Annotated in this window: 412 protein-coding genes, 2 tRNA genes, 2 other RNA genes and 4 pseudogenes (1 of these 420 cut by a window edge); 204 read left to right on the top strand and 216 right to left on the bottom strand. The window is 57.6% G+C overall.

Going from position 1 to position 457,105, the window contains the following annotated elements:
* From QPL95_RS12090 to slmA, 8 genes are all read left to right on the top strand, one after another.
* Positions 1–696, top strand: the 3' portion of a protein-coding gene (locus QPL95_RS12090) for a peptidylprolyl isomerase (protein WP_303291219.1). Its footprint begins 648 nt before the window's first position; only the last 696 of its 1,344 coding nucleotides appear in the window; the start codon falls outside the window, past its left edge; the stop codon is at positions 694–696.
* Positions 693–1,703: a 4-hydroxythreonine-4-phosphate dehydrogenase PdxA gene (pdxA, locus tag QPL95_RS12085; protein ID WP_303291218.1), complete on the top strand. Its 1,011-nt coding sequence runs from the start codon at positions 693–695 to the stop codon at positions 1,701–1,703. Before QPL95_RS12090 ends, pdxA begins: the two co-directional genes overlap by 4 nt.
* The gene (rsmA, locus tag QPL95_RS12080; RefSeq protein WP_303291217.1) at positions 1,700–2,530 is read left to right on the top strand and encodes a 16S rRNA (adenine(1518)-N(6)/adenine(1519)-N(6))-dimethyltransferase RsmA; all 831 of its coding nucleotides are present in this window, start codon (positions 1,700–1,702) and stop codon (positions 2,528–2,530) included. The genes pdxA and rsmA overlap by 4 nt, the downstream gene beginning before the upstream one ends.
* Positions 2,523–3,326 (top strand): symmetrical bis(5'-nucleosyl)-tetraphosphatase, encoded by an 804-nt coding sequence (locus QPL95_RS12075; RefSeq protein WP_303291216.1) that lies wholly within the window; start codon positions 2,523–2,525, stop codon positions 3,324–3,326. Before rsmA ends, QPL95_RS12075 begins: the two co-directional genes overlap by 8 nt.
* A complete protein-coding gene (locus QPL95_RS12070; RefSeq protein ID WP_303291215.1) occupies positions 3,313–3,711 on the top strand; it encodes a DUF423 domain-containing protein in 399 nt (132 codons plus the stop codon). Before QPL95_RS12075 ends, QPL95_RS12070 begins: the two co-directional genes overlap by 14 nt.
* A 17-nt stretch (positions 3,712–3,728) precedes the next feature.
* Positions 3,729–3,929, top strand: coding sequence for a sulfur carrier protein ThiS (gene thiS / locus QPL95_RS12065; protein ID WP_303291214.1), 201 nt, complete (start codon positions 3,729–3,731; stop codon positions 3,927–3,929).
* A gap of 69 nt (positions 3,930–3,998) precedes the next feature.
* The gene (locus QPL95_RS12060) at positions 3,999–4,808 is read left to right on the top strand and encodes a thiazole synthase (protein WP_303291213.1); all 810 of its coding nucleotides are present in this window, start codon (positions 3,999–4,001) and stop codon (positions 4,806–4,808) included.
* Positions 4,809–4,914: 106 nt separating this feature from the next.
* Positions 4,915–5,502, top strand: coding sequence for a nucleoid occlusion factor SlmA (slmA, locus tag QPL95_RS12055; protein WP_303291212.1), 588 nt, complete (start codon positions 4,915–4,917; stop codon positions 5,500–5,502).
* 25 nt (positions 5,503–5,527) lie between these two features.
* Here slmA and QPL95_RS12050 read toward each other — a convergent pair whose 3' ends face one another.
* The 3 genes from QPL95_RS12050 to QPL95_RS12040 all read right to left on the bottom strand — a co-directional run bounded on the left by QPL95_RS12050 (position 5,528) and on the right by QPL95_RS12040 (position 9,141).
* Complete coding sequence (locus QPL95_RS12050; RefSeq protein WP_303291211.1) at positions 5,528–6,352, bottom strand: inositol monophosphatase family protein; 825 nt, start codon at positions 6,350–6,352, stop codon at positions 5,528–5,530.
* 52 nt (positions 6,353–6,404) lie between these two features.
* Positions 6,405–7,700 (bottom strand): pyridoxal phosphate-dependent aminotransferase, encoded by a 1,296-nt coding sequence (locus QPL95_RS12045; protein ID WP_303291210.1) that lies wholly within the window; start codon positions 7,698–7,700, stop codon positions 6,405–6,407.
* A gap of 121 nt (positions 7,701–7,821) precedes the next feature.
* Positions 7,822–9,141, bottom strand: coding sequence for a substrate-binding domain-containing protein (locus QPL95_RS12040; protein ID WP_303291209.1), 1,320 nt, complete (start codon positions 9,139–9,141; stop codon positions 7,822–7,824).
* A gap of 207 nt (positions 9,142–9,348) precedes the next feature.
* Here QPL95_RS12040 and QPL95_RS12035 point away from each other — a divergent pair, with 207 nt between their 5' ends.
* The gene (locus tag QPL95_RS12035; protein WP_303291208.1) at positions 9,349–10,008 is read left to right on the top strand and encodes a response regulator transcription factor; all 660 of its coding nucleotides are present in this window, start codon (positions 9,349–9,351) and stop codon (positions 10,006–10,008) included.
* On the opposite strand, the gene QPL95_RS12030 is transcribed toward QPL95_RS12035, so the two are convergent.
* The 5 genes from QPL95_RS12030 to QPL95_RS12010 all read right to left on the bottom strand — a co-directional run bounded on the left by QPL95_RS12030 (position 9,977) and on the right by QPL95_RS12010 (position 15,545).
* Entirely contained in the window at positions 9,977–11,332 is a 1,356-nt protein-coding gene (locus QPL95_RS12030) for a sensor histidine kinase KdpD (RefSeq protein ID WP_303291207.1), read from the bottom strand. The genes QPL95_RS12035 and QPL95_RS12030 overlap by 32 nt on opposite strands.
* A 77-nt stretch (positions 11,333–11,409) precedes the next feature.
* Positions 11,410–12,492: a lipase secretion chaperone gene (locus tag QPL95_RS12025; RefSeq protein ID WP_303291206.1), complete on the bottom strand. Its 1,083-nt coding sequence runs from the start codon at positions 12,490–12,492 to the stop codon at positions 11,410–11,412.
* Between the two features lie 7 nt (positions 12,493–12,499).
* On the bottom strand, positions 12,500–13,426 hold the full coding sequence (locus QPL95_RS12020; RefSeq protein WP_303291205.1) for a triacylglycerol lipase: 927 nt from the start codon (positions 13,424–13,426) through the stop codon (positions 12,500–12,502).
* A gap of 110 nt (positions 13,427–13,536) precedes the next feature.
* Positions 13,537–13,848: a DUF3301 domain-containing protein gene (locus QPL95_RS12015; protein ID WP_303291204.1), complete on the bottom strand. Its 312-nt coding sequence runs from the start codon at positions 13,846–13,848 to the stop codon at positions 13,537–13,539.
* Between the two features lie 68 nt (positions 13,849–13,916).
* The gene (locus QPL95_RS12010) at positions 13,917–15,545 is read right to left on the bottom strand and encodes a PAS domain-containing methyl-accepting chemotaxis protein (RefSeq protein ID WP_303291203.1); all 1,629 of its coding nucleotides are present in this window, start codon (positions 15,543–15,545) and stop codon (positions 13,917–13,919) included.
* A 174-nt stretch (positions 15,546–15,719) separates the two neighbouring features.
* Between QPL95_RS12010 and QPL95_RS12005 the strand changes: the two genes are divergently transcribed.
* Both QPL95_RS12005 and QPL95_RS12000 read left to right on the top strand, forming a co-directional pair.
* A complete protein-coding gene (locus QPL95_RS12005) occupies positions 15,720–17,435 on the top strand; it encodes a bifunctional diguanylate cyclase/phosphodiesterase (RefSeq protein WP_303291202.1) in 1,716 nt (571 codons plus the stop codon).
* Positions 17,436–17,585: 150 nt separating this feature from the next.
* Positions 17,586–18,530, top strand: a complete 945-nt coding sequence (locus QPL95_RS12000; RefSeq protein WP_303291201.1) for a helix-turn-helix domain-containing protein — start codon at positions 17,586–17,588, stop codon at positions 18,528–18,530.
* Positions 18,531–18,608: 78 nt separating this feature from the next.
* On the opposite strand, the gene QPL95_RS11995 is transcribed toward QPL95_RS12000, so the two are convergent.
* Positions 18,609–21,689 (bottom strand): efflux RND transporter permease subunit, encoded by a 3,081-nt coding sequence (locus tag QPL95_RS11995; RefSeq protein WP_303291200.1) that lies wholly within the window; start codon positions 21,687–21,689, stop codon positions 18,609–18,611.
* Positions 21,689–22,786 carry an efflux RND transporter periplasmic adaptor subunit gene (locus QPL95_RS11990; RefSeq protein WP_303291199.1) on the bottom strand — a complete coding sequence of 366 codons (1,098 nt, stop codon included), beginning with the start codon at positions 22,784–22,786 and terminating at the stop codon, positions 21,689–21,691. Before QPL95_RS11990 ends, QPL95_RS11995 begins: the two co-directional genes overlap by 1 nt.
* Positions 22,787–23,202: 416 nt before the next feature.
* Between QPL95_RS11990 and QPL95_RS11985 the strand changes: the two genes are divergently transcribed.
* Positions 23,203–24,024 (top strand): class III extradiol ring-cleavage dioxygenase, encoded by an 822-nt coding sequence (locus QPL95_RS11985; RefSeq protein WP_303291198.1) that lies wholly within the window; start codon positions 23,203–23,205, stop codon positions 24,022–24,024.
* Positions 24,025–24,036: 12 nt separating this feature from the next.
* On the opposite strand, the gene QPL95_RS11980 is transcribed toward QPL95_RS11985, so the two are convergent.
* Together QPL95_RS11980 and QPL95_RS11975 are read right to left on the bottom strand one after the other, a co-directional pair.
* Complete coding sequence (locus tag QPL95_RS11980; RefSeq protein WP_303291197.1) at positions 24,037–27,147, bottom strand: efflux RND transporter permease subunit; 3,111 nt, start codon at positions 27,145–27,147, stop codon at positions 24,037–24,039.
* Positions 27,148–27,159: 12 nt separating this feature from the next.
* A complete protein-coding gene (locus QPL95_RS11975) occupies positions 27,160–28,302 on the bottom strand; it encodes an efflux RND transporter periplasmic adaptor subunit (RefSeq protein WP_303291250.1) in 1,143 nt (380 codons plus the stop codon).
* A 191-nt stretch (positions 28,303–28,493) separates the two neighbouring features.
* Here QPL95_RS11975 and QPL95_RS11970 point away from each other — a divergent pair, with 191 nt between their 5' ends.
* A complete protein-coding gene (locus tag QPL95_RS11970; protein WP_011786904.1) occupies positions 28,494–29,270 on the top strand; it encodes an IclR family transcriptional regulator in 777 nt (258 codons plus the stop codon).
* Between the two features lie 2 nt (positions 29,271–29,272).
* Positions 29,273–29,776 carry a DnaJ domain-containing protein gene (locus QPL95_RS11965; RefSeq protein WP_303291196.1) on the top strand — a complete coding sequence of 168 codons (504 nt, stop codon included), beginning with the start codon at positions 29,273–29,275 and terminating at the stop codon, positions 29,774–29,776.
* On the opposite strand, the gene QPL95_RS11960 is transcribed toward QPL95_RS11965, so the two are convergent.
* On the bottom strand, positions 29,777–30,580 hold the full coding sequence (locus QPL95_RS11960) for a secretin N-terminal domain-containing protein (RefSeq protein WP_368389747.1): 804 nt from the start codon (positions 30,578–30,580) through the stop codon (positions 29,777–29,779).
* A 366-nt stretch (positions 30,581–30,946) separates the two neighbouring features.
* Between QPL95_RS11960 and QPL95_RS11955 the strand changes: the two genes are divergently transcribed.
* The gene (locus QPL95_RS11955; protein WP_303291195.1) at positions 30,947–31,999 is read left to right on the top strand and encodes a 3-deoxy-7-phosphoheptulonate synthase; all 1,053 of its coding nucleotides are present in this window, start codon (positions 30,947–30,949) and stop codon (positions 31,997–31,999) included.
* Here QPL95_RS11955 and QPL95_RS11950 read toward each other — a convergent pair.
* Positions 31,944–32,615, bottom strand: coding sequence for a LysE family transporter (locus QPL95_RS11950; RefSeq protein ID WP_303291194.1), 672 nt, complete (start codon positions 32,613–32,615; stop codon positions 31,944–31,946). The two genes, QPL95_RS11955 and QPL95_RS11950, sit on opposite strands and share 56 nt — an antisense overlap.
* 165 nt (positions 32,616–32,780) lie before the next feature.
* On the opposite strand from QPL95_RS11950, the gene QPL95_RS11945 reads away from it, so the two are divergent.
* Entirely contained in the window at positions 32,781–34,220 is a 1,440-nt protein-coding gene (locus tag QPL95_RS11945; RefSeq protein ID WP_303291193.1) for a dihydrolipoyl dehydrogenase, read from the top strand.
* 34 nt (positions 34,221–34,254) lie between these two features.
* Here the strand turns inward: QPL95_RS11945 and QPL95_RS11940 are convergent, their stop codons facing one another.
* The gene (locus QPL95_RS11940; protein WP_303291192.1) at positions 34,255–34,530 is read right to left on the bottom strand and encodes a DUF2061 domain-containing protein; all 276 of its coding nucleotides are present in this window, start codon (positions 34,528–34,530) and stop codon (positions 34,255–34,257) included.
* Between the two features lie 224 nt (positions 34,531–34,754).
* On the opposite strand from QPL95_RS11940, the gene QPL95_RS11935 reads away from it, so the two are divergent.
* From QPL95_RS11935 to QPL95_RS11915, 5 genes and pseudogenes are all read left to right on the top strand, one after another.
* Positions 34,755–35,228: a Dps family protein gene (locus tag QPL95_RS11935; RefSeq protein WP_303291191.1), complete on the top strand. Its 474-nt coding sequence runs from the start codon at positions 34,755–34,757 to the stop codon at positions 35,226–35,228.
* A 157-nt stretch (positions 35,229–35,385) separates the two neighbouring features.
* A complete protein-coding gene (locus tag QPL95_RS11930) occupies positions 35,386–37,062 on the top strand; it encodes a choice-of-anchor I family protein (RefSeq protein WP_303291190.1) in 1,677 nt (558 codons plus the stop codon).
* Positions 37,063–37,389: 327 nt separating this feature from the next.
* Positions 37,390–37,997: pseudogene (locus QPL95_RS11925) on the top strand (DUF2057 family protein).
* A gap of 32 nt (positions 37,998–38,029) precedes the next feature.
* On the top strand, positions 38,030–38,242 hold the full coding sequence (locus QPL95_RS11920; protein WP_303291189.1) for a hypothetical protein: 213 nt from the start codon (positions 38,030–38,032) through the stop codon (positions 38,240–38,242).
* Positions 38,220–38,987 (top strand): porin, encoded by a 768-nt coding sequence (locus QPL95_RS11915; protein WP_303291188.1) that lies wholly within the window; start codon positions 38,220–38,222, stop codon positions 38,985–38,987. The genes QPL95_RS11920 and QPL95_RS11915 overlap by 23 nt, the downstream gene beginning before the upstream one ends.
* A 91-nt stretch (positions 38,988–39,078) precedes the next feature.
* Here QPL95_RS11915 and QPL95_RS11910 read toward each other — a convergent pair whose 3' ends face one another.
* From QPL95_RS11910 to QPL95_RS11885, 6 genes are all read right to left on the bottom strand, one after another.
* On the bottom strand, positions 39,079–40,203 hold the full coding sequence (locus QPL95_RS11910) for an NAD(P)/FAD-dependent oxidoreductase (protein WP_303291187.1): 1,125 nt from the start codon (positions 40,201–40,203) through the stop codon (positions 39,079–39,081).
* Positions 40,203–41,516 carry a cyclopropane-fatty-acyl-phospholipid synthase family protein gene (locus QPL95_RS11905; protein ID WP_303291186.1) on the bottom strand — a complete coding sequence of 438 codons (1,314 nt, stop codon included), beginning with the start codon at positions 41,514–41,516 and terminating at the stop codon, positions 40,203–40,205. The genes QPL95_RS11910 and QPL95_RS11905 overlap by 1 nt, the downstream gene beginning before the upstream one ends.
* A gap of 171 nt (positions 41,517–41,687) precedes the next feature.
* Positions 41,688–42,983: a TRAP transporter large permease subunit gene (locus QPL95_RS11900; RefSeq protein ID WP_303291185.1), complete on the bottom strand. Its 1,296-nt coding sequence runs from the start codon at positions 42,981–42,983 to the stop codon at positions 41,688–41,690.
* Entirely contained in the window at positions 42,980–43,525 is a 546-nt protein-coding gene (locus tag QPL95_RS11895) for a TRAP transporter small permease subunit (RefSeq protein ID WP_303291184.1), read from the bottom strand. Before QPL95_RS11895 ends, QPL95_RS11900 begins: the two co-directional genes overlap by 4 nt.
* Positions 43,526–43,630: 105 nt before the next feature.
* Complete coding sequence (locus tag QPL95_RS11890; RefSeq protein ID WP_303291183.1) at positions 43,631–44,707, bottom strand: TRAP transporter substrate-binding protein; 1,077 nt, start codon at positions 44,705–44,707, stop codon at positions 43,631–43,633.
* 180 nt (positions 44,708–44,887) lie between these two features.
* Positions 44,888–45,346: an ATPase gene (locus QPL95_RS11885; protein ID WP_303291182.1), complete on the bottom strand. Its 459-nt coding sequence runs from the start codon at positions 45,344–45,346 to the stop codon at positions 44,888–44,890.
* A 143-nt stretch (positions 45,347–45,489) separates the two neighbouring features.
* Between QPL95_RS11885 and QPL95_RS11880 the strand changes: the two genes are divergently transcribed.
* Both QPL95_RS11880 and QPL95_RS11875 read left to right on the top strand, forming a co-directional pair.
* A complete protein-coding gene (locus QPL95_RS11880; protein WP_303291181.1) occupies positions 45,490–46,332 on the top strand; it encodes a motility protein A in 843 nt (280 codons plus the stop codon).
* The gene (locus QPL95_RS11875) at positions 46,325–47,032 is read left to right on the top strand and encodes an OmpA family protein (RefSeq protein ID WP_303291180.1); all 708 of its coding nucleotides are present in this window, start codon (positions 46,325–46,327) and stop codon (positions 47,030–47,032) included. Before QPL95_RS11880 ends, QPL95_RS11875 begins: the two co-directional genes overlap by 8 nt.
* On the opposite strand, the gene QPL95_RS11870 is transcribed toward QPL95_RS11875, so the two are convergent.
* Positions 47,004–48,158, bottom strand: a complete 1,155-nt coding sequence (locus QPL95_RS11870; RefSeq protein ID WP_303291179.1) for an acyltransferase — start codon at positions 48,156–48,158, stop codon at positions 47,004–47,006. The two genes, QPL95_RS11875 and QPL95_RS11870, sit on opposite strands and share 29 nt — an antisense overlap.
* 73 nt (positions 48,159–48,231) lie before the next feature.
* Between QPL95_RS11870 and QPL95_RS11865 the strand changes: the two genes are divergently transcribed.
* On the top strand, positions 48,232–49,299 hold the full coding sequence (locus tag QPL95_RS11865; RefSeq protein WP_303291178.1) for a beta-N-acetylglucosaminidase domain-containing protein: 1,068 nt from the start codon (positions 48,232–48,234) through the stop codon (positions 49,297–49,299).
* A 4-nt stretch (positions 49,300–49,303) separates the two neighbouring features.
* Here QPL95_RS11865 and QPL95_RS11860 read toward each other — a convergent pair whose 3' ends face one another.
* From QPL95_RS11860 to QPL95_RS11850, 3 genes are read right to left on the bottom strand one after another with little or no spacing between them, the layout of a single operon-like run.
* Positions 49,304–50,011, bottom strand: a complete 708-nt coding sequence (locus QPL95_RS11860; RefSeq protein ID WP_303291177.1) for an SIMPL domain-containing protein — start codon at positions 50,009–50,011, stop codon at positions 49,304–49,306.
* Positions 50,008–51,054: a ChaN family lipoprotein gene (locus QPL95_RS11855; protein ID WP_303291176.1), complete on the bottom strand. Its 1,047-nt coding sequence runs from the start codon at positions 51,052–51,054 to the stop codon at positions 50,008–50,010. The genes QPL95_RS11860 and QPL95_RS11855 overlap by 4 nt, the downstream gene beginning before the upstream one ends.
* 18 nt (positions 51,055–51,072) lie before the next feature.
* Positions 51,073–51,261, bottom strand: coding sequence for a CopG family transcriptional regulator (locus QPL95_RS11850; protein ID WP_303291175.1), 189 nt, complete (start codon positions 51,259–51,261; stop codon positions 51,073–51,075).
* A 98-nt stretch (positions 51,262–51,359) separates the two neighbouring features.
* On the opposite strand from QPL95_RS11850, the gene dauA reads away from it, so the two are divergent.
* Together dauA and QPL95_RS11840 are read left to right on the top strand one after the other, a co-directional pair.
* The gene (gene dauA / locus QPL95_RS11845; protein ID WP_303291174.1) at positions 51,360–53,090 is read left to right on the top strand and encodes a C4-dicarboxylic acid transporter DauA; all 1,731 of its coding nucleotides are present in this window, start codon (positions 51,360–51,362) and stop codon (positions 53,088–53,090) included.
* A gap of 39 nt (positions 53,091–53,129) precedes the next feature.
* The gene (locus QPL95_RS11840) at positions 53,130–55,076 is read left to right on the top strand and encodes an ion channel DMI1 (RefSeq protein ID WP_303291173.1); all 1,947 of its coding nucleotides are present in this window, start codon (positions 53,130–53,132) and stop codon (positions 55,074–55,076) included.
* 20 nt (positions 55,077–55,096) lie between these two features.
* Here QPL95_RS11840 and QPL95_RS11835 read toward each other — a convergent pair whose 3' ends face one another.
* Genes QPL95_RS11835 through QPL95_RS11825 form a run of 3 tightly spaced genes read right to left on the bottom strand, consistent with a single transcriptional unit; the run spans position 55,097 to position 57,319 of the window.
* Positions 55,097–55,486 carry a CBS domain-containing protein gene (locus tag QPL95_RS11835; protein ID WP_303291171.1) on the bottom strand — a complete coding sequence of 130 codons (390 nt, stop codon included), beginning with the start codon at positions 55,484–55,486 and terminating at the stop codon, positions 55,097–55,099.
* Between the two features lie 13 nt (positions 55,487–55,499).
* Complete coding sequence (locus QPL95_RS11830; protein WP_022988389.1) at positions 55,500–55,850, bottom strand: hypothetical protein; 351 nt, start codon at positions 55,848–55,850, stop codon at positions 55,500–55,502.
* The gene (locus QPL95_RS11825; RefSeq protein ID WP_303291170.1) at positions 55,847–57,319 is read right to left on the bottom strand and encodes a DUF1538 domain-containing protein; all 1,473 of its coding nucleotides are present in this window, start codon (positions 57,317–57,319) and stop codon (positions 55,847–55,849) included. The genes QPL95_RS11830 and QPL95_RS11825 overlap by 4 nt, the downstream gene beginning before the upstream one ends.
* A gap of 344 nt (positions 57,320–57,663) precedes the next feature.
* Between QPL95_RS11825 and QPL95_RS11820 the strand changes: the two genes are divergently transcribed.
* From QPL95_RS11820 to QPL95_RS11800, 5 genes are all read left to right on the top strand, one after another.
* Positions 57,664–59,256 carry an isocitrate lyase gene (locus QPL95_RS11820; protein ID WP_303291169.1) on the top strand — a complete coding sequence of 531 codons (1,593 nt, stop codon included), beginning with the start codon at positions 57,664–57,666 and terminating at the stop codon, positions 59,254–59,256.
* A gap of 405 nt (positions 59,257–59,661) precedes the next feature.
* Positions 59,662–60,855 (top strand): hypothetical protein, encoded by a 1,194-nt coding sequence (locus QPL95_RS11815; RefSeq protein ID WP_303291168.1) that lies wholly within the window; start codon positions 59,662–59,664, stop codon positions 60,853–60,855.
* A 55-nt stretch (positions 60,856–60,910) separates the two neighbouring features.
* Positions 60,911–61,252, top strand: coding sequence for a hypothetical protein (locus QPL95_RS11810; protein WP_303291167.1), 342 nt, complete (start codon positions 60,911–60,913; stop codon positions 61,250–61,252).
* Positions 61,253–61,267: 15 nt separating this feature from the next.
* Positions 61,268–61,960 carry a C39 family peptidase gene (locus tag QPL95_RS11805; RefSeq protein ID WP_303291166.1) on the top strand — a complete coding sequence of 231 codons (693 nt, stop codon included), beginning with the start codon at positions 61,268–61,270 and terminating at the stop codon, positions 61,958–61,960.
* Between the two features lie 4 nt (positions 61,961–61,964).
* Complete coding sequence (locus QPL95_RS11800; protein ID WP_303291165.1) at positions 61,965–62,426, top strand: hypothetical protein; 462 nt, start codon at positions 61,965–61,967, stop codon at positions 62,424–62,426.
* 8 nt (positions 62,427–62,434) lie between these two features.
* Here QPL95_RS11800 and QPL95_RS11795 read toward each other — a convergent pair whose 3' ends face one another.
* Both QPL95_RS11795 and QPL95_RS11790 read right to left on the bottom strand, forming a co-directional pair.
* On the bottom strand, positions 62,435–63,514 hold the full coding sequence (locus QPL95_RS11795; protein WP_303291164.1) for a transporter: 1,080 nt from the start codon (positions 63,512–63,514) through the stop codon (positions 62,435–62,437).
* Complete coding sequence (locus QPL95_RS11790; protein ID WP_303291163.1) at positions 63,511–64,902, bottom strand: sigma-54 dependent transcriptional regulator; 1,392 nt, start codon at positions 64,900–64,902, stop codon at positions 63,511–63,513. The genes QPL95_RS11795 and QPL95_RS11790 overlap by 4 nt, the downstream gene beginning before the upstream one ends.
* Before the next feature lie 267 nt (positions 64,903–65,169).
* Here QPL95_RS11790 and QPL95_RS11785 point away from each other — a divergent pair, with 267 nt between their 5' ends.
* A complete protein-coding gene (locus tag QPL95_RS11785) occupies positions 65,170–66,987 on the top strand; it encodes an SLC13 family permease (protein WP_303291162.1) in 1,818 nt (605 codons plus the stop codon).
* A gap of 22 nt (positions 66,988–67,009) precedes the next feature.
* On the opposite strand, the gene QPL95_RS11780 is transcribed toward QPL95_RS11785, so the two are convergent.
* Positions 67,010–67,612 carry a TetR family transcriptional regulator gene (locus QPL95_RS11780; protein WP_303291161.1) on the bottom strand — a complete coding sequence of 201 codons (603 nt, stop codon included), beginning with the start codon at positions 67,610–67,612 and terminating at the stop codon, positions 67,010–67,012.
* A gap of 125 nt (positions 67,613–67,737) precedes the next feature.
* Here QPL95_RS11780 and QPL95_RS11775 point away from each other — a divergent pair, with 125 nt between their 5' ends.
* The 3 genes from QPL95_RS11775 (at position 67,738) to senA (ending at position 73,630) form a co-directional block, all read left to right on the top strand.
* Entirely contained in the window at positions 67,738–68,910 is a 1,173-nt protein-coding gene (locus QPL95_RS11775) for an efflux RND transporter periplasmic adaptor subunit (protein WP_303291160.1), read from the top strand.
* A complete protein-coding gene (locus QPL95_RS11770; RefSeq protein ID WP_303291159.1) occupies positions 68,910–72,026 on the top strand; it encodes an efflux RND transporter permease subunit in 3,117 nt (1,038 codons plus the stop codon). The genes QPL95_RS11775 and QPL95_RS11770 overlap by 1 nt, the downstream gene beginning before the upstream one ends.
* 236 nt (positions 72,027–72,262) lie before the next feature.
* On the top strand, positions 72,263–73,630 hold the full coding sequence (gene senA / locus QPL95_RS11765; RefSeq protein ID WP_303291158.1) for a selenoneine synthase SenA: 1,368 nt from the start codon (positions 72,263–72,265) through the stop codon (positions 73,628–73,630).
* Here the strand turns inward: senA and QPL95_RS11760 are convergent.
* The 13 genes from QPL95_RS11760 to QPL95_RS11700 form a co-directional block, all read right to left on the bottom strand.
* Positions 73,619–74,260 carry a methyltransferase gene (locus QPL95_RS11760; protein WP_303291157.1) on the bottom strand — a complete coding sequence of 214 codons (642 nt, stop codon included), beginning with the start codon at positions 74,258–74,260 and terminating at the stop codon, positions 73,619–73,621. The two genes, senA and QPL95_RS11760, sit on opposite strands and share 12 nt — an antisense overlap.
* Positions 74,253–75,833: a cation:proton antiporter family protein gene (locus QPL95_RS11755; RefSeq protein ID WP_303291156.1), complete on the bottom strand. Its 1,581-nt coding sequence runs from the start codon at positions 75,831–75,833 to the stop codon at positions 74,253–74,255. Before QPL95_RS11755 ends, QPL95_RS11760 begins: the two co-directional genes overlap by 8 nt.
* 75 nt (positions 75,834–75,908) lie before the next feature.
* Positions 75,909–76,844 (bottom strand): alpha/beta fold hydrolase, encoded by a 936-nt coding sequence (locus QPL95_RS11750; protein ID WP_303291155.1) that lies wholly within the window; start codon positions 76,842–76,844, stop codon positions 75,909–75,911.
* A gap of 97 nt (positions 76,845–76,941) precedes the next feature.
* Positions 76,942–78,231 (bottom strand): phosphoribosylamine--glycine ligase, encoded by a 1,290-nt coding sequence (gene purD / locus QPL95_RS11745; protein ID WP_303291154.1) that lies wholly within the window; start codon positions 78,229–78,231, stop codon positions 76,942–76,944.
* A 22-nt stretch (positions 78,232–78,253) separates the two neighbouring features.
* Positions 78,254–79,834 (bottom strand): bifunctional phosphoribosylaminoimidazolecarboxamide formyltransferase/IMP cyclohydrolase, encoded by a 1,581-nt coding sequence (gene purH / locus QPL95_RS11740; RefSeq protein WP_303291153.1) that lies wholly within the window; start codon positions 79,832–79,834, stop codon positions 78,254–78,256.
* 101 nt (positions 79,835–79,935) lie between these two features.
* Entirely contained in the window at positions 79,936–80,253 is a 318-nt protein-coding gene (fis, locus tag QPL95_RS11735) for a DNA-binding transcriptional regulator Fis (RefSeq protein WP_303291152.1), read from the bottom strand.
* Positions 80,250–81,245, bottom strand: coding sequence for a tRNA dihydrouridine synthase DusB (dusB, locus tag QPL95_RS11730; RefSeq protein ID WP_303291248.1), 996 nt, complete (start codon positions 81,243–81,245; stop codon positions 80,250–80,252). The genes fis and dusB overlap by 4 nt, the downstream gene beginning before the upstream one ends.
* 191 nt (positions 81,246–81,436) lie before the next feature.
* Positions 81,437–82,657 carry a DUF3426 domain-containing protein gene (locus QPL95_RS11725; protein ID WP_303291151.1) on the bottom strand — a complete coding sequence of 407 codons (1,221 nt, stop codon included), beginning with the start codon at positions 82,655–82,657 and terminating at the stop codon, positions 81,437–81,439.
* A 73-nt stretch (positions 82,658–82,730) separates the two neighbouring features.
* Positions 82,731–83,627 (bottom strand): 50S ribosomal protein L11 methyltransferase, encoded by an 897-nt coding sequence (prmA, locus tag QPL95_RS11720; RefSeq protein WP_303291150.1) that lies wholly within the window; start codon positions 83,625–83,627, stop codon positions 82,731–82,733.
* 2 nt (positions 83,628–83,629) lie between these two features.
* Entirely contained in the window at positions 83,630–84,976 is a 1,347-nt protein-coding gene (gene accC, locus QPL95_RS11715; protein ID WP_303291149.1) for an acetyl-CoA carboxylase biotin carboxylase subunit, read from the bottom strand.
* Positions 84,977–84,994: 18 nt separating this feature from the next.
* Positions 84,995–85,453 carry an acetyl-CoA carboxylase biotin carboxyl carrier protein gene (gene accB / locus QPL95_RS11710; RefSeq protein ID WP_303291148.1) on the bottom strand — a complete coding sequence of 153 codons (459 nt, stop codon included), beginning with the start codon at positions 85,451–85,453 and terminating at the stop codon, positions 84,995–84,997.
* Between the two features lie 27 nt (positions 85,454–85,480).
* A complete protein-coding gene (gene aroQ, locus QPL95_RS11705; protein ID WP_303291147.1) occupies positions 85,481–85,921 on the bottom strand; it encodes a type II 3-dehydroquinate dehydratase in 441 nt (146 codons plus the stop codon).
* Between the two features lie 260 nt (positions 85,922–86,181).
* Complete coding sequence (locus QPL95_RS11700) at positions 86,182–87,792, bottom strand: diguanylate cyclase (protein ID WP_303291146.1); 1,611 nt, start codon at positions 87,790–87,792, stop codon at positions 86,182–86,184.
* A gap of 210 nt (positions 87,793–88,002) precedes the next feature.
* Here QPL95_RS11700 and QPL95_RS11695 point away from each other — a divergent pair, with 210 nt between their 5' ends.
* Both QPL95_RS11695 and QPL95_RS11690 read left to right on the top strand, forming a co-directional pair.
* Positions 88,003–89,988, top strand: a complete 1,986-nt coding sequence (locus QPL95_RS11695) for an EAL domain-containing protein (RefSeq protein WP_303291145.1) — start codon at positions 88,003–88,005, stop codon at positions 89,986–89,988.
* Between the two features lie 22 nt (positions 89,989–90,010).
* Positions 90,011–91,063, top strand: coding sequence for a DUF2333 family protein (locus QPL95_RS11690; RefSeq protein WP_303291144.1), 1,053 nt, complete (start codon positions 90,011–90,013; stop codon positions 91,061–91,063).
* A gap of 85 nt (positions 91,064–91,148) precedes the next feature.
* Here QPL95_RS11690 and ppa read toward each other — a convergent pair whose 3' ends face one another.
* The gene (gene ppa / locus QPL95_RS11685; protein ID WP_303291143.1) at positions 91,149–91,676 is read right to left on the bottom strand and encodes an inorganic diphosphatase; all 528 of its coding nucleotides are present in this window, start codon (positions 91,674–91,676) and stop codon (positions 91,149–91,151) included.
* Between the two features lie 251 nt (positions 91,677–91,927).
* Between ppa and QPL95_RS11680 the strand changes: the two genes are divergently transcribed.
* From QPL95_RS11680 to QPL95_RS11655, 6 genes are read left to right on the top strand one after another with little or no spacing between them, the layout of a single operon-like run.
* The gene (locus QPL95_RS11680) at positions 91,928–93,985 is read left to right on the top strand and encodes a type VI secretion system Vgr family protein (protein ID WP_303291142.1); all 2,058 of its coding nucleotides are present in this window, start codon (positions 91,928–91,930) and stop codon (positions 93,983–93,985) included.
* Positions 93,982–94,521, top strand: a complete 540-nt coding sequence (locus QPL95_RS11675) for a DUF4123 domain-containing protein (protein WP_303291141.1) — start codon at positions 93,982–93,984, stop codon at positions 94,519–94,521. Before QPL95_RS11680 ends, QPL95_RS11675 begins: the two co-directional genes overlap by 4 nt.
* Positions 94,521–94,811: a PAAR domain-containing protein gene (locus QPL95_RS11670; protein WP_303291140.1), complete on the top strand. Its 291-nt coding sequence runs from the start codon at positions 94,521–94,523 to the stop codon at positions 94,809–94,811. The genes QPL95_RS11675 and QPL95_RS11670 overlap by 1 nt, the downstream gene beginning before the upstream one ends.
* The gene (locus QPL95_RS11665) at positions 94,811–95,170 is read left to right on the top strand and encodes a hypothetical protein (protein WP_303291139.1); all 360 of its coding nucleotides are present in this window, start codon (positions 94,811–94,813) and stop codon (positions 95,168–95,170) included. Before QPL95_RS11670 ends, QPL95_RS11665 begins: the two co-directional genes overlap by 1 nt.
* Positions 95,157–96,911, top strand: a complete 1,755-nt coding sequence (locus QPL95_RS11660) for a hypothetical protein (RefSeq protein ID WP_303291138.1) — start codon at positions 95,157–95,159, stop codon at positions 96,909–96,911. Before QPL95_RS11665 ends, QPL95_RS11660 begins: the two co-directional genes overlap by 14 nt.
* Positions 96,912–97,967, top strand: a complete 1,056-nt coding sequence (locus QPL95_RS11655) for a hypothetical protein (RefSeq protein WP_303291137.1) — start codon at positions 96,912–96,914, stop codon at positions 97,965–97,967. It abuts the gene before it with no gap.
* A gap of 151 nt (positions 97,968–98,118) precedes the next feature.
* On the opposite strand, the gene QPL95_RS11650 is transcribed toward QPL95_RS11655, so the two are convergent.
* Positions 98,119–99,258 (bottom strand): acyl-CoA dehydrogenase family protein, encoded by a 1,140-nt coding sequence (locus tag QPL95_RS11650; RefSeq protein ID WP_303291136.1) that lies wholly within the window; start codon positions 99,256–99,258, stop codon positions 98,119–98,121.
* A gap of 141 nt (positions 99,259–99,399) precedes the next feature.
* Positions 99,400–100,080, bottom strand: coding sequence for a ribose-5-phosphate isomerase RpiA (gene rpiA, locus QPL95_RS11645; protein ID WP_303291135.1), 681 nt, complete (start codon positions 100,078–100,080; stop codon positions 99,400–99,402).
* Between the two features lie 138 nt (positions 100,081–100,218).
* Between rpiA and ilvA the strand changes: the two genes are divergently transcribed.
* Both ilvA and QPL95_RS11635 read left to right on the top strand, forming a co-directional pair.
* The gene (ilvA, locus tag QPL95_RS11640; protein WP_303291134.1) at positions 100,219–101,760 is read left to right on the top strand and encodes a threonine ammonia-lyase, biosynthetic; all 1,542 of its coding nucleotides are present in this window, start codon (positions 100,219–100,221) and stop codon (positions 101,758–101,760) included.
* A gap of 343 nt (positions 101,761–102,103) precedes the next feature.
* Entirely contained in the window at positions 102,104–102,268 is a 165-nt protein-coding gene (locus tag QPL95_RS11635; RefSeq protein WP_303291133.1) for a hypothetical protein, read from the top strand.
* Here QPL95_RS11635 and QPL95_RS11630 read toward each other — a convergent pair.
* From QPL95_RS11630 to QPL95_RS11605, 6 genes are all read right to left on the bottom strand, one after another.
* Positions 102,250–102,885: a 5-formyltetrahydrofolate cyclo-ligase gene (locus QPL95_RS11630; protein WP_303291132.1), complete on the bottom strand. Its 636-nt coding sequence runs from the start codon at positions 102,883–102,885 to the stop codon at positions 102,250–102,252. The genes QPL95_RS11635 and QPL95_RS11630 overlap by 19 nt on opposite strands.
* A 4-nt stretch (positions 102,886–102,889) precedes the next feature.
* Positions 102,890–103,069, bottom strand: a non-coding RNA gene (gene ssrS, locus QPL95_RS11625) — 6S RNA.
* A 61-nt stretch (positions 103,070–103,130) separates the two neighbouring features.
* Positions 103,131–103,427: a cell division protein ZapA gene (locus QPL95_RS11620; protein ID WP_303291131.1), complete on the bottom strand. Its 297-nt coding sequence runs from the start codon at positions 103,425–103,427 to the stop codon at positions 103,131–103,133.
* Entirely contained in the window at positions 103,427–103,633 is a 207-nt protein-coding gene (locus tag QPL95_RS11615) for a TIGR02449 family protein (RefSeq protein WP_303291130.1), read from the bottom strand. The genes QPL95_RS11620 and QPL95_RS11615 overlap by 1 nt, the downstream gene beginning before the upstream one ends.
* Before the next feature lie 118 nt (positions 103,634–103,751).
* Positions 103,752–105,029: an ABC transporter permease gene (locus QPL95_RS11610; protein ID WP_303291129.1), complete on the bottom strand. Its 1,278-nt coding sequence runs from the start codon at positions 105,027–105,029 to the stop codon at positions 103,752–103,754.
* Positions 105,026–105,727: an ABC transporter ATP-binding protein gene (locus QPL95_RS11605; protein WP_303291128.1), complete on the bottom strand. Its 702-nt coding sequence runs from the start codon at positions 105,725–105,727 to the stop codon at positions 105,026–105,028. Before QPL95_RS11605 ends, QPL95_RS11610 begins: the two co-directional genes overlap by 4 nt.
* Positions 105,728–105,796: 69 nt before the next feature.
* Between QPL95_RS11605 and QPL95_RS11600 the strand changes: the two genes are divergently transcribed.
* Positions 105,797–106,309, top strand: coding sequence for a DUF3299 domain-containing protein (locus tag QPL95_RS11600; protein WP_303291127.1), 513 nt, complete (start codon positions 105,797–105,799; stop codon positions 106,307–106,309).
* 2 nt (positions 106,310–106,311) lie between these two features.
* On the opposite strand, the gene QPL95_RS11595 is transcribed toward QPL95_RS11600, so the two are convergent.
* Entirely contained in the window at positions 106,312–106,872 is a 561-nt protein-coding gene (locus tag QPL95_RS11595) for a DUF2796 domain-containing protein (protein ID WP_303291126.1), read from the bottom strand.
* 179 nt (positions 106,873–107,051) lie between these two features.
* On the opposite strand from QPL95_RS11595, the gene QPL95_RS11590 reads away from it, so the two are divergent.
* From QPL95_RS11590 to QPL95_RS11570, 5 genes are all read left to right on the top strand, one after another.
* Positions 107,052–107,651, top strand: coding sequence for a UPF0149 family protein (locus QPL95_RS11590; protein WP_303291125.1), 600 nt, complete (start codon positions 107,052–107,054; stop codon positions 107,649–107,651).
* A 12-nt stretch (positions 107,652–107,663) separates the two neighbouring features.
* Positions 107,664–108,983: a Xaa-Pro aminopeptidase gene (gene pepP / locus QPL95_RS11585; RefSeq protein ID WP_303291124.1), complete on the top strand. Its 1,320-nt coding sequence runs from the start codon at positions 107,664–107,666 to the stop codon at positions 108,981–108,983.
* A gap of 4 nt (positions 108,984–108,987) precedes the next feature.
* Entirely contained in the window at positions 108,988–110,274 is a 1,287-nt protein-coding gene (gene ubiH, locus QPL95_RS11580) for a 2-octaprenyl-6-methoxyphenyl hydroxylase (protein ID WP_303291123.1), read from the top strand.
* Entirely contained in the window at positions 110,264–111,487 is a 1,224-nt protein-coding gene (locus QPL95_RS11575; RefSeq protein WP_303291122.1) for a UbiH/UbiF/VisC/COQ6 family ubiquinone biosynthesis hydroxylase, read from the top strand. The genes ubiH and QPL95_RS11575 overlap by 11 nt, the downstream gene beginning before the upstream one ends.
* A 70-nt stretch (positions 111,488–111,557) precedes the next feature.
* Positions 111,558–112,472, top strand: coding sequence for a DUF808 domain-containing protein (locus QPL95_RS11570; protein ID WP_303291121.1), 915 nt, complete (start codon positions 111,558–111,560; stop codon positions 112,470–112,472).
* Here QPL95_RS11570 and QPL95_RS11565 read toward each other — a convergent pair.
* The 9 genes from QPL95_RS11565 to ubiE form a co-directional block, all read right to left on the bottom strand.
* Positions 112,469–113,188 (bottom strand): 16S rRNA (uracil(1498)-N(3))-methyltransferase, encoded by a 720-nt coding sequence (locus tag QPL95_RS11565; protein WP_303291120.1) that lies wholly within the window; start codon positions 113,186–113,188, stop codon positions 112,469–112,471. The genes QPL95_RS11570 and QPL95_RS11565 overlap by 4 nt on opposite strands.
* Positions 113,188–113,970, bottom strand: a complete 783-nt coding sequence (gene tatC, locus QPL95_RS11560) for a twin-arginine translocase subunit TatC (RefSeq protein WP_303291119.1) — start codon at positions 113,968–113,970, stop codon at positions 113,188–113,190. The genes QPL95_RS11565 and tatC overlap by 1 nt, the downstream gene beginning before the upstream one ends.
* Complete coding sequence (gene tatB / locus QPL95_RS11555; RefSeq protein WP_303291118.1) at positions 113,967–114,419, bottom strand: Sec-independent protein translocase protein TatB; 453 nt, start codon at positions 114,417–114,419, stop codon at positions 113,967–113,969. Before tatB ends, tatC begins: the two co-directional genes overlap by 4 nt.
* A gap of 11 nt (positions 114,420–114,430) precedes the next feature.
* On the bottom strand, positions 114,431–114,658 hold the full coding sequence (gene tatA / locus QPL95_RS11550) for a Sec-independent protein translocase subunit TatA (RefSeq protein WP_303291117.1): 228 nt from the start codon (positions 114,656–114,658) through the stop codon (positions 114,431–114,433).
* Positions 114,659–114,744: 86 nt separating this feature from the next.
* Entirely contained in the window at positions 114,745–115,074 is a 330-nt protein-coding gene (locus QPL95_RS11545) for a phosphoribosyl-ATP diphosphatase (protein WP_303291116.1), read from the bottom strand.
* A 12-nt stretch (positions 115,075–115,086) separates the two neighbouring features.
* Complete coding sequence (gene hisI, locus QPL95_RS11540; RefSeq protein WP_303291115.1) at positions 115,087–115,503, bottom strand: phosphoribosyl-AMP cyclohydrolase; 417 nt, start codon at positions 115,501–115,503, stop codon at positions 115,087–115,089.
* A gap of 27 nt (positions 115,504–115,530) precedes the next feature.
* Entirely contained in the window at positions 115,531–117,174 is a 1,644-nt protein-coding gene (gene ubiB, locus QPL95_RS11535) for a ubiquinone biosynthesis regulatory protein kinase UbiB (protein WP_303291114.1), read from the bottom strand.
* The gene (locus QPL95_RS11530; RefSeq protein ID WP_303291113.1) at positions 117,171–117,812 is read right to left on the bottom strand and encodes an SCP2 domain-containing protein; all 642 of its coding nucleotides are present in this window, start codon (positions 117,810–117,812) and stop codon (positions 117,171–117,173) included. Before QPL95_RS11530 ends, ubiB begins: the two co-directional genes overlap by 4 nt.
* Positions 117,812–118,594, bottom strand: a complete 783-nt coding sequence (gene ubiE, locus QPL95_RS11525) for a bifunctional demethylmenaquinone methyltransferase/2-methoxy-6-polyprenyl-1,4-benzoquinol methylase UbiE (RefSeq protein WP_303291112.1) — start codon at positions 118,592–118,594, stop codon at positions 117,812–117,814. The genes QPL95_RS11530 and ubiE overlap by 1 nt, the downstream gene beginning before the upstream one ends.
* A gap of 115 nt (positions 118,595–118,709) precedes the next feature.
* Here ubiE and QPL95_RS11520 point away from each other — a divergent pair, with 115 nt between their 5' ends.
* Positions 118,710–118,988, top strand: a complete 279-nt coding sequence (locus tag QPL95_RS11520) for a polyhydroxyalkanoic acid system family protein (protein ID WP_303291111.1) — start codon at positions 118,710–118,712, stop codon at positions 118,986–118,988.
* A 6-nt stretch (positions 118,989–118,994) separates the two neighbouring features.
* On the opposite strand, the gene QPL95_RS11515 is transcribed toward QPL95_RS11520, so the two are convergent.
* Together QPL95_RS11515 and QPL95_RS11510 are read right to left on the bottom strand one after the other, a co-directional pair.
* A complete protein-coding gene (locus tag QPL95_RS11515) occupies positions 118,995–119,744 on the bottom strand; it encodes a hypothetical protein (protein WP_303291110.1) in 750 nt (249 codons plus the stop codon).
* Positions 119,745–119,828: 84 nt separating this feature from the next.
* Positions 119,829–120,752 carry an alpha/beta hydrolase gene (locus QPL95_RS11510; RefSeq protein ID WP_303291109.1) on the bottom strand — a complete coding sequence of 308 codons (924 nt, stop codon included), beginning with the start codon at positions 120,750–120,752 and terminating at the stop codon, positions 119,829–119,831.
* 388 nt (positions 120,753–121,140) lie between these two features.
* Between QPL95_RS11510 and QPL95_RS11505 the strand changes: the two genes are divergently transcribed.
* From QPL95_RS11505 to QPL95_RS11480, 6 genes are all read left to right on the top strand, one after another.
* Positions 121,141–122,448 (top strand): WS/DGAT domain-containing protein, encoded by a 1,308-nt coding sequence (locus QPL95_RS11505; RefSeq protein ID WP_368389746.1) that lies wholly within the window; start codon positions 121,141–121,143, stop codon positions 122,446–122,448.
* 136 nt (positions 122,449–122,584) lie between these two features.
* Positions 122,585–124,105, top strand: a complete 1,521-nt coding sequence (locus QPL95_RS11500) for an aldehyde dehydrogenase family protein (protein WP_303291108.1) — start codon at positions 122,585–122,587, stop codon at positions 124,103–124,105.
* Positions 124,106–124,295: 190 nt separating this feature from the next.
* Complete coding sequence (locus QPL95_RS11495) at positions 124,296–126,080, top strand: CotH kinase family protein (RefSeq protein WP_303291107.1); 1,785 nt, start codon at positions 124,296–124,298, stop codon at positions 126,078–126,080.
* On the top strand, positions 126,077–126,835 hold the full coding sequence (locus QPL95_RS11490) for a polyphosphate polymerase domain-containing protein (protein ID WP_303291106.1): 759 nt from the start codon (positions 126,077–126,079) through the stop codon (positions 126,833–126,835). Before QPL95_RS11495 ends, QPL95_RS11490 begins: the two co-directional genes overlap by 4 nt.
* Positions 126,819–127,406, top strand: a complete 588-nt coding sequence (locus QPL95_RS11485; protein ID WP_303291105.1) for a DUF4956 domain-containing protein — start codon at positions 126,819–126,821, stop codon at positions 127,404–127,406. Before QPL95_RS11490 ends, QPL95_RS11485 begins: the two co-directional genes overlap by 17 nt.
* Positions 127,393–128,511 (top strand): OprO/OprP family phosphate-selective porin, encoded by a 1,119-nt coding sequence (locus QPL95_RS11480; protein ID WP_303291104.1) that lies wholly within the window; start codon positions 127,393–127,395, stop codon positions 128,509–128,511. Before QPL95_RS11485 ends, QPL95_RS11480 begins: the two co-directional genes overlap by 14 nt.
* Here the strand turns inward: QPL95_RS11480 and QPL95_RS11475 are convergent.
* From QPL95_RS11475 to QPL95_RS11465, 3 genes are read right to left on the bottom strand one after another with little or no spacing between them, the layout of a single operon-like run.
* A complete protein-coding gene (locus QPL95_RS11475) occupies positions 128,508–129,863 on the bottom strand; it encodes a sensor histidine kinase (protein ID WP_303291103.1) in 1,356 nt (451 codons plus the stop codon). The genes QPL95_RS11480 and QPL95_RS11475 overlap by 4 nt on opposite strands.
* A complete protein-coding gene (locus QPL95_RS11470) occupies positions 129,860–130,504 on the bottom strand; it encodes a response regulator transcription factor (protein ID WP_303291102.1) in 645 nt (214 codons plus the stop codon). The genes QPL95_RS11475 and QPL95_RS11470 overlap by 4 nt, the downstream gene beginning before the upstream one ends.
* Positions 130,505–130,506: 2 nt before the next feature.
* Positions 130,507–132,018, bottom strand: coding sequence for a response regulator (locus QPL95_RS11465; protein WP_303291101.1), 1,512 nt, complete (start codon positions 132,016–132,018; stop codon positions 130,507–130,509).
* A 219-nt stretch (positions 132,019–132,237) separates the two neighbouring features.
* Here QPL95_RS11465 and QPL95_RS11460 point away from each other — a divergent pair, with 219 nt between their 5' ends.
* Positions 132,238–133,614, top strand: coding sequence for a lyase family protein (locus QPL95_RS11460; RefSeq protein WP_303291100.1), 1,377 nt, complete (start codon positions 132,238–132,240; stop codon positions 133,612–133,614).
* 24 nt (positions 133,615–133,638) lie between these two features.
* A complete protein-coding gene (locus QPL95_RS11455; protein ID WP_303291099.1) occupies positions 133,639–134,121 on the top strand; it encodes a CDP-archaeol synthase in 483 nt (160 codons plus the stop codon).
* Between the two features lie 5 nt (positions 134,122–134,126).
* Here QPL95_RS11455 and QPL95_RS11450 read toward each other — a convergent pair whose 3' ends face one another.
* The gene (locus QPL95_RS11450) at positions 134,127–135,101 is read right to left on the bottom strand and encodes a metallophosphoesterase (protein WP_303291098.1); all 975 of its coding nucleotides are present in this window, start codon (positions 135,099–135,101) and stop codon (positions 134,127–134,129) included.
* Positions 135,102–135,240: 139 nt separating this feature from the next.
* Between QPL95_RS11450 and chrA the strand changes: the two genes are divergently transcribed.
* From chrA to QPL95_RS11430, 4 genes are all read left to right on the top strand, one after another.
* Positions 135,241–136,425: a chromate efflux transporter gene (gene chrA / locus QPL95_RS11445; protein WP_303291097.1), complete on the top strand. Its 1,185-nt coding sequence runs from the start codon at positions 135,241–135,243 to the stop codon at positions 136,423–136,425.
* A gap of 56 nt (positions 136,426–136,481) precedes the next feature.
* A complete protein-coding gene (gene msrA / locus QPL95_RS11440) occupies positions 136,482–137,132 on the top strand; it encodes a peptide-methionine (S)-S-oxide reductase MsrA (RefSeq protein ID WP_303291096.1) in 651 nt (216 codons plus the stop codon).
* 10 nt (positions 137,133–137,142) lie between these two features.
* Positions 137,143–137,568, top strand: coding sequence for a peptide-methionine (R)-S-oxide reductase MsrB (gene msrB / locus QPL95_RS11435; RefSeq protein WP_303291095.1), 426 nt, complete (start codon positions 137,143–137,145; stop codon positions 137,566–137,568).
* Between the two features lie 76 nt (positions 137,569–137,644).
* The gene (locus tag QPL95_RS11430) at positions 137,645–138,409 is read left to right on the top strand and encodes a 1-acyl-sn-glycerol-3-phosphate acyltransferase (protein ID WP_303291094.1); all 765 of its coding nucleotides are present in this window, start codon (positions 137,645–137,647) and stop codon (positions 138,407–138,409) included.
* 23 nt (positions 138,410–138,432) lie between these two features.
* Here QPL95_RS11430 and QPL95_RS11425 read toward each other — a convergent pair whose 3' ends face one another.
* Positions 138,433–139,410, bottom strand: a complete 978-nt coding sequence (locus QPL95_RS11425; RefSeq protein ID WP_303291093.1) for a calcium/sodium antiporter — start codon at positions 139,408–139,410, stop codon at positions 138,433–138,435.
* A gap of 403 nt (positions 139,411–139,813) precedes the next feature.
* On the opposite strand from QPL95_RS11425, the gene mqo reads away from it, so the two are divergent.
* Positions 139,814–141,295 (top strand): malate dehydrogenase (quinone), encoded by a 1,482-nt coding sequence (mqo, locus tag QPL95_RS11420; RefSeq protein ID WP_303291092.1) that lies wholly within the window; start codon positions 139,814–139,816, stop codon positions 141,293–141,295.
* 86 nt (positions 141,296–141,381) lie between these two features.
* Here the strand turns inward: mqo and QPL95_RS11415 are convergent, their stop codons facing one another.
* Entirely contained in the window at positions 141,382–141,627 is a 246-nt protein-coding gene (locus QPL95_RS11415; RefSeq protein ID WP_303291091.1) for a hypothetical protein, read from the bottom strand.
* Positions 141,628–141,843: 216 nt separating this feature from the next.
* Here QPL95_RS11415 and QPL95_RS11410 point away from each other — a divergent pair, with 216 nt between their 5' ends.
* The 3 genes from QPL95_RS11410 to QPL95_RS11400 are packed head-to-tail and all read left to right on the top strand — an operon-like array spanning position 141,844 to position 146,855.
* Positions 141,844–143,076 (top strand): acetyl-CoA carboxylase biotin carboxylase subunit family protein, encoded by a 1,233-nt coding sequence (locus QPL95_RS11410; protein ID WP_303291090.1) that lies wholly within the window; start codon positions 141,844–141,846, stop codon positions 143,074–143,076.
* A 53-nt stretch (positions 143,077–143,129) separates the two neighbouring features.
* On the top strand, positions 143,130–145,154 hold the full coding sequence (locus QPL95_RS11405) for a hypothetical protein (RefSeq protein WP_303291089.1): 2,025 nt from the start codon (positions 143,130–143,132) through the stop codon (positions 145,152–145,154).
* 30 nt (positions 145,155–145,184) lie between these two features.
* Positions 145,185–146,855, top strand: a complete 1,671-nt coding sequence (locus tag QPL95_RS11400; RefSeq protein WP_303291088.1) for an acetolactate synthase large subunit — start codon at positions 145,185–145,187, stop codon at positions 146,853–146,855.
* On the opposite strand, the gene QPL95_RS11395 is transcribed toward QPL95_RS11400, so the two are convergent.
* The 4 genes from QPL95_RS11395 to smpB all read right to left on the bottom strand — a co-directional run bounded on the left by QPL95_RS11395 (position 146,852) and on the right by smpB (position 150,446).
* Complete coding sequence (locus QPL95_RS11395; RefSeq protein WP_303291087.1) at positions 146,852–147,739, bottom strand: chemotaxis protein; 888 nt, start codon at positions 147,737–147,739, stop codon at positions 146,852–146,854. The genes QPL95_RS11400 and QPL95_RS11395 overlap by 4 nt on opposite strands.
* 218 nt (positions 147,740–147,957) lie before the next feature.
* Positions 147,958–148,322, bottom strand: a transfer-messenger RNA (tmRNA) gene (gene ssrA / locus QPL95_RS11390).
* A gap of 83 nt (positions 148,323–148,405) precedes the next feature.
* A complete protein-coding gene (locus QPL95_RS11385; protein ID WP_303291086.1) occupies positions 148,406–149,824 on the bottom strand; it encodes a wax ester/triacylglycerol synthase family O-acyltransferase in 1,419 nt (472 codons plus the stop codon).
* Positions 149,825–149,963: 139 nt separating this feature from the next.
* Positions 149,964–150,446 carry an SsrA-binding protein SmpB gene (gene smpB / locus QPL95_RS11380; RefSeq protein ID WP_303291085.1) on the bottom strand — a complete coding sequence of 161 codons (483 nt, stop codon included), beginning with the start codon at positions 150,444–150,446 and terminating at the stop codon, positions 149,964–149,966.
* Between the two features lie 181 nt (positions 150,447–150,627).
* On the opposite strand from smpB, the gene QPL95_RS11375 reads away from it, so the two are divergent.
* From QPL95_RS11375 to QPL95_RS11365, 3 genes are read left to right on the top strand one after another with little or no spacing between them, the layout of a single operon-like run.
* A complete protein-coding gene (locus tag QPL95_RS11375) occupies positions 150,628–152,220 on the top strand; it encodes a sodium-dependent transporter (protein ID WP_303291084.1) in 1,593 nt (530 codons plus the stop codon).
* Between the two features lie 60 nt (positions 152,221–152,280).
* Entirely contained in the window at positions 152,281–152,727 is a 447-nt protein-coding gene (locus QPL95_RS11370) for a type II toxin-antitoxin system RatA family toxin (protein WP_303291083.1), read from the top strand.
* On the top strand, positions 152,727–153,005 hold the full coding sequence (locus tag QPL95_RS11365; protein WP_303291082.1) for an RnfH family protein: 279 nt from the start codon (positions 152,727–152,729) through the stop codon (positions 153,003–153,005). Before QPL95_RS11370 ends, QPL95_RS11365 begins: the two co-directional genes overlap by 1 nt.
* Before the next feature lie 4 nt (positions 153,006–153,009).
* Here the strand turns inward: QPL95_RS11365 and QPL95_RS11360 are convergent, their stop codons facing one another.
* Positions 153,010–153,342, bottom strand: coding sequence for an outer membrane protein assembly factor BamE (locus QPL95_RS11360; RefSeq protein WP_303291081.1), 333 nt, complete (start codon positions 153,340–153,342; stop codon positions 153,010–153,012).
* A gap of 122 nt (positions 153,343–153,464) precedes the next feature.
* Here QPL95_RS11360 and fur point away from each other — a divergent pair, with 122 nt between their 5' ends.
* Entirely contained in the window at positions 153,465–153,881 is a 417-nt protein-coding gene (gene fur, locus QPL95_RS11355) for a ferric iron uptake transcriptional regulator (RefSeq protein WP_303291080.1), read from the top strand.
* 71 nt (positions 153,882–153,952) lie between these two features.
* Here fur and recN read toward each other — a convergent pair whose 3' ends face one another.
* Positions 153,953–155,632, bottom strand: a complete 1,680-nt coding sequence (recN, locus tag QPL95_RS11350) for a DNA repair protein RecN (RefSeq protein ID WP_303291079.1) — start codon at positions 155,630–155,632, stop codon at positions 153,953–153,955.
* A gap of 262 nt (positions 155,633–155,894) precedes the next feature.
* On the opposite strand from recN, the gene grpE reads away from it, so the two are divergent.
* From grpE to greA, 7 genes are all read left to right on the top strand, one after another.
* Complete coding sequence (grpE, locus tag QPL95_RS11345; RefSeq protein ID WP_303291078.1) at positions 155,895–156,497, top strand: nucleotide exchange factor GrpE; 603 nt, start codon at positions 155,895–155,897, stop codon at positions 156,495–156,497.
* A gap of 90 nt (positions 156,498–156,587) precedes the next feature.
* Positions 156,588–158,501, top strand: a complete 1,914-nt coding sequence (dnaK, locus tag QPL95_RS11340) for a molecular chaperone DnaK (protein ID WP_303291077.1) — start codon at positions 156,588–156,590, stop codon at positions 158,499–158,501.
* Between the two features lie 78 nt (positions 158,502–158,579).
* Positions 158,580–159,710: a molecular chaperone DnaJ gene (dnaJ, locus tag QPL95_RS11335; protein WP_303291076.1), complete on the top strand. Its 1,131-nt coding sequence runs from the start codon at positions 158,580–158,582 to the stop codon at positions 159,708–159,710.
* Positions 159,711–159,721: 11 nt separating this feature from the next.
* Entirely contained in the window at positions 159,722–160,525 is an 804-nt protein-coding gene (gene dapB / locus QPL95_RS11330; RefSeq protein ID WP_303291075.1) for a 4-hydroxy-tetrahydrodipicolinate reductase, read from the top strand.
* A 240-nt stretch (positions 160,526–160,765) separates the two neighbouring features.
* The gene (gene carA / locus QPL95_RS11325) at positions 160,766–161,896 is read left to right on the top strand and encodes a glutamine-hydrolyzing carbamoyl-phosphate synthase small subunit (RefSeq protein ID WP_303291074.1); all 1,131 of its coding nucleotides are present in this window, start codon (positions 160,766–160,768) and stop codon (positions 161,894–161,896) included.
* 81 nt (positions 161,897–161,977) lie between these two features.
* Positions 161,978–165,196 carry a carbamoyl-phosphate synthase large subunit gene (carB, locus tag QPL95_RS11320; protein ID WP_303291073.1) on the top strand — a complete coding sequence of 1,073 codons (3,219 nt, stop codon included), beginning with the start codon at positions 161,978–161,980 and terminating at the stop codon, positions 165,194–165,196.
* Between the two features lie 4 nt (positions 165,197–165,200).
* A complete protein-coding gene (gene greA / locus QPL95_RS11315; RefSeq protein WP_303291072.1) occupies positions 165,201–165,683 on the top strand; it encodes a transcription elongation factor GreA in 483 nt (160 codons plus the stop codon).
* Positions 165,684–165,756: 73 nt separating this feature from the next.
* Here greA and yhbY read toward each other — a convergent pair whose 3' ends face one another.
* The gene (yhbY, locus tag QPL95_RS11310) at positions 165,757–166,065 is read right to left on the bottom strand and encodes a ribosome assembly RNA-binding protein YhbY (RefSeq protein WP_303291071.1); all 309 of its coding nucleotides are present in this window, start codon (positions 166,063–166,065) and stop codon (positions 165,757–165,759) included.
* Positions 166,066–166,401: 336 nt separating this feature from the next.
* Between yhbY and ftsH the strand changes: the two genes are divergently transcribed.
* From ftsH to pnp, 13 genes are all read left to right on the top strand, one after another.
* Positions 166,402–168,333 carry an ATP-dependent zinc metalloprotease FtsH gene (gene ftsH / locus QPL95_RS11305; RefSeq protein WP_303291246.1) on the top strand — a complete coding sequence of 644 codons (1,932 nt, stop codon included), beginning with the start codon at positions 166,402–166,404 and terminating at the stop codon, positions 168,331–168,333.
* A 94-nt stretch (positions 168,334–168,427) separates the two neighbouring features.
* Positions 168,428–169,258, top strand: coding sequence for a dihydropteroate synthase (gene folP / locus QPL95_RS11300; protein WP_303291245.1), 831 nt, complete (start codon positions 168,428–168,430; stop codon positions 169,256–169,258).
* Positions 169,258–170,601 (top strand): phosphoglucosamine mutase, encoded by a 1,344-nt coding sequence (gene glmM / locus QPL95_RS11295; RefSeq protein ID WP_303291070.1) that lies wholly within the window; start codon positions 169,258–169,260, stop codon positions 170,599–170,601. Before folP ends, glmM begins: the two co-directional genes overlap by 1 nt.
* Before the next feature lie 81 nt (positions 170,602–170,682).
* Positions 170,683–171,441 carry a triose-phosphate isomerase gene (gene tpiA, locus QPL95_RS11290; RefSeq protein ID WP_303291069.1) on the top strand — a complete coding sequence of 253 codons (759 nt, stop codon included), beginning with the start codon at positions 170,683–170,685 and terminating at the stop codon, positions 171,439–171,441.
* Between the two features lie 24 nt (positions 171,442–171,465).
* Positions 171,466–171,849, top strand: coding sequence for a preprotein translocase subunit SecG (gene secG, locus QPL95_RS11285; RefSeq protein WP_303291068.1), 384 nt, complete (start codon positions 171,466–171,468; stop codon positions 171,847–171,849).
* An 8-nt stretch (positions 171,850–171,857) separates the two neighbouring features.
* Positions 171,858–171,942 (top strand) — tRNA-Leu (locus tag QPL95_RS11280).
* A 311-nt stretch (positions 171,943–172,253) separates the two neighbouring features.
* Positions 172,254–172,715, top strand: a complete 462-nt coding sequence (rimP, locus tag QPL95_RS11275) for a ribosome maturation factor RimP (protein ID WP_303291067.1) — start codon at positions 172,254–172,256, stop codon at positions 172,713–172,715.
* Positions 172,716–172,769: 54 nt separating this feature from the next.
* A complete protein-coding gene (gene nusA / locus QPL95_RS11270; RefSeq protein ID WP_303291066.1) occupies positions 172,770–174,263 on the top strand; it encodes a transcription termination factor NusA in 1,494 nt (497 codons plus the stop codon).
* A 20-nt stretch (positions 174,264–174,283) separates the two neighbouring features.
* The gene (gene infB / locus QPL95_RS11265) at positions 174,284–176,824 is read left to right on the top strand and encodes a translation initiation factor IF-2 (protein WP_303291065.1); all 2,541 of its coding nucleotides are present in this window, start codon (positions 174,284–174,286) and stop codon (positions 176,822–176,824) included.
* Positions 176,824–177,255, top strand: coding sequence for a 30S ribosome-binding factor RbfA (gene rbfA, locus QPL95_RS11260; protein ID WP_303291064.1), 432 nt, complete (start codon positions 176,824–176,826; stop codon positions 177,253–177,255). Before infB ends, rbfA begins: the two co-directional genes overlap by 1 nt.
* Entirely contained in the window at positions 177,252–178,175 is a 924-nt protein-coding gene (gene truB / locus QPL95_RS11255; RefSeq protein ID WP_303291063.1) for a tRNA pseudouridine(55) synthase TruB, read from the top strand. The genes rbfA and truB overlap by 4 nt, the downstream gene beginning before the upstream one ends.
* A gap of 78 nt (positions 178,176–178,253) precedes the next feature.
* Entirely contained in the window at positions 178,254–178,523 is a 270-nt protein-coding gene (gene rpsO, locus QPL95_RS11250) for a 30S ribosomal protein S15 (protein ID WP_303291062.1), read from the top strand.
* 399 nt (positions 178,524–178,922) lie between these two features.
* Positions 178,923–181,010 carry a polyribonucleotide nucleotidyltransferase gene (pnp, locus tag QPL95_RS11245; RefSeq protein ID WP_303291244.1) on the top strand — a complete coding sequence of 696 codons (2,088 nt, stop codon included), beginning with the start codon at positions 178,923–178,925 and terminating at the stop codon, positions 181,008–181,010.
* A 258-nt stretch (positions 181,011–181,268) separates the two neighbouring features.
* On the opposite strand, the gene QPL95_RS11240 is transcribed toward pnp, so the two are convergent.
* From QPL95_RS11240 to QPL95_RS11230, 3 genes are all read right to left on the bottom strand, one after another.
* Entirely contained in the window at positions 181,269–182,168 is a 900-nt protein-coding gene (locus QPL95_RS11240; RefSeq protein WP_303291061.1) for an alpha/beta hydrolase, read from the bottom strand.
* Positions 182,138–184,003 (bottom strand): DUF4105 domain-containing protein, encoded by a 1,866-nt coding sequence (locus tag QPL95_RS11235; RefSeq protein WP_303291243.1) that lies wholly within the window; start codon positions 184,001–184,003, stop codon positions 182,138–182,140. The genes QPL95_RS11240 and QPL95_RS11235 overlap by 31 nt, the downstream gene beginning before the upstream one ends.
* A gap of 83 nt (positions 184,004–184,086) precedes the next feature.
* Positions 184,087–184,548 (bottom strand): DUF3015 family protein, encoded by a 462-nt coding sequence (locus QPL95_RS11230; protein WP_303291060.1) that lies wholly within the window; start codon positions 184,546–184,548, stop codon positions 184,087–184,089.
* A gap of 295 nt (positions 184,549–184,843) precedes the next feature.
* On the opposite strand from QPL95_RS11230, the gene QPL95_RS11225 reads away from it, so the two are divergent.
* A complete protein-coding gene (locus QPL95_RS11225; protein ID WP_303291059.1) occupies positions 184,844–185,287 on the top strand; it encodes a hypothetical protein in 444 nt (147 codons plus the stop codon).
* A gap of 68 nt (positions 185,288–185,355) precedes the next feature.
* On the opposite strand, the gene QPL95_RS11220 is transcribed toward QPL95_RS11225, so the two are convergent.
* From QPL95_RS11220 to QPL95_RS11195, 6 genes are all read right to left on the bottom strand, one after another.
* Positions 185,356–186,057 carry an ABC transporter ATP-binding protein gene (locus QPL95_RS11220; RefSeq protein ID WP_303291058.1) on the bottom strand — a complete coding sequence of 234 codons (702 nt, stop codon included), beginning with the start codon at positions 186,055–186,057 and terminating at the stop codon, positions 185,356–185,358.
* A 9-nt stretch (positions 186,058–186,066) separates the two neighbouring features.
* Positions 186,067–186,822, bottom strand: a complete 756-nt coding sequence (gene livG, locus QPL95_RS11215) for a high-affinity branched-chain amino acid ABC transporter ATP-binding protein LivG (protein ID WP_303291057.1) — start codon at positions 186,820–186,822, stop codon at positions 186,067–186,069.
* Between the two features lie 5 nt (positions 186,823–186,827).
* Entirely contained in the window at positions 186,828–188,099 is a 1,272-nt protein-coding gene (locus QPL95_RS11210; protein ID WP_303291056.1) for a high-affinity branched-chain amino acid ABC transporter permease LivM, read from the bottom strand.
* Positions 188,099–189,022 (bottom strand): high-affinity branched-chain amino acid ABC transporter permease LivH, encoded by a 924-nt coding sequence (livH, locus tag QPL95_RS11205; protein WP_303291055.1) that lies wholly within the window; start codon positions 189,020–189,022, stop codon positions 188,099–188,101. Before livH ends, QPL95_RS11210 begins: the two co-directional genes overlap by 1 nt.
* 98 nt (positions 189,023–189,120) lie before the next feature.
* A complete protein-coding gene (locus QPL95_RS11200; RefSeq protein WP_303291054.1) occupies positions 189,121–190,233 on the bottom strand; it encodes a branched-chain amino acid ABC transporter substrate-binding protein in 1,113 nt (370 codons plus the stop codon).
* Positions 190,234–190,393: 160 nt separating this feature from the next.
* Positions 190,394–191,305 carry a tetratricopeptide repeat protein gene (locus QPL95_RS11195; protein ID WP_303291053.1) on the bottom strand — a complete coding sequence of 304 codons (912 nt, stop codon included), beginning with the start codon at positions 191,303–191,305 and terminating at the stop codon, positions 190,394–190,396.
* A gap of 212 nt (positions 191,306–191,517) precedes the next feature.
* On the opposite strand from QPL95_RS11195, the gene QPL95_RS11190 reads away from it, so the two are divergent.
* Positions 191,518–192,012: a MarR family winged helix-turn-helix transcriptional regulator gene (locus QPL95_RS11190; RefSeq protein ID WP_303291052.1), complete on the top strand. Its 495-nt coding sequence runs from the start codon at positions 191,518–191,520 to the stop codon at positions 192,010–192,012.
* Between the two features lie 202 nt (positions 192,013–192,214).
* On the opposite strand, the gene lon is transcribed toward QPL95_RS11190, so the two are convergent.
* Positions 192,215–194,665, bottom strand: a complete 2,451-nt coding sequence (gene lon / locus QPL95_RS11185) for an endopeptidase La (RefSeq protein ID WP_303291051.1) — start codon at positions 194,663–194,665, stop codon at positions 192,215–192,217.
* Between the two features lie 127 nt (positions 194,666–194,792).
* Here lon and QPL95_RS11180 point away from each other — a divergent pair, with 127 nt between their 5' ends.
* From QPL95_RS11180 to QPL95_RS11165, 4 genes are all read left to right on the top strand, one after another.
* Complete coding sequence (locus tag QPL95_RS11180; protein WP_303291050.1) at positions 194,793–195,077, top strand: BrnT family toxin; 285 nt, start codon at positions 194,793–194,795, stop codon at positions 195,075–195,077.
* Positions 195,074–195,289 (top strand): BrnA antitoxin family protein, encoded by a 216-nt coding sequence (locus QPL95_RS11175; RefSeq protein WP_303291049.1) that lies wholly within the window; start codon positions 195,074–195,076, stop codon positions 195,287–195,289. Before QPL95_RS11180 ends, QPL95_RS11175 begins: the two co-directional genes overlap by 4 nt.
* Before the next feature lie 74 nt (positions 195,290–195,363).
* Complete coding sequence (gene trxA, locus QPL95_RS11170; protein ID WP_303291048.1) at positions 195,364–196,227, top strand: thioredoxin; 864 nt, start codon at positions 195,364–195,366, stop codon at positions 196,225–196,227.
* A 63-nt stretch (positions 196,228–196,290) separates the two neighbouring features.
* Entirely contained in the window at positions 196,291–196,605 is a 315-nt protein-coding gene (locus QPL95_RS11165) for a hypothetical protein (protein WP_303291047.1), read from the top strand.
* A gap of 98 nt (positions 196,606–196,703) precedes the next feature.
* Here the strand turns inward: QPL95_RS11165 and QPL95_RS11160 are convergent, their stop codons facing one another.
* The gene (locus QPL95_RS11160) at positions 196,704–198,152 is read right to left on the bottom strand and encodes a hypothetical protein (RefSeq protein ID WP_303291046.1); all 1,449 of its coding nucleotides are present in this window, start codon (positions 198,150–198,152) and stop codon (positions 196,704–196,706) included.
* Positions 198,153–198,496: 344 nt separating this feature from the next.
* The gene (locus tag QPL95_RS11155; RefSeq protein WP_303291045.1) at positions 198,497–199,861 is read right to left on the bottom strand and encodes a KamA family radical SAM protein; all 1,365 of its coding nucleotides are present in this window, start codon (positions 199,859–199,861) and stop codon (positions 198,497–198,499) included.
* A gap of 556 nt (positions 199,862–200,417) precedes the next feature.
* Between QPL95_RS11155 and aceE the strand changes: the two genes are divergently transcribed.
* Entirely contained in the window at positions 200,418–203,081 is a 2,664-nt protein-coding gene (gene aceE / locus QPL95_RS11150) for a pyruvate dehydrogenase (acetyl-transferring), homodimeric type (protein ID WP_303291044.1), read from the top strand.
* Positions 203,082–203,091: 10 nt separating this feature from the next.
* Entirely contained in the window at positions 203,092–204,747 is a 1,656-nt protein-coding gene (aceF, locus tag QPL95_RS11145; RefSeq protein WP_303291043.1) for a dihydrolipoyllysine-residue acetyltransferase, read from the top strand.
* A gap of 92 nt (positions 204,748–204,839) precedes the next feature.
* Here the strand turns inward: aceF and QPL95_RS11140 are convergent, their stop codons facing one another.
* The 6 genes from QPL95_RS11140 to QPL95_RS11115 all read right to left on the bottom strand — a co-directional run bounded on the left by QPL95_RS11140 (position 204,840) and on the right by QPL95_RS11115 (position 212,115).
* The gene (locus QPL95_RS11140) at positions 204,840–205,112 is read right to left on the bottom strand and encodes a Txe/YoeB family addiction module toxin (protein WP_303291042.1); all 273 of its coding nucleotides are present in this window, start codon (positions 205,110–205,112) and stop codon (positions 204,840–204,842) included.
* Positions 205,093–205,365, bottom strand: coding sequence for a type II toxin-antitoxin system Phd/YefM family antitoxin (locus tag QPL95_RS11135; RefSeq protein ID WP_022988271.1), 273 nt, complete (start codon positions 205,363–205,365; stop codon positions 205,093–205,095). The genes QPL95_RS11140 and QPL95_RS11135 overlap by 20 nt, the downstream gene beginning before the upstream one ends.
* A gap of 133 nt (positions 205,366–205,498) precedes the next feature.
* Positions 205,499–206,584: a hypothetical protein gene (locus QPL95_RS11130; RefSeq protein ID WP_303291041.1), complete on the bottom strand. Its 1,086-nt coding sequence runs from the start codon at positions 206,582–206,584 to the stop codon at positions 205,499–205,501.
* A complete protein-coding gene (locus QPL95_RS11125) occupies positions 206,581–206,988 on the bottom strand; it encodes a hypothetical protein (protein WP_303291040.1) in 408 nt (135 codons plus the stop codon). Before QPL95_RS11125 ends, QPL95_RS11130 begins: the two co-directional genes overlap by 4 nt.
* On the bottom strand, positions 206,951–209,866 hold the full coding sequence (locus tag QPL95_RS11120) for an ABC transporter permease (RefSeq protein WP_303291039.1): 2,916 nt from the start codon (positions 209,864–209,866) through the stop codon (positions 206,951–206,953). The genes QPL95_RS11125 and QPL95_RS11120 overlap by 38 nt, the downstream gene beginning before the upstream one ends.
* A gap of 149 nt (positions 209,867–210,015) precedes the next feature.
* A complete protein-coding gene (locus QPL95_RS11115; protein ID WP_303291038.1) occupies positions 210,016–212,115 on the bottom strand; it encodes a 3-hydroxyacyl-CoA dehydrogenase NAD-binding domain-containing protein in 2,100 nt (699 codons plus the stop codon).
* Positions 212,116–212,256: 141 nt separating this feature from the next.
* On the opposite strand from QPL95_RS11115, the gene QPL95_RS11110 reads away from it, so the two are divergent.
* Positions 212,257–213,201, top strand: a complete 945-nt coding sequence (locus QPL95_RS11110; protein WP_303291037.1) for a LysR family transcriptional regulator — start codon at positions 212,257–212,259, stop codon at positions 213,199–213,201.
* A gap of 166 nt (positions 213,202–213,367) precedes the next feature.
* Positions 213,368–214,570: a 3-oxoadipyl-CoA thiolase gene (gene pcaF, locus QPL95_RS11105; RefSeq protein WP_303291036.1), complete on the top strand. Its 1,203-nt coding sequence runs from the start codon at positions 213,368–213,370 to the stop codon at positions 214,568–214,570.
* Between the two features lie 5 nt (positions 214,571–214,575).
* On the opposite strand, the gene QPL95_RS11100 is transcribed toward pcaF, so the two are convergent.
* The 11 genes from QPL95_RS11100 to QPL95_RS11050 all read right to left on the bottom strand — a co-directional run bounded on the left by QPL95_RS11100 (position 214,576) and on the right by QPL95_RS11050 (position 225,546).
* On the bottom strand, positions 214,576–215,052 hold the full coding sequence (locus tag QPL95_RS11100; RefSeq protein WP_303291035.1) for a MarR family winged helix-turn-helix transcriptional regulator: 477 nt from the start codon (positions 215,050–215,052) through the stop codon (positions 214,576–214,578).
* Between the two features lie 48 nt (positions 215,053–215,100).
* The gene (locus QPL95_RS11095) at positions 215,101–216,147 is read right to left on the bottom strand and encodes a zinc-binding dehydrogenase (protein ID WP_303291034.1); all 1,047 of its coding nucleotides are present in this window, start codon (positions 216,145–216,147) and stop codon (positions 215,101–215,103) included.
* A gap of 37 nt (positions 216,148–216,184) precedes the next feature.
* Entirely contained in the window at positions 216,185–217,180 is a 996-nt protein-coding gene (locus QPL95_RS11090; RefSeq protein WP_303291033.1) for a branched-chain amino acid ABC transporter permease, read from the bottom strand.
* 2 nt (positions 217,181–217,182) lie between these two features.
* Positions 217,183–218,070, bottom strand: a complete 888-nt coding sequence (locus QPL95_RS11085) for a branched-chain amino acid ABC transporter permease (RefSeq protein ID WP_303291032.1) — start codon at positions 218,068–218,070, stop codon at positions 217,183–217,185.
* A gap of 112 nt (positions 218,071–218,182) precedes the next feature.
* Positions 218,183–219,394, bottom strand: a complete 1,212-nt coding sequence (locus tag QPL95_RS11080; RefSeq protein WP_303291031.1) for an ABC transporter substrate-binding protein — start codon at positions 219,392–219,394, stop codon at positions 218,183–218,185.
* 53 nt (positions 219,395–219,447) lie between these two features.
* Positions 219,448–220,170 carry an ABC transporter ATP-binding protein gene (locus QPL95_RS11075; protein ID WP_303291030.1) on the bottom strand — a complete coding sequence of 241 codons (723 nt, stop codon included), beginning with the start codon at positions 220,168–220,170 and terminating at the stop codon, positions 219,448–219,450.
* The gene (locus QPL95_RS11070) at positions 220,167–220,970 is read right to left on the bottom strand and encodes an ABC transporter ATP-binding protein (RefSeq protein WP_303291029.1); all 804 of its coding nucleotides are present in this window, start codon (positions 220,968–220,970) and stop codon (positions 220,167–220,169) included. The genes QPL95_RS11075 and QPL95_RS11070 overlap by 4 nt, the downstream gene beginning before the upstream one ends.
* 107 nt (positions 220,971–221,077) lie before the next feature.
* Positions 221,078–222,217, bottom strand: a complete 1,140-nt coding sequence (gene aliB, locus QPL95_RS11065; protein ID WP_303291028.1) for a cyclohexanecarboxyl-CoA dehydrogenase — start codon at positions 222,215–222,217, stop codon at positions 221,078–221,080.
* A 56-nt stretch (positions 222,218–222,273) separates the two neighbouring features.
* On the bottom strand, positions 222,274–223,056 hold the full coding sequence (locus tag QPL95_RS11060; protein WP_303291242.1) for an enoyl-CoA hydratase-related protein: 783 nt from the start codon (positions 223,054–223,056) through the stop codon (positions 222,274–222,276).
* A gap of 30 nt (positions 223,057–223,086) precedes the next feature.
* On the bottom strand, positions 223,087–223,854 hold the full coding sequence (locus tag QPL95_RS11055; protein WP_303291027.1) for an SDR family NAD(P)-dependent oxidoreductase: 768 nt from the start codon (positions 223,852–223,854) through the stop codon (positions 223,087–223,089).
* A 45-nt stretch (positions 223,855–223,899) separates the two neighbouring features.
* Complete coding sequence (locus tag QPL95_RS11050) at positions 223,900–225,546, bottom strand: AMP-binding protein (RefSeq protein WP_303291026.1); 1,647 nt, start codon at positions 225,544–225,546, stop codon at positions 223,900–223,902.
* Between the two features lie 205 nt (positions 225,547–225,751).
* On the opposite strand from QPL95_RS11050, the gene QPL95_RS11045 reads away from it, so the two are divergent.
* The 5 genes from QPL95_RS11045 (at position 225,752) to QPL95_RS11025 (ending at position 231,472) form a co-directional block, all read left to right on the top strand.
* The gene (locus QPL95_RS11045) at positions 225,752–226,528 is read left to right on the top strand and encodes an enoyl-CoA hydratase (protein WP_303291025.1); all 777 of its coding nucleotides are present in this window, start codon (positions 225,752–225,754) and stop codon (positions 226,526–226,528) included.
* 23 nt (positions 226,529–226,551) lie between these two features.
* Positions 226,552–227,748 (top strand): acyl-CoA dehydrogenase family protein, encoded by a 1,197-nt coding sequence (locus QPL95_RS11040; RefSeq protein WP_303291024.1) that lies wholly within the window; start codon positions 226,552–226,554, stop codon positions 227,746–227,748.
* 9 nt (positions 227,749–227,757) lie between these two features.
* A complete protein-coding gene (locus QPL95_RS11035; RefSeq protein WP_303291023.1) occupies positions 227,758–228,888 on the top strand; it encodes an acyl-CoA dehydrogenase family protein in 1,131 nt (376 codons plus the stop codon).
* Between the two features lie 59 nt (positions 228,889–228,947).
* On the top strand, positions 228,948–230,129 hold the full coding sequence (locus QPL95_RS11030; protein ID WP_303291022.1) for an acyl-CoA dehydrogenase: 1,182 nt from the start codon (positions 228,948–228,950) through the stop codon (positions 230,127–230,129).
* A gap of 89 nt (positions 230,130–230,218) precedes the next feature.
* Positions 230,219–231,472: an NADH:flavin oxidoreductase/NADH oxidase family protein gene (locus QPL95_RS11025; protein WP_303291021.1), complete on the top strand. Its 1,254-nt coding sequence runs from the start codon at positions 230,219–230,221 to the stop codon at positions 231,470–231,472.
* A gap of 418 nt (positions 231,473–231,890) precedes the next feature.
* On the opposite strand, the gene QPL95_RS11020 is transcribed toward QPL95_RS11025, so the two are convergent.
* Entirely contained in the window at positions 231,891–232,967 is a 1,077-nt protein-coding gene (locus QPL95_RS11020) for a DcaP family trimeric outer membrane transporter (RefSeq protein WP_303291020.1), read from the bottom strand.
* A 248-nt stretch (positions 232,968–233,215) separates the two neighbouring features.
* Here QPL95_RS11020 and QPL95_RS11015 point away from each other — a divergent pair, with 248 nt between their 5' ends.
* The 4 genes from QPL95_RS11015 (at position 233,216) to astB (ending at position 238,421) form a co-directional block, all read left to right on the top strand.
* Positions 233,216–234,667 (top strand): exonuclease domain-containing protein, encoded by a 1,452-nt coding sequence (locus QPL95_RS11015; RefSeq protein WP_303291241.1) that lies wholly within the window; start codon positions 233,216–233,218, stop codon positions 234,665–234,667.
* Positions 234,668–234,725: 58 nt separating this feature from the next.
* Entirely contained in the window at positions 234,726–235,940 is a 1,215-nt protein-coding gene (locus QPL95_RS11010) for an aspartate aminotransferase family protein (protein WP_303291019.1), read from the top strand.
* Between the two features lie 62 nt (positions 235,941–236,002).
* Positions 236,003–237,100, top strand: coding sequence for an arginine N-succinyltransferase (gene astA / locus QPL95_RS11005; protein ID WP_303291018.1), 1,098 nt, complete (start codon positions 236,003–236,005; stop codon positions 237,098–237,100).
* A complete protein-coding gene (astB, locus tag QPL95_RS11000) occupies positions 237,081–238,421 on the top strand; it encodes an N-succinylarginine dihydrolase (RefSeq protein ID WP_303291017.1) in 1,341 nt (446 codons plus the stop codon). The genes astA and astB overlap by 20 nt, the downstream gene beginning before the upstream one ends.
* A gap of 15 nt (positions 238,422–238,436) precedes the next feature.
* On the opposite strand, the gene QPL95_RS10995 is transcribed toward astB, so the two are convergent.
* Positions 238,437–239,072, bottom strand: coding sequence for a TetR/AcrR family transcriptional regulator (locus QPL95_RS10995; protein ID WP_303291016.1), 636 nt, complete (start codon positions 239,070–239,072; stop codon positions 238,437–238,439).
* Positions 239,073–239,240: 168 nt separating this feature from the next.
* On the opposite strand from QPL95_RS10995, the gene QPL95_RS10990 reads away from it, so the two are divergent.
* Complete coding sequence (locus QPL95_RS10990; RefSeq protein ID WP_303291015.1) at positions 239,241–240,323, top strand: efflux RND transporter periplasmic adaptor subunit; 1,083 nt, start codon at positions 239,241–239,243, stop codon at positions 240,321–240,323.
* A complete protein-coding gene (locus tag QPL95_RS10985; RefSeq protein WP_303291014.1) occupies positions 240,323–243,349 on the top strand; it encodes an efflux RND transporter permease subunit in 3,027 nt (1,008 codons plus the stop codon). The genes QPL95_RS10990 and QPL95_RS10985 overlap by 1 nt, the downstream gene beginning before the upstream one ends.
* A gap of 28 nt (positions 243,350–243,377) precedes the next feature.
* Here QPL95_RS10985 and QPL95_RS10980 read toward each other — a convergent pair whose 3' ends face one another.
* The 6 genes from QPL95_RS10980 to QPL95_RS10955 all read right to left on the bottom strand — a co-directional run bounded on the left by QPL95_RS10980 (position 243,378) and on the right by QPL95_RS10955 (position 248,510).
* Complete coding sequence (locus tag QPL95_RS10980; protein WP_303291013.1) at positions 243,378–244,430, bottom strand: succinylglutamate desuccinylase; 1,053 nt, start codon at positions 244,428–244,430, stop codon at positions 243,378–243,380.
* Between the two features lie 168 nt (positions 244,431–244,598).
* Entirely contained in the window at positions 244,599–245,321 is a 723-nt protein-coding gene (locus QPL95_RS10975) for an ABC transporter permease (protein WP_303291012.1), read from the bottom strand.
* Positions 245,322–245,324: 3 nt separating this feature from the next.
* Positions 245,325–246,029, bottom strand: coding sequence for an ABC transporter permease (locus QPL95_RS10970; RefSeq protein WP_303291011.1), 705 nt, complete (start codon positions 246,027–246,029; stop codon positions 245,325–245,327).
* Positions 246,030–246,079: 50 nt separating this feature from the next.
* Entirely contained in the window at positions 246,080–246,832 is a 753-nt protein-coding gene (locus tag QPL95_RS10965) for a transporter substrate-binding domain-containing protein (RefSeq protein WP_303291010.1), read from the bottom strand.
* Positions 246,833–246,920: 88 nt separating this feature from the next.
* On the bottom strand, positions 246,921–247,691 hold the full coding sequence (locus QPL95_RS10960; protein WP_303291009.1) for an ABC transporter ATP-binding protein: 771 nt from the start codon (positions 247,689–247,691) through the stop codon (positions 246,921–246,923).
* Positions 247,692–247,751: 60 nt separating this feature from the next.
* Positions 247,752–248,510 (bottom strand): FCD domain-containing protein, encoded by a 759-nt coding sequence (locus QPL95_RS10955; RefSeq protein ID WP_303291008.1) that lies wholly within the window; start codon positions 248,508–248,510, stop codon positions 247,752–247,754.
* Positions 248,511–248,772: 262 nt separating this feature from the next.
* Here QPL95_RS10955 and dctP point away from each other — a divergent pair, with 262 nt between their 5' ends.
* From dctP to QPL95_RS10910, 9 genes are all read left to right on the top strand, one after another.
* On the top strand, positions 248,773–249,906 hold the full coding sequence (dctP, locus tag QPL95_RS10950) for a TRAP transporter substrate-binding protein DctP (RefSeq protein WP_303291007.1): 1,134 nt from the start codon (positions 248,773–248,775) through the stop codon (positions 249,904–249,906).
* Positions 249,907–250,008: 102 nt separating this feature from the next.
* Entirely contained in the window at positions 250,009–250,719 is a 711-nt protein-coding gene (locus tag QPL95_RS10945) for a TRAP transporter small permease subunit (protein WP_303291006.1), read from the top strand.
* Positions 250,716–252,254, top strand: coding sequence for a TRAP transporter large permease subunit (locus QPL95_RS10940; RefSeq protein WP_303291005.1), 1,539 nt, complete (start codon positions 250,716–250,718; stop codon positions 252,252–252,254). The genes QPL95_RS10945 and QPL95_RS10940 overlap by 4 nt, the downstream gene beginning before the upstream one ends.
* Before the next feature lie 19 nt (positions 252,255–252,273).
* The gene (locus tag QPL95_RS10935; protein WP_303291004.1) at positions 252,274–252,699 is read left to right on the top strand and encodes a heme-binding protein; all 426 of its coding nucleotides are present in this window, start codon (positions 252,274–252,276) and stop codon (positions 252,697–252,699) included.
* A 12-nt stretch (positions 252,700–252,711) separates the two neighbouring features.
* The gene (locus QPL95_RS10930; protein WP_303291003.1) at positions 252,712–254,184 is read left to right on the top strand and encodes an FAD-linked oxidase C-terminal domain-containing protein; all 1,473 of its coding nucleotides are present in this window, start codon (positions 252,712–252,714) and stop codon (positions 254,182–254,184) included.
* On the top strand, positions 254,177–255,244 hold the full coding sequence (gene glcE, locus QPL95_RS10925) for a glycolate oxidase subunit GlcE (protein ID WP_303291002.1): 1,068 nt from the start codon (positions 254,177–254,179) through the stop codon (positions 255,242–255,244). The genes QPL95_RS10930 and glcE overlap by 8 nt, the downstream gene beginning before the upstream one ends.
* A 2-nt stretch (positions 255,245–255,246) precedes the next feature.
* Positions 255,247–256,455, top strand: a complete 1,209-nt coding sequence (glcF, locus tag QPL95_RS10920) for a glycolate oxidase subunit GlcF (RefSeq protein WP_303291001.1) — start codon at positions 255,247–255,249, stop codon at positions 256,453–256,455.
* Positions 256,456–256,552: 97 nt separating this feature from the next.
* Positions 256,553–256,984, top strand: a complete 432-nt coding sequence (locus QPL95_RS10915; protein WP_303291000.1) for a DUF4124 domain-containing protein — start codon at positions 256,553–256,555, stop codon at positions 256,982–256,984.
* A gap of 77 nt (positions 256,985–257,061) precedes the next feature.
* Complete coding sequence (locus tag QPL95_RS10910; protein WP_303290999.1) at positions 257,062–258,273, top strand: multidrug effflux MFS transporter; 1,212 nt, start codon at positions 257,062–257,064, stop codon at positions 258,271–258,273.
* Between the two features lie 183 nt (positions 258,274–258,456).
* On the opposite strand, the gene QPL95_RS10905 is transcribed toward QPL95_RS10910, so the two are convergent.
* Positions 258,457–259,029: a DUF3365 domain-containing protein gene (locus QPL95_RS10905; RefSeq protein WP_303290998.1), complete on the bottom strand. Its 573-nt coding sequence runs from the start codon at positions 259,027–259,029 to the stop codon at positions 258,457–258,459.
* Positions 259,030–259,141: 112 nt separating this feature from the next.
* Positions 259,142–259,762, bottom strand: a complete 621-nt coding sequence (gene rhtB, locus QPL95_RS10900; RefSeq protein WP_303290997.1) for a homoserine/homoserine lactone efflux protein — start codon at positions 259,760–259,762, stop codon at positions 259,142–259,144.
* A 75-nt stretch (positions 259,763–259,837) separates the two neighbouring features.
* Between rhtB and QPL95_RS10895 the strand changes: the two genes are divergently transcribed.
* From QPL95_RS10895 to QPL95_RS10875, 5 genes are all read left to right on the top strand, one after another.
* Entirely contained in the window at positions 259,838–259,993 is a 156-nt protein-coding gene (locus tag QPL95_RS10895; protein ID WP_303290996.1) for a hypothetical protein, read from the top strand.
* A gap of 131 nt (positions 259,994–260,124) precedes the next feature.
* Positions 260,125–260,874 carry a ParA family protein gene (locus QPL95_RS10890; protein ID WP_303290995.1) on the top strand — a complete coding sequence of 250 codons (750 nt, stop codon included), beginning with the start codon at positions 260,125–260,127 and terminating at the stop codon, positions 260,872–260,874.
* 49 nt (positions 260,875–260,923) lie between these two features.
* Positions 260,924–261,592: an alpha/beta hydrolase gene (locus QPL95_RS10885; RefSeq protein WP_303290994.1), complete on the top strand. Its 669-nt coding sequence runs from the start codon at positions 260,924–260,926 to the stop codon at positions 261,590–261,592.
* Positions 261,589–262,815 (top strand): aromatic amino acid transporter, encoded by a 1,227-nt coding sequence (locus QPL95_RS10880; protein WP_303290993.1) that lies wholly within the window; start codon positions 261,589–261,591, stop codon positions 262,813–262,815. The genes QPL95_RS10885 and QPL95_RS10880 overlap by 4 nt, the downstream gene beginning before the upstream one ends.
* A gap of 35 nt (positions 262,816–262,850) precedes the next feature.
* Entirely contained in the window at positions 262,851–264,230 is a 1,380-nt protein-coding gene (locus QPL95_RS10875; RefSeq protein ID WP_303290992.1) for a sodium:solute symporter, read from the top strand.
* Between the two features lie 60 nt (positions 264,231–264,290).
* On the opposite strand, the gene QPL95_RS10870 is transcribed toward QPL95_RS10875, so the two are convergent.
* From QPL95_RS10870 to QPL95_RS10855, 4 genes are all read right to left on the bottom strand, one after another.
* Positions 264,291–264,366, bottom strand: a tRNA-Phe gene (locus QPL95_RS10870).
* Between the two features lie 119 nt (positions 264,367–264,485).
* Entirely contained in the window at positions 264,486–264,758 is a 273-nt protein-coding gene (locus tag QPL95_RS10865) for an oxidative damage protection protein (RefSeq protein WP_303290991.1), read from the bottom strand.
* 55 nt (positions 264,759–264,813) lie between these two features.
* Positions 264,814–265,878, bottom strand: coding sequence for an A/G-specific adenine glycosylase (gene mutY / locus QPL95_RS10860; RefSeq protein ID WP_303290990.1), 1,065 nt, complete (start codon positions 265,876–265,878; stop codon positions 264,814–264,816).
* Entirely contained in the window at positions 265,878–268,112 is a 2,235-nt protein-coding gene (locus QPL95_RS10855; RefSeq protein WP_303290989.1) for an AsmA family protein, read from the bottom strand. Before QPL95_RS10855 ends, mutY begins: the two co-directional genes overlap by 1 nt.
* A gap of 196 nt (positions 268,113–268,308) precedes the next feature.
* Between QPL95_RS10855 and QPL95_RS10850 the strand changes: the two genes are divergently transcribed.
* The 5 genes from QPL95_RS10850 to hisF all read left to right on the top strand — a co-directional run bounded on the left by QPL95_RS10850 (position 268,309) and on the right by hisF (position 271,835).
* Positions 268,309–268,770 (top strand): SRPBCC family protein, encoded by a 462-nt coding sequence (locus QPL95_RS10850; RefSeq protein ID WP_303290988.1) that lies wholly within the window; start codon positions 268,309–268,311, stop codon positions 268,768–268,770.
* 107 nt (positions 268,771–268,877) lie between these two features.
* The gene (gene hisB / locus QPL95_RS10845) at positions 268,878–269,471 is read left to right on the top strand and encodes an imidazoleglycerol-phosphate dehydratase HisB (RefSeq protein WP_303290987.1); all 594 of its coding nucleotides are present in this window, start codon (positions 268,878–268,880) and stop codon (positions 269,469–269,471) included.
* A 28-nt stretch (positions 269,472–269,499) separates the two neighbouring features.
* Positions 269,500–270,138: an imidazole glycerol phosphate synthase subunit HisH gene (gene hisH, locus QPL95_RS10840; RefSeq protein WP_303290986.1), complete on the top strand. Its 639-nt coding sequence runs from the start codon at positions 269,500–269,502 to the stop codon at positions 270,136–270,138.
* A gap of 176 nt (positions 270,139–270,314) precedes the next feature.
* Positions 270,315–271,052, top strand: coding sequence for a 1-(5-phosphoribosyl)-5-[(5-phosphoribosylamino)methylideneamino]imidazole-4-carboxamide isomerase (hisA, locus tag QPL95_RS10835; protein WP_303290985.1), 738 nt, complete (start codon positions 270,315–270,317; stop codon positions 271,050–271,052).
* A gap of 9 nt (positions 271,053–271,061) precedes the next feature.
* Complete coding sequence (gene hisF, locus QPL95_RS10830; RefSeq protein ID WP_303290984.1) at positions 271,062–271,835, top strand: imidazole glycerol phosphate synthase subunit HisF; 774 nt, start codon at positions 271,062–271,064, stop codon at positions 271,833–271,835.
* Here hisF and QPL95_RS10825 read toward each other — a convergent pair.
* From QPL95_RS10825 to gpmI, 4 genes are all read right to left on the bottom strand, one after another.
* Positions 271,832–272,611: a divergent polysaccharide deacetylase family protein gene (locus tag QPL95_RS10825; protein WP_303291240.1), complete on the bottom strand. Its 780-nt coding sequence runs from the start codon at positions 272,609–272,611 to the stop codon at positions 271,832–271,834. The two genes, hisF and QPL95_RS10825, sit on opposite strands and share 4 nt — an antisense overlap.
* 35 nt (positions 272,612–272,646) lie before the next feature.
* A complete protein-coding gene (locus tag QPL95_RS10820) occupies positions 272,647–274,053 on the bottom strand; it encodes a S41 family peptidase (RefSeq protein ID WP_303290983.1) in 1,407 nt (468 codons plus the stop codon).
* Between the two features lie 96 nt (positions 274,054–274,149).
* A complete protein-coding gene (locus tag QPL95_RS10815) occupies positions 274,150–275,268 on the bottom strand; it encodes a murein hydrolase activator EnvC (protein WP_303291239.1) in 1,119 nt (372 codons plus the stop codon).
* Positions 275,269–275,306: 38 nt separating this feature from the next.
* Positions 275,307–276,854, bottom strand: a complete 1,548-nt coding sequence (gene gpmI, locus QPL95_RS10810) for a 2,3-bisphosphoglycerate-independent phosphoglycerate mutase (RefSeq protein WP_303290982.1) — start codon at positions 276,852–276,854, stop codon at positions 275,307–275,309.
* A 160-nt stretch (positions 276,855–277,014) separates the two neighbouring features.
* Between gpmI and QPL95_RS10805 the strand changes: the two genes are divergently transcribed.
* Together QPL95_RS10805 and secB are read left to right on the top strand one after the other, a co-directional pair.
* Positions 277,015–277,431 (top strand): rhodanese-like domain-containing protein, encoded by a 417-nt coding sequence (locus QPL95_RS10805; RefSeq protein WP_303290981.1) that lies wholly within the window; start codon positions 277,015–277,017, stop codon positions 277,429–277,431.
* A gap of 132 nt (positions 277,432–277,563) precedes the next feature.
* Positions 277,564–278,061 carry a protein-export chaperone SecB gene (secB, locus tag QPL95_RS10800; protein WP_303290980.1) on the top strand — a complete coding sequence of 166 codons (498 nt, stop codon included), beginning with the start codon at positions 277,564–277,566 and terminating at the stop codon, positions 278,059–278,061.
* A 74-nt stretch (positions 278,062–278,135) separates the two neighbouring features.
* Here secB and trmL read toward each other — a convergent pair whose 3' ends face one another.
* The 5 genes from trmL to traF all read right to left on the bottom strand — a co-directional run bounded on the left by trmL (position 278,136) and on the right by traF (position 285,119).
* On the bottom strand, positions 278,136–278,600 hold the full coding sequence (trmL, locus tag QPL95_RS10795; RefSeq protein WP_303290979.1) for a tRNA (uridine(34)/cytosine(34)/5-carboxymethylaminomethyluridine(34)-2'-O)-methyltransferase TrmL: 465 nt from the start codon (positions 278,598–278,600) through the stop codon (positions 278,136–278,138).
* Positions 278,601–278,605: 5 nt separating this feature from the next.
* Complete coding sequence (locus QPL95_RS10790) at positions 278,606–279,784, bottom strand: acetyl-CoA C-acetyltransferase (RefSeq protein WP_303290978.1); 1,179 nt, start codon at positions 279,782–279,784, stop codon at positions 278,606–278,608.
* 111 nt (positions 279,785–279,895) lie between these two features.
* Positions 279,896–281,008: a multifunctional CCA tRNA nucleotidyl transferase/2'3'-cyclic phosphodiesterase/2'nucleotidase/phosphatase gene (locus QPL95_RS10785; protein ID WP_303290977.1), complete on the bottom strand. Its 1,113-nt coding sequence runs from the start codon at positions 281,006–281,008 to the stop codon at positions 279,896–279,898.
* 98 nt (positions 281,009–281,106) lie between these two features.
* Complete coding sequence (locus QPL95_RS10780; RefSeq protein ID WP_303290976.1) at positions 281,107–283,782, bottom strand: EAL domain-containing protein; 2,676 nt, start codon at positions 283,780–283,782, stop codon at positions 281,107–281,109.
* An 8-nt stretch (positions 283,783–283,790) separates the two neighbouring features.
* Complete coding sequence (gene traF, locus QPL95_RS10775; protein ID WP_303290975.1) at positions 283,791–285,119, bottom strand: conjugal transfer protein TraF; 1,329 nt, start codon at positions 285,117–285,119, stop codon at positions 283,791–283,793.
* A gap of 251 nt (positions 285,120–285,370) precedes the next feature.
* On the opposite strand from traF, the gene QPL95_RS10770 reads away from it, so the two are divergent.
* Positions 285,371–285,907, top strand: a complete 537-nt coding sequence (locus QPL95_RS10770; RefSeq protein ID WP_303290974.1) for an LPP20 family lipoprotein — start codon at positions 285,371–285,373, stop codon at positions 285,905–285,907.
* A gap of 32 nt (positions 285,908–285,939) precedes the next feature.
* Positions 285,940–287,151 (top strand): flagellar assembly protein T N-terminal domain-containing protein, encoded by a 1,212-nt coding sequence (locus tag QPL95_RS10765; protein WP_303290973.1) that lies wholly within the window; start codon positions 285,940–285,942, stop codon positions 287,149–287,151.
* A 2-nt stretch (positions 287,152–287,153) separates the two neighbouring features.
* Here QPL95_RS10765 and QPL95_RS10760 read toward each other — a convergent pair whose 3' ends face one another.
* From QPL95_RS10760 to yegQ, 8 genes are all read right to left on the bottom strand, one after another.
* Entirely contained in the window at positions 287,154–287,615 is a 462-nt protein-coding gene (locus tag QPL95_RS10760; protein WP_303290972.1) for a SufE family protein, read from the bottom strand.
* On the bottom strand, positions 287,612–288,154 hold the full coding sequence (gene sufT, locus QPL95_RS10755) for a putative Fe-S cluster assembly protein SufT (RefSeq protein ID WP_303291238.1): 543 nt from the start codon (positions 288,152–288,154) through the stop codon (positions 287,612–287,614). The genes QPL95_RS10760 and sufT overlap by 4 nt, the downstream gene beginning before the upstream one ends.
* 18 nt (positions 288,155–288,172) lie before the next feature.
* On the bottom strand, positions 288,173–288,529 hold the full coding sequence (locus QPL95_RS10750) for an iron-sulfur cluster assembly accessory protein (protein WP_303290971.1): 357 nt from the start codon (positions 288,527–288,529) through the stop codon (positions 288,173–288,175).
* Between the two features lie 12 nt (positions 288,530–288,541).
* Positions 288,542–289,795: an aminotransferase class V-fold PLP-dependent enzyme gene (locus QPL95_RS10745; protein WP_303290970.1), complete on the bottom strand. Its 1,254-nt coding sequence runs from the start codon at positions 289,793–289,795 to the stop codon at positions 288,542–288,544.
* Positions 289,796–289,799: 4 nt separating this feature from the next.
* Entirely contained in the window at positions 289,800–291,086 is a 1,287-nt protein-coding gene (gene sufD / locus QPL95_RS10740; RefSeq protein WP_303290969.1) for a Fe-S cluster assembly protein SufD, read from the bottom strand.
* A 15-nt stretch (positions 291,087–291,101) separates the two neighbouring features.
* The gene (sufC, locus tag QPL95_RS10735; RefSeq protein WP_303290968.1) at positions 291,102–291,863 is read right to left on the bottom strand and encodes a Fe-S cluster assembly ATPase SufC; all 762 of its coding nucleotides are present in this window, start codon (positions 291,861–291,863) and stop codon (positions 291,102–291,104) included.
* A 42-nt stretch (positions 291,864–291,905) separates the two neighbouring features.
* Positions 291,906–293,354 carry a Fe-S cluster assembly protein SufB gene (sufB, locus tag QPL95_RS10730; protein ID WP_303290967.1) on the bottom strand — a complete coding sequence of 483 codons (1,449 nt, stop codon included), beginning with the start codon at positions 293,352–293,354 and terminating at the stop codon, positions 291,906–291,908.
* A gap of 368 nt (positions 293,355–293,722) precedes the next feature.
* A complete protein-coding gene (yegQ, locus tag QPL95_RS10725; protein ID WP_303290966.1) occupies positions 293,723–295,045 on the bottom strand; it encodes a tRNA 5-hydroxyuridine modification protein YegQ in 1,323 nt (440 codons plus the stop codon).
* A gap of 191 nt (positions 295,046–295,236) precedes the next feature.
* On the opposite strand from yegQ, the gene QPL95_RS10720 reads away from it, so the two are divergent.
* Positions 295,237–295,593 carry a helix-turn-helix transcriptional regulator gene (locus QPL95_RS10720; RefSeq protein ID WP_303290965.1) on the top strand — a complete coding sequence of 119 codons (357 nt, stop codon included), beginning with the start codon at positions 295,237–295,239 and terminating at the stop codon, positions 295,591–295,593.
* On the opposite strand, the gene fabB is transcribed toward QPL95_RS10720, so the two are convergent.
* Positions 295,594–296,805, bottom strand: a complete 1,212-nt coding sequence (gene fabB, locus QPL95_RS10715; protein ID WP_303290964.1) for a beta-ketoacyl-ACP synthase I — start codon at positions 296,803–296,805, stop codon at positions 295,594–295,596.
* A gap of 11 nt (positions 296,806–296,816) precedes the next feature.
* Positions 296,817–297,326: a bifunctional 3-hydroxydecanoyl-ACP dehydratase/trans-2-decenoyl-ACP isomerase gene (gene fabA / locus QPL95_RS10710; protein WP_303290963.1), complete on the bottom strand. Its 510-nt coding sequence runs from the start codon at positions 297,324–297,326 to the stop codon at positions 296,817–296,819.
* A 330-nt stretch (positions 297,327–297,656) separates the two neighbouring features.
* Here fabA and QPL95_RS10705 point away from each other — a divergent pair, with 330 nt between their 5' ends.
* Positions 297,657–298,172 (top strand): SRPBCC family protein, encoded by a 516-nt coding sequence (locus tag QPL95_RS10705; RefSeq protein WP_303290962.1) that lies wholly within the window; start codon positions 297,657–297,659, stop codon positions 298,170–298,172.
* 80 nt (positions 298,173–298,252) lie between these two features.
* Here the strand turns inward: QPL95_RS10705 and QPL95_RS10700 are convergent, their stop codons facing one another.
* Positions 298,253–299,437, bottom strand: coding sequence for an NnrS family protein (locus QPL95_RS10700; protein WP_303290961.1), 1,185 nt, complete (start codon positions 299,435–299,437; stop codon positions 298,253–298,255).
* 123 nt (positions 299,438–299,560) lie between these two features.
* Here QPL95_RS10700 and QPL95_RS10695 point away from each other — a divergent pair, with 123 nt between their 5' ends.
* A complete protein-coding gene (locus QPL95_RS10695) occupies positions 299,561–299,938 on the top strand; it encodes a SirB2 family protein (protein ID WP_303290960.1) in 378 nt (125 codons plus the stop codon).
* Positions 299,939–299,943: 5 nt separating this feature from the next.
* On the opposite strand, the gene QPL95_RS10690 is transcribed toward QPL95_RS10695, so the two are convergent.
* From QPL95_RS10690 to QPL95_RS10670, 5 genes are all read right to left on the bottom strand, one after another.
* Complete coding sequence (locus QPL95_RS10690; protein ID WP_368389741.1) at positions 299,944–300,765, bottom strand: ion transporter; 822 nt, start codon at positions 300,763–300,765, stop codon at positions 299,944–299,946.
* 84 nt (positions 300,766–300,849) lie between these two features.
* Positions 300,850–302,124 carry a nitrate/nitrite transporter gene (locus tag QPL95_RS10685; RefSeq protein WP_303290958.1) on the bottom strand — a complete coding sequence of 425 codons (1,275 nt, stop codon included), beginning with the start codon at positions 302,122–302,124 and terminating at the stop codon, positions 300,850–300,852.
* Between the two features lie 121 nt (positions 302,125–302,245).
* Positions 302,246–302,704 carry an EVE domain-containing protein gene (locus tag QPL95_RS10680; protein ID WP_303290957.1) on the bottom strand — a complete coding sequence of 153 codons (459 nt, stop codon included), beginning with the start codon at positions 302,702–302,704 and terminating at the stop codon, positions 302,246–302,248.
* On the bottom strand, positions 302,697–303,830 hold the full coding sequence (locus tag QPL95_RS10675; protein ID WP_303290956.1) for an NnrS family protein: 1,134 nt from the start codon (positions 303,828–303,830) through the stop codon (positions 302,697–302,699). Before QPL95_RS10675 ends, QPL95_RS10680 begins: the two co-directional genes overlap by 8 nt.
* Positions 303,831–303,897: 67 nt before the next feature.
* Positions 303,898–304,563 carry a hemolysin III family protein gene (locus QPL95_RS10670; RefSeq protein WP_303290955.1) on the bottom strand — a complete coding sequence of 222 codons (666 nt, stop codon included), beginning with the start codon at positions 304,561–304,563 and terminating at the stop codon, positions 303,898–303,900.
* Between the two features lie 215 nt (positions 304,564–304,778).
* On the opposite strand from QPL95_RS10670, the gene wrbA reads away from it, so the two are divergent.
* The gene (gene wrbA, locus QPL95_RS10665) at positions 304,779–305,378 is read left to right on the top strand and encodes an NAD(P)H:quinone oxidoreductase (RefSeq protein WP_303290954.1); all 600 of its coding nucleotides are present in this window, start codon (positions 304,779–304,781) and stop codon (positions 305,376–305,378) included.
* A 60-nt stretch (positions 305,379–305,438) separates the two neighbouring features.
* Here wrbA and QPL95_RS10660 read toward each other — a convergent pair whose 3' ends face one another.
* The 9 genes and pseudogenes from QPL95_RS10660 to QPL95_RS10620 form a co-directional block, all read right to left on the bottom strand.
* Complete coding sequence (locus QPL95_RS10660; RefSeq protein WP_303290953.1) at positions 305,439–306,152, bottom strand: Crp/Fnr family transcriptional regulator; 714 nt, start codon at positions 306,150–306,152, stop codon at positions 305,439–305,441.
* Positions 306,153–306,446: 294 nt separating this feature from the next.
* A complete protein-coding gene (locus QPL95_RS10655) occupies positions 306,447–307,961 on the bottom strand; it encodes a cytochrome D1 domain-containing protein (protein ID WP_303290952.1) in 1,515 nt (504 codons plus the stop codon).
* A 37-nt stretch (positions 307,962–307,998) separates the two neighbouring features.
* A pseudogene (cobA, locus tag QPL95_RS10650) lies at positions 307,999–308,799 on the bottom strand (uroporphyrinogen-III C-methyltransferase); the annotation flags it as partial.
* Between the two features lie 74 nt (positions 308,800–308,873).
* On the bottom strand, positions 308,874–310,073 hold the full coding sequence (gene nirJ / locus QPL95_RS10645; protein WP_303290950.1) for a heme d1 biosynthesis radical SAM protein NirJ: 1,200 nt from the start codon (positions 310,071–310,073) through the stop codon (positions 308,874–308,876).
* 117 nt (positions 310,074–310,190) lie between these two features.
* Complete coding sequence (locus QPL95_RS10640; protein ID WP_303290949.1) at positions 310,191–310,715, bottom strand: Lrp/AsnC family transcriptional regulator; 525 nt, start codon at positions 310,713–310,715, stop codon at positions 310,191–310,193.
* Entirely contained in the window at positions 310,690–311,154 is a 465-nt protein-coding gene (locus QPL95_RS10635) for an Lrp/AsnC family transcriptional regulator (RefSeq protein WP_303291237.1), read from the bottom strand. The genes QPL95_RS10640 and QPL95_RS10635 overlap by 26 nt, the downstream gene beginning before the upstream one ends.
* 19 nt (positions 311,155–311,173) lie before the next feature.
* A complete protein-coding gene (locus QPL95_RS10630) occupies positions 311,174–311,719 on the bottom strand; it encodes an AsnC family protein (protein ID WP_303290948.1) in 546 nt (181 codons plus the stop codon).
* Positions 311,716–312,180: an Lrp/AsnC family transcriptional regulator gene (locus QPL95_RS10625; RefSeq protein WP_303290947.1), complete on the bottom strand. Its 465-nt coding sequence runs from the start codon at positions 312,178–312,180 to the stop codon at positions 311,716–311,718. The genes QPL95_RS10630 and QPL95_RS10625 overlap by 4 nt, the downstream gene beginning before the upstream one ends.
* A gap of 30 nt (positions 312,181–312,210) precedes the next feature.
* Positions 312,211–313,935: a nitrite reductase gene (locus QPL95_RS10620; RefSeq protein WP_303290946.1), complete on the bottom strand. Its 1,725-nt coding sequence runs from the start codon at positions 313,933–313,935 to the stop codon at positions 312,211–312,213.
* Between the two features lie 215 nt (positions 313,936–314,150).
* Between QPL95_RS10620 and QPL95_RS10615 the strand changes: the two genes are divergently transcribed.
* Genes QPL95_RS10615 through QPL95_RS10595 form a run of 5 tightly spaced genes read left to right on the top strand, consistent with a single transcriptional unit; the run spans position 314,151 to position 317,608 of the window.
* Positions 314,151–314,507: a cytochrome c gene (locus QPL95_RS10615; RefSeq protein WP_303290945.1), complete on the top strand. Its 357-nt coding sequence runs from the start codon at positions 314,151–314,153 to the stop codon at positions 314,505–314,507.
* A gap of 25 nt (positions 314,508–314,532) precedes the next feature.
* The gene (locus QPL95_RS10610; protein WP_303290944.1) at positions 314,533–315,735 is read left to right on the top strand and encodes a cytochrome D1 domain-containing protein; all 1,203 of its coding nucleotides are present in this window, start codon (positions 314,533–314,535) and stop codon (positions 315,733–315,735) included.
* A gap of 1 nt (position 315,736) precedes the next feature.
* Positions 315,737–316,483: a hypothetical protein gene (locus tag QPL95_RS10605; RefSeq protein WP_303290943.1), complete on the top strand. Its 747-nt coding sequence runs from the start codon at positions 315,737–315,739 to the stop codon at positions 316,481–316,483.
* Positions 316,480–317,262 carry a CbbQ/NirQ/NorQ/GpvN family protein gene (locus QPL95_RS10600; protein WP_303290942.1) on the top strand — a complete coding sequence of 261 codons (783 nt, stop codon included), beginning with the start codon at positions 316,480–316,482 and terminating at the stop codon, positions 317,260–317,262. Before QPL95_RS10605 ends, QPL95_RS10600 begins: the two co-directional genes overlap by 4 nt.
* Entirely contained in the window at positions 317,234–317,608 is a 375-nt protein-coding gene (locus tag QPL95_RS10595; protein ID WP_303290941.1) for a hypothetical protein, read from the top strand. The genes QPL95_RS10600 and QPL95_RS10595 overlap by 29 nt, the downstream gene beginning before the upstream one ends.
* 193 nt (positions 317,609–317,801) lie before the next feature.
* Here QPL95_RS10595 and QPL95_RS10590 read toward each other — a convergent pair whose 3' ends face one another.
* The 6 genes from QPL95_RS10590 to QPL95_RS10565 are packed head-to-tail and all read right to left on the bottom strand — an operon-like array spanning position 317,802 to position 323,365.
* On the bottom strand, positions 317,802–318,041 hold the full coding sequence (locus QPL95_RS10590; protein WP_303290940.1) for a cytochrome C oxidase subunit IV family protein: 240 nt from the start codon (positions 318,039–318,041) through the stop codon (positions 317,802–317,804).
* A 12-nt stretch (positions 318,042–318,053) separates the two neighbouring features.
* Positions 318,054–318,629, bottom strand: a complete 576-nt coding sequence (locus QPL95_RS10585; RefSeq protein WP_303290939.1) for a cytochrome c oxidase subunit 3 — start codon at positions 318,627–318,629, stop codon at positions 318,054–318,056.
* A gap of 11 nt (positions 318,630–318,640) precedes the next feature.
* Entirely contained in the window at positions 318,641–320,464 is a 1,824-nt protein-coding gene (locus tag QPL95_RS10580; protein WP_303290938.1) for a nitric oxide reductase activation protein NorD, read from the bottom strand.
* A gap of 14 nt (positions 320,465–320,478) precedes the next feature.
* On the bottom strand, positions 320,479–321,429 hold the full coding sequence (locus QPL95_RS10575) for a 4Fe-4S binding protein (RefSeq protein WP_303290937.1): 951 nt from the start codon (positions 321,427–321,429) through the stop codon (positions 320,479–320,481).
* A gap of 60 nt (positions 321,430–321,489) precedes the next feature.
* Positions 321,490–322,905: a cbb3-type cytochrome c oxidase subunit I gene (locus tag QPL95_RS10570; RefSeq protein WP_303290936.1), complete on the bottom strand. Its 1,416-nt coding sequence runs from the start codon at positions 322,903–322,905 to the stop codon at positions 321,490–321,492.
* Positions 322,906–322,915: 10 nt separating this feature from the next.
* Complete coding sequence (locus QPL95_RS10565; protein ID WP_303290935.1) at positions 322,916–323,365, bottom strand: cytochrome c; 450 nt, start codon at positions 323,363–323,365, stop codon at positions 322,916–322,918.
* 190 nt (positions 323,366–323,555) lie between these two features.
* Here QPL95_RS10565 and QPL95_RS10560 point away from each other — a divergent pair, with 190 nt between their 5' ends.
* Entirely contained in the window at positions 323,556–324,473 is a 918-nt protein-coding gene (locus QPL95_RS10560; RefSeq protein ID WP_303290934.1) for an AEC family transporter, read from the top strand.
* Positions 324,474–324,482: 9 nt separating this feature from the next.
* Here QPL95_RS10560 and QPL95_RS10555 read toward each other — a convergent pair.
* A pseudogene (locus QPL95_RS10555) lies at positions 324,483–325,388 on the bottom strand (cation diffusion facilitator family transporter).
* A gap of 37 nt (positions 325,389–325,425) precedes the next feature.
* A complete protein-coding gene (locus QPL95_RS10550) occupies positions 325,426–326,322 on the bottom strand; it encodes a cation transporter (protein ID WP_303290933.1) in 897 nt (298 codons plus the stop codon).
* 91 nt (positions 326,323–326,413) lie between these two features.
* Between QPL95_RS10550 and QPL95_RS10545 the strand changes: the two genes are divergently transcribed.
* Together QPL95_RS10545 and QPL95_RS10540 are read left to right on the top strand one after the other, a co-directional pair.
* Positions 326,414–326,764 carry a DUF3147 family protein gene (locus tag QPL95_RS10545; protein ID WP_303290932.1) on the top strand — a complete coding sequence of 117 codons (351 nt, stop codon included), beginning with the start codon at positions 326,414–326,416 and terminating at the stop codon, positions 326,762–326,764.
* 68 nt (positions 326,765–326,832) lie between these two features.
* Entirely contained in the window at positions 326,833–327,264 is a 432-nt protein-coding gene (locus QPL95_RS10540; protein ID WP_303290931.1) for a hypothetical protein, read from the top strand.
* Between the two features lie 36 nt (positions 327,265–327,300).
* Here QPL95_RS10540 and QPL95_RS10535 read toward each other — a convergent pair whose 3' ends face one another.
* Entirely contained in the window at positions 327,301–328,821 is a 1,521-nt protein-coding gene (locus QPL95_RS10535) for a deoxyribodipyrimidine photo-lyase (protein WP_303290930.1), read from the bottom strand.
* Entirely contained in the window at positions 328,818–328,961 is a 144-nt protein-coding gene (locus QPL95_RS10530) for a DUF2256 domain-containing protein (protein WP_081697541.1), read from the bottom strand. Before QPL95_RS10530 ends, QPL95_RS10535 begins: the two co-directional genes overlap by 4 nt.
* Before the next feature lie 73 nt (positions 328,962–329,034).
* Here QPL95_RS10530 and QPL95_RS10525 point away from each other — a divergent pair, with 73 nt between their 5' ends.
* Entirely contained in the window at positions 329,035–330,723 is a 1,689-nt protein-coding gene (locus QPL95_RS10525) for an HAD family hydrolase (RefSeq protein ID WP_303290929.1), read from the top strand.
* On the opposite strand, the gene QPL95_RS10520 is transcribed toward QPL95_RS10525, so the two are convergent.
* Positions 330,720–331,988, bottom strand: coding sequence for an ABC transporter substrate-binding protein (locus tag QPL95_RS10520; protein ID WP_303290928.1), 1,269 nt, complete (start codon positions 331,986–331,988; stop codon positions 330,720–330,722). The genes QPL95_RS10525 and QPL95_RS10520 overlap by 4 nt on opposite strands.
* 96 nt (positions 331,989–332,084) lie before the next feature.
* Entirely contained in the window at positions 332,085–333,617 is a 1,533-nt protein-coding gene (locus QPL95_RS10515) for a cryptochrome/photolyase family protein (protein ID WP_303290927.1), read from the bottom strand.
* 179 nt (positions 333,618–333,796) lie between these two features.
* On the opposite strand from QPL95_RS10515, the gene hemN reads away from it, so the two are divergent.
* Entirely contained in the window at positions 333,797–335,206 is a 1,410-nt protein-coding gene (gene hemN, locus QPL95_RS10510; RefSeq protein ID WP_303290926.1) for an oxygen-independent coproporphyrinogen III oxidase, read from the top strand.
* Here hemN and QPL95_RS10505 read toward each other — a convergent pair.
* Positions 335,199–337,976, bottom strand: a complete 2,778-nt coding sequence (locus tag QPL95_RS10505) for an EAL domain-containing protein (RefSeq protein WP_303290925.1) — start codon at positions 337,974–337,976, stop codon at positions 335,199–335,201. The two genes, hemN and QPL95_RS10505, sit on opposite strands and share 8 nt — an antisense overlap.
* 7 nt (positions 337,977–337,983) lie before the next feature.
* Positions 337,984–340,011, bottom strand: coding sequence for a methyl-accepting chemotaxis protein (locus QPL95_RS10500; RefSeq protein ID WP_303290924.1), 2,028 nt, complete (start codon positions 340,009–340,011; stop codon positions 337,984–337,986).
* A 287-nt stretch (positions 340,012–340,298) separates the two neighbouring features.
* Here QPL95_RS10500 and QPL95_RS10495 point away from each other — a divergent pair, with 287 nt between their 5' ends.
* The 4 genes from QPL95_RS10495 (at position 340,299) to QPL95_RS10480 (ending at position 343,517) form a co-directional block, all read left to right on the top strand.
* On the top strand, positions 340,299–341,294 hold the full coding sequence (locus QPL95_RS10495; protein ID WP_303290923.1) for a peptidase U32 family protein: 996 nt from the start codon (positions 340,299–340,301) through the stop codon (positions 341,292–341,294).
* Between the two features lie 12 nt (positions 341,295–341,306).
* On the top strand, positions 341,307–342,200 hold the full coding sequence (locus QPL95_RS10490; protein ID WP_303290922.1) for a U32 family peptidase: 894 nt from the start codon (positions 341,307–341,309) through the stop codon (positions 342,198–342,200).
* 113 nt (positions 342,201–342,313) lie between these two features.
* Entirely contained in the window at positions 342,314–342,535 is a 222-nt protein-coding gene (locus QPL95_RS10485; protein WP_303290921.1) for a hypothetical protein, read from the top strand.
* On the top strand, positions 342,525–343,517 hold the full coding sequence (locus QPL95_RS10480; protein ID WP_303290920.1) for a ferric reductase: 993 nt from the start codon (positions 342,525–342,527) through the stop codon (positions 343,515–343,517). Before QPL95_RS10485 ends, QPL95_RS10480 begins: the two co-directional genes overlap by 11 nt.
* 243 nt (positions 343,518–343,760) lie before the next feature.
* Here the strand turns inward: QPL95_RS10480 and QPL95_RS10475 are convergent, their stop codons facing one another.
* The 3 genes from QPL95_RS10475 to QPL95_RS10465 all read right to left on the bottom strand — a co-directional run bounded on the left by QPL95_RS10475 (position 343,761) and on the right by QPL95_RS10465 (position 344,900).
* A complete protein-coding gene (locus tag QPL95_RS10475) occupies positions 343,761–344,060 on the bottom strand; it encodes a CcdB family protein (protein WP_303290919.1) in 300 nt (99 codons plus the stop codon).
* Positions 344,060–344,305 (bottom strand): type II toxin-antitoxin system CcdA family antitoxin, encoded by a 246-nt coding sequence (locus QPL95_RS10470; protein WP_303290918.1) that lies wholly within the window; start codon positions 344,303–344,305, stop codon positions 344,060–344,062. Before QPL95_RS10470 ends, QPL95_RS10475 begins: the two co-directional genes overlap by 1 nt.
* A gap of 148 nt (positions 344,306–344,453) precedes the next feature.
* The gene (locus tag QPL95_RS10465) at positions 344,454–344,900 is read right to left on the bottom strand and encodes a hypothetical protein (RefSeq protein WP_303290917.1); all 447 of its coding nucleotides are present in this window, start codon (positions 344,898–344,900) and stop codon (positions 344,454–344,456) included.
* Between the two features lie 89 nt (positions 344,901–344,989).
* Between QPL95_RS10465 and QPL95_RS10460 the strand changes: the two genes are divergently transcribed.
* The gene (locus QPL95_RS10460; protein WP_303290916.1) at positions 344,990–345,193 is read left to right on the top strand and encodes a DUF2892 domain-containing protein; all 204 of its coding nucleotides are present in this window, start codon (positions 344,990–344,992) and stop codon (positions 345,191–345,193) included.
* 198 nt (positions 345,194–345,391) lie between these two features.
* On the opposite strand, the gene QPL95_RS10455 is transcribed toward QPL95_RS10460, so the two are convergent.
* Complete coding sequence (locus tag QPL95_RS10455; RefSeq protein ID WP_303290915.1) at positions 345,392–345,679, bottom strand: hypothetical protein; 288 nt, start codon at positions 345,677–345,679, stop codon at positions 345,392–345,394.
* Positions 345,680–346,290: 611 nt separating this feature from the next.
* Between QPL95_RS10455 and QPL95_RS10450 the strand changes: the two genes are divergently transcribed.
* The 4 genes from QPL95_RS10450 to QPL95_RS10435 all read left to right on the top strand — a co-directional run bounded on the left by QPL95_RS10450 (position 346,291) and on the right by QPL95_RS10435 (position 348,719).
* Entirely contained in the window at positions 346,291–346,428 is a 138-nt protein-coding gene (locus QPL95_RS10450) for a hypothetical protein (protein ID WP_303290914.1), read from the top strand.
* Between the two features lie 47 nt (positions 346,429–346,475).
* The gene (locus tag QPL95_RS10445; protein ID WP_303290913.1) at positions 346,476–347,093 is read left to right on the top strand and encodes a cytochrome c oxidase subunit 3 family protein; all 618 of its coding nucleotides are present in this window, start codon (positions 346,476–346,478) and stop codon (positions 347,091–347,093) included.
* 30 nt (positions 347,094–347,123) lie between these two features.
* On the top strand, positions 347,124–347,432 hold the full coding sequence (locus tag QPL95_RS10440; protein ID WP_303290912.1) for a cytochrome C oxidase subunit IV family protein: 309 nt from the start codon (positions 347,124–347,126) through the stop codon (positions 347,430–347,432).
* A 102-nt stretch (positions 347,433–347,534) separates the two neighbouring features.
* A complete protein-coding gene (locus tag QPL95_RS10435) occupies positions 347,535–348,719 on the top strand; it encodes an L-lactate dehydrogenase (protein ID WP_303290911.1) in 1,185 nt (394 codons plus the stop codon).
* Here QPL95_RS10435 and QPL95_RS10430 read toward each other — a convergent pair.
* From QPL95_RS10430 to QPL95_RS10420, 3 genes are all read right to left on the bottom strand, one after another.
* Positions 348,716–349,273, bottom strand: a complete 558-nt coding sequence (locus QPL95_RS10430; RefSeq protein ID WP_303290910.1) for an SCP2 domain-containing protein — start codon at positions 349,271–349,273, stop codon at positions 348,716–348,718. The genes QPL95_RS10435 and QPL95_RS10430 overlap by 4 nt on opposite strands.
* Positions 349,274–349,342: 69 nt before the next feature.
* Entirely contained in the window at positions 349,343–350,002 is a 660-nt protein-coding gene (gene narL, locus QPL95_RS10425; protein WP_303290909.1) for a two-component system response regulator NarL, read from the bottom strand.
* A 33-nt stretch (positions 350,003–350,035) separates the two neighbouring features.
* Positions 350,036–351,892, bottom strand: coding sequence for a histidine kinase (locus tag QPL95_RS10420; RefSeq protein WP_303290908.1), 1,857 nt, complete (start codon positions 351,890–351,892; stop codon positions 350,036–350,038).
* A gap of 186 nt (positions 351,893–352,078) precedes the next feature.
* Between QPL95_RS10420 and QPL95_RS10415 the strand changes: the two genes are divergently transcribed.
* The 8 genes from QPL95_RS10415 (at position 352,079) to QPL95_RS10380 (ending at position 362,373) form a co-directional block, all read left to right on the top strand.
* Positions 352,079–353,347, top strand: a complete 1,269-nt coding sequence (locus QPL95_RS10415; RefSeq protein WP_303290907.1) for a nitrate/nitrite transporter — start codon at positions 352,079–352,081, stop codon at positions 353,345–353,347.
* A 175-nt stretch (positions 353,348–353,522) separates the two neighbouring features.
* A complete protein-coding gene (locus QPL95_RS10410; protein ID WP_303290906.1) occupies positions 353,523–354,272 on the top strand; it encodes a Crp/Fnr family transcriptional regulator in 750 nt (249 codons plus the stop codon).
* Between the two features lie 184 nt (positions 354,273–354,456).
* Positions 354,457–356,538 (top strand): transcriptional regulator NosR, encoded by a 2,082-nt coding sequence (gene nosR / locus QPL95_RS10405; protein WP_303291236.1) that lies wholly within the window; start codon positions 354,457–354,459, stop codon positions 356,536–356,538.
* 77 nt (positions 356,539–356,615) lie between these two features.
* Positions 356,616–358,511, top strand: coding sequence for a TAT-dependent nitrous-oxide reductase (nosZ, locus tag QPL95_RS10400; RefSeq protein ID WP_303290905.1), 1,896 nt, complete (start codon positions 356,616–356,618; stop codon positions 358,509–358,511).
* A 178-nt stretch (positions 358,512–358,689) separates the two neighbouring features.
* A complete protein-coding gene (locus tag QPL95_RS10395) occupies positions 358,690–359,958 on the top strand; it encodes a nitrous oxide reductase family maturation protein NosD (protein ID WP_303290904.1) in 1,269 nt (422 codons plus the stop codon).
* A complete protein-coding gene (locus QPL95_RS10390; protein ID WP_303290903.1) occupies positions 359,955–360,887 on the top strand; it encodes an ABC transporter ATP-binding protein in 933 nt (310 codons plus the stop codon). The genes QPL95_RS10395 and QPL95_RS10390 overlap by 4 nt, the downstream gene beginning before the upstream one ends.
* A complete protein-coding gene (locus QPL95_RS10385; RefSeq protein ID WP_303290902.1) occupies positions 360,884–361,714 on the top strand; it encodes an ABC transporter permease in 831 nt (276 codons plus the stop codon). The genes QPL95_RS10390 and QPL95_RS10385 overlap by 4 nt, the downstream gene beginning before the upstream one ends.
* A gap of 23 nt (positions 361,715–361,737) precedes the next feature.
* Positions 361,738–362,373, top strand: a complete 636-nt coding sequence (locus tag QPL95_RS10380) for a nitrous oxide reductase accessory protein NosL (protein WP_303290901.1) — start codon at positions 361,738–361,740, stop codon at positions 362,371–362,373.
* Between the two features lie 245 nt (positions 362,374–362,618).
* Here the strand turns inward: QPL95_RS10380 and moaA are convergent, their stop codons facing one another.
* The gene (gene moaA, locus QPL95_RS10375) at positions 362,619–363,611 is read right to left on the bottom strand and encodes a GTP 3',8-cyclase MoaA (protein WP_303290900.1); all 993 of its coding nucleotides are present in this window, start codon (positions 363,609–363,611) and stop codon (positions 362,619–362,621) included.
* 194 nt (positions 363,612–363,805) lie between these two features.
* Here moaA and QPL95_RS10370 point away from each other — a divergent pair, with 194 nt between their 5' ends.
* The 4 genes from QPL95_RS10370 to QPL95_RS10355 all read left to right on the top strand — a co-directional run bounded on the left by QPL95_RS10370 (position 363,806) and on the right by QPL95_RS10355 (position 366,861).
* On the top strand, positions 363,806–364,030 hold the full coding sequence (locus tag QPL95_RS10370; RefSeq protein WP_303290899.1) for a hypothetical protein: 225 nt from the start codon (positions 363,806–363,808) through the stop codon (positions 364,028–364,030).
* Between the two features lie 47 nt (positions 364,031–364,077).
* Positions 364,078–364,446 (top strand): YbaN family protein, encoded by a 369-nt coding sequence (locus QPL95_RS10365; protein ID WP_303290898.1) that lies wholly within the window; start codon positions 364,078–364,080, stop codon positions 364,444–364,446.
* Between the two features lie 25 nt (positions 364,447–364,471).
* A complete protein-coding gene (locus QPL95_RS10360) occupies positions 364,472–364,912 on the top strand; it encodes an Rrf2 family transcriptional regulator (RefSeq protein WP_303290897.1) in 441 nt (146 codons plus the stop codon).
* Positions 364,913–365,025: 113 nt separating this feature from the next.
* Positions 365,026–366,861 (top strand): 7TM diverse intracellular signaling domain-containing protein, encoded by a 1,836-nt coding sequence (locus QPL95_RS10355; RefSeq protein ID WP_303290896.1) that lies wholly within the window; start codon positions 365,026–365,028, stop codon positions 366,859–366,861.
* Here the strand turns inward: QPL95_RS10355 and QPL95_RS10350 are convergent.
* Positions 366,851–367,924, bottom strand: coding sequence for an acyl-CoA desaturase (locus tag QPL95_RS10350; RefSeq protein WP_303290895.1), 1,074 nt, complete (start codon positions 367,922–367,924; stop codon positions 366,851–366,853). The two genes, QPL95_RS10355 and QPL95_RS10350, sit on opposite strands and share 11 nt — an antisense overlap.
* 48 nt (positions 367,925–367,972) lie before the next feature.
* A complete protein-coding gene (locus QPL95_RS10345) occupies positions 367,973–369,079 on the bottom strand; it encodes a ferredoxin reductase (protein WP_303290894.1) in 1,107 nt (368 codons plus the stop codon).
* A 199-nt stretch (positions 369,080–369,278) separates the two neighbouring features.
* Between QPL95_RS10345 and QPL95_RS10340 the strand changes: the two genes are divergently transcribed.
* Positions 369,279–369,914 carry a TetR family transcriptional regulator gene (locus QPL95_RS10340; protein WP_303290893.1) on the top strand — a complete coding sequence of 212 codons (636 nt, stop codon included), beginning with the start codon at positions 369,279–369,281 and terminating at the stop codon, positions 369,912–369,914.
* 24 nt (positions 369,915–369,938) lie between these two features.
* On the opposite strand, the gene QPL95_RS10335 is transcribed toward QPL95_RS10340, so the two are convergent.
* The gene (locus QPL95_RS10335) at positions 369,939–371,366 is read right to left on the bottom strand and encodes a wax ester/triacylglycerol synthase family O-acyltransferase (RefSeq protein ID WP_303290892.1); all 1,428 of its coding nucleotides are present in this window, start codon (positions 371,364–371,366) and stop codon (positions 369,939–369,941) included.
* A gap of 212 nt (positions 371,367–371,578) precedes the next feature.
* Between QPL95_RS10335 and QPL95_RS10330 the strand changes: the two genes are divergently transcribed.
* Positions 371,579–372,466: a bile acid:sodium symporter family protein gene (locus tag QPL95_RS10330; RefSeq protein ID WP_303290891.1), complete on the top strand. Its 888-nt coding sequence runs from the start codon at positions 371,579–371,581 to the stop codon at positions 372,464–372,466.
* 7 nt (positions 372,467–372,473) lie between these two features.
* Here the strand turns inward: QPL95_RS10330 and QPL95_RS10325 are convergent, their stop codons facing one another.
* From QPL95_RS10325 to tmpT, 4 genes are all read right to left on the bottom strand, one after another.
* Positions 372,474–374,033: a SpoVR family protein gene (locus QPL95_RS10325; protein ID WP_303290890.1), complete on the bottom strand. Its 1,560-nt coding sequence runs from the start codon at positions 374,031–374,033 to the stop codon at positions 372,474–372,476.
* A complete protein-coding gene (locus QPL95_RS10320) occupies positions 374,030–375,319 on the bottom strand; it encodes a YeaH/YhbH family protein (protein ID WP_303291235.1) in 1,290 nt (429 codons plus the stop codon). Before QPL95_RS10320 ends, QPL95_RS10325 begins: the two co-directional genes overlap by 4 nt.
* A 26-nt stretch (positions 375,320–375,345) precedes the next feature.
* Positions 375,346–377,268: a PrkA family serine protein kinase gene (locus QPL95_RS10315; protein WP_303290889.1), complete on the bottom strand. Its 1,923-nt coding sequence runs from the start codon at positions 377,266–377,268 to the stop codon at positions 375,346–375,348.
* Between the two features lie 307 nt (positions 377,269–377,575).
* Complete coding sequence (tmpT, locus tag QPL95_RS10310) at positions 377,576–378,235, bottom strand: thiopurine S-methyltransferase (RefSeq protein ID WP_303290888.1); 660 nt, start codon at positions 378,233–378,235, stop codon at positions 377,576–377,578.
* A 74-nt stretch (positions 378,236–378,309) separates the two neighbouring features.
* On the opposite strand from tmpT, the gene QPL95_RS10305 reads away from it, so the two are divergent.
* Positions 378,310–379,248: a D-2-hydroxyacid dehydrogenase gene (locus QPL95_RS10305; protein ID WP_303290887.1), complete on the top strand. Its 939-nt coding sequence runs from the start codon at positions 378,310–378,312 to the stop codon at positions 379,246–379,248.
* On the opposite strand, the gene QPL95_RS10300 is transcribed toward QPL95_RS10305, so the two are convergent.
* Positions 379,239–380,411, bottom strand: coding sequence for an OmpP1/FadL family transporter (locus QPL95_RS10300; RefSeq protein ID WP_303290886.1), 1,173 nt, complete (start codon positions 380,409–380,411; stop codon positions 379,239–379,241). The genes QPL95_RS10305 and QPL95_RS10300 overlap by 10 nt on opposite strands.
* Positions 380,412–380,725: 314 nt before the next feature.
* Here QPL95_RS10300 and QPL95_RS10295 point away from each other — a divergent pair, with 314 nt between their 5' ends.
* Positions 380,726–382,042, top strand: a complete 1,317-nt coding sequence (locus tag QPL95_RS10295; RefSeq protein WP_303290885.1) for a YihY/virulence factor BrkB family protein — start codon at positions 380,726–380,728, stop codon at positions 382,040–382,042.
* Positions 382,043–382,062: 20 nt separating this feature from the next.
* Here QPL95_RS10295 and QPL95_RS10290 read toward each other — a convergent pair whose 3' ends face one another.
* The 4 genes from QPL95_RS10290 to QPL95_RS10275 all read right to left on the bottom strand — a co-directional run bounded on the left by QPL95_RS10290 (position 382,063) and on the right by QPL95_RS10275 (position 386,664).
* Positions 382,063–383,121 (bottom strand): HDOD domain-containing protein, encoded by a 1,059-nt coding sequence (locus QPL95_RS10290; RefSeq protein WP_303290884.1) that lies wholly within the window; start codon positions 383,119–383,121, stop codon positions 382,063–382,065.
* A 92-nt stretch (positions 383,122–383,213) separates the two neighbouring features.
* Positions 383,214–384,443 carry a DUF445 domain-containing protein gene (locus QPL95_RS10285; protein ID WP_303290883.1) on the bottom strand — a complete coding sequence of 410 codons (1,230 nt, stop codon included), beginning with the start codon at positions 384,441–384,443 and terminating at the stop codon, positions 383,214–383,216.
* 123 nt (positions 384,444–384,566) lie between these two features.
* The gene (locus QPL95_RS10280; protein WP_303290882.1) at positions 384,567–385,301 is read right to left on the bottom strand and encodes a 16S rRNA (uracil(1498)-N(3))-methyltransferase; all 735 of its coding nucleotides are present in this window, start codon (positions 385,299–385,301) and stop codon (positions 384,567–384,569) included.
* 13 nt (positions 385,302–385,314) lie between these two features.
* Positions 385,315–386,664, bottom strand: coding sequence for an adenosylmethionine--8-amino-7-oxononanoate transaminase (locus QPL95_RS10275; protein WP_303290881.1), 1,350 nt, complete (start codon positions 386,662–386,664; stop codon positions 385,315–385,317).
* Positions 386,665–386,859: 195 nt separating this feature from the next.
* Between QPL95_RS10275 and QPL95_RS10270 the strand changes: the two genes are divergently transcribed.
* The 6 genes from QPL95_RS10270 (at position 386,860) to QPL95_RS10245 (ending at position 395,822) form a co-directional block, all read left to right on the top strand.
* Positions 386,860–387,348, top strand: a complete 489-nt coding sequence (locus QPL95_RS10270) for a DUF2505 domain-containing protein (protein WP_303290880.1) — start codon at positions 386,860–386,862, stop codon at positions 387,346–387,348.
* Positions 387,349–387,691: 343 nt separating this feature from the next.
* On the top strand, positions 387,692–388,501 hold the full coding sequence (locus tag QPL95_RS10265; RefSeq protein ID WP_303290879.1) for a hypothetical protein: 810 nt from the start codon (positions 387,692–387,694) through the stop codon (positions 388,499–388,501).
* The gene (locus tag QPL95_RS10260; RefSeq protein ID WP_303290878.1) at positions 388,498–390,189 is read left to right on the top strand and encodes a GH3 auxin-responsive promoter family protein; all 1,692 of its coding nucleotides are present in this window, start codon (positions 388,498–388,500) and stop codon (positions 390,187–390,189) included. Before QPL95_RS10265 ends, QPL95_RS10260 begins: the two co-directional genes overlap by 4 nt.
* Entirely contained in the window at positions 390,186–391,301 is a 1,116-nt protein-coding gene (locus QPL95_RS10255; RefSeq protein WP_303290877.1) for a hypothetical protein, read from the top strand. Before QPL95_RS10260 ends, QPL95_RS10255 begins: the two co-directional genes overlap by 4 nt.
* Positions 391,302–391,305: 4 nt before the next feature.
* Positions 391,306–392,511, top strand: coding sequence for an efflux RND transporter periplasmic adaptor subunit (locus QPL95_RS10250; protein ID WP_303290876.1), 1,206 nt, complete (start codon positions 391,306–391,308; stop codon positions 392,509–392,511).
* Between the two features lie 2 nt (positions 392,512–392,513).
* Positions 392,514–395,822, top strand: a complete 3,309-nt coding sequence (locus tag QPL95_RS10245; RefSeq protein WP_303290875.1) for an efflux RND transporter permease subunit — start codon at positions 392,514–392,516, stop codon at positions 395,820–395,822.
* Here QPL95_RS10245 and QPL95_RS10240 read toward each other — a convergent pair whose 3' ends face one another.
* Together QPL95_RS10240 and ovoA are read right to left on the bottom strand one after the other, a co-directional pair.
* Positions 395,823–396,599, bottom strand: a complete 777-nt coding sequence (locus QPL95_RS10240) for a putative 4-mercaptohistidine N1-methyltransferase (RefSeq protein ID WP_303291234.1) — start codon at positions 396,597–396,599, stop codon at positions 395,823–395,825. It abuts the gene before it with no gap.
* A gap of 9 nt (positions 396,600–396,608) precedes the next feature.
* Positions 396,609–397,979, bottom strand: a pseudogene (gene ovoA / locus QPL95_RS10235) (5-histidylcysteine sulfoxide synthase); the annotation flags it as partial.
* Positions 397,980–398,186: 207 nt separating this feature from the next.
* Between ovoA and QPL95_RS10230 the strand changes: the two are divergent.
* Positions 398,187–398,570, top strand: a complete 384-nt coding sequence (locus QPL95_RS10230; protein WP_303290874.1) for a DUF2750 domain-containing protein — start codon at positions 398,187–398,189, stop codon at positions 398,568–398,570.
* Positions 398,571–398,599: 29 nt separating this feature from the next.
* Here QPL95_RS10230 and QPL95_RS10225 read toward each other — a convergent pair whose 3' ends face one another.
* From QPL95_RS10225 to QPL95_RS10195, 7 genes are all read right to left on the bottom strand, one after another.
* Positions 398,600–399,346: an amino acid ABC transporter ATP-binding protein gene (locus tag QPL95_RS10225; RefSeq protein ID WP_303290873.1), complete on the bottom strand. Its 747-nt coding sequence runs from the start codon at positions 399,344–399,346 to the stop codon at positions 398,600–398,602.
* Between the two features lie 13 nt (positions 399,347–399,359).
* Complete coding sequence (locus QPL95_RS10220) at positions 399,360–400,031, bottom strand: amino acid ABC transporter permease (RefSeq protein ID WP_303290872.1); 672 nt, start codon at positions 400,029–400,031, stop codon at positions 399,360–399,362.
* Positions 400,032–400,102: 71 nt separating this feature from the next.
* Entirely contained in the window at positions 400,103–400,858 is a 756-nt protein-coding gene (locus tag QPL95_RS10215; protein WP_303290871.1) for a transporter substrate-binding domain-containing protein, read from the bottom strand.
* A 218-nt stretch (positions 400,859–401,076) separates the two neighbouring features.
* Positions 401,077–401,946: a methylenetetrahydrofolate reductase [NAD(P)H] gene (metF, locus tag QPL95_RS10210; RefSeq protein ID WP_303290870.1), complete on the bottom strand. Its 870-nt coding sequence runs from the start codon at positions 401,944–401,946 to the stop codon at positions 401,077–401,079.
* 12 nt (positions 401,947–401,958) lie between these two features.
* On the bottom strand, positions 401,959–403,341 hold the full coding sequence (gene ahcY, locus QPL95_RS10205) for an adenosylhomocysteinase (RefSeq protein WP_303290869.1): 1,383 nt from the start codon (positions 403,339–403,341) through the stop codon (positions 401,959–401,961).
* A 224-nt stretch (positions 403,342–403,565) separates the two neighbouring features.
* A complete protein-coding gene (metK, locus tag QPL95_RS10200; protein ID WP_303290868.1) occupies positions 403,566–404,756 on the bottom strand; it encodes a methionine adenosyltransferase in 1,191 nt (396 codons plus the stop codon).
* 142 nt (positions 404,757–404,898) lie between these two features.
* The gene (locus QPL95_RS10195; RefSeq protein ID WP_303291233.1) at positions 404,899–405,900 is read right to left on the bottom strand and encodes a metalloregulator ArsR/SmtB family transcription factor; all 1,002 of its coding nucleotides are present in this window, start codon (positions 405,898–405,900) and stop codon (positions 404,899–404,901) included.
* 236 nt (positions 405,901–406,136) lie between these two features.
* Here QPL95_RS10195 and tkt point away from each other — a divergent pair, with 236 nt between their 5' ends.
* The 6 genes from tkt to QPL95_RS10165 all read left to right on the top strand — a co-directional run bounded on the left by tkt (position 406,137) and on the right by QPL95_RS10165 (position 413,503).
* A complete protein-coding gene (gene tkt, locus QPL95_RS10190; protein WP_303290867.1) occupies positions 406,137–408,137 on the top strand; it encodes a transketolase in 2,001 nt (666 codons plus the stop codon).
* Positions 408,137–409,165 carry a type I glyceraldehyde-3-phosphate dehydrogenase gene (locus QPL95_RS10185; protein WP_303290866.1) on the top strand — a complete coding sequence of 343 codons (1,029 nt, stop codon included), beginning with the start codon at positions 408,137–408,139 and terminating at the stop codon, positions 409,163–409,165. Before tkt ends, QPL95_RS10185 begins: the two co-directional genes overlap by 1 nt.
* 126 nt (positions 409,166–409,291) lie before the next feature.
* Positions 409,292–410,452, top strand: coding sequence for a phosphoglycerate kinase (locus QPL95_RS10180; protein ID WP_303290865.1), 1,161 nt, complete (start codon positions 409,292–409,294; stop codon positions 410,450–410,452).
* A 223-nt stretch (positions 410,453–410,675) separates the two neighbouring features.
* The gene (gene fba, locus QPL95_RS10175) at positions 410,676–411,740 is read left to right on the top strand and encodes a class II fructose-bisphosphate aldolase (protein WP_058341641.1); all 1,065 of its coding nucleotides are present in this window, start codon (positions 410,676–410,678) and stop codon (positions 411,738–411,740) included.
* A gap of 150 nt (positions 411,741–411,890) precedes the next feature.
* On the top strand, positions 411,891–412,523 hold the full coding sequence (locus tag QPL95_RS10170) for a DUF6088 family protein (protein WP_303290864.1): 633 nt from the start codon (positions 411,891–411,893) through the stop codon (positions 412,521–412,523).
* A 2-nt stretch (positions 412,524–412,525) separates the two neighbouring features.
* Positions 412,526–413,503, top strand: a complete 978-nt coding sequence (locus tag QPL95_RS10165) for a nucleotidyl transferase AbiEii/AbiGii toxin family protein (protein ID WP_303290863.1) — start codon at positions 412,526–412,528, stop codon at positions 413,501–413,503.
* 32 nt (positions 413,504–413,535) lie between these two features.
* On the opposite strand, the gene QPL95_RS10160 is transcribed toward QPL95_RS10165, so the two are convergent.
* From QPL95_RS10160 to QPL95_RS10145, 4 genes are read right to left on the bottom strand one after another with little or no spacing between them, the layout of a single operon-like run.
* Complete coding sequence (locus QPL95_RS10160; RefSeq protein WP_303290862.1) at positions 413,536–414,147, bottom strand: DUF2894 domain-containing protein; 612 nt, start codon at positions 414,145–414,147, stop codon at positions 413,536–413,538.
* Positions 414,148–414,149: 2 nt separating this feature from the next.
* Positions 414,150–414,803, bottom strand: a complete 654-nt coding sequence (locus QPL95_RS10155) for an OmpA family protein (protein ID WP_303290861.1) — start codon at positions 414,801–414,803, stop codon at positions 414,150–414,152.
* Entirely contained in the window at positions 414,803–416,875 is a 2,073-nt protein-coding gene (locus QPL95_RS10150; protein ID WP_303290860.1) for a DUF802 domain-containing protein, read from the bottom strand. The genes QPL95_RS10155 and QPL95_RS10150 overlap by 1 nt, the downstream gene beginning before the upstream one ends.
* The gene (locus tag QPL95_RS10145; RefSeq protein ID WP_303290859.1) at positions 416,872–417,561 is read right to left on the bottom strand and encodes a DUF3348 family protein; all 690 of its coding nucleotides are present in this window, start codon (positions 417,559–417,561) and stop codon (positions 416,872–416,874) included. Before QPL95_RS10145 ends, QPL95_RS10150 begins: the two co-directional genes overlap by 4 nt.
* A gap of 247 nt (positions 417,562–417,808) precedes the next feature.
* Here QPL95_RS10145 and QPL95_RS10140 point away from each other — a divergent pair, with 247 nt between their 5' ends.
* A complete protein-coding gene (locus QPL95_RS10140; RefSeq protein ID WP_303290858.1) occupies positions 417,809–423,019 on the top strand; it encodes a DUF4011 domain-containing protein in 5,211 nt (1,736 codons plus the stop codon).
* A 25-nt stretch (positions 423,020–423,044) separates the two neighbouring features.
* On the opposite strand, the gene QPL95_RS10135 is transcribed toward QPL95_RS10140, so the two are convergent.
* Together QPL95_RS10135 and QPL95_RS10130 are read right to left on the bottom strand one after the other, a co-directional pair.
* A complete protein-coding gene (locus QPL95_RS10135) occupies positions 423,045–424,070 on the bottom strand; it encodes a hypothetical protein (RefSeq protein ID WP_303290857.1) in 1,026 nt (341 codons plus the stop codon).
* A gap of 57 nt (positions 424,071–424,127) precedes the next feature.
* Positions 424,128–424,892: an SGNH/GDSL hydrolase family protein gene (locus tag QPL95_RS10130; RefSeq protein ID WP_303290856.1), complete on the bottom strand. Its 765-nt coding sequence runs from the start codon at positions 424,890–424,892 to the stop codon at positions 424,128–424,130.
* A 281-nt stretch (positions 424,893–425,173) separates the two neighbouring features.
* Between QPL95_RS10130 and QPL95_RS10125 the strand changes: the two genes are divergently transcribed.
* Both QPL95_RS10125 and QPL95_RS10120 read left to right on the top strand, forming a co-directional pair.
* Positions 425,174–426,151, top strand: coding sequence for a DnaJ C-terminal domain-containing protein (locus tag QPL95_RS10125; protein WP_303290855.1), 978 nt, complete (start codon positions 425,174–425,176; stop codon positions 426,149–426,151).
* Between the two features lie 12 nt (positions 426,152–426,163).
* Positions 426,164–426,508, top strand: coding sequence for a chaperone modulator CbpM (locus tag QPL95_RS10120; protein WP_303290854.1), 345 nt, complete (start codon positions 426,164–426,166; stop codon positions 426,506–426,508).
* On the opposite strand, the gene QPL95_RS10115 is transcribed toward QPL95_RS10120, so the two are convergent.
* Complete coding sequence (locus tag QPL95_RS10115) at positions 426,505–426,681, bottom strand: DUF6435 family protein (RefSeq protein WP_303291232.1); 177 nt, start codon at positions 426,679–426,681, stop codon at positions 426,505–426,507. The genes QPL95_RS10120 and QPL95_RS10115 overlap by 4 nt on opposite strands.
* Before the next feature lie 193 nt (positions 426,682–426,874).
* Here QPL95_RS10115 and QPL95_RS10110 point away from each other — a divergent pair, with 193 nt between their 5' ends.
* From QPL95_RS10110 to QPL95_RS10095, 4 genes are all read left to right on the top strand, one after another.
* On the top strand, positions 426,875–428,305 hold the full coding sequence (locus QPL95_RS10110) for a DUF5666 domain-containing protein (RefSeq protein ID WP_303290853.1): 1,431 nt from the start codon (positions 426,875–426,877) through the stop codon (positions 428,303–428,305).
* Between the two features lie 78 nt (positions 428,306–428,383).
* Positions 428,384–429,232, top strand: a complete 849-nt coding sequence (locus QPL95_RS10105; protein ID WP_303290852.1) for a DUF6502 family protein — start codon at positions 428,384–428,386, stop codon at positions 429,230–429,232.
* A 37-nt stretch (positions 429,233–429,269) separates the two neighbouring features.
* Positions 429,270–430,763: a DUF5666 domain-containing protein gene (locus tag QPL95_RS10100; protein ID WP_303290851.1), complete on the top strand. Its 1,494-nt coding sequence runs from the start codon at positions 429,270–429,272 to the stop codon at positions 430,761–430,763.
* A gap of 3 nt (positions 430,764–430,766) precedes the next feature.
* On the top strand, positions 430,767–431,363 hold the full coding sequence (locus QPL95_RS10095; protein ID WP_303290850.1) for an ACP phosphodiesterase: 597 nt from the start codon (positions 430,767–430,769) through the stop codon (positions 431,361–431,363).
* Here QPL95_RS10095 and QPL95_RS10090 read toward each other — a convergent pair.
* Positions 431,349–432,311, bottom strand: a complete 963-nt coding sequence (locus QPL95_RS10090) for a nitronate monooxygenase family protein (RefSeq protein WP_303290849.1) — start codon at positions 432,309–432,311, stop codon at positions 431,349–431,351. The genes QPL95_RS10095 and QPL95_RS10090 overlap by 15 nt on opposite strands.
* 115 nt (positions 432,312–432,426) lie before the next feature.
* Between QPL95_RS10090 and QPL95_RS10085 the strand changes: the two genes are divergently transcribed.
* The 3 genes from QPL95_RS10085 (at position 432,427) to QPL95_RS10075 (ending at position 435,227) form a co-directional block, all read left to right on the top strand.
* Entirely contained in the window at positions 432,427–433,158 is a 732-nt protein-coding gene (locus QPL95_RS10085; protein WP_303290848.1) for a thioredoxin domain-containing protein, read from the top strand.
* 290 nt (positions 433,159–433,448) lie between these two features.
* Complete coding sequence (locus QPL95_RS10080; protein ID WP_286816151.1) at positions 433,449–434,468, top strand: rhodanese-related sulfurtransferase; 1,020 nt, start codon at positions 433,449–433,451, stop codon at positions 434,466–434,468.
* A 24-nt stretch (positions 434,469–434,492) separates the two neighbouring features.
* Complete coding sequence (locus tag QPL95_RS10075) at positions 434,493–435,227, top strand: YdiY family protein (protein WP_094623759.1); 735 nt, start codon at positions 434,493–434,495, stop codon at positions 435,225–435,227.
* A gap of 68 nt (positions 435,228–435,295) precedes the next feature.
* Here QPL95_RS10075 and QPL95_RS10070 read toward each other — a convergent pair whose 3' ends face one another.
* The 5 genes from QPL95_RS10070 to QPL95_RS10050 form a co-directional block, all read right to left on the bottom strand.
* Positions 435,296–436,243: a DUF523 and DUF1722 domain-containing protein gene (locus tag QPL95_RS10070; protein ID WP_303290847.1), complete on the bottom strand. Its 948-nt coding sequence runs from the start codon at positions 436,241–436,243 to the stop codon at positions 435,296–435,298.
* Positions 436,244–436,326: 83 nt separating this feature from the next.
* On the bottom strand, positions 436,327–438,561 hold the full coding sequence (locus QPL95_RS10065; protein ID WP_303290845.1) for a glycosyltransferase: 2,235 nt from the start codon (positions 438,559–438,561) through the stop codon (positions 436,327–436,329).
* Positions 438,558–439,616, bottom strand: a complete 1,059-nt coding sequence (locus QPL95_RS10060) for a lysylphosphatidylglycerol synthase transmembrane domain-containing protein (RefSeq protein ID WP_303290844.1) — start codon at positions 439,614–439,616, stop codon at positions 438,558–438,560. Before QPL95_RS10060 ends, QPL95_RS10065 begins: the two co-directional genes overlap by 4 nt.
* A 65-nt stretch (positions 439,617–439,681) precedes the next feature.
* Positions 439,682–440,701 (bottom strand): DUF6160 family protein, encoded by a 1,020-nt coding sequence (locus tag QPL95_RS10055; RefSeq protein WP_368389750.1) that lies wholly within the window; start codon positions 440,699–440,701, stop codon positions 439,682–439,684.
* A 171-nt stretch (positions 440,702–440,872) separates the two neighbouring features.
* A complete protein-coding gene (locus tag QPL95_RS10050; RefSeq protein ID WP_303290842.1) occupies positions 440,873–441,529 on the bottom strand; it encodes a GntR family transcriptional regulator in 657 nt (218 codons plus the stop codon).
* A 144-nt stretch (positions 441,530–441,673) separates the two neighbouring features.
* On the opposite strand from QPL95_RS10050, the gene gloA reads away from it, so the two are divergent.
* Complete coding sequence (gene gloA, locus QPL95_RS10045; RefSeq protein ID WP_303290841.1) at positions 441,674–442,222, top strand: lactoylglutathione lyase; 549 nt, start codon at positions 441,674–441,676, stop codon at positions 442,220–442,222.
* Between the two features lie 27 nt (positions 442,223–442,249).
* Here the strand turns inward: gloA and QPL95_RS10040 are convergent, their stop codons facing one another.
* The 5 genes from QPL95_RS10040 to atzF form a co-directional block, all read right to left on the bottom strand.
* On the bottom strand, positions 442,250–443,194 hold the full coding sequence (locus QPL95_RS10040) for a DMT family transporter (protein ID WP_303290840.1): 945 nt from the start codon (positions 443,192–443,194) through the stop codon (positions 442,250–442,252).
* Positions 443,195–443,298: 104 nt separating this feature from the next.
* Positions 443,299–443,571: a ComEA family DNA-binding protein gene (locus QPL95_RS10035; protein WP_303290839.1), complete on the bottom strand. Its 273-nt coding sequence runs from the start codon at positions 443,569–443,571 to the stop codon at positions 443,299–443,301.
* 418 nt (positions 443,572–443,989) lie between these two features.
* Positions 443,990–444,685: a GntR family transcriptional regulator gene (locus QPL95_RS10030; protein ID WP_303290838.1), complete on the bottom strand. Its 696-nt coding sequence runs from the start codon at positions 444,683–444,685 to the stop codon at positions 443,990–443,992.
* 487 nt (positions 444,686–445,172) lie between these two features.
* Entirely contained in the window at positions 445,173–448,805 is a 3,633-nt protein-coding gene (gene uca / locus QPL95_RS10025) for an urea carboxylase (protein ID WP_303290837.1), read from the bottom strand.
* A 115-nt stretch (positions 448,806–448,920) separates the two neighbouring features.
* Complete coding sequence (atzF, locus tag QPL95_RS10020; protein ID WP_303290836.1) at positions 448,921–450,759, bottom strand: allophanate hydrolase; 1,839 nt, start codon at positions 450,757–450,759, stop codon at positions 448,921–448,923.
* Between the two features lie 338 nt (positions 450,760–451,097).
* On the opposite strand from atzF, the gene urtA reads away from it, so the two are divergent.
* From urtA to urtE, 5 genes are all read left to right on the top strand, one after another.
* Positions 451,098–452,408 (top strand): urea ABC transporter substrate-binding protein, encoded by a 1,311-nt coding sequence (gene urtA / locus QPL95_RS10015; RefSeq protein WP_303290835.1) that lies wholly within the window; start codon positions 451,098–451,100, stop codon positions 452,406–452,408.
* A 100-nt stretch (positions 452,409–452,508) separates the two neighbouring features.
* Positions 452,509–454,134 (top strand): urea ABC transporter permease subunit UrtB, encoded by a 1,626-nt coding sequence (urtB, locus tag QPL95_RS10010; RefSeq protein ID WP_303290834.1) that lies wholly within the window; start codon positions 452,509–452,511, stop codon positions 454,132–454,134.
* A gap of 3 nt (positions 454,135–454,137) precedes the next feature.
* On the top strand, positions 454,138–455,277 hold the full coding sequence (gene urtC / locus QPL95_RS10005; RefSeq protein WP_303290833.1) for an urea ABC transporter permease subunit UrtC: 1,140 nt from the start codon (positions 454,138–454,140) through the stop codon (positions 455,275–455,277).
* Positions 455,274–456,098, top strand: coding sequence for an urea ABC transporter ATP-binding protein UrtD (gene urtD, locus QPL95_RS10000; RefSeq protein ID WP_303290832.1), 825 nt, complete (start codon positions 455,274–455,276; stop codon positions 456,096–456,098). Before urtC ends, urtD begins: the two co-directional genes overlap by 4 nt.
* The gene (gene urtE / locus QPL95_RS09995) at positions 456,098–456,796 is read left to right on the top strand and encodes an urea ABC transporter ATP-binding subunit UrtE (protein ID WP_303290831.1); all 699 of its coding nucleotides are present in this window, start codon (positions 456,098–456,100) and stop codon (positions 456,794–456,796) included. Before urtD ends, urtE begins: the two co-directional genes overlap by 1 nt.
* Positions 456,797–457,105 lie beyond the last annotated feature (309 nt).

Below are 457,105 nucleotides of genomic sequence, written 5' to 3'. Positions count from 1 at the left end.
GATTTTCGCGAAGTAGCGGTGGCAGAGTCCGATGCCAGCAACGCCCTGGAAGGGGGTGATATGGGCTGGAGAGCGGAAAGCCAGTTGCCGTCGCTGGTTGCGCCGGTGGTGCCGGATATGGTGCCGGGTGTGCCTTCCGAGGTTCTGGAGAACAACAGCGGCTTCCATCTGGTGATGGTGATGGATAAGCGCGGCGGCAAGCAGCAGGAGTTCATTGAGCAGCACCGGGTGCGCCATATCCTGATCCGGCCATCCGAGGCGGTGACCGAAACTCAGGCGGAAAAGCGTGTTCGTGAGGTGTACCAGCAGTTGCAGAACGGTGCGGACTTTGCTGAGCTGGCCCGTGAGCTGTCGGACGACCCGGTTTCCGGTTCCGACGGCGGCAATCTCGGCTGGGTCAGCCCCGGCCAGATGGTGCCGGAATTCGAACAGGCTATGCTGGCTGCCGACATTGGCGAGATTTATGGGCCGGTGCGTTCACAGTTTGGCTGGCACATTCTTCAGGTGCAGGAGCGTCGCAATCAGGACGTGACCGCCGAGAACCGGGAATCCCAGGCTCGCCAGGCCATCTACATGCGTAAGTTTGAGATGGAGCTGCAAAACTGGCTGCGGGAAATCCGCGATGAAGCGTTTGTCGAGTTCAAGGGCGAGTATGCCGATATGAACCCGGCCGCTGAAGAAGATGAGGCATCATGAGTAAACCGGTCATTCTGGCCTTGACCGCCGGTGAGCCGGCGGGCATCGGGCCGGAGTTGTGCCTCCAGTTGGCGGGTGAAGAGCGTGAGGCTGGCATCGTGGTGGTGGCGGCCATGCCCTTGCTGTCAGATCGTGCCAGGCAGTTGGGCCTGAACGTAGAGCTGCATCACTGGCAGCCGGGCGACCTTGCGGAAACCCGCGCTGGCCACTTGTCGGTCTGCCATGTGGACGGCTGCCAAACCACCGTAGCGGGTGAGCTCGATCCGGCCAACAGTCAGTACGTGCTGACCACCCTGAGCGTCGCCGCAAACGGTTGCCTGAACGGTGATTTTGACGGCATGGTGACAGCGCCGGTGCATAAAGGGGTCATCAACGAAGCCGGAATCGCCTTCAGCGGACATACCGAATTTTTGCAGGAGCTCTGCGGGGTGGAGCGGGTCGTCATGATGTTGGCGACGGAGGAGCTGAGGGTGGCTCTGGTGACCACTCACTTACCCCTGAAGGACGTTTCTGCAGCGATTACGCCAGAGCGGCTTACTCAGGTAACACGCATTCTGAATGCCGACCTCAAAAGCTTTTTTGGCATCGAGCGGCCGCGCATTCTGGTGGCAGGCCTGAACCCCCATGCCGGTGAAGGTGGCCATCTGGGTCGTGAAGAAATCGAGGTGATTGAGCCGACCCTGGAGCAACTTCGTGGGGAGGGTATTCAACTGACCGGGCCTCTGCCGGCAGACACCCTGTTTACACCACACTGGCTGAAAAACGCCGATGCGGTGCTCGCCATGTACCACGACCAGGGCTTGCCGGTGCTGAAGTTTCAGGGCTTTGGCCGTGCCGTTAACATCACCCTTGGCCTGCCAATCGTGCGCACCTCGGTGGACCACGGTACAGCACTGGATCTGGCCGGTACGGGTACAGCCGATGCCGGCAGTCTGCACACGGCCATTCGCGTAGGCCAGCACATGGCCCGTTGTCGCCGAGCCAATAACGCCGGAGAATCCGCATGAGTAACTCGCACGGCCACAAGGCCCGTAAACGCTTCGGCCAGAACTTTTTGCATGACCCGGGGGTGATCGAAAAAATCGTCCGGGCCATCAATCCTAAGCCAGAAGATACGATTGTCGAGATTGGTCCGGGGCTGGGTGCGATCACCGAAGAGATCCTGGCTCTGAACCCGCGCCTGCAGGTAGTCGAGCTCGACCGGGACCTGATTCCGGTGTTGCGTACCAAGTTTTTCAACTACCCGGATTTCCGGGTTCACGAAGCCGATGCTCTTAGTTTTGATTTCAGTCAGCTGGTTACTGACCGCCCTCTGCGCATTGTCGGCAACCTGCCGTACAACATCTCCACGCCTCTGATTTTCCACCTGCTCGGGCAGTCCGGCGTGGTGCAGGATATGCACTTCATGCTGCAGAAAGAAGTGGTGCAGCGGCTGGCGGCAGTACCGGGCGACAACAACTATGGCCGCCTGGGCATCATGGCCCAGTACTTCTGCAAGGTGCAGCCCTTGTTTGAGGTGGGCCCCGGGGCCTTCCGTCCGGCGCCAAAGGTGGATTCCGCCATTGTGCGGCTGGTACCTCACAAAGTGCTGCCGCACCCGGCAAAAGATCTGAAAATCCTGCAAGCAGTGGTGCGCACGGCGTTTAACGCCCGTCGAAAAACCCTGCGCAAGGCACTGGCGGCGATGGTGACCGTTGAGCAGCTACAGTCCCTCGGTATCAACGATGGCCTGCGCCCGGAGAACCTGAGCCTGGCGGACTACGTGCAGATAGCCGATATGCTGGCCGAAACCAAGTTGCCGAACACAGAGGCGGATGAGGTAAGTAATGACTGACTACGCCATTGGCGATATTCAGGGTTGCTACGATCGCCTGCGTGATGTGCTGGCGAAAGTGGACTTTTCGCCCTCCAGAGACCGGCTCTGGGTAGCGGGGGATCTGATTAACCGCGGTCCGTCTTCGCTGGCAACGCTGCGGTATATCGAAAGCCTGGGCAGTTCTGCCGTCGTGGTGCTGGGAAACCATGATCTGCACCTGTTAGCGGTGGCGCGGGGCGGCCACAGCCCCAAAAAGAAAGACACTCTGCACGACATACTGGACGCGCCGGACCATGACCGGCTGATTCACTGGCTGCGTCAGCAGTATCTGTGTGTTCACGATGCCGATCGTAACCTGCTGATGGCTCACGCCGGCTTGCCCCACATCTGGAACGTCGAGCAGGCGCTGGCTTCTGCCCGTGAGGTGGAAACGGTGATTCGCGGCGACCATGCGGAAGAGTATTTCAGCCAAATGTATGGCAATCAGCCGGAACGCTGGTGTGATACCCTCACCGGCATGGATCGTTGGCGAGTGATCACTAACTACTTTACGCGGATGCGTTTTATCGCCGAAGACGGCCGTCTTGAACTGGCGACCAAAGAGTCTGCAGATAACGCACCGGAGGGCTTTGCGCCCTGGTTTACCTACCCACGCCAGGACGATGTAAAAGTGATTTTCGGCCACTGGGCGGCATTGGAAGGCAATACCGGCAGTGATCGGTTTATCGGCCTCGACACCGGCTGCGTCTGGGGCGGAGCCCTCACCCTGATGAACCTCGACAGCGAAGAGTTGATCCACTGTGACTGCGGATAACGTCCAAACTCAGGTTATTCGTTGGGCGCTTGTCTTTGGTGCCTGCGCCGGTTTGCTGGCGGTCATGGCCGGAGCCTTTGGTGCCCATGGCCTGCGCAATGTCATCAATGAACGCGGCCTCGAAGTCTTCCAGACCGCCGTCAGCTACCAGATGTACCACGCCCTGGCGCTGATCGCGGTCAGCCTGATGCCGGCGATGGGTCTCAGCCGCCGCTTGCTGGGTATCGCCTGCGGTTTCTGGATTGTCGGAACAGTGCTGTTCAGCGGCAGTCTTTATCTGCTGGTGCTTTCCGGAAACCACTGGCTTGGGCCGGTCACACCGGTGGGCGGTGTTTGCTTTATGGTGGGCTGGGCCTTGTTGGCGGCCACAGCCCTGAAAAAATAACGGAGGCAATCAGAACGATGCAGGTTCAGGTAAATGGCGAAGCCATGGAACTCCCGGGCGGAGCGACCATTGCCGCCCTGATTGAGCACCTCGCGCTGACCGGAAAACGGGTCGCGGTCGAGGTTAACGAAGACATTGTGCCCCGCAGCCAGCACCCGGAATTCACCCTGAATGACGGCGACCGGGTGGAACTGGTGCATGCCATTGGCGGCGGTTGATGCTGCGATTCTGTTGAACGCACAGCCGCGAGTAAGCCGACTATTCTTATCACAGAACTCAGGTAGGTTATGACAGACAAACCGGACATCCAGCTCCCCGAAGACAAGCCTCTCGAAATTGCAGGTCGGATTTATCAGTCCCGCCTGCTGGTGGGCACCGGCAAATACCACGATCTGATGGAAACCGGCCACGCCATCGAAGCGAGCGGCGCCGAAATCGTCACCGTGGCTGTGCGCCGCACCAATCTCGGCCAGAATCCGGACGAGCCTAACCTGCTGGATGTGATCTCACCGGACACATACACCATTCTGCCCAACACCGCCGGCTGCTATACCGCAAAAGATGCGGTGCGTACCTGCAAACTGGCCCGTGAACTGCTCGATGGTCGCGATCTGGTAAAACTGGAAGTGCTGGGTGAACACAAAACGCTGTACCCCAACATGCCGGAAACTCTCGCCGCCGCCGAGGAGCTGATCAAAGACGGCTTCAAGGTGATGGTGTACTGCTCGGACGACCCGCTGCTGGCCATGCGCCTGGAAGAAATGGGTTGTGTGGCCATCATGCCCCTGGGGGCTCCCATCGGCTCTGGCCTGGGCATCCAGAACCGCTACAACATTCGGTTGATTGTTGAAAATGCCAAAGTGCCGGTGCTGGTTGATGCCGGCGTTGGTACGGCGTCTGATGCCACCATCGCCATGGAGCTGGGCTGCGACGGCGTACTGATGAACACCGCCATCGCCCAGGCCAAAGACCCGATCAAAATGGCCAACGCCATGCGCCTGGCCATCGAAGCCGGTCGTGAAGCTTACCTTGCTGGACGTATGCCGAAGAAGCTGTACGCCAGTGCGTCTTCACCCATTGATGGGACCTTTTTCTAAGCTGAAAGATCAGAAAGTTGCCATGGACGAGGCGGAAACTCACGGACCCACGAAAGTTGTCGGGGGCCGTATCTAAAAAAAGAAACCAGAGCGCTGTAGTCCTGTTATGACCAATCCAAAACCCAGCCGGCGGGATACCATCCTGCAGGCTCTTGTTGAATTGCTGCAAAGCGACCCGGGCGCCCGCATTACCACGGCGGGCCTTGCAAAGAACGTGGGTGTGACCGAAGCGGCGCTGTACCGGCATTTTCCCAGCAAGCGGAAGATGTTCGAGGCGTTGATTGAGTTCGCGGAGGAAGCGGTATTCACTCGCTGCCAGGTGATTCTGCAGGAGCAGGAGGATGTCCGGGTGCGCTTGCAACAGCTGGTGCATCTGGTATTGGTGTTTGCTGAACGCAATCCTGGCCTGTGCTGTGTGCTAACGGGCGATGCCCTGATGGGCGAAGACGAGTCGCTGCGCAAACGCGCTTCCCAGTTTTTCGAGCGCCTGGAAACCCAGTTCCGCCAGGCGCTGAAAGAAGGTGAAATCCGCCAGGGCTTGCGGCCCCGCACCAGTGCCGCCCGGGGTGCCGATTTCGTGATGGTGTTCCTCGAAGGCCGCGTCCAGCGCTTCGTCCGCTCCTCGTTTTCACGTTTGCCCTCTACCGATTTCGACGAGGCATGGGGACTGGTTTCCGAGGCCGTCTGGGGCTAGGTTGGGTGTAAACGGACGCCCGGTTTCAGGTATAGCCGGACGCGGAACGGAGTATGGAACGAACCGGCTCCCACACCGCCGGGGCGGAGATGAGTATGTCGCGTCCCCAGAGGTCGGCCGGGTAGCCATCGGGTACATCGCCAAAGTGGCCCACGGTGGCGCCCGCTTCCCAAGCGATCAGCCGCGCGGCAGCGAAGTCCCAGGGGCTGACGTTCTCGTAGTAAATATCCAATCGGCCGCAGGCTACCCAGCAGATGTCCAGAGCAGCGGAGCCAATGCGGCGCAGATCCCGGCATTGGTGAATCATCGCGTCTAGCCGGCGCACCAGGGGTTCCAGATTGTCCTTGGTGTAGGGGAAACCGGTGGCGAATAGCGACTGCCTGGGATCGGTGGCACCGCTGTGGCGGATCGGCTTTCCGTTCAGTGTGGCGCCTTCGCCCTTGGTGGCCCGGAAGGTTTCGCCAGGGAAGGGGGCATGTACCACGCCTACCCGCACTTGCCCTTTTTCAGCGTAAGCAATCGATACCGCCACCTGGGGATGGCCGTACGCGTAGTTTACGGTGCCGTCGATGGGGTCGATGATCCACAGCGGGGTGTCCAGCGATTCCGCCAAGGACAGGTCCGGCATGGTTTCTTCAGAGAGAATGCGGTGATCGGGGAAACGTTCGCGAATGGCGCCGGTGATGAATTCGTCCGCCAGCACATCGGCGTGGGTCACCAGCTCGGTCTGATGTTTGTAATCGGTGCGCAGAGTGTTTTCTTCCCGCTCGTAGCGGATCAGCTCGCCGGCCTCTACGGCCAGGGCTTCGGCGAAATCAGTGATTTCGCGCAGAGAAACAGAATCAGACATGGCACCCCCGGTTTCATAAAGCGTGAGGGTGCCAGTCTAACATGGCCGGGCGTTACAGGCTGTTCAGCCACTTCTCCATTTTATCCATGGCCAGAACCAGTCGCGGGCAGGCCTGTTGGATAAAGTCATCCGCCAGTTCCTTGTCGGCATAGTCGCCGCCTGCCAGAGCCAGTGCCTGGGTGCCATCAAAATCCACAAAGGCGAGACGCGCGCCCATGTGGTCCGGCACAAAACCGAAGTCACTGGAGGGCAGGATGGCCACACCGGTGTCTTCCAGCAGTGCGGTGCAGAACGCCTGTGAGGTTTTGATGTCCCTGCGGGCCAGCTTCTCGCTGAAATTCGAGAAGTCCGGGAACAGATAAAACGCACCTTCCGGTTTGCGCACAACAGCGCCCATCTCGCTCAGGCGACGGTACATGTATTCCCCGACCACCTTCAGTACCCGACGAGACTGGTTCAGGTATTCGTCAATGTCTTCGCCGCCGTCAAAGGCGGTGATGGCGGCGTGCTGGATGGGTGCCGCGGTGGAGGTGAAGGTTTCACTGGCAATGATCGCCATGGCATCCTGCAGGGGGCGCAGTTCCGGCGGGAAGATAAACGTGCCCAAACGCCAGCCGCCGGCCCCGAGCCATTTGCTCATGCCGGTGCTGATGATGGTGCCTTCCGGGTAGTAGCGGGCAATGGATTTGTGCCGGCCCTCAAAGTTCACTTCCCCGTAGATCTCATCCGACAGCAGGATCAGGTTGTACTTGCGCGCGACGTTGGCGATGGCCAGCAGCTGGTCGTCGGTGTAGGTGCAACCGGTCGGGTTGGACGGGTAGTTCAGGATCAGGATGCGCGGGCGCGACGGGTCGTCCCGGCAGATGATGTCCAGTTCTTCCGCCGTCAGCTGCCAGTTGTTCTCGGCGTGGGTAGGCAGCCAGTGCACTGAACGGCCTATGATGCGGGCCTGGGGGGCGTAGGACACCCAGCTCGGGCGCGGGATCAGCAGGTCGCCGTAGTAGGCCAGCTGCAGGATGAACAGCAGTTCTTTGGAGCCCGGGCCGATAAGCACGTCTTCCCAGGTGCAGCGCATGCGCTCATTGCGGTTGATGTAACCGGCAATGGCTTCGCGCAGGCCCTTCAGGCCTTTCACTGGCAGGTAGTCTTTCTCGTGGGCATGCTCTTTGAGGGCGTCTACCACCCGCTCGGGCACCGGGAAGGGAGACTGCCCCAGGCCCAGCTTGATGATGTCTTTACCTTCTGCCCGCAGCTGGTTACTCAGCTCGTTGATGCGAAGGGTGGCTGAGGGCTGAATGCCCCGAACGTTCAGGTTGATAGCGAAGCGATGGTCGTTTTTGATGTCCATTGTCCCGGTCTGTTGGTTGGTGACGACAAGGGCAGTATAGGAGCCTCAAACATATCTGTGATCCCGGTGCGGATAAGGGATTGCCGAAGCCGGCCGGTTGTTTGGTGTCTATCCCGAGTGCTTACCGGGCTTTGATCCACACTTCCACCCGGCCGTTGCGCAGATTGCCGCTGCCGCCTACAGGCATGTAATGTCCGTAACCAGTGTAGGCAACGAATGGCACCCCTGCTTCGTTCAGGGCACGGCGGACAGACAGCGCCCGGAGCTCCGAGATCATTTGGGCCCGCAATTCATGGCTCTGGGTGTCCGCAAAACCGATCAGCAAGAGATCGTCGGCCGCGCGGCCTTGCTGCTCAAGATAGTGCTGCACCCTGCGCAGGTCACGGTGGGCCTTGTTGTCCAGTTTGGTGCGGCCTTCCGAGAAACGGAAGTTAACGGTCATACGTTGGTAGTTTTCGGTCAGGCGCCGGAAGGACTCGGGCACGGAGGCATCAAGCTCGGGTTTGACCGCGATCGGATTCTGGGAGATGAAACCGGATTCGGCCACCAGTGCCTGGCCTTCGGAGCTCAGAGCGAATTCAATCAGACCACCGGCGAACTCGGGCGTCTGCTTGCCAAGGGTGTACATGAACAGACGACGCGACAGGGGATAGTCCTCACTGGCAATGGTCAGCTGGTTGGGCTTCAGGGCCGGTGCGTTACCATCCGAGACCGCCAGCAGTTTGCTGTCGCGGACCGACGCCAGGCCGGAGAAACCGATGCCAGAACGGTCACGTGAGACGTCATCTGAGAGCTGGTCGTTGGATTCATAGCGACGGGCGGATTCGTGCAGACGATAGCGCTTGCCGAGCACCAGGGATTTGAAGGTGTCCCAGGTTCCGGAGCGGTCGTCACGGGCATACAGGCGAATCGGACTGTCGTTGCCCCCGAGCTCTGACCAGTTCCGGATTTCGCCACTGAATATCTGCCCCAGTGTCTCGATACTCAGCTGGCTGACCGGGTTGTCTGGATGCACCAGGATGGCCAGGCCGTCGATGGCAATGACGTGCTCGCTGGCGAGGGCCGTCAGGTCGGCTTTGCCTTTTACCTGCTCGGCCTCGTCTTTTTTCACCGGGCGGGAAGAGGCCCAGATGTCGGCCTGACCATTGGCAAGGGTGCGAAAACCAGTGCTGGAGCCGTGGGCAGCCACCAGTACTGACAGGTTTCGGCCCTGGTGATTGGTGGCCAGAATCCGCTCGTTGTCCCGGCCGGTAGGCGTGCTGCTGATTTGGGCTTCGCTGATCTGTTCAAGGTAGCCGGTTACCAACATAGGGGCCAGAGTGGCGCCCACCGTGTTTGAACCGTGAATCTCCAGCTCATGAGCGAGTATGGGTGAATTCAGGGTCATGAGTGCCAGTAACAGCGTAAGGTGACGGATGCTCTTCCGGATTAATACAGCCATGTTATAGAAAACCTGTTCAGAACATAGGGTTGAGATGGGGGCAGGATGCTTCAGAAATGTGACAACTATGTTTCAGTCCCGAGAATGCCAGCGGGAAAAATCCGGACCTATGTGGTGAAATGTTAAGCAGGCCGCTGAGTGGTTGGCCTGGTTAGCCTATAGTGGTCGCTCCGCAGTAACAAAAATAAACAGAGCGGGAGCCTAATCATGATTGCGACACTGCCTGAGCGCGGCTTGCCTGCGCCCGATCCCTGTATGGCTTTGCCATTCAGGCGGGTGCTGCTGGTAGATGATCACGCCCTTTTCGCACAGGGATTGGCAGGGCTCATTCAGCAGGAAGGGCTGGCGGAGACGGTTGAAATGGTGTCTTCGGTTGAAGAGGCCTCCGACTGCCTGTTGCACCGACAGGGGATTGAGCTTGTTCTGCTCGACCTGTCCCTGGGTGGCGAGACGGGTTTGTCACTCTTGCCGAGGCTGTCTGGGCAAGGGCCGCAGCCACCGGTGGTCATTATTTCCAGCAGTGATGATGAGTGTACCGTGCGGGCGGCGCGGGCGGCTGGCGCCAGGGGCTTTCTCGCCAAATCGTCGGGCCGGCTGGCACTGGTGAGGATGATGCAGGCCGTCAGCAAGGGCCAGGGGTACTTTCCTGGTGGCATGGCGCCGCTGAGTCGCGATATGCCGTTAACCCCCAGGCAGCTGGACGTGCTGTCCCTGTTGGCTCAGGGCTTTCCCAACAAGCGCATATGCCAGAGCCTCGATCTGACGGAACACACCGTCAAAACCCATTTGAAAGCGATTTTTACCCAGCTGGCGGTGCACAATCGTACCGAGTGCGTTAACAAGGCGCGGGCGCTGGGTTGGCTGTAACCGACAACGGCAACTCGATCCAGAAGACCGACCCCTGAGGTGTTGAATTGGCACCGCAGCGGCCACGCATCAGATGGGTAAACTCCTGCACGATGGTCAGTCCCAGGCCAAGGCCGGGATAGTCGTTCTGACCTGAGCCTCGCACGTAGGGTTGAAACAGTCGCCCTTCAAGCCCTTCAGGCAAGCCCCTGCCATTGTCCGAAACCATCATGCGCACGGTCCCGCTGCGCTTCTCCCAGCCCAGTCGAACGGTATCGCCGCCACTGTGGTCCGCCGCGTTAATGATCAGATTCTGGAGCACCCGTTGGAGTAGAGCCGGATCGGCCTGGATGCTGGCGGGGACGGTGGACGGCTCGAGGAACAGGCGTAATCCTCGGTCGTGGAAGGTATCTTCAGTAAGTGCCTGCACACTGCGAAAAGCGTCAGACACTTGAACCGGCTCCAGCTCGGGCCGGATCATGCCTTCGTTCAATCGGGCACTGTCGAACACGGTGCCGAGCAGGCGGCGAAGTTGGCTGACCATGTCCTTGAGCTGGCGCACCATGTTGTTGTGCTGGTCCCCCTGACCCGCAGGCCGGAGGTTCTCCAGGGTGATATCGATAACGTTCAGGGGCTGTCGCAGGTCGTGACTGGCGGCGGTAATCAGCTCGGTTTTACGGCGGCTTTCATCCTGTGCGGCCCGGTGCATCAGATCCAGCAACTGGCGGTCAAGAAAATGGGCCCGGTGCCGGTGTTCGGTCATCCAGGCACCGACCATTCCGATGACGTTGGCGGTCATCAGAAAGAACACGTTGATCAGGGTGTCGGGTATCGAGCTGCCGGCCCAGAGCTCGGCCAGCAGGTAAACACAGACCAGGATAAAAGACGTCACCGAGGCGGCGATAAAGGGCAGGCCCATGGCGAAGTAACCAAACATCAGCATCAATATCATGCCTTCATAAGGCAACGGGTAGGCCTGCATTCGAGCGGCTACGATAATGGCTATGACGCTCATCCCGCCGGCCAGGTAGGCGAGGGTGTAAACCTTCTCGAAAATTTCGTCGGCCAGGGTGGTGCAGTGTGACAGCCAGAGCACCAGGGCAATGATGGGACAGATAAACGCAAGGCGGATAAACGCAGTGACCTGAGCCAGCTCCCGGGGCAGGGTCATCACGTCCATTAAGGCATAAACCAAAAACAGCAACAGGCCGGCAATAGAGACTACTCGGGCGCGTTGGCGTATCAAGGCGGAGCGGGCTTGTCGGTATCGGGTTTCGAGCGTCGGTTCGAAGCGCAGGGTCAAAAAGCCATCGGTTTGCTGGCGTCGGATCTGTTCTGCGTTCATGGTCACTTCCAACAGGCACGGTCATCCGATTGTAATGTGCTGCGGCTTCCGGTTTCGGGAGCCGCAGCACATTACCGTCAGCTTTGGTCCAGCAGCTTCAGCTTTGCCCAGGTTTGCTCCTGTTGATCGCGGAAATGCTGATTCAGAAGGCGCTCCCGGTGCTCCTGTTGCTCTGTGCCGGTAAGGCCCGACCTGGGCTCCTTGGCCATGGCCTCCCGGAATACCTCAAAGCGCTGATCAAAGGCCTGGCGTTGTTGCAGGTAGTTTACGACACCGTCGGCGCTTTCCTGATCCAGGCCCAGGTCTGACAGCCGTTGTCCGGCCATTTCCGGCGAGCTGGCCGACGCCATCGCAGCCACTCGCATCTGGTGCTGATGTGTGTCGGCCTGCAACCGTTGCTCGGTGGCTTTCAACGCCTCCGGTAACTGGTTTCTATGCCATTCCACTAATGCCTGTTTGCCCTGGTCCGTCAGGTCGGTACGTTGTTGTATCGCCAGGGTCGCCAGGGTGTATTCGCTGTAGGCTTCCTCCTGGCCGAAAAAAGCCAGGTGGGCTTCGCGGCTGAAGGTTTCCTGCCGGAGTTGCTTGAGTTGCGCGAGGGCGTCGCCCAAGACCTGAAGCTGGTAGGCTTCGTTGTGCTGCAGGCTGGGGTCCAGCTCAGTCTGCAGTACTTGCAGTGATGCTTGTTTGTAGGCGAGATACTGGTCCAGCAATACCATGGCCTGGCTGGCGGCGGGCTCAGGAAGATGTTGCTGAGCCATGTGTTGAATCTGTCCTATGGCGGTTTCCGGTGACACTTCGCCGACGGCGCTCAGAAAGTAATCGAAGAAGTCCCGCACTTCCAGGCTCACCATCAGTTGGCCGTCTGCGCTGGCTTTCAGTGAGCCGTCGATGTCGGTGCCTGCCAGGGACGGCGCAATGGCCGCGCCCGTTTGTTTTTTAGGGGTCTGGTGGGATGCCGGAGGACGGGGGTCCGCCTCGGATAGTGCTCTGGCGGTGGCGGTCACCGAGTAGTCTGGAGCTTCTGGAACGGTGTTATCTGTGAGCTCGGTGACGCCGCCGGGCGAAGTAGATCCGTACCAGAGGCCGCTGCCGGCCACGACGGCCAGCAGGGCTCCGGGAAGCAGCCACCAGCGCCGAGCGTTGGTTTTTGGCTTCATAATGACCTCACAGCCCGCGGTTTTTCAGGCGGTTGGCGTGGGAGCGGTATAGGCTGACCGGATTGGTCCACAGGGAACGGGCGCCGAGCAGATGATTGATGGCGTCTACGTGGTTCATGTCGTAGTGGGTGCCGATCACATTGCCCATCATGGTAGAGCATACGCCCACCAGGCCATCGCTCGGCTCACTGCCAAAGGCCAGCGAGGTTACGCCCAGGAAGGGGTCGGTAATGTCGAAAACGTTGGTCCAGATGCCGCGGCCGGTCCAGGAGAAGAATTTGATCTTGTTGCCGTTGATCCAGACGTCTTCGTTGGTGCCGGCGCAGGCATTGCGGTTAACGCCTTGCCAGCCGAGTGCATTGTTCAGGCTGGTGGTACCGGGGGTGGTCAGGGTTTCGAGCGCGGCAATGCCATCCTGGGGGTTGTTGGCCCCGGAAAGTGCATTGATCAAGCCGCCCAGGGCATTTGCGATCGCGCCTGCGCCGCCCTCAACGTAGCTGCCGGGCGGTACGATGCCACGGATGACATCGGCGACTTTCGAGCCCTTGTTGACCCCGTTAATCGAAGTGACGGAGGCGATGCGGTGCGGGATCAGTGCGGCGGCCACCCTGGAGGTGGGTGCGCCCTGGCTGTGGGCCATCAGGTTGACTTTGCTGTGCCCGAGGCTGTTGATGTAGTTGGCCAGTTGCTGGCCCCGTTGTTCGCTGCTGTTGACGAACGAAACAGAGGCGGTGTACACCCGGGCGCCACTGCGCTCAAGGTTCCAGGGGATGGTATGGAAGTAATTCACCAGGCCACCGAGGGTATTGAACCCGGTGACGCCGTGCACCAGTACGATCGGATGTCGGGTCTGGGTATAACTGGCGTGGCTCAGCATTGAGAACACCAGCATAAGGGCTCCGGCCATCAGCCGGACAGGGATGGCATAACGCATAAAGTACTCCTGTTGTTTTTGTTGGTTGTACTGCAACAGGAAGTATTGCGGAGTGCGCTGCTTGTCAGGAATCGCCCATATGGGTGAGGTCGGAATGTGTACAGGGGTACTCAGAATTTGTGGGGGTCCAGCTCCATCTGCAGGATCTTGCGCCCGAGCATGATCACCCGTCCGGTGTAGCGTTCTTCACCGGTGGTGGTGAAATCAAACAGGAAACGGCGCCATACCCGAAGGTTGCCATTCTGGTCCCGCTTGAACCAGATACCCCGGAGGAATACGGCGTCGTCCAGCAGCAGCACGTCCATGGTTTTACAGTAACGGTGGGCTGCCTGTAACACGTCGTCTTTGATGGCTTTGGCCTGCCACCAGTACCACGCAGCAAAGCCCGCAGTGAAAATCCAGAAAAGGGTTCCGAGAGTCAAGGTGCTGGCGGCCCTGTTGATTGCATGGGTGTGGACGGTTCATCGAACCGGCAGACCGCCAGCCTACCTCATTGTGCCGGCTCGGGGAATTGTTGCCGTTTGCTGCTGGTCGTTGGCAGCAGTCGATCACAGAGCATTTTAAGGAAATGGCTGGTCAGGAGCTGGGCCTGGTCTACGTTGTGTCCTAGCTGCTCGGATTCATGGTGGGCACTTTCACTGCTTTCGACGGACTGATTGCCCAGATGCAGAAGGTGTTCCGCTTGCCGCTCAACCTGCAGCGCCAGTGCAGATTGCTGTTCCGAAGCGCTGGCCACCTCGCGAGCGCATTCATCGATGATATTGATGTCATGCAGGGTGACCCGGAGTGCCTCGGAGGCTTGATTGGCCAGGCTTGCGCTCTGTTCGCAGGCGCCGGCGCCGGCTTTGATGACGCTGACCACGGTGCGGGTTTCGGTTTGCAGATCTTCTATCATGGTGTCTATGCGCCGGGTGGATTCGTGGGTGCGCTGTGCCAGGCCGCGGATTTCATCGGCAACCACGGCGAAGCCTCGGCCAGACTCCCCGGCGCGAGCCGCTTCGATTGCGGCGTTCAAGGCCAGTAAATTGGTCTGCTCGGCAATCTCTGAGATCACATCGAGGACAACGCTGATGGCATTGCTGCGCTCGGTCAACTTGTCCATTTCATCGTTGGCTCCGGCCAGCTGGCTTTGCAGTTGTCGGAGCGATTGGTCGACACCGTCCATGCTGGCCTGGCATTGGCTGGCGGAATGGCGGGCATCGGCGCTGGCCTGATCGGTTCGGCTGGTCATCTCACTCACGCGCCTGACGCTTTGTGCCAGTTCTTCAAAAGCGCGGGTGATGTGTTCGATGTCCGATTGCTGGCTGCGAATACTGGCCACTGAGCTGGAAACCCACTCCATGGTTTTCTGCTTCCTGCCGTGGAGCTTGCCAATGTTGGCGTGCATTCGAGCTGAAACGGCCCGCAGGGTGGCATCCCGTTTCTGACGGTCATACTCAATCCAGGCACCTTCGTCGCGCCGGCCGGTGTAGATCCAGGGCATCACCGGGTGGGCATCGCAGCTCAGGTCGCGAGCGGTGCGGGTCATGGGCATTGTTAGCCACAGCAGAACGCCAAAAACAGCGAGTACCAATGCCTGAAGCTCCAGCATGTGCGTAAGGCCCAGCTCAGAACGGCCAAGTAACAGCAAGCTGCTGGCCAGCACGGCATACAGACAAGTGAGTTTTGAAACCAGGGAGGGGCTGTTGGCCTGGAAGCGGCGGGGGATTCGGCCACGGTTCCAGGCTGTGTAGGCTTTCTCGGCACGGTGCACCTGAGCCCGGCTTGGGCGGCAACGTACCGACTGGAACTCTACCATTTCGCCATCCTTGAGAATGGGGGTCACGTAGGCGTCTACCCAGTAATGGTCACCGTTCTTGCAGCGGTTTTTGACCATGCCTCTCCAGGACTCTCCGCTGCGGAGAGTGCGCCACATATTGGCAAAAGCTTCCGGTGGCATGTCGGGGTGCCGTATCAGGTTGTGGGGCTGGCCAACCAATTCGTCGATGCTGAAACCGGCGATCTCGGCGAACTCCTCGTTCGCCGCAGTAATCTTTCCTTTCAGATCGGTTGTGGTGATCAGATGGTAGCGGGCGGGAAAGTCGCGCTCAGTTTGTGTAACTGGCTCATTTCTGCGCATTGATCACTCCTGGAGTACGTTTGTTTCGCTGAGTGCACTCACTATCAACTGCGATTGGCGGATGCGGTATCCGCTTATTGCAAATCTTGAAATCCTTCTCACGTTTTTCTCAGTCTTTGGTCAAAGGTGATTGTTTTTTGCAAGAAGTGGATAGGTTAACGACAGTTTCTGCATATGCTGAAACCAGAGGCTGCCGTCAGCCGGGCAGGTAAGGAAGAGGTGTATCGAATGGTACAGGCGTTACAGGAACAGGACTTCAAGGCCTTGGTGGATCACCATCCCAGGGCCATCATGCTTTCTACTCCTGATGCACGAATTACTTACGTTAACCGTATGTTTCATTCGGTGACCGGGTATCGGCCCAACGAAGTCCTCGGGCGGGCACCGTCGGTGTTGAGTTCCGGTTTGCATTCAACGGAGTTCTATCGGGCCATGTGGCAAAGCCTGACTGACCATGGCCGTTGGGAAGGATTGATCTGGAACCGCAGGAAAAATGGTGAGAACTATCCGCAGTGGCTGACAATCTATCCGGTGGAATACAACGGTAACCGCCTTTTTGCCGGCGTGTTCATGGATGTGGGTGAGCTCACCGCTGGCAATGAGCGCCTGGCGTCGCTGGCGTACTACGATCCGCTGACGGAGCTGCCAAACCGCTCGTTGTTTCAGGAGTTTCTCAAAGCAAGGGTGAGCCAGCGGGACCCCGCTACCAACCGGTTTGCGGTACTTTATATCGACCTGGATTTCTTCAAATCTGTCAACGACCTCCATGGCCATGACTGTGGCGACCGGGTACTGCAACAAGCAGCGGCCTGCATCCAGGGCATCGTGCGTAAGGGCGATGTTATTGCCCGCCTGTCCGGTGATGAATTTGCCGCGATGGTGGAGCTGGAAACGGAAGACGAGCTGCAGGCCGTGTGCGAGCGAATGACCAACGCATTCCGTGCGCCAATTCTGGTGGATCATCGTGAGTACTTTTTGTCGGCCTCGGTCGGCGCCGCAATCTTTCCCCGGCACGGTGAGTCTGCAGCGGAGCTTTTGCAGAATGCAGACCGGGCGATGTATACGGCAAAAATAGCAGGCAGAGCTTGCTACCGGGTCTACAGTGCCGTGGAAAGCGAGCAAGGTCATTACCAGCAACGTCTTTCCGAAGCCCTGATGGCCTCGTTGAAGGTTGCGCAGGACGAGTTTTCGGTGGTGTACCAACCCCAATATGACCTTGTTTCCGGTGCTATGGTGGGTATGGAGGCGTTAATGCGATGGCAGCATCCAGAACTGGGAGCCGTATCCCCCGCGGAGTTTGTGCCGTTGGCAGAGCAGCGGGGGCACATTCATGAACTTACTGAAGTCCTTGTGCGCTGTATTACCCGGGACCTTGATCAGTACTGTGGCGGTAGCGGTAATTCGAAGCGACTGGCCATCAATATTTCGGCCAGACAGATCGCAGATGGCCGGCTGGAGCAGTTGCTGGAACCTTTTTTCAACCGCATCCGGCAGGCCGGCTGGGTGCCGGAGATTGAGATCACCGAAACCCACTTGATGAACCTGTCACGCCGTTGTCTTGACCGGCTCCGGGAGTTTGGAGAGAAAGGTATCCGGGTGGCTATTGATGACTTTGGTACAGGGTATTCTTCTCTCGCCTACCTCCACAGTCTGCCAGTTGATGTGCTTAAGATTGACCGGAAGTTCGTTCAGAGGTTGGGCGCCGACGGACGTGATGCGCGCATTGTATCGGCCATTCTGGCTATAGCCGAGGCGCTTGATCTTGAAGTGGTCGCTGAGGGTATTGAAACCGAAACTCAAAAGGCCAAACTGCAGGAGTTGCAATGCCACCGAGGGCAAGGCTATTTGATGGCCAGGCCGTCGCCACTGGAAGGCCTGAAACTGGCCTGACCTGATCCGTCGACCATTTTGACGGAAATTGACGGTCATCAATTTAGTGACGATTTAAGGGCGGTTTGACGGGGTTTTGCAATATAAGGCTAGGGATTTTTCCATGTGTAACATACAACGGCAGGTCCACTCACTGCCTGTTTGAGCCCTATGCGCTATTTCAATGCCCAGTCCAACCTGGAGGCCTATCTTCGGTTGAGCCGAGCCGCTGGCGATGAATGGTTGTCGGCAATCGAGGATCTGTTTTCGCCTGCGGCATATGGGTGTTATCTGACCAATCCGCAAGGCGTTGTTGGCTCGATGTCTGTGCTGGAAGTCGAAGCCGGTAAAGTCTGTGTTATGGAACTCAGCCAGGGCATGGAGCTCACCTGCTGTCGGTTGAAGCAACCTCTGGTTGTGTTGTCGGTGATGGGCCAGTGTAACCTGACGCTGCATGGCGCAGCGGGCTCTTCTGTGTATCCGTTGGCGGTCATCCCCGCAAACCGGGAGTTTACGCTGTCTGCCGGTGATGCGAGTCGGCTGATTCTTGTTTTACCGATGAAGAACCTGCCGCAGCGGTGCCCGTCCCATGCATCGGCGCTGGTGGTTGCCAGCGAGATTCAACGCTTTCTGCTGATGTCAGGCTATCTGCAGGATCATCGGCATGCCTGTGAGTCGGCGACCGATCTGTTTCTCCGGATTGACGATCTCTTGGCCAGCCCCGAGGCAGATGCCTGCGGTGATGTGCCAGAGCTGGGCCGGAGGCTGGTAAAAGTCATCGAAAAGATTCGGACGGAGCCGCAGTGGGAGTTTGATCTGGCGGAACTGGCCAAACACGCCGGGGTAAGCGAGCGCAACCTGTACTACCTGATGAAGCGGGAAACCGGCCTCACGCCTTATCGTTATTACCAGCGTTGCCGACTAATCCGTGTGCGCAAGCGATTGGTGGATTGCCAGTGTGATGTCCCACACATCTCCTGGTACGCGGCGGATGAAGGTTTCACCCACCTGGGGCGGTTTGCGGCGCTGTACCGGGAGCATTTCGGTGAATTGCCCAGTGAAACCGTGCAGTGGCGACGTCGTTTACAGGCGCAAGGTGCGGCGGAGCTGGCCTGACCGGTTTGTGATCCGAGAACAAAAAAGCCCGCCATGTTTTGTCATGGCGGGCTTTTGTTTCTGGCACTGATTAACGCATCAGGCCGTCGTTTTTACAGTGTTTTCCTCATCGCCATACTCATCTGCTGCTGAGCCGTGGTGATCACGGGCCAGCAGTATATAAAACGCCGGCAGCACGAAGATGGTGAACAGGGTGCCGATGCCAAGGCCGGCGCTGATGGTCAGGCCAATGGCGAAGCGGCTTTCCGCACCCGGGCCCACGGCTATCAGTAGCGGTACCATGGCGAAGATCAGCGCCAGTGACGTCATGATGATCGGGCGCAGCCGGATAGCCGCTGCTTCGATGACGGCCTCGATCTTGTTGAGACCCCGGTCCTTCTGCAGCTGGTTGGCGAACTCCACGATCAGTATGCCGTTCTTCGACACCACACCAATCAGCGTGATCAGGCCCACCTGGGTGTAGATGTTCATGGTGGCAAAGCCGAGCACGATGAAGGCCATGGCGCCCGCGACCGACATGGGTACGGAAACCAGAATGATGATCGGGTCGCGCCAGCTCTCGAACTGAGCCGCCAAAACCAGGTAGATCACCACCAGTGACAGGAAGAAAGTCACCACCAGGGCGCTACCCTGGTTCGCCAGCTGGCGTGACTCGCCGGTGTAGTCAAAGCTGAAGCCCTGGGGGAACACCTCAGCGGCGGTCTGCTCGATAAACTCCATGGCCGTGCCTGCGGCAACACCGGGCATGACCACACCCTCCAGCGTCAGCGAGTTCTGCTGATTGAACTGGGTGCGGTTTGACGGTTCTACCTCTTCGGTGAAAGTGACGACGCTGGACAGCGGCACCAGTTCACCGTTGCCGGCGCGGATATAGTAGTCGTCCAGAGACTCCTTACTGGGGCGGAACTGATCATCAACCTGCGGAATCACCTGGTAGGAACGGCCTTCCATATTGAATCGGTTGATGTAACCACCACTGAGCATGCTGGCCAGGGACTGACCGACATCCTGCATGGACAGGCCCAGATCGGCGACCCGGTCACGGTCCACGCTGATGCGGGTAACCGGCTTGTCAAAGTTGATGGATTTCTTCAGGAACATGAAGTTGCCGCTTTGCATGGCTTTGCCAAGCATCTCATCTGCTACCTGGTCCAGTTGCTCATAGGTGCCACCGGTAGAGATCACGAACTGGAACGGCAGGCCGCCGCCGGAACCCGGCAGGGACGGGCGGGGGAAAACCGCAGTCTGCAGGCCGGTGACGTTCTTCAGTTCCGCGTCCAGCTTGGGCTGGATGTCGAACTGGGAGATTTCCCGCTCGCTCCAGGGTGCCAGTTTGAAACCACCAAATACGGCGTTCGGACTGGTGACGCCCAGAATCATGAAGTCTTCGCTGTAGCCATCCACGGTGGACATCCGTTCCTGAACTTCCTGGCCGTGGTCATACAGATAATCCAGAGTGGATGTTTCCGGGCCCAGGCCCTGGTAAAACAGAATGCCCTGGTCCTCGGTGGGGGCCAGTTCGTTCTGACTCATCATCACCATGAAGTAGATGGAGCCCAGCACCACCACCGCGAAGAAAATCACCACAGACTTGGTCTGCATCAACGATGTCAGCGCGCCCTTGTAGAGGTTGGCGAGACCGTTGAACGTCTTTTCTACCAGCTGCTCAAATTTGCCGGGGTTACCGTGGGGTTTCAGCACCTTGCTGGACAACATGGGGGACAAGGTCAGGGCGACGATACCGGAAATCACGACGGTACCGGCCAGGGTGAAGGCAAACTCTGTAAACAGCGAGCCGACCAGGCCGCCCATAAAGCCGATGGGTGCATAAACTGCGACCAGGGTGGTGGTCATGGCGATGATGGGCATGGCCATTTCCCGTGCGCCATTGATGGCGGCTTCAAAGCGGGATTCGCCCTGCTCGATGTGCCGGTGTACGTTCTCTACCATGATGATGGCGTCGTCCACCACCAGCCCGATGGCCAGTACCATGGATAGCAGGGTCAGCAAGTTCAGGGAGAAGCCAAACATCAGCATGACAAAGGCACCGCCGACCAGTGACAGTGGCACTGCAACCGATGGCACGATGGACGCGCGTATCGAACCGAGGCACAGGAACACCACCACCAGAACGATCACCATAGCTTCCAGCAGGGTGGCAATCACTTCATTGATGGAATCATCAATAAAGTCAGAGGCATCGTAGGCCAGGCGCACGTTCAGGCCACTGGGTAGCTGGCTTTCGATGTCTGGTAACTCTTGCTTGACCAGGTCAGCTACGGTCAGAGGGTTGGCGCCGGGTGCCATTTCAATGGCGACATAGGTGGCCGGCTGGCCTTTGTAGAGCGCCAGCTGGTCATAGCTCTGGGAGCCAAGTTCGACCCGGGCGATATCCTGCAGACGGATCAGTGTACCGCCTGACTGTTTGACCACCAGGTTACGGAAGGCCTCTGGGTCGGCAATGTCGGTATCGCTGGTCAGGCTGACTTCGGTGTACTTGTCACGGGTTTTGCCCACCGCGGCCTGATAATTGTTGGCCCGAAGCTTTGCGGCGACTTCAACCGGCGTCATGTCGACGGCGGCCAAACGCTCGGGATCCAGCCAGATGCGCAGGGCAAAGGTGCGGCCCAGCAGCTGGGCTTTACCCACGCCCGACAACGCCTGCAGCTTGGGCTGAACAACCCGGGTCAGGTAATCGGTAATCTGGGGAACTTCCAGCTCGGTGCTGTAAAACGCGATGTACATCAGCGCGGTTTCATCACCGGTGGTGGAGGTGATGACGGGGTCTTCAGCCTCGCCAGGCAGTACGTTGCGCTGACTGGCAACCTTGGCCTGAATCTCCGCCAGGGCATCGTTGGCGTCGTAGTTCAGTACCATCTTGGCCTGAATGGTCGACACACTCTGGGAGCTGGTGGAGGTCAGGTAGTCGATACCGCTAGCTTCGGCGATGGCCTGCTGCAGCGGTGTGGTGATAAATCCTTTGATCAGATCCGAGCTGGCACCGGGGTAAGCGGTTGTCACGGTAACCGTGGTGCTTTCCAGTTGCGGGTACTGACGGATTTCCATTTCCATGGCGGCCCGTGCACCGAGCAAGAGGATCAGCAGGCTGACCACCGTGGCCAGTACCGGCCGGTGGACAAAAATGTCGGTGAATTTCATTACTCAGACGCCTCCTGGCCGGATTCGTCCTGAATGTCGACCCGCTGGCCGGCTCTCAGTCTCAGCAGGCCTTTGGCAACCACGGTTTCGCCGGCTTCAAGGCCGGAAGTGATCGAGGCACGACCATCACGGACTTCGCCGGTCATCACGCTGCGACGGTTAACCACCTGTTCACCCTTGTCGTTCTCAGCGACGACGAACACGAAGTTGCCGTAAGTGTTATAGGAGATGGCCGTGCGGGGCAGTGTCACCACTTCGTTGTCCCGTGGCTGGCCGGTCTGAATGGTGGCGAACATGCCCGGGCGCAGCAGACTGTCTTCGTTGCTGAGGGTGGCGCGCATCCGCACGGTGCGGGTCTCCGGATTTACCGAGGTGTTAATGGCGCTGACTTCACCTTCGAAAACCCGATCCGGCACGGCGGCCACGGTGACCGATACCGGGTAACCCCGGGCAACATCCGGCATGTACTTTTCAGACAGGGTGTAATCCACGTAAATCGGATCCAGCATGTTGATTTCAACAATGGGCGTGCCTGTTGGCAGGTATTCACCCTGGTCTACCATGCGGATGCCGAGAGTGCCATCGAACGGGGCGCGGATGACCTTTTTACTCAGCTGGGCCTCGGCCTCGTTGACCCGGGCGCCGGCTGCGTCAAAATTGGCCTTGGCTTCATCGTACTGGGACTGGGACACGGCCCGCTTGGGCAGCAGGTCAGACACCCGTTTGAACTCCTGTTGTGCCAGTTGGGCTTCGGCGCGGCGAGTGCGCAGGGCTGCCTCATCAATGGCAGCGTCCAGCCGGATCAGAACGTCGCCCTTGCTGACCGTGTCGCCGGATTCGAAGTTGACGGTCTCGATAACACCCGGCACTTCATTGGAGACTGCAATGCCGTTGACGGCCTCAACACTGCCTACCGCTTTGATGGCGGGCTGCCAGGTCTCGGTCGTTGCTTTGGTCACGGAAATAATGGCCGGTGGCTGGGGTTGAGACATCATTTCTTTCATCTGGCCAAACTGCATGAATTTATAGCCGAAGATGCCGCCGAGAACGACGCCAAGGAAAATGATGACGATGACAAAACGGGATGCGGTGCGCATAGGTCTGTTCCTGGGAATGAATTCCTGAGAGTTGTTGAGTCGCCGAACATTCAAAACGGAAGGCTACCAGCTTTCCATGTTAAAAGGACTGCTGACACAGAGGGTAGGAGCAGCCGAAAAAGTCAATTGGCGGTTTAGGGTAGCATGCTACAAAAGCTGCTCGGCATTGTCACTCATTCCGATACGGGAATCATGCGTGGTTGGATGTCTTCGCCTTTGAATTCTTAAAGAGTGCTCGTCTGAGCATGATCTGCTGAGTTGCACGCTGACCCGGCAAATTGCTCCACAGTGAAGCGATCGAGCATGTGATTTCCTACTGTCAGTAGGGGTATTTTAGCAGGTTCTCGTCGCCAGAAAATGAGCGTAAATTGGTTGTACCTGCAACCTGACGCTATTCCACCCGGAGGGCTTTATTTATGTCACAAAGCAACGCGGTTTCTGCCGCCCAGCCGGTGTTGTTCATTCCCCATGGTGCCGGCCCCTGTTTCTTTATGGACTGGAATCCGGCCGATGCCTGGGATGGTATGGCGACCTATCTCAAGGGTATATCGTCAAGATTGCCGGCCCGTCCCAAGGCCATTGTGCTGGTGTCGGCCCATTGGCTGGCAGACGAGTTCCGGGTCACCACCGGATCGCAGCCGGAGTTGATCTACGACTATTACGGTTTTCCAGAGCACACCTATGAGCTGGAATACCCGGCACCTGGCGCCCCGGCGCTGGCGGAACGCATTGTCAGCTTGCTGGCCGGGGCCGGTCTGGAAAGCCGGGGCGATGCCGGGCGAGGGTTTGACCATGGCATGTTCATCCCCCTGAAACTGATGTTTCCGGAGGCGGATATCCCGGTGGTGCAACTGTCGCTGCGACAGGATCTGAATCCGGCGGCCCATCTTGCGGCCGGTAAGGCGCTGGCCGCTTTGCGGCACGAGGGCGTGCTGATCGTTGGCAGCGGTATGAGTTTTCACAATATGCGTGGTTACGGTGATTCGCGCTTTACACCCCTGTCGGAAGCCTTTGATGCCTGGCTGACGCAGGTGGTTGCCGAACACCCGGACCGACGTGAAGCTCTGCTCAGCCACTGGTCTGACGGACCCCATGCCCTCCAGTGCCATCCACCGGGGCACGAAGAGCACCTGATCCCATTGATGGTCGCGGCCGGGGCAGCCGGCAATGCGAGCGGCCAGAAGGTTTATTCCGAGCAAGTTATGAAGACTCAGCTATCCGGTTTTCACTTTGGCTAAATCGGCTGGGGGCTAACCCCCAGACGATTTCCGCTTTCCGGTCAGGCCCACGACAAACACGTAGAACAGCGGTACAAAGAAGACCGCCAGGACGGTCGCAGCCAGGGTGCCACCGACCACCGCGGTACCGATGGCATGCTGGCTGGCGCTGGAAGCGCCGCTGGCGATGGCCATGGGCAGTACCCCGAAGATGAACGCCAGCGAGGTCATGATGATCGGCCGCAGGCGCAGGCGGGCGGCCTCGGCGGTGGCCTGCAGCAGCGGCTTGCCTTCCTGCTCATACAGCTGTCGGGCAAATTCCACGATCAGAATGGCGTTCTTGGCGGCCAGTCCCATGGTGGTCAGCATGCCCACCTGGAAGAACACATCGTTGGACAGGCCCCGGGCCATGGTGGCCAGAACCGCGCCAAGCACGCCGAGTGGCACCAGCATGATCACCGCAAACGGAATTGACCAGCTTTCATACAGGGCCGCTAAACACAGGAACACCACCAGGATCGACAGCAGGTACAGCATCATCGCCTGGTTGCCGGCCTGTTTTTCCTCGAACGACAGACCGGTGTATTCCAGACCCAGGCCCTGGGGCAGGTCGGCGGCAATGCGTTCCAGTGCGGCCATGGCATCGCCAGTGCTGTAACCGTTAGCCGGAGCGCCCTGAATTTGCGTAGCGGGCACGCCCTGATACCGCTGCAGGCGCGGCGAACCGTACACCCACTCGCCGGTGGCGAAGGCGGCAAAGGGCACCATCTCACCCTGGGCGTTGCGCACAAACCATTTGTCGAAGTCTTCCGGTGCCAGTCGTGAATCCGGTTTGCCCTGCACATAGACTTTCTTTACCCGGCCGTTGTGCAGGAAGTCGTTCACATAGCTCGAACCCCAGGCGGCAGACATGGTGGCATTGATGTCGGCAATGGACACCTGCAACAGCCGGGCTTTTTCGTCATCGATGATCACCTGGTATTGGGGCTCGTCCGGCAGGCCGTTGTGGCGCACCATGTTCAGCTCCGGCGCGGCATTGGCTCTGCTGATAAACTCATTGGTGGCGGCCATCAGGGCGTGGTGGCCGATAGCTCCGTTGTCTTTCAGGTAGAGGTCAAAGCCGGTGGCGTTGCCGAGCTCCAGAATGGCCGGTGGCACAATCGGGAACACGATGGCGTCTTTGATCTGGGCGAACCTTGCCCCGGAGCGACCCGCGAGGGCGAACACGCTCTGGGCAAAGCTTTCCCGGTCAGCAAAGGGCTTCAGGTCCACGAACAGAATACCGGAGTTCTGGCCACGGCCGGCGAAGTTGAAGCCCCGCACAGACATCACGCTCTTGACCACCTCGGACTCTTCTTCCAGCAAATAATTTCCAGCTTCTGCCAGTACGGCTTCGGTGCGCTCGCCCGTGGCATTGGTGGGCAGCTGCACCATCACAATCATCACGCCCTGATCTTCGTCCGGCAGGAACGCGGTGGGCAGGCCCTTGAACAGGAAGCCCACAGCCACGACCAGCAACAGGTACACGCCCATGAAGCGGCCCTTACGTTTGATCAGGTAACTGACGCCTGATTTGTAGCGGTCTGCGCTGCGGTCAAAGGTGCGGTTAAACCAGCCGAAAAAGCCTTTCCTGACGTGCTGGTCGCCGGGTTTCAGCAAGGTGGCGCACAGGGCCGGGGTGAAAATAAATGCCACCAGCACAGAGAACGACATTGCCGAGATGATGGTGACCGAGAACTGCCGGTAGATCACCCCGGTGGCGCCGCCAAAAAAGGCCATGGGCAGGAACACCGCCGAAATCACCAGGCCGATGCCCAGCAGTGCGCCGGAGATCTGGTCCATGGATTTCTTGGCGGCTTCCTTGGGCGACAGCCCCTCTTCTTCCATCAGTCGCTCGACGTTTTCCACTACTACGATGGCGTCGTCCACCAGCAAACCGATGGCCAGGACCATGGCAAACATGGTCATCACGTTGACGGTGAAGCCAAAGGCGTACAGTACGCCAAAGGTAGCCAGCAGAACCACCGGCACCGCCAGTGTGGGAATGATGGTGGCGCGCCAGCTTTGCAGGAACAGGAACATCACCAGGAACACCAGCACCACGGCTTCGATCAGCGTCATGGCGACGGTCTCGATAGACGCCGACACGACCGGTGTGGTGTCGTAGGGGAAGACGATCTCTACGCCTTCAGGCAGAAAGCGTTCCAGTTCTGCCAGGGTTTCTTTTACCCGGCCAGCGGTTTCCAGCTGGTTGGCGCCGGTGGCCAGGCGCAGGGCCATACCGGCTGCCGGCGCGCCGTTGTATTTACCGGTGATGGCGTAGTTCTCGTTGCCCAGATTCACCTCGGCGACCTCGGCCAGGCGCACCTGGGAGCCGTCCGGGTTCACTTTCAGCAGGATGTTTTCGAATTCTTCGGCGGTCTTCATGCGCTGCTTGCCGATAACGGTGGCCTGCAGCTGCACGCCTTCTGCGGTGGGCAGGCCACCGAGCTGGCCGGCAGAGACCTGCACGTTCTGGGCGCGCACCGAATTGATCACGTCCTGCGGGGTCAGCTGGTAGCTGTTGAGTTTTTCGGGGTCGAGCCACAGGCGCATGGCGTACTGGGAGCCGAACAGCAGAAAGTCACCGACGCCCTGGGTTCGCGCAACCGGGTCCTGGATGTTGGATACGATGTAATCGGCCAGGTCGCCCTGGGTGTACTTGCCATCAGGGCTGGTCAGCGCAAAGACGGTGAAGAAGTTCACCTTGTACTTGGATACCCGGATGCCTTGACGCTGCACTTCTTCGGGCAGCAGCGGGTTGGCCAGCTGCAGTTTGTTTTGCACCTGCACCTGGGCGATGTCTGGGTCGGTGCCCTGTTCGAAGGTGGCAATGATGGTCATGCTGCCATCCGAGTTGCTCTCGGAGGAGATGTAGCGCAAGCCGTCCAGGCCGTTGAGCTGTTGCTCGATCACCTGGACCACCGTGTCCTGCACGGTCTGGGCGGAAGCGCCGGGGTAATTCACCGACAAGGCAATCGCCGGCGGGGCGACATCCGGAAACTGGTTAACGGCGAGGTTCTTTACTGCCAGTCCACCGCCGAGCATCAGCATCAGGGCGACGACCCAGGCAAATATGGGGCGTTCGATAAAAAATCGGGGCATGTCCGGAGCTCCTTATTCGGCCTGGGTTGCGAATTCGGTTTGCAGGTCGACATTGGCTGCCGGTGCCGGCTGCACGGGAATGCCCGGCGCCAGGCGCTGAACGCCCTCGGTCACCACCTGTTCACCGGCCTGCAGCCCCTTTTGCACCAGCCAGGCGTTGCCCACGGTGCGTTCGGTTTCGATCTGGCGGACGCTTACGGTGTTGTCCTCGGCCAGCACCCAGACGGTCGGTACGCCGCGGGTATCGCGTGACACCGCTTGCTGGGGCACCAGGATGGCGTTCGGGCGAGTGCCTTCTTCCACCAGCGCGCGAACAAACATACCGGGCAGCAGCTTGCCATCCGGATTCGGGAATTCAGCCCGCAGGGTGACCGAGCCGGTGCCCTCATCGACCACCACTTCGGAGAACTTCAGCAAACCGGTGTGCTGATAGTCCTGGCCGTTCTCCAGCACCAGCGAGACTTCAACAACGTCGTTCTCATCGGCTTCAATCAGCCCGGCTTCGATAGCGCTCTGCAGGTCCAGAAGGCGGGTGACCGGTTGCACGATGTCCACGTAGATCGGGTCCAGTTGGGTGATGGTGGCCATTTCCTGCTGCTGGCCGCTGGTCACCAGAGCGCCTTCGCTGACTCGCGAACGGCTGATCTTGCCGGTGATCGGGGCTTTCACCCGGGTGTAGTTCATGTTGATGCTGGCGGCTTCGTATTCCGCCTCGGCGCTGCGCAGGGCAGCCAGGGCGTCGTCATACTGCTGCTGGCTGATGGAACGGGTGCCCACCAGGTTTTCGTAGCGCTTGGCCAGGTTGCGGGCATTGGTCAGGCTGGCATTGGCCCGGGCCAGGGCGGCCCGGTAGGGAGCGTCATCGATCTGGTACAGCACGGAGCCTTCTTCCACTACGCTGCCTTCAACGAACAGTCGCTCTTCAATAATGCCATTCACCTGCGGGCGAACCTCGGCAGTCCGCCAGGCGCGGGTGCGGCCAGGCAGGGCGGAAGACAGGGCCAGTGGTTGTTCTTCCACTTCATACACCCCCACCTGGGGCGCCGGGCGCTGGTTTTGTTGTTGCGGTGCCGGATCGCTGCATCCGGAAAGTACAAAAATACTGGTCAGCAGCAGCGCCAGCAGGCGGCTGTCGGGCAGGTGTTTGTTTGAAATCACAACGTTGTCCCCGTATGTGGTTGGCTCGGAGGTAATAGGTTCAATGTATTGTATTGCGGGATTGTAACCGTATTGTGATACATAGGAAACTTCGGATTTTACTGCGCCGGGGGCGGGAACCTTGCTTGACATAGCCTGTCTGCGCGCTCGTAATACCGGGTGATCGAAAACCCACGAGTCAGGAATCCATGCAGCAAACAGAAGACACAGGGCACGAAGATCGTCGCCAGGGTGGCATTCAGGTGATTGCCCGGGCGGCGGCGATTATGCGCGAACTCGGAGAGCATCCCGACGGCCTGAGCCTGGCGGAAATCGCCCGGGCCGTGGCCTTGCCCCGCTCTACCATTCAGCGCATTATCGGTGCGCTGGAAGCTGAAGGCTTTGTTGAAATGGTGCGGGCCGAAGGCGGTTACCGGCTTGGGCCCGAGCTCGGGCGCCTGCTTTACCACACCCGGATTGACGTGATTTCCGTGGCTCGTCCCCTGCTGGAAGAACTCAGCCACCAGATTGGTGAAACCCTGGTGTTCTGTGGCGTGGAAGCCAACCAGGTGCTTGTGATCGAGCGCATTGTGGCAGAGCGTGAGCTGCGGGTGGTGCCGGCCATGGGGGTGATTCACGTGCCTTTCCATACCACTGCCGTAGGCAAGGCCCTGTTGGCCAGCATGGAAGACAGCAAGGTTGAAAAAATTCTGCGGGATACTTTGCCGTCGGGTAGCGAAGGCGTGGCAGTTAAGCGCCAGTTGCTGGCAGACCTTGAAAAAATCCGCCAGTCCGGCGTGGCAGAAGATTACGAAGAGTATATGCCGGATATTGCGGCATTCTCAGTGGCGATGGACACTTACCTTGGCCGTTTTGCAGTGGCAGCAATTGTGCCCGTGAGTCGGGCAAGGACGCACCGCGATAAATACCTTGAACCCCTGAAAACCTTCAAGGCGAAGGTTGAAGCCCGAATCGGGGAGAGTTAAGCATGCAGTTGATTCTCGGCCTGGCCCTGGCGGCCGCCGTGTTTGTCATCCTGAAAAAATGGGGTGCGCTATCGCCGGAAGGCCAGAAAGCGGCCATCTGGAAAGTGGTGCTGGTGGCCGGCGGTGCCCTGCTGCTGTTTATGGTGCTGACTGGCCGGGTGCACGTGATCACCGCCGGCATTGCGGCACTGATTCCGCTGTTGAGAAAACTGCCGGCGCTGATGCGCTACGCGCCGATGTTCCGCAAAGCCATGGGTGATTCCTCCGGGCCGGAGTCTTCGGGACAGACCGGTACGGGCGACCAGCGGGCACCGGTTGCCGGCGCCATGACCGAGCGGGAAGCCTGCGATATTCTGGGGGTGACGCCAGGTTGCACCCGTGAAGAGGTGGTGGCTGCCCACCGCAAGCTGATGCAGAAGGTGCACCCGGATCGCGGTGGTAACGATTACCTGGCCGCCAAGCTCAACGAAGCCCGGGACCTGCTGATCGGCAAACGCGGCGCCTGATCAGGGCAGGATATCCACTTTCACATCAATGGACTGGTTCTCCGCCTGATTACCGCTCACCCGGTAGGTAATGCCCTCTCGCTCGTGGACTTCGTGGGTGCGTGTGCCGCCAAGAGAAACCCATTGCCCGGGCTGTACCCGGCGAACCGTCATCAGTGCCTCGGTTTCATAACCGGGCAAGGCGGCCGGGTCTTCTTCGAAAGACACAATGCTGAGTTCGACGGCCTGGTCGGAAATGGCCTGGGGGCTGACGACAAAGCCGCTGCGGGTTTCAACTTGTTCCAGAATCAGGGCCGGGTTACGGCCCCCCTGAATGGCAAATGGCAGGCTGCGCACGTTGCCCGAAGTAATATGAGCAGACTGGCCATCCTGCACTACCAACTGGCGTTCGGTATTTGAATTGGTGCTGATGGTTCGCCGCTCAACCTGCACGTTGGCCTGCCCTCTGGAGATGGATACGCCGCCCCCGGATTGTTTGCCTCCGATGTCTTGCTGGTAGCGCACGCTGATGCGCATCTGTATCGGCGGCACGTCCAGCGTGCTGATCAGCATGCCTATTTCATCGAGTATAAGAGGTTCGCCTCTAGCCACCAGCTGGCGGCCTCTGGCCGTTACCGTGACAGGAGCATCCTGATAAAGGGCGCGTATCTGCTGTGAAACATCGTCTGCCGTCCGGTTGTTGAGCTGATAGATGCGGGTTTCGGGTTCCGCCAGCGCCGCTGCAGAAAACGCGAAAGTCACCATAAACAACATCACCCGCAGAAGCCGGGGCTGAGTTTTTGGGCTTTGCGACTTATTGAGCATGGGAACCTCCACAACCTGATAACGGAAACCCGCCCGAAAAATAAACCGGATTGCGGGTTGCCAATCTGAAAAGCGCGGGTATATAGTAAAAAGCATGAAGACTCTACACACAGCCTGTCAATTGAATGTTCTGAAAGCTTTCGGTGAGAAACTGAAGGCCGCAGGTTCTGCTGTGTATTTTTGGTGGTTTGGTTATGGCTTTTATTTTAGCCAGAGCCCGGGCCGCCCGTAAGATCTTCATCGACCGAACATAACGAGGAAGGCAGCCCGGCAAGCAACCCAGGCTGCCACCGGACTCCAAAAAGCCCCGACTGGTAGCCCAGCCGGGGCTTTTTTGATTCTGACACAGGGAACGGAAACACTGACATGAACATGCCACTGAAGTCTGAAACGCTGGATACGGTATCGTCGACCACTTGCCAGCCTCGCCAGGAAGCGAAGTTGCCCACTGCTGGCGAGCTACGCCAGCAGTTTCCTGCTGGCGAACAACTGACCCGGGCCATTGCCGGCTACCGGGACCAGATCCGCGGCGTGCTCCATGGCCAGGACGACCGTACATTGATCGTGATGGGGCCCTGCTCGATTCATGATGAACAGGCCGCTCTGGATTACGGCACCAGGCTGAAAGCCCTGGCAGATGCGGTGAGTGATCGTTTTATCATCGTGATGCGGGCTTACCTGGAAAAGCCCCGCACTACAGTCGGCTGGAAAGGCTTGTTGTACGATCCGGCCCGCACCGGCGAGGGTGATCTGAAGCAGGGTCTTGAGCGTTCACGCAAACTGTTGCTGGCGCTGTCAGAGCTGGGCCTGCCACTGGCCACCGAAGCCCTGAGCCCGTTCATGATGGACTACCTGGGCGATCTGGTGAGCTGGACCGCCATTGGTGCCCGAACGACCGAATCCCAGATTCACCGGGAAATGGTCAGCGGCCTGGCCATGCCTACCGGCTTCAAGAACGGCACAGATGGCGGCGTAACCGTGGCGACCCATGCCATGAAATCTGCGTCTCACCCCCATCATCATATGGGCATTTCCCATGCGGGTGCGCCGGTGATGATCAACACGGCCGGTAACCCGGACACCCATCTGGTGTTGCGCGGCGGCCGGGGTGTTACCAATTACGACGAACTGAGTATTGCCAAGGCCGTGGCAGAACTGGAGCAAGCCGGGGTGTCCACCGCCGTGATGGTGGACTGCAGTCACGACAACGCCTGCAAGCAGGCAGAACGCCAGATCGACATTGCCCGCAACGTGATGGCCCAGAAGCGCAACGGCAATGCCCACATCAAGGGCCTGATGCTGGAGAGCTTTCTCGAATTTGGCCGCCAGGATGACGGCGACAACCTGACCTACGGCTGCTCCATCACCGATCCGTGCCTGAGCTGGGAGCAGACAGAGGCTCTGATCCGCTCACTGTAGACAACAACAGCTGCCCGGCCAGCAACAGCAGAATGCCGCCCATCAACCTGTCCAGCCAGTGTCCGAACCGGTTAAATCCCCGGCGGACACGGGGGTGGGTGAAGAAGATGGCCACCATGGCAAACCAGAGCCCGGTTGCCAGTGCCATATACAGGCCATAGCCGGCCTGCAGCAGCACCGGTGTGCCGGGGTTGATCACCACCGAAAACAAAGAAACAAAGAACAGTGTGGCCTTGGGGTTAAGCGCGTTGGTTAAAAAACCGAGGCGGAACGCGGCTGGCCCGGTCTGAACTTTGCCACCACTGGTCTGTACATGCATACCGCCCGGTTTTGAGCGCAGGCAGTGCCAGGCAACCCACAACAGATATACGGCACCAATCACCTTCAGCACGGTAAACAGCATCACCGATTGCTGGATAATCAGCCCGATCCCCAGCAACGAATAACCTACGTGCAGCAAAATGCCCAGGCCGATCCCCGTTGCGGTAAAGAGTGCATTGCGTCGCGATTGGGTCAGCGCCTGGCGCAGCATGACCGCAAAATCCGGCCCCGGGCTGGCCACTGCCAGCAGGTGAACCAGTGCCACTGTGAAAAATTCCAGCCAGTAGTTTTGCACCTGTTGTCTCCGTTTTGATGAATCCTGGCCAGAGCGATCGGCCAGCCAGACTGCAAGCATAGGTGGATTTTTTCCCGGTTTCACCTGTCAGGAGTCCGTAAGCTTTCTATACTCGTAACTTAAGTCATCGAAAAACCGGGCAATTTTGGCTCTCAAGGAGGCCTGATGAACAAGCGTGAAGTGGATGTGGCCATTGTTGGCGCCGGCACGGCAGGCATGGTGGCTTACCAGCGGGCACGAAAAAAGACCGACCGGGTGCTACTGGTTGAAGGCGAACAATACGGCACCACCTGCGCGCGGGTGGGCTGCATGCCAAGCAAACTTCTGATTGCGGCTGCAGAACACGCACATGCGGTGAAGCACGCCAGTGAATTTGGTGTGTTGCCGGCAGACGTTCGAATCGACGGGCGACTGGTGATGGAGCGGGTGCGTAGTGAGCGGGACCGGTTTGTTCAGCCGGTGGTGTCGTCCATGGAGTCCCTGCCGGAAGAGCACCGGTTAATGGGGCATGCCCGCTTTGTGGGTGCACACCGTCTGATTGTTGGTGACCACACCGAAGTGCATGCTGACCGCATTGTGATTGCTACCGGCTCCAGGCCCAACATCCCCGGCCTTTTTAAAGACGTTCGTGATCGCCTGGTAGTGAATGACGATATTTTTGACTGGCAGGATCTGCCCGAATCGGTAGCTGTTTTCGGCCCCGGCGTGATCGGGCTGGAGTTGGGCCAGGCCCTGAGTCGGCTGGGTGTTCGGGTGCGCCTGTTTGGCGTGAGTGGCGGTATTGGTGGCCTTCGGGATGAGAAAATACGTGACTATGCCCTGAAAACCTTCAGTGAAGAATTTGCCCTCAGCCCAAAAGCCGACACCAAAAAGGTGGAGCCGTTGGAAAACGGGGTCAGGGTTACCTGGGTGGAAGAGGGCAAGGAGCATCAGGAAACCTTTGACTATCTGCTCGCCGCGACCGGGCGCCGGCCCAACGTGGACAACCTTGATATTCAGAACGCCGGCATAGAACTGGACGACCGCGGCCTGCCGGAGTTTGACCCCTACACCCTGCGCTGCGGCGACAGTCACATCTTTATTGCCGGCGACGTGAACAACCACCGCCCGTTACTGCACGAGGCTGCAGATGAAGGCCGGATTGCCGGCGACAACGCAGGAGCCTGGCCGGACGTGCGTGCCGGTTTGCGTAAAGCGCCGTTGGCGGTGGTGTTTTCCGATCCCCAGATTGCCTCTGTCGGACTGACCATTGATCAGGTAGATGAGAAGTGCCGGGGCGGCTTTGCGGTAGGTGAGGTGAGTTTTGAAAACCAGGGTCGCAGCCGGGTAATCGGTAAAAACCAGGGTTTGCTGAGGGTGTACGGTGAGCATGGCAGTGATTTGTTCATGGGCGCAGAAATGTTCGGCCCGGCGGCCGAGCACATTGCCCATCTTCTGGCTTGGTGCGCCCAAAAACGGATGACGGTCAGTGAAATGCTGGAAATGCCATTTTACCACCCGGTCATTGAAGAAGGACTCAGGACCGCGCTGAAAGACTTGAATCGCAAGTTGCAGGCTGGGCCAGAGCCGGTGGATGGCTGCATGGATTGCGGCCCGGGGGGGTGAGGCCGGGCGCAGTCGCTGACGGTATTGACCTGAGTCAGCAGCTCTGTGCAGGCTCCTGGCGTAAGCTTGTGGCCGCGGCGCTTGCATTTTGCTGGTGCCGGGCCCATATCTTCTCATGGAAGAAGTAAGCCACGGTATTAATCGCCGGCTCTACCATGGCAATCAAGCTGCCGATCAGGATGTCGCCGGTCAGCCAGAAGGCCACAGTAAATGCCACTGTGAAGTGAGTGATCGCAAAGGTGATCGTCTTCAGGAGCGACTGGTCGCCTTTGGCACCGTGATTGTGAATGTACTGTTTCAGTGCACTCATGACCGACTCCGCTTATCCAGGGTTGATGATCTCATTTAAGATCAAACGATAATTATTTCCAAATAGATTGTTTGATGACGAATGATAGTTGCCAGCTATGTAGTATTGGTGGAATCTATGGGTGGTGGCTATCGTTGGTATTAAAGAACTAAACTTCATCCAGGCAGCAGACTGGCTTAGAGTAGAAGTAAGTTTTAAACCCGCAAAGAATCAGGAGGTTCACTATGGGCACTAATTTTATCGGTCTTGATACAGGCAAAACGCAGAAGCTTGCAGATTCCCTGAACGGATTGCTGGCCAACTACCAGATCTTCTACATGAACGTTCGCGGTTATCACTGGAACATCAAGGGTGAGAACTTCTTTGAGCTGCACGCCAAGTTTGAAGAGCTGTACGACGATCTGCTGCTGAAAATTGACGAGGTTGCCGAGCGGGTTCTGACTCTGGGCCATCGCCCTGCCCACGCTTACAGCACGTACATTGAAAAGTCGGATGTTCCGGAGCGAAAGGATGTATCTGATGGCAAGGAGGCGGTTAAAAATATCGTTGAGAGCTTCGGAAAACTGATCGCCAAACAGCGTGAGCTGCTTCACCTGGCGGGTGATGCGGACGACGAGGGTACCTCAGCCCTGATGAGCGATTACATCTCTCAGCAGGAAAAGACGGTGTGGATGTACCGTAGTTATCTGGGGGAATAATCCCGGGCGGTGCACACTTCGAAACGGCGGCTTTTAGAGCCGCCGTTTTTGTAGCAAGAGCATCTTCAAGTTGTCTTTTTTCTGAAGCCATTCTGTCATCTGTTTGCCATAGGTTGAGTCGTCCTATCCATTAAGTCGACACAACCCAGAGGTAAACATGACGCCTCATCACCCCCTCCTTGTTTCTGCCATCCTGGCCTCATCCCTCGGGCTTGGTGCCTGCGCGACCCGTGACCACGTACCCGCAGAGCAAAGCCCGATGATGAAGGGCCTTATTGAACTGAGCGTGCTTGGAAGCCACACGCCCACCGGGAATGTTTTTGATGAAAGCGCGGCTGAAATCCTGGCGCATGATGTTACCCATCAGCGTCTATTCGTCATCAATGCCAATGCAGCCACGATTGATGTTCTGGATATCCGCAATCCGGCTAAGCCTGTGTTGGTGAGTACGATTGACGCAACCCGGGAAGGTGCCTCGGCCAACAGTGTGGCTGTTCATGGCGAGCTTGTTGCCGTGGCCATAGAAGCAGACGTCAAGCAGGACAGCGGGAAAGTGGTGTTCTACCACACCTCGGATCTGAGCAAAGTCGGTGAGGTAGCGGTTGGCGCTCTGCCGGATATGCTCACGTTTACCCAGGACGGCCGTAAAGTGTTGGTGGCGAACGAAGGTGAACCCAAAGGGGACTACAGCTCGGACCCTGAAGGCTCGGTCAGCGTTATCGATGTGTCTGCCGGGGTTGAAAATGCCACGGTCAGAACTGCGGATTTTCGGGCATTTAATGGCCGTGAACAGGCTTTGCGGGAAGCCGGTGTGCGGATATTTGGCCCGGGAGCTTCAGCGGCCCAGGATTTTGAGCCGGAATACATAGCCTTGTCAGAAGATGGCACTCATGCCTGGGTGGCACTGCAGGAAAATAACGCGGTAGCCGTGCTGGATATCGAAAGTGCCAGGATCCTTGATGTGCTGCCGCTGGGTTTCAAAGACCATCGTATGCTGGGCAACGAGCTTGACGCCAGCAACAAGGACGGCTTCATCAATCTTCGCAACTGGCCGGTGAAAGGTATGTACCTCCCGGATTCGATTGCCAGTTACGGCTATAACGGCAAAACCTATTACATCACGGCTAACGAAGGGGACTCTCGGGATTACGATGGCTTCAGCGAAGAATATCGAGTGAAAGACCTGCAGCTGAGCGATGCATTTGGTAATGACACACAGCGCAAGGAACTGCAGGACGAAGCCAACCTTGGCCGCCTGAAAGTCACCTCTACTCTCGGAGTGAGCAATGGATGTGATCTGACCAGCAGTGCTACCGACGTTGAGAAAGACTGCGTATACAGCGAGCTTTACAGCTACGGTGCCCGCTCCTTCTCAATCTGGAACGAGCAGGGGCAGCGGGTATTTGATTCCGGCAACGACTTTGAGCGCATTACCGGCAACCTGATCCCGCAGGGTTTCAACGCCAGCAATGATGAAAATGGCGCCGACGATCGTTCGGATGACAAAGGGCCGGAACCGGAAGCGGTTACTGTGGGTGAAATTCATGGTCAGAACTATGCGTTCATCGGCCTTGAGCGTGTGGGTGGCATCATGGTGTACAACGTGACCAACCCCCAGAACCCGCAGTTTGTGCAGTATCTGAATAACCGGGATTTCTCAGCTGACAAGACGGCGGTGGAAGCCGGCAAGGCCGGCGATCTGGGCCCCGAAGGCCTGGCCTTTATCGCCGCAGAAGACAGCCCTAACGGCCAGCCGATTCTGGCCGTGGGTAACGAGGTGAGCGGTACCACGACACTTTACGGCATTGATGTGGTGGGTGCTTCGGTGAAATAACCGGCCTGCTGTATTGAATAAAACCGCGCCTTCGGGTGCGGTTTTGTTCGTTATGGCCAGAGTCTCGTGAGTTCGAAATACACTTGAGTCTCAAAAAAGCGCTTTTATAACTATCTGTAATAGTCCCGTCATAAGCCCCCTCCATAGTGTCGTCTCAGTTGAGTTAACACCTGTGCCGGGCATGCCCCGGCTTTTTTAACGCCTTGGCGTGGAAGGGATTAACTGAAACCTGTTCTTAACATTCAGTGGTTAGCCTGCTCGCAGAATTTGCCAGTAACCACTCATTGGATTCAGCGCGTGACGAGATTTACACACATTGCCGGTTTGATGATTGCCCTGATGCCGTTGCCAGTTCTGGCCGAGGTGCAGCTGACTCTTGGGCCTTGCGTAGGTGTGAAGGCTGTACAGGGCACTGAGCAGACCGCGTCGTCCGGGCAGGCTCTGATACTGGCAAACGGCACCCGTCAGCTGGTGGTGGAATGCTCCACCGAAATTGGCCGGGAAGAGGTGCTGGAAACCAGTGATGCCTTTGTTGTGCGGTTTGACGCTGCTGATACCGAACTGACCCTGAGCGCGCCGGCCATGGATTCCCGGATCGAGATGGATCGTTTCAATCAGCAGGGCAGCTGACAGACGGTCAGAACCGCGCCGTGGCGTTCACCACCGATGTGCTTGAGAAAGAAGGTTTTCAGCTGGTACGGGACTATGCCCGTGAGCTGGCGGCCTATAACCGTTCCGGTGCTGAAGCCGCAATGACTGCTCCGGCAGCCTCTGCAGGCCTGGCTCCGTTAACCAACCAGGAAGGGTTGCTGCTGGATTCGCAAACCGATCCGGATCAGGAAATGGTCAGCAGGATGCTGCGCTACTGGTATCTGAAAGCTGACGAAAAGACTCGAAAAGAGTGGAACAGCTGGGTTGATTCCAGCAACCAATAATCATCAAACCAAACTGAAAGTGGAGTTGAAAAATGAAGAAGCTTCTTCTGGCTGTTGATGTGTCTTCTATGGCTGCGGGTTCTGTGAATGCAGCGACTGTGTATGAGAAAGACGGTTTCACCTATAAGCTGAATGGTGATTTCCAGGTTCAGTTTCGTCAGGCAACGGGCTTTGATGAGCGGGCCGACGTTGAATATGACGATCTGGAACTGAAAAACTACGTTGCTTACGATCATTGGCAATGACATGACCGCCTTCGGTCGTCTGGACTTCGGCTTCAAAGATGCGGCTGAAAAGGATGAAAACGGCAGCAATCTGGAAGAGGCCTTTGTAGGTTTGAAGTACGGTGTTGCCTCTTTCTCCTTCGGTAAGCAGAACTTCGCCTCCGACGAGTTCGGCATCGAGGAAGCGATCGAAGTTGAGACCATCGATGAAGACCGCTTTGACGACACCGGCACCGATGGCGATGACACCATCCGCATCGACATCGAGCTGGACAATGTTTACATCGCCGCTTCTCACGAAATGAAGACCACCGACGGTGCTTCATCAGGTATTGATGGTGAGTATTACGACCTGTTTGTTGCGACTGAAGTGGCTGGTCTGGAGCTGGCAGCCGCCTATCAGCAGGCCAGAGCCTATGGTACTGCGGAATCCCTTGATACCTGGGGCCTGAGTGCGTCTTATGACTTTGGTTTCATGAATCTCGCAGCCGACTACAGCTCAACTGACGAAGACAGTGTTGAAACGACACAGTACAACGTAGCCGCCGTTTTCGCAGTTGCCAGCACGACAGATGTGGCTGTCGGCATGGGTAACAAAGAAGAAGATAACGCGGATGACATCACCGAGTGGTACGCCAACGTAACCTACAAGTTCCCGGCCGCTAAAAACGTTAGCGTATTCGCTGAAATCGCACAAAGCGATGAAGAGCAGGGTACCGAAGACGCCGACATGGGCTTTCTGGCCGGTATGCGCGTGAAGTTCTAAGCAACACCTCCCAAGCACCAACCACGGTCACACCCACGGTTGGTGTACGGAAACACAAAGGCCGGGCCTCATCGCCCGGCCTTTGTACGTTCTACACAGCCACATCCAGCGGCGGCACCTGCTGGTGCAGGAACCATTTCTCCGTTACCACCTTGCGGGTAAACCAGTGCGAGCGCATTAGCGTGCTGGCGATGGGTTGCTTCAGCCACTCCGGTACCTCAAAACCTTGCTCCTGGTCGGACGCACGATTCCCGAACCTGGCGGCAATCTGTTCGCCATAGCGTTGCAGTGACACAGCAGAGAAGTCTGGTGCGTCGAGAATGACGTTTGCGGCCATCAGGGCGGATTCAATGGCTGGCCTTATGCCTTCACCGCTCTGGGTATAGGCCAGCCCGGCCGCATCGCCGATCAGCATGACGCCGTCATCCACCAGTGGGCGATTGGCGTGGGCATAGAGCAGGTAAGCGTGGCCCTTGAAGCGCCCGGGCAGGTCAGCGGGAATTCGGCCTGACTGCTTCATGTCATCCACGAAGGCTTCCAGGTGGTCGTTCAGCCGGTGGTTGTCTTCCCGCCCCAGACCGATATTCAGAAAGCGGCCCTTGCGGAAGATCCAGGCATAGCCTTTCAAATCCCGGCAGAACCAAAGTTCCGGGGTGTCGCCCCGGGCCTCACAGGCACGGGCCTGCTCCACCGACATCTCGAATTCGACTTCTTTGGCGGCGACCACCGTCTCGTGCTTTCCGGGCCCGCTGCCCAACAGTCTGGCGACCGGGCAAAAATGCCCCCCGGCGCCAATGAGTAGCGGGGCTTGCCATTGCTCGTTGATGGCCCAGTTGCCGTCTTGACGAACGATGGATTTGACCGGGGTACCCAGTTGTTTGGGAGCGCTCACCCGGTCAAGCAGGTAACTGTCGAACTCGCAGCGGCGGATGCCGTAACTGACCACGCCGCCGTGGTCATTCTCCACGGGACTCTGGCCCATCATGCCAATACGGAAACGGCGGATGGGCTGAAGGGTTCTGCCGTGGCTATATTCGCTGGCATCAATGCCCAGGCTGTCCATTACCGCCGGTGTGACCCAGCCTGCACAGGTTTTGTCCCTGGGAAACTCCGCCTTGTCGATAACCAGTATGTGCTTGCCGGAACTCTCCAGTGCCCGTGCAAGGGTAGAGCCTGCAGGACCGGCCCCGACGATGATGGCATCGTAATAGTCCATTACACGCCCTCCGGAGTTGCGGGAAAGGTGTAAAGATCCTGGCGGCTCTGGGGCAGCTGGTTGTTATCACCGTGGGTGAACACCACCTGAAACAGTTGTAGTGAGCCGGCCCTGAAGGCGGCTGTTGAGCCTGCCAGATAGAGCTTCCAGGCTCGGGTGAAGTGTTCATCGTACATTTGGGTGATCTGGTTTTGGTTGGCGGTGAAATTGTCCATCCAGTGGCTCAGGGTCTGGGCGTAATGCAGTCGAAGGTTTTCCACGTCCAGCACGGAAAAATCACCGTGCTCGCAGATTTCCATAAACTCCCCGATGCTGGGTGGGTAGGCCCCGGGAAAGATGCGTTTTTCGATCCAGGCGTTCATCAGCATTGGGCGGTTGCGGCCGATGCTGTGCAGAAGGGCGATGCCCCCGGGTTTCAGGCTTCGTTTGATCAGTTCCGAAAGCGCCGGATAGTTTTCTTTGCCAACGTGCTCCAGCATGCCGATCGAGACAAACGCGTCATACTGGCCCTTGATGTTGCGGTAGTCGTCTTCCACATAGGTGATCAGTTGGCCAAGGCCCTGCTTTTCAGCCTCAGCCCGGGCGTATTCGAGCTGCTCCCGGGAGATATTATAGGAATGCACGGTGACCCCGTAATTGCGGGCCATATAGCGGGCCAGGCCGCCCCAGCCACAGCCTGCTTCAACCACGGTCATGCCCGGCTTCAGGCGGAGCTTACGGCATACATGCTCAAGTTTGGCCAGTTGAGCCTGTTCCAGGGTTTTGGTTGCATCCTCATAGTAGGCACAGGTGTACTGCATTTCGGCACTGTCCAGCCAGAGCTGATAGAACGCATTGCCCAGGTCGTAATGGTGGTGAATGTTCTCTTTGGCTTCGGAGATGCCTGTGGCCCGAGGGTTGTGGTTTTTCCAGAGCGCGTTCAGCCATTTCGGCCATTTTTGCCGGGCGCTGTGAACGGCCCGGTAAAGCGCTTCCATGAAGTCGGTCAGGTCTCCTTCCAGCTCCAGTCTGCCTGCACTGTACAGGTCGCCGAAGGCGAGATTGGGGTTGGCGACCAGCGAATAAAGAGCTTTGGGGTCTGCCAGGGTCAGCGTGAACCGGGGCGTTTGCTGTTCCGGTTCGATGCAGTCGCCATTCCACAGGCGGAACCGCACCGGGGGCGCGCCCGCCATACGCATGAGTTTTCCGATCAGCCAGCGCTCATAGCTATGAGGGTCCCGGTCGGCCTGGCTTCGCTCCAGAGGCAGACTTAACACATTTGACTTGGTGGCTTGTTCCGGGTGATGGGTTCTGCGGACGGTACTCTGTGCCACGGTAGGCTCTCCCTATGTGTTCTGTTTTCCAGGCGGTCCCGAAAGCCAAACTGAGAGTCGCATTGTTGATTCAGTATAGGAAATGATCGGATTTTGTCAGGTTTGGGAGGAAGAAAGGCGGGGAGGGGCGGGGCCGGGCTTGTGCCCGGACCCGCTGTTGGTGCTTTGATGTCAGTAGGTCGCGCTCATTCCGAACCATTCCGGGAACACGATGATCATCGCCAGTACCAGGATCTGGATCAGGATGAACGGCACAATACCCTTGTAGATATCGGTTGTTTTAACCCCTGGCGGAGCAACCCCTTTGAGATAAAAGAGCGAGAACCCGAAGGGCGGCGTCAGGAAGCTGGTCTGCAGATTCATCGCGATCAGGATGGCAAACCAGAGCATGTTGATGCCGAGGGCTTCTGCAACCGGAGCCAGAATAGGCACGATGATGAACGAAATCTCCACGAAGTCTATGAAGAAGCCCAGAATCAGAATCACCAGCATGGCCAGAATAATAAAGCCCCACTGCTCGCCCGGCAGCATCAACAGCCACTCTTCCAGCAGGTAGTCGCCGCCGGTGTAGCTGAATACCATGGAGAAGGCGGTGGCACCGATCAGGATCGCGAACACCATGGCGGTAACCTTAACGGTATCTTTGGAGGCATCCCAGACCATCTTGAAGCTGAACTGGCCGTAGATAATGGCCAGAACCACGGCGCCAACACCACCCAGTGCGGAGGACTCCGTGGGGGTGGCAATGCCGGTAAAGATCGAGCCCAGCACCACAACAATCAGTGCCAGCGGAGGAATGATGGCGAGCAGTGCGTTGCGGATTTCCTTGCTGCGGCTGATGCTGTCGTCTGGTGGCATGGCCGGAGCTGTTTGTGGCTTCAGCCGGGTCAGAATCAGAATGTAGACAATGTACAGGCCAATCAGAACCATGCCTGGCCCAACGGCGGCCTTGAACAGGTCGCCGACCGGCAAGCCCAGAACATCACCCAGAATGATCAGGATGATGGAGGGTGGCACAATCTGCCCCAGGGTGCCGGAAGCGCAGATGGTGCCGGTTGCCAGGCGTTTGTCGTAATCGTGCGCCAGCATCACGGGCAGGGAGATCAGGCCCATGGCCACCACACTGGCACCGACCACACCGGTAGACGCCGCCAGCAATGCCCCGACCAGAATAGTGGATATGGCCAGGCCGCCGGGCAGGCCGCCAAACAGCCGGCCCATTGAGGTGAGTAATTGCTCCGCCAGTTTGGTGCGCTGCAACACCACGCCCATAAAGATGAACAGGGGTACCGCCATCAGAACGGTATTTTGCATCACGCTCATGACCCGGTAGGGCATGAAAGCGAACAGGTCCATACCTTCCGCAAAGATGCCGAAGAACAGCGCCACGCCACCGAAGGTGAAGGCCACCGGGAAGCCGAGCATCAGCATCACCAAGGCCACCAGGAACATAATCATGCCGATCATGCCAGGCCTCCTGCGCTGTGTTCGCTTTCGTATTCTTTGTCACCGGCCATCACGCGGATGGCGTAGGTCGCCATGTTCAGCCCGGCGGTGCCGATGAAGAAGGCGCTGACCGGAATCACCGATTTGATGATCCAGCGGTGGGGCAGGCCACCGGGGTCGCCACTGCCTTCACCCATCTCGTAGGCATCAACGGCAAAGCTGTAGCCGTAAACTCCGATCAGGTAAGCAAAGGGGATCACAAACAGGATGGCACCCAGCAGGTTGATCCAGGCTTTGCGGTTCTGGCTCCAGTTGGTGTAGAACACGTCTACCCGAACATGCCCGTCCGTGCGCAAGGCATAGGGGATGCCCAGCAGGAAGACGACTGAGTACAGGTGCCATTCCATTTCCTGCATGCCGATGGACACATCGTTGAACGCGTAGCGGGTTACCACATCGTAAAATACGTTGGCAGCCATCAGGATCATGGCCACGCAGGCAATCCAGCCGCAGAGTTTGGAGAGCCAGGCCAGGCCCTCATCCAGTCTGATAATCCAGCGCATTAAACCTCTTCCTCCGCCTAGCGGATGTTTTCTGAACCGTTGGAACGAAAAAGCCGGGATCACTGGCAAGAGCGATCCCGGCTCGGCTTCTACATGACCGGTAGTTTACTCGACTTCCGTCATGGTGTTGAGGTACGCACGCTCCGAGATGTCGGTGTATGCGCGGCTCTGTTCCTGGTAGCTCAGTTGAGAGTCGATGATTTTCTTGGCCATCGGGCTGTTGTCAGCCGTTTCTTTCAACAGTTTTTTGTTGGCGTCGTACATGGCCTGGAAGATATCTTCCGGGAACTGTTTGATCTGCACGTTGGGGTAATCTTTCTTGATGTTTGCCCAGGCTTCCGCATTTTCGTGCTGTGAGTGAACCAGCATGTCATAGGACGCGGTGCGCATCGCCACTCGCATGATTTCCTGAAGGTCCGCCGGCAGCTTTTCCCAGACACGCTTGTTCACCAGGAACTGCAGTTCGGTCGCCGGCTCGTGCCAGCCTGTGTAGTAGTAGTCTGCAATCTGCTGGAAGCCAAGGCGCAGATCCAGTGCCGGGCCTACCCACTCAACGGCATCAATAGTGTTACGTTCGAGGGCGGTGTAGAGCTCACCCGGGGCAATGTTGGTTGGGTTTACGCCCACTTCGGCAAAGACCTCACCGGCAAAGCCGGGGATGCGCATTTTCAGGCCTTTCAGGTCATCCAGGGATTTGATTTCCTTGCGGAACCAGCCGCCCATCTGAACGCCGGTGTTGCCGCCAGGAAACGACAGCATGTTATGGGGCTCATACACTTCCTGCATCAGTTCCATACCGCCGCCGTGGTAGAACCAGGCATACTGTTCCATGGCGTTCATGCCAAAGGGCATGCTGGTGAAGAACAGGGTTTCCGGCACCTTGCCTTTCCAGTAATAGGACGCTGAGTGGCCCATGTCGTACTGGCCGGCTTTGACCATGTCAAATACGCCCAGTGGCGCTTTGTGCTTGTTGGCAGAGTCGATGCGGATGGTCAAACGGCCATCAGACATCTTCTCGACGGTTTCGGCGAAACGCTTGGTGGTGTCACCAAAGATCGGGAAGTTCGGGCCCCAGGTTTCGGCCAGCTTGAGGGTGAATTTGTCTTGGGCGAGCGCCTGAGTGGCGGCAAACGTGGTTGCCACTGCCAGTACAGCCGCGGATAGAACAGAACGGATTTTCATTGCTCTTCTAACCTCTGGTTTTGTTGTAATTGTCTTTCGGGCTCGGGGTCGGCTACTGACTGCAGTCGCCGGATTGGTTAGCCAGTTTAGTTCAGAATTGCACTTTAGGCGGCCTCGCAAACGGAAAAAACCGGAAAATTACGACATATGTCTAAGGCCTTGGGTTAATACGAACCGACTTCAAAGATCGTTCATTCTCCCAATCTGGCTGGCGAGCCGCATGGCCTCGTGCTCCTCCAGTGACTTCAGGTCTTCCAGCAGGCTCTTTGCTTCGGGAATCTCGGCTTTGCCGATCAGTGCATCGTAGAGTTCCATCACCTGATCGTGGAAGTCAAAGATTTCACGGGCGATGTCATCGAATGCCATCTCCGAATAATCCATGGTGCAGGTCCGGTTCTTCTCGATCGGTTTGTGCACCCCGTAATCGTACAGCCGGGTGTGCATGGCTTTCGGGTCTGCCTGCTTTTCGTATTCGGTAACAGCTTGCTCCAGCAGCGTTTCATGGCGGCTGATATAGTCCAGCAGAGCACTCGTACGCTCGTTTTGGTGCTTGTCTGCCGATTCGTGCAGGCAGCGGGCGAGATGGGCGTGCAGTTGTCGGGTCCAGTCAATCAGGTCGGCAAAGGTTTTGATTTCCATATTGTTGTGCTCCCGTCAGAATGCAGATTAGAGTTATCGGATGTTGTCTCAGTCTAGTCAACATTGTCCAGTTACCGCGAGCCGGAGTACCTGACCTCAGTCAGTGTTCAGGCTGCCAGCTATTCAGTGTTTCGGAGAAGTGAATGAATCCGTCTACCCTTATCGGAATGGTCGCGGGCCTGGCGGTACTGGCGGTACTGGCCAGCGTACTTTTTTGGTCAGCGGAGGACCCGACACGATTTATTAATCTGCCCGGGCTGGCAATCGTGATTGGTGGCACCCTGGCGGCCACGTTCATTTCGTTTCCGCTCAGGGAAGTACTCCGGGTGTTCACGCTTCTGGGCACGGTTGTCCGCAATGAAAAGCTGTACACCCAACAGGATATCGATGAACTGGTTCGGATATCCCGGTTATGGATTGATGGCAAACTACCGGCAGTAGAGCGGGAGCTCGAGCATGTGCGCAACCCCTTTTTGCGCTCTGGCGTCCAGTTGGTTATTGAGCTGAACCCGGAAGAAGACATCATGGATTTTATGGAATGGCGTGTGGCCAGGCTGCGCGCCCGGGAGCATGCCGAAGCTCAGTTGTTCCGGGTGATGGCCAGTTTTGCCCCGGCCTTCGGTATGATTGGCACTCTGGTTGGCCTGATTAACATGATGTTTCTGTTGGGTGATGGCGATATGGCTGTGATTGGCCAACAACTCTCGATCGCCCTGATGACGACGTTTTACGGCATCCTGCTGGCCAACCTGATGTTCAAGCCGGTGGCCGTAAAACTGGAGCGGCGTACCGAGCAACGTATCATTCTGATGCGGATGGTGATGCAGGGGATCTCCATGATGTGCAAAAAGCGCAGTCCCTCGCTGATGCGGGAAACCCTGAAGTCCTTTGTCGCCAGCTATGAAGATGAAATCCGGGATGTTCGCCCGGCTACTCCGGCTGCGAGAGCGAAGGCGGATCGGCCTCAGGGGGCACCGGATGTCTGAGCTGGATCGTGGGTCGTCCGGTGTCGCCCGGCGGGCAGATTATCTGCAGATTCCTCTTACCCACAGCACGGAAGAAGACAGCTGGTTGGTGACCTACCTGGATGTCATTACGCTCTTGCTGGTGATGTTTGTGGTGATGCTGGCCTTGTCCGGGGGGGCTGCGGCTACACCGGATGAAACCACCGTGGCGGCAGTTGATGCCGCCCCGTTGGCAGGCGGCGGTGATGAGCAGTCTTCGCCGGCGATGGATGATGACGCCTTCACCGAACGCGCCCGCGCGGCGTTGCAGGACGCCGGGCTGAGTGATGACATTACCGTGATATCACACCAGGGCGGCGTTCGTTTCCGGATCAGCAACGACATTCTGTACGGTTCGGGTGAGGCGGTGTTGTCCCGGGAAGGCATCCGGCAACTGGAAAATCTGGTGCCGCTGCTGGCCAGTTCGGATTACCGGATTACCGTAGCTGGCCACACAGACAGCCTGCCGATTCGCACTGACCGTTTCCCCTCCAACTGGGAGTTGTCGTCAGCCAGGGCGGGCAGTGTGGTGCGGTTGTTTGAATCTGCGGGTATTGCCCGCGAGCGCCTGCAGGCGACCGGTTATGCCGATGCCCGTCCGTTGTTCCGGAACGACACCGAACAGGGGCGTTCGCGCAACCGTCGGGTCGAAATCATTCTGGAGTCCCAGCCCCCTGAGTAGCGAGTTGTGCCTGTGGCCTGGCGCGGAGTGTTCGCCACCGTCGAAAAGCGTTCAGGGCCGGTTTCTCGACGCCATAGTGCACCACCGAGGCCAGGGCAAGCACGGCGGCAAGGGCCAGGGCAACGCCCAGGGGACCGGGCAAACCGGCTTGATAAGACAGGCTGATCAGGCCGTAGCCGATGTTCTGATGCAGTAGGTACAAGGTGTAGGAAATGCTGCCCAGCCAGAGCAGTCCCGGGCGTGCCAGCATGTTGAGATAGCCGGCAGCAGCCAGGATGAATGCCCCGTAACAGCCCAGTACAAACAGATGGTAAGGCGCCTTGTAGGCGATCATGCAGTGCCCGACAGTGAATGCCAGCAAGATGAGGTCTGCCATGGGTAGCCGGCCGTGCTGATACCAGCGGAAAATCAGCATGCCGCTGATAAACAGCGGTGCATAACGCACGAACAGCAGATCTTTGACCAGAAACTCCAGGGTGTCCGGTAAGGCCTTCCACCACAAAACACCGATGTAGCTGATGAGCACCCAGCCCCAGAGCGCCGGGCGCAACCGCTGCCAGCTGCCGAGCCCGTAAAACAGCACAGCAATCCAGACGTAGAAAGTTGCCTCTATGACCAGGCTCCAGTAGGCACCATCAACATGAGGGTGGCCCAGGTATTCGTGCAGCAGTGTCATGTTGAGAAAGGCAGAGGCGGGCTCTACGGCGCGATCGTCCGGGCCCAGCCAGTGCACGGAAAAATAGGTCAGCGCGATGGAGGCCCACAATGCCGGCAGCAGCCGGAACGCCCGGGCCAGGGCAAACCAGCCGGCGGTCCGGGTGCGTTCCAGAGTCATGAAAATGACGAAACCGCTGAGGATAAAAAACAGATGAACGCCGTAGCGGCCGAACTCCAGAAACGTCGGACTGCTGAACGTGTGCCCGTACAATTGCTGGTAGTAGGGCAGGTAGTGAAACAGAACAACCCCCAGTGCGGCTATGCCACGAAGCGCATCGAGGGATGTCAGTCGGCTTTGGGCGTCATGCATGTGGGACATCGGTTCCGGCCAGTGCGAGTGCCTATCATAGCCGTGTTGTCGGTACACCGGATATACGATTCGGTGGCCGGAGGCTGACGGTCTGTTCATGGTCGGTCGCCCTGACCCGGCGCTGACTTGGGTATATGATGTCAGGAAACCACGGACCGGGAGTGAGCAAGCTATGACCGTTGAGCTGGGAGTAATCGAGGGATTCTACGGGCCTATGTGGAGTTGGGCTGAGAGGCGTCGTTTGCTGACGACCCTGGCCGGCCACAGCTATGGCTTTTATCTGTATGCACCCAAGGCAGACCCCTACTTGCGCAAACGATGGCAGGAGCCGCACCCGGCCACAGAGGCAGGCGAACTGACGGAATTTGCCAGGTTGTGTAAGCGGGAAGGCGTGCGGTTTGGCGTGGGGTTGAGTCCCTTCGAAATCTTTAACCAGTTCGATGATCCGGCCCGTGACGCGTTGGCCAGAAAGCTGAAGGCGCTCGACCGGATAGGCGTGCAGGAACTGGCCATCCTGTTTGATGATATGCGTCCGGACAATGAGTCACTGGCCAGCACTCAGGCCGAGATTGTGCGATGGGTCAGGGCTCATAGTGGTGCCAGCACGTTCAGTGTGTGCCCCACCTATTACTCGGACGACCCGGTGTTGGACCGGGTATTTGGTGAGCGCCCGGCAGACTATCTTGAAACACTGGGTGCCGAGTTGGACAAGGACGTCCGGATATTCTGGACCGGTGAGGAAGTCTGTTCCCGGGAAATATCACCCGGGCATCTGAAGCGGGTGGGTGATCTTCTGGGGCGCAAACCGGTGCTTTGGGATAACTATCCGGTGAATGACGGCGACAGAATGTCCCGACACCTGCATTTGCGAGCCTTCACCGGCCGCCCGGCCGCGAACGCTGCGCACCTGGCCGGCCATGCCATCAATCCGGCTCTGCAGCCGGTGCTGACCGCCATTCCAGCTTTAACCCTGGTGGAATCCTACCGTCTGGGGCCAGGTTACCAGTACGGCAAGGCGTTCCATCAAGCGGCGCGAGAGCTACTGGGGGTGGAGCTGGCCAATCAACTGCAAAAAGACCTGCTGACCCTGCAGGACACCGGGTTAGGGCGCATCAGTGACGAGCGGAAGCAGGCGCTGATGCACACCTACGATGCATTTGATCATCCTGCCGCCAGCGAAGTCATGCGCTGGCTGGCGGGGGACTATCAGGTGACTGACGAAATGGTGCAAACCCAGTGAAGGGCTAGTCCAGGTAGTAATCGAAGGTGGAAACCACCCGTACGGTTTTGACCGGTTGTTGTTGCTCGGACACCCCGGGCGCCTGATCTCGAGCCAGAATCTGGAATACGCCCTGATTGGCCCGGCGCAGGCCGCCGAGGCTGGCATTGGCGTCCCGGGCAAACTGCTGGGCGGCTTCCCGGGCCGCTTCGGTGGCTTCGGCAATCATGTCTGGCTTGATGTCATTCAGGCCGCTGAACAGGTAGGTAGGACCGCCGGGGCCGTAGTCGGACGACAGCAGCACGCCGGAATCGACCAGCTCACTGACGTTCTGGGCAGCCTGGCGGATGCGTTCGATCTGTGTGCTGCGCACCATCAGGGTCTGGTTAATGATGAACTTTTGCTCGCCTTCGCCCTGGTAAGGGTTGGCACGGGTATCCATCACGTCGAGCCGCTGTAACTCCACGGCGCTGTCCTCTATGGCCTGAAGTTTCAGGAATGCCATGATTGCTTCGCGACTGCTGCGGGCTTTTTGTTGTGCCTGCTCCAGGGTGTTGCCAGTGGCTACAAACCGGATCGGCCAGAGCGCGAGGTCCGCATTGACTTCCCGTTCGGCCACGCCTTTGACGGTCACGTACCGGTCTCCGGTTTTCAGCCCGGTCAGGCCGTCTCGCAACAGTGAGGCAGAGATAATCACGCTGAGGCCAAGGATGATGGCAACGATGACTTTCATGGTTCAATCCCTTGTTCGTTAACGGGTTCGGATTCGCTGCTGCAGCGGATGTCTGCCCGCCCGCTGAAACGTTGCTGCATGGCTTGTCGCTGGCGCTCCTGATCACGGAACTCCCTGGGCAGGGGCTGAATCAGATACAGATAATCGCCCTTGTTCAGGTGATCCGCCAGTGGCGGTTTGGCTTCATCCGCCGGCCAGAATACCGGGCTCAGTACGACGATTGAAAGCTCCGGTGCGCGCTGCTGCAGAAGTGCCACGGTACCGAGCCGTTCCTCGCTGTGAAACGTGCCGGTCAGATGCACCACCTGGTGCCCGGGGTTACGTTCACGGGCCTGCAGAATGCGCATGGCCATGGTGTTGTCTCGCAGCAACTGGGCCTTGTAGGTGTTGCTCATGCGCTCGATCATGGCAGGGTCGGCGGTACCATGGCTGCCGGTAATGGCATCAACGAACTTCTCCCGGTAGGCCGGAGTGTCCAGAAATGGCTTGTCGGGCAGCTGCCGACGCTGTTCCTCTGGCAGGGTGTTGAGATAATCGGGGCCGGCTCTGCCAACACAACGAACGACATCCGCCGGAGCGTTGGCGGCAATGACCGGCAGATTATGCTGCCGCGCGTATTCTACGAGTGGCCGGTAGGACCCACGATAGTTGTCCCAGGCTTCGGCGTCTTCCAGCAGTTCGGTTTCGCCAATCGTGCCGAAGAGGTAATCATCCAGTGCGGGCTGATGGTCCAGATTGAACTGTTCCATGGTCAGAATCCGGGACGGATTGAGATTGTGCAACTCCTGCAGCAGGCGCGTTTGAAGAAGGTGCGAGGCCTGGTGCCCGTGATACTCGCCGATGATGACAACGTCGGTTTTTGCCAGGGCACTGGCGGCAGCTTCGAGGGAAACCGGCTGGCGGTTCCTGGTGTCTATCATTACGTTGTCGTAGAGGGTTGCCGGTGCCCCGGTGCTGACATCAGGTTGCTGAGGCAACAGTGAACAGCCAGACGTCGTGAGCAAGGTCAGTAAGATCAATGTGGTCGATGAGCGTTTCATCATGGGACGGCTTCCACCAGGTCAGTCAAAGTCTTCTGCGCGCTGTTCACGCCAGTCCTGCCCCAGTTTCTGTTCCACGTACTCACGGATGAACTGCCGGACTTTCTGGGAGGGCGTGACATCCTCCTGCTTGCAGAGTTCCTCGAAGGCGGCTTTTTTCTCTGGATCGATCAGCAAGGTGAGGCGGGCAGTCCGGTTTTCTTTGGGCATAGGTATGAGTGCTCACGATATGTTAATCAGATTAACATTGAATGTAGGTTTAATGAGCATATAATGATAACGATGTCTTCGCAACCGGGAGTTGGTTCATGTCTCATCGTGCTCATCTGTTTTCCCTGAGGTTCGCCCACGCGGTTCGCGAAGCCTGTATTGATGAGCGCTATACCAGCCGCCGCTTCCTGAAAGATCTTATGGCCGGAGTGACGGTCGGCATCATTGCCATTCCTCTTGCCATGGCGCTGGCCATTGCCAGTGGTGTTGCGCCTCAGTATGGACTTTACACCGCCTTCATTGCCGGTTTTGTCATTGCTCTGTTTGGTGGCAGCCGGTTCAGTATTTCCGGCCCGACGGCCGCCTTTGTCGTCATCCTCTATCCTATCGCCCAAACATACGGACTGGGTGGGTTGCTGTTGGCCACCCTGATGTCCGGTGTGTTGCTGGTGATCATGGCCGTCATGCGCCTGGGCCGTTTCATCGAGTATATACCGGAGTCGGTGACCCTGGGTTTTACCGGCGGCATTGCGGTGGTGATTGCCACCCTGCAGGTGAAGGATTTTTTTGGTTTATCGGTCGACAGTATGCCGGAGCATTACTGGGACAAGCTGGCGGTGCTGGGCCAGCAGATGCCCGCGCTGGATAGCATGAGCACCTTGGTGGCAGTGGTTACCCTGGCGGTGATGCTGGTGTGGCCAAGGCTGAAAACGCCGGTGCCACCCCACCTGCCAGCCGTGATTGTTGGTAGCCTTCTGGCGCTCTGGCTGAATGCCAATGGCGCCGGTATCGAGACCATCGGCTCCCGCTTCAGCTACCTGCTGCCCGACGGCAGCACCGGTGCGGGTATTCCGCCCTTCCTGCCGGAGTTCGTCTGGCCCTGGCAACAGCTGAATGCCCAGGGTGAACCGGTGGGGCTGTCCTGGGATCTGATTCAGGCGCTGTTGCCGGCCGCTTTCGCCATTGCCATGCTCGGCGCCATCGAGTCTTTGCTGTGTGCGGTGGTGCTGGATGGCATGACCGGCAAGCGCCACAGCGCTAACAGCGAACTGATGGGGCAGGGCATTGGTAACATCGTGGTGCCGTTCTTCGGTGGTATTACGGCAACGGCTGCGCTTGCCCGCTCTGCGGCCAACTATCGCGCCGGCGCCGAGTCGCCGGTGTCTGCGATGATCCACGCTCTGGTTGTTTTGCTGGCGCTGGTGTCGCTGGCCGGCGTGCTGGCCTACTTGCCGATGCCGGCCATGGCAGCATTGCTGATCATGGTGGCCTGGAACATGAGCGAGGCGCCGAAAGCCGTGCACCTGCTGAAGACAGCACCCCGTGCCGACGTGCTGGTTTTCCTGACCTGTTTTGGCCTGACCGTCGCACTGGACATGGTGATCGCCATCACCACCGGGGTGTTGCTGGCAGCGGTGTTGTTTATGCGTGAGATGGCGCAGATGACCAAGGTGACGGACATCACCGGCAACAAGCGAATTGTGCAGGCTGAACTGCCGGAAGGCTGGCAGGTGTTCAAAATCAATGGCCCGCTGTTTTTTGCCGCGGCTGACCGGGTGTTCGGTGAACTGGCGGAGCTATCACGGCAGGCTCGGGGGTTTGTGCTGTACATGGATGGCGTCACGGTTCTGGATGCCGGTGGCCTGTCGGCGCTGAACAAGCTCATTGCCAGCTGTCGCCAGACAGGCACCGAGATCGTAATCGCCGACCTGCAATTCCAGCCTTTGCGTACTCTGGCTCGTGCCGGCTTGCAGCCGGAGCCGGGTGTCAGTCGGTTCTGTCCGTCTCTCGAGTCGGCCCTGGACTCAGTCACAGCTGGTTCTCAATGAGATCTGGGCTAAACTGGCCTGACTGAAAAGAGGGTCGTCATGCTGCCATTCCGGATTATCGATCGCATCAAGTTCATCGTAGAGCGCCAGCTGGTAAAGGGTGCTGGCTTCCAGTTGTTGGTGGTGGCGCTGTTTATCGGGCTTATTTCTCTGGTGGGCGGGCTGCTGGTGGTGCCTCAGGGCGGCGACTTTGATGATCCGGGCACGGCTGTCTGGTGGGCGTTTTTGCGCCTGACCGATCCGGGGTATCTCGGTGATGATGTGGGCACCTGGCAGCGAATTGTCTCAACGCTACTTACGATACTTGGCTACGTCGTGTTCATGGGTACGCTGGTGGCCATTCTGACCCGGTGGCTGATTGCCAAGATGGCCGACCTCGAGCGGGGGCTCACCCCGGTAACGCTGAAGAATCATATCGTGGTGCTGGGCTGGACGGCGCAGACGCCGCCCCTGGTGGCGGAGCTGTTCGGGTCATCCGCGCGGATGCGGCGGTTTCTGGAAAAACACGATACCCAGAAACTCCGGCTGGTGGTGCTGGCGGAAGAAGCGACCGCCGAGCAGTTGCATGAGCTGGTCAGCGAACCCGGCGTGGGGCGTCGGGCCAGAGAAGTCATCTTGCGCAGTGGTTCGGCCATTCAGCCGGAAGCTTTGCATAGGGTCGCCTGTCTGGATGCAGCGGCGGTGATCGTGCCCAGCCAGGGACACGACGCCGGCAGCCTGGTGACCTCCGATATCGAAACCGTCAAAGCCCTTCTATCCATTGCTGCGCAAGCTCACCATTTCAGTTCGCCGTTGCCGTTCGTGGTGGCGGAGATTCAGGATATGCGCAAATTGCCGGTTATCGAGCGGGCATACCCCGGAGCGGTCGAAGTGGTTGCCGGTGACGCCACCATCAGCCGTTTAATGGTGCAGAACGTGCTGCATCCGAACCTTTCTGAGGTTTACAACGAGTTGCTGACCGCCGGCGAAGGCAACGAGATTTTTGTCCGTGGCGGTGAAACCGCCGAAGGGCTGACGCTGGGTGAGCTGGCGGCTCAAAGACCGCATGCCATTGTGCTGGGCCTGTTGCATCCTGCACAAGGTAAAGGATGGCAGGTGAATCTGTTGGCGCCATCTGACACGGTGATCCGCAATGAAGACCGGGTGGTCCTGTTGGCAAAAGATTATGACCACACCGGGCCAGATCCGAAAGCGGAACCTCTGGCCGGCATTGAGCGCATTTCATCACCGGTGGCCGCCATCGCCAAGCCAGGTAAGCACCGTGTGCTGGTGTTGGGCTGGAACCGAAGGGTGCCGAGCCTGGCTTCTGAGTTCGGGAGTTATGCGGCCCGGAACTTCGAGTTGGACATGGTTTCGGCAACGCCGCTGGACGAGCGGCAGCGGGAAATCTCACGTTACGGTGTCGATCTCCAGAGAATCAACGGCCGCCTGCTTGAGGCGGATTACATGGTGGAGGAAGATCTCAGAAGGCTGGACCCTGCCAGCTATAACACGGTGATGCTGCTGAGCAGCGATCGCATCGGCTCCGGTGAAGAGGCCGACGCACGGGCCATGGTGGGTTACCTGCAACTGGAAGATATTCTGGCGGAGTCGCCTCAGCGGCCCCAGATCATCATGGAGTTAAGTGATCCGGACAACCGGCATCTGATGTACGGACACCAGAGTGAGATGCTGATCAGCCCGATGGTTCTGAGCCACGTGCTGGCTCAGGTTGCCCTGCGACGGGAGCTGAGAGTGGTGCTGGATGAGCTGTTTACCGAAGGCGGCGCGGAAATCCAGTTCCGTGATCCTCATGATTACCCGCTGCCGGCGAGTGCTGATTTTCAGTTGTTAGAGAAAACCGTAGCGGCCAGAGGAGAGGTTGCGCTGGGCGTGTTTCGTGTAACGGCCGACGAGCGCGGTCGCCACCTGGAGATGAACCCACCGCGCAACCAGTATCTGGATCTGCGGGAGGGCGATCAGTTGCTCGTTATGTGTCAGAGCTGAATGGCGGTGGCGACACACCGCTACTCAATGGTGTCCAGAAGTGCCCGCATGATGTCGTCCATCACAATAAAGCCGCACATTTCGTTGTCTTTCAGTACCAACAGCCGCTTGACCCGATACTCGGACATCAGGGTGGCGGCATGCTTGAGAGCGAGGTTTTCGCCCACACTGATCACCGGCTTGGCGCAGACATCGTAGACATTCAGCAGATCGATATCGCCATCCTCTGCAATCACCGATTTGAGTACGTTGGTATAGGTGATCAGCCCCCAGGCATCGTGTTCGCTCTGGCGCTCGACCACGAGGGATTTCACGTTGTGGTGCTTCATCAGCGTCAGTGCCTCCCGCAGGGTGGCGAAGGGCGAGATCTTGATGATGTCTTTGACCATTACATCTTTGACCAGTTTCATGAGCGCTCTCCGATCAGATTGAGTCTTTCAGGTGTTGTTCGAATTTTTCCACCTGGGCCATGTCGATGCCACCCAGGTGCTCCAGCGGAACGGTAAAGATCAGGCCCTGGGAGTCTGCCGGGTCCGGCATGATCACCTTCTGCAGGGCTTTGAGAATCTCCAGCGACAGGCCTTTTTCCAGCACCATCAGGAGCACGCTCTGGCTGCCGTCGTAGGTCAGGCCGAAGAACGTCTTCTTGGCGGTGTTGCTGATGCCGCGGCCGGTCATGACGGTAATGCCGCCGGCGCCGAGTTCGCGGGCTGCATCGATGCAGTCCTGTTCCAGGTCTTCAGGGACAATTGCTACCAGTGCAGAGAACTTCATTGGGTTTCCTTCCTGCGTTCAGATCGGTATTGGGACACGATGGCATAGGTCATCACAGTAACGATCGGGAAGATCGAGGCAAAGGCAATCAGGCCAAAACCGTCGATCAGGACATTACGGCCTTCTATGCTGCTGGCCAGTCCAATCCCCAGGGCCGTTACCAGCGGTACCGTGACTTCCGAGGTGGTCACGCCGCCAAGGTCATAGGCCAGTGCCACGATGTATCGGGGGGCGAGCAGGGTGAGCAGAATCACCAGGATATAGCCGCCCATAATGTAATAGTGAATGGAATCTCCGGTGATGATCCGGTGCACACCAATGGTGATGCCAACGGCCACCCCCACAGCTACCAACAGGCGAATGGCATTGCCGTTGAGGGCACCCGCGGCGGCTTCTTCCGCCTGCTTGCCGATGGCGATCAGTGCCGGTTCTGCCATGGTTGTGGCAAACCCGATCATCAGGGCGAAAAGGTACACGGGCGCATAGCTGTCCATGGCCATCAGTTGCTCGGCCATGCTGGTGCCGATGGGGAACAAGCCCAGTTTCAGGCCGACAACAAAGGCATACAGGCCGAGGATCACCAGCGCAAAGCCGAAGGCAATCTTCTTCGGATTGCTCAGCTTCCGGCGTAACACCAGGTACTGGAAGAACAGAACGGTGATGATGATCGGCAGCACATCCCTCAACATGCCGGCCAGGTCGAGCAGGGCCGCAATTATGCCGGACTTCGCCGGGGCTTCTGTAACCTGTGCTGTGATGGCCTCCATGGCTGCGGCCCCGGTGCCGCCGGAGTAAACCACCATGCCGTACACCTGTACGGTGATCATGGGCACCATGACGGACAGCGCCACCAGGCCAAAGCCGTCAATCAACGGGTTCCGGCCCCGGATCGAGGCCGCCAGGCCAATGCCAAGCGCGGCAATCAGGGGCACCGTTACCACATTGGTTGTCACCCCGCCGGAGTCATAGGCCAGCCCGACAATTTCCTCCGGTGCAAACCAGGTAACAATCACCACGATGACGTAGCCGGTGATCATGAACCAGTGCAGCGGGTAGCCGAAAATGGTGCGGAAAACCCCCAGGGCAACGACGAACCCCACAGAGACAGCCACCAGTATCCTCAGGGTGAGGCCGTCAATTCGCCCCTCGCTGATGGTCTGGGCCTGCTCTGCCACGGCAATCAGAGCGGGCTCGGCAATAACCGCCGAGAAGCCCATGGCAAAGCCGAACGACAGCAGTATGGCCAGGGAGCCCTTGCGGGCGAACTGGTTCGACAGGCTTTTGCCCACCGGGAAAATGCTCAGCTCCAGTCCCTGTAAGAACAATGCTACGCCCACGGCAACAATTAACAGGCCGATGGCCATACTGCCGAGGTCATCCGGCACCTGCTGCAGAATCGCCAACTGGAAGAAACCGACCACCACGACGATGGGTAACAGATTTTTCAGGGCGTGTAACAACGAATGCAAAAAGGACCGGATATAAAACACGGAGAGCCCTTGTAGGTGCCAGGTGGACGCTGTGGCTGATCCAGGTCAGCCCGGTTAATCCTAGCATGGGATAGGCTGGGGGCAATCAAAGAGTTCAACCTGCTTGTTGAGCGTGATATTCAGGTATTTTTCCAGGCTGCCCGGCATTCATGCAAAAAATGCCGAAAATACATAATATAAATTTCAATTATAAATTCGAAAGCACTAAAGTAACGCCCAACGTCAGCCTCTGCCCGGCATTTTGAACGGAAGGCTGGCTCGGATAGCTGCCTGGCAGCAGCGGTTCGCACCTTTTGAACACTCACGTAGAAAGGATAGAGATCATGCCCTACTCACAAGACGTCGATCAGATTGCTTCCATCCTGAAGCAAAACCCGACCTGGAATGCCATCAACCCGAAGCACGCGGCCCGCATGCGCGCCCAGAACAAATTCAAGACTGGTCTGGACATCGCCAAGTACACCGCCAAAATCATGCGTGAAGACATGGCTGCGTACGATGCTGACACCTCCAAGTACACCCAGTCTCTGGGTTGCTGGCACGGTTTCATCGGCCAGCAGAAGATGATCTCCATCAAGAAGCATTTCGGTAGCACCAAGCGTCGTTACCTGTACCTGTCTGGCTGGATGGTTGCTGCTCTGCGTTCCGAGTTCGGTCCTCTGCCTGACCAGTCCATGCACGAGAAGACAGCCGTTTCTGGCCTGATCGAAGAGCTGTACACCTTCCTGCGCCAGGCTGACGCATGGGAACTGAACCACCTGTTCCGTGCTCTGGAAGAAGCTGAAGAAGCCGGCGACAGCGCCAAGGCTGCTGAGCTGATCAAGCAGATCGACAACCATGAAACTCACGTTGTGCCGATCATTGCCGACATCGACGCTGGTTTCGGTAACGCCGAAGCGACCTACCTGCTGGCCAAGCAGATGATCGAAGCCGGTGCTTGCTGCATCCAGATCGAAAACCAGGTATCTGACGAGAAGCAGTGTGGCCACCAGGACGGTAAAGTGACCGTTCCCCACGCCGACTTCCTGTCCAAGATCAACGCGGTTCGTCTGGCGTTCCTGGAGCTGGGTGTGGACGACGGTGTTATCGTTGCCCGTACTGACTCCCTGGGTGCTGGCCTGACCAAGCAGATCGCTGTAACCAACGAGCCGGGTGACCTGGGCGACCAGTACAACAGCTTCCTGGACGGCGAGTACATCGACGACGCTTCCCAGATCGATAACGGCGACGTTGTCGTTAAATCTAACGGTAAGCTGCTGAAGCCGAAGCGTCTGGCTTCTGGCCTGTTCTGCTTCAAGCCGGGTTCTGGAGAAGACCGTGTTGTTCTGGACTGCATCACCAGCCTGCAGAACGGCGCTGACATGCTGTGGATCGAGACCGAGAAGCCCCACGTTGGCCAGATCGCTGCCATGGTTAACCGTATCAAGGAAGTGGTGCCCGACGCCAAGCTGGTTTACAACAACAGCCCGTCCTTCAACTGGACCCTGAACTTCCGTCAGCAGGTATTCGATGCGATGAAGGAAGAAGGCAAGGACGTGTCTGCCTACGACCGCGCTGCTCTGATGAGCGCCGAGTACGACAACACTGAACTGGGCAAACTGGCTGACGAGTGGACTGCCAACTTCCAGCGCGACGCAGCCCGTGAAGCAGGCGTGTTCCACCACCTGATCACTCTGCCGACCTACCACACTGCCGCTCTGTCTACTGACAACCTGGCCAAAGGCTACTTCGGTGACGAAGGCATGCTGGCCTACGTTGCTGGCGTACAGCGCAAGGAAATCCGTCAGGGTATCGCTACCGTTAAGCACCAGGACATGGCTGGTTCTAACATCGGCGACGACCACAAAGAGTTCTTCGCTGGCGAAGCGGCTCTGAAGGCCGGTGGTAAAGACAACACCATGAACCAGTTCGGTTAATCGATCTGATCATGATGTTCCGGTGAGTGCTTTGGCGCTCACCGACCACTGAAAACCCCGCAAGGCTTCTGGCTTTGCGGGGTTTTTGTTTTTTACAGTGCCCGCGCTTGCCTATCCTCCTGATTTCACTCTGTAAGCCTGCCTTGTCGAATGTTCTGATGTTGGCGCACTGTTCCACGTATGAAACAGATGCCGCGACGGTGAAGTTTGCCCGGCGCCAATGAGTAGCGTGTTAAATACGGTTTTTCAGTGGGTTATGTCGCAGCTCGATGAGTTGGCACGCTAATCGCTCCTTTCCGTAGGCGGTCTGGGCCTGTGTAAACCCGAATGCTGGAGGGTTTGCTGAAGGAAGTACTGACGAATGGGGCCGGATCCTCAAGCCAATAACATCAAAGGATATGAATCATGAAAACCCAAAAAAGTTTGCTAGCCGCTGCTATTGCCATGAGCCTGGGCCTCTCAGGTTATGCGTTTGCCCAACAGGGGGGCGACGGTGATCCAAACAATAATGCCAACGATAACTCTGCTGCCAACACGAATTATTCCGGAAATGCGGACTCCGGAAATGACAATTCCACGGACAGCTCTGATAACTCGAATAACTCCGACAACTCGAATAATTCGGACAACAGTACGGACGTTGCCGATTCGTTCAAGATTGCCGACAGTGGCAACAATATGTCGGACAATTCGAACAACTCGGATAACTCCAACAACTCCGATAATTCAAACAACTCGGACAACTCTGATAACTCGGACAGCAGCACCAGCTTGAACGACGCGTTCAAGATCGCTGACAGCGGTAACACCGACGCCTCCGACAATTCGGATAATTCGGACAATTCCGATAACTCCGATAATTCGGACAACAGCACCAGTGTTAACGATGCGTTCAAAATTGCCGATAGCGGCAACACGGATGCTTCTGACAATTCGGACAACTCCGATAATTCCGACAACAGCACCAGCGTCAGCGATTCCTTCAAGGTTGCCGACAGTGGTAATGATATGTCAGACAACTCAGATAATTCTGACAACTCTGACAACTCCGACAACAGTGATAGCTCTGATAACAGCACCAACGTGAACGACGCCTTCAAGGTGGCGGACAGCGGAAACACGGATAACTCCGACAACTCTGATAATTCAGATAACTCTGACAACTCAGATAATTCTGATAACTCAGATAACTCAGATAACTCGGACAACTCGGACAACAGCACCAATGTCAGTGATTCGTTCAAAATCGCAGACAGTGGCAACAGCGACAGTTCCGATAACTCCACAAACGCTGCGGATTCCTACAACAGCGACAGCAGTGACAACTCAGATAACAGCACCACCACTCTGAACCTGTCACTGGAAGTGTTCATGAACGATGCCGAACTGAATGGCTCTGTCTCAGGTACCAACGTTACCTATGGCAGCGCGAACGGTGACGGATCCTATGTGGACACCCGGACTTCTAACGAGATTTCCGGCGGTTCTGCCAACTTTACCGGTGTGGGTGCCTTTGCCCAGAACGCTGGGGTGGGCAGTGTGACTCAGGCCAACGTGAGTGTGATGTCTAACCTGAGTACAGGTGGCGGCGCTAATTGAGGCGGCGCGGGCTGCTCCTGATCGGGAGCAGCCCAACCCTGCCGGGAGATGTGTCATGGCCAGAGTCATTAACAGGATGCTGATGATGTTCACTCTGCTGGTGCTGTCGGTACCTACCTGGTCGGAAGACTGGGGTGGCGCCGAGCCAATGAGTGCCGAGCAGCTGGAGGCTGCGAGCGGTCGCCAGGGGGTTTCACTCCAGTGGCAGCTTAACGAAGCCCAGCAGAACGCAATCGTTAGTGACAACGTGCTGACTGGCCCCTCCGAAACCGGTGATAACCGCATTGCCGATCAAGCTTTCCAGAATATGAGCGGCATTGCCACAGTGATTCAGAACACCGGGAACCAGGTGGTGATTCAGGACAGTACCCAAATCAATATCCTTATCAATCATTAAGCGGGGAGGTGGGCCATGGTCGGAAGGTGGCATTTGCTGTCAGGAGTGCTGGCTTGCCTGCTGTGGACCACCTGTTTTGCCGGGACGGTTTTGGTGCCTGGGCCCAGCGGTGACCTTGCTGTGGGGGTCAGCAGTTTTCAGGACCAACGTTTTCAGAGTGTGCTACGGCAGCAGTACGATTTCAGCTGCGGGTCAGCCGCCGTGGCATCATTGTTGTCGTTTCATTATGACAAGCCAGTGTCTGAGCAGGATGTCTTTGCCAACATGCTGGCACTGGCTGATCAGGACAAGGTGCGCAAGGAGGGCTTTTCTATGCTCGATATGAAGCGCTATCTTGAGTCCGAAGGCTACCGGGCGGATGGTTTCCGAATGCCGCTTTCGGGGTTGCGTGATCAGGTCCGGGTACCGGTGATTGCACTGGTGACGCTTGGAGGCTACCGGCATTTTGTGGTGATCAAGGGGATCAGTGAGCGCGAGGTTCTGGTGGGCGATCCGGCGAGAGGGCTGAAGGCCTACAGTTTGAACGAGTTCGAGCAGCACTGGGATGGTTCGGCCTTCGTGATCCGGAGCCACCTGGAGCAGGGTCGGGCCAGCTTCCTGGCAAAAAACGACTGGCCCGGGCTGGCCAGAGCACCTCTGTTCAAGGGGTTGGGGCAGCCAGCGCTGGGGCATACCTTACCGTACTGGCCCAGCACACAGGATTGGTGATGTCATGGATAAGTATGCAGGTATGTTGGTTGTCATGCTCTTCAGCGGCCCGTTGCAGGCAGAGCTCAATATGGTTGAGCTGCCGTTGAGCGACAGCGAGCTGGCTGAACTGCGGGGCGGCTTTCTGCTGGATGGCCTGGAAATTTCCATAGGGCTGGAGCAGTTGGTGGCGGTGAACGGTGAAACACTGGTGATCAACCGGCTGACGATCCCCAACCTGAATCAGCTGGGTAACGGGGATCAACTGATGCATCAGATGGAGTCCGTACTGGCAGTTCAGGGCCTGGATGCCAATGGGCTGGGAATAGCGTCAAACACCGCCGGGCAAGGTGGTTGGATGACGGTCATTCAAAACAACCTCAACAGCTCGACCATTCAGCACATTCGCCAGCTGAATATCGAACTGAACAATTTTGGCGGCGCCTACCGTTTGCCAAGGGACTCCGGATTCCCGCTAATGCCCTGATCAACCTCTTACAGGTTGATGGGCAGCTTCAGGGTAATTTCACTGTTCGGGGCACTGTCGGTGACACCCACCGCCACGGTCAGGCTCAGTGTTGTGGATTGAGACATCCGCTGTGACAGACCAAAGGCCAGAGAACCCACCTGAATACGATCAAAGTTTGAATCAAACAGGCTGTTGCCATGCTCGAAGGTGGTTTTCCGTATCACCGAGTGATCATAGCCGAGGCTGAAAGACGTCCGTTCGTTGAACGCGAAGCCCATTCCGAAACCAAACCGCACCACGTCACCGGGGTCAACCGTACCGCCGTTCTCGAAGCCCTGTTCTTCTTTGATTGTCCAGACGTAGCTGAAGTTACCAAACAGCACTGCCGGATCGGAGGGGTAGATGAACGACAGGCCGGGTTCCACTGACCAGAAGCCTGAGCCGGTCGGTCGTTTCGCCAACTCCACGCCAATCGGGTTACCGCTGCTGTCGGTGATGACTTGCTGGTCGACGTCATAGGGACCATCGCCAGTGGGCGCTTTCGCGCGAAACGTACCGATCAGGTAAGGCCAGCCATCGATACCGTCGGTGAGTTGGTAACGTACGGCAAGTTCCACGTCGCCCAGGCCATCGCCGGATGACTCTCTTTGGGTATCGACCGGTGTGCCCTGGAAAATTTCACGCTCCCGAAGATCTTCCCGGATACTGAGGTAGGGTGCCCGGAGGCTGGCTTCAAACCGGCTGGTGAAACCGTACTTCAGGGACAGGGCGCTGACGAAGATGTCTCGTTGAATCTCCGAAATGTTGATCAGGCCAACCAGCAAGGCCGGAATAACGGTATAGCCTTCCACGGCAACTCGGGTGGCATTACTGTGGGCATGGGAAAACGACGGCTCGATCGTAAACCGCCCCGGGCGGGTTACGATGCCCCTGTCAGCGGTAATCGATGCGATATCGGTAGCCGCATCCTGGGCACTATTTTCAGCACTGTCCTGTTGAATTCTGCTTGTGGCCTGTCCCTGGTCTGGAACATCGGGGGTCGGTGGCGCCGCCTGGGCCATAGGTGTCAGGGCGATAGTACATGCAACGAGGGCGTAATGTTTCATGACAGGTCTCCATTGCCTTTGCCCGAGCTCGGGCTGGTCGTGGCGTTGGTTGAAGGCGGCTGCAACTTGTGTTTTTCCAGCAGGCGGTAGAACGACACCCTGGAAATCTTCAGCAGGCGGGCGGCCGCAGAAATGTTGTGGCGAGTGAGAGACAGGCTGGTGGTGATGGCCTCCTGATCAGCGCGAGCCCGGAATGCATCGAGCGTGAAATGCTCGGTGTTCGTTGGCAGCGTGCTTTTCAGCAAGCCGAGATCTTCCGGCTGAATTTGCAGGCTCCGGGCCAAAAGTACCGCCTGGCTTACGCGGTTTTGAAGCTCTCTTAGATTTCCGGGCCAGTTATGTTGAGCCATGGCGAAGAGTGTGGCGTTATCAACCCGGTAGACCTCGCCGCCGGCGGCTTCAAGTGCACGCTGAACCAGGTAGGGAAGATCTTCGAGCCGCTTGCGCATGGGCGGCAACGGGACCGTAAGATTGCCAAGGCGATAGAACACGTCATCCCGAAAGCTGCCTTGCTTCACCAGTCGTTCCAGCGGGGCAGTGCAGGTCGCGATAATCCGGACATCAACGTCGATTGCGCGGCTTGAGCCAACGGGCTCGATTTTGCCTTCCTCAAGAAACCGGAGAATGACGGACTGTTGTTCCAGGCTAAGCTCGTCGGCGCCGGATAGTACCAGGGTGCCGCCATGGGCCGATTCTATCCTCCCTTTCCTGGCTTTGAGGGCATGGGTGAAAGCGCCGCGTTCATGGCCGAACAGTTCGCTTTGAGTCAGGCTGGCGGGCAAGGCCGCACAATTCACGTAAACAAGAGGCTGTTGCTTGCGCTCGGAGTGCAGATGAACAAATTCTGCGGCCGCTTCTCTGCCGGTGCCGCTTTCCCCATAGATCACGATCGGCTCGTCGGTGGCAGCGAACCGGCGAAGCAAACTCCGGGTGGCACGAATCGCCTGTGATGGACCGTTCAGCACAAACTCCTGATAGCCGGCACGGGTGGTTTCAACATGGGAGTGTTCCAGGAGCGACATGCCCCACATGTGCCCGAGGCTGTTGGCCAGGCGCTGCCAGTCGAGCGGCAGGGTGTGGTAATCCTGGCAATACTGCTCTATGAATCGGCGCACTTCCGGATGATCAAGTTGCCTCTGCTTGACCAGCGCCAACCATGACCTGACAGGCAGCCATTCCAGCCATTGCCTGGTGTTGTCCAGCTGTGAGGGTGTGAGGCTGGTGAGATCGCACACCCCGACCGGCTTCCGGGTTCCTGCGCGCAGCATCGCGGTCGGAATCTGAAAGGGATTAATGCGGGTAAGCTGCCAGTGCTTGTGTATTGGCAGGTGCGTTGCGCAATGATCGGAATCCGCTGACAGCCAGACAAGCGGCCGTTTCTGCTCCATGGTCTTTGCTCCGGCAAAGTGACTGGACAACCGACGGCTATTTGCAAGGTGATCTTTCGGGTACTGCTGCGGGAACTGCTATAGTCATCCTCGACCCTGTTACCTGTATGGCTGAGCCATGCAGTCTGAATCCTCAGAGAGTCAGGAAGCAGAATTTGAACCAGTTCTCAAAGTTAACTGCGTTTCAGCAACTTGGTGCAAAGGGTGGTGGCGCCTGCCCTTATTACTGTAAACATTGTTGACATAGTCTGCGGGTGGAGCCGTTTCATGCAGCCTGATCAGTGGATCATCTTTCTGGTGCTCGGCCTGACCCTAGGCCTGTTCGTCTGGAATCGGCTGCGCTTCGACATCGTCGCCATGCTGGCGTTGCTGGCGGTGGCCATCGCAGGGCTGGTGCCTACCGACCAGCTATTTTCCGGATTTGGCCACCCGGCGGTGATCACAGTGGCGGCGGTTCTGGTGATCAGCCAGGGCCTGGTCAATGGCGGCGTGGTGGACGCGGTGGCTCGTTTGCTCGGGAAGGTGGGGCGTAATGCGGTGCTGCAGGTGATCACGCTGACCGCGGTGGTTGCCCTGTGCTCTGCCTTCATCAATAACGTAGGCGCGCTGGCGTTGCTGATGCCCGTGGCCATCTGGATGTCCCGGAAATCTGGCCGTTCTCCATCGCTCCTGCTGATGCCTCTGGCGTTTGGCTCTTTATTGGGCGGTACCATTACGCTGATCGGCACACCCCCGAACATCATCATTGCCAGTTACCGGGAGGCCGGCTCTTTCGGGCTGGTGGATTTTGCCCCGGCGGGGTTGGCGATAACGGTGGCGGGCATTGTCTTTATCGGCCTGGTTGGCTGGCGGTTGACGCCCAAACGGGAAGACCCCGCCGACGGCGACAAACTGTTCAGCGTTGGCGATTATGTCACGGAGTTGCGCGTTCCGGACGCATCGGATTATGCCGGCAATACGCTTCACAACCTGTTAACCGCAGGCGACAACGAGAGCAGCGTGGTGGTATTGGCCCTGATCCGGGGTGACGAAACCCATCCCGCGCCTTCGACCTTCAGGGTGCTGCGGGACGGCGATATCTTGCTGGTGCAGGCCGACACCGGAAGCCTGCAGGAGTTTGTGGATCATACCGGACTGGCCCTGGCCAATGTGGACGACGAGGGCAACGGCGAAGGGTCGGCCAATAAGACGGGCCGTACTGATAAAACCAAGGAAGAAGACATCGCCACGGGCGATGTGCGGTTGACCGAGGCGGTGATCACGCCCGGGTCCCGGCTGGTCGGGCGCACCACCAACCGCCTGAATCTGCGAGAGCGCTATGGCCTGAACGTGGTTGCGGTGGCTCGCCAGGGCCACCGCTTGAAGCAGCGGCTGGCGGAGATCCGGTTTCGCTCCGGTGACATTCTGCTGGTGCAGGGCTACGAAGACACGCTGATGCCCACCCTGCAAGCGCTGGGCTGCCTGCCATTGGCGGAACGGGAGCTGACCCTGGGCCGGCCGAACAAGTTATGGCTGGCAGGCGGTTTGTTCATGGCTGCCATTGCGTTGATTCTGTCCGGTTGGTTGGCGCCGCCAGTGGCGCTGGTCGGCTGTGCTGTGGCCATGGTGATGGCCCGGCTGTTGGATGCGCCCGAGGCTTACCGGGCGATTGACTGGTCAGTGATTGTTTTGCTGGCCGCCATGATTCCGGTTGGCCAGGCCCTGGAAAGTACCGGAGGTGCTGACCTGATTGCGGCCCAGATACTGGCGGTGGCGCAAGGGCAGGCAGCCTGGATCGGACTGACCATCATTCTCGTCGGCTCCATGCTGTTGTCCAATGTGGTGAACAATGCAGCCGCGGCGGTTCTGGTTGCGCCTATTGCTCTGGGCCTGTCGCATCAGCTTGACCTGGCATCGGACGCGGCTCTGATGGCGGTGGCGGTTGGTGCATCCTGTGCTTTTCTGACGCCTATTGGCCATCAGTCCAATGCCTTGGTGATGGAGCCCGGGGGCTATCGTTTCGGGGACTACTGGCGGCTTGGCCTGCCGTTGTCGGTGGTGGTGACCGTGGTGGCGGTGCCGGTGATCCTGTGGATGTGGGCCTGACGGATTCGCCCTGATCACCGGGTCAGCTATCGGTAAGCAATCCACAAAACAGGGTTTCTACCAGCGCTGGTGCCATGTCCGCCAGCGGCCATCGTTCTGGTGCAGCCAGCCAGTCGAAAAACAGCCCCAGCATCTGTGTGTGCAGTACATAGGCGGCGTACTCGGGCGTCAGTTGTGGCCTAAGGCGCTTCCTGTTTTCGGGTAACGCCATGATGCTGGTGACGTGGGTTGTGGCGTATTCGGAGAGTTCCCGATGCTTGTTCAGGGTCTGGTCCGATTCGTTGCGGTGAAACAGAATGTAATGCACCCGGTAATAACTTTGGTCTTCCGCAAGCTTTTTCAGGGCAAGAATGCACACCTGCTTCAGGTTCTCCAGGCTGTAGCCGCCCCGGATGGCGTCGTCGATCATCTCTCCAAGGGGTGCGCGTGCCCGCTCAAGCATGGCATCAAGAATGTCCTGCTTGTTGCGAAAGTGCCAGTACACCGCGCCTCGGGTTACCCCAGCCGAACGGGCGACCTCTTCAAGGGAAGCCCTTGCCACGCCTTTGTCCATAAACACATGCTCGGCGGAATCCAGAATGGATTCCCGGGTTGCTTCTGCTTCTGCTTTGGTTTTTCGTGCCATGTTGGTGCTTCGATGGTTTGTGCGTATAAACCGGCAGTATAACTGAGAAACATTTACATACATACGCGGATGAATGTATGTTAACGCCCTTTATTGATCTGAATCCGGTGTTCAGGAGAGCGCAAATGCCCATGGAAATGTTTCATCGCCCGATGGCCCGCAACGGGCTGATCATCGCAGGCTTGTCCACGTTGCTGGCTATGGCTGGCTGCAGCAGTGAGGAGGGTGCCGGCCAACCGGGTGGAGGCGGTATGCCGCCGGCAGCGGTGGTTGTCGAAACGGCCGAGCTGAGCGATGCCAGTGTGCGCCACGATTACGCCGGCCGTGCCAGGGGTGCCCGGGAAGTAGAAGTGCGAGCCCGGATTAACGGCATTCTGGAAGAGCGCCTTTACGACGAAGGGCAGATGGTCAGCGAAGGCGATGCCCTGTTCCGGATCGATCGCAAACCTACGGAAGCTGCACTGCAACAGGCCAGGGCCCAGCGCCAGGTTGCTGAAGCCAATCTGCGCCAGGCCGAGCGGGAGTGGAACCGGATATCATCATTGTATGAACGCAACGCCGTCAGCGAGCGCGATCGGGACTCTGCTCAGTCGGCCAAGGAACTGGCGGAAGCCAATCTGGCCGTGGCCAATGCGGGCATGACCCAGGCTGAGCTGAACGTGGGTTATGCTCAGGTAAAGGCACCGATCAATGGGGTAACCAGCCTGGAAGATTTGCCGGAAGGCAGCCTGATTGATGCCGGCACCTTGCTGACAACGATTGTGCAACTTGATCCAGTCCATGTGCGCTTTGCCTTGCCTGAAAACGACGCCACCATTCGCCGTGCAGCCCGTGAAGGCATGGCGCGCTCCGGTGAAAAGCAGAACGTATCCGCGCGCCTGATCCTGGCAGACGGCAATGAATACCCGCTGGACGGCCGCATTGATTTTACCGCCTCCACGTTAGACCCCCGCACCGGTTCGGTGTCCGCCCGAGCAGTGTTCCCAAATCCGGAGCAGGTGGTGGTGCCGGGCCAGTTTGTTCGGGTTCGGGTAGAACTGCAGAGTTTCGAGGATGTGATCACCGTGCCGGAAAAGGCCGTCGCCCAGAGTCCTGAGGGGCCGGTGGTGTACGTGGTAGATGACGAAGGCAAGGCCCGGGCACGCCTGGCAGAGTTGGGCCCGGTGAGCAATGGCCGACAAATTGTACTCAGCGGGCTGGAAGCGGGAGAGCGCTTTATCGTCAGTGGCCTGAGCAACCTGCGCGACGGGGCTCAGGTTAATGTGACCAATGCCGAAGGCGGGGAGGGTGCCGACTGATGTTGCGCACATTTATCGACCGGCCGATCTTCGCCACGGTCATCTCTATTATTATTACCTTGGGTGGTGCTCTGGCCTTGATGGGTCTGCCCATTGAACAGTACCCCAACGTGGTGCCTCCCCAGGTGGTGGTGGATGGCCGCTTCCCCGGCGCCAGTGCCGATGTGATCGCCGATTCTGTGGTCGCGCCGCTGGAGCAGGAAATCAACGGTGTCGACGACATGATCTACCTGGAGTCCAGCGCGACCGACTCCGGCAGTTTCCGGGTAACCGTGTCGTTCGAGATTGGCACCAATCCGGACCAGGCCACCATCAACGTCAATAACCGGGTGCAGCAGGCGCTCGCCCGTTTGCCCCAGCCCGTGCGCGATCAGGGCCTGAAAGTGGAGGCCCGTTCGACCTCCATTCTGCAGGTTATTACCCTGTCGTCTCCTGACAACTCCATGGATGTGGTGGAGATTTCCAACTACGCCTTGCTGAACGTGCTGGACGAGCTGGTGCGGTTGCCGGGTATTGGTGATGCCTCACTGTTCGGGGCGCAGGATTACTCCATGCGTATCTGGCTGCGGCCAGACAAGCTGGCCCAGTACGAACTCACGCCAGGCGATGTTGCCAGCTCACTCCGCGCCCAGAATGCCCAGTTTGCCGCCGGCCGTATTGGTGCCGAGCCGGCGCCGGAAGGCCAGGCCTTTACCTTCAGCGTGTCGGCCCCTGGCCGGCTGACCAGCCCGGAAGAATTTGGTGAAGTGATCCTGCGCAGCGATGAGCAGGGTGCGTCCCTGCGCCTGAAAGATGTGGCCCGGATTGAACTGGGGGCCCAGAACTACGACTTTTCTGCGGTCTATAACGGCGGTGCTACGGTGCCGATGGGGGTTTACCTGCAGCCGGGCGCCAACGCTCTGGATGCGGCCGAAGCGGTTAACCAGGCCATGCAGGAAATCTCCGAACGATTCCCGGAGGGCCTGGAATACAGTGCGCCTTATGACACCACCCGCTTTATTGATATCTCGATTCAGGAGGTGATCAACACCTTCGTGGTGGCGGTGTTGCTGGTGGTGCTGGTGACCTTCCTGTTCCTGCAGCACATCAAGGCGACGCTGATTCCGCTGATTGCCATTCCGGTGTCTCTGGTCGGTACCTTCGCTGGTATGCAAGCCCTTGGGTTTTCGGTCAACCTGCTGACTCTGTTCGGGTTGATACTGGCGATCGGGGTGGTGGTGGATAACGCCATCATCATCATGGAGAACGCCGAACGCCTGATGAAAGAAGACGGTATGTCTGCCTACAACGCGGCGGTGACCACGATAGGCCAGGTGTCTGGCGCGGTGGTGTCGTCCACGCTGGTGCTGGTCGCGGTGTTTGCCCCGGTGGCGTTCCTCGGCGGCCTCAGTGGTGAGCTGTACCGGCAGTTTGCCATCACCATAGCGGTGTCGGTGGTGATCTCCGGTGTGGTGGCGCTGACCCTGACCCCCGCCATGTGTGCCCTGCTGCTCGGCAAAGACGAAGGCAAGCAGCTGGCGGTATTCCGCTGGTTTGACGCCGGTTTCGACAAGCTCACCGCTGGCTTCTCTGCTGTGGTGGACTGGCTGCTAAGGCATGCGGTGATTGGCGTCATGCTGTTTGTCGCCATGTTGGGTAGCGTGGTGTTCATGATGAACAAGATGCCTTCAGGCCTGGTGCCGCAGGAAGATCAGGGCTTCGTGTTGGCAGCCTATTCTTTGCCGCCGGTATCGTCCTTGAGCCGCACCACGGAGGCCCGGGACGAGCTGGTGGAAAAAATGATGGGGCTGCCTGAAGTGAAAGACGTGGTGTCGTTCGCCGGCTTCGACATCATCTCCAGCGCTTTGCGAACCAACAGTGGCGTGGCGTTTGTTACCCTTGAAGACTGGGCTGAACGGGAAGGGCAAGGCCAGGCCGCGGCCGATATTGCGAACAAGATCATGGGCATTGGCTTTGGTATGCCAGAGGCCTTTGTGATTGCCTTTACGCCACCGCCAATTCAGGGCCTGTCGACCACCGGTGGCGTTGAAGGCTACATCCAGGCCCGTGGCGGCCGCAGCCCGGCAGAGATCAAATCCATGGCAGACCAGTTCACCCAGGCCGCCAATGCCCGCCCGGAGCTGACCAACGTGCGAGTAACGCTGGACACCGGCATCCCCCGGTTCAAGGCGAACGTAGATCGTGAAAAGGCTCAGGCAGCGGGTGTGCCCATTGATCAGATCTTTACCACCATGCAGAGCACCTTCGGTGGCCTGTATGTAAACGACTTTACCCTGCAGGGCCGTAACTGGCAGGTAAACCTGCAGTCGGAAGGCGAGTTCCGCAGCCATCCGGACGATCTGCGCAAGGTGTTTGTACGCTCCAGCTACGGCGAGATGATCCCGCTGAGTTCTCTGGTGGAGCTGGAACGGACCAGTGGCCCGGATATTCTGAATCGGTTCAACGTATACCCGGCGGCCAAGCTGCTGGCCGATCCGACGCCGGGCCATACCACGGGTGAGGCGTTGGCAGCCTTGCAAGCGGTGGCTGCCGATCAGTTCGATCGCAACACGTTGCTGGGCTGGACCGGTGAGGCGTATCAGTTGCAAGATTCGGCGGATTCCGGAGCCATGGCGTTCGGTATGGGCCTGTTGCTGGTGTTCTTGATACTGGCGGCCCAATACGAGCGCTGGGGTTTGCCGGTAGCGGTGGCGACGGCGGTGCCTTTCGGTGTATTCGGTGCGGCCCTGGCGTCGTTGTGGCGGGGTTTTCCGAACGATATCTACTTCCAGGTGGGCTTGCTGGTGTTGATTGGTCTGGCGGCGAAGAACGCGATTCTGATTGTGGAGTTTGCGGCCCAGAACCGTAAGGCGGGGATGAGTGCTTTTGATGCGGCCAGTACCGCTGCGCGTCAGCGGTTCCGGGCGATCATGATGACGGCGTTGACGTTCATTGTGGGTACGTTGCCGTTGGCGTTCAGTTCCGGAGCCGGAGCCGTTTCCCGGCAGGAAATCGGTACGGTGGTGGTCGGTGGTATGCTGGCGGCCAGTACTCTGGCGTTGTTCTTCGTGCCCCTGTTCTACAAGCTGATTGAAGATCTGGCCGATTGGCGCAAAAACCGCAGGAAGACGGCATAGGTTGACCTGATTCCGGTTTACCTATCGTATTCATGGCTATCAAACCGCCGCGGGTATCTGCCCCCGGCGGTTTTTTCTTTGATATCCTGTTGTTGAGTAAGAAGTAGTGGTGGGAAGGCCTTTCGGAAACACGCTGTAGATACATCCTTGTACGCTCTGCTCCGCCATCCCTGGCTCCGCAAGGTTTACGAAAGGCCTTCCCACCACTACTTCCCGTAACTGGGGAGCTGGTTTCTATGGAGTCTGAACATATGGTGGCTGAGGACTATAAGGCGCAGGTATTGGAAGAGTTGGAGTTGGCGCGTTCGCGCACTGAGCAGCTGGTTCGTTCCCTCCCTGAGGATAAGCTCGAGGTTCCGTATCACCCTGGCGTCAATCCGCCACTGTGGGAAATGGGCCACTCAGCGTTTTTCTACGAAGTGTTTGTGTTCAATCTGTTGGACGGAACGCCCAGTTGCGACCCTTCCATGGATGACCTGTGGGATTCTTTCCATGTTGAACACCGCGATCGTTGGCGGCGGGATTTGTTTCCGGGGCGGGAGGCCACTCTCAAGTATTTCAATACGGTTTATGACCGGGTCTCGGAGCGTATTGGGAGCCGGGAGCTGACGGGTCAGGAACTGTATCTCTATCGGTATGCGGTGTTTCATCAGAACATGCACATCGAGTCCTTGATCTGGTGTCGGCAGACGGTGGGGTATCCGGCGCCTGCAGAGTTTATCGGCGATCGGCCTGCGCCTGGTGAGCCGGTCACTGGCGATGCGGAGATTCCGGCGGGGCGTTGGTTGATCGGGATGCCGGGTGAGTCGGATGATTTCGCCGGTGAGGACTTTGCGTTTGATGCGGAGAAGCCCCGGTTCGAGGTGGAGCTACCGGCGTTTGCCATTAGCCGGACTCTGGTGAGTAACCGGGAATTTCAGGCATTTGTTGAGGACCGGGGTTATCAGCGTCCGGAGCTGTGGTCGTTCGGTGGTCGCAAGTGGCTGGAAACGGAAGTGGATGTGTCGTTGGTTCACGGGGTTTCCGAACCGCAGTTGAAGGTGCCGAGGCATCCGCTGTACTGGCGCTGGCACGGTAATCAGTGGCAGGAGCGTTTTTTTGATCAGTGGTTACCGTTGAATCCGGATGCGCCGGTTACTCATGTGACCTATTGGGAAGCCGAGGCCTGGTGCCGCTGGGCGGGGCGGCGCTTGCCTTCGGAGTATGAGTGGGAAGTGGCTGCGTTGGGGAACCGGCCTGAAGAGTCTTTCCGACGTTATCCCTGGGGTAACGAGCGGCCGGATGCGTCTCGGGTGGATATGGATGCCCGGTCAATGGCCCGTAATCCGGTATTCGACTATCCGGTAGGGGACAGTCCCTTTCGTTGTCGGCAGATGGTCGGCTCGGTGTGGGAGTGGACCAGCAGTCAGTTTCTGCCCTATGACGGTTTCAAGGTGGATATGTACCCGTTCATGTCGACGCTGCAGTTTGGTGATCACAAGGTGACCCGGGGCGGTGGCTGCGCCACCTCCTCGAACCTGATCCGGGGCACCTACCGCCAGGCCTATTTGCCCCTTCGCAACGACGTCTACACGGGCTTCCGAACCTGTGCGCTAAACGGTTAGCTCGAAAGCGGCGGTCTGCGTCGGATGGCCGACATCCGGATGCAGGTCGCCAATTCCGCCAAAGTGTACGGTGTAGCCGTTGCGTTTGGCGACACCGCTGGCCCATTGGCGAAACTTCATTCGGTTCCATTCAAATTTATGGTCTTCTTCGCGAAACTCTCCGGGTTCCAGGTCAAACAGTGGGTTGTATTCACTGTTGGGTGTGGTCATGAACAGGAAGCGCGGGCGCAACTCACCAAAGACCATCAGCTCGACTTTTGAAAGCTCGTTGGGATACACGTGTTCGATGGTTTCGACCATGGCAGCGGCTTCAAAACCCCGGAGTTCGGGATGGCTTTCCGCGTAGGAGCCGGTAATCAGACGAATGCGATCTGGCGTCTCGTTGAGCCAGGGCTGGAGGTTCTGGCGAGCCTGGCGCAGAGACAGCCCGGACTGCTCAAGCCCGACAATGGTTGTGAACTGAAGCGCCGCGGCCAGCCGGTAAAGCAGTGATCCCGAGCCACAGCCAAGGTCCAGAACCGTTTTAGCACCGGTGTTAATCAGCTTTTTTGCGACAAAGTTCAGGCGTTCCTCATGCAAGGATGTCATTTGGGTCATGCTGCCTGAGGTGGCCTCATGAAGATCAAACATGGTCAGAGCCCTGGTGCTTCTGCCGCTCCTTCGCTTTGGTGTTATCCAGAAGATGGCTGGCCAGGGCGACCCCGGTCTCACTCATGGTCAGGTAGGCCTGATCCGCTCCTGCTTCGCGGATTTTTCGGGCTTCATCTGCGAACATGGTATGGGCAACGATATAGCCGCTAAAGCCCAGTTTCCTGAGCATTCTCGCGGCAATCAGTTTGCCTTCAATGTCGTTCATCGCCAGCACCACAGACTGCAGGGCGGGCATGTGCAAACCCTCCCAGAAGGTGGTGTCTTCAGCGTCGGCGAACACGACGTTGCGGCCTTCTTTCCGGTGCTTCTCGGCTTTCGCCGGGTCTGAGTCCAGGCCCATGATTTTGGCTTCCTGGGGTTGGAGCCAGTCGTAGGTTGCGGTGCCGGTGCGCCCCATGCCCATAACCAGTACTTTGGTGTCTCCCAGGGAAATCGGTTGCTCGTCCGGGTGCCGTTTACGGCTCTCGAACGGGACGATATGACGCCCGATTTTCTCGAACAGGGTATGGGCAAAGCGGTTTAGCGGCGCCGATATGACAAATGACAGAGAGACGGTGATGGCGAGCGGAACCAGCCACTCAGGCAAGGCAACACTGGCGACGATAAGCCCGAACTCACTGTAGTTGGTCAGGGACAATGAGGTAAGAAAACTGCTTCGCCCGCGCAGGCGGAAGCCGGTGAGCAGGAAAAAGAACAGGATGCCTTTGAGCGGCAGAAGCAGTGTGGCCACCAGCGCAAAGATCAGTGCCTGCTGGTCAGGTAATCCGCCGATGCCGATCTGCAGGAAGAAACCCACCAGGAAGATTTCTTTAACGCTCCACAGGGATTTAGCCAGCTCTTGTGAGCGCGGATGATTGGCCAACATGGCACCGAACACCAGAGCTCCCAGCTCGGAACTCAGGCCGACGGCTTCAAAACCGAGGCCGCCGACCACCAGGGCCAACAGCAAGCCGAGCAATACCAGCAATTCGTCGTGGCCGCTGGCATCCAGCAGCCGATAGAGTAGTGGTCGCAGCAAGGGCAGGCCGAAGACAATCAATGCCCACTCGGATGGGGTTTTGCCGGCGGCCAGGCTCATCACCACCAGTGCGATGAGGTCCTGCATGATCAGGATGCCAATGGCGACTCGCCCGTGGAAGGCTCGCAGCTCCCGTTTGCTTTCCAGAACCTTTGCGGCCAGCACTGTACTGGAAAACGAAAGCGCAATGGCCAGCATCAGGGCCGTGGTCCAGTCCAGCTCGAATAGCAGGTAGAGACCGGGGGCAAACACCACACAGGTGATGCCGAAGTGCAGCAGGCTGCCGCCAATGACTTCCGGGCTGATGATCGACCGGAGCTTCAGTTTGAGGCCCACGGTAAATAACAGCAGAAGCACACCCAAGTGGGCGATGTGAGCCAGCACATCGGTAGGTTCTGCGCTGATGTCGGTGACAGAGGCCAGCCCACTGAGAACAAAGCCCGCAGCCAGGTAACCCACCAGTGGCGGCAGGCCTATGCCCTTAACGAGCAGGCCGATAACAAAGGCAAAACTGATCCAGATGGCTTCAGGCATGGCTCGTTCTTTTGATGGTAAATCAGGCCAGAAACCTTACCGGTTTTTTACTCGTAAATGTAGTGGCTGTTGGTGTCAGGGCTGCTGTTCGGTCAGAAAGTTTCTGAACAGTTCTGCGGACCTTTCCGGGGCTTCCACCATGGGTGCGTGGCCAATGTCTTCGAGAATCACTTTTCGGGCATTGGGAATTACGTCGACAAAAACATCAGCATTCCGGTAGTTGATCACCCGGTCGAGCTTGCCCCAGAGCACCAGGACCGGCGCTTCAATGCCGGTGATGGCGTTACGGAAGTCGGGCTCAAAGCCGGTATCGCGGATGGCAGCAAAGATGACCTGGTTGACCTCCTGGTTGGCAATGGCTTTCTCTTCCATGACGTCAAAGATCGGCCAGGGCACGAACGGGCGCTTCTCCAGGGCGAAATCCAGCAGGCGATCAAAGTCTCCTTCTTTTTTCGGGATCAGCGGGTTGTCGCCCTCAATCACCAGGCCCACCAGTTCGCTGTCGTATTCAAAGATGCCAGCCGGGTTGAACAGCACGGCGGACTGAACCTGTTCCGGGTGAGTGGCGGCATACAGTGCAGTGATAGCTCCGCCCATGGAGTTGCCCATCATATGAGCCCGGGTAATGCCCAGCTCGGCAAGGATCTGATTCAGGTAACGAACCTGATCTTCAAAACGATAGCCGATATCCAGTGGTTTGCTGCTTTCTCCATGGCCCGGCAGGTCAAATGCGTAAACGTTGAACTCGCCTTTGAACTCTTTGGCCAGGCGGGTCCAGTTGTCTTTGTTGGCGCCGAAACCGTGGATCAGCACCACGGTATCGCCCTCAACACGCTCTTTGCTCTTCAGGTAGGCAATCTCCAGGTTGCCGACAGTCAATTGGGCCGGCTCCAGGCCTGAGCTGGAGCGTTCCCAGCCGATGGCTGACTCGTAGACTCCCTGTCGTGAACAGGCGCTGAGAAGCAGCGTGGCTAGAAGAAGAAAAACAAGGTTGGCCGAAGTGCGGGTCACACGGAACTCCTTTTCACTGGAATGAGGGGCTAACAGTAACCCATAAAAAAGCCCGGTCAATGACCGGGCTGACGCGGGTTCCCGTCGAGTCTGAGTCTCAGCTTTGTTGTTCCCGGGCAATGGCCCGGTAGGCAATGTCGTTGCGGTAGAACATACCGTTCCAGCTGATTTTCTTTGCCAGCTCATAGGCCCGTTGCTGGGCTTCGGTCACGCTGTTGCCCAGGGCGGTGGCGCAGAGTACGCGGCCGCCGGCGGTGACAACGTCGTCGCCGTTAAGCTTGGTGCCGGCGTGGAAGACCTTCTCACCTTCGGTTTCACCTTCCGGCAGGCCGGAGATGACATCGCCCTTGCTGTAGTCGGATGGATAGCCGCCGGCAGCCAGCACGATGCCTACGGAGGCTCGTTCGTCCCACTCGGAGTCGCACTGGTCCAGCTTGCCGTCCACGGCCGCCTGGCACAGTTCAACCATGTCAGATTTCATGCGCAGCATGATCGGCTGGGTTTCCGGGTCGCCGAAGCGGCAGTTGAACTCGATCACTTTCGGCGCACCGTTGGTGTCGATCATCAGGCCGGCGTAGAGGAAGCCTTTGTAAGGATGACCTTCGGCCGCCATGCCGTTGACGGTGGGGTAGATCACTTCGTCCATGATGCGCTGGTGAACAGCGGCCGTGACTACCGGGGCCGGAGAGTAGGCGCCCATGCCGCCGGTGTTGGGGCCGGTGTCGCCGTCGCCTACCCGCTTGTGGTCCTGGGAGGTGGCCATGGCCAGCACGTTCTTGCCGTCGACCATCACGATGAACGAGGCTTCTTCGCCGTCCAGGAATTCTTCCACCACCACGCGGCTGCCGGCATCACCGAAGGCATTGCCCGCGAGCATGTCGCGGATGGCGTCTTCGGCTTCTTCCAGGGTCATGGCCACGATTACGCCTTTACCGGCGGCCAGGCCGTCGGCCTTGACCACAATCGGTGCGCCTTTTTCACGCACGTAGGCGAGGGCTTCGTCTACATCGGTGAAGTTGGCGTAGTCGGCGGTCGGGATCTTCTGGCGGGCCAGGAAGTCCTTGGTGAAGGCCTTGGAGCCTTCCAGCTGGGCCGCACCGGCGCTGGGGCCGAAGATGCGCAGGCCGCGGGCCTCGAACTTGTCCACCACGCCCGCAACCAGCGGGGCTTCCGGGCCAACGATGGTCAGGCCGACGTTGTTCTGCTCGGCGAAGTTGGCCAGGCCGTCCAGGTCCATCGCGTCCAGGTTGACGTTCTCCAGGTTCGGTTCCCGGGCGGTACCGGCGTTACCCGGCGCCACGAAGACCTTGTCTGCCTGCGGAGACTGGGCTGCTTTCCACGCCAGGGCGTGTTCGCGCCCGCCACTGCCAATAACCAGAATGTTCATGTGCTGCTCCTGAATACGTTGATCAGTGACGGAAATGGCGCATGCCGGTGAAGACCATGGCAATGCCATGCTCGTTGGCGGCGTCGATCACTTCCTGGTCGCGCATGGAACCGCCCGGCTGGATCACTGCGGTGATACCGGCAGCGGCGGCGGCATCGATGCCGTCGCGGAACGGGAAAAATGCGTCGGATGACATGACTGAGCCTTTTACTTCCAGGCCCTCGTCAGCGGCTTTGATGCCGGCAATTTTCGCACTGTAAACCCGGCTCATTTGGCCGGCACCGACACCGATGGTGCGACCGGCTTTGGCGTAGACGATGGCGTTGGATTTCACGTACTTGGCCACTTCCCAGGCGAACAGCAGGTCGTTCAGTTCCTGTTCGGTAGGCTGGCGCTTGGTGACGACTTTTACGTCTTCCATGGCCACCATGCCGAGATCCCGGTCCTGCACCAGCAGGCCGCCGGTCACGCGCTTGTAGTCCATGGTCTGGGCGCGCTCACCGTCGAACTCGCCGCAGGCCAGAAGGCGAACGTTCTTCTTGGCGGCAACGATTTCGACCGCTTCCGGAGCCACACTCGGGGCGATGATCACTTCCACGAACTGACGGTCCACAATCGCCTTAGCGGTGGCCGCATCCAGTTCCCGGTTGAAGGCGATGATGCCTCCGAAGGCGGACGTGGGGTCGGTAGCGAAGGCCAGTTCGTAAGCTTGCAGAATGTCGGTGCCGATGGCCACACCGCAGGGATTGGCGTGCTTGACGATGACACAGGCCGGGTCTGCGAAGGGCTTCACGCACTCGAGGGCGGCGTCGGTGTCAGCTACGTTGTTGTAGCTCAGTTCCTTGCCCTGCAGCTGTTTGGCGGTGGCCACGCAGGCTTCTTTTGGGTTGCGCTCGGCGTAGAAGGCAGCGCGCTGGTGCGGGTTTTCGCCGTAACGCATGTCCTGAACCTTCACGAACTGGGCGTTGAAGGTGCGGGGGAAGTCGGCGTTGTCGTTGTCCGGGGTACGGCCGCCCAGGTAGTTGGCGATGGCACCGTCGTAACCGGCGGTGTGCTCGAAGGCTTTTACCGCCAGGTCGAAGCGAGTGCTGTAGGTCAGCTCGCCGTCGTTGTCCGCCAGCTCTTTCAGTACCCGGCTGTAGTCGGAGGCGTTCACCACAATGGCCACATCGTTGTGGTTCTTGGCGGCGGCGCGAACCATGGTGGGGCCGCCGATGTCGATGTTCTCAATGGCGGTGGCCAGGTCGCAGTCCGGGTTGGCCACGGTCTCTTCGAACGGATACAGGTTCACCACCACCATGTCGATGGGGTTGATGCCGTGTTCGCCCATGATGGTGTCGTCGGTGCCGCGACGGCCCAGAATGCCACCGTGAATCTTCGGATGCAGGGTTTTGACCCGGCCGTCCATCATTTCCGGGAAGCCGGTGTAGTCAGAGACTTCCGTTACCGGTACCTTGTTTTCCTGCAGCAGGCGGAAGGTGCCGCCAGTGGACAGCAGCTCGATGCCGCGCTCGGTCAGGGCACGGCCGAAATCGACGATGCCGGTTTTATCACTCACGCTGATCAGAGCGCGACGGACGGGGGTGTTAGCCTGATTTGCCATGGGTCACTTTCTTCGCTGGTCAGATAAGCCGGATGTAGCCTGGATATAAAGAACAAGGGCCTCGCGAACGCATCCGGGAGGCCCTTTTGGGTCTGAGCTGATTATAGCAGACCGTACTGCTTGAGTTTCTTGCGCAGGGTGCCGCGGTTCAGGCCAAGCATGGTGGATGCCTTGGTCTGGTTGTTGCGGGTGTACTTCATTACTTCTTCCAGCAACGGCGCTTCCACTTCAGAAAGCACCAGTTGGTAAACTTCAGATACCGGTGTGCCATCCAGTTGGGCGAAGTAGTTCTTCAGGGCAACTTCTACACTGTCACGAAGTGTGACGCTGTTGCCGCTGCTATTCACCGTGTGCAACTGATGCAGATCATCGTTGGCCGGGGTGCTCAGGTTGTCGTTTGCCAAAGTCTCAGCGGTCATGCTGCGAATACCTCTCCATTTCGTAAGCGTGCAAAGTACTGTGCGATGCTGTCTTTCTGCTCCAGCGTATCTTCGATAGCGTTGAAGCGACTGCGGAACTGTTTACTTTCATCGTGGGACTGCAGATACCAGCCCACATGTTTTCTGGCGATACGAACGCCCATCTTGTCACCGTAGAAGCTGTGCAGTTCGGCAAGATGCTCGGAGAGAATCTGCTCCACTTCATCCAGGGCGGGTGCCTGGCAATGCGTTCCCGTTTCCAGAAAGTGCAGGATTTCCCGGAAAATCCAGGGCCTGCCCTGAGCGCCTCTGCCAATCAACAAGCCATCGGCTCCGGTATGGGCGAGTACGTCTCTGGCTTTTTCCGGTGTGCTGATATCGCCATTAGCGAATACCGGGATACCGACGCTGGCCTTCACTGCGGCGATCGTGTCGTACTCCGCCTCACCGTTGTATTTGTCGGCACGGGTGCGGCCGTGCACGGCAAGAGCCTGAATGCCTGCGTCTTCCGCCATCCTGGCAATGACCGGGGCATTCCGGTTATCGCGATCCCAGCCTGTGCGCATTTTCAGGGTGACGGGAATGTCTACCGCGTTAACCACAGCTTCCAGGATTGCGCGAACCAGCTTTTCGTCTTTCATCAGGGCAGAGCCGGCCGCCTTGTTACAGACCTTCTTTGCCGGGCACCCCATATTGATATCAATAATCTGGGCACCGAACTCGGCATTTTGCCGAGCTGCATCGGCCAGCATCTCCGGGTCTCCGCCGGCAATCTGTACCGACCTGGGCTCCGGTTCACCTTGATGGTTCATCCGGGTACGCGATTTGCGTGTATGCCAGAGCTTGCTGTCCGCTATGACCATTTCCGACACTGCCAGTCCAGCACCCATCCTCCGGCAAAGTAGTCGGAACGGGCGATCTGTTACACCCGCCATGGGTGCAACAATCAATGGGTTGGGCAAGGTGTACGGCCCGATTTTTGCCGTTGGCAGCATGATCTGAGTCCGTGTCACAGCGGGTTAAGCAACGTTCGGTTTGTAGCGGCTGTTCAAATTCTGACCGCTTGGTTTCCGAAGGGCGGTAATGATACCGCCGGGGAGGATTTGATTGAAGGGGAAAATTGGCGAAAAAATTGATTATTTTTCGCGCTTTCTGGTTGACTTTTGCGCTACCCGCTGTGGGCTCAGGGGGCCCAGGGTCGGAAAATCAGGTTGTAGTTGACGGCATCACGCCCGGGATCCCGGATGCTGATTGCAATCTGAACGGGTACCTCCACCGGCATGCTGTCGAGGGATTTGCCTTCGCCGGCCAGGTATTCCTCCGGTGTAAAGGTGCTCTGGGCGACAACGTCACCATTGAGATTGGAAAAAGTCAGGGCGATGGCAGGGAAGGGTTGTTCGAAGCCTGCCCGGTTGATGATAACGGCATCGACAATCAGTTGGGTTCGGTTGTCCGGATTGGTGCGCACCACCAGTTTGCGGCTCTGTATGGCGTCGACATCAATAAGCGGTTTGAGTTTGCAGCCTGCCAGTTCGCAGCCTTTCGCGTAGAAAGGGCGTAGCTGGGGGATGGCCGACAGGCGATCAAACTGGAACCAGGTAATCTGTGCGATCATCAGGCCAATCAGTGCCAGAACCACGAGGCTCCAGAGCGCGGTTCTCAAGCGACTGCGGCGGCCACTCACGGACACCGGGTCCCGGCGCAGATCCTGATACAGGGCGTCTGTGCTTTGGTTTTGCCGGGTGCGGCTCAGAATGGGATCGCCCACACGGTCGTCATCGGCACTCAGGCTCAGATCGCTGGCAGTCATCGCCTTCCGGGTGTCGGACTGGCTTTGCGGCTCCGGAGTTTCAGATACTTTTTCAGGCTCAGGCTCAGGCTCAGGCTCAGGCTCAGGCTCAGGCTCAGGCTCAGGCTCAGGCTCAGGCTTTGGAGCAGGTTTCCTGTCTTCTGTTTTGGCTGGTGCATCGTCCGAAAGCATGGCCTCCGCCCAGCTTTCGTCAACGTCCTGTTCTTTGGGGGTCAGGTCATCATCCTGGAAGCCGTGCTCATCAGGACGGTCGACAGACAGGAAGCTGTCACTTAGTTCGTCGTCCGAAAAAGTCAGCTTGCTGCCGGCATAGGGCCCTTCGGCGGCGTCTTCTTCGGGGTTGTCTGCGAAAACGAAGTCGTCATCAATGAGATCGTTGCGGTTGTTCTCGCTGCCTGCATTCGGGGTTGGCTCTGAACTGGCGGGTGTGGTTTTGCTTTCGGACGGCGGGCGAACCTGATGCTCAACGGCGTTGAACACCGACATGCAGCTGCCACAGCGAACCTTGCCCCCGGCAATGCCGAGCTGTTCGTCCGTCACCCGAAAACGGGTTTCGCATTTTGGGCACTGTGTTTGCAGGCTGCTTTCGGTCATGCTGTCGTCCTGAACGCTTGGTCACTGCGTGATGACTAGGAATCACGCAGTTTAGACGTAAACGTTTGATTCGTCACCCGTCCTTGCGACGTCCTGTGAGGCGTATCCACTCTTCTTTCTGTTCGGGCTCGTCCATGATGAACCAGGGCTCGTAGGCCTCCATGACGTCACGGGCCTGGTTGGAAAGAATGCCGGACAGCACCAGGCTGCCGCCGGGTTTTGTCAGTTCTGCGAGCCGGGCTGCCAAGCCAATCAAAGGTTGAGCCAGAATGTTGGCCAGCATGATGTCGGCCTGTGTGTCGGGATCGTGACCGGGCAGGTACAGGTCGAGCTTCTGATCCTCGACGCCGTTCCGGCGTGCGTTGTCCCGGCTGGCTTCGAGGGCCTGAGGGTCGGTGTCGACGCCGATCACATGCTCGGCACCCAGCAACAGGGCCGCAAGGCCGAGAATACCGGAGCCACAGCCATAATCGGTCACCTGCTTGCCCGCCACATCCTGGCCGTCCAGCCATTGCAGGCACAGGGCGGTGGTGGGGTGGGTGCCGGTGCCAAAGGCGAGGCCGGGATCGAGCAGCAGGTTGGCGGCGTCAGGGTCGGGGGCTTCGTGCCAGCTGGGGACAATCCACAGGCGTTCGCCGAATTGCAGGGGGTGAAAGTCGTCCATCCACGCTCGTTCCCAGTCTTTGTCTTCGACCAGGGTGACTTCGATCTCGGCGAGCGATTGCTGGGTCTGCTGGTGCCAGGCATCACGGATGTCGGAGCACAATTGCTCAATATCCCGGTCCGACTGGAACAGTCCGGTGACGGTGGTTTTGCTCCACAGCGGTGTGGTGCCTGGATCGGGTTCGTACAGGGGCTGGTCGGCTGCATCTTCCATGGAAACGGCGTCTGAGCCCATTTCCATTAACAGGTCTTCCAGCTGATCCGCGGTGTCCGGATCAGCTGGAATCTGGAGTTGTATCCAGGGCATGGTTAATCCCGCATCAGTTTCTCGAGGTAGTGAATGGTGAAGTCTACCTGTTTAAAGCCACCATCGCGTACCAGTTTTCGATGCAGAGGTTGATTGGTCTTGATGCCCTCGACCACCATTTCATCCAGCGCATTCTTCATGCGCCGGCGGGCAATTTCCCGATCGTCACCCCAGGTGATCAGTTTGGCGATCAGAGAATCGTAGTACGGCGGCACGGTATAACCGCTGTACAGATGGGAATCCACCCGGATGCCATTGCCGCCGGGAGCATGGAAGTGCTTGACCTTGCCTGGGCTGGGCACGAACGTTTGCGGGTCTTCGGCGTTGATCCGGCATTCGATGGCATGGCCGCTGATATGGATCTCGTCCTGGCTGTATTGCAGCGGCAGGCCACTGGCGATGCGCAGCTGCTCGCGCACGATATCGACGCCGGTCACCATTTCGGACACCGGGTGCTCTACCTGTACCCGGGTGTTCATTTCGATGAAGTAGAACTCACCGTCCTGATACAGGAACTCGAAGGTGCCGGCGCCGACGTAACCGATTTCCTTACAGGCATCGATGCAGGCTTTGAGGGTGCGCTCGCGGGATTCCGGATTCACGTTCGGCGCGGGCGCTTCCTCAATGACTTTCTGGTTGCGGCGCTGCATGGAGCAGTCCCGGTCACCCAGGTGAATCACGTTGCCGTGCATGTCGGCCAGCACCTGAACTTCCACATGGCGTGGTGTTTCCAGGAACTTTTCCAGGTACACGGTCGGGTCGCCGAAGGCGTTCTTGGCTTCGGTCTGGGTGATCTGGACGGCTTTGAGCAGAGCGGCCTCGGAATGCACCACCTGCATGCCGCGGCCGCCGCCACCTGAGGCCGCCTTGATCATCACCGGGTAACCGATCTGGCGGGCCAGTTTCAGGTTGCGTTCGTCGTCATCGGTCAGCGGGCCGTCGGAGCCAGGCACAGTGGGGACACCGGCCTTCTTCATGGCTTCAATGGCGGATACCTTGTTGCCCATCAGGCGGATGGTTTCCGCCCGCGGGCCGATGAAGCGGAAGCCGCTTTTCTCGACCTGCTCGGCAAAATCGGCGTTTTCCGCCAGAAAGCCGTAGCCCGGGTGAATGCCCACCGAGTCAGTCACTTCTGCAGCGCTGATGATGGTGGGGATGTTCAGGTAGCTCTCCGTCGGGCTGTTCGGGCCGATACAGACGGTCTCGTCTGCCAGCCGAACGTGCATGAGGTCGCGGTCTACCTGTGAGTGGACCGCCACCGTTTTGATGCCCAGCTCCTTGCAGGCGCGGAGGATACGCAGGGCGATTTCACCGCGGTTTGCGATCAGAACTTTTTCTAACATAGCCATGGTTAGCAATCACCGAATTCAGGAAATGACGACCAGGGGCTGGTCAAACTCCACCGGCTGGCCGTTTTCGACCAGAATTTCGGTGACAGTGCCAGCCTTGTCGGCCTCGATCTGGTTCATCATCTTCATGGCTTCAACAATGCAGATGACATCGCCCGCATTTACTTTCTGGCCCACCTCAACAAAGGCGGCGGCGCTGGGTGATGGCGAGCGGTAGAAGGTGCCCACCATAGGCGACTTCACCGCGTGGCCATTGATGGCTGCCGGCGCAGCAGGCGCATCCGCGGGTGCGGCTTCGGCCGCGGGTGCCGGAGCTTGCGGCGCCGGTGCGGAGTAGTGGCTCACGTAGTGACCGGCCGCAGCTTGTTCGCGGCGGCGGGAGATGCGCACAGAGTCGTCGCCCTCGTGAATCTCCAGCTCCTCGACGTCTGATTCTTCGAGCAGTTCAATCAGCTTTTTGATCTTGCGAATATCCATAACTATTCCAGTCCCGTTGTCTCTGGTCTATCGGTGAATTCGATGCAGGGCAGCCTGCAGGGCCAGGTCATAACCCTGGCTGCCCAGCCCGCAGATAACGCCCTCGGCGATATCTGAAAAATAGGAGTGATGGCGGAAAGGTTCACGCGCATACACGTTGGAAAGATGCACTTCTATAAACGCAATGCCGGATGCCAGCATGGCATCTCGCAGGGCAATGCTGGTGTGGGTGAAGGCGGCGGGATTGATAATGATGAAATCCACGCCTTCTGCCCGGGCTTCGTGCACTCTTTCGATCAGCTCATACTCTGCGTTTGATTGCAGGTGGAGCAAGTGGTGGCCCTTCTCGGCCGCTGTCTGTCGCAAACGGTCGTCAATATCGGCCAGGGTCTCATAACCATAGACCTCAGGCTCGCGCGTGCCGAGCATGTTGAGATTGGGGCCATGGAGCACAAGTATGGTCGACATGGTAAATTTTGCCTTGGTTTTATTTGAACAGGATCGCCGAAGATATCGGCACGTTACCCAAATGGTGCGTGCTTGTTACCTTCAGATCAACACTTTTTGACAATCTGGACGATTGTCGTTTGACCCTGAAAAAAGATTACACAGCAATTGCCAGTGGCGCGATGACATTTCGTTGATGACAATCATTGTCGATCATGGCAAGCGGTGCTGGTATTCGACATTGGTTTCATGGGCCGGGCAGGGCGCCCGGCCCGGAAGGTTCAGTCGTCGGCCAGGGTAACGCAGTTGCGGCCGTTCTCTTTGGAGACGTACAGAGCGCGATCGGCCCGCTCGCACAGGGACTGGGAGTTGTCGTTCTGCCAGGCGGCAATTCCGCAACTGAAGGTGACGTTGAATTCGCGGTCTCCGGCCTGTTGTACCAGTTCTGAAAAGCGCTCACGAATTTCATTGACCACGTTGCGGGCATCCCCGGGCCGGGTATTGGGCAGGATGATGGCAAACTCTTCGCCGCCATATCGGCCAATATGGTCCGTTTTACGCAACCGCTGTTTGAGGAACATGGACAGGCTTCGGAGAATACGATCACCGATGGGATGGCCGAAGGTGTCGTTCACTTTTTTGAAGTAGTCCAGGTCGATCATCGCGAAGCATAATGGCTGATCTTTCTGCCTCGATCGCACGATTTCCTGTTCCAGCAGATGCAGGGTGTGCGTGTGATTGAACAGGCCGGTAAGGCTGTCTCGAATCATCAGGGCCAGCAGAGATCGTGCTCTGCGGCCCCGATTATGCAGTGTGGCAATCAGGTGCTTGGGGTCTATGGGTTTGGTGAGGAAGTCGTCTCCACCCAGGCTCATGGCGTGCAGCTGTTTGCTGACGTCGTCTTCCGCTGACAGATAGATGATGGGCACGCTGTGGAAGCGGTCCTGCTGACGGATAACCCGGGCGATTTCCATGCCGGTGCAGCCGGGCATGTACATGTCGAGAATGATGATCTCGGGCGAGAATTCTTCCAGCGCGTGAATGATCTGCATCGGGTCGGTGATGATGTGGGCGGTCATGCCCGCTTTTTTCAGCACCGTTTCCATGTATTTGGCCTGCGCCCGCGAGTCGTCGAGCACCAGCACTTTATAAGGCTCCACGGTGTTGCCGTGGGTGTAGGTCTCAATTTTTTCGATCAGCTGGCCAGGATCGACGGCTGGGTAGAAAAACTCTTCACCGCCACAGCGGGACGCTCTCAGGCGGGTTTCAATAGTGCCGTCTTCATCGCTCATGAAAATGATGGGAATGGGCGTGTCGTGTTGCTCCTGAAGTTGCTCCACGGTCGCGATCCCGGCAGAAACCTCACCGCCAAAATTGACGTCCATGAGAATGGTTTCCGGTTTGCTCAGCGCGCAGGCTTCCATCAGATCCCTGTGGGAATTGAAGGCCGATGCTCGAAAGCCAAAAAACTCCAGCTGACGAATCATTCGGGAGGAGACTTCGTCGTTGGCAAGCGCAATGTAGATCGGAGTTCGCCGGAACTGCTGGGGTGTGCTGTCGTCCTGGTCGCTGCGCCTCTGGGTACAGTGACGAAGCGCTTCGGTCGCCTCTTCCAGCGCTTTCAGTTGGTCATCATCCAGCGGAGTGTTCGGGAGCCAGTCCGTGAGCAGCTTGAGAAGGTGGTCGCCGGCGCCGGTGTGGCTGTCCATCTCAAAGCGGCGGGCGTAGCGCACCAGTTTGTCGGTCGCGGACAGAAGGCTGTCCCGGTGCGCCTGTGCCTGCGCTCTGTCCTCGTGAATTTTCTGCCAGGTGTCCAGAACCACCCGAGCCTGGGTGGTTACGCGGCGCGCGAAGTGCTGCCTGAGTTTTTCTTTCTGGCTTTCGTCGTTCATTGTGCTCCGGCCTGTCTGTTATTGGTTGTCCGACCCGGCAGGACGAACTTTTTCTTTTAAGGAGTTATACAGAGGCTTCATAGTCTTTGGGTAGAGTCTATAGTGTTTAATGTTGTGGGCGTAGGTTGCACACTGTAAATGTTTGTCAACTCTGCGGGATATGTCACAGTGATTCTTCAGCTCAGATAACAGGCCGGGGCCTATTCAGACATGGCAGGGATGCAGGAAAAGCACAGTCGCTGGCAGTGCGGAGTGATCAGTCTCCAGGGGCTGCTGTTGCTGTTTACAGGCAGTTTGTTGGTGGTCATCCTGCTGGCGGCCTTTATCACCAGTTACAGCCATTTCCGTGACTATGTTGCCGCCCAGCTTACGGCACATGCCCGCGACGGGGCGACGGCCACGGGGTTATCGCTCTCCAACGCCATTGATGGCTCTGACCCGGTAGCCTCTGCATCGCTCATTGACGCGGTTTTTGACAGTGGGCGCTACCTGTCCGTCAAGTACCTGGCCCACGATGGCACGGTCATCGCGGGCCGGAGCATGCCCCTGAATGCCAACGCAGCGCCCGGCTGGTTTATCACGCTTGCCGCCCTGCCTCGGCCTGAGGCTGAAGCCGAGGTGGTTCGCGGCTGGGCCCGGTTGGGCAAGGTGCATGTGGTCAGCCATCCGGGCCGTGCCTATGACGATCTGTGGCGGATCACCAGCGGGTTAGTGCTGGCTGCTCTGGTGATTGGTGGTGCCGGCCTGTTCGCATTGTGGCTTCTGCTGCGGCGCATACTCAGCCCTCTGAAAGCGCTGGAAGTGCAGGCGCGGGCCCTTGGTCAGAGAGACTTCCGGAAGCGCGTGTCGTTGCGCTCCACCCGTGAACTGAACCAGGTAACCGAAGCCATGAATCAGATGGCGGACGATCTTGGTCAGCTCTTCGAAGGTCAGGGCAAGTTAATTCAGCATTTACGGAAGGTGAACAACGAAGACCCAGTCACCGGCCTGGCAAGCCGGGGTGCATTCGACCAACGCCTGAAAGTGGAGGTGGAGTCCGAAGAGAAAGCCGCACCCGGTGTGTTGATGATGATCCAGCTGGGTTATTTTGTGGACTACAACCGCGCCTATGGCCGCGACGAAGGTGACCGCTTGTTAAAGCAGGTGGCAAAAAGCCTCAGGGCATTCGTATTGCGCCATGCGGAATCCTTTGCGGGCCGCAGGACGGGGGCCGAGTTTGCCGTATTCCTGCCGGGGGCATCGGCGGCCGATGCCAGAGTCTGGGCCGGGGAGTTGGTTGAGGAGCTGGATGGGCTCTACGCCGATATGGCCGATCCTGTAGACACTTCAGTGCATGCGGGGCTGGCGGTAGCTGCCGCGGGAGCCGGGGTGCGTGATTTGCTGGCGGCGGCAGACGAAGCCTTGCGCGCGGCCCAGCAACGCGAGGAGTCAGGCTGCTGGATGGAAGAAACCTCCTCGGAGAGCCATCACAACATGGAAACCTGGCGGGCCATCATCAGTCAGGCCATACGTGACCAGAACATATCGCTTTGGCTGCAGCCTATGGTCAAAGGGCCTGACGAGCAGTTGGTTCATTATCAGGTGTTTTCCCGCATCAACACCACAGAAGGCGCCTTGAAGGCCGGCCTGTTTGTGCCTATGGCTGAGCGACTTGGCCTCGTGGCAGATATCGACCGGCTGTTGATTTCCAGTGTGTTGGAGCGGCTTGCCGGTAACCCTGATGAGGTTCTGGCTGTCTCGCTCGGATCCGCGTCGGTTTCAGATGCGTCTTTCTGTGACGATATGCTGGCCCGTCTCCGGTCCGCAGGGACGGTGGCTGGGCGCCTCTGGATAGGTGTCTCCGAAGTCACACTGCACCATCACCGGAAGCAGGCCGGGGAGTTGGTGCGCGCACTTGCAAACATGGGCGTGCCCGTTCTGGTGGACCGCTTTGGCGTGGGCGGTGTTCCTTTCAGTTATCTGAGGAATCTGCCTTTCCGGGCTCTGCGTATCGATAACAGCTTCATACATGACCTGGACAGCCACGCGGATAACCGTTTCTGGCTTGAGTCCGTCATCGGGATTGCCCGGAGCAGGGGCGTGAGAGTGTTTGCCACCGGGGTGGAAACCGGCGCTGAATACTCGGTACTCTGTAAGCTGGGTATTGATGGCGCCATGGGATACCATCTGGGCAGGCCGTTCGCGGCCGACGAATAACCAACAGGAGATTAGCAGCTTTATGGCAGGCAAGATCAGACAGTACTTCAGGGACAAGAAAGACGATGTTCAGGATTACGCTGGCGGTAGTGGCGTAATCGGCAAGCTCGTGCTGGTGCTGCTGGTGGTTTACCTGCTGGTTGCTATGGTGCTGGGTATCATCTGGAGCAGCGAGCCGGATACGTTCTCGGTACGGGAGCATACCCGAACACTGGCCACTTCAATGGATCGGGAGCCGGTGACCGGGTTTGCAACCACTGCGACCATGATTCATCTGGCCGAGACGCTTCTGGACAAGCCTGGCGGCTACATTTCCAACGACATTTTTCCGCCGGGCCTGTGGCTCGACAATATGCCGAACTGGGAATACGGGGTGCTGGTGCAGCTTAGGGATCTTTCCCGCGCGCTGCGCAAGGACATCAGTCGTTCACAGAGCCAGTCGGCGGAAGATCCCGATCTCATCATTGCCGAACCACAACTGCACTTTGACAGTGAAAGCTGGGCCATTCCATCCACGGAAAATGAGTACCGTCGCAGCGTTAATGCCTTGAAGCGCTACCTGAACCGGATGTCTGATCCGCAACAGCCCGATGCCCAGTTTTTTGCCCGGGCCGATAATCTGAGTAACTGGCTGGCTGATCTTGAAACGCGTCTTGGTAGTCTTTCAAGAACGCTTAGCGAAAGCGTGGGTAAAGCATCGGTGGCCGAGGCTATGACGAACATTGATCCTGAAGACCCGCTGTCCGAGGCCGTCGGCGGTGACGATGTCAAAACCGACTGGACCAAGATCGACGACGTGTTTTACGAAGCGCGCGGCAGTGCCTGGGCGTTGTTGCACATTTTCCGGGCCATTGAAGTGGATTTCCGAAAAGTCCTTCAGGACAAGAATGCGATGGCCAGCGTAAAGCAGATCATAATCGAGCTGGAAGGCACCCAGGAATCCATGTGGAGCCCGGTGATTCTGAACGGCAGCGGCTTTGGTATGCTGGCGAACCATTCGCTGACCATGGCCGCCTACCTCTCCCGCGCCAATGCGGCGATCAGCGATATGCGCGATTTGCTGTCGAGGGGCTAATAATAGCGGCGGCCAGGGAAGGCAGTACACACAAAAAAGCCGGGCAGTATCAAAACTGCCCGGCTTTTTTGTGTCTGAAACGATATCAGCCTTTGTAGGCGTTTACCGAGTCAACAATCGCTTGCTTGGCTTCGGCAGCGTTGCCCCAGCCTTGCACTTTCACCCACTTGCCGGGCTCCAGAGTTTTGTAGTTCTCAAAGAAGTGCTTGATCTGGTCCCGCAGCAGCTCAGGCAGATCCGTGATTTCTTTCACGTTGTGGTACGTGGTGGTCAGCTTGTCGTGGGGAACCGCTACCAGCTTGGCGTCGCCACCGGCTTCGTCTTCCATGTTCAGGACGCCTACCGGGCGGCAGCGAATGACGGAGCCAGCCTGAATCGGGTAGGGGGTTACCACCAGTACGTCCAGTGGATCGCCGTCGTCAGCCAGGGTGTGGGGGATAAAGCCGTAGTTGGCCGGGTAGAACATGGGCGTAGCCATGAAGCGGTCGACCAGCAGGGCGCCCATGTCTTTGTCCAGCTCGTACTTGACCGGGGAGCTGTTAGCCGGGATTTCGATGGCTACGTAGATGTCTTCTGGCGGGTTTTTGCCAGCGGGGATATTGTCGAATTGCATGGGAGATCCTTCCTGATGCGTTAGGTACGTTTAACTGCGTTTGAAAAGTGAGCGCAATTATACGGAAGTCTCCTGCCATTCGAAACTAAACCTTGGTCGGTCGACAATTAAACGAAATGCAATCTTTTGGGCACTTGATTGAAACTGGTCAGCTGCTAGTCTTGGGCATGTTTTGATCGTCTTTGCGCTCATGGAATCATAGAGCGATGTTTCAACATGGAAAGGCTTGAGTCGAGCAAAGGAAGCACGCAATGCAAAGTGGAAACGGACTTCAGTTCACCGTGTTGGTCGGTGAGCAACCGATTGATGTCTTTAGTGTGTATGAGTTTGAAGCTAGGGAAGCGTTGTCAGACGTTTTCTCTCTCACGATTACCGCCTTCAGCCACCTGTCCAGTATCGGGGCGTCCGAATTTCTCGAACAGGAAGCTGAGTTGCGTGTTTACCTGGACGGCGAGTTGCTGCGTCAGTTCCGGGGCGTGGTTGCGGAATTTGGCCGTGGCTCGGCGGGCCACCGAAGAACCTGCTATTACCTCACGATACGCTCTCCGCTCTGGCGCCTTGGGCTCGGCCGCAACAGTCGGATCTCTCAGCATCAGGCCCCTGAACAGATTATCCGTACCCTGCTGGAAGAGCGCGGTGTCAGTGGTACCCGGTTCAGTCTCCTGCGCACGCCGGAAGAGCGGGAATATTGTGTTCAGTACCGGGAGTCGGACCTGGCGTTTATCCAGCGGCTCGCGGCGGAGGAAGGTTGGCACTATCGTGCTGAACATGGCTCCGATGGCACTGAACTGATCCTGTCGGACCATCACCGCGAGGCGCTAGCACTGCCACCCGCTCTCTATAATTCCACGGCCGGTGGCAGCTCCAGACAGCCCTGCGTGTTCGCATTCGATACTCTGGACCGTGTCAGCGTTGCAGGGGTCGCCATGAAAGACTACACCTTCACGAATCCCGCCTACGGGTTGGATCACACAGAGGTGGCGTCGGATCTCTCGAAGCAGCGCCCGGGCTATGAGCATTTCGATTATCCGGGGCGGTATAAACAGGATGCGTCTGGCGCTCCCTTTACCAAGGCGCGTCTTGAGGCTCTGCGGAGCAATGCTTGCACCGCCAGCGGCAAAAGTAACCGCCCCGACTTCACTGCTGGCGGGCGTTTTGGTCTTGAGGGGCATTTCGATGACGCGGTCAATGCAGACTGGCTGCTGACCAGTGTCGTTCATCGCGGGGTTCAACCTCAGGCGTTAGAAGAGGAGGCTGGGCCGGCGCCGACCACCTATACCAACGAGTTCAGCGCGGTTCCGGCCACGGTGAACTGGTGCCCGGCAAACGATAACTGCCGACCTGTCATGGATGGGCCCCAAATAGCCCGCGTGACCGGACCTGAGGGCGAAGAAATCTATTGCGATCGCTATGGCCGGGTGAAGGTGCTTTTCCCCTGGGACCGTTATAGCCAGGATAATGAGCACAGTAGCGCCTGGCTGCGGGTAAGCCAGGGCTGGGCCGGCGGGCAGTACGGCGTGGTCGCACTGCCGCGGGTGGGGCACGAGGTCATCGTGAGTTTTCTGGATGGTGATCCGGATCAGCCTATTATCACCGGGCGAACCTATCATGCCACCAATATGCCGCCGTATAGCCTGCCGACTAACCGGACCAAAACGGTCCTCCGCACCCAGACCCATCAGGGTGGTGGTTACAACGAACTCAGCTTCGAGGACGAAAAAGACAAACAGCTCGTTTATCTGAGGGCCCAGAAAGATCACGAGCTGGAGATCTACAACAACCAGACTTATTCCGTTGGCAACGACCGTGAAAAACACATCGGTAACGACCAGCGCCTGAACGTAACCCGTGATGAACAGACAGATATTGGCCGCGATCAGAAAACCACCATTGGCCAGGACCAGACTCTGGAGGTTGCCCGTGACCGCTTTACCAACGTTGGTCGCCACTATCGGCTGGAAGTAACTGATCGGAGGCACGAATACAGCCATGCCAATCATGACCTGGAAGTAGGTGGTCACTACACCCAGAAAGTGCAGGGCAAGGTACTGTTAGAGGCCGGCGAGAGGGCCCTGATCCACACCCGGAACCTCACCCTAACTGGCAGCGAAAGTGTTGTGATCCAGGGGCCGGGGGGCAAAATCACCATTGATTCCGGGGGAGTGACTATCGATTCGCCCTCTATCAAACTTAACGGGCCGGTGGCGGTATCAACCGGTGCGGTCTCGCAGATCAAAACCCTCGAAAGCGCGGCCCGGGAGGGAACGCCGCTGGTTGATATCTGCTCTGCCTGCGGTGACGGTGCATGAGTATCACCAGGCGACAGCATGCTCTGATACATAAAGGTGTGCAGTGGTTAATACTGGATGCTGCCGCTTGCCCTGAACCCCTATGGTTTGCTCGTGGTGCTGGCCTGAACGCACTCTCTTTGTTTCGTCAGCAGGATGAGGATCTCGCAGACAGCGGGCCCTGGCTTATCGCGATTGATAGGGAATCAGGCGTAATCGATGTTTGCCTTAGGAAAAATCCTTTAGGTCATGGCAGTCTCTGGATTACAAGCTCCCTCAATCAGAAAGCACTGGCCGATGAACTCCGGGGCCGGTTGTATGCCCGTCTGCCCAGCGGAGAAACAACGCGGTTTCGCTGGTACGACCCGCGTGTACTTGGCCCCTACCTGGAAGATTCGCCGCCTCTACGACGCGATGAGTTCCTGGCTCCTTTTGATGCGCTGATTCATGCCGATCTCAATCCGTACCAGCACCCATACCAATATCAGCTTTGGCAGCGAAACGAAGCCGGAGAGAGTTTCGTGCTTCGTCACTTGTCGCTCATGGAGGAAATCTGATGGGTATTCCCGTTTCATTGAAAGGTCATTACCACATGTGCCACATGTTCTCGGGTAATACGCCCCACGTGGGTGGCGGCATTGCCGAGGGGGATGGAGCCTTTACCGTCAATGGCACTCCGATTGCCCTGCAGGGCCATAAATGCAACTGCAAAGTCGGCGGGCCCGATACCCTGATTCAGGGTGCTCCCGGGCTGACGGTAAACGGCGTTCCAGTCGTCTTGCAGGGAAGCGCAACGGCCCACGGAGGTGTGGTACTTGAGGGTGATCCAGCAGTCACGGTGGCTTGATGATGGCATGGACATTGACTCAGGAAGAGCTTGACCGCATGCCCGGGCAACAACAACGGATCCGCGAGTATGCGCTGGCGCGCCACCTGTTGGATTTGCCCGATCCACCGGCAGACTGGCCCGAATGCAAGGCGCAACTGGATACAGGCTTGAGCCTCGCGGCAGAAGCCGGTTTTACGAGCCTGCCCGCAGTCACGCTCCTGCTGGAAGCGCTGCACTACGTGCCTGACGCATTCGAGAATACGGCGGTACAAGGTTATCTGCATTCCGGAGCGCTCGAGCAGTTTCGGGCCGAGCGGGTACTGGAATGGGCAAGGGAGCACAAGCAGCACAAGGAGAATGTGGATGAGTTGTCATGAGGATTGCCAATGCCGCCCGGGCGTTGTGGCTCTGGTGTTTGTGCCAGGGATTATGGGCACGAGGTTGAAAAACCGCAGGAGCGGGAGCTCTGTTTGGGATCCTGCTGCTGGAGCAGCTTTTGAAGGCCCCAGTGGTGCGGCCATCGAAATCAAAGCGCAGCGCGAACAGGAAATGGCTGATGCCCAAGCGGAGGACGACGACGGAAAGCTCGAAGCTATAGGTAAATGGTTCCGGCGACGCTGGACTGGTGTGAAAGAGCGCGGTGACGACTTGGCTGAAAAAGGTCGGACGGCTCGTCGGTATGCAGGTGTGGTTCCTCGTGTAAGTGATTTTGTATTTGCCGGGCCGGTAAAGCGTAAGCAGTTATTGGTAAACGGTGATGCCAAGCGTCGAGGCGTGCCCATTTTTGAGCGCGATGATAGCTTACTGGAGGTTGATGAAGGTGCGGATGACTATTTTCGCACCTATACCGCGGTTCCGCCCTCGCAGATAGACGAAAAACGCCAGTATGGCTGGGGTGAGGTGCACTGGGACAGCTACGGCCCCTTCCTGAAGTTTCTGGAGAACAAGACTCGCACCTTGTCACGACTGTATCCGGGCCTTCGTTTTCCGGTATTTGCCGTGGGTTACAACTGGATGTTGAGCAATGAAAATGCGGGCGAGCGCCTGAAAGATCGGATTGCTGACTTTCGTCAACAAATCGTGGAGCAGGACGAGCGAGGCATAGGTCCGGCGGACGTCAAGTTTCTGGTGATCAGTCATTCCATGGGTGGCTATGCCTCGCGGGCGGGCTTTTGCATGGCGGGGCTGGAAAGTGATGTAGAGGCGGTCATTCACGGCGCGATGCCTACCCATGGTAGCCCGGCGACGTACAAAAAGTTCCGGGCAGGTGAATCTGGAGCCGCCAAATTGGTACTTGGCAAAAATGCTGCCGATGTGACCGCAATCCTCGGGTTCTGTCAGGGCGGACTTGAGCTTTTGCCCAATCAGTTATATCGCACAGTGGACAATCAGGCGGACTGGTTGTACCTGAAAAGCGGGGATCAGGCGCTGGAAGTGATGAACATTGGGACAGGGAGTTCGGTTTTTGATTTCTATTCCCGGTTTGATTTTTGGTATCGGATGATCCAGCCAGAGTTGTTGGCACCGGAGCTTGGGAGTGCTTACTCAGAAGGACATCAGCTGGATGACTATGAATTTGCAATGGACCTGAGATTAAAGGATTGTTCGGATTTTCATCAGTCGTTAGCAGATAGCTTCCATAACACCACTACTCTGGTCTACAGCAATAATGATAACGATCTTTCGTTTGACCGATGTACATGGGACGGTGGTGAAGTCTCAGACGGCGAAAGGGATGAATGGCAAGTTTACCGCAATGAGAATCATGCTGTTTTCTTCGGTGATGGTACGGTGAGTCTGTACGGGCCTCAGGAAAAGCAAAGACACGAGGAGGCTGTGGATGCTTGGCTGGAGCAGGCTAAGTATGAGTACCATCCCCCACCCCCGCCTCGGGCCAATACGACGGACTATAAGCTGCAATCAGAAACGGCGCCGGGAGACGGCACCGTTCATGCGGGTGCGGGTGATCATCCCAGGGCCGCTGGCGGCCTCAAGCGGCTGGGCCTGCCCGCAACGGAAGAGCATCAGGGCTTTTTTAACTGTCCGGATGTCCGGGATCTGGTTATGGGGGAGCTGCAGATCCTGTTGCCGGACATACACCGAAAGCTGGGAGGCTGAATGTCGCCGATTACCCGCAGTGCCCTGACTGGGCTTCTATTGCTGATACAAACTACACAAGGACTGGCCATGAGCAAGATGGAAATGCGAGAGGACGAACTCCCGGTATTTGAGTTTACGGAACACTGCGCAGGGCGATACCAGTTAGAGCTACCTGCGGATATGAAACTGATCGATAGCGGTTACAACGACGAGTTGATTCTGGCTTCGGTGTACCCGCCAGACGAAGTGCGTCACGATACTGCGTATCGGGGAGAGCATCGGGTTGACGAGTGGCGATCGCGAGTGGAAGACGTGCGCAATAAGGAAGTTGTCGAAACCCATTACGTGCATTCGGAACCGGAAGGTGACCTCAAAACCTTAGTTTACTACGCAGACAGACGAAAAATTCCAGGGATGCGAGAAAAGCCTGATCGCAGCCACAAGTTCGAAACTCTCTTTCTAAAGGACTTCCCGCCCGCAAAAGCCGCCATTGCCATCCAGGGGCAGGGTGCACTGGGAAATGTCTCTCGAGATGAAGCTGATTACAAAGCCATCTATCACGAACGCCTGATCCAAATGCAGGACCGAGCTCATGCCCTGGAATACCACCTCTGGCCCCACAATAAACCAGGGGTGTGTCTGGATCGGGAGTTTGTGGTGGTGAACACGGTGACGCCCGAGCGAGAGGGCTATGCCATGGAGTTCTACAACGGCAAACGTTCCCGCTTTTTGCTTATGGCCGGCACATACCAAAGTGAAGCAGAACTTAAGGAAGAGAAGAGTCGCAATACCGGCATGCTGTCCTTCTTGGCCTCCAGCAAAATGACCGTTGCCGGTCGCAAGGGCCGGTTGTTCATCAGCGATGGCAAATACAGCGACACCGAACGGGCGTTCCGTTGGGTCGCCACGGATGGCGAGGTGAACAGCTTCCGTCACGGCCACTTTGAAATCGAAGGTTCAATCGAAATGAAAGACTACCCGGAAATGGCACCGATGAAAGGCACGGACGTGATCGTGGGGCTGCTCAAGGGTGTGCGTGAGCGTCCTTATGGCATGCTGGATGTTAAGAAGTAGTCGGTTTCCCTGAAAAGGTCCGGTGATTTTTTTGGTGGCAACCTGAATGCTGTTGTTTTCACACTGTCTGCACTGGCTATTCTGGGCTCAATTTCAGGTGGATATTTGGGATATCGTTCCGGTTGAAAACTGAACCCCAAACAGGCCAGGCTTAAAGCCTGATCTGTTTGGCAATCAGCTCCTTCATGATTTCCGTGGTGCCGCCGCCAATGGACAGAATCTTGGCGTCCCGGTACAGCCGTTCCACCACCGACTCCCGCATATATCCCATGCCGCCAAAGAGCTGCACCGCCTCGCGGGTAACTTTTTCGCACACATCCACAGAGAAATTCTTGGCCATGGCCACCTGTTTGATCGGGTTTTTGCCCGCCTGCATCAGAGCCGCGCAGCGGTAGGTGTATTCCCGGGCGATGTCGATCTGGGTAGCCATGTCCACCAGCTTATGGCGGGTGACCTGAAAGCCGGCGATGTTGCGGCCGAAGGCCTGGCGTTGCTTGGTGTAGTCCATGGCTGCTTCGTAGGCCAGTTGGGCGGTCATGTAGGCCATGATGGACAGGCTCAGGCGTTCGGCCAGGAAATTGCTCATGATGGCGATAAAACCTGCGTTTTCGGCGCCGATCAGGCGGTCTGCCGGCACCCGGCAGTCTTCGAAGAAGAGTTCGGCGGTGTCGCTGGCCCACCAGCCCATTTTCCGGAGTTTTTTTCCGGTGGAGAAGCCCGGGGTATCCCGGTCGATCAGCAGCAGACTGATGCCAGAGTGGCCTTCACCACCGGTGCGCACAGCCACAGTGTAGTGATCAGCCCGGGTGCCGCTGGTGATGAAGGTTTTGCTGCCGTTCACGATGTAATGGTCACCGTCTTTCACGGCGCGGGTTTTCAGGTTGGCAACGTCAGAGCCGCCGCCGGGTTCGGTGACAGCCAGGGCTGCAATTTTTTCGCCGCGCAGCACTGGCGGCACGATCTGTTCACGGATGTCCCTTTTCGCCCATTTGGCTACCGGGGGCAGGCCTATGTCCAAGGAGCCAATACTGGCGACGAACCCGCCGGACGTTGACCGCATCAGCTCTTCGGAAACCGCGACTTTAAGGAAAATGTCTCCCTCACCAAGTCCGCCAAGTGCCTCGGGAAAGCCGATGCCCAGCAGGCCCGCATCGCCGGCAAGCTTATAGATTTCCCGGGGAAATTCACCGGCCTCTTCCCAGTCGTCGATGTGAGGGCGAACGTGGGTTTCGATGAATTTTCGGGCGGTCTGGCGGACCTGTTCGTGGGTTTCGTTGAAGTAATCAGACACGGCTGGATTCCCTTAGCTCTGAAGAGTATAGCCAGAGTGTCGCGCATATTTCTCTACCAAGCAAGCGCTTGGTTTGGTTTTGTTCAGGCCATAAAAAAGCTGGCCCGGAAGGCCAGCTTTTCAGGTAAGGGGTCTGGTCGCTCAGGCGCCTTTTCGGGGAATGCTCTTAACGCCTTCGCTGGTGCCCAGCAGCAGCAGGTCTGCCGGGCGGTGGGCGAACAGGCCATTAGTGACCACGCCGACGATGTTGTTCAGTTTTTCTTCCACCTGGATCGGGCGGGAGATGTCCAGGTTGTGGATGTCGATGATGATGTTGCCGTTGTCGGTGGTTACACCGTCCCGATATACCGGGTCACCGCCGAGCTTCACGATTTCCCGGCCAACGTGGCTTCGGGCCATGGGAATGACTTCAACCGGTAGCGGAAAGTCGCCGAGAATGCCCACCATTTTTGAGTCATCAGCAATGCAGATGAAGGTCTTGGCCACCGCGGCTACGATCTTTTCCCGGGTAAGTGCTGCGCCGCCGCCTTTGATCAGTTCAAGCCGCTCGTTGGTTTCATCTGCGCCGTCCACGTAGAACTCGAGTTCGTCAATCGCGTTCAGGTCATACACCGGAATGCCATGACGCTTCAGGCGCTCGGCAGTTGCTTCGGAGCTGGCGACGGCGCCGTCAAAATCGTTTTTGTATTCAGCCAGAAAGTCGATGAAAAAGTTGGCTGTGCTGCCAGTACCGACGCCGACAATGCTTTTGCGTTCCAGGTGTGGGGCGATGTAATCCACTGCAGCCTTGGCAACGGCTTTTTTCAGTTCGTCCTGAGTCATGACGGCGCTCCGGGAGAGATCGGATGAATTTGCCGACATTATACGCGCGCAGTGGCTCTGCTTATAGACGGCTACCGTGCAAAGTTTCTACACTGTGGGTTTTTCCACGCCAATCACTAACCAGCAACCGGAACCATCATGCCGCAACGCTATATCAAGAAGATTCTCGATGCGCGGGTCTATGACGTCGCCATCGAAACACCGCTGACTGAAGCCCGTAGCCTGTCCAAGCGCTTTGGTAACAATATTTTGCTCAAGCGCGAAGACCTTCAGCCGGTGTTTTCCTTCAAGATTCGTGGCGCCTACAACCGGATTGCGCAGCTATCTGAAGAGCAGAAAGCCAAAGGAGTGATTTGCGCGTCTGCCGGTAACCATGCCCAGGGTGTAGCGTTGGCCGCCAAGAAACTGGGTATCAAGGCTGTGATTGTGATGCCGCAGACCACACCTGAGATCAAGGTGCGCTCGGTACGGGACCATGGTGCGCGGGTCGTTCTTAAAGGAGATGCCTTTGATGAGGCCGCCACCCATGCCCAGGAGCTGATCCAGAAACACGGCTATACCTACATTCCGCCCTACGACGACCCGGATGTCATTGCCGGCCAGGGCACGGTGGCCATGGAGATCATGTGGCAGTTCAGCAAGCCGATCCACGCCATCTTTATCTGTGTGGGCGGCGGCGGCTTGATTGCGGGCATGGCGGCCTATATCAAGTACTTACGTCCCGAGATTAAAGTGATCGGGGTTGAGCCGGAGGATTCCAATTGCTTGCAGGCTGCGTTGGCGGCGGGAGAGCGGGTGATTCTCGACGAAGTGGGCATCTTTGCCGACGGCGTGGCGGTCAAACAGATCGGCGAGTACCCCTGGGAAATCTGTAAGGATTACGTGGACGAAGTGATCACGGTATCCACCGATGAAATCTGCGCGGCCATCAAGGATGTGTTCGAAGATACCCGTTCCATCGCCGAGCCCGCGGGCGCCCTGGGCGTCGCCGGCATCAAGAAGTACATCGAGCGGGAGCAGATCGAAAACGAAAACCTGATTGCCACGCTCAGCGGCGCAAACATGAACTTTGACAGGCTGCGCTACATCTCCGAACGCACGGAAATCGGTGAGAAGCGGGAAGCGATTCTTGCGGTCACCATCCCGGAAAAACCCGGCGCGTTCAAAACGTTCATCAATGCCCTGCACAAGCGCAGCATCACCGAATTCAACTATCGTTACTCGGACTCGGAGAGCGCCACCATCTTTGTTGGCATCCAGATTCAGGCGGGTGGCCATGGCCGGGAAGAGCTGGTGCAGGACCTTCGTGAAACCGGCTATTCGGTGATCGATCTCACAGACAGCGATATGGCGAAACAGCACATCCGCCACATGGTGGGTGGCCACGCACCGTCTATCGACAATGAGGTGGTGTTCCAGTTCGAGTTCCCCGAACGTCCGGGCGCCCTGTTGAAATTCCTGATGTCCCTCGGCACCCGCTGGAACATCTCGCTGTTCCACTACCGCAACCACGGTGCTGCATACAGCCGCGTACTGCTGGGGGCGCAGGTGAACGAGAATGAGATTCCGGATTTTGAAAAGATGCTGGAGAAGGTGGGTTTCCGCTACGAAAACATGACAGATAACGAAGCTTACCGATTGTTCCTCGGCGCCGGGAACGGAAGCAGCAGCGCGAGGTAGAAACCGGGCCGATCACCTAAGTAGAAGCAGGGGGTGGAGGGGCTTTCCGAAACTGTGCGGAGCCATGGATGGCGGAGCCCAAGCGTCACATGGATGTGCCGAAGGAGCGTGTTTAGGAAAGCCCCTCCATCCCCTGCTTCGGCGAACCCCGGGAGATCAGGAAGCCCGGTTTCGGTCATCTTTCTGCAGTTCAAAAGGCCCACAAAATAACCCTTACATAACTGTAACGAGTCAAAAATTGTAAAATTGAAGTTACGTGTTAGTCTTTCGTCTAATTCTTGGAGTAAAGAGCAGTCGTCTGATTTTCCAGCTAATTAATTCTGAAAAAGCAGGAACACGTGTCATGGATCGCAAGCCGGATATCATTCGTGCCATTGTGCTGATTTTTGCTGTCGGCCTTGTCATCACAGGCTTTACGTCTATCCAGGCATCTGAAGACAAACGCTCCTTTCGAGAGGTCCCTGTGACCAGTTTTGTTCAGTCAGCCGGTCAGCGCCTGAATCGATAATTACGCCTATCGGTGACCACCGCATGGAGTGGAACGTCCCAAGGCTCGATCGGCAATGATGATACCTTCTGAAACTCATGGGCCAGACCGATCAGCTTAGGCGCCATAGACGGTCGTAGCCTGCTGAACGCAAAGGTACGGTCATAGAACCCGCCACCCATACCAAGCCTGCCCCCTTGCTCGTCAAAACCTACCAGCGGAAACAGCACCGCATCCAAAGCCCATGCCGGCCTGCGTCTCGATTTCGGGAAAGGGGGTTCAGGAATGCCAAAGCGATTTGCTGTCAGTTCAACGCCATCATAGTAGCGACTGAACACCAGTTTGCCCGGATAGATCGGGTGCAGGATCGGCAGGTAAAACTGTATGCCCTTGCGCCGACCAAGCTTGATGTAAAGTTGGGGGTCAATCTCGCCGTCGTTGGCCAGGTAGATGCCAATGTGCTGTGCGCGGTGCAGATCCGGGTGTGTCAGCAAATTCAGCGCCAGGCGCTCCGATGCGGCTTGTTGCTGCTCAAACGATAAAGCGCGGCGTTTGCCTCGCAACTGCTTGCGCAATTCGCTTCTGGAAAGACGGTCGGGATGGGATTCAAACGGTTTCGGAGGGTGGATCTGACTCAAAATAAAGCTTCCCGGGCTGCCGTTATCGGATGTAGCCCTTGAACCCAAAGTTCAAGGTCGGTGGCCGCTGTGACATATTAGGCTTTCCCCCGTGGGGGACATGCTCACAATGCCCTGAAGTGGCCACCTGGGTAATGCGCATCGGCTCGAGGACGTACCCGACCAGCGAACAGCCCAGGAAGTTGAACCATTATAGGGGTAGGGCCGGGGCCGATTGCAACCCCAATTCCGGTATCTTTGTGTAATCAGTTACCGGAGGGTTCACCCAACGCTTTGTCCAGGCGGTCATCCATGGCGCGGAGGATGGTGCTGGTTGCACCAGACATGGTATCCCGCTCAAGGAGTGCGTGAGTGATGTTCAGTGCTGCCATTACGGCAATGCGCTCGGTGCCGAATACCTTGCCGCTGGAGCGGATCTCCCGCATTTTTCCGTCCAGGTGCCGGGCGGCTCTCAGTAAGGCCTCCTGCTCTTCTTCCGGGCAGGCTACCAGGTATTCCTTGTCGAGAATCCGGACCTCGACCGTGGTTGACTGCTGTGACATCAGTGGTGCTCCAGTGCCCGGAGGCGGCCAATCATGGCTTCAATCTTGTTTTTGGCAAGATCGTTTTTGTGCATAAGCTGGGCCCGTTCGCGATTCCAATCGTCTTGCAGTTCGCGTAGCAAGGCGTTGTCTTTCTCGAGCTTTTCAGTGTATGCGATCAGTTTGTCCAGCTTGTCCGCTAATGCCTGTACTTCGGACTGTTCCATGACGTGCTCGATATGAGTAATTTGGATGCCAGTAACTATAAGTGCCCGCACCAATACGGTCAATTTACCGCATTGTCATGGCGCGGGCTCCGTGAAGTGTGTCACCTTTGGAGGCAGGTCAGCCACCGCCATCACTACCGAAGCCCTGCTTCCGGTTTTGCCGCCAGTGACTCCACGCGGGTAGCAGTGAAATGAGCAGGGCGGCGACCGGCACCGAAGCCAGCAGCAGCCATTCGTTCGCGCTCAGAGCCCGAAGGCTGATCTGGATGCCATACTGAGACAGCAGCCATGGACTGAGGCCGGCGACAGCGCCTGCCCCGACAAACAGGGCCAGGCCGCTGGCAGCCAGCGCTAATACTGTGCATTCAAGGCTGTACAGGGATGCAATCAGCCCCGACGATGCCCCGACCGCCCGCAGCACCGCGACCTCTCGCTGGCGCTGAGCCTGGATGGTCAGGAGTACGGCAATCAGGCCGGTCAGGCTGGTCGCCACCACAAATACACTGATGCCCAGCAAGGCTTTCTCAAACTGCCCCATCATCCGCCACAGCTCACTCAGTGCGACGCCAGGCAGAATGGCAGACAGTGGTTCCGGCTGAAACTGGTTCAGCTCCCTTTGTAGCTGGAAGGTCTGTATGGGGTTTTGGAGCCCGATGAACACCGCAGTTATGGCATCCGGGGTGAATGACCGGTCTTTTGCGGTGTCGGCAGACAGGGTTCTGCCCGGGATGGCCACGCCGGACTCCCAGCCCACATGCATGGCTTCCATTGCGTCCAGGCTGATATAAACCGCCTGGTCGACCGGGGTGCCGGTGGCGGCCAGCGCGCCAGACACCCGGAACGGCAGATCTGTATGGTTGGAAAAACTGGTGCGGCCGCCGCCGTGGGAAAGCACAATCTGGTCGCCTACCTGGTGGTCCAGCTCTTTGGCGACACCCGAGCCCAGCACCACATCGAACCGTTCGCCAAACCATTCGCCTTGAGCCAGGTTAAGGCTGTTATCGTTGCCGTATTGAAACCGCTCCAGAAATTGGTCATTCGTGCTCACGACCCGGTAGCCCCTATAGCTGTCGCCCAGTGAAACAGGAATGGCCCAGTCAACGCGCTGATCCTGCGCCAGGCTTTGATAGGTCTCCCAGCGAATGTTGTTGGTGGCGTCACCTATGTGAAATACCGTGTACAGCAACAGGTTCAGCTGGCCGCTGCGGGCGCCAACGATCAGGTCGGTGCCGGTGATGGTGCTGGTAAAGGACTGTCGGATTTCGGTGCGCAGATACTGGATGCCAAACAGCAGGGTTACGCTGAGTGTCAATGTCAGGCAGACCAGAGCCAGTACCTTCCGGCGGTACCACAGACTGGCTGTTGCCAGAGATAGGGCGAGGCGAACCCGGCTCACGCTTCGTTCTCCAGGGCCAGTTGCTGGTGGAAGTGACGGGCGAGACTTTGGTCGTGGCTGACAAATACCACGGAACAGTGGCGCTGGTCTGCCAGTGTCAGCAGCAGATCCAGAAACCGGTCACGGTTGTCGGTATCCAGGGCTGACGTTGGCTCGTCCGCCAGGATGATTTCGGGTGCACCAATCAGGGCCCGGGCGGCGGCTACCCGTTGCTGTTGGCCGATGGACATGTCGGTCACGTTCCGGTGCCAGAGGTACTCGGGAATGGCCAGTTGGCCCAACAGTTCGACTCCGGCGGCCCTGGCATCCGGCTTAGCCTTGGTTCGTCGCGAGACGGATAACTGGCAGGGCAGGATCACATTGGCCAGAGCGCTCAGGTAGGGCACCAGATTAAACTGCTGGAAGATCACGCCAAGGTGGTCAGCGCGGAACCGGTCCCGAGAACTTGCTTTCAGGGTCCCGAGGCTCTGGCCCAGTATGTCGACCGTGCCTGACTCGGGCACCATCATGCCCGACAGCATGCTCAGCAGGGTGCTTTTCCCGGTGCCGCTGGGGCCATGCAGAAACAGGTGTTCGCCTTGCTGCAGCTGAATATTCGGAAAGCTAAGAGTACGGCTTTGGCCTGGCCAGCGGAACCGGAGCTGACGGGTTTCTATGGCCGGAGGTGCAGAGGGGTTGTGTGCTGTCCTGGTGCTCATATCCGTATCGTCAGTACCGTTGTATGATGGCGGCAGTTGAGTGTGCTATCCCAATCGGAGCCAAAGTTCATGCCAGTTTATTCGAAATGCCGGGCAGTGATTGCGAGCCTCGGGCCGCTGTTGCTGTTGGTATCATCATTTGCCCTGGCGCAACCCCGGGAAATTGACTGGCTCGAACTGATGCCGGCGGAAGATCTCGCGCTGCTGGAGAGTATGCCGGAAATAGAACATGAAGGAGACGGTCCGCCACTGTTGCCGGATGAAATTATGACCGGCCGGGTGGTGCCTGAAATGGACAATGTAGACGGACGTATTCCGGGTTTTGTGGTGCCCCTGAAAACAACCAATGATATGCGCATTCTTGAGTTCTTCCTGGTGCCGTATTACGGGGCCTGCATCCACGTACCTCCGCCGCCACCTAACCAGATTATTCATGTGAAATACAGTGAAGGCTTTACCCTTGAGGCGCTGTATGACCCGGTCTGGATTGAGGGCAAAATCGTTATCGAGCGAACGGAGAACGACATCGGCGCGTCTTCTTACTCGATCACAGCAACATCGGTACAGCCATACACCGAGTAAGTTTACTGGCCCGGGTGAAAACGGTTCTGGCCACGGCTCAGGCGTGCGCTCCCCTGGCCCTGCGGGCCGACCCATTGCACGCTGAGTTGCTCCATAGCCGGAAACCGTTCCAGCAAGCCTGTTTCGAATAGCGCAGAATCCTGCAGCCCGGGGCAGCGCAGGCTCTGGGCGATTTCCATGTCGCCATGGCCGGCGCCCTGTTGGGGGCTATCTTCATGGTGATGGTCGTGTTCATGGATTTGCCCCTGCCCCCAGTCTGCATGGAGGTTGGCGGCCACGGGGAAACACTGGCCGTCGGTGGTGTTCACGGCTGCAGTTTGTTGCAGCCACTGGGTGATGGAATCGATAGCAGCCTGCTGCTCTGGCGTTTCGGGGCGATGTTCAAAGCCTGCCAGGTTGTAGGCCGGTGACTGCAGCAGCAGTTCGATTTGTTCCCCGTCGATGACTAGCTGCAATTGAGCCCGTCCATGTTGGTGGGCCGCAGGGTTTTGCTGGGACAGTGCTGGCCCGGCTGACAGCCCGAGTACAAGGATGGATGAAATCAGGGTGTTCTGGGTTTTCATGGGGCGCCCATGTCTGTTTTGATATGTTATAACATTTTCGGCTCATGGCAGGCTAAAAGCAAGTCTGGGCGCGTCCGGCAGTGCCAGCGCTGCGCCGGAATGCTAGGATATGGCCTCAAATTTCTTTGGAGTGTCTGGAGTCGCCCGGGCATTCCCCCGATACAGGAAAAGACTGTTTCATGTCTGAAACCGATACTTCAGCTGCTGCCCGAGCTGCCGAGTTTGAACGCTGGGCCAATGTGTTTACGGCCCATAAGGCGTTCAGCCATCCCTCTGAACTGCACGGTGCGCTTTGTGGTCGGTTGGCAGCCGGCGCCCGTATTCAGGAGCAGGACTGGCTGGCTGTGGCTTGCGAACATATGGGCCTGGCCGAGCAGGCGTTGGAGGAATCCGATGATCTGGGGGCCTTCATGAATGACGTGTACGAGAAAACACTGGGCCAATTGCGGTCTTCCGAGATGAGTTTTCAGCCGCTGCTTCCGGACGACGATTATGCCATCGAGCAGCGCCTGGAAGCGTTGATCGCCTGGGTTCGCGGTTTTCTCGAAGGCATGGCTGTTGCGGCGGGCGCGGCTCTTGGCCAGGCGCCGGACGAAATTCGTGAGCTGATCGAAGATATGGTCGCCATCAGCCAGCTGTCGGAAGATGAAGAGTCCGACGAAGAAAGCGAGCAGCAACTGCTGGAAATCACCGAGTACGTTCGCCTCGGTGCCCTGGCGGTTTTTACCGAATTCAATGAGCCGGAAAAACCGGCTGGCAACACGCCGACCCTGCACTGATCAGGAGACACCATGGCTTCAATGATCCCCGTAAAAGAGTTTGCCGAGCGTCGCCGCAAGTTGATGCAGCTGATGGCGCCCGACAGCATTGCCATCCTGCCTGCAGCTCCGGAACGTTCCAGAAACCGGGACGTACTGCACCCGTTCCGCCAGGACAGTGATTTTCAGTACCTGACCGGGTTTGGCGAGTCGGAAGCTGTGCTGGCGCTGATTCCCGGCCGTGAACACGGTGAGGCCGTTCTTTTCTGTAAAGAGCGAAATCCGGCTAAGGAGCTCTGGGACGGGTTTTTGGTGGGTCCCGAGGGAGCCATTGAACGGTACGGACTGGACGATGCGTTTCCAATCGCCGATATCGATGACATCCTGCCCGGAATGATCGAAGGCCGAAGCCGGGTTTATTACCCCCTGGGTAAAGACCCGGCATTCGATACGCGGGTGATGGATTGGGTAAAAGTGATCCGCAGCAAGGTGAAAGCGGGCGCCCACCCCCCGGGCGAGTTTGTGGCGCTTGAGCATGTGTTGCATGACTTGCGGCTATACAAAAGTGCCGCTGAAGTGAAAGTCATGGCGAAAGCGGGCGAGATCAGTGCCGAGGCGCACTGCCGGGCGATGAAACGGGCCCGTCGTGGTGGCCATGAATACAACCTTGAAGCCGAGCTGATCCATACCTTCATGGAGCATGGGGCCCGCTCAACAGCCTACCCGTCCATTGTCGGTAGTGGCGCCAACGGCTGTATTCTTCATTACATCGAAAATGCGGCTCCGCTGAAGGACGGCGACCTGGTGTTGATTGACGCGGGCTGTGAACTGGAGTGCTACGCCTCAGACATCACCCGCACGTTCCCGGTCAGCGGTAAATTCAGCCCGGAGCAGAAGGCACTCTACGAGGTGGTGCTGGCAGCTCAGTATGCAGCCATTGAAGCGGTACGCCCCGGCAATCACTGGAACCACTCCCACGAAGCCGCGCTGAAGGTGCTGACCCAGGGCCTGATTGATCTTGGCCTGCTGTCGGGCAGCGTTGAGAAGGCCATCGCCGAGGAAGCTTACAAGCCGTTCTTTATGCACCGCACCGGTCATTGGCTGGGGCTGGATGTTCACGATGTGGGCGATTACAAAGTGGGCGATGCCTGGCGTGAGCTGGAGCCGGGTATGGCGCTGACGGTCGAGCCTGGGCTTTACATTGCACCGGACAACCTGGATGTGGATAAAAAGTGGCGCGGTATCGGTATCCGTATCGAAGACGATGTGGTGGTTACCCGCGAAGGTTGCCGTGTGCTGAGCGATGGCGTACCCAAAACCGTTGCCGAAATCGAAGCCCTGATGGCGAGTTGATACTGTGACTAAAGCCCGGACGGATACCGATCTGATTATCGCCGGTGGCGGCCTTGCCGGCGCGACTCTGGCCCTGGCAGTGGCCCGGCTGGTGCCGGAGCTTCGGGTGACCGTCGTAGAGTCTTTCCCGCTGTCTCCGGACGCTTTGCCGGAAGATTACCAGCCCAGCTACGACGCCCGCTCCACCGCTCTGGCCTGGGGCTCGAGGGTTATTTTTGAGCAACTGGGGCTGTGGTCGGTGCTTTCGGAGCACGCTACGCCGATTCGCCGGATTCATGTATCGGATCGTGGCCGGTTCGGGGCAACCCGGTTGCAAGCGCAAGACCACGGTCAGGATGCGCTGGGCTATGTGGCCGATAACCGCTGGATGGGTCTTTGCCTGATGCGGGCGTTGATGGCAGCAGAGGTTAACTGGCAGGCACCCGCAGAAGTGATGGATATGGTGCCCACCACCGCGGGTGTCAGCGTAAGGGTTCGCCAGAATGGTGAAGAGCGCAGCCTGACCGGGCAATGCCTGGTGGTCGCCGATGGTGGCCGCTCAGGTTTGAGGGAAAAACTGGGGTTCGTCACCCGCACGGAAGATTATGGCCAGAATGCGCTGATCGCGAACGTCTCGACCAGTGAGGTTCACCAGTTTACCGCGTTCGAGCGTTTCACGGACTCAGGCCCCATGGCGTTGCTTCCCCACGGTTCGCCAGCTCAAGCTGAAAACCTCTCTGCCCTGGTCTGGACTCTTGAGGATGATGCCCTGGCGAATCTCCTTGCGTTGTCCGATGACGAAAAGTGCCAGCAGCTGCAGGAGCGTTTTGGCTGGCGGCTCGGCCGCTTCACGCGCATCGGTGAGTGTCATCACTATCCCCTGAAGCTGACCACCGTGGATGAGGCCGTGCGCCCCGGCGTGGCGCTGGTGGGAAATGCGGCCCATGCGCTGCACCCGGTGGCAGGGCAGGGTTTCAACCTGGCCCTGCGTGGCCTGATGACACTGGTGGAACAATTTCGCCGGGCGGTGGATGAGGGTAAGTCCATCGGCGAATTGTCAGTACTTGGGGAATATCAGCGCCTTCATCGCCAGGATTGGCAACACACCGTGCAATTTTCGGATTCCCTGATCCGGGTATTCGGGCAATCCCTGGCGCCCATCGCTTTTGCCCGGGACACCGGCCTCGTGGGGCTGGATCTGCTGCCCGGCGCCAAACGCTGGTTTGCCCGCAAAGCCATGGGCACGGGCGGCCGAAAACCCGTTATTGCATCTGTTAAGCCCGGCAAGGAGCTCGCCCCTGATGACCAGTGATTCCAGTGTTCAGCATTTCGACATCCTGGTAGTGGGTGGCGGCATGATCGGTTCGGCCCTCTCCCTGGGGTTGTCGCAGCAAGGCTGGCGGGTTGGGTTGATTGAGGGGGCGTCGGCAGACGTGTTGCTGGCGCCGCCGGAGCAAGCCTCTGGCGTGGAAGATTTTGAACCCAGAGTCAGCGCCATCTCCCTGGCGAGTGCCCGGCTGCTGGACGACCTGGGCGCCTGGCAGCGGGTGCTCTCGGGAAGGCACTGCAGCTACCGGGAAATGACGGTGTGGGATGGTGACGGCACTGGCCGGATTCATTTTGATGCGGCCGAACTGCATGCCCAATCACTGGGCACCATTGTCGAGAACCGGCACATTGTCCGGGCCCTGTTTGAGGCAATCGCCAACAGCACGGTCACATTAATAGACGGCGCCCGGGTCAGTGGCTGGAGCCGCACCAGCGGGGTGGCGCTGGAAGATGGCCGGCAGGTGACAGCAGAGCTGGTCGTCGGTGCCGATGGGGCCATGTCCAGAATGCGCCAGTGGAGTGGCCTGGCAACCCGTGAGTGGGATTACGACCAGCAAGCCATTGTGTGCAGCGTACGCACCCGCCAGCCCCATCGCTTTACCGCCTGGCAGCGGTTTTCGCCCACCGGGCCCCTGGCCTTTCTGCCCTTGCAGTCGGAAACCGGAGATGACCATTTTTGCTCGATCGTCTGGTCGCAGGACACCCGCGAAGCCCGGCGGTTGATGGCGCTTGAACCCGAGGCTTTCCGCCGAGAACTTGAAGCCGCCATTGAGCGGGAGCTGGGGGAGGTTGTTGCGGTCTCTCAACGCTTTGCGTTTCCGCTTCGCCAGCGCCACGCCAAAGATTACGTGGCGAATGGGCTGGCGCTGGTGGGTGATGCAGCTCATACCATTCATCCGCTGGCGGGGCAGGGGGCCAACCTGGGTTATGGCGATGTCAGGGCGCTTCTGGAAGAGCTCGGGCGTGCCAGAACTCTCGGCCTGGCGCCGGATGATGCGCTGGTGCTGGCTCGTTATCAACGCCGTCGAAAGGGTGAAAATCTCACCATGATGGCCGCAATGGAAGGCTTCAAACAGTTATTTTCCCGTGACGAACTGCCGATCCGGTGGTTGCGCAATACCGGCATGCGCTGGCTCGACAAGCTGGCACCTCTGAAAAACCGGATCGCCGCAGAGGCAATGGGAACCAGCGAGTAGAACTGACAGGGCGGATTCCGTAAACTTCCCGCCACTGAAACTCATCCTCCACCAGACAAAGGAACTGTTTATGGCTGGCGCCAGCCTTCTTACCCTGCTCGATGACATCGCCACCGTACTGGATGATGTCGCCCTGATGACCAAAACTGCAACCAAAAAAACCGCCGGTGTACTGGGGGATGATCTGGCACTCAACGCCCAGCAGGTGTCTGGTGTAAAACCAGCCCGGGAAATCCCGGTAGTGTGGGCAGTGGCAAAGGGTTCATTTATCAATAAGGCGATCCTGGTGCCGGCGGCCCTGGCCATCAGCTTTTTTGTGCCTTGGCTGATCGTGCCGTTACTGATGCTTGGCGGGGCTTTCCTGTGCTATGAAGGCTTTGAAAAACTGGTTCACAAGGTTCTGCACAAAGAAGAAGAGCAGAAGCATCGGGAAGATCTCCGGGAAGCCCTGAAAAAGCCGGAGGTGGACCTGAAAGCCGTTGAAAAAGACAAAATCAAAGGCGCCATTCGTACCGACTTTATCCTCTCGGCAGAGATCATCGCCATTACCCTCGGCACGGTGGCAGACAAAAGCTTCGGCATGCAGTTTGCGGTGCTGACGGTGGTGGCGCTGATGGTCACCGTGGGGGTTTATGGCCTGGTAGCGGGTATTGTGAAGCTCGACGATGCCGGCCTCTATTTGAGCCAGAAAGCGAATGCGTTAGCACAAAACGTGGGGCAGGCCATACTGTGGCTGGCACCCTGGATGATGAAAACCCTGTCGGTGCTTGGCACCATCGCCATGTTTCTGGTGGGTGGCGGCATTCTGACGCACGGCATTCCGGCGGTCTACGAGGCCATTCACCATGTTGCCGGCATGCTTTCCTCGGTGCCGGAGGTGCTGGTGACCACTCTGGGGGATGGCGTATTCGGTTTGCTGGCGGGTGGTCTGTTGGTTGCGGTGATTACGCCGATACTCAAGCTGTGGCAGAAGCGAAACGCTTAAAGGCAGCCATCATACAACCGGCTGACCAGCACCGGCACGGCAGTTTCCACGCGCAGGATGCGTGGGCCAAGGTGCACGCTCTGGCAGCCGGCTTCTTCCAGTTTTCCCACTTCGTAATCGGTAAACCCACCTTCCGGGCCAATGCACAGAGCTGCGGGCTCAGAAAGGTGTGTGGGGCAGGGCGTGGCCATGCCCGGATGGGCCACCAGGGCGCGTTTACCCACCAGCAGGGCCGGCAGTTCGTCTTCCACGAAGGGTTTGAATAACTTGCGGATGTGCACCCGGGGCATGGCGGTATCTTTGGCCTGCTCCAGCCCGAGGGTCAGGTTCTCCCGGAGGTTGTCTTCCGACAGCCAGGGCGTCTGCCAGAAGCTCTTTTCGACCTTGTAGCTGTTGATCAGCCAGATATCCTTTACGCCCAGCGACGCGCAGGTTTGCAGCACCCGGCGGAACATCTTCGGGCGCGGCATGGCGAGGATAAGGGTTAGTGGCAGGGGCGCGGGAGCTTTCTGGTTCAGGTTCACCTGAAGTTCCGCTTCACTGTCGGTCAGCCTGAGCACGTCGCCATGGCCCATGGCACCATTTACCCTGCCCACGGGAATGCGGTCACCGGCGCAGGCCTTCAGTACGGTGTTCAGGTGTTCAAGACGGCGTCCGCGCAGCAGCACCCTGTCCGGGCTGAGGAAGTCTTCGTCAAAAAGTAACGCCAGATTCATCAGGCTTCGGGCTCGCCTTCGGCGTCATCCTGTCTTTGCCGGTACGCCAGGCGGCCAAAGAGTATGCCGAACTCGAACAGAATCCACATGGGCACGGCCAGCAGGGTCTGAGAGATGATGTCCGGGGGGGTCAGCAGCATACCGATGATGAAGCAGCCCACCACCACGTAGGGGCGCTTGGCCGCCAGATCCTGGGGTGTGGTGGCGCCCGTCAGGATCAGCAACACCGTGGCAATCGGGATTTCAAAGGCGACGCCGAAGGCAAAGAACATTTTCAGAACAAAGTTCAGGTAGCTGGTGATGTCTGGCAGTTCCACAATGCCTTCCGGGCCGATGGCGGTAAAGAACCCGAACACCAAAGGAAAAACCACAAAGTAGGCGAAGGCGGCCCCGCCGTAAAACAGAATGACGGAGGTGAATAACAGTGGAAACGCCAGGCGTTTTTCATGAGCGTACAGGCCGGGCGCGATAAAGCTCCAAAGTTGGTAGAGAATGACGGGAATGGCGGCAAAGACCGCCAGCACCAGAGCCAGCTTCAGGGGAGCGAAAAAGGGCGAGGTAATGTCGGTGGCAATCATCATCTGGCCAACCGGCAGCAGCTCTCGCAGGGGCTGAGACAGCAGCAGATAGAGTTCGTTGGCAAACGGGTAGATGACGGCAAAGCAGATAATGACGGCCAGCACCATTTTGAGCAGTCGGTTACGCAGCTCGAGCAGGTGCTCGATCAGGGGCATCTCCTGTTGCTCAGGCGGTGTCTGGTTGCCGGCAGGTGCTGAACTCATGAACGGTTATCCGGTGAACTCGCGGGTGCTTGGTCAGCGTTGGTACCAGGCTGATTGGCCGGGGTTGTGGTTGCGTCCGGTTCGGCGCCGCCATTGCTGTCCGAATCCTGGGCTTGAGCTACGCGCCGGGTCGCGGGGGCAGGCCGCGGCTTACGGGTCTCGCTGTCCGGAAGAATCATGTGCTCGTATTTTTTGGCTTCGTCGAGCGCACCTCGCACGGTCTTGTTTACGTCTTCCAGGCCGACGTCGCCCGCTTTGCGCAATTGCTCACGAAGTTCTTCGGCCTTGAGCTCACGGTCAAGCTCAGAGGTAAACTGGCTCACCATACGACGGGCACCACCAATCCAGCGACCGGCAGCCCGGGCAGCAGTGGGAAGCCGCTCCGGGCCCAGCACGAGCAGCGCGATAATGCCGCAGATCAGCAGTTCAACAAAGCCGATATCAAACATTCAGAGGTTGCTCAGCTCTTCTGCTTTTCCTGGGTTTTTTCGTCGGTCTTGGCCTGTTCCGCCTTCTGACCTTCCAGAATATCTGCTTCGGCTGCTTTGTCGTCATCGTCGTTCATGGATTTTTTGAATCCACGGATGGCGCCGCCCAGGTCCGTGCCGATATTGCGCAGTTTCTTGGTTCCGAACAGCAGGATGACGATGCCGAGTACGATAAGAAGTTGCCAGATACTGATACCCATGAGGGGTCCTCGTTCAATTGTTTCTGTTCCGTGACATTGTACGCCAACCGCGGCCTCTGGCGGAAATCCCCGTTAGGGGTACTCCCTCAGGACTGCCTTGACGCTTTTTCTTCCAGGCCAGACAAATCAAAACGGCTGGCCAGCTCATCTATGACATCTTTCGGGCCCAGGCCGAGCCGGGACAGCATGACCATGCTGTGGAACCACAAGTCGGCTGTTTCGTAGACGACGTCCCGGGTTTCACCGGAGTGTTCAGCGTCTTTCGCGGCCAGCAGGGTTTCCGTGCACTCTTCGCCGACTTTCTCCAAAATCTTGTTCAGCCCCTTTGCATGCAGGCTGGCAACGTAGGAGGTGTCGGGGTCTGCATCTTTTCTGGCTTCGAGCACCTGTGCCAGTCGTTCCAGTACATCACTCACGGTGTCTGCTCCTCACTTACTGCCGTAGATGGCGTTTGGATCTTTCAGTACCGGTTCGGCACTGACCCACTGGCCATTTTTCAGGGTGCGATAAAAACAGCTTCGTCGCCCAGTATGGCAGGCAATGCCGCCTTTTTGTTCCACTTTCAGCAGAATTACATCGGCATCGCAGTCAAGGCGAATATCCCTGAGTAGCTGCTGGTGCCCGGAGCTTTCGCCCTTGCGCCAGAGTTTGCCCCGGGAGCGGGACCAGTACACCGCCTGACCTTCCTCAACGGTTAGCTGGAGCGACTCCCGGTTCATCCAGGCCATCATCAGAATGTCACCGTTGTCGGCATCCTGCGCGATGGCCGGCACCAGGCCTTCGTCCGTCCAGCGGATCTCGTCGAGCCAGTCAGGCTGTACGACGTTAGCGGGGGAATCTTGCATTTTTGTGAATCCTGAAAATCGATCGGTTCAGCGGCTGCCCCGAAGCATGACGCCTGCTGCCGCGGCAAGCAAGACCCAGCTCCAGGCCGGCATGTCGGTCACCCACTGTTGGGCATCCGGCTGGCTGCCTGCGATGGCCGCGACTGCAAGCACTGCGGCGATAAAGCCCCGGCGCCAACGGCGTTCGCTGCGCAGCTGCTGTTCTTTCATCAGCGCCAGGGTGGCCCGGTTCTGTTCTTCGGTCGGGCCGCTGCCGCGTAGCTGTAACAGAGCATCATGCACCAGTTGCGGCATTTCCGGGGATTGCTCCAGCCACGAGGGCAGGTGTGTTTGCAGCGACTTTATCAGCCCAGCCGGGCCGACACGCTGGCGCATCCATTTTTCGAGAAACGGCTGGGCGGTGCTCCACAGGTCCAGGTCCGGATACAGCTGGCGGCCCAAACCTTCAACGTTGAGCAGGGTCTTCTGCAACAACACCAGCTGGGGCTGCACTTCCATGTTGAACCGGCGGGCGGTCTGGAACAGCCGCAGCAGGAAGTGGCCAAAGGAGATGTCTTTCAAAGGCTTTTCAAAAATCGGTTCGCACACGGTGCGGATGGCGGCTTCAAATTCGTTAATGCGGGTATCCGGTGGCACCCAGCCGGATTGTATGTGCAGCTGGGCCACCTGTCGGTAATCCCGACGGAAGAACGCGAGCAGGTTGCGAGCCAGATAGCTCTGATCGTCTGGAGCCAGGGTGCCTACGATGCCGAAATCGATGGCGATGTACTGCGGGTCCGCTGGGTTGGAGGCGTCAACAAAGATATTGCCCGGGTGCATATCGGCGTGGAAAAAGCTGTCCCGGAACACCTGGGTGAAAAAGATTTCTACGCCTTTCTCGGCCAGTACCTTCATGTTCACGCCGGCGTCCCGAAGGGTGTCGACGTCGGCAATCGGAATGCCGTGAATCCGTTCCATTACCAGTACGGACTTGCGGGTGTAATCCCAGTCGATAAACGGAATGTAGATCAGTGGCGAGTTGTCGAAGTTGCGGCGTAACTGGCTGGCGTTAGCGGCTTCCCGCTGCAGGTCGAGTTCGTCGTGGATGGTGGAATCATAATCCGCCACCACGTCCACCGGATGCAGGCGTTTGCCTTCTGCCCAGTATTTCTCGAGAAGTCCTGCCATCAGATACATCAGGCCGAGATCTTGCCGGATGACTTTTTCGATGCCCGGGCGCAGTACCTTGACCACGACTTTCTGGCCATTGGACAGAGTTGCAGCGTGTACCTGAGCGACCGACGCCGACGCCATCGGGTCCGGGCTGAACTCCGCAAACAGCTCGGCCACCGGCGCGCCGAGAGATTTCTCGATGATGCCCCGGGCCTGATCGCTGGGGAAAGGGGGTACCCGATCCTGCAGCTGTTTCAGGGAATCGGCCATGTCGTCGGGCAGCAAATCCCGGCGGGTGGAAAGAATCTGACCGAATTTGACGAACACCGGCCCGAGTTCTTCCAGTGCCAGGCGCAGGCGGTCACCCCGGCTGAGCTTGGGTTGCGGGAACAGGTGCCAGGGTGCCAGCAGGAAAAAGATTTTCAGAGGTGTGGGCAGTTCCGCCAGGGGCAGAAAGGTGTCGAGCCGATAGCGGCAGAATACCCAGGCAATTCGGAACAGGCGTCGCAGGCGAGTCACAGATTCTCCGTATCGTTAAGGCTACCGGATGAGGTCAGGTGATCGAGCCGGGCTTCCAGGCGCTCGGTGCGCAGGTTGAGCTCGTCAATATCCTGAAAAGTCGCTTCCAGCTCTCGTCGCCCGGGCAGGGCGCGGCTTTCTTCGTGGAGGTATTCTTCCACGTTGCTGTTCATGGTGCGGACGGCGTTCCGGCTCCAGTGCGCCGCGCTGCGGATGCTCTTGCCCAGAAAATGCGCCGGTATGTCACCCAGATGGCGGGCCATGGCGGCTTCCCAGTCTGGCTCCAGCTGGTTCAGCGCCCGTTGCATCTGATGCGCCAGGGCCGTGTCGCCCGTCACTTGCAGGCGTTCATCAGCAAATACCCGATCGTCACCCAACGCCAGTGCGGCAAAGGCTATGGGGCGGCCGGTGATTTCCAGCACGGCATCGTCAGCCGGCTGGCTGCGCACCTGCACCTGGTCACCGGCGCGGTCCAGCGTCCAGTTCATGGCCAGCGGTGCGGTAATGCGAAACTGTACGGGCCCGGCAAGCGCCTTTAGCAGTGCGTTGCGCCCGGCCGGGTCCAGCGTCAGCGCCTGATTCAGCGCCGATTCGACAATGGCGCTGATGGCAGACAACAGGGTCGGGCCGGGAAACATCAGGGTTTGATTCCGACGTGCAGCGCCACAATGCCGCCGGTCATGTTGTAGTACCTGCAGTTGACCAGGCCGGCGTTTTCCATCATGCCCTTCAAGGTGTCCTGATCCGGGTGCATGCGGATGGACTCGGCGAGGTATTTGTAGCTCTCGCTGTCACCGGCAAACAGCTGGCCCATCAATGGCAGGGCGCTGAATGAATAGGTGTCGTAAGCCTTGCTCAGGAGCGGGTTGGTGGGCTTGGAGAACTCCAGCACCATTAGCTTGCCGCCGGGTTTGAGGGTGCGGGTCATGTCCCGCAGGGCCTGATCCTTGTCGGTCACATTGCGCAGACCAAAGGCAATAGACACGGCGTTAAAGCTGTTGTCCGGGAATGGCAGGTGCTCGGCATCGGCCTGCACGTACTCGATGTTGCCAGCGTAGCCGCGGTCGGTCAGGCGGCTGCGGCCGACCTGCAGCATGGAGGCGTTGATGTCTGCCAACACAACTCGGCCGGAAGGCCCCACCAGATCGGAAAATTTCATGGTCAGGTCGCCGGTGCCGCCGGCAATGTCGAGTACCTGATGGCCCGGGCGAACGCCGCTCAGCTCAATGGTAAAGCGTTTCCACAGGCGGTGAATACCCATGGACATCAAGTCGTTCATGAGGTCGTATTTGCCGGCCACGCTGTGAAAAACTTCTGCGACCTGGCTGGCTTTCTGGCTTTTCGGCACGTTACGGAAACCGAAGTGGGTCACGTCGTCCTGGCCGTTGCCGGGTGCACCTGGCGTTTGCTGCTCGCTCATGAGAATTGATCCTGTCAGAATGTCGTCCCGTATTCTAACTGCTCCGGTGTTGGCTACAAGTTTATTACCGGCTTACACTGTAAAACCGTTTCCAAATTACCGAGAAAACTGATTCATGTCTGTTATCGATATTCACCGCGCCCACACGCTGGACAAGGAACACGCCCGCGAGGCGGCCGAAACTCTGGCTAAAGATCTGTCAAAGCAGTTTGACGTGAATTACCAGTGGGAAGGCGATCTTCTCAGGTTCAAGCGCAGTGGCGTGAAGGGTCAGCTGGACATTGCCGAGACGGACTTGCACATTCGCCTGGAGCTGGGCCTGATGTTGCGCCCGTTCAAGTCTCGTATTGAGCAGGAAATCCATTCCCAGCTGGATCAGATTATCCAGGCCTGAGGCCTGTTAAAGGTCGCCCGGCAGTGCGAAGGGCTCCGGGTGGCCCTCCAGTATGTTTGTCATTACCTGCTGTTCCCGGCTGATTAATCGATGAATCAGCACATCTACCTTATCCATTTTCCGGAACGCGCTGTACCCCCGGTGCAGAAAGCTGTGCAGATCGCCCAGCTCTGCCATCTCGGCGGGGCCACGGGTCATGGACAGCAGCCAGCCCAGGGTGCGATTGCGCACGTAGCGGTCCAGCTCCTGGCCCGTCTCGGAGACCAGCGCCAACTGCCGCTCCCGGATCGGTAACTGAAGACTGGCGCGGTAGCCCTGGCACCAGGCTTCGGGGCTAATTGCCTGGGTACTCAGGCCCTGCTGGTCAAACCATTCTGCCAGTTCAAGGTCCAGGCTCTGGGTGATCAGGTTGAGCTCCACCAGTCCGGCGAAGGTGGCCAGCAGATGGTCCGGCAGCCACTTCACCATTTTCGGGAACACGCGGTCGATGTTGTCGTCCCGGCGGGTCATGCCGGCGGGTGCGTAGAGATCAGACAGCAGAAATTCCAGCCCGGTGTGATAGCCGGGGTGTTGATAGAGGTCCCGATGGGTAGTTTTCAGGCGTTCGGCCTGCCAGTCGGCCAATCGGCGGGAGTCGTCCAGCAGTGGGTGAGTCGATTTGAGCTGGCGGAAGTCGTGATATTCCAGCAACAGGCGTTTGAGCCTGTGGGCGTTTTCTGAATGCACTTCCGTTGCGACCAGGCGCTCACGATACATGCCGGGGCTCCATCAGACTGAACAACAAGGCGCTCAGTTTAACGAAGCCGCACGGGCGGTGCATCCGCGGATTTCAGATTCCGTTCAAGCCTGGGCTGCCATTGACAAGGCTTCAACGCCCGGGATCCATTCCCGGCTATCCAGGGTGATAAAGTGGCTCTGGGCTTCTGTTTCCACAATCCGCATGGTGGTCGGGCTGGTTCTGGCGCTGGCGAGCATGGCGGTTCGGTCCAGAATACGGTCTGTTGCGGGAATCAGAAAGGTGCCGTGGCGGACATGCTGATACACAGAGCTGTCGGTCCGCTCCATCCAGTCCATGATGTTCTCGATATTACGGACAATGGTCAGGTGGTCCTTGGTGGCGAAGAACATTTTGCTCAGCAACTGGCGCTTGCGCGGGTTCATCTTGCCAAAGAAGGTCTGACCATAGGCGGACTGGGGCGCGCTGTTGATCAGACGGATCAGCCAGGGCCACATGCCATGGCTGACCGGTTCAAGCAGTGTGGTGACCAGTGCGTGCAACTTGCCCTTGGGTAATACCGGGGCTTCCAGCACCACTTCTACATCCTCATACAGCTCTGGCCACTGGCGGATGGCTTCCAGAATTACGGCGCCACCCCGGGAGTGCCCGTGAACACGAACGTTCTGCGTGGTTGGCAGGTTCTGCAGGGTCTGGTTCAAAATGCAGGCATCATACTCGATGGTGCCTTCCAGGAACTTGATGGGCACTTCCCACTCGGCCTTTTCCGGCGTTACCCCATTGACCGGGATGTGGTAGTTGCTGCAAGTCAGCAGGATCAGTTCCGTAGCCGGGCCGTCGTACGCCTGGGTGAAGTAACAATGATTTTCCAGAAAACCGTGCACGCCAATAACGGTATGCTGTGCAGCACCGCTGTGGTTACGGACCGACACCGCGCCTTTACCAACCCGGTAAACCTGGCCCGAAAACATTTCCGAGTAGGCGCTGTCGATCGGTTTTATCAGTTTGCGTATGTGGCTAGCTTTCATTGTTCGTCTCCCCCGGCACGGCTACAGGTTGTTTTGGTTATGTATATGCCGGTGTTTCATTTGTAACGCGATCTGGGCGCGGTTTATGTGGCGCCAGCGCCCGAAATTTTCGTTGTTTCGAGCCAATCGCAGGATACCGCAGTGCGTTTTATAACCATTGCACTAAGCCTTATAACGAGTATAGGACTGAACCGTTAACTCCGTGTAATTTTTTGTAACGGTGTGCGGGGTGTCCTGATTATGGAGCCGCTATCCTGACTCTGGCACAATGCGGGATTGGCTTCACCAGACTATTCATCGGGGAACTTCAGGTTTGAACCAAGAGCAATCGCATCTCATGCTGCCTTCGGATTCGGCCTGGCTGGCTTTGGAACGGCCGGAGAACCCCATGACCATTACCATTATGCTAAGGGTGGATGGCCTCACGGCTGCCAGATTCCGTGATTTCCTGAGCGTGTACTGGATAGCCTGGGAGCGCTTTCGCTGTCGCCCGGTCTGGAAAGCACCGGCCTGGTATTGGCAGGTGGACCCCACCTTCACGGCGGCCCGCCATCTGGACGTGGCGCTGGATCGCTTTGATCGGCACCAGTTGCAGGACTGGGTGTCCTGTCGGCTGAATGAGCCATTGCCGCTTTATCGCCCCGCCTGGAAATTCTGGCTTGCACCCAATGCCGAAGGGGGCGCTGCTCTGCTGTTGCGGCTGCACCACTGTTATGCAGACGGCCTCTCGCTTTTGGGAATCTTTGACAAGCTGTGCCCGGTATCGCCAAGGCAGTATCCCGCCATTTATGGCGCTCCTGAGTTGCCTCAACTGGGCCGCTGGGCTGATTCTGCCCAGCGCTGGTTTGGCTCACTGGTGGCTCAGCTGGGATTGGGCAATACTTCTTCCCCCGACTTTGCTGCCGGTGCTGGGGCATCTCAGGGGCTGGCCGGGAAGGCCGTGCACAGCGGCACGCGGTTGGTGCACGAGCTGAGCGAGTTTCTGGTAGAACCGCAGGATTCAGCCTCGGATCTCAAGCGGCCGCTGCTGGGCCGACGGAATTGTCGCTGGTCAGATCCTGTCTCCCTTGATGACTTTCGCACGATTGCCCGGGCCACTAACACGACCATTAACGATGTTCTGTTGGCGTGTGTGGCAGCTGCGATCAGGCCGCGCCTTGGGTTGACGCCAGGGCAGTTGGATGACGCTGTGATGCACGCGGCGGTGCCGGTGGATATTCGAGCCCACATGCCCGAAGGCATAAAGCCGGAGGATGGCGAGCCCGGTAACTGTTTCGGCACCGTGTTTGTGCCTTTGCCGGTTGATGGGGCAAGCGCCCTGGAGCGGCTGTTCCGCATCAAGCACGAAACCCGAAAGCTTAAAAAAAGCTGGCAGCCAGGCATTGCCTGGGGCCTGACCGCCTGCGCTTCGTTATTGCCGGAGGCTGGCCGTAGGCCCTTGGCGGACCTGGTCTTCCGAAAGGCCTCTGCGGTCGTTTCTAACGTGCCTGGCACACCGGAAACCCGTTATCTGGCCGGCTGCGCCATTACCGAACAGATGTTCTGGGTGCCCCAGGCCGGCGATATCGGCCTGGGCGTGAGCATTGTCAGTTATGCCGGTCAGGTCCAGTTTGGTGTGGTGGCGGATGAAGCCGTCATGCCCGACCCTCAGGATTTTCTTTCTGACTGCGTGCAGGAACTTCAGCAGTTCAGCTGAATCCAGACTCTACGACTATCGGACTATCCGCTTCAGCGCCGTCTTGATACAAAACTCCCGAATTGGGGTCTACCTTAGTTGTGTCATCGCAGAAGGCGTTTTGCCCTGCGACAAATAGAACAATGAGGCAGACATCATGATCTACGCACAACCTGGAAAAGACGGTTCCGTCGTTTCTTTCAAATCCCGTTACGAAAACTACATCGGCGGCGAGTGGGTTGCCCCGGTGAAAGGTCAGTATTTTGAAAACATCACGCCCGTCACCGGCGCGGTGATCTGTGACATTCCGCGCTCCAGTGCCGAAGACATCGATCTGGCTCTGGATGCCGCCCACAAAGCGGCGCCAGCCTGGGGCAAGACCTCCACCACCGAGCGCTCCAACATTCTTCTTAAAATTGCCGACCGCATTGAGCAGAACCTTGAAATGTTGGCGGTAGCGGAAACCTGGGACAACGGTAAAGCGGTGCGTGAAACGCTCAATGCCGATCTGCCACTGGCTGTCGACCACTTCCGGTATTTTGCCGGCTGTATCCGCGCCCAGGAAGACACCTCCAGTGCCATCGACAATAACACCGTGGCCTATCACTACCACGAGCCCTTGGGCGTGGTCGGCCAGATCATCCCCTGGAACTTTCCGCTGCTGATGGCGGTGTGGAAACTGGCGCCCTGCCTGGCGGCCGGTAACTGCACGGTGATGAAACCGGCCGAGCAGACCCCGGCCAGCATCCTGGTGTTGATGGAGTTGATCGGTGATCTGCTGCCACCGGGTGTGGTCAACATCGTCAACGGCTATGGTCCGGAGGCCGGTGAAGCCCTGGCCACCAGCAAGCGCATCGCCAAGATTGCCTTCACCGGGTCTACGCCGGTGGGTGCTCACATTCTTAAGTGCGCGGCTGAGAACATCATCCCGTCTACGGTGGAGTTGGGTGGCAAGTCGCCGAACATTTACTTCTCCGATGTGTTGCAAGCCGAACCGGAGTTTATCGACAAGTGCGTCGAGGGCCTGGTGCTGGCGTTCTTTAACCAGGGCGAAGTGTGTACCTGCCCATCCCGAGCGCTGATTCAGGAAGACATGTACGACGAGTTTATGGCCAAGGTCATTGAACGGACCAAGGCCATCAAACGCGGTAACCCGCTGGACACCGATGTGCAGGTGGGCGCCCAGGCCAGCAAAGAGCAGTTCGACAAGATCCTGTCGTACCTGGACATTGGTAAACAGGAAGGCGCGCAAGTGCTGACCGGTGGTGGTATCGAGGCCATGGAAGGCGAGTACAACAACGGTTTCTACGTGCAGCCGACCTTGCTGAAAGGCACTAACAGCATGCGCGTGTTCCAGGAGGAGATCTTTGGCCCGGTAGTGGGTGTCACCACCTTCAAGGACGAAGAGGAAGCTCTGGCCATCGCCAACGACACCGAGTTTGGTTTGGGCGCCGGCCTGTGGACCCGCGATATCAACCGCGCTTACCGCATGGGCCGGGCCATTCAGGCCGGTCGTGTGTGGACCAACTGCTACCACCAGTACCCGGCGCATGCTGCCTTTGGCGGGTACAAGAAGTCGGGAGTTGGTCGCGAGAACCACAAGATGGCACTGGACCACTATCAGCAGACCAAGAACCTGTTGGTGAGCTACGACATCAATCCGCTAGGCTTCTTCTGAGTTAACGGCCGGGCGCAAAACTCTTTGCGCCCGGCTCGCAACGTTCCCTTTCTGTTCTTCCCGCCAAACTGAACTCACCCCAGGCTAGAGTGTAAGACTTTCTTACATACAGGGCCCATCTCGCCTCGTGATACTTCCCCTCTGCCGGCGGTAAGCCCGGTGTATCAGAAAACATCTGAGGGGTTGAAGGATGAAAACAACAACGACAGGAAAATACGCGCACTTACGTCATAGGCACTGGTTGGTCGCCGGTGCTTTGTCGGTGCTGATCAGTGGTTGCGGTGGCGGTGGCTCGGAGACTTCCGATCCGTCCGATTTTGAGCCGCCGGCAGAACCGGTCAACATCGGGGGCAATGCGGATCTGTATGATCCGGAGCGCCTGCTGACGGTTGACCTCACGATGAATCCGGAGGAGTTCAGCAAGCTCCGGAGCGAAGCTCGCACGCTGGCCAGTACCGACAGGGAATGTGTGCCTGAGTTTGAATACACAGAGTTCAAGGCCAGCGTCACCATTGATGGTGACGAAATGAACAACGTGATCGTGCGCAAAAAAGGCTATATGGGCTCCCTGAGCCCGAGCATTCCCTCGTTGAAGCTGGACTTCGATGACCTATGGCCTGGCCGCACCTACCAGAACATGTCCCGGATGACCCTGAACAACAATCGCCAGGACCCCTCCAACGCCCGCCAGTGTCTGGCCTATGATCAGTTCCGCGCGGCCGGTATTGCTGCACCCAAATGCAATTACGCCAGAGTGACCATGAACGGTCAGGATCTCGGTGTGTTCACCAATGTGGAGCCGATCAAGAAGCCATTTCTGGCCAGGGCCTTTGGCGATGACGATGGCAACCACTACGAAGCCCAGACAGCCGATTTCGGAACCTGGCTGAGCCAGCGGTTCGAGAAGAAAACCAACGAGAAAGAAAACGACCGCACGGATCTGCAGGCCGTGACGGACGCCCTGTCGTTGCCAGACGAGCAGATGATGAACGTGCTGCCGCAATTGGTGGATGTGGATGAATTTGTCCGCTTCTGGGCGCTGGAAACACTGCTGGGCGCCTGGGATTCGGCTACCGGTAACGCCAACAACTTTCATATCTACCGCAATCCAGAGGATGGCCTGTTTCACTTTATTCCCTGGGGTGCAGATACCGCTTTTCGGGGTGAGCACCCGCTGAAACCCATGACGGGGGTGCTGTATCGCAACTTCTCGCTGGCGGATCGCCTTTACGGTATTCCCGAATACCGGGCGCGTTATGAGGAGACGCTCGAGGAATTACTGGCAACCCAGTGGAATGAGGCGGAACTGTTGGCCGAGCTGGAGCGGGTTCGCCAGCTCACCGCCACAGATTCGGCTGCCACTGAAAGCCTGAAAGCGTTTATCAGTGGCCGTGGTGCGCAAGAGGACTCGGACTACAGGCCTTCACGAAGGGTGGCGATCGAACAGGCTATCGCGGAAGGCGCTCCCACGGGAGAGATCTACTTACTGAAAGACGAGCAGCCCGACTGCAGTGCACCGGCTACCACCCGGCTTACCGCAACGGTCAAAGCCCAGGGCGGCACGGATACCGGAGCCTTCCGGTTCACCCTTCCCGACGGCAAGGAGGTCAACGCAAGCCTGACGTTTGCCGCCTATAAAGTGGATAGTCTGGTTTACTCCGTTGACCGTGAGTCGAAACCGGAAGTTGTTAGTTTGTTGTTGATCGGTGCTGACGTAAATGACGCGTTTACGCCTTACGTTTTGCAGGTATTTATCGAAGTCTCGGACTACGTGCCTGGCACGCACCGGTTTCACGGTTTCGCAACCAACGCCTTGTTGTTCGAAGTTGATGAAGCCGCACCGGGTGGCGTGAAAACGCTGGCGTTGGGTGCGGAAGGCAGCGTCACCATCACCGAGGTGGGCTCCGGAAACCGTATCGGCGATGTGGAGCTCAGCCTGGACGCTACTCTGGAGTATGAGGCCAGCGTGCGATGAACATGGCGGTTGGCAGCCCGTTGGATGCGTTCCGCGGGCATTCCCTGGCTGATCAGGCCAGCGCCCGGCTGATGAACCGGACAGATACCAAGTTTCTGGTGTCTGTCCCGGTGCTGGACAGCTGCCTGAGGGGGCTGGAGCGCGATTACAGTGTGTTGGAAATGGGCGGTGCCAGGCGGTTCCAGTACGACACCCTGTATTTCGATACCCCCGATCGGCAGCTGTACCGGGACCACCACAACGGCAAGCTGAACCGCTTCAAGCTGCGCATCCGGCATTATCGCGAGACTGGCGAAAGCTATCTTGAAGTGAAAAAGAAGGATAACCGGCAGCGGACGGTAAAGAACCGGATTCTGTTGAGTTCGGATGTGTTCGCACGGAATCTTCTGCGTCAATTTCTGGAGCACCAGTCAGGCCTGTCGGCAGCAGGGATGCAGCCGACACTTTTCGTGGGATATCAACGGGCGACCCTGCTGAACAAGCAAGGCACGGAACGTATCACCCTGGATACCGGCCTGTCCTTTCACTCCCCCGATCGCCGGTGTACCGCTGAGTTGTCAGACCTGGCGATCATTGAAGTCAAATACGACCGAAAGGCGCCATCTTCCCCCTTGCTTGATCGCTTGCGCCAGCTGGGTTGCCGGCCGGTGACGTTCAGCAAATATTGCGTGGGCAGTGGGCTGCTGTTCGGGCATGAACTGAAAACCAATCGTTTTAAACCGCTGTTAAGGAGCCTTCATGGAATCGGCTGTTGATTTCCATTTTGTGACCCGCCTGATCATCAACACCGTGTCGGTGTTTGTGTTGATCCGCTGCTATTTCGCGTTTTCCCGCCACAGAGAGAACGCGGCCTCCTTTATCCTGTTTGGCGTAGGGGTGTTTCTGGTCACCGCCCTGTTGCATTCGGTCACTGTGACCATGGGCTTTGCGTTTGGTCTTTTTGCGGTGTTCTCGATGCTTCGGTATCGCACTGAGGCCCTGGGCATCAAGGAAATGACTTACCTGTTCCTGGTGATTGCCATGGCACTGCTGGCGGCAGTGGGCACGATGCACCACCTGGAGCTGGTGTTCCTGAACTTGCTGATCATTGTGATTGCACTGGTGCTGGAAACCCGGGTGTTGTTGCCCCGCCACGGTGAGAAGGAGGTCGAGTACGAGAAGATCGAAAACGTTCACCGCAGCAAACATCATGAGTTAGTTGAAGACTTGCGTGAGAGGACCGGACTGGATGTGTTTAGGGTGGATGTGGTGTCTGTGAGTTATCTGCGTGACACCGCCATGCTCCGCATGCATTTTCGCCAGGAGGCTCGTTATGATCACCCATAAACAGAGCCGGGCGTTGCTGCTGACCGGAATGGCACTGGCGCTACCCCTGCCGGCCGTTGCAGAAGAGTTGGCCGTGGAGCTGGGCGGGTACGTTGCCGGGGGCGTGGATCACTATGGCGCGTTCTATGATGAGGAGGGTGCCTCGAGCACCACGCGGGGAGTGTTGAGAAATGCCAAGCTGCAACTGGAGCTGGCCTGGGGCGAGCATTGGGAGGCAGAACTCGATGGCGGTTACTCGATAGAAGGGGATAAAAAAGAAGCCGAGCTTGGCGATGCTTATGTGCAGTACCTTGGCGACCGGCGCTTTCGGGCCACTCTGGGGCGGTTCAAAGAGCCGTTTGGCCTTGAGCGGCTTACAAGCTACTCCTCCATCAATACCAGCGAGCGATCATTAGTGACATCCGCCTTTGCCCCGGGCCGATCCACTGGCCTGCAGGTAGGCCAGTTCCGAAAATCCGGAACCTGGGCATTGGGTGTGTTTACCGATGAACCAGACGGTGGTTCAACCAGAGCGGTGACCGGTCGGGTTACTCGTGCCCCGGTTCGGTCGGATGCCGGGGTGTTACACCTCGGTGCTGCAGCGTCCTGGCGAGACCTGAATGATGAGCGCTTCCAGATCAAGGATGAGGGTGAGGTGTTCAGCGCCGATAATGTAATCCGCAGTCCGCGGTTTGATGCACGGGATAGCTGGCTCGCCGGCTTGGAGGCCGCCTGGCTGTCCGGTCGTCTGGCGCTGTCAGCGGAAGCCATGACACAGAGCGTCCGGCGCACCAATGGTGAACGTTGGCAATACAGTGGCGCCTATCTTCAGGCGAGCCTGTTTCTCACTGAGGATCAGAGGCGTTACAGCCGGGGCGAGTTCAAACGCGTGAAACCACAGCATCGCGGTGGTGCCTGGGAGCTGGTGTTGCGCCACAGCGCGGTGGATCTGCGCGACCGGGGCCTGGGTGCCGAGGCCAGTGTCACCGCCGTTGGCCTCAACTATTACCTTGGCAAGGCCTTCCAGGTGCGTGTGAACTATCTGTTGCCGGAGATCAGCGGCAACACCCTGATGGTAAACCCGGACGGGGATGCCGCCACCGTACGTGCGGTTTTTCGGTTCTAGTTCAGGGGCAATGTCAGCGTCACTTTGGTCCATTGGCCTGGCTCACTGCTGATCGCCATCGCGCCCTGATGGTGGCGCATGATGGTCTGGCAAATGCTGAGGCCCAGGCCGAGGTTGTCCGGGGTGTCGTTGGTGGAGTAGAAGGGGTCGGTGAGGCGGGCCATGTCCTCCTCAGCGATACCCAATCCGTTGTCCTGTACCTCGATGGTCACATGCTCACTCGAGAGGGACGCATCGATATCGATGGTGCCTGCGCGCTGCGCGGTATCGTGGATGGCGGCGGCTGCGTTCAGCAGCAGGTTTACGAACACCTGAATCAACGCGGACGGATAGCACGTCAACCGTGGCTCCGCCGGAATGCCCAGGCGCACGTTTATCCCGCGCAGCTGATGACGGCAGAGTCTGGTCGCGGTTTCCACCAACGCGCGGAGGTCAGCCTGTTCACGGTTTTGGTCTGGGGCTGGTCGCGAGAACTGGATCAGATCGGACACGATATCGGCAATACGCTTCTGATGCAGGGCGGTGTCATCAAGGGCGTCGGTGATTTCCGGGTCGCGGTTGACGGCCGAGGCAAAGCCGAGGGCCTGGCTGGCGCAGTTCAGCGGATTCATGATTTCGTGCAGCAGCCCCTTGGCCATATGGCTGAGGGCCTGATGTTTTTGTTCCTGAGCCAGCCGCTGTTCGGTGGATCTCAGGGTTTCCAGTGTTCGGGACAGCTGACGGTTACGATCTCGCAGCAGATATTGCAGGGCCAGCAAGTTGCGCAGGAACTGTGAGAAAAACCAGGCCGATAATGGCGCGACCACCAGGCACATCAGAATCAGCCAGTTCGTCAGTATGCCAATCAGCGTGCCCGCAAAGGCACTAGGCTCTGTGGCCACCGCAGTGGCGAGAACCAGCAGGATCAGGTTGGTGATCAGAATGATGGTGGTGTGCAGCAGCGACAGCGTGATGATGCCGACTGAACTGATAAAGAAGAACAGGCCAACAACGGGGGCGATGGCCGCGCCTGAGACGATATAGCCCAGATAGCTGAACGTGGCCATATTGATGAACACCAGGTAGACCACGAGCGGCGCTGCCCTGCGCAGGCGGGTAAACCAATGGGCTGCGATCAGGGCCGTCAGGATTAGCGTGTAGATGACGTAGGTGCCGAGGATGCTACGGCCCTCATCGCTCAGAGCCAGGCCGGCCAGGAACAGCAGTGTTCCGATAAAGGCGATGGCCAGGTAGACGTCGGCAAACAGGGGCAAAACCCGATGCCGGTATTGGGTTCGGAAAAAGCGCTCAAATCGTTGTTGCCGGTATACCGGCAGCTGGCGGATCTGATCCATACCGGAGAGTAGTTTCACGAGGTGGCTCCGTGCTGATGTCTGTGCATGAACAAAATGAGTTCCGGCAGGCGCTCAAAGCCAAGTTTCACGAAAATCCGGTCTTTGTACGAGTGTACCGTTTTGCAGGATACGCCGAGCTGCTCAGCAATGTCTCGAACCGGAACCCGGCCGGCCATCAGGTGCGCCACTTCCCGCTCCCTGCCCGAGAGTGCCCGGTAGGCGGCCAGAGCAGTGGGGGTGTCGTCAGCAGCCGTATTCCTGGCGCTGACGTAGACCTGGCCATTGCGGATGTACAACAATGTTTTCATCAGTTCCTGCACCGGCTGGTGCTTGGAAACAACCGCCTTTATCCCGGCTTCCAGGTAAATGGCGAGTCGCCCGGTGCTGACCGGCGTGTCTGAAATCAGCAGTACCGAGAGGGAAGGTTGCAGGCTGAGGGCGCTTTCAGCAATGGTCAGGCCATCGTTATCCTGCAGATTCTCTTCAATCAACAACACGCCCGGGCGAGTTGCGCTCAACCGGTTCAAGGTGTCTACGCCGGTTTCCGATTCGCCCACCAGTTCGACGTCATCGTTCAGTAAAAGCTGAAACAGCAGGCTGTCGCGCAGCATACGTTGCCCAACGGTGACATAAAGCCGTATCTTGCGTTGCCCGACCATGTTCACGCTGCCCGATGGCGACTGGGAAAGTTCAGGGTCAGCCGGAAGCTTTGTTCGCCGCCGCTCGCGTCAACGTGCCCGCCCAGCAACCGTGTGCTGGCATAGACCATAAACAGTGCGCACTGCTGTTCCAGTAGCGGTCGGGAGATGCGGGTAAGCGGCGCCAGCAGGTGACTGTACATGCGCAGCGGGCTGTCGGTTGTTATGGCGAGCATGTTGCCGCTGTGGCTTATCCTGATCTGGCTTGTATGCAGGCCGGAGGCCGCCAGCAGGGTTGTCAGCGACTGGCACAGCCGCGCCAGCGGCGTATCCGCGGTTGGCGCGCTGCCTGGCTCATTATTTGTGACGGCTGCGAACGAAGATTCAATGTCTTGGCGGGTAACGTGACTCAGCCCGCCGGGCTCCAGGGCTTCCAGCTGCTGGTGCACCAGGTGGCCAAAGTCTTGTTCCAGCTGCTGCTCCAGTGTGGTTTCACGGCTGGCCCTCAAGTGGGAACTGTTGGCGGGAAGGGTCTGTATGGTCAGCAAAAGATCAAGAAACGCTGCGATTTCTGACTCGCTGATCGTTCGTTCATTGAGGCTGGAAAGTCGAGTGAGCAGGCGCCCGTAGCGTTGTTGGCGCAACTCTGCGAACTGTTGATCGGCGTGTGTCCGGGAGTAATCCCGCTGTGCCACCAGCTGGCGGTGGTGCACCAGCGCTGTGCGAAACAGGCGCAGCAGCTCCTGTGCCTGCCAGGGCTTTTGTCGGTAACGGAAAATCTGGCCCTCGTTGACGGCGCCCAGAGCGACATCCACCTCGCCCCAGGCTGAGGTCAGAATCCGCACGATTGTCGGGTGCGATTGTTTCAGTTCACTCAGCAGTTCCTTGCCGTGCATGCCTGGCATTCTCTGGTCTGTCATGACGACGGCAACGGCACCCGCCTCATCCTGCACGCAGCGCAATGCTTCCTCTGCGCTCTGGGCGCAGATAACCCGAAACTCATCCTGCAGTAGTTCAAGCTGACGGGACAGATATTTGGTGGCGGCGGGTTCGTCATCGACAATCAGCACCGCTGGCATGTGTGCCCCGCCGGCAGGTTCTTTGGTACGGGTGTGGGGCGCTTCCCGGTGTGTTAATGAGGCCATCAGAACATGGGACCGAACCAGGTCCGGGTTTGCCGGCTGCTCAAAACAACGGTCAATTAACTGCTGATCGAGGAGTGATACCAGGAGATCAAGTTCAATGGCCTGCCCCAGAAGTATTTTCAGCAGATGTGGGTGTTGGTCCCGTGCTTCGGACAATAAGGCCGATTCCCGATAGTTGTCCGGGTGCGGTGAGAGCACAAAGATGGCCGTAAGGTTGCTTGCTCTCGTTGCCATATCGGAACCGGACGTTTGCGACAGGTAATCCAGCGCGGCTTGATCGGACCGGAACGGGTGAATGGTGAAGTCCTTTCCGAAGAGGTCTTCGAACTGTTCGCGATCCTGTTCATGATGGTAACGGAGGATAACGGCCGGTGTTCCGCTGATGGTCATGTAGAGAGGTTATCCTGATGGTGGAGGGTCTGGTGCCAAGATTAGCAAGGTAGAGTGATTTTGCGTGTAGGAAATTCCTACAAATAGGCAGGGCTGAGTGTTCCGGGCCTGAATGTGTGATCGGAGTAGCATTTAGGTGAATTTGAGGTCGCCCAGTGACTACACTTAGATCAGTGGCAAATATGCTGTCGCCGGGATGTACGACAAAAGGAGGCACAGGTGAGCGAGTTCAGAACGGAAAAAGACAGCCTCGGAGAGGTCCGCGTACCCGCTGAGGCGCTGTGGGGAGCGCAGACCCAGCGAGCGATAGACAACTTTCCAGTCAGTGGTCGGCCCATGCCGCCGGAATTCATTGTGGCGGTGGCGCAGATCAAAAGGGCGTCGGCACAAGCGAACGCTTCGCTGGGATTGTTGGAGCCGGGCCTGCGGGATGCCATTGTGAGCGCCTGCGACAGGCTGGTGGATGGTGACTTTGCTGACCAGTTTCCGGTGGACCGTTATCAGACGGGCTCCGGTACCAGCACCAACATGAACGTCAACGAAGTTATCTCCGCCATTGCCCGGTTGCAGGGCGCAGAGGTGCACCCGAATGATCATGTCAACATGAGCCAGAGCTCCAATGACGTGATTCCCACTGCTATACACATAAGCAGTCTGCTGGGGGTGAAAGAGCGATTGTTGCCAGCGTTGTCTCACCTCCGGGGCGTGCTCTATGAGCGGGAGGCCGAGTTTTCAGGTCAGGTCAAAACGGGCCGAACGCATTTGATGGATGCGACGCCCGTCACTCTGGGCCAGGAGCTCCGAACCTGGCGTGAACAGATTGCAGCCGCAGAACGTCGTCTTGAGCATGCGATGAAAGAGCTGGCCGCTTTGCCTCAGGGCGGAACCGCGGTCGGAACCGGGGTGAATGCCGCCTCTGAGTTTGCCGGCCAGTTCATCAAGTTTCTGAAAAGCCACACCGGCTACCCGTTTCAGTCGCTGGAGCATAAGTTCACCGGGCAGAGCGCGGTCGATGCCCCTGTGGCGTTGTCTTCCCAGCTTCGCGGCGTGGCGGTTACGCTGACCAAAATAGCCAACGATCTGCGCTGGATGAACAGCGGCCCTATTCACGGCCTGGCGGAAATCAGCCTTCCCGCATTGCAGCCGGGCAGCAGTATCATGCCGGGCAAGGTTAACCCGGTGATCCCTGAATCTGTCGCTATGGCGAGCGCGCAGGTCATGGGGCTGGACAGCGCCGTTGCGATTGCTGGCCAGTCCGGTAACTTCCAGCTTAATGTCATGCTGCCGCTGGTGGGCGCAAACCTGCTGGATATGATTGGCTTGCTTACGGGCGCCTCGACCATCCTGGCAGACAAAGCGCTCATCGGTTTCACCGTAAATGTTGATAATCTGAATGCGGGCGTTGGGCGTAACCCTGTGTTAGTCACGGCGTTAAACCCTGAAATCGGTTACAGCCTTGCCGCCGAGATTGCCAAAGAAGCCTATCGCACCGGTCGCCCGGTTATTGATGTCGCAGAAGAGCGCAGTGGCCTCAGTCGCAAACGACTGGAACAGCTGATGGACCCGCTCAAACTGACCCGAGGTGGGCTGGCCTGAGGCGCAGTGCCGGGAGGTAAGCCAGTGCTACTGCCATTCGAGTTGTTCGTCATGCTGGTGCTGGCCAACGGTGCCCCGGTGGTTGCAGCGAGGCTGTTCAACCATCACGCTGATTGGCCCATTGATGGCGGGCGGTTGTGCCGCGATGGGCGGGCGTTGCTGGGTGCCAGTAAAACCTGGCGGGGGTTGGTTGTTGGCACGCTTGCCTGTTTGATCTTCGCTGCGTGGGTCGGGCTGGGCGCCGGGTTCGGAGCGCTGTTCGGCCTTCTTGCGCTGTTGGGCGATCTGTTCAGTAGTTTTGTCAAAAGGCGCCGGGGGATGTCATCCAGTGCCCGGGCCGTTTGGCTGGATCAGTTGCCGGAGTCCGTCGCACCCATGCTGATGGCGTGGCTGTGGTTGCCGGTTCCGTTGTGGGAAGCCATGGCCATTGCCTTGCTGTTTGCGCTTTCCAATATGCTGTTTTCGCCCCTGCTTTACCGGCTGGGTATCCGCAGACAACCCCATTGACCAAACTAGACCGGGCCCCGCGACAGCGTGTGGATTGTGACCTCCGGCGGGCAGTTAAGGCGCACATTCAAGACCGACGTGCCAGCGCCCGGTGAGGTGTAACCCTGCATGCCGTTAACGCTCCAGGCGCCCTTGCCGAGGCGTCTGGGGCAATCAGAATCCAGGGTGACAGGAATGCCTCCGGGCAGGCAAATCTGCCCGCCATGGGTGTGGCCGCACAGAAAGATGTCGTAGCCCGCATGTGCCGCTTCACGCCAGATTTCCGGGGTATGGCTCAGGAGCAGGCTGGTGCCCCCGGCGGGAATTTTATCGCCCGCCCGGTGCAGGTTGTGCACCTTGTAATAATGCGCATCATCAACACCCGCAAGGTAAAGGGTTTGAAGGTCTCGCTCAAGGGCCACCATTTCGTTCATCAACAGGCGGTAGCCCATGTCTTCCAGTGCCGGTACCATTCGAACGCTGTCATGGTTGCCAAGCACCGCGTAGGCGTCGCCCTGAATGGCCTTTCTGAGCATCTTCATGCCATCGAGCGCGGCTTCGACAGGGCCAAAGGTGAGCTGGCGGTAATCGCCGGTGAGCACACACAGGTCGTAGTCCAGAGGTTCGATCTGGCGGATGACCGCTTGCAGATTGTGCTCGTCCATATCCACATGCAGATCGGTCAGGTGCAGGATGCGAAAGCCGTCGAACGCCTGTGGCAGTTCTGGCAGAACAAAGGTGTTGTGGGCGGTGGTGAGCTTGCGGCTGTTGGCTCGGGCGCGATTGAACAGGCCCACCGCCTGCAGGCAAAAGCGGATCAGGCGCGGGGCGTTCGTCAGGTTTTCCAGGTGGAAGGAATGTTTGTCGCGGCCCAGTACCAGGGCTTCGGATTCCTGCTCGATGCCGAGTCGCTGGCGGGCATGAACCGGCCCGAGCCTGAGGCTCAGTCGGTACTCGAGGAGTTCGTCCTGATTTTCCGGTGTGCGGGCCTTTGCAGTCATGCCGTTTCCCTGATGCCGAGCGGCGCCTTATTGCTGGCGCCTGTGTTTATTATGGATGGTCACCGGGTATGTGCAACCGCACTGACATAATGTTCATGTTTTACTGCCGCTTTAAGATGACTGTATTTGGAGACGCACTATGGCGATGACAGAAAGCGACCAGCCCGGCTCCCTGACCAACTGGCAGGTGTTCCTGGTTTTTTTGCGACTGGGCCTGACCTCGTTTGGCGGACCCGCCGCGCACCTGGGTTTCTTTCACGATGAATTCGTTAAGCGTCGCCAATGGTTGTCTGCCAGCGCTTATGGCGAAGTGGTTGCCTTGTGCCAGTTACTGCCAGGGCCGGCCTCGAGCCAGGTTGGGCTCACGATCGGGTATTTGCAGGGTCACTACGGTGGGGCGTTTGCAGCCTGGCTGGGTTTTACCTTGCCGTCGGCGACGATCATGGCCTTGTTCGCGTTTGGTCTGGCGCTCTGGCCGGAGGCCGGTTCAGGGGGCTGGGTCAGCGGTTTGAAGCTGTTTGTGGTGGCGGTGGTCGCTCAGGCGGTCTGGCAAATGGGGCAATCTCTGTGCCCGGATAAGCCTCGCGTGGTTATTGCCCTGTTGGTCGCTACCGTCCTGTTGCTGGTCGGGGCAACCTGGGTGCAGGTGCTCGTGCTGGGCATGGCGGCGGTTGCCGGTGCCGGCCTTAAATTGAGTTCCGACAAGGCGGCCGAACCCCTGCATGTACCCCTGCAGTCCCGCAATCCCTGGTGGTTTGCTGCCGCCTTTGCAGTATTACTGGTGCTTTCTCTGTTGCCCCAGCAGACGGGTTCACTGGCGTGGGTGTGGGCTGAATTGTACCGGGCAGGATCTTTTGTGTTTGGTGGCGGCCATGTGGTGTTGCCCTGGCTGCAGGAAGGTTTTGTGGACTCCGGCACTATGCCCGCAGACACGTTTCTGGCGGGTTATGGTGTGGCGCAGGCGGTTCCCGGGCCCCTGTTTACTTTTTCTGCTTTCCTCGGGGGGGCTGAAGCGGGCCTTGCGGGCGCCATCATCGCGGTGGTAGCTGTGTTTTTACCCGGCACCTTGCTGGTGTTTGCCGGATTGCCCCTCTGGGGTTGGTTGAGGGAGCACCGGCAGGCTCGCTCCGCTCTGGCCGGTGTGAATGCAGGCGTGGTGGGGCTGCTGCTGGCGGCGCTGTACGATCCGGTGTGGACCTCCGCTGTGCATGGCCCGGCCGATCTCGCCCTGGCACTGATATTCTGGCTGGCGCTGGCGGTGATGCGTTGGCCGGTTTGGGGTCTGGCGCCTGCCAGTGCCATACTGGGTGCAGTCTTTTTGTGATTGTTGTCCGTATAGGCAATGACAGCCGAATGAACTGACATGATGAGAGCCAAGACATGACCGATGCCTGCAATATCCCCGGCCTGAACGTACCACGTAGCCGGTTCCCGACACCGGAACAAACTCTGCCTGAAACGGCCGGCGAGGCGCGGCTGGTGTTGGCTGGCGGCTGCTTCTGGTGTGTCGAGGCGGTGTTTCTGGCGATCGATGGCGTAACCCGTGTGGAGTCCGGTTATGCCGGCGGCACGGAGCAAACCGCCAACTATGAGGCTGTGTGCAGCGGTACCACGGGCCATGCTGAAGTGATCGATGTGCACTATGACCCGGCAAAAGTCAGTTTTGGTGAGTTGCTGAGGGTGTTCTTCTCGGTTGCCCACGACCCCACTCAGCTGAATCGACAGGGCAACGATGTGGGTACCCAGTACCGGTCGGCGGTTTTCTATGAAACCGAGGATCAGAAGCAGGTGGTGCAAGCCTACCTTCGCCAGCTGGACGCCGCCGGCGTTTATTCCGCTCCGGTTGTGACCAGTCTTGAGCCGCTTGACGGGTTTTACCCGGCGGAGGCCCATCACCAGAACTTTGCCGCACGCAATCCCTGGCAGCCCTATATCATGGCGGTAGCGGCTCCGAAAATGGAAAAGCTGGCCAATACCTGGCCTGACCGACTGAAACCTGAATTCAGCCAGGACGACCCGGATCTGGCCTAAGGAGAATGCCATGACTTTATCGGCCGCAGGCTATGACCTGACGCCCCTGAGCAAAGCGCAGATTGATGAGAAAGCTGCGGATCTCAGTGCAGAAGAAAAACGTGTTTTGCTGGATCACGGCACCGAACATCCGTTTTGCGGCACTCTGCTGGATAACAAGAAATCCGGGGTGTATCACTGCCGCCTGTGTGACCTGCCGTTATTCAGTTCTGATGCCAAGTTTGATTCCGGAACCGGCTGGCCAAGCTTTTACCAGCCGTTTGATCCGGAGCATCTCAAGCAGATCGAGGACAACAGCTTTGGCATGGTGCGCACCGAGATCCGTTGTGCCCGCTGTGACAGCCATCAGGGCCACGTGTTCCCGGATGGTCCGCCACCGACCGGACAGCGGTATTGTCTGAATTCGATTTCCCTGGTGTTCCGGGAAGCGGATTGAGCGTTTCGGGCCATGCGGGCCTAGTATAATGCGCCGCTGTTGCCAGCTCGCTGGCTTATGGGAAGGGGCATTGTGAATGAAGCGACTGAACTTGAGTCCGTTGACCGAGTCCGCAACCTTGCTTCGGCGTTCGGCGGTAGTGATGGGGTCGGTGGCGCTGACGGCTCTATACTCGGGCCTGATTTTGCTGCGTGCTTTGTTTGGCCGGCTGAATCGTCCGATTGTCGACAACTACTGCCGGGAATGGTCCACGGCGGTGCTCAAGCTGGTTCGCGCCAACCTGACCGTTCGGGGCGAAGTGCCGGATTTCGGTGATGGCCGGCGTTACATCATTATGAGCACCCACGCCAGCCACTACGATATCCCGGTCAGTTTTGTGTCGCTGCCAGGCTCCATCCGGATGCTGGCGAAGAAGGAGTTGTTCGGCATTCCCTTGTTGGGGCAGGCCATGGCCGCAGCGGAGTTTCCGTCGGTTGACCGTTCCAACCGGGCTGGCGCAGTACGGGACTTGCAGAAGGCCAGAGCCATGATGGAGAGTGGCATAGTGCTATGGGCTGCACCGGAGGGTACAAGATCAACGGATGGGCGCCTGTTGCCGTTCAAAAAAGGCTGCTTTCACCTGGCCCTGGAGACCGAAGCGGTGATTGTGCCGGTGGCCATTCGCGGTATTCATCAGGTTTTGCCGGCCCGCAGCCTGCAGATTAATCTCGGGCAGCCGGTGGATGTTCGGGTTGGTCAGCCCATTGATACGGCAGGAAAAAGCAAAGAGGATCTCGGCCAGATCATGGACGAGGTGCGTCAGAGCATGGAGGATTTGCTGGGTAATGGCGAGGCGGAGTAGTATCCGGCCTCGCCACCCGGCTGTTATGCGGCAGCGACGACGGTAGAAAACAAGTATCCGGTATAGGCAACGTAGGCGGTTAACAGGATAACGCCATCCACTCGCGACACCATTTTACGCCAGCCTGTCACGCCAAAGCCCATCACCAGCAAGCCCACGGTCAGTGCAAGCATCAGCGACCAGTCCCGGTACAGCACTTCCGGGTCCACCGACAGGGGCTGAATGGCCGCGGCCAGGCCAACCACGGCCAGGGTGTTGAAAATACCTGACCCCAGAATGTTGCCAAGAATCAGGTCGTGCTCGTTCTTTTTCACCGCCGCCAGGGCAGACGCCAATTCGGGCAGGGAAGTACCGATGGCGACGATGGTCAGGCCGATCACCAGATCACTGATGCCCAGGCTCTGGGCAATCGTTACCGCGCCCCACACCAGTATCCGGGAGCTCACAATCAGCAGGATCAGGCCTATGACGAGCCAGATGATGGCGCTTTTCAAAGGCATCGGGTGAGCAATGATCTCGGCATCGGTTTCGCCACCCAGGGGATCGGCTTTGCCTTTGAAGCCCTGGTAGATTGACCAGCCCATCACGGCGGCGAACACCCCCAGCAGAACCCAGCCGTCGAGCCGTGAAAGTTCGCCATCCAGTAACTGGGCGCCGGCAATCAGCGTGAGCACGATCAACAGTGGTAGTTCTTTGCGAATAACCTGGGAGTGCACGGCAATCGGCGCGATGATCGCCGTCAGGCCCACAATCAGAGCAATGTTGGTTATGTTGGAGCCATAGCCATTGCCCAGAGCCAGGCCAGGATTGCCGTCGGCGGCAGCCATGGCTGACACCGCCAGTTCCGGCGCGGAGGTGCCAAAGCCGATAATGACCATACCGATCAGCAGGGTAGGCATGCCCAGGTGTTTGGCGGTGGCGGCAGCGCCTTCCACGAATTTGTCGGCACTCCAGACCAGCAACACAAGCCCGGCAATAATGGCACCGATAGCCGTCAGCATAGTAAAACCTCGATCCACGTGTCAGTCGTCGCCGCGATTATCGCAGGCGAGTCAAATCTGGCGCACAAGATACAGCAAGTCTGTGTTTCAGGTCAGCCCCTGGCGCTCGGGAATTTGCGGTATAAGCAATGATCCGCATTAACGTCTGGGGAGTATCAGACTAAAGTGGCGCTGATATTGTTAACAAAACGCGCGAAAATCGAGCGATCCAATAATGGTCGGTCCGATAAGCACCGATTGACAATCGCAATTTATTATTCCAGCAAAAATCGGGATAATGCGCCCAATTTCAGACCGGAGGCATACGGCCGCGCCATCTACCTCGCGCCGCGCCGGCTTTCGACAGACCGCTTTGCTGATCGTGGGGCGGTAACAGGCTCAATACTAGCTAGGGTGAAAATCAATGGCCGTTAGACAGGCAGATGTAGTGCTGGTCGGTGGGGGCGTCATGAGCGCTACCCTCGGCATGATGCTCAGGCAGCTGGACCCGTCCCTGGACATCGTCATGGTGGAGCGTCTTGACCACGTTGCTCATGAAAGCACTGATGGATGGAACAACGCAGGTACCGGCCACGCCGGCTACTGTGAACTGAACTACACTCCGGAAACCGATGACGGCGACGTTGAAATTGCTCGGGCATTGCAAATCAATGCGCAATTTGAGGTGTCTCTGCAGTTCTGGTCTTACCTTGTCGAGCAGGGCATCCTGCCGGAACCGTCTACGTTTATTAACCGTACTCCGCACCAGAGCTTTGTTTGGGGTGAGAAAGACGCAGCGTTCCTGAAGCAGCGTTTCGAACGGCTTAAAGCCCATCACCTGTTCCGGGAAATGGAGTACACCGAAAGCCCGGAAGACCTCGCAGAGTGGATGCCGCTGGTTGTCGGCAATCGCGACCCGATGCAGCGGGTTGCAGCGACTCGCATCAAGCACGGCTCTGACGTGGATTTTGGCTCCCTGACGCGCAGCATGGTGGCGTGGCTGGAAACCCAGCCCAACTTCGAGCTGATGGTCAGCTCTCCGGTTCACTACATTGACCAGCGTGACAACGGTCGCTGGAAGCTGCGGGTAAAAAATCAGAAGACGGGCGAGTTGACCAAGCTCGAAGCCGGTTTTGTGTTCCTGGGGGCTGGCGGTGGCGCGCTGCCGCTGCTGCAGAAATCCGGCATAGAAGAGGCCCGCGGTTACGGCGGCTTCCCGGTCAGTGGTCAGTGGCTGGTGTGTCAGAAGCCTGAGGTCGTCAAGCAACACCACTCCAAGGTATACGGCAAGGCGCCAATCGGTGCTCCGCCCATGTCGGTTCCGCATCTGGATACCCGCATTATTAATGGCGAGCCGGCGTTGTTGTTCGGGCCGTTCGCAGGCTTTACCACCCGGTTCCTGAAACAGGGTTCGGTTTTTGACTTATTCGGTTCGGTTCGCGCGACGAACCTGCGGCCGATGCTGTCGGTGAGCAAGAGCAACATGGACTTGACCAAGTACCTGATTGGTGAGGTGTTCCAGTCGCACAGTGACCGAGTGGATGCATTGCGTAACTTCTTCCCGGACGCGCAGGAAGACGATTGGAAGCTGCAGATGGCCGGCCAGCGCGTGCAGATTATCAAACAGACCGAGCAGGGCGGTGGCAAGCTGGAGTTTGGTACCGAGATTGTCGCGGCCAAAGACGGCTCTCTGGCGGCACTGTTGGGCGCATCACCTGGCGCCTCAACCGCAGCCAATGCCATGCTGGATGTACTGCAGCGGTGCTTCCCCGAGAAGATGAAATCCGATCAGTGGCTTGAGCGCATGAAAGAGCTGGTGCCGTCCTACGGGCAGTCTCTGGTGGAAAACGAAGAGCTGCTGAATAAAGTGCGGGAGCGGACGCTCTCAACCCTGAAACTGGCTTGATTGCCAAGCCTTGAACCCCCGTAGTGGCCGTCACCTTTCACGTTTGGCCACTACGGGGGATGCTTTTCAGTTATTGCCTTCCTGCTTCAGAGTTTTTTAAACGCAGCATCAAAATCCGCTGCTGCGGCATCTGTAAACTCAAAGTTCTTCCGAATATAGCCCAGCGTTGCCTTCTCTGTGTCGGTTACGCCAGGGCCATCCTGGGCCGATTTGAACAGATCGGCCACTTCGTCTTTGGACAGCTTGCCTTCGCCTCTGCCCGTGGTGTGTTTGCGGGCGAGATCCAGCAATTCTTTCTCGTACTTCTGACCATCAATCGTTTCGTAAGCCATAACAAAGCCAACTCCATTTAACGTTGATACCCGGCCGCTCAGAACCGGCAGGTTGGGAGGCGGAAGAGGGGGTGAAAGGCTGTGCCATCCAACTGGCCTATCAGCTTTATACAAGCACAGGGTTTCGGGTTGCGCAAATAATGTTCAGTGCCAACTGTTGCGATTTGTAACCAATAAGTTCAGGGTAAAAGGCCAACCCTTACGTGGAGAACGCCTGTGAACGAACAGAAGTATAATCCCGACAAAGGGTATGTTGCCCTCCTGGGCTGGAGCTTGAATGCCGTAGAAGCGGCGGACAAATTTGACCGGAAATATGTGGTCGTGGCCCCCGATTGGGCGGAACCCTACTGTGAAGAACACAACATTCCCTACGTGCCCTGGAATTTCGAGCGCCTGAACGACCGCTCATTCGAGATCGCCCAGACTCTTAAAGATATGGGTGTCGATGTTGCCATCCCGTTGTTTGAAGAAACCGTTGAGTGGGCGGGCGCCATCAACTCCGTTTTGATGAGTAATCCAAGACTTTTCGGCCAGGCCATGCTGCTGCGAGATAAGGCGTTGATGAAACGGCGTGCCCAGCTTGGCGGCATTCGTGTGGGCATATTTGAAGAAGCCCACGACCGGGAAGACGTGGTTCGTTTCCTCAAGCGAGTGAACCAGACCCTTTTGAAGCTGGACGGCGACCCCAATGACCCTATCCACCTGAAAGCTTTCGATAAAGCTGGCTGTCTTGGCCATCGGGTGATTCGAACTCCGGATGAAGTCGACACCATTCCTGATGAAGAGTTTCCAGTACTGATGGAGTCCCATCTCGATGGTTGGGAGTTCGCGGTTGAGGCCTGGATTCACAACGGCAAAATTTGCTTTCTGAACATTTCAGAGTACGTCACTCTGGGCTACTCGGTGTTTGTGCCTGCTACGCCGGATCTTGAGAAATACCGTGCCGAGATCACCGCGCAGATCGAGAAGTTGATCAAGACATTTGATATCGAGTTCGGCTTTGTTCACCCGGAATACTTTGTCACCAGTGACGGCACCATGTACTTCGGTGAGGTGGCTTATCGTCCACCGGGCTTCAAAGTGTTCGAATTGCTGGAGCGTGCCTACGGGTTCAATGCCTACCAGGGTTTGATCATGGCCTTTGATCCGAAGACCACAGACGAAGAAGTCAAAGCCTTTTTCCCGAAAGAAGTGGTCGATGCCAAAGGCTACGCCGGCTGCTTTGGTGTTTATCCGCGCCGTCGCGTGGTCAGCCGTCTGGAGATCCCGGAAGAGACCGAAAATCACGACTACTTTGAGTCTCACGAACTGACGCCGCCGGTTGAGGAAACCGTCACCAAACGCACCGCCTTTGGTACCCATTGGGGCCTGATCTATTTCTTTGGTGAGGATCCCTACGTGCTGCGGGACTTGCTCAAACATCAGGAAGAACTCGATTTCTATGTATAATCGAGGCATGCATTAACAAAAAAGGGTTTGATGCAGGCCCTGAGGAGCCTCGTTTGAGTCAACGCCAACCGGCCAGCCAGCCTTCAGCAGTAAACGTTGATAGGCTGTTGCAGAAACTGGACGAGTCCATCGCGGCTCTGGAAGAAAGCCGGCCGTTTGCAAAGGCCGGCAAGCTCCCTAAGTTATTTGATACCGCCCGTCGCGTGCTTCTGCAACCGGGCGGTTGTCAGGCAATCGAAGCCCGCGCTCGCCGGCTCGAAGAAGCCGGAGTGTATGACGGCACAGACTGGGCAGAGCCCGGAATTCTTCTGCCCTCTCTGACCACCTACTCGCTGCAAAGCCCGAATGCAGACACCGTGGTGATTGAGGCCTTCAGCGAATTGCGCCTGTTGGCCGTGGCTCGCGGGGCTTACCAGCATCCGAGCGTGTCAGCCGAACAGGCTCGTCATTACCTGACTCAAGTGTTGGCCATCAACCTGGGCCTGTTGTTTGGTATGACCGGCGAAGCGGAGCGGGAGCAGGGCAAGCTGGCGCTGATCAGCCAGGCTTTGGTTCAGCATGTGGCCACCCACATCGGTTATGAACACGTTATCGACAGCCTGATCGAAGAGATCTGGCGCATTCTTGAACAGCGGCCGATCCGAGTGACGGACGCGCGCCGAATGATCACCCAGATTGCGGTGTGTCGGGCTGACCCTGAAGCAGACCTGGGCGGTGCCGGCCGGGGCGCTGATCGGCTTATCTCCAGTTTGTACGGCCCAACGCGCGCTTGCGGCGAAGATCCGGGTACGGTGGTTTATGGGCAGCGATTGGCGTCCATGGACAGCGCTGCGTTACAGAATGAAGCCACAGGCTTCGCCCGCTCCATGCACGATACCGGTCTGGTGTCGCCGTACCACGCTGTTTTTGTGCGTTTCATTCTGGAGGATCGTGATTCTCTGTTGAGTGATGCGCTGGGCCTGTCCAGTACGGGCCGGGATTGTCTGCTGTGTTACAGCGAACTGGTGCGTACCCTGATTGAGGAATCGATTTTCCCGGAAACAGCTCAGGGTTTGTATGGTCTGGCCCTGCTACTGGAAAGAGGTATTTTGTACCAGCCGCCGGTCGCGCCGGCGCTTTGGCGCCAGGTAAGGCTGTCACTTTGCCCGGAGGCCAGAGAGCGTCTGCAGTTTGCTAATGGCTACGAGCCGGCAGCTGGCGCCTGGTTGATGCAGGGTGTGCTGAACATGCTGGGACAGCCCCTGGGCGTGGGGCAGGGCAATAATCCGACTTGTCAGTCAGCCCGTGCGCTGTCCATGTGGGCATACAATGATCCGGACTACCTGTTGCAGATGGTGGCCTGGGCGGCACGGGACAATGAAATCGTGATGCACTTTGAGGGCAAACCGGTTTCGTCTGTCCACAGTGCCGGTGGTGTCGCCTCCGAAGTGACTCTGGATCTCGACCCTGTCTCGTTGGTGGTGGTGCCTCACCTGGACCGGATCTATGCCGAAATGGGGCGCTTGTGCATCGGCCGGGAAGGGGATCCCCACAAGTGGGTCAACCCCGAGTTCCATGGCTGGTCGGCCGGTCGAGGCTTTGCCATCAATGTGGATGTGGCAACTGGAAAGCTTGCGGATCTGGATGGTTTTATTCGGCATTTTTACGCCAGCTATCACCCGTACTACAACGGCAATCAGCCGCTGATACACCCGCAACCGGCAGGTATCGCGGTAACCGATAGCGCCGCCCGCTTTATCGGTTGGCACGCCATCACCATTCTCCGGGTAGCGCTGGACCCGGAAAATGAGATGCGGGTGTATTTCTTTAACCCGAACAATGACAGTGGCCAGAACTGGGGAGATGGGGTGCAGGTGAGTACGTCCGGCTCCGGGGAGCGTTTCGGCGAATCGTCGTTGCCCTTTGAGCAGTTCACGTCGAGACTGTACATATATCACTACGACCCTCTGGAGCGGGGTGAGCCGGCAGAAGTGAACGATGACGAGCTTCGCCGCGTAACAGAGGGGGTGTATTGCAGCTGGGGTGAAGGCCGGTTGCCCGCCGATCTCCTGCAGGCGGAGCCGCCAAGAACCGATTGATCCCGCCACTCACTGATCAAGAGGAAGGATATGGCTAACGAGCAAGGTGCGGCCCGAAACGGAGCTGAGCTGTTTATCCGTGCGCTGGAGAATGAAGGCGTTAAATACATTTTTGCGGTGCCAGGTGAAGAAAACCTGGCCTTTCTCGAAGCGCTTCGAAGATCCAGCATCCAGCTGGTGCTTAATCGTCATGAGCAGGCAGCGGGTTTTATGGCGGCCACCTACGGGCGCCTGACCGGTCAGGTTGGCGTGTGTCTCTCTACCCTGGGCCCTGGAGCCACCAACCTCGTTACCGCAGCGGCTTATGCCCAGCTTGGCGGCATGCCCATGTTGATGATTTCCGGCCAGAAGCCGATCAAGTCGTCCAAACAGGGTTTGTTCCAGATTCTGGATGTGGTCGATTTAATGCGCCCACTGACCAAGTACACCCGCCAGATCAGCAATGCCAATACCATACCGGCAAAGGTTCGCGAGGCCTTTCGATTGGCTTCTGAAGAACGCCCCGGAGCTGTGCATCTGGAGCTACCGGAAGATATTGCTGCGGAGTTACCCGCTCCAGACACTCACATTTTTGCGCCCAGCGACGCCCGCCGGCCCTCTGCCAGTCAGAAAAGCCTGGAGATGGCCTGCGATATGCTGCGTGAAGCCCGGCATCCGCTGATCATGATTGGCGCCGGGGCCAATCGTAAGCGGGTGTCTCAGGCGCTGTTGCACCTGATCAACGTGACGGGCATCCCCTTTTTCACTACGCAGATGGGCAAGGGTGTGGTTGATGAGCGCCACCCTGGCTATCTGGGTAATGCGGCACTGTCAGCTGGGGATTTTGTCCATTGCGCTATCGACCGGGCCGATCTGGTCATCAACGTTGGCCACGATGTGGTTGAAAAGCCGCCGTTTTTTATGACTCCCGGCGGCAAAAAAGTCATCCATGTGAACTTCAGCGGTGCCGATGTAGACCCGGTGTATTTCCCGCAGCACGAGGTGGTGGGGGATATCGCAAACAGTGTGGAATATCTTGCCGAACACTGTGGCGAGTGTGCGAATCACGACTTTACCGGGTTGCTGGAGGTCAAGCATGCAGTCGATGTGCACTTGCTGGACCGAGCCGGGGACGGGCGGTTCCCGGTGATCCCCCAGAGGATTGTTCATGATGTTCGTCAGGCCATGCCCGACGACGGCATCATTGCGCTCGATAATGGCATGTACAAACTCTGGTTTGCCCGCAACTACCCCGCTTACGACAACAATACGGTTCTATTGGATAACGCTTTGGCCTCTATGGGGGCCGGCCTGCCCAGCGGCATGATGGCCTCCATGCTGTATCCGGATCTCAAAGTTATGGCCATTTGCGGTGATGGCGGTTTCATGATGAACAGCCAGGAACTGGAAACAGCCGTGCGCCTGAAACTCAACCTGGTGGTGCTGATTATCAGCGACAGTGCTTACGGCATGATCAAATGGAAGCAGGGACAGGAAGGGTTCGAGGACTTTGGGCTGGACTATGGCAACCCGGACTTTGTTACCTATGCCCGTGCCTACGGTGCCGAAGGCCACAGAATTGCGCGGACAGAAGACCTGCGGCCAACGCTTGAAGCTGCGCTTGCCGCAGGTGGTGTGCACCTGGTGGAAGTGCCCGTGGATTACAGCGAAAACCGGCGGGTCTTTGATGAGGAGCTGGCGGAGCTGACCTGCAGGCTTTAATCGGCCTGTGCAGCACCCCGCAGCATGGCCTGGAGCAGTTCAACGGCGTCGAACTTGGTCAAAGCCTCGTTGGCGCCGACCTGATTGGCATAGCTCAGGCTCATTTCACTGTTCAGCGACGTATGCAGGATGATGTAAGGTTGTTTCAGTGCTGAATTGTCCCGTACATCGAACGTCAGTTCGTAGCCATCGAGCCCTGGCATCTCAATATCGCTGACCAGAATGTCAATCGGGTGCCCCAGTTCATGCTCGCTCAGCAGCACCTGCAGCGCGTCATCCCCGTTGCTGGTCACGTGATAGGTAATGTCTTTGCCGTCCAGGACATCCGACAGTTGTTTCCGTGCAACCTGAGAGTCGTCCACGAGAAGAATGTTCAGGGATTTCAGGGTTTCGCTCTGAATGTCTGAGAGCACGACTTCCTGAGCATCCAGAGATTCCGGGTATACCTTGGCCAGCAGCAACTCCACATCCAATAGCTGAATAATATCGCCATCCAGATCCAGTAGCCCGGTGATAAAGGCGTTGCTGCCCAGAGCCTTGGGCGGCGGCATAACGCTCTTCCAGTCCGTCTCAATAATTTGCTGAACGCTGCGCACCAGAAAGCCGATTTCCTGGCGCTGAATGTCGGTTACGATGATCGACCCCTTGGCTTGCTCGTCCTTCGAAAGCGCGGGGTAACCCACGGCAGCCGCCATATCAATAACCGGTACCGCAGAGCCCCGGAATGTGGCTGTACCGATGACGGCCCGGTGGCTATGGGGAAGCTTTGTCAGCCGTTGAAACGGCAGGATTTCGCGAATCTTCAGGGTGCCAATGCCAAAAAGCCGCGACCCGGAGAGAGAGAACAGCAAAAGTTTCTGGGACTGCTTCGCTTTGCTGGACATAAAGCCCGATCCTTTTAAGTACTCAGATTCCCGGTGCCAGGGGCTCCGCAGGAAAGGTTTGATTTCATCTGTAGCAATAGTAGCAGCTTTGCTGCGGTGGGGGGTTCAGCTGCTTTGTATCAATTGGTGACAAGAGTGGCGGCGGCTGGTTTTAAGGGAGGGAGGACTTGATCGGGCATAAAAAAGCCCCTGAAATCAGGGGCTTTTCTCTTGGAAGTTGGTGGAGACGGCGGGAATTGAACCCGCGTCCGCCAGCACTAGGCCTTGAGACTCTACATGTTTATGTCCTTCAATTGATTTAACCTCAAGCGACCCGAAGGCCAGGGTGCCGGAGGCGAGTTCTTTGAATCTTAGCCGCTAGCCAGTGAACTCTGGATAACGGAGCATCCCGTAAGCGATGACGTCCTGAGATGTTGCTTCCGAGCTACGGGCGACCCGGTCAGGACGACTAGCAGCTTACGCTGCTAGTGCGTAGTTTTCGTCGTTTGCGACTATTGCGTTGCAGCTTTGGATTTACGAGATTCGCTGCCATCTCGACATGCACTCAAGGGTTCGCCACCAGCGTCGAAGCCATGTCGTCCCCTTATGCTTCAGTATATGTGGCCGTGCAGAAGAACTTCAAGGGTTGTTTATCCGACGGCCTGAATATTTGTACTTATTCCCTGCTCAGGAGGCATGTCGAAGCTCTTTTCTTTCATGCATCTTCAGCGCGGCATCGTACAGGTTCTGGAAACTGTCTCGGAAATAGCCCATGACGGCGATTGGGTCGGCCTGGATGCCTTTATCGATGGTAATCCCGAATTGTACCGTGTTGTCGTAGCTGAAAATGCTCATGCCTATGCCGATGCTGCCGCTTTGTGGAACCCAGAACATCGGCTGAATGAGCTTGCTGCCCCCCAGATAGACCGCATGCCTGGGCCCCGGAACGTTGGTGAGTACGGCAGAGGCTTTGTTGCTCAGCAGATCCAGTGCGCGACGCTCAAGAACATCCGGGCCCCGACCGAACAGATCCAGCAGGCTGTAGGTTACCTGAGCCTGATAGGATCGCTTCAGGCGGTTCATGTTTTCCTGAACTTGCTTGAAACACATGATGGGTTCTGTCACTTCAATCGGAAGGCTCACCAGGACAAGGCCGAACTGATTACCAAGGGTTTCGATGGGCTGATCAAGGGGGCGCAGATTGAAAGGTACGGCAACACGAATTCCGCAGTCCGGCACGGGTTGGCCGTGTTCAATGAAGTGCCGGCTGAGTGCGCCTGTGGCGGCGCACAACAGAACATCGTTGATGGTTCCGTGCAGAAGTTTGGCGCAATGCTTTACGTCGTCGAGTGCCAGAGGCTCTGCCCAGGCTACGTGCTTGCGGCCGACCAACTGGCTTTTCAGGCTGGTGTCGGGTTCCGACGGTGCCAAACCGAGTTTCAATAGGTCGATGGCGATACTGCCCGCAGTTGTTGCTAATTTGAGAGGGTAATTGGGTTCGTCCCTGACCGAATTGACGAACAGCCGTGCCTGCTGCCATCCGGCCTGGCTGCTATCAACCAGTCGGTTCAGAAAGCGGTTGGCGGGCGTGCCTTTGGGACGCTTTTTACCTCTCTTGTGGGCAACCCGTTCCAGCTTCGGTTCGGGCGATTTGTCGGTGAGAGACAGTAGTACTCGCACCAGCGAAATGCCGTCCGCAATGCAGTGGTGGATGCGAATCAGCAAGGCACAGCCGCCCTGGTAATTGTCGATGTAATGGATTTGCCAGAGGGGGCGCCGAAAATCCAGAGCAGAACTATTGAAGTCGCTGGCCAGTGCCTGAAGTTCCTTTTTGCCGCCGTTGCCCGGTAGAGCGATCAAATGCAGGTGGTTGTCCAGGTCAAACAGCGGGTCTTCTTCCCAATATACCCGGTCACCCTTTTGCACCACCCGCTCACGAAACCGACTGAACTTCAGGAATCTCTCTTCAAGAAGCCGTTTGAGTCGCCCGATCGGGATCGGGGATTCGAACATGAGCACCGCGGAGATCATCATGGGATTTTCCGGCGTGTCCATGCGCAGCCAGGAACGGTCGACAGAGGTCATTCGAGATCGTTTGGCTAACATAAGCCCTCCTGTTGCTATGCACCAGAATCACCGGGCCACCTGACACTTCCTTCGGGGCCGAATCGGAGGTGAACTTCTGAGTATAGGGGGCTGCGGTTAAACCGCAAAGAGGGTGAAAAGGCGACAGTGCCCGCGAGGCTCAGGTATTGGCTTCGCGGACGATGCGCTGCTTTTGCCGGTTCCAGTCCCGCTCTTTCTCGGTCGCCCGTTTATCGAACAGCTTCTTGCCTTTTGCCAGGGCAATCTCGCACTTCACTTTGTTGCCCTTCCAGTACATAGCCAGTGGGATGCAGGTGTTGCCAGCCTGGTTGACCTTGCCGAGTATCTTGGCAATTTCTTTTGCATGTAGCAGCAGTTTGCGAGTACGGGTCGGATCTGCGATTACGTGGGTTGAGGCCGTATTCAGCGGAGTGATGTGGGCGCCCAGCAACCAGGCTTCGCCATCCTTCAGAAGAACATAAGAATCGACCAGCTGGGCCTTGCCGGCTCGCAGGGATTTTACTTCCCACCCGAGCAGGACGAGGCCCGCTTCGAAGCGCTCTTCAATGTGATACTCGTGTTTCGCCTTTTTGTTCAGGGCGATGGTGTTGCTGGTTGGTCCGCTTGCTTTCTTCTTGCTCATGAATCCTGCTCGGAGTCTGAAGAATGACTGTGACGGCGAAGTATGCGTGCGCCGGCAAAACGGGCATTGTAGCTCAGTACTGCCAGACGGGTCACGATTTCGCCTCCGATGGTGTTGTCCTTGTCGTTCCGGCTGGCTCTGTTCGGCTACAATGATGGGCCATTTGACTCCAGGGTTAAGAATGTCGAGTAAGTATCAGACCTCAACGGGGTCGTTCACCCGAAAATCAACATTTTTCTGGGCCTCTGTCGGTGCAACAGTGGGGCTCGCCAACCTTTGGCAGTTTCCTTATCTCGCCAGTATTTATGGCGGTGGCTTTTTTGTCCTGATCTATCTCGCTTGCTTGTTGCTGGTTACGCTGCCTCTGATGGTCACGGAGGCGGTCATTGGCAGGCAGTCCCGTCACGGCATCGTATTGGCCATGGATGGGTTGGTGAAAAATTCAGGATGTTCCCCCTGGTGGAGGGCCGCGGGGCCATTGAGCATCCTTGCAGCCTTTCTGGTCCTGTCGTTCACCGCGGTGTTTGGCGGTATCGTTCTGGCTTATGTGTTTTTTGGGGCGGCGGATTATTTTGGCGGCGCCACGCCTGATACGGCCACCGGTATTCTGGCTGATCTTGTGTCCAGCTCGGGGCGTCACCGGGAATTTATGGGCTGGCACGCTTTTTTTCTGTTGCTGGTGATTTGGGTTTCTGCGCGGGGTGTGGTCAAGGGCGTGGAGCGTTCGCTTCGGATGATCGTGCCGGGGGCGCTGCTATTGATGATTGCGCTTTTTGTGCTGGCAGCTCGTCACGGTCAGCTGGCTTACGGCGTTGAGCACATACTGGCATTTCGGCCTGAGGAAGTTGGTTTCGGCAGCGTCAAGGCAGCTTTTTTTCATGCGTTCTACACGCTGGGTCTGGGCATGGGTGTCTGGGCGGTTTTCGGTGCGTATAGCACCTCGCACACCCGCCTGAAGCGCTCCATACTGGCGGTGGTGTTGATGGACACGCTGATCGCCATTATTGCTGGTGTGATGATGTTTTCAGCCGCTTCAGAGGCGGGAAGTCTGGACGGTGAGCGCGGGTTCAGCCTGTTGTTTGTGTCTTTGCCGGTTACCCTCGGGCAGCTACCCTACAGTCAGATTGTGATTACGGCGGTATTCCTGGCGGTGCTGCTGATTGTCTGGGCTACCGCCATCTCATTATTGGAGCCCGTGGTTGGCTGGTTCCGGGAGTGGACGGGCGCGCCCAGGGCCTGGACAGTGATCATCATTGGCGCTGCAGTATGGTTTGTTGGGCTGGCGTCATTGTTCTCTTTCAACGTATGGTCGGATTACCGTTTGGCGGGGGCGACAACGTTCAGGTGGCTGGAGCTGATCACTGGCGGTGTGCTCATTCCTTTGGTGGCGATACTGATCGCGACCTTCACCGGTTGGTGCCTGGCCAAGAGGTACCTCGCTGGCATGCTTGGCGGCGCACCGGTTGTGTTCAGGAAAATCTGGTACTGGACGATGCGCTTGGTGTTGCCCTTGGTGGTTGCATGGATTGGTATTCAATACACCGCGTTTTCTCTGACCAATCTGTGCGAAAACGGGAGCGCCGCCATTTGGTGCGGGCAGCGCAGTGATGCGCAGAGCCCGCCCACGCCCACGGCCGGCCCTCCGGAAGAGTCAGCCCCGCGGGTAGATGGTCGTCCTGAAATGCCGGCGTCAGCGAAACCAGAGGCCGGAAACATCCCTAAGCCGGAGGAAAACGCCCCCAAAGAGGGTGATATCCTTTATCATAGCGTGTAACCCTCCGCGCATTTGCGGTCGTGGAAAGTTTGTAAGGTAAAGGCAGGAATCCCGGTTTTCATGGCTCATCAGATAGATAAAACAGCGCTGGTTATGCACTCGGCGGAGCGCATGTTCCATTTGGTCAATGATATTGCCCGCTATCCCGAATTTTTGCCTTGGTGCGCAGGTGCCGAAGTGCATGAGCAGACGGATGCTGAAATCATGGCATCGCTGGAGATCGCGAAGGGCGGGGTGCGGCACACGCTCACCACACGGAATCAGTTGTTGATGCCGGAATCCATCGAGATGAAGCTGGTAGATGGCCCCCTGAAAAACCTCACCGGCCGTTGGCACTTTCGCGCGCTGGACGACAACGCTTGCAAGGTGATTCTCACCCTGGAGTTTGAATTCTCGGGCTCATTATCGCGGATGACTTTCGGGCCGGTGTTTAACCAGGCTGCCAATACCATGGTGGATGCGTTTTGCCGCCGTGCCGATGTGGTCTATCGGGGAGGGGTGCTCTGATGCAAGTTGAAGTTGCCTATGCCCGGCCGGACAAGCAGCAAATTGTGCAAGTGACCGTACCTGAGGGAATGGTGGCCTTGGAAGTTGTTCGGGTGTCCGGAATTACGGACATCTTTCCCGAGATCAATCCTGATGAGATTGATATGGGGGTCTTCGGGAAGGTGATCAAAGACCCTGCAAGCTATGAACTTCATGACGGCGACCGGCTGGAGCTTTACCGGCCACTGAAAATTGACCCGAAACAGGCCCGGCTCAATCGCGCCAAGAAGAAATCGTGAGCCGTTAGTAGGCGGGGGTTTCTTCCAATAGCTGGGCTTCGTAATGGCTGTAGGCGTCGTCTTCGTAATAAACGATGATACGCTGCTCTTCGATATCGCCTCCGCGACGCTGGAACGTGTAAACGTAGTATTCCCTCGAAGGATCCACCGGGTTGAGCATCAGCGGTGTGCCGAGCAGGGCGTGGACCTGGCTTCGGGGCATCCCTTCAGACAAGCTTGTGAGCTCTTTGTCGGTTACAATGTTGCCTTGTTGTACGTTGATTTTGTAAACGCCGGGGAAAACACACCCAGCCAGAGATAAAATGCTAATAAGAACGATAGCGGTGAGCTTTTGCATCGCCTGGGGAAATCCTCTATCTTGAATTCGCCTGCCTGGGGCAGGTGTGAAACGGGTTGACCGTTGAACGGCGGCTTCATCATACCGGAAGCCGTAAGGCACACCAAAGAGTGAATACTAGCATGTCATCTGAAAACACCGAATTACGAAAAGTCGGTCTTAAGGTTACTCTGCCGAGAGTCAAGATCTTCAATATTCTTGAAAATGCCAAAGAGCACCATTTGAGTGCCGAGGATGTTTACAAGAAATTACTGGAGCAGGGCGATGACGTCGGGCTGGCAACTGTGTATCGGGTGCTGACTCAGTTTGAAGCGGCAGGCCTGGTGCTGCGCCACAACTTTGAAGGTGGTCACGCGGTATTTGAAATGGCGGGTGAGGATCATCACGACCATATGGTTTGCACCCAGACGGGTGAGGTTGTTGAGTTTGTGGATGAGATCATTGAGCAGCGCCAGCAGAAGATCGCGGCAGAGCACGGTTATGAAATCGTTGATCACAGTTTGATTCTTTACGTTAAGCCCCTGAAGTCCGGCAAGTAATCGTTTTGACACGATAAAAAAAGGGGCCGGCACAAGCCGGCCCCGGAAGCTCCCGAAAACGAGAGGGGATTTCAGTGGTGGGTCGCCTGACCCTTCACAAACATTTCTCTGGCATGAGCGATGGTCTGTTCGGTCATGTCTACGCCACCCAGCATCCTTGCCACTTCATCGATTCTGCCCTGATCACTCAGCGATTCGATTCGAGAAAACGTTGCTTCTTTATCGGTAAACTTGCTGACAAACAGGTGTTGATGGCACTGGGCTGCCACTTGAGGCAGATGGGTCACGCACAGCACCTGGCCGTTGCTGCCTAAGGCTCTTAGCAGGCGGCCAACCACTTCGGCTGTGCCGCCGCCAATGCCAACGTCAACTTCGTCAAACACCAGTGTGGGCGTGGTCGACGTTTGGGCAACAACGACCTGAATGGCCAGGCTGATTCGTGAAAGTTCGCCGCCTGAGGCAACCTTTGCCAGTGGGCGGGCGGGCTGGCCCGGGTTGGCGCTGACCAGGAACTCAACCTCTTCCATGCCATGTAACCCCGGCTCATCTTGCTCGTTGCGGCTTAAATTCGTGATGAACTGGACTGCCGGCATGCTCAGTTGGGCCAGTTCCAGTGCGATGCGTTGATCCAACTCGGCTGCTGCCTGTTCGCGCTTGGTGGATAGGCGTTGTGCCAGCTCACTGTACCCGGCTTTTTGCTTCTCAAGTTCTGCTTCGAGTTGTTCGAGACTGCCTTCGCCGCCATCGAGCTCGGCCAGCTCTGCCTTGAGGCGCTGATGCAGCTCTGGCAGCTCTTCCGGTGAAATGCGATGTTTACGGGCCATTTGATAGATGGCGCTCAGGCGGTCTTCTACTTCCGCCAGGCGTGCTGGATCCGCTTCGTAATCGTCGACAAAGCGGCGCAGGTTATCTCCGGCTTCAGAAATCTGGATCTGTGCCTCGCTGAGCATTTGAAGGGTGTCGGCAAGTTCGGATACTTCAACCGGAAGTTGCTCCAGATAGTGAAGCGCCTGGCGAACCAGTTGTGCAGCGCTGGCTTCATCTTCTGTGCAGAGCAGCGCGGCCTGATGACTGCTGTGCAGAATGGTATCGGCCTGGCTCAGCTGGCCCTGTTCTTGCTCCAATGCCTCCTGCTCACCTGAGTCAATCGCTAATCTGTCCAGTTCTTCAACCTGGTAGCGCAAAAGCTGGAGCTTGGCTTCTGCTTCGTCAGCATTCTGGCGGCGCTGCTCAAGTTTCCGGTTGGTCTGATTCCAGGCTTTCCAGGCGGCTTCGGTCTGTTCGGCCAGTTGCTCTGCGCCTGCAAACTCGTCAAGCAGCTTGCGATGGGTGTCTTTACGCAGCAATGACTGGTGCTGGTGCTGGCTGTGGATGTCCATCAGGAGGCCGCCCAGTTCTTTCAGCTGCGACAAGGGGCAGGGCTGGCCGTTAATGAAGGCTTTTGAGCGGCCGTCTTTGCTGATCGTCCGACGAAGAATGCACTCGTTTTTTTCATCCAGATCGTGGCTTTCCAGCCACTCACTGGCTTCAGGTATGCGGGAAATATCAAAGCAAGCGGTAATGTCGGCGCGGCTTGCGCCATGACGCACGGCGCCGGCATCGGCGCGTCCGCCCATTGCCAGGCTCAATGCATCAAGAACGATGGATTTTCCGGCGCCTGTTTCGCCGGTCAGGGCTGTCATGCCTTTATTGAACTGAAGTTCAACGCGCTCAGCAATGGCGTAATTGGATACCGTGAGTTGTGTGAGCATGCCGATAACCTCCGCTTGGGCCGGCTGGCCTCTGGGTAACGAATTCGATTACTGTCTGGTTATACAGTTGCTGTGAATATATACAGTAGTCTGGCGGTTTGCAAACAGTGCTCGGGGAAATTGTTAAAGAATCTGATCTTTGAGGTTGAATCCTGAGCGACGGGCCCCATATCGGATCGCAAAGCAGGTTTTCCCGCCTTTGCCAGGCGGGCTCTATTCGCCACAGGCCTACGGGGCTTGGGAAATGTTATCAGGAGTGAACATGAGTGCTGACGACAAGCGCAACGAGCAGGTAGAAGAGTTTAACGAGGCGACGGAAGCCGCAGCCGGAGAATCGCAGGGACAAAATGATCAGCCAGAGGCCGGGGAGGTTTCGGAGCTTGATGCCCTGAAGGATCAGCTTCAGAACTATCAGGATCAGGCGTTGCGCGCCCAGGCGGAGATGCAGAATGTCCGTCGCAGAGCTGAAGTGGATGTCGAAAAAGCCCACAAGTTTGCACTGGAAAAGTTTGTGAAGGAACTCCTGCCCGTTGCGGACAGCCTTGAAAAGGCGGTGGAAAGCACCGAAGGGCACGACAATGCGGGAGACCTGGTGGCATCCATTCGTGAAGGTGTTGAGATGACGTTGGGCTTGTTCATGAACAGCCTGAAAAAATTCAATGTTGAACAGCTCAACCCGGTTGGTGAACCGTTCGATCCGCAACAGCACGAGGCGATGTCTATGGTGCCGGCTCCCGATGCAGAGCCGAACAGTGTGGTTGCGGTTGTGCAGAAAGGTTATCTGCTCAATGGGCGCGTCGTTCGCCCGGCGATGGTCGTAGTGGCCAAGGCGGAAGATGCACCAAAAATCGACGAGCAGGCTTGAAAAGCGCAAGAAAGCGCCAATATATCGGTTAAACAGCAGCAGCCGGGTAAAAATCCCCGGGCAGATTTCAGCTAGATTTGGAGTGATTCGATGAGCAAAATTATTGGTATCGACCTGGGAACCACAAACTCTTGCGTGGCCATCATGGATGGAGACAAGGTCAAAGTTATTGAGAACGCCGAGGGTGATCGCACCACCCCGTCCATTATTGCGTACACCGATGATGGCGAAACCCTGGTTGGCCAGTCAGCCAAGCGTCAGGCGGTGACCAACCCGCACAACACGCTGTACGCCATCAAGCGACTGATCGGTCGTCGTTTCGAGGACGATGTGGTTCAGAAAGACATCAAGATGGTGCCTTATAAAATCGCCAAGGCCGACAATGGCGATGCGTGGGTAGAGGTGAAGGGCCAGAAGATGGCTCCGCCCCAGATTTCTGCCGAAATCCTCAAGAAGATGAAGAAAACCGCAGAAGACTATCTGGGTGAGAAAGTGACTGCCGCGGTTATCACCGTGCCGGCCTACTTCAATGACAGCCAGCGCCAGGCGACGAAAGACGCGGGCAAGATTGCCGGTCTCGAAGTCAAGCGGATCATCAACGAGCCGACCGCAGCGGCCCTTGCCTACGGCATGGACAAGCAAAGCGGTGACCGTACGGTGGCGGTATACGACCTGGGTGGTGGTACCTTCGACCTGTCCATCATTGAAATTGCCGACGTAGACGGTGAGCATCAGTTTGAAGTGCTGGCCACCAACGGCGACACCTTCCTGGGCGGTGAGGATTTCGACCTCAAGGTTATCGAATACCTGGCGGACCAGTTCAAGAAAGACAGCGGTATTGATCTGCGTGGTGACTCGCTGGCGATGCAGCGTCTGAAAGAAGCCGCCGAGAAAGCGAAAATTGAACTTTCCAGCAGTCAGCAAACCGACGTTAACCTGCCGTATGTGACTGCAGATGCGTCTGGTCCGAAGCACATGAACGTCAAGCTGACTCGCGCTAAGCTCGAATCACTGGTAGAAGAGCTGGTTCAGCGCAGCCTCGAGCCTTGTAAAGTTGCTCTCAAGGACTCCGGCCTGAGCGCTTCTGAGATTGATGAAGTCATTCTGGTTGGCGGCCAGACCCGTATGCCGCTGGTTCAGGAAAAGGTTAAAGAGTTCTTCGGTAAAGAGCCGCGTAAAGATGTGAACCCGGACGAAGCCGTTGCCATGGGTGCCGCTATTCAGGGTGCCGTTCTCTCCGGCGACGTGAAAGACGTGCTTCTGCTGGACGTAACTCCGCTGACCCTGGGCATCGAGACCATGGGCGGTGTGGCTACTCCGCTGATCGACAAGAACACCACGATTCCGACCAAGAAGTCGCAAACCTTCTCGACCGCGGATGACAGTCAGACAGCCGTGACCATTCACGTGGTTCAGGGTGAGCGCAAGCAGGCGTCACAGAACAAGTCACTGGGCCGCTTTGACCTGGCGGACATTCCGCCCGCACCGCGTGGCGTTCCGCAGATCGAAGTGACCTTCGACATTGATGCCAACGGCATTCTGAACGTATCTGCGAAAGACAAGGCGACCGGCAAAGAGCAGTCCATCGTGATCAAGGCCTCTTCCGGTCTGAATGACGATGAAATCGAGAAAATGGTTCGTGACGCCGAAGCCAACGCGGATGAAGATCGCAAGTTCGAAGAACTGGTGCAGGCGCGTAACCAGGGCGACGGTATGGTCCACGCGGTCCGCAAGACCCTGACCGAAGCCGGTGATAAGGTCAGCGACAGCGAGAAGGAGTCTATCGAGACTGCTATCAAGGACCTGGAAGAAGCTCTGGCGGGTTCCGATAAGGAAGCCATTGAAGCCAAGACCCAGAAGCTGACGGAAGTGTCTTCCGAGCTGGCTCAAAAGATGTACGCGGATCAGGCGGATCAGGCTGGTGGGCAGGAAGGTGCCGAAGCTAAGTCTGCTGATGACGCCGTCGACGCCGAGTTCGAAGAAGTCAAAGACGACAAGAAGTAAATTCGAAGTACATCAGGTAGTTGGAAAGCGCGGGCGAGTGCCCGCGTTTTCCGCGTTATAGAAACAGGGTTTTAAAGCATGGCCAAGCGCGATTATTACGAAGTACTCGGGGTTGCCCGGGACGCGGACGAGAAGGACATAAAGCGGGCATATCGAAAGCTTGCGATGAAATACCATCCGGACCGTAACCCGGACGATACCGACGCCGAGAATAAGTTCAAAGAGGCCAGCGAAGCCTACGAAATTCTGGCGGACTCTAGCAAGCGTGCAGCCTATGACCAGTTTGGTCACGCCGGTGTAGATGGCCAGGCCGGTGGTGGATTCGGAGGCGGTGGCGGCGGAAGCTTCTCCGACATCTTTGGCGATGTGTTTGGCGATATCTTCGGTGGAGGCGGCGGCCGCGGCCGCAGCACTCGGGGTTCTGATCTCCGCTACACGCTGGAGTTGGATCTGGAAGAGGCGGTGAAAGGCAAAACCGTCAAAATCACCATTCCAGGCCACAAAGAATGCGACGTCTGTGACGGCAGTGGTGCTGAAAAAGGCTCCCGCCCTGAAACTTGCAGTACCTGTCAGGGTATGGGGCAGGTGCGCATGCAGCAGGGCTTCTTCACGGTGCAGCAGGCTTGTCCTACATGCCGTGGTGCCGGCCAGATCATCAAGAATCCCTGTAAAGAGTGTCATGGCCAGGGGCGTGTAAGGCAGGAGAAAACCCTGTCCGTCAAAGTGCCGCCCGGAGTCGACACTGGCGATCGCATTCGCCTGTCTGGTGAAGGTGAAATGGGTGTGGACGGTGGGCCTCCCGGTGATCTGTATGTTCAGGTGGCCGTGCGTGAGCACTCTATCTTTACCCGTGACGGGCGCAACCTCTACTGCGAAGTCCCCATCAGCATCGTTGATGCAGCCTTGGGTGGTGAATTGGAAGTGCCGACACTTGATGGTCGGGTAAAACTCAAGATTCCGCCTGAAACCCAGACCGGAAAACTCTTCCGTTTGCGTAACAAAGGCGTCAGCCCGGTGCGCGGCGGTCCGTCCGGCGACCTGCTGTGCCGTGTGATGGTCGAGACGCCGGTCAATCTGACCAAGCGACAGAAAGAGCTGCTCGACGAGTTCCAGAAAACTCTGGACGGCTCTAATGGCACCCATCATGCTCCGAAGAAGACCTCCTGGTTTGAGGGTGTGAAAAGCTTCTTCGACGAAATGAAATTCTGAGGGCAGAACAGATGAGGGTAGCAATCATCGGCGCCGCCGGGCGCATGGGTAAAGTATTAATCGAGGCGGTAGACGGCACTGAAGGTCTTGAACTCGGTGCCGCAATCGTTGAGCCGGGCAGCAGCCTGATCGGTGCCGACGCCGGCGAAATGACCAGCGTTGGCAAAACCGGCGTAAAAATGGCTGGCAGCCTGGACGACGTCAAAGACGACTTTGACGTGCTGGTGGACTTCACCTTCCCGGATCTAACCCTGGAAAACGCCAGGTTCTGCAGCGCTAACGGCAAGATGCTGGTCATCGGCACCACCGGCATGACCGACGCCGAAAAAGAACAGCTCGCCCTGGCCGCCGAATCCACCCCGGTCGTCTTCGCCCCCAACATGAGCGTGGGCGTTAACGTCGTCCTCAACCTCCTGCGCACCGCCGCGGCTACCCTGGGCGACGACTACGACGTAGAAATCATCGAGGCCCACCACCGCCACAAAAAAGACGCCCCTTCCGGCACCGCCCTGCGCATGGGCGAAGTCGTCGCCGATGCTCTCGGCCGTGATCTAAAAGAATGTGCTGTCTACGGCCGCGAAGGCTTCACCGGTGAGCGCACGCGCAAGGAGATCGGTTTTGAAACCATCCGCGCTGGCGATGTGGTGGGTGACCATACCGTGCTGTTTGCCACCGAAGGCGAACGTATTGAGATCACCCACAAGGCCAGTAGCCGGATGACCTTTGCCAAAGGCGCCATGCGGGCTGCGCTGTGGCTCGAGGGTAAGGCTGCTGGCTTGTATGACATGCAGGATGTTCTTGGGATTAAGGGCTGATTTCGAACAGCAAACTCTCAGGTCGGAGGAGCAGCGACATAGCTCAAAGTAGAATTCAGCGTGGACAAAAATCGCCAGATTTCTTACAATAAGGCGATTTGACTGCACCAAGCGTACCTTTGAAAAGTTTATAGGAAAGCGAGATCGGGTTTTTTGCCTTGTCTCGCTTTTTTGCAACCTGACTTTGCGCTTGCGTTCCTGTTCGTGACGAACTTACGCCACTCGATGAGGATACAAGCCTTGAGCACACCAGCAATCCTTGCACTCGCAGACGGAAGCCTCTTTTACGGCACCGCCATCGGCGCAGACGGAGAAACCAGCGGCGAGGTAGTATTCAATACTGCCATGACCGGCTATCAGGAAATCCTGACCGATCCGTCCTACTCACGCCAGATCGTCACCCTGACGTATCCGCACATCGGCAACACCGGTGTGAACGACGAAGACGTGGAATCCGACCGCATTCACGCCGCCGGGTTGATTATCCGCGACCTGCCCCTGCTGGCCAGCAGCTGGCGCAACCAGGGCAGCCTTGACGACTACCTGCGAAGCAACAACATTGTTGGCATTGCTGACATCGATACCCGCCGCCTCACCCGCATTTTGCGTGACAAAGGTTCCCAGAACGGAGCCATAGTGGCGGGAGAAAATGCCACCGCCGAACGGGCGCTGGAACTGGCAAACGCCTTCCCGGGCCTGAAAGGCATGGACCTCGCCAAAGAAGTGACCAGCGACAAAGCCTACCAGTGGCGCCAGGCCGAGTGGAACCTGGTTTCCGGGTACGGCGAGCAGGCCGAGGCCCGGTTCAAAGTGGTCGCCTGGGACTACGGCGTAAAGTACAACATCCTGCGCATGCTGGCGTCTCGTGGTTGCGACATCACCGTAGTGCCGGCGCAAACCCCGGCCGCAGACGTGTTGGCCATGAACCCCGATGGCATCTTCCTGTCCAACGGCCCGGGCGATCCCGAGCCCTGCGACTACGCTATTACGGCTATCCAGGAAGTGCTGGAAACCGAGATTCCGGTGTTTGGTATTTGCCTGGGGCACCAGTTGCTTGCGCTGGCCAGTGGCGCCAAGACCCTGAAAATGGGCCATGGCCACCACGGCGCCAACCACCCGGTTCAGGACATCGCCAAAGGCACCGTGATGATCACCAGCCAGAATCACGGCTTTGCCGTGGACGAGGCGACGCTGCCGGCGAACGTAGAGGCGACTCACAAATCTCTGTTTGATGGCACGCTGCAGGGCATTCGCCGCACGGATAAGCCGGCTTACAGTTTTCAAGGGCATCCGGAAGCCAGCCCCGGTCCTCACGACGTGGCCCCCCTGTTTGACGAGTTTATCCGCCTGATGGAAGCGCGATCCGCCTGAGGGCCGATCACCACGGATAACACACAGGCGCCGCGTTTTGCGCTGCACGAATTCAAAAGTTGCTGACAGGTTTACCAAGACATGCCAAAACGTACCGACATCAAAAGCATCCTGATCCTGGGCGCAGGCCCCATCGTGATCGGGCAGGCGTGCGAATTTGACTACTCCGGCGCCCAGGCTTGTAAAGCCCTGCGCGAAGAGGGGTACCGGGTGATTCTGGTGAATTCCAACCCGGCTACCATCATGACCGATCCGGCGATGGCCGATGCCACCTACATCGAGCCGATTACCTGGAAAACCGTCGAAAAGATCATTGAGAAAGAAAAGCCTGACGCCCTGCTGCCCACCATGGGCGGCCAGACCGCACTCAACTGCGCGCTGGACCTGGAAAAGCACGGCGTTCTGGAAAAACATGGCGTTGAAATGATCGGTGCCAACGCCGACACCATTGATAAAGCAGAAGATCGTGACCGCTTCGACAAGGCCATGAAAAAAATCGGCCTTGAGTGCCCGCGTGCGACGATTGTGCACTCCATGGCAGAAGCCTGGGAAGCGAGCAAAGACATCGGCTTCCCCTGCATTATCCGGCCCTCCTTCACCATGGGTGGTTCCGGTGGCGGTATCGCTTATAACAAAGATGAATTCGAAGAAATCTGTACCCGTGGCCTGGATCTGTCGCCGACCAACGAGCTGTTGATCGATGAATCCCTGATCGGCTGGAAAGAGTACGAGATGGAGGTTGTTCGTGACAAAAACGACAACTGCATCATCGTCTGCGCCATCGAAAACTTTGACGCTATGGGCGTGCACACCGGTGACTCCATCACCGTGGCGCCAGCCCAGACGCTGACGGACAAAGAGTACCAGATCATGCGGAACGCCTCCTTGGCGGTACTGCGTGAGATTGGTGTCGAGACCGGTGGTTCCAACGTGCAGTTCGGCATTAACCCGGACAACGGTCGCATGGTCGTTATCGAGATGAACCCGCGGGTGTCCCGGTCATCGGCATTGGCGTCCAAGGCCACGGGTTTCCCGATCGCCAAGGTAGCCGCCAAGCTGGCGGTGGGCTACACCCTGGATGAACTTCAAAACGAAATTACCGGTGGTGTCACCCCGGCGTCGTTTGAGCCCAGCATCGACTATGTTGTCACCAAGATTCCTCGTTTCACTTTCGAGAAATTCCCGCAGGCCGATGCGCGCCTGACCACCCAGATGAAGTCGGTGGGCGAGGTGATGGCGATCGGTCGTACCTTTCAGGAATCCATGCAGAAAGCTCTGCGTGGGCTTGAAGTGGGGTCCGAGGGCTTTGATGAGCAGCTGGAAGAGTTTGAATCGGAGAATTCCCGCGAAACCCTGACTCGCGAACTGAATGTGCCGGGCGCAGAGCGGGTCTGGTACATCGGCGATGCCTTCCGGGCTGGTATGACGGTTGACGAAGTGTTCCAGCACACCAAAGTCGATCCCTGGTATCTGGTGCAGATCGAAGATCTGATCCGCGAAGAACTGGCCCTGAAATCGGCGGGCAAGGCGGATATTGACTACACCACGATGTTCCGCCTCAAGCGCAAGGGTTTTTCTGATGCCCGCCTTGCCAAGCTGCTGGGGCTGTCGGAAGTCAGTCTGCGCAAACTGCGCCACGACCTTGGTATTCGCCCTGTTTATAAGCGGGTAGACACCTGTGCGGCTGAGTTCGCTTCTGACACCGCCTACATGTACTCAACCTATGAAGAAGAGTGCGAATCGGCCCCGAGTGATCGCGAGAAGATTGTGGTGATCGGTGGCGGTCCTAACCGTATCGGTCAGGGTATCGAGTTTGATTACTGCTGTGTTCACGCCGCTCTGGCCATGCGCGAAGACGGCTATGAAACCATCATGATCAACTGCAACCCGGAGACCGTATCGACCGATTACGACACCTCCGACCGGTTGTACTTTGAGCCGATCACCCTTGAAGACGTGCTGGAAATCATCAACGTCGAGAAGCCCAAGGGTGTGATCGTGCAGTACGGTGGTCAGACCCCGCTGAAACTGGCGCGCGGCCTGGAGGCGGCCGGTGTGCCAATCATTGGTACCAGCCCGGATGCCATCGACCGTGCCGAAGATCGTGAGCGTTTTCAGCAAATGATTCAGCGCCTTGGCCTGAATCAGCCCGAGAACGCCACCGTTCGCAGTCACGAGGAAGGTATTCTGGCGGCCCGTGAAATCGGTTACCCGCTGGTGGTGCGCCCGTCCTATGTATTGGGTGGTCGCGCGATGGAAATCGTCTACGACGAAACCGAGCTGGTGCGTTATATGCGCAACGCGGTGCTGGTTTCCAATGACAGCCCGGTACTGCTGGACCATTTCCTGAATGCCGCCATCGAAGTCGACATTGATGCCATTTGCGACGGCACCGACGTGGTGATTGGCGGCATCATGCAGCATATTGAACAGGCCGGCGTTCATTCCGGTGACTCCGCCTGCTCACTGCCGCCCTACAGTCTGCCGAAAGACGTTCAGGACCAGATGCGGGATGCCGTAAAGAAAATGGCCATCGAGCTGGATGTTATTGGTTTGATGAACGTGCAACTGGCCTGGCAGGATGGTGAGATTTACGTCATTGAAGTCAACCCGCGAGCGTCCCGTACGGTGCCGTTTGTATCCAAGGCCATCGGCGTGTCACTGGCGGCGGTTGCCGCTCGGGTAATGTCTGGCAAGACTCTGAAAGAGCTGAATTTTACTCAGGAAATCGTGCCAACCTATTATGCGGTGAAAGAGTCGGTGTTCCCGTTCAATAAGTTCCCGGCGGTTGACCCGATTCTTGGGCCAGAAATGAAATCCACCGGTGAGGTGATGGGACTGGGCGACAGTTTCGATGAAGCCTTCGCCAAAGCAGCGCTGGCGATCGGCGAGCGCCTGCCGGCCCAGGGCACCGCGTTCATGTCTGTGAGAGATGTCGACAAGCCGGGGGCGGCCAAGGTGGCGCAAGACCTGGTTGATGCCGGGTTCAGGATTATTGCCACTACCGGTACGGCCAAGGCTCTGGAAGACGCAGGCATCACGGCGGAGAAAGTGAATAAGGTTCGTGAGGGTCGTCCGCACATTGTTGACGCCATCAAAAACGGTCAGGTACAACTTATTATCAATACCACTGAAGGTCGCAAGGCGATTTCCGATTCGGCACAAATTCGCCAGTCGGCGCTGCAAACCAAGGTGACCTACACAACGACTCTGGCGGGTGGTGAAGCCTTCTGCCGGGCGATCAAATTTGGTCCGGAGCGCACGGTTCGTCGCCTCCAGGACCTGCATGCAGGGAAGTAATAGTATGGCTACTGACAGAGTGCCCATGACGCCGACGGGAGAAGCCCGTCTGCGTGAAGAGCTGAAAAAACTGAAGTCCGAAGATCGCCCTCGGGTGATTCAGGCCATCGCCGATGCGCGGGAGCACGGTGATCTCAAAGAGAACGCCGAATACCATGCGGCGCGCGAGCAACAAAGCTTTATCGAGGGCCGTATTCAGGAGATCGAAGGCAAGTTGTCAGCCGTTATGGTGATTGATGTTGCCAAGATGGAAAACACCGGTAAAGTGATTTTCGGCACCACGGTTCACCTTGTGAATATGGATACCGACGAAGAAGTGACTTACCAGATCGTTGGTGAGGACGAAGCCGATATCAAATCCGGCAAATTGTCCGTTTCGTCGCCAATTGCGCGCGCGCTGGTGGGCAAGAGTGAAGATGATGTCGTGGCGATCCGTATTCCTTCCGGTACGGTGGAGTACGAGATTACCAAGGTGGAATACATCTGAGGCGTGTCTGCTGAATAAAGAAGCCGGCGTGGGATTTCCCAGGCCGGCTTTTTGTTTTATCGAAGGCAAAAAATCATTTGGTTCTGAGCAGGTTGGACAGCTTCGGGTTGGGCTTTTTCGCTCTGCGGAGGATGACCGCAATTTTGCCAATCGTTTGTACCAGTTCCGCTTTGGCGCCTTCGCACAGAGCCTGAATGGCTTCCTGGCGGGCTTCGCGATCCTGGCTGGCGACCTTTATCTTGATCAGCTCATGATCGTTCAGGGCCCGCTCCAGTTCTTCCTGAAGCCCCTCGGACAGGCCTTTGTCGCCAACAATGATCACGGGCTTGAGATTGTGGGCAATGGCCCGGTATTCCCGGCGCTGTTCCGGTGACAGACTCATGATGTAATCTCTTTATCGGTGCAATTAACAAAAGGTCAGCGGCATACAGGCTGACATCGTCGTATAATTTGTCGATTGTAACAGATAGATTCCCGTCACAAATGGATGTAATCACTTACAGGCCATGTTTGTGGTCGCGGAGCTCTGTCAGAGCCGTTGAGTGTGCCCGCTCCTCCGTCCATGGCTGTAGATTGAAGGAACGTTTTAGCGTTGTTGGTGTCTGTTACGGATGGGCCGATTCTGGTTTACGGACGTACAATTGGTGTAAGGTGTCGGAAAAGGGTTGGCGGTTCTGCTGCTACCCCCGCAATTCACAGGTGATGATCCTTGAACGATATGGCAAAAAATCTGGTTCTCTGGCTAGTAATAGCCGCCGTGCTGCTGATGGTGTTTCAGAATTTCTCCCCCACCACCACCGGGCAACAAGTTAATTATTCGCAGTTTGTCGAGATGGTCCAGCAGGGCCAGGTCCGGCAGGTGACCATTGATGGCTTGCAAGTGCAGGGCCTTCGCGGTGATGGTTCCCAGTTCCAGACCGTGCGGCCGCAGGTGCCGGATGGCAAGTTGATGGACGACCTTCTTGCCAACAACGTCGAGGTGATCGGCAAAGAGCCGGATCGCCAGAGCCTGTGGACTCAGCTTCTGGTCGCTGCCTTCCCGATCCTGATCATCATAGCGCTCTTTATGTTCTTCATGCGTCAGATGCAAGGCGGTGGCGGTGGCAAAGGCCCGATGTCTTTCGGTAAGAGCAAGGCCCGGCTTCTGAGTGAAGACCAGATTAAAACCACCTTCGGTGATGTTGCGGGTGTTGATGAAGCCAAAGAAGACGTCAAAGAACTGGTGGATTTCCTGCGCGATCCGAGCAAGTTTCAACGCCTGGGTGGTCGTATCCCGAAAGGCGTGTTGATGGTAGGCCCTCCTGGTACAGGTAAGACGCTGCTGGCGAAAGCGATTGCCGGTGAAGCCAAGGTGCCGTTTTTCTCCATCTCAGGTTCTGACTTTGTTGAAATGTTCGTGGGTGTCGGTGCCTCGCGGGTTCGCGACATGTTCGAGCAGGCCAAGAAGCAGAGTCCTTGCATCATCTTCATCGATGAGATCGATGCGGTGGGTCGCCATCGTGGCGCGGGTATGGGTGGTGGTCACGATGAGCGTGAACAGACACTGAACCAGTTGCTGGTAGAAATGGACGGCTTTGAGGGTAACGAAGGCGTGATCGTGATCGCTGCGACTAACCGCCCCGACGTTCTGGACCCGGCTCTTTTGCGCCCCGGTCGATTTGATCGTCAGGTCGTCGTTAGTTTGCCGGATATCCTGGGCCGCGAGCAGATTCTGAAAGTGCACATGAAGAAGGTGCCGCTGGCCGACGGTATCGATCCTGCGGTTATTGCCCGTGGTACCCCCGGCTTTTCCGGTGCCGATCTAGCCAACCTGGTAAACGAGGCGGCATTGTTTGCAGCCCGCCGCAACCAGCGCCTGGTGTCGATGGAAGAGCTCGAGCTGGCGAAAGACAAGATCATGATGGGCGCCGAGCGCAAGTCCATGGTGATGAATGAAAAAGAAAAGCGGAATACGGCTTATCACGAGTCAGGCCATGCCATCGTCGGCAGGCTGGTGCCCGAGCATGACCCGGTTTATAAGGTCAGTATCATTCCCCGCGGGCGCGCCCTCGGTGTGACCATGTTCTTGCCGGAAGAGGACAAGTACAGTCACTCCAAGCGGTTCCTGACCAGTTCGATCTGTAGCTTGTTTGGCGGTCGTATTGCTGAGGAGCTGACGTTGGGTTTTGATGGGGTGACCACGGGTGCATCCAACGACATTGAGCGTGCCACCAGTATTGCCCGCAATATGGTGACTCGCTGGGGTCTGTCTGAAAAACTGGGGCCGCTGCAGTACGATACCGACAGTGAGGAGCCGTTCCTTGGCCGCTCTGCAGGCCAGGCGCATACCGTGTATTCGCCAGAGACGGCTCAGCGAATCGATGAGGAAGTGCGCAATATCATCGATACCTGCTATGAGACAGCAAAACAAATTCTGGTTGATAACCGGGATAAGCTGGAAATGATGGCGGATGCATTGATGAAATATGAAACCATCGACCGTCACCAGATCGATGACATTATGGAGGGTCGTGAGCCGCGGCCACCCAAAAACTGGGGTGACAGTGGTCCTTCCGGCGGTGTCCGGTCGGATGGGTCAGAAACGGCGCCGGAGCCCAAAAGCTCTGATGGTCGCCAGCCCGGAGTAGGGCGCCCTGCCGGCGAGCACTGATTTCCCGCAAGTCTCGAGTAGTTAACTGCGCCGCCCGACCATCGGGCGGCGTTTGTTTTTGTCTTTCCGAAACGAATTTTTTGGACGCTATGCTATGAAGATGAATTTTGCCGGCCGCGAGCTCGATCTCTCATTCTGTCATGTGATGGGTATTTTAAACGTTACCCCGGATTCCTTTTCAGATGGCGGCCAGTTCAATTCAGTCGAAGCGGGGCTGCGTCGGGCCAGGCAAATGGTTGCGGATGGTGCGACGTTTATCGATGTGGGGGGCGAATCCACTCGTCCTGGTGCTGCACAAGTTTCAACCCAGGAAGAGCTGGATCGGGTGTGCCCGGTTGTCGAGGCGATTGCTCGCGAGCTAGAGGTTGTGATTTCTGTGGATACCAGCAACCCGATGGTTATGGCTGAGACAGTCAGGTTAGGTGCGGGTCTGATCAATGATGTACGAGCCCTTCAGCGCGATGGTGCGCCGGAGGTGGTGGCCGATGCCGGTGTTCCGGTGTGCATCATGCACATTCAGGGTGAGCCAGAAACGATGCAGGATTCACCTCGTTATCGAAACGTTCGTCGCGATGTAAGCTCCTTTCTGACAGAGCGTATGCGGGTCGCTGAAGGTGCCGGGGTGTTGCCGGAAAACATCATCCTCGATCCGGGATTTGGTTTTGGTAAAAGTGTTGAGCATAACCTTCAGCTGCTGGCCTCGTTGGAGCAGATGCATCTGTTGGGGCACCCACTTTTGATTGGTGTTTCAAGAAAATCAATGCTTGGTGCGATCACCGGGCGCGAGGTCAATGAAAGGTTGCCCGCAAGCCTTGCTGCCGCGACAATATCGGCCATGAAAGGTGCGAGCATCCTCCGGGTGCACGATGTAAGAGAAACTGTGGACGCCGTTAAAGTTGTGACGGCAGTGAGGGAGGCAGTCTGATGTCCCAGCGTAAATATTTTGGTACCGATGGTATTCGAGGTCACGTAGGCGAGGGGCCCATTACTCCGCAATTTATGTTGCACCTTGGTTGGGCGGCGGGTCAGGCGTTCAAAAAGGCCGGCCAAAGGAACAGCGTGCTGATTGGTAAAGATACCCGGTTATCCGGCTATATGTTCGAGTCTGCTCTGGAGGCGGGACTGTCGGCTGCAGGGGTTGATGTGAAGCTGCTGGGGCCCATGCCGACGCCCGCGATTGCTTACCTGACAAGAACCTTCCGGGCGTCTGCAGGCATTGTCATCAGTGCATCGCACAACCCGCATCACGACAACGGAATCAAGTTCTTTTCGGCTGACGGTACCAAGCTGGACGATGCCCTGGAGGCGGAAATCGAGCGTTGGCTGGATCAACCTATCAAGGTCTGTGAGCCGGGAGAGCTTGGCAAGGCAACCCGTGTGGATGATGCTCCGGGTCGCTACGTGGAGTTTTGTAAAAGCACCGTTCCCAATGAGTTTACGCTGGACGGCCTGAATGTCGTGCTGGATTGCGCAAATGGTGCTACCTACCACGTCGCTCCGAAAGTGTTCCGGGAGTTGGGTGCCAAGGTAACGGTTATCGGTGCCGATCCTGACGGCCTGAATATCAACCTCAATGTCGGTTCCACTCATCTTGATGCTTTGAAGCAGGCGGTCGCAGAAAAAGGCGCAGACATGGGAATTGCCTTCGATGGCGATGGTGACCGGGTGTTGATGGTGGATCAGGATGGGTCTGAGGTGGATGGCGACGAGCTGCTCTATATTCTCGCGTCCCGGCGGCAGGCTGAGGGTCGTCTGATGGGCGGTGTTGTTGGCACCCTGATGACCAATCTTGGCGTCGAGTTAGCGTTGCGCGATAGCGGAATCGAGTTTGAGCGTGCCAAGGTCGGAGACCGGTATGTGATGGAGCGTTTGCTGGCGAATAACTGGGTTCTGGGCGGCGAAGGGTCAGGGCACATGGTGATCAGGGATTGCACCAGCACCGGGGATGGAATTGTTTCTGCCCTGCAAGTGCTTTTGGCGGTAAGGCGCTCCGGCAAAAGCATGCAGGAGTTGCGGAAGGGCATGAGCAAACTCCCTCAAACCATGGTGAACGTGCGCGTTGCCCAACGTTTCGATCCGCTAAGCCGGAAAGATATCGTGGAAGCCATGCGCCAGGCTGAAGAGGCGTTAGGCGACGCTGGCCGTATCCTGTTGCGTGCGTCCGGTACCGAGCCGCTGATTCGTGTTATGGCCGAAGGCAAGAATGCGGAGGATATTGCCCGCATTGCGAAAGAGCTTGCCAGGGTGGTTGAGCAGTCAACTCCCTGATTCAAAACGGGGCGGTTGTGCAGAGGAAATGTCTGCTGTATAGTTCGCCCTCCCTTACGCTCGGGACGTTTGAGAGTTGGTATGCGTCGCAAAATTGTAGCCGGAAACTGGAAAATGAACGGGTCGAAAGACCTTGTGCAACAACTGGTTGGCGTCATATGCGATCATGCCGGCAGTCTTGATGCCGGTGCAGAGGTGGTTATTATCCCTCCGGCGCCATACATTCCCCTGGTTCAGCAGCGGGCTGATGGCAAGCTGGCTATCGGTGTGCAGAATGTCAGTCAATGGCAGTCCGGTGCCTATACCGGCGAAGTGTCTGCTGAGATGGCCAGGGATCTCGGTTGCTGGTATGTGCTCGTGGGTCATTCTGAGCGCCGGCAACTGTTTGGCGAGAGTGATGAGGTGGTTGCCCGAAAGATCGGGCGGGTGCTTGAAAGCGGATTGACGGCAGTGCTCTGTGTGGGTGAAACGCTCGATCAGCGTGACGCCGGAGAGGCGGAGCAAGTGGTTGCCGCACAGATCCAGAAGGGTCTTGCGTCCGTGACGGGTGAGCAATGGTCAAAAGTAGTGGTGGCCTATGAGCCGGTTTGGGCTATCGGGACCGGCAAAACGGCGACCGCAGATGATGCTCAGGCCATGCATGCAGCCATTCGCAAAGTGCTTGAGGGTATGAATGCGCCCGCGGAAGAGATTTCGGTACTTTACGGCGGCAGTGTAAAAGCGGATAATGCGGCCGCTCTGTTTTCAGAGCCGGACATTGATGGTGGTCTTATAGGTGGTGCTTCCCTTAAGGCTGATGAGTTTATAAGTATCTGTCGGGCGTTCCCGGCGGGTGCATAAGCCGACACGAATACGAGAGTCTGTATGGATTGGATGGAAACACTGGTAGTCGTTGTTCACGTCGTGATCGCCGTGGCACTGGTAGGTGTTGTCCTGATTCAGCAGGGCAAGGGTGCTGATGCCGGTGCGGCATTTGGTGGCGGCGCGTCTCAGACCGTTTTTGGTAGTCAGGGCAGCGGCAGTTTCCTGACCCGGATGACAACGTTGATGGCGGTTGTCTTCTTCGTAACAAGTTTTTCGCTGGCGATCTTCGCCAAGCAGCGTGCTGAAGTGGCCGGTGAGGCTGGGATTCCGATGGTTCAGGAGTCTTCCTCGGCGCCTGCCCAGGCTGATTCAGTGCCTGGTATCGAAGGTTCGGCAGATAGTGAATCCGAGGGCGGGGCGTCAGATCTCCCCGATCTCGAGTAAAGAGCGTTGCCCGGGTGGTGAAATTGGTAGACACGCCATCTTGAGGGGGTGGTGACGAAAGTCGTGCCGGTTCGAGTCCGGCCCCGGGCACCAATTTTTTGAAAGCGGCTTGGCAAACCCAAGCCGTTTTTTTTGGTCAGTCCTTGACCGCTCCGCTTCGCGTCTTTATACTCCGGCGGATATTGGAGTCAGCGTTTTGTCCTGGCTTCCAGGCAGGCCAGGTGTCTGTCGGCAGATTGCCTTTTGGGTTGGCTATCTGCGAATTCTTGCAACAAAAGGCCCCATTTTAAGGGGCTTTTTGATTAAGGGGCCTGGCGCAAGGGCCCTGGTGCATAAAAAGGGCTGATCAACAGCCCTTTTTTTGTTTTTGTACTTTGAAAATCTGAAGACGGAGGCGGCGACACTTGTCAGCCAAGCTTAAACAACTGGAAGACATCCTGCGCCCGGTAGTAGAGGGGTTGGGGTATGAATTCTGGGGAATCGAATTCCGTTCCCGGGGGTATCAGTCGATGCTGCGGGTTTTTATCGACGATGCCGAGAACGGGATCGGCATTGAAGACTGCGAGAAGGTCAGTCGGCAGATCAGCGGTGTAATGGATGTGGAAGATCCCATTCAGAGCGAGTACACCCTGGAAGTTTCATCCCCGGGGATGGATCGGCCGTTGTTCCGTCTCGAACAGTTTGAGGCTTTTGTTGGTCACCAGGTGCAGATCAAACTGCGGATGGCTTTTGAAGGCCGGCGCAAGTTTCAGGGGCTGATTAAAGGCGTGGAAGGCGACGAGGTGGTGGTTGTAGTAGACGACCACGAATACCTGTTGCCTTTCGACAGCATTGAAAAGGCCAGTATCGTTCCGGTTTTTGAATAATGTATTCAAGAAATTTTTCAGATGTATTGATTCTTTTGAAGGCAGGGCAATCCCATGAGTAAAGAGATCTTGCTGGTAGTGGAATCCGTCTCGAACGAGAAAGGCGTCGACAAGGACGTGATTTTCGAGGCTATCGAGCTTGCGCTCGCCACTGCTGCCAAAAAACGTTATGAAGATGAAGACGCGGACATCCGCGTTTCCATTGATCGCCGTACCGGTGAGTACGAAACCTTCCGTCGTTGGCTGGTAGTCGACAACGATGCCGTTCCGGCGCTCGGTACCGAGCTCACCATGCAGGAAGCGGAAGAAATTGACACCAAGCTTCAGCCTGGTGATATGCACGAGGAAAAGGTGGAATCCGTTGCTTTCGGTCGCATCGGTGCCCAGGCTGCCAAGCAGATCATCTTCCAGAAAGTGCGTGAAGCTGAGCGAATGAAGATTGTCGACAGTTATCGCGATCGTGTTGGCGAGCTGGTGTCCGGCACGGTCAAGAAAGTGACACGAGACAACGTCATCGTAGACCTGGGTGGTAATGCCGAAGCGCTGCTGCCCCGCGAACACCTGATTGCCCGGGAAACGTTCCGCATGGGCGACCGTGTACGCGCTTTGCTGCTTGAGATTCGCACGGATCATCGTGGCCCTCAGTTGATTCTGAGCCGCTCCGATGCACAGATGCTGGTTGAACTGTTCCGTATCGAAGTGCCGGAAATTGCAGAAGAGCTGATTGAAATTCGTGGCGCGGCCCGTGACCCTGGCTCGCGGGCGAAGATTGCTGTGAAAACCAATGATCGCCGTATCGATCCGGTGGGTGCCTGTGTTGGTATGCGTGGCTCACGAGTACAAGCTGTCTCCAATGAGCTGGGTGGCGAGCGCGTGGATATCGTTCTGTGGGACGACAACCCGGCGCAACTGGTGATCAACGCCATGGCGCCGGCAGAAGTGGCGTCCATCGTGATGGACGAAGATGGCCACACCATGGATGTCGCAGTTGCAGAAGACAATCTGGCCCAGGCCATCGGTCGTAATGGCCAGAACGTTCGCCTGGCCACGGAGCTGACCGGCTGGACTCTGAACGTCATGACCGAAGAGGAAGCCGGTGAACGTCAGGAGCAGGAATTCAACAGGCTGCTCGAGCACTTCACCAAGCATCTGGACGTGGATGATGAACTGGCGGGCGTACTGATCGAAGAAGGCTTTACGTCCATTGAAGAAGTCGCCTATGTGCCGATGGAAGAGATGCTGGCGATTGATGGCTTTGACGAGGATACGGTTACCGAACTGCGTAGCCGTGCCAAGGACGCCCTGCTGAATCAGGCGTTGGCAAGTGAAGAAGCTCTTGAGGGTGCTGAGCCCGCAGAAGATCTTCTTGAAATGGATGGCATGGACCGTTCTCTGGCGTTCAAACTCGCCGGTATGGGCGTGCGCACCATGGAAGATTTGGCTGAGCAGTCGGTGGATGACCTGCTCGATATCGAAGGTATGGATGAAGAGCGTGCAGGTCAGCTGATCATGACAGCACGCGCACCCTGGTTTGAAGACCAGGCCTGATTCGGGAGAGGAGGACCAGTATGGCTGAAGTAACGGTAAAACAACTGGCCGCAGATGTAGGCGCTCCCGTGGATCGTTTGCTGAAGCAGTTCGTTGAAGCAGGGCTCAAGGCTCGCAGCGAAAACGACTCTGTCACCAGTGATGAGAAGCAGCAGTTGCTGGCTTATCTGAGAAAGACCCACGGCGAAGCCGGGGCTGAGCCGCAGAAAATCACGCTCAAGCGCAAGACCACCACTACGTTGAAGGCCGGTAAGGCCAAAACCGTGAACGTGGAAGTGCGTAAGCGTCGCACGTATATCAAACGTGCCGAAACCCAGCCGGAGCCGGAAGTTGAAGCGCCCAAGCCGGAAGAGCGGGTAGAGCAGCCCGTTGCCGAGCAGCAAGCCGCGCCAGTGGCGCCAGAAGTGACGGCCGAGCAGCAGGCGCAGCCTGAAGCCGCAGCGCCACAGGAGCAGGCGGACGCAGGCACTGAGGCAAAGAAAGCTAAAGAGCCCGAGCCCGTGCTTGAGCCCTCGCCGGAGGACATGCCAATGCCTCCGCCAGAGGATGAAGGGCGGGATCGCAAGCCCAAGAAGAAGAAAGAAAAGGTACGCGAGCGCGGCGACGACATTGAAGAAGGCAAGCCCAAGAAGAAGCAGGCTGGCCATCGCGGGCCTCGCAGCCGACCAGTAGACGAACCTTTGGTAATTTCCGAGGATGAGGAAGACTCTCAACCACGTAAACAGCTGCGGGCCAAAAAGAAACCGAAAGAAAAGCGTCATGCTTTCGAGAGGCCAACCAAGCCAATGGTTAGAGAAGTACAGATTCCCGAAACAATTACAGTGGGTGATCTCGCCCAGCGCATGGCAGTGAAAGCTGCTGATGTCATCAAAACCCTGATGGGTATGGGTGTCATGGCTACGATCAACCAGGTGCTGGATCAGGAAACCGCGGTTCTTGTGACCGAAGAGTTGGGCCACAAGCCCAGAGCCGTCAGCGACGACGCTTTGGAAGAAGAAGTTCTGAGCAATATCTCGGTACAGCATGAAGGCAAAGAGAAGATCAAGCGCGCCCCGGTCGTCAGTGTGATGGGTCACGTTGATCATGGTAAGACCTCTCTGCTGGATTACATTCGTCGTGCCAAGGTTGCGGCCGGTGAGTCCGGTGGTATCACCCAGCATATCGGTGCTTACCACGTAGAAACCGATCACGGTATGGTGTCCTTCCTGGATACCCCGGGTCACGCTGCCTTTACCGCGATGCGTGCCCGTGGTGCCCAGTGCACCGATATCGTTATCCTGGTTGTGGCCGCGGACGACGGCGTGATGCCGCAAACCAAGGAAGCGGTACAGCACGCGAAGTCTGCTGGTGTGCCTTTGGTTGTAGCCATCAACAAAATGGACAAGGAAGAGGCGGATCCGGACCGGATCAAGAACGAACTGGCGGCGCTGGATGTTATTCCCGAAGACTGGGGCGGTGATGTTCAGTTTGTTCCGGTTTCTGCGCACACCGGTGCCGGCATTGATGACCTGCTCGAAGCTATTTTGCTGCAGGCCGAAGTGCTTGAGCTTGAAGCATCTCCGGATGCCTCTGCAAAGGGTGTGGTGGTTGAATCAAGCCTGGAGCGTGGTCGCGGTTCTGTTGCGACCGTACTGGTCCAGAACGGTACTCTGCGCCAGGGTGACATGGTGGTAGCGGGTGCCTTCTTCGGTAAGGTTCGCGCCATGACCGATGAGGCCGGCAAGCAGGTGAAAGACGCAGGCCCATCCATTCCTGTCGAGATTCTGGGCCTGAATGGTACGCCGGATGCCGGTGACGAGTTCTACGCCGTGGCTGACGAGAAGAAAGCCAAAGAACTGGCCGAATACCGTCAGACTCGCGAGCGTGAAAACCGTCTGCAGCGCCAGCAGGCTTCCAAGCTTGAAAACCTGTTCGAGAATATGGGCAAAGATGAGGTTAAAACCCTCAACGTTGTTCTTAAAACCGACGTTCGCGGTTCTCTGGAAGCCATCATCAAGGCGCTTCAGGATCTGGGTAACGACGAGGTTCAGGTAAAACTGGTCTCTACCGGTGTGGGTGGAATCGCCGAAACCGACATCAGTCTGGCGATGGCGACCAATGCCGTGATCTTTGGTTTCAACGTTCGGGCAGACAATGCAGCCAAGCGTCTGGTTGAGCAGGAAGGCCTGGATCTGCGCTACTACAGCATCATCTACAACCTGATTGATGATGTGCGAGCGGCGCTGACCGGCATGCTCAAGCCTGAATTCCGCGAAGATATCATTGGTATCGCTGACGTTCGCGATGTCTTCCGTTCGCCGAAGTTTGGTCAGGTTGCAGGTTGCATGGTTACCGAGGGTACCGTGTATCGCAACAAGCCGATCCGGGTACTGCGTGACAACGTGGTCATCTTTGAGGGCGAGCTGGAATCTCTGCGTCGCTTCAAAGACGATGTGCCTGAAGTTCGTAACGGCATGGAGTGCGGTATCGGCGTTAAGGGTTATGACGTGAAAGTGGGCGACCAGATCGAAGTGTTTGATCGCGTTCGCGTTGAACGTCAGCTCGAATCGACGGGGGCCTGATGGCACGGGATTACAGTCGCATAGATCGCATAGGCGATCAGATGCAGCGTGAGCTGGCTCAGATCATCCAGCGCGAGGTGAAAGACCCTCGCGTTGGGCTGGTCACGGTAAATGATGTCAAAGTCAGCCGTGACCTGGGCTATGCGGATATCTACGTTTCGCTGTTGTCGACCGAAGAGCTTACCGAGGAGTCTCCGGAGGTTAAGGAGACTCTGGCGGTGCTAAACAAGGCTGCGGGCTTTCTGCGCGGTCATGTAGGGCGCGCCATGAAACTGCGTGTCGTTCCCATGCTGCGCTTTCATTTTGACAGCCTGCTTGGGCAAAGCCGCAAGCTCGACCGGCTGATTCGTGAGGCGGTGGGTGATAAGCCAGCTGTACCACAGGACGACAATGACGATCCGGTTTCTGATAACCCGGAGCGTGACGCTTGAGTCGGAGACGTAAAGGCCGGGAGGTCAATGGCATCCTGGTGATTGATAAGCCCCAGGGTGTTACCTCCAACGGCATTCTTCAGCAGATCAAACGTCTGTATGGCGCTGCGAAAGCGGGCCATACGGGCGCTCTTGACCCCCTCGCTACGGGTGTCTTGCCGCTTTGCTTTGGCGAAGCGACCAAGTTTTCCCAGATGATGCTGGACAGCGACAAAGCCTACATCACCACCGCTCGCCTTGGTGTCCGGACAGAAACCGGTGATGCCGAGGGTGCCGTTGTTGAAGAGAAGCCGGTGCCTGCCTTAACGGAGGCCGAGGTAGAGGCCGTTCTGGAAGACTTCCGGGGCGATATCCAGCAGGTACCGTCGATGTACTCGGCGCTCAAGCATCAGGGCAAGCCTCTGTATGAGTACGCTCGTGAGGGCATCGAGATTGATCGGCCCGCGCGACCGGTCACAATTTATGAGCTTAAGCTGCTGGCGATACGCGAGAATGAGCTGGATCTGGCGGTCACTTGCACCAAAGGTACGTATATTCGCTCACTGGTAGAGGATATCGGCGAACAGCTTGGTTGTGGCGCTCATGTTTCCGCATTGCGTCGTACGCTGGCGGCCGGTTACACGCTGGCAAATGCCCATGATGTCAAAGAGCTGGAAGCGATGCGCGAGCGAGGCGATAGCCTTGACGGCTTGTTGCTTCCGCCCGAGAGTGCATTGACCATGTTCCCGGAGCACCGGCTTGCCGGCCCGGCACTGGTATCGATATTGAATGGACAACCGGTTAGAATACCGGGTCAGCCCTTTGAAGGCTTCGTGCGTATCTACGGCGATCGTTCCTTTGTGGGGTTGGTAGAAGCTCTGCCGGACGGCGACAGCACCGCTTTGGTGCCTCGTCGACTGGTAAAAAATAACGGCGGCTAATACCGCCGTTGATTAGCCGGGCTGTAGAGATGCGCGGTTCGGCCGGATGTATCAGCATCGCAACCAATGAGGTGTAATATGGCACTGTCTGCCAGTGAGAAAGCTCAAATCGTTAACGATTTTCAGCAAGGTGAAGGCGATACCGGTTCCCCTGAAGTTCAGGTGGCTCTGCTTAGCGCAAACATCAACAAGCTGCAGGATCACTTCAAGGTCAACAAGCAGGATCACCATTCCCGCCGTGGCCTTATCCGGATGGTAAACCAGCGTCGTAAGCTGCTGGACTACCTCAAGCGTAAAAACGCTGATCGTTACCTGGAACTTATCCAGCGTTTGGGTCTGCGTCGCTAATCGGGTTTAGTGACCTGAAGGCTGGCCCGGGGTTTCCCGGGTTCAGCCGAGTTTCTCTCCCGCTGTCTGGTTGGTCCCTTCGGAAAAACCAGAGAGCTATTTGCTGCAGTTGATTTGTCCGTGACACCGAAGGATTTTCCCAGTCGTAATGGAAAGCCGAAATTGAAAGCAGGTTGTTGAAAAGTCCGGCTGCTGTGGATAAGACATCCACAAGCACTTCCGGGTTTTTACAACAGCCTGTTAGCTTTCAGACGGGTTGCCTTTCGGTTCACAGCTCAGACTGCTGCAGTATTAAAAGCAACACACGGGTTGTGATGAATGGTTCATCCGATTCCGTATCAAACAGTTGAAAAGCAGGAGTAAATTGTGGATCTGCAACCACGTAAGATATCATTTGAAATGGGTGGTCACACCTTCACCCTGGAAACCGGACGCGTAGCTCGTCAGGCAACCGGTTCTGTTCTGGTTACCTGTGGTGACACGTCTGTTCTGGGCACCGTTGTGGGTGTCAAGGAAGCAAAGCCGGGCCAGCCGTTTTTTCCGTTGACCGTAAACTACTCAGAAAAAACCTACGCTGCGGGCAAAATCCCGGGTGGTTTCTTCAAGCGTGAAGGTCGTCCTTCCGAGAAAGAAACCCTGACTTCCCGTCTGATCGATCGTCCTATTCGTCCGCTGTTCCCCAACGGCTTCATGAATGAAGTGCAGTTGATCCTGACCGTTATGTCGACCGACAAGAAGCAGGATCCTGATATCGCCGCCATGCTGGCAGCGTCTGCGGCACTGTCTATCTCTGGTATTCCGTTTGACGGCCCTATCGGTGCAGCTCGCGTTGCGTTCACCAACGACAAAGGCTACTTCCTGAACCCGTCGTTCGAGGATCTCGAAACGTCGCTTCTGGACATGGTGGTTGCCGGTACTGAAGATGCGGTTCTGATGGTTGAGTCAGAAGCCAAAGGCCTGACCGAAGACCAGATGCTGGGCGGCGTATTGTTCGCGCACGAGGAAATGCAAAAAGCGGTCACCGCCATCAAGGAATTCGCGGCCGAGAACGGCAAGCCCCGTTGGGACTGGCAGCCAGAGGCAGAAAACACAGAACTGCTGAACGCGATCAAGTCTGAGTTCGGTGGCGCCATCGAAGAAGCGTACGTGATCCGCGACAAGATGGCCCGTTATACCCGCCTGGGTGAGATCAAGACTGCGGCCGTTGAGAAGCTGGCCGGCGAAGAGGAAGGCCAGCCTTCCGCTGAACAGGTCAAGAAGTACTTCGGTAAGGTTGAGAAGTCTGTTGTTCGTCAGCAGGTTATTGATGGCAAGCCCCGTATCGATGGTCGTGACAACAAGACTGTTCGTCCGATTGAAGTGGAAGTGGGCATCCTGCCGTCTGTACATGGTTCTGCACTGTTCACCCGTGGTGAAACTCAGGCCATCGTGACTACAACTCTGGGCACCACCCGTGACGTTCAGACCATCGATGCACTGGAAGGCGAGCGTAAAGACCCGTTCCTGTTCCACTATAACTTCCCTCCGTACTCCGTTGGTGAAGCTGGCCGTGTGGGCACCCCGGGCCGTCGTGAGGTTGGTCACGGTCGCTTGGCCAAGCGCGGTGTTCTGGCGGTTATGCCGACCATCGAAGAATTCCCGTATGCCATTCGTGCGGTTTCCGAGATCACCGAATCCAACGGTTCCAGCTCCATGGCTTCCGTGTGTGGTTCCAGCCTTGCGCTGATGGACGCTGGCGTACCGATCAAGGCACCGGTTGCCGGTATCGCCATGGGTCTGGTCAAGGAAGGCGATAAGTTCGCGGTTCTGACCGACATTCTGGGTGACGAAGATCACCTGGGCGACATGGATTTCAAGGTAGCCGGTACCAAAGACGGTATCACTGCCCTGCAGATGGATATCAAGATCAACGGTATCACTGACGAGATCATGGAGCTGGCTCTGGAGCAGGCGCACGAAGCACGCTTGCACATCCTTGGCGAGATGAACAAGGTGATTTCCGAGCCGCGGGCCAAGCTGTCTGACCGTGCGCCGAGCATTACCACGATCAAGATCCATCCGGACAAGATCCGTGACGTGATCGGTAAGGGCGGTTCTGTGATCCGTTCTATCTGTGATGAGACCGGTGCGTCTATCGATCTGGATGACGATGGCAACGTGAAGATCTACGCCGATAACGCGGAAGCCGCTCAGGCTGCCGTAAATCGTGTGAAGGAAATCACTGCTGAGATTGAAGTGGGTGCACTCTACAAGGGCCGTGTTGAGCGGATTGTGGAATTCGGTGCGTTCGTGAACATTCTGCCTGGCAAGGATGGTCTGGTGCACATTTCCCAGATTTCCGATCGCCGTATCGAGAACGTGACTGACGAGCTGAGCGAAGGTCAGGAAGTTCTGGTGAAGGTTCTGGATGTAGACAATCGTGGTCGCGTGAAGCTGTCCATGAAGGAAGTTAAGGAAGGCGAGCAGCCTACTGACTTCTCTGACTGATTTTAGTCAGATCTGAGAAAACCCGCCTTGCTTCAAGCTTGGCGGGTTTTTTCTTTTATGGGCCGTTTTGTTTGGTGCCGTGCGGAGGTTGGGGTAAGTCCTTTCCAAAAGACGCTACGAGCACATCCATGTGCGCTTCGTTCGGGCCATCCTTGGCCCTCAAGACTTTTGGAAAGGACTTCCCCCAACCTCCGCGCTGAGCGGTGTCGTAGCCTCAAAATGTGATTTTCTTTTCGTGTTCTTTCGTGGGTTTAGTGGCTAAAAGTTTTCGCCCATAAACTTCAGAACCGCCTCTCGATAAGCAGGAATGATAAACGTCGCGGCATGAGGGGTGTCCGTCCGGAGAAACTCTTTTGGCTGCTCTGCAGCTTCATAGAGTCTCACACCGTGCTGAAACGGAATGATGCCATCTCTGGCGCTGTGAATAATCATTACTGGCACTGGTGAGATGGCGGCAATCCGGTCGGTTCCTTCGTAATCATCGGGTATCGTCAAGCCGAGGGGGATCTGGAGCGGCCAGGTGAGCCAGAAGGCACCGAGTTTTTCTTTGGCGATGTATCGGAAGCCAGAGAAGGTGCCGTCGAGAATGATTCCGTTCAGTTCGGGTCGCTCGTCTCGCTGCACCCATTCGCTGGCCAGGGCTATGCCCAAGGCGCCGCCGAGGCTTTGGCCTAGGATGTAGAGTGGGCGGTCACTCTCGGCGTGGCGTTGGGCCAGCCAGCGCAGGCCGGTTTCTACGTCGTGCAGGGCGCCTTCTATGTCTGGTGCGCCGGTGGACTGGCCATAGCCCCGGTAGTCGATGGTGAAGACGTTGTAGCCTTGTTCCGGCAGCCAGGCTGCGTTGAGTATGTGGGCACTGACGTTCTGGGCATTTCCGTGCAGGAAGTAGACGGTGCCCTTGGCGGGTGCTTCGGTGAGGGCCGGTAGCCACCAGCCGTGAAGTGTTTCGCCGTCTGCGGTGTCCAGGTAGATGTCTTCGTACTCAAGATTGAGCCGATCCGGGGTGAGGTAGGTCGTGTTGTCCGGATAGAAGAACACGCTGCTGCAGCCCGTTTGCAGCAGCGCAGCACAGAGCAGTGTGGCCAGCGCGAGCCGTCCGGTTTTGGCGACTCGGGTAGCTCTGAGTCTTAAAAGTAAGCGTGAATGCCTGCCTGCCATGTGCTTTGGTACCTGTCGAAGTGGTCTTCCCGGGTGAATTCTGTGAACAGGCTGAATTCGCGGCCGATGTGCCAGTTGCCTTTCAGGTAGAGCTGGTCCTGGCGGTGTTGGCTGCTGACGATCCAGGCCTTGGTTTTAACGCCGCCCAGCAGGCTGAACGGGTTGCTCTGATGCAGCAGGCCGAGGTCGGCACCGGGGGCGAAATCGTAGCCCCGGCGGATATCGTCGTCGATTTCCAGATCGGCCGTAGCCAGGGCAAAGGCCTGTGTCTTCGAGCCGAGCCGCCAGCTGCCGCCAGCCCCGCCTTCAAGATAGGGGGTCAGTACCCGGTCTGTGCCGGTGTCGGTGCGTCGGCCGCCGAAGCCGACTTGCCAGGAGGTAGGGGAGAAGAACGGATTGCGCGGGCTCAGGGACCGAATTTCCACGCCGGTGATTTGCTCTACCTGCAATTCATGGTTGTCGTGGTAGAGCCGGGCGTCCAGCCGGAGGAACTGGAGCTGGGCGCCGGTACGATAGCCTGCCGGGGGGTCAACAATGTCATGGTAGGCCGGGCGGAGGGTTAATTGAGTGAACTCCTGGTGAGCCAACTGCCCGGAGCCCAGGCTCAGACGGAAGGTGTCGTGGCCCTGGTCATCCCGTACCTCCGGCTCTGGTACGGGCGTGATGGGGGGGGCGTCGTCAATTCCGCTGCGGGTCACCAGTAACTGGTGTGACAAGGGGGCGGCGAACTCGCGGGGCCAGCCATCGGCTTCACTCTGGTAGCGTACATAGTCGTAGGTGGCGTCCAGCAGCCGGGCTTTGTCATTTTGCTCCAGTGCCTGAACTTCGGGGCCCTTCACTTTCACGTAACCGTTGGCGATGGCCGCGGCAATGGATTGGTGTTCAGGCGGCAGTGAATCCAGGCTGTGGCTGACGACCGTGGCGGCGGACGGCCGATAGTGAATGCTTTCTACCAGATCTTTGTCGCGTACCCAGCGCACGGTGTCTGAAGGGATGGCGTGAGTGCTTACTTCGGCCAGCAGGTCAGTGCCGGGGCGGGCCACGTCGATGAGTGCCAGTAGCCGGTAGGCGCAGTTTTCGTCAAAGAAGTAGTAGTCGAAGTTCTTGTCCTGAATCTCCCAGGTGTGCGCCAGCATGGTGTCCACTTCGGGCTCGCTCAGGTTCAGGGTGTACTCCCATAAATCCCGGTGTTCGATGTCGTTATACAGCCGGATCATTTCGTAGTAGGGCTTGATGGCGGTGATGCCCGGATAGCCACCGAAAATACCCCGGTAAGCAAACAGCAGTTCGCTGTCATGCTGGGCCGCGTCTGCGGCATAGGAAATGGTATTGGCCAGCAGGAGATCCGCTTCTTTATCATCCTGAGGTGGGTCAAGGCGCAGGAAGGTGTGCCCGAACATGGACGACGGACTGTTCAGATAGGACGCCGCAAACACCAGTGTCACTTTTTCGGTATTCAGGGTGCTGGCCCATTCGTCATACGCCGGGCAGTTCACCGGATCTTTCGGTAAATCGAGCTGTTCTCTTAGCCAGGCATCTCGGGCCGGAAAGCGACAGCGAGCGTGATCATTACCCTCACCGGGCTGCTGTATGGCGTGCAGGGTGGCTGCCAGTTCAGCCCGGGGTGAGGTTTTGCCGTTCTCACTGAGGAAAAACGCGGGGTCATCCGCCTGGCTGGTATAGCCGGCGCCGAAAGTGCCCTGATGGTAATGGCCAAGGGTTAACCAGGCGGGATGTTCGTGCAAATTCTGGGGAGCGGTGGCAAAGGCTGAGTGGGTCGCCAGGGTGCATGCAAGCCATAATGCGGCCTGCCCGGTGCGCAGAGGGTAGCCCATGGGTATGTGGTACATCCGGTTTGAGTTGAAGAAGTGATAGTGCGCCATCCTTAGCGCAGGTTCAATCCCTTGGGGCTAAGCGATCAGGCTGCCACGTATTTACGTAATGTTTCATTTTTTTCCATCAAAGTTACGATGGCATCAACAGTTTCACCGGTTGTTGATTCTGGCGAGGGGAAAATCGTATTGAAATTGGATTTGAGAAGGCTAAAGAATGCAGGTCGTTCCTCCTGAGGTAATCCTAGAGTCGCTGCCATCGCATCAAGATTCTCACCATTCCCGCGAGATATTTCTGCAGCTATCGCCGAACCCCGGGAGTCAATGAGCATTGCCATAGACTGAACGTTTTGATTGGTATTACACCCAACAATTCCAAAGGTCATACTCACCGTCTGAGACGCCATTCCATTGGTGGTAGCGCCTAGAACGTGAGGTACTATCCCGGACTGTCCTTTCCAGATCATGGCGCCCACGCCACAACCGGGCTGGGCGAATGCCATCGAGGAAGCGCCAAGAAGAATTGCACCCGCGATCACTTTTTTCATTATCCACTCCTTTGTTTGGTTTTTTTGCACTCGTCGCAAACTACCTAAAATAGGACGGGTAGGCTTGCTAGGTGAGCGCGGCCCTCAAGAGGGCTACCCAGCTGACAAACCGCTCAATTGAGTATAGTTCATATTCCAAAAGTGCAAGTTAACCCGAAAGCAGAGGTTGAATTGTTCGTAATATGTTCGAATCGTTTAAATGTTGAGCTTTTATGCGGCGTTGTTATATGCGGTCAAGTTGGGTATAGTGCGGTCCGCCAAGATGGCCCACTAGAAAACACATGGAGACATGATTGTGAAAAAACTTCTTATTGCTTCAAGCCTGGTTATGGCTGGCGCGCTGACTGGTTGCAGCTCACTGAACACCAGTGCACCTTCTCTGCCGCTGGCCGGTGGTGTGACTACCGACATCAAAGCTGACATCGAAGTTGGCGAAAAGATCACCGGAAAATCTTCTGTAACCCAGCTTTTCGGTCTGCTGACTCTGGGTGCGGAAACTGAATACGCCGACGGCGTTGCTTACGGTGCCAACGGTGGCGGTGGTTCCTTCCTGCCAATCGGCGGCGTTTCCCTGACTGAAAAGGTAAAAGCTGCTGCAGCTTACAACGCCATCACCGAATCCGGTGCTGATGTTATTGTTGCTCCTCGCTACACCATCAAGCAGGAAGGCTACGGCTTCTTCGGAACCATCGACGTAACAGTTGAAGGTTACAAGGGCACGATCAGAAGCGTTAAATAACGTTTCCTGATTAGCCAAAAAAAGCCGGAGCGGGGTAAACCTGCTCCGGCTTTTTTGGGCCCGGAGGGTCACCCCCCCAGATAGGCCTCTCGCACTTCCGGATTCGCCAACAGGTTCTTGCCGGTATCGTGCAGCCGTATGCGCCCGGTTTCCAGTACATACCCCCGGTCAGCCAGATTCAGTGCCTGGTGGGCGTTCTGTTCGACAAGAAATACCGTAATACCTTCCTCACGCAGGTGTCCGATGATCTCGAAGATCTGTTGGATGATGATCGGCGCCAGGCCCAGTGACGGCTCGTCGAGTATGATCATCCGTGGCTTGCTCATCAGCGCGCGGCCGATGGCCAGCATTTGCTGTTCACCACCGGACATGGTGCCCGCACGTTGGTGCTCTCTTTCCTTCAGCCTTGGGAACAGGTCGTAAACGTGATCCTGGCTCTTGCGAATCTCTGCTTTGGTGTTGAAGAATCCACCCATGTGCAGGTTTTCTTCCACCGTCAGGCCGGAGAAGACGCGGCGGCCTTCCGGCACGATGGCGATGCCTGAACGCATGATATTGGAGGTGGCCTCATTGGTGATATCCCGACCTTCCAGAATTATCCGCCCGGCGCTGGCCTGTGGGTTCCCGCAGACGGTCATCAGCAGTGTGGTCTTGCCGGCACCGTTGGCGCCGATCAGCGAGACGATTTCGCCCTTGTTTACCTCAACAGAGACGCCGTGCAAGGCCTCGATTTTGCCGTAGTGGGTGTGAACGTTTTCCAGTACTAGCATGGTTCTTCCTCAGGCCTCGCCCAGATAAGCTTTGATCACGTCGTCGTTCTGGCGGACTTCTGCCGGTGTGCCGCTGGCCAGAGGGCGCCCCTGGTTGATGACGGTAATCCTGTCGGAGATGTCCATAACCAGGCTCATGTCGTGCTCAATCAGCAGCACAGAAACGTTGTAATCCTCCTTCAGGCTGACAATCAGCTGGTTGAGGTCTTTGGTTTCCGCCGGGTTCAGGCCAGCTGCAGGCTCATCCAGCATCAGCAGTTTGGGCTCGGTCACCATGCAGCGGGCAATTTCCAGGCGTCGTTGCTGACCATAAGCCAGGTTGCCGGCATCACGGTTAGCGAGATCCAGCAAGCCAACGCGGTTCAGCCAGTAGGCCGCTCGATCCAGCGACTTCTTCTCGCGCTCCCGGTAGTTCGGGGTTTTGATTAACCCGGCCAGCAGGTTGGTATTCAGGTGCCGGTGCTGGGCTACCAGCAGGTTTTCGACCACCGTCATCTGGTTGAACAGCCGAACGTGCTGAAAGGTGCGCACCATGCCCAGTCGGGAGATCTTGTAATCCGGTTTGCCCTGTACTTCCTTGCCTTCAAAAAGAATTTTGCCGCCGGTGGGTGTGTAGAAACCACTGAGGCAGTTGAAGACGGTTGTTTTTCCGGCACCGTTGGGGCCGATAACAGAGACGATTTCGCGTTCCTGAACATCCAGGTTTACCCCGTCCACCGCCAGCAGTCCGCCGAAACGCATGGACAGATTCTGTACTTCCAGCATGCCTGTCACTCCTGCTGTTTCAGTTCAATGTGAATCCGGCGCATGGGCATCAGGCCCTGCGGACGCCATATCATCATCAGTACCATGGCGGCACCGAATACCAGCATGCGGAAGTCGGAAAACTCCCGGGCCAGCTCCGGCAGAATGGTGACGGCAATGGCAGCGAGGATAACGCCGACCTGCGAGCCCATGCCGCCGAGAACGACGATCGCCAGAATGATGGCGGATTCCAGGAACACAAACGATTCGGGGCTGATGAAGCCCTGTTTGGAGGCAAACACAGTACCGGCAAAGCCCGCAAAAAAAGCCCCAATGGTGAATGCGGAAAGCTTTACCGCCGTGCGGCTCATGCCCAGGGATCGGGCGGCAATTTCATCCTCCCGCAGCGCTTCCCAGGCGCGGCCAACCGGCATACGCATCAGGCGGCGGATGACCAGGGCCGTGATCACGGCAAGGACCAGAGCGATCAGGTACAGGAAAATAACCTTGTGTTCACCACTGTAGGCAATGCCAAAGGTTTCGTGGAAGGAGGTGTTGCCTTCCTCCTTGACCCTGCGACCGAACTCCATGCCGAACAGTGTGGGTTCCGGAATGCCGCCAATGCCGTTGGGGCCGCCGGTAACGGCTGTCCAGTTGTTCAACAGAATACGAATGATCTCACCAAAGCCCAGTGTCACGATCGCCAGGTAGTCGCCCCGAAGCCGCAGTACCGGGAAACCGAGCATCAGGCCAAACAGGGCCGCCAGCAGGGCGCCAATGGGCAGTGCCATCCAGAAGGTGAAGCCAAAGTATTGGGACAGCAGGGCAAAGGTGTAGGCACCGACGGCATAGAACGCCACGTAGCCGAGATCCAGTAGGCCGGCGAGGCCGACCACGACGTTCAGGCCCAGCGCCAGCATGACGTAAATGAGTACCAGCGTTGCCAGGTCAACCGAGCCCCGGGATACAAAGAAAGGCCAGAACAGCGCCAGCACGATGATGCCGGTCAGTACCCAGGACTCCATTTTGACCCGTTTCGCCTGGGGCATGGGCTCCCGGCCACTGAGCGGATTGAGTTTGGGCAATTTGCCCAGGCTGGTCATGATGTTGTCGCGGAACAGCTGAAACAGGAAGACGACTACAGCGGCCAGAATGACCGAGATTACCGTCCCTGGAGTGGCGCCCTCAAGCCCCACTGTGGTGCCCTGGGCAACGAGGTTCAGGCCCAGAATCGGGTAGGCAATGATGATCGTGACGATTGCGCAGAACAGCGCGTGTTTAAAGTTGTGTGTGGCCATCAGATCTTCTCAACCTCCGGTTTGCCAAGCAGGCCGGTGGGTTTGAACAGCAGGATCAGAATCAGCAGACTGAAGGACACCACGTCCTTGTACTCGCCGCTCAGGTAGCCGGAGGTCATGCTTTCGGAAACCCCCAGGATGAGGCCACCCAGCATGGCGCCGGGGATGCTGCCGATGCCGCCCAATACTGCCGCCGTGAAGGCTTTCAGACCGGCGATGAAGCCGAACAGTGGGTCGACCGAGCCGTAATACAAGCCCAGTAACAAGCCCGCAACGGCTGCCAGAGCCGCGCCGATCACGAAGGTGGCCGAAATGATGCGGTTGGTGTCGATGCCCAACAGGTTGGCCATGCCCAGGTCCTGGGACACCGCCCGGCAAGCCCGGCCAATGCGGGAGCGGGAGATGAACAGGGACAGCAGGGTCATGCAGATGAGCGTGGTAATAAAAATGGTGATCTGCATGTAGGACAGGGAGAGCTGAAAGCTGTCGGCGGGGCCAAAACGGAAGCTGCCGTCGATCAGTGCCGGAAAGCCGATGTTGCGTGAACCTTGAGCGAGATGGACATAGTTCTGAAGAAAAATTGACATGCCGATGGCGGAGATGAGCGGGATGAGCCTGTGTCGACCGCGAACCGGGCGATAAGCAACCCGTTCAACAGCCCAGCCCATCGAGCTTGACACGATCACTGCGCAAATCAGCGCAACAACCAGAATGACCGGAAGCCAGGCAATGCCGAGTGTCGCCAGGCCGGTAATGGCAATGAGCGCAGTGTAGGCACCGATCATATAGATTTCGCCGTGGGCGAAGTTGATCATGCCGATGATACCGTAAACCATCGTGTAGCCGATGGCGATCAGGGCGTACGTGCTCCCGATCGTCAGCCCGTTGACGAGCTGCTGAAAGAAATACAGGAGGTCTTGCATGGTTGGGTAACTCCGAATGCCTGAGCCCAGAAAAACACCTTCCCCCGGATCACGGAGGGAAGGTGTTCTTGTTCATACCCTTATAAAGATGTACTGGCTCAGTTTGCCGGAGTCTTGCTGCCGTCAGAGTGCCATTCGTAGACCACAAATTCGAAGGATTTCAGGTCTCCGGCCTTGTCGTACTGAACGGTGCCAATGGGTGTTTCAAAGGTGCCGGCACGCAGGGCCTTGGCCACTTCAAACGGGTCTTTGGACTCGGCTTGCTCGATACCCTGGGCAATCAGCTGAACGGCTGTGTAGGAAGGCAGAACGAAGGGGCCTGAGGGGTCTTCACCTTTCTCTTTGAAAGCGCTGACCAATTCCTGGTTCTCGGCTTTTTCGTCGAAGCTTGGTGGCAGGGTAACCAGCAGGCCTTCGGCAGCCTCGCCGGCAATGGTGTTGATGTCTTTGTTGCCGACACCTTCAGGGCCCATGAACTTGGCGTCCACGTCGGTCTGGCGCGCCTGGCGCAGGATCAGGCCCAGCTCCGGGTGGTAACCGCCGTAGTAAACGAAGTCGACGTTGGCTTGTTTGATTTTGGTGACCAGCGAGGAGAAGTCTTTGTCACCGGCGGTAATGCCTTCGAACATGGCCACTTCAATGCCGGCGTCTTTCAGTGTGTCACGAACTGCAGTGGCGATACCTTCACCGTACTGCTGCTTGTCGTGCACGACCGCAACACGCTCGGGCTTCTGGCTGGCGATGTAGTTGCCGGCGACCGGACCCTGCATGCTGTCCAGGCCGATGGTGCGGAACACCAGTTCGTAGCCCCGCTGGGTGATCTCCGGGCTGGTGGACGCCGGAGTAATCATCAGAATACCTTCGTCTTCATAGATGTCAGACGCCGGCTGGGTTGAGCTTGAGCAAAGGTGTCCGACTACGTATTGCACACCTTCGTTGACCAGCCGGTTGGCGACAGTCACGGCCTGCTTGGGATCGCAGACGTCGTCGACTTCTACCGCAACCAGATCTTCACCCATCACGCCACCCGCGGCATTGATGCGTTCGATGGCCATGCGGGAGCCGGAAAACTGCATGTCGCCATACTGGGCAACGGGACCAGTCATGGGGCCGGCAATACCAATCTTGATTTCAGCGGCGGCCTGGCCAGCTGCCATTACAGCAACGGAGGCGCCTACAGCGGTAACGAGCTTCTTGACGGACGTTTTCATCGTGTTTTTCCTGTTTATGTCAGGGTTATTCTTATGTTCACAGAGACTCAAGAAACACCACAGCCTTTCGCTTGTCAAGGTACTGGGCTGGTGGTTGCTCCGGAACACGGGCTTGCTATCAATCGTTGAATTAGCAATACCCGTGCCTGTCTCCGGGGTGTCACGCGTCCGTGCTGTCGTCCTGGTCTACAAAGACTAGGTTCCTGAAATTCTCATGGTCGTGGAGTTGCTCAAAACTCGGATCCACGGATGCATCGTCCTTGTATGCTTCGGAGATTTCAATCGCTTTTTCCAGAGTGCTTACGGCATCTTCCCAGCGGCCAATCTCAGCATAGGCGCAGGCCAGCTGGTAGTGGGCATGGCCATTATCGGGTGCCAGCTTGAGTGCCCGATGACACAGGCTGATTGCCCACAGCGGTTCGCGTATTTCAAGAACCGCATCGGCCTTATAGCTCAGGGCTTCCACATCATCCGGGCGCAGGTCGAGAATCTGGTCATAGGCGGAGATTTTGTTCTGCTGGGAGGTTTCCTGGCTTGCCTTCAGCCAGAGCGCGTGCACCTCGTTGGTGCGCTCAATCTCTGCCTGGTTCTGGTGAATTATCTCGGATTTCTGCTGTAGCTGCTCTTCAATAAATTTCAGCCGCTGTTCGTATTCAACCACGAGCTCATTCACCCGTTTTTCTGCGAGGCTGGTGAGCTGGTTCCGCATGTCGCGAATGGAATTCCAGCCAATCACCACAAGAATGGAGGTGGCGCCGGCGATGAGATAGAAGAAGTAAGTGACGGTGTCGGTGGCATACGACATGGTTTTGTCGGCCACGGACAATTCTTTATCGACCACCTTTTCAATGAGCTCGGCGCGAGTGTTCTGTATGTCCTGGCGCAGCGCTTTGGTTTCGTCGAGCAGGTAAAGCTCCACGAACGGTGTGTACATCGGCTTTTCGAGGGTTCTGATGCTTTCCTCGACGACTTCCGGGGTCAGCTCTTTGTCTGGGCCGAGCTCCCGCTGTTGAGCGTAAAGGTTTCCGGTGACGGTGATGGCGAGGATAAAGGCTAGGTAATACCTGATCATCAACGGTGTCCGTTTGTTGGGTGAATGAAATCGCAAAGGGTGACCTTAGCATAGTGGCTGGCGGAAATAATGCCGCATGGGGCGGTTGCTGAGCTCTGGCTCAATTGATTGTTTAACCAGAGAGCAAGCTAGGTAATAGTGACCACTTGCATCTTCGGGAGCAAAGACCTCTAATAGTTAGAGGTATAAATAATGATGACTGGAGTCAGGGTTTGAACAATTACGAGCAGGTGTTGGTGGCACTTCGGCGGGTTATCCGGGCAACGGATCTGCATTCCAAGCGGTTAAGCAAACATGCCGGGCTCACTGGGCCTCAGTTGTTGATCATGCGTACGATCCGGGATCTGGGGCAGGTGACCATCGGTACGATCGCGGACAATGTGAGCCTTAGTCAGGCTACGGTGACAACCATCCTGGACCGGTTGGAGTTGCGCAAGCTGGTTTACCGGGTGCGCAGCACTCAGGACAAGCGCAAGGTTCACGCGCATCTGACGGAGGATGGCGCGGATCTGCTGGCCCGGGCTCCGAATCCATTGCAGGAAGATTTCATCGAGAAGTTCCAGAACCTGGCAGAGTGGGAGCAAACGATGATTCTGGCTTCCTTGCAGCGAGTGGCGAATATGATGGATGCCGACGATATTGATGCTTCACCGGTGCTGACCGTGGGCTCCGTGCTTAAGGACGATGGCTGGAAAGAAAAGGCCTGACCCCCAAGGTGCCCAATATGGGTACCCAACCTGAAACCCATGGTGGCTGGTTCCGGGCGGGCCACAGGTTTTCTTTGGAAAAACAACTCGCTTCGCTCAGACGTCTTTTTCCGGCAGAAAACCTGTACCCCGCCCGCAACCGGCAGGCTTGTGAGTTATAGTCAGTTAGTGCTTTTCTTTCCGCGCCTTCCGTGGCCAAAAATCAGTGCACCGAAGCCCCTTTCTTGGGCTTATTTCCGAAGCAAACCTGAAACACATCGTTATAGTGCTTCGCAAAGTTCACCGTAATCCCTTCCTTCAGATACTCCGGCAATTCCTCATAATCTCCCCGGTTTGCCTCCGGCAGGATCAGGTTATTGATCTGCTGCCTGCGCGCAGCAATCACCTTCTCCCGAATACCTCCCACCGGCAACACCTGCCCGGTTAACGTCAGCTCCCCGGTCATGGCGATGTTCTGCTGCGGGGCTTCCTTGCGGGCGATGGAGAGCAGGGCGGTGGCCATGGTCACGCCGGCGCTGGGGCCGTCTTTGGGAGTCGCCCCTTCCGGTACGTGCAGGTGCACGAACGACTTGTCAAAGAACGTCGGGTCACCTTTGAAGCGCTTCAGGTTGGAAGACACATAGCTGTAGGCGATCTCTGCCGACTCCCGCATAACCTCGCCCAATTGCCCAGTGAGCTTGAACCCGCGCTGGCTGGTGTGAACCTGTGACGCCTCGATGCTCAGGGTGGCGCCGCCCATGGCGGTCCAGGCCAGGCCGGTGACTACGCCGGTTCCCTTCATGGATTTCTCTTTGCGGAAGGCGGGCTGTCCCAGATAGTCCGGCAGGTCGGCAACGCCGACTTTCACCGGCTTGTCCGGGTTTTCCAGCAGTTTTACGATGCCCTTGCGAATGATCTTGTGCAGCAGTTTCTCCAGGTTCCGCACGCCGGCCTCCCGGGCGTAGCCTTCGATCACCTGACGGATGGCGGCATCGGTAATGTTCAGCTGTTTCTTCAACAGGCCGGCCCGTTTCAGCAGGCGTGGCAACAGGTGATGTTTGGCAATGGCCAGCTTTTCCTCACCGATGTAGCCGGACAGGCGAATCACGTCCATGCGGTCCAGCAATGGGCGGGGAATAGTGTCTAGTTGGTTGGCGGTGCAGATGAACAGCACCTTGGACAGATCCATGCGCACGTCCAGGTAATGATCCAGGAAGTCTTTGTTCTGTTCCGGGTCCAGGGTTTCCAGCAGGGCAGAGGCCGGGTCGCCTTGATAGGACGAGCCGATCTTGTCGATCTCGTCCAGCATGATCACCGGGTTGGCCACCTTGCTGTCTTTCAGGGCCTGTACGAACTTGCCGGGCATGGCGCCGATGTAGGTGCGGCGGTGACCCTTGATTTCGGCTTCATCGCGCATGCCGCCTACACTGAACCGGTAGAACTCCCGGCCCAGCGCGTCCGCCACCGAATGGCCAATAGAGGTTTTGCCTACGCCTGGCGGGCCTACCAGTAACAGTATGGAACCACTCACTTCACCTTTGAAGGTGCCCTCGGCCAGAAACTCGATGATGCGGTCTTTCACATCACCCAAGCCGTCGTGGTCCCGGTCCAGAATTTTGCGGGCTTCGGCCAGGTCGAAGTGGTCTTCGGAATGCACGCCCCAGGGCACCTGGGTAATCCAGTCCAGATAATTGCGGGTCACGCCGTATTCCGGGGAGCCTTGCTCCAGCACCTGCAATTTCTGAATTTCATCTTTGAACCGTTCAACCACAGCTGCTGGCGGATTCAGCTTGGCCATGCGCTCTTCGAAGCGCTCCACGTCAGCGGTCTTGTCGTCTTTGGCGATCCCCAACTCCCGCTGGATGACTTTCAGCTGCTCGCGCAGGAAGAATTCGCGCTGGTGCTTCTGCACCTTCTCGTTCACTTCCTCGTTGATCTCGGATTGCAGGCGGGCCACTTCCTGCTCCTTGCGCATCAACAGTAATACCCGCTCCATGCGCCGAAGCAGGGGCACGGTATCCAGCACATCCTGCAACTCGCGGCCCGGGGCGCTGGTCATGGAGGCACCGAAATCCGCCAGCGGCGAGCTGTCTTCCGGGCCAAAGCGGGACAGATACTGCTTCACCTCTTCGCCGTACAGCGGATTGGTGCGCAGCAGCTCCTTAATGGCAGCGATGATGGCCAGGGTGTAGGCCTTGAGCTCGTCGGCTGGCTCTTCTGGTTCCTCCGGGTATTCCACTTCCACCAGGTAAGGCGGACGGCGGCGCAGCCACTGCACAATCTTGAAGCGCTGCATGCCCTGGGCAATAAACTGCACCTTGCCGCCTTCACTCTGGGCATGGTGGACCTTCACCGCGCAGCCCATCACTTCCAGCTCGTCGCTGCCAGGTATGCCGGACTCAGAATCCGACTCTTCCACAAAGCAGATGCCAAGGGTTTTGTGATCGGTCTCGCTCACCCGCTTGAGGGTTTCCTGCCAGGGGTCCTGATTGACCATCACCGGCTGCACCTGCGCCGGGAAGAACGGCCGGTTCGTTACCGGTAAGACATACATGCGCCGTGGCATCGAGTGCTTGGGCAGCACCAGGCTCTTGCTGTTTTCGTCTTTGCCGATGTACTCGGTGACGTCTTCTTCAAATTCTTCCAGGGAGTCTTTGCGGTTCTCGTCATTCATACCGTGTTGCTCTCAAGACTGAGTGGTTAAAGGTCTATGTGACGGCGAAAGCTTGGTTTTCAAGTTTTCGGGTGTTGCTCGAAAGCTTGAGGTGTAACTACAATGTAGTTATCCAAGGAGGGTAAATATGAATTTTGAATGGGACGACAGGAAGGCGCTTATCAACCGGGATAAGCACGGCGTCAGTTTTCAGGAGGCACGAACTGTTTTCTACGATGAGTATGGCTTGATTATTCCTGATCCTGACCACTCTGAATTGGAGGATCGTTTCTTAATTCTGGGGCGCAGTGAGTCACTCCGGTTGCTTGTGGTTTGTCATTGTTATCGACAGGATGACCAGGCCATCAGGTTGATCTCTGCACGCAAAGCGACGAAGCATGAATCTGGCTATTACAGGGCCGGGAGGCCATGACTATGAGGGACGAGTACGATTTTTCAGAGGCGAAAAGAAACCCATACGCCAAGGCTTTGAAAAAGCAGATCACGATTCGGGTGGACGAAGATGCGCTGGGATACTTCAAGGCATTAGCCGAAGAACTGGGGGTGCCTTATCAGAGTCTGATTAATCTATACCTGCGGGACTGCGCGCAGGCTCGAAGGAAGCCAGACCTGCACTGGAAATAAGGCTGGTGACTTGATTTTGTGCTCCCAGCCCCAATACCGGTCGTATCAAACTCATTTCAGCTTCGGGTAATTGTATGACCGCTTCGTCGCATATCTTTGACGCCACTGCAGACAACTTTCAGCAGAAGGTGATGGAAGCCTCCGCCACTACGCCGATCCTCGTGGATGTTTGGGCCGAATGGTGCGCGCCCTGTAAGCAGCTGATGCCGATTCTGCAGAAGCTGGCGGAGGAGTATCAGGGCAACTTCCAGCTGGCCAAGGTGAACGCCGACGAGCAGCAGGAGCTGACGGCCTCACTGGGCGTGCGCAGCCTGCCGACCATCATTCTGGTGAAGGATGGCCAGGCGGTGGACGGCTTCAACGGCGCTCTGCCGGAAGGCGAAATCCGCAAGGTACTGGAAAAGCACATCGAAGCCCCGGCGGAAGATCCTTATGAAAAAGCTCACGCGCTTTGGGACGCCGGAGATGTGGACGGTGCATTGGCGATACTCACAGAAATGAACCAGAAAGACCCGGAGAACCTCGATGTGCTAATCGACCTGGCTCAGCTGAAAGCAGAGCAGGGCGATCTCGACACCGCCGAACAGGTGCTCAACAGCCTGCCGCCGGAAGAGAAAATGCAGCACAAGGCCAAACAGCTGGCGGCCAGGGTGAAGTTCCTCAAGCAGTCTGGCGAGCTGCCGCCACAGGCCGAGCTGGAAGCCAAGCTGGAAGCCAATCCGAAAGACCCGGAAGCTCTGCATCAACTGGCCCTGCACAGAGTGCTGCAAGACAATAATGCCGAGGCCATGGATTTGCTGATTCGATTAATGCAGGCAGACGGCACCTACAAAGACGGTGTGGCCAAAACCACGCTGGTGGAGTTGTTTGAGAAGCTGGGGAACAACAATCCGGATGTGCGGGCTTACCGTAGGAAGTTGTATGCCCTGATGCACTGACCCGGCCCGCCAGAACCGAGCCAAGCGGTTGCATCGCCGCCTGGCTCTGAAAACTACCTGAAGATGCTCAAACTCCCGCCCCAGCCCGACGACTGCGAACTCTGCCAACGCTCCGTTGCCGGACTCACCCGCCATCACCTGATTCCCAAACACCTGCACCGCAAGAAACGCTTTCAGAAGCTGTTCAGCAAGGAAGGCATGATCACCCGCACGCTCTGGGTTTGTCGGCCCTGCCATAATGCGATTCATAGGGCTTGTTCGGGGTATGAACTGGGGTTGTATTACAACGGTCGGGATAAGTTGATGGAGCTGGAGGAGTTGAGGGTATTTGTTGAGTGGATTCGGGAGAAGCCGGCGGGGTTTGTGCCGAAGGGGTAGTTGTCAGCCGCGCGGAAGGGAGTACTGCAGGGGGCGACTTTTGACCCCCTGCAGTGCTTCTGACTCCACGTAATTGGACTATGTGGAGTGAAGTCTGCCTATTGCTTCACCCACACTTCACGTGAATCAAAACCTTTAGTGCGGTTGATGGTATTGGTGCCGCGCTTATGGGATAGTTTAATCGCGTCACCCTCATCAGAGTAGACTCCATTCAGCTCCTCCCAAGTGCAGGTCGGGCCGCAGAATTCTGCTGGGAGTTCGGGGCTATCATAGGCCAGCGTCTCATTCATGTTTTCAATCACGCAAACACCATCCTGGCGGTTAAGTTCTTCTCCGACGACAGAGATGCCTGTGTCTGAGTAGGTGATTGTGTGAGTGGCGATCGTTTCAGGGCAAGAAGCTCGCTTTGATGTTACGTTCCAGGTGCCGCGCATATCTTTTCGGTAGTCAATAGCCTCCTTTCGTATAAAGGTGGTCTTAAATACTCCAAATTCAGAAGTGTTCTGTTCCTCTGGAGCCGAGGCGGGAGTGCTTTCGCCGAAGTCCCGCTTCACACGCGTCATGGCGTCGGAGCCAGTTCGGTGCGAGAGCTTAACGACTGAGTAGTCTCGCTCATTGATCGTTCCGTATGTGTCGTGCTGCCAAGAGCTTGTACTTTCATCCCAGTCGTCAACTTGTCTGTTGAGGTCGCTGAAGCTGCAAAGTCCGGCTGAGCATCCCCAGCCCGGGTCAGACTCGAGCTCCAAGTCGTTGTAGGATGTGGTGTAATTGAAACTCTCGGTTCCACAATCGATGCCCGAACCGCTACCTTCTGGGGAGAGCTCTTCGCCCGAAATTGAAATGCTGTCGGACGAGAAAGTCCAGGTCGCTGTCGCTCTGCAACGTTCTTGGCCATCTTGCTGGTAAATTGTAGTGGCAATCCAGGTGCCTCTAATGTCGATCTCGCCAGGAAGATTGCTCAATGTTTGGTTAAAGTGAGCATTGGCCTCTTCTGGGGATACCAGCGTGGCCTGTCCGGCCTCTGAAAGAAGGCTCATCACCGTCGCGTCTGTCTCGAACAGGTCTGCGGACTGGTCAAAATTGATTTGTACGGTTTGCGTTTCTGCAAGAGTGAGGACGTTCTCAGGTATTACGATTCCGTCGGATGGGTTGTTATTTTCATCGAGTGATTGAAGAAATCTCAGGATATTAGTGGTCTTATCTGCGTTGCTTGAATCATCAGACAGGTCGACCGGGGTAAGTATGGGTGCCGCAACCGATTGTCCAATAAGGGTGTTGCCGATCAGAAAGAATACTTCGTCGCCGTCGATGTAGTTGAATTCACCGTTGGCGTTCGTCACACCTGAGCCGGAAGGTGTGAAATAAGTTAAGCCTTGAACGGGACTATCAACAAATTGCCCTTTAATTTCGGAGTTTGTGGTTGGGGGTTCAGTGTTTGGTGTAGTTTGCTCTCCGTCACCGCCAGAAGACCCGCCACCACAAGCAGCCAATCCCGTTGTCAGTCCTGCAGCAATCAAAGCACGTAGCAAAGTATTTTTTTTAAACATCACTGTTTCCGTTGTCATATGTCATTGGATACGGCACACGCAGACGTACCGAGAAACAGGAGTGTTGTGAAGGGGTGAAATCGAGCAAGCGGAATCATCCCTGAACAACATTCCGTTAGTCCAAGTGCGTCGATTTGGACTATGGGAGAAATTAGGCGGTGAATAGGGTTGGGGCAATTTCAGCTATGTAAATCATTGTTAAATATCAAGATTGGAACTGGTAAGAATCTGACAAGTCAATAGGCGCTTAGGGTGCCTGTTTTGAGAATGAATTGATTTGTATCAAAAAAGGCCAGATGAATCGCTTCACCTGGCCCTGTCTCAATCGCCTTCAGGCAACAGCCTTAACCATTCCCCTGCTTCATCGCCTCAAACTCCTCCTCAAAGAAGAACTTCTCCTCCCCAAAGGCCGGCTCCAGCTCGTGTAGCCAGGTGGCGGTTTCGCTGTACTTGGCGAAGAACGGGCGCTGCACCCAATCCGGGTTGCGGCCCTGGAGGAAGCGCAGAACGAATACTTTCTCGCCGTGGATTTCGGTCACGCCCTGTACTTCCACCTTGCCGGGGCCGGCGCTCATACTGGGGCCGCGGGCGGTGCGGGCCAGGCCGCTGACCTTTTTCATGGCTTCACGGTAAATCTGGAAAGCTTCAGCCAGGGGCACTTCAAAGTAGTTCTTGGCGCCGGTGTCCCGCTCTACAAACATGTAGTAAGGGATGATGCCCAGCTGTACTTCTTTCTTCCATAGCTTGGCCCAGGCGTCGGCGTCGTCATTCACATGTTTGATCAGCGGGCCCTGGGCTCGGATTTCGGCACCGGTCGAGCGGATGCGGCGGATGGCTTCTTCCGCGATGTCGGTGGTGATTTCCTGCCAGTGGTTGTAGTGGGCCATGATGGCCACGTGCTTGCCGGCATCAACCAGTTTGGCGAACAGTTCGATCAGCTCGTCGGCATCCTTGTCGGTGACAAAACGGTACGGCCAGAACGTGAGGGCCTTGGTGCCGATGCGGATGGTCTGGATGTGATCAAACTCGGGCTGCAGTAGGGGTTCCAGGTACTGCACCAGGTTTTTGGTTTTCATCACCATGGGGTCGCCACCGGTCACCAGCAGGTCGGTGACTTCGGTGTGTTCCTGCAGGTAGCCGTGTAGTTTTTCGGCCTCGGTGCTCGACATTTTCAGGTCTTTGTCGCCTACGAACTGCGCCCAGCGGAAACAGAAGGTGCAATAAGAGTGGCAGGTCTGGCCCTGGGCCGGGAAGAACAGTACGGTTTCCCGGTATTTGTGCTGCACGCCGTCCAGTACTTCACCGTCCAGCTCAGGCATGTTCATTTCCATCTGGCCGGCCGGGTGTGGATTCAGAGCGTCCCGGATGATCTTGGCGGCGGCCTGGATGTCTTTCTTGTCGGCGCCGTCACGGTGCAGTTGCGCCATCTGTTCGTAATGTTCGTCCTTGAGCATGCCCTTTTGAGGGAACACCAGCTGATAGATGGGATCGTTGGGTACCTTGTCCCAGTTGATCAGTTCATTAATCACATATTCGTTGACCCGGAACGGCAGCACGCTGGCCACCACCTTCATTTCGAACAGGGTCTCTTCGGGGAGATTCTGGATCGCCTCAATTTTATCGAGCTGGCGGTCGGTAAATACCTTGAACCGGCGTTCCTCGAATTCCTGAACCGGGATGCGGTTCGGAAAGGTGACGATGGAGTTCATAGATCGCCCTCTGTTGGGTGCCAAAAATACAAGGAGGGTGATGCCCTGCCTTGCTGGTTAAAAAACGGGCAGGCAAGTATACATAAATCGAAATTCATTTTCAGGTCTAATTAATAATCTCCGAGGTCGGTGTGATTATGTGTCGCTAAAGTAAAGCAAAATGGCGTATCTGTTCCAAGATTCGCCTAAAAGCGTCGAAAATACACCGCAGAAATTATTTAGCGGTACGATGCATTTTAAGTGATGACTGGCAGTGAGACATTGGTCTGAGATGCGTTGTTTTGCGAATTAAAGTTCGACATTATTACGTAACTAAAGTAAACGAAAAGGCCTTTCAGGACTTTCAAACGCCTGTTTGTTTGTTTTTTTACGTCGTTTTGTAGTAAAAGTACGAAAGTTTTTGGGGTGGGGTGCAAGATAATGTTGCTGAAACCCTGTCCTGTCGGGTAGATGCGTGTCCAAGGCGTTGTTTGTGGTCCGTTCCCCGACAGGAAAAATATGAAAGCTGTTCTATGCTTGAGAGAGTTTTTATGAACGATGCCAAGGGGAGGGTTTGATGTACCAGGACGATGATCCCATTGAAACCAGTGAATGGCTGGATGCGCTGGAGTCTCTGATCGAGAACGAAGGCGTTGAGCGGGCCAAGTATATTCTCGAGCGCTTGTCTGAGCGCGCGAGCCGCGACGGTACCGAGCTGCCGTATTCCATCACCACCCCGTTCCGGAACAGCATTCCTGTGGCTCAGCAGGCCCACATGCCGGGTGACTTGTTCATGGAGCGTCGAATCCGCTCCCTGATCCGGTGGAACGCCATGGCCATGGTGGTGCGCGCCAACAAGCGCCCGGGTGATCTGGGTGGCCATATTTCCACCTTCTCTTCCGCTGCCACATTGTACGACGTGGGTTTTAACTACTTTTTCCACGGTGGCGATCAAAAGCGCGAGTCGGATCTGGTGTATTTTCAGGGCCACGCGGCACCGGGTATCTATGCCCGCTCCTTCCTGGAAGGGCGTTTTACCGAAGCCCAGCTGGATAAATACCGTGAGGAAACCAGCGGAGAAGGCCTGTCATCCTATCCACACCCCTGGTTGATGCCAGATTACTGGCAGTTCCCCACCGTGTCGATGGGGCTTGGGCCGATTCAGGCCATTTACCAGGCCCACGTGATGAAGTACCTGCACAGCCGTGAATTGGTTGAGATGAACGACCGCAAGGTGTGGGCGTTTGTCGGAGACGGCGAGTGTGATGAGCCAGAAACCCTGGGCTCTATCTCCAAGGCGGGTCGTGAGAATCTGGACAACCTGATCTTTGTGGTCAACTGCAACCTGCAGCGCCTGGACGGCCCGGTGCGCGGTAACGGCAAGATTATTCAGGAACTCGAAGGTGTGTTCCGCGGTGCTGGCTGGAATGTTATCAAGGTGGTCTGGGGGCGTCATTGGGACCCGCTATACAGCCGGGACGAAAACGGTGCCATGCAGCGGGCCATGGATGAAATCTGCGACGGCGATCTGCAGAACTTCAGCTTTAAAGGCCCGGCCTACACCCGCAAGGAATTCTTCGGCAGATACCCGGAGATGGCCAAGCTGGTGGAGAACATGTCGGATGACGAAATCAGCAAGCTGAACCGTGGCGGTCACGATCCCTACAAAGTGTATGCGGCCTACCATAAGGCGGTGAATCAGGCCAACGGCAAGCCGACGGTGATTCTGGCTCACACCATCAAGGGCTACGGTTTTGGCGCGGCGGGCGAAGCCCAGAACACCGCCCACTCCCTGAAGAAGCTGGATATCGACACCCTGAAAGGCTTCCGTGACCGTTTTGGCGTACCGCTGAAAGACGATGAGCTGGAAGATGTACCCTATTACCGCCCGGCGCCAGACAGCCCGGAGCTGGTGTATATGAAGAAGCGCCGGCAGGACCTGGGTGGCTTCTATCCCAAGCGCAACAAAGACTGCCAACCACTGCAGATTCCGGAGCTGGATATCTTCAAGCAGGTGCTGGAGGGTTCAGGTGACCGTGGGATTTCCACCACCATGGCGTTTGTGCGGATTCTGAGTGCCCTGGTGAAAGACAAGCGCATCGGCAAGCGCGTGGTGCCGATTGTGCCGGACGAAGCCCGTACCTTTGGTATGGAAGGCATGTTCCGTCAGCTTGGTATCTACACCTCCGAAGGCCAGAAATACGTGCCCCAGGATCGTGATCAGATCATGTACTACCGGGAAGACAAGAAAGGCCAGATCATGCAGGAGGGCATCAACGAAGCCGGTGCCATGTCAACCTGGATGGCGGCTGCGACGTCTTACAGCACGAACAGCTTCCCGCTGATTCCGTTCTATGTGTTCTATTCCATGTTCGGTTTCCAGCGGGTGGGCGATCTGGCCTGGGCCTCTGGCGACATGCAGGCCCGCGGGTTCCTGATCGGTGGCACGGCTGGCCGTACCACGCTGAACGGCGAAGGTCTTCAGCATCAGGACGGCCATAGCCATGTGCTGGCCAACACCATCCCCAACTGCAAAGCCTATGACCCGGCTTACGGTTATGAAATGGCCGTGGTGATCCGGCACGGTATGAAGGAAATGTTCGAGGAAAACCAGAACGTCTTCTACTACCTGACCATCGAAAATGAAAACTACGTGCAGCCTGCCATGCCGAAAGATTGTGAAGACGGCATCATCAAGGGCATGTACCAGCTGGAATCGGTTGAAGTCAAAGGCAGCAAGAAGGGCCCGAGGGTTCAGCTGATGGGCGCCGGTGCGATTCTGAACGAAGTGCACGAAGCCGCCCAGTTGCTGAAAGACGACTGGGGTGTGGCCTCCGATGTGTGGAGTGTAACCAGCTACAACGAACTGGCCCGCGATGGCCAGCACGTGGAGCGCTGGAACGCCCTGCACCCGGACGACAAGCCACGGCAGGCCTACGTCACCAAGTGCCTGGAGAAACAGCGGGGGCCGGTGGTGTCTTCCACTGACTACATCAAGCTGCACTCTGAACAGTTGCGGGCTTATATCCCGAAAACCTACATGACCTTGGGCACCGATGGATTCGGCCGTAGTGACACCCGCGAGAAGCTTCGCAACTTCTTCGAGGTGGATCGTTACTACGTGACCGTTGCCGCGCTGGCGGCCCTGGCGAAAGATGGTGACATCAAGCAGGAACAGGTTCTCGAAGCTATGCGCAAGTACGGAATCGATCGCAACAAACCGAACCCGGTGCTGAGCTAAGGAGACCGCCATGAGTGAACAGGAAATCAAGGTTCCCGATCTCGGCGGAGCTGATGAAGTCGAGGTTATCGAAATCATCGCCAGTGAAGGGGACACGGTTCAGCAAGAAGATCCGATTCTGACGGTTGAGTCCGATAAAGCCTCCGTGGAGCTGCCCGCGCCGGCCGCCGGCAAGATCACCAAAATCACCGTAAAAGTGGGTGACAAGGTGAAAGAGGGCGATGTGGTTGGGATGTTTGAGGCCAGCGACGATGCGGCTGGCCCGGATGATTCTGATAAACCCGTTGCCGAATCAACCGAGGACAAGGCCGACGCCAAACCGGAAGCCAGATCCGAAGACAGCAAGCCGGCGCCTAAGAAAAAATCCGGCGGCTCCCGCACCGAGCTGGTGAAGGTGCCATCGCTGGATGGCTTTGACGATATACCGGTGATTGAGATCAACGTCGCCGAAGGCGATACCGTCGGCGAGGATGATCCGCTGGTGACCGTGGAGTCCGATAAGGCCACCATGGAGATCCCATCACCATTTGCCGGCAAGATCAGCAAGATTCTGGTGAAAGAGGGCGACAAACTTTCTGAAGGCAAAGATCTTCTGGAAATGACCATCGAGGACGATGGTGATGAGGCTGAGGAGTCCTCGGACGATAGCCAGAAAGCGGAAGCCAGAAGTCAGGACAGCAAGCCGGCGCCGAAGGCCGACAAGCAGGAATCGGCATCGCAGCCCCAGGGTTCCACTTACGAGCCACCAGCACCGGGTGCCAAGGTTCACGCTGGCCCGGCGGTGCGCAAGCTGGCCCGTGAACTGGGCGCAGACCTGACCCGCGTGAAGGGCTCTGGCCCGAAAGGCCGCATCATCAAGGATGACGTGCACGCCTATGTGAAGAGTCAGCTACAGCAAGCCCAGCAAGGCGCTTCTGTGGGCACCGGTAGCGGTATCCCGGGTGTGAAACTGCCGGACTTCAGCCAGTTTGGTGAAGTGGAGCGCGAAGGCATGTCCCGCATCATGTTCGCCACCGCGAACAACATGCAGCGTAGCTGGCTGAACGTGCCCCACGTCACCCAATTCGACGATGCTGACATCACTGAGATGGAAGACTTCCGCAAGGGTCAGAAAGCGGCCGGCGAAAAGCGTGGCGTGAAGATGACGCCGCTTCCGTTCCTGCTGAAAGCCTGTGCTGCGGCCCTGGCCGAGTTGCCTCAGTTCAACGTGGCGCTCGACATGGAACGCAAAGAGGTGGTGCGCAAGCAGTACATCCACATCGGGATTGCGGTGGATACTCCCAATGGCCTGATGGTGCCAGTGATCCGGGACGTTGACCAGAAAGGCCTGTGGGAACTGGCGGCAGAAAGCGCCGAACTGGCCCAGAAAGCGAGGGACAAGCAGCTGAAGCCTGCTGAAATGCAGGGCGCCTGCTTTACCATCACCAGCCTGGGTGGCATTGGCGGCACCGCGTTCACGCCCATCGTGAACACGCCGGAAGTGGCGATTCTGGGTGTGTCCAAAGCCTCCATGAAACCGGTGTGGGACGGCAAGGAGTTCCAGCCACGGCTGATGCTGCCGCTGTCGCTGTCATACGACCACCGTGCGGTGAACGGCGCCGATGCGGCCCGGTTTACCAACCTGCTGACACAGCTGCTGGGGGATATTCGCACCTTGCTGTTGTAGTCCTGAGTCGAGGGCCGCTCCGTAGCTTCTTAGTGGCGGGGCGGCTTTCTCGTCTTTGCGTTGAGCCTGGCCAAATCTCTACCAATTTGCTGTTAGGGCTCGTCGTAGTGGCCGCCAATGGCGAAGATGTAAATGGCTTTGTCATCGAATCGATATATCAGGCGGTCTTTCTGTGATATCCGCTTCGACCAAAGTCCAGAGAGGTTATGCTTGAGCGGTTCAGGCTTTCCCAGGCCGGAAGACGGGTCTTCGGATCGCAGCATTTCTTTCAGCAGTTTGCACAAGGCTTTGTGCAATCGTTTATCCTTCTCGCGCATGGCCTCATACGCTTGCCAGGTATTGCCCTCAAATACCAGTGATCTCATCCATCTGCTCGTCAGTCGGTTTATAACCTTCCCCACGGTTGTGGGTTTCAAGTGAAGCCGCAATTTGCTGCATCAAGCTCTTACTCTGGAGCACGTGAAGGGTTTCCTGCTCTCGCTCCCAGTCCTCGGCACTCATCACTACGAAAGCTTCTCCGGCTCGGCGTGTAACCTTGACCGGTTCATGCTGACTAACTATCTGCTCAACAACGTTTTTCAGATTATCTCTAAACTTGTTTACGCTGATTGTGTCCATAAAACACCTTTATGTACGGATATTCCGTACAACTATACATCACAAGCCCTGGCGCAGTCATCAGGCTCGTTCTGGCTTTCGGCCTCCGACGGATGCCCCTGTCGGGCCGCCGTTCATGGCTGGCGTAAGGTATCTACTCTGCTGAAGCCTTTCGTTGCCGGCGTGTCCTTGGTGAGTACGCCCACCTATTCCGCATTATATCGAGCCGCCCCGGGGTGTTCAGCCGCAGCACCTGAAGCGCCATCTCGTGGTTTTTCTGTTTCCACGTATCGTTATCCATATCACGCCAGTAACGGGGTGGACGATTGCTTCGCCGGTCGTGTTCGGCGGTGACCGGGTCATTGGCACGATGCTCTTCCCACAGGGGGATATCCGGCAGGGGTCGGCTGGTGTCCATGAAGTTCTGGAACATGTCCCACAGGGCGTAGCATTCTTCGGGGTTGGCTTTGCCGATCAGAGTGCCGATGGGGATCAGGATGTTGCGGTAGCGGTGGGCCAGGTACAGGGTGTGCACCACCCCGCCGCCGTGGATCAGTTCGTTGGAGGTGTAGGCATCGAACTCGTAAAACGGCGCGGTTTCTTCTTCCGGCTGGCCGGTTTTGCCCCAGGTACCCTTTTTATCGTAGTGAAACACCGTTACCAGGCCCGTGCGGCGATTGAGTTCCCACAGAGGGCCTTTGTTAGGCTTGATGAGCTGCCGGGGGAAGAGTTTGAACAGGGCGGTGGGGACGAGGTTGCAGGCGATAAGGGGACCTACAAAAATGGCCAGAATTGGGATAAAGGCGATCAGCATCTGGCCAAAGGTTTCATCTGGTGGGCTCAGTCTCCAGTGGGAGAAAAAGCCAATTGTTACCGGCAGCATCATAAAGGCGATGACGAAGGGGTTACCGAAGGCATTGAAAAACAGAAGAATACGGGTCCTCAGTGCCGCCGTCGCATGCCGATAGCATTCATGGTCAATGCGCTGATGAGTCTGCAGATCTCCGAACGGCAGTGGGTTTTTCTCGAACTTCCGGAGCACTTCGGGACGATTTCGCCGTCGAATGATCTGTGGCACGACATCCTCTGTGTGCCCCCAAGGCAGTTTCCGGTCAGCTTTTTGGTTAAACCAGGGCTGTGCCGGATTAGCACCTGGTGCCGGGCGCTTTTGCTGGGGGAGATGTCCGGAATCATAGGCCTTCGGGCCGTAGTATCCCGATGCAGGTTTATCCGTTGTCATCCCGTGGCTCCCGGGTTGCTGAATTCATTGATCCAGAAAAGCTGCTTTTTGTCACTGAAGTCCGGTTCCGTATGTTCATTATCTTTGGCGTCGAAAATAGTTGAATCCTTGGGTGGCGGTGCCGGAAAAGCGAGTTCCCGGATGCCGGTTTCCACACGGATTTGGGCTTTTGGCTGCCAGGAGTAGCTCACATTGTGAGTGCTGAGTGGTATGCGAAGAAATTTGGTCGTTTCCGTATGGGGAGAGGGTGTCCTGACAATGTATTCGTAGCCATCCGGCGTGGCGCTCTCCCGGAGAATATAGCTTTGCATTTCGGAGTCTGGAACCTGCTGAGGGGCCAATGGAACCGAGTGGTTGCTGTCCTGCTTAACTCGGTGGCGGAGCAGTTGAAGCTTGAACGTCATTTGTTGTTCCGTGAAGCCGGTCAAGCCCGGTAAATTGGTCTTCGTTACTTAGGGCATTCGCCACATTAACCGCCTCAATAGCCAACACCACCAACGGCAATGCCGGCGTATTCAGCACCCGGTGCAACCGGCTTCGCTCGGCAGCGTTGAAGAGCACCCGGTGCAACCGGCTTCGCTCGGCAGCGTTGAAGTCCACCCGGTGCGCCTTTGCTTCGCCCTCCAGTTTGCGAATCTCCGCATTGATATCCCGAATCCGGCCGCCGGTCTGTTTCAGTTCGTCGACCACCTGATTGTACCGGCTCTGGGCCGCCTGCAACTTCGCCCTGAGTTCTTCGTGGTTGCCATTGGCTTCGGCCAGGGCCCGGCGTGCCAGGGTCAGGTGATTCTCGGCTCGGGTGAGTGCCTGGATAGCCTGGGTGGTGGGCTTGTCCCGGCTCAGGGTCCAAACCAGGGCCTTGCCTGCGGCGGGTGTTTCCGGGTTATAGCGTGCGCCATCTGGCCCCAGGTCTTCCAGACCGAGTACGTATTTGCCTTGGGCAATGGCGTCGCTCAGGGTCATTTGCCTCAAATCGGGTAACAGTTCAGGCATGGCCCGGCGTATGCCTTCCATGGGGTTCGCCATGGCGGCAATGCGCTGGGCCATCAGGCGCTGCTGGATAGTCTGCCGGGTTTGGGCGTGTTGCTGTTCCAACCGCGCACTGGCGTCATCGAAGTCTTTGAGGGCTTTGGCGGCGGCCTGTTCTTTCCTGAAGGCTTCGTCGCTGTTGCGCTTCATCCATTCCCGGCTGGCCGCGTCGTGCTCTGCTTTCAGGGCTGCGCGTCGTTGGGACAAGCGGGTTTGTTCGTCGGTCAGGTTCTGGAGCTGTCGGTCGTTGTTCTCCAGTGCGGCCATGGCGGAACGGATGGACTGGTGCAGTTCTCTATGAGTACTGTCCAATGCTTTCATGCCTGATCGCATACCTGCCAGCATCAGGGTGTTTGAGGTACCGCTTTGGATATCCTCAGCCAGCCTGAGGCCTTCCACCGTCAGTAGGTCACCGGTATCCTCCGGCAAATCCAGCTTTTCCAGCGCGGCTAGGGCTGCGCCCCGGAATACACCCGTGCCATGGTTGGGTTCGGGCGTTTCCGGGGGCTGGTAGGGTTCGGTTTGGCTGTCTGGCGTGGTTTGCGGCCACAACATGCGGGCGAGAGACACTTCCTCTCGCGAGGCGCTGGCTGCGGCCCTCTCGGTACACAGCGACCTTACCCAGGCCTTGCCGTCGCTGTCCGGGCTGGGCTGGCTGTGTTCCGGGTCCAGTGGGTCCTGCTTGCAGGCGGGCTCCAGGGTGTCGCTGATAAAATGCCCGGCGCAGCGGAAAGCGCCGGCATAGTCGAAACCTTCGGTGCTGAACAGATCGGCCAGGGCTTGTTGATAGGGCTGGCGTTTCAGGCATTGCAGCAGTTCGGCCTGGGCCAGGGTCAGGTAGTGTTGCCCTAGCGTGCGCTCTTCGGTCATCAATACCCGGCGAATCTTTTGCCGGCCGCTGTGGGGCAAGGCCAGGCTGTATTTGAACAGCGGGTTCTTCTGGCGACCGATCCGACTCGGCAGGATAATCTGGTTTACCAGGAGGGCGTTTTCCAGTTGCGGATTTTTACGGGCTTTTTCTGCGCACAGGTTCAGCAGATGGCGCGCCGTATTGATGCGCGCTTGCTGGTGCCGCATCTCGTAAAAATGGTCCTCAATGCGCAGGCCGCACACGCCTCGGCTTCTTAATTCTTCAAGTGCGTCTGGCTGGCAATCACTGGTTCGCCATTCATCGTAGCTGAATGGCCGTTGCGGTGGCGTTTCGCTGGCCCTGTCCAGGTCCTTTTGAATCGCAATGCCGAGCGCGGCCGGCTCGGGGTGTTCGAAGGGGGCCAGGGGCTCGGTACGTTCACCAGCGTTCCACTCTTCATAGAGGCTGGAGGCCATATCCAGGGCTTTGCCGGCGTAGGTGCCGATGGTATCGGCCAGGTACTCCCAGGGCCGCTCAAACTGCCATTCTTTGGCTGGTGCCCTGGGCCTTTGTGCTTCAACTTTGTCTAACCGGAATACGGTTCGTTTAGCAGCATCAGGCCAGCGGGCAAAGCCCATCTGGGGCTGGTCGGCGGGGTAAAGGTCCCGGAACTGGCTGCACCGGTAGTGTCGAAGCCCGGAATTGCTCTGCAGGCAATTCAGCCGTGCTGCAGAGAGGGGAGATTCGCTGAAGGCAGCTTCAAGGGACTGATCCTGGCCGTCAAGGCGAACGGGTACCCATACATCGGCCAGCGGTTTACCCACGGCGGGGCGACGGTCTTCGGTAAATTGGCCGTCTTCCGTGCGATGGTCCGCCAGCCTTACGTCGCGGAATTGCGGCTGGTTACCTTCCCAGGCGATTTGCAGCTCTCGCCAGAGTGTGCCGTTGCGGAACAGATACAGAAACCCGGGGCGGGCGAGAGCTGGCCAGGTCAGGTGCTTGCCTTCGTGATTCATTCCCCGCACCCAGGCCATGGGCACGGCGGGCATCAGAATGTTGGCGGTGGTTTCGGAATGGATGCTTTCGGGCGCCGGGGTATCCGTGAGCGGAAGGTGAATCGGCGCGCCGGATTCTGCATCCACTTCCAGTACCGCCCGGCTGGCAGGTTGGCTGCGCCAGGGCCAGATGTGCAGGGCGGATTCCGCATTGCTGACCTCGCGGAGATAACCTTTCTGGATACCATCCGGCAGGCGCCGTTCAACTCCGGGGAACGGGGCTGCTGCCGTTTGAAAAACCACCGGGCGCTGTTCTTGGCTGTGCTTGCTGCCAACCACAGCAACGATGAAATCACAGAAGGTGCAGGGAGGGCCGTCTGAAAGGCGGCTATGGGCCAGATTGCTCATGGTGACGTTCCTTATCAATGGCTGAGAGAAGCTTCTTGCTTCAATGCTCCGGAATTTTATCTGGCCCGCACGGTGATGTCACATTGCTGCGCCTGTCGGTTCCGGAATTCGTGATGTGTGGCCATCCGTGGCCGGGGCGGTGTTGGTTGTCAGTTCTTGCTCGACTCCCAATCCTGCAAACTCTTACCTTCGCTTACCAGTTGCGCCAATAAAGGCGCCGGCGACCAGTGTGCCTCACCGGTTTGTTCCTGCAATTTCAGAATGCTCTCGTAGACATTCTTCAGGCCGCGCTGCGCGGCATGGAACATCGGGCCGCCCCGGTAGGAGGGGAAGCCGTAGCCGTAGACATACACCACATCAATATCGCTGGAACGCTGGGCGATGCCTTCTTCCAGAATCCGGAAGCCTTCATTAATTAGCGCCAACAGGTGGCGGTCCAGAATTTCTTCGTCAGAGAGCTTTCGTTGGTGCACCCCGTGCTTTGCGGCCTGCTCCTTAATGATCTTCAGGACTTCCGGGTCTGAGGAGCGGGCACGGGTTTGTGGATCGTAGCGGTAATAGCCAGCGCCGGTTTTCTGGCCCAGGCGGCCCTGTTCGACCAGAGCATCCGCGATGCAGTAGGTACGGGGGTCGCCTTTCTGTTCTTCTGTCAGAGATTCGCGAGCTTTGTAGCCGATATCCAGGCCCGCCAGATCGCCAACGGCCAGTGGCCCCATGGCCATGCCGAAACGAGTGAGCACGCCATCAATCTGCTCAGGGCTGGCACCTTCGATCATGCACAACTGGGCTTCCCGGCCATATTGCCGCAGCATCCGGTTACCGATAAACCCGTAACAGACGCCCGCCAGCACGGCTACCTTGCCAATGCGTTTGCCCAGTGCCATGGCGGTCGCCAGCACGTCATCTGCGGTCTTGTCTGCACGTACCACTTCGAGCAGACGCATGACGTTGGCGGGGCTGAAAAAGTGCAGGCCAATGACATCCTGTGGACGGCTGGTGGTGGCGGCAATGTCATTCACGTCAAGGTAGGACGTGTTGGTCGCCAGGATAGCGCCGGGTTTGCAAACCTCGTCGAGCTTGCTGAACACCTGTCTTTTCACATCCATGCTTTCGAACACGGCTTCGATAACAAGGTCTGCGTCTGCGAGGGATTCATAATCCGTGCTGCCGGATATGCGGGCTTGGCGCGCAGCCGCTTCTTGTTCTGAAAGCTTGCCCTTGCTCACGGTGATGCCGTAGTTCTTGGCGATCAGCGCGAGCCCCCGCTCCAGCCCCTCTTCGTTGAGGTCCAGTAAGGTGACCGGTATGCCAGCGTTGGCAAATACCATTGCGATACCGCCACCCATGGTACCCGCACCAATAATGCCAACCTTGCTTATGGCCCTGGGCTGAACGGCTTTGCCTATGCCCTGGATTTTCGCGGCGCTGCGCTCTGCGAAAAAAATGTGGCGCAGCGCAGCGGATTGCTCTGAAGCGATGCATTCTGCAAAGCGTTCCCGTTCGAAAGCCAGTCCCTCGTCAAAGGTTCTGCCGGCGGCCGCTGCGATGCAGTCCACGATTTTCTGGGGCGCCTCCTGGCCACGCTTGCGCTTGTTGAGTTGCTGCCGGTAGTTCTCGAGGGCTTGCTCATTGAGACCGTCCGCGGGTACTGACATATCGCGGATGCGTCGCAGGGGGGCGCCATTGGCAAGCAGTTCACGGGCATAAGCCATGGCGGCTGGCTTCAGTTCGCCATCCAGAACCCGGTCGATCAACCCCAGTTCGGTCGCTTTAACGGCACCGATTTTCTGCCCGGAGGTGATCATATCTAGGGCAGCCTTAAGGCCAATCAGTCTGGGAACACGCTGGGTGCCGCCGGCGCCGGGCAAAAGCCCCAGGTTGACTTCTGGCAGGCCCACGGCGGCCGATTCAACGGCGCACCGGTAATGGCAGCTCAGTGCCAATTCGAACCCCCCGCCCAGAGCTGTTCCGTGTATCGCCGCGATGACCGGCTTGGATGACGATTCAAGGGCGGCGTTCACCTGGGCCAGCGAGGGCTCCTGCATCGGCTTGCCGAACTCGCTGATGTCGGCACCGGCTACGAAGGTGCGACCTTCGCAAAGCAGAACAATGGCCTTTGAATCATCAGCCTGTGCTTTCGCGATGGCATCGAACACGCCCTGGCGCACACCATGGGACAGCGCGTTCACCGGAGGGTTGTTGATGGTGATGACGGCGAGTTCGTTTTCTTGCTGATAAGAGACCATCATGGGTAGCTCTCTCCTTAAGTTGGAAAACCGGGCATGTACCCCACGATAGCACTCGGCTTTCGATATCACTATTATATGATTGGTATATTATTCATATAATTATTTGATAGATTTAATGGTGAATGGCCTCGGAATAACCCTATGATTTCAAACCTGAAAATAGATCTCCGTCAGTTGAAAACCTTCCTGACTATCGCCGACAAGGGCAGTTTTAGTCGCGCGGCCGAAACCTTGTTTATCGCTCAGCCCGCGCTCAGCCGACAGATTCGCCTGCTGGAGGAGGCACTGGACGTTGACGTCTTCGTGCGCCTGGGGCGTGGCGTGCAATTAACGGCGGCAGGAGAGGTGCTTTATGAGCGGGCCCGGGCCCTGCTGCAGGATGTTGAGCAGATTCAGGCGGACGTCAGTGCTGTTGCCGGCAGCGTGACCGGGCATGTGACCCTGGGCCTTCTGCCCACGGTGTCCCATGAACTGGCAACCGACATCATCAAGGCGTTTCAGGTGCTTTACCCCCGGGTCACTCTGGCGCTGCGCTCTGCGATGAGCGGTACCCTGCAACAGATGGTGTCACAACAGAAGCTGGATATGGCGATTACCGATGACCAGAAGAAAAACCAGCACCTCCGCTATACCCCTCTGATCGAAGAACGCTTTGCCCTGATTGCGCCGCCGGGCTCGGAGTTGGCTCGTCGTGATTCCATAGACCTGCATGAGGTGCTGGATCTGCCGCTGATACTGCCTGAGGAAAAGCACGGGGTTAGAGCTCGAATGGAAAAGGAAGCCATGGCGCGGAACAAAAAAATCAACATGGCGTTTGAAGTGAGCGCCTGGCCCTTGATGACCCAGATGGTCAATCAGAACCTGGGTTACACCATCCTGTCTGCGGTTTCGGTCGGGGAGATGGTGAGCCGGGGGGAAGTGGCGGTCGTTCCGATTGTGAATCCGGAGCTGAAGCGCACTCTGGCCATTGTCACGCCCGGTAATATTCCGCCTTCGATTGCAACCATGAAGCTGACGGAAGTGATTCTTGAGCAGGTTTCGGAGCAGGTCAGGAGTGGTCGATGGATCGGAAATTTGTTGTTCTGAGCGTAACGGTGCCATTTCGATAACCCTCATAATCTATCGAATTTGGGTATAGATTTAATGCCAAATATATAATTGTGGCATTCGCTCCTTATTGTTAGTTTGGCTGAGTTCCCTGGCTTTTTATGCGCCAGGCTTACCCGTTTCGGGTGTTAGAGAGGTTCTTCCAATGACTGACGTTTATCTTTGCCATCCTCGCCGCTCTGCCATCGGCCGCTTCGGTGGCACCTTGTCCGGGGTTCGGCCTGACGATCTTGCAGCTCTTATCTTTAAGTCTGTTCTTGAGCAGGCACCGGCACTGGCCCCGGCAGCGATTGATGAGGTTTTTCTGGGGTGCGCCAATCAGGCGGGGGAAGATAATCGGAACGTGGCACGCATGTCCGGCTTGCTTGCCGGGCTGCCGGTGACGGTGCCGGGAGTCACTCTGAATCGCTTGTGCGGCTCCGGTATGGACGCCGTTGGCACGGCATTCCGAGCGATTCGCGCTGGTGAAATGGAGTTGGCGCTGGCAGGTGGCGTGGAGTCCATGTCGCGGGCACCGTTTGTGATGGGTAAGGCCGATTCCGCTTTCTCCCGCACCCAGGTTCTGGAAGACACCACCATAGGCTGGCGCTTGGTCAATCCGCTGATGAAACAGCAGTATGGGATCGAGTCCATGCCTGAAACCGCAGAGAATGTGGCTGAGCAGTATCGTATTTCGCGCGAGGATCAGGATCTGTTCGCGCTTCGGTCTCAGCAAAAAGCGGCCGCCGCGCAACAAGCCGGGGTGTTTGCCGAGGAGATAACTCCTGTATCCATTCCGCGTCGCAAGCAGGACCCTTTGGTGGTCGATACCGACGAGCACCCACGAGCGACAACCCTCGAAAAGCTCGCGGCTTTACCAACGCCCTTCCGGGGCGGCGGCAGTGTCACTGCGGGTAATGCCTCTGGCGTCAACGACGGTGCGGCAGCCATGCTGGTCGCCAGTACCGATGCTGTAAGTAAGCACGGTCTTAAGCCAGTGGCCAAGGTGTTAGGCATGGCCACGGCAGGTGTTGAGCCGGGTGTTATGGGAATTGGCCCGGTGCCGGCAACCCAAAAACTGTTGGCGAGATTGGGCCTGAGCCTTGATGACCTCGATGTTATCGAGCTGAATGAAGCCTTTGCTGCGCAGGGGCTGGCGGTGCTTCGGGAGCTTGGTATTGCCGACGATGACCCAAGGGTCAATCCGAATGGCGGCGCCATTGCGCTTGGTCATCCCCTGGGAATGTCAGGGTCCCGGTTGCTGATGACCGCCGCCAACCAGCTCCAGCGCACTGGGGGCCGGTATGCCTTGTGCACCATGTGCGTGGGCGTTGGCCAGGGGATTGCGACCGTGATTGAGCGTTGCTGAAACGCTCAGTCGTTTGTTTCAGTGGCGCCTTCGGTCAACGATACGTTAATCAGATCATGCTGCAGCTTCTTCAAAAGGTGCAGCAGACTGACTTCGTCATCAAAGCTCACGCCCTGAAGGGCTTGACGGTAAAACTCGGCAATGGTGCCCTGGAGCTGATCCCAGTACTCCCTGCCAGCATCGGTGAGCACCACAAGCCTGGCCCGCCGATCTTCGGGGTCAGGAATGCGCAGCACGTGACCGTCCCGCTCCATGCGCTTCAGCACGCCATCCAGATTCTGGCGGCTAACAAACAGATAGCCTTTAAGCTGGTTGAAGGAAGTGCCTGCTTCAAAGCCCTCCCGTGACAGCGCACCCAGTACGGCCCACTGAACGGCACTCATGCCCATTTCATTCTGGACTTGCCGTTGCAGAATGTTGCCGGTCTGAAAAAGCCGGAAGAAAAGCCGGTTCGAAACGCCTCCGGATTCGGTTACTTTCATCACTTTTGTCCTGTCAGTGAGGGTGCGCCAGAGCGACGCCTTTCGCCGTCATCTTTCACCAGCGTCTTGCAGGTTGATGACGACTTTTCCCATTTTCTTACCCGATTCCAGCTGATTCAAGGCATCGTGGACCTGATTCAATGAAAACGTGCTGTCGATAACCGGCTCAATGCCGTGGCTGTTCACGAATGACAGCAGGTCTCTGAATTCCGATCGGGTGCCGCCGGTGGATCCGAAAATCTGAAGTTGCCGAACGAAGAGACGCTGCAGATCTGCCCCCGGTTGAGCGCCCGATGTGGCGCCACAGGTGACGAGGCGCCCGCCCCGAACCAGCGACTTCATAGCGGAAGACCAGACCGCCTGGCCGACATTCTCGATAACCACGTCCACACCACGGCCTTCCGTGAACGCGAGAACGGCTTTAGCGACGTCCTGGGTCTGACTGTTGATGGCGTGGCTTGCACCCAAGGCCAGAGCTCGCTCCAGCTTGTCGTCATCACGGGATGTCACGATCACTCGGGCGCCAATGCAGTTGGCCAGTTGCATTGCCGCAAGCGAAACGCCTCCGCCAATGCCGAATATCAGTACGGTCTCCCAGGGCTTTACCTGGGCTTTGCTGAACAGCATGCGCCAGGCGGTCAGGTAGTTGACGCCCATCGCTGCAGCCTGGGAGAAGGAGAGACTTGTCGGCATAGGGAAAACGTTCTCTGCAGGAACGCTGATCCACTCGGCCAACGTACCATCCCGATGTTCGCCCAGAAACTGGATTTTCACACAAAGGCTGTGGTCTCCCCGATGGCAGAATTCACACCGACCGCAGGTTACGGCAGGGAATAGCACTACTGGCTGTCCGGGTGAAAAGCGGGTGTCGGATTCGTCGGCCTCTTCCACCACACCGGCACCGTCTACTCCCATGATCTGGGGCAGGCTGTGGGTAATGCCAGCGCCGCTGTTGCGCATGTACAGGTCAACCTGATTGAGCGTCGCGGCCTTGAGGCGAACCAGCACTTCGCCGGGCTTACGGTTTGGGCGTTCAACGGTACCCACTTCTACAACTTCGTTGCCACCGTGACCGGTGATGAATGCGGCTTTCATAGGCTACGCTCCGATTGTCTGTGTGTCTGCCCGAATGTCATTTGAAATTCCGGTCCACCAGCTTCTGGATTTCACCGACGACCCCGCTGCGGAAGGCGAGTACGGTGAGCACGAAAATACCGCCCAGAATGGGGTCTACCCAGTCTCTGAGGGGGCCCTGTGAGAGTTGGTACTCCACGTTAACCACGAAGGTTGCGCCGATCACCGGTCCCAGCAACGTGCCCATTCCACCAAGAAGGGTCATCAGGATGACCTCTCCCGACATGTGCCAGTGGGCATCATTCAGTGAAGCCAGCTGGAACACCACAGATTTCATTGAGCCCGCCAGCCCGGCCAGTGCGGACGAAATGACGAAGGCCAGCACTTTGTAGCGATCTACATTGTAGCCAAGGGACACGGCCCGGGGCTCATTTTGCTTGATGGCTTTGAGAACCTGGCCATAGGGGCTGCTGACAATTCGCTGTACCAGTAAGTAGCAGCCGATAAACACGGCGAGTACGAAGTAGTACATGTTCAGGTTGTCTTCCAGATTGATCAACCCGAGCAAGTGCCCCCGTGGAATCCCGTGCATGCCGTCTTCGCCACCCGTAAATTCCGCCTGCACGAAGAAGAAAAACACCAGCTGTGCCAGCGCCAGAGTCACCATGGCAAAATAGATGCCCTGGCGGCGAATCGACAGCAGCGCAAACGCCAGCCCCAATACGGTAGCGGTGGCGGTACCGGCCAGGATGCCGAGTTCTGTGGACAGGCCAGCAAAGTTGCTGAGCAGATAACCGGTGGTGTAGCCCCCGGCCGCCAGAAAAGCGGCATGGCCAAAGGATAAAAGACCGGCAAACCCGAACAGCAGGTTGAAGGCCACGGCAAACAAGGCAAAGCACAGGATCTTCATCAGGAAGACCGGGTACATCATGAACGGAGCGGCCAATAGCAATAAGAACAGAACACCGTTCACCATCATTTTCTTCCGATTCCGGGCCTTCTGCTGCTCAATAATGACTTTGTGGATATCGGCAGGATTCACAGGTTGGTTCATGGTTATGCCTCCTTGCCGAACAGGCCGGTGGGACGGATCATCAGCACCATGACCATCACCAGGAAGATAACGGCAGACGATGCTGGCGGATAGAAAGTCTTGGTCAGGCCTTCAACGACGCCCATTAGAATGCCGGTGATAATGGCGCCGCCAATGGAGCCCATGCCTCCGATCACCACCACGGCAAAGACCACAATGAGAATGTTGGAGCCCATCACCGGGGTGACCGAATAGATAGGGGCGGCCAGCACGCCGGCGAGCGCTGAAAGCATGACCCCGAAACCGTAGGTAAGGCTGACCAGCAGTGGCACGTTGATGCCGAAGCCCTGCATTAGTTGTGAGTCTTCCGTGCCGGCCCTCAGGTAGGAGCCCAGCTTGGTTTTCTCGATAATGAACCAGGTGCCGAAGCACACCAGCATCGCCACCACGATGACCCAGGCCCGGTAGTACGGCAGGAACATGAAGCCCAGGTTGATACCGCCTTTGAACATGTCCGGCATGGCGTAGCGCAGCCCGGAAACACCGTAGATGTTGGTGAGTACGCCCTGAATGATCAGGGCCACGCCGAAGGTGAGCAGCAGGCTGTAGATGTGATCCTGGCCGGCGATCCGCCGGAGCAGGAAATATTCGATCAACACGCCGAATGCGCCAACCAGGAGAGGGGCGAGAAACAGCGCCACCCAGTAGTTGACCCCCATCAGATCAAACAGAACGACGGTGACCAGTGCACCGAGCATGTACATGGCGCCATGGGCAAAATTGATGATCTTCAGCAGACCGAAGATCACCGCAAGGCCCAGGCTTAACAGGGCATAGAAGGCGCCATTAATGATCCCGATCAGCAACTGGCCGGAAAGCACGGCAAGGGGGACGCCGAAAATCATGGTCATGTTGTTAACTCCACAAACAATGCAGGCGTTGTTTTTGTCAGGGTATTCGTCCCGGCGGGTGCCCGGCGTCCGGTCGCGTTCGCTGGCCGGCTGCCGGGCGACTCAACGTTGCTTAGTTTTTCACCAGCCTGCATTTGCTTTCGGACAGTGGTCGGAAGGCTTCCTCTCCGGGAATGGTGCGAACGATTTCGTACAGATCCCATTCATTGGTCGATTCTGCCGGGGTTTTAACCCGGGTCAGGTACATATCGTGCACCATCCGGCCGTCTTCGCGGATGTAGCCGTTACTGGCAAACATGTCATTGATCGGTGTTTTGATCATGTGCTGCCGCACCGTCTGAGCATCGTCAGAACCTGTGGCCTCAATGGCTTTAAGGTATTGCATGGTGCTTGAGTAAACGCCTGCATGGATCATGGTGGGCTTGGTGCCGGTTTTTTCCATGAAGCGATCAGACCATTCGCGGGTTTCATCGTTCATGTCCCAGTACCAGCCAGTGGTCAGTTGCAGCCCTTGGGCGACTTCCGCACCAAGAGCGTGGATGTCACTCAGAAACACCACCAGGCCGGCGATGGCCTGGCCTGCCTGGGTCACACCAAACTCGGCGGCCGTGGTGATGGCGTTGGTGGTGTCGGAACCGGCATTGGCCATGGCAATCACGTCGGCGCCAGAAGCCTGGGCTTGCAGGATGAAGGACGAGAAGTCCGACGTTGGGAACGGGTGCCGGATGCTGCCAACCACTTCCCCGCCATTGGCCTCAACCACCCGGGTAACGTCGGCCTCAAGGGCATGACCAAAGGCATAATCCGCAGTCAGAATGAACCAGCGCTTGTTGCCTTCCTTGACCATGGCGGTCGGCGTACCAACGGAGAACGCATAGGTGTCATAGACGTAGTGAATATGATTGGGGCTGCAGCTCTCGTTGGAAATGCTCGCCGCAGCGGCGCCTGAAACCAGCCCGAGTTTGTCGTTTTGTTCGAGCAACCCCACGGCGGCCAGTGTGACCGACGATGCCACCAGGCCACCCACCATATCCACGCCGTCGTTCTCCAGCCAGCGGCGCACAGTGCTGGATGCGACATCAGCACTGTTGCGATCGTCGGCACTGACAATCTCAATCTTGGCGCCGTTGACCTTGCCGCCGAAGTCCGCGACCGCCATTTCCATGGCTTTCAGTCCATTAGGGCCGGCGAGGTCCCGGTAAGTGCCAGACATGTCCGCCAGATAGCCGATTTTCACGGTGTTGTCGGAGATGGCCGCCTGGGCACCACTGGCCATCAGTGCGGATGCAACGGCAGAGGCAAGAAGCTTTTTCATCATTGTCATTGTTGTTTCTCCATTACTGTCTTGCGTTGGTTCGGGTTGTTGTTGGTTTGGGGTCAGACCCCCAAATAGCTGTCCAGCACCGACTGCTTGGCACTCAGTTCGTTGGCGCTGATTTCTTCCACAATCTGCCCGTGTTCCACCACGTAGTGGCGGTCAGCTAATGGCGCGGCAAAGTGGAAATTCTGTTCGACCAGGATAATGGTCAGGCCTTTGTTCTTGAGGGCGACCAACACCTCGCCCAGTTTCTCCACGATCACCGGGGCCAGGCCTTCGGTGATTTCATCCAGCAACAGCATGTTGGCGCCGGTGCGCAGAATGCGGGCCATCGCCAGCATTTGCTGTTCACCGCCGGAGAGCTTGGTGCCCTGGCTGAAACGGCGTTCGTAGAGGTTGGGGAACATGGTGTAGATTTCTTCGAGGCTGGTGCCTCCACTGCGCACCACCGGCGGCAGGGTGAGGTTTTCCTGTACGCTGAGGGAGGAAAAAATGCCCCGATGCTCGGGGCAATACCCGACACCCAGCCTGGCAATATTGTGTGGCGCGCACTGCATGGTTTCTTCGCCGTTGATCATGATGGAGCCGGTACGGCGGCCGACCATGTTCATGATGGCTTTCAGGGTGGTACTGCGCCCGGCGCCATTGCGCCCCAGCAGGGTGACCAGCTCACCCCGCTGCACCACCATGTCAATGCCGTGCAGAATGTGCGATTCCCCGTAGAAAGCGTGCAAGCCCGAAATGCGCAGCTGTTCGTACTCGCGGTTCGGATTCGGGTTCATGGTGCAACCTCCTCCGCGGGGTCGGTTGGGGGTTCCGCGCCTCGCTCACCACTGCCATCGCTGCCCATATACACCTCGCGCACCCGCGGGTCGGCAGAGACGGTTTGGTAATCGCCCTCGGTCAGCACTGCGCCTTGTGCGAGTACGGTAATGCGGTCGCATAATTTGCTGACCACACTCAGGTTATGCTCCACCATCAACACCGTTCTGCCCTGAGCGGCTTTGCGCACCAGCTCCACCACGCGGTCCACATCTTCCGAACCCATGCCTTGGGTGGGCTCGTCCAGCAGTAGCAGCTTGGGGTCCATGGCCAGGGTGGTGGCCAGTTCCAGTGCGCGTTTGCGGCCATAGGCAAGTTCCACGGTGGCGGTGTTGGCAAACTCGGCCAGGCCCACGGAATCCAGTAGTTCCATGCAGCGGTCGTTGAGCTTGTGCAGGGTGCTCCCGGATCTCCAGAAGCTGAACGAGGAACCCTCTGCGGTTTGCAGTGCTACCCGGATGTTCTCGAGTGCGGTCATATGGGGAAATACCGCCGAGATCTGGAACGAGCGGACGATGCCTTTGCGGGCAATGGCTGCGGATTTGAGCGGGGTAATGTCCTCGCCGCGATACAGAATCTGGCCGCGGGTAGGTTGTAGAAATTTGGTCAACAGGTTGAATACGGTGGTTTTGCCGGCACCGTTAGGGCCAATCAGGGCATGGATGCTGCCTTCCCTGATCAGAAGGTCTATGTCGTCCACGGCGGTAAAGCCGCGAAACTCTTTGGTCAGATTGCGTGCTTCAAGAACGGGTCTGGTCATCATGCCGCCTTTTGTCATTGTTGAAATCTGGCAGGATGGAAAAAGCCCCATCTTCCCGTTGCCGGCGAAGATGGGTGAAAAGCCCAAGAGCTGATGGATCAAGTGATTTACCTGGGCAGGTATTCCTTAGCGATGATGTTCTTCATGATCTGTGCGGTGCCATCACCAATCTGCAGGCCAAGGACATCCCGCAGGCGCTGGGCGAAGGGCAGGTCTTCGCCCCAGCCGGTGTGGCCATGGGCCAGCAGGCACTGTTTAACCACGTCAAAGGCCAGTTTGGGCCCCCACCATTTGTTCATGGCGGCTTCAGCGTTGTGGGGCAGGTTGTTGTCTTTCAGCCAGAGGGCCTGGTAGCACTGCATGCGGGCAGCGTGCACAAAGGTCTGGTATTCGGCCAGCGGATGGGTCAGGCCTTGGAAGGCTGAGAGGTTCTGGCCGAAAGCGGTGCGTTCGGTCAGCCACTGCCAGGTTTCATCCAGTGACTGCTGGGCAACGGCCAGACATTGCAAGCCGATCAGCGCACGGCTGTAGTCAAAGCCCTGCATGACTTGTTTGAAACCCTTGCCTTCATCGCCCAGGCGGTGGTTTGCCGGCACTTCCACGTTGTCGAAGAAAATCGATCCGCGGCCAATGGCGCGCTGACCGTTGTCTTCAAAGCGCGTTGTGGTAATGCCCGGGGAATTCATGGGTACCAGGAATGCGCTGATGCCGGAGGCGCGCTGTTCAACGGTTCCGGTACGGGCGAACACCACAGCGACATCGGCCTGATCGGCCATCGAAATCGACGTTTTCTCACCGTTGAGAACGTAGACCTCGCCTTTCTTCTCTGCTTTCAGGCGCAGGTTGGCGGCGTCTGAACCACCGTGAGGCTCGGTCAGGGCAATACAGGCCACTTTCTGACCGGAGGTCATGCCATGCAGCCACTCCTGAGCCAGATCGGGATTGGCGTGGCTGGCGATGATCTGGCCGTTCAGGGAGGTCAGTAGCGGAATATAGCCAACGTTGAAGTCGCCCTTGGCGATCTCTTCGATAATCAGACCGCTGGTGACACAGTCCAGGCCGCTGCCACCAAATTCCTCCGGTAATTCACCACCGAGCAGGCCCATTTCACCCATCTGCTGGATGACGCTACGCTCAATGGTGCCTTCCTGGTCTCGTTTTCGATAACCCGGTGCCAAAACCTCTGCGCTGAAGCGGGCAACGTTTTCGCGGATGGCGTTCTGTTCTTCACTGAATCCAAAATTCATCTCTGTTCTCCCAGCCGGTTAAGCCCGGGGCTGGGCCGTAACCGGCCCAGCCATGATCACTTGTAGTATTTGCGGAATTCGGGCTTGCGCTTCTCGAGGAAGGCTCTTCCGCCTTCCTTGGATTCCTCTGTGTCGTAGTACAGGCTCAGGGCCTGCATACCCAGGGCACCAATGCCGGCAATGTTTTCACTGTCAGCGTTGAAGGAGCGCTTGGCGATGGACAAGGCGGTCGGGCTCTTCTCGAGAATTTCGTCACACCACTTCTGTACTTCGGCATCCAACTCGGCCTGCGGCACCACGGCGTTAACCAGACCCCACTCCAGCGCTTGCTGAGCGGAATACTTGCGGCAGAGGTACCAGATTTCACGGGCACGCTTCTCACCAATGACCCGGCCCAGATAGGCGGTGCCAAAGCCCGGGTCAACTGAGCCGACTTTGGGTCCGGCCTGGCCGAAGATGGCGTTGTCCGACGCAATGCTCAGATCGCAGACTACGTGCAACACGTGGCCGCCGCCGATGGCAAAGCCATTGACCCGGGCAATAACGGGTTTGGGTACCTGGCGGATCAGCGTCTGCAGTTCTTCTACTGGCAAGCCGATGATGCCGCGGCCGTCATACTGGCCATCGTGGGCGTTCTGGTCACCGCCGGTGCAAAACGCTTTTTCGCCGGCACCTGTCAGTACGATAACCCCGACTTCTTTGTTCCAGCCGGCCCGGTTGAACGCATCCAGAAGCTCCATGCAGGTCTGACCGCGGAAGGCGTTGTAGCGCTCAGGACGGTTGATGGTGATGGTGGCAACGCCGTCCTTCTCTTCGTAGAGGATGTCTTCGTAATTCATCATATTTCTCCTGATTTCTGAGAGTCTTTGTTAGCCGGCCATGGTCAGGCCGCCGGACACGCTGACGACCTGGCCGGTAATAAAGTTGGCGTCATCACTGGCGAGCAGGGCAATGATGCCGGGGTAGTCTTCGGGCTGGGCCAGGCGCTTCATGGGTACGGCGTTGCGGAAGGCTTCCAGCAGTTTTTCCGGGTTTGGCGCGGTGTCTGCCACGCCCTTCAGCAGGGCGGTGTCAGTCGGGCCGGGGCAAACCACGTTCAGAGTGACGTTTTTGGTGGCCAGTTCGCGGGCAACGGTTTTGCTGAAGCCCACCAGGCCGGCCTTGCAGGCGGCATAAACGGCTTCACCGGATGAGCCAACACGCGCTGCGTCAGAAGCGACGTTGATGACCTTTCCGCCACCGGCGGCGACCATTTTTGGCAGTACCACGTGGTGCATATTCAGGGCGCCGGTCAGGTTAACGGCAATCAGCTGATCCCAGAGTTTGGGCTCGGTTTTCAAAAAAGGCATGAAGCGATCGAAGCCGGCGTTATTGACCAGCACAGTCGGTACGCCCAACTCGCTCTCGATGGCCGCTACGGTGTCGGTGATGACCGCGTAGTTTGTGATGTCAGCGGCATAGGCCTTGCCTTTGCCACCGGCCTCGGTGATCAGGTCAACCGTTGCCTGGGCAGCGTCGTTATCTCGATCCAGTACCGCAACCAGGCTGCCTTCCTCGGCGAAGCGCAGGCAAACCGCGCGGCCGATACCGCCGCCACCGCCGGTTACGATGACAGTTTTTCCGTTAAGGCCTTTCATAATGTGCTCCTGTCTTTCAGTCATGGGGCATGTATTGGGTGCAGTTCACAGGCGGATATTTTTGGCCTGTTCCCGCAGTTTGAATTTCTGGATTTTGCCGGAGGCTGTGCGAGGCATCGCCTCGATCACTTCCAGGTATTCCGGCAGGTAGTTTTTGGATAGCTGGTGCTTGAGCAGGTAATCCTTCACTTCGTCCAGTGTGAGGTCGTTGGCCTGATCGTCGAGGGTCACATAAGCACACAGGCGCTCACCGAGACGCTCGTCCGGGAAGGCCACCAAGGCGACTTCGCCGATGCCGGGAAACTTGTAAAGCAGGTTTTCAACTTCGACCACGGGGATGTTTTCGCCGCCACGGATAACCACATCTTTGGTGCGGCCGGTAATGCGGATGTAGCCATCTTTGTCCATGCGAGCGAGATCCCCTGTGCTGAACCAGCCATCCTCATCCACGCCGTAGAGTTCCGGGCGCTTCAAATAGCCAATAAACAGACTGGAGCCGCGAACCAGCAGGTTGCCTTCTTCGCCGGCAGGCAGGTCGTTGCCCTGGAAGTCAGAAACTTTCACTTCCATCCAGGGCAGTGCCCGGCCATCAGACCGGCTTGCCCGTTCGGCGGGGTCTTCAGGAAGCGTCATGGTGACCGCGCCGTTTTCGGTCATGCCCCAGGCAGAAACGATACTGGCTTTGAGAACTTTGGCGGCTTGTTCCACGATGGCAGTGGGAATGGGTGCGCCAGCTGAAACGAAAATGCGCAGTGAGTCGAGTTCCCCTTCATGATTCGGTGCCGCCTTGACCAGATCGGCCAGGAACGGGGTAGAGGCCATGGTATAGGCAGGCTTTTCCGTCGCGATGACCTTACAGGCGAACTCCACATCCCAGATGTCTTGTAGTACCGCGGTGGTGCCCAGATAAACTGGCATCATAATGCCGTACAGGAAGCCGGTCTGGTGTGCGACAGGCGAGGCCATCAGGATGGTGTCGTCGCTGGTCAGGTGCAGGCGGTCGGCATAGGGGCGAACGTTCGAGAACAGGGTGTTCGAGGAGTGCATGACCCCTTTCGGCTCCCCGGTAGTGCCAGACGTGTAGAGAACCTGGATGACGTCGTCGGCGCCTGGCTTGCGCTCAGCAAACAGAGTAGCGGCGTCGTGCTGCTGCTCCCACGGTGTGTTTACCAGGCGTTGTTCAAAGCTGCGCTCGCCCTCACCGCCGATCACCAGAAGGTGTTCCAGTTTTGGCAAGTCACCACGAATGCCATCAATCATGGCTTCGTAGTCAAAGTTACGGAACACCTTGGGGATAATCAGAAGTTTGGCTTCGCCATGGCTGAGCATGAAACGCAGTTCGCGTTCCCGGAAGATCGGCATCAGCGGGTTCAGAATGGCGCCAATCTGCATGCACGCAAGGTGCAGCGCAGTGGTCTGCCACCAATTCGGCAGCTGGCAGGCAACAACATCACCTTTCTCAATGCCCATCTGGGCAAGCCCTATGGCCATTCGGGTGACGGCTTCGTTCAGCTCACGGTAGCTCAGTTCGATGCGAGAACCATCGGTAACCTGATAGCCGACAATGGCCGCCCGGTCAGGGGTGCTGATTACGGCGTCGGCCAGGTAGTCGGTAATGAGCCGGTCGTTCCAGGCGCCGCTTTTTACCATGGCGTCGCGACGTTCGGGGTTAAGGGTGATGCCTGTTTCCATCTGATTCACCTGCTGTGTCCGGTTTGTTGTTGGTGACCTGTCTACAGGTACGTGTTGCTGATCGGATACCTTCAAGATACGCCGACAAAATAATATGTCAACATGTTGCTTTAAAAAACTCTGAGGTGTAGTCTGGAATCAATGCCAAAGTTCACGGATTAGTTATAGGTGGCCAGAATCGGAGCTAATGCTTGGTGGGGGTTTTATGAAATACAACAACATATTGCTTGAAAAGCGGGAGGCGGTGGCTGTCATCCGGCTGAACCGGCCCGAGGTCTATAACGCCCTTAATAACGCACTGATGAACGAGTTGTCTGATGTGCTGGCGGAACTGGACGCCGACGACGGCATTCGTTCTATTGTGCTGACCGGAAATGACAAAGCCTTTGCAGCCGGCGCGGATATCTCCGAAGTACGCACGCTGGATTTTTCCCGGGCCTATCGGGAAGGTTTTGTTTCCGCCAACTGGGAGGCGGTCACTCGCTGTCGTAAACCTGTGATTGCCGCCGTCGCGGGCCTGGCGCTGGGTGGCGGATGTGAACTTGCGATGATGTGCGACCTGCTCATCGCCGCGGACAATGCCCGGTTCGGACAACCCGAAGTGAAAGTGGGTACGCTGCCCGGAGCGGGTGGTACCCAGCGCCTGACCCGGGCTATAGGCAAGGCCAAAGCAATGGACTTGTGTCTCACCGGGCGAATGATGGATGCAGAGGAGGCTGAGCGTTCTGGCTTGGTCAGTCGGGTTGTGCCGGCGGCAGAGCTACTTGAACAAGCAGTGTCGGTGGCAAACGAAATTGCCAGCTATTCTCTGATGGCGACCATGATCAACAAGGATGCGGTCAATCAGGCCTTTGAAACTACCCTGAAGGCCGGCGTGGACTATGAACGCCGATTGTTGTGGTCAAGCTTTGCCTCTGAAGATCGGGATGAAGGGATGAGTGCCTTCCTCGAAAAACGCCAACCCCGCTGGAAACACCGCTAACGGACGCACGCTGAGGAACGCTTATGAACATTCATTTTACCCCGGATGAGCAGGCATTTCGTGAGGAGGTGCGGGCCTTCCTGAAACAGAACCTGCCGGCTGACCTGGCGGAGAAAGTCCGCCTCGGGCGACGCCTGGCCAAAACCGATCACCAGCGCTGGCAGGCGATTCTTGATGCTCAGGGCTGGTATGCCGTGAACTGGCCGGTTGAGTACGGCGGCACCGGATGGTCTGTCGTGCAGAAGCATATTTTCGATGAAGAGTGCTCGTTAGCGGGAGCTCCGCGAGTCGTGTCGTTTGGTGTGAATATGGTGGCTCCGGTCATCATGAAATTTGGCAACCAGGTACAGAAAGAGTATTACCTGCCAAGGATCTTATCCGGCGAAGACTGGTGGTGTCAGGGCTACTCCGAGCCGGGTGCTGGCTCGGACCTCGCGGGCTTGAAAACCAGGGCCGAAAAGGACGGCGACCATTACGTGGTTAACGGGCAGAAAACCTGGACCACCCTCGGCCAGCACGCCAACAAGATCTTCTGCCTGGTTCGCACAGACCCGGCCGCGAAGAAGCAGGAGGGCATTTCCTTCCTGCTGATGGATATGGATAGTCCGGGTATCACCGTTCGGCCCATCATCACCCTCGATGGCGAGCACGAAGTGAACGAAGTGTTCTTCGATAACGTGCGGGTGCCGGCTGAGAACCTGGTGGGAGAGGAAAACAAGGGCTGGACTTGCGCCAAGTATCTGCTCACCCACGAGCGCACCGGCCAGGCCGGTATTGGCTTGTCCAAAGCGGCCCTTGATCAGCTCAAGCGGATTGCGTCGGCTGAAACGGTGCACGGCAAACCCCTGATCAACGACCCGATGTTCAGGGCGCGCATTGCGGAAGTGGAAATGCGCCTGATGGCAGTTGAAATGAGCACCCTGCGTATTCTCGCCGCCACCCGGGGCGGTGGCGTGCCCGGGGCCGAGAGTTCCCTGTTGAAAATTCAGGGCTCCGAAATTCGTCAGGCGATTACCAACCTGATGCGCAAGGCCCTTGGCCCGTCCGCGCTGCCGTTCCTTGAGCAGGAACTCGAACCGGAGTTTGAGGGTGAACCGTTGCACGAAGACTACAGCGCGGCCCCGGCCAGTCAGTATTTCAACATGCGTAAGCTGTCGATCTACGGCGGCTCTAATGAAATTCAGAAGAACATCATCGCCAAGATGGTTCTGGAACTCTAGGAGAGAACCATGGATTTTGACCTGAACGAAGAACAGCAGATGCTGGCCGACACCGTGCAGCGACTGGTTCGAAATACTTACAGTTTTGAACAGCGTGAAGCTTTCTATCAAAGCCCGGAAGGCTACAGCCCAGAGTTCTGGCGCCAGCTTTCAGAGCTGGGCATGACCTCGGTTCCCATTGGCGCCGATTACGAAGGCTTTGGCGGTGGTGGTGTCGAAAACATGCTGGTTATGCAGGAGCTGGGTCGGGCACTTTGTCTCGAGCCCTACTTGCATTCCCAGATATACGGTGCCGGCCTGGTTGAGCAGCTGGGGTCGGCGGAGCAGCGGCAGCGGATTCTGCCTCGCGTTGCTTCCGGTGAGCTTCAGTTGTCGGTGGCGGATGAAGAGGCTGGCAGCCATTACCATCCCGACTCACTGGCCTGCACGGCCATGCCCTGTGATCGGGGCTGGCGCCTGCAGGGATCAAAGCGGGTGGTTATCGGTGGTGAAACTGCTGGAATGATTCTCGTGACGGCGCGTATCAGTGATACTGACGGCGTAACGGTATTTTTGGTGGACCCGGCAGCCGACGGCGTGTTGGTCACCGGTTACCCCTGCATTGACGGCCCTCGGGCTTGCGATCTGACCCTGGATGGGGTGTACGTGGAAAGTGATGACCTGCTGGGCAAGCCGGGGAAAGCCCGGGCAGCTATTGCCTATCAGCGAGGGCGGGCTATGGCCGCTCAATGTGCTGAAGCGCTTGGCAGCATGGAAGAAGCCTTCCGTCTGACTCTGGACTATCTGAAAACGCGACAGCAGTTCGGAACGCCGATTGGCCGCTTCCAGTCGTTGCAACATCGCATGGCGGAAATGCGTGGTGAGCTAGAGCTGGCGCGCTCCATGGTTATTCTTGCGGCCTGTGTGGCGGACGATCCGGATTCCGACGAGCGCACTCGCCGGCTGGCTGCAGCCAAGTTTGTGGTGGCCCGGGCGTCACAGTTTATTGCCGAGCAATCCATACAGCTGCACGGCGGAATCGGGATGACCTGGGAGTATTCTCTGGCACACCATGCCAAACGGTTGGTGATGCTGACTCACCAGTTTGGCGATGACGATTATCACCAGCAAACCTTTGCTGAGTTGATGAGCGTTGCCTGACGATGATTTTTTGATTCGGACCCTGAAGCGGTTAAAACAAACAAACGGAGAATGCCGACATGGCCAACAAAGCGAGTTTTAATTGGGAAGATCCCCTGTTGCTGGATCAGCAGTTGACTGAAGAGGAGCGTATGGTGCGCGACAGCGCCCGTCAGTTTGCGCAAGATAAACTGCGCCCGCGGGTGCTGGAAGCTTTTCGTCATGAACAGACCGACCCTGCCATTTTTCGTGAAATGGGTGAAACCGGATTGCTGGGCGCCACCATTCCCGAGCAGTACGGCGGCAGTGGCCTCAATAACGTGTGCTACGGCCTGATTGCCCGCGAAGTTGAACGCGTCGACTCCGGTTATCGTTCCATGATGAGCGTGCAATCTTCTCTGGTAATGGTACCCATCTACGAGTTTGGTAACGAAGAAACCCGCCAGAAATATCTGCCCAAACTCGCTTCCGGTGAGTGGATCGGCTGCTTTGGCCTGACCGAGCCGAATCACGGCTCTGATCCAGGCTCAATGATCACCCGTGCCCGCAAGGTTGATGGCGGTTACCGGCTGACTGGCAGCAAGATGTGGATTACCAACAGCCCGATTGCCGATGTGTTTGTGGTCTGGGCCAAGGACGATGACGGTGCGATCCGCGGCTTTGTGTTGGAGAAAGGCTGGGAAGGCCTGAGTGCGCCGGCGATCCACGGTAAGGTGGGCCTGCGGGCTTCCATTACCGGTGAGATCGCTATGGATGGCGTGTTTGTGCCGGAAGAAAACGCTTTCCCGGATGTGCGTGGCCTGAAGGGTCCCTTCACCTGCCTTAACTCTGCCCGCTACGGTATCGCCTGGGGCGCACTGGGCGCAGCAGAAGACTGCTGGCACACGGCTCGTCAGTACGTGCTGGACCGGCAACAGTTTGGTCGCCCGCTTGCCGCCAATCAGTTGATCCAGAAAAAATTGGCTGACATGCAAACCGAAATCACCCTGGCGCTGCAAGGCTGCCTGCGCCTGGGCCGTATGAAAGACGAAGGCACGGCGGCGGTGGAAATTACCTCCATCATGAAGCGCAACTCCTGCGGAAAAGCACTGGACGTTGCACGCCTGGCCCGGGACATGCTCGGTGGCAACGGCATCAGCGATGAATTCGGTGTGGCCCGCCATCTGGTGAACCTGGAAGTGGTGAACACCTACGAAGGTACTCATGATGTGCACGCCCTGATTCTGGGCCGGGCACAGACCGGCATTCAGGCGTTTTTCTGATAAAAACAGTCTCTTCGGCCAATGCCCGGTTCGCCGGGCAGATCCACTATCAGCCTCATGGAACCTGAAAACCACCATTCGAGGCCCTTATGACTCCCGCAGAACTGCTTTCTCAGCCACTCAAGCTTCCTAACGGCTCTGTTATTCCCAACCGTTTCGCCAAGTCCGCCATGAGCGAGACCCTGGGAACCATTGATAACCACCCCACCAAAGCACTGGCGACCCTGTATCAGGCCTGGGCCGAAGGTGGTACAGGGCTGTCGATAACCGGCAACGTGATGATCGACCGCCGGCAGATCGGCGAGCCTCAGAATGTGGTGGTGGAAGACGAAGGTGATCTGGAGCTGCTGAGCGCCTGGGCCAAAGCCGGCCAGCAGGGGGGCAAACAGATCTGGATGCAACTGAATCATCCTGGCAAGCAAAGCCCAAAGATGCTGAACCGGGACCCGGTCTCACCCAGCGCTATTCCGTTCAAGAAGGAACTCCGGGGCATGTTCGCCACACCCCGGGCCCTGACAGGCCCGGAGATCGACGACATTATTCAGCGCTTTGCTCGCAGTGCCGCAATTGCCAAAAAAGCCGGGTTCGATGGCGTGCAGATTCATGGCGCCCACGGTTATCTGGTGAGTCAGTTCCTGTCACCCCACCACAACCAGCGCACGGATGAGTGGGGTGGTTCGGCGGAGAACCGCAGGCGCTTTGTGTTGGCGGTGTACCGAGCTATTCGGGAGGTTTGTGGCGCTAGTTTCAACATCGGAATCAAACTGAACTCAGCGGATTTTCAGCGCGGAGGTTTTACCGAAGAGGAATCACTGGCGGTGATTGAGGCCCTGGTGGCCGAGGGCATTGATCTTGTGGAAATCTCAGGTGGCAATTACGAGAACCCGGCCATGGCCAAGGGCGCTGAAAATGGCCAGGTAAAGGCCAGTACCCTGGCGCGGGAGGCCTACTTCCTGGAGTTCGCCGAGAAAGTGCGCAAGCTCACCGACGTACCCTTGATGGTGACGGGCGGTTTCCGCACCGAGTCTGGAATGGCGGAGGCACTGGCTTCCGGCGCCACTGACCTCGTTGGTCTGGCGAGGCCGTTGGTGGTGGAGCCGGATTTGCCGAACCGCATTATGAAAGGCGATCAGATGACCAGCGCGGTGAGGCCCATCAAAACAGGGATTCGACTGATTGACGACATGGCGCTGATGGAAGTGAGTTGGTACACCCGGCAGATCGGCCGGATTGCCAGGGGCAAAGCACCGAAACAGCATGATCGGGGAATTCTGTCGTTGATGGAGGTTCTCGGCGTGATGACAACCCGAAGCGTCCGTAGCAGGCTCAGGGCGGGTGAATAGTCAGCACACCGGCCGGGGCCTTTAGCCCCGGCCGGTGTCTTTTCCTGGTCAGTTGGCGAAGAACATCCAGTCAAAATAGTTGTGAAGATCCTGCATGGCGTAGGCTTCGGCAGGCTGGGTCAGTTCAAAAAGCAGGTTTTGGTCTTGGGCTTTTTTCATGGTGACACCTCATCGGGTTGCAGCAGAATGAGCCTGGCGGTTACTCCGTCCATGGCTTTGCAATGAGGACTTTGCATTCGCCGTGCCAATGGACTGCTTGTATTTAATGCGATGAAAAATCTTGGTTTTTTGAGAATTGTCCGGGTACTGGTTCAGGCGTGTGGTTCACAGTGGTGCAGATTGCCCTGTCTTGGAACGAAAAACCCCGGCCGAAGCCGGGGTTTCTCAGTACTCCTTGGCAGACTTAGCAGAATTCTGATTAGAAGTTGTACTGGCCTACGAACATGATGCGGCTTGCATCGCCGTCGTCGCCGTTCTGGTTGTCAGTTTCCAGGCGAGCAAATTCAACGCCCATGTTCACGCGCTCTACCGGCTTCCACTGGTAGTTCACGGCGAGCATGGAGTTGGTCTCGGCTGTCGCACCGCTGATGATATTAGCATTTACGGCGTCGTCGAGGTCTTTCATGGTCGTGCCGTAACCAATGTTGATGGAACGGCCACCGCCCAGATTGAGGCCAGCACCTATATTGGCACCGAAGGTTTCGATGGTCTCAAGGTCACCGTTGGCATCCGCGTAACCTTCAAAACCGCCGAAATTTTCTCCGGAACGGTAGATGTAGTTAGACGCGCCATCAGCAAAGCTGACCGAGCCCATGATGCTCAGCATGTCAGTAACAGCAAAACGGCCGGCCAGAAACGCGGCAAAGCCGATCGCATCGTCATCATTGACAGTGTCATCGTAGGAGATCTGTTTCACAAGAGCCGCTGCAGAATAGCTGAGGCCGCCGGCACTATCTTCCACTCGGGCGGTGAAAACGGGCATGGAAGTCTTGTCACCTGTTGCGCCAGCAATGTTGCCCGGGTTGGTTGTACTTTCTTGGTTGCGGCTTGTGTCATCCTCAATAGAGAAAGACAGGGCGCCAGTTGTGTAGCGAACCTGGGTGACACGGCTCTGCAAGCCTGCACGGCCAGGCAGGTTGTCCCAGTCCAGTATGGATGGATTGCCGACAAAGCTTGTGAAGTTAGACCATTCCTGACCTAGCAATACCCCGTTGTATTCGCCGAAGGCGCGGCGCAGGCGGGGCTCCAGTGTGCCGTTATTATCAAAATCAAATTCGACCACCGCCTTGACGCCCTCTGGAGAAGTGGCGGTGAAACCCAGGCGGCTGGTGTTGGCGTCCATACCGAAGTGGCCGTCGTTGGTATCTGCGTTCCCAGTAGTGATATCGCTGAAGGCACCGCCTCTGCCGCCAGCAGAGATGTCTTCGTCAATGTCATAAGCCGCTGCAAGGCGTGCAAAACCGTACAGCCCGGCTTTCCAGTCACCAGCGCTCAATTCCAGTGCACTAGCCTAGCCTGCTACACCAAAAATAGCGGCTGCCGCCGTCGCACGGATGGCCATTCTAAGCTTGTTATTCTGCATTATTGTTGTCTCCAAATATTTATTGTTGTTGGACCCATCAACAAATTAGTTACGGTTGGGTGACAATTCAAACAAAATTGATCACTCTTTAGACGAATGTCTACAGGCTCTGAGTTCGTGGTGAACTAAACCAAAGTTGGAGCCTCGGCGTACGGACCATGATGGCAACCAGAAGCACGCTCTTGCAGCAAAAAACCTTCGCTTTCCTCGATATCGAAACCACCGGCGGCAACCCGCAGCGAGACAGGATTACTGAAATCGGCATCCGGTTCTGGCGTGCCGGCGAGGTGGTGGGGGAATGGCAAACCTTGCTGAACCCGGAGGCCAGAATTTCCGGTTTTATTGAAAGGCTCACTGGCATCACGAATGCGATGGTGGCTGATGCGCCGCTGTTTGCCGATATCGCTGACAAGCTGGAGCAGCAGCTGCAGGGAAAGGTCTTTGTTGCCCACAACGCCCGCTTTGACTATGGCTTCATAAAGTCCGAGTTCCGTCGTTTGGGCCGGCCGTTCAGTGCGAAGGTTTTGTGCACGGTGCGCCTGTCCCGGGCGCTGTATCCGGAACACAGCCGGCACAATATGGACGCCCTGATTGCCCGTCACAATTTACCTGCGGTGGAACGCCATCGGGCCATGGGCGATGTAGCCGCGATGCTGGCGTTCTTCGAGCATGCTCGGGCAGAGCACGGTCCGGAGGCCATCAACAACGCTATTCGCAAGCTCTTGCAGCGCCAGAGCACGCCCTCAAACGTCCCTGCCGAATTATTCGCCGGTCTGCCCCATGGCCCGGGGGTTTACCGGTTTTACGGTGACAACGATGTGCTGTTGTACGTTGGCAAAAGCACCAACATAGCGCAGCGGGTGGCATCCCATTTCTCGGGAGACCATCAGTCCAGCCGCGGGCTACGGCTGTCTGAAAGCCTGCGCCGGGTGGAGTTCACAGAAACCGCCGGTGAGTTGGGTGCGTTGCTGCTGGAACTCAAACAGATCAAAACCCTGAATCCCCTCTACAACCGCCGCTCCCGGGCGGCAAAGCAGTTGGCCAGCCTGGTGTTGGAAGAGGGTGCCGGCGGCTATCTGCAGGCACGCATTGACCGCAGCCTGCAGCCGGATCAGTTGGGGCAGTATTACGGCCTGTTTCGCAGCAAGCGGGATGCCCAAACTGCTATCCGTGGCATCGCTGGCAAGAACGATTTGTGCGGCAAACTGCTGGGGCTGGAACCGGCCGGCCCGGGTCCCTGTTTTCAGCGCAGCCTGGGCCGCTGCAAAGGCGCCTGTGAGGGCGCAGAAGACTCTACCCGCTACAACCTGCGTATGCAGATTGCCTTCCACGCCCTGCGCCTGAAAACCTGGCCCTGGCCTGGTGCGGTCGGATTGGTGGAAGAAAATCCTGACACCGGCCGCACTGACATTCTGGTGATCTGCAACTGGATACACATTGCCACCCTGCACGCCGAACAAGAACTGGAAAACTTTGAACCGGGCCGGGAGCCAGTCACCTTCGATCTCGATTCATACAAACTGCTGGTTAAAGCCTTGCTGGGCAGGGACCGAAAGCAGTATCGAATCATTGAGCTGCCAGCTTTAGTGCAACCGGCTGTTCTTATGCCCTGAGTGGCGTATTATGGGTCCTTCACCCTGTCACTTAGCAATGAGTCACTGAGAGAGATCCATGAACAGAGAACCTGTCTCCCGCGAACTGTTTGATGAAGTAATGGTGCCCAACTATGCCCCCGGTAATATCATCCCGGTGCGAGGCGAGGGTTCCCGCGTGTGGGATCAGGACGGCCGAGAGTTTGTGGATCTGCAAGGTGGCATCGCGGTGACCAGCCTTGGCCACTGTCATCCGGGCCTGGTGGGCGTATTGCAGGAACAGTCTGAGAAGATCTGGCACCTGTCCAACGTGATGACCAACGAGCCGGCCTTGCGTCTGGCCAAAACTCTGTGCGATCAGACCTTCGCAGAAAGGGTGTTCTTCGCCAACTCCGGTGCGGAAGCCAACGAAGCCGCGTTCAAGCTGGCTCGTCGTTATGCGTGGGAGCATTACGGTCCCGAGAAACACGAGATTATCTCCTTCACCAACTCTTTCCACGGCCGCACCCTGTTCACCGTCAGCGTGGGCGGGCAGGCGAAATACCTGGAAGGCTTTGAACCTGCTCCGGGCGGTATTCACCATGCCGAGTTTAACAACCTGGATTCGGTAAAAGCCCTCATTTCCAAAGAGAAAACCTGCGCCGTGGTGGTCGAGCCCATTCAGGGCGAGGGCGGCGTTATGCCCGCAGATCCCGATTTCCTCAAGGGCTTGCGCCAGCTCTGCGACGACAACAACGCCTTGCTGGTCTTCGACGAAGTGCAAAGCGGTGTTGGTCGTACCGGCTACCTCTACGCCTATGAAATGTACGGCGTGGTGCCGGATATCCTCACCAGCGCCAAAGGCCTTGGCGGTGGTTTCCCGGTAGCCGCCATGCTCACCACCGCCAAAGCGGCCAAGAGCCTGGGCGTCGGCACCCACGGCAGCACCTACGGTGGCAACGCTCTGGCCTGCGCGGTGGCCCAGAAGGTCATCGATACCGTCAGCCAGCCAGATATCCTGAAAGGCGTGAAGGCCCGCTCAGAAAAACTGCGCAAAGGCATGATGGACATCGGCGAGCGCCATGGCGTGTTTTCCGAAGTTCGTGGGGCTGGTCTACTCTTGGGCTGTGTTCTCACAGAACAGTGGCAGGGCAAGGCCAAGGATTTTCTGAGTGCGGGTCTGGATGAGGGGGTTATGGTGCTGATGGCAGGCGCGAATGTTATTCGGCTGGCGCCGTCTCTGATCATTCCGGAATCGGACATTGAAGAAGCGCTGGCGCGTTTCGAGGCTGCCGTCATCAAGCTGACAGCCTGAGCGGACGTCTGCGGCTCTAGCCGGGGCCGCAGGCATCCTGTTTTCGTATTGGGAGGCGCACTATGTTGGTTGTTCGCCCCATTCAGGCGGCAGACCTGGACGACCTTTTCACCATGGCTGAGAGTGCCGGCAAGGGCCTGACCACTTTGCCGGCCGACCGAGTGTTGTTGCAGCGCAAGATTGATTGGGCGGCGGAATCCTTCGGCCAACGCTGCGAACCAGAAGCAGGCCTGTACCTGTTTGTTCTTGAAGATACCGAAACCGGGAAGACCGTCGGCATCAGCGGTATTGAGGCCCGGGTAGGGCTGGATGAGGTGTTCTACAACTACCGCCTGAGCCTTACCGTTAATGCCTCCCGAGAGCTGGGCGTTCACGTGCGTACGCCCACGCTTCACCTGTCCAGTGACATGACAGACACCACCGAGATCTGCTCCTTGCTGCTGGCAGACGAATACAAAGGCGGGGGTAATGGCCTGCTGTTGTCCCGTTGTCGCTTTATGTTTCTGGATGATTTTCGTGAGCATTTTTCCGAAAAGGTGTTTGCAGAAATGCGCGGGGTATCCGACCAGCACGGCCGAAATCCGCTATGGGATGCCCTGGGCAGTAAATTCTTTGAGATGGAGTTTGCCGAAGCCGATCGGCTATCAGGGCTTGGCAATAAATCCTTCATCGCCGAGCTGATGCCGCATTACCCGATTTACCTTTCCCTGCTGCCGGATTCAGCCCGGGAGGTAATCAGCAAGGTGCACGACAACACCCTCCCGGCCCTGAAAATGCTCCAGGCTGAAGGTTTCAATTTCAACGGTCTGGTCGATATTTTCGATGGTGGCCCGGTGGTTGAAGCCTTTGTGCACACCATCCGGACCGTGCGTGAATCGCTCAATCGCCATGTCATGATTGTAAACAAGCCGGTGGATATGGAAGCCCCCCCTGAGCAGAGGGTGATGATTTCCAACCGCTCCTTTGGCGATTTCAGAGTGACCACCATCCCCATGAGTTGTGTGGGATCGGATACCGTCAACATTCCCCGTGAAGTTGCGGATGCCTTGCTGCTGGAATCGGGTGACTCCGTGCGCATTGCGCCTTTGAAAGAAGGCGAATTGTCTCCCATTCATACGCCAACCCGGGGAACGCCGAGCCATGGTAAAACACGCGGTTGAAGCCAACTTTGATGGCCTGGTAGGTCCTACCCATAATTACGCAGGTTTGTCCTGGGGCAACGTGGCCTCGAAGTCCAACGTGAATCTGGTGGCCAATCCCAGGGAAGCGGCTCTGCAGGGGCTGGCGAAGATGAAAGCGCTGGCTGATCGGGGGTATGTGCAGGGCGTTTTGCCGCCCCATGAGCGCCCCCATCTTCCTACTCTGAGAGCGCTGGGTTTTGAAGGGTCGGAAGCGCAGGTACTGGAAGGCGTAGCAAAAGCGGATCCGGCCATTCTGGCGGCGGTGTCTTCCGCCTCAGCCATGTGGACCGCGAATGCCGCCACTGTGTCGCCTAGCGCGGATACCGCGGATGGCAGGGTGCACTTCACCCCGGCTAACCTCAGTGCCAAGTTTCACCGCTCGATCGAACACCGGGTTACAGGCCGGGTATTGCAAGCGATCTTCCATGATCAGCGCCATTTTGCGCATCACGACGCCCTGCCGTCGGTCAGCCATTTTGGTGACGAGGGCGCAGCTAATCACACCCGGCTGTGCAGCCGTTATGGCGAGCCGGGTGTTGAGCTGTTTGTCTATGGCCAGGTGGCCTTTAACGATCAGGCGCCAGCCCCGGCCAGGTTCCCGGCCCGTCAAACGCTCGAAGCCTCGCAGGCGGTCGCGCGGCTGCATGGCCTGTCAGACCGGCAGCTTGTGTTTGCCCAGCAAAACCCGGCGGTGATTGATGCCGGGGTCTTCCACAATGATGTGATTGCCGTAGGTAATGGCCGCTGTCTGTTCTATCACGAACAGGCGTTTCTGGATGAACAGCGGGTGCTGTCCGATATCCGGGAGCGTCTGATGGGTGCGGAGCTTGAGGCCATTCGGGTGTCGGCACAGGACGTCCCCCTCGAAGATGCGGTAGCGTCGTATTTGTTCAACAGTCAGCTGTTGAACAGCCCGGACGGCATGCTGCTGGCGGTGCCAGGGGAGTGTCGTGAAATTGCGACCGTCAGCCGTTATCTGGATGAACTGGTAAAGTCCGATGGCGCGATCACGTCCGTCGAAGTGTTCGATGTGAAGCAGTCCATGCGTAATGGCGGTGGGCCTGCCTGCCTGAGGCTGCGGGTCGTGCTGGATGATGAGGAGCTTCACGCCATCAATCATGGCGTTATTATGACCGACAGCCTCTATCAAAGGCTGACCGCCTGGGTGGAAAGCCATTACCGGGACCGGTTAAGCCAGAAAGATCTGGCGGACCCTGCGTTGCTGAACGAGGTGAGGCGAGCGCTGGACGAACTGACCGATATTCTCGGCCTGGGTTCCATTTACGATTTCCAGCGGTGAGAAAGGGTGTAGGCTTCAGGTGCTGGCAATAGATCGCGTGAGCATGTCCATGGCATGGCTCACCAGGGAGGCGGAGGGGAACTCGTTTCCCTGCGAGGCTTCCGCCTGGCACAGCATGATGACCCCGTGCAAGGCGCCCCTCAGGTAAAACGCTGTCTGCGCGGGCGACACCACGGTTTCCCGGTTTATGGTTCCGTCTTCCAGGCCTTTGTGAAGAGCGGCCTCCATCAGTTCCATCAGCTCGTTCTTTGAGCACAACATCTCACTGGCCTGCGCTTCTTCTGCTTCTGCCATGGCGGTTGACGCATTGGTGAGCGCAGAAAAGTAGTCCGGTTCTTCCATGCAGTATTGGTAGTACGCCTCTCCCATCGCACGAATCTGCGCCAGCCCGGTGTCGGCTGTGCTCAAGGCCTCCCTGAAACGATCCACCAGGCTTTGCCCGGCGCGGAGCATAATGCCCCTTTGGATAGCCGCCTTGTCTTTGAAGTACACATACAGCAGCGCACGGCTCAAACTCGCGGTGCGGGCGATGTCATCCATCGATGTGCGTTCATAGCCTTTTTCTGAAAAGGCCAGTTCTGCGGCGTCCAGAATGGCATCGTACCTTGCCTGTTTTTCCCGTTCCCGGCGTGACCTCAGCGGTTCGTTCATGGCTAATCCGGTTTCCTTTGGGGGTTGCTGCTGGATGCTTGACTGTGGATGAAAACCGATTATTGACAATTTGTCAAAGAATGACATGATGTCGTGAAAACAAAGGGCTGCTTCTGAAGGATCAGCAAGCCAACCATCAATCTGTTCAGGGAAAGGGGCTGTATCGTCATGTCTCCCATCAAAGGTTCTCTACCGCTCACGTTCATCAGCCTGGTGCTGGCCATCGTCTCATTGGCAGGCTGCCGCGGCGGCACTGCCGAATCGACAGACACCGAGGTGGTGTCGGTGCGGGTGGCGGACGTCACCGGTGGCCAGGTGGAGGAAATTCCCCTGCGCTTCTCGGGTATTGTGCGCGCAGCCCAGCGGGCTACTCTGACCTTCCAGCTTAGCGGTACCCTGAAAGAGCGGCCGGTAGAGCTGGGCCAGATGGTGCAGCCCGGGGACACGCTGGCAAGGCTTTATAACCCGGCTTTGGAGCCAGCAAGGGATTCTGCCGCGGCCAAGCTGGAAGAGCTGAGAACACAGTACGATCAGGCCCAGCGGGAATGGGAACGTTCGGCCCGATTGCACCAGCGCGGCGTGGTTTCTGAACAAAATCTGGAGCAGATTGCTGCTCGTCGTGATTCCCTGCGTGCCAGCATGGCAACAGCCGAAGCGTCTCTTGCGGAGGCCACTCGCCTGTTGGAGGAAAGTGTACTGAAAGCCCCGTTTGGTGGTCGGGTAGAAGCACTGCTGGTCGAACGTGATGAGTTTGTGTCGGCCGGCCAGCCGGTTATGCGGCTGTCTTCACCCCTGGGTCGGGAAGTTGAAGTGCGCGTACCGGCGCATTTGCTGAGCCATGTGCGAGTGGGGCTGGAGCTGCCCGTGTGGCAGGTGCAGGACCGCAACCGGGCCGCGGAAACAGGCACCATCATAGAAATTGCTCAGGGCAGTTCTATTCGGGGCGAACTGCACCCGGTGCTGGTCAGCCTGCCACCCAATTCGTTGGCAGCCGGGGAGCCGGTTGAGGTGGGCATTACGCCAGTGCGTGAATCTGCGGTTACCGTACCGTTGCTGGCGGTCATGCGCGATGCCACCAGCACCAGTGTTTTTCGGGTAACGGACAACACCGCTCGCCGGGTTCCGGTGACAATTGACCGGGTCGTCGGCGAGCGGGTGATGGTGCACCCTGGTGAGCTGATGCCGGGTGATCAGGTGGTCTATGCGGGCATGACCCGGCTGGTGGATGGCGACACCGTGGAGGTGCGCTGATGACCCGCCGCCTTCTCAATTATCAGCGTTTGTTGGGCATGGTTGTGACCATGCTGTGCTTATTGGGCATAGCCGCCTACAGCACCATGCCCCGGCAGGAAGACCCTTCATTCCCTTATCGGGCGGGCATGATTACCGTCAACTACCCGGGCGCCAGTGCCGAAGCGGTTGAACGGCTGGTGCTGCGGCCGCTGACCGATGAGCTGCGCCAGGTTGAAGAACTGGATTATAGCCAGGGCACGGCGCGCACCGGTGTCGCTTTGGTGCGCATCAAATTGCGGGATCGTATCTACGATACCGAGCCAGCCTGGGATCGGGTGCGACAGGCCATGGACCGGGCCCGGCAGGATTTCCCGGGCGACGTGGGTCTGATGAACCTGGATGACCGGCTGATTGATATTCCAGCTATAGTGCTTGCGGTTGGTGGTTCGCATTCAATAACCGAATTGTCGGCTGTGGCCGATCGCCTGAAGCAGAACCTCTCGGATATTACCGGCATCTCTCGCATTGAGCTGGAGGGTGATGCCGACGAGCAAATAACCCTCGCGCTCGACGACTCGGCCCTGTTCCGGCTGGGCATTTCTCCGAAACGGGTTCTGGAAACCCTGGCCCAGCGCAACCAGACCACGCCCGGTGGCTTTGTGGTGGTAGACGGCAAGCGGCTTTCGGTTCTGCCGAATTCCGAATTCACCGACATCGATGCCATGCGGGCAACGCCCATTGAACTGCCGGATGGCTCCCAGGTACCCCTGGCGGCTGCGGCCGAGGTCTGGCGTGGCCCTGCAGAGCCCCGCCAACCTGAGACCTGGTATGACGGAGAGCGCGTGGTGTTGCTCTCTATCATCATGGAAGAAGGCACCACCGACGCCATTCGCTTTGGTGAACGAATCCGGGAGCGGCTGGCCGAGGTGCGGCCCGATTTCGAACCCTACGAACTCCGCGAAATGTTCTTCCAGCCAGACAAGGTTTCTGAGCGCCTGGACAATCTGGCCTGGAGCCTGGTGCTGTCCGTACTGATCATCGTGGTGGTGGTGTTCACCGGCATGGGGATCCGGATGGGTTTGCTGGTGGCGTCTATCCTGCCCATGGTGGCATTGATCAGTGTTGGCCTGTATGACCTTGGTGGCGGCGTGCTGCACCAGATTGCGGTGATCGGCATGGTCATTTCCCTGGGCATCCTGATCGACAACGCCATCGTGATTGTGGAAAGCATTCAGGGCCACCTGGATGAAGGCATGCGGCGCCTGGATGCCTTGCGTCAGGCTGTCGGAGAGCTTGCCGGCCCCCTGGGAGCCTCTACCGGCACCACGCTGGCGGCTTTTGCGCCATTGCTGATGGCCAAAGGCGGTGCTGCGGATTTCACGCGCGGTGTGCCAGTCATGATCATGCTCACGCTCTCGGTCAGCTATCTGCTGGCTATTTCTGCCGTGCCACTGCTGGCGGCGCGGTTCCTGAAACCCCGCAAGAATGTGGGCAACGACCGGCTGGTCGGGCTGGCCCGTTTTCTCGGCGGGTTGGTGTACCGGAACCCGGGCCGGCTAATCACTATTGGCGCCATGCTGGTGGTCATCAGCCTGGGCATGACACCGTTCATGGCTCAACAGTTTTTCCCGAATGCTGACCGGCCACGGGTTATTGTTGAAATGTATATGCCGGAAGGCACCGACCAGGCTCGAACTGCTGAGGTGGCCTCGACACTGGAGCGGGCGATTCGCACCCAGCCAGAAGCGCTGGAAGTGCATCGGTTTGTTGGCTTTACCGGCCCCAGCTTCTATTACAACCTGCAGCGAGCACCGCAATCGCCGAGCAGAGCGCGGCTGGTCATTCGTACGCCGACGCTGGAAGACACCACCGACCTTGTAAGGTGGATTCGTAACGAAGTCGGGCAAACACTGCCGGAACTGACGATCACCGCAGGCATACTGGGCCAGGGGCCACCTCGCCCGGCGCCGGTGGAAGTGCGGGTGTACCATGCGGATGATGACGCTCGGGCCAGAGCCACCGAACAGGTTTATTCAATCCTGCGCAAGGTCAACGGCACCGTGGACGTGCGCCACGACCTGGATATCGGCGTGCCCAGCATTGCTATCAACGTGGACGACGCCACGGCGGCCCGGTACGGCCTGACCCGTGCAGACGTCGCCCAGAGCCTTTATGGCCAGAGCTTCGGTGCAGTCGCCGAACGCTATCGCCAGGAAGACGATCCGATCCCGATAATCCTCCGGTCCCGAGAAGGCACAGCGCTGTCGCTTTCCAGGCTGCTGTCGGTGAACATCTATAACGACAAAGGCGATGCCATTCCACTCTCGGCCGTCGCGACCGTTGAAACCACCTGGGAGCCCGCCGCCCGATACCTGCGCAATGGCACTCGGGTGAATGCCGTCAGTGCCAACCTGGAAAACGGCTACAGCTTCAGCCAGGCCCTGGACGGCTTGAACGAGTCCCTTGAACAGAACCCTTTACCACCGGGAACACGACTGGAAATGGGCGGCGACGCAGAAGGCTCAAACAACGCCAACACCGCGCTGCTGACCGCCGCGCCCATTGGCATGTTGCTGTTGCTGTTCTTCCTGCTGCTGCAGTTCAACTCATTCCGGCGCGTAGGGATTATCCTGTTGACCGTACCCTTGGCCACCGTGGGAATCTTTCCTGGCCTGGTGCTATCCGGTTCACCCTTCGGTTTTCAGTCATTACTGGGGGTGATTGCCTTGGTGGGCATTGTGGTCAACAACGCCATCGTCCTGCTGGACGTCATGGATCGGGAGCTGGAAAAGGGCAGGGCCATTGCAGATGCCGTGCGCACCGCGGTAGAGCAAAGAACCCGGCCGATCCTGCTGACCACCGCCACCACCGTAGCCGGATTGCTGCCGCTGGCGTTCTCCAGCTCCACCTTGTGGCCGCCCATGGCCTGGGCCATCATTTCCGGCCTGCTGGCCTCCACCGTGCTGACCCTGCTGGTCATACCCTCGGTCTGCACAAAACTGATCAAATTGCCGGTCGCAGAACCGGAAAACGCCCCTGCGTGAGCCTGCGCCTTCAGGGCCGGGAGAGCAGTTACCCGGCCCTGAACTCACGCTTCGCACGAATCATCAGCCCGGCACGCTGACCCACCGGCACCTGCCGGTTCGGAAACACCACCGCCTCCGGCGCCGTACCCACCCGGTAACCATCCTGGCCATCGTCCCAAATCACCGTGCCGGGCTGGTACAGGGTGAAGTTCGCCACATCATCCGGCACATGAAACCGGAAACCCGGCCCGGTATTCAAAACTTCATGCACCACCTCAAACACCGTCAGGTGATCAAACGGTGGCCGCACCGCTGGAGCAGGCTCTCCACAGAACCGCCGCCGCAGAGCCCGCTCAATCCCCCGAAACCGCCGCAAATCATTCCTGCCAAAGGCTTCCACCTTTCCCAGCTCAACCGTAAAGCTCTCGGCCTTCAAAAGACTGGCCGTAAACGAAGAAAACACCGTAGACGCCTGATGCTGAAGCAGCAGCGTCTCCACCTCAGCCTCCAGTAAGAACTCACACTGCGGCCCGGGCACCGAGCGCCCCGGCACAAACGGATACAATGCAAACCGCTCCCGCCTGGACGGCCGAATGGCTGTATGCAGGTCGTAGTGACTCAACGCCAAACCTTGATGCACCGTCGCAAACTGCCGGCACATCTCCTCCAGAAACTGCGCCCGCTCCGCCTCCGGTAATCCCGCATACTCCGGTTTACCATGAGCCCCGTTAAACAGCCGGTTCATATTCACATCCAAAAACCGCTCACCGGCCACCATCGCCGGCGGATTCCCCAGAATCAGCAGTAACGGGCAGGCCAGCAGCCACTCCCCGGCCAATAACTCCGACACCAGCTTGTTCAGCACCTCGATGGGCGCTGTCTCGTTGCCATGAATACCGGCAGACACGATCAACGCTTCGTTGTTCGGGTTTTCCCGACCGATAGGCGGTGTCAGCCACAGTACGCCGGTGGCTTTGCGGGAAATCTGAGTACCGCATGGTAGGTTGACTTTGGTTTCAGGCAGTTTTGAGGAAGCGTTGGCGAGAGTGTGGGCCAGCCAGTCGGGATGGAAATCGAAGATATCATTCGAAGAATTCATTGAAGCCCCGTAAAAGTTTCGGGGCCGGGTGGCAGGGTCTTCTTCCGGGAATCTTGGAGGCCATGGATGGCCGGAACGAAGCGCACATGGATGTGCTCGTAGCGTTTCCCGGAAGAAGACCCTGACACCTGGCCTTACGCCAGTGGTCAGACTACCCGTGAATGATGCTCAGGAACTAGCAGGCCGCTGATGCCGCAAAAGATGATTTTCCAGCTTACGGAACGCGAAAACCAGAATAAACGTCAGAGCCAGATACAGCAGCGCCACAAAAATAAACGCATCAAACGGCGCATAAAACCGCGAATAAATGTTCCGCGCCGCCCCGGTAAGATCAACAATCGTCACCACACTCGCAATGGCACTCGCATGAAGCATAAAAATCACCTCATTCGAATACGCCTGAACCGCCCGCCGTGCCGCGCTCGGCAAAATAATCCGCCGCATCCGCAGGAACCAGTTCATCCCGTAGGCCTTCGCCGCCTCAATCTCACCATTGGGCGTAGACAGAATCGAACCCCGGATAATCTCCGTGGTATAGGCAGCCGTATTCAGCGTAAACGCCAACAACGCAGGGTAAAGCGGCTCCTTGAAAATTTCCCACCAGAAGGTCTCCTGAATTCCTGGAATCTGCGCCACACCGTAATAAATGATGTACAACTGGATCAGCAGTGGTGTACCCCGGAACAGATAGGTGTAAAGCCAGATAGGGCCAGAGACGAATGGATTCTTAACGGTACGCAGAATCGCCAAAGGCACCGCCACAATCAGACCGATGATCAGTGACAGAAACACCAGGTGCACCGTAGTGACCAGCCCGTTCCAGTACTCCATGATCGTCAGGGCGGTAAAAATGTCGTTTTGATTCAACCACTCGGTTATGAAATCTGGCATCGTTTAATTCCCCTGAACCACGCCGACATTGGCTCGTTTATCAAGCCACTTGATAAACAGCTCAGAGCCAGCCGTTAAGCCCAGATACACTGCCGCCACAGGAATGAAAAAGTGGAAGGGCATACGCTCTGCCTTCGCGGCTACCTCAGCCACACGCACCATATCGTTCAGGCCGATGATGGACACCAGCGCGGTGGTTTTCAGCAGTACCTGCCAGTTATTGCCAATGCCAGGTAACGCATGGCGCATCATTTGCGGAATCATCACCCGGCGGAACGTGTGCCAGCGGGAAAAGCCGTAGGCCTTGGCCGCTTCGATCTGGCCCACATCCACCGCCAGAAATGCACCCCGGAAAGTTTCCGTCATGTAAGCGCCAAAAATCAGCCCGATGGTGACAACACCGGAAATGAATGGGTCGAACTGAAAGAAGAAGTCGATTTCCCGGGTTTCCCACAAGTAGTCCGAAAGCGCATTCACCGCTACCTGGCCGCCATAATAGAACAACAGCATCATCACCAGATCGGGCACGCCGCGAATCAGAGTGGTGTACGTTGTGGCAATCGCTGTGAGGGTTCGGCTGCCGGAAAGTTTGGCCGATGCACCAAGCAGGCCAAGAGTAATGGCCAGTGCCAGCGACAGGAACGCCAGCTCGATGGTAACCACTGCACCTTCTGCGAGGTCCGGGCCATAGCCTTTCAGATCAAACATGGGAGTGTCCGAAAAGTCGGGGGCAGCCAGTCAGCTGCCCCCGGAGTGTTTTAAATCTTGATGTCGTAGTTGAAGTACTTGGCCATGATGGCGTCGTAGGTACCGTTCTCTTTAAGCTTTTTCAGAGCCGCATTAACCTCTTCAGCCAGCTTGGCATCGCGCTTACGCATGGCAACACCCACACCTTCACCCAGCTTTACGGATTCGCCGACTTCTTTGTAGCCGTCGCGATTCAGGATGGTCTGTTCGCCAACCGGGTAGTCTACGAAAACCGCGTCCAGGCGCTGGCCTTCAAGGTCCAGAACCATGTCTTCAGCGGTGGTGTAACGCTTGATGGAAACCACGCCCGCCATGTTCTCGGTGACGTAAGTGTCCATAGTGGTGCCGCGCTGCACGCCAACATTCTTGCCTTTCATAGCGTCCATGTCAGTGACGTCTGTATTGAAAGACTCGGGGCCGAACCAGCCGCCCGGAGTGATGTAGTATGGCTCGGAAAACAGCACGCGCTCGGCACGCTCAGGGGTGATCGACATGGATGACATGATCAGATCAAACTTGCGGGCCAGCAGGCCGGGAATCATGCCGTCCCACGCCTGAATAACGAACTCGCACTTGGCGTTCAGCTCCTCACACATGGCGGTGGCCAGCTCCACTTCAAAGCCGGTCAGTTCGCCGTTTTCGTCTTTGTATTCGAACGGCTCGTAGGGTACGTCGAAGGCAACGCGCAGGTTCTGCTCCTGGGCCTGGGCACCGCCCGCAATCATCGCCAGGGCGCAACTTGCTGCAAATATCAGTTTCTTCATGTGTCACTTCTCCGTTAATTTGCCTTAAAGGCTTTGTTCTTGATGGAAGTTTTCAGTTCCAGTACCGGTTTCAAGATAGCACCGGTGTTCAGAACTTGGGAGCAAGAAATTGCCTCATTCGCTCGGACTCCGGGTGATCGAACACCTTGTCCGGTGAACCTTGCTCCTCAATCACGCCCTGATGCAAAAACAGGACCTGAGTGGACACATCCCTTGCAAAGGCCATCTCGTGCGTTACCACGATCATGGTTCGGCCTTCCTCTGCCAGACTCTGCATAACCTTCAATACTTCGCCGACCAGCTCCGGGTCCAGGGCGGAGGTGGGCTCATCAAACAGCATCACCTCGGGCTCCATGGCCAGGGCGCGGGCTATTGCGGCACGTTGCTGCTGCCCGCCAGACATCTGGGCCGGGTAGTAATCTTTGCGTTCGTATATACCGACTTTATCCAGGTAGGCCTCGGCCCGTTCAATAGCTTCTTTTTTGGGCACTTTCAGAACGTTGACCGGTGCTTCAATGATGTTTTCCAGCACGGTCATGTGAGACCACAGGTTAAAGCTCTGAAACACCATGGACAGCCTTGCGCGAATCAGTTCCACCTGGCGATTGCTGGCGGGTATCCGCTCGCCCTTGCGGTTGTTTTTGAACTGAATTGGGTCACCGTGCACGATAATGTCGCCGGAAGTGGGGGTTTCCAGCAGATTGATGCAACGCAGAAAAGTGCTTTTACCCGAACCGGAGCTACCGATCAGGGAGACCACGTCGCCCTTACGGGTTTCCAGAGATATGCCCTTGAGCACTTCGAGCTGATCAAAGGTCTTGTGGATGTCCCTGCAAATCAGAGGCGCTGGATCCGCCATGGGGTGACTCCTGGGGCTGTCGTTCAAAGGCGCATGTTTTACGGACTGTCGCCGTGGAAATCAATACCGTTTTGTAGGATTTTCGTGAAAGTTACCGGAATTCAAAGGCATTCTGATCACTTCTGCCCCTTGGTTTTCAAGGCTTCGTAATGAGTCCTGAACGAACCGGACGTGAGCCATCGCCACCTTTCTCGCCGTCGTGGCTTTGCCGGCCATAATGGCCTGGTAGAGCTGTTTGTGCTGCTTCATGATCAGTTGGCGCATTTCTGCCCGTGGGTTCAGGTTGGCAACTGAGGCATGTACCGTCAACAGCATCATATTCTTCAGACCATTCAATAGATGCACCAGGATGGGGTTGTGGGAGGCTTCCACAATGGCCTGGTGAAACCCGTGGTCTGGCTTGGCGTTGCTCAGGGGGTCGGTCGCTTCCAGTGCCCGATAGGCTTTGGTAATGCGATGCCGGTCGCCGCCGGTCGCTCGCTGGGCCGCCAGTTCCGCGGCTTGACCCTCAAGTTGCTCCCGGACTTCCAGCAAGTCATACAGAGTGCGTGGGTGGCCCGCAAAGAGGTGCATCAACGGGCTGTTGTCGTGATGGTCGTCGGTGTCGGGCACGAGGTTGGCGACGAAAGAGCCCCGGCCGTGCTGGGTCTCAATAACGCCCCGGCCCTGCAGTTCGTGCAGGGCCTCCCGGATGATTGCTCTGGAAACGCCCAGCCGGGCAGCGAGCTGGCGCTCTGAAGGGATTTTTTGCCCCGGAGCCAGGCCACCGTCCAGTATCAGTCGCTCAAGCCGGAACGAAACTTCCTGGGATATGCCCATTTACTCTACCTGTGTCGTGGCTCTGGTCTGACCAGTTAGGGTTGTTTCTGCGAATTAAAATCCTTCTCCGTATTTGCTCTCCAGAGCGCTAACTATGGCTCATGGCTGTGATTACGTCCATTTTCTCAAGACCAAAAACTGGTCTGACCAGTGGGTAGTTTTCTGGACTAAACGCAGTACGCCGACGAATATCTGTTGAATGCTGGCGATGGCTGGCGTTTGACTGACTCTGAATAACAACAATGTAAACGGAGATGTGTCGATGAACATTAATGAGAACAACGACGAGCGCTCTGGCTCAGACGCCAAATCACCGCGCAGAAGTTTTTTGAAAAAACTGGCGGCAGGCGCTGCTCTCGCGGGTGCATTAACGCTGGCGGCCGGGCAGGCCCACGCAGCGACAACCTGGAAGCTCCAGTCAGTGTGGGATGCAGGAACGGTCGGGTATGACCTGTTCGAGGAATGGTGCAACAGCATTGAAGAAAAGTCGGGCGGGGAACTGATTTTCAAGCCCTACCCGGCGAAAGCGGTTGCGGCGGACAATAACGCCCTTTTTGACGCAGTGCGTAATGGTGTTTTGCAGGGTATGAACCCTTTCACCCTGTACTGGTCTGGCAAGATCCCGGCCTCGGTTTTCCTGTCTTCCTACCCAGCCGGTCCTGACCAGCCCCACCAGTGGGACACCATGTTCTATTCCATGGGGATGCTGGAGAAAACCCGGGAAATCTACAAAAAGTACGGACTGTTCTACGTCGGCCCGATCCAGCACGATGCCAACATCATCCACTCCAAAAAGCCCGTCAACAGCCTGGCCGACCTCAAGGGGATGAAGATCCGGGTGCCCGGCGGCATGGTGGCTGAAGTGTTTCAGCAGTTTGGTGTTTCTACCGTAAGCCTGCCGGGCTCTGACATTTTCCCGGCTCTGGAGAAGGGCACGATCGACGCGGCGGATTACGTCGGGCCGGCCGTGAACTATGAACTGGGCTTCTCGCAGGTGACTGACTACATCCTGTTTGGGCCTCCCGGTGTGATGTCAATCTACCAGCCGGTGGACCTGATGGATCTGACCGTTAATCTGCGCGCCTGGAATGCGCTGGATCCGAAGCTGCAACAGCTGGTCGAGGACGAAGTTCGCAATTACTCCCAGAAGCATTACCTGACCATTCAGGAGCGGAACATCGAAGCCATGGAGAAGTTCAAGGCCGATGGCGACAAGGTCAGCCGCCTGAGCCAGGCGGATCTTCAGGAATTCCGCCGTGCGGCGATTCCTATCTGGTACAACTGGGCGAACAAGAGCGAAGACGCCAAGGAAATCTTCGACATGCAGCTCAAGTACATGATGAACGACACGGTCGGCTACATCACTGAGGCAGATCTCGAGGCGGCCAAAAAGTAACGGGCTTTACACAACAACAATCAAAAATGCGGGGAAGGGCAGGGAGCGCCGGGTTTCAGGTGTTCTCTCCCTTCCCCGCGCTGTCACTGAGGTGAGGGCTGTATGTCTGATCTGAGCAACTTTGGCTTTGTGCTGCCGCGCTGGTTTTACTGGGCCTGGCTGGCGGTGATGCCACTACTCATGATGGCGTGGGTTCACTGGGCCAGCAAGCGCGGTGTGCAGGCTGTCGACAAGAATGCCCTGGCGAACGAAAAGCTTCAGCAGATCGAAGCAGAAATGTCGAAAACGATCGAGTCGGATTACGAGAACTGGTTTACCCGGATTATTGACTGGATCAGCGAGAAATCCGGTGTGTTTATCTCGTTCTGGACCGTGAACGCGGTGGTTTTCTATTTTTTCGAAGTGGTGATGCGCTACATCTTCAACATGCCGACCATCTGGGTACACGAAGCGAGCTTTTTGCTGTTCGGCATGCAGTACCTGCTGGCCGGGGCATTTGCCCTGCTGCATGGCGCCCATGTGCGCGTTGATGTGATCTATAACCTTCTGCCGGTTCGCGGGCGTATTGGTATGGATATTTTCACCTCTATGTTCTTCTTCATGTTCGCGTTGGCGCTGGTGATTACCTCCTGGACCTTCTTCCAGAACTCCTACTCGATGGACGAACGCACTGTTGAGACCTGGGGCATACAGTATTGGCCGGTGAAGGCCATGATGCTCCTTGGCGCGGTTTTGCTCACCCTGGCGGGTTTGTCGAAGCTGATTAAAGATATCGCCCTGTTCGTCAAGCTTGGTCGGGAGCAGCACGCATGAATGGCACCACAGCGAATACCCCGAATACCGGCAACCTGAAAGGCAAGCTTGGCACCTGGTTGATGATCCTGGCCACCGTGGCCCTGGCCTTTGTGATGTTTGTCGAGATCGTCAATATTCTGTTTTACGATCCGTTCAGCGACGAGAAATTTTTGTTCAAGCTGGCCGGCAGCCTGTCTGATGTAAAAATCGGCCCGCTGACCTACCTGATGTTTGGCTCCCTTCTGGTCGCCCTGATGATGGGCCTGCCGTTGGCGTTTGTGACCGGTGGTCTCGGGGTTGCGTTCATCTATCTGGTGGGCGATTCCCTGATGTTGAACATCATTCCCAGTCGCATCTTTCCGATGATGACCAACTCCGATCTGGCTGCAATACCGCTATTTATTTTCATGGCGGCGATGTTGGAACGGGCCGGCCTCATCGAAGAAATGTTCAATGTTGTCTACAAGTGGATGGGTGGTGTGGGTGGTGGACTCGCCATTGCCACCATTGTGGCCTCCACGATTCTCGCGGCCATGGTCGGCGTCATCGGAGCCGCTGTTGTCACCATGGGCATTATTGCCCTGCCGGCGATGCTCAAGCGGGGCTACGACCACAAGATAGCGCTGGGTTCGATTATGGCGGGCGGAACGCTGGGCATTCTCATCCCACCGTCTATTCTGGCGATTCTCTATGCAGTGGTGGCACAGCAGTCGGTGGGTGAGCTGTACCTCGGGTCGGTGATCCCGGGCATTCTGTTGTCGAGCCTGTACGTGTTCTATGTCTGGATCCGCGCAAAACTCAATCCGAAACTGGGGCCGCCAATCCCGAAGGAGGAGCGCATTGGCCTCAAAGACAAACTGTTGCTTCTGAAAGATCTGATCGCGCCATTAATCCTGGTGTTCCTGGTGTTGGGTCTGCTGTTTGGCGGTATTGCTACGCCCGTCGAAGCGGCGGGTATCGGCTCTTTCGGCGCCATCCTTGTGGCTATGAAGCACAAGGTGTTCAGCGTGGCGACGCTTCGGGATGCGTCAGTGACGACCGCCAAGGCGTCTGCCATGGTGTTGTGGATCATGTTTGGTGCTTCGGTGTTCGTCGGCTTCTACATCCTTCAGGGCGGTCAGGATTTCATTACCGAATCCATCCTGGGCACGGGTCTGCCAGCCTACGGCATCCTGTTCCTGTTGATGGTGTTGTTGGTGGTTCTGGGCATGTTCCTTGACTGGGTGGGCATTCTTCTGCTGGCCGTTCCCATCTTCATCCCCATCGTTGAAGCTCTGGAATTTCCGGGAGTGTTTGGCTTGCCGGGTGTCGCCGGCGACGACGTGGTGCTGTGGTTCGGGGTGTTGTACCTGGTGAACATGCAGATGTCATTTCTCAGCCCACCCTTTGGCTATGCGCTGTTCTACATTCGCGGGGTTTGTCCGCCGGAAATCACCATGGGAACAATCTTCAAGTCGTCTCTGGTGTTCCTGGCCATCCAGGCGCTTGGCGTGTTCCTTTGCATTGTCTTCCCGGCCATTACCACCTGGCTGCCTAATCTTGCTTATGGCTAATCTGGAGGAGTAAACCATTATGTTGACCATTAACCGGATTGACCTGTCTGACGCCCGCATTCTGATTGAGGGGGCGGCGGCCAAAGCCCGTGAAATCGGTGTGCCCATGTGCATCGCAGTGGTTGATGAGTCGGGCACTCTAGTCGCTTTTGAACGTATGGATGGCGGTAAGGTGACCAGTGTCACCATCGCTCAGGATAAGGCGTTCACCGCTGCGGCTGCGCGAAAAGCGACGCACGAATACAATGCCGCCAATGTGCCGGGCAACCTCGCCTTCGGTATTCACACCGAGGTTGGCGGGCGCCTGAGTACGGTTGGCGGAGGGCTGCCAGTGCTTGTGGATGGAGAGGTGGTCGGTGGTATCGGCCTGAGTTCCGGCACACCGCAACAGGATATGGATTGTGCCCAGGCGGGTATTGATCACTTTGTAAGTAAACGCCAATAACCGGTGTCTGATATGACTACTGAATCGAAAGCCAGCAAGGCGACGCTGGCGGAACAATTCCGGTCGTTCATCGATCCGGAATTCGTGATCACCGATGACGAAACGCTGAAGCCCTATGAGTGCGATGGCCTGGCCATGTACCGGGAAATGCCCATGATGGTGGTGCTGCCTGAAACCGTGGCACAGGTGCAGAGAGTGATGCGCATCTGCCATGAGCAAAAGGTGCCCGTGGTCGCTCGCGGCGCCGGCACTGGCCTGTGTGCTGGCGCCATGCCACACAAAGAGGGCGTTGTGCTGTCGCTGGCCAAGTTTAACCGGATTCTGCACATAGATCCGGTGGGTCGTACAGCCCGGTTGCAGCCCGGTGTTCGTAATCTGGCGATCAGTGAGGAAGCCGCCCAATATGGCCTCTATTACGGGCCGGATCCGTCGTCGCAGATCGCCTGTACCATCGGCGGTAATGTCGCCGAAAACTCCGGCGGGGTGCACTGCCTCAAGTACGGCCTGACCGTGCACAACATACTCAGCGTTGAAATCATCACCGCCGAAGGTGACCGGGTGACTGTTGGCAGCGATGGCCTGGACAGTTGCGGTATGGATCTGCTGGCGTTGCTGACCGGCTCCGAAGGCCTGCTGGGTGTGGTCACCGAGGTAAAGGTAAAACTGCTGCCCAAGCCGGAGGTGGCCCAGGTGATCATGGCCGGCTTCGACAGCATTGAAAAAGCCGGTGATGCGGTGGGTGGCGTGATTTCCCACGGTATTATTCCCGGTGGCCTGGAAATGATGGACGGCCACGCAATCCTGGCGGCCGATGACTTTTGTGGCGCTGGCTACCCCCGGGACGCCAAAGCCTTGTTGTTGTGCGAGGTGGATGGCACCGAAGAAGAGGTGCACGAGCACATTGCGGAGGCGGAAGGCGTGTTCCGCAAACTGGGGGCAACGTCTATTCGTACCTCCCAGAGCGAAGAAGAACGGGCGCTGTTGTGGAAGGGCCGTAAATCGGCCTTCCCGGCGGTGGGCCGCATTTCGCCGGATTACTACTGCATGGATGGCACCATTCCCCGCCGGCACCTGGCCAAGGTATTGCTGGAAATGGAAGAGATGTCCGAGCAATTCGGCCTGAGGGTGGCCAATGTGTTCCACGCTGGCGATGGCAATTTGCACCCGTTGATTTTGTTCGATGCCAACGTACCTGGCGAGTTTGAGAAGGCGGAAGCCTTCGGCAGCGCCATTCTGGAGCTGTGTGTGGAAGTGGGTGGTTGCATCACCGGTGAGCATGGCGTGGGCGTTGAGAAGATTCGGCAGATGGCCGTGCAGTTCAATGACGAAGAACTGCAGCAGTTCCATGAGGTGAAAGCGGCCTTTGATCCCACCGGCATTCTCAACCCCGGTAAAGGCGTGCCAACCCTGAAATTCTGCCAGGAATATCGCTCTATAGAACACAAGCAACACAAGCACGAACAGACGGATGCTGCCCATGGCTGATCAGATTCAAACGATACAGGAGCAGGTGCTCCAGGCCCGCCGTGACGGGCAGAAACTCAATATCGTGGGCGGTGGCTCCAAGGCCTTCATGGGGCGAACTGCCGATTCCTCGGCCGCGACTCTGAGCCTTGCCGAACACACCGGTGTTGTTGAATATCACCCGGTGGAACTGGTGCTGACCGTGCGCGCAGGCACCCCTTTGACGGACATCGAAACGGTGCTGGCAGAGCATGGCCAGTGCCTGCACTTTGAGCCGCCGCACATCACTAAGGCGTCCACCATCGGTGGCACACTGGCGTGCAACCTGTCGGGCCCGGCACGGCCCTGGGCCGGTTCGGTGCGGGACCAGGTGCTTGGTGTTCGCTTGCTGAATGGCAAGGGCGAGCATCTGCGCTTTGGAGGGCAGGTCATGAAGAACGTGGCCGGGTACGATGTCTCGCGGCTGCAGGCGGGCGCCATGGGTACCCTGGGCGTGATTACCGAAATCAGCCTGAAAGTCATGCCCAAACCCGCTGCTACCGCAACCCTGGTGCGCGAGATGGCGATCGACGAGGTGGTGGACTACATGAACCGCCGGGCTGCTGAGCCCAAGCCTATTACCGGTGCCTGTTGGGTGGACGGCAAGGTCTACCTGCGGCTGGCGGGCGCCCGATCTGCGGTTGAGGCAACCGCCTCGAAGTGGGGCGGCGAGGTTTTGGCTGATGGCGACCAGTTCTGGCGGCAGGTTCAGGATCTTCAACACAGCTTCTTTGATAACCCGGATGCGCCACTCTGGCGCTTCTCGGTGGACTCCATCGCGAGAACTCCTGCCCTGGATGGCCCCTGGATGATCGATTGGGTGGGATCGCAGCGCTGGTATCGAGGCGAAGCCACGCTCAGCGATATGGAACCTCTGGCCCGGTCTGCCGGTGGTCAGGTCAGCCTGTTCCGAGGCGGCGACCGCAGCGGCGAGGTGATGCACTCCCAGCCTGAGGCGCTGAAAGCCATACAGCGCCGCGTGAAAAACTCGTTCGACCCCGACGGCCTCTTTAATCCGGGCCGTCTCTATAGCTGGTTGTAATTATGCAAACGAATCTGGTTCAACAATTTGCCAATACCCCTGAAGGGCAGGAAGCAGAAGACATCCTTCGGGCCTGCGTACACTGCGGCTTCTGCACCGCAACCTGCCCGACCTATCAGGAGCTGAATGACGAGCGTGATGGCCCCAGGGGGCGCATCTACTTAATGAAGATGTTTCTGGAAGGCGGTGAAGCTACCGAGAAAACCCGTGAGCATCTGGACCGCTGCCTGACCTGTCGTAGCTGCGAAACCACTTGCCCCTCTGGTGTGCAGTACGGCCGGCTGGTGGATATCAGTCGGGGGCTGCTGGAAAAAGAGTTGCCCAGGACGCCCCGGGAAAAATGGTTACGCTGGGCTTTGACCCGGCTATTGCCCAACCGCCATTTGTTTGGCTTTGCGCTGAGAGTGGGGCAGTTGCTGCGACCGATTTTGCCCGAACCTCTGCGGGTAAAAGTGCCGCCGCGTCGGCAAGCCAGCCCCTGGCCGAAGGCCAGCCACAGCCGAATAGTGCTTGGCCTGGCAGGGTGCGCCCAGCCTTCCGCCACGCCTAACACCAATGCCGCTGCGGCAAGGGTGCTGGACAAGCTGGGTGTCTCATTAGTGGAGGCGCCGGAAGCTGGCTGTTGCGGTGCGGTCAACTATCACTTGTCTGAGCACGAGCGCGGGCTGAAGCAGATGCGCCGGAATATTGATGCCTGGTGGCCGGCCGTTGAGGCCGGCGCGGAAGCGTTGGTGATGACAGCGTCTGGCTGCGGGGCCATGGTTCAGGATTACGGCCACCTGCTGAGAGATGATCCGGTCTATGCCAACAAGGCCAAAAAAGTCAGCGAGATGTGTGTGGATCTGGGCGCCTTCCTTTTGAAAGAGGACCTGGAATCATTGAGGGTGGCTGCACCTGGGGGCAAAGTAGCCTTTCATTGCCCTTGCACACTACAGCACGCCATGAAGCAGGGTGGCGCGGTGGAGCAGGTGTTGACCCGCGCGGGCGTTGAGCTCGCCGCGACAAAAGATAAACACCTGTGTTGTGGTTCAGCAGGCACCTATTCGATCCTGCAGCCGGACATGAGCCAGAAACTACTAGCCAACAAGCTCAAAGCGCTGACCGTGGACGATCCCGTCAGCATAGTGACAGCAAACGTGGGCTGCCAGTTGCATCTGGAGACCAAATCCAACGTGCCGGTACAGCACTGGATTGAATTGCTGGACCGTTGACCCCAGCCCTGTAACGGACGTTCGGTTTGTGTATAGTTGCAGCCGGGGCACCGCGGCCCCGGATTGCAACTCACTTAACTTCACAGGATGTGAAACCATGCCAAGGATTGCAGCCTTCCTGCTTTGTTCAATGATGACACTGGCCGCCCATGCAGAGGTGTATCGCTGGACCGATGCCAACGGTTCCATTCATTTCTCCGATACCCCTCCAAACCTACAGGAACATGACCGGGTAACGGTACGTGAGCCGGTAACTGTACCGTTGAGTGCGAACATCCTTCAGTCTGAAAAAGTGCGCCAGAGCCGGCAGGCCATTGAGAGAATGCTTGAGCCCGAGAACAAACAGAGGTTCGCACAGGCTGAAAAGGCCAACGAATCCCGGGCGGCGCAATGTGAAAAGTACCAGCAGCAGCTGGAGCTGATACAGTCCAAGCTACGGGCTGGCTACACTAATGATCGGGGCAACAGTCTTCGGCAAAAACGCCGTAAGGTCAGTCAGTTGCACAGCATCCACTGTGTGCTGGAGTAATAAGACTTTCGGTTAGCGCGCATTGCCATCTGATAATAATTATTGTTAGCTATCTACCTTGCCGCAGGAGGTAGATCTTGTCCCACTTTCAGCTCGCTTTGTTACTTGGCATGACCGTAGCGCTTGGTCCCCTGGCGCTGGATGCCTATCTGCCCGCCTTCCCGAGCATTGCCCGTGATTTCGCCATTCCCCATGCCGAAGTGGGGCTTACGCTCAGCGCCTATGTGGCCACCCTGGGTCTTGCACAGCTTGTTGGCGGGCCCCTGTCGGATCGTTATGGTCGTCGAAAAATCCTGTTCGTCGGGCTGGCGGTGTTTGCGGTTGCCAGCTTGATGGTTGCGCTGGCGGACAATCTGACGGGCATGATCGCCTGGCGGGTGGTGCAGGGCATTGGCGGTGCCTTCTGTGCGGTATCGGTACCGGCCATTGTGCGGGACCAGGTTGGCGGACAGGAAGCCGCCCGACTGTTCGGGCTGATCGGGCTGATCATGTTTATTGCCCCGGCGGCGGCACCGTCCCTTGGTGCCCTTATGCTGGCGCTGGGCGACTGGCACCTGATCTATGTGTTCCTGGCCGGCTACGCCTTCTTCCTGGCCGTGGTGCTTCAGCTGGCTTTGTTTCCCCGTCTCAAGCCCCGGCCCCGGGCAACAACTCCCGTCAAAACCCTGGTGACCAACTACATGCTGGTGCTCAGGCACCGCACCACCATGCGATTTATCGGCATCCAGGTAATGGGCTTCAGCAGCATGATGCTGTTTATTACCCATTCATCGTTTATCTACCAGGAGTGGTTCGGGCTGTCGAACAGCACCTTCTCCATGCTGTTTGCTGCCAACATTGGCTTGATGGCGGTGTTGAACCTGGTCAACCGGCCACTGCTGCGCACCTTCTCATCGGTGGTTTTGCTGCGGGTGCAGGTGGTTATCCAGTTCGTGATGCTGCTGGGCCTGGTGGCGGTGGTTATGATGGACGGCCCCTTGTGGGCGGTGGCCGGTTTTATTATTGCCGCGGTGGGCTGTCAGGGCGGTATTGTGCCGAACAACATGGCGAATGCCCTGGAGTTCTTCCCGCATATGGGCGGCACCGCGGCGGCTATGCTGGGGGCGTCCCAGTTTACCCTGGCCGGTGCCATCAGTGCCTTGTCTGCGGCATTCGGGGGTGAAGCGTTGCTGCCGATTGCCCTGAGTATGCTTGCCTGCTCAGTGGGAGCAGTGTTGCTGTCACTGGGCGCCCCGGCGGCGGTGGCCCGGGAGAAAGCCGCAGAAGTTGCGCCGGAGGCTGCTGCCTGAGGTTCAGGCCTCGCTGAAGTTGCTGTTGCGCCGCACATTCACCAGCAGCGGGCTGCCGGTGGCAGGGTCCTGAATCAGGTCGCAGCTTACCCCATAAAGATCCTGCACCAGCTCCGGCGAGACAATCTCCGCCGGAGTGGCCGTGGATTGCCCGGTTACTGGAAAGCCGTCGAGGGTAGTTCGTTAGTCCCTGTCCTGTTGCCAGCTGATCACAAAGGCACCCCGCAGGTCGCCCTCGGAGAAACCGGTGGCCTGGTCTTCGGGGTAGAGTTCATCCAGCTTTGCCTGCACATCGGGCTCGATGTTCTTGCCATGACAACCCAGGCACATCTGCTGCGTGGGAATGGCGCTCATATATTTGAAGCCAGGCTCGCCTTTCGCCTCTGATACCTGCCACACCTCAACCGGCTTGCCGTCTTTCACCGGTTGGCGTGCCATGGCCTCCAGCTGGAGCTGTTGCCATTCGGTGGCCGCGTTGTCCGGGTTGCGCACCTTGAGGCTGGTGCGGCTGATGGTCCAGTGGGCATCGCTGTTTTTCGCGGCAATCTCCGGGGCGATGGTCTTGCAGACCCCGATGCCATTGGTCAGCCCACCTTCCTTGATGGCTGCCTGCAGGGCACTTTTCAGGGAACCGCCGAACTGCTTGACCAGGCCGCGTGCTTCTTCGACCAGCTGTTCAGTGCTTTGGTCCTGGGGCTGAGCCTGGACCATCAGCGGCAGGCTAGAGAGGATCAATGCGGGTAGCAGGTGTTTCATGATGAAGCGGCCTCCGGATCGGAATGTATGGAATCAGTATATAACCAATGCCGCCCTTTTAAAGGTGAGTTCCGGCGGGTGCGACGTTATGGCGCACCGCGCGAATCCCGGTTCAGGCGCGCCGGAAACTGGCCAGCGCTACCGCTGCTGCCACAAACAGGCTCCCGAAAACCCGGTTCATCTGTTGTTGCCTGCGGGGTGTGGTCATGAACCGGAACAACTGGCTGGCCAGCAGGGCATAGCCGACCATCACCAGGATATCGACCAGGATCAGTGTGATGCCCATGGTGGCCAACTGCTCCCCATGGGGCTCTCCCGCAACGAGGAATTGCGGAAACAGGGCAATCAGAAAAACGGTGGCCTTGGGGTTGGTAAGATTGACCACCGCTCCGTTGCGGAATTGCTGGCGAGGGCTGAAGCCGGCCATCACATCCCCGGATGTTTCGACCGGGGGCTCCCGCCATTTCTGGATGCCCAGCCAGATCAGGTAAAGAACGCCGATCCACTTGATCACCATAAGTGCCGTATTGGATGAGGCAACCACAGCCCCGAGGCCGGCCCCCACAAGGACAATCTGTGCGCCGTAACCGAACTGTTGCCCGGCAATCGTGGGCAGGGATTTACGAACGCCATAGCGCAGCCCGCTGCTCATGGAATTAACCGCGCCGGCACCGGGAGAAACGCTGATCAAAAGGGCGGCGACCAGAAAGGTGAGCCACAAAGTGAGTGTCATTGCTTACGCTCGCAAAATTCAGGAGAGTGTTATAATACGCGCCGTTAAAACCGAGCCAAACGAGGAGATACCGAGATGGCCAGAAAAAAGGCGAAAGCCACACAGCACAGCGCCGTGCAGCGGGAACTGCGAACTCCAAAATACCAGATGCGCGTGGTTGAAGACAAAAGCAAATACAAGCGCAGCCGGGACAAAACAGTGCGGATGGAGGGCTTCCGCAAAGCCGCGTGAACGTGGTTTTACGAAAGCCTTCCTTTTCTGCCCGGCTCTACACAGCTGTCACAAAAGCTTCATGGTTGCTGTCTTGGCGCCTGTTACCCTGTAATGTTTGGTAACACCGGATACAGCAGGAGCTCCCTTCCATGAGAATCATCGCATTCTACAGCCCCAAGGGTGGCGTAGGAAAAACCGCCGCCGCAGTGAACACCGCTTATCTTGCGAGCCGCGCCAACATCAACACACTGCTCTGGGATCTCGACCCACAAGGGGCCGCCAGTTTTTACCTGGCCGGGGCGGAGGTGGTCAAAGGGCGTAAGCTGTCGAAACTGCTGGAAGGCAAATCACCCATTGCGCGCTTCATCCACGAAGACGTCTACCCCAATCTCGACTTTATCCCCGCCCACAGCAGTTTTCGCAACTTCGATATCAAGCTTGAGCACGAGGAAGGGCACAACGTCCTGAAAGATCTGCTGGCGCCGTTGTCTGAAGACACCAGTTTAGTGGTACTGGACTGCCCGCCCACGCTCTCGCGCCTGACCGAACAGGTTCTGGAAATGGCCGACAAGGTGTATGTGCCGGTGGTGCCTACCTGGTTGTCACTCAACAGCTGGAACCAGTTGCGGGAATTTGTGAAAGACAAAAAACTGGGCAACAAGAAACTCCGGCCGTTTTTCTCCATGGTGGACCGCCGCAAGAACCTGCACCGGGAGATTTTGGGCCAGGCGGAAGACGTCTTCGGCCATCCGATGCCGGCGGCGGTACCTTACGCCAGCGCCGTAGAGCGCATGGGGGAGGAAGGTCAGCCGCTGGAGCTGCTGGCGCCGAACACGCCTGCGGCGGCGGAGTTCAGAAAGCTCTGGGAGAGTGCCCGAAAGGATCTTTGGGCTCGCTGACGCGGAAAATGTTAAAGTCGCCGGTCTTTCCCTGATATCCGGAGGCCCGATGACCGCCCTGAACACCCTGCAAATCGATACCGGCGATAACCCCGAAACCACCATCATATGGCTGCATGGCCTGGGTGCCAGCGGCCACGATTTCGAGCCGGTGGTTCCGGAATTCCGTTTCTCCAAAGAGCAGCCGGTTCGCTTTATTTTCCCGCACGCTCCTGAGCTGCCGGTAACCATTAACGGCGGCATGGTTATGCCCGCCTGGTACGACATCCTGGCCATGGATGTGGACCGCAAGGTGGATGCTGAGCAACTACGCGCTTCTGCCGGGATGGTGTCCGAGCTTATTCGGCAGGAAAGGGAGCGGGGCATTGCCAGCGAGAACATCATTCTGGGAGGTTTTTCCCAGGGTGGCGCGGTGGCCTATGAGCTGGCGCTGAGTCACCCGGAGCGGCTCGGTGGCCTGTTTGCTCTATCTACCTACTTTGCCACTGCGGATTCCATTCAGCTCAGTGAGCCCAATCGGAAGCTGCCGATCTTTATCGGGCATGGCCGATTTGATCCGATTGTGGCGGAGCATCTGGGACAGACGGCGCAGCAGAAACTGCAGGCGCTGGGCTATGAGCCGGAGTACCACGCCTACGGCATGGAACACAGCCTTTGCCTGGAAGAGGTCAGGGATCTGGATGCGTTTCTGGCCCAGCGGGTGGCAGCCACAAAGTGACAGGCCAGCCGATTTCCAAACGATCTCCCTCGCTCATCGGCGGTGCCAGCATCATCGCCAGTGTGTGCGTAGGCGCGGGCATGCTTGGCCTGCCCAGCTCCGGAGCCGGCGCCTGGACGCTGTGGTCCAGTTTTGCCCTGATACTCACCATGGTGGTGATGACGCTCTCTGGCTGGATGCTGCTGGAAGCCCTGAAGCATTATGACTTGCGGGCCTCGTTCAATACCGTCACCAAGGCCATGCTGGGGCCGCGGGTGAATATCTTCAGTAACCTGATGGTTTACTTTGTGGGCGGCATCTTATTGTACGCCTACATCACATCATCCGGGCTGATCATTCAGGGGGTAACCGGAGTCAGCAGCAAGCTGGCGTCGGTGGCCTTTGTTGCCGTGTTTTCACTGGTGGTTTGGCAATCCACCCGGGCTGTAGACCGGCTTTCGGTGGTGTTGGTCACCTTCATGCTGCTGAGCTTTGTGCTGGGTGTATCTGGTCTTGCTGCCCGAATTGATTTCAACGTTCTGTTCGATACCGTTAACCAGACGGGTCACTATGCGCCCTATGCTCTGGCCATGTTACCGGTGGCATTGACGTCTTTCGGCTATCATCATTCTGTGGCGTCGATGCGGGCCTATTATGGCGAGGAGAAGAAAGCACAGAAGGCGATTCTCGGTGGCACTTCGATAGCGCTGGCATTCTATCTCGCCTGGTTGGTAAGCATTTTCGGCAATCTGCCCCGAGCGGATTTCGGGCCGGTCATTGCCCAGGGCGGTAACGTGGATGCCCTGCTGGCGGCCCTTGGGTCGGCCATCGATTCGGAGCGGGTGGCGAACACCATCAGTGCCTTTTCTGCGGCTGCAATACTCTCATCCTTTGTGGGTGTCGGCCTGGGGACGTTCGACTTTATGGCCGACCTGTTCGGCTTCAAGAACGACCGAAAGGGCCGCACCAAAACCTGGGCAATCACCTTTATTCCGCCACTGCTACTCTCCTTGTTAGCCCCTTTTGGTTTCGTTTTGGCTATCGGGTACGCCGGCGCAGCCGCTGCGGTATGGGCCTGCATCATTCCAGCGCTGCTGGCCTTGAAGTCAAGAACTCTGGAGGGGGGTAAGTCAGGTTTTATGGCGCCAGGCGGAAAGGTGGCTATCCTTCTGGTGCTGGCGTTCGGCGTAGTAACGGTATTATTTCATTTTATGTGGTTGGCAGGCTGGTTGCCTGCTCTGTGACCTGATCCGGTTAATACCGGCGGAGGAAGTGCGACTTGTTCTATCTAACGGTAGCCGTACTCAGTACGGCGCTCCTCGGTTTTGCTGTTCTTGGTCTGCGAGCACGACGTGCAGACGGTCTGCTGGATGACTACGTTACCGCCCGAAACTCTCAGAGTGCGCAAGCCATCGGCTTGTCGTTTCTCGCTTCCGGTATGGGCGCGTGGATTCTTTTTGCGCCACCGGAAATTGGTGCGTTTGTGGGGCCCGTGGCGCTGGCGGGTTATGCAGTCGGCTCCGCGTTGCCGTTTCTGGTGCTGGGGTTCTATGGCCCGGCCATCCGCAAGCGGCTACCGGCAGGCCGGAGTATCGGCGAATTTGCCGAGGCTTGTTATGGTGCCGGGGTACGACGCTGGGTGTCGATGGTTTCGGTCGCCTACATGGCCTGTTTCCTGGCGGCGGAACTCACCGCTATCGGCGCCATTGCCGCGCTGCTTTCTGATGTGCCGCCCGCTTTGGTGGTTCTCGGCGTGGCGCTGGTCACACTGATCTATACCTCTGTCGGTGGTTTGAGGGCGAGCCTGGCCACTGACCGTTGGCAGGCCTGGTTGTTGTTGGCCCTGTTGCTGCTTGTGGGTGGTGTGGCCTGGTACTGGTTGCCCTCCATGCCAACGGAGGCGGTCATGCCCTCTGTGCCTGTTGGCAGTGCGCTGTCTGTCGCGCTCACTCTGGTGATTGCGGTGACCGCCGCCAACCTGTTTCATCAGGGCTATTGGCAGAGGGTATGGGCAGCTGAAACGGACCGTGCCCTGGGGCGCGGCGCGGTGTTGGGCGGCGTCAGCACGTTTCTGGTGGTGATGGCCATTGGTGGCCTGGGGATGCTGGCGGCCATGCATGCTTTGCCGCTGGGCGAGCCTCCCATTCCATTTTTCGCATTACTCTCCGCCGCACCGGCCTGGATTGCTCTGCCAGCGCTGGTTCTGGCGGTGACGCTGGTGGCATCCAGTGTCGATACCTTGCAGAACGCCATTGCTTCCATGGCGGTAGCGAGTTCCGGAAGACAAGGCCTGTCAGTGCGCGCTGCCCGCTGGGCGACGGTGATACTGATGGTGCCGGTGGTGTGGGTGGCTCTTCAGGGCTTCTCAGTGCTGCGGCTGTTCCTGATTGCAGACTTGCTGTGTGCGGCGATTGTGGTGCCGGTCCTGCTGGGATTGTGGCGCCGTATGTCGCCGTTGGCAGCGGTGGCTGGTGGCCTGGCCGGGTTGCTCGGTGCCGTGCTTCCTGGCTGGGTGAGCCAGGGGAGCTTTACAGCAGGTGCGCTGGCGGCGAGCTTTCCGGACAGCATTCCAACGCTGGCGCCGTTCCTGGGTGCATTGCTGGCATCCAGCTTTGTTAGTGTGCTGATTGCCTTGCGGTATCCGGCTGTTGGTCGATAAGGAACGAAGAGGGTAGAAACAATAAAGCCCGCACAAGGCGGGCTTTATCAGAATTCTTAATGGTGCCCGGAGGCGGAATCGAACCACCGACACGAGGATTTTCAATCCTCTGCTCTACCAACTGAGCTATCCGGGCGTGTTGAGCTATGTGCTGCAACGGGGCGCTATTAAACCGGTTTAGGGTTTTAGAGTCAAGGCTGGTTGGTGAAAATTTTCGGAAACTTTCACCGGTTGTTCAAGCCTTGATCAGTTCTGTCATTTCTCCGGTGGAACAAAGCCCTCGGCCTTGTCGAACGGCTCGTTATTGAAGAACCTGTCCATCTGGGCCTGCAGATATTTACGGGTGTTCAGGTCCATCAGGTTCAGGTGTTTTTCATTGATCAGCATGGTTTGCTGGTTCTGCCATTCTTCCCAGGCCACTTTTGATACGTTCTCGAAGATGTCCTGGCCTTTTGGGCCGGGCATTGGCGGCATGGTCAGGCCTTCCATTTCTTTCTGGTACTTGCGGCAGACTACGGTGCGGCTCATGTGGGCTCCTGTGTTGAGGTACTGGCTGGCAGGATGATAACAGATCGTTGGTGCTTCAGAGCAGGGCGGCTTGCTCCGGCTCGGTCAGCAGGGTGCGGATGGGGGCGGGCAGCCCCAGGTTCAGGGCTTCATCACGGTGCAGCCAGCGCTGGTCGCCAGAGTCTGCAACGGCCGTGCTGCCGGTGATGGGCAGGCGGGCTGGCTGTATGTGCAGGTGATAGTGGCTGAAAGTGTGGCGAAAGCCACGGATCAGTTCGGGGTCGCTGCAGGTGAGCCCAAGCTCCGTCTCACAGGCGTATTGCAGTTCTTCTGGGCCATAGGCAGGGTCCAGTTCCGGCAGGCTCCATAGGCCGCCCCAAATGCCGCTGGGCGGTCGCCGCTCAAGCAGAATACGGCCATCGGGGTCTTCGATAATCAACATCCAGGTCGTTTTCTCCGGCTTTGTTTTTTTCGGTTTGGAGCCGGGGTAGAGGCGGGTTTCCGAGTGTGCGTAGGCCTGACAACCCGTGTTCAACGGGCAACTTTCGCATTTCGGTTTACTGCGGGTGCAGACCATCGCGCCCAGGTCCATGATGCCCTGGGTGTAGTCGCGCACGCGGGTGTCTGGCGTATGGGTTTCGGCGTGTTCCCACAGTTGTTTCAGTACCGAAGTCTGTCCCGGCCACCCGGGTACGGCGTGGTAGCGGGCCAATACCCGTTTTACGTTGCCGTCCAGAATCGCAGCCCGCTTGTTGAAAGACTGGGCCAGAATCGCAGCGGCGGTTGAGCGCCCGATGCCGGTGAGTGTTTCCAGTGTTTCCTGGTGTTGCGGGAACTCACCGTCAAAATCCTCAACCACCTGCTTTGCCGCCTTGTGCAGGTTTCGTGCCCGAGCGTAGTAGCCAAGACCGGACCAGTGGCTGAGTACATCATCCTCCGGCGCTGAGGCCAGCGCCCGGACATCCGGAAAGCTGGCCATAAAGGCTTCGAAGTAGGGGATAACGGTGGCTACCTGGGTCTGCTGAAGCATGATTTCAGAGACCCACACCCGGTAGGCATTGCGGTCATGGTGCCAGGGCAGGTCGTGCCTGCCGTGTTGGTCGTACCATGTCAGGAGCTTGTCAGCGAACCGGTCAGCCATTATTTGAACAGGCCTTTGAGGGCATCTTTCACTTTTTCGCCCTCTTCGCCCAGCTTCTCCTGCAGCTTTTCGTCAACTTTGTCCTGGGCTTTCTGTTTTGCTTCATCCACCTTTTCTTCTGCCTTTTGTTTGGCTCGGTCTACTTCTTCTTTCGCCTTGGCGCGGACAACGTTGGAGGCAATGTCTTGCAGGGTGTCGCGGAAGCGGGAGCCATCAAAGGAGCACAGTCCCGCTGGGTCTTCGGAAAAGTTTCCGCGGCATTCCACCGGAATAACCACATTCTCTACGTACTCGGTAACACGACAAGCCTGGTCTCGATGGATTTCGCCAACAATGCGCAGGCCCAGTTCGTAGTCCACTGCGCTTTGCTCCAAATCTACGGTGCCCTTGCCTTCCAGGCGCATGCCCGCCAGGGCGGCGACCAGATCGGTATTGTTAAGGGTGTTGCCGTTAATCTTCAGCGTGCCACGCATGTCGTTGAACGGGGTAGTCGTGCCCCAGTCTGTGGTGGTCAGGGAATCCTGGTTGACCAGGGCTATACCCTGACAAGCCATGCGAGTCAGATTCATTTTACGAAACTGACCTTCCGCCAGATTGAAGCTGATGTCGCCTTTGGCATTATTGCGAAGGGCAGAGATGCGGTTGCCGTTGGTGTCCACTGCGAGCTTCAGATTGGCGCCGCCCGACAGCATGTCGACCTCGGCCAGTTGAGTCAGTAGCGGAAGCGTCTGCACGTTGCTGACGTCAGAGCGTACGCTCCATTTGGGGTTGTCGCTGCGGGCGTCAATGGTCACGTTGGCGCCGAAGCTGCCTTCATATAGCTTGCCGCTGAACTCATCGACTTTCAGCAGACCGTCTTTGGCGGTGGTGCTGGCCTTGATTTCGTTGATGGTCAGGTTGCTGACGATCAACTCACCCAGGCCAAAGTCGATATCCAGCAGCAGCGTACGCAAAGTCTCGAGTGGCAGCAGGTCAGTTTCCGGCTGATTGGTGGTGGATGTCTGCTGCGCGGAACCTTCGGCTGCGGGCTCCGGGGAACCGGCCTCATCTTCTTCCGGTGTCGGTGGCAGGTAGCGGTCAGCGTTCAGTTTGTCTCCGTTCAGGTCAAACACCAGTCCGCCCGTTGCCAGGGTGTAGCTGCCGCCGCCGTTGAAGCTGGTGTCATCCAGTTTGATCTTCAGGTCGCTGAGCGCAACGGAGCCAGGCTCGCCACCCAGGTTGGTGGACAGGGCAATGGCTTTGAGCACTTCCGGGTCCTCGGTTTCGATGGCTGGCTGGCCAAGGTCGCTGAGCAGTTGTTTCAGGGAGAACTCGGAGACGTCAAGGCGGCCATCGATGGCAGGTTTGTCGCCAAAACCTTTCACATTGAGATTAGTGCTGAGTTTCAGGTTGGCCAGGCTGGCGGTGAAGTCACTGAGTGACGCGGTTTCATTCTCCAGGTTGGCGACCAGAGAGCCGCCCATTTCGGCGGTCACGGATTTGCCTCCAAAGGGAGCGCCGCTCATATCAAAAACAGCCTGCAGACCAGACATGGCAAATTCGTTGAGGGCCTGGTTGGCGGTCAGGTTGGCGCTGATGTTGCCGTCTACGGCAAACACCGGTTGCGTGGTTTCAACCCTGAAGCGGATATCCAGCGGGAATTCGGAACCCAGCGTGATGTTGCTGGCCGATACGGTGAAGTCCTCCAGAGTTACTGACTGTCCCGTACTGAGGTCGTTGTAGTGAACGCTGGCGTTGCTGACCTCCACGTTCTCAACGTTGAAGTTCAGGGGGGTTCCACCGGCTGCTTGTTCTGCCGGCTCGGCCGGGGATTCTTGTGCCGCTGTGTCGCTGCTATCCGATGTTTTCTCAGGCATGATGCGGGCCCAGTTGCCTTCACCTTGCTCATTCACTTCGAGGTGCGCATCCAGACCGTTCAGCAAAAAAGTGTTTACCTGGGGCGACATGGCAATAAGAGACCAGAAGTCTATCTGGGCGATCAGCTGTTCGAGGGCGATAAATCGCTCGCCCTCCAGAGTGGCTTCAACCTGATTCAGTTCCAACCCAAGTGGGATGAAAGACCAGCCTATATCTCCCTCAAGCTGCAGTTGCAGATTCGTGCTTTTTTCCACGGCGGCTTCAATCTGAGGCTTGTAATCATTGGGGTTGATAACGGCAACCGCAATAGCAACGGCTGCAACCGCCAGTATGATCAGGGCGATGACGGCGTAGAGCGCGTAGCGGATAACTTTCATGGCGAGCTTTCCTTTTCTTCCCGGCAGGGTGGATTGCCTGACGTGTTACGAATGAATTACTCAAAGGATAACGCAGGGTTAGCAAATTAACAGTGCAGGAATATGACAATGCGGTAGTCTTGCGTCAAAATACACCGCAAAAAACGAGGCTGGAGAAATGCTCCGGCGCGCAAATAAGCATAAAAAGGAGTCGGCTGTGGCCATTACCGTATCGATTGAGCTGAACCGTGAACTCGAGATTCCGGCAAGCTATGACGAAGTATTCGATCTGTTGGCAGACGTTCCCCGTTCTGCCAGCCACTTTCCGAAAGTAGACAAGCTGATTGATCTGGGCGGTAACGCCTACCGCTGGGAAATGGAGAAAGTGGGCGTAGACAAACACGCCATTCAGTCCGTTTATGCCTGCACCTATCATCCAGACAAAGACGCAGGGAAAATCACCTGGGAACCTGTGAAAGGTGAGGGCAATGGCGTCGTGAGCGGCTCCTGGGTGCTCACGTCCAAAGGCGACAACGCCACCGCCGTGCGTTTTCAAACCAGCGCTGCCTTGACCGTACCCCTGCCCAGCCTGCTTAAGTTGGCCATCAGCCCGGTGATCAAGCACGAATTCAACAGCCTGGTTGATACCTACATGGCCAACCTGAAAAAGGCGTTCTGAGCTATCAGGGTGATTGATCCCATTGCGGGACTCCGGCTGTGTTAATCGGTATAATCTGCGGACATAAATGTTTTCGGTAGCAAGCCAGTTTTCACAACGGAGTCTCCATGGCCGAACGTAAGGCTCGGGTAGAGCGAAATACCCTTGAAACCCAGATTACCGTTGAGATTAATCTCGACGGCACCGGCAAAGCCTGCTTTGACACCGGCGTGCCCTTTCTTGATCACATGATGGACCAGATCGCCCGTCATGGCATGATGGATCTGGATATCACCTGCAAGGGTGACCTGGAAATCGACGACCACCACACCGTGGAAGACATCGGCATCACCCTCGGCCAGGCCTTCAAGCAAGCCGTGGGCGACAAAAAGGGCATCCGCCGCTACGGCCACGCCTATGTGCCGCTGGATGAAGCATTGTCCCGAGTTGTCATTGACCTCTCCGGCCGTCCCGGTTTGCTCATGGACGTCCCCTACACCCGCGCTGTTGTTGGCGGATTTGATGTTGACCTGTTTGCAGAATTTTTCCAGGGCTTCGTCAACCACTCCATGGTGACCCTGCACATCGACAATCTGAAGGGCAAAAACACCCACCACCAGATCGAAACCGTGTTCAAAGCCTTCGGCCGCGCCCTGCGCATGGCGGTTGAAATGGACGAGCGTATGGCCGGAATTACTCCGTCCACCAAAGGCGCGTTGTAACCGGTCACCGACAGGAATCTGAAACACCATGAAGACCGTCGCCATCATCGACTACGGCATGGGCAACCTGCACTCTGCCCGCAAGGCCGTGGAGCACGTGGCCCCGAATTGCACCGTATTGGTCACCGACAACGCCGACCAGATTCGCGAAGCCGACCGGGTGATCCTCCCCGGCGTCGGCGCCATCCGCGACTGCATGGCCGAAATGCACCGTTTGGGCGTGGTTGAACTCGTCAAAGAAGTCTCACAGGACCGCCCGTTCCTCGGCATCTGCGTCGGCATGCAGGCATTGATGGCCCGCAGCGAAGAAAACGGCGGTGTGGAAGGCATCGGCCTGTTTCCGTCCGAAGTCCGCTACTTCGGCGACAACCTCACTGAAAACGGCGAACGCCTGAAAGTGCCTCACATGGGCTGGAATCAGGTGTACCACACCGTAAACCACCCACTCTGGCACAACATCCCGGACGGCGACCGTTTCTACTTCGTGCACAGCTACTACGCCGAAGCCGAAGGCAATGCCGATATGGCCGGCCGCACCCGGTACGGTGTCGACCTGGCGGCAGCGGTGGCGAGAGACAACATCTTTGCAGTGCAGTTCCACCCGGAGAAAAGCGCCCGGGCAGGTCTGCAGTTGCTGGAAAACTTCACGAACTGGACTGGAAAGTAAGCAGGTAAGCACATAGTAGCGCTCTGGGGCAGTAAGGCCTTTCAGGGACTGTCTGCAGCAGGGATGCTGCAGTCAAGCGTACAGGGATGTATTCACAGCGTGTCCCTGAAAGGCCTCCCTGCTCCAGAGTGCGAGCGCCAAACTCCTTGCCCGACTTTCTGAATAGGAAGAACAAAATGCTGATTATCCCCGCAATCGATCTGAAAGACGGCAAATGCGTAAGACTGCGCCAGGGCCGCATGGACGACTCCACCGTATTCGGTGACGACCCCGTCGACATGGCCACCAAATGGGTAGAGGCTGGCGCCCGCCGCCTGCACCTGGTTGACCTCAATGGCGCCTTCGCCGGCGAACCGGTGAACGGCGAAATCGTCAAAGCCATCGCCGCCAAATACCCGAATCTGCCCATCCAGATCGGCGGCGGCATCCGCTCCGCAGAAACCATCGAAGCCTATCTCAAGGCCGGCGTGCAGTGGGTGATCATCGGCACCAAAGCCGTTAAAGAGCCCGAATTCGTCACCGAAATGTGCAAAGAATTCCCAGGCCACATCATCGTCGGCCTGGATGCCAAAGATGGCCGCGTAGCCACCGACGGCTGGGCTGAAGTTTCTGAAGTTATGGCCGTAGACCTGGCCAAACGCTTCGCCAACGACGGCGTATCCTCCATTGTGTACACCGACATCGCCCGCGACGGCATGATGCAGGGTGTAAACGTGGAAGCGACCGCCAAGCTGGCAGAAGAAGGCGGCATCCCGGTGATTGCCTCCGGCGGCGTCACCAACATGGACGACCTCAAGCGCCTGGCGACCGTCGCCAACAAAGGCGTGATCGGAGCCATCACCGGCCGAGCCATTTACGAAGGTACCCTGGACGTTGCAGAAGCCCAGGCCTACTGCGACAGCCTGAAAAACTGAGGAAGCACCATGGCACTGGCAAAGCGCATCATCCCCTGCCTGGACGTAGACAAGGGCCGCGTGGTCAAAGGTGTTAACTTCGTGGACATCCGCGATGCCGGCGACCCTGTTGAAGTGGCCCGTCGCTACAACGAGCAGGGCGCAGACGAAATCACCTTCCTGGACATCACTGCCAGCAGTGAAAGCCGCGACACCACTTATGAGACCGTCGAGCGTATGGCAGCGGAAGTGTTTATCCCGCTGACCGTGGGCGGTGGCGTACGCACCGTAGATGACATTCGCAAGCTGCTGAATGCTGGCGCAGACAAAGTGTCGATCAACACCGCGGCGGTATTCAACCCGGACTTCGTGCGGGAAGCCGCTGACCGTTTCGGCAGCCAGTGCATCGTGGTGGCCATAGACGCCAAGCGCGTCAGTGCCGACGGCGAAGAACCACGCTGGGAAATCTTTACCCATGGCGGCCGCAAGCCCACCGGGCTGGATGCGGTTGAATGGGCGAGAAAGATGGTGCAAATGGGGGCAGGGGAACTGCTGCTGACCAGCATGGATCGTGATGGAACCAAGATCGGTTTCGACCTGGGGCTGACCCGCGCCATCAGTGATGCCGTGGCGGTGCCGGTGATTGCGTCAGGCGGAGTTGGTGAGCTACAGCACCTGGCGGATGGCGTTACCATGGGCGGTGCCGACGCTGTACTGGCGGCGTCTATATTCCACTTTAGTCAGCACACCATCCCCGAAGCCAAAGCCTTCATGAAGGCCCAGGGCATCGAAGTCCGCGATTAATTGCTCTTTGCGTAAGCAGGCCGGATGGCCTGCTTCTCGCCTTCTGCAAACATTTCCCGATTGTTGTTGCGCATGGCCCAGAGGCCACTGACCGTGGCTATCGCGATACCCTGTTCATCCAGTTTGGGCAGGTACTTTTCAAGGTAGTCCACCGTGACCTTGTGAGGATGGCCAATGCCGATGGCGGTGCCGTTCTCTTTGGCCGTTTTGATCAATAAACGGAACTGCTGATCCACGAACTCTTCGGTTTGCTCGTGATCGAGAAAGACATCCCGTGTCAGGCTTGGAACCTGGTAGGCGTCGGCCACACTGCCTGCTATTGATGAGGCAATGGTGCGGCTGTCGACAAAATACACCGGGTAGCGGTTCAGCTCTTTCATCACCCAGTCCATCGGTTGCAACTGCTGAGTCAGCAGGCTGCCCATATGGTTGTTTACGCCGGCTACATGGGGAATCGATTGCAGTGCCCGCCGCAAGGTGGTGGCAATGGCCCGTTCGTCCATATCCGGTGTCAGCCCGCCAGGGCCAAGGCCGAAATTGCGGGTGTTGGCCATTGGCGCATGCAGCATGACTTCTTTGGCTTTGGTGTGGGCCAATTTGGCCAGTTGAACGGTGTGGCGGCGGTAGGGCAGGAACGCGAGTGTCAGCGGCTGGTCAAGATGGGCCAGGCGCCGACCCTCGTGGAGGTTGTGGCCCATGTCATCAATAATGATGGCAATGGTGGGCGCCTGGCGCTCACCAGGCTCCGCACCGGAGACTGAACCGGTCGACAGCATCAGGGCTGCGGCCCACAAGACAGCGATCTTCAGTTTCACTGATTGTTGCCCTGCCGGTCGCCCTTTCTGTTGCCTGAGAGAATGTGCATGCCCTTGAGCAGATTCAGTGCAGAACGCAGCTGATAATCCCTGTTTGCCATAGATTCCTGGGCTTGTTCGTTTTGCTCCCGTTCCTTCCGTGCTTTTTCCTCATCTTCGCCTTCAAGATGGCCGCTAAGGTCTGCTTCGGTAAAGAACGGCTGACTGTCGAGTTCGGTCAGTTCCGCCGGTCGCACTTCGATATCCGGCTTGATGCCCTTGGCCTGGATGGAACGGCCATCAGGGGTGAAGTAACGGGCGGTGGTCATCTTGATCGCATGGGATTCGTCCAGAGGTATGACGGTTTGAACACTGCCTTTACCAAAGGATTGAGTACCCATCACCACGGCACGCTCGTGATCCTGCAGTGCGCCGGCCAGGATCTCGGAGGCCGAAGCCGAGCCACCGTTAATCAGCACTACAATCGGCGTACCTGCCATCAGGTCTCCGGCCTTGGCGCTGAAGCGCAGGCGAGAGCTCTGGATGCGGCCTTCGGTGTAGACGATCAAGCCTTCATCGAGTAAAACGTCGGCGGTTTCAACCGCTGCCTGCAATACGCCGCCTGGGTTGTTTCGAAGATCAATCACCAGGCCGTCCAGATCGCTGCCGTGCTCGTCTTCCAGTTTGGTCAGTGCATCCCGGAATTGCCGGCCGGTTTCAGCCTGGAACTGGGTAATCCGAACGTATCCGTAGCCGTTGTCGATCATGCGGGATTTTACGCTGGTGACCTTGATGACATCACGGGTGACATCGATCTCAATAGGGGCATTCTCACCTTCCCGCATGATGGTCAGTGTGAGCACTGTGCCGGGCTTGCCGCGCATCAGGTTGACGGCTTCCTCAAGCGACATGCCTTTCACCGGCTTTTCATCCAGCTTAATGATCAGGTCGCCGGCCTGCACGCCTGCTTTTTGAGCCGGAGTGTCGTCGATAGGGGAGATCACTTTAATGAAGCCGTTTTCCATGCCGACTTCAATGCCCAGGCCGCCAAACTCGCCGGAGGTGCTTTCCTCAAGCTCTTCGTAATCTTTGGGCGCCAGGTAGGTAGAATGTGGGTCGAGATCTGACAGCATGCCTTTGATGGCGCTTTCCAGGAGTTTGCTGTCGGACACATCCTCTACATAGGCATCTTTAATGCGGGCAAACACCTCGGTAAATTTTCGCAGGTCTTCCAGCGGCAGCTGCTCTTCCGGGTCTGGAAGCTTGAGCTCAACGCGCTCACCGTTCTGGATGCCTTCCAGAATCTGCTGGGCTTGCGCTTCGTTGTCCTGAGCCAGGGTCAGCCCGGGAATGGATAACAAACAGGTGGCCAGGGCCAGAGAACGCAGTTGTGAGATCTGGAGTGTGCTTTGAGCCCGTTTCATTCACATATCCTGTTTTGTTTCCAAGAGTTGGACTGGTGATTTGTTTGCGACAGTATGGCGCTCGCAGAAGCGTTTGTCAGCCCTTCGCTGTGCTGTCTATGGCCTGCCCAGCCAGGTGCGTGGGTTCACCGGTTTTCCGTTGCGGCGAACCTCGAAATACAGGGCGGGGTCTTCTGTGCCGCCGGTACGCCCGGCCAGTGCAATGGTCTCGCCCGGGCTGACCCAGTCGCCGGGTGCCGTGAACAGGCTGCTGCTGTGGCCGTACAGCGTCATGTAGCCGTCGCCATGGTCGATGATCGTCATTAATCCAAAGCCACGAAGCCAGTTGGCAAATACCACGCGGCCGTGGTGCACCGACTTTATCTCGGCTTCTTCAGCAGTGTTGATGATGAGCCCGCTGCGGCGCAACTTGCCGTCTGCATAACTGGCGCCGTACTGACTGACCACTTTCCCCTGGGCCGGCCACGCCAGCTTATTGCGCAAGGATTTGAACGGTCGGGATTCGTTGGGTGAGGGAATGCTGGCAATGGCCTGCTGAACTTCCTCCAGCAGCGTCTCCAGGCGCTTGCGATCTGCTTCCAGAGTTTCCTTTTCGCTGCGTCGGTTGCTGATGTCAGCTTTCAGGGAGGCCAGAGTCCTGGCTCGCGCCTTGCGGTTTTCGGTGAGTTGCTGCTGCCTTTGTTCCAGGCCGGCCTCTGTCTTTGCCAACTCCACCCTAGTGGCCTGTACTTCAGCCCGGGCTGCTTTCAGTTCACGCAGGCTTTTCTGGAAGGCCTCCAGCCGCTCGACGGTATCTTTGCTGAGATACTCGTAGTAAGTCATGGTGCGGGCAATTTTGCCCGGTTCGATTTCGTTCAGCAGAATTTTCAGTGCGGGTGCATCGCCTTCCATCCAGGCGGCGCGTATTTGCTTTTTCAGGCTCTGGCGCTGCGTTTCGAGGGTGTTGGCGAGTTCGCTTTCCTGTTTTTGCAGTTCGCCGAGGCGCTGTTGTTGTTCACCGGCCTGTTTGCGGAGTTCCCGTCGTTCACGGGTTAGCTGTCCGATGGTTCGCTCTGTTGCCGCCAGTTGCTTTTCCAGGCTAGAGCGGTCCTTTTCCGCATCGGCCAGCCACTCGTTAATGTTGGCGATGCGTTCTTTCAGCGCATTCACCTGCTCAGGCGTCACATCCTGTTCAGCGTGCAGTGATGCGGCCCCCAGCATGAGGGCCAGCATCATTACGAGGGGGCGGTTCAAGGTGGCGGCCTGTAGTCGGATCAGCCTATCTCCGCCAGGCTGTGGCCGGTCATTTCTTTCGGAGCCTTGTCGCCCATCAGAGCCAGCAGGGTGGGTGCGATATCGCACAGGCTGCCGTCATTTTTCAGCGTCACCTTGCGATGCCCGGTGTATACCAGCGGTACCGGGCCAATGGTGTGGGAGGTGTGTACCTGGCCGGAGCTGGGGTCGGTCATCTGCTCACAGTTGCCGTGGTCGGCTGTGATCAGAGCTTCACCGCCCACTTCGTCCAGAGCTTCAACCACCCGCTGCACGCACTTGTCCAGGCATTCCGCGGCTTTTACGGCGGCTTCCATCTTACCGGTATGGCCCACCATGTCGCCGTTGGCATAGTTGCATACGATCAGGTCGTACTTCCCGCTCTTGATCGCTTCCACCAGCTTGTCGGTGACTTCCGGTGCGCTCATTTCTGGTTGCAGGTCGTAGGTGGCCACTCTGGGTGAGGGCACCAGAATGCGGTCTTCGCCTGCAAAGGGGGTTTCCATACCACCGTTAAAGAAGAAGGTAACGTGGGCATACTTTTCGGTTTCGGAAATGCGCAGCTGGGTTTTGCCCTGGCTGGCGATGTATTCTCCCAGGCCGTTACTGAGTTGTTCCGGCGGGTAAGCGCAGGATGTTTTGATGTCGGCGGCGTACTCGGTGAGCATCACAAAGTCTGCGAGTTCCGGGTGCTTGCGACGGTCAAAGCCATCAAAGTCCGGATCGACAAACGTGCGGGTCATCTCCCGGGCACGGTCAGCACGGAAGTTCATGAACAGCACAGAGTCGCCGTCGTTGATGGTGCCGGATGGCTGGCCTTCTTTGCCGATGTGAGTCGCTTTTACGAACTCATCATTTTCACCGCGCTCATAGGCCTGGTCCAAAGCGGTAACCGGGTCGGCGCAGGTAAATTCGGCATCGCCCAGTGTCATGGCGTTGTAAGCGGCTTCTACACGGTCCCAGCGGTTGTCACGGTCCATGGCGAAATAGCGGCCCACGATGGTGGCTACCCGGCCTACGCCCAGGCTTTTCATCCTGGCGGCTGCTTTTTCGAGGGAGGGGCGAGCGCTGCGCGGCGGCATGTCCCGGCCATCCAGGAAGGCGTGAATATAGACTTCTTTAGCGCCACGTGCCGCCGCTAACTCGGCCGCTGCCAGCATGTGATCTTCGTGGCTGTGCACGCCGCCGGGCGACAGCAGGCCCATGATGTGTACGGCTTTGCCGTTGGAGACCGCTTTGTCGATGGCGCTGCACAGCGCTTCGTTTTTCTGGAAATTGCGGTCTTCAAGATCTTTGTCAATGCGGGTCAGGCTTTGATAAACCACCCGGCCGGCGCCGAGGTTGATGTGGCCCACTTCGGAGTTGCCCATTTGGCCCTGGGGCAGCCCGACAAACATGCCGGAGGTATTGATCAGGGTTTTGGGCTGAGTCTGCCAGAGCTTGTCCCAGAAGGGGGTGTTGGCGTTGGAGATGGCATTGTCTTCTGCCGGGTCACGATGGCCCCAGCCGTCGAGGATAATCAGTGCAGTGGGCTTGCGCGTCGCGGTCATCATTTCGTCCGGTTGGTTGTAAAGATAACGGGTGAAAAGTAGGGCAGATTGTAACCGTTTTCATTTGCGCAGGCCACGCGGTATGGCTGAAGCTTCCTTACCTTCTTTGAGCGGGTGTGGGTGTGTATAATCCGGCCAAACCAATTTTCAGGGTAGTTTCATGGACCGCTTGTTTGAATTTGTTATTAACCACTACATCCTGGCTTCGTTGTTCGTGGCGTTTTTGCTGGCCATTCTGGTGCTTGAGTCCCGCCGCGGTGGCGCCAAAGTTTCAGCCCAGGGCGCGGTGACACTGATCAACAAAGACCAGGCCATTGTGCTCGATATCAGAGACCGTAAAGAGTTCGCTGAAGGTCGTATCACCGGCTCTATCAACATTCCGCTAAGTGGCCTTAAAGGCCGGATTAACGAGCTGGCCAAGCACAAAGAAAAGCAGATTATTGTGGCGGACAAAATGGGGCAGCACTCGGCCATGGCTGTGAAGCAGCTGAAAGAAGAAGGCTTTGCGGATGTGGTGCGTTTGAACGGTGGTATTGCGGACTGGAAGGCCAGCAACCTGCCGCTGGTGAAAAAGTAACAGGGCTTGATCTGATTGGCGATCTGTCGCACTGTTTCACATTACTGTCCGGAACCAGGCAGTAGACTGTTCCGGCAAACGTGACCATAACAACGGGCCCGGCCCATACTACGAAAAACGAAAGGACTGATCATGGCTGAGAATCAGCAAGCCGCAGGCAACGAAAACCAGAACCAACCCCAGTTTGCCCTTCAGCGTATTTATGTGAAGGACCTCTCTTTTGAATCTCCGAACGCTCCCCTGGTGTTTCAGGAGCAGTGGAAGCCACAGGTTAATCTGGACCTGAATACTTCCCACAACAAGATCAGTGACAACCAGTTTGAAGTGATCCTGTCGATGACCGTGACAGCCAAGCTGGGTGAAAAAGTGGCTTATATTGTTGAGATTCAGCAGGCGGGTGTGTTCCTGATTTCTGGTATTGAAGGACCTCAGCTGGGCCAGATGCTGGGTGCTTACTGCCCGAATATTCTGTTCCCCTACGCTCGCGAAGCCATTGATGGCACCGTCAGCAAAGGCAGCTTCCCGGCTCTGATGCTGGCACCAGTGAACTTTGATGCAATTTACGCCCAGGCTCTCAAGCGCAAGCAAGAAGAAGCCGCTGGCGAAGCGAAGGAAGAGCAGACTCACTAAGCTCCGTGTTGTTGCCTTCGAGCACAAAAAAACCGGCTGAGGCCGGTTTTTTTGTGCCTGACGGGCAGGATTATTCAGGTGGCGCCGGGGAAGCCAAGCTGGCGCCAAGCTTCATACACCACTAATGCAGCGGTATTTGACAGGTTCAGGCTACGGCTTTGTGGCTGCATGGGTACCCGCAGCCGGTGGTCGGCGTGCAGGCCTTCCCGCACATCGGCTGGCAGGCCCCGGGTTTCCGGCCCGAACATCAGGTAGTCGCCATCCTGAAACGCCACTTCATGATAGTGGCGGGAGCCCTTGGTGGTCAGTCCGAACAGGCGCTCGGGCTTCTCGGTATCGAGAAAACTCTGGTAATCCGGGTGAATCTTCACTGTGGCGTACTCGCTGTAATCCAGCCCGGCTCGCCGCATCTGCTTGTCTTCCAGGGAGAATCCCAGAGGCTCGATCAGGTGCAGCTGGCAGCCGGTGTTGGCACAAAGCCGGATGATATTACCGGTGTTCGGCGGTATCTCCGGCTCATAGAGTACAACGTGCAGCATGCAGCTTAGCGCTCTACGGCCAGGGCCACGCCCATGCCACCGCCGATGCACAAGGTGGCCAGGCCTTTTTTGGCATCACGGCGAACCATTTCGTGCAGCAGGGTGACCAGAATCCGGCAGCCGGAGGCGCCGATTGGGTGGCCCATGGCGATAGCGCCGCCGTTGACGTTGACCTTGCTGGTATCCCAGCCCATGTCCCGGTTTACTGAAATGGCCTGGGCCGCGAAGGCTTCGTTGGCTTCAATCAGGTCGAGCTCTGCTGCTGTCCAGCCAGCGCGCTCCAGGCAGCGTTGGCTGGCAGGAATCGGCCCGGTGCCCATAATGCTGGGGTCAACGCCGGCATTGGCGTGGGCTTTAATGGTGGCCAGTGGCGTCAGGCCGAGTTGCTTTGCTTTTTCTGCGCTGCACACCATAACGGCAGCAGCACCGTCGTTCAGTGAAGACGCGTTACCCGCAGTGACAGAGCCGTCTTTTTTGAAGGCCGGGCGCAGTTTGCCAAGGCTTTCTCCGGTCACACCTTCGCGGGGGCATTCGTCTTTATCGACGACCAGCGGATCGCCTTTACGCTGGGGAATGCTCACCGGAACAATCTGTCCATCAAAATGGCCGGCATTCTGGGCTGCGACAGCTTTTTGCTGGGAAGCAGCGGCAAACTCATCCTGTTCTTCACGGCTGATGCCGTATTTTTCCACGATGTTCTCGGCAGTGATGCCCATGTGGTAGTCGTTGAAGGCATCCCACAAGCCATCGTTCACCATGGTGTCGATCATGCTCCAGTTACCCATGCGCTGGCCATTCCGGCTCTTGGGCAGTACATGCGGGGCCTGGCTCATGTTTTCCTGGCCACCAGCAATGATCATGTCGGCATCGCCGCACTGGATGGCTTGAACGGCCATGTGCACGGCTTTCAGGCCAGAGCCGCATACCTTGTTGATGGTGATTGCAGGTACCGAGGCGGGCAGGCCGGCATTGATGGTGGCCTGACGGGCCGGGTTCTGGCCGCTGCCAGCGGTCAGTACCTGGCCCAGAATGACTTCGTTGACCTGTTCGCCGGCGACGCCGGTTTCTTCGATCAGGGCCTTGATAACAGCCGAGCCGAGCTGGTCAGCCCGCAAACTCGACAGGCCACCGCCAAAACTGCCAATGGCGGTACGTTTTGCGGCAACAATGACTACATCACGCATGGGATATCTCCGTTGCAAAGGGCAGGGTCGGTTGATGGCCTGCCTGCGTTGTGAAAGTTGGCAGGCATTGTAGCGGGAAAGCCACATAGCGCCAAAACAACCAAAGTCGGGTTATGGCGACAGTGCCTGCGTGATAAGTGTCAGCCGTTTGTTGCGAATGGCGTCTCCCAGCTCCTTGCCCTTGAAGCCCTGCTTCAGTAAATCCTGTGGGTTCACCGCGGTAGCAACGCGTGCTGCGCTGCGCAGTTGTTCAATGAATACAGTCTGCTGATCGGAGACGGTACAGGCGAGGGTGTCCAGCAATTGTTCAAAACGCTCCGGGCGGCGCCAGAGATCTGCCAGGTCGAGCATTTCCAGGGCGGAGTCCGGCGGTAGAGAGTTGTCCCCGAAGCCGGAAAGCCTTTCGGTAAACCGGCACACCAGCAGCGTGAGATCACGGCAGTCATTCGGGCTTTTCATGGCCTTGGCGCGGGCGACGGCCTGGGGCTCGGGCACGGCAGATAACAGCGCGGCAAATCGCTGTGCGGTAGAGCCATTTTTGCGACTTGTGCAGTGAAGTGCCTGAAGCCCGGCGCGAAATACACCAAGGTTCGCCATTTCCGGAATCAACACATCCAGTGCGTCCAGGTCCCGAAGTACCTCAAAGAAAACCCCCGGTGTCTGCTCGTGCAACGCTCGCTGGACTTCCTGCCAGACTCTTTCCGGTACCAGGTCTTCCAGTTCTCCACGGCTGACCATGGCGCGCATCAGACCCATGGTTTCCTGGCAAATGGTGAATCCCAATGGGTGCAGGCGGGCGGCGAAGCGGGCGGTTCTCAGAATGCGCAGTGGATCTTCGCTGAAGGCTTCCGACACATGCCGGAGTTTTTTCTGTTCCAGATCCGCAAGGCCGTTAAATGGATCAACCAACTTGCCATCCGTGGTTTTTGCCATCGCATTAATGGTGAGATCCCTACGCCTGAGATCGTCTTCCAGTGTGACATCCGGTGCGCTGTAGACGGTGAAGCCGTGATAGCCGCGCCCTTGCTTGCGTTCTGTGCGGGCCAGGGCGTATTCCTCTCCGGTTTTGGGGTGCAGAAAGACCGGAAAATCAGCACCGACCTGTCGAAAGCCCTGTTGCTTCATTGCCCCCGGGGTTGCGCCCACCACCACCCAGTCGCGATCTTTAACGGGAATGCCCAGCCGTTCATCGCGCACTGCGCCGCCCACAAGGTAGATTTCCATGATTTGACATCCTGACTGGTGGTGTAGGGTGCTGCTAGCCTGAAACCAGGGGAGGATTATCGACGGCTTGCGGGCGCTTCGCAAATCAGCCGAGGCATTCAGCGTTGGGCGGGAACATTTTTGCTGCTGGGTAACCAGTCGGTCTCAGCCAACCAGTCCAGAATCGACTCCTGATCCATCGGACGGGCAATATGGTAGCCCTGAATAAAGTCGCAGCCGAGCTCAGTCAGCATTTTCTCAGTGCTCGCGTTCTCCACACCTTCGGCCACCACCACATAGCCCAGATCGTGGCACATGTTGACGGTGGTGCGCACGATGGTGGCGTCGCCCTGATTCGTGGCCATTTCCATGACAAAGGAACGGTCGATTTTGATTTCGTTCACCGGCAGTTTGCGAATGTAAGACAGTGAAGAGTGACCGGTGCCGAAATCATCGATCGACAGGCGAACATGGGCCGTTTGCAGTGCCCGAAGCATGCTCAGGCTGATGGTAGGGTCCAGCATGGCGGCGGTTTCGGTCACCTCCAGCACCAACCTCTGGGCCTGCACCTGGTGTTGCTCAAGCAGTTTACAGACATCTTCGCAGAACTCGGGCTCCCGCAGGTTGGCGGCAGAGATATTGACCGATACCGTGGCATCGCAGTCGCGTTCATCCAGGGCTTTGCAGAACCCCAGGGACTCCTGGATAACCCAGCGGGTCAGCGGCTTGATCAGCCCTGTGCGCTCCGCCATGGGTATGAACTCGTCCGGTGGTACAAAACCATGCTCGGGATGATTCCAGCGAATCAGCGCCTCAAAGCCCGCGACCCTGGCTGTTTTCAGGTGGATCTGTGGCTGGAAGTGCAGGTTCAGCCGGTTGTTCTGAATAGCCTCGCTCAAATCGCTCATCAAGGTGAGCCGGCGGGCGTTGTAGGGGTTCATTTCCGGGCGGTAGAGTGATACCCGGTTGCTGCTTATCCGGGCTTCGTCCAGGGCAATAAACGCATGACGAAGCAGTGTTTGCGCATCGTAGTCGGCAAGTTTGGCCAGGCTGCAGCCTGTCGCAAACATCAGCTCAAGTGACAGATCAAGGAAGGTCAGGGGCTTGCTGAATTCCTGGGTCAGGCGGTTCGCTTCCTCGAGCAGAAGCGTCTCATTTTCGCCCCGCAGAATGAAGGCGAAGCTGACCCCCTCAATATGGGCCACGTACCAGTCTTGCCCTCTGGTTTGCTCGAGTGGAACCGCCAGTAAAGATGCTCCAACGGACGTATTGATGCGGCTCGCAAATTGCGCCAGCAATTCATCTGCATGGTGGTGGCCGAGGGTTTTGTTAACGTCATCGAATTGTTGCAGGTGCAGCAGGAACAGGGCGGTGACCTTCTCGCTACCGGTTGTCAGAACCGTGCCCGCCTGGCGCTCAAACAGTGAGCGGTTCGGCATGCCGGTCAGCTCGTTATGACTGGATGCGTGAAGCAGTGCGGTTTCCGCTTTTCTTTGATGATGCATTGCCTCCAACGCCGCCTGGCGCTCACGCATGCTTTCCATTCGCTGACGGTTGAACCGGTCCGTCAGGGCAAACGAAAACAGCAAGGCCTGGATCGTCGTGCCGATGAGGATGCCGTAGTCACTGAGAATAGTCGTTGGCGCGAGGCCCACTTTATTCAGCACGGTAACCAGTAACAGTGCCAGTAATGATGCCCAGGCAACCGAGAAGATGCGTGCGGATTTTTCCCCTTGTTGCCAAAGATGGAAGCTCGCAAGAAGGTTGATCACCGCAAACGGCAGAATCAGAGCGATCGAAATGCGGGTTGAGATCGCGTAGGGCAAGAACACTGCCGCGACCGTCGCAAGTGACAGTGCCCCAATCAAGACGTTAAAAATGCGGTTCCAGCGGGGGTGTCTGGCCCCGAGTTCCAGGTATGAACGCGCAAACAGCGATAACATCAGCTGGCAAAGGGGAACTGCGAGCAGAATCACGTATTCGTTCCAGGCCGGGCTGTGGGGATAAAGGTACTGATAGGCGAAACCGTTAAGCCCCATCATCACCGTTAGAGTACTGGTGACCAGAAGCACGTAGTACAGGTAGGCCCGCTCCTTAAGGCTCAGAAACAGGAACAGGTTGAAAATGGCCATCACCAGCAGAATGCCGTAGAAAGCGCTTTCCAGGGCCAGGTCTGTATGGCTGTAGGCTTGAAACGGTTTCTCCTGCCACAGGGTCAGGGGAAGCTGCAGAGAGCCGCTGGTTTGAACTCGTAAGTACAGGGTGTAACTTTCGCCAGGGTTCAGGTTCAGCGGGATGATGAAGTCCCGGTGTTCCACCGGGCGAGCGTTGAAGGGTCTCAGGTCGCCGGTGCTCGCAATCTGGGTTAATCCGCTTTGCTGGTTGGCGAGGTAAACATCCACGTAATCCAGCATGGGATAGGCTATTTCAAGCAGCCAGCTGGGGGCTTCTTCCACTGCAGGCAGGTTCAGTTTGATCCGGAACCAGTGAATACGGGCATCGTAGCCAAAGCTTATATCGTCAGGGGCTTGTGTCCACCTGGACTCGGGCAGTGCTTGTACGTCGCCAGGGGTCAGGTTATCGGTGTCTGCTAAGTACTGCACCTGGTCGTGCAATGGCAGTGAATCGAGCGCCGGGTCAAGGGTAGCTGCGCTGGCCCAGGCTGGCGCCAGACACAGAAGCATCAGCCACAGTGCCCACAAGCCGAAACCGGCCGCCCGTTGTCTGGGTGGCCGGTCAGCTGGCATGAGCCTGCGGGGGCGACTGTTACGGTTGTTGCCCCGGCATCGAATCATGGTATTGCTCAGAACGCGGTGCCAAGCTCGATAGCCGCGCCAACGTCAGCGCTGCTGTAGAGCGCGCCGATGTCGAGGCGGGCACCCAGAATGTTCAGGCCAAGACCTGCGGTGAACTGGGTTTTTTCTTCGATACCGTCGTTGTCGTCGTTACTGGCCAGGTTGTGACGTACACCGGCGCGCAACTGGGCGTAGCGCCAGGCATCAAATTCGGCACCGAGGGCCAGCCACTGGGTGTCGTCTTCGTAGCCGAAGGCTTCTTTTTTGGTCAGGTCAAGCTCGGCGGTTACTACGTGATAGTCGCTTTTGTGAGCGATGCCGGCGGTGACCATGGGGTTGAGTTCGAGGGTGTACTTGTCCTCAAATGCAGCGCCGCGGCTCTGAGCGGAATCCAGCTCCATCGGGATCAGGTTCTTCACCACCACGCCGGCGTTCCACTCGCGGTTTTCACCGAAAGCGTAGGCGGCACCGACATCCAGGTTGAATCCACTTTTTTCGGTCTGGTAATCATCACCGTCAAATTCGTCGTCTTCGAAGCCAGAGACAGTTTCGGTGTATTGGAAGGTGCGGAGTTCGACGTACTTGGGAGTGACGCCGAGCTGGAAGCGTTCGCCGTTGTTCAGCTCGAAGGTTTTCGCGATACTAATACCGGCTTCTGCAACAGCTGAGGCCAGAATTCTTCCGCGGGAGTCAAATTCGATTTCGCCACCATCCTCCAGTTTTCGCTGGTTGACCTCTGCTTCCAGTTGCGCGGCTGCGTTGGGGCCTGAGTTTGCGGCATTAACGAGGGTGTTCAGGAAGGCTTCATCGTTGTTAGAGAGCTCTCCGCGAACGGTAGCGGTGAGACTGGCGCTGGTCACGAAACCGACGGAGATTGAGTTTCCGGGAACCGCGAAACCCAGGCCTAGGCCAGCGTTGACTCGGACCGTGTCCTTGTTGAAGTTAACCAATCGGTCCCGAAGATCTTTTGCTGTAGCGCCCAAGGCTTGAGCGTTGCCTTCACTAAGGTTGTTTTCCAGGTTGCTAACGTCTTGGTCGAACTGGTCAATCACGTCCTGAATATCATCAACCTGATCAATCACCTCTTCTTCGTCCGCTGCCCGAACATTAACAGATGGCAGCATCAGCCCAAAATCATCTGCCCAGTCGTGTTGCTGTGCCGCCATCATGGCCGGGTTTGAGTTTGGGGCTGCAGAAGGGGTGGCAACTGCAACGCCAGTACCGCCCATGGCGAACGAGCGGGACGACATAAAGGCTTGGGGGCTGGCCAGAGCGGAGGTGGTGGCGATGGACAGGCCAATGGCCAGGGAGAGCTTACTCAGACGATTCACGTGCATGGAGGATCCTTTATTTATTCGGTTGCATTAACAAACGGTTATTTGGAATAAAGGTTAGATCAGATTTTTCTGGGAAACAGCGCACAACCGGTAACGGTTTGTTCTTGATTCGTAAACAAAGGCAGACTTTTGCCGTCTTTGCCCCCTCTGTCCTGTGCCTGATAGCCATAAATCTACTTCAATCAGAAAGTTGTGGATGGTGGCGCGATTTTTTCATGGTTTTCAGGAAAGTGTTTTCCGGAGACAAGAAAATGACACTGCGCTGGACTTTAATTCCCGTTTTGGTTGTTGCCCTGGCGGGCTGCGCGCCCGTTGGCAGTTACCGTGGCCAGCAGGATGCATCGAAAGAGTTTGAGCCGATCACGGTTCGTGTCAGTGGTTTTGGTACCTACGAAGATGCCCGGGGCGATCGCTTGAATACCCGCAAGCGCCTGATGGCACGCAGGGCCTCCCAGCTGGATGCCTACCGTAACCTTGCTGAGCGTGTTTATGGCACGGTGATTTATGGCAGCTCCACGGTGAATGATTTTGTGTTGAACAGCGATAACTTCCGCACCTACGTTGACAGCTACATTCGCGGCGCCCGTATGGTGGCCGTTAACGAGCACAGTGATGGCGTGGTTGAAACGGTGATGGAATTGAAACTCGAGCCCAGGTTCCGTGCCTGCGTAGCCCGGGTGGCTGACGATCAGGTTCGTGATGCCTGTGGTATCCCCATGCCTCGTCACAATGACCGGGTGGGCGATGTGGAAGCCCGTCGGGTTGATTCGCTTTATTATCTGGATTGAATCCCCACCTGCTGGTGGGTTTTGGGAGTGATATGACGCGCATTTTGATTTTCTGGTTAGTATGGCTGAGCGCCGGGCTGGCAAATGCGGCCGTTCTTGAAGGGGTTGGCCATGCCAATGTCCGTGAGAACAACCTGGACCAGGCCCGTGCCGAGGCGCGGCAAGCGGCCATGCGTGATCTCGCGCTGCAGTATCAGGCCCGGGTGAGCACTCGGGATACCCTGGAAAATGGTCAGCTTACTCATTCACACACCGAGCTCTCTTCGATGGCCCAGGTGAGCAACGCGACCATTGTGGATGAGTATCGGCGGGGCAACCTGTTGCGGGTTATTGTGCGGGCTGAGCTTTCAGGCTCGTCTGCCAGTGGCGGCGAAAGTTGCCAGGCAGGGGAGTCGTCCGGCCTGCGCAAACGGGTGGCGGTTACCGGCTTCCCTATTGTGATGCCAGAGCAGGGCGGTGATCCCGGCCTGGATGACGCCGGCGAAAAGTTGCCGCAGGCGTTGTTGGCACGGTTGCAGGCTCAGGGCCAGTTGCAGGTGCTGGGCGCTACCTCTTTGCAGCTGTTCAGCAGCCTGCCAGACGCGCCGACCTCTCAGGTCAATATAGCCGGCAATCACCTGACTAACGTGGTGCAACTGGCTCGGGAACTGGGCGCGCAGTTTGTGGTGTCAGGCGTGATCCGGGACATGGGGGTGGCTGATCCTGATGCCTGGGGCAGCTCGATTCTGAACCGTATGCAGCGAAGCGTTGGCCTGTTGGATACCACCCGTCGTTTTGAGGCGGAGGTTATGGTGTTTGACGGGTTCAGTGGTTCCCCGGTATTTCGCAAGCGTTTTGAAACAGCGGCAAATTGGGATCCGAAAGGCAGTGGCACAGCGGGTTTTGCGTCTGCAGGCTTTGAGCAAAGCGAATGGGGCAAAGCGGTTTCCGGGGTGATCAGTGAGATGGCCATTGCCGTCAATGGCGCTTTGCGTTGTCAGCCTTTTATGGCGCGTATTACGCGGGTAACCGAGGGCAAGGTCACTCTGGCTTCCGGTGCCACGGCGGGTTTGCGGCCGGGAGATCAGCTGAGCATCTATCGTAGCCAGCATTATTTCGATTCATTGAACGGTACACCGGAGCTATCGGATGCGGGCGTATCGATCACTCTGGATAACGTGCACCCGGATTTCAGCACTGGCCGTCTGGCAATGTCAGGCGGCCAGGTGAATGTGCAGCGGGACGACCTGGCGATTATCTGGTGAGCTTAGGCGGCCGTTTCAGCCGCCGCAATATCCCGGATCTTGCCAACCATCGCCCGCAGGCCGTTACCGCGAGTCGGGGAAATATGACGGAACAGGTCCAGTTGCTCGAACAGTTCGTCGATGTCGGTCGCGAGCAGATCCCTGGGTGATTTGCCGTTCAAGGCGACCAGGATGATGGCGGCGAGTCCGCGCACAATGATGGCGTCGGAATCGATCAGCAGGAACAGTTTTCCGCTGCCTTCGTCGTAGTGATGAATCACCCACACCTGGCTCTGGCAGCCATGCACGTAGTTTTCTTCTGTGCGTTCATCGTCAGGAAATTCCGGCAGTTGTTTGCCCAGATCGATGATGAAGGCGTAACGCTCCTCCCAGTCGTCCAGGAACTCAAAAGCGTCGAGCACGTCTTCTAAAGTGGTCTTCTGGCCGAGCGGGTTGTCCAGAAACTGCTGCTTGCTGACGGTCATAGCATCCCCAGTTCCAGTTTGGCTTCGTCGGTGAGCATGTCATTGTTCCAGGGCGGATCAAAGGTGAGTTCTACCGTCACTTTGTCCACGTTGGGCACGTGCTCCACCTTGCGCTTCACATCTTCGGTAATTACCGGGCCCATGCCACAGCCAGCGGCGGTCAGGGTCATGGTGATCTGGATGTGGTTACCGTCTTCGGTGCCGTTCTCGATCTTGCAGTTGTAGATCAGGCCGAGGTCCACCACGTTGACCGGGATTTCCGGGTCGTAGCAATTACGCAACGCTTCCCATACCTGGTTTTCGTTAATGGTGCCGTCGGCGGGTGTTTCAAAGCTGCTTTCCAGGGGCTGCTTGCCCAGGGCATCGGCGTCGTGGCCTTCAATGCGAGCCAGATTGCCGTTCACTGCCACGGTAAAGGTGCCACCGAGCGACTGGGTGATGGTCACAAAGGTGTCCGATGGAATCATGATTTCGGTACCGGACGGCACCAGGCGGGCTTCCACCTCGCGCTTGGTCAGGACGACTTCCCGTTCTTGCATGCTCAAAAAGGCCTCTTTTTATGTCACCGTAAAGCTTTCGCCGCAGCCACACTCCGCCGTGGCGTTGGGGTTGCGGAAGCGGAACAGGGAGTTGACTCCCTCGGTAACAAAGTCGATTTCAATGCCGTTAACCAGGGGCAGGTGTTCCTGCTTTACATACACATCCACGCCATCGATTGCGAAAATCCGGTCATCGGATGTGCTTTCTTCCACCCACTGGGTTTCATATTTGAAGCCGGAGCAGCCACTCTTTTTGATGGCCAGGCGGATACCTTTGGCTTCGGGTCTGTTATCCAGTTGCTTGCGGACGTGTTTGACGGCGGTTGGCGTCATGGTCACGTTCACATCGTTCGGGGTGAAGACTTCGGCTGTCATGTGTCCACCTCCTCAGGTAAACAGACGCTGGATTTTTTGAAGGCCGGTGAACAGTTTCTCGACCTCCTCCAACGTATTGTAGAACGCGAATGAAGCCCGGGCTGTACCGGGTACTCCGTAGAAATTCATCAGTGGCATAGCACAGTGGTGGCCGGTGCGAATGGCAATACCTTGCTGATCCAGAAGAGTGCCAATGTCACTGGGGTGCAAGCCCGCGATCTTGAACGACATCACCGGGACTTTGTGCCTGGCGGTACCGATCACTTCCATGCCGGGTACGGTTTCGATCAGTTCGTTAGCACGCACCAGCAGAGTATTTTCTGCGGCTTCCATGGCTTTGCGGTCAAGGCCGTCCAGATAGTTGATGGCGGCCGCCAGGCCGACAGCTTCTGCGATGGCCGGCGTGCCCGCTTCAAATTTGTAGGGCAAGACGTTCCAGGTGGTGCGCTCGAACGACACCCGCTCAATCATTTCACCGCCGCCCTGGTAGGGGGGCATTTCTTCCAGCAGTTGCGCCCGGCCATAAAGTACACCGATGCCGGTGGGCCCAAACAGCTTGTGGGATGAAAATACATAGAAGTCACAGCCCAGGGCCTGAACATCTGGCTTGAAATGCGGCACCGCCTGGGCGCCGTCAATCAGCGTGATCACGCCCAGCTTTTTCGCTTGCTCAATCAGCGGCGCGATTGGATTAACCGTGCCGAGCACGTTGGAAACGTGGGTCACGGCCAGAATGCGGGTACGTTCCGTAAGCAGGCTGTTGAACGAATCGAGATCCAGCTCACCCTCGGGTGTTACCTGCACAGGCACGACTTTGGCGCCGGTGCGCTCGGCCAGCATCTGCCAGGGCACGATGTTGGCGTGGTGTTCCATATGGCTGACCAGAATCTCATCGCCCGCTTTCAGGCGCGGGGCAAGGCCATTGGCGACCAGGTTGATGGCTTCGGTGGTGCCTCGGGTCCAGATGATTTCTTTGGTGCTGGGGGCGTTCAGAAAATCCCGAACCACTTCGCGCGCACCTTCAAAAGCGGCGGTCGCCCGGTCGCCCAGGGTGTGGGCACCCCGGTGCACGTTGGAATGCATCTCGCGGTAGTAGCGATCCATGGCATCGAGCACGGCCAGAGGCTTCTGGGCCGAGGCGCCATTGTCCAGATACACCAGCGGCTTGCCGTTAATTTCCTGAGCCAGGATCGGGAAGTCGCGGCGAATGGCTTCAACGTCAAACGCCTTGGTTGCGGTGTTGTTTGCCACGGACAGATCGCTCATGCCTTCAGATCTCCTGAAAGGTTTGCTCGAAGAAATCGTTCAGCCGCAGCTGAGCGGTTTCGCGCACGGCCTGGACCGGAATCTGATTGACCAGCTCGTTGATGAACGCCATGGTCAGCAGCACGTTCGCTTCCCGCCGGCCAATGCCACGAGACACCAGATAGAACAGTGAGGTCTCGTCCAGCTGGCCGATGGTGGCGCCGTGGGCGCATTTCACATCGTCTGCGTAGATTTCGAGCTCGGGCTTGGTGTCGATTTCCGCGCCATTGTTGAGCAACAGGTTCTTGTTGTTCATATCCGCGCTGGATTTCTGGGCGTCCTGATGGATATGAATCCGACCATTGAAAATCGCATGCGACTGATCCGCGGCAATGTTGCGATAGGTCTCTTCGCTGGTGCAGTGGGCGGCCACGTGGTCAATGGATGTGTGGTTGTCGTAGTGCTGTTTGCCTTGGGTGACCACCACGCCATTGAGTTTGGTTTCTGCGCCTTCGCCTTCGAGGCGGACTTGCAGGTCATGCCGGCGCAGCTGGCCGCCGAAGCCGACACAGTGGCTCTCAAATCGTGAGCTTTGTGCTTGCAGCACGCCGGTGGCGCCAATGTGCTGAACCTGCTCGCCTTCCATGTTCAGGCGGATGCTGGTGATGTTGGCGCCGTCAGCCAGGTTGAATTCGGTGACGGTATTGACCAGCACCGCGGCTCCGCCATTGGATGTGTACTCTTCGACCAGGGTCATCTGGCTGTTGGCGCCGGCTTCCACGTAGATGCGTGGGTAGGCTGAGCCGCTGGCGTCTGCTTCCGTGTTGTGAATGATAAACAGGGGCTGGTCCAGCACTGCACCGGGCTTCAGTCGAATCAGCAGTCCGTCTTCAAAGCGGGCGCCGTTCACGCGGGCAAATTGCGCTTGTTCATGATTCAGGGTGCTGCCGAGTTGCAGCGACAAGGATTGGGCCTCGTCTGCGCTCAGATCACTGAAACTCTGAATGGAAATGCCGTCCAGATCCGGGTATTCGCTGGCTTCCGGGATCATGACACCGTTGGTGAACACGACCTTGTAGCCGGGTATCGCCAGGCTAGCGCCCGCTTTGCCTTCCGCCGGCAGGGAAATGGCCATGTCATCCGAAAGCTTGAGGTACTTGCTGGAGTACTTCCAGTTTTCGGTTTTACGGGTAGGCAGTGGCATGTCAACCAAGGCGCTAGCCCGTTGTTTGCGCAGCGCCAGCAAGGGCTCAGGCAGGGTTTGCCCGGCCGGATGCAGGAAGGCGCTGGAAAGCGTTGGTGCTGGTTTCATTCCGCGACCTCCTGATCAGTTGCTGGTGTCTTCGTCTTTAATGCCCAGCCAGCCGTAACCCCGTTCTTCCAGCTCAAGAGCCAGCTCGCGGCCGCCGGATTTAACGATTTTTCCGCCAGCGAGCACGTGCACGTAGTCTGGCACGATGTGGTTCAGCAGGCGCTGGTAGTGGGTCACCATCAGGATGGCGCGGTCTTCGGCGCGCAAGGCATTAACGCCGTTGGATACGACTTGCAGGGCGTCGATGTCGAGGCCGGAGTCGGTTTCATCCAGAATCGCCAGCTTGGGCTGCAGCAACAGGGCCTGCATGATTTCGTTGCGTTTTTTCTCGCCACCGGAGAAACCTTCGTTAACGCCGCGCTTGAGGAAGGCGGGGTCCAGGTCGACCTGTTTGGAGACTTCCTTGGCCAGCTTCATAAACTCGGCGGCGTTCATTTCTTCTTCGCCACGGTGCTTGCGCATGGCGTTGACGGCGGTGCGCAAGAACTGCAAGTTGCTGACGCCGGGGATTTCTACTGGATACTGGAACGCCAGGAAGATGCCTTCGCGGGCACGCTCTTCGGTCGGCAGGTCCAGCAGGTTGTCGCCGTTGAGGGTGACTTCGCCGCCGGTGATTTCAAATGCCTCGTTGCCTGCCAGGACCTGTGACAGGGTGCTCTTACCGGAACCGTTCGGGCCCATGATGGCGTGAACTTCCCCGGCCTTGATCTCCAGGTTGATGCCTTTGAGGATTTCTTTGCCCTCAACGGATGCGTGCAGGTTTTTGATGCTCAGCATTTGTCGCGTCTCTCTGTATTCGGGAATTCTGTAGTGAATAAATTAACCAACGGAACCTTCAAGGCTGACTTCCAGAAGCTTGCCGGCTTCGACCGCAAACTCCATGGGCAGCTCTTTGAACACTTCCTTACAGAAGCCGTTCACAATCATGGAAACCGCCTGCTCCGGGTCGATGCCGCGTTGACGGCAAAGGAACATCTGCTCGTCGCTGACCTTGGAGGTGGTGGCTTCGTGTTCCACGATGGCCGATTTGTTCTTGCTTTCGATGTACGGGAAGGTGTGGGCGCCACAGCGGTCGCCGATCAGCAGCGAGTCGCACTGGGTAAAGTTGCGCGCACCGTCCGCACCCGGGCCGAATTTCACCAGCCCGCGGTAGGCGTTGGAGCTGCGGCCTGCCGAGATGCCCTTGGAGATGATGGTGCTCTTGGTGTTTTTGCCAAGGTGGATCATCTTGGTGCCGGTGTCGGCCTGCTGGAAGTTGTGGGTCAGTGCGACGGAGTAGAATTCGCCGACGCTGTTTTCACCACGCAACACGCAGCTCGGGTACTTCCAGGTAATGGCTGAACCGGTTTCGACCTGGGTCCAGGAGACTTTGGCGTTCTTGCCGATGCAGGCGGCACGCTTGGTGACGAAGTTGTAGATGCCGCCTTTGCCGTTTTCGTCGCCGGGGTACCAGTTCTGAACCGTGGAGTATTTGATCTGGGCGTCATCAAGGATCACCAGTTCGACCACCGCGGCGTGCAGCTGGTTTTCGTCGCGCATGGGGGCGGTGCAGCCTTCAAGGTAGCTGACGTAGCTGCCTTCTTCGGCGATGATCAGGGTGCGCTCGAACTGGCCGGTGTTGGCGGCGTTGATCCGGAAGTAGGTGGACAGCTCCATGGGGCAACGAACGCCCTTCGGGATATACACGAAGGAGCCGTCGGAGAAGACTGCGGAGTTGAGGGCGGCAAAATAGTTGTCGCCGGCCGGGACCACGCTGCCCAGGTATTTTTTCACCAGTTCCGGGTACTTCTGTACCGCCTCGGAGATGGGGCAGAAGATGACGCCGGCTTTTTCCAGCGGTTCTTTGAAGGTGGTGGCAACGGAGACCGAGTCGAAAACTGCATCCACTGCCACGCCGGCCAGTTTGGCGCGCTCGTGCAGGGGGATGCCCAGTTTTTCGTAGGTGCGCAGCAGCTCCGGATCGACTTCGTCCAGGCTCTGGGGCATGTCTTCTTTTTTCTTGGGCGCCGAGTAGTAGGAGATGGCATTGTAGTCCACCTTGGGGAAGTCGACGTGGGCCCATTCGGGTTCGTCCATTTCCAGCCAGCGACGATAGGCTTTCAGGCGCCACTCGAGCATGAACTCGGGCTCTTGCTTGAGTTCAGACAGGCGGCGGATTACGTCTTCATTGAGGCCGGGTTCGAAGGTGTCGGATTCGATTTCGGTGACAAATCCGTGCTCGTATTCCCGTTTGATCAGCTCTTTCACCTCTTTGTCGGTGGTCGCCATGATCGTCGCTCCGTAATTCTCTCATCTGGGGCTTGGTGCCCTGTGTTTCGCCATGCATTGGCTTCTGGCGAGTGATTATACAATACCAGAGTAATTTAGTCAGGTATTAAATCGGTCGTGTAGGGAGTATACCTTAATAGGGCTTTGGGGCACTAAGGGGCTGGTTATTGCCTTGATAGACTTTGGTTGTGGTTCGGTCTTCTTTTTAGGCTGCTTTTGGGGTGGAGGAGAGCCGGACGGGTGGGCCTTCCCAAAACACGCTGTGAATACTTCCATGTACGCTCTGCTCCGCCATCCATGGCTCCGCAAGGTTTTGGGAAGGCCCACCCGTCCGGCTCCCGCTGGCATCGTGCGGGTCGCCTCGGGGTTCAACGTGGCGATGTTTCTGGGAAGATCTTTGTCAGGTAGGTGAAGTCGAGCTTCTCTGGCAAGTTTTCCGGCTTTGGGATCTTAACGAAATGACCGCTACCCGGTGCGTGGGTAATGGTTTCGCCGTGGCGGTTTTCCATGGTGGCTGCCGAGAAGCGCAGGTTGCCGGCCGGGGTGATGAGTTCGAGTTGGTCGCCGGGGGCGAATTTGTTTTTGACGTCGATGGTGAGCCAGTGGTCATCCGCATCGGTGATGGTGCCGACCACTTGCTGTGTGCCGAGGAAGGACGAGCCTTGTTCGTAGGTCTGGTATTCCTGGGGTACGTGGCGGCGGAGGAAGCCTTCGGTGTAGCCTCGGTTTGAGAGGGCTTCGAGTTCGTCCATCATGTGCATGTCGAACGGCTTTCCGGCCATGGCGTCGTTGATGGCCTGGCGGTAGACCTGGGTGGTACGGGCGACGTAGTAGGTGCTTTTGGTGCGGCCTTCGATTTTCAGGGAGTGGACACCCATGTTGACCAGTTCGGCGACGTGCTGGACGGCGCGGAGGTCTTTGGAGTTCATGATGTAGGTGCCGTGTTCGTCTTCGTAGGCCGGGATGTAGCCGCCGGGGCGGTTGGGTTCTTCCAGCAGGATTTCTTTGGGCTCGAAGGTTTCTACGCTGCTTGCCGAGGTGGCGATGAGGTCGCCGGTTTGGTCGTGGCTGTGCTCGACTTGTTTGTAGTTCCAGCGGCAGGCGTTGGTGCAGGCGCCTTGGTTGGCATCGCGGTGGTTCATGTAGCCGGAGAGCAGGCAGCGACCGGAGTAGGCCATGCACAGGGCGCCGTGGACGAAGACTTCCAGTTCCATGGCGGGAACTTTTTCGCGGATTTCGCGGATTTCGTTCAGGGCGAGCTCCCGGGACAGGATCACGCGGCTGATGCCCTGGCGTCGCCAGAATTCGACGGTGGCCCAGTTGACGGCGTTGGCTTGTACCGAGAGGTGGATCGGTTGATCGGGCCAGGTTTCTCGTACCAGCATGATCAGGCCGGGGTCGGACATGATCAGGGCGTCGGGTTTTTGTTCGAGCACCGGCGCCAGGTCTCTCAGGTAACTGCGCACTTTGTCGTTATGGGGCGCAATATTGGAGACCAGGTAGAACTGTTTGCCCAGTTCGTGCGCCCGTTCAATACCTGCGCCCAAGGCTGCAACGTCTTTGAAACTGTTGTTCCTTACTCTCAGGGAGTAGCGCGGCTGGCCGGCGTAGACGGCATCGGCACCGTAGGCAAAGGCGGTTTCCAGGTGTTCAGGGGTGCCGGCGGGTGCGAGCAGTTCCGGGGTGGTCATGAGGGCTCCGGGTTGTTCAGAAGACAATGGGTGCGGGTAGTCTATGCTTAAAGTGGTGTATTCTGCGGGAAAATGGCTGACTTGCTATTGATCTTGCTCAAAGGTCTTATTGATTGTTTTCGGCTAACATGTGTACGCTGATAAGCTGGCATGTAAGGCCATGGCGGAATTTGGTAGCAGGAGGAATGAACATGGCATCAGAGATTCTGACGCCTGAAGCTTCAAAGAGGATGCTGGGAATCCGGGTCAGTTCACTGATCAAGGTGCAGCTTGCGCGCGGTAAGGTGGGTGTTGAAACAGTGGCAGGGCAGTTGAATATGAGCCGCTATACCCTGCACAAAAAGCTTCGGCAGGAAGGGCTGACGTTTGCGGCGTTGCTGGAGCAGGTTCGCCGTGAGCAGGCGATTGCGTACATGAAAGATAAAACCAAGCCGTTGGTCGAAATCGCCGAGCAGCTTGGGTTTTCTGAGCTGAGTGCATTCAGCCGGGCGTTCAAGCGCTGGATGGGCACTCCGCCGGCTGAATACCGCTCTATGAGGCTGTCCTGATCAGACTTTCTTGAAGATCAGGGTGGCGTTTGTGCCGCCAAAGCCGAAGCTGTTGCTCATCACCAGATCCAGATTCTGGTTGTCCATGCGTTCGCGAACGATGGGGTAGCCAGCGGCGCCTTCGTCCAGGTTCTGGATGTTGGCAGACGGGGCAATAAAGTTCTCTCTCTGCATGATGATCGAGTAGATGGCCTCGTGAACGCCTGCAGCACCCAGAGCGTGGCCGCACAGGGGCTTGGTGGAGCTCAAAGGCGGAATCTTGTCACCAAAGGTTTCCTTCAGGGCTTTCAGTTCGGTGATATCGCCGGCCGGAGTGCTGGTGCCGTGGGTGTTGATGTAGTTGATCTCGCCGTCGATGTTCGCCATCGCTTGCTTCATACAGCGAATGGCGCCTTCACCGCTTGGTGCGACCATGTCAGCGCCATCGGAGGTGGCGCCAAAGCCAACGAGTTCGGCCAGAATGGTTGCGCCGCGGGCTTCTGCGTGCTCCAGCGCTTCCAGTACCAGGGCGCCGCCGCCGCCGGAGATTACGAAGCCGTCGCGGTCCGCATCGTAGGTGCGCGAGGCCAGTTCCGGAGTGTCGTTGTACTTGGTTGAAAGCGCGCCCATGGCGTCAAACATCAGGCTCAGAGTCCAGTGAATGTCTTCGCCGCCGCCGGCCAGCATAACGTCCTGACGACCCAGGGCGATCTGGTCGGCCGCGTGGCCGATGCAGTGAGCACTGGTGGCGCAGGCTGACGTGATGCCATAGTTGATGCCGGTAATGCCAAAGGCGGTGGTGATGGATGCGTTAATGGCGCTGCCCATGGTGCGAGGCACCCGGTAAGGGCCAACCCGACGAATGCCTTTGTCACGATGGGTGTCGATCGCGTCCAGCAGTTCAACGGTAGACGCGCCACCGGTACCGAAGACCGCGCCGGTGGTGTTGGCACGAATCTGCTCATCGGTCAGACCGGCTTGCTCAATGGCTTCCTTGGTGGCCAGATAGCTGTAACCAGCAGCCGGGCACATGAAACGCCAGAGTTTGCGGTCGATCAGCTCTGACAAATTCAGGTCGATCTTGCCGGAAATGTGGCTGCGCAGGCCGTTGTCCCGAGCTTCTTCGCTGAGGGCGATGCCTGAGCGAGATTCCCGCAGGGACTGGGCCACTTCTTTCTGGTTGGTACCAAGGCTGGAGACAATCCCCATGCCGGTAATTACAACACGACGCATCTTGCTAACTCCTAAAAGTCATCCGTAGACGTAAACAGGCCAACCCGCAGGTCTTTGGCCGTGTAGATCTCTTTGCCGTCCACTTCCATTCGGGCATCCGCAATGGCCATAGTCAGCTTGCGGCGAATCAGGCGTTTGATATCCAGATGATAGGTGACTTTCTTGTTGGTTGGCAGAACCTGGCCAAAGAATTTCACCTCGCCTGCACCCAGAGCCCGACCTTTTCCTTCGCCGCCACTCCAGGCCAGGAAAAAACCAACCAGTTGCCACATGGCATCAAGGCCCAGGCAGCCAGGCATAACCGGGTCGCCTTGAAAGTGAACCTTGAAGAACCAGAGGTCCGGGTTGATGTCCAGTTCAGCCACCAGGCTGCCTTTGCCGTACAGGCCATCATCGGCGCCTACGTGAGTGATGCGATCAACCATCAACATTTCGTCGATGGGAAGGCGCATGGCGCCCGGGAAAAGTTCGCCATGCCCGCAGCGGATCAGGTCTTCTTTGTCAAAGTGATCAGGGTACATGTTGCCTGTTTCTCTGTTGCAAAATTATGTACATCTACTTTAGCGCCTGTTCCGGAAACGGCTATTGACCTTTAGTGGATGATTGGCGGTTTGCGGCGGCCTTCTAACAGCGTTTGATGGTCATCAAGGCGGGATTCAGGGGGCTTTGTTACTTTGATTTTACCCATGAACAGTCGCCCGAACAGGTTTGTTGCTGTGGGATTCCGTGGGGGAATTATGCGAGCTATGGCAGCTTAATCGGGCGCTTGCTTAAAAAGATGCAAAATATATAGCTGTTCATGGGTATTTCTTCAAGGTTCAGATTCATTGTCGGTATCGAAGGGAGGGAGTATGTCCGGGGAACAGGAAGTCATCAGTGGTGAGTTATCTGCCGGTGATGGTCGGATAGTCGTCCGGCTGGAGCGGCTGACCGAACACCCACCTGAAAAGGTGTGGGGCATGCTGACGGATTCAGTGGATCTGGCCCGCTGGTTGGCGCCGGGTACTCTGGAAGCCAGGCCCGGGGGCCGGGTGCAGCTGGACTTCGGTAATAGTGGCACCCCGATAGACTGCGAGATTACCGAGTGCGAGCAAAACCGCTTGCTGGCCTATTCCTGGAGTTCCGACGGCGCACCCGAGCGGCCCCTGAGCTGGGAACTTGAGCCCACGGAAGATGGAACGCGCCTGGCGCTGACGTTGTCATTGCCTGAGGATGAGCTGGTGCCTATTGCCTGTGCTGGCTGGGACGCTCATCTTGAAATGCTGATGGCGGCACTGGAAGGTATCAGTATTCATTTTCCGGCGGAACGATTCCGTTTGGCCAGAAGCTGGTTTGAAACTCAGGTGCGGGAACAATTGGCCGCCTGATCAAGTAGTTTGGCGGTATACACAAAAAAGGCAGGCCCGGTGAAGAGCCTGCCTTTTTGCTGTGGGTAAAGCCGGCCCGGCTACCCGGCCCGGCCGTCTGCTCTTGGGCTGGCCAGCACTCCGGTATATCGAATGAGGAACAAGCCGTAGGCGACCACCCACAGCAGGGTGCTCGAACCAATGCCCGGGTGCCACGGGATTACCTCAAATGCGGTCAAAACCCTGATCAGTGCAGCAAGCTGAATAGCGACAAAGGCCAGAACCATGCCTTTGGGCAGAACCAGTGGCCGACCGGTATGGCCCAGAGACACCCTGGCGATAACACCCAGGATCAGGCAGCCAACCGCACCGGTGCCTGCGGCATGGCTCCAGGCGTTGGAGGGCCAGCCAGCGACCAGGGATCCGGCCAGCAGTATCAGGGCCACCGGCACCCAGAGTATGGACAGGTGCAAAATCCACAGCAACGGTTCTGAGCGCGCCAGCCAGCCTTTCCAGTTGTACAGGCGAACCAGCATCAGCGCCGCTGCCACGACTGCAATGATCGCGGTGAGCGTTTGCCAGCCGGTGACCAGTGAGGCCATCAGCAGGATCATCGAAAACAGCGCCGCCATATCCAGCGCCGGAATCATCTTTACCGCTGAGGCGTCTTCGCCGCGTTGTCGCAACCACCCCGCGGTAAACGCCGGGGTAATACGGCCACCGATAATGCTGATCAGGGCCATGGCCATGATCAATGCGCCGTAGCTGAATGACATATCCAGCCGGGTGACGAAGCCGATCTGCATCAGCCACAAGAGCCCCAGCACCACCACAATCATCACCTGACGCTTTTGCCTGGCATGCCACACTCGCCAGCCCGCATCTATCATGACCAGCGGCATGAACGCGAGGTTTATACCTTGCACCAGCAAGTCGGGTAGGCTGCCGCCAAATGCCAGCAGCACACGGCCGGCGAGCCAGACGCCCCAGAGCAACATGAGAGGCAGGCCGTGGGTGCGCTCGGTTTGGGTCCATACGCAGACGGCTGTGAGCAGGAAGCCCGCAATCGCGGCCGACAAAAATCCGAACAGCATTTCATGCTGATGCCAGAACAGGGCGGGCATGGCGAGAGGGAGATTGAGTACACCGGACACCTCCAGCACCCATAACGGCACGCCAATAACCGTCAGCACTGTCATCGACAGAAAGAAAATCCGGAACGGATAGGCGAACAGCTGGCCGACACTGGCGCCGGTGTGTTCAGCTGACGTTGGGTTTGCCTGCATAGAAGTCTCCCATATACATGTATTCCGGGTATATGTTAATCCGTGGCTGGTTCAATCACCATACCTGCTTGGGGGTATTTTGCGTACAATGGCACCAACAATTTGATGAGAAAGGAAAGTTTAATGAGTGCCTACATGATTCTGAAGCACCTGCACATGACCACGGCGTACCTGACGATTACCCTGTTTGCCCTGAGGCTGTTGCTGGATGCGGTGGGGCGCCCCGGGTGGCGGCAGACTCCGCTGCGCTGGATACCCCATGCTAACGACACCGTTTTGCTGGTCGCCGCGATTTCCCTGTTGTTTGTGGCCGGATACGCCTCCGGCATGCCGGGCTGGCTGATTGCCAAGATTGTTTTGTTGGTTGGCTACATCGTTGCCGGGGTGTTTGCCCTGAAACCCGCGTTCGGCAAACCGGTACGGGTGATCGCAGCGATCGTTGCTCTGGTGCAGGTCAGCGCGATCTTCCACCTGGCGATGGCCAAACCTGTTTTTGGCTGAGTCTTTCAGCGCTTGTCGCTGATCTGCCTGGTCAGCTCCTTCAGCTGTTCCTGAACAGCCTGGAGCTGGCGGGCGATTTCGTCCCGCTCGTCATGAGCTTCCTGCGCCGCCCTGGCGTTCTGCTCCTCTCCCATCACCTCCAGAATAGCCCCGATCATCATGTTCAGAAAGACGAACGCGGTGAGGAAAATAAACGTCAGGTAGTAAAGCCAGCTTAGCGGGTACTGCTCCATGGTGGCGTACATCACATCGGTCCAGTCCTCAAAAGTTGCGACCCGGAACAGCGTGAGCATGGAAATGGCCACGTCGCCCCAGAGTACTTCGTCGACGCTGGCAAAGAACATAGAGCCCATAGCGGCGTAGATGTAGAAAATAATGAACATCAGCAGGGCGATGTAGCCCATGCGCGGGATGGCCTTTAGCAGCGAGTTGATCAGAAAGCGCAGTTCCGGAACAACGGAAACCAGTCGCAGGACCCGGAATACCCGAAGAAGTCTTCCCAGTAGTACGGCTTCCGAGTTGTCCAGGGGGATGAGGCTGCCGATGACAACTAAGGTGTCAAACAGGTTCCAGCCATCCATCAGGAACCGACGCTTGACCGGGCAGGCGGTAAATCGAAACAGTATCTCGATCAGAAAGAACAGTGTGATGGCGTTGTCCAGCACGGTCAGGGTTTGTTCTACCAGTGGCGGCAGATCGTAGGTTTTGGCGCCAATGGTCAGGGCAGAGAGAATAATGATGGCAATAACAGCGCCCTGAAAGATCTTGCTGGATTCAATGCGCTTGAGTTGGGTAAAGCTGCTGGCGGGGTTCAGCTCAATAGACATCACTACGGCTCCGGAAAAGAAGAATCGCGGCAATTCTAATGTTCTCGCGCCTGAGGTGGTAGCGTTGTGTCCACAACTTCCTGGTTAAGGCAGGTCGGTACGCTCTTCATTGGCGGCCCATTCCACCCGCTCCGCTTTGCGGATGGCAAAGTGCATCCAGATCAGCGCAGCGGTGACAACGCTGAACATCAGCATGAAGCAACTCTGCCAGATGCCGGTAATATCTTTCAGAACGCCGAACCCGAGGGGCAACACAAAGCCTCCCAAGCCGCCAATCATACCGACAACGCCGCCAACAACCCCCACGTGGTTTGGGTAATACACCGGAATGTGGTTGTACACAGCGGCCTTTCCCACAGACATAGACAACCCGAGGATAAAGATGATGACCATGAACATGGGCAGGACCGTCGTCAGGGAAAAGCGGATGTCACCCTCTGTGCCATGGACGACATACTCTGTGGGTGGATAGCTAAGCAGGAAGGTGCAGGCAACGGAAATGATCAGGGCCGAGTACATCAGGCGCCGGGCACCGTATCGGTTCGCTAGCCAGCCGGCCAGTGCCCTGAACAGAGACGCGGGAATGATGAACAATGCAGCGACAGCACCCGCCGCCTGAAGGGGCAGGCCATACACCCCCATAAGGTAGTGCGGCAGCCAAAGCGCAAGTGCCACAAAACCACCGAACACGAAGAAATAGTAGAGGCCGAAACGCCAGACCTGCAGCTCCTTCAAGGGAGCCGCCCGCTCCGGGAGCGATGGCACCTGTGCTTTAGCATGCTGCGCAGTCTCGGGATCATCCTTTGCCAATAACGTAAACAGAGCGCCCGATAACGCAAGCACGGCGGCATAGATTTGCGCGGTCTTCTCCCAGCCAACAGCTAACAGCAAAAGTGGGGCCGCCAGGCTGGTAATGGCCGCACCAACGTTACCGGCCCCGAAAATGCCGAGCGCCACCCCCTGTTTTGACGGTTCATACCAGGCGGCGGTGTAGCTGGCGCCGACAATGAAGCTGCCGCCAGCCAGGCCGAGCCCAAGCGCCCCTAGCAGAAGCATCGGGTAGTTCTTCGCGAATGTCAGCAGGTATACGCAGGCGGCGGTGATCAGCATCAGCATACCGAGAACCCGGCGGCCGCCATAGCGGTTGGTCCAGATGCCCAGGAAAACGCGGCTGATGGAGCCGCTCAGAATGGGAGTGGCCATCAAAAGACCCAGTTGGGTGCCTGAAAGCCCGAGGTCGTCGCTGATGCGGATGCCAAGAATCGAAAAAAGTGTCCAGGTGGCAAAGCACACCGTGAAGGCGAACGTCGAGAGACCCAGCGCCCGGTATTGCTCCGGCTTGGTTGCAGGGTGCTCCATATTGACTCCTTGAGGGTGGTTCCTCGCTAAACCTTACCAAACACGGTGGCTTGGCGGCTGGAGCATTGGAGGTATTCCCTGTTGGGGAGGTCGGTGGTAGGCACCCGGAAGCGGTGAGCGGCTATTCTACCTGCGCCAGAATCAACCGCCATTGATCATCGCTGACCGGCATGACCGACAGCCGACTGCCCTTGCGCACCAGCGGTAGTTCTTCCAGGCCCGTGAGGCTTTTCAGTTGATCCAGGCTGATCAGCGTTGGCAGCTTTTCTTCAAACTGCATGTCCACCGCCTGCCAGCGGGGGGTGTCCGGGTTGCTCTTGGGGTCATGGTAAGGGGAGTTGGTTTCGAACTGCTTCGGGTCCGGATAGGCGCTGCGGGTTACCCGCACAATGCCGGCAATGCCGATGTGCTTGCAGCTGGAGTGGTAGATGAACACTTCATCGCCTTCTGCCATCTCCTTCAGAAAGTTCCGGGCCTGGTAATTGCGTACGCCGTCCCAGGGAATCGCCGTGCCTGGGTCGCGGGCAAAGTCATCAATACTGCATTCGGAAGGTTCGGTCTTTACCAGCCATTTAGCCACGGTCAGGTTTTCCTCTTTTCGTAGATTCAGGGTACAGGCGCAGTAATTGGACGAAGACGCCAAGGAACGTAAGCGTCCAGGCCGAAGCCGCAAGCCAGAGCAAGCCGGGCTGGCTGAAGGGTAACGGGCCCGCCAGGTATCGGCACACGCCGGCGAGGGCGATCAGTACGGCAATAGCCAGAACCTGCCATGCTGGCGGGAAGCGCCGCCGGGCCCGTTGCCAGGCCAGGCGCAACATCACACTGCAAGATAGGGTGCCCAGTGCACCAACGGCAATCAGGTGCAGGGCAGGCAGCAGGGCGTGGCCGGTAATCAGGTGCACGCCGGTAACCGCCGCCCCGGCCGCCAGCCAGAGATAACCGATGGCCAGCACCAGCAGGTCCGGGCGGTCGGTACAGTGCCAGAGTTTCCAGCGGGCCACCCGAACGATAATCAGCAGACTCGCGGTCAGCAACAGCAGGCCAGCCAGTTTTTCAGTAGCGGTAAACAGAATGCACACCATGGCGAGGGGCAGAATCGCCAGTAACCAGCCTTCAATTAATGGCTGAACCCGGGCTTCCAGCGGTATGCCTTTCCTCTCCAGGGTGCCGGCCACCGCCGGCGCGATGATGCGCCCGCCCATAAACGTCATCAGCAACAGCAAACCGATGATGGCGGTGTGCAGAAGCGTGCTGGCGGGTGGAAAGGGAGGGCCTGGGCGCACCAGGAAGTAAACCAGGGCCATAAGACAAAGCGCCAGAATCAAGGGGCCGGCAACCTTGTTACGCCACTTCTTGGCGGCCTGGAAACGGGGAACCACGTAGCGGGCCAGTAAAAGGGCAAAGGCCGGGCTGAGCAACTGGCTGACGAGCCAGTCCGGTGCCAGCAGCCAGCTGATTCGTGCGCCAAGCCAGAGCCCGAACAGGGGCCCGAGTATTCGCCAGGGCTGGGGGCCAAGGGTGTAGCCGGCAATCAGTGCCAGGGCAAAGCCGAAAACCAGTTCGTGGCCATGGTCCGCGCCAATCAGCCCCGGCGGCCAGCCGGTTCCAGACAATACGGCGAACAGGGACAGGGGAACGACCAGGGCGGCCCATAAGGCGGCCGCGGGAAAGAACAGCCAGAATGCGTGCAGGGGCTTGCCAGCCACGTTGAACAGACCTCGGTATGGGTTCTGGTTGGAAGGCCCCGCAGGTTACCGGGGCCAGAACCAGAGTTTATACCGTGTGAGGCAGCACGCCAAAATAGACAGCACTGAAATGACAGGCGCTGCCGCCAATTACGAACAGGTGCCAGACTGCGTGCATGTAGGGGATGCGGTCCGCCAGATAGAAGGCGACGCCCGCTGTATAGGTGATACCGCCGGCAATCATCAGATGGAGCGCTGTTTCGTTAAGATTGGCAACCAGGTCGGATGAGGCAAAAATAATCAGCCATCCCATGGCGACATAGATGCCAACCCGGGCCAGCTTGAACCGGTTCTTGAAGATGATCTTGAGTACCACCCCGGTGATGGCCAGCGACCAGATGATGGCGAACAAGGTCCAGCCCGTGGCGCCGCGCATGTTGACCAGCAGAAAGGGCGTATAGGTGCCCGCAATCAACAGGAAGATGGCGCAGTGATCCAGGGTTTTGAACGCGGTCTTCAGGGCTGGGCTGCGTGCGCCGTGGTAGAGCGCGGAGGCCATATAGAGCAGGATCAGCGACGCGCCAAATACACTGAAACTGACCAGTTTCCAGGCGTCGCCTGTCTGGCTGGCGCCGACAATCAATGCGACCGTGCCAATAACGCTCAGAATGGCTCCGAGGCCGTGGGTGGCGCTGTTGATCCACTCTTCAATCTGCTGGTGCACGGACTGGGCGGTTCCTTCGGATTGGGTCATGCCGTTTGGCTCATGGTTGATGTCTTCCGCGTGAACGGTGTTGGCTGAAAGTATAATGCCACTCAGCGTACATGTGTACGCAAATATTTGCCATGAACATCCTGTGATCATGTTCAGAAAAACTGAATGATCTGCGGAAAATCTTCCGTTTTCCCTTTCGGCTGCTGACCGGTACGCTGGTTTCAAGTTTGAGTAAATACGAGGAGATCATTCAAATGGCAAAAGTTCTGGTTCTTTACTATTCCATGTACGGCCATATCGAAACTATGGCAAATACCGTTGCCGAAGGTGCCAAAAGCGTTGAGGGCGCCAATGTTGTGGTCAAGCGGGTGCCGGAAACCATGACTGACCAGGCGTTCCTGAGCGCTGGAGGCAAGGCCGAGCAAGATGCTCCGGTAGCGAGCCCGGGTGAACTGGCAGATTACGATGCCATCATCTTCGGCACGCCGACGCGCTTCGGCAACATGGCCGGCCAGATGCGCACCTTCCTCGACCAGACCGGTGGTCTGTGGGCTGAGGGCAAGCTGCACGGGAAAGTGGGTAGCGTGTTCACCTCAACCGGAACAGGCGGCGGTCAGGAGCAGACCATCACATCATTCTGGACCACCCTGGCCCATCACGGCATGGTGTTGGTACCTCTGGGCTATGGAATTCCGGAGTTCTTTGATATCTCTGAAGTGAATGGCGGCACGCCTTACGGCGCCTCGACCATCGCCGGCGGTGACGGTTCCCGCCAGCCCAGCGAGAAAGAATTGGCCATTGCCCGCTTCCAGGGTAAGCACGTGGCTGAGCTGGCAGTGAAGCTGCACGGCTGATTTCGAAGTAGCAAGCGTTGACTCAGGTTTGGGCGGCGGGCTGAAAAGTCCGCCGCTTTTTTATGGTGCGCCAGAACTTTTGGCGTTTGCCGATTTAAGGCGGGAAAACGTAGCAGGCACCACACCCAGCCAGGATGCCAGCTGGTTATCCGGCACCCGTTTTATGAGCTCCGGGTATTCATCGAGCAACAGTTCGTAGCGTTCCTGAGCAGACATGGTGTGTTTGCGGAACTCCCGCATGCTGGTGAGTTCGGCAATTTCTTCGGTCAGTACCAGGGCAAACTTGTGCCAGAGCCCGTCGCCATGGCTCTGGATGGCCGAACGGAACGCGCTGAAATCCGCCACCCAGACTGTAGCCGGCAGCACGCTGGTCAGGCACAGGGTATTACGCACCGTTCTACTACGCCCGAATACCGGCCATATCAGGTCGCCTTCGGTAAAGAAGTGGTGAATTGCAACTTTGCCGGATGGCGACTCCCTGAACAGGCGCAGAACTCCGTACTGGATCAGGTAAACGTTGGCCCAGGGCCGGTCGTGTTTTTCCAGGGGTGTTTCTGCGTCTATTTTGCGTTGATGGAACAGTCGCGCGATATCGCTCAGAAACCGGGCTTCCGGGCTGTTCTGCTTTTCGTTCAGACAGATGCCAAAGGCGCGGCTCAGGCCGTTCAGCAGGGCAACTTCGGCGGGTGCCGCGTCGTGGTGAATAATGTCCGGGTGGTCTTCACCCAGCAGGCAGGGTGCGGATGCCATCGGTGGCCGGAAACTGCTGTTCATAACATAACCTTCGCTGCATTGGCGTAGGTCAATTATGCTACCACAAAACAAATATTCGAAATGACTTAAACCATTAAGGATATTTGACTTAATCGATAACGATTACTCGGTGCCGGAGAGCGGCTTGTGGGGGGATGCCTCCTGAAACTGTGCGGAGCCAGGGATGGCGGAGCCCAAGCGACACATGGATGTGCCGCAAGGAGCGTGTTTCAGGAGGCATCCCCCCACAAGCTGCGCTTGCTCCAATGATGCAGGCTGCGTCTTGTCGGGTTAGCGCAAAGTGCCAAAGTTGGCTCAGTGGCTGGTGCCTTCCTCGTAGTTGATCTTGTTCCAGACGTTGTACTTGCCGGAAGGCTTGTTCATCGGAATGCGCTTTTCTTCTTCCAGCGTATCCGCGTCGTACACAATGATGGCGCCGTCGTCGTCCCAGATACTCAGCAGCAGCTTTTCACCATGGCGGTCAAACTCCACATGGGCGGCTACCTTGCCCGGCTCAGGCTGCAGGGTCTTGACGATCTCCAGGGTCTGCTTGTCGATGATGTGGACCTTGTCGGCGTTGGGGCCGAAGAACACATCTGCCCAGGCGTAGCGGGAATTCTCGTGGCTGCGCATGAAGAAACCCGGGCCCTCGGTTTTCAGGGTTTTGATCACTTCCCAGGTGTCCATGTCGATGATGGAAATGGCGCCGGCCCGGAAGTGCGGGGTAGCCATCACCCGGCGGCCTTCGTATTCCCACGTAATACCGGAGCCCAGGTGGGGCATGCCGGGCAGCGGCAGTTCCGCGGTGGTTTTGCCGGTATCCAGGTCGATCACCACGCCATGCTTGCCGTCGCGGGCTGCGCCGATCAGGTGCTGGTAACCGGGGTCGAAGAAGAAGTCGTCCAGCAGGGTGTCGGTGGTCATCCGGCGAAGCTTCGCTTTTTGATTCTCGACGGTGATTTCCCAGGCTTCGGGGATGTCTTTCAATGCCGCGATGAAGCTGCTTCTGGGTGGTGCGGTATACACGGCGCTCACCCGGGAGCTTTCGCCGGCATCGTTCTCAACCGGGATGAAATCCAGCATTTCCAGGTTGGCAGCGTCGAACAGCACCATGGAATGGGGCAGGTAGTTGGCGGCCAGCACGTAGTTGCCATCAGCAGACACGGCAATGTTGCGCATGTTGATGCCGGCGCGAACCTCAGCCACGACTTTCAGGTTGTAGATGTCGTACTTGGTAATCCAGCCATCCCGGGAGCCGAAGTACACGTAGCGGCCGTCCGGGCTGTACTTGGGGCCGCCGTGCAGGGCAAAGCGGCTGGGGAACCGGTGGATGGGCTCCATCTTGTCGCCATCCAGCAGGGTGACATGGTGGTCGCCGATTTCTACCACCAGGAACAGGTTCATCATGTCCGCTTCGAACGCCGGTTCATCCGGCAGGGAGCCGGCAGCATGGCTGACTTCCTGGCTGTTGCGGATTTCGGCCTCGCCCCACTTCAGCTCGTGGCTCGGAGGCTGATAGATGAAGTCGGTCAGGGCGGCGATCTGCTGGTCGTTCAGGATGTCTTTGTAGCCCGCCATCTGGGTGGCTGGGCGGCCTTCGCGGATGACCTTTTCGGCCTCGGCTTTTTTCAGGCGCCCGAGGTTTTCCGGCAGCAGGGCGGGGCCCATGCCGCCAAGGCGGTCGGGGCCGTGGCAGGCGGCGCATTGCTGCAGATAGAGTGTGTCGATGCTGCTCTTGCCGACTTCTTCAGCCAACAAGGGGGTTGCCATGAAGCTGCCTGCCAGCAGCAGGGTCTTGATCAGGTTTGCTCGGGCTTGGGTCAGGTTCACCAGCTACAGCTCCCGGTTGTCAGAGTTGAGTTCTGTTTCAGGCTGGCCGACGGGCAGCGGTAGCTGACGCGGAGCCTGCCAGGGCGCTGTTCCATCCTGCCTGAGCCGGGCGCGCCAGCTTTTCGGCCAGTTGCACGACTTCGCCCACGATAATCAGGGTTGGCGGTTGAAAGTCTTCCCGTTCGATGGTGTCAACCAGATCATCCAGGGTGGTCACGGTCATGTGTTGCAGTGGGGTAGTACCGCGCTCCACCAACGCTACCGGGCAGCTGCCAGACAGACCGTGGGCGGTCAGTTGGCGCACAATGGTGGGTGCGTTGTGCAGGCCCATGTAGAACACGCGGGTCTGCCCCGGGGCCGCCAATACCTGCCAGTTCAGTTCCAGCTCCTGATCGGCTTTACGGTGACCGGTGACGAAGGTCACGCTCTGGGCATAGTCCCGGTGCGTGAGTGGAATGCCGCAGTAAGATGAGCAACCGGCCGCGGAGGTAATGCCGGGCACTACCTGGAAGTCGATGTCGTTATCGACCAGGAACTCGGCCTCTTCGCCACCCCGGCCAAAGATGTACGGATCACCGCCTTTCAGGCGCACGACTCTGCGTTGCTGGACGGCCAGTTTGACCAGCAGTTCGTTGGTGTCTTCCTGTGGTACGTAGTGGCAACCGCTGGCTTTGCCCACGTGGATGCGTTCTGCCCGAGGGTTCACCAGTTCCATGATCTGGGGGGACACCAGCCGGTCATAGACAATGGCATCCGCTTGCTGGATCAGCATCAGAGCTCTGAGCGTGAGCAGCCCCGGATCACCAGGGCCTGCACCAACAATAGCAACTTCTCCGGGCCGTAAGGGTTGCTCCGCCAGCTGGAACTCCACCAGGCACTTCTTGCGTGGGCTTGTGGTCATGGTGTGCTTCCTTACAGGTTATTTACCGGGATTTCGATGGCGGCAGCGGCAATTCGGCGTGGCGTATTTTCCACGACACCGATCTCCTCGTTGGTGAGGTAGCACCCCGGGTCTTCTTCCCAGAAATCGCCGGATACGTTGTAGGCCCGCACCCGGGTGTTGCCGTTACAGATGTTCAGATATTTGCAGTCTGCGCATCGGCCTTTGACCGGGCGCGGGTGCTGGCGAAAGCCCTGCATCAGCGGGTCGGTGGTTTCTGACCAGATCTTCGAGAACGGGGTCTGCCGCACGTTGCCCAGGTTGTGGTCCCACCAGAAGGTGTCCGGGTGTACCACGCCCAGGTTGTCGATGTTGGAGATGTTCACGCCGGAGGAGTTGCCGCCCCAGTTGGTCAGCCGCTGGGTGAGGGCGTCCACCTGGTCCGGGTAATGCTCCTTGGCCCATTCGATCAGGAAAGGGCCGTCGGCGTCGTTATTGCCGGTGACGTATTCCCGCTCGATGCCGCGTTTGAGTTCATCGTGGCAATGGTTGAACAGCAGGTTCATGGCGTCGCGGGTCATGTCGTACCAGGCGTCGCGCTTCTTGTTGCGGCCGCCGCGGCCGGAGTAGTTCAGGTGCGACAGGTAGAACTTGTCTATCTGGTGCTCATCGAGCATCTCCAGCATGGCCGGCAGTTCCGGGTAGTTATCCTGGGTCAGGGTGAAGCGCAGGCCCACCTTGATGCCGGCCTTTTTGCACAGGGCCACGGCGTGCATGGATTCCCTGAACGCGCCTTTTTTCTGGCGGAATTCGTCGTGAGTGGCCTCCAGGCCATCAATGCTGATGCCCACGTAGTCGTAGCCAACCGCGGCAATCTTGTCGATGTTTTCTTCGGTGATCAGGGTGCCGTTGGTGGACAGGCCAACGTAGAAACCCATTTCCTTGGCCCGGTGGGAAATCTCGAAAATGTCCGGGCGCATCAGGGGTTCGCCGCCGGAGAGGATCAGCACCGGCACGCCGTAGGCTTTGAGGTCGTCCATCACGGTGTAGACTTCCTGGGTGCTCAGCTCGCCCTTGAAGTCGATGTCGGCAGAGATCGAGTAGCAGTGTTTGCAGGTCAGGTTACAGCGGCGGATGAGGTTCCAGATCACCACCGGGCCACTGGGCTTGGGCACCGGGCGCACCGGCGCCGGGTTCATCAGGCTTTTGATGTAACGGGTCATTCGAAACATAAATTCTCTCTCTCATCGGGAGTGGCGTGATGGGCCCTCCGGGCTGGCCGTTAGCGGCTCTATGCCCTTTACTATCCCCTCTGGAGCGGGCGGTATCCATACCTTTGATGGAGTACTTCAGGGGGTATCTTTCTGTTTTCTCAGTCGCAACCCGGTTTTTTTCAGGATCGCCGAACTGTAGAGAATGGTGTTCCCCGCGCAGCTGTCGCCCAACAGGTCTTTAATCTGGCGAGCTTTGTCTTCCACTTCTTCCCGGCTGGTGCCATGCACCATGGCAAACAGGTTGAAGCTCCAGTAGGGCAGGTGCCTTGGCCGGCGGTAACAATGGCTGACAAAGGGCAGGTCACCGACCCGCTGGCCCATCTCTGAAATGGCGCTGTCGCTGACATCCCAGACTGTCATTCCGTTGTAGCGGTAGCCCAGCTTGTAGTGGTCGGGCACGGCGGCCACCCGCCGAATTACGCCGCTGTTTTGCATCTGCTGAAAACGGGCAAGCACGTCTTCGGCACGCATGCCCAGTTGGCGGCCAAGTTCGCCCCAGGGATCTGAAACCAGTGGCAGACCTTCCTGGGTGGCCATGATCAGTTCGCGATCCTGTTCGGTGAGCTTGGCCTGTTCAGATTTCGAAGTGGAGATTGACATGGAACTCCTGCTCCTTGGGCATGTTGTAGACCGGATAGCCCGTGAGCGCTTCGATCCGTGCAATGGTGTCTGCAATGCCTTCGGGGGTTTCTGTGGCCAGTACAAACCACATGTTCAGTTCGTGCTCCCGGCGGTAGTTGTGGGCCACTTCCGGAAAACTGTTTACCTGTTCGGTCACCCGGTCGTAGTCCTCTGCCGGAATGCGCATGGCGGCGAGGGTCAGGCCGCCGCCCATTTCACCGGCATGAAACATGGGGCCGAAGCGGGTCAGGGTGCCGTTGGCGAGCAGGGCTTTCAGCTGGTCCAGCAGTTGCTGTTCGGTGATGCCGAGTTCGTCGGCAACGTCCTGATAGGGGGTCAGCGTCAGTGGCAGGCCATACTGCAGGCGGTTGATGATGGCTCTTTCGATGTCGGTGAACACGGGCTTGTCGTCAGACATTGGCCGGCGGGCTTTCGGCTCAGCTGTTGCTGACATAACGCCCTCCCCGTTGCAGGTAGGCTTTGTTGCTGAACAGTACCGAGTGGGGTGTGTCGCCCAGATTGTGGTCGGCGATCATTTTGTCGAGCTGGCCGAGCACGCGTTCCCGGCTGACGCCGTGAATCATGCAGAAAAGATTGTAGGGCCAGTCTGGCAGTCGTCTCGGTCGCTGGTAGCACAGGGTAACAAACGGAACCGCGGCCAGGGTTTTGCCCCGTTCGCTGACCTGGTCGTCCGGTACATTCCAGACCACCATGGCATTGGCGTTATAGCCCAGGGTGCGGTGCTTCACAATCAGGCCGGAGCGTTTAATCAGCCCCTGTTGTTGCCAGTGGCGGATTGCATCCATCACCTGTTGCTCGGTCAGGCCAGTGCGCTCGGCGAGTGCCAGGTAAGGACGAGGCGTCAGAGGCAGGCCTTCTTCCAGTTGCTGGCGGAGCCTGAGCAATCCCCAGGCGCTGAATGCTTCAGTGTCTAACAGGAAGTTGCCGGTGGAGCCACTCAAGTGCGGCGCTGGGTGGTTCATGGTAGTGCGTCCCAGTCGATGTCGAAGCCCAGGTCAATGTGATAACCCTCAACCATGGGGAGCCGGAGTATGGGCAACTTCAAGTGGTGTTCCAGTTCGTCGAGTCGCTCGTCCAGAGTGTCTTCATCCGGAGCGGTCATTACGAACCAGAGATTGTATGTGTGCTCCCGCGCGTAATTATGATTCACGCCGGGCGCTTTGTTGATCCGGGCTGCCACCATGTCCATTTGTTCGGGTGGGGCAGCCACGGCAGCCAGCAGGCTTGCGCCTGCCTGGCTGTGTTCAAACACCGGGCCGACCCGGCTGAGAACCTGATGCGACTGGAGTGTAGCCAGCCGGCTGATCACTTCGTCCTCGGAGATGCCCAGGTTGCTGGCCATCTCCTGATAAGGGCGCTCACACACCGGCAGGTTTCGCTGGTAGTGATTGATCAGCTGCTTGTCCACTGTATCCAGTCTCATCAGGCTATCTCCTCCGGGCCAGGGGCCGGATCAGTACACGTCGTGCTGGGTGTTGTAAGTGTTGAACTTACCAGTCGGGGTGACCATGTAGTCGCCCTTGATCACCTTCTTCAGCTTACGTGTCTTGTCGTCAACCACAACAATGGCAGATTTCTTGTCCTGGGTATTCCAGACAGAGAACCAGACTTCGTCGCCCGCTTTGTTGTATTCCGGCTGAACCACACGCTTGGGACCTTCACCCAGGTCGGCCCATTCGGCCAGAGGCAGTACTTCATAGCCGGCATCGAAATTGTTGATGTCGAATACGGCTACACTCTGACTGACGTCTTCTGCCGGGTTTAGAGCTGTGTCTACCCACAGGTTCTTGGACTTCGGATGGGTCTTCACAAACAGTGAACCACCGCCCTGTCCGTTAACGGTGCGAACGACTTTCCAGGCCTTATCCGGATGGTTTTTCGGGTCGGTACCGATCATCTGGATAGTCTGGTCGCCAAGGTGAGAGGTCGCCCAGACCGGACCATGCTCAGGATCCACGAAGTTGGCGCCACGACCCGGGTGCGGGATCTTGCCTACGTCAACCAGTGCTTCCAGGTTACGGTCTACTGCGTCAACAACGGCAATCTGGTTGGAGTTGTTGGCGGCAGACATGAAGTAACGCATGCTGGAATCCCAGCCGCCATCGTGCAGGAACTTTGCTGCATCAATGGAGGTGACGTTCATGTTTTCCAGATCTTCGTAGTTGGCCAGCAGGATCTTGCCGGTTTCCTTGACGTTGATGATGAACTCAGGGTGCGCATGGGAGGCCACAATGGCGGCCACGCGAGGCTCAGGATGGTATTCCTGATCGCCGACGGTCATACCGCGGGTACCGATAATTTTCTTCGGTTCCAGAGTGTCGCCGTCCATGATGACGAACTGGGGCGGCCAGTAGGTGCCAGCAATGGCGTACTTGTCTTCCCAGCCTTTGAACTTGGAGGTTTCAACAGAGCGCGCCTCCATGCCGACCTTGATCTTGGCTACGGTTTGCGGCTCTTCCATCCACAGGTCGATCATGTTGATCAGGGCGTCACGGCCGATAACCATCACGTAACGGCCGGAGGCAGACATCCGGGAGATGTGTACCGCATAGCCGGTTTCGATGATTTTCACAACTTCCTTGGAGTCGCCGTCGATCAGGGCGATCTGGCCGGCGTCACGCAGGGTGACACTGAAGATGTTCTCCAGGTCCAGATCGTTCATCTGCTTCTTGGGGCGATCTTCCGGTGGCACGATCACTTCCCAGGTTTTCTTCATGTCGGCCAGGCCGAACTCGGGAGGCTGTGGCGGCTCGTGCATAACGTACTTGGCCATCAGTTCTACGGTTTCTTCATCGAAGTCACCGGAAGTCAGCCAGTTCGGCATACCGCCCGGAGAGCCGTAGCTGATAAAGGCTTTCAGGTAATCAATACCACGCTCCTGGGTAATGTCCGGAGTCAACGGCTTACCGGTGGCGCCTTTACGCAATACACCGTGACAACCGGCACAACGCTCGAAATAGATCTGCTTGGCTTTTTCGAACTCGGCATCGGTCAGGTCCGGCGCGCCAGGGCTGCGAACAATTTTCGCAGATGCTGCGTCAACGGCACTGGGGGTGCCTTCGTAGGCCATAGTGGCTTCATCACCATTCTTTGGTGCCGCGTGGGCAGTCATTACGCCGAGAGACGTAAAGGCCACTGCCAGGGCCAGAGGTTTCATAATCATTTTGCTCACTCTCATCAGGTGCTCTCCTTGGGATTCAAGAGTACTGCTAGGGTTCTCTTCTTAAGGCTTATGAACATTGATTAATGTCATAAAACGGGCGGAATTCAAGAGAGTACCTCCCCGTGGGTATGCCCAAAGATCACTGGATACCTACAGGAAATTTAAGCAATATCAAGGTTCTGGTTTCCTCAGCGCCGCAGCATGGCAAAACAGGTTCAGGAGATGTGGGAATGAATCGCTCGGGTCGTAAAGCGTTCAGGTATTCGGGAGTTCTGGCTGTGCTAGTGTTGATGCCGGCACTCGCGTTTTCCGCAGAGCCCAAAACCGAAGCGGAGCTGAAAAATTTTGTCATACAGGATTGTGGTTCCTGCCATGGCTTGACGTTTAAAGGTGGCCTGGGGCCACCACTCCGGCCTTCGGATATCGATCCGCTGCCGGAAGCGGCCATTGAAGCCATTATTCGTGAGGGGGTTCCTGGTACGGCCATGCCGCCCTGGAAAGCGCTGCTGACGGACCAGGAAATTGCCTGGATCAGCAAGCAACTGAAATCTGGTGCTTTACTGGATGACGGTGGCAGCAACCCATAACCCTGTTATCGACCAAGGACATACCATGAGAAAACTGACCTCCCTGATCGCAACATTCATTGCTGCAACTCTGTTGTCCGGCTGTCAGACCATGCAGTCTCAGGAACCGGTCGAGTTGCGCGGTACCGGTGATCTGGGCCTGATTGTTGAGCGGGCGACTGGCTCGGTGTTGGTGATCGACCATTCGGAACACGACATTCTGGGGCGGGTTGAAGGCTTGGGTGACCTCTCACACGCCTCCGTGGTGTATTCCCGGGATGCCCGATACGGTTATGTGTTCGGGCGCGACGGCGGCCTCACGAAGGTGGATTTGCTAACTCAACAAATTGTTAACCGGGTGATCCAGTCCGGCAACAGCATTGGTGGTGCTATTTCTCAGGACGGTCGCTATGTAGCGGTGTCCAACTATGAGCCGGGCGGCGTGAACGTGTTCGACAGTGAAACGCTGGACACCGTGCTGACTCTGCCGGCGAACTATGTCAACGACAACGGTGAGCAGGACCAGTCGAAAACCGTCGGTCTGGTCGATGCTCCCGGAAACCAGTTCGTTTTCAGCCTGTTCGAGGCCGGGGAAATCTGGACCGTGGATATGATGGCTACACCCCCAGAAGTCACCCGGCATCCCGCAGGTAAAGAGCCCTACGATGCACTGATCACCCCGGATGGCCGCTATTACATTGCGGGCCTGTTTGGCGAAGATGGCTTGTCGATGATGGATTTGTGGCACCCGGAGCAGGGCGCTCAGACTATCCTGCCGGACTATGGTAAGGGTGAGCAGCGCTTGCCGGTCTACAAGATGCCGCACCTGGAAGGCTGGGCGATTGCGGATGGCCACGCATTCGTGCCCGCGGTTGGTCGCCACGAAGTCTTGGTGGCGAAGATGGACGACTGGAGCATGGTGCAGCGTATTCCCGTTCAGGGTCAGCCGGTGTTTGTGATGGCCAGTCCGGATAACCGCCAGATCTGGGTCAGTTTTGCTCACCCGAAGAACAATGTGGTGCAGGTGATTGATTCCCAGACCCGTGAGGTTGTACGCACCCTGGAACCTGGCAAATCGGTATTGCACATGGAATTCACGCCTCGCGGTGAAGAGGTGTGGGTGTCCTCCCGGGATAGCGACCGCATTACCGTGTACAACACTCGTACGCTGGAGGAAGTCGCCACACTTCCGGCCCAGAAGCCCTCGGGTATCTTTTTCACCAACCGGGCGCACGCCCTGGGGTTGTAAGGTGAGTATCCGTTGCTGGTGGGTGATGGCCACGCTTGTGGCCGCAGTACCGGCTGCGGGCGCCAGCGAGCCAATCCGGCTGCGTGTGCTGACAGAGCTGGAGTCAACATCGGTAGCGAAGAACCGGATGGAAGCGTTTCTTGCCAGGAACGGATGTGTCGCCGAGCTTGTGTTCGAGCCGGGGGCACCCAGCCACCTGAGCTTTCATCCCGGCGAGGGCCGGGGTGAGCTTTTTCTCCGGGCGTTGAGTCGACGTGGCACCGCGCCGGTGCCTGTGTGGGTCACCCGGGCAACGGCGGGCGTTCGCGGGCTTGCCGAGCTGCAGGGGCGGGACGTCTCAGTGGTTGCCGGAGCCGATCCGGTGGGCGGCGAGCTGGCGCTGGAGGCGTTGGCGCAACAGGGTGTCAGGCCCTCGAGGGGGCAGCGCTATGAAGCTGCAGATTACAGTTCTGCGCTGGGGTTGCTGTTGCATAACAACACCCACGCTGCGGTCTCTGAACTGGCATTTGTACAGCCTCTGATGGCGACGCAAAGCTTGGTTATTACCTGGCAGGGAGCGACAGTTGAAGGCGCCGGGTGGTATGCCGGAACACAGGAGTTTGACCCTGAAGGGGCCGTGGCCCCCTGTCTCACCGCTCTCGCAAAGCTGAAAAGACAAGACGACCGCCAGATCTTTCAGATTTTTCCGGAATGGGTGCATCAGTTTTCTGCACCCGAATCCAGGCAACATAAGGAATCCAGTCAATGACGTTTTACCAGCCAGCAGGCAACGAAGTAGAGCTGTTCCGTGCAGCGGCCGACAACGGTCTTCCAGTACTGATCAAAGGCCCGACAGGATGCGGTAAAACCCGTTTCGTGCGTTACATGGCCGAGCAATTGGGGCGCCCGGTTTATACCGTCGCATGTCATGATGATCTCACCGCTTCTGATCTGGTGGGTCGCCACCTGATCGGTCCCGATGGCACCTACTGGCAGGATGGGCCTTTGACCCGGGCGGTCAGGGAAGGTGGCATCTGCTATCTTGATGAGGTAGTTGAAGCAAGAAAGGACACCACGGTTGTGCTGCACCCGTTGGCTGACGATCGCCGGGAACTGCCGATCGAGCGGACCGGTGAATTGTTGAAGGCCGCGCCCGGCTTCATGCTGGTGGTCTCCTACAACCCGGGCTATCAGAGCTTGCTGAAGGGCATGAAGCCGAGCACCCGGCAGCGGTTTGTTTCGATGAGCTTTGATTACCCTGAGCCGGAAGTAGAGCAAACCATTGTTCAGCAGGAATCTGGCTGTGATGCGGATCTTGCAAAGCAGTTGGTGGGCCTGGCAACGTCGTTGCGTAAGCTGAAGGACCACGATCTGGAGGAGGCTGCTTCCACGCGGTTGTTGATTCATACGGCTTATTTGATGGCGTCAGGTATGCCTGCGGTGGAGGCCTGCAGGGCCGGTATGATCGAGCCTCTATCGGATGACGCGGTGACCGTTAACGCACTAATGGAGGTGGTGTATGCCTTATTCGGGCAGTCGGAAGAATGAATCGCCCGGGGCAATTGCCCCGATTGCTTGGTATTTGTTGAATTTGTTGGCATTGCCGATCATTGGCTTCGGGGTGTTGTTGTGGATGTTCCTGAAGTCGGGGGAGGCCAGTGCGTTGCGCCGGGCTCACAGTAAGGCGGCGGTGTGTATGTCGGTTCTGGGTGCGGTTTTGATCGGCTCTGGTGTGGGGATTTCCTGGTTGCTGTTTGGCAATACGGGGAATTTCTGGACCTTTGCGATTGTCTGGGCCATCGTGCTGCACACGTCGTTTGTGCTTTGGGGTATGGTCGCGTTGGCTCAGGCTATTGGCAATAAGCCCCCTTATTTTCCGCGGCGCTTTTTGTGAACTCTTGATTATGGGTGAGGTCGCGGCCGGGTAGGCCTTCCCAAAACACGCTCCTTGCGGCACATCCATGTGGCGCTTGGGCTCCGCCATCCATGGCTCCGCACAGTTTTGGGAAGGCCTACCCGGCCGCTCCTTCTGACAGTGTCACGGGCTTCCGCGAATTCAGTCCTGGCGCTTGCTCCAGATTCAGGTGTCAACCAGCGGCGTGAACTCCTGCCAGAACTGCAACCACTACAATTGCCCAGCCCTGTGACGCCAGTCGCCAGCCGAGCGGCGCGTGTTTCATTTCCATGAAATGGTCCACCAGCAGTACCGCTTTGACAATCACCAGCGCGAACACCAGCCAGATCAGAATCAGAGGGTCGGCACCCATCTGCATGGCGATTACCGGTGTCATGGTGCAAATTATCAGGATGATATAAACCGCTAACATGGGCATCTCTCCTTACGCCAGAACATAGAGCATGGGGAACAGCACCAGCCACACGAGGTCGACCATGTGCCAGTACGAGGCGCCGGATTCCATGCCGTTCATGTCGTCGCCGTTGTAGTCGCCTTTTTTCACCTTTACGGCCAGGACCACCAGGATGATCTGGCCCAGCACGACGTGCATGAAGTGGAAGAAGGTCAGGAAAAAATAAAACATGAAGAAGGTGTCGGTACCCAGGTTGTAGCCGTTGGAGTACAGGTCGGCGTATTCCCAGATTTTGCCGAAGGTGTAGATCGATGAGGCGGCGATGGCGCCCCAGAGCAAAGCTGAGGCCCCGGTCTTGCGATCGCGCAGGCGGTGTACCGACAGGGCGACCAGGTAGCTGGCGGTGATCAGGCCGATGGTGTTGATCAGGCCGGTCCAGGGGTGAAGGGCTTCCCGCCCTGCGGAGAAGGTAGCCGGGTCCAGGCTGCGGGCGACGCCGAAGCCGATAAACATAATGCCGAAAACGGCTAACTCCGCGAAGATAAAAAACCAGACGGCGATGTCGCCTGGCAGGTGCCGTGTACGTTCGATTTGAACGTTAGCCATTACAGTCTCCGTTAACGGGTCAGGTTCAGGTAAAGCTTGGGTAGCTGAGCGGGTAGCTGCGTGGGGTCTTTGATGACCACGAAGTTGCTGCTGCCGAAGACGTAGGGCAGGTATTCGTTGGCTTCTTCGTCAATGGTCACGCAGAAGGGGGTCAGGCCTGCCCGGTGGGCTTCCTGAACGGCCATTCGGGTGTCTTCCACGCCGTAGCGGCCTTCGTACAGGTCCAGATCGTTGGGTTTGCCGTCGGTCAGCAGTAACAGGATTTTCTGGTGTTCGGGCCGGCCCCGCAGCAGTTTGATGGATTGGCGGATGGCAGCGCCCATGCGGGTATAGTAACCGGGTTCCAGTGCCTGAATACGGCCACGGGTGGTGTCGTTGTAGGGTTCGTCAAACCCCTTTATGTGGTGAAAGCGAATGTGGTCCCTGCGCCGGGATGAAAATGCAAACAGCGCGAAGGGGTCGCGGCTGGCGGTGAGGGCTTCGCTCAGCAACTGCAGGCCGTCACGGGCAATGTCGATGACCCGTTGGTTGTTGTTGATGAAGGTGTCGGTGGACAGCGAAATATCCGTCAGCACCAGGCACGCCAGGTCACGCTGGTTCTGCTTGCACTGGCGGAACAGTTTCTGGTCCACCTCACCAATCCCCCGCTTGTGCTGGACGACACGCTCCAGGCAGGCGTCCAGATCCAGCTCTTCACCTTCCAGTTGCCGGCGTTCCCACTGGCGCAGGGGCTTCAGGGCGTTGAACTGCCTGCGTAGGGTCTGGGCGGAGCGGTTCAGGCGTTCTGGCAGCGGAGACGGAACGGCATCTTTACTGAGCATTGGCTGCAGGCAGCAGAAGCTTTCCCGGTAGTCCTGACGCCGCCAATCCCATTCCGGCAGGTGAATACCCGGACCCAGAAACAGGTCGTCGTTTTCCTCGGAGGGCAGGTCCAGGTCGAACTTGATGGCCGATGAGGCTTCGCGACGATCCTGGGAGACCGAGATCATATCCATGTCGTCGGCTACGGCGTCGGCATCGTCTTCTTCGCTGTCATCGCCGGCCCTATCGATGGGGATAAATTCAGACCAGGAGAACATGCTCTCAAGCCGGAACAGCATGAGCCCCTGATCTTTATCGAAAGCGTCTACCCGCTCGGCGCGACGGCGTTTGCGTTTCTTTGCCAGACCGCCGGATTTGGACAGGGTGTTGTCATCGCCAATGACCTGTCCAGTCAGTTTTCCTCGGCCTAGAACCGGATAGAGCCAGAGCACAACGGGCCAGGGGTCGGTGAGGGCATCGGGCAGGTCATCTACGCTGCCGGGGTGAATCAGGGCTTGCCGAATGGCGGCCTCACGCTTGCCTTCGTTGCCGGGCAGGCTTTCCGGAGTTGGCCGCCACCGCAGGGTGTGTTTGACCAGCCGCTGGTACATGGGCTCCAGGCCCGGCCAGCGGGCAAGCAGCTCCTGCACCATAGCCTGATTGCCCTTGAGCCAGCTGTGATGGTTAATCTCGCCCAGAGAGGCCAGGGCCGCAAGCCAGAGATAAAGTTCACGGTTGACCTTGAAGGACGGAAACAGGGCCAGCCGGTCTGGCAGCCGCAGGCTTTCCTCGTCGCGCCAGGCCAGTTCAAATTTGCGGTGGGTGCCCGCCAGTTTCTGCAGGAATTTTCGGCGAATCTGAAAGTGTCTGGGCTCGGCCATAACCAGGCTCAGGGCCGGATCGCCGCCCATCGCTCGGAACAGTACGCCCAGGGTGCGGGCTTCGTCTTTCAGATGCACGGCGTATTCGGGAAACTCGCCCATGGCCTGGCGGGTAACGTAGTCGTGCCACTTTAATCCGACCCACTCTTCCATATCGACTCCTGATTTCAGACGCGAGCTTGGCGCGGTGAGTTGTCCACCTGACGCACGGGAATCAACACCGTTTGCTTGCTCGGTGTGCCGGGCTCCCAGGTTAACAGGGAACCCGCCGGGTTATCTTTCTGTACCTCGCGGCAGGCGCTGACGCACTGCAGGCACTGGGTACAACTGAATTTTGCCCGCTTGTGGCTGCGGGTGGGCAGCCGCATGGGGCAGGCCTCGTCGCAGGCCTTGGTGCAATCCCGGCAAGCGGCTGCGCGCTTGGTGTCGAAGGTCACTACCCGGCCCTTGCCGTTGGTCATCCAGGCGATGCTTTGCACCAGACCTACGGCGCAGCCGTATTTGCAGAACAGGTGCCGGGCGAACAGAAAATCAAAGGTGAAAACGGCGGTGGCCACCGCCAGAAAAATGGCCGGGTACAGGCCGATCTGGCCGGTGACCAGGTCGGTGTACAGCGGGATTGGTGGGAGCAGGTAGGACAGCAATGCCAGAGCCCAGGAGAATCCGATCAGGGCGCAAATAAACGTAAGGCCGGCCCAGTGGATGGCTTTGCCGGTGCTGCCTTTTCTCAGGGCTTCCCACAGGGTGGGGCGGCCGGTGATGCGGGTCATCAGGTCGTTGATGGTTTCGACAACGGAAAAGTGCGGGCATAACCAGCCACAATAAAGGCGGCCCCACTTGAACGCGATCCACAGCGCCAGGGGAACCAGAACCAGAATCGGCAGTATGAACCAGAACAGAATCTGCCCGGCCACTTCGGCGGGCGTGCTTTGGGCTACCCAGTCGAGATTCAGGTTAAACGAAAGCGGGAAACCCAGCAGTACGAAATGGGTTTCGGTCAGGTCGTAACGGAAGATATTGAGGACAGGCGCAAGCAGGAACAGCAGGAAAAAGGCGCAGCGGGTGATCAGGCGCTTCTGCTGGAGGGTGTCTTTCGGGTTAACGGTTTGCGCATGCACGAAGGTGGTCCAGGGTTGAGGTGAGTGCCGGGGCCCGAAGGCCCCGGCGATATTGCCCTATCAGGCGTCAGCGGTAGCGGGACCACGGACTTCTTCGGCAGGGCTTGCCTGGCCCTTGATGAAGAAGCTGCCGAAGTACACCACCAGACCGGCCATGAAGAAAGCACCGGCGACGAATCGCAACCAGTAGAAAATGGCGATCTGATCCTGGCCCGCCATGAACGACATGGCATCACCGCTTTCCGGAATCCGCTGCAGCCAAACCTGCAGGACACCAGCGCCGGTCAGGAACAGGGTGATGAACACCATGGAGATGGTCATCAGCCAGAAGCCCCACATTTCTACAATCTGTGCGGTATTGCTGTTGCCGTAAGGACGGCCACGCATGATCGGCACTGCGTAGGAAATGATGGTCAGTACGATCATCACGTAGGCGCCGTAGAACGCCATGTGACCGTGTGCAGCGGTAATCTGGCTACCGTGGGTGTAGTAGTTCACCGGAGCCAGGGTATGCAGGAAGCCCCACACGCCAGCACCCAGGAACGCCATCACGGTTGTACCCATGGCCCACAGCAAGGCAGCCTTGTTCGGGTGATTACGGCGGCGACGGTTGATCATGTTGAAGGCGAAGACCACCATCATGAAGAACGGCAGCGGTTCCAGTGCAGAGAACACGGAGCCCAGCCACAGCCAGTACTCAGGCGGCCCAATCCAGAAGAAGTGGTGCCCGGTACCGATGATGCCGGTAATCAGCGCCATGGCGATGATCACGTACAGCCACTTCTCGATCACTTCGCGGTCCACACCGGTGAGCTTGATCAGTACATAGGCCAGGATGGCGCCCATGATCAGTTCCCAAACGCCTTCTACCCACAGGTGAACCACAAACCACCAGAAGTACTTGTCAGTCGCCAGGTTGCTGGGGTTGTAGAAGGAGAACAGCCAAAGCACGGCCAGACCGATCAAACCGGTCATCAGTACAATGTTGACGACGGTTTTACGACCTTTCAGGGCCGTCATGCCGACGTTGTAGAGGAAAGCGACCACAACCACGGCAATACCGATCTTGGTAATGGTGGGTTGCTCAAGGAACTCCCGGCCCATGGTGGGTAGCAATTTGTTCAGGGTGACATCCGCCAGGGTGGCGTAGTCCACAAACAGGTAGCCAAGGATGGTCAGAGTGCCGGCAGCAGCGAACACCCAGAACAGAATCCACGCCAGCAACGGGCTGTGCAGCTCAGTCTGTGCTTCTTCCGGAACCATGTAGTAGGTTGCGCCCATAAAGCCGAACAGCAGCCAGACAATCAGCAGGTTGGTGTGCACCATCCGCGCAACGTTGAAGGGGATTTCCGGAAACAGGAAGTCACCCACAACGTATTGGAGACCCAGAATCAGGCCGAACACAATCTGGCCGGCGAACAGAATCAGGGCAAAAATGAAGTAGGGCATCGCTACCCGTTGAGATTCGTATTTCATATCTGCTCCCTCAGCCTTCGATGTTGGGCGGCCAGTTGTTATCGTCAATCTTGGACGTCCATTCCAGGAATGCTGCCAGTGCTTCGATATCTTCATCGCTCAGGTTGAAGTTCGGCATCTGACGGCGACCCGGAATATTGGTGGGCATGGCGTTCATCCAGGCGTTCATGTACGCCTTGAATACTTCAGTGTCACCACCGCCACGGCGATCGAATACGTTCGCCAGTTCTGGTGCAAAGTATGCACCCTCACCCATCAGGGAATGACAACCAACACAGTTGTTGTTCTCCCACAGGTGCTTTCCCCGAACCACTTGCTCGGTCAGCTGGTCTCGGTTATCCCGCTCGGGCATAGCCCGAAGCTGTGTGTCAAAAGTCAGGGCCAGGAACAACAGGACGAAGAATGCGCTTCCCCCCAGATATATGTTCCTGGCCATGCTTTTGGTAAAGCGCTCGGCCATTGGTCTCTCTCCTTGGTTGTTTGGAATACCTGACTGCGCCACTAGGATATAAAGATGTATCAGTGATGCTATTGATCATTATCAAAGAACCCCGGAGGTTTCTCTATTGCGCCGGGGAGTTACCTCCGGAGAGGTAGGTGCTAGACTTCGCAGCCTGCCTGTCCAGTTACGTTTTTCTCATGGAGTGCCGATGGCCGCTGCGTTTGCCCTTTTCTTCAAGCTGATCCCGCTCTACGTCACGGTTGGGCTGGGCTGGATTGCCGGCCGTTACCTGGAGGCCAGCGGCCGGCACATTGCCGGCATCATGCTGTACATCGTCACGCCGTCTGTGGTGTTTTCCGGTGTCATGGCGGCGCCGCTGTCGCCCGAAGTCATCCTGTTGCCGTTCCTGGTGTTTGGAATTTCCTCGGTACTGGGTATTGTTCAGCTGAAGCTGGCGAGGAAGGTCCTTACCGATGGCAGTGCCAACATCATTCCCCTGTGCGTGGGTTCCGGTAACACCGGGTACTTCGGGGTGCCGGTGGCGTTGCTGCTGTTCGGGGAAGAGGGGCTGGGGCTTTATATCGTGTGCATGCTGGGCACCACGCTGTTCGAGAACTCAGTGGGCTTCTACCTGGCGGCCCGGGGCCGCTACAGCATCCAGGATGCACTCTGGCGAGTGCTCAAGCTGCCTTCGGTGTACGCCTTTCTGGCGGCTGTTGCCCTCAATCTGTCGGGGGTGGGCATTCCGGAGATCTTCGTGCCGCTGTTCGACAACCTGCGCGGAGCCTACAGCATTCTGGGCATGATGATTATTGGCATGAGTATTACCAGCTTCCGCGGGATGGCGGGTAACGTCCGCTTCACTGCACTGGCATTTTTCGGCAAGTTTGTGGTCTGGCCGCTGGTGGCAATTCTGTTCTGGTGGATTGATTCCACCATACTGGGCGTCTACGAGCCAGCGGTGCACCAGGCCATGTTCCTGATTTCCATTACACCGATTGCCGCCAACACGGTGGTGATTGCCACTTTGCTGGATACTACGCCCAAACAGGCCGCCGGCACCGTCATGCTGACGACGCTGTTCGGCCTGGCGTTTATCCCGGTGATGATCTCACTGGCTTTCTGAAGCTACTCTTCAGTGGGCTGTCCCGTTCGGGCAGAGGGCGCCTCCCCGTTCCCACTGAATGGTGGTGTGATGGATGTTGAACTCGGCCGCCAGCATGGATGACGCCTGGTGGATGGCCTCGTCATCGCCTTCCGGGTCCGGCTTGACCAGATGAACGGTCAGCGCATTTTCGGTCGTGCTCAGGGCTCAGATGTGGAGGTGGTGGGCTGACTGCACGCCTGGCAAGCGTTCGAGGTGCTTGCGGACCGTGGCGGGGTCGATACCCTTGGGTACGGCGTCGACCGCCAGGTTGACGGATTCTTTCAGCAGCTGCCAGGTGCCCAGGAAGATAACCACGGCAATAACCAGACTGATGACCGGATCGATCCAGTGGAGATTGGTGAACATCAGCACTGTGCCAGAGATCGCCACGCCCACGGACACTGCCGTGTCGGCGGCCATGTGCAGGAACGCCCCGCGAATGTTGAGATCCCCTTTCTGCCCTTTGAGAAACAGCAGCATGGTGATGCCGTTGATCAGGACGCCGATCCCGGCAACGATAACCACAATCAGGCCTGCGACCTCGGCAGGGTTGCTCAGGCGTTGCAGCGCCTCCCAGGTAATTCCACCGACCGCCGCAATGAGTATCAGGGCGTTGAACAGGGCTGCCAGAATGGTGGTTTTCTTCAAACCGTAAGTTTTGCTGTATGACGCAGCCTTGCTGGCCAGCCAGCTGGCAACCCAGGCCAGAATCAAGCCCATGACATCACTGAGGTTGTGGCCAGCATCGGCGATGAGCGCCAGAGAACCGGACAGCACGCCATAGGTCGCTTCAATAACTACGAACAGGGTGTTGAGGATGATCGCGATTGCAAAGGCGCGGTTATGGGTGTCGAAGTGATGGCTGTGATCGTGGCCGTGGTCGTGACTGTGCATTCTTACCTCTATGGCAACATTTTTTGAGGGTGGTGATTCAGCCTTTCAGGGCCAGAATACGCCGGGCGCCGTTGAGAACAATCAGGCCCACGATGGTGCCGATAACCAGGTCCGGGTAGTTGGAGCCGGTCCAGGCAACCAGTGCCCCGGCAAGGATAATGCCCAGATTGATCACCACATCGTTGGCTGAAAATATGTAGCTGGCCTTCATGTGGGCGCCGCCTTTCCGGTGTCTGGAAATTAACAACAAGCAGGCGGTATTGGCGATCAGAGCCAGAAAGGCAATGGCCATCATCAGCATGGACTCTGGTTCACTGCCAAACACAAATCGCCGGCCGACTTCGATCAGCACGCCGAGTGCCAGAACAAGCTGCAGAACACCCGCTATGTGAGCGGCGCGAACCTGCATTTTTACCCCATGCCCCACCGCATAAAGTGCCAGTCCATACACGGCCGCATCGGCAAACATGTCCAGAGAATCGGCAACCAGGCCGGCTGATTGGGCCATCAGGCCCATGACCATCTCAAACACGAACATCAGCCCGTTAATGGCCAGCAGAATCCACAGTGTGCCTGCCTCCTGTTGCGGGTTTGCTCCAGAGGTGGCGGCCCCCTGAAGGGCCTCTGCACTTGCCTTGCGGGTACCCTGGAGTTCCGCACCCAGCCCCAGAGTGGCCAGCTTTTCGGTAATTGGCTCGGCTTGTCCGTTATGCAAAACTTCAAGCTTACGGCCTGGCAAATCGAATGACAGCCCCTGAACAGCGCCTAATCCCCCCAGTGCCATGCGGATCATTCGTTCTTCAGATGGACAGTCCATTTTTGGAATGCGGTAGCGGCTCAACCATTCACCCGTGGCGGTGGGAATATCGGACTGGGGTATTTCTTCTGCAGCAGATTTTTTGCCGCTACAGTCGTTTTTGCAGGACTCCGTCATTCACAGCTCCGGTTCATCAATGTGATGGTGCTATTAGAAAACCTGTTAGTTACTGTAGGGTCAAGACTCTTTATTGCGAAGGAGAAAACGAATGGCATGGCTGATCACCAAATACGCCATCACCGCCGCACTGGTGGTGCTGATTTCTGAAGTGGCAAAACGCAGCGATAAACTCGGTGCGTTGATTGCCGCGCTGCCGACCGTGACGGTGCTGGCGATGATCTGGATGTACCTGGAACATCAGTCGGGCGAGAAAATTGCCAATCATGCCTGGTACACCTTCTGGTACGTGCTGCCCACCCTGCCGATGTTTCTGTTGTTTCCGTTCCTGTTGCCCCGGTTCGGATTCTGGCCGTCATTGGCGGGCAGTGCGGTACTCACCATCGTTTGCTTCGGCGGGCTTGCGCTGGTCATGAAGCGTTTCGGTGTGGGTCTGATGTAAGGCTCGGCGCCTGCTCTGTTCTCGTTTCGGCTCCACTGCTGGTTTTTGCCCAGGGGAATGCCGGTCAGATGGCCCGTGGTGGCATGATGAACCAGGAGCAGATGCAGCAAATGAATCAAAACATGGCACAAATGCAGGCCATGAGGCAGGAAATGCGCAATGCGAAGTCGGATGAAGAGCGCCAGCGTATTCGCGAAAAGCATATGGAATACATGCAGCAGCATATGCAAATGATGCGTGGCGGCATGAGAGGCCAAGGCCAAGGTCAGGGTCAGGGAATGATGGGGCAGCGTCAGGGGCAGGGTCAGATGGGAAGTGGCCAGGGTGGAATGGGTAACCAGTCCCGGAAGCAGTCTGCCAATGCCGGCGGTGCCCAGGCAGGTAGTTCCGGCATGGACGCTGATCAGCGCCTGGAGATGATGGAGCAGCGCATGGATCAGATGCAGCTGATGATGGAGCAGATGCTGGAGAACCAGGCGCAGAGCCCGAGAGGGCGGTAAACAAACTGGGAGCTTGTTGTTTTTCCGTTGAGTGATTTAATCAAATAAAGACAGCTGGTTGTCCGGCGTCTGCTTGGCTGCTGCTTTCGGCCGTGTTTGATGCGGCCCCTTGCGGCTGCCGTGGCGGTCCAGTACCCGGCCAGTCTCTTCTCGGCTTACGTATTGTTTCCGGAAGTCGCCCACCGCCTTGCGCGCCGCCCGGGCCGCCTGTTCGTGGTCGCACACCGGGGCAATGTAGGTGTTGCCGCCGAACTTCGCTTTCTGGGTGGGCGTCATCAACCAGGGGGTATGGATCATTTCCCGGGGCACCCCGGCCAGCTCGGGAATCCAGCGCCGGATAAATTCGCCGTTCGGGTCCAGCTTCTGGCTTTGCAGCACCGGATTGTAGATGCGCAGGGCATTGATGCCGGTCAGGCCGGATTGCATCTGGGCCTGGGAATAGTGAATGCCCGGCTCGAAATCGGTGAACAGTCGCGCGAGGTGCAGGGCCGGATCACGCCAGTGCAGCCAGAGTTGATAGCTGGCCACGGCCATCAGCATTGCCCGCATCCGGAAGTTGAGCCAGCCGGTGTGCTGCAGGCTGCGCATGCAGGCATCCACCAAAGGCCAACCGGTTTGCCCTTGCTGCCAGCGCTGTAGCCGTTCGGAATTGTTCGGCCCGGTTTTCATGCCCTCCAGTTCCCGGTGCATGGCGCGGAACTCCAGCTCCGGCTCGTCTTCAAGTTTCTGGATGAAGTGGCAATGCCAGTGCAGACGGGAGCGGAAGCTGGTCAGGCTTTTCTGTTTCCGGGGCAGGGTATTCCGATGATTGCCGGCCGCCTTGGCCTGTTGGTAGATCTCCCGGAGGCTGACGGTGCCGTAGGAGATGTGGGGACTCAGCCGGGAACAGGCGCGAACCGCCGTGTTCGGGCTGGAAATGTTGTACTGGTAACCCACGCACCGGCGTTCCAGAAACGACGCCAGTAACTTCTCACCGGGGCTGCTGCCGCCGGTTTGCCGGCCCGGGCACGGGTCTGCTCCGGTGGCGCCCGGTTCAAGGCTACGCCATGCCACAGACGGAATAGAGCCGACAGCGGGTACGCAGCGGGGTGCCTCAAGCGCGGGCTGTCTCATCAATTCGGTCCAGGCCCTGTCCCAGATGTCCCGGTCTTTAAGCCGGCGAACCACGCCGAACTGGTTCCACTCTCTGAGCTCCACCTGGTTGTCGGAACACCACTGGACAACGGCCTTGTCGCGCTCGAAGGTCCACTGGCCGCCGGTTTCCTGGTGGCAAAACACTCTCCGGATGCCATGGCTGGCTTTGAGCTGACGGAGCGCTTCGATGACCGACCCCCGGGTGACTAGCAGTTGGTTGCCCGCTGTTCGCAATTGTCGATCCAGATCATCAAGGGAGTCGCGGATAAAACCCCATTGCCGGCCGCTGGTGTCTGGCTGCTGCCAGTATTCGTCTTCAATGACGTACAACGGAATCACCGGTTCAGCCAGAGTCGCGCCAGCCACCAGCGGGGCGTGATCGCGGGTGCGTAGATCCCGCTTGAACCAGACCACGGTGGTCATGGCTGCGTGCTCCGGGCGCGGCGGCAGCGTTCGCTGCAATAACGAACATTGTCCCAGTCTTTTGCCCACTTCTTGCGCCAGGTGAAGGGGCGCTGGCAGACCGGGCAGGTTTTTTCGGGCAGGTGTGGTTTTTTGTGCATCCGGGGTTTTTGGTTTTTACTGAGGGTATGGGTTTTGATGGATATACGTGACTGAAACGGCAAAGGTTTTCTTATGACCAAACTGAACGAAGGACTGCAGCCCCCATCTGTCCTGATCTTCGACTGGCACGGCACGCTGGTGGACACCCATGATGCCATGTTCAGTGCCATGGAGGAGATGCTGCCTCAGCTCGAAGAGCTGGGTTTGGTGGAGCAGCTCTTACCGGAAGACCAGTGCCGCACCGAAGACGACGCCCGGCTGGTACGCTACATCCGCATCTTTCGCCGCTTGCACCCGCGCATTCTGGCGGAGCGCCGGGTGTCCCGTACGGATATCTTCAACGCCATCTTCGGCGACAACAAGGCGGCCAAATTGCAGGCGCACAAAGCCTATAATAACGCCTATCGAAAGTATTTCGGCCGGGTTAAGCCTTTCCAGCCCGGTGCCTACGAGTACCTGTCCGCCCTCAAGGCCATGGGCATCAAGCTGGCGGTGTCTACCAATCGCAATCGGGAATTTCTGGATAAAGAACTGGCCATTGTGGATGAAGGGCGCTGGCACCATCTTTTCGATGCCACCGTGTGCGCCGACGATGTCACCGAGTACAAGCCAGACCCCGAAGTGATCCTCAAAGCATTGGAACAGCTGGGGCTGCAGGTAGATCCTCGCGCCTGGTACGTGGGTGACAGCTATGTGGATATGCTGACGGCACACCGTGCCGGTGTCGCTGGCGTGTTTTATAACGGTGCCTGCTGGGAGCCGGAACGGATCGGCAGCTGGTTTACCAAGCGGGATGCCCCTGCGGCCATTCTGGGCAGCTTTGAGGAATTGATGGATCTGCTCGCGCTACTGGAGCGGGAACACCCGGATGCCTTCCATGCCCGCCCGGCGGAGGTGCGACCAAAGCCCTTCCCGGCACCGGAGCGGCCGGAACCGCGGATTGAGCCGGACTGGCACCCGGCGGTGGTTAAACTGACTCGCCCGGCCGTGGTGCTGTTCGATTGGCACGCCACCCTGGTAGACACTCTGGACGCCATGTACCACGCAGTGGACGATATGTTGCCGGACTTTCACACCCTGGGGCTGATGGGCCGCATGGTTGCACCGGAAGACAGCAAAACCCCGGAAGACGCCCGCCTGGTGGCTTACGTTCGGGAGTTTGCAAAGCTGCACCCTAAGGTTAAGGCGGACCGGAAAATCTCCCGTACGGATATTTTTGAAGTGCTGTTCGGTGAAGACCAGCAGGCCAAGCAGATTGCCCACAAAGCGTTCAATCATCATTACCGCAACCACTACGGCACCGTGAAGGCGTTTGAGCCCAGAGTCCGGCACGTTCTGGAGGGGCTGCACCGGCTGGGCATTCAGGTGGGGGTGATCACTAATCGCGACCGGGAGTTCTTTGAGCATGAGCTGGCGGCGGTGGAAGATACCGGCTGGACGCATCTGTTCGAAGTGGATGTGTGCGGTGATGACACCCCCCTGCGCAAACCTCATCCGGACCAGTTATTGCTGGCGGCGCAAAAGCTGGATTACCCGCCGGGGCCGAGCGTGTGGTATGTGGGAGACTCCACCACCGATGTGATTGCGGCCAAGCGTGCCGGCATGACGTCAGTGTTTTTCAACGGCGCGCAATGGGATCTGCCCTGGCTGAACCGGATATTTCCCGGCACCCACAAGCATCCGGACAAGCCCGATGTGGTGGTGAATGACTTCTCGGAATTCTGGGCACTGGTGCTGGCGTGCGAGGTGGGGCCGCCCTAGTGGGTTGCCGAATGTTGATCCCGCTCTTCCGGGCTTTGCAGGACAGCTTCAATGGCAAGACCGAGAGAAAGCACGCCTTCAAGGCCGTTGTTCGGTTCTGCCAAAGGTATAGGGACACTGACCGTTATCTGGAACTGGCTGGTTGAGGCGTCATAGCGGATCGGTGAAATCCACAGGCTGGCCCGTTGAACCAGGCTCTCCTCGGTTTCGATGACGATTTCCTGAAACTTGGGTTCGTCACCCTGCCAATAGTCAGACGAAAGCTGGCTCATAGCCACAAGCGCGCCCTTGGTGTTGATCACCAACACCTCGGTAACCAGAGGCGACTTCTCTGACTGCCACTGAGCTAATGCCTCAGACACAGGAAGTGCAAGGATCTGTGCCGCCAGAGGTGTTGCCTGGCGGGGTGCAAGGGCCCGCCAGACGGTGTCCTGGGTCAGTATGTCGGTATGAGTGTCGTAACTCGGCCCCTGGTGGATGGTCCGGGAGAAACTGACTTTGCCCGACAGGTCCTGAATCAGTGCTTCGGCCACGCTGGCAACCTGTTGACGTTCGTCCTCCGACAGTTTCAGATGGGCCGTCATGCAGTCTGGAAGATGCCGGTTAAACAGTGGCAAGAACTCGGTGTGTTCGTTGCTGAAACGACGGCTAAGGTAAAGGTGCAAGGGCGCATAGCGCACGAACGAATGGTGCAGTAGCTGCCCCAGGGCCGGTGTCGCCTGCTCCAGCAGGTTCATTACCCTCTGATCCATCAACGCGAGATCAATCCGGTTTCGTTTGAGCAGTGCGGGCAATTGTTCGGCACTGGCCACGGTGACGAAGGGCTTTAAGCCCTGTTCAGCCAGCCACATGGCCTCATTGCTGCCACTGACAACGCCAATCTTGGCGAGGCGCGGGTCCGGGCGGGTGTCGGTATAGAACCAGTGCCACTTTTCCAGCGCAACGGGGTGGCTGACGATGGCGTCTGTTTCTGGGTCCATGGAGCGATCCACTGCGAAATAGCCGTCAATGAGATTGCGTTCAAGGGAGTAACGGGCCCGGTTCTGGGGGATCAGCTTTATATTGACTGCCGCTCCCGCCCTGGCCATGGCGCAACGCACGGTGTCGACGGTTTCACCCGAAACCTGCGGGCCAGAAGGGCTGCCGGTGGCGTACTGGTAAGGCGGAGAGTCGAAGGTATAAAGGCTAAAGGTCGGATGACCGGCGAGCGCCGAATGATGCAAAAGTGCCAGTGATAGTCCCGTGATCAGCGCCCGAAAATCCATTGTGTGTTCCAGCATCCAGTTTGCAGTAAAAACATAGGTTTTCAGAGCATAGCAGGCCTTGTGATGCTTTGCCGTGAGGTATTTTCCGGAGCAGCCTCAGAGTTGCTCCAGATTGTCCAGCAACTGGTCGGCCCGGGCCAGTATGGCCTTGCGGCGTTCCGGGGCCTGCCTCTCCCAGTTGCGGTACATCATGGTCATCCGGGGGTTGCCGGAGAAGGCCTCCCGATGGCGGTCAATAAAATGCCAGTACAGAGAATTAAACGGGCAGGCCCGGTCGCCAGTGGCATCCTGAACCCGGTAGTGGCAGTTCTGGCAGTGGTCAGACATGCGCTGAATGTATTTTCCGCTGGCGGCGTAAGGTTTGGAGCCTAGATAACCGCCATCAGCATGCATCACCATGCCCAGGGTGTTGGGCAGTTCTACCCAGTCGAAGGCGTCGATGTAAACCGCCAGATACCAGTCGCATATCTCTTCAGGCTTTACCCCCGCCAACAGGGCAAAGTTGCCAGTCACCATCAATCTCTGAATGTGGTGGGCGTAAGCGTTGCGCGCCGTTGCATCAATGGCTTTGTGCAAACAGCGCATCCTGGTTTTGCCGGTCCAGTAGAACCATGGCAGAGCGCGGGTGTTACCCAGGCGGTTTTCCTGCGCGTACCCGGGCATGTGCAGCCAGTAAATACCGCGGACAAACTCTCGCCACCCGATGATCTGCCGGATGAAACCTTCAACCGCATTCAGCGGCGCCCGGCCCCTGTACCAGGCCTGGGCAACTGCTTCACATACCGCCAGTGGGTCCAGCAATCCGGTATTGAGATAGGGTGAAAGGATGGAGTGGAACAGCCAGTCTTCCTGATCCGACAGCGCGTCCTGATAGTCGCCAAAGCAGGGCAGAGCAAAATCGATAAAGTAGTCCAGAGCGTGTTGGGCCTGCTCCGGGGTCACTGCGTAGTGGAAATCCCGGGTCGTGCCAAAGTGGTGGGGAAAGTGCTCATCGACCAGCTCGATGACCGCCTGGGTTATCTCGTCTGGCTCAACCCGGAACGGGCCGGGAGCAGCTGGCTTGCCGGACCACTTCTTACGGTTGTCGGCATCAAAGTTCCATTGGCCGCCTTCGGGTTGGCCGTCCGGCGTCATCAGCAGCCCGGTTTTTTTGCGCATTTCCCGGTAGAAGTACTCCATTCGCAATTGCTTGCGCCCTTCGGCCCAGTGGGCAAACTCTGGTTTGCTGCAGACAAAGCGGGTGTCTGGCCTGATCTCGACCGGCATGCCCAGGGCTTTGTGCCACTGGCTGATTTGCTCGTGCAGGCGCCATTCTCCGCATTCGGTGGTGATCAGCCTGTTCGGCTTGTGCTGAAGTGCCAGCCTGGCAACCACCTGCTCAAGCGTCTGGTCGGCATTTTCCGGATGGTAAGCCTGATAGTGCACCTGCCAGCCGTCCGTCTCGAGTTGCCGGGCGAAGTGGCGCATGGCACTGAATATGAATGCCAGTTTCTTTTTGTGATGGTTGGTGTAGCTGGCCTCATCCTGCACTTCGGCAAGTACCACCAGATCGCTGGCTTTGTCGGCTTCGTCCAGCGCGGAAATCGCCTGGCTCAGCTGGTCGCCGAGAATAAGAATGAGATTAGCCATCAGGCGCTCCGGTAAAAGTTTATCCTTTAGAGGTAGGCAGAATACGCCATGGGCGCAAGGGTGGTTCATTGGGTATGGTGGTACACTCTGATGATTCGTATCAACAGACGCCCGGGGCCGGTGGCGCATAATAGGCGCCTTCCAGCTTACCGCTTTTACCTGACGTTAGAGTTTTTACTATGGCTTCCAATACCGCAGCAGAAAGCAACCTGCCCGCCTTTATCTGGGATGAGGCGTTAATTCGCCGCTATGACCTGAGCGGCCCTCGCTATACCTCGTATCCCACGGCGGTGGAATTCACCCAAAACTATTCGATTGAAGACATGGTCAAAGCCGCCGGGCGCAGCAAGGCAGCGGGCGGGCCGATTTCACTGTATACCCACCTGCCATTTTGTGCGCACCTTTGTTATTACTGTGCCTGCAACAAGGTGATCACCAAAAAGCGCGACAAGGCCATGCCGTATGTTGAGCGGGTGCTGAAAGAAGCGGCGATTCAGTCCAAGCTGTTCGGTGCGAACCGGCCGGTGCAGCAACTGCACTGGGGCGGTGGTACACCCACCTTCCTGCCGAAGGATGTGATGCAACACCTGATGGCTGGCTATGGCGAGCTGTTTAATCTGCAGACCGGTGACGATCGGGATTACAGCGTGGAAATCGATCCACGGGAAGTCGATCAGGATACACTGCCTACGCTGTGGGACCTGGGCTTCAATCGCATCAGTCTGGGCGTTCAGGATGTAAACCCGAAAGTGCAGAAGGCGGTCAACCGTATTCAGCCCCGGGAAATGACCGAAGCCGTGTTGAACGAAGCCCGCCAGCTGGGCTTCCGTTCCATTAACCTGGACCTGATTTACGGCCTGCCGTACCAGACCCCGGAGAGTTTTGCCGAAACCCTCGAATCGGTGATCGAGATGTCGCCGGACCGGCTCTCGGTGTTCAGCTATGCGCACCTGCCGGAACGTTTCTACCCGCAAACCCGGATTCAGGGCGATACCCTGCCCAGCCCCCAGCAGAAGTTGACGATTTTGCACAACACCATAAATCGTTTGCTGGAAGCCGGTTATGAATACATTGGCATGGACCACTTTGCCAAGCCGGACGATAGCCTGGCCGTGGCTCAGCGCGAAGGCCGGCTGCACCGGAACTTCCAGGGGTACACCACCCACGCAGACTGCGACCTGGTGTCGCTGGGTGTATCGGCCATAGGCCAGACCGACGATGCCTACTTCCAGAACAACCACGATCTGCCTTCCTGGGAAGCATCCATCGATGCGGGCCAGCTGGCGATTATTCGGGGTGTGGGGCTCAGCCGGGATGACCGTATCCGCCGCTGGGTGATTGGCCAGCTGATCTGTCAGTTCCGTCTCGACCGCAAGCAGTTTGCCGACCACTGGAATGAAGACCTCGATCGATACTTTGCGGATGAGCTGAGCCGTTTGAAACCAATGATTCAGGATGAGCTGATTGCCGATGACGGCACGCTTCTGCAGGTGCAGCCTGCGGGCAGGTTGCTCATCCGTGCAATCTGCCAGATCTTCGATCTGTACCGCAAAGAAGGCGCCAGCCAGCGGTTCTCCCGGATTATCTGATGTTGGCGGCTAACGGTGCTTGTTGAGTTCCGTTAGCCGTTAGCCAGGCAACCGGTGGTTGCCAGCTCGACAGCCATTCCTCGACCAGCTCCGCTGGCATGGGGCGGCCTATGCCAAACCCCTGGGCGTTCACGCAGCCGGCCCTGATCAACGCCAGCCCCTGTTCTTCGGTTTCCACGCCCTCAGCAATCACACCAAAATCAAAGGCATTGGCCAGCCCGATGATGCCTTTGACAATGGCCTTGTCGCCGGAATCTTCGAGCATGTCCCGAACAAAGGTCTGGTCAATTTTCAGGCTTGTGGCGGGCAGGCGTTTGAGGTATTCCAGCGCCGCGTAGCCGGTTCCAAAATCATCCAGTGATGAGCCAACGCCCAGCTCCCGGCATTGCTCAATCACGTCGGCTGCGAGCTGAATGTCATTGATGGCCGCGCTTTCAAGAATTTCGAGCTCCAGGCTGCCCGGATCAAAGCCCGGATGACGTTGAATCTGCTTTTTCAGCTTCTCAATGAAGCTGGGGGCGAGCAATTGCAGGGAGCCGATGTTTACGCTTACCGAGGTGGAAATGCCGAGGGCTTTCCAGGTTTCGATCTGGGCAATAGCGGATTCAATCACCCAGTCTCCAACCACAATGGAGAAGGGGTGCTGTTCGATTCTGGGCAGGAACTCGCCGGGAGGGATCAGCCCCCTGACGGGGTCATGCCACCGGAGCAACGCTTCAAACCCTAATACGTCACCTGTCACCATGTTGACCTTAGGCTGAAAGTGCAGAAGCAGTTCGCTGTTGGCAATGGCATTCTCAAGCCTTTTCAGCAAGTGCGACAGGGCGGTTTGATTGCGGGCTTTCTCCGGGTCAAACCAGGTCAGCCGGCCCCGGCCGTTTTGCTTGGCTTCATGCAGAGCTTGTGTGGCGTGGCGTATCAGCGTGTCGGCATCGCCGGTGTTTTCCGGGAAATGAGTAGCTCCGATGCTGGTGCCAATCGACACCGTAGTGCCAGAAAGTGTCAGTGGCTTGGCCAGTTCTTTCTGAATCCGCTCAAGAATGCGTTTTACCTGGGGTAATTCGTCGATGGATTCCAGCACCATCAGGAACTCGTCGCCGCCGGTACGGGCCAGGGAGTCGCAATCGCGCAGGGTGGCCCTCAACCGTTTGGCGATCAGTTCAAGCAAGCTGTCGCCGAAGTTGTGGCCATTCTGTTCGTTGATCTGCTTGAAGTTATCAATGTCGAGACTGGCTACCACAATGTGCTTGTCTTCGCGCATGGACAGGCTCAGGGCGTGTTCCAGGCGATCCCGGATCAGCAACTGGTTGGGCAGCCCTGTGAGCGGGTCGTGATAAGCGCGGAATTCAAGTTGTTGTTGGTGCTCGAAAGCCCGGTCGGTTATGTCAGAAGAAACCGCAACGTAATATTTGGTGCCGCCCTTGCGATTTTTCACGGCGCTGATGGTGGCCAGCTCAGCGTAAATTTCACCGTTTTTGCGGCGGTTCCAGATTTCGCCCTGCCAGGTGCCATCTGTTTTAAGTTTGTGCCACAGCTCCTGGTAGAAGGCTTTGTCCTGCTTGCCGGATTGCAGCATTCTCGAGTTCTTGCCCAGAACCTCGCGCCGAGAATACCCGGTGATGTTGCTGAATGCTGCGTTCACTTCAATGATTCTGGCCCGTGAATCGGTCACGGTAACCCTGTCGTGTGTGTGCTCAAACACGGTTTCAATCAATTGAAGCCGAGATTTGATGTGCCTGAAAATCAGGTAAGCGAGGCCGAGACCGCCCAGCAACACCAGTGGTGAAATGATGATGTAGCGCCAGAGTTCGGCTTGTGCGTGGGCCCGTCTGGTCGAGGTTTCTTCCAGTATGTCGGCGGTCAGCCTGGCTTCCACTGCTTTGACGGCGCCGATCCGGTCCGATTGCAAGGCGAACCAGTTTTCGAGGGTGATACTTCTGAGTACCGGCGCTCTGTCTTGTGCTTCGAGCAGCTGGTTCCGAAAGTTCGTGGCTTCGGACTCAATGCTCAGCGTTTGGTAACCATCGGCGAGGTCAGTCTGGGTTTTGAAGACAATCTGGGCGCTGAGTTGGCGGCCGGAGAAAAACAGCAGCTGATGCAGCTGCTCCCGGGTGAGCTGCTGGCTGACCAGGGCACGGGAAATAATCACGCGTTCCTGCCCGAGCAATTCCTTCAGCCGGTTAAGAATGAAGTAGGCATTCAGTTTTCGACCGATATGGTTCAGGTCTGTTTGGGCGGACAGGTGACTGATCTGCTCATTGAAGGCATCAACGTGTCGCGTAAAATAGCTGCGGGTGTCTTCGCCGGAGATTTTCAGTGAGTCGATGCGCTCCCGGGTGTCCGGCAAGCTGGCCAGGGCACCGGCAATATTGCTCAGGTTCTTTTCAAAGGCGGAAAGTGTCCCCTTGAATTCCGTTTGAGACAGCTTTGTTTTCAGAGTGGCAAGCTGTTGATCCGTGGCTTGTCGGGCCTCCTTTAACGGCTGGTGGTACAGGGCTCCCCGGCTTTCAATAAAGATGCTGCTGAAACCCCGCTCGCGCTGGATTGCACCGACTAAAAGCCCTGCGTCGACCGCCAGGTTGGTGTGCTGCTCCAGTTGTTCAATATTCTGGCTGGCCCGGTAGAGTTCGACTCCATTGAACACAGACATCCACACCACCGCGATGACGGGAAGTGTGAAGGCCAGAAGAAATCTGACCGCCAGTGGCAGGCGGTCAAATTTTCTCAGTGCTTTTTCGCAGTGGCGTTTTAGTGGTCTCAATCTCGGCATGTCAGCATCAGGTTTGGTCGCTTACTTTGAACTCGTTGGCCAGATCCTGCAGTTGGCGGGCAAGCCGCGCCTGCTCCTGGGTCACCTGGGTGATTTCCTGGGAGCCTGTCAGGGTCAGGATGGCAGCTTCGCTAACCGATTCCATGTTGCCAGCCAGTTCGCGGGTGACCGCAACCTGTTCCTCCGATGCTGTGGCAATTTGAGTCGCCATATCGGAAATGCTGTTCACGTCCGTGAGGATATCCGCGAAGGTTTTTTCCATCTCGGATGCCTGCTCGCTCGTCTCATGGGCCAGTTTGTGGCTGGCCGTGATCGAGCGGCTGGCGTTGTCTGTAATGGTCTTGAAGCCATTGATAATGTCTTCAATCTGGGTGGTGGACTCGTGCGTCTGGCGGGCCAGCGTGCGCACTTCGTCAGCCACCACCGCAAAGCCCCGGCCATGCTCACCGGCCCGGGCGGCCTCAATGGCCGCATTCAGGGCGAGCAGGTTGGTCTGGTCGGCCACTTTCCGGATAACGTCTACCACATCGCTGATGGTGGAACTGCGCTCTTCCAGTTCCGCAATCACCTGGTTCACTTCCTGAACGGATTTGGCCAGTGAGCGGATTCTGGTCACGCTGGCGTGCAGCACCTCTTCACCGGTCCGGCTTTTGCCCATGGCGCTGTTTGACGCATCGGCCACTTGCTGGGTATTCCTGGAGATCTCCTCGGACGTTGAAGACATCTCCTCGGTTGCCGCAGCTACCTGTTCAACCTGTTGTTGTTGGTTCCTGACCTGGGAAGCATTCTGGCCAGCGGTTGAGCTGGTTTCTTCCGTGGCGGTCGCCAACTGCACACTGGCTTTATCAATCTGCAACAGCGCAGTGCTGAAACGTGCGAACAGGTCATTGATGGCGCGCGCAATGGTACCGGTTTCGTCGTTGCTGGTCACTGGAATTTGGTGAGTCAGGTCTTTATTGTCCATGGCAAACCGAACACCGGACAACAATTGGTGCACCTGCTTGTGAATAGCGTGGATGATAATCATCATCAGAACGAGTACCGCCAGTACTGCGCCGGCGGCTATGGCAGAGGCGCCAATCAGGTTGTTTCGGGCGGTATCAACCGAAGCGGAAGCAAGGCTCTCAACGTGGGCAAGGCTCTGGTTTCTGATGGTGTTGATGGCATCGATGCGGGCCGTTGTGGTGTTGAACCAATCCGTTGCATCGAGCGCATACATACCCGAAGCGCTGCTGAACAAGGTGTACCTCTGGGCCTGCAGCTCCCGGTGCTGGAGCGTTTGATAGAAACTTTCCAGTTGATTGCGCACCTCAGAACCGGCAGCCATCATCGCCGTTGCCGTGCGTAGATAGGACTCTTGCTGGCCCGCCAGCGAGGCCACGCGGGCGGTCTGTGGCAGATCGAAATCGCCGCTGCGAATCAACCCTGCGCCGGCAGCGCGCTCTCGACCGGCCATTTCGGCGGCTTGAGCCAGCGCCAGGTAGGCATTGATCTGGCGGGTCAGTTCGGGGTCGGTGGCACGGCGCACCAGCAGGGGAACCCGGTCAACCATTTCCATGATCAATTTGGTGTACTGCGCCGCTGAGTCGGCACCGCTCAGGGCCCGGTTGTCTATGTCACGGCGAAGCCTCGACAGGCCACTGATGTGCTGATCAAAGCGTGAAAAGCTTGAGGTCAGGGCGCTGTCAAACTCCGCGTCGTTAACCAATGACTCAAGACCATCGATGTAGCTGCGCAAACGATCGTCGGTTTGGGATCTCTGGGTATCCAGAGCTCGCCTGGCATTTTGGTCTTCACTGGAGCCTGTAGCGCTTGAGATCAGAATGGCGGAGCGACCGCGCTCCTTTTGTAATGCCTCGATTACCGGGTCTCCCAGCTCTGCAAGGCTGACCATGTCCTGAAGTTGCCGGGTGTTGGTGAGGTCATCTGCATTGCGAGTGATGCTCGTTGCTGCAAAGAAGATGATAACGAGTAACGCTGGCAGAACGAGCGTGATGAGTTTGCCCCGCATCGACAGGTTGTTAATGACATTCATGACCTGATCCTTCCCAATGAACTGTGCACAAAGTCTGGGTGAATTCCTGGTTGATCTCTACTCGCCAAAAGGGCTAGTTAAGAGGTATGAAATGCATTTTTTTCTTTTGTTTCATTGTGTTAATTGCATGATTTTGTTTAATGTTATGCAGGCTATGTATTTTTTCGTATAGGTATCTCCAAAGAGGTAGAAGAGCGCCAGGCTACCTGCTGATCCGCTGACAAAGGTCAAGGTGGTCGCGAGGTTGAGGCGGTAAGGTGCGGGCAAGTCTTTCAGCGGAGATAACCATGGAACTTGTCTGCCCTGCCGGCAGCCTTCCCGCTCTGAAAACCGCCGTGGACAACGGCGCAGATGCGGTGTACTTCGGCTTTCGGGATAGCACCAACGCCCGGCAGTTTGCCGGTTTGAATTTCAACGACAAGCGTGCCGCGGAAGGAGTTGAGTACGCGCACGCTAGAGGTAGCAGGGTCTTCTGTGCCATCAACACCTATCCGCAACCAGACGGCTGGGAGCAGTGGAAAGGTGCGGTAGATCGTGCCGCCGGCATGGGTGTGGATGCCATCATTCTGGCCGACATGGGCCTGCTGGATTACGCCGCCAACAAGCACCCCCACATTCCCCGCCATCTGTCGGTGCAGGGTTCGGCGACCAGCCACGAAGCCCTCTCGTTCTACAAAGACAACTTCGATATCCGTCGAGCGGTGTTGCCCAGAGTGCTGTCGCTGGACCAGGTGCGGGGCGTGGCCAAACACAGCCCGGTAGAACTGGAGGTATTTGCCTTTGGCAGCCTTTGCATCATGGCCGAAGGCCGCTGCTATCTGTCGTCCTACCTGACCGATGAGTCTCCCAACACCCGTGGCGCCTGCTCCCCAGCCAAAGCCGTGCGCTGGCAGGAAACGCCCCAGGGCCTGGAGTCGCGCCTGAATGATGTGTTGATTGACCGTTATGGCCCCGGTGAAAACGCCGGATATCCCACCCTGTGCAAAGGCCGCTTCGAGGTTCAGGGCAGCGTGTACCATGCCATCGAAGAGCCGGTCAGCCTGAATACCATGGATCTGTTGCCGGAATTGCAGGAGCTGGGTATCAGCGCAGTAAAAATTGAAGGCCGGCAGCGCAGCCCGGCCTACATTGCCGATGTCGCCCGCACCTGGCGTCAGGCGCTGGACGAACTGGGTGCTCATCCCGGAGCGTTCCAGGTTGAGCCTGAGTGGCGCAATACCCTGTCCGGTCTTTCCGAAGGCGGCCTGACCACCATCGGCGCCTACCATCGCAAGTGGAAATAAGGTTCTGCGATCATGATGAAGCTATCCCTGGGCCCGATCCTCTGGTTCTGGTCCAAGCAGAGTGTTTTCGATTTTTACGCCCAAGCAGCTGAATGGCCGGTTGAGACCATCTACCTGGGGGAGGTTGTTTGCTCCCGCCGGCGTGAGCTGAAACCCGATGACTGGCTCGAGCTGGCCCGGGACCTGAAGGCCTGCGGCAAAAATGTAGTGCTTTCCACCCTGACCTTGATTGAATCCGAAGCGGATCTTCGGCGCCTTCGCCGTTTCTGTGAGCAGGATGAATTTCTGGTAGAGGCTAACGACCAGAGCGCCCTGCAGGTGGCGATTCGTAACAAGATTCCGTTTATCACCGGCCCGTCCATGAACATCTACAACGTGGCCACCCTGAAAATCCTGGCCAGGCAGGGCTTGCGGGGCTGGAACCTGCCGGTGGAACTGGGCAAGGAAGCCCTGGGCCAGCTGATCAGTGAGCTGAAACAAGAAGGTCTGGACCTGCCCGCTGAGGTGTTCTCCTGGGGTTTTCTCCCCCTGGCCTGGTCCTCCCGGTGCTTCACCGCCCGCCATTACAATCTACCGAAGGATAATTGCGAGTTCCGTTGCCTGGAGCATCCGGATGGCATGGAACTGCGCTCGCGCGAAAGCCAGGAACTGTTCCGGCTGAACGGCATTTCGACCCTGTCCGGGGCACGTTATGACCTGATGCGGGAGCTGCCGGATATGGAGCGAATGGGGGTGTCTACAGTCCGCCTGAGCCCGGAACATCAGGGTATGGAAGCGGTGATCAAACGCTTTGATCAGGTGCGCCGGGGCGAATCACCGGATACCGATCCGCTGCAACTGGTAGAGGCGCCACCTTGTGATGGCTACTGGTATGGCAGGCCGGGGATGGATCAGGTGCGAACCTGAGATTGGCGGTGTGAGGTAGGGGGCTTGAGGTAGACAGGGCAGGGCGATCACTCTAAATTGCATGAAGAAGTGTGATCTCCAGGACCATCCTCCACAACACAGGCGCCCGCCGAATGACTTTTTTTGACACGCCCAAAGACAACCGTACATCGGTGTCACTCAAAGACACCGAAAAGTCCCTGCTCGACGCGGCCAGCCGCATATTGTCTGCGCGCATCACTGCCGGTCAGATCTCTGACGCTGCGACGATCGATGATATGAAGAGTGCGGTCATCACCGCCATCAAGATGGCGAAAATGATCGACCGAATGGTGCAGGCAGATAATGAGCTTTGACATCGGAGCTCATGGCTTTGAAGCCTGGTTCCGCGGCCAGCGGGGGCTGGCAGAAACTTTGGGAGAATGGGCCTTCTATGCGGCTGCCGTGCTGATTGTGCTGGCGCTGGTGAAGGCTTTTCCCTACCACCTGTTCCGTAAAACCCACAAATTGCTGGCGGTGGTGTTCCTGCCCCTGGCCTGGCACAGCTTTATCCTGATGGAGTTTGATTACTGGGCAGCGCCTATTGGCTGGCTGACTCAGATCGCTGTTGTGGCTGGCAGTGTTGCAGCCGTTTTGCTGCTGGTTGGCTGGCCGGGCAAGGTTCGGAAGGTGCCGGGGGAGGTGGTTTCGGTCACCCGATATCCGGACCTGAAAGTGTTCGAATTTCTGGTGAGGGTAACGCAGGGGTGGTCTGGCCATAACCCCGGGCAGTTTGCCTTTATCACGTCGGATGCTGCGGAAGGCCCGCACCCTTACACCATTGCATTAGACTGGAACCCGGAAACCCGGTGTCTGAAATTTGTGGTCAAGGAACTGGGGGATCACACCCGCCGGGCCAGCCGCCGGATCTGCGAGGGTATGCCGGTTATGTTGGAGGGGCCCTATGGTGGCTTTGATTTTGAAGATGATTGTCGCACCCAGATCTGGGTAGGGGCGGGCATCGGCATTACTCCGTTTATTGCCCGGATGGGTCGCCTGGCGGGCCGTCCTGACAACCGCACTGTCTATCTGTTCCATCCTACCGCGGATGTCAGCGAGGAGGCCCTCGCAAAGTTGCGGGCGGATGCCGAAGCAGCGGGCGTTAACCTGATCATTCGACGTAGCCGCACTGAAGGCCGGCTGACGCCGGAGGAAATCCGGGATTCGGTACCCGACTGGCAGAACGCCAGCCTGTGGTACTGCGGCCCGGTGGGGCTGGCCAATACGCTGTTCAACCAGTTCCGGAAATGGGGTATGCCAGCCCGGCGGATGCATCGGGAGTTTTTTGATATGCGGTGAATGCTCTGTGTCATGGCGGATTTTTGAGCTCACAAGGATCCAGGGTTAGGCTCAAGGGCATCATTCGCCTGATGGGAGGTTTGTATGGAAATTCGCCTGAAAAGAGCCTACGACACCGCCGCCCGGGCCGGTGAGGCCACCCGTGAAATCGATGAGGCCATCAACCGGATTCGCAGACTGGTCTGCGTCGCCGTGCCTTGTTAGGCGACTGTGGCACACCACTGAAAACATGAAGTTCCCGTATCAAAAACCCAAAAACAGCATGTCCAACGCCACGGAAATTTCATTTTGTTGCCCAGCAAGGCTGCCGGCACCAAAACGCAATTCGCCTTCAGGCACAGCAGCCATATACTGAGTAGCCATGACTACCTCCTGGCCCTCAATGTTAAATACAGGATTCAGTCTCTGGGCAGGAGAAGGTGCCGAGGATTTGGGTAACAGTGGCACAACAACTCGGGTGTTCAAGCCACTGAGAAGGTCTGACTGAACATCCAGCAGATAGCCAGCCCCATCCTTATTTTCAAAGATATCGAAACGGGCCATCAGAACTGCCGGTGCCGTGCAAGAGGCAAACCGTTAGCTTCAACGTATGAATTAGAGCTTGCGAGGGCTGTGGCATTTTCTTTCAACCACTTCTGCTTTTTATGAAGCTTCACAGCCTCCGCGATCCCTGCCTCTGCTGATCGTGAAACATTGATTCCCAGAGCTTTCGCCTCTTTGAGAAGGGCACTATCTAGCGACAGGTTCGTTGGTTTTCGTATGGATTTGGTAGCTTGAGCAGATTGCATGGTTCAGTCCTTGCGCAGAACGATGCGCCTATTTTATGCGCATGTTACTTGCACATCAATCCCTCCTGTAGCACCCGGTAATACCAGCCGGCTCTGAGCTGGAGGGTTGTGGTTGGTTGGCTCACGAGTGATCTCCTTGCTATATAGTCTACTGCCATGTGGCTATAAGGGCGCCCGACCCCAACACCAGTGAGCCACCCACCTCGGCAATAATCAGCAGTACCATGAAGCCATGAATGAGCCACGGTGGCAGTGTGGCGTTGCCGAGCCTGTGGGGTTTGCGCAGCTGGTTGCTGGTGTCCCGAAGCCGGCCGTGAATGATGTAGGTGCCGATGGCCAGGGCGAAGAAGCCAAGGGCAGCCGCGGCTGCCAGGGTGTTCAGCCAGCCTGGGTAAAGGCTGTAACCGGCAAACCAGCCCAGCAGCATGGCGGCAAAGCTGTACATCAGTGAGCTGCGGTGGGCGATGTCAACGTACCGGGGTGCGGCCGCTTTGGGGCTTCTGGCTATGCACCAGTATTTCCAGATCCCGGTCAGTAATCCGGTCATAAAGAAAAGGAAAGCGGCGCTCAGGCAGAGTTTTTCAGCCAGTGTCATGGTCAATCTTCCTTAAAGATGATGTGCATCATTGTCGGTCCGTACCAAAAGGCGAATGTTATACCTATATGCCCTGAAGGAGGTGTGTTATGACCGTCAATGAAGGTCTTCGCCTGATGGCCGGTGTCTTTACCCTGATATCCATTTTGCTTGCTCATTACGCAAGTCCTTACTGGTTGTTGTTCACCGGATTTATCGCACTGAATCTGATTCAGTCATCGTTCACCAAATGGTGCCCGGCGATGGTAATCCTCAAAAAGCTCGGCTTGAAAGAGGAACAGCCGGTTGACTGATGTGCTTCCGGACAGTGCGTATGCTGCTTGGTGATATTGTCACTGAGCAACAGGCATTCCGGCGCTAATCTGTTATCGCCTTGATTCGGCCGATGGCCTTCATGGGGTTTAATCCCTTGGGGCAGTGAGCCGTGCAGTTACCGAAACCCCGGCTTGACCGGGGGTTTCATGCAGACCGTAAGAGTTGGTGGTGCGTCGTTAGTACATTTCCAGCCGCCCAATATCTCTGGACTGCAGGCGGGCTTCTGCCTGTTCGTTGGCTGCCAGCTCCCTGAAAAGTTCCGCCTCACGATTATTCTGGGCGAGTTTGGCCCGCAGCACATCCCGCTCCAGGTAGATTTGCTCAGAAAGCCTGAAATCCAGAGCTTTCAGTTCATGGTAGAAACGTCTCCATGAACGACATGCAGACTCCGGTGCCCGGTAGTTTCGGGTCATGTCGCGGAGCTTTTTCAGTTGTTTTTTGATGATTGAATGTTCTTCGTTCATTTGGGCGATGGTACCCCCGCAATATCAGCGCCAGCAGTACGTCAGTATCCAGTTCTGCAACAGATGTCTGCTCCATGACTGTGTCAAACAGTTCCTGGCATAACTGCCCTGGCTCAACATTGGCTATGGAGGCGACCATCTCTACGGTGGCCTGACGGTGGTTGTCGATATGCGGCACGTATCGGCGGAATACATCGAGTGTTCCCGGGCATCTGCTTGCCAACTGGCTGACCGCAGTTTCACTGCAGCGTCCGAGAATATCCTGATAGTTCATTGTTAATCCTCCTCTCTTGCTTTAACATATATATCGAATACACTTTAAAAGTAGTCAAGAATTATTCTCATTTTCTTGTGGTGTGAGGGAGGAAATGGTGATGAAGTGCAGTAAGCCGGAACACATAAAAGGTGAGGTCTGGGCACAGCACCTGAGGTGGCTGGAACTGGTTCGGGATGAATGCAAATCCAACCAGGCGAAATATCAACGGGAAAAACAGAGAGCACGGGAGGTGGTTAACCGTGGAGATCAACGCTGAAGTGACCGCGGAAGCCAGGGCCTATCTTCTGAACTTGCTGGAAAGGCAGAATGTGCCTGGTATGGCGGCCCGGGTGATGTGATTGCGGCCGATGTTAAAGACAATATTCTGCAGGTTCCGTTTGTGAAAGAGTGCAAGGTGGAGATTGTGTTTGATCCATCCTGGAGCTACGACAACCTCGATGAAGAGGCCCGGCTTGAGCTGGGAATGATCTGAACCGGCTAGAGACTTTATGAATCTTAATGATCAATGAAGAGGCGCATATGGCCACTCAGACAGATGCGAGTTTGCCGGAGCTGACATCCCCTCCAAAGCCCGTTTTCGACAGTAAGCGCGTACCCGGAAATCCGGCTATCTGGGTCGGAATCTTCTCGGAGTTGACGGAGTTTGCCATCTTTTTTGTGGTCTACTTCATCGCCCGTGCTCACCACCCGGATGAGTTCAACTCCGGCCCCCTTCAATTGCACACCCTTGCAGGAACGATCAATACCCTGGTTCTGATTACCAGTAGCTATTTTGTGGTCAAAGGTATCTATGCACTGAGGGCTGACCAGCCGGAAAAAGCCGTGCGCTGGCTCTGGGGCACACTCGCGTGCGGCGCTGTCTATCTGGCTATCAAGTGTCTGGAGTACCTTTGGAACCAGGAGCAGGGCATTCAGACAAACACTAGTAATTTTTTTGCAGTGTATTACTACACAACCTTCAACCATATGCTGCACGTATTCTGGGGTAGCGGGGGGATTCTCTGGGCGATTCTCCGGATTCGTTCAGGAGGGTTTACCGCCACCAACCACAATGGTCTGATTGCCGCTGCTTGCTACTGGCACATGATTGATCTGGCCTGGATTCTGATTTTTCCATTGATGTATGTCCTTCGGTAAACCGGCGATAAATTGTAAAAGGAGATCAGAATGAACGTGACTGACAAAGCGCGGGTCGCTGGCAGGCATCTGGATCGCATGTGGGTGATTCTGGTCGGGCTCACCGTGGTCAATGCATTGATTGCTGAACGGGCCGAACCCGGGCTGGTGATTACGTTGGTTATTGCAGCAATGATTGTGGTCAAAGCCAGATTGATCATTGATCACTTTATGGAACTGAAAGATGCATCTCCCTATATCTATTATCTGATTACCGCCTATTTTTACGTGTTCTCCCTGCTCGCAGTTTTGGTCTGGCTCTTCCCTGAAACATTGGCAAGCTGGACGACTCTGCGCTGAGGGTGTCGAGCGCGGGACATCAATGCTGAAGAGGCGTAAAGTGTCGTAACCGGATGTCCAATAAAAACCGAGAGCTATAAGCTCCTTAGCACGAGTGCCCCTATGCTCGCCCCCGCTTCAGTCAGTGATTATCGCCTGTTGGCCAGGCGCAAACTACCGCGCATGTTGTTCGACTATCTGGACGGCGGTGCCTTTTCTGAACATACCCTGGCTGAAAACCGGCGCGCCTTTGAACAATGGTGTTTTCGCCAAAGGGTGATGACCGACGTTTCCCGTATTGATACGTCCGCCACTTTGCTGGGAACGGCTGCCACCATGCCCCTGGTCATGGCGCCCATGGGTCTGGCCGGGATGTTGGCCAGGCGGGGGGAGGTGCAGGCTGCAGCGGCCGGTGCCAGAGCCAACATTCCGTTTTGCTTGAGTACCGTGGGTATTTGTTCGGTGGAAGAGGTGGCCCGGGACGTTCCGGATGCCAATCGGTGGTTCCAGCTCTATGTGCTGAAAGACCGGGGCTTTTCCGAGGAGATGTTGGCAAGAGCCTGGCAGGCCGGTTTCAAGACCCTGGTGTTCACGGTCGATCTGGCCAGGTTGGGCCTGCGGTACCGGGATGTTCGCAACGGCATGAACGGCAATTTGTCGCTGCCGGCGAAGGTGCGCAAAGTGTTGGATCTGCTGGGCCATCCGCGCTGGCTGGCGGATGTGGCCATTGGTGGCAAGCCGCTGACGTTTGGTAATCTGGCCAGTGTGGTGCCATCGGGCCGCAAGCCGGAGGACTTTAAAGCCTGGGTTGAGAGCCAGTTTGATCCCTCGGTCACCTGGAATGATCTGGACTGGATACGCCAGCACTGGCCAGGCAAGCTGGTGATCAAGGGCATTATGGAAGTGGACGATGCCCGCTCGGCTCTTAAGGTGGGCGCGGATGCCGTGGTGGTCTCCAATCATGGTGGTCGTCAACTGGATGGCGCACCGGCGTCCCTGAGCATGCTGCCGGCCATCTCGGCAGAGGTGGCGGGGCAATGTCAGGTGTTGGTCGATGGCGGCGTTCAAACCGGACAGGATGTGGTCCGGGCCCTGTGCCTTGGAGCGGATGGCTGCCTGGTGGGACGTCCGTGGGGGTATGCGCTGGCTGCCGGCGGACAGAGCGCAGTGGAAAACCTGTTTCATACCATCCGGCTTGAAATCGAGCTGACACTGTCTTTGATGGGTAAAACCTCCATCAGTCAGCTAGGCCGGTCCGATCTGCTGTCGCTGGCAGAAGTGCAGGCAATGAGTGGCCTGGCGGTTTAACCGTTACGAAAAAACAGCTCTCGGACACTTAGATCCCATTCCAGACTGTCGAGCAGGTTTTTCAGAGCCAGCCCCAGCTCGGTGTCGCCTTCAATCACAAGGCGGCGCTGAAAAAATAGCTGATCCGGGTCCTGCTTGCGTTCGGCCAGGGTTTTGAGCGCCGACAAAGAACCACGAATTGTGGCTTCTCCGGGGCCGTCGACAATGCGCAGGCGGCCGGCCCAGAAGCCGAAGGTAATGCCCGGTAGGCCTCCGTTCACTTCCAGCCGTATGCGCCGGCCCTCAAAGTCATCAAACTCTCCGTCGGCCATTGCTTCGGCGAACAGTCGGTTCAGCGGGGCTTCGGCTGCCAGTTGTTTGACTGGCATGGGTATGCTGCGGTCAATGGCGCCGAGAAGTGGGCTGGGTGAGGGGAGGTACTCCCGCAGCACGGCGAGTGACTGGCCAAGCAGAGGGTTGGTCTGAATCGTTTTGCCCAGCTCCGATAGATAGCGTCCACCGGGCAGTGAGGAAAGGCCGGGGGGTGTGGGTAATTTGGGCAGGCTCAGGTGCATATCGGACTCCGTTGGCGCAATGAACTCCGGCAGGATATCCGAATGCAGCGCTGAGCGATTTGATATAGCTCAGCCCTTGTGCAAGCCCTCTTCTACGGCCCATACAGCAACTTCTACCCGGGACCGCAGGCTGAGCTTTTTCAGCAGATGTTTTACGTGCACCTTCACCGTGCCATCACTGATGTCCAGTTTGCGGCCGATCATCTTGTTGGACAGGCCCTCGGCGATCAGCCGCAGGATGTCTTTTTCTCTCGGGGTCAGGCTGTCGAAGTCCGGGCGGGAGGACTTCTGGGGCTTGTTCGAGCGCAGGGCCTCGGCCAGCAGGGTGGTTAAACGGTCGCTGATGACCATCTTGCCCACGGCCGCCTGGTGCAGCTGGGCGATCATGTCTTCCGGTTCCATGTCTTTCAGCAGATAACCGTCAGCGCCAGCCCTTAAAGCTGCAACCACATCGTCTTCCTGATCCGATACAGTGAACATGATGATGCGGGAGCTGATGTTCTGCTCCCGAAGTTGTTTTAGAGCCTGTATGCCGTCCATTTCCGGCATGTTCAGGTCCATCAGGATCAAATCAGGCTCGTTCTCCGTCGCCAGCCGGATGCCATCGGCGGCGTTGCTCGCTTCGCCAATAACCTCCATATCCTCTTCCATGCCGATCAGTTGCTTGATGCCCTGTCGCAACAGCGGGTGGTCGTCAATCAGCAGGATGCTTGCAGGTGTGTCAGCCATGGTCTCTCTCATTTATTTGTAAAGGGTATCTGCTCAGGCCGATTCTGTCTGAGTCGGAATCAGATTGCGGCTTTTGGGAACGAAGGTCAGTGCAACTTCCACACCGCCCTCCTCCCGGTTTTGTACGAGTATCTTTCCGCCCAGGGTGCGGGCACGGTCTTGCATGATGATCAGGCCGTAATGGTTAACCGGTTGCTCGCCTCCCGGCAGGCCTTTGCCGTTATCGCGGATGCACGCCCGCACGCGAGGGGATTCAAACATGACATGCACGGAGATGTCGGTTGCGTCTGCGTGCTTGACAGCGTTAGCCAGGCCTTCACGGATGATCTGCAGCGTGTGAATTTCTTCGTTGGGCGACAGCGTCTGCGGCGGAAGGTTGTATTCAAACTCCACCGGCTTGCCCAGCCGTTCTGAAAATTCATCAATGGTTTTGCGCAGTGCGGAGGCCAGGTCCGGTGTGTCGAGCTTGAGCCGGAAGGTCGCGAGTAACTCGCGAAGCTGCCGATAGGCGCTGTTCAAGCCCGTGCTGAGCTCATCGAGAATGTCGTCATGTATCGGTTTCTGGTCGCCAGTGATATTGAGGCGCCGCATCCGCGTCACCTGCATTTTCAGGTAAGACAAAGACTGTGCAAGCGAATCGTGCAGTTCGCGGGCAATCACGGTTCGTTCTTCGGCCAGTGTCAGTTGTTGCTCTTCGGTGATCTGTTTTTCCAGGAAAATTGCGGTAGCCAGCTGATCGGTCAGGGTTTCCAGCAGTCTGCGTGAGGTATCCGGCAAGCCTTTATCGGCGGGGTACCAGACTTCCAGTGTGCCCAGCAGGTGGCCCGGCGTGCGGATGGGTAATAGCAGCCGTCGCCCGTCGTTGTTCTCCATCGGCAGTTCGTCGTAAACCTCTGGCGTCACCAGGCAGGCGTTGCAGTGGTGATCCCGGCAATAGAACGGGCGCTTCTCGGCGGCTGTGGTAACGGCCTCTACCGGCAGGTCAGATTCTTTGTCGTGCAGGTACAAGCGTATGGGGCCAATGCTCAGCAGCTGCTCAATCTCCTGCAGCATCGGAATGGCACCGCTGCAAAGGTCGTGGTTGGCAAACAGGTTCCGGCTGGCCGAGTGCATGGCCTGCAACGCGGCGTGGCTTATTTCCAGCTCTTCTGTTTTCTGCCGAGCTTTGTCTTCCAGTTGCTGGTAGGTCAGTGCCAGCTCGCTGGTCATCTGATCGAAGGCGAGCCCGAGTCTGGCCAGTTCATCAGAGCCTTTCAGGTTGGCCTTCTGTGAAAAGTCCTGTTCGCCAACGGCGGTGGCTATGCCAACCAGCTTCCTGAGGGGGCGCAACACCCGGTTCTTCAGGTCGAGGAAGAGGGCGATCACAATCAGCACCGAGAACACCATGCTGATCACCTGAATAACGTGCAACAGGTCGATTCGTGCTTCCGTTCGCTCCTCGAGCATCAGTACGAGTGCGTCCACCTCCGAAGTGTACTGTTCAACGGCGGTGACCATGGCGGGCGAAATGGGGGTGCCCTGGGAGTGAGCCTCAATCAGCGGTTTGAGCTGGGAGGCCCAGGTTTGAAGAATCTGCTGATGCTGCTGTGCCAGCGGGTGATCCTCTGTGCGCGGGATGGAGCGGGAAATGGTGCTGTCCGTCAAACGGCTCTGATACTCGGCAATTTGCTCCGCTGAAGAGGTGCCTCCATTTTGCAGGCCGGCAGCTCCTGAATGGGCGACCAGCTGAAATGCCCCCATCCTGAGCGAACCGGCCACATTAATGGCGGTGGCGTTACCTTCTATGCTGTTGGAAACCGCAAGGGTCGTGGCCATGCTGACAATGGCTGTAAGCACGATGGCGCCAATAACCAGGGCCAGACGGTTTACTAGAGGGCTTCTGGATGTCATGAAAAGGTCTTTGCCCGCAGTGTGTCGAAAGCGTGTCGTTCCAACAGGGATTATGGCCCAGAGTCCGGCTCTTCGATACCTCCTTGAGGATAGTCAATTACCCCAATTGGTGATAACCCATCATAGCCTTTGACCCTTTCGCTGGCAAAAGTTGACACTAACCGTTGGTCTTTAAAGGGTCAGGGAATGCACACTCAACAAGAGCGGGACGATGACAGGTTTGCATCGCTGGCAATCATTCTGCCGCTGGCTGTGACAGGCTTTGTGATCGCGGCCGGCTGTTGGACGCTGTTTGCTGTAGTGGGTGTGCACCTGCGGGGCGAGCTTGCATTAACCAGTCTGCAGTTTGGCGTATTGCTGGCGGCCCCGATGGCCGTGAGTGCGTTGCTGGCTATTCCCGCCGGGCTGGCTGCGCAGCGGTATGGCGCCCGCTCGGTGATGCTCTGGTGTCTCATCGGACTGGCGGTGTGCATGGTGGTCCTGCTGGTTGCGGACAGTTTCGCTGTTTACCTGCTGGCGGCCAGTGGTCTGGGGTTGGCCGGTGGCTTCTACAGCGCGGGCCTGCAATTTATCACCAGCCATTGTGAGGCCCGGCATATGGGGCTGGTGTTGGGTATTTTTGGCGCTGGGGTTACCGGCGCCGGGTTCACCTATTATCTGGTGCCGCTGTTTCACAGCGCGTTTTCCTGGCAGGGCGTGCCGTTAGCTTACCTTGTGGTTTTGTTACTGGTCATCGCGTTGTTGGTTATGGTGACTGATGATGATCCGTCCAACCGGGAGGCGTCTGCCAACGCACCCCCGCAGCGCCTTCTTCAGCTGCTTCGAAAAGGGCGAACCTTGCCGCTCTGCCTGTATTTTGGTGTGGTAGCCGGTAGTTTTTTTGCATTGGCGCTCTGGTTACCTGATTTTCTGTCGGCTCAGTTCAGGTTACAGCTGGGGGCTGGCGCAAGCCTTGCCCAGTGGTTTGTCATTCCGGGCGCTTTGTCCCAGATTGCCGGGGGCGGGCTGTCCGACCATTTCGGCAGCGCCAGGGTGGCCGCACGATCGTTGGCGGTGTGTCTGCTTGCGTTGGGGGTGTTGTCCTATCCGCCGATGACCCTTTTCATAAAAGGTGTTGAGGGTGTGATTGCGATCGAGTTTGCTTTGCCGCTGGCGGTTGAGGCTGTGTTGGTTGTGGTGCTCGGTGTGGCGATGGGGTGTGCCATGGGGAGCCTGCAGCGCATGGTGATCCTGGCTAACCGGGCGGAGGCGGCGCTGTTCGCGGGGTTCTTGCTGGTGGCCGCCTGTTCGGTTGCTTTTGTGCTGCCGGTTCTTTTTGGTGCAGTGAATCAGTGGCTAGGTATACGAACGGCCGTATTCATGATTCTTTTCCTGCTGCTCAGTGCGAGCCTTCTGCTGTTTGCCCGTGATCTTCGGCGCGAGGAGCGGCTCACGCTCCTGCGCGGCGCTGAGTGATCTGGCGTCGGGTGAAAGGGTGTCGGGTAGTTAGGGGTGCTAATTATTGAGTTAAGTCAAATGCCGGGAAGGATGTCTGGTTCTACCCCCATCGGGGGAGCGATTTTTGTGCCGTATCCTTCTAGTATCAAAAAACAGGATTTTGAATGCATGAATATGCGCAGAGGATACTTCCATGGCCATGACACAAACCGCCGACAATCGATTCAGAAAACCGGTCCTTGTTGCTGTGAATAATCTTTTGGATGAAGAAGATGGTCTGGAAGCGCTGCGCAGCCACACACTTTTCAGCTCAATGCAGCCGGATGATCTGGCTGCCCTGATTCAGCAGTCCCGCCGCATACGGCTGGGCCATCATCAGTTACTTTACCGGCAGGATATGCCCGCGCATCACTTCTTCTTTGTGATCTCGGGCCGCCTGCGCCTGTATCGCCTGGACTCTTCTGGCATCGACCGCACGCTGGACAGTATTGCACCCGGTGACTGTTTCGCCGAAGTGATGATCTACGCGGACCCACCAAAGTACGCTTGTTACGCCGAAGCGCTTAAATCCAGTGAGGTACTGATGATTCCGGTGAAGGTCTATCAGGATCTTTTGGCCGAGAATCCCGAGTACGCGCAAGCAGCCCTTCGCCATTACGCCATGCGCGCGGTAACTCGCTTCCATGACCTCGAAATCATGACCGTCCAGAATGCCCGGGACAGGCTGATTCGCTATCTCATCGATTTACTGCCAAACGGCGTGAAGGAGGGTGGCGAAGTCGAGCTGCCTCTGCCGAAATGTCTGGTGGCGTCACGGCTTGCCATGCAGCCAGAGACCTTCTCGCGCATTCTGGCTGACCTCAAATCCAACGGACTGGTGCGGGTAAATCGCAGCAAGCTGTTCATTTCCGATCCTCAAAGGCTGGTGGCGATCAGCCAGTAATCACGAGGTGTGCCGGGCCGGTCAGGGGTTCTGGTCGGCCCGGGCTATTCAAATAGAGGTATTTGATTTTTCTCATTTTTGATCCACCCTTAGTTGTATTCGATAAGAGTTGGGGGTTTTAGTGATATCCGGTTTGCGTCTCTGTTTTGCCCTGCTGGTGGCTTTTGCGTCGGCAGCCACGGCCATGCCTCTGAAAGACTATGAGCCGGTTTCCGGTCGCCAGGTTATTGAAAGGGCGATGCCCGAAGTCACCGAGTTTCAGCCCCGCGAAGAGAATCGAGCCATTCAGGAGCTTTATGCCGGTGAAGAGTTGGTCGGTTATGCCTATCAGACTCTCGATTTTGTGCAGACTCCGGCCTACTCGGGTAAACCTCTGAATGCGATGGTGGTTCTTGATGCTGAGGGGGTGATCCAGGGCGCTCGGGTTATTCACCACAATGAACCGATTCTCCTGATTGGCATTCCCGAAATCAAAATGCACAACTTCACGGACCAGTATGTCGGCCTCAAGGCTGATCAGCGGGTCACGGTTGGCGGTAACTCGTCAGATCGGCGGGTTGCGGTTGATGGTTTGTCCGGTGCAACGGTCACGGTCATGGTGATCAATGAAGTCATCATGCGGACGGCGCACCGTGTGGGTGGCGAGCTGGGTCTGATTGAAGTGACCAAAGGCAGCAAACGCCCGCCGATTGCCGAAGTTGACATGAGCACCTACGAAGACAAGAACTGGGAACAGTTGACCGGCGATGGGTCCATCCGCCGACTCAAGCTGACCCGGGGTATGGTGGACGATGCGTTTAAAGGTGGCCCGGCGGAAGGCATTGAAACTGCGGCCCCGGAAGACCGGGACGATACGTTTATCGATCTGTATACCACCTACCTGGATTCACCGACCATCGGCCGCAACCTGCTGGGCGATAAACAGTACGAATGGCTGATGTCTGAGCTGAAAGACGGTGAACATGCGATTGCTGTGATGGCGGATGGTACCTATTCGTTCCGCGGTTCAGGCTATGTGCGAGGTGGTATTTTCGACCGGGTACAAATCCGTCAATTCGGTGACACATTCAACTTCCGTGATCTTGATTACTACCGGCTCAGCGATGTCTATATGGAGGGCATGCCGAGACTGCCGGAGATGGCCATTTTTATTGTCCGCCAGCAGTACAACTTTGACCCGGGCTCACCCTGGGCGCTGGAATTAACCATCAAGCGCCAGACTGGCCCGCTGGATAGCGAGTTCGCGGTCGTCCCGCTGGAATATCAGTTGCCGGATCAGTATTACACCCGCGCCGAACCAGTGCTCACGGATGAAGAGTGGTTGGAAGAGCAGCCGTTGTGGGTGCAGGTTTGGTATCAGAAGGATTTCCAGATCATCGTGCTGGGACTGGGTATCGCGGTGCTCCTGTTCATCCTCTTCTTCCAGGATTGGTTGGTTCAGAAGCCGAAAATGATGCGCTGGATTCGTCATGGCTTTCTGGTCTACACCCTGTTCTTTATCGGCTGGTATGCACTTGGGCAGTTGTCCATCGTGAACGTGCTGACGTTTGTGAACAGCCTGATCAGTGGTTTTACCTGGGAAACCTTCCTGATTGACCCGATGCTGTTTGTGCTCTGGTCTGTGGTGGCCGGTATCGTGCTGCTATGGGGGCGGGCCGTGTATTGCGGCTGGCTGTGCCCGTTCGGTGCCCTGCAGGAATTGATCAACGAGATTGCCCGCAAACTGAAAGTGCCCCAGTACACGGTGCCGTTTGCCTGGCACGAGCGCATGTGGGCCATCAAGTACATCATATTGCTGGTGCTGTTCGGGGTATCGCTCGACTCGCTGGCAACCGCAGAGCAGATGGCAGAAATCGAGCCCTTCAAGACGGCGATCACCTTGCATTTCGACCGTAGCTGGCCCTTTGTGACCTATGCCGTGCTGTTGTTGGTGGTGAACATCTTTACCCGCAAGGTCTACTGCCGCTACCTGTGTCCGCTAGGCGCCGCGTTGGCCCTGCCAACCAAGCTGCGCGTATTCGACTGGCTCAAGCGCCGCAAGGAATGTGGTAATCCTTGCCGTCTGTGTGATCACGAGTGTGAAGTTCAAGCCATCCATCCAGATGGGCATATCAACTATATGGAATGCCATTACTGCCTGGATTGCCAGATGACCTATTTCGATGACCACAAGTGCCCGCCACTGATTGTGAAACGCCGTGGTAAGCGCCGTGGTCATAACGCACCCGGGCATCCGGAAGAGATTCCGGTCGTTCAGGTGCACTGAAAAGTATCGGAGCCACCAAGACGCTCCGGACGGAATGAGAAGCTAAACCGCCATAACCAATAACGGAGTTAGACGCTATGAAAAAAAGAGATGAACTGAGCAAGGATACGCCGGAGGTCCCGGAAGGCGGCCTTAGCCGTCGTCGCTTTATGGGTGCAGCTGCTCTGGCCGGTGTTGCCGGTGCAACGGGCCTGGGCTCAACTATCATGTCTCGTGAAGCTTTCGCGGCTGCCGCCAAGGAAGCCAAGAACAAGATTCACATCGAGCCCGGTGAGCTGGACGAATACTACGGCTTCTGGAGCGGTGGGCACCAGGGTGAAGTGCGCGTTCTGGGTGTTCCGTCCATGCGTGAGCTGATGCGTATTCCTGTGTTTAACGTTGACTCCGCCACTGGCTGGGGCATCACCAACGAAAGTAAAGAAATCCTGGGCGGCGACCAGCAGTTCCTGAACGGTGACTGCCACCACCCGCACATTTCCATGGAAGACGGTCGCTACGACGGCAAATATCTGTTCATCAATGATAAGGCCAATACCCGGGTCGCCCGTATTCGCCTTGATATCATGAAGACGGATAAGATTACCCATATTCCGAACGTCCAGGCTATTCACGGTTTGCGACTTCAGAAAGTCCCGCGCACCAACTATGTTTTCTGTAACGCCGAGTTTGTGATCCCGCAGCCGAATGACGGCAGCGATTACAGCCTGGAGAACAGCTACACCATGTTCACCGCGTTGGACGCAGAAACCATGGATGTCGCCTGGCAGGTGATTGTCGACGGTAACCTGGATAACACCGATGCCGACTACACGGGCAAATACGCCGCGTCTACCTGTTACAACTCAGAGCGTGCAGTGGACCTGGCAGGCACCATGCGTAACGATCGTGACTGGGTGGTTGTGTTCAACATTGAGCGCATCGCTGCGGCCGTGAAAGCAGGCAAGTTCAAGACCATTGGCGATTCCAAAGTTCCGGTGGTGGACGGTCGTGGTGAGTCTGAGTTCACCCGTTACATCCCGGTACCGAAGAACCCACACGGCCTGAACACCTCTCCTGACGGCAAGTACTTCATTGCCAACGGCAAGCTGTCTCCGACCGTGTCTATTATTGCCATTGATAAACTGGACGACCTGTTCGACAACAAGATCGAGCTGCGTGATACCGTTGTTGGTGAGCCGGAGCTGGGCCTTGGGCCTCTGCACACGACTTTCGACGGCCGTGGCAATGCCTACACCACGCTGTTTATCGACAGCCAGGTGTGTAAGTGGAACATTGCGGATGCCATCAAGAGCTACAACGGCGAGAAGGTAAACTACATTCGCCAGAAGCTGGACGTGCATTACCAGCCGGGTCACAACCACGCGTCTCTGACGGAATCCCGCGATGCCGACGGTAAGTGGCTGGTGGTGTTGTCCAAGTTCTCCAAGGACCGCTTCTTGCCGGTTGGCCCGTTGCATCCTGAGAACGATCAGTTGATCGATATTTCCGGCGAGGAAATGAAGCTGGTTCACGATGGCCCGACCTTTGCTGAACCGCACGACTGCATTCTGGTGCGTCGTGATCAGATCAAGACCAAGAAGATCTATGATCGTGAGGATGCTTTCTTTGCCAGCTGCCGAGAGCAGGCTGCGAAGGACGGTGTGACCCTGGAAGCCGACAACAAGGTTATCCGTGACGGCAAGAAGGTTCGTGTTTACATGACCTCTGTTGCGCCTCAGTACGGCATGCTGGAGTTCAAGGTCAAGGAAGGTGATGAGGTAACGGTTTATATCACGAACCTTGATACCATTGAGGACGTAACCCACGGCTTCTGTATGGTGAACCACGGCGTGAGCATGGAGATCAGTCCGCAGCAGACAGCGTCTGTGACCTTTACCGCCGGTAAGCCGGGCGTGTACTGGTACTATTGCAACTGGTTCTGCCACGCACTGCACATGGAAATGGGCGGTCGTATGTTGGTTGAGAAGGCCTGATAGGCTTTCCTGGTCGGGGTCCCTGTTTGGGGGCCCCTGCCTGGTTTTCTGGTTTGGGTGCAACAAACCGATGGGATAGGGCTTTCCGAAATACGCAAGGTTTCGGAAAGCCCTATCCCATCGCTTTGCCAAAGCAAGGTGCAGTCCTCTCACGCAGTCAACTTTTAGAGAAACATTGATGTACCAACTTTTGCGTTATGGGGTGGCCCTGTCAGTCGCTCTTTTATCGCTCGCCGCCAATGCGGACCTGCAACAACAGCTAGATAACCTGGAACCGGGTTCATCCATCGAGCTCCCCCCCGAAACATTGTCGCCGCTGGCTATCAGGGTGCCTGGAGTGACTGTGTCCTGTGCGCCGGAAACCGTGATTGATGGTCAGGGGCAGGGGAATACCGTGGATATTCTGGCCGAGGGGGTAACGTTTTCCGGGTGTACGGTGCGTAACTGGGGCAAGGATCTCAATGAGCTGGATGCCGGTATATTTGTTGCCCGGGAGGCCAGCGGTTCGGTGGTAGAGGACAATCGTCTGCAAGGGCCGGCGTTTGGGGTTTGGCTGGATGCTACGCCGGATGTGACGGTGCGGAATAATCATATCCGAGGTGATACCGGTTTGCGCTCGCAGGATCGGGGTAATGGTATTCATCTGTTTAATACCACCGGCGCGTTGATTGAAGGCAATGACATCAGCCAGACCCGGGATGCGATTTATATTGAAACCGCCAATAACAACAAGATACGTAACAATGTGATGACGGATCTCCGTTATGGCATTCATTACATGTATTCGATGCGCAATCTGCTGGAAGGCAATGTGACCCGGGGCACGCGCACGGGTTATGCGTTGATGCAGAGTAAGTATCTTACGGTGGTGAATAACCGCTCTGAAAATGATGAGAACTACGGTATTTTGATGAACTTCATCACTAATTCGACTCTTCGGGGTAATGTGGTGACCGGGGTGTCGGAAGGGCAAACTGGCCGGGTGATGATCTCCGGTGGTGAAGGTAAGGCGGTTTTTATCTATAACTCGCTGTATAACACCTTTGAGGGTAACCTGTTTGCGGACAGTAACATCGGCATTCATTTGACCGCAGGCTCTGAAGATAACGAGGTGTTTGATAATGCGTTCGTGAATAACGAGCGTCAGGTGAAGTACGTCGCCACTCGTACCCAGTCCTGGGCGAAAGAGGGTAGTGGTAATTTCTGGAGCGATTATCTGGGCTGGGATCGGAATCAGGACGGCCTGGGTGATGTGCCCTATGAGCCCAACGACAATGTCGACCGCCTGCTGTGGAAGTATCCCGAGGCCAAGGTGCTGATGTTCAGTCCCGCCGTGGATACCCTGCGTTGGGTTCAGGATGCTTTTCCGGTGGTGAAATCCGCTGGTGTGAGCGACCCCCATCCCTTGATGCGAATTCCCGAGTACCTGCAATCGGAGATCCGATGAACTGTTTTCGACTGGAGAATGTCAGTCACCGTTACGACAAGGCAACGGTGCTGCACGGTGTTGATTTGCGCCTGGAGCCGGGAGAAATCCTGGGTTTGTTCGGCCACAACGGTGCCGGTAAAACCACTTCGATCAAGCTGATTCTGGGTTTGATGAAGCCCAGCGAAGGCAAGGTGTCTGTGCTGGATGGCGAAGCGGGTGATCCGCAAGTCAGCCAGCACATTGGTTACCTGCCGGAGAATGTGATGTTCTACCCGCAGCTGACCGGCCGGGAGATTCTGAGCCATTTTGCGAGGCTGAAGGGGGCGCCCTTGCGCCAGGTACCTGAATTGCTTGAGCAGGTTGGCCTTGGTGATGCCATGGATGCCCGCACCAAAACCTATTCCAAAGGCATGCGCCAGCGTCTGGGGCTTGCCCAGGCTTTGTTGGGCAAGCCAAAACTGCTGATGCTCGACGAGCCCACGGTGGGTCTCGACCCGGTTGCGACCGCAGACCTTTATCGCCTTCTGCGGGATTTGCGGGATGATGGCACCGGTATTGTGCTGTGTTCCCACGTGCTACCGGGTGTCGAGCCCTATATAGACCGGGCCGCCATTCTGACCGACGGCTCCCTGAAAGCCGCCGGTGACCTGCCTTCGCTGCGGCAGCAGGCCAATATGCCCGTTACTCTCATTTTGCAGCCGGCGAATAGCCTGGCGGCGCTCGAAACCGTAATGAATCAGGCCCGGGAAAACACGGGTCTGATGATGAAAAATGACAACGGAAGACTGCTGGTGGATGTAAGACCAAAAGAAAAAATGGCCCTTATCCAGACTCTGATGAACTCCGGAGAAGTGGCCGACCTGGGTATCCATCAGCCCAGCCTGGAAGACATCTATGTACACTTTATCGGCTCGGGCGGTCTGGCGCACCGGGGAGGTGGCCAATGAACGCCATCTGGACGATTGCCCGTAAAGAGCTGAGCGACAGTTTCCGAAACCGCTGGCTGGTCGCGATCTCACTGGTATTTGCCACATTGGCCCTCGGTATCGCCTGGTTTGGCGCTGCCGCCTCCGGTCAGGTTGGCTATGCCTCCACGCCCGCTACCATCGCCAGCCTTGCCAGCCTCGGTATCTTTCTGATTCCGCTGATTGCGCTCTTACTGGCCTACGATGCCATCGTCGGAGAAGAAGAAGGCGGCACGTTGCTGCTGCTGATGACCTATCCGCTGAGTAAAAGCCAGCTCCTGCTCGGCAAGTTTCTCGGCCACGGCTTTACCCTGGCCCTAGCCACTTTGATTGGCTTCGGCGTGGCAGGCCTCGCCATTGCCCTGTTGGTTGAAGACGTCGGCATTGGCGCTCTGGCCGTCGCCATGGGGCGCTTCATCGGCTCGACCATTCTGCTGGGCTGGGGCTTTATCGCCCTGGCGTACCTGGTCAGCGTGCGGGTCAGTGAAAAGCCCGTGGCTGCGGGCATGGCTCTGGCGATCTGGTTCTTCTTTGTACTGATCTTTGACCTGATGCTGCTCGGCGTACTGGTTGCCAGTGAAGGCAAGTTCAACCCGGAACTGTTGCCCTGGCTGCTCATGCTCAACCCCACTGACATCTACCGACTGCTCAACATCGTCGCCTTCGGTGACAGTGGCCAACTCAGCGGCGTACTGAGCCTCGGTTCAGACCTGCCGATCGGTGCAGGTGGACTGTGGTTAGGCCTTGTCCTCTGGTGCGCTATCCCGCTGGCCGGCGCACTGTTGCTGTTTAAAAATCGAAGAATCTGATCCCGACCGGAGACACACGAAACATGGCAAACCCAATCACCAAATGGCTCATCGTCGCTTTCACAGCCATTACCCTCGTCGGCTGCTCCGGCGGCGAACAGGAAACCTTGGCCAAACCGGAACCTGTTCACTTCGAATCCGGCGACGAATGCCACGTATGCGGCATGGTCATCACCAACTTTCCAGGCCCGAAAGGCCAGGCCTTTACCGAGCGCGAACAGAACGTCCGGAAATTCTGCTCCACAAAAGACATGTTCGCCTGGTTCCTGCAGCCGGAAAACGAAAAGCGCGACCACACCCTGTATGTCCACAACATGGCTCAAACCGACTGGGACCATCCGGATGACACCCACCTGATCGACGCCCGTGAAGTCGTCTACGTCGTCGGTTCCGATCGCAACGGCGCCATGGGCCCAACCCTGGCATCGTTTGAAACCGAAACCGAAGCCACAGACTTCGCCGCAGAACACGGGGGCGAGGTAGTTGCCTTCGCCGACATCACCCTGGATCACCTGAACGCCGGGATGGCCATGCACGACATGAGCGGAATGGACTCTACGGAGGATATGCACGATGGTCATGACATGACTGCTGAGGGCGATATGACAGGCGAATCCGCGATGGATAATGGTCATAGCGGACACGAAATGGACCACTGAGGTGATGCGCCGCCAACATTGGCTAATGTGATGTGGCAATGGGTGTTTAATTGGACAAGAGCTTTTCAGGCTATTTCGCCATAGTTAGATAGAGCGGGTGAGGGCAGGCTTTCCAAAAATGTGCGGAGCCAGGGATGGCGGAGCCCAAGCGCCACATGGATGTGCCGAAGGAGCGGTTTTTGGAAAGCCTGCCCTCACCCGCCCAAACACCTGAACTGGAAGGCTAGGCGCGCAACTAAACCCGGTCAGCCTCCGGTCATATTCATAAACCGAAGAATCTCCACATCCCCATTGCTGGAAAAGTGATGCCGCTCCGGCTTCAGATCCATCGCCTTGATAATCGTCTCCCGAAGCACCTCATCATTGTCAGGGTGTGCCCGCAAAACCCCAAGCAAATCTACCGAATGCTCATTCCCCAAACACAACAAAAGCCGCCCCTCAACCGTCACCCGAACCCGGTTACAAGTGGCACAGAAATTATGGGAATGCGGAGAAATAAACCCCACGCGGATATCACTACCCGGCATCCGGTAATACCGTGCCGGCCCTCCGGTGTCATCACCGGTGTGCTCCAGATCGTGATGCTGGCGGATAATCGAGCGCACCTCCTCGCTGGTGCATAAAGCCAACCCTCGATCATGCTCCGAAATTTCCCCCAGCGGCATCTCCTCGATAAACGTGATATCCAACTGGCGGGCGCGGGCAAACTCGATCAAATCCGGAATTTCCTCATCATTGCGCCCCTTCATCACCACCGTATTGAGCTTGATGTTTCGAAAACCGGCATCGCGGGCGGCTTCAATGCCTTCAAGAACCTGCGGTAGCTTGCCGGTACGGGTAACCGCGTGGAACTTCTCAGGGTCCAGCGAATCCAGGCTGATGTTAAGCCGGTGCAGGCCCCCTTTGCGAAGCTCCTCGGCCATCTCCGGTAAATGGCTGCCATTGGTGGTCATGGCAAAGTCCCGCAGGCCGTAGTGACCGATTTCACGGACCAGGTCGAGAATGCCCTTTCTGACCAGCGGCTCGCCACCGGTCAGGCGGATTTTCTCGGTGCCTAGCGACACAAAACTACGAGCCACCCGAGCAATTTCCTCAAGGGACAGAATCTTCGCGCGGGGCAGGAAAGTCATTTCCTCCGCCATGCAGTACACGCAGCGAAAGTCACAACGGTCAGTCACCGACAGGCGAACATAATTCACGGTGCGACCGAAGCGGTCTGTCAGTTCAGAGAGCGGCATCGTATGGATCCTGTAACTGCTTTTGTTCTGAGTTGTCAGGTCAGTATGTCAAAGCTTATGCCAGATTCCGATACCCGGCGAACAATAGTTGAGTGGCTGCACACTTGACCTGTGTGATGTACGAGCCTTGCATTGTCCCGGTTTGATCTCTATAACATTTAAAGTAAATATATGTTATAAGAGAGGTGGACGATATGGAGCATTTTGAAAAATGGCTGGTGATCGCGAACAGCGGGATTCTGGCATCCCTGGTCGGGCTTTTGATTACCGTGTTGCTGGCTTATCCGCTGGCGGGTGCATTGTCTCTGTCGGTTCAGATAGCGGCTCATATGGGGACGTTGTTTTTTGCCGTAGGCGTAAAGATTGCTTATGTAGCCAGGTTGACGTTCCTTAGCAAGCTGGGCAGACCTGTTCATTAAATAAGGGTAGAATTAAGTCAGGTTCGAACAGTCTTGAGGCTTGGGCTATGGCTGTGCAGTCAGGCAAAACCGGATTCCGGATTCTTGCGTATATATCGATCGGGTTTGCAGCCCTTGGCGTGGTATTGCCCCTGGTGCCAACCACGCCCTTTGTGTTGCTGGCGGGCTACTTTGCCAGTAAAGGGTCGCCGGCGTTTGCGCAGTGGCTTGAAGGACACCCCCGGTTCGGTCCAGCGATCGAGCAGTGGAGACACCGGCGTGCAGTGCCGGCCCGGGCCAAGGTGCTGGCCTGCAGCATGATGGCCATGAGTTGGGGCGTTTTGCTGATATTAGGGTCACCTCTGGCCGTGTTGGTTGTTTCCGGACTGTTTTTGCTGATTGTTGCGACCTACATGATTACCCGGCCATCTTATTAACGTTATCTCGATTCTGGAGTACTGAATGCACATCACCCGCTATACGGACTATTCACTGAGAGTTCTGATTTATCTCGCTGCACAGGGTGGTGATCGCTTGTCGACAATTCAGGAAATTGCCGACAGCTACGAGATTTCCAAAAACCACCTGATGAAGGTGGTGCATCAGCTCAACAAGAAGGGCTACATTGAAACGGTGCGCGGAAAGAAGGGCGGTATGCGACTGCACATGGCACCGAAGGATATCAATGTGGGTGTCCTGGTCAGAGAAACCGAGCAAGACCTCAGCCTGGTCGAGTGCTTCTCAGGGAAAAATACCTGCAAAATTACCCCGGTGTGTGGGCTGCGGAATATGTTTGATGAAGCTTTGCAGGCCTTTTTGGGTGTGCTCGATCAATACACGTTGGCGGACGTCGTTCAAGGTAAGCATCAGCCCCAGTTGCTGCGTCTTCTTCAGATTGCGTAGGCATTTGATACAGACCGTAACGAACAAAATCCAATCATTACGCCCGGTTGAGCTGGAGTCGGTTACTATCTGGTTATAAGGATAAGAAAATCCAATAACCAACCGGGGCTGGCGTGATTCGTCTACTGTTTATGATCTTGCTGGTTGTGAGTGCGTTGCACGCATCCGCAACAGAAGTGCCGGACAGCTTTCCTGTCGTGCTGGAAGAGGGCAGCGGCCGGCTCGACATATCCCGAAAACTCACCTATTACGAAGACCCCGACTCAAGCCTTAACATTTCCCAGGTTATCCAGCGCTGGCCAGAGGTGGGCTCCAAAGATGAGCCTGAGAAGGCCTACAACTTCGGGTTTACCGACTCGACCTACTGGTTCCACACCCGCGTCGAAAATGTCTCAAGCCCGAACGATCGATGGGTTATTGAGGGGCTCTACCCGATTATCGATGAAATGGAGTTGTTTATTGTCAAGGCTTCCGGTGCCATTGAGCGCCAGATAGCAGGCGATTCGGTTCCTTTTAGTCTGCGGCCGAGAGACCATCACAACATCAACTTCCTCCTTGAACTGAATCGGGGTGAAGGCGCAGACCTGTTTTTCCGTGTAAAAACCAGCGGTGCGATTCAGATGCGAACCCTGCTCTGGAGCGTGGACAGTTTCAGCCAGGCGGACCACCAGGAGCGTTTCCTGCTGGGCCTGTTCTACGGATTGCTGGTCTGCATGGTGATTTTTAACCTGCTGATCTTTCTGTCATTCAGGGACACCAACTATCTTTGGTACGTTGGCTACATCCTGTCTTACGGTACCTTGCAGTTTACACTCAACGGTTTGTCATTCGAGCACCTGTGGCCCGAACTCCCCTGGTGGAACAACCGGGCTGTTGCGGTTCTTATTGCGGTGGGAATGTTCTGTGTGCTGGGCTTCTCCCGCTCGTTTCTGGCATTGAAAGAAAACGCCCCGCGGCTGAATAAGGTCTTCTTTGTGTTTATGGCGACGTTCGCCGTTTCTGCACTCACGCCCCTGCTGTATCCGGATTACGCGCCGGTCATCCGATTGAATACGTTCCTTGCTTCGGTGGCGATTGTACTGGTGATGATTTCCGGTGGCTTATGTCTGTACCGTAAATTCCGGCCGGCGCGCTATTTCATGTTGGCCTGGTCTGCCTTGTTGGCGGGCATGCTGCTGTACACAATGAAAACGTTCGGTGTGGTGCCGGCTAATTTCGTCACCGAGTTTGGTATTCAGATTGGCTCGGCTTTCGAGGTTATTTTGCTGTCTATTGCTCTGGCCGACCGCCTGCGGCACATGGCCCAGAAGACCCAGAGAATTCAGCAGGAAATGAATGAAGCCCTGGAGTTCCGGGTGGCGGAACGGACAGAGGCTCTTGAATACGCAAACCGGCAACTGGAGGCGCTCAGTTCTACGGATGGGCTGACGGGCGTATTCAACCGGCGCTACTTTGACGCTCATTTGGCCGAAGAAGCCTCCCGGTGCCGGCGAAAGGGCCCGTTGGCGCTGATTATGCTGGATGTCGATCACTTCAAAGACTTTAATGACACCCTTGGCCATCAGGCCGGTGACAGTTGTTTGCGCAAGCTTGCGGATAAGCTGGCCGCCGTTGTGCGGCGCGAAACCGATATTGTGGCCCGGTATGGCGGGGAAGAGTTTGCGGTCATCCTGCCCTACACCGATGCTGCAGGCGCTGAAGCAGTCGCCCAGCAGTTACGCGGCGGTATTGAATCGGAACTGGGATTTGAGTGGGATGGCCGACCGGTGCCGGTAACCGTGAGTATCGGGGTGGCGTCTGCACCCGCCGGTGCCTCAATTGATCCTGAAGACCTGATTGCGGCTGCAGACGAAGCACTCTATGTGTCCAAAGAGGCCGGGAGAAACAGGGTGACCAGCCGAAATCTGGGCAGTCACCCTTCGGGCAGTGGTGTGGCTGTTACGCCCTAGCGGCACTGCCGATCAATCGTTCTGGCAAAGAGTATCTGAGAATCCGCTTCACCACGGTGCTGTATTGTTTCGAGAATGAACCGGTGTTGTAGGGGATGCCGTGTTTTTGGCATACCGCCTGAACTTTCTCTGATATTTCCGGGTAGCGATGCGCTGGCAGATCAGGAAATACGTGATGTTCCACCTGATAACTCAGGTGCCCGCTCAGCACATGCAGCCATTTTCCCCCGGTAAAATTGGATGATCCGGTCAGTTGGCGCAGGTACCAGTGACCTTTGCTTTCTCCTTCACACTCTTTCTCGGTAAAGGTTTCTGCATCCTGGGTAAAGTGGCCGCAGAAAATAACCGTCGATGCCCACAGGTTTCGAATCAGGTTCGCGCCGACATTCCCGGCCAGAACAATTGGAGCGACCGGCAAGGTCAGCACCGGGAAGAAAACGTAGTCCTTGAACGCTTGACGGCCACCCTTTCGCGCAGCTTGCTTCAGAAAAGGCAGCTTGTCGCGCCAGCTGATTTCACGACGCATCAGTTTTTCTGTTTCCAGTTCATGCACACCTACCCCCCATTGGAACAGCACGCTCAGCAAGATGTAATTGATAAACTGCAGCGAATGCCAGGGCTTCCAGGGCTCATCGTCGTTCAGACGCAGCACCGCGTACCCATAGTCCCGGTCTTTGCCGATAATGTTGGTGTAGGTGTGGTGCTCGTAGTTGTGGGTTCGGCGCCAGGAGTCGCTGGTGCACACAGTATCCCACTCGTAGGTCTGTGAGTTCAGGCTGGGGTCGTTCATCCAGTCGTACTGGCCGTGCATCACGTTGTGGCCAATTTCCATGTTTTCCAGGATCTTGGCGATGCCCAGCGAAGCGGTTGCGGCGATAAACACCGGTGGAATAAAGCCGAAAGGCATCATCACCCGGCCACCGATTTCCAGCGTACGGTGCAAACGGATGATGCGGCGAATGTACTTGGCATCCCGCTCACCAATGTCGGCCAGCACGTCATTTCGGATAGCGTCCAGATCGTTCTGGAGCTCGTTCAGCTGACTTTCATTCAATTTTTTCATCGTCTACTCCTTGCGGCCAGCCGGGCCGCAGTGCAAGAAAATTCGGGGTTACACATCCAGGGCAACCGGGCCCTGGGGTACAGAAACACAAAGCTGGACGCTTTCTTCGCCCGGGCCGGACACTTTGCCGGTCAAACGGTTTACCACGGTGCCGCTGGTTTTCCGGCAGCTGCATTGGTGGCAGATGCCCATGCGACAGCCATGTTGGGGTTTAAGGCCGGCCGCTTCGGCTATTTCCAGCAAGTTTGCGTCGCCTTCTGAGCCGACTTTCAGATTGCTGGAGCTGAACGTGACTTCGCCACCGAGTTGATCGTTGTCGAGGTTTGCTTGTGCCGGTGGTGCAAAGAAGGTGCTGTGAATCTGTGTGTCTTTCAGACCACGCTGGCGCAGCAGGTCGTTGGCCAGATCCATCAAGCCCTTCGGGCCGCATAGATAGACTTCCCGAGCTTTCAGGCCTGGTACCGTTGCAAGATCGTTGTCGTTGAGGTAGCGCGGTTCTTTACCTTCGTGAGTTGTAATGATCTTGAGGGACAAGGCCGAATAGCGTGCCGCCAGAGCGGTCAATTTTTCTCCGGCAATCACGTCACTCTGTGTGCGAACGAAGTAAAGCAGCGTCACCGGTGCCCGGTAATTCTGATCCGCCATGGTTTCAAGTTGGCTCAGAATCGGCGTGATGCCGCTACCACCGGCGACAAACAGCACCGGTTTGGCCGGTGTTGGAATCAGGAATTCACCGAAGGCTGCGGTCAAACCCACGACGTCACCATCCTTCAGCGAGTCGTGCAGCCAGTTGGTTACCAGGCCGCCCGGTAGCCGCTTGATGGTGAGAGTAATCCGGCCTTCGCTTTCCCAAAGGAGGGGAGAGCTGGACAGGCTGAACGTCCGGGTGCGTCGAATGCCGTCAATGTCGGCACAGATGTTCACATGCTGACCGGCCTTGAAGCCGGTCCAGCGCTTGGCGGGTTTCAAAACAAAGGTTTTGGTGTCTGAGGTTTCCGCCGTGATGCGCTCCACCATCGCGGGTGTGTACTCTTGTACCCACATGGGGTTGATCGCCTCGGCTAGCGGGTCGAAGTAGGCTGCCGGGTTGTCGCGATTCAGTAATTGCCGGCCTAGCCAGTGGAGGGCCTTGGTGTGTGTGATTCTTGCCAGCATGGATGTTCTCCGTGTTCGTTAGGCGTCAGGTACAGTGTCATGTGTACAGTTGTTCACTTATGTGTACGAATGTACACACGAGTCGGCCTCTGAACAATGGTCCCGGCTATCGGTTGACCCATAATGACAAGCCTGGACGGTTTTTATCCGGTCTAATGTGTACACTTGTGAACCTGGTGAGCGTGGTACAGGCGAAACGATGGCAGATAAACAAAGAAGAAGGCCGGGTGAGACCCGGGACAAGTTGATGAGCGCGGCACTGGAGCTGGTTGGTAAAGGGCGGCATTTTGCCAGCATCGGCATTCGGGAAGTAACCCGGCAGGCGGGCGTGGTGCCGACGTCATTTTATCGGCATTTCCGCAGCGTGGACGATCTGGGGCTGCAGTTGGTCGATGAGCTGGGCCTGGTGTTGAGGCGTATGATGCGGGAAGCCCGTGCCAATGTGCTTCAGGCTGACAAGCTGATTGAAGAGTCAGTCGGGATTTTTGTTGCTCATGCTCAGGCCAATCGCAGCTTCTTTCTGTTTATGGCGCAGGGCCTTGCGGGGGAGAGTCGCGCGGTTCAGGAGGGTATCCGCAGTGAAATGCGCTTCTTTGCCAGCGAGCTTGCCAACGATCTGCGCAGGCTCCGGTTGATGGAGCACCTGAGCGATGCGGATCTTGATATGACCTGCGATCTGATTGTGCGAACGGTGGCGTTCAGTCTGACCGATTTACTCAGTATTTCAGCGGACGATGATTACCAGATCGGCCAGGTGCGCAAGCGTACTACTCGTTTTCTGCAAATGATTTTTATCGGTGCCGGACACTGGCAAAGGAGCCAGGCGGAGCCCTGAGGCTTTCCGCCTGGCTTCGGGTGCTCAGGGTTTTTTCGTTCTTACCCGCTTTGGTTTTGGTGGCATAACCAGGGCTTCGAGTTCATCGAGTGCTTCCCCTGTGTACACCGCCAGCTTTTGCATGCTCGGAAGGGTATCCCGGCACCCGGTGTAACCGAAGTTGAGCGAGCCCGCGTAACTCAGGCAGGTAATGTTCAGCGCGCCGCCATGGGCGATCAGTGACACCGGATAGGTTGCCTCGAGCTTCGCGCCTTCGTAGTAAAGGGTGTGATCCGGGCCGGGCACATTCGAGATGGTCACGTTGAAAACCGGCCGCATCCGCCCACCCAGGCCAGACATCAGTTGCAGGATATAAGGCGACATCAACAGCATGGTGTATTGGGTCAGAGCGCTTTTGGGCAACTTCTGCAGATGTTCCTTTGCCCTGCGGCTGGATTCCTTTATTTGCTGCAAGCGGTTCAGTGGGTCGGCTTCGTTGGTGGCCAGTGAGGCGATCATGAAGCTGATCTGGGTGCCTGTGCCCTGGTCATCTGCCGGCCGGATGTTGACCGGAATGCCCGCCGTTAAAGGGGTGTCGGGCAGGCTGTCCTGTTCCAGCAGGAAGCGGCGCAGGGCCGTGCCGCACAGGTACAACACGATATCGTTCAGAGATCCACCGGAGGCGTGAGCCAGCGCTTTGAGCTTTTCCAGCTGATAGTGCTGTGTCGCAAACCGACGCTGACCCGTCACCCGATGGTTCAGGATGGAAACCGGGCCGGTAAAGGGTGCTGTCAGACCATCTTCCGGATGACGCACCGAGTGCACCAGCCGGTTACCGGCTTGCCATAAGCGCGGTGCCATATCGGCCTGCAGTTTCAGGGCATCCATGGCCTGTGAGACGGCACCTGGAACACTGGCTTCTTTGTCGGCTTTGCTGCCTCGGCGTTTTTCAGGCCGAACCGTCCAGGGCGGTAGCATGTTTTTGCGATCCGGATCTGAAGACAGCACGCGCTGCATCAGGCGTACACCGCTGATACCATCAATCATGGAATGGTGCATTTTGGTGTACAAGGCAAACCGGTTGTTTTCCAGCCCTTCAATAACGTGGCATTCCCAGAGAGGCCGGGAAAAATCCAGTGGGTTGGAGTGCAGGCGTGACACCAGAATGCCCAGTTCGCGTTCGCCGCCAGGGCGAGGCAGGGCGGAGTGTCTGACGTGATAATCGAGATCGATGTCCTTATCTTTCTTCCAGGCCGGCGCAAGCAATCTTCCGAGAAAGCCGGACCAGGCCAGCTTGTATCCCCAGGGTGCTGCTACATCGCCTGCTTCTTTCATGCGGGCAACCATATCCCGCAGAAAGGTCTCAGATGCATCGTCTGGTAATGAAAAAATCTGCAGCGTGCCCACGTGCATGGGAGTGTCTTCAGATTCCACAGCCAGCCATGAGGCATCCAGTGTGTTGAGACGTTTCATTCCTTTGTGATCTCCACCATTCGTCGTATTTTGATTGTTGCTTGCAAGTATACTGATTTAGGCCCGTTTGGACGACCAGAACCACCGTCGCAACAGTGTACTTTTGCAGTATTTCACCGTTACATAATGTTGCTTATCGCCGCTCCCGATATGGTGGGTAGTGTGCTAATTTCAGGCAACAGAATTTAATAACAATAACTTCCGGAGGTTTTGTGGAATCCAGCCCGTTGATATCGGCAGGTCTGCCGATATCGCTGTTCATCATCATGATTGGTATAGGCATGACCCTGACCGTCAGGGATTTTCGCCAGGTGGCGGTGTATCCGCGCGGCCTGGTGGTGGGTACGGTTGCTCAGATTTTCCTGATGCCCATGGTTGCCTTTGGGCTGGCCTACCTGTTCGGTGTTTCGCCCGCCATTGCCGTGGGTCTTGTCATTATTGCGGCCTGCCCGGGAGGGACCACCTCCAATCTCTTTGTGTTGCTGGCGCGGGGCAATATTGCCCTGTCGATTGTCCTCACCGTTTCCGCCAGCCTGATCACGATTCTGACCTTGCCCCTGTTTACCAACATGGCGCTGCAACATTTTCTGGGGGCAGGCGAGAACATTGTGTTACCGGTGGGCAAGACCATTGGCATGCTGGTGGGTATCGTGTTGTTCCCGGTAGCGATCGGAATGCTGGTGCGGTCCCGCAAGCCGGAGGTGGCACGCAAGGCGGAAAGCATTGTCAGCCTGTTTGGCGGGATTGTTCTGGCGGCCCTGATTGTGGTGCTGGTGTTTGGTGTGCGTGATCAGTTGTGGGATCTGCTCAAGCAGGCCGGGCCAGCCACGATTTTGTTGAACGTGGCAGGCATTCTGTTGGGACTGCTGGCGGGGCGCCTCGCAGGGCTGACTCAACGTGAATCGTTGGCCGTTGCGGTCGAGCTGGGTGTAAAAAACGGCACCATTGGCCTGATGGTGACTCTGACCCTGCTCGAATCCAGCACCATGTCGGTGCCGGCTGCGGTTTATGGCGTGTTGATGTTCCCCATCGGCTTCCTGTTGGCGATGTATGGCCGCCGCATTATTCCCAAAACCGATCTGAAGCCGCCCTCGATGTGAGGGCCGGTCACTCCTCTTCGGTGCTTCCCGGGGGGCAGTGATGTTCCTCGACCACTGTGCCTTCATCCACGCTCTCCAGGTGCACAGTAAAGCCCCACAACCGGTGCGCGTGCCTGAGCACTTCGTCGGTTTCCTTGCCCAGAGGCACCCGGTCGACAGGAATGTGGCGCAGAGTGAGCGAGCGGTCGCCACGCACATCCACATTCCACACCTGAATGTTTGGTTCCCGATAACTGAGGTTGTACTGTCGCGCCAGTTTCTCCCGTAGCGTTCGGTAGCCCGGATCATCGTGAATGGCGGTGACGGTGTAGTGATCTTCCTGATCGTCATTTTCAATGGCAAACAGCTTCAAATCCCGCATCACCTTGGGCGACAGAAACTGCTGGATAAAACTCTCGTCCTTGAAGTTGCGCATGGCGAAATGCAGGGTTTCCAGCCAGTCTTTGCCGGCGATGTCCGGGAACCATTCGCGGTCTTCATCGGTGGGGTGTTCGCAGATCCGCCGCAGGTCGGTGAAAATTGAAAAGCCCAGGGTGTAAGGATTGATGCCGGAATACCAGGGGCTGTTGAACGGTGGCTGGTACACCACAGCGGTATGGCTTTGCAGGAATTCCAGCATGAAGCCATCGGTGACCAGGCCTTTCTCGTACATCCGGTGCAGCAGGGTGTAGTGCCAGAAGGTAGCCCAGCCCTCGTTCATCACTTGGGTCTGGCGCTGGGGGTAAAAGTACTGGGCCAGCTTACGCACGATGCGCACCAGCTCCCGTTGCCAGGTTTCCAGCAGGGGCGCGTTTTTCTCGATGAAATACAGCAGATTTTCCTGAGGCTCCGACGGGAAGCGCGGCTTGCGCTTGACCGGATCGTCGTCTTCTTCCGGCTTCGGAATCGTGCGCCACAGGTCGTTGATTCGGCGTTGCTGGTATTCTTCCCGTTCTTTCTGGCGCAGCACTTCTTCCGCAGCGGAGATGGGTGATGGGCGCTTGTAGCGGTCCACACCATAGTTCATTAGCGCATGGCAGGAGTCGAGGATTTGTTCGACCGCGTCCACGCCGTGGCGTTCTTCACACTCGGAGACATAGTTCCGGGCGAACACCAGGTAATCGATAATGGCGCTGGCGTCGGTCCAGGTGCGGAACAGGTAGTTGCCTTTGAAAAAGGAGTTGTGGCCGTAGCTGGCGTGGGCAATCACCAGCGCCTGCATGGGCAGGGTGTTCTCTTCCATCAGATAGGCAATGCAGGGGTTGGAGTTGATCACAATCTCGTACGCCAGCCCCATCTGCCCGCGCTGGTAGCCCTTGGAGGTTTGCAAGAACTGTTTGCCGAACGACCAGTGATGATAGCCCACCGGCATACCGACGGAGCTGTAGGCGTCCATCATCTGCTCGGCGGTAATCACCTCTACCTGGTTCGGGTAGGTATCCAGGCCAAACTCGGCCGCGCACTTGGCGATTTCCTCGTCGTACTTCTGGATCAGCTCGAAGGTCCACTCGGAGCCGGTGGAAATGGGCGTTCCTGCCTTGGGTTGCTCGCGCTCCGGTGCGTTCGGGCGATCAATCAGGCTGCTCATGCCACTTTCCTCTCGAACAACTGTCGGAATACCGGGTAGATATCGGCTGGGTCTGCAATTTGCTGCATGGCAAAACTCTGGGGAAATTGCTCCAGGATTTTTTCGTACTCGTACCAGAGCATCTGGTGGTCCTGAGGGGTAATCTCGATGTAGGAGTAATACTGCACCAGGGGCAGAATACTGTTGGCCAGCAGTTTGCCGCACACCGGGGAATCGTCGTTCCAGTTATCGCCGTCGGAAGCCTGGGCAGCGTAGATGTTCCATTCCGCCGGTGAGTAGCGGGCGTCAATGATGCGATGCATCAGTTTCAGGGCGCTGGAGACGATGGTGCCGCCGGTTTCCCGTGAGTAGAAAAACTCTTCTTCGTCCACTTCTTTGGCGCTGGTGTGGTGGCGAATGAACACCACCTCAATCTTCTTGTAATTTTTCTTCAGGAACAGATAGAGCAGGATGAAAAAACGTTTGGCGATGTCTTTGTGCATCTGGGTCATGGAGCCAGACACGTCCATCAGGCAGAACATCACCGCACTGGTGGCCGGTTTGGGCTGCTTCTGGTGCTGACGGTAGCGCAGGTCGATCTCATCGATGAAGGGAATGCGTTTGACGTTGGCTTTCAGTCGTGCAATTTCGTCTTCCAGCACTTTGATCTGGTCTTGGTGGCTGAACGCAGGGTCCAGATCCTCAGTCGCGGTTTGCAAGGCTTCCAGCTCTTTTTCCAGATCCTTGATTTTCTTTTTACGGGCGCCGCCCAGGCCAAGTCGGCGAGCATGGGCGCCCCGCATTGAACGCACCACATCCAGTTTGGCGGGCACGCCCTGGCTGGTAAAGCCGGCGCGGACGTAGCTGAAGGCTTCGGTATCTTTGAGCTTCTTGCGAGCCAGATTCGGCAGCTCAAGGTCGTCAAACAGAAATTCCAGAAACTCTTCCTGGGTGATCTGGAACGCGAATTCGTCCATGCCTTCGCCGTCCGGACTGGCCTGCCCCTGGCCCTGACCTTTGCCGCCACCGCCCTCGGGTTTGGGAATGGTATCTCCGGCTACCCACTCCTGGTTGCCGGGGTGCACGACCTCACGGCGGCCACCCGGACCGTGATGAAACACGGGTTCCTGGATGTCCCGGGCCGGGATGCTGACTTTTTCGCCCCGTTCAATATCGGTGATGGAGCGTTTCTGGACAGCCTCAGACACCGCTTTCTTGATGTGATGGCGGTACCGGCGCAGGAACCGTTCCCGGTTCACTGCGCTCTTGTTTTTGCCGTTCAGGCGCCGGTCGACGATGTGGGTCATACCCATATTACTGCTCCCGCTGGCGGTTAATGGGATTTACGCACACGCAGATACCACTCGGCGAGCAAGCGGACCTGTTTCTCGGTGTACCCACGATCGACCATGCGTTCCACAAACTGCTTGTGCTTCTTCTGGTCTTCCTGACTGGCCTTCGGATTGAACGAGATCACCGGCAGCAGGTCTTCGGTGTTCGAGAACATTTTTTTCTCGATCACACTACGCAGTTTCTCGTAACTGAGCCAGCTCGGGTTTTGTCCCTGGTTGTTGGCCCGGGCGCGCAACACAAAGTTGACCACTTCGTTGCGGAAGTCCTTGGGATTGCTGATGCCTGCAGGCTTCTCAATTTTCTCCAGCTCGTCGTTGATGGAGGAGCGGTCCAGGATCTCGCCGGTTTCCGGGTCCCGGAATTCCTGGTCCTGAATCCACAAGTCGGCATAGGTGACGTAGCGGTCGAACAGGTTCTGCCCGTATTCACTGTAGCTTTCCAGATAGGCTGTCTGGATTTCCTTGCCGATAAACTGCACGTAGTGAGGCGCCAGGTATTCCTTGATAAAGCGCAGGTATCTTTCCTGAATTTCGGTGGCGTACTGTTCCTGCTCGATCTGCTTTTCCAGCACGTACAGCAGGTGTACCGGGTTGGCGGCGATTTCGGTGGTGTCGAAGTTGAACACCTTGGACAAAATCTTGAAAGCAAAGCGGGTCGACAGGCCATCCATGCCCTCCATCACGCCGGCGGCATCCCGGTATTCCTGAATGGATTTGGCTTTTGGATCCGTGTCTTTGATGCTCTGGCCGTCGTACACCTTCATTTTTGAGAAGATGCTGGAGTTTTCCGGCTCTTTGATGCGCGACAACACGGAGAACTGGGCCAGCATATCCAAGGTATCCGGAGCGCAGGGTGCGCCAGACAGGGAGCTGTTTTTCAGCAGCTTGCGGTAGATTTCGATTTCTTCCGAAACCCTGACACAGTAAGGCACTTTGACGATGTACACCCGGTCCAGGAAGGCCTCGTTGTGCTTGTTGTTGCGGAAGGTCTGCCACTCGGATTCGTTGGAGTGGGCCAGGATCACCCCATCGAACGGCACAGACCCCATGCCTTCGGTGGTGTTGTAGTTGCCTTCCTGGGTTGCAGTCAGCAGTGGATGCAGCACTTTGATGGGCGCCTTGAACATCTCCACAAACTCCATCAGGCCCTGGTTAGCCTTGCACAGGCCACCGCTGAAGCTGTAGGCATCCGGGTCGTCCTGGGAGTAGTCTTCCAGCATGCGGATGTTGACCTTGCCCACCAGGGCCGAGATGTCCTGGTTGTTGTCGTCGCCTGGCTCGGTTTTGGACACGCCGATCTGATCCAGCACCGAGGGGTAGCGCTTCACCACCCGGAACTGGCTGATGTCGCCGCCGAACTCGTGCAGCCGTTTGACCGCCCAGGGCGACATGATGTTTTTCAGATAACGGCCCGGAATGCCGTACTCTTCTTCCAGAATCGGGCCGTCTTCGTCCGGGTCAAACAGGCCCAGGGGGCTTTCGTTCACCGGGGAGTCTTTGATGGCGTAGAAGGGCACTTTTTGCATCAAGGCCTTGAGTTTTTCCGCCAGGGAAGATTTGCCTCCGCCGACCGGGCCGAGCAGGTAGAGAATCTGTTTCTTTTCTTCCAGGCCCTGGGCGGCGTGGCGGAAGAAAGACACGATGTTTTCCACGGCTTCTTCCATGCCGTAGAACTCGGAAAACTCAGGGTAGCGTTTGATGACTTTGTTGGAAAAGATGCGTGACAGGCGAGGGTCACGGGAGGTGTCGATCAGTTCTGGTTCGCCGATGGCAATCAGCATGCGCTCTGCGGCGGTGCTGTAGGCTGCCGGGTCTTTTTTGCAGATCTCCAGGTATTCTTCAAGGGAGTATTCCTCCTCTTGAGTCTGCTCATACCGGTCTTTGAAGTGCTGCAGTATGGTCATAGATAGCCCCTCGCTTACTCTCGCTTGTTATAAAACGGTTTTAGGTCACGCAATGTCCCCGTTGCTGGTACGCCGCCGATCCCGGCGGTGTGTGCTGGTTATTGGGTTAATGGGAGGTTCTGCTAAACAGTTGTACGTTATCCGGGGTGTTCCGGCCTGTTTAATTTGAGCTTAGTTCAGGTTACGGGGGTTGGACAGTTGGGGTTCAAATTAGGTTCATTAAATTATGTTATCGGGATTTGGGCCTTTGGGGGCTGCCCCGGCATACGTCGATCAGAGCCGGGGCGCCTTTGAGGATTTGGAACCTTTATTTCTTTGTCAGCGTGAAGACGCTTTCTGAGGCGCCGTTTCTCAGCCCTCGTCTTTTTGCGAATGGGTTGTCTCTGGCCATGTCTTGCTTGAGCACCTGGCTGATTTCATAGTCTTCGCCATACAGCTTGAAGACTTCGTCATCGCTGACATTGAACGGTGGGCCTTGCATTTCGTTGCTGTCGTAATCGAGGGTGATCAGTAGCATCTGAACGCCCTCGGGCGTCACCGCAGTCAAGTGGTCGACGTACCCTTGTCGCATTTCCGGGGGCAGCGCGATAAGTGCTGCGCGGTCGTAAACCAGGCGCACATGTTTGAGGTCGTCCGGTACCAGCTGGAAAAAATCACCGCACCAGAGTTGCAGGTCGTCGTGTTTGAAGGTGGTGAAGGGTTCGCCTGGGTGGACGTTGGCTTTTTCACCGGCTTCTTCGAAGAAGTCTTTGCAAGCGATGTCACTCAGTTCCACGCCGATGACCGGGTGGCCCCGGTCGTTCAGCCACCACATGTCGTGGGCTTTGCCGCACAAAGGAACAAACACCGCGTCTGTGCCGGTGCCGGCCAGTTCCGGCCAGTGGTCATGCAGATACTGGTTAACGGTGCCTTCGTGGAAGCCGGTTTGTTGTTTCGCCCAGCGTTCGTGCCAGAATTCATGTTCCATGGTGTGCCTCCCGGGATTTGCTCGTTTTCACCAGTCTAGCTTACTCTTTGCCCATCTTGAGACAGGAGAAACGTATGAAAGCGGTCTTTCTGGATGCCCTTACCCTTGGCACGGATGTGGACTTGTCGCCGATTGAGCAGGTGACGGGCGGTTTGACCTGTCACGACCGCACGGTGCCGGAGCAGGTGCTGGAGAGAATTCAGGGCTTTGATACGGTGCTGGTCAACAAGGTGGTGCTTGGGCGCGAACACTTTGAGGCGTGCCCGGAGCTGAAGACGATTGCGGTGGTGGCCACCGGGTTGAATAACATTGATCAGGTGGCCGCGAAAGAACACGGTATCCAGGTGATGAATGTGACTCACTATGGCCGTTCCACCGTGGCCCAGCACACCATGGCGCTGATTCTGGCGCTGGCCACGCGGTTGCTGGATTACAACCGTGATGCCCGTAATGGCACCTGGGGCAAGAGCGATATGTTCTGCCTGATGGATCACCCGATTATGGAGCTGGAAGGTAAGACGCTGGGGATAGTGGGTTACGGCGATCTTGGGCAGGGCGTGGCCGAGCGGGCGAAAGCGTTTGGTATGAATGTCGTGCTCGGTTGCCGGCCAGGGCAGGCACCGGGAGAGGTGGATGGTTACCCGCGCCTACCACTGGATGAGCTGTTGGTTCAGGCCGATGTGCTGACGCTGCACTGCCTGCTGACGGATGAAACCCGCAATATGATTGGCGAGCGGGAACTGCGTTTGATGAAGCCGACGGCTTTGCTGATCAACACCAGCCGTGGTGGCCTGGTGGATGAGGTGGCGCTGGCGGAAGCGTTACGCCAGGGCGAGATTGCCGGGGCTGGCTTTGATGTGCTGACTGAGGAGCCGCCCCGTAACGGTAACCCGCTGTTGGCTGAAAATATTCCGAACCTGATTCTCACTCCCCATTCCGCCTGGGCCAGCCGGGAAGCCCGTCAGCGGATTGTGGGGATTACGGCGAGCAACCTGGCGTCGGCTCAGAACTGATAGCCGACGCTGAAGGACGCACCCACCTGACTCATGCTCAGCTCGATTTGTTGGCCGGGGCCCATGGGGTTGTCGCCACGAACGTTTTTGCGCGGTGAGTAGAAAGTCATGCCGGACACTTCCAGTGCGTCGCTGACCTGGTGGGTGAACCCGCCGGTGAAGTGCCATTCTTGTACGCCCGGGGCCAGGATGTTGAACAGGACTTCTTCATCCGGAATGGGCTGTTTGCCGTAGCTGACGCCGGCGCGCCAGGTTTGTTCGTTGCTTTGCTGCCATTGCCAGCCGAGTTTGACGATGGTCATGTCGTCCCAGCCGAAGCCTGGGCCGTTGTCGGCGCCAAGCTGGGAATTCGCATCACCCATGGCTGCCATTCCGAGCGCAGGCATCATCGGGTTGCCGATGCTGTTGATCTCGCTGTAGCGGATGTGCTGAACATCCAGCAGCAGCCAGTGGTTTTCAATACCGGACCAGGCGATGCCAGCGTTGAACATCTGGGGGATGTCGAAGCCGCCCTGTTCGGCAAACAGGCCTTCGTATTTGTTGAACTCTTCCATCTCCAGGATGGTGCGAAAATTCAGGCCCCCACGCAGGGTGTCGGTGACTTCGCCCTGCCAACCGATTTGCAAACCATAGCCCCAGGCTTCGTCTGTGCCGTTGTTGGTAAGGGCCCCCGGGTTTGAAGAGAAACCCGCAAACGCACCAAGGCCCTTTGCCTCAAATCGCTGATAGGCTATCAGGGGTGAAATACCCAGGGCCTGGCCGTCAGAGAACTCCCAGGACCAGGTTGGGGCAATAAACAGCTGCTCTAGGTTGACGCCGGTTTTGCCGGGAGCGCCAAAGGTGCCCGCGACGCCAGGTTCGTACTCGGTATTCATACCACCATTGGCAAATACCGACAGGCCGAAGCTGTGGCCGTTGCCCATCGCCCGGTTGTAGCCAAAGTGTGGAATCAGGAATGCATCGTTTTCGCTTTGCACGGTGCCTGGTGCCAGGTAGAAGGTTTGGCCGGGAATATTGGGAGCTCCGCCCTCGATATCATAGCGCCGGCGCGGGGAGAAAATCTCCAGCCCACCATCCACGCGGCTGCCGACAAACGCCATGCCGGCCGGGTTGGTTGCTGCAGCGATACTGTCCTGGGATAGCGCTGTGCCCGCGCCGGCCATACCCGCGTTAATGGTTCCGTAGCCGTGGCTGAAATAGCCGTTGGTAGCCAGTGCCGTGCAGCAGAGAGGTCGCGGCGGCAGCGGCCAAAAACCGGGTGAGGCGCATAGAATTATTCCTGTGTCGGTAATTCGGACAGATATTAGCAGGCGCCTTTTTACGTGATTCTGGTTATAAGTGGAAGTAACGAAACTTGATATGGATATGCTCTGATAAATAAGGCGTGGGAGTTTCACCATACGAAATGCGCAGTATCCGGTTGTTTACTGGCATCTCCCTGATAAGCTGTAGAAAAGACTGACAGGCAGGACGGTACGTGGCATCTAATCAATTCAAAGAACGGCTTCAGACTGCCGAAGACTGGATTCTTTCGAATCCCAACCCCCCTCATAACTGGCCGTGGACCTGGCTCTATAAATCCGGCCGGTCAGTTTATGCGCTGGTTCGGGATGTGATCAGCGGGCAGTTAACCCTGCATGCCATGAGTCTGGTTTACACCACGCTGTTGAGTATCGTGCCGCTGCTTGCGTTGAGCTTTTCGGTGTTGAAGGCGTTGGGCGTGCACCAGAAGATGGAACCCTTCCTGTATCAGTTCTTCCAGCCGATGGGCCCGCAAGGTATCGAGGTTGCTGAACGCATTCTGGGGTTTGTCGACAATATAAAGGTCGGCGTTCTGGGTTCCGTCGGTCTGGCCTTACTGGTCTACACGGTCGTGTCGCTGGTTCAGAAGATCGAGCGTTCTTTCAACATGATCTGGCGGGTGCCGGAAATGCGCTCCATGGCCCAGCGGTTCAGTAATTACCTGAGCGTGATCATGGTTGGCCCGCTGCTGATGGTTTCCGCTATTGGTGCAACGGCTACGTTGTTCTCGTCTGAAATGGTTCAGCGGGTAATGGAGATTGAACCCTTTGGCTCGTTGATTGTGATGGTGAGCCGATTTACCCCCTTCTTCCTGGTAGTGGCGGCGTTTACGTTCGTCTACATCTTTATTCCCAATACCCGGGTCAAGTTTCGTTACGCTTTCCTGGCGGGCCTGATTGCGGGCATCTCCTGGCAGGCTGCCGGCATGTTGTTCGCATCATTCGTTGCCGGTTCAGCGAAGTACGCCGCAATCTACTCCGGCTTTGCAGTGGGCATCATCCTGCTGATCTGGACCTACCTGAACTGGATGATATTGCTGCTCGGCGCCAGCTTGTCGTTTTATATGCAGAATCCGGGGTCGGTGGCGAAGCGCCAGAATGTGCAACTGGCTCCGGAACTGCAGGAACGGGTAGGGCTGGCATTGATGTGGATGGTGGCGAAGCCGTTCAGTCAGGGTGAGCCGGCACCGCAACAGGAATCACTGGAAGCCCGGCTGCGGGTCCCCGGCGAGGTCACTCGCAATATCAGTGACAAACTGATCCGGGCGGGCTTGCTCAGTCTGGCGGGGCGTAATGGCGATCAGCTGGTACCGGGGCGGGCGCTTGACCTGATTACCGTTGGCAGTGTTTTGCTGGCGGTGCGCCGGGATGAGGACCGGGTAGTGGACCGGCTGCCGGCAGATGCGCTGCCAGTGCAGTTGGTAGACTTGTCTTCGGGTCGCGAGGATGTCAGCTTTGCCTCACTGCTGCATGAGGGCGAGGAGAAGGTTTGACTGCCTTTACCCTGACAGCCTCAAGAGCCCGCGTTTGCGCGCTCTTTTGACGTTTTGCCTTCCTGCAGCATGGCCAGAACGACCGCTCTTACACGGGTAATCTGCTCAGAAGAAAGGTGGGTTATCTGCTCCAGCTTATCTTCCGCCAGGTTCCGCTGACGAGCATTACGAAGCACTTCACGGGTACCGATCAACAAACCGTCTGTCAGCGCCCAGTGTACCTGTTTGGGGGCCGGCCGCTCGGCGGATAGTAGCCAGGCATGATATTTGGGTGGCAGGTTCCACACGTTAGCCAGCAGCTGACAGGTTGTCCATTGGTATCTGGCCAGGGCAATGCGCAGCAGCGCAGCGGCTGGTTCACTCTCTGTGCCGCTGGCCCGGCAAATCCGGGCGACTTCTCTGCGGATGGTGATGTACGCCAGCGAGGGCAGCAATCCCACCATGAAGTGCGCGCTGGTATCGTCTTTGTGGATCTTTGCGATCATTTCAGCGGATCGGGCGCAGGTCAGGCCCCAGCGCCATGCCCGCTGAGCGAACAGGGCTTCTCTGCTGTTTCGTGCCGCCATCATGGGCCGCATCACGGCAGCAGCAATGACATTTCTGATGCCATCAACACCCAGTACGAACACCGCCTGATCAACCGATTCAATGATGTGGTCACCTGGCCGGAAGAACGGGCTGTTGGCCACCTGCAACAGCTGATCGGTCAGTGAGGGGTCGCTGAGAATGATATCGGTAAGCTGCTTGCGTTCGGTTGTTTCGCTGGACAGCGCCCTCATCAACATGGGCAGGCTGCCTGGCTTTCGGGGCAGTTCTTCCATTTGATTGGTGCTGAGCCTTCGCTCCAGTTCGCTCAGAACTTTTTCGGCCCCAGAGACGTCGTCCCGCAGTTTTGCGGGCTGTGTATCGAGTAGCCAACAGAACAGGTGCTCCTCCAGCTGGCCGGAGGTATCGGATGAGCGTTCTGATGAATCGCTTTGCCGGCTGGCGGCAGGGTTGAACAGCCGGGTTTCGGCCGCAACCTGGGCAGGCTGGTGCCTGGAGAAAAGCCCTGAAATCCAGGAGATAAAGCCCGGCATCCGTTGCCTCCGGAGAAACGTGTCTTGAAGAGTGACTGGTTTACCGGATCAGTATAGTTGCGTTAAGCAACCCTGCACAGCCCTGACGCTACTCAGATCAGCGTTTCACCGAATACGAACACCAGCTGGCACACGCCGGCAATCATACCGAGAGCGGCGCCGACCATGATCAGTTTGATCTCGTCTTCCTGGAAGCAGGGGCGTAGCAGGTCCTGAAACTCTTCGGAAGAGAGCGCGATCATTCTTTCAACCATGATGGATTCAACAGCGCGTGCGCGGTCTTTTTCGAACATAGGGTTGTTGAACGAGGTTTGTGAGATGGCGATGGCCTTGTCCCCAACCTTGTTTTTCAGTGTGGCAAACCCGGTGGGCCCGAATGCCACCTGGGTGAGAGCTTTGCCCATGCCTGCGGTTTCGTCGACCAGAGGCTTGATGTGCTTTTTGACCATGTTGCGGGCCCGGTCGCCTTTGGGGCCTTCGAGGATGGCGTTGATGATGTTGCCAACGGTCAGGATTTCATGGGTGATGATGTGGCAGAAGGATTCCGCGACGGCAGGCTGGCGTTTCAGAAACAGTCCGTGGATTCTAAAAGGACCGACCTTGTGTTCGTGCAGGGGGCGGAATATAACGTTCAGGGCGATCCAGTTGGTTGCCCAGCCCACCAGCAAGCCAAACACGGGCAACACCCAGGCGGCAGGGTAGAGATACCAGACGCCCATCTGGATCAGGCCGAACAGGAAGCCGAAGTACAGGCCGGAGTTGATGATGAAGCGGAATTCGACGTCGCCACATTCCAGAAAGATGCGGTTCAGGAGTTGTTTGTCACTGGCCAGTCGTTCGATGACCATGCTTTTGATGTCGAGCAGGTCTTCGATGTTATCAGATACGTCGCCCACCAGGTTGTCGACCAGCTGGGGGGTGGATTTCCGGACGCGTTCGTAGACCATTTTCCGGGCAGAGGCCGGCAGGTTTTCCCAGAAGGTGGGGTATTCTTTGAGCATGAGTTCGTCTACGTACTCTTCGATGCGGGGGTCGACGGTGTAGATGATGTGGGCCGCGAGTACTTTGGGGTCAATCTGTTCGAAGATTTCCTGGACGGTGCCGATTTTGGAGATGGTGGCGTCGACGCTGATAGCCGCCATTTTCCGGGCTTTCGAGGGGATGATGCCTTGCCAGCCGAGTAGGGGGGGGTTGCCGATGAACTCCAGGGGGTAGAAGGTCATTTTGATGGCGAGCCAGTTGGTGCTCCAGCCGATCAAGGCGGCGATCACCGGGATACTGAGGTATTGCCAAAATTCTGGGTTGGTAAGAAGGCTGGTCATCCGGTACTCGCGCTGTTTATAAGTGGTGCTCGGTAAAGATTGTCAGACACGGATAATGTTGTTCACCGCCAGATCTGTCAATGACTGGGATGCCGCCAGGGTTGCCTTTCTGGGCCACACGTCTCAATTGCCAATATCTCCCCACAACCACTGGCACAGCGCAATAGCGGCTACCGGTGCGGTTTCCGTGCGCAGAACGCGGGGGCCGAGGGCAACCGGCAGGAAGCCGCTTTGCTCTGCCAGAGTAATTTCATCGGCACTCAGGCCGCCTTCCGGGCCGATCATAAGGGCAACGCTGGCGGGTTTGGTCAGGGTGTTCAGGGATTGCTCGGTGCGGTGGTGCAGGACCAGTCGCAGATCGCAGGTTTGGCTGTATTGCAGCCACTCGGGCACGGTCATTACCGGCAGGATGTCTGGCACCCGGGCGCGGCCGCATTGTTCGGCGGCGCTGATGGCGACTTGTTGCCAGTGGCGCAGGCGTTTTTCTTCCCGGTCGCCTTTGAGCTTTACTTCGGAGCGTTCGGTGGTCAGCGGCACGATGGTGGTGACGCCCATTTCCACGGCTTTTTGCACGGCGTAGTCCATGCGGTCGCCTTTGGAGAGGGTTTGGCCCAGTACGATGCCCAGGGGGGATTCGGTCCTGTTTTCTTCCGCCGCAAGGATGTCGACGGTGACGTTCTTTTTGCCAGCCTGGGTGATGGTGGCGCTGTAGTCCTGGCCATCGTTGTTGAACAAACGCAGTTCCTGGCCGGGTTGCATGCGCAGTACCCGGCCGACGTGGTTGGCGGCGTTGTCGTCGAGTTCGCATTGGCTGCCCACCTGAAGGGGGCTGTCGGTGAAGATTCTGGGTATGCGCATGGGTGGTGTTCCCTCAGCCTTTCACGGCGATGCCGATGCCTTCGGTGGCTACCTGGGCCAGATGGCGGATCTGGTCTTCGGTTATCACGTAAGGCGGCATGAAGTACACCACGTTCCCCAGTGGGCGTAGCAATGCCTGGCGGGTGAGGGAGTGTTGGTAGACTCTCAGGCCGCGGCGTTCCTGCCAGGGGAAGGGGGTTTTACTGGCTTTGTCTTTGACCATTTCAATGGCCAGGGTCATGCCGTGCTGGCGGATATCGCCCACGTTGGGGTGGTCGGCCAGGTGGGCGACGGAGTCGGCCATGCAACGGGACAGCTGGCGGTTGTTTTCGATCACGTTGTCGTCCCGGAAGATGTCCAGGGTGGCCAGGGCCACGGCGCAGCCGATGGGGTTGCCGGTGTAGCTGTGGCTGTGCAGGAAGGCACGCATGGTTTCGTAGTCGTCGTAGAAGGCGTCGTAAATTTTGTCGGTGGTCAGTACCACGGACAGCGGCAGGTAACCCGCGGTGAGCCCTTTAGACAGGCACATGAAATCCGGGGTGATGCCGGCCTGTTCACACGCGAACAGGGTGCCGGTGCGGCCAAAGCCCACAGCGATCTCGTCGGCCAGCAGGTGCACGCCGTAGCGGTCGCAGGCTTCGCGCAGTTTGGTGTGGTAAATCGGGTGGTGCATGCGCATGCCGCCTGCACATTGGATTAAAGGCTCAACCACCACGGCGCAGATTTCGTCGTGCTTTTCTGCCAGCAGCTGCTCCATCGCCTCAAACTGGCGCAGGGCGTATTCCTCGTCGGTTTCCCCGGGCTCTTTGTTGTAGGCATCCGGTGAAGGCGCGGTCAGTACCTCCATCAGCAGCGGCTGATAGGTGTCTTTGTAAAGCGCCACATCGCCCAGTGCCAAAGCGCCCAGGGTTTCGCCATGGTAGCTGTTGCTCAGGTTAACGAAGTTTTTCTTGCCGGGTTTGCCGAGGTTTTTCCAGTAGTGATAGCTCATTTTCAGAGCGGCTTCGATGGCGGAGGAGCCATTGTCTGCGTAGAAACACTTGTTGAGACCTTCGGGGGTTACCTCAATCAGCCGCTCTGAGAGATTAACGACGGGCTCGTGGGTGAAACCCGCCAGGATGACGTGCTCCAACTGTCCGATCTGGTCCTGAATCGCAGAGTTGATGCGCGGGTTGGCGTGGCCGAACAGGTTGACCCACCAGGAACTGACCGCATCGATGTAACGGTTGCTCTCGAAATCCTCCACCCACACGCCTTCGCCCCGTTTGATGGGGATCAGTGGCAACGATTCGTGGTCTTTCATCTGGGTACAGGGGTGCCAGACGGATTTCAGGTCTCGTGCGACCAGGTCGGCATTGCGCATGGTTGTCTCCTGTCAGCCCGGGGCGGGTCGGTGTGAGTTTTGAGCGCACATGATACTGCCCACAACGCCGCCTTAACAGCGCGGAAGTGTGAACCAATCGGTCTGGCTGGTACGCCATGGCTTGCTGCCGTCGCGGCCAATGCCGCCACATCAGGCTGTGGCAACAATAGTGAGCATTACCATACGGAGGTTTTTATGGAGCTTACGCTGGAGCATCCTTACGATGCCGGGCTGGATCATGTGATTGCCCGGTTTTTTTCGGAGGATCATATTCACGAAAAAAATGAAAAGCTGGGAGCCCGCAACGTCAGGGTTGCCGAAATCCAGAAGGATGACGCTGCTGGAAAGCTCGTTGTTGAGCGGGAAATGACCGCGTCCGCTGAAGTGCCCGGTGTGCTGGCCGGTTTTCATCGGGAATGGAACCGGGTGCGCCAGGAAGAACACTGGTTTCGAAAAGACGACGGTGAGTGGCATTGTGAGTTTCGGGTAAAGATCGAGGGTGTGCCTGCAAAGATCAAAGGGGTGATGCGCCTGCTGGGCAACGGCGACCGTTGCATTAATTACGTCAATCTTTCTGTCCTGTGTGAGGTGCCTTTTCTGGGGCGGAAAATCGCACGGTTCCTGGCAGAAGACTCCCGGGCCAAGATTGATCGGGAGTATCAAGCCATCTGTCATCTGCTTTAATTCTGTCGTACGTTACAAATCTTCCAGTATACAGATGTGCACATTAATTTCGGGCAGGACCTTCGGGTGCTGCCTGGAACCTGCATTGTCCGCAATTGTGTCCAGCAGGTTGCGAGTTCATTAATAAACGAAAAATAATGACAGGTCTCGCATAATTGGCGATTTCTTGAACGATTTTCGTGAAAAAACGCACGCCTGTTCATTTTAGTCCCCTGCCGCGCTGTTGAATTTCCCCTCAGACCATAGAATGGAGTTCAGTTTACATATGTAAGCTAAAACAAAAATCAGATTAGCCTCGGTCCGGGTTGTACAGGCTGCTCAAAACGTAGAAAAGGAAGACGCAATGAGTCGGCGTACCCCTAATACCGGAGGCGATGCATCCGGTGGCATTGTTGCTCGTTACTGCCCGGTCAAACGCATCAGCGTGAAAGAAATTCGGCAAATGTACGATGTTTTTCATCAGTACTATGCCGAAACCGATATGGATACGTTTATCCGGGATCTGAGCCGTAAACAGGGTGTGATTCTGATCCGCACCCGGAAGGACCCGCGAGTGGTGGGTTTTTCCACCATTGTCAGCCTGGATATGGAGATCGGGCGCCTGCGCAGCCGGGGCGTGTTCAGCGGCGATACGATCATCGAGCGTGAATTCTGGGGAACCCGCAAGCTGCAGGTCGCCTTCCTGATTTACCTGTTGCGGGAAAAGCTGCGCAGGCCCTTCCGGCCGTTGTACTGGTTGTTGATCAGCAAGGGCTACAAGACCTATCTGCTGATGGCCAACAACTTCCACAATTACTACCCTCACCCGGAGCAAAGCAATCCGGAATTACTTCCGGTGGTACGCCACTATTGCGATGCAATGTTTCCCGGCCACTATGATCCTGACCGGGGCGTCCTGGATTTCGGCGAAGGGGCTCAACATCTGAAGGGTGAGGTTGCGGCCATCACCGACGACCTGAAGCAACGGGTTCCGAAAATCCGCTTCTTCGAAGAATGTAACCCCACCTGGCACGAAGGAACGGAATTGCCGTGCGTTGGCCAGGTCAACCTGTCTGCGGTAACGGCATTCATTGCCAAGGTGTTTCGCGGTTATGTGTCTTCACTGCGAACCTCAGCACGCTCCGGTGTCATGAGTGCGGAGCAGGGGCAATGAGTGGAGATGTGCTGGGGCATACTCTGTTGCGCCAGGTGGTTCGTCCGGGAGCACGCTCTTTTCAGCGCAGCTGTCAGCAGCTTGAGCGCGTGCAGCGCAGTAAACTGGCGCACACGCTCCGGCAGGTTGCCCGCAGCCCCTTGGGCAAAATTCGGGGTGTGGATGCCAGCTGGAGCTGGGAGCAGTTTGCCCAGCGTATGCCGATTACCGAGTATCAGGATTGGGCGCACCCGATAGCCAGCCAGATGGCCAGCCAATCGTCTGGCCTGATCCGTTCACCGGTGCGCCGATATCAGCCAACCAGTGGCTCCAGCGCCGCCATCAAGTGGATTCCCTACACTGGCCAGTTCCTGAAAGAACTGGATGGCGCGATTGCACCCTGGCTGGCTGACCTCTATCAGAACTACCCGGGTATCCGCCAGGGTGTGCACTACTGGTCGTTGTCCTGGTTGCCGACCGACATGCGCCAGGAGTCCGGTGACCAGCTCAACGACGATATGAAGCTGCTGAGCCTGGGAAAGCGCTGGCTGACCGGCCGTACACAGGCGGTACCCGAGTCGGTTGCGCTGGCGCCAACGTCGGATGACTCGCTGTTTGCCACGCTGGCGAGCCTGGTGGCAAACCAGAATCTCAGTGTCATGTCAGTCTGGAGCCCAACCTTTGCCCTCGCATTGCTGGACAAACTGCCGCTCTGGCGCGAGGAGCTGAGTGACGTGTTGGCCACCGGACATTGGGGGCGGCGGCTTGAGGCTTTACGTCAGGTGCCGGCGCCGGTGAATCTTCAGGCTTCGGAGTTGCTGGATGGTTGGGATGGTCGCCCGAATCCGATGTTCCATCGCTCGCTCTGGCCGCAGCTGTCATTGATCAGTGCCTGGAATACCGCCGCAGCTGAACCCTGGGCGCGAAAGCTCAAGGCCTTCCTGCCGCAAGCGGAGTTTCAGGGCAAGGGGCTGTGGGCGACCGAGGGCGTGGTGACCATACCCCAGACACCGATAGCATCCGGTAATCTGGAGCCGGATTACGTTCTGGCGGTGAACTCCCATGTCTACGAATTTGAAGACCCGGACACCGGTGCGGTCTATCCGCCCTGGCAGCTTGAGCGTGGCCAGGTGGTGGCGCCCTTGCTGACCACCGGAGCGGGTTTGTTGCGCTACCGGCTTGGCGATCTGCTTGAGGTAACCGGCTTCCGGGGCGAGGCGCCGTGCCTGACGTTTCTGGGGCGCGGAGGGACGACGGACATGGTCGGGGAGAAAATCAGCCGCGTGACTGCGCAGCAGTTACTGGATAACCTGCCCTGGCCCGCAGGCGTCAGCCCGGTCATCCTGCTTGCCAGCCAGGAGGAGGGTCAGTTGCCTCGCTATGTGCTGTTGGCGGACGCCTCGGCCGGTCTGGATGATCGCCACCTTCGCAGCTACAGCGAACGCCTGGCGGATCGGCTGGAGGACGGCCTCAATCAAAACTTTCATTATCAGCTGGCCCGCAACCTCGGCCAGCTGGCGCCCGCTCTGTGTATTTGCCAGCCGGATCTACACCGGCAGTATCTGGAGGCTTGCCGCCAGCGCGGCATGATCGAAGGCAACATCAAAGTAGAAGCATTGAGAAGCTGGCAAGGTGCTTTGCCGGTTGAGCCATCGTCTGCGCCCATAACTGTGCGCCGACAACTGACTGATCAGGAGATTCTGGTATGAGTGGCCAGGTAACGTCAGCCTACCGGGTTCGGGAGGCACGGCAGGATGATAACGAGGGCATTCTCCAGCTGCTGGCGGACAACCCGCAGCCGGGCCCGGTGAACCTCGCCTTCGAGCGGTCCCCGGATTACTTTCACGGTGCCAGTGTCAGTTCGTTCGACCCCGCTGTTTTTGTCATCGAACAGCCTGATCAGAAAAAATTGGTGGGTGTGTACAACATTGGCAGCCGTGACCTGTACGTCAACGGCGACGTACAAAAAGTGCATTACGCCCACGATTTCCGCATTGATCCGAAGGCGCGAGGCGGCGAAGCGATTTTTATGGCCTATGATCGTGGCCGCCGCATTCTGGAGACCGCACCCTGGACCCAGGCCGTGATTCTGGCGGACAACGAGCACTACTTGCGCTCGGTTCGTAAACGCATGGCCGGGTTACCGGCGTTCTATGCCGCCGGTGATATTCGCACCAGCCTGCTGACCGGCCGCAAGCGACGCCTTCGCCACAACGAAGGCCTGAACATCCGTATGGCGACCCGCAATGACCTGGGTGCCATGCAAGCATTTTATGATCGAGAGGCAAGCCGCCGGCAGTTCGCTCCGGTATACCGGTTTGCAGACGTTGCCGAAAAGCATCCTTATTACCGCGGGCTCGACCTGTCGGATTTCTGGCTCGCCTTTGATGGCGATGAGCTGGTGGGGCTGGCCGGAACCTGGGATCAGAAAGGCTTCCGGCAAACCCGGGTGGCGGGCTATAACCGGTCACTGAAGCTGGCCCGGCCGCTCTATAACGGCTGGTCGCGCATGACCGGGGGTATGCGCTTACCGGCCACCGGGGAATGCTTCAATTACCGGATGATCCATACCGTGATGGTGCGTGAGCAGGATCCGCTCATCCTGGATGCGCTGCTCAGTCATCTGCATCGCTGTTACGGCCCCTACTATGACGCGCTGATTTGCGCGTTCTTTGAAGGCGATGCCGCCGAAAATATTCTGGCAGGATTCTCCCGGCGGGTGATGCATAGCCATCACTTCCTGATGACGTGGGGCGACGCTGACCCCACGGCATCGCTGGATGCGGGCCTGCCGCTTCATGCCGATGTGGCCAGGTTGTAGTCCTATGAGCAAAAAGACTGCCGGAACTGCGCTGAAGCCGGTCAGGGTGGGCGCCATCCTGGCGCTTGTGGTGGCGGGCTTGCTTGCCATCGTGTACTGGACCGCGCCGGAGCAGACCGGGCGCGTGGTGGCGGTGGTCACTCCCCAGTTTGATGTGATGCGGGTTCAGCCGGCGGATATTCCGCTGTCCCTGCACAGCCAGGGGGTGGCTGAGCCCCGGAGTAGCATCACTCTTGCCTTTCGAACCGAGGGCGAGATAACCCGGGTCGCACCTGCATTTGAAGACGGAGGCTGGGTTGAAGCGGGCGACCCGCTGGTCTGGCTGGAACGGCAACCTCTGGAACTGGCACTGGGACAGCGTAAACATGAGTTGGCAAGCGCCCGCCTGCATCTCGAGCGTACCCGTGCCAATGCCCACATGGCGCGGCGGGATGTATCCGCCAAATCGACCGCTTATGCTCGCAATGAACCGCAGTTGCAAGAGGCGGAAGCTCGACTCGAAGCTGCCCGGCAGGCCGTCACTCAGGCCGAAGCCGATCTGGAGCGCGCGGTGATGACCGCGCCGTTTTCCGGCCGGCTGAAAGGCGTTTCGGTCAGTCAGGGCGAGTGGGTGACGCCTGGCCAGGCTCTGGGCCAGCTCTACAGCGCAAGAACCATGGAAGTGCGCCTGCCGGTACGGGATGACTGGCTGGCCCTGTTGGACGAGCGGTCCGGTATTCTGGGGGCCGCCACCGAAGCCCTGGACATCCAGGTTGCCCTGAGCGGTCGATTTGCCGGTGAACAGCGCGTCTGGCGTGGGGTGATTACCCGCCGGGAAGGCGGTATCAGCCGCAATCAGATGAGTTGGCTGATCGCCGAGGTGGCGGCTGACAGCAGTCCGGTGCTGCTGGAGCCCGGTGTGTTCGTGGAGGCCGAAATTGAGGGGAGGCAACTGAAGGAAGCGGTGGCCTTGCCGCGCTCGGCGCTTCAGAAAGATCAAACGGTCTGGTTGGTGGACGAGTCCGGCAAGTTGCAACAACGCACCATTGAACCGGTGCACAGTGACCGACAGCATATCTACCTCACTAGTGGTCTGGCTGCCGGTGAGCGCGTGCTGCTGCGTGGCAGTGAAATGCTGGGCGAGGGAATGCAGGTGGACGTGCGCGAAGTGGATGTTCAGCCGGTGTCCAGGCCACGACCGGTGGTCTCACAAATGGATCTGGGGCTCTGACGGTGGGGTTAATTGACTGGTTCATCGATCGCCCCGCCGTTGCCAATCTACTGGCCTTTTTGCTGCTGGCGGGCGGCATTTTTGCACTCAACCACACCCGTCAGGAAACGCTCCCCAACGTGCCCCTGGAGCGGATTGGTGTCGTATCCGAGTTGCCTTCGGCGTCGCCCTCGGAAGTTGAGCAGCGGTTGTGTTATCCACTGGAAACCGCGATCGCAACCGTGGAAGGCGTGACCGACATTCGCAGCGAGTCCCGCGAGGGTGTGTGCTCCATTACTGTGGATGTGGTCGAAGGCGAGAACGCCGGTGAGGTGAGGGACCGGATGGCCGCTCGGGTTCAGGCGCTGTCCAACCTGCCGCCGGATGCCACCGCCGCCAAAGTGGAAGAGGTAGTGTTTCGCAATCGGGTAGCGCGCCTGCTGGTGGTGGGCGGCGACCAACCGATGCGGTTGCATTCCATCGCCAGGCAGTTGCGCAGTGAGCTGCTGGCCTTGCCTGAAATTTCCGAGGTACGGCTGGAGGGCCTGCCGGAACGGGAGATCAGCCTGACGGTGAGCCGTCAGAATCTGCACCGTTACGACCTCACGCTGCAAGAAATTGCCGATGCCATCGATAAAGACACCGGGCGGGTTCCGGGCGGCATGATGCGCGGCCCCGAACAGAATTCGCTGTTGCTCGCTGGCCGTACGCCGGAATCGGCAGGCGCATACGGTGACGCGGTGGTGCGTCGCGGGCGCGACGGCGAAGCGTTGTACTTCCGCGATCTGGGGCAGGTGGAGGATGGTTTTCATCGGGATGCGATGGGGTTGTGGCTGGATGGCCAGCGGGCCGTGGCACTGGATGTATACCGAATCGGACAACAGGATGTGGTGGCTACCGTGGAGGCGGTATACCAGTTTCTGGATCAGGCCCGCCTGCCCGACGGTGTAACCCTGCAAATCTGGCAGGACGATGCAAAACAGTACCTCGACCGGTCGTCTCTGCTGTGGACCAATGCGCTGCAGGGGCTGGTGCTTCTGGTTCTGTTACTGGGTGTGTTTTTTGGACTGCGCCTGTCGTTCTGGGTCGCGGCGGGCATTCCGGTGGCGATGATCGGCGCCTGTGTGATTCTTCCGCTAACGGGTGGCTCGCTGAATACCATTTCCCTGTTCGCCTTTATTCTGGTGCTGGGCATAGTGGTGGATGATGCCGTGATCGTCGGCGAAAGCGTTGCCGATCAGATTCGGCTTCAAGGGCCAGGGCGGCAGGCGGTTCGGGATGGCACGGTGCGTGTCGCCTTGCCGATCGTGGTGGCCGTGGTGACAACCGCCCTGAGTTTTACGCCGATGCTGTTCCTGCCGGGCCCGGAAGGAGAGTTCATGCGGGTTGTGCCGATCATTGCCATCACCGTATTGGCCCTCTCGCTGATGGAATCGTTGCTGATTTTGCCATCCCACCTCAAGCACGCGTCATCGGGTAACCGCCGTGGTAGCTGGCTGGAGCCGCTTGAACGCATGAGTGATCGGGTCAATCAGCGCTTCGAAGCGCTTGTACGGCGGCACGTGGAGCCGATGGTGCAAGGCCTGTTGCACTGGCGGTTGGCTGTACTGACCGGGTTCTTCGGGTTGTTTCTGTTCTGCTTCGCCTTGATGCACAGTGGCTGGCTCAGCGTCACCATGTTCTCGAATGTGGCGGGGGACAGAGTGATCGCCGACCTCAGATTTACGGAAGGCACCAGTGGCCAGCGTGTGCTTGAGGCTACCCGGGCGCTGCAACTGAGCGCGACCGACCTGCAACGACAGCTGACCAATGAGCGGGGCGAACCACTGATTACCTCGGTGCTGGCCGAGCAAGGCCGCAGGGATAACTATTCAACGGCCCACGACCCCTCTGCGCAATTAAGGGCCCGTGTATCCCTGGCTCTGGCGCCGGGTGAAAGCCCGCTGCCGCCGGATGAGATCGCCAATGCCTGGCGGCGCTCCTTCATGGCCCCGGAGGGTGTGGTTTCTATGCGCTTCCACACCAGCATTAACCAGATCAAGCCGGATATTCACGTCAATCTCTATCACCCTGATCCCGACACGCTGATGGCGATGTCTGCAGAGCTGGAGTCGTTGCTGGCAAGCCTGGAGGGTGTGTATGAGATTGGCAACAACATGCGGGCCGGCTTTACCGAGCTGGACCTTCGGCTTCGGCCTGGCGGGGAGCTGGCCGGGCTGGATGAAGGGAGCCTGGGCCAGCAGGTCAGGATGGCCTTCCAGGGCGTGGAGATTGATCGCCTGCCCATGGGGGACCACGATGTTCCGGTGGTGCTGCGGTTACCGGATGACCAGACCAACAGCCTGTGGCATCTGGAGCAGTTGCCGGTCTCCATGGCTCCGGGCAATGAGCCGGACGCCAGGGCAGGTAAAGATAATGCCCGGGCGCCGTTGAGCGTTCTGGCTGATATCCAGTCGCACCGGACACCGGCAGTGATTCCCCATTACGACCGCAAAACGAGTGCCACGGTGACCGCCTACGTTGAAACGGCGATTTCCTCGCCCGGCAAGGTGATGGCGCATCTGGAGCAGAGCTGGCTGAACGAATTACCGGAACGCTGGCCCGGCGCCAGCTGGGAGACCGCCGGTAAGCCGGTGGCGATCGGCATGTTCCTGGATTACCTGACCGCCAGTTACCTGGTCGCCATGGTCGCGATGTTCTTCGTGCTGACCATGATGTTCGGGAACTACTGGCAGCCCCTGCTGATTGTCGCCGCCATTCCTTTCGGCCTGGTGGGCGCAGTATTGGGCCACGCTGCGCTGGCGCTGGATCTCACCCTCTGGTCGGTGGTGGGCATGGTGGCGGTCAGTGGCGTGGTGATCAACGATAACCTGGTATTGATCGATCGAATCAATGATCACCGCAAGACCACGAAAACTCTGGTGGATGCCATTCGCCTCGGCATTCGGGATCGGGTGAGGCCGATTGTCCTGACCACGCTGACCACCTTCCTGGCGGTGATGCCGCTGGCGTTTGAGACCAATCCCCAGGCCGGCTTTCTGGTGCCGATGGCGGTGTCACTGGGGTTTGGTGTGATGTTCGCCAGCCTCACCACGCTGTTGCTGGTGCCCTGCCTGATGGTACTCGGCAGTGATGCCGGGGAATGGCTCGGCCGGCAGGTGGCGCGCCTGCGCCGCTCGTCGGAAGCGGATTCGGTGGACCAGGCCTATCAGGCCGGAGTGCTGGCGGGTGAGCTTGCCAGCCGGGCTGGTAGCACGCCCGTCAACCCCTATCGGGATGACGTGCTGGCCGCCAGCTGGGAGGCTGGCGTTGGGGACGCGAACCCCGTTTGATCAGCGGGGCAGTCGCTCCCAGATTGTCACTTCGGACAGCGTGTGCTGGAATTTGTGCTGTGTCTCACGAATGACAAACGGCACTTTTTGAGGCGCACCCACTAGCCGGAAATGGCCGCCGAGGTGTTCTTTCAAACCGTCCAGTGTGGTGTGGTTTTCCCTGTCTTTTTTGAAGCCGCCAATCCACTCCTCCTTCGGCGTATGCTCCTCCATCCAGGTGTAGGGCGAGGCAATCACCAGCATACCGCCGTCGTTGATGCGTTCGTGAATGCTGTCCAGAAAACGACGGGGTTTGTAGAGCCGGTCGATCAGGTTGGCGGCAAGTACCAGGTCGTAACCGGTGAGTTGGGGTTTCAGGTTGCAGGCATCGCCCTGTTGGAACGATACCTTGTCGGCGTGTTCCGCTAACCCGAGCTCGTCCAGCGTGCGGGTGTGATAGCTGACCAGCTCTCCCTCTTCTGCGAGGGCATAGCGGATGGAACCCTGCTCGGCCATCTCAACGCCAAGGCGGATAAAGTTGGCTGAAAAGTCGACACCGTCCACGATGTCGAAAGTTCGGGCCAGCTCAAAGCTGGAACGCCCACAGGCACAGCCAAGGTCTAAGGCTTTGCCGGCAGGTTTGCCCTGCATGGCGTCGAGGGCAAGATCCGCCATGGCCTTCGGGAAATTTGCCACACCATACCAGCTGTCGCCGAAGTGAAATTCGGCGTATTCGGTCAACATCCTGTCGCTCTCGTAGTAAGCGTTCGGCTGTGCCGCGTCGGCGTCGGACGCAATGTAGCGGAAGCCCGCATGCTGGAAAAAGTGACGGCGGAACGCATAACGGGCGGCAAGCCTTGCTTCGTTACCGCAGGAAATCCAGGAGCCACCTTTGATCAGGTTGTGCTGACCATCAAAGGTGGGCGTCGTGAAATCGTCGTACAGAGGATGAACCTTGAACCCGTCGAATGGGTAAGTCGGCGTCTCAACCCACTGCCATACGTTACCCACCACATCAAACCATTCACCGTGCCGGAAACGGGTCACCGGGCAGGAGGAGGCTCCGTGATCCAGGTGCAGGTTGCCATTAGCCGGTTGCTGGCCAAGCTCCTCCACACCTGCGACGGCGCAAAGCCGGTACTACTCATCTTCTGTTGGCAAGCGGATGGGTTGTCCGGTTTGCTCACGCTTCCACTCGCAGAACGCTTTGGCCTCGTGATAGTTGACCTCGACGGGCCAATCCCATGGCATGTCCACTTCTTCAGTCATCAGGCGCAGGTGCCAGCTATTGTGCCAACGCCAGAATGTCGGGTGCTTGGCTTCGGCAAATTGGCGCCAAGAGCGGCCTTCTTCGGTCCAGTAGGCGTCCTGTTCATACCCACCATTCTCAACGAACTCCAGGAACTCCTGGTTGCTGACCAGGAATTGGCTCGCCTTGAACGCCTCGACGCTCGCTTTGTGTTCGCCGTATTCGTTGTCCCAGCCGTAGTAGGCGTCGTCGTAAGGTTTACCGATACGTATGTCACCGCCGGGTACCGTGATGAGTTCATTCGCGGGCGCTTCTCCGGTCTCGCGATTCGGCGCCCACAGCGGTTGAGGCCGGACTCTGGCGAGATCGTGCTGGCGGATCAGCACCGATGACGTCTCCAGATGGATGCGCTCATGCTCGATCCCCATCACAATCGGCCACCAGGGGCTTTCCCAGTTGATCGGCAACGCCATCGGCAGGGTGTCAATGAGTTCAAGCACCCTGTCGCGCACTTTGTTGCGATAGTTCATCACTTCAGCGACGGTGGGCCAATCATAATGGTCGTCATTAAGATCATCCCAGCTCATTTCGTCCACACCGACAGCAAACGTGGATTCCATGCGTGGATCAATACGCTCGGGTAACAGTTTTGCCAGAACCAGCTTGTTAACGAAAAAGGTTGCGGTGTGGCCGAGGTAGAAAATGAGCGGGTGTCTCAGGGGAATGGATTTCTGATAAAAGCCCGCGTCATCGGCCAGACAGTCGAAAAGGCGTGTGTAGGTATCGAAGGTATTGGTGAAGTAGAGGGCGATTTCTTTACGCTTGTCATGTGGCGTGCCCGTATCAAGCCTGGGTGTACGGCGCAGTGCGAGCGGAGCTCCCAGAGATCCAAGACTGCTAGGTGAGTTCTCCTGGATGGGTAATGTCATGGTCGAACATGTCCTTTTCGAAGTGAGTCTTCCGGAGTCATACGATGAGCTGTTGCATCTTAGTTCAACGATTTTAGTCACCATAGGTCAAAAGCCACGACTTTTGAAACGTCACGGATTTCTCAGGCCAGCGAATCTGGTCATGGCGCACCAGCATTGGCTGAGGTAGGCTTCGCGATTGATGCCCATCAGACAGTGAGACATTCCATGAACAATGAAGAGCTTGCCGCCATCCTTGGCCTCGACGGCGAAGAACGTTATGACTATTTCCTCAGTCTGGTGGCCGAGGAGCGGGAGATCTGGATTTTGGTGAATGCGGACAATCGCTTTCTGAAAATCTCATCGGATGATGAGGGGGTCGAGTATCTGCCGGTGTGGCCTGCCAAGGCGTTTGCGGAGGGCTACGCCGAAGGCAGTGCTGATTTGTCTCCGCTGGGTGTCTCGCTGCCGGACTTTTTCAGAAAATGGGTGCCGGGGCTGGCGAAAGATGGCCTGGAGGTCGGAGTGTTGCCAGGCCTCGATAAAACCGTATGGATTACCGAGGCCAGTGAATTAAAGCGCGACCTTCAGGATGCCATGTCGGATTTTTAACCCTGATGTCATCCTGGCGGCCCGTTAGGTCAGTGCGCCAGCACCCGGGAAAGGAACGCCTGGGTGCGTTCGTTCTGAGGGTTGTCGAACACGTCGTCGGGCCGGCCTTCTTCAACAATCTGGCCTTCGTGGATATAGATCACCCGGTCCGCCACCTCCCGGGCAAAGCCCATTTCGTGGGTGACGACCATCATGGTCATGCCTTCTTTGGCCAGCTCCCGCATAACGTCCAGTACTTCACCGATCATTTCCGGGTCCAGCGCTGAGGTGGGCTCGTCGAACAGCATCAGTCTGGGTTCCATGGCCAGCGCTCGGGCAATCGCGACACGCTGTTGCTGGCCACCTGACAACTGGCTGGGATACTTGTCGGCCTGATCGCCGATACCCACCCGTTCCAGCAGCCGCTCAGCAGTGGCGTTGGCCACAACCTGCGACGTGTTCTTTACCTTCATGGGCGCCAGCATGATGTTCCTTTTCACCGTCAGGTGAGGGAACAGGTTGAACTGCTGAAACACCATGCCCACTTCCTTGCGGATTTCCGCCAGGGTGCTTTGATTGCCACCTTTTGGGGCCAGCGCGTGGCTGTCGACATTCAAACTGCCGGATTCGTATTCCTCGAGACCGTTCACGCAGCGGATCAGCGTGGATTTGCCGGAGCCACTGGCGCCGATAATCACCACCACTTCACCCTGCTCGACGGTCAGGTCAATATCTTTGAGGACATGCAGCTTGCCAAAGTGCTTGTTCATGCCCTTCATCTTTACAATCTGAGTCATGGTTCGAGTTCCTTCAGATCGACGCTACGCCGCGGCGCTCAAGCAATCGCAGGAGCAGGGAGAGGGTCAGGGTGATTGCCAGGTACATCAGGGCCACCACAAAATACACCTCAAAGGCGGTGAAGGTATTGGCAATATAGACCTGGCCCTGGCGGACCAGCTCACCCACGCCGATGACCGAGAACAGGGAGGTGTCCTTGATGCTCACAATCGCCTGATTACCCAGGGGGGGAATCATGCGGCGGAAGGCCTGGGGCCAGATGATGGACCAGAAGGTCTGGGTGCGTGACAGGCCAAGCGACAAGCCGGCTTCGCTCTGGCCTTTGTCGATGGATTGCACACCGCCGCGAACGACTTCTGAAATATAGGCGCCAGAGTTGAGAGCAATGGCGGCAATGCCCGCGGTGAGCGGATCAATCGGGCCGCCAATCAGGTCGGGCAGGCCGTAGAAGATAAACAGCACTTGCACCAGAATCGGGGTGCCGCGAAAGATCTCGATGTAAGCCGTGGCAGGCCAGCGCAGGAACCATTGCTTGTTGATGCTGAGCAGGCCGAACAGGATGCCCAGTGCAAAACCGATGGCCAGGCCACCGAAAGAAATCATCAGAGTGTAAGGGATGCCCTTGGCGAGATAGGGAATGGCGTTAATCGCCGCCTGCCAGTCAAACTGAAACTGGAATTCCACAGTGGGAGTCTCCGTTGGGTTGGGAGGAACCGGTCAGGGCGTTGTGCGCCCTGACCGGAACGAGTGGCGGTTTATTGGTCTTCAGGCATGGGGCCAAACCATTTTTCGTAAATGGTTTTGTAGGTGCCGTCTTCCTTGATTTCAGCCAGAGCTTCGTTGACTGGGCCAACCCACTCGCTGCCTTTCTTCAGGGCAATACCGTATTGCTGACCTTCGTACAACGGTCCGGCCGTTTTGACCTTGCCTTTGCCGCGGGTGCTGGCGAAGTAACCGACGTTGGGAGCGTCATAGAATACGGCATCAATGGCTCGGGACATCAGTGCCATGTACATGTCCGAGCTGCCCGGATAGGGCGTTACGCCACCGTCTTCGTCAAGATTTTTCATCAGGTAGTCGTAACTGGTACTACCGATTTTGGTGCCGACTTTCTTGCCTTCCAGATCTGACATTTCGTTGATGTCGTCACCTTCTCTCACCAGAATGCGCAGACCGGAGTCGTAATACGGATCGGAGAAATCAACGATCTGCCCACGTTCTTCGGTGATGGTGATACCGGCAATAGCGATGTCAACGTTGCCGGTTTGCAGAGCCGGGATAATGCCGTTGAAATCCATGGTGTTCAGGTCGTAATCAAAGCCTGCGCGCTCGGCGACTTCGGCGATGATCTCCATATCGAAACCGACCATTTCACCGGTTTCCTGATCCATCATTTCGAACGGGACGAAGCTGGGGTCTGTCACTACCCGGAGGGTTTCTGCGCTTACAGACGTTGCAGCGACAGACAGTGCCAGGCCAGCGCCCAAAGTTTTCAGCCATGTGGTGCTCATGCGTTCTCCTAACTTTTGTTATGGCTCCTTCTGTCCGGTAAGACAGGCCGCAATGACACAGAGTTTTGACTGTGCATCGTGGGGAGCGTTGATGGGATTGCATCAGGTACACCATAGACCAAAAAATCAGGAATTTCAGGTAATCAGGTGATTTTGGTGTGGGGAAGCGAGGGGGGAACCCCCTCTCCCTGGGTGGGAGAAGGGGGGCAGGGCAGGGATCAGAAGGCGATCTTTTCCCGGTCCGTGATGCCCAGATTTTTCCAGATGGAAAGGCTGGGTTCGGTCTGGTTCAGGGTGTAGAAGTGCAGTCCCGGAGCACCGGCTTTCAGCAGCTTTTCACACATTTCGGTGACCACTTCCTCACCAAATTTGCGGATGCTGTCGCTGTCATCCCCGTAGGCTTCGAGCTGCTTGCGAATCCAGCGCGGGATTTCTGCACCACACATATCGGAGAAACGCACCAGGCTGGAGAAATTGACGATGGGCATGATGCCCGGCACCACCGGCAGGGTGATGCCCATCTTCTCCAGACGGTCGATGAAATAGAAGTAGCTGTCCGCATTGAAGAAGTACTGGGTGATGGCGCTGTTGGCGCCGGCCTGTACCTTGCGGGCAAAGTTCTTCAGATCATCTTCCGCACTGCGGGCCTGAGGATGGAACTCCGGATAGGCGGCGACTTCCAGGTTGAAGTGATCACCGCTGTGGTTCCGGATGAATTCCACCAGCTCGTTGGCGTAGCGCAGCTCACCAGACGCCCCCATGCCCGAGGGCAGATCGCCGCGTAGCGCGACAATCCGGTTGATACCATTCTCTTTATACAGATCCAGCAGTTCGCCGATCTCTGCGCGGGTGCCACCCACGCAGGACAGGTGTGGTGCTGTGGAAATGCCCTGCTTGTGCAGGCTGAGCACGGTTTCAATGGTACGGTCCCGGGTGGAGCCGCCGGCGCCGAAGGTGACCGAGAAAAAATCCGGGTTCACCTCGGCCAGTTGGTCGCGCACAACCTGAAGTTTCTCCTTGCCCTGATCGGTCTTGGGCGGGAAAAACTCGAAGCTGAAGCGGCGTTTGAATTGCTTCTGGGATTCCATGATCGTTTCCGCTTAGTACCTGTAGGTTTCCGGCTTGTACGGTCCTTCAACCGGCACGCCGATGTACTTGGCCTGATCCGGAGTCATCTTGGTGATCACGCCGCCGAAGCCTTCGACCATCGCGCGAGCCACTTCTTCGTCCAGTTGCTTGGGCAGTACCTGAACGTAAACGCCCTTGGCTTTGGAATCTTCCGGCAGGTCGGCAAACTTCCGCTCGAACAGGTGCATCTGTGCCAGCACCTGGTTGGCGAATGAACCGTCCATGATCCGCGACGGGTGACCGGTGGCGTTGCCCAGGTTCACCAAACGGCCTTCAGACAGCAGGATCAGGTGGTCGTTGGTGGCCTTGTCGCGGTAGATCAGGTGCACCTGCGGTTTGACCTCATCCCATTCCCAGTTCTTGCGCATGTAGGCGGTATCGATTTCGTTGTCGAAGTGGCCGATGTTGCACACCACAGCGCCGCTCTTGAGGGCCTTGAGCATGTTGGCGTCGCACACGTTGACGTTACCGGTGGTGGTCACCAGCAGGTCCGTGGTGCCCAGCAGATCGGCATTGATGCCCTGCTCGGTACCGGTGTTGATGCCATCGATGTACGGAGATACCACTTCAAATCCGTCCATGCAGGCCTGCATGGCGCAGATCGGGTCTGCTTCCGTCACCTTCACGATCATGCCTTCCTGGCGCAGGGACAGGGCAGAACCCTTGCCCACGTCGCCGTAACCGATCACCAGCGCTTTCTTGCCGGACAGCAGGTGGTCAGTGGCGCGCTTGATGGCGTCGTTCAGGCTGTGGCGGCAGCCGTACTTGTTGTCGTTCTTGGACTTGGTCACGGAGTCGTTCACGTTGATGGCCGGGATCTTCAGGGTGCCGTCACGCAGCATTTCCTGCAGGCGGTGCACGCCGGTGGTGGTTTCTTCGGTCACGCCGTGGCATTTGCTGATGATGGCCGGGTACTCTTTGTGCAGTACTTCGGTCAGGTCGCCACCGTCGTCCAGGATCATGTTGGGTTCCCAGCCCTCTACGTCTGCGCCCACGGTTTTGTGCAGGCACCATTCGTATTCTTCGTCGGTCTCACCTTTCCACGCAAACACGGGAATGCCCTGGGCGGCAATGGCAGCTGCTGCCTGGTCCTGGGTGGAGAAGATGTTGCACGATGACCAGCGTACGTTAGCGCCCAGCTCGACCAGTGTTTCAATCAGCACGGCAGTCTGGATGGTCATGTGGATGCAGCCCATGATGTTGGCGCCTTTCAGCGGCTGCTCGGCTTTGTACTTCTCGCGCAGTTTCATCAGCGCAGGCATTTCGCCTTCCGCGATTTTGATTTCCTTGCGGCCCCAGTCGGCGAGTTCGATGTCGCGGACTTTGTAATCGTCGAAGTTGTTCGGAGTGCTCATGTGGTGCTCCTGTCATGTTTGAAATGGTTAGCCACGGAATCCAAGGAAAAACACGGAAGGAAAAGATTTTTTTGCCACTAAATCCACCAAAGGACACGAAAGTAAAAACAACTGCTTTTTTAGTGATCAGTCTTTTTTCGTGTTCTTTAGTGGATTTCGTGGCAAATCATTTCTTCTTTATCTTTTTCCGTGTCCTTCCGTGGATTCCGTGGCCAAAAAGTCTTTTAGATGCCCGCAGCGTCTTTCAGGGCTGCCGCCCGGTCGGTCTTTTCCCACGGGAACGCGGTGAAGGTTTTGCCGCCCACCGTCATCTCGAACGGATCGCGGCCGAAGTGGCCGTAGGCTGCAGTCTGACGGTACATCGGGTGCAGCAGGTCCAGCATGTTGGTGATCGCGTACGGGCGCAGGTCGAAGTGCGCGCGCACCAGCTCGACGATCTTGTCGTCGCTGATCTTGCCGGTGCCGAAGGTGTTCAAAGAAATGGAGGTCGGCTGAGCTACGCCGATGGCGTAGGACACCTGAATCTCACACTTCTCCGCCAGGCCTGCGGCGACGATGTTCTTGGCGACGTAACGGCCAGCGTAGGCAGCGGAACGGTCAACCTTCGAGGGGTCTTTGCCGGAGAATGCGCCGCCACCGTGACGGGCCATGCCGCCGTAGGTGTCTACGATAATTTTACGGCCGGTCAGGCCACAGTCGCCCACCGGGCCGCCGATTACGAACTTGCCGGTCGGGTTGATGTGGAACTCGGTGTCTTTGTGCAGCAGTTCGGCCGGCAGGGTGTGCTTGACGATCAGCTCCATCACCGCTTCTTTCAGGTCTTCCTGGGTCACGTCCGGGTCGTGCTGTGTAGACAGAACCACTGCGTCGATGCCCACGACCTTGCCGTTTTCGTAGCGGCAGGTTACCTGGCTCTTGGCGTCCGGGCGCAGCCACGGCAGCAGGCCGCTCTTGCGGGCTTCGGCCTGGCGCTGCACCAGACGGTGCGAGAAGGTGATCGGCGCCGGCATCAGCACGTCGGTTTCGTTGCTGGCATAGCCGAACATCAGGCCCTGGTCGCCGGCGCCCTGGTCTTCCGGCTTCTGGCGGTCAACGCCCTGGGCGATGTCCACCGACTGCTTGCCGATGATGTTGATTACGCCACAGGTGTCGCCGTCGTAGCCCACTTCGGAGGAGGTGTAGCCGATGTCTTTGATCACGCCACGCACCAGGTCTTCCAGGTCTACCCAGGCACTGGTGGTGATTTCACCGCCAACGATGGCCACACCGGTTTTCACCATGGTTTCGCAAGCTACGCGAGCGTGCGGGTCGTCGGTCAGGATGGCGTCCAGTACCGCGTCGGAGATCTGATCGGCCAGTTTGTCCGGATGGCCTTCAGAGACCGATTCGGAGGTGAAAATGTTGTAGTCAGACATAGTGGTGCTCCTCTGTGAGCGTTTTCATGTTCGTACCGGTGTCGTCATGAATGATTCGCCGGATGCCTAGTGGTTGTCAGGGGTAAGTATTACTACTTACTCTATATCAAAATTTTTAGATATTCCTTTGCCTGAGGGCGTTTCAGGCAGATGTTGCTGTTTTCCAGAACTCCCGAACCTGCACCTGGAAGCCGTTGCGCAGCCCAATAAACAGTTGTTCGCCTGCCGCCAGGCCTGCATCGGCCGCCCAGGCTGTCAGTTCTTCCGGTTCAAAACCCAGCCACAGGTCGCCGCAGTTTTCCTTGGCCCAGTCCTGATCGTGGCTGCACAGGTCGCTGACGATAAAGCAGCCGCCGTTGTTCATCAGGGCTGCTGCGTCCAGAAAAATGTCGGCCGGGCTGGGCACATGGTGCAGCACCATGTTTGCGACGATCAGGTCGAAGGCGTCGCCGCGTGCCAGAACCGTATCCGTGACCCCTTCAATCAGGTCCACGTTGTTCAGGCGCTCGTCAATACAGGTGCGAGTAGCCTTGGCGAGCATGTCCTTGCTGTTGTCCAGGCCAACCACATGCTCGAACAACTCGGACAGCACCGGCAGAAAGCCGCCTTCACCCGGGCCGATTTCCAGCACGCTGCGCCATTCCTGTCGGCTGGCCCGCTTGCGGATCAATCCGGCCGTCGGATCGGCATACAGGTCAAACGCGGCAATCAGCTCCTGCTGTTCCCGGAACTGTTCCGAGTGGCGAGAGAAAAACGCCTGTGATTGTTCAGCCCTTTGCTCCCGGATGGCCTCGATCTTTTCCTCGAGCTGCGGGGGCAGGGGCACCCGGTCGACGGTCTCAAAAATCTGCCGGATGGCCTGGTCAGTCAGCTTGTCGCTGTCCAGATGGAGCGGACGGCGGTAGAAGATGGCATTGCCTTCCCGCTGGGGTTCCAGCAGTCCGGCTTTGTGCATCACCTTCAGGTGATGGCTCATGCCGGACTGGCGCATGTCGAACAGCTGGCTCAACTCAAGCACGCCAAAGGTATCCCGGCGCAGCACCCGCAGGATTTCCAGGCGCAGCGGATCGCCGCTTGCCTTGAAGATCGGGGCCAGGGTGTCCACGGAGGACAATTCGTTCGCATGTGCATTGAGTGAGGTCATGGTTGGCAAGTGTAGGGGCGTTCGGTTGATCGATCAATAGCCATATCAAAATTTTTTGATATAGATTTATCGCTTCTGTGAAATCAGTCGCTTTGGTGATTTTGTGCCGCCGCCATCGGAAAACCACTACATATGGATTTGCCCCGGCACACCGTAATCGGTGAAAATACGCGCCTTCTTTTTGAGCAGTTTTTGCAGCTTGAAGTCTTTTCCTGAAAAACACTGGAGAATTGTCAATGCCGTCTCGTAAAGATCTCGCCAACGCCATTCGCGCGCTGAGCATGGATGCGGTTCAGAAAGCCAAATCCGGCCACCCGGGCGCGCCCATGGGTATGGCGGATATCGCCGAGGTGCTGTGGAATGATTACCTCAGCCACAACCCGGCCAACCCGCACTGGGCCAACCGTGACCGCTTCGTGCTGTCTAACGGCCATGGCTCCATGCTGCAGTATTCCCTGCTGCATCTGAGCGGGTACGACGTATCCATTGACGACATCAAGAACTTCCGTCAGCTGCATTCCAAGACTCCGGGCCACCCGGAATACGGTTACACCCCGGGCATTGAAACCACCACTGGCCCGCTGGGTCAGGGCATTGCCAATGCCGTGGGCTTTGCGCTTGCTGAAAAAGCGTTGGCCGCCCAGTTCAACCGCCCGGGTCACGATATTGTTGACCACTACACCTATGCGTTCCTGGGCGACGGTTGCCTGATGGAAGGTATCTCCCACGAAGTCGCTTCGCTGGCCGGCACTCTGGGCCTGGGTAAGCTGGTGTTCTTCTACGACGACAACGGCATTTCCATCGACGGCGAAGTGGAAGGCTGGTTCACCGACAACACCCCGCAGCGTTTCGAATCCTACGGCTGGCAAGTTATCCCCGCCGTTGACGGCCACGATGCCGACGCCATCCGTGCAGCGGTAGAGCAGGCCCGGGCTAACACTGAGCAGCCCACCCTGATCTGCTGCAAGACCATCATTGGCTTCGGTTCCCCGAACAAACAGGGCAAGGAAGATTGCCACGGTGCCCCGCTGGGTGACGATGAAATCGCACTGACCCGCAAGGCGCTGGGCTGGGAGCACGGTCCGTTCGAAGTACCGTCTGAAATATACGCAGCCTGGGACGGCAAAGAGAAAGGTGCTGCTGCTCAAAGCGCCTGGGAAGAAAAATTCGCAGCGTACGAAAAAGCCGAGCCGCAGCTGGCCGCTGAATTCAAGCGTCGTATGGCCGGTGATCTGCCCGCCGATTTCTCCGAAAAAGCTCAGGCCTACATTCAGGAATGCCAGGACAAGGGCGACACCATTGCCTCCCGCAAGGCGTCCCAGAATGCTCTGAATGCATACGGCCCGATGCTGCCTGAACTGTTGGGCGGCTCCGCCGACCTGGCCGGCTCCAACCTGACCATCTGGTCTGGCTGTAAAGGTGTGACCAAAGACGACGCCTCTGGTAACTACATCTACTACGGTGTACGCGAGTTCGGCATGGCCGCCATCATGAATGGCCTGGCGCTGCACGGCGGCTTTGTACCTTACGGCGCCACCTTCCTGATTTTCATGGAATACTGCCGCAATGCTGTGCGCATGGCGGCTCTCATGAAGCAGCGCTCCATTTTTGTATTCACCCACGACTCCATCGGTCTGGGCGAAGACGGCCCCACCCACCAGCCCATCGAGCAGATGGCGAGCCTGCGCACCACGCCGAATATGAGCATGTGGCGCCCGGCCGACGCGGTGGAATCTGCCGTGGCCTGGAAGGCAGCTCTGGAGCGTAACGATGGCCCCACGGCCATGGTGTTCTCCCGTCAGAACCTGCCACACCAGCAGCGTGACGCCGAGCAGCTGGCCAATGTCGCTAAAGGTGGTTACGTACTGTCAGACAGCAAAGGCACTCCGGATCTGATCCTGATCGCTACCGGCTCTGAAGTAGGCCTGGCGCAAGACGTTGCCGCCAAGTTGCGTGAGCAAGGCAACGGTGTTCGCGTTGTGTCTATGCCGTCGACCGATGTATTCGACGCCCAGAGCGCCGATTACAAGCAACAGGTACTGCCGCTGGAAGTCACTAATCGTATCGCCATCGAAGCCGGCATCGCCGATTACTGGTACAAGTACGTTGGCCTGGACGGCCGGGTTGTCGGCATGACCACCTTTGGTGAGTCTGCGCCGGCTGGCGAGCTGTTCAAGGAATTCGGCTTCACCGTCGATAACATTCTTGAAGTGGCTGCGGAACTGCTGGACGCCTGATGAGCAACTCAACGCCGTTTCGAATCGCCATCAACGGGTACGGCCGTATCGGCCAGTGCGTGTTGCGGGCACTGTATGAAAACGGCTATCGCGATTACCTGCAGGTGGTCGCGATCAACGAGTTGTCAGACATCGACACCATCGCTCACCTGACCAAATACGACTCCACCCACGGGCGGTTTCACGGTGAGGTGGCGGTGGATGGCGACAACCTGGTGGTAAACGGCGACCGCATCCGCGTGCTGCGACACCCGGACCCGGAAGAACTGCCCTGGCGTTTGCTGGACGTGGATCTGGTGCTGGAATGTTCCGGCGCCTATTCCGACCGGGCAACGGCGGAAAAACACATCGCTTCGGGCGCCCAACGGCTGTTGTTTTCCCAGCCGGGTGAGTCTGATGTGGACCGCACCGTGGTGTTCGGCATCAACGACGACACCCTGAGTGCAGACGATGTAATTGTTGCGGCGGGCTCTTGCACCACCAACTGCCTGGTGCCAGTGGTCAAGGTTCTGGACGAGGCCTTCGGCGTAGAGCAGGGCAGCACCACCACCATCCACGCTGCCATGAACGATCAGCCGGTTATCGATGCGTATCATCACCAGGATCTGCGCCGCACCCGCAGCGCACTCCATAACATCGTACCGGTAGACACCGGCCTGGCGCGCGGCATTGAACGCTTGCTGCCCCACATGGAAGGCCGCTTCAGCTCGGTGGCCATGCGCGTGCCGACCCTGAACGTGTCTGCCATTGATATGGTGGTGAATGTGCGCAAGGTCACCGATGTGGCTGAAGTAAACCGGCTATTAAAGGACTCGGCCAGAGGGCCGCTGAAAGGTATCCTCGGCTACACTGATGAACTACTGGCCAGCTCGGATTTTAACCATGATTCCCATTCCGGCGTGGTAGACGGCGGCCAGACCCGAGTCACCGGCGGCACCATGGTGAAAGTCCTGTGCTGGTTCGATAACGAATGGGGCTTTGCTAACCGGATGCTGGATGTGAGCCAGGCGTGGCTCGCCAAAACCTGACGAATACAAAGGGGCCTGACCTTTCACCCAGCCCCGACGGATACAAAGGGGTCTGACCCCTGGGGGTCAGACCCCACCCAAGGCTTAACGTTTGCAAGCATGAACCCATAACTACGGAACCTGATTATGGCCATCAAAAAAATGACTGACCTGAACCTCGCCGGCAAGCGGGTTCTGATTCGTGAAGACCTGAACGTACCGGTCAAAGACGGCAAAGTATCCAGCGACGCCCGCATCCGCGCCTCGCTGCCGACCATCAAGGCCGCCAAAGACGCCGGCGCCAAAGTCATGCTGATGTCCCACCTGGGCCGTCCGGAAGAAGGCGTGTACGACGAAGCCTCCTCTATGAAACCGGTCGCCGAGCACCTGTCCACCCTGCTGGGCCAGGAAGTCCGCCTGATCAAGGATTACCTGAACGGCGTTGAAGTGGCCGACGGCGAAGTCGTGCTGTTCGAAAACGTTCGCTTCAACAAAGGCGAAAAGAAAGACAACGAAGACCTGGCCAAGCAATACGCAGCCCTGTGCGACGTCTATGTGATGGACGCCTTCGGCACCGCCCACCGCGCCCAGGCCTCCACCCACGGCGTCGCCAAGTTCGCCCCCGAAGCTTGCGCCGGCCCCCTGCTGGCGGCCGAACTGGACGCCCTAGGCAAAGCCTTGGACAACCCGGCCAAGCCGGTGGTTGCCATCGTGGGTGGCTCCAAAGTCTCCACCAAACTGGACGTGCTCAACGCCCTGGAAAAAGTGTGTGACCAGATCATCGTTGGCGGTGGCATCGCAAACACCTTCCTGGCCGCAGCCGGCCACCCGGTAGGCAAGTCCCTGTGCGAACACGACCTGGTCGACACCGCCAAAGACATCGCCAGCCGCGTTGAAATCCCGCTGCCGGTAGACGTAGTGGTTGCCAGCGAATTCGCCGAAACCGCCACCGCCACCGTGAAAAACATCTCCGACGTCAGCGCCGACGACATGATCCTCGACGTAGGCCCGGAAACCGCCGGCCAGTTCGCGAGCCTGCTCAAGAACGCCAAAACCATCCTCTGGAACGGCCCGGTTGGCGTATTCGAATTCGACCAGTTCGGCAACGGCACCAAGGCATTGGCCGAAGCCATCGCCGAAAGCGACGCCTTCTCCCTCGCCGGCGGCGGCGACACCGTTGCCGCCGTTGACAAATACGGCATAGCTGACAAGATCTCCTACATCTCCACCGGCGGCGGCGCCTTCCTCGAATTCGTGGAAGGCAAAACCCTGCCGGCAGTAGCCGTACTGGAAGAGCGCGGAGCGTAATCAATAAAGCGATTCTGAGAGAAGCCCGCACAGGGCCAGAATCGCAAGGAGGGTGGGGTAAGTCATTCGCGGAATTTCGGAGGCCATGGATGGCCGGAGAGAAGCGCACAAGGATGTGCTCGTAGCGGTTCCGCGAATGACTTACCCCACCCTCCGCAGCAGACTCCCAAGTCTGAAAACGAACAGAATTTAAACCTCAAAAAGTCAACGAAGGAGACAACCCATGGCCCTGATTTCGCTGCGGCAACTTCTGGACCACGCCGCCGAGCATGGTTACGGTGTGCCAGCCTTTAACGTAAACAACCTCGAACAAATGCGCGCCATCATGGAAGCCGCCGACAAAACCGATTCCCCGGTCATTGTCCAGGCCTCCGCCGGTGCCCGCAAATACGCCGGTGCGCCGTTCCTGCGCCACCTGATCCTGGCCGCCATCGAAGAATGGCCGCACATCCCCGTGGTTATGCACCAGGACCACGGCACCAGTCCGGCCGTGTGCCAGCGCTCCATCCAGCTTGGCTTCAGCTCCGTGATGATGGATGGCTCCTTGGGTGAAGACGGCAAAACCCCGACCAGCTACGAATACAACGTAGACGTTACCCGTCGCACCGTTGAAATGGCCCACGCCTGTGGCGTGTCCGTAGAAGGCGAGCTGGGCTGTCTGGGCTCCCTCGAAACCGGCCAGGCCGGTGAAGAAGACGGTATTGGCGCCGAAGGCACTCTGGACCACGACCAGATGCTGACCGACCCGGAAGAAGCGGCCGACTTCGTCAAGAAAACCCACGTAGACGCACTGGCCATCGCCATCGGCACCAGCCACGGCGCCTACAAGTTCACCCGTCCGCCGACAGGTGACATCCTGGCCATCGAGCAAATCAAAGCCATCCACAAACGCATTCCAGACACCCACCTGGTGATGCACGGCTCGAGCTCCGTACCCCAGGAATGGCTGAAGGTGATCAACGAATTCGGTGGCGAGATCCCGGAAACCTACGGTGTTCCGGTGGAAGAAATCGTGGAAGGCATCAAGCACGGCGTGCGCAAGGTCAACATCGACACCGATCTGCGCCTGGCCTCAACCGGTGCGGTTCGTCGCTTCATGGCCCAGAATCCGGCCGAATTCGACCCGCGTAAATTCCTGAAGGCCACCATGGTTGCCATGACCGACATTTGCGTGGCGCGCTACGAAGCCTTCGGTTGCGCCGGCCAGGCCAGCAAGATCAAGCCGGTTAACCTCGAGCAGATGTTCGAGCGTTATGCGGCTGGCGAGCTGGATCCTAAGGTTAAGTAAGCTGCCTGACTGAGCAAAGCCCCCGCACCCCGGGGGCTTTTTTATTGTTTGTCCCCAGTGAGATCCTTTTTCACACAAGCGCCAGAAAGACCTGCTATATTGTCAGGAAAGTAATATCATTTTCCGGACAAATGTAGCGCCATTAAATTAATGAAAAGCCTTGAAAATAAGATAGTTAGCAGGATCTATGGATTTGGTAGGGGTTGGTCTTTTTCAAGAAAAGATTTCAGCCTGCTGGGAGGTTCCGATTCTATTGATAAAGCACTTTCTCGTCTTGTTGTGAAAGGTACGATCCGCCGGCTCACTCGCGGGTTGTATGATTACCCTCGTTACAGCAAATGGCTCAAGGCCGATCTGGGGCCTGATATGGATCAGGTGGCCCATGCGTTGGCCCGGAAGTTTGGCTGGACGATTCAGGTAACAGGTAATGCGGCGCTGAATATCATCGGCATTTCAACACAAGTGCCTGCGCGGTTCGTTTATCTAAGCGATGGCCCGAGCCGCTCATACCTGATTCAGGGCAACGAACTAACGTTCCGGAAATCCCGGTTTACCCATCTGAATCTGAAACATCCCCAAAGTGCTTTACTTGTTCAGTCAATTGCCGCCTTGGGCCAATTAAGTCTAACCCAGGATCACGTCTTAATCATGGCTCGATACCTGAGCCCGCAAGCCCCAGTTCCTGAAAAGCAACGCATGGCTATCGCCCGAGATACTCAGTATGTGACCAGCTGGATTCAGGAGGTCATCACCGAAGTTCTGGAGATAGCTAGCAAGGAGTAATTATGAGAAATATTGCCAGGGAAACGGCACAGCAGCGTCAGGAGTTATTTGCCGCAACCTCTAACAGCATGGGCATAACGCCAGCTGCAGCGGAAAAGGATTTTTGGATTGTCTGGTGCCTGGATGTGTTATTCAGCATGAAGGACTGGGCCCCAAGGCTGAGGTTCAAGGGTGGAACCAGTCTCTCCAAAGCCTACGGTCTTATTGAAAGGTTTTCTGAAGATATTGATCTGATTCTGGACTGGACCGGGCTTAGCGAGGAAGCGCCAGACGGCGAGAGGAGTAAAACTCAGCAACAAAGGCTGAATGTCGAGATTAATCATTCTGCGCAGCGCTTGATTCAGGAGCGTCTTCTTCCGGATTTGCAGAATGTGGTGTCCCCTTTGTGTCAGGCACACCTTGATCGGGATGATCCCCACACCATCAACATCGAATACCCGGCAGTGTTTGCTCCGGGTTACTTGCGCCCCGTTGTCCGCCTTGAGATTGGCCCGCTGGCCGCAATGTTACCGATGGAGTCTCGGCCTGTGGAAAGCTATGCCGCAAGGTCCTTTCCAGATGCCTTTGAAGAGCGTGTCATTGAGGTGCCAACGATACGGGCAGAGCGAACCTTCTGGGAGAAGCTGACTATCCTTCACGCGGAAGCCCACAGGCCAATCGATAAAGTATTGCCAAGTCGCTATGCAAGGCATTACTACGATGTGCATCGGCTGGCGGGTAGTCGCTATGTGGAATCCGCGCTCAATGATACAAAGCTTTTAACGGACGTTGTGGCTTTCAAACAGAAATTTTACCCGGCCGCCTGGGCAAAGTACTCAACAGCGGCGCCTGGCTCCTTTCGCCTCATGCCATCTGATCTTCATTTTGCGGCGTTGGAGCAAGACTACGATGATATGTCTGAGATGATTTTTGGGGATGTTCCTGAGTTTCGAAAGGTTTTGAACACGCTTGAAACCCTGGAAGCACGAATTAATGGTTGAGCCATCGATGTTTGAGTAGCGGCAAATCTGCATCAGTTTTTTCGGTTTAATCGCTCCAACGCCAACAACGTATCGGTATAACGAGCAAACCGCTCCAGATAGTCCGGGGAAAGCTTCTGCATTTCAGCAATAGCCCGGCTCACCAGGCGGTGCGCGTTCATCGGCCCTGCATCTTTCGGTGTGCTCTCAATGGCCTGGCGAATGCGTGCCTGAAGGGCGTGGGTGCCTTGATCGGCTCTCGCCCTCATCATCGCCTTCAGGGGTTGTGGGTTATTGGAGCTTGATGCCGGAAGTGCCTGTGATAGATCTTTCGTCTGCTGCCCGAAGACTCGTTGTTCCAGGACAGATCGTGGGGCTTCAACCGATGGTTCTGTGGTTTGATTCAGCCTACTCAGCAGCGCAGAAAGAGGCGAACTCGCAGCGGCACTGGGTGCGGGTTCAGGCTGCCCGGCACCATCGAACTTTGCCTGATAGTCGGATACTGCCTGTTCCAGTTTCCGCCAGTGCGTTGTTCCCCCCTGCAGCCCTTTTGAGTGCAATCGCTGTTCGAAAGACTCCAGATAGCGGAACCAAACCGGATCAACCTGATCGGCGCCGGTCTGTCTCAAACTTTCTAGAAAGGAGGGGCAGGGGGCTTCGCTCATGGTCAATCGCCTTCCCCGGTTTCAGCGTCCGCGGCCGACGAAGGCGCCCGTGGCACCGTACTGATTTCCACCCGCCGGTTCTGGGCCCGGGAATCGGCATCCACATTGGGTACCGCTGGGTGGTGCGGGCCGAAGGCGGCGGCGAATACCCGGTCGTTGGGCAGGCCCAGTTCCGTTAACGAGCGGGTAACGGTAAGTGCCCGCTGGGCCGACAGGCCCCAGTTATCCTGGTAACGGTTGCCCGGGTGCATGGGCAGGTCGTCGGTGAATCCGCTCACCATCAGCAGCTCATCGTGCTGGGCCAGATAGGTTTGCAGAGGTGAAATCAATGATTCCAGAACCTCCTCGCCTTCGGCCTGAAGTTGGTCCGAGTTCAGCTCGAACAATACGTTACCGCTGATGCCGATACGTCCATCCCGGAAGGTCACCAGACCTTTGGTGAGCGGGTCTTCAAGGGCTTGCTCCAGGGCTATTCGGCGCTGTTCTTCCGCTTCGCGCTTTTCGATCTCCTCGGCCAGGGACTGGCTCAGCTCCAGCTGAATGCCGATCACCCACACCAGAATCAACGCCAGAATACCTACCAACGCAGCCATCAGGTCCGAGAATATGGCCCAGACCGGTGCGGATTGCTGTTCGCCGCCTTCCAGCTGTTCCATCAGCCGGCCTCGCTGGGTTCAGCCTGGCGCAGGGCCGCGGCGGCATCGATGACGTCTTTCTGGGCACTGACGCTGAGATCAATCACCTCTCGGGCCTGGGCGACGTAGTAGGCCAATTGCTCATCGTGCCGGTTACCGGCCGTATCCAGTGCTTTCTGGATATCCGCCAGGCTGGCGATAACTTGCTGGTTGGATTGGCTGAACAGCTCAATGGCCTGCGCGAAGGCGTCGCTCAGGGCGCCGACTTCCTGGCTGCTGCCGGTAATGTCGTCGCCCAGTTTGCCCAACTGCTGGCTCTGTTCCTGGATCAGGGTGTTGAAGCGCTCGCTGATGCCGGTCAGGGTCTCGCCCGCCCCGGATATAAGGGAATCCACTGCGTCCCGCTGGCTGTCGGCGGTGCTGCGCTGGTTCTCCAGCAGGGTGTCCAGTTCCTGCACCAGTCGCTGGCGTTCTTCCAGCAGTTCATTTTCCCGCTCGCTGTTGCGGGCAATTTCCGACTGCAGCTGGCGGATCACCTCGGCGGCGGCCTTCGGGGTTTCCGAGGCTGTTTCAATCAGGCGGGTCATGGGGGCTTCCAGCGCAGTGCCCAGCTCAGTCAGATGGCGTGCTGCTGTCGCCTCCAGCTGTTGCATTCGCTCGTTTGTGGCCTGGGCGCGCTCGCTTTCCTGGTCCCGGAGCTTATCGAGTTGCGCGCTAATGGTGCTGACCAGCTCTGCGAGCCCGGCCTGTTGCTGTTCGATTAAGCTGGTACTGCTTGTCTGGAAGCGGCTTTGGTATTGAGCCAGCGCCTCATTCAAGGCCGTCTGCATCTCCTCACTATGAGCTTGCTGTCGGGCCAGGCCGGCCTGCCAGTGTTGTGCCACCTCGGCTCCGGCGTTATTCAGCCGCTCACAGCTCTGCACCAGCTGTTGCTGATGTTCGTTGAGCCAGCTTTGGTGCTGGTCGTTGACGGTGCCAAGCCAGGTATGGAGCTGATCCTGCAACTGGCTTTGGCTTTGCTCGCTTTGCTTTGAGAGGGCCGTCAGCGCCTCCTGGTTCTGGGTCTGCTGTGCGCTCAGATTCTGCTGCCAGCGCTCCCCGGCCTCAGCAGTGGTTTTCTGGAAAGCGGAGGTCAGTTCCGCTAACTGCTGGCGGGCGTCCTTGGCCCAGCTTTGCTGCAGGCTATGAGCATCGTTCTGAAGCTGCTCCATGGCATGGATAACAATGGGTTCAACCCGTTCAGAAGCCTGCTTTGCACTGTCATCCAGTGCCGATTTCAGGGACTGGGCTACGGAATCGGCCAGGGTCTGGTAGTGGCTGCCGACGGTGCTGTGGAATTCCTGCTGATTCCGGGTGAGGGATTTTTCCAGTTGCTCGCCGAGCTGCTCCATGCGCGCTGTCATGCGCTCCATAGCCGAGGTCATCTGCGGCAAGGCTTGTGCCTGGCTTTCCAGTGCCAGGAAGGCCTGCTGGCGTTGGTGATCGGCCGACAGGTGATGCAGCTTTTCCCGAAGGGCGGTATCCAGCGCGCGGGAGGCCTGTAATCGATCCCTCCTGCTCAGAGTGGAAGCCAGCCCCAGCATGGCCGAGGCCGCCACGCCGGCAATGGAGGTGCCAAACGCCAGGCTCAGCCCGGCAATAGGTGCGGCCAGGGCGCTGCGAATGGCGCTCAGTTCGGTGCTGTTGTCCAGTGCCGAGGCGGCGCCGCCCAGAGTCACGATCATGCCGGCAAAGGTACCCAGCAGGCCGAGCATGACCAGCAGTCCGGTCAGGTAGGGTGTCAGTTGCGGACCAGGCAGGCCTGCGGCATGGCCTTCAATGCGCCTTTGCGCTGGAAACTGCAAGGGCTGGGGCAGGGAGCTCAACCAGCCAGAGACCTGTTCGTGGCTTTCGGGTAACTCGCCCACTTTTTCGACCAGCTGCCGGGTTTGCCGGCGGAAATTCACCAGTTCGCCAAAGCCGAGGCAGTAAACAGCGCCGATCAGGCCGGTAAACGCCAGCGCCAGCAGGTCGGAACCCACAAATCCGGCACCAATCCAGGCCGCCACGGCCAGGCCGATGGCAAACGCCAGGGTAAAGAACAGTCTACTCATGGGGTGTTGTTAACCTCGTTGTGGCAGGCCTCGAGCAAGCCCAGTACCGGTTCCAGCCGAACATCCAGTTCAGCGAGTAATAATGCCTGCGCGTCCTCGCAGTAACGGTGGAACCAGTTATCGGGTGCCTGGCCTGGTGTTTGATGATGTTCGGAGGATGTCTGTAACTGTTGAAACCGCTGCTCCAGCACCTGTGAAAGGCTGGAAAAACCCTGGCTGGTGAAGCTTGCCATGGTGTGGTCGAACACGGCGTCCAACTCTGCCAGTCGGGCCAGGTTCTGGCCCTGGTCTTTCATGGATTTGCGGACTTTATCTCGCAGCTGGCGGCTGTTGGCGGCCACTTTGCGTTGCAGCGCCAGCCAGGCATTCAACACGGGCTCCAGCTCCGGCTCGTCGTCAAGTTCCAGTTCGTCTGCCCAGCCCTGAATACGGCGCACCAGTGCCCGGCGGGTGGTGGCCAGCTCGTCCGTCAGTTTGTCGATCACGGCGCTTTGTACAGAGCCTGGTTGCCGGGCGCGATAGGCGGTGGCGGCGTCCAGAGTCATGGTGTCGCCCAGGCCAAACAGCCGGCTCAGGCGCTCGGCGAAACAGGGCAGGGCGTCAGAAGTTGCAGGCGCGCCCAGCCGGGCCAGTTGAGCCAGCAGTTTTGAGGATTGGGTAGCATGTGCCTGCGACTGGTTTGGCATCCGTTCGGTGTCTCACTCCGTGGTCAGGTCGGGCTAACGTCAAACGGCGCTATTCTACTGGCTTACGGGAGTGAATCATAATGACCGTACCGTGAGGCATCGCACGGCATTTTGATCGGCCTGATAGGAGGATAATGCACCGAACAGGTAACAGCTATTACGCGGTAGCGAGTCATGGGGAACCGGGTACAATAGTTGGCTGTTATTTGTGAGCCGATAAATCAAGCCAGTTGGAAGGGATTGCCAGATGTCTGAGCAGGAAGCACCGGAAGTACAGATCAATGCCACGTTTGTTGAGAAGATCAACTTTGCCTGTCACCAGAGTGCCTTCGCAATACTGCGGGAGCTGAAGGTTCAGAATCTCGACGCCAAGAAAGGTTTGTCTGATCTCACCATTACACTTGAAGCTTCACCGGGCTTTTTGAAACGTAAAGAGTGGAAGGTGGATTACCTTGCCGCGAAGGAACTCCTGCTTGTCAAAGATCGTGATCTGGAGCTCGATGGTGGGTTTCTTTACGGCCTGACTGAGTCCATGCGTGGCGCGGTAACCGTTCAGGTGCTTCACGCGGGTCGGGTCCTTTCGGAAAGGATCATTCAGGTAGAACTGCTGGCTTGCAATGAGTGGGGTGGTGCGGAGTACATGCCCGAGTTGCTGGCGTCGTTCTGCACGCCGAACGCCCCGACGATTGATCGTTTGCTTGGGCAGGCCAGCCAGATTTTGCGCAAAGCCGGCAAGCCCGATGCCATGGACGGTTACCGATCCCGTAGCCGGGAGCAGGTATGGCTGCAGGCCTCCGCGATCTATTCTGCGGTGGTCAACATGCAAGTGAGCTATGCCCTGCCACCGGCCAGTTTTGAATCCAATGGCCAGAAAATCCGCCTTCCTGGCCAGATCGAAAACAGCCGGGTGGCCACCTGCCTGGATTCCACGCTTTTGCTGGCAGCTGCGTTCGAGCAGGCAAACCTGAACCCGATGATTGTGCTGACTCGCGGCCACGCCCTGGTTGGCCTGTGGCTGGAAAACGAAGATCTGTCGGGCATTGTGCTTCGGGACCCTCAGATCCTGCGCCAGCGGATTCCGCTGAAAGAACTTATTCTGATCGAAACCACCCTCGCTACCCAGCACCCGCCGGTGTCTTTTTCCAGAGCCGTCGCTGCTGGCAACGATCAGATGTCGATATCCGAGGACGACAAATTTATTGCCGCCGTTGATATTCGCCGAGCGCGAGCCCACCGGTTTAATCCCATCAGTCTGAAAAGTCCAGCTGCTGCGGCACCTGAAGATACCAGCGTCAGCGAACCTGTGGAGCTGGCGCTGGAAGAGGCGCCCGATCTGGACTCCAATCCGCCAGAGTATCTGGAGCAGAACATACCTGATGACACGCCGGAAGGACGTGTGGAGCGCTGGCAACGGAAACTGCTGGATCTGTCGGCCCGGAACCCACTCCTCAATTACCGCCATGGTGTCAGCAGCCTGTCGATCCTGACAGTTGCTCCGGCGGAACTGGAAGACTTGCTGGCCAGTGGCGCCAAAATATCGATCGCACCTTACCCCTGGTTGCAAACCAAGAAGCAGGACTCCGAACTGCACCAGCAACGCACGGGTGAAGAGCTCAAGGCCGCCTACGTCCGGGATGCCTTCAGCAAGAATCAGGTTCTTGTGGATATGCCGCAGAATGAGCTGGATCGCCGGGCGGTCGAAATCTACCGGCGGGCGCAAACCTCACTTCGGGAAGGGGGTTCGAACACGCTGTTCCTGGCGATGGGCTTTATGTTGTGGCGATCCCGGGAGAACAACCGGGTTTATCGGGCGCCGCTGGTGTTATTACCGGTAACGCTGGAGCGCAAGTCTGTACGGCAGGGCATTCGGATTGTTGCCAATGATGACGAACCTCGGTTCAACACCACTCTGCTGGAAATGCTGAGGCGGGATTTCGGCATCGATATCCAAGGCTTTGATGATGCCTTGCCTCGGGACGAGCAAGGTGTGGACATTCCGGGAATCTGGAATGTGGTGCGTCATGCCATCAAGGACGTGGCAGGCTTTGAAGTGGTGGAAAACGTTGTTCTGGGCCACTTTTCGTTCGCCAAGTACCTGATGTGGAAAGATCTTGTCGACCGTTCCGACGTGCTGAAAGAAAGCCCGGTCGTGAAACACCTGATTGAGTCCCCTCGGGACCCCTACGACAGCGATATCCGGTTTGTTGATGCCAGCGACATTGATAAAGAATACAACCCCGCAGATTTTCTGACGCCCCTTCCGGCAGACTCGTCCCAGATGTCGGCTATCGCGACGGCGGATCTGGGCAAGGATTTCGTCATCATCGGCCCGCCGGGAACCGGTAAAAGCCAGACCATCAGTAATCTGATCGCCCACATGCTGGGTAAGGGAAAGAAGGTTCTTTTTGTCTCGGAAAAGACCGCGGCCCTGGAGGTGGTGCACCGACGGTTGCGTGATGTGGGGCTTGGACAGTTCTGTCTGGAGCTGCATTCCAACAAGGCCAGTAAGGCGGATGTGCTGGCTCAGCTTGGCGCCTCCTGGAACAACGCTGCACGAACTCCGGTGGCAGGTTGGCAGCGCGAAGCCGATCGTCTCAGGGCTCAGCGCGACAGCCTGAATAACCTGGTGAATGCCCTGCACGAGCGACACCGTAATGGCCTGACTGCTCACTACGCCATTGGGGTAAAGGTCCGGGATCAGGCGTTGACCGAAAAATTAAGGCTCGGCTGGGATAAGACGGATGCTCATGATGAGCGCCAGCTGCAGCAACTCAGGGAGATGGCGGAGCTCCTTCGAGTGCAGGCCCGAGCGGTTGGTCAGTTTGACGGCCACCCGTTGAAAGTGGTCAATCAGTACGAATGGCACCCTCAGTGGCAGGAACAGTTGGTGAGCGCTGCCGAAAATTTACAGGCCGGCGCTGGGCACTTGGCGGATCATCTGGCTGAGCTGGAAAAGGCCATCGGGGTCAAGTTGGGGCCCGTGAATCTGTCACGGCTGGAAAGCGTGATCGAACTGGGCCAGACCCTGCTGGACTGTTACGGCAAGCGCGTGGCATTTGCGTTGGAGCCCGAAGGTCAGGAATGCCTCAATGGCATCACGGAGGTGGTGCCTTGCCTGGAACGGCATCAGGCTGCTCTGCCGAAACTGAGTTGCCCCTATGAGCCCCTGGCCTGGCAAAAGCTGGACGCAGACAGCCTTGGCCGGGCATGGGAAGAGGCTGTCGCAACCTGGTGGCCCAAAGACTGGTTTGCCAAACGCAAGGTCCGAAAGGCGATGCGCCAGGGCGGCGCCCAGGCCAAACCGGACCCGGCCAGCGACATTCCCTTGCTGCACGAGCTACGGGAAACCGGGGCTCATATCGACCGTCTGGATACTCTGCTTAACAGCTTGCGCGGCTGGAATCGCTACGAGACAGACACCGGCGTCATCAGTGACCTTCATACGCTGGGCACCCGGGTTCGCTCTGTGGTCAGCAAACTGGCCGACAGTGCTGACAGCTTGATCGCGCTGCGTACCGGCGTTCGTACTCTGCTGCACGATGCCAACGACTTGCTGGCGCCGGAAGCCGCAGTCGGCAAAGTGATTACCGGGTTTCTGGCAGCCGCTTCGGCGTTTGAGCAGCAAAGGGCGCACTTTGAACAGCTGGCCGGTGTGCAGCTGGAAGAGTACCTTCCGGCAGAAGCGTCCGCCTGCGAACAGATTGCCAGCGTTTGCCAGCAGGTCGCAGGCCATCAATCGTCCTTGAGAGACTGGTGTGCCTGGGTTCGGCGACGGTCGGAAGCGCTGGCCCTGCAGCTCGCCCCAATGGTCGATGCCATTGAGGGTGGCAGCGTGACACCGGAGGAAATCCCCGCAGCTTTTGAGGCGGCCTACTGTAACTGGTGGTCCGCCGGAGTCATCGGAGAGAACGAAACCCTGAGAACCTTCTCATCTCCGGAGCATGAAGCGACCATTCAAAGATTCCGGGAGCTGGATTCCCGGTTCTGTGAGTTGACGGCCCGGCATATCGCAGCCGAGCTGTCGCGCCACATTCCTGAACAAGGCGACGTAACCCGCAGCTCACACTGGGGCATTCTGCGCCATGAGCTGCAAAAGAAGGCCCGGCATAAATCGGTTCGGGAACTGATGCAGCTCATGCCGGATGTCGTCACTACCCTGGCGCCTTGCCTGATGATGTCACCACTCTCGATTGCCCAGTATCTGTCGGCAGATCAGTCGCTGTTTGATGTGGTGATTTTTGATGAGGCGTCACAGATCACGGTGGGTGACGCCATTGGCTCGCTGGCCCGTGGCCGGCAAGTGATCGTGGCGGGAGATCCAAAGCAGATGCCGCCCACCAATTTCTTCTCCCGTTCCGATGACGACCCGGACGGTGATATGGACGGCGAGAGCGATCTGGAGAGCATTCTGGACGAACTGATCGGCGCCAGTATTCCTCAGCGCGTGTTGAACCTGCACTACCGGTCTCGACGGGAAAGCCTGATTGCGTTCTCAAACCGACAATACTACGACAGCTCCCTGGTCACCTTTCCTGCACCGGTCCACCCGGACAACGGCGTGTCTCTGGTACGGGTCGAAGGGCTGTACGGCCGAGGGGCCGAGCGCAATAACCCCGAGGAAGCCAAAGCCATCGTGGCGGAAATCGTTCGCCGGCTCACCTCCGATGACGAGTCCGTTCGCCAGCAATCCATCGGGGTGGTGACGTTCAACACCGAGCAGCAGGCAACGATTGAAGATTTGCTCGATGAAGCACGCGCTAAAGATCCGTCCATCGAATGGGCCTTCTCGGAGGACAACAACCTGGAACCGGTCTTCGTGAAGAACCTGGAAACCGTGCAGGGAGACGAGCGCGACGTCATTCTGTTCAGCATCACCTACGGTCCGGACCTGCTGGGCCGGATAACCATGGATTTCGGGCCCTTGAACCGCACCGGTGGTGAACGCCGTCTGAACGTGGCACTGACGCGGGCTCGCACCCGAATGATGGTTTTCACCAGCATGCCCCCGGAAGCGATCGATCTGTCGCGTACTCAGGCCCGTGCGGTGGCGGATCTTAAACACTTCATGGAGTTTGCCGAGCGTGGTGTACAGGCCTTTGGCCGTCAGAGCTCACAAGCGATAGAGGACATCCAGGCGCCCTTTGAGGCTGCGGTGGCAAGAGCTCTGCAGAGCAAAGGGTGGGACGTGCACTCTCAGGTCGGTGCTTCGGCTTACCGGATCGATATCGGGATTGTTCACCCGGATGTACCGGGTACCTACCTGGCGGGCATCGAGTGCGACGGCGAAATGTACCTGAGCTCACCCTACGCCCGGGAGCGGGACAAGATCCGTCAGAGTGTGATGGAAGGGCTTGGCTGGACACTTTTCCGGGTCTGGGCAACGGACTGGTGGACTAACCCTGAGAAAGCTCTGGAAGACCTGGATGGCGCCCTGCGCAAGCAACTGGAGCAGGGCTGATATCCTGGGGGTGAACTGTAAGGTCTCAGTTCACCCCGTACTTCCTTGGCCGTTCAAAGCGGTGAAATCCTTGCTCCTCTTCCCGGGCGATGGTGGGCGCAGCCATGCCGAAGTGTTCTTCACGCAGTGCGCTCAGAGCCGCGTCCAGGGCTTCTCCAGACAGGCGTTGGCTCAACGCATCGCGTTCAGCCATATAGGCTTTGCCCTTTTGCCACTTCTCTTCCCGCATCTGATCCTGCTTTGCCATTCGTTCGACGGCAACCTCGGAGTAGCCTAGCTGCTGCCGGAGGTTGTTAATCGCCTGCTGGCGTTGTTCAGACGGCAACTGCTGCAGCTGGTGTTGCACGCTGTCCATGCTGAACAGGGCGTGCCCCAGGGCGCCTGAACCCGCGAACTGTTGGGTCATGTCACCGCCGTAGACCTCCTCTGCACTGGTTTGCAGTTGATGGGCCAGCTCCGTCAATTGCAGCTCATTGGCATCCTCAAGGTGTGCTACTTTTTGCTGGAAGACCTGGGATTTCTCTTCCAGGTACGACTCCTCTTCTGCCCAGATCTGGCTGGCCAGGGCGCCAAAGATTGCTTCGCGCTGCTGCCAGAGCTCGGTTTCCCGCTGAAGGGCAGGGAGTGCCTGCAGGCGCAGTTCGTGGTTGTCCAGCCACTGATTGTAGGTGTCCAGGTTCGCCATCAGCGCCATGATGTCTGAGTAAAGTTCCGGAAAGGCCGTTTCAACGGCGTCATCGAACAACTGGCCGCCGGTTTCGGGATGTTGTTGCAACAGGGCCCGGCGCTCGTTAAACAGTCGTGCCTGGGTTGCAGGCTCGGTTATGGTTTCGCCGTAGCGTTCCAGGTATTGCACCGCCAGTTCGACCACCTGTTGTGATGAGCCTTGTCGGGCCGAGGCTGGCGACTGTGATTGCGGCTGGGTTGCACGGTGACCTTCCGACGCCAGGATCTGTTGCACACGATCATCCGGCTGCAGGTAGAGATAACTGGCGATTGCGGCACCGGTGATAACGGCCGCGAGTATTCCATAGCGTGTTTTCGAACTCATTGGTTTGCCCTTTGAAGTCTGGTGGCCGCGTATGCGACCACCAGGTTCCTGTTACTGTCAGAGCATAGGCTGGAGTTTTGGCCAGATCAGGTCTGCAATTTTCTGCGAACCGCTGTCTGCCGGGTGAATGCCATCGAAAATGATGTCGCTTTCGTTGATTACCGGGCGTGGATCCACAAACTGGCAGTTCAGCACGGAGTTCTCACAGGCCCGTGCCAGTGTGGCGTTGCCATAATCGACCGCTTCTTTGAGGTCTTTCAGGCGGAACAGCCCGTTTTTGGTGTAGTAGTAGCCCACCAGAATACCTTGCTGCACACCGGACTCGGCCATCTCATTGAGGAAATCCACGCCTTCTACGTAAATATCATCAATGAAGTCGATGCACTCCTGGCTCAGCCGTCCGAAACGGTACCAGGGGGTTTTGCATTTGTTTGAATTGAATGCAATGGCAGGGATCAGAATATCGTTGCCGCCGGCATCACCGACAATCGTGTCGATACCGGGGTTGTCGGCAATCGCCTCGCGGAACTGGTTGGGAATGGACGGGGCAATCAGCTCCCCCGAGAGTTCTGCGCCAGACACGGTGTAACGCAGGAAGGTTTCACCTGCCTTGGATTCCAGCTGATTCTGAATTTCGCCCGACAGCGCAAAAATTGAATCACCGACAAAAACCACCTTGTCGTTATCCGCATCCGTCACCTTGTCGTTGCTGAGCAGGTAGCCGAGATCGGTACAGCCGGTAAACAACACCGCCGCACAGACGACCGCGACAGACCGCAGTTGGCCGACTCCAGACAGCCATTTCTTGTGGTTGTTCTTCATGCTTGTATCTCCGTGTGTAAGGGATAATTATTTTTGTTTCAGATACTGCACTGAGGATAGTGGGCGGCATTGGCCGATCTTTGAATCGACAGGTAGGCCAGAAGTTTGTCCTTTGCGGCCAGTTACAAAACTGTGTGAGCAGGGTCACAAGGATCTGCTGTCGCTATTCAGGGCATGTCACCGTGTTGGTCAATTTTGCCTCCGATCGTCCTTGTATTTTTGGGGCCAGAGACAATGATTAGAATTCATAGGATGCCCTTTGACCCGCTGTGAGGAGTTCCATGGACTTTAAAGACTATTACGCCGTTTTGGGTGTGAGTGAGTCTGCCACCCCCGAGGAGGTCAAGAAGGCCTATCGCAAACTGGCCCGAAAGTATCATCCGGACGTCAGCAAGGAAGACAACGCCACCGATAAGTTCAAAGATGTAGGCGAAGCCTACGAAGTACTGAAAGACCCGGAGAAACGGGCCGAGTATGACCAGCTCCGGAAATACGGCGCTCGGGCCGATGGCTCCTTCCAGCCGCCGCCGGGCTGGCAGAGTGCCTCTGGTTTTGGTGGTGGCGGCTATACCGAAGCCGATGCCCGCCAGTTCAGTGATTTCTTCGAGGAGATTTTTGGCGGAGGCCGGCACGGCGGGGCGTCATCGGGCGGTGGGTTCGGTGGTGGCGGGTTCCGTCAAAATATGAGGATGCGGGGCGAAGATGTGCACGCGCGCCTGGCGCTGTTCCTTGAAGAGGCGATGAACGGATGTGAGAAGCAGGTGTCGTTCACCGTGCACGATGCCGATGCCCACGGCCGGCTTGCTCCTCGCCAGAAAACCCTGAAGGTGAAAATCCCCGCAGGCATGCATGACGGCCAGCACATTCGCCTTAAAGGGCAGGGTGCTCCGGGCGTAGGCGGCGGCCAGCCCGGTGATTTGTTTATCGAGGTGGAGCTGGCACCTCACCCGCATTTCACCGTGGAAGGTCATGACGTTCTGGTCACCGTTCCGATTGCGCCCTGGGAAGCGGCTTTGGGTGCCACAGTGACGGTGCCGACGGCGGGTGGAAAAGTGAATGTGAAAGTACCCAAAGGCTCCAGCAGTGGCCGCAAGCTTCGCCTGAAGGGCAAGGGCTTCCCGGGTAAACATCCTGGGGATCAGATCATCGTGTTGCAGGTGGCTATGCCGGAACAGCACTCGCCAGAGGCTGAAAAGCTCTATGAGCAGTTGGCCGAACTGGAAAAGAACTTCAATCCACGCAGCAAGCTGCATGTGTAAACGGGGGCAGGCATGACCAGCAAAGACCAGATCCTGACCGTAGAATTAACGGACACCAACGGCAACACATTTACCTTGCGGGAAATCTGCGAGCGCGGGGAGTGCCATGCCGAGTTTGTTATCAAGCTGGTGGACTACGGCATCATCACGCCGGTTGAGGAGTGGCGCGAAGCTCACCAGTGGCAGTTTGATGTGAATGCTTTGAGTCGACTGCAAAAGGCCTTGCGCCTGCAGCGGGATTTGAAGCTCAACCTGCCCGGGCTGGCGGTTTCACTGGATTTACTCGATGAAGTCCAGGACATGCGCCGCGAAGTCGCCCGCCTCAACCAACGGGTGCGCCAGCTCATGGGCGATTAATCGTTGCTTTGCTCCAGTTTTTTAATTTCCGCATAGAGCTTTTCCGCTTCCTCCATCAGCGTGCCGTGGCTGCGTAAGTCACCGTTGCGCTGGGCATGGAGAGCCTTGGTCAGCTTTTCTTCATACGCTTTCTGCAGCTTCTTTTTCGGATTGCCTTTCAGAAATCCCAGCACAGTACCGCCCCCCTGTTTGTTCATTGGTGCGAGGAATATACGACCGATCACGCTCAGAGTTCACAAAAGTTTCATGTTCAAAAACTGGACAAATTCCATAAATGGGAATAATTTCCCAATTAAATAGTGGGAAAAATATCCCACAAAGTGTTGTATGGAAGACGACTGAAACAGCAAAATCAGGAGAAAATACATGAAACGCAACGGACTTTTCACCGCAGTACAAAAGGTTTTGGCTGCATCTCTGGTGGGCACTCTGGTGGCCTGTGGCGGTGGTGGCTCAGGCTCCACCGGCGGGACTGTCAACGCGGGCAGTGAGGGCACCAGTGTCGGTGCCGTAACCGGGTTCGGTAGTGTGTATGTGAATGGCACCCGGTTTGTGACCAATGGCCGCGTCAGCAGCGACGATGGCATTGAACGTGAAGATCAGCTGGATAAAGGCATGGTGCTGAAGGTTAAAGGCAGCTGGGATGATCGGGGCCAGGGGCGAGCCGACGACATCACCTACGATGACACCCTGCGTGGCCCCCTCACCAGTGCAAGCTGGGATGCCACCGCCAAAGCCGGACAGCTTGAGCTGTTGGGGCAGACAGTGATTCTCAACAACCAGACCGTGTTCCGCGGTGCTACACCCGGTGAGCTCGCAGCCACGCCGGCGGGCTATCGCGTGAGGGTCAGCGGTTGGCGGCTGGATGACGGCAGTTTCCGAGCCAGCTACGTGGGCGCGCGGGCCATCGGTGTGGCGTTTGATGACGACAATGAAGTGGAGATCGAAGGGGTTATTACCGGCCTGGATGCGCAGGCACAAACCTTCACCATTAATGGGATAACGATCGACTATCAGCTGGCCCGCGGTGATGACGATTTTGATCTGAATGCCCTGACCGACGGGCTGGCCGTGGAAGTCGAAGGCTACCTGGATAATGGTACGTTCATGGCCCGAGAAATCGACGACGAAGACGATCTCTTTGATGACAATGACGACGTAGAAATCTCTGGCGATATCTATAGCTTCGACAGCACCACCGCCAGCTTCATGATCAATGGTGTTCAGGTTCGCTACACCAGCGACACCGAGTTTGATGATCTTCGAACAGGCAGCCTTCAGGATGGCCTCTTCGTCAACGTGGAAGGCGATTTTCGCAGCGGCGTGCTGATTGCAGAAGAAATCGAAGGCCGGGAAGGCGATGCCGAACTGGACGGAAAAATTGAAGCGATCGATCGGAGCAACGAGATTCTCACGGTCAGCGGCCTGCGGGTGCAGTTAACCCCCAATACCTTGATCGATGATGACGACGATGACGACGACCGCCGTAACCGGGCAGACGATGTTGATGCCTTTCAGGTGGGTGATTTCGTGGAGATTGAAGGTCGTCAGCGCAACACCGATGGCGGCTATCTCGAAGCCTTCACCATTGAGCGAGAAGATGACGACGATGATGACAGCTTTGAACTGGAAGCCCGGGTTGATGCGATCAGCACAACGTCTGTGACCTTTATGAATCTCGAAATCCTGCTCAATGGCTACCTTGCGTCGGGAGTCCGGGTCGGGAACGAGGTTGAAGTAGAGTACCGGGCAACCACCGGCGGTGAGTATGTCCTCACCGATGACCTGGATGATTGACCGCCCCTGGTGAGTCGGGCTGCCTGACGGGCAGCCCGTTCTGGCTTTTCGATACACCATGGGAATACAATCCCAAACATGACCAACGCCAAGACCAACCCTCTGCACAAAGCTTTGTTCCGCATCCTGCGTCCCCTGGCCAGGCTGCTGCTCCGTAATGGTGTTCCGTTCGGGGAATTCTCTGAACTGGTCAAACGGGCTTATGTGGAGGCGGCGCTGGAGGATTTCACCGATGGCCGCCGCAAACCGACCGATTCCCGTGCCGCCGTAATGACCGGGCTGACCCGAAAAGAAGTCAAGCGGCAGCGGGAAATCCTCGCGATTGATGACGCAGCGCCCGAAGGCCGCTCCAATGCCAACCGTGCTTCCCGCGTTGTGTCTGGCTGGGTGCATGATTCCGTGTTCCAGACTGAAGACGGCAAGCCAGCGACGCTGGCCTTCGAAGGCCCGGGCAGCTTTACCGAGCTGGTACGACACTACAGTGGTGATATGCCGCCCAGGGCGGTACTGGATGAGCTGCTGAGAGTCGGGGTTGTAGCGGTCGAGGGCCAATCCGGCAGGCTGGAGTTGCGCCAGCGTGCTTATGTGCCGGCAGGGGATAGTGCGGAACTGCTCCAGATCTTCGGCGAAGACGTATCTGACCTTATATCGACTATTGATTACAACCTGGCCAGCAGTGAAGGTAGTCGGCAGCCACTGTTCCAGAGAACACTGACGTACGACAACATACCCCCGGAAATTATCGAGCGTTGGCGCAAGCACGCCGCGGAACGCTCCCAGGGGCTGCTTGAAGATCTGGATGCCTGGCTGGGGCCCCACGACGTCGACGTTTCGGGGCTGGGCAGTCATATCAAAACCGGAGCCCCGGTACGTACCGGAATCAGTATTTTCTATTTTGAAGATCCGGTACTTTCAAGGGATACCTGATAACACAGCCGGCCCGGATGGCTGGCGGGAGATCACAATGAAGCCTGAACAACGCTCCACACGTTTATCCCTGCTGGTCGCGCCACTGGCCATGGGCATATTGAGTGCCTGCGGGGGCGGTGGTGGCGGCATTGGCATCGCCGATGGCGGCATCCGGGGTACCGGCTCCAGTGTCGGGCCAGTGTCTGGCTTTGGCAGCGTGTTCGTCAACGGGGTTAAGTTTGAAACCGACGGTGAAGTCAGCAGCAATGACGGCATTGACCGTGAAGATCAACTGAGCGAAGGCATGATCCTGCGCATCGAAGGCGAGTGGAACGAGGACGGCCAGGGCCGGGCCGATTCCGTTGAATACGACGACACTTTCCGGGGCCCCGTGGCAAACGTGCAGCAAATAACGGATCCCGACGGCGTGGTCGAGAGCGTCACTTTTACGGTCTATGGCCAGTTGATCAGTGTCGATAGACAGACTGTCTTCAAAGGAACCGCACTGGATACGCTGGCAGATGACGCATCCGTAAGAGTCAGTGCCTGGCGCCAGCCGGATGGCAGTTATCGGGCGAGCTACCTGGGTGTGATCAGCGACGACCCTTCGGATGTGGAAATTGAAGGGCGCATTGATCAGGGGTCTTTGAGCACCAGCCTTAATGAGTTCACCATCAATGGCCAGAAAGTCACCTACAGTGACATTTCATTCAGCAACGGCTTGAGCGAAGAGGACCTGAGCGAACTGCTGCTGGTTGAAGTAGAAGGGTCCATGACTGACGGCGTTCTCGTCGCCGATGAATTGAACGAAGGCGAGACCCGCCTGTATCGTCGCGGTGACGATGATGACATCGAGTTTGCGGGGCCGGTGAACACCGCCTGGAATGCGGTTGCCCGAACCTTCAGAATCAACGGCCTGACCGTACGGGTGGATAACAACACCGAATTTGACGATGGCCTGGCGGCTGAAGATCTCGTTGCTGGCTTGCTCATTCAGGTGGAAGGCGAATTCCAGACCGATGGTTCAGTGCTGGCCGAAGAGATTGAAGCTCGGGAAGGCAACGCCTCGGTCAAGGGCGTAATCGACCCAAACAGTATCAACTTCAGTGACGATACCTTCCAGGTTGGCGGCGTGTTGGTAAAGGTGACACCGCAGACCATCATTTCCGATGACGACAGCGAACAGCGAATCCGGCTGGCGGACCTGAACGGTCAGTATGAGCTGGAAGTGGAGGGCATTGAACGCTCAGGCGTTGGTGACAGCGTGTTCCTGGAAGCCACCAGAATTGAGCGCGAAGAAGGTAACAGTGACAGCGACCAGTACGAGCTCACCGGACGGTTGAGTGCCATCAGCTGCACAGCGTCCATCACGGTGTTCGGAGTTCCCATGACGATCACCACCGTTCAAACAGAGTTTGATGATGATCTAAGCTGCGTTGAGTTGCAGGACAGCGTTAATCTTGGGCAGCGCCCGCTACTGGAAGTAGATTATGAGGAAGTGGCACCCGGGCGGTTCTTTGCGAACGAAATCGAACTTGAAGACGACTGAACCATGAACCATCTCGCCCACGCCTTTCTAGCCCCCGATTCCCCGGAGGCGCGCGTGGGCAGCATTCTTGGCGACTTCACCCGGGGCGTCGACTTCGCAACGCTGCCGGGACCGGTTTTACAAGGCCTGCGTCACCACCTTGCGGTAGACGTGTTCACCGACCAGCACCCTGAGGTTCTGGCCAGCAAACAACTGTTTTCCAAAGAGCGCAGGCGCTTTGCCGGCGTGGCTCTGGATATACTCTACGACCACTACTTGCTGAGGCACTGGCGACGCTTCGCCCAATGCCGCCGCGATGCATTTGTGCAGCAGATCTACTGCGAACTGCGAGCCCGTGAACACCTCATGCCGCCCAACATGGTCACCGTCACCCGTCGCATGGTGGAGTACGACTGGTTTGGGGCCTACGAAGACTTTGAAAACATCGGCTACGCCTTGGATCGGGTGGCCAGCCGCATTCGTTTCGCCAATCAGTTCGCAGGCATCATCGAAGAAATCCGGGAGAACGATGAGCAGCTCGAAGCCCGCTTTCTCCAGTTCTTCCCGGAGCTGCTCAACTTTGCCAGCGAGAAAGCCGCCAGCCTTTCAGAGCAACCGTGAGCGGGCCTGCTGATATTCCTCTTTAAGCCGACTCACCAAGGCCTCAACACTCGGAATATCGTGAATCTGGCTCACACCCTGGCCCGCAGACCAAACGGTTTTCCAGGCCTTGGCCTCGTCGTCCATGGGTTTGAGCTTCTCACCGTAATTCACATCACCAGCCTGGTTCAGCTTGGCCATATCAAAACCCGCCGCCTCAAGGCTCTGGCGCATGAAGCTGGCAGGAACACCGGAAACCGCAGGGGTGTGAATAATGTCTGCAGACACCGCTTCCATGATCATCTTCCGGTAGGCGTCTTCCGCCTCGGATTCCTCGGTATTGATAAATCGCGTGCCCATGTAGGCCAGATCGGCCCCCAGGGCCTGCGTGGCGAGGAGGTCTTCTCCGTGGGACAGGCCTCCGGCCAACAGCACGGTGCCGTCGAACACCTCACGAATCTCGTGCACCAGCACAAACGGATTTACCGTGCCCGCATGTCCGCCGGCCCCGGCACTCACAGCAATAATGCCGTCCACGCCAGCTTCCGCCGCCTTGCGCGCGTGCTTCTGATTTGTGACATCGTGGAACACCAGCCCGCCATAGCTGTGAACTGCCTGAACCACCTGGCTCGCGGCACCCAGTGACGTAATCACCATCGGCACCCGATGCTTCACACACAGCTCAAGATCGGCCTGCCAGCGTGGATTGGTGCGATGCACCACCAGATTGACCGCGTAGGGGGCTGTAATCTTGTCCGGATTGGCCCTTTTCCATTGGGCCAGTTCCGCGTTCATCTGAACCAGCCATTCTTCAAATTCCTCACTGCTGCGCTGGTTCAACGCAGGAAAACTGCCGACGATACCCGCCTTGCAGCAAGCCAGCGCCAGACGCGGCGACGAAATCAGAAACATGGGCGCTGCAATCAGTGGCAACGAGAGGGAATCTTTCAACTGAGTGGGAATTGGCATGGCTGGTCCTTGATTTTTATTGGAACTTTCTCAGGATATAGGGGATCGTAGCCTGCCTGGGTAGCGTTGGTAAATCGCTCCAACAGGTGACTGGACAAAACACAAGGAGCCCAAGATGGGTGAAGCAAAAAGACGTAAACACACCGGAGCCCCCGCGCCCCGTAAACACCGAAACAAAAAGCCCGTACTGATTGCCGTTGCGGCCCTGGTCGTGCTGGCGGTTATTGCCGGAGCCTACCTGCTGACCACCCCGCCCGCACCCACCTCTGACGATCTGCCCGTAGCCGCGCCCAACGCAGCCCCGTTCCCGGCCGCACTGGATCAATACGGCACCTCCATCGGCGCAGAAGACGCCCCCGTTGTCGTCCGTGAATTCGCCGACTACCAGTGCCCCGCCTGCGCCAGCTTCTCCTCCGCCAGCCAGCGCCTGAAAGCAGAGTACGTTGAAAGCGGCAAAGTCCGCTTCGTCTACTTCGACCTGCCCCTGCGCCAACACCCGAACGCCATGCCCGCGGCCCAGGCCGCTCGCTGCGCTGGCGACCAAGGGGAATACTGGGCCATGCACGACAAATTGTATGGCTCTCAGTCAGATTGGAGCGGCTCCAACGACCCGGTGACCACCTTCACCCGATACGCCGGTGATCTGGAACTGGAAGAACGCCGCTTCCGCCTGTGCATGACCAGCGAACTCCACAAAGAAGCCGTTGAACAAAGCCTGCAGGTTGGCATGCAAATGCGCGTAACCAGCACACCTACCGTGATGGTCGACAACATCCAGCTGACCCGCCCGGGCTGGGGACAGCTATCGGCTGTTGTGGAGCGTGAACTGAATAAAACGGCTGACTGAGGCTCGTCTCAGGCTATAACATTTAATCCTGACGGCCCATTGAGGACTTAGCCGTGGGTGGGGGATAGCTTTCCAAAATCGTGCGGAGCCATGGATGGCGGAGCCGAGCGTACAGGGAAGTATTCACAGCGTATTTTGGAAAGCTATCCCCCTCCCAGGGCGAGCCCCAAGGCACTAAAATGCGGCCATTCCCAACTTGCGCCTAGCACCCAATTCGCTAAACTCTGCGCCTTTCGTGATATTTATCAAACCATGCTCCGGATTTACGATCCGGCCCGCAGGAGAAAACCATGAGCAACAACATCGTTGTCTGCGCACTGTACAAGTTCGCAGTATTGAATGATTACAAAGACCTACGCCAGCCCCTGCTGAACCTCATGCTGGAAAAAGACGTCCACGGCACCCTGCTGCTGGCCCGTGAAGGCATCAACGGCACCATCGCCGGCAGCCGTGAAGGCATCGACGCCGTAAAAGCCTGGATTGCCAGCGACGACCGCTTTGAAGGCGTGGATTACAAAGAATCCTTCGTGGAATTCCAGCCGTTCAAACGCACCAAGGTCAAACTCAAGAAAGAAATCGTCACCATGGGCGTGCAAGGTATCGACCCGAAACGCGTCGTGGGTACCTACGTAGACCCCAAAGAATGGAACGACCTGATTTCAGACCCGGAAGTGCTGCTGGTCGACACCCGTAACCAGTATGAAGTGGAGATTGGTACCTTCAAAAACGCCGTCAATCCGGCCACTGACACCTTCCGGGAATTTCCCGAGTATGTGAAACAGAATCTGGACCCGCAAAAACACAAGAAAGTCGCCATGTTCTGTACCGGCGGCATTCGTTGCGAAAAGTCCACCGCTTACCTGAAAGAACAGGGGTTTGACGAGGTGTATCACCTCAAGGGCGGCATTCTGAAGTACCTGGAAGAGGTGCCTCAGGAGCAGAGCCTGTGGCAGGGCGAGTGTTTTGTATTCGACGACCGGGTTACCGTCAACCATAACCTGGAGCGTGGTGATTACGACCAGTGCCACGCCTGTCGCCGGCCCATTACCGAAGACGATAAACAGCACCCGGAATATGAGCAGGGTGTGAGCTGCCACCAGTGCATCGACTCGCTGACCGAGGAGCAGAAAGCCCGGTTCAAGGAGCGCGAGCGCCAGATGCGTCTGGCCGAGGAACGTGGCGAAGCCCACGTGGGTGGCGAAGCGGCCCGCATTATTGCCGAGCGCAAGGCCCGAAAGAAGGCCGAGTGGGAGCAACAGGCCCGCAGAAGTCTGGAGGGGGAAAACGCACGTAAGTCTGCGTCGAATTAAAGAAAACTCAACCAAGGAGAAACTATGTTGATCAGGAAACCGCTGGTAGTCGCCTGTATGGCACTGGCCCCGATGGTTCATGCCCAGGAAAGCGGAAACTGGAAAGGCGAAGCCGAACTGGGTGTGTTGGTGACCTCCGGTAACAGCGAGGAAACCAAGGTGAACGGCCGGCTGGGGCTGATTCACGAAACCGGCACCTGGCGTAACAGCGGCGATTTCAGTTCCAAGTACACCGAGGCGGAAGACGAAACCACTGCCGAGGAATACAAGGCTGCACTGGAAGCCGACCACAAGTTCGACGACCAGCAGTACTGGTTTGTTCGCGGGTCCTGGGAAGATGACCGTTTCTCCGGCTACGACTTTGAATCCACCCTGACCACCGGTTATGGCAACCGGGTGTGGCAGTCTGGCGACCGTTCCTTCCTGGACCTGTCTGCCGGCGCCGGTTATCGCTACAACAAGCTCGAGCAGGTGGACGTGGACACCGGTCGTGACGTGGAAGAAGAAGCCATCGCGCGGCTGGCAGGCCAGTTCGATTACGGTTTGTCTGAAACCTCCCTGTTCCGGCAGAAACTGAGCACGGAAATCGGCCTGGATGACAACAACACCATCACCCAGTCTGAGACCTCCTTGCAGAGCACCATCGTGAACAGCCTGTCCATGAAAGTGGCGTTCCGGGTGAAGCATGTATCGGATGCGCCGGAAGGTTCAGACAAGACCGACACCGAAACGTCGCTGTCTTTGCTCTACGGTTTCTGAGCAGCGTCGGTTAAAAAAACGGGACAGGTGGTTTAACCATCTGCCCCGTTTTTGTTTGCGGAAACCGGTTATACGTTGTTTCGCAGCCCCAGCTCGTCCGGGTAGGGGGTCAGATACTTCTGGGTGTGCAGGTAGTCCACGGGCTCCCTGCGCTGTGCCAGGCGTAACAGCGTCATAGGCACAACCAAAGGCACTTCTCCCCGGCGATAGGCTTCAATCTGCTCCAGCAGCACGGTCTTATCCGCCGGGCTCATGCCGTCCTTCAGATAACCCAGCAGGTGGTGCATGGCATTCATGTGAGAACCCCGGCTGACCCGCTGTGTCATGGCTTCCATGAAGCCGTGAATGTAGCGGTCGGCAATCTGTGCCAGCGGTTCGGATTTCAGATCGCTTAACATGGGGCCGAGCTGCCGGTAGATCTTCTCTGAGTGCGCCAGCAGGGTAAACTTGTGGCGCTTGTGAAAATCCAGCAGCGATTGTTTGGTCAGCTTCTCGCCGGCAACGTTCTGCATCCAGTCATCGTAGGCAAATACCCGCTCGATGAAGTTTTCCCGCAACAGGTCGTCATTCAGCCGGCCTTCTTCTTCAACGGGCATGAGCGGATAGGCTTTGATCAAGGCGTCCGCAAACATGCCCCGGCCATCTCGGTTCATGAAGGCGCCATCGGCGTTGTGGATCTTGATCCGCTCCATGCCGCAGCTGGGAGATTTTGCCATCAGGATATACCCCCTCAGGTCGGCCAGTGATGGCAGAACCTGCTGAATAAATCCCTGCATGGCCTCGGTGTGGTCAGCGGTGCCTTTGTTCTCGACCAGATGGATTCCGTCTTCATGGGCTCGCAGATGAATGGCTGGGCGCGGCACACCCAGGCCGGCTTCCAGCTCCGGGCAAATCGAACGAAACTCAAAATGCTTTGCCAGCACCTGAGTGCAGTACCGGGAATGCTTGTGGCCGCCGTCGTGGCGAACCTCCTTGCCGAGCAGGCAAGTGCTGATGCCAACAGGAATGCCGGTCACAGAAATCTCCCTCAAAAAGCTGTCAGAGTATGGCGTTGTTTACGTCTTTTCAGTGTAAACCGATCAAGGGGAACTGCCACTCGTTATCCGTTCCGGTGCTTTTTGAGCTTGGCTCTGGCGGCCAGGCTGTTGGCATAGATACCGCGCACGTCTTTGGCGAACTGCTCAACGGAATAATCCGCGGCGAAGTGCCGGGCCTTTTGCGACAGCTCCTCTCGCAGTGCGTCGTCTTCAAGCAGTTGTCGGGCACAGGCGGTCCAGCGGCCCTGGTTTTCCGGCGTTTTGAAACCGTTCTGGCCATCGCGCACCACATCATCAATACCGCTGGAGCGCACCGCCACCACCGGTAAGCCAGCCGACATGGCTTCAAGAATCACCATGCCCTGGGTTTCTGATTTGGAGGCAAACAGAAAGGCATCACCCAGGTTGTACCAGAGCGCCATGTCTTCCGGCTGAATGGCGCCGGCCAGATAGAAGTGAGATTCCAGCCCCAGGCTCTCGATTTTCTTCTGCAGCCGATCCCGCTGATGCCCGTCGCCAATCATCAGAAAACGGAAAGGCACCTCCGTTTCCCGGCGCAGTCGGTCGATCGCAGTAATCATGAAGTCGATGTTCTTTTCGTTCGACAGCCGGGCGACACTGATAAAGACTTTCTGATTCGTCAGCCCCAGCTGTTCCCGAAGGGCTTGAAGCTGCGCCTCGTCTACGGACTGAAACCGGTTGTATTCAATGCCTGTGGGCTGGACGAATGTGGGCGTTTTCACGCCGATCATGCGTAAATATTCTTCCGTAGAATAGGTCGGCACGATGACGCTGTCGCAGCGGTTGGCAAAGCGCTTGATCAGGGCGTGGGAGATCAGATTACGGAACAGCATGCCCGGCAGCGGCACGAAGTGCGCGTAGTGCTCCAGCCTGGTGTGATACGTGTAGACCGCAGGAATCCTGAGGCGCCGCGCCATGAACAGGCCCAGGCTACCCAGCCAGAAAGGGTGGTGCAGATGGATAACATCCGGCTTGAACGCCCGCACCTGTTTACGGATTCGAGCCAGGAATACGTTGGCCAGGCGGAACTCACGCTTTTCTCCCATGGCAAGCATGGACGGCACACGCACCACGTTGGTTTCCTGTTCCGGCTGGTTTTTATAGCGGGGCGCCACGATCAGCGTTTCATCACCCTGGTTTTCCAGCCCACTGCGCAAGCGCTCAATAGAGATTGGCACGCCGCCGATAAAAGGCAGGTAGTTGTTGGTGAACATGGCCACCCGAATGGGCTTGTCCAGCCAGGGCGTTGGGTCCAGGTCGTAATCCGGGTAGTAATCCTTGCCGATGAAAATCAGCTGATACAGTTTGATGGTGATGGCGACTAATACCGCAACAATCAGAATGAAATTCAGGTAGCCGGTGTAGAACAGCGAGTAAATGAAAAACCAGAGGCTCTCCAGTTGTTTCCAGATCGGATGCTGGCCAACCTCCAGCGGCTTCATCTCATGCTGGATATCGCCATCCGGGGATATCGCCACTTCAACGTAGTGGTAGAAGCTGTCATCCGTGTTCAGCACCAGGCCTCCCGCGCCGCCGCTGGTAATGAAACGGGTGTTGCCAATCTGTTGCTCGTCATAGAGCGCTACATTGGCGGAGAACACCAGGCCAATGTCGTATTTGCTGATAACGTCCAGTAACTCGGAACGAAACGCCTCCGGCTGCAGGTAGTCGTCTTCGTCATCAAAGAGCGCAGGCGTGTTGGGCGTTAGCGGTGGGTGGCCAACAAACAGGACGTGGGCGTTGCTGGTGTCATTCGCCAGAAGATCCCGGAGCCATCGCATCTGCCAGGCCCAGGGTGTTTTGCCTGTGCTGTCCAGGAAAATCAGCCGAGTGTTGCCGGTGCGCACGCTGTAGAAATGCGGCCCGTAGTGCTCATAAAACCGGAAGCTGCCGAAGTCATCGTACTCGTTGGGGCCGAAGGTCAGCAGGTAAGGCATGTTCAGGTGGCTCAGTGTGCCCTGCAGAGCTCGATATTTGTCCTCACCGCCACCGCTGACTGCGTTGCCGGCAGACACCAGAAAATCCAGATCCGTAGCGTTCAGCGCCGGAATAATGCGCCGCTCAAAGATGCCCACCGAGTTGTTGATGTTGCCCACGACGGCAAAGCGGATTCCTGCGCCAGGAGAAGTGCGTTGGTAAATCCGTTCAACCTGGTCACTGTGGAGCGCTTCAAAATCCTGCTTGAAGAAGTTGAGATACACTTTGTATCCCACTAGTGCCAGCACCATCAGCAGGCAAAGATAGAACAGCAGCTTCAGCGGGTTCCTGCGAATCATTCCGGGCCCCTGTGTTTTTTGAGAAGTTCCCGTTGCATCACGACCAAGCCGATGATCATGCCCAGGTAGATGGTCAGGAAACGCCAGGCAATAGTGACCAGAACCAGGTGGTTGCCAGAAAGAAGGTCCTGGAAAAAGCTGCCAAATACCCCTTCGGAAATGCCGGAAGCTCCCGGTGTGGGGGCGAAATACATAATAAACGTGGTGATCACCAGCAAACCGACGGTAATGAGATAGTCCACCTCGTAACCCAGGCCGTGAATCAGCAGAGCCGGAAAGCTGAACAGGCTGAGCAGAAACAGTGCGGTAAAAAGAATGGAGAGCAGAATGTGCTTTGGCCGTCCCTTCAGGTAGTCCGTGAAACACTGGGAAAACCGGAGCAACTCCCGCCGCAACTTGAACTGCCAGCGGTCATGCCGGCACTCATTGATGACGTGGCAGGCTCGAAGCGCCGCAATCAGGGCGCTCAGTGGCCGGATCAGCCAGCGCGTGCGGAGCAGCAGCACGGTGAAGAATCCCAGATAACCACACACGAACACGATCAGTGCCGTGGCGATATCAGAAGACCAGGCCTGTCCATCCAACGCATCGAGCGTCAGCAGAAAAAGCGGTGTCAGAGAAAATATGAAAATGACAGCCAGCACGGTGCGGATGGTGGTTGCGGCCGTTGCCCTCGCAACCGGAACCTTGTTTTGGGTAAGGTACCATACTTGGGCAAACCCGCCGCCGGTGGCCATGGGTGTGACGTTGGAAAAGAACAGGTTGATAAACACCAGCTTGAACAGCTTGCAAAAGGGCAGGTTGTGGCCAAGGGCCCTTAGTGTGTAGTGCAGGCGCAGGCCGTCAGACAGGAAATACACCGCAAGCAGCACAAGGGAAAGCGCGAGGATGTCCGGGGACAGCAGCCGGGTATCGAATTGGAAACTGCGGCCCGCAAATCGGTCGTAAACCGCGTAAATCCCTGCTGCGGTCATCGCCAGAAAAATCAGCGTGAAAACGAAAAGTCTCCGCCAGGATGTCTGTTTCTGGTAGTCGCTTTCAGTGCTGCTTTCCATTGCCTGCCCGCCCGATTTCAGGCGAGCAGTTTTACCCTACGGGTGAGGGGTCTGTCCAGTTCCGGTCAGTGGCCGTAAACCATCATGGTGGTGTTGGTGATGGCGAAATCCGTAAACTGTACTGAGCCGATACTGGTGCCACCCACCTTGAACACCGGCATATCAATATCAGCCCGGAACTCAACATCATGGATGGAGAGACCGCTCTTGCCGGAGCGGGCGCTGGTGCCCTGGGCGAGCTTTGCGGTGACACTGGCCATGCCGAAATGGCCCAGAGTGTCGTTACCCCGACGGTTGTGAATCTGCAAACCTTCAATGCCCACCGCCGCGAAGTTAAACAGCAAAATCAGATCAGACGCTTCCCATTCAAGGCTGCCGTTGGTGATTTCGAAATGGGTGTCTAACTGCAGCTCAGAGCCCGATACCGTGCTGCCATTGCCCAGGGTTCGGGTAGAGGTGCCGCCGTTTCTGATGACCAGATCGGTCGGGCCGACATAACCCTGAAGAAGAATGTTGGAGAACAGGTTGGTGCTGCCCTCAGAACCGGTGGTGGTCACGCTGTCGATGCCAAGCTCGAAGTCCACAGCCTGGAGGTAGTCGTCCAGACTGGCCGGGTCACCGTAATCGGTTGCGCCCAGGTGAATCACCAGGTCTCCGCTGTTGAACCGTTTACCGTAGCTGCCGCCGACGGCATATTTGGCCAGGGCATCCGCGACATCGGGATTGCTGGTGTCCAGCTGGCCAGCTGCCGCCCGACGTGCGATTTCCGAGAAACCGTGTTCGAGTACTTCACCGTCACCGGCAATATCGATGGTCAGCTTCATATTGTCCAGAACGGTGTCGTTGTGGCCAGACAATCGCAAGCCATTAACGCTGAGTGCGCCCTGGTCGGTCCAGGTCAGGCTGTCGATATTGAGCTTGGTTTCCAGCTCGATGGTCACGCCGGCCTGCCCGGTAACGGATGACAGGGTTGAATCATCCAGCGGCTTGAAATCGGCGGCGGCTGGCAATGCGAGGGTAGTACCGCCGAGAAGCAACAGGCAGGCGGCAGAGACTCTGAAACGATCACAGGCGGTGAATAACATGTTGGCCCCGGTTTTCGACTGATTATTTTTGTTATTCAGAGGCTTGGTTGCCATCTGAAGGGCCGTAGGGACAACAGAACCAAAGCTGCGGTGATTCATTGTTACACAGTGTTACTTTAAGCCCGGGGGAGCTGGCGATCTGTGAGCCGGTTCACAACGTGAAGGGAGGTTTCAGGCCAGCGCCTGGCGGATCAGCTGCTTCTGGTGTTCCGCAAAGCCCTGAATCAGTTCCCTGGCCTTTGTGGTGTCCCTCTCCAGTACAGCCTTTGGTAGCTCTGCGAAGAACTGGCTGGTCTGGGCCAGCCCCTGGCGGTAGCGCTCGGCACTGAGGTAATAGGCGCGGCTCACCGCCGGTTTGAAATTGGACAAGGCCTCGGTGAGATAAGGATTGCCGACTACATCGCAGCAGGTTTCCATAACCTCAAAGCTGGTTTTAACCACCGAGGTAATGTCTGTGCCTGGCTGTTTAATCTGCGTGACAACCTGCCCTACGGCGTCCAGCAGGCGCTGTTTGTCGGCCTCCTGCCAGCGCTCACATAAGCGAGTCGCGAGCATGATCAACAGGTGCATGTAAACGTCGTAGAGTTCGGAGGCGTAGTCGGCATTCAGTTGCGTGGCCGAGGCGCCTTTGCGTGGCGTGATCTCAACCAGATGCCACCGCTCAAGTGTGTACAGGGCTTCCTTCACGGAGGCCCGGCTGACCTTCAACTCGGTTGCCAGGTTCGCTTCCTGAATGCGCTGTCCAGGCCGGATTTGTCCGGTCATGATGCGGGTTGCCAGGTAGCTGGCAATCTGTTCGGCCAGGGTGTTGGGCGCCTGAAAATCCATGCTGGAGGGATCTCTGAACTGGGTGGATGACAAAGTGAGCGAAGTTTACCACAGGGCCGGAAAGCTTACGTATGCCCTTGAAATCCATGCCGGGCGCACGCAGGTAGGTAAGTTGAAGCCCAAAACCGACTGAGAGAGATCCCTATGCCCAAGCATTTTGAACAGGCGCCGGGCCTGCACGACGCCCCGGTCCCGGAAACCGAAGGTTACGTGTTCAACCAGACCATGTTGCGCATTAAAGAACCCGAGCGATCCATGGATTTCTACACTCGGGTGCTGGGCATGCGCCTGGTTCGCAAGCTGGATTTCCCGGAAATGAAGTTCACCCTGTATTTCCTGGGCTATCTCGATGACAAACAGGCTCAGTTCGTGCCCAATGATGATGGCCATCGCACCACCTACACCTTCGGCCGAGAGGCCATGCTGGAGCTGACCCACAACTGGGGAACCGAGAACGACCCCGATTTCGCCTATCACAACGGTAACGACCAGCCCCAGGGTTTTGGCCATATCGGCATCGCAGTCCCGGATGTGTATGCGGCCAGCGAACGCTTTGAGAAGTTGGGTGTGGAATTCGTGAAAAAGCCCGATGACGGCAAAATGAAAGGCCTGGCGTTTATCAAAGACCCGGATGGTTACTGGATTGAGATTCTGCAGCCAGACATGATGGAGAAACAGCGCAAAGACAGCTGATTTTCCCCGCTGTGGCGCAGGCCAGTGTCAGCCCTTCTGGCTGGCACTGGCGCGGTTGCCATAGCGCGACGCCACAATCACCGCGGCCACCAGAATCAGTGCTCCGGCAATGCCGATCGGCCCCAACACTTCCCCCAGAATCAGCCATGCCAGCAGAGCCACGAACAGCGGCTCCAGCGTGACAATGATGCTGGACAGTGTCGCGGGCGTGGTCTTCATGCCCGTAAAGAAACACAGGTAGCCGATGCAGGTGGGCACCACGCCAATGTAGGCCACCATCAGCCAGTGTCTAAACGCCAGTGTGCCCAGGTCCGAGAAACCGTCGCTTACCAACACGGCGGGCAGCAGAAGAATGGCGGCGGTAAAAAAGCAGATAAACGCGGTGGTGAAAACCGGAGTGCCGGCTGAGCTGTATCGACTGGTCAGTGTGAAACCGGTGTAAACCGCAGCGGCCAAAAGTGCCATTAATATTCCGGCGACCCTCAGCGTACCTGCGGTGTCTACATCACTGGCCACCAGCATGCCCGTACCCAGAATAGCGGCAATCGCCGCCAGTACCGTAAGCAGCGTGGGTTTCTCGCCCAGCAGCGGAGCGGCCAGTATGGCGACCAATACGGGGGGGAGGCACAAAGAAATCAGCGTCGCGATCCCTGCACCGGTCAGGTCCACCGCCAGCAAATAACTGCCCTGATAGAACGCCTGGAATAAACCGAGTGCAGCCAGGGGCAGGAAGGCTTTCCAGCCCAGAGATCGCAAGGAGCTCCCCGCCATCTTTTCGCCGGGATGGTCGCGGCTGAGTTGACGTTGCTCGCGGCGCATCAGTAACCAGAAAAACGGCAACGCCACCACCAGCCGCAAAAAGCCAAGAGTAATGGCGGCCAGCTCAGTGCCGTTGAACAGGAATTTGGCGACTATCCCCGTCGTGCCCCAAAGCAGCGAGGCCAGGGCAATCAAAAGAACGCCTTGAATCATGAGAAACAACCAGGCTTGATAATCAGAAGCCGGGAAGATTAGCAGTGGCAGGCACGCAGTGCCAGGGGCGGGTGGACGAGGCGGTGTTTGCCGCCCCGAAAAGCTTACTCCACGGCAATGCGGTCAGCATTCTTCTCGACCGTGCGGGCGCCGATGCCTTTCACGTTGGCCAGGTCTTCAGCGGAGGCAAAAGGGCCGTTGGTTTCGCGGTAAGCGACAATGGCTTCGGCTTTGCTTTCGCCAATGCCGTTGAGGTCGGCGAGGGTGGCTACATCCGCGGTGTTGATGTTGATCGCGCTCGGTTCATTGGCGTAGGCAAAGCCGGTTGCGAGACTGAACAGAAGAACGAGAGTGGCAAAAATAGACGTGCGTTTCATGTGCGAGTTCCTGATTGTAGATAACGTTGCTATGAACAGTCAGGTGTGACAACCCATCGGTTGCTGGCATGGTGAGGCGGTACTATGCGGGGAATTCGACGTTTGGGTGAGCCGGGCCGTTAATGCACGGAAGGGACCACTTTCCATGTAGTCCGAAATTCCGTGGCTGACCCCTGCCTGATCCTTCAGGCTGTGCATCATCCTGAGCACTTCGTCCTTGCGTCATCCCTGTAAGCCCTGATCCATCGGGCAACTCCTGAATCCCTGGAGCTTCCATCCCTGAGCCAACGTCCGTGCTGGCTTGTCATCCCTGACGAAAGCCATTCTACTCGGGGCCGGTTTATTAAGAATCGGACATTAGCTCGATGGCGTGTGCGATATCTCTCACACGTATGTGAGCAGTCCGGTGAACCTGAATTCATTGTTTGATCGCCTCTTTGCGGGCAATTTCTTGCCCGGATTTATGGGCCTCTGCCGCTTCTTTGATGCGTTCCATGGTGATTTCCCGCACCGCTTTCTGGCTGGTGCGGATGTGCATGGTCAGCCGGTCTGCGGCCTCGGCAGCGTGGCCGGTTCTCAGTGCCTCGAGGATCTGTGCGTGTTCCACGTAGGTGGCGTCTACCCGGTCGTCGCGGGTAAAGTCCAGTCGCCGGATGATGCGCAGGCGGTCGGTGATTTCCCGGTGTATGCGTGTCATCTCCCTGTTGCCGGCGGCGGCCACCAGGTCGCAATGAAAGCTTTCGTCGAGCGCCCGCACAGTGCTGCCCACGGCCCGCTCTGAGGGGTGGTCCGGGTTCCAGATGGCAATCAGGGTGCGCAGGGTTTGCGGTTCTTCGGCCATGGCGCAGATTTTGTGCATGGCGGCCCGTTCCAGGGTAATTCGCAGGTCATAGAGTTCTTCCACCTGCTGGAAGTCAAACGGCTTGACCTGCCAGCCGCTGCGGAACAGCACGTCGACGTAGCCTTCCCGCTGCAGCCGGTACAAGGCCTCGCGCACGGGGGTGCGGCTGGCGTCCAGGCGGGCACCCACGTCGCCCTCGCTGAACTTGTCCCCAGGGATCAAACGAAACTCAAAAATATCGTCCTTCAGGGCTTCGTAAACCCTGTCAGCCATGGAGGCTTTTCTTTTGGTGTTTGTCGCCATTTTCGAGTTTGCCCTCTTTTATTGGTGCGGGAGGCCTGTTGATTTGGAGTTCGGCTCTGGGCGTGGCTATCGGGGAGGCTGTTCAAAAGACGCCGTGAACCCATCCATGGGGGCTTGAGCGCAGCATCCCTGCTGCGCACACTTTTGAACAGCCTCCCCGATAGCAACGCCCAACTCCCTATGCCTGCGAGAGGCGTCTGCCGAAAACTTTGTAGATGGCATGACATGCCACATCGAGTTTCAGGAAATCCTAATCGGTTTTTAATGCCGCCATCACTGAAGCCAACCAAGCCGCTGTGCGGGACACCCTCCACAGACTGTGCGCAGCAGGGATGCTGCGCTCAAGCCCCCATGGATGGGTTCACGGCGTGTCTGTGGAGGGTGTCCCGCACAGCGGCGCCCCCGCCCAGGCAACAGGCCAGCACCAAAAGCGCCCATCTCCACAAGTCGATAAAACTCAGACTTCGATGCTAAGCAGAGGCTCCCCGGGAGTAACCGACTTACCAGGCTCCACATGCATAGCACTGATGGTGCCGGACAGAGTCGCGCTTACCTCGAACTCCATCTTCATAGCCTCTACGATCACTAACGGATCACCCTCTGCCACCGTATCACCGGGTTTCACCAGGCACTTCCAGATGTTGCCGGCAATCTCCGCACTCACCAGCTCACCAAACCGCTCAAGGCTGGAGGCATCCACTTTCGGGGGTGCCTTTGCCAGACGGTCCAGTTCTTCCGCTTCGCTTTCTTTCCACAAGGCCACCTCTTTAGCGTAGGCCGCTTGCTGCAGTTTGCGGAACTCGGCAATGGAATTTTCGTTGGCGTCCAGGAAGGCCCGGTGGGATTTCAGGTCGAAGGTTTCCTCTTCTATCTTGATCTCCAGCTTGCCGGCGCGGAACTGGTCGCGCATGTCGGTCAGTTCGTCTTCGGTGACCGGGTAGTAGCACACCTGGTCGAAGAACCGCAGCAGCCAGGGCGCGCCTTCGGCGAATTGTTGATTCTTCAGATACTTGTTCCAGATCGGCAGGGTGCGGCCTACCAGCTGGTAGCCGCCGGGGGAGTCCATGCCGTAAATGCACATGTAGATGCCGCCGATGCCCACGGTGCCTTCGGCTGTGTAGGTTCTGGCCGGGTTGTATTTGGAGGTGAGCAAGCGGTGCCTTGGGTCCAGGGGCACGGCACATGGCGCGCCCAGGTAGACGTCTCCCAGGCCCAGGATCAGGTAGCGTGCGGAGAACAGCACGTCGCGGACGTCGTCCCGGCTGGGCAGGCCGTTGATGCGTTGCATGAAGTCGACGTTGTTGGGCAGCCAGGGTGCGGTGTCTCGCACCGATTGGCGGTATTTGTCGACGGCTTCCAGGGTGGCGCTGTCTTCGAAGGCCATGGGCAGGTGCACCACCCGGCTGCGCACTTTCAGTTCATCGGTGGCGGGCAGGGTGCGTTCCAGGTCCAGCAGGTAGGTCATCAGGGATTGCTGGGGCAGAATCCTTGAATCGTACCGCAACTGCAGGGAGCGCACGCCGGGCGACAGTTCTAGCAGGCCGCTGGGCTGCACGTCGGCGATGGCTTCCATCAGGGAATGGATGCGCATGCGCGCGCCCAGATCGAGCACGTTGGCGCCGTACTCCAGCAGGATGTACTGGTCACCGGCCTGGCGGTAGGTGACTTCGGGGCGGCCGTCGGTTTCGTCCAGATGCGCGAGGATGGTGGCAGACAAGCCATTCAACGGGGCCAGGTCCGGCGTGATCAGGCTCACGGCCGGCGGTGCCATCAGGCTCTTGATGGCGAGCTCCTGGCGTTCCGATAATTTAACCGCAGTGTCGCAATCAATGGCCACAAAGCGAATGGTGTCGCCGGGTTTTACCTGGCCCACTTTCCACAATTCGGCCTTGGCAATGGTCACCGGGCACACAAAGCCGCCCAGGCTGGGGCCGTCTTTGGTGAGGATGACCGGCATATCACCGGTAAAGTTGATCGAGCCGATGGCGTATTCGGTGTCGTGGATGTTGGAGGGGTGCAGGCCGGCTTCGCCGCCGTCTTCACGGGTAAATTCCGGTTTCGGGCCGTTCAGGCGAATGCCCAGGCGGTTGGAGTTGTAGTGTACCTCCCAGTCCTGCTCGAAGAATTTCTCGATGGATTTTTCCGAGAAGAAATCCGGGGCGCCGTGGGGGCCATAGAGCACGCCGATTTCCCAGTGACTGGGGTAATCCGGGATCAGGTCCGGGTCGGCCGGTGCGGGGTCGTGGGTTGGGCCCGGGGTGGTGCAGGCGGGCAACTCCAGCTGGCTGATGCCTAGCATGTCGCCCGGGCGCAAAGGCCGGCCGCCGTGGCCGCCGAACTGGCCAAGGGCGAAGGTCGAGCGGCTACCCAGATATACCGGCACATCAAAACCGCCGCGCACCGCCAGATAGGTACGGCAACCTTTGATGGCCTTGCCCACGGCCAGCACTTGGCCGGCTTTGACGGTGATGGGTTTCCAGAATTCCACCGCTTTGCCGTCCAGGGTGGCGTCTGTGAGAGCACCGGTCAGGGCCACCACAGCATCCTTGTGGAACTTCAGGCTGGGGCCGATCAGTGTCGCTTCCAGGCCGGCGGCGTCGTTGTGGTTACCGACAATCCGGTTGGCGATGCGGAAGGCGTAATCGTCCATCGGGCCGCTGGGCGGCACGCCGATGTTCCAGTAGCCGACACGACCGGGGTAATCCTGCACCGTGGTGTAGGTGCCGGGTTTGACGATCTCGGCCACCGAGGGTTTGAATTCGAAGCTTTCCAGCGCGCGGGTAGACACCACGCCCTCGGCAAAGCTTTTCTGGGCCACCACCTGGCGCAGGTAATCCAGGTTGGTGGCGATGCCCATCAGGCGGGTTTCGGCCAGGGCCGTGCGTAGTTTGGCCAGGGCATCGGCGCGGTCGGTGCCGTGCACGATCAACTTGGCAATCATCGGGTCGTAGTGGGCGGAAACCTCACTGCCGTTTTCCACCCAGGTGTCTACCCGCACGCCGTCCTCCGGCCAGTACACATCGGTCAGCTCGCCGGGGGAGGGCTGGAAATCTTTAAGCGGGTCTTCGGCGTAGATGCGTACTTCCATAGACGCACCGTTCAGGCTGGTCTGAAAGCCGGCCAGATCCGGGCTCTCGCCGGCGGCGATCTTCAGCATCCACTCAATCAGGTCCAGACCGGTGACAGACTCGGTCACCGGGTGCTCTACCTGTAAGCGGGTGTTCACTTCCAGAAAGTAGAACTCGTCCCGCTCTTCGTCATAGATGTATTCCACGGTGCCGGCGGAGCGGTAGTTCACCGATTGTCCGAGCGACACGGCCGCATCCAGCATGGCCTGGCGGGTGGCGGCCGGCAGGTTGGGCGCCGGGGTTTCTTCCACCACCTTCTGGTTGCGCCGCTGCAGGGAGCAATCCCGTTCGCCCAGGGCCACCACATTGCCCTGGCCATCGCCGAACATCTGCACTTCCACATGGCGAGCCCGGGCGATGAAGCGTTCCAGGAACACGCCGCTGTCGTTAAAAAAGCTCTGGCCCTGGCGGCGAACGGTTTCAAAGGCATCCCGCAGTTCGCTGTCGCTGTTGCAGCGGGTCAGGCCGATGCCGCCACCGCCGGCGGTGCTTTTCAGCATTACCGGATAGCCCAGGCGCTCGGCGGTTTGCAGGGCTTCGTCCAGGGTTTCCAGCAGGCCGCTGCCCGGGGCCAGGGGCACGCCGGCGGCTTCCGCCAGTTCCCGGGCCCGGTGCTTCAGGCCGAATTCGCGCATCTGCTCCGGGGTGGGTCCGATGAACACAATGCCTTTGGCTTCGCAGGTTTCGGCGAAATCGGCGTTCTCGGACAAAAAGCCGTAACCGGGAATGATGGCTTCCGCGCCCGTTTGCTTGGCCGCTGCCAGAATCTGGGCCTTGTCCAGATAGGTTTCGCTGGCGCCTTTGCCTACCAGGGCTACAGCCTCATCGGCACTGCTGACGTGCAGGCTGTGGCGGTCTTCATGGGAGTGCACGGCGACGCTCGCCACGCCCATGGCCTTGAGGGTGCGGATGGTGCGGACGGCGATTTCGCCTCGGTTGGCGATGAGTACTTTTTTGAACATGTTGTTTGATCTCCGGAGTTGGTGGGGTCAGACCCGTGGGGTCTGACCCCGAATCGCGACTTGGGCGGCTAATCCCTGGGTGGGGTCTGACCCGCGGGTCAGACCCCGATGCGCATCATTGGGTGGCAGCTCCCGATTTGATAAAAGCGCGCCAGCCGCCGAATTCGGTGACGTCTCTGGCGCCGGTGAAGCCGTAGCCTTCGCAGATGAAGCCGTTTACCCAGCGGCCGTCGGCGAGTTCCACATTGCCGATGCCGAGGGGGGCGGGGATCAGGTCGACGAAGGAGCCAAACTCCGAGGCGGCCATTTCCCAGACCTCCAGCACGATCTCGGCGCCGTCTTGCTCTACCCGTTGCAGGCCCGGTTTCGGTGGGGTGGTGTTGGGCAAGGCGAACAGGCGGTAGTTGGGGGTTGTGGTGGTCTGCTCCAGCAGCCTGGCCCGGCGTTCTGTGAGCTGAGTGTTCAGGGGCATGCCCGACAAATGCGCGCCCACCACCGCAACCTGCACCATGGGCACGGCAGGTTTGTAAGTGGCCATTTCCTCCGGCCGGGGCTTGTCTGTGGCACCCAGTGGCGTTGGGTGAGCGTTCAGCCATTGGCTGGCCAGGGTTTGCAGTTCGCGGTCTTTCCAGGCGCCGCTGATCAGCGTTACGCCAAAGGGCAGGCCGTCGTCACGGAAGCCGGCGGGCACCGCCAGGGCGCACAAATCCGCCAGATTCACGAAGTTGGTGTAAGTGCCCAGCTGGCTGTTGAGTTCCACCGGGTTGGCGTTCACCGCATCGATGGTGGGCGCGATGGGCGCCGTGGGCACCAGCAGGCCGTCTATTTCCGACAGTAACGTGTCGATCTGGCGCACCAATTCTTCTTTGCGGTATTGGGCTTTGAAGGTATCGGTGGCGCTGAACTTGCCGGCGTTGCTGATGATGCTTCGCACCGTGGTGTTTATGTCGGTGGCGTGGTTGGCCATAAACTCTTCCACGGCCGCGTGGCGCTCCGCCACCCAGGGGCCTTCATAGAGCAGCGCGGCCAGCTCCAGCATCGGCGTGAAATCCAGCGGCACCAGTTCAATGCCGGCGGTATCCAGCTGGCGCCATTGGCTGAGCGCGGTGTTCCAGGCAGCTTCTGCTTGTTGATCACCGAAAAAACGGGGGTTGTCCGGGATGGCCAGCCGCTGCACCGGGCCGGAACGGCGAATGGCCGGGGCATCCAGTGGCAATGCGGTAGGGGCTTTACGGGAATAGGCATCGGCGGGTTCAAAGCCGCTGATACAGTCGGCCACCAGCGCCGCATCGTTAATAGTCAGGCCGAATACCGACACGCAATCCAATGACCGGCACGCCGGCACCACGCCCTCAATGCTGAACAGGCCTTTGGTGGGCTTCAGCCCCACCAGATTATTCAGCCCGGCCGGCACGCGGCCCGAACCGGCAGTATCGGTACCCAGGGAAAACGGCACCAGGCCGCGGGCCACCACAGAGGCAGAGCCAGAGCTGGAGCCGCCGCTGATTACCTTCTTGTTAAAGCTGTTGGATACCGCACCATAAGGTGACCGGGTGCCCACCAAGCCGGTGGCGAACTGGTCCAGATTGGTTTTGCCAATTAGTACCGCGCCGGCGGCTTTGAGCCTGCGCACCACAGCAGCGTCTTGTTCCGGTTGGTAGGCAAAGGCCGGGCAGCCGGCGGTGGTGGCGAGGCCTGCGACGTCGATGTTGTCTTTGATGGCGAATGGAATGCCATACAGGGGCAGCTGGTCCAGATCGCCATCCACGCTTTCCAGGCGCTCAGACAACTCCACCATGGCGCTGTTCAGTGCCGGGTCATCCAGCCGGGCAATCCAGGCGTTGTCGTTGTCGTCCAGATAATCCAGCAGCTTGCTGATCAGGGCTTCTGGCTCCGCGCCATCCTTATAGGCTTGCTGCCAGTCCGCAATCGTCCATCCGAGAGTGGTGGGCATGGGTTGTCCTCATGTGTGGTCAAACTTGTATACATGAGTAGTGGCAAGGCCCGTGCCATTCAGGCCGAACAAGCTGTTAATTCAATAAAAACATATAGATAAGTGTTTCCTCATGATGGGCGCCGGTTTTCTGCCTGCACCACGGGGGAGCACAAACCCCCTGAAAGGCACCAAAATCAGGCCTTAATCTCCCGAAAACTCTCGCTAATCTCGGGGCCTGTTAGCTTGTATACTAGATACGCCATTGTTTTTGTTGTGATTTATGGTGAGTTGGAACGGCAGATGCAAAAGCCCGGTTGCGTTCGACGACTTACAACCCAAAGAAAAGGATTCACAACATGAGCATCAAAAAACACGTGAAACTGGGCCTGTCTGCATTGGCACTGTCTGTCTCCTTCCATGCAATGGCGGCGGAAGACCCCATCAAGGTAGGTATCCTGCATTCCCTCTCCGGCACCATGGCCATCAGTGAAACCGCCCTGAAAGACACCATGGAAATGCTGATTGAAAAGCAGAACGAACAAGGCGGCGTTAACGGTCGTATGCTGGAAGCGGTGGTGGTAGACCCGGCCTCCAACTGGCCACTGTTCGCCGAGAAAGCCCGCGAGCTGCTGGAAAAAGAAAAAGTAGACGTGATCTTCGGCAACTGGACGTCGGTATCCCGCAAGTCGGTATTGCCGGTGGTGGAAGAGCTGAACGGTCTGCTGTTCTACCCGGTGCAGTACGAAGGCGAAGAGTCTTCTGAAAACGTGTTTTACACCGGTGCCGCGCCCAACCAGCAGGCCATTCCAGCGGTGAACTACCTGAAAAACGAGCTGGGCGTTGAACGCTGGGTACTGGCAGGCACCGATTACGTCTATCCGCGCACCACCAACAGAATTCTGGAAACCTATTTGAAAGACATGGGTGTGGCAGAAGCCGACATCATGATCAACTACACGCCTTTCGGACATTCCGACTGGCAGTCCATCGTCTCTGACATCAAGACCTTCGGCAGCGCCGGCAAGAAAACCGCCGTGGTCTCCACCATCAACGGCGACGCCAACGTGCCCTTCTACCGCGAGCTGGGCAACCAGGGCATCTCCTCTTCCGACATCCCGGTGGTGGCTTTCTCCGTGGGTGAGCAGGAACTCTCTGGCATCGACACCGGCCCGCTGGTCGGCCACCTGGCGGCGTGGAACTACTTCATGAGCGTAGACAACGACGCCAACTACGACTTCATCGACGCCTGGGTTGAATTCAAGGGCGACGACAAAGCCGTCACCAATGACCCGATGGAAGCCCACTACATTGGTTTCAACATGTACGTTGAGGCAGTGAAAAAAGCCGGCACCACTGACGTAGAGGCGATTAAAGAAGCCATCATCGGCGTCGCCGTGCCCAACCTGACCGGCGGCATTGCCACCATGATGCCGAACCACCACATCACCAAGCCGGTGCTGATTGGCGAGATCCAGGACAACGGCCAGTTCTCCGTAGTGTGGGAAACCTCCTCCACCGTGGCCGGCGATGCCTGGTCTGACTTCCTGCCGGGTTCCCGTGACCTGATCGCCGACTGGCGCGCCCCGATGAAGTGCGGCAACTTCAACGTGAAAACCGGCAGCTGCGGTGCCTCTGCCGGCGAGCAAGCTCTGGCTGACGCCGAATAAGCCTGTGAGCCAACCCGGGGCGGCGTGATCGCCCCGGGTGTTTCTGGTCTCCGAACCAGGCCATTTTTCAGCTCTTCATTTTCAACAACAGGACGGACCCATGGGCATCCTCCGATCACTCCTATCGCTGCGTCTTGCCTCGCTGCTGGTTTTGTTGATGGCAATCGCAGCCCCGGCCTTCAGCCAGACTGAAGAAGACCCCGGGCAGGCCTTGCTCGCCAACCTGGCGGATGCCTCCCCCCGGCAGATGGACGCGGCCATCGAAGCCATCGTGAACAGCGGCGACCCCAGAGCCAGAAGCTGGCTGGACGCCTTCGGCAACAACCGCCTGAGCCGCAACAAAGACACCGGGCAAGTGGTGGTGGTGTTGCGCAACGTGGGCCGTGACTGGACCATCGCCGACCCCCTGACCGGTGAAAACCTGGGCGAGATCTCCCGCCGGGAACTGGACCGGGTGAACATCAACAACGCCATCCGCGGCAAGCTGGAAGGTGTACTGGCCATGCTGGACCTTTACTCCACCAACCCAGAGATACAGAGAGCCGCCGCTGAAGCCATGATGGGCAAGGTCAACGAGCCCGTTATTGAGCCCTTGAATAAACTTCTTGAACAGGATTTACCGCCCCGGGTTCGCGATCGCCTTGAGCTGGCCGTAGCCATCTATCAGCTGGAGCAGGGCGATGCCCAGGCCAAAGCGGAGGCCATCACGGTACTGACCGGCAGCCTGCACAGCCGCGCCCGTGCCGCCCTCAATAACGCGGTGGCCGGGGATGATCCTGCCATTGCCGCCAGCGCCAAAGCAGCGCTGGTCTCCATCGAACAGAAGCTGAAAATGAACCGCGCTGCGGAAACCCTGTATTTCGGGTTGTCCCTTGGCTCGGTACTGGTGCTGGCGGCCATTGGCCTGGCCATCACCTTCGGCGTGATGGGCGTGATCAACATGGCCCACGGCGAACTGATCATGCTGGGTGCCTACACCACCTGGGGCATGCAGCAACTGTTACCGGGCCAGCCCGGGCTGGCCTTGATCCTGTCGATACCGGCCGGATTTATGGTGGCCGCGCTGGCGGGCATCGCCATCGAGCGCAGCGTGATTCAGTACCTCAAAGGCCGCCCGCTGGAAACCCTGCTGGCCACCTTCGGCATCAGCCTGATTCTGCAGCAACTGGTGCGTACGGTGATCTCACCCCTCAACCGCTCTGTGACCACCCCGGAATGGATGAGTGGATCGCTGGTGATCAACGACGCCCTGTCGCTCACCCTCAACCGACTGTATGTGATTGGCTTTGCCCTGGTGGTGTTCGCCGGGTTGATGCTGATCATGCGTAAAACCCGCCTGGGCCTGGAAGTGCGCGCCGTCACCCAGAACCGGGCCATGGCCCGCTCCATGGGTATCAAAGCTACCCGGGTAGACATCATGACCTTTGCCCTGGGCTCCGGCGTGGCCGGGCTGGCGGGGGTGGCCTTGTCCCAGATCACCAACGTGGGCCCCAACCTGGGCCAGAACTACATCATCGATTCCTTCATGGTGGTGGTGTTCGGCGGCGTGGGTAACTTGTGGGGTACGTTAGTGGCCGGGCTTACCCTGGGCACCATCAACCAGATTCTGGAACCCTGGGCCGGCGCGGTACTGGCCAAGATCATGGTGCTGGTGATGATCATCCTGTTCATTCAAAAACGGCCGAAGGGGCTCTTTCCCCAGAAAGGCCGAGCGGCGGAGGGCTGAGTTATGACGTCATCACAGAACTGGCTGTTCCGGCCGTTTCAGGAGCGTTCTACCCAGATCTTTCTGGGCGTGCTGATCACCGCGCTGATTGTGGTCACCTTCCTACACCTGTTCATGCCGCAAGACAGTGCGCTGCACGTGAGCGCCTACACCGTGACCCTGCTGGGTAAATATCTGTGCTACGCGCTGCTGGCGGTGGCGGTGGATCTGGTGTGGGGTTATCTGGGCATTCTCAGCCTGGGCCACGGCGCCTTCTTTGCCCTGGGCGGTTACGCCATGGGCATGTACCTGATGCGCCAGATTGGCGATCGCGGCACCTACGGTGACCCGATCCTGCCGGACTTTATGGTGTTTCTGAACTGGCAGGAGCTGCCCTGGTACTGGCTGGGCTTCGACATGGCCTGGTTTGCCTTCATCATGGTGCTGCTGGCTCCCGGCCTGCTGGCGCTGGTGTTCGGCTTTCTGGCGTTCCGCTCCCGGGTTACCGGGGTGTACCTCTCCATCATCACCCAGGCGCTTACCTTTGCCCTGATGCTGGCCTTCTTCCGCAACGAAATGGGCTTTGGCGGCAACAACGGCCTGACCGACTTCCGCGACATCCTCGGCTTTAACCTGCGCAGCGACGCCACCCGGCTGGGGCTGTTCATCGCCACCGGCATTGCCCTGGCCCTCGGCTACATCATTTGCCGGGCCATCGTCACCAGCAAGCTCGGCCGGGTAAGCGTCGCCTGTCGGGACGCCGAAGCCCGTACACGCTTCCTGGGTTACCGGGTAGAACGGGTGCAGCTGTTTGTATTTGTGATATCCGCCATGCTGGCGGGAGTGGCCGGGGCCTTGTATGTGCCGCAAGTGGGCATCATCAACCCCAGCGAATTCTCGCCGCTGTTTTCCATCGAAATCGTGGTGTGGGTCGCCCTCGGTGGCCGCGCAACCCTGTACGGCGCAGTGATCGGCGCCATTCTGGTGAACTACGCCAAAACCGTGTTCACTGGCGTGATGCCAGACGCCTGGCTATTCGCCCTCGGCGCGTTGTTTGTGCTGGTGACCGTGTTCCTGCCCAAGGGCATTGCCGGCCTGCTGCAAAAGCGCAAAAAAGCCGAAAACGACGATGACCCCGCCACCGCTCAGGAGGCCACCGCATGAGCATGTTCGAACAACTGGCCAACCGCGACCGGGTATTTGAATTCCTGGCCCCCGCCGCCTCTCCGGTGGACGTGCGCCATGGCCCGATCCTGTACCTGGAAGACGTGAACGTAAGTTTTGACGGCTTCAAGGCCATCAACAACCTGAACCTGACCATCGACGACGGCGAGCTGCGCTGCATCATCGGCCCCAACGGCGCGGGCAAAACCACCATGATGGACATCATCACCGGCAAAACCCGCCCGGATACCGGCTCCGTGTGGTTCGGCAGCCGCCACAATCTGCTGACCATGAACGAACCAGACATCGCCAGCCTGGGCATCGGCCGCAAGTTCCAGAAACCCACGGTGTTTGAGGCCCTCACCGTGTTCGAAAACCTGGAGCTGGCCATGGCCGCCGACAAACGCATATTCCCAACCCTGACCGCCATCATGAAACCCGAATACCGGGACCGCATCGACGAAGTGCTGGATATGATCAAACTGAAAACCCTGCGGGACAAACCCGCCGGCATCCTCTCCCACGGCCAGAAACAGTGGCTGGAAATCGGCATGCTGCTGATGCAGAAACCAAGACTGCTGCTGGTGGACGAGCCGGTAGCGGGCATGACCGAACAGGAAATGGAACGCACCGCCGAACTGCTCACCAGCCTGGCCGGCAAGCAGTCCGTCGTGGTGGTAGAGCACGACATGGGCTTCGTGCGCTCCATCGCCCGCCAGGTCACCGTACTGCACCAGGGCAGCGTGCTGGCCGAAGGCACCATGGACCAGGTCTCCAACGACCCGGAAGTGATCAAGGTATACCTCGGGGAGGAGGCGTAATGCTCAAGATCCAGCAGCTCAACCAATACTACGGCGAAAGCCACACCCTCTGGGATCTGGACCTGGACGTACCCCAGGGCCAGTGCACCTGCGTAATGGGCCGTAACGGCGTGGGCAAAACCACCCTGATGAAATGCATCATGGGCGAGGAAACCACCAAAAGCGGCAGCATCGAATTTGCTCAGGATGTGGAGCTCACCAAAAAGAAAATCGAAGACCGCTCAAGATTGGGCATCGGCTACGTACCCCAGGGAAGGCAGATATTCCCCCTGCTGACTGTGGAAGAAAACCTGCGTACCGGGCTGGCCGTGCGCAAGGACGGCAGCAAGAAGATACCGGAGCGGGTGTATGAGCTGTTTCCGGTGCTGAAGGAGATGAAACACCGCAGAGGCGGCGACCTTTCTGGTGGGCAGCAACAGCAGTTAGCGATTGGTCGGGCGCTGGTGATAGAGCCCAGGCTGCTGATTCTGGATGAGCCGGGGGAGGGGATTCAGCCGAATATTGTGGCGCAGATTGGGGAGGTTATTCGTCGGCTGATTGAGGAAGACGGGCTGACGGTACTGCTGGTTGAGCAGAAGTTGCCGTTTGCTCGGAAGTATGCGGATCGGTTTGCGATTTTGGATCGGGGGAGGCGGGTTGCTGAGGGGGGGATTGCTGGGTTGACGGATGAGCTGATCAGGAAGCACCTGACGGTCTAGCCACCCGGGTTTTTTCCCGCTTCGAGAGTCTTAAAAACCCTGACTATAATGACTCCGTGCCGAGTGATGCTTGGCACGGAGTTTTTTATTATCGAGCTAATTGAGGCGAACTACGCAAATTTTGGGGGGCAGCTCGACCAAGCATCGACGATTGGCTAGTAAACAAAAGCGAACATCCGGATTCTTAGGGAGGGTCTGATTAACGCCTGATTTATCGCTGAATCGCTTTTCAACTCGAAAAAAAGCCATTCAAGCGCGATTTTGGCGTTATCACCCTCTGTTTTGTTCGATTTTTGCCTATTTCCCGCC

Source organism: Marinobacter sp. SS5-14b (assembly GCF_030541005.1).
Lineage (GTDB): Bacteria > Pseudomonadota > Gammaproteobacteria > Pseudomonadales > Oleiphilaceae > Marinobacter.
Note: the sequence above shows the minus strand (reverse complement) of the source record. Positions and strands in the feature narration are given on the sequence as shown.

Excerpts from the sequence above, each read along its gene's own strand:
- QPL95_RS10145 (WP_303290859.1), bottom strand. The coding sequence starts at position 417,561 with ATGCCAAACCAGTCGCAGGCACATGCTACCCAATCCTCAAAACTGCTG.
- QPL95_RS11165 (WP_303291047.1), top strand. The coding sequence starts at position 196,291 with ATGCTCAAACTCCCGCCCCAGCCCGACGACTGCGAACTCTGCCAACGC.
- aroQ (WP_303291147.1), bottom strand. The coding sequence starts at position 85,921 with ATGTCGACCATACTTGTGCTCCATGGCCCCAATCTCAACATGCTCGGC.
- fba (WP_058341641.1), top strand. The coding sequence starts at position 410,676 with ATGGCCCTGATTTCGCTGCGGCAACTTCTGGACCACGCCGCCGAGCAT.
- QPL95_RS10805 (WP_303290981.1), top strand. The coding sequence starts at position 277,015 with ATGGACCGCTTGTTTGAATTTGTTATTAACCACTACATCCTGGCTTCG.
- yhbY (WP_303291071.1), bottom strand. The coding sequence starts at position 166,065 with ATGAGTCTGTCACCGGAACAGCGCCGGGAATACCGGGCCATTGCCCAC.
- QPL95_RS10305 (WP_303290887.1), top strand. The coding sequence starts at position 378,310 with ATGAAAGCGGTCTTTCTGGATGCCCTTACCCTTGGCACGGATGTGGAC.
- QPL95_RS10250 (WP_303290876.1), top strand. The coding sequence starts at position 391,306 with ATGAGCAAAAAGACTGCCGGAACTGCGCTGAAGCCGGTCAGGGTGGGC.
- QPL95_RS10505 (WP_303290925.1), bottom strand. The coding sequence starts at position 337,976 with ATGCCGAGATTGAGACCACTAAAACGCCACTGCGAAAAAGCACTGAGA.
- QPL95_RS11780 (WP_303291161.1), bottom strand. The coding sequence starts at position 67,612 with ATGGCACGAAAAACCAAAGCAGAAGCAGAAGCAACCCGGGAATCCATT.
- QPL95_RS10050 (WP_303290842.1), bottom strand. The coding sequence starts at position 441,529 with ATGGATTTTCAGGCGCCCAACACCCTGGCCGAACAGATTGCCAGCTAC.
- QPL95_RS11775 (WP_303291160.1), top strand. The coding sequence starts at position 67,738 with ATGCCCATGGAAATGTTTCATCGCCCGATGGCCCGCAACGGGCTGATC.
- QPL95_RS10170 (WP_303290864.1), top strand. The coding sequence starts at position 411,891 with ATGAAAAGCCTTGAAAATAAGATAGTTAGCAGGATCTATGGATTTGGT.
- QPL95_RS10165 (WP_303290863.1), top strand. The coding sequence starts at position 412,526 with ATGAGAAATATTGCCAGGGAAACGGCACAGCAGCGTCAGGAGTTATTT.
- dnaK (WP_303291077.1), top strand. The coding sequence starts at position 156,588 with ATGAGCAAAATTATTGGTATCGACCTGGGAACCACAAACTCTTGCGTG.
- QPL95_RS10855 (WP_303290989.1), bottom strand. The coding sequence starts at position 268,112 with ATGAAAGTTATCCGCTACGCGCTCTACGCCGTCATCGCCCTGATCATA.
- QPL95_RS10635 (WP_303291237.1), bottom strand. The coding sequence starts at position 311,154 with ATGTCTGACGACAAGCCCGTGTTCACCGACATCGAAAGAGCCATCATC.
- QPL95_RS11865 (WP_303291178.1), top strand. The coding sequence starts at position 48,232 with ATGACCGTTGAGCTGGGAGTAATCGAGGGATTCTACGGGCCTATGTGG.
- QPL95_RS11485 (WP_303291105.1), top strand. The coding sequence starts at position 126,819 with ATGGAATCGGCTGTTGATTTCCATTTTGTGACCCGCCTGATCATCAAC.
- QPL95_RS10625 (WP_303290947.1), bottom strand. The coding sequence starts at position 312,180 with ATGAGACTGGATACAGTGGACAAGCAGCTGATCAATCACTACCAGCGA.
- tpiA (WP_303291069.1), top strand. The coding sequence starts at position 170,683 with ATGCGTCGCAAAATTGTAGCCGGAAACTGGAAAATGAACGGGTCGAAA.
- QPL95_RS11135 (WP_022988271.1), bottom strand. The coding sequence starts at position 205,365 with ATGGACACAATCAGCGTAAACAAGTTTAGAGATAATCTGAAAAACGTT.
- QPL95_RS11130 (WP_303291041.1), bottom strand. The coding sequence starts at position 206,584 with ATGACAACGGATAAACCTGCATCGGGATACTACGGCCCGAAGGCCTAT.
- QPL95_RS11415 (WP_303291091.1), bottom strand. The coding sequence starts at position 141,627 with ATGGCTTACGAAACGATTGATGGTCAGAAGTACGAGAAAGAATTGCTG.
- QPL95_RS11700 (WP_303291146.1), bottom strand. The coding sequence starts at position 87,792 with ATGAACGACGAAAGCCAGAAAGAAAAACTCAGGCAGCACTTCGCGCGC.
- QPL95_RS12035 (WP_303291208.1), top strand. The coding sequence starts at position 9,349 with ATGATTGCGACACTGCCTGAGCGCGGCTTGCCTGCGCCCGATCCCTGT.
- QPL95_RS11725 (WP_303291151.1), bottom strand. The coding sequence starts at position 82,657 with ATGACCGAAAGCAGCCTGCAAACACAGTGCCCAAAATGCGAAACCCGT.
- purD (WP_303291154.1), bottom strand. The coding sequence starts at position 78,231 with ATGAACATTCTGGTTATTGGCAGTGGCGGGCGCGAACACGCCCTGGCG.
- QPL95_RS10515 (WP_303290927.1), bottom strand. The coding sequence starts at position 333,617 with ATGGCTAATCTCATTCTTATTCTCGGCGACCAGCTGAGCCAGGCGATT.
- QPL95_RS11995 (WP_303291200.1), bottom strand. The coding sequence starts at position 21,689 with ATGAAATTCACCGACATTTTTGTCCACCGGCCGGTACTGGCCACGGTG.
- QPL95_RS10150 (WP_303290860.1), bottom strand. The coding sequence starts at position 416,875 with ATGAGTAGACTGTTCTTTACCCTGGCGTTTGCCATCGGCCTGGCCGTG.
- QPL95_RS10570 (WP_303290936.1), bottom strand. The coding sequence starts at position 322,905 with ATGAAATACGAATCTCAACGGGTAGCGATGCCCTACTTCATTTTTGCC.
- QPL95_RS11120 (WP_303291039.1), bottom strand. The coding sequence starts at position 209,866 with ATGAGCAATCTGGCCCATAGCCGCCTTTCAGACGGCCCTCCCTGCACC.
- QPL95_RS11665 (WP_303291139.1), top strand. The coding sequence starts at position 94,811 with ATGATGGCATGGACATTGACTCAGGAAGAGCTTGACCGCATGCCCGGG.
- QPL95_RS12025 (WP_303291206.1), bottom strand. The coding sequence starts at position 12,492 with ATGAAGCCAAAAACCAACGCTCGGCGCTGGTGGCTGCTTCCCGGAGCC.
- ubiE (WP_303291112.1), bottom strand. The coding sequence starts at position 118,594 with ATGAGCGAGCAGCAAACGCCAGGTGCACCCGGCAACGGCCAGGACGAC.
- QPL95_RS10885 (WP_303290994.1), top strand. The coding sequence starts at position 260,924 with ATGACCGCCCTGAACACCCTGCAAATCGATACCGGCGATAACCCCGAA.
- aceF (WP_303291043.1), top strand. The coding sequence starts at position 203,092 with ATGAGTGAACAGGAAATCAAGGTTCCCGATCTCGGCGGAGCTGATGAA.
- QPL95_RS11510 (WP_303291109.1), bottom strand. The coding sequence starts at position 120,752 with ATGAAAGCTAGCCACATACGCAAACTGATAAAACCGATCGACAGCGCC.
- QPL95_RS11945 (WP_303291193.1), top strand. The coding sequence starts at position 32,781 with ATGAACAAGCGTGAAGTGGATGTGGCCATTGTTGGCGCCGGCACGGCA.
- astA (WP_303291018.1), top strand. The coding sequence starts at position 236,003 with ATGTTGGTTGTTCGCCCCATTCAGGCGGCAGACCTGGACGACCTTTTC.
- urtA (WP_303290835.1), top strand. The coding sequence starts at position 451,098 with ATGAGCATCAAAAAACACGTGAAACTGGGCCTGTCTGCATTGGCACTG.
- QPL95_RS11035 (WP_303291023.1), top strand. The coding sequence starts at position 227,758 with ATGGATTTTGACCTGAACGAAGAACAGCAGATGCTGGCCGACACCGTG.
- QPL95_RS11910 (WP_303291187.1), bottom strand. The coding sequence starts at position 40,203 with ATGGACTATTACGATGCCATCATCGTCGGGGCCGGTCCTGCAGGCTCT.
- QPL95_RS11425 (WP_303291093.1), bottom strand. The coding sequence starts at position 139,410 with ATGCTGACGGCTATCGGTGCCATTATTGCCGGGCTTGTGTTGCTGGTC.
- QPL95_RS11895 (WP_303291184.1), bottom strand. The coding sequence starts at position 43,525 with ATGCGCTGGATTATCAGACTGGATGAGGGCCTGGCCTGGCTCTCCAAA.
- QPL95_RS10770 (WP_303290974.1), top strand. The coding sequence starts at position 285,371 with ATGACACTGCGCTGGACTTTAATTCCCGTTTTGGTTGTTGCCCTGGCG.
- QPL95_RS11575 (WP_303291122.1), top strand. The coding sequence starts at position 110,264 with ATGACCAGTGATTCCAGTGTTCAGCATTTCGACATCCTGGTAGTGGGT.
- QPL95_RS11855 (WP_303291176.1), bottom strand. The coding sequence starts at position 51,054 with ATGATGAAACGCTCATCGACCACATTGATCTTACTGACCTTGCTCACG.
- QPL95_RS11195 (WP_303291053.1), bottom strand. The coding sequence starts at position 191,305 with ATGATCAGGTATTACCTAGCCTTTATCCTCGCCATCACCGTCACCGGA.
- QPL95_RS11140 (WP_303291042.1), bottom strand. The coding sequence starts at position 205,112 with ATGAGATCACTGGTATTTGAGGGCAATACCTGGCAAGCGTATGAGGCC.
- QPL95_RS10550 (WP_303290933.1), bottom strand. The coding sequence starts at position 326,322 with ATGACGGAGTCCTGCAAAAACGACTGTAGCGGCAAAAAATCTGCTGCA.
- QPL95_RS11090 (WP_303291033.1), bottom strand. The coding sequence starts at position 217,180 with ATGAACCAACCTGTGAATCCTGCCGATATCCACAAAGTCATTATTGAG.
- QPL95_RS11970 (WP_011786904.1), top strand. The coding sequence starts at position 28,494 with ATGCAGCAAACAGAAGACACAGGGCACGAAGATCGTCGCCAGGGTGGC.
- QPL95_RS11965 (WP_303291196.1), top strand. The coding sequence starts at position 29,273 with ATGCAGTTGATTCTCGGCCTGGCCCTGGCGGCCGCCGTGTTTGTCATC.
- msrB (WP_303291095.1), top strand. The coding sequence starts at position 137,143 with ATGACTTTATCGGCCGCAGGCTATGACCTGACGCCCCTGAGCAAAGCG.
- QPL95_RS11450 (WP_303291098.1), bottom strand. The coding sequence starts at position 135,101 with ATGACTGCAAAGGCCCGCACACCGGAAAATCAGGACGAACTCCTCGAG.
- QPL95_RS11875 (WP_303291180.1), top strand. The coding sequence starts at position 46,325 with ATGTCTGAGCTGGATCGTGGGTCGTCCGGTGTCGCCCGGCGGGCAGAT.
- QPL95_RS11075 (WP_303291030.1), bottom strand. The coding sequence starts at position 220,170 with ATGAACCCGAATCCGAACCGCGAGTACGAACAGCTGCGCATTTCGGGC.
- QPL95_RS10825 (WP_303291240.1), bottom strand. The coding sequence starts at position 272,611 with ATGCTGTCGACCGGTTCAGTCTCCGGTGCGGAGCCTGGTGAGCGCCAG.
- QPL95_RS11940 (WP_303291192.1), bottom strand. The coding sequence starts at position 34,530 with ATGAGTGCACTGAAACAGTACATTCACAATCACGGTGCCAAAGGCGAC.
- QPL95_RS11385 (WP_303291086.1), bottom strand. The coding sequence starts at position 149,824 with ATGTTAGCCAAACGATCTCGAATGACCTCTGTCGACCGTTCCTGGCTG.
- QPL95_RS11985 (WP_303291198.1), top strand. The coding sequence starts at position 23,203 with ATGTCACAAAGCAACGCGGTTTCTGCCGCCCAGCCGGTGTTGTTCATT.
- QPL95_RS10915 (WP_303291000.1), top strand. The coding sequence starts at position 256,553 with ATGCCAAGGATTGCAGCCTTCCTGCTTTGTTCAATGATGACACTGGCC.
- QPL95_RS10590 (WP_303290940.1), bottom strand. The coding sequence starts at position 318,041 with ATGTTAGCGGTTTATATCATCCTGATAATTTGCACCATGACACCGGTA.
- QPL95_RS10970 (WP_303291011.1), bottom strand. The coding sequence starts at position 246,029 with ATGTTTGATCTGAAAGGCTATGGCCCGGACCTCGCAGAAGGTGCAGTG.
- QPL95_RS10065 (WP_303290845.1), bottom strand. The coding sequence starts at position 438,561 with ATGATTCGCAGGAACCCGCTGAAGCTGCTGTTCTATCTTTGCCTGCTG.
- QPL95_RS10600 (WP_303290942.1), top strand. The coding sequence starts at position 316,480 with ATGACGTTTTACCAGCCAGCAGGCAACGAAGTAGAGCTGTTCCGTGCA.
- QPL95_RS11155 (WP_303291045.1), bottom strand. The coding sequence starts at position 199,861 with ATGAACTCCATCGTCACCTTTCCGAACCGCATCCCGGTTCAGGAATTC.
- QPL95_RS10060 (WP_303290844.1), bottom strand. The coding sequence starts at position 439,616 with ATGGAAAGCAGCACTGAAAGCGACTACCAGAAACAGACATCCTGGCGG.
- glcF (WP_303291001.1), top strand. The coding sequence starts at position 255,247 with ATGCAAACGAATCTGGTTCAACAATTTGCCAATACCCCTGAAGGGCAG.
- tmpT (WP_303290888.1), bottom strand. The coding sequence starts at position 378,235 with ATGGAACATGAATTCTGGCACGAACGCTGGGCGAAACAACAAACCGGC.
- QPL95_RS11070 (WP_303291029.1), bottom strand. The coding sequence starts at position 220,970 with ATGACCAGACCCGTTCTTGAAGCACGCAATCTGACCAAAGAGTTTCGC.
- nosR (WP_303291236.1), top strand. The coding sequence starts at position 354,457 with ATGCCTCTGAAAGACTATGAGCCGGTTTCCGGTCGCCAGGTTATTGAA.
- QPL95_RS12040 (WP_303291209.1), bottom strand. The coding sequence starts at position 9,141 with ATGGCTGTATTAATCCGGAAGAGCATCCGTCACCTTACGCTGTTACTG.
- QPL95_RS10300 (WP_303290886.1), bottom strand. The coding sequence starts at position 380,411 with ATGGCCGGCGCGGGCACAGCGCTATCCCAGGACAGTATCGCTGCAGCA.
- livH (WP_303291055.1), bottom strand. The coding sequence starts at position 189,022 with ATGCAAGACCTCCTGTATTTCTTTCAGCAGCTCGTCAACGGGCTGACG.
- QPL95_RS10335 (WP_303290892.1), bottom strand. The coding sequence starts at position 371,366 with ATGAAACGTCTCAACACACTGGATGCCTCATGGCTGGCTGTGGAATCT.
- fis (WP_303291152.1), bottom strand. The coding sequence starts at position 80,253 with ATGACCGCTGAGACTTTGGCAAACGACAACCTGAGCACCCCGGCCAAC.
- QPL95_RS11125 (WP_303291040.1), bottom strand. The coding sequence starts at position 206,988 with ATGACGTTCAAGCTTCAACTGCTCCGCCACCGAGTTAAGCAGGACAGC.
- QPL95_RS10660 (WP_303290953.1), bottom strand. The coding sequence starts at position 306,152 with ATGAACAGCAGTTTCCGGCCACCGATGGCATCCGCACCCTGCCTGCTG.
- recN (WP_303291079.1), bottom strand. The coding sequence starts at position 155,632 with ATGCTCACACAACTCACGGTATCCAATTACGCCATTGCTGAGCGCGTT.
- QPL95_RS10750 (WP_303290971.1), bottom strand. The coding sequence starts at position 288,529 with ATGACAGCCGAAGTCTTCACCCCGAACGATGTGAACGTGACCATGACG.
- QPL95_RS10890 (WP_303290995.1), top strand. The coding sequence starts at position 260,125 with ATGAGAATCATCGCATTCTACAGCCCCAAGGGTGGCGTAGGAAAAACC.
- QPL95_RS10670 (WP_303290955.1), bottom strand. The coding sequence starts at position 304,563 with ATGACCCAATCCGAAGGAACCGCCCAGTCCGTGCACCAGCAGATTGAA.
- QPL95_RS11835 (WP_303291171.1), bottom strand. The coding sequence starts at position 55,486 with ATGAAACTGGTCAAAGATGTAATGGTCAAAGACATCATCAAGATCTCG.
- aceE (WP_303291044.1), top strand. The coding sequence starts at position 200,418 with ATGTACCAGGACGATGATCCCATTGAAACCAGTGAATGGCTGGATGCG.
- QPL95_RS11605 (WP_303291128.1), bottom strand. The coding sequence starts at position 105,727 with ATGAGCACCAGGACAGCACACAACCCCTCTGCACCTCCGGCCATAGAA.
- QPL95_RS11920 (WP_303291189.1), top strand. The coding sequence starts at position 38,030 with ATGAAGAAGCTTCTTCTGGCTGTTGATGTGTCTTCTATGGCTGCGGGT.
- QPL95_RS11055 (WP_303291027.1), bottom strand. The coding sequence starts at position 223,854 with ATGAAAGGCCTTAACGGAAAAACTGTCATCGTAACCGGCGGTGGCGGC.
- QPL95_RS11015 (WP_303291241.1), top strand. The coding sequence starts at position 233,216 with ATGGCAACCAGAAGCACGCTCTTGCAGCAAAAAACCTTCGCTTTCCTC.
- fabA (WP_303290963.1), bottom strand. The coding sequence starts at position 297,326 with ATGTACCCTGATCACTTTGACAAAGAAGACCTGATCCGCTGCGGGCAT.
- QPL95_RS12045 (WP_303291210.1), bottom strand. The coding sequence starts at position 7,700 with ATGGACATCAAAAACGACCATCGCTTCGCTATCAACCTGAACGTTCGG.
- secB (WP_303290980.1), top strand. The coding sequence starts at position 277,564 with ATGGCTGAGAATCAGCAAGCCGCAGGCAACGAAAACCAGAACCAACCC.
- rbfA (WP_303291064.1), top strand. The coding sequence starts at position 176,824 with ATGGCACGGGATTACAGTCGCATAGATCGCATAGGCGATCAGATGCAG.
- QPL95_RS10435 (WP_303290911.1), top strand. The coding sequence starts at position 347,535 with ATGCTCGCCCCCGCTTCAGTCAGTGATTATCGCCTGTTGGCCAGGCGC.
- QPL95_RS11960 (WP_368389747.1), bottom strand. The coding sequence starts at position 30,580 with ATGCTCAATAAGTCGCAAAGCCCAAAAACTCAGCCCCGGCTTCTGCGG.
- QPL95_RS10520 (WP_303290928.1), bottom strand. The coding sequence starts at position 331,988 with ATGGATTTTCGGGCGCTGATCACGGGACTATCACTGGCACTTTTGCAT.
- QPL95_RS10865 (WP_303290991.1), bottom strand. The coding sequence starts at position 264,758 with ATGAGCCGCACCGTAGTCTGCCGCAAGTACCAGAAAGAAATGGAAGGC.
- QPL95_RS11515 (WP_303291110.1), bottom strand. The coding sequence starts at position 119,744 with ATGTATCGTGAGCGCCTGGTCGCAACGGAAGTGCATTCAGAAAACGCC.
- QPL95_RS10320 (WP_303291235.1), bottom strand. The coding sequence starts at position 375,319 with ATGACCCACATCGTCGACCGGCGCCTGAACGGCAAAAACAAGAGCGCA.
- QPL95_RS10620 (WP_303290946.1), bottom strand. The coding sequence starts at position 313,935 with ATGAGAGTGAGCAAAATGATTATGAAACCTCTGGCCCTGGCAGTGGCC.
- QPL95_RS10275 (WP_303290881.1), bottom strand. The coding sequence starts at position 386,664 with ATGCGCAATGCCGACCTGGTCGCACGAGACCTGAAATCCGTCTGGCAC.
- QPL95_RS10760 (WP_303290972.1), bottom strand. The coding sequence starts at position 287,615 with ATGACCGTCAGCAAGCAGCAGTTTCTGGACAACCCGCTCGGCCAGAAG.
- QPL95_RS10360 (WP_303290897.1), top strand. The coding sequence starts at position 364,472 with ATGCACATCACCCGCTATACGGACTATTCACTGAGAGTTCTGATTTAT.
- QPL95_RS10120 (WP_303290854.1), top strand. The coding sequence starts at position 426,164 with ATGACCAGCAAAGACCAGATCCTGACCGTAGAATTAACGGACACCAAC.
- thiS (WP_303291214.1), top strand. The coding sequence starts at position 3,729 with ATGCAGGTTCAGGTAAATGGCGAAGCCATGGAACTCCCGGGCGGAGCG.
- atzF (WP_303290836.1), bottom strand. The coding sequence starts at position 450,759 with ATGCCCACCACTCTCGGATGGACGATTGCGGACTGGCAGCAAGCCTAT.
- QPL95_RS11850 (WP_303291175.1), bottom strand. The coding sequence starts at position 51,261 with ATGCCCAAAGAAAACCGGACTGCCCGCCTCACCTTGCTGATCGATCCA.
- urtC (WP_303290833.1), top strand. The coding sequence starts at position 454,138 with ATGACGTCATCACAGAACTGGCTGTTCCGGCCGTTTCAGGAGCGTTCT.
- rsmA (WP_303291217.1), top strand. The coding sequence starts at position 1,700 with ATGAGTAACTCGCACGGCCACAAGGCCCGTAAACGCTTCGGCCAGAAC.
- QPL95_RS11100 (WP_303291035.1), bottom strand. The coding sequence starts at position 215,052 with ATGAAAGTAACCGAATCCGGAGGCGTTTCGAACCGGCTTTTCTTCCGG.
- uca (WP_303290837.1), bottom strand. The coding sequence starts at position 448,805 with ATGTTCAAAAAAGTACTCATCGCCAACCGAGGCGAAATCGCCGTCCGC.
- urtD (WP_303290832.1), top strand. The coding sequence starts at position 455,274 with ATGAGCATGTTCGAACAACTGGCCAACCGCGACCGGGTATTTGAATTC.
- QPL95_RS11490 (WP_303291106.1), top strand. The coding sequence starts at position 126,077 with ATGAACATGGCGGTTGGCAGCCCGTTGGATGCGTTCCGCGGGCATTCC.
- QPL95_RS10985 (WP_303291014.1), top strand. The coding sequence starts at position 240,323 with ATGACCCGCCGCCTTCTCAATTATCAGCGTTTGTTGGGCATGGTTGTG.
- QPL95_RS11160 (WP_303291046.1), bottom strand. The coding sequence starts at position 198,152 with ATGTTTAAAAAAAATACTTTGCTACGTGCTTTGATTGCTGCAGGACTG.
- QPL95_RS11815 (WP_303291168.1), top strand. The coding sequence starts at position 59,662 with ATGAAAACCCAAAAAAGTTTGCTAGCCGCTGCTATTGCCATGAGCCTG.
- QPL95_RS11770 (WP_303291159.1), top strand. The coding sequence starts at position 68,910 with ATGTTGCGCACATTTATCGACCGGCCGATCTTCGCCACGGTCATCTCT.
- QPL95_RS10705 (WP_303290962.1), top strand. The coding sequence starts at position 297,657 with ATGTCCGGGGAACAGGAAGTCATCAGTGGTGAGTTATCTGCCGGTGAT.
- QPL95_RS11395 (WP_303291087.1), bottom strand. The coding sequence starts at position 147,739 with ATGTCCAGCAAAGCGAAGCAGTCCCAGAAACTTTTGCTGTTCTCTCTC.
- QPL95_RS10370 (WP_303290899.1), top strand. The coding sequence starts at position 363,806 with ATGGAGCATTTTGAAAAATGGCTGGTGATCGCGAACAGCGGGATTCTG.
- QPL95_RS10580 (WP_303290938.1), bottom strand. The coding sequence starts at position 320,464 with ATGGAAGAGTGGGTCGGATTAAAGTGGCACGACTACGTTACCCGCCAG.
- QPL95_RS10440 (WP_303290912.1), top strand. The coding sequence starts at position 347,124 with ATGAACGTGACTGACAAAGCGCGGGTCGCTGGCAGGCATCTGGATCGC.
- QPL95_RS10260 (WP_303290878.1), top strand. The coding sequence starts at position 388,498 with ATGAGTGGAGATGTGCTGGGGCATACTCTGTTGCGCCAGGTGGTTCGT.
- QPL95_RS10480 (WP_303290920.1), top strand. The coding sequence starts at position 342,525 with ATGAGCTTTGACATCGGAGCTCATGGCTTTGAAGCCTGGTTCCGCGGC.
- QPL95_RS11210 (WP_303291056.1), bottom strand. The coding sequence starts at position 188,099 with ATGGCCACACACAACTTTAAACACGCGCTGTTCTGCGCAATCGTCACG.
- QPL95_RS10090 (WP_303290849.1), bottom strand. The coding sequence starts at position 432,311 with ATGCCAATTCCCACTCAGTTGAAAGATTCCCTCTCGTTGCCACTGATT.
- QPL95_RS11885 (WP_303291182.1), bottom strand. The coding sequence starts at position 45,346 with ATGGAAATCAAAACCTTTGCCGACCTGATTGACTGGACCCGACAACTG.
- QPL95_RS11990 (WP_303291199.1), bottom strand. The coding sequence starts at position 22,786 with ATGCGCACCGCATCCCGTTTTGTCATCGTCATCATTTTCCTTGGCGTC.
- tatB (WP_303291118.1), bottom strand. The coding sequence starts at position 114,419 with ATGTTTGATATCGGCTTTGTTGAACTGCTGATCTGCGGCATTATCGCG.
- QPL95_RS11790 (WP_303291163.1), bottom strand. The coding sequence starts at position 64,902 with ATGGAGCAGAAACGGCCGCTTGTCTGGCTGTCAGCGGATTCCGATCAT.
- QPL95_RS10500 (WP_303290924.1), bottom strand. The coding sequence starts at position 340,011 with ATGAATGTCATTAACAACCTGTCGATGCGGGGCAAACTCATCACGCTC.
- trmL (WP_303290979.1), bottom strand. The coding sequence starts at position 278,600 with ATGCTGCACGTTGTACTCTATGAGCCGGAGATACCGCCGAACACCGGT.
- QPL95_RS10410 (WP_303290906.1), top strand. The coding sequence starts at position 353,523 with ATGGCCATGACACAAACCGCCGACAATCGATTCAGAAAACCGGTCCTT.
- QPL95_RS10445 (WP_303290913.1), top strand. The coding sequence starts at position 346,476 with ATGGCCACTCAGACAGATGCGAGTTTGCCGGAGCTGACATCCCCTCCA.
- QPL95_RS11050 (WP_303291026.1), bottom strand. The coding sequence starts at position 225,546 with ATGGAAACAGGCATCACCCTTAACCCCGAACGTCGCGACGCCATGGTA.
- QPL95_RS10785 (WP_303290977.1), bottom strand. The coding sequence starts at position 281,008 with ATGGAAATCTACCTTGTGGGCGGCGCAGTGCGCGATGAACGGCTGGGC.
- QPL95_RS11785 (WP_303291162.1), top strand. The coding sequence starts at position 65,170 with ATGCAGCCTGATCAGTGGATCATCTTTCTGGTGCTCGGCCTGACCCTA.
- QPL95_RS10530 (WP_081697541.1), bottom strand. The coding sequence starts at position 328,961 with ATGCACAAAAAACCACACCTGCCCGAAAAAACCTGCCCGGTCTGCCAG.
- QPL95_RS11500 (WP_303291108.1), top strand. The coding sequence starts at position 122,585 with ATGATCTACGCACAACCTGGAAAAGACGGTTCCGTCGTTTCTTTCAAA.
- QPL95_RS11180 (WP_303291050.1), top strand. The coding sequence starts at position 194,793 with ATGAATTTTGAATGGGACGACAGGAAGGCGCTTATCAACCGGGATAAG.
- accB (WP_303291148.1), bottom strand. The coding sequence starts at position 85,453 with ATGGATATTCGCAAGATCAAAAAGCTGATTGAACTGCTCGAAGAATCA.
- QPL95_RS11370 (WP_303291083.1), top strand. The coding sequence starts at position 152,281 with ATGGCTCATCAGATAGATAAAACAGCGCTGGTTATGCACTCGGCGGAG.
- gpmI (WP_303290982.1), bottom strand. The coding sequence starts at position 276,854 with ATGACCGCGACGCGCAAGCCCACTGCACTGATTATCCTCGACGGCTGG.
- QPL95_RS11360 (WP_303291081.1), bottom strand. The coding sequence starts at position 153,342 with ATGCAAAAGCTCACCGCTATCGTTCTTATTAGCATTTTATCTCTGGCT.
- pepP (WP_303291124.1), top strand. The coding sequence starts at position 107,664 with ATGGCTTCAATGATCCCCGTAAAAGAGTTTGCCGAGCGTCGCCGCAAG.
- QPL95_RS11040 (WP_303291024.1), top strand. The coding sequence starts at position 226,552 with ATGAACATTCATTTTACCCCGGATGAGCAGGCATTTCGTGAGGAGGTG.
- dnaJ (WP_303291076.1), top strand. The coding sequence starts at position 158,580 with ATGGCCAAGCGCGATTATTACGAAGTACTCGGGGTTGCCCGGGACGCG.
- QPL95_RS11860 (WP_303291177.1), bottom strand. The coding sequence starts at position 50,011 with ATGAAAGTCATCGTTGCCATCATCCTTGGCCTCAGCGTGATTATCTCT.
- metF (WP_303290870.1), bottom strand. The coding sequence starts at position 401,946 with ATGGAATCCCAGAAGCAATTCAAACGCCGCTTCAGCTTCGAGTTTTTC.
- QPL95_RS11935 (WP_303291191.1), top strand. The coding sequence starts at position 34,755 with ATGGGCACTAATTTTATCGGTCTTGATACAGGCAAAACGCAGAAGCTT.
- smpB (WP_303291085.1), bottom strand. The coding sequence starts at position 150,446 with ATGAGCAAGAAGAAAGCAAGCGGACCAACCAGCAACACCATCGCCCTG.
- QPL95_RS10940 (WP_303291005.1), top strand. The coding sequence starts at position 250,716 with ATGAATGGCACCACAGCGAATACCCCGAATACCGGCAACCTGAAAGGC.
- QPL95_RS11670 (WP_303291140.1), top strand. The coding sequence starts at position 94,521 with ATGGGTATTCCCGTTTCATTGAAAGGTCATTACCACATGTGCCACATG.
- gloA (WP_303290841.1), top strand. The coding sequence starts at position 441,674 with ATGCCCAAGCATTTTGAACAGGCGCCGGGCCTGCACGACGCCCCGGTC.
- QPL95_RS11240 (WP_303291061.1), bottom strand. The coding sequence starts at position 182,168 with ATGGCAGGCAGGCATTCACGCTTACTTTTAAGACTCAGAGCTACCCGA.
- QPL95_RS11810 (WP_303291167.1), top strand. The coding sequence starts at position 60,911 with ATGGCCAGAGTCATTAACAGGATGCTGATGATGTTCACTCTGCTGGTG.
- dapB (WP_303291075.1), top strand. The coding sequence starts at position 159,722 with ATGAGGGTAGCAATCATCGGCGCCGCCGGGCGCATGGGTAAAGTATTA.
- QPL95_RS10690 (WP_368389741.1), bottom strand. The coding sequence starts at position 300,765 with ATGTCTATTGAGCTGAACCCCGCCAGCAGCTTTACCCAACTCAAGCGC.
- QPL95_RS12075 (WP_303291216.1), top strand. The coding sequence starts at position 2,523 with ATGACTGACTACGCCATTGGCGATATTCAGGGTTGCTACGATCGCCTG.
- QPL95_RS11430 (WP_303291094.1), top strand. The coding sequence starts at position 137,645 with ATGAAGCGACTGAACTTGAGTCCGTTGACCGAGTCCGCAACCTTGCTT.
- QPL95_RS10540 (WP_303290931.1), top strand. The coding sequence starts at position 326,833 with ATGGCCCGTGGTGGCATGATGAACCAGGAGCAGATGCAGCAAATGAAT.
- nosZ (WP_303290905.1), top strand. The coding sequence starts at position 356,616 with ATGAAAAAAAGAGATGAACTGAGCAAGGATACGCCGGAGGTCCCGGAA.
- QPL95_RS11175 (WP_303291049.1), top strand. The coding sequence starts at position 195,074 with ATGACTATGAGGGACGAGTACGATTTTTCAGAGGCGAAAAGAAACCCA.
- QPL95_RS12020 (WP_303291205.1), bottom strand. The coding sequence starts at position 13,426 with ATGCGTTATGCCATCCCTGTCCGGCTGATGGCCGGAGCCCTTATGCTG.
- QPL95_RS10315 (WP_303290889.1), bottom strand. The coding sequence starts at position 377,268 with ATGACCATACTGCAGCACTTCAAAGACCGGTATGAGCAGACTCAAGAG.
- QPL95_RS11465 (WP_303291101.1), bottom strand. The coding sequence starts at position 132,018 with ATGACCATCAGCGGAACACCGGCCGTTATCCTCCGTTACCATCATGAA.
- QPL95_RS11230 (WP_303291060.1), bottom strand. The coding sequence starts at position 184,548 with ATGAAAAAAGTGATCGCGGGTGCAATTCTTCTTGGCGCTTCCTCGATG.
- QPL95_RS11930 (WP_303291190.1), top strand. The coding sequence starts at position 35,386 with ATGACGCCTCATCACCCCCTCCTTGTTTCTGCCATCCTGGCCTCATCC.
- QPL95_RS10465 (WP_303290917.1), bottom strand. The coding sequence starts at position 344,900 with ATGACACTGGCTGAAAAACTCTGCCTGAGCGCCGCTTTCCTTTTCTTT.
- pcaF (WP_303291036.1), top strand. The coding sequence starts at position 213,368 with ATGACTGACGTTTATCTTTGCCATCCTCGCCGCTCTGCCATCGGCCGC.
- QPL95_RS10195 (WP_303291233.1), bottom strand. The coding sequence starts at position 405,900 with ATGACCTCACTCAATGCACATGCGAACGAATTGTCCTCCGTGGACACC.
- QPL95_RS11980 (WP_303291197.1), bottom strand. The coding sequence starts at position 27,147 with ATGCCCCGATTTTTTATCGAACGCCCCATATTTGCCTGGGTCGTCGCC.
- QPL95_RS11635 (WP_303291133.1), top strand. The coding sequence starts at position 102,104 with ATGGATCGCAAGCCGGATATCATTCGTGCCATTGTGCTGATTTTTGCT.
- QPL95_RS11800 (WP_303291165.1), top strand. The coding sequence starts at position 61,965 with ATGGATAAGTATGCAGGTATGTTGGTTGTCATGCTCTTCAGCGGCCCG.
- QPL95_RS10390 (WP_303290903.1), top strand. The coding sequence starts at position 359,955 with ATGAACTGTTTTCGACTGGAGAATGTCAGTCACCGTTACGACAAGGCA.
- QPL95_RS10085 (WP_303290848.1), top strand. The coding sequence starts at position 432,427 with ATGGGTGAAGCAAAAAGACGTAAACACACCGGAGCCCCCGCGCCCCGT.
- QPL95_RS11470 (WP_303291102.1), bottom strand. The coding sequence starts at position 130,504 with ATGGTCGGGCAACGCAAGATACGGCTTTATGTCACCGTTGGGCAACGT.
- QPL95_RS11495 (WP_303291107.1), top strand. The coding sequence starts at position 124,296 with ATGAAAACAACAACGACAGGAAAATACGCGCACTTACGTCATAGGCAC.
- secG (WP_303291068.1), top strand. The coding sequence starts at position 171,466 with ATGGATTGGATGGAAACACTGGTAGTCGTTGTTCACGTCGTGATCGCC.
- hisI (WP_303291115.1), bottom strand. The coding sequence starts at position 115,503 with ATGCAAGATTCCCCCGCTAACGTCGTACAGCCTGACTGGCTCGACGAG.
- QPL95_RS11375 (WP_303291084.1), top strand. The coding sequence starts at position 150,628 with ATGTCGAGTAAGTATCAGACCTCAACGGGGTCGTTCACCCGAAAATCA.
- aliB (WP_303291028.1), bottom strand. The coding sequence starts at position 222,217 with ATGAATTTTGGATTCAGTGAAGAACAGAACGCCATCCGCGAAAACGTT.
- QPL95_RS11900 (WP_303291185.1), bottom strand. The coding sequence starts at position 42,983 with ATGATCGGCATGATTATGTTCCTGGTGGCCTTGGTGATGCTGATGCTC.
- QPL95_RS10380 (WP_303290901.1), top strand. The coding sequence starts at position 361,738 with ATGGCAAACCCAATCACCAAATGGCTCATCGTCGCTTTCACAGCCATT.
- ppa (WP_303291143.1), bottom strand. The coding sequence starts at position 91,676 with ATGCAATTCGACAATATCCCCGCTGGCAAAAACCCGCCAGAAGACATC.
- QPL95_RS10765 (WP_303290973.1), top strand. The coding sequence starts at position 285,940 with ATGACGCGCATTTTGATTTTCTGGTTAGTATGGCTGAGCGCCGGGCTG.
- QPL95_RS11060 (WP_303291242.1), bottom strand. The coding sequence starts at position 223,056 with ATGAATTACGAAGACATCCTCTACGAAGAGAAGGACGGCGTTGCCACC.
- QPL95_RS10270 (WP_303290880.1), top strand. The coding sequence starts at position 386,860 with ATGGAGCTTACGCTGGAGCATCCTTACGATGCCGGGCTGGATCATGTG.
- QPL95_RS11480 (WP_303291104.1), top strand. The coding sequence starts at position 127,393 with ATGATCACCCATAAACAGAGCCGGGCGTTGCTGCTGACCGGAATGGCA.
- QPL95_RS11660 (WP_303291138.1), top strand. The coding sequence starts at position 95,157 with ATGAGTTGTCATGAGGATTGCCAATGCCGCCCGGGCGTTGTGGCTCTG.
- mutY (WP_303290990.1), bottom strand. The coding sequence starts at position 265,878 with ATGGCTGACCGGTTCGCTGACAAGCTCCTGACATGGTACGACCAACAC.
- wrbA (WP_303290954.1), top strand. The coding sequence starts at position 304,779 with ATGGCAAAAGTTCTGGTTCTTTACTATTCCATGTACGGCCATATCGAA.
- QPL95_RS11595 (WP_303291126.1), bottom strand. The coding sequence starts at position 106,872 with ATGAAAACCCAGAACACCCTGATTTCATCCATCCTTGTACTCGGGCTG.
- ahcY (WP_303290869.1), bottom strand. The coding sequence starts at position 403,341 with ATGAGCACTCCGAACAACTTCGACGATTACAAAGTCCGCGACATCGAA.
- QPL95_RS11025 (WP_303291021.1), top strand. The coding sequence starts at position 230,219 with ATGACTCCCGCAGAACTGCTTTCTCAGCCACTCAAGCTTCCTAACGGC.
- sufT (WP_303291238.1), bottom strand. The coding sequence starts at position 288,154 with ATGCAAGAACGGGAAGTCGTCCTGACCAAGCGCGAGGTGGAAGCCCGC.
- QPL95_RS11505 (WP_368389746.1), top strand. The coding sequence starts at position 121,141 with ATGACCATTACCATTATGCTAAGGGTGGATGGCCTCACGGCTGCCAGA.
- QPL95_RS11955 (WP_303291195.1), top strand. The coding sequence starts at position 30,947 with ATGAACATGCCACTGAAGTCTGAAACGCTGGATACGGTATCGTCGACC.
- QPL95_RS11880 (WP_303291181.1), top strand. The coding sequence starts at position 45,490 with ATGAATCCGTCTACCCTTATCGGAATGGTCGCGGGCCTGGCGGTACTG.
- QPL95_RS10495 (WP_303290923.1), top strand. The coding sequence starts at position 340,299 with ATGGAACTTGTCTGCCCTGCCGGCAGCCTTCCCGCTCTGAAAACCGCC.
- QPL95_RS11520 (WP_303291111.1), top strand. The coding sequence starts at position 118,710 with ATGTCTGTTATCGATATTCACCGCGCCCACACGCTGGACAAGGAACAC.
- QPL95_RS10420 (WP_303290908.1), bottom strand. The coding sequence starts at position 351,892 with ATGACATCCAGAAGCCCTCTAGTAAACCGTCTGGCCCTGGTTATTGGC.
- QPL95_RS10255 (WP_303290877.1), top strand. The coding sequence starts at position 390,186 with ATGAGTGGCCAGGTAACGTCAGCCTACCGGGTTCGGGAGGCACGGCAG.
- QPL95_RS10180 (WP_303290865.1), top strand. The coding sequence starts at position 409,292 with ATGGCCATCAAAAAAATGACTGACCTGAACCTCGCCGGCAAGCGGGTT.
- QPL95_RS10980 (WP_303291013.1), bottom strand. The coding sequence starts at position 244,430 with ATGAATTCTTCGAATGATATCTTCGATTTCCATCCCGACTGGCTGGCC.
- hisA (WP_303290985.1), top strand. The coding sequence starts at position 270,315 with ATGCTGATTATCCCCGCAATCGATCTGAAAGACGGCAAATGCGTAAGA.
- QPL95_RS10945 (WP_303291006.1), top strand. The coding sequence starts at position 250,009 with ATGTCTGATCTGAGCAACTTTGGCTTTGTGCTGCCGCGCTGGTTTTAC.
- QPL95_RS10055 (WP_368389750.1), bottom strand. The coding sequence starts at position 440,701 with ATGTTATTCACCGCCTGTGATCGTTTCAGAGTCTCTGCCGCCTGCCTG.
- QPL95_RS11795 (WP_303291164.1), bottom strand. The coding sequence starts at position 63,514 with ATGAAACATTACGCCCTCGTTGCATGTACTATCGCCCTGACACCTATG.
- pdxA (WP_303291218.1), top strand. The coding sequence starts at position 693 with ATGAGTAAACCGGTCATTCTGGCCTTGACCGCCGGTGAGCCGGCGGGC.
- mqo (WP_303291092.1), top strand. The coding sequence starts at position 139,814 with ATGGCCGTTAGACAGGCAGATGTAGTGCTGGTCGGTGGGGGCGTCATG.
- QPL95_RS10135 (WP_303290857.1), bottom strand. The coding sequence starts at position 424,070 with ATGAGTTCGAAAACACGCTATGGAATACTCGCGGCCGTTATCACCGGT.
- QPL95_RS10990 (WP_303291015.1), top strand. The coding sequence starts at position 239,241 with ATGTCTCCCATCAAAGGTTCTCTACCGCTCACGTTCATCAGCCTGGTG.
- QPL95_RS11565 (WP_303291120.1), bottom strand. The coding sequence starts at position 113,188 with ATGAATCTGGCGTTACTTTTTGACGAAGACTTCCTCAGCCCGGACAGG.
- QPL95_RS11755 (WP_303291156.1), bottom strand. The coding sequence starts at position 75,833 with ATGCCTGAAGCCATCTGGATCAGTTTTGCCTTTGTTATCGGCCTGCTC.
- QPL95_RS10905 (WP_303290998.1), bottom strand. The coding sequence starts at position 259,029 with ATGAAACACCTGCTACCCGCATTGATCCTCTCTAGCCTGCCGCTGATG.
- QPL95_RS10640 (WP_303290949.1), bottom strand. The coding sequence starts at position 310,715 with ATGTCAATCTCCACTTCGAAATCTGAACAGGCCAAGCTCACCGAACAG.
- purH (WP_303291153.1), bottom strand. The coding sequence starts at position 79,834 with ATGGCAAATCAGGCTAACACCCCCGTCCGTCGCGCTCTGATCAGCGTG.
- livG (WP_303291057.1), bottom strand. The coding sequence starts at position 186,822 with ATGCTGGAAGTACAGAATCTGTCCATGCGTTTCGGCGGACTGCTGGCG.
- traF (WP_303290975.1), bottom strand. The coding sequence starts at position 285,119 with ATGCACGTGAATCGTCTGAGTAAGCTCTCCCTGGCCATTGGCCTGTCC.
- pnp (WP_303291244.1), top strand. The coding sequence starts at position 178,923 with ATGGGTGGTCACACCTTCACCCTGGAAACCGGACGCGTAGCTCGTCAG.
- QPL95_RS11695 (WP_303291145.1), top strand. The coding sequence starts at position 88,003 with ATGGCAGGGATGCAGGAAAAGCACAGTCGCTGGCAGTGCGGAGTGATC.
- QPL95_RS10185 (WP_303290866.1), top strand. The coding sequence starts at position 408,137 with ATGAGCAACTCAACGCCGTTTCGAATCGCCATCAACGGGTACGGCCGT.
- QPL95_RS10490 (WP_303290922.1), top strand. The coding sequence starts at position 341,307 with ATGATGAAGCTATCCCTGGGCCCGATCCTCTGGTTCTGGTCCAAGCAG.
- moaA (WP_303290900.1), bottom strand. The coding sequence starts at position 363,611 with ATGCCGCTCTCTGAACTGACAGACCGCTTCGGTCGCACCGTGAATTAT.
- QPL95_RS10790 (WP_303290978.1), bottom strand. The coding sequence starts at position 279,784 with ATGCGTGATGTAGTCATTGTTGCCGCAAAACGTACCGCCATTGGCAGT.
- dauA (WP_303291174.1), top strand. The coding sequence starts at position 51,360 with ATGTCTCATCGTGCTCATCTGTTTTCCCTGAGGTTCGCCCACGCGGTT.
- QPL95_RS12010 (WP_303291203.1), bottom strand. The coding sequence starts at position 15,545 with ATGCGCAGAAATGAGCCAGTTACACAAACTGAGCGCGACTTTCCCGCC.
- QPL95_RS10035 (WP_303290839.1), bottom strand. The coding sequence starts at position 443,571 with ATGAAACGCACGTCTATTTTTGCCACTCTCGTTCTTCTGTTCAGTCTC.
- QPL95_RS11110 (WP_303291037.1), top strand. The coding sequence starts at position 212,257 with ATGATTTCAAACCTGAAAATAGATCTCCGTCAGTTGAAAACCTTCCTG.
- lon (WP_303291051.1), bottom strand. The coding sequence starts at position 194,665 with ATGAATGACGAGAACCGCAAAGACTCCCTGGAAGAATTTGAAGAAGAC.
- QPL95_RS12000 (WP_303291201.1), top strand. The coding sequence starts at position 17,586 with ATGCGCTATTTCAATGCCCAGTCCAACCTGGAGGCCTATCTTCGGTTG.
- QPL95_RS11680 (WP_303291142.1), top strand. The coding sequence starts at position 91,928 with ATGCAAAGTGGAAACGGACTTCAGTTCACCGTGTTGGTCGGTGAGCAA.
- grpE (WP_303291078.1), top strand. The coding sequence starts at position 155,895 with ATGAGTGCTGACGACAAGCGCAACGAGCAGGTAGAAGAGTTTAACGAG.
- fabB (WP_303290964.1), bottom strand. The coding sequence starts at position 296,805 with ATGCGTCGTGTTGTAATTACCGGCATGGGGATTGTCTCCAGCCTTGGT.
- nusA (WP_303291066.1), top strand. The coding sequence starts at position 172,770 with ATGAGTAAAGAGATCTTGCTGGTAGTGGAATCCGTCTCGAACGAGAAA.
- QPL95_RS10265 (WP_303290879.1), top strand. The coding sequence starts at position 387,692 with ATGAGTCGGCGTACCCCTAATACCGGAGGCGATGCATCCGGTGGCATT.
- QPL95_RS11045 (WP_303291025.1), top strand. The coding sequence starts at position 225,752 with ATGAAATACAACAACATATTGCTTGAAAAGCGGGAGGCGGTGGCTGTC.
- narL (WP_303290909.1), bottom strand. The coding sequence starts at position 350,002 with ATGGCTGACACACCTGCAAGCATCCTGCTGATTGACGACCACCCGCTG.
- folP (WP_303291245.1), top strand. The coding sequence starts at position 168,428 with ATGAAGATGAATTTTGCCGGCCGCGAGCTCGATCTCTCATTCTGTCAT.
- rpsO (WP_303291062.1), top strand. The coding sequence starts at position 178,254 with ATGGCACTGTCTGCCAGTGAGAAAGCTCAAATCGTTAACGATTTTCAG.
- infB (WP_303291065.1), top strand. The coding sequence starts at position 174,284 with ATGGCTGAAGTAACGGTAAAACAACTGGCCGCAGATGTAGGCGCTCCC.
- tatA (WP_303291117.1), bottom strand. The coding sequence starts at position 114,658 with ATGGGTATCAGTATCTGGCAACTTCTTATCGTACTCGGCATCGTCATC.
- QPL95_RS11820 (WP_303291169.1), top strand. The coding sequence starts at position 57,664 with ATGCCCTACTCACAAGACGTCGATCAGATTGCTTCCATCCTGAAGCAA.
- QPL95_RS10525 (WP_303290929.1), top strand. The coding sequence starts at position 329,035 with ATGACCAAACTGAACGAAGGACTGCAGCCCCCATCTGTCCTGATCTTC.
- rhtB (WP_303290997.1), bottom strand. The coding sequence starts at position 259,762 with ATGACACTCACTTTGTGGCTCACCTTTCTGGTCGCCGCCCTTTTGATC.
- QPL95_RS10285 (WP_303290883.1), bottom strand. The coding sequence starts at position 384,443 with ATGACCAGCCTTCTTACCAACCCAGAATTTTGGCAATACCTCAGTATC.
- QPL95_RS10930 (WP_303291003.1), top strand. The coding sequence starts at position 252,712 with ATGACTACTGAATCGAAAGCCAGCAAGGCGACGCTGGCGGAACAATTC.
- QPL95_RS10565 (WP_303290935.1), bottom strand. The coding sequence starts at position 323,365 with ATGGCCGAGCGCTTTACCAAAAGCATGGCCAGGAACATATATCTGGGG.
- QPL95_RS10700 (WP_303290961.1), bottom strand. The coding sequence starts at position 299,437 with ATGCAGGCAAACCCAACGTCAGCTGAACACACCGGCGCCAGTGTCGGC.
- QPL95_RS11615 (WP_303291130.1), bottom strand. The coding sequence starts at position 103,633 with ATGGAACAGTCCGAAGTACAGGCATTAGCGGACAAGCTGGACAAACTG.
- QPL95_RS11830 (WP_022988389.1), bottom strand. The coding sequence starts at position 55,850 with ATGAAGTTCTCTGCACTGGTAGCAATTGTCCCTGAAGACCTGGAACAG.
- QPL95_RS10095 (WP_303290850.1), top strand. The coding sequence starts at position 430,767 with ATGAACCATCTCGCCCACGCCTTTCTAGCCCCCGATTCCCCGGAGGCG.
- slmA (WP_303291212.1), top strand. The coding sequence starts at position 4,915 with ATGACCAATCCAAAACCCAGCCGGCGGGATACCATCCTGCAGGCTCTT.
- QPL95_RS10955 (WP_303291008.1), bottom strand. The coding sequence starts at position 248,510 with ATGGGCATATCCCAGGAAGTTTCGTTCCGGCTTGAGCGACTGATACTG.
- QPL95_RS11655 (WP_303291137.1), top strand. The coding sequence starts at position 96,912 with ATGTCGCCGATTACCCGCAGTGCCCTGACTGGGCTTCTATTGCTGATA.
- QPL95_RS10935 (WP_303291004.1), top strand. The coding sequence starts at position 252,274 with ATGTTGACCATTAACCGGATTGACCTGTCTGACGCCCGCATTCTGATT.
- ilvA (WP_303291134.1), top strand. The coding sequence starts at position 100,219 with ATGCCGCAACGCTATATCAAGAAGATTCTCGATGCGCGGGTCTATGAC.
- glmM (WP_303291070.1), top strand. The coding sequence starts at position 169,258 with ATGTCCCAGCGTAAATATTTTGGTACCGATGGTATTCGAGGTCACGTA.
- QPL95_RS10225 (WP_303290873.1), bottom strand. The coding sequence starts at position 399,346 with ATGACTCAGATTGTAAAGATGAAGGGCATGAACAAGCACTTTGGCAAG.
- QPL95_RS10965 (WP_303291010.1), bottom strand. The coding sequence starts at position 246,832 with ATGAAGAAACTGATATTTGCAGCAAGTTGCGCCCTGGCGATGATTGCG.
- fur (WP_303291080.1), top strand. The coding sequence starts at position 153,465 with ATGTCATCTGAAAACACCGAATTACGAAAAGTCGGTCTTAAGGTTACT.
- QPL95_RS10745 (WP_303290970.1), bottom strand. The coding sequence starts at position 289,795 with ATGAGCGATCTGTCCGTGGCAAACAACACCGCAACCAAGGCGTTTGAC.
- QPL95_RS10130 (WP_303290856.1), bottom strand. The coding sequence starts at position 424,892 with ATGAAGAACAACCACAAGAAATGGCTGTCTGGAGTCGGCCAACTGCGG.
- hemN (WP_303290926.1), top strand. The coding sequence starts at position 333,797 with ATGGCTTCCAATACCGCAGCAGAAAGCAACCTGCCCGCCTTTATCTGG.
- QPL95_RS10475 (WP_303290919.1), bottom strand. The coding sequence starts at position 344,060 with ATGGCCCGTTTCGATATCTTTGAAAATAAGGATGGGGCTGGCTATCTG.
- QPL95_RS10215 (WP_303290871.1), bottom strand. The coding sequence starts at position 400,858 with ATGAGCACCACATGGCTGAAAACTTTGGGCGCTGGCCTGGCACTGTCT.
- QPL95_RS12060 (WP_303291213.1), top strand. The coding sequence starts at position 3,999 with ATGACAGACAAACCGGACATCCAGCTCCCCGAAGACAAGCCTCTCGAA.
- QPL95_RS10430 (WP_303290910.1), bottom strand. The coding sequence starts at position 349,273 with ATGCACCTGAGCCTGCCCAAATTACCCACACCCCCCGGCCTTTCCTCA.
- QPL95_RS10080 (WP_286816151.1), top strand. The coding sequence starts at position 433,449 with ATGAGCAACAACATCGTTGTCTGCGCACTGTACAAGTTCGCAGTATTG.
- QPL95_RS11870 (WP_303291179.1), bottom strand. The coding sequence starts at position 48,158 with ATGAACAGACCGTCAGCCTCCGGCCACCGAATCGTATATCCGGTGTAC.
- QPL95_RS10535 (WP_303290930.1), bottom strand. The coding sequence starts at position 328,821 with ATGACCACCGTGGTCTGGTTCAAGCGGGATCTACGCACCCGCGATCAC.
- QPL95_RS10340 (WP_303290893.1), top strand. The coding sequence starts at position 369,279 with ATGGCAGATAAACAAAGAAGAAGGCCGGGTGAGACCCGGGACAAGTTG.
- QPL95_RS12005 (WP_303291202.1), top strand. The coding sequence starts at position 15,720 with ATGCTGAAACCAGAGGCTGCCGTCAGCCGGGCAGGTAAGGAAGAGGTG.
- QPL95_RS10895 (WP_303290996.1), top strand. The coding sequence starts at position 259,838 with ATGGCCAGAAAAAAGGCGAAAGCCACACAGCACAGCGCCGTGCAGCGG.
- QPL95_RS10470 (WP_303290918.1), bottom strand. The coding sequence starts at position 344,305 with ATGCAATCTGCTCAAGCTACCAAATCCATACGAAAACCAACGAACCTG.
- QPL95_RS10100 (WP_303290851.1), top strand. The coding sequence starts at position 429,270 with ATGAAGCCTGAACAACGCTCCACACGTTTATCCCTGCTGGTCGCGCCA.
- QPL95_RS10975 (WP_303291012.1), bottom strand. The coding sequence starts at position 245,321 with ATGCCAGATTTCATAACCGAGTGGTTGAATCAAAACGACATTTTTACC.
- nirJ (WP_303290950.1), bottom strand. The coding sequence starts at position 310,073 with ATGTTTCGAATGACCCGTTACATCAAAAGCCTGATGAACCCGGCGCCG.
- hisF (WP_303290984.1), top strand. The coding sequence starts at position 271,062 with ATGGCACTGGCAAAGCGCATCATCCCCTGCCTGGACGTAGACAAGGGC.
- QPL95_RS10110 (WP_303290853.1), top strand. The coding sequence starts at position 426,875 with ATGAAACGCAACGGACTTTTCACCGCAGTACAAAAGGTTTTGGCTGCA.
- QPL95_RS10820 (WP_303290983.1), bottom strand. The coding sequence starts at position 274,053 with ATGAAACGGGCTCAAAGCACACTCCAGATCTCACAACTGCGTTCTCTG.
- astB (WP_303291017.1), top strand. The coding sequence starts at position 237,081 with ATGGTAAAACACGCGGTTGAAGCCAACTTTGATGGCCTGGTAGGTCCT.
- tkt (WP_303290867.1), top strand. The coding sequence starts at position 406,137 with ATGCCGTCTCGTAAAGATCTCGCCAACGCCATTCGCGCGCTGAGCATG.
- hisH (WP_303290986.1), top strand. The coding sequence starts at position 269,500 with ATGAAGACCGTCGCCATCATCGACTACGGCATGGGCAACCTGCACTCT.
- metK (WP_303290868.1), bottom strand. The coding sequence starts at position 404,756 with ATGTCTGACTACAACATTTTCACCTCCGAATCGGTCTCTGAAGGCCAT.
- QPL95_RS10560 (WP_303290934.1), top strand. The coding sequence starts at position 323,556 with ATGGCCGCTGCGTTTGCCCTTTTCTTCAAGCTGATCCCGCTCTACGTC.
- QPL95_RS11010 (WP_303291019.1), top strand. The coding sequence starts at position 234,726 with ATGAACAGAGAACCTGTCTCCCGCGAACTGTTTGATGAAGTAATGGTG.
- QPL95_RS10610 (WP_303290944.1), top strand. The coding sequence starts at position 314,533 with ATGAGAAAACTGACCTCCCTGATCGCAACATTCATTGCTGCAACTCTG.
- chrA (WP_303291097.1), top strand. The coding sequence starts at position 135,241 with ATGGCGATGACAGAAAGCGACCAGCCCGGCTCCCTGACCAACTGGCAG.
- QPL95_RS11400 (WP_303291088.1), top strand. The coding sequence starts at position 145,185 with ATGGCTAACGAGCAAGGTGCGGCCCGAAACGGAGCTGAGCTGTTTATC.
- QPL95_RS10615 (WP_303290945.1), top strand. The coding sequence starts at position 314,151 with ATGAATCGCTCGGGTCGTAAAGCGTTCAGGTATTCGGGAGTTCTGGCT.
- QPL95_RS11220 (WP_303291058.1), bottom strand. The coding sequence starts at position 186,057 with ATGCTAGTACTGGAAAACGTTCACACCCACTACGGCAAAATCGAGGCC.
- QPL95_RS10365 (WP_303290898.1), top strand. The coding sequence starts at position 364,078 with ATGGCTGTGCAGTCAGGCAAAACCGGATTCCGGATTCTTGCGTATATA.
- QPL95_RS11200 (WP_303291054.1), bottom strand. The coding sequence starts at position 190,233 with ATGAAAACGTCCGTCAAGAAGCTCGTTACCGCTGTAGGCGCCTCCGTT.
- QPL95_RS11030 (WP_303291022.1), top strand. The coding sequence starts at position 228,948 with ATGGCCAACAAAGCGAGTTTTAATTGGGAAGATCCCCTGTTGCTGGAT.
- glcE (WP_303291002.1), top strand. The coding sequence starts at position 254,177 with ATGGCTGATCAGATTCAAACGATACAGGAGCAGGTGCTCCAGGCCCGC.
- QPL95_RS10325 (WP_303290890.1), bottom strand. The coding sequence starts at position 374,033 with ATGAGCAGCCTGATTGATCGCCCGAACGCACCGGAGCGCGAGCAACCC.
- QPL95_RS10960 (WP_303291009.1), bottom strand. The coding sequence starts at position 247,691 with ATGGCGGATCCAGCGCCTCTGATTTGCAGGGACATCCACAAGACCTTT.
- hisB (WP_303290987.1), top strand. The coding sequence starts at position 268,878 with ATGGCCGAACGTAAGGCTCGGGTAGAGCGAAATACCCTTGAAACCCAG.
- QPL95_RS10290 (WP_303290884.1), bottom strand. The coding sequence starts at position 383,121 with ATGCCGGGCTTTATCTCCTGGATTTCAGGGCTTTTCTCCAGGCACCAG.
- prmA (WP_303291150.1), bottom strand. The coding sequence starts at position 83,627 with ATGCCCTGGATACAACTCCAGATTCCAGCTGATCCGGACACCGCGGAT.
- QPL95_RS10695 (WP_303290960.1), top strand. The coding sequence starts at position 299,561 with ATGAGTGCCTACATGATTCTGAAGCACCTGCACATGACCACGGCGTAC.
- QPL95_RS11890 (WP_303291183.1), bottom strand. The coding sequence starts at position 44,707 with ATGAAAATCCGTTCTGTTCTATCCGCGGCTGTACTGGCAGTGGCAACC.
- QPL95_RS10280 (WP_303290882.1), bottom strand. The coding sequence starts at position 385,301 with ATGCGCATACCCAGAATCTTCACCGACAGCCCCCTTCAGGTGGGCAGC.
- accC (WP_303291149.1), bottom strand. The coding sequence starts at position 84,976 with ATGGCTATGTTAGAAAAAGTTCTGATCGCAAACCGCGGTGAAATCGCC.
- QPL95_RS10040 (WP_303290840.1), bottom strand. The coding sequence starts at position 443,194 with ATGATTCAAGGCGTTCTTTTGATTGCCCTGGCCTCGCTGCTTTGGGGC.
- QPL95_RS12030 (WP_303291207.1), bottom strand. The coding sequence starts at position 11,332 with ATGAACGCAGAACAGATCCGACGCCAGCAAACCGATGGCTTTTTGACC.
- QPL95_RS10780 (WP_303290976.1), bottom strand. The coding sequence starts at position 283,782 with ATGATTCGATGCCGGGGCAACAACCGTAACAGTCGCCCCCGCAGGCTC.
- QPL95_RS10415 (WP_303290907.1), top strand. The coding sequence starts at position 352,079 with ATGCACACTCAACAAGAGCGGGACGATGACAGGTTTGCATCGCTGGCA.
- QPL95_RS11590 (WP_303291125.1), top strand. The coding sequence starts at position 107,052 with ATGTCTGAAACCGATACTTCAGCTGCTGCCCGAGCTGCCGAGTTTGAA.
- QPL95_RS10545 (WP_303290932.1), top strand. The coding sequence starts at position 326,414 with ATGGCATGGCTGATCACCAAATACGCCATCACCGCCGCACTGGTGGTG.
- msrA (WP_303291096.1), top strand. The coding sequence starts at position 136,482 with ATGACCGATGCCTGCAATATCCCCGGCCTGAACGTACCACGTAGCCGG.
- QPL95_RS10140 (WP_303290858.1), top strand. The coding sequence starts at position 417,809 with ATGTCTGAGCAGGAAGCACCGGAAGTACAGATCAATGCCACGTTTGTT.
- senA (WP_303291158.1), top strand. The coding sequence starts at position 72,263 with ATGGAGTCTGAACATATGGTGGCTGAGGACTATAAGGCGCAGGTATTG.
- QPL95_RS11235 (WP_303291243.1), bottom strand. The coding sequence starts at position 184,003 with ATGGGCTACCCTCTGCGCACCGGGCAGGCCGCATTATGGCTTGCATGC.
- QPL95_RS10395 (WP_303290904.1), top strand. The coding sequence starts at position 358,690 with ATGTACCAACTTTTGCGTTATGGGGTGGCCCTGTCAGTCGCTCTTTTA.
- QPL95_RS11095 (WP_303291034.1), bottom strand. The coding sequence starts at position 216,147 with ATGAAAGCCGCATTCATCACCGGTCACGGTGGCAACGAAGTTGTAGAA.
- sufC (WP_303290968.1), bottom strand. The coding sequence starts at position 291,863 with ATGCTGAGCATCAAAAACCTGCACGCATCCGTTGAGGGCAAAGAAATC.
- QPL95_RS10345 (WP_303290894.1), bottom strand. The coding sequence starts at position 369,079 with ATGCTGGCAAGAATCACACACACCAAGGCCCTCCACTGGCTAGGCCGG.
- QPL95_RS11570 (WP_303291121.1), top strand. The coding sequence starts at position 111,558 with ATGGCTGGCGCCAGCCTTCTTACCCTGCTCGATGACATCGCCACCGTA.
- QPL95_RS10230 (WP_303290874.1), top strand. The coding sequence starts at position 398,187 with ATGAACAATGAAGAGCTTGCCGCCATCCTTGGCCTCGACGGCGAAGAA.
- yegQ (WP_303290966.1), bottom strand. The coding sequence starts at position 295,045 with ATGACCACCCCGGAACTGCTCGCACCCGCCGGCACCCCTGAACACCTG.
- QPL95_RS10155 (WP_303290861.1), bottom strand. The coding sequence starts at position 414,803 with ATGGAACAGCTGGAAGGCGGCGAACAGCAATCCGCACCGGTCTGGGCC.
- QPL95_RS11600 (WP_303291127.1), top strand. The coding sequence starts at position 105,797 with ATGCCAGTTTATTCGAAATGCCGGGCAGTGATTGCGAGCCTCGGGCCG.
- rpiA (WP_303291135.1), bottom strand. The coding sequence starts at position 100,080 with ATGACTCAGGACGAACTGAAAAAAGCCGTTGCCAAGGCTGCAGTGGAT.
- sufB (WP_303290967.1), bottom strand. The coding sequence starts at position 293,354 with ATGGCGACCACCGACAAAGAGGTGAAAGAGCTGATCAAACGGGAATAC.
- carB (WP_303291073.1), top strand. The coding sequence starts at position 161,978 with ATGCCAAAACGTACCGACATCAAAAGCATCCTGATCCTGGGCGCAGGC.
- QPL95_RS12050 (WP_303291211.1), bottom strand. The coding sequence starts at position 6,352 with ATGTCTGATTCTGTTTCTCTGCGCGAAATCACTGATTTCGCCGAAGCC.
- QPL95_RS10815 (WP_303291239.1), bottom strand. The coding sequence starts at position 275,268 with ATGATGCTGGCCCTCATGCTGGGGGCCGCATCACTGCACGCTGAACAG.
- QPL95_RS10485 (WP_303290921.1), top strand. The coding sequence starts at position 342,314 with ATGACTTTTTTTGACACGCCCAAAGACAACCGTACATCGGTGTCACTC.
- tatC (WP_303291119.1), bottom strand. The coding sequence starts at position 113,970 with ATGAGTTCAGCACCTGCCGGCAACCAGACACCGCCTGAGCAACAGGAG.
- QPL95_RS10125 (WP_303290855.1), top strand. The coding sequence starts at position 425,174 with ATGGACTTTAAAGACTATTACGCCGTTTTGGGTGTGAGTGAGTCTGCC.
- QPL95_RS11805 (WP_303291166.1), top strand. The coding sequence starts at position 61,268 with ATGGTCGGAAGGTGGCATTTGCTGTCAGGAGTGCTGGCTTGCCTGCTG.
- QPL95_RS10455 (WP_303290915.1), bottom strand. The coding sequence starts at position 345,679 with ATGAACGAAGAACATTCAATCATCAAAAAACAACTGAAAAAGCTCCGC.
- QPL95_RS10595 (WP_303290941.1), top strand. The coding sequence starts at position 317,234 with ATGCCTTATTCGGGCAGTCGGAAGAATGAATCGCCCGGGGCAATTGCC.
- greA (WP_303291072.1), top strand. The coding sequence starts at position 165,201 with ATGGCTACTGACAGAGTGCCCATGACGCCGACGGGAGAAGCCCGTCTG.
- QPL95_RS11530 (WP_303291113.1), bottom strand. The coding sequence starts at position 117,812 with ATGTTTCCCGGCCCGACCCTGTTGTCTGCCATCAGCGCCATTGTCGAA.
- QPL95_RS10030 (WP_303290838.1), bottom strand. The coding sequence starts at position 444,685 with ATGGCTGACAGGGTTTACGAAGCCCTGAAGGACGATATTTTTGAGTTT.
- QPL95_RS10350 (WP_303290895.1), bottom strand. The coding sequence starts at position 367,924 with ATGAAAAAATTGAATGAAAGTCAGCTGAACGAGCTCCAGAACGATCTG.
- ftsH (WP_303291246.1), top strand. The coding sequence starts at position 166,402 with ATGGCAAAAAATCTGGTTCTCTGGCTAGTAATAGCCGCCGTGCTGCTG.
- QPL95_RS10385 (WP_303290902.1), top strand. The coding sequence starts at position 360,884 with ATGAACGCCATCTGGACGATTGCCCGTAAAGAGCTGAGCGACAGTTTC.
- QPL95_RS11840 (WP_303291173.1), top strand. The coding sequence starts at position 53,130 with ATGCTGCCATTCCGGATTATCGATCGCATCAAGTTCATCGTAGAGCGC.
- sufD (WP_303290969.1), bottom strand. The coding sequence starts at position 291,086 with ATGAAACCAGCACCAACGCTTTCCAGCGCCTTCCTGCATCCGGCCGGG.
- QPL95_RS11690 (WP_303291144.1), top strand. The coding sequence starts at position 90,011 with ATGGCAGGCAAGATCAGACAGTACTTCAGGGACAAGAAAGACGATGTT.
- dctP (WP_303291007.1), top strand. The coding sequence starts at position 248,773 with ATGAACATTAATGAGAACAACGACGAGCGCTCTGGCTCAGACGCCAAA.
- QPL95_RS11620 (WP_303291131.1), bottom strand. The coding sequence starts at position 103,427 with ATGTCACAGCAGTCAACCACGGTCGAGGTCCGGATTCTCGACAAGGAA.
- QPL95_RS10460 (WP_303290916.1), top strand. The coding sequence starts at position 344,990 with ATGACCGTCAATGAAGGTCTTCGCCTGATGGCCGGTGTCTTTACCCTG.
- QPL95_RS10105 (WP_303290852.1), top strand. The coding sequence starts at position 428,384 with ATGACCAACGCCAAGACCAACCCTCTGCACAAAGCTTTGTTCCGCATC.
- QPL95_RS11080 (WP_303291031.1), bottom strand. The coding sequence starts at position 219,394 with ATGACAATGATGAAAAAGCTTCTTGCCTCTGCCGTTGCATCCGCACTG.
- urtB (WP_303290834.1), top strand. The coding sequence starts at position 452,509 with ATGGGCATCCTCCGATCACTCCTATCGCTGCGTCTTGCCTCGCTGCTG.
- QPL95_RS10720 (WP_303290965.1), top strand. The coding sequence starts at position 295,237 with ATGGCATCAGAGATTCTGACGCCTGAAGCTTCAAAGAGGATGCTGGGA.
- QPL95_RS10630 (WP_303290948.1), bottom strand. The coding sequence starts at position 311,719 with ATGAACCACCCAGCGCCGCACTTGAGTGGCTCCACCGGCAACTTCCTG.
- QPL95_RS10995 (WP_303291016.1), bottom strand. The coding sequence starts at position 239,072 with ATGAACGAACCGCTGAGGTCACGCCGGGAACGGGAAAAACAGGCAAGG.
- QPL95_RS11760 (WP_303291157.1), bottom strand. The coding sequence starts at position 74,260 with ATGTTTGATCTTCATGAGGCCACCTCAGGCAGCATGACCCAAATGACA.
- urtE (WP_303290831.1), top strand. The coding sequence starts at position 456,098 with ATGCTCAAGATCCAGCAGCTCAACCAATACTACGGCGAAAGCCACACC.
- QPL95_RS10160 (WP_303290862.1), bottom strand. The coding sequence starts at position 414,147 with ATGAGCGAAGCCCCCTGCCCCTCCTTTCTAGAAAGTTTGAGACAGACC.
- QPL95_RS11085 (WP_303291032.1), bottom strand. The coding sequence starts at position 218,070 with ATGACCATGATTTTCGGCGTCCCCCTTGCCGTGCTTTCCGGCCAGTTG.
- QPL95_RS10075 (WP_094623759.1), top strand. The coding sequence starts at position 434,493 with ATGTTGATCAGGAAACCGCTGGTAGTCGCCTGTATGGCACTGGCCCCG.
- trxA (WP_303291048.1), top strand. The coding sequence starts at position 195,364 with ATGACCGCTTCGTCGCATATCTTTGACGCCACTGCAGACAACTTTCAG.
- QPL95_RS11675 (WP_303291141.1), top strand. The coding sequence starts at position 93,982 with ATGAGTATCACCAGGCGACAGCATGCTCTGATACATAAAGGTGTGCAG.
- QPL95_RS10585 (WP_303290939.1), bottom strand. The coding sequence starts at position 318,629 with ATGGCTAACGTTCAAATCGAACGTACACGGCACCTGCCAGGCGACATC.
- QPL95_RS10685 (WP_303290958.1), bottom strand. The coding sequence starts at position 302,124 with ATGGAGCACCCTGCAACCAAGCCGGAGCAATACCGGGCGCTGGGTCTC.
- QPL95_RS11365 (WP_303291082.1), top strand. The coding sequence starts at position 152,727 with ATGCAAGTTGAAGTTGCCTATGCCCGGCCGGACAAGCAGCAAATTGTG.
- QPL95_RS11115 (WP_303291038.1), bottom strand. The coding sequence starts at position 212,115 with ATGATGGTCTCTTATCAGCAAGAAAACGAACTCGCCGTCATCACCATC.